Source organism: Hathewaya histolytica (assembly GCF_901482605.1).
In the GTDB taxonomy this organism is placed as follows: Bacteria; Bacillota; Clostridia; order Clostridiales; family Clostridiaceae; genus Hathewaya; species Hathewaya histolytica.
Genome location: NZ_LR590481.1, coordinates 519,043 through 980,415, shown reverse-complemented (window position 1 = coordinate 980,415; position 461,373 = coordinate 519,043). Strand labels below are relative to the sequence as shown.

The window sequence follows — 461,373 nt, the reverse complement described above, 5'->3', positions numbered from 1 at the left end:
ACTTAGTTTTGGTGGTATACTTACAAGCATATGTATGTGATCTTTGCACGCATTTGCTTCAATTATTTCTACTCCTTTATGTTCACATAGCTTTCTTAATATTTGTCCTATATCTGCTTTTATCTTCCCATATATTACTTGTCTCCTATACTTAGGTGCGAAAACTATATGATATTTACAATTCCACTTGCTATGTGCTAAACTACTATTATCCATATTGGATATACCTCCTTTGTTTAATGATTGTGGTCGGCAAACCTACTTTCATTTTACATTGGAGGTTTTATTTTTTCTACTCATAGCTAAAAGCTTTTTAGAACCACAGGTATAACCTGTGGTATTCATAATACAAAAAAAAAAACTCATCTCTATAATAAAATAGAGACGAGTAAATCGCGGTACCACTCTAATTGAACATAATATAAATTTATTATAGTTATGTTCCTCTCAATAATCTAACGCTAAATGCGACGTACTTTACTTAAGTTTTACCTATTTCAAGTAGTTTCTCCAAGGCTCTCTTCCTATTTTATAGACCTACAGACTCTCACCATACTCTGCTCGCTTAAAGTCATCTAAAAAAGTACTTTCCTTTTCATTGAATTTATCCTTTATTCTATTACTAATTATTATAGTATTAGAATTTCTCTTTTGTCAACCTTATTTTATAACTAATTTTATATTATAAATCTATATTTTTTGAAGTATTTTAACTTCATAAGCTTTTAATTTTATTTCTCCCCCAACACCCTCAGAAGTTACCATGTCTTTAAATTTTTTATCTCCAAGGTCCACACTCTTTTCATCTTTCGTAAAATTCGATATAAATACAAATTCATTTTCCTCATCATAACGTGTTTGAGCTGTAACACCACAAGGTAAATCACTCTCTAGTACTCTCTTTAACTTTATGTCTTTTGAGATACTATTATAGAAATCTATAAGGAATTCTTCGTTATTTCTAAATGCTATATAATATGCCTTACCAGATCCAAACTCATTTACAGTAAGTGCTGGTCTTCCTGCATAGAAATCTTCCTTGTATGTTGCAAGTACCTTTGCTGTTTCAGCATGAATTAAATCACAGAAAACCTTAGCTTCATATTCATTTTGAATTAGAAGTGGAGTTCCACCCTCAAATTTCACATAATTTACATCATCATCATATAAAACATCTAATTCTTCTGACCAAATTCCAGTAACTTTTCTAAGCGGACCTGGGAAACCACCAAGGAAACATAAATCATTTTCATTTACTATACCGCTCCAGTAAGTTGTAACAAAAGTTCCACCCCTTTTAACAAATTCCTCTATTCTCCCTCCTACTCCTGGTCTTACCATATATAACATAGGTGCAATAAGGATTTTATACTTAGAAAAATCTACATCCATATTTATTACATCTACAGGTATACTCATTTCCCAAAAAGCCTTATAATGTTTTTGGCAAGTTTCAAAATAATCCTTTTTCTCTACCCTTGGACCTTGTGCATCATCTAATGCCCAGAAATTTTCCCAATCATATATAACAGCTACCTCTGCATCCACTGATGTTCCAATTACAGGAGAAAGTTTAGATAATATATTTCCTACATCTGAAACATCTTTAAATACTCTTGTATTTTCATGTCCACAATGATCTACAACTGCTCCGTGGAACTTTTCAGATGATCCTCTGCTTTTTCTCCACTGAAAATATTGTACAGTGTCAGATCCATGAGCTATAGCTTGAATGGAAGAAAGTACATGCATACCAGGACGTCTTAACTTAGCCACTGATTGCCAATTTGTTGCACTTGGAGAGCTTTCCATTAAAATAAATGGTTTTCCTCCTTTTAATGATCTATTTAAATCATGTATAAATGCCCTTCTACTAGCTTCAAGCGAGTCTGGACGCTCTCCATGCCAATATGGATAGTTATCCCAAGATACTACATCAACATGAGGTGCAAATTTCCAATAGTCTATTCCCTCATTAAGATTTACGTATTCATCAAAATTCGTAGTTACAGGTATATCCGGAGTTATTTCTCTTAAGGGTTTAATTTCATTTTTATAAAAATCTATTACTTGGTGGGATGTAAACCTCTTCCAATCTAAATTAAGCCCGTGTAGATAGCTTTCTCCACGTTGTGATGGAGACTCAATTTGCGACCAATCAGTATATGTATGACTCCAAAACTTTGCCCACCACTGCTTATTTAATTTATTAAGATCATTATTATACTTATCTTTTAACCATGATCTAAAAGCTTCCTGACAGTATTCACAATGACAGTCTCCGCCAAATTCCTTAGATACACCGTACTCGTTAGATACGTGCCACATAATTAATGCTGGATGATCTTTATATCTTTCTGCAAGTTTTCTATTAATTATTCCCGTTTTTTCACGATACACTGGAGATGTATAACAATGATTATGTCTTCCACCTTGAAGATTACGAGCTCTATTATCTTGAACTCTTAAAACTTCTGGATATTTAGCTGACATCCAAGCTGGTCTAGCTCCACTTGGAGTTGCTAGAATTACATGTATATCATTTTTATGCATAGTATCCATGATTTCATCTAGCCAGCCAAACTCAAATCTGCCTTCTTCTGGTTCTAAAGCTGTCCATGAAAATATTCCAACGGCTACAACATTACAACCTGCAAGTTTCATAAGTCTTACATCCTCGTTCCAAATCCCAGGAACATCTATCCACTGCTCTGGATTGTAATCTGCCCCATGCAATACTCTATTAACTTTTTTACTTATTGGTCCATAATTAGTCCTCATGATCAAACCCCCATAACGTATACTCTTAATGATTTATATTTAATACTATATTAAATATAGAAAACCTTTTCTTATGCGATTTACATACTTAGAAGTTAGTTTATCTATTTGTATTATATCAGATACCCTGGATAGTTGTAAGAACTTTTTAATTAATCATAAAACTCGCTTCTATCTTAAATATGAGTGAGTTCTAAATAATCATCTCTTATGAAAAATCCAAAAAGGACTACCGTTTTCCCCTGCATTCTTAGAACTTTCATTAAAAATGATATCAGGTTCCCATGCCTTTTTTGAATTATTAATACTGGAGGGATCATGAATAAGTATTTTATTATCTTCTGTTATACCTATAAGCACAATAAAATGACCTTCAGAAGCGATTTCCCCTTTATCTAAACTAACAATAGCTACTTTCCCTTGTTTTAGAGAATTCAATATTTCATTTTTATTTTTTCTACTTACTTGCCTTACATTAAGCCCAAAGGCTTTTCCTCCCTCTGTCATCAATGACCAATATGAACCATTTCCTTCTGCCCTATGTCCATTTTCTACTGACCAATCTGCAACAGCTTTAGGTGTTATATCTTTCCTTCCTGTAATCCCTGATATAACCATGGCTAAGCTTGTTGGTCCACATCCTGAACTTCTTATAGTGCCTTTTTTACCATATAGTTTATTCCCCCACCTTTTATCTCTTTGACTATAATATGGAATTTTGTCATTACCCATAGAATATTCTTTAAAATAGAAACTTTTTATTAATAAACAAAATAATGCTATAAAAGATATCAACACTACCCCTAAAACTTTTGTACGGTTTATTTTCATATTCAATCCCCCTAAATTCTAAACAAAATATATATTGTAAACCTATTCTACATATAGGTTACTCTCATTTTGAAATATATTCTAGTAACAAAATGACTACACTAATTTAAAGCTTATATTTTTTAACAAAAAACTTACAGAATTTAAATAGCTATAGATTAAATTTGCTACTAATTCTGTAAGTTTTTATAATTTATTTATATAGCTTTATATAAGTTTATTACAATATGATATTTTTAATGTTGCATATGTTTTTCATTATATTTTTCTAAAACTTTTCTAAACTCACTTCCATTTCCAATGGATGAATACTTAGGTTTTCCGTGATCTTCATCTACCCTATAGGCAAAAGCATTATCTGAATCCATTTCTGATACTATAATATATTTGAAACTATCAACTTGAATTGTATCTACTAATTCTAATTCCACAGTTTTACCTTGAGCATTTTCTACAGTCATAAATGGTTTACTCATATTATATTTCTCCTTTGTTTTTTATTTTACAAATATATTTTGTGCAAAGTATATGTTTTTATTAATAGAAAATTTTAAAAGTATAAAAAATACGTATCTATAAATACTAATCATGTAAAATTAAATTTATAGTGAAAATTATACCAAAAAACTATTTACAAAGGAAAATTATTATTATATAATATAGTTAACAAATTGATACTTAGTCTTAACTGATTATTTAATCATTTGTTTACTTAATAAACTACGAGTTTATGGTATAATTAAACAAAAACTCAAGGAGGTTTTAAATATGGAAAAGGTTCAAGTTTATACTTCAGACACATGTCCACATTGTGTAACCGCAAAAGAATATTTAAAACAAAACAATATAGAATTTGAAGAAAAAAATATTAAAGAAGGCCAATTTAGAAAAGAATTAATGGCCATGGGCTTTATGAGTGTGCCTGTAATCCTAATCGGAGAGGAACAAATTCTTGGTTTTGATAAAGCAAGAGTTGACTCTTTATTAGGACTATAATAAATAAATTTCCCTATATAATGTATCCCGATTTAAAATGTATCCCCAATAAAAAGACTATTAAAGATTTTCTTTAATAGTCTTTTCCCTTACCCACCTAAAGTTACATCCTGGCTTTGGTACCAATCTATGGCATTGTATATATGTTGGGGTTTAAAATCTGGCCAGTACTCATCGACTATATAAAAGTCTGAGTAAACAGATTGTACGGGTAAGAAACCGCTAAGCCTTCTACGTCCACCCCATCTTATAATTAAATCTATCCTTGAAATCTCCTTAGATTGAATATTTCCATATATATCTTTCCTGTTAGTAAACTTTCCTTTACTAAGTGAATATAAATCCCAATTCCATCCGTAATTTACAAGGAAATTAATCTTAACTTTATTCTCTGAAACCTCATGTCTTTTCGTGTAAGGAGTTAACTGCTCCGGAAACATTGGAGAGTTTGTATCCCCTATAACTAAAAGAGAAACATCATCATCTTTTATTAAATTCACAGCTTTTATACAGGCATTTGTAAAAGCTTCACATTGTTCCTTGGGTCTTTTGGTATTGTCTGTTGTAAAACCATAATATGTTATCTCTTGAACTCCCATGTCTTTTAAAATTTTTACTGCTGTAAGACCTGGCATCAGTCCATTTTCATATCCCCTATCTTTAGTTAAACCATTGCATTGTGCCCAACGTCTATTTCCATCTGGAATTATTCCTACATGTTTTGGTATTCTCATGCTTCTCACTCCTCTAGATATCATACCTATATTATTCCATGTTTTGTATTTATAATACCTGGAGGAGAATTTTTTTAAATATATTCTTCTTTGTACTCTTCTATTATAGAATAAGTCTTTGATAACTCTTCATAATATAAATTAATCAGCTCATTTAAATCTTCTTCCATATCTTCTTTATATTTTATTTTAAATTCAAATGTCGGATTGTAAGTATCTTCTACTTCCTCTACAGATAAATAACGCTCCTTTAAGTTATCTAAATCTATATGATCATAAATAGCATTAAACTCCCAATCTTCCACATCTCTATCAGTACTCAATAAGAGATAGACATTAATTGAATCATTATCTCTTACTCCATAAAAGCCCTTAACTAAATCAGCATTTTCTATCTTGTAATTATCTATTTCTTCTAAAAGGTTTCCATCTAAATCCTTCTCTATAAGCATTATTGTACATTCTTCCATATTTCATCCTCTTTTCATCATTATTCTAAGTTAAAGACATTTTAACATAATTCTTTTTAAAAGTGAATTATATAGTACAATTCTATTAACTACTTTAACGCTGCATTTTTACTAAATAAAGCATATGTAAAAGCAGTTACAGGAATTGCAAAAATAAATCCTAATATACCAGATACAACTCTTAAAATTTCTACAACTAAGGCTTCTCCATTTACTCCTTGTAATATAGACATGTTATTAGAGACCATAAGTACAATAATAGTCTGTAATGCTGCCCCTAAATATGCCAATATTAAAGTGTTAGAAATACTTCCAATAGAACTTTTCCCTTCTTTAAAACCAACTTTTAAAAGCTCTCCAAATTTAATATTTAAAGTTTCCATTTCTGCATTTCTCATAGCTTTAGTTATGTTTAAACTTATATTCATCATGGCCCCTAGGGATCCTATAATAATACCTCCAAAAATTATACCTATGAAATTTATTTCCTTGCCTCCATACATTATCATTTGCACTTCTCCATTAGGTATTCCTGTTAGTTTACATAAATATTGAAAAATAAATACTAAAGCACCACCAAGAATCATTCCACCTAAAGAACCTATCATTGTAGATACAGACTCTCTATTAAATCCCCAAAGAATCAAAGATATTATGCATATTAAAAATAAACTACTAATAAATATTACTAATATATGATTATATCCTTTAAGTAAGTAGTAGGGAATTATTTTAAGTATGATTGGAAGTATAAGTATTAATGATATAAAAGTTTTTACTCCATTTCTTCCTCCAAATAAAAATAATGCGAAAAAGAATATAAGTACTAAAATTATTAAATATCCACTTCTATCAAAATCATGTATATAAGCTTTTTCTATATTTCCCCCATTTGTTTCATGTATGGATAAAAATACCCTATCTCCACCTTTAATTACATAACTATAGGGGTTACTATAATCGTAGTTATTTTGTATACCCAATACTTTTCCTTTTAAGTTACCGTTAGTTACCATGACCTCAATATTTTGAACACCTTTTTTCTTTTCATAGGTATTTTCAAGATAAGTGTATTCTTCCCTCTTAACCCCCATAACCTTGCCTTTATAAATTCCAGCTGTAGCTGTATTATTCTCTATATTATGTTTAACATTTACTATTATATTTGGATTAATATAAAGTATACCTATAATAAAAGTAAGGCAAGCTAAAATTTTAAATATTCTTTTTCTAACCTTCGCTTTTTCCTTTTCTCGTTTTTGTCTTCTAGTTAAATTAGTAGAATTAAAACCTCTTTTTAAAAGTAACATTTCCTATTCCACCACCTATTTTACATTTAATGGGATATTACTATTCAATTATATACCATTTTGTATTTTTTTCCAATATATTTTTACCTTATATATAAAATAATTGTGGTGTGCGTATTGGCAATAAAAAAATCCTGTATTAGATACAGGATTTTTTGTTAAATGTTTTATGCATTTAAAAACCAAATAAAGAAATTAAGTACTGCTGCAAAAACACACCATAAAACATAAGGAATTAAAAGTAATGCTGCCTTTTTATTCTTTTTATAGAACTCAATTATGGTAAGTATAATAAATATTATAAGTAAAACTAATTGTAAAAAAGCTATAAATATTAAGCGTTTTTTCAAAAATATTATAGGCCATAAAAAATTTAAGAATAGTTGAATAAAAAATAAAGTTAAACCCTTATTTACATGTGCACCTTCTTCTTTAGATTTTAAAATATTATAGAGGGATATTCCCATTAAAAAATATAATATTGTCCAAACTATAGGAAATACAATATCTGGTGGAGCAAAAACTGGTCTTCTTAAAATTTTATAAAACCCTATATAATTTTTATTCATACTTGCACTAATAAAGCCAGTACCTAAAGTTATAATAATTGATAATAGAAAATAAAAAAGATTAAATTTCGAGGGTACTGAAAAAGTACCCTCCTAATCTTAATAGACATAACACTACAGTTTGTGTAGATGTTATGTCTATTTTTTAGTATAATTTTTATATTACTAATTTAAGCAGGTGATTTTATGTTAATGCATCAAAAGATGATATTAAGCGAATATGGTGATATATATGATAGGATTATCCCTAAAGATAATATGTTGAGAAGGATTAAAGAAATGGTAGATTTCTCATTCATCTACGATGAATTAGTTTCTACATATTGCAATAATAACGGTCGCGGAGCGATTGACCCAATAAGAATGTTTAAATATCTTTTACTAAAAACTATTTTCAATATTTCTGATGTAGATGTTGTTGAACGCTCTAAATATGATATGTCTTTTAAATATTTCTTAGATATGGCTCCGGAGGAGGATGTAATTAATCCAAGTTCTTTAACTAAATTTAGAAAGCTACGCTTAAAGGACACTAATCTAATGGACATGCTAATTTCTAAAACCGTAGAAATAGCATTGGAAAAGGAAATTATAAAATCAAAATCAATTATTGTTGATTCAACTCATACCAAAGCTAGATACAATCAAAAAACACCTAGGGAAGTTTTAATTGAACAATCTAAAAAACTTCGAAAGTCAGTTTATAACATTGATGAGTCAATGAAAGCAAGGTTTCCTAATAAAGTTAACAACGGTCTTCTTGAGGATGAAATAGAGTATTGTCAAAAACTTATATCAGTTATTGAAAAAGAAGAGGTCATTTCAAGTTATCCAGCTGTAAAAGAAAAATTAAATTTATTAAAAGAAACAATCGAAGATGATTTAGAGGTTTTGTCATTCTCTAAAGATGCTGACGCAAAAGTTGGACACAAAACTGCTGATACATCTTTCTTTGGGTATAAAACTCATATTGCAATGACTGAGGAACGTATTATTACTGCTGCTGTAGTTACTTCGGGAGAAAAACACGATGGAAAACAACTAAAATCACTTATTGAAAAGAGCGAAGCCTCTGGCTTAAACATAGAAAATATTATTGGAGATGCAGCTTATTCAGAAAAAGAAAATATAGAATATGTAAATGAAAGTGAAAAAAATCTAATTGCAAAGCTTAGTAAATCAGTATCTCATGGTAACAAAAGACAAACTAAAACGAAGTTTGAATATAATAAAGATGCAGATATGTATGCGTGTGAAGCTGGCCATATGAGTACTAAGAAAACTAGTACTAGACCTAAAAAACATGCCAAAGATGGACTAGGTACAGTAATTTCTTATTTTTTTGATGTTAAAAAGTGTCAGTGTTGCCCTTTAAAACAAGGGTGCTATAAAGAAGGTGCTAAAACTAAATCATACTCAGTTTCAATCAAAACGAATACGCATCAAAAACATATTGAATTTCAAGAAACTGATTTTTTTAAAGAAAAATCAAAAGAGAGATATAAAATTGAAGCTAAAAATAGTGAAATGAAACATAGACATGGGTATGATGTTGCGTCAGCCGCAGGTCTTGTTGGCATGCAAATGCAAGGTGCATTGACCATTTTTGCTGTAAACTTGAAGAGAATATTGACTCTAAGCAATCAGTAAATATACCCGATTAGGGTTTAATAATACAAAAAGACTCAAGCTCATACCACAAAATGGTATAAACTTGAGTCTTTTAAATTATGTAAAAAGTAAACCCCCGAAAAACTATAAGTTTTTCAGTGGTCTCTTAAATTTCCCCTTTTTCTTTTCCATAACTTCCTCCTTAATATCTAAGAATTGAATACTATTTTCTTATCATATAATTATACTAATATCTTATAGCATAATTAGAAAGAATATGCTTAAAAGAAAAAGCATATTAAAAATAATTCCATTTTGATCCTTTGTAAATAAAAAAATGGACAGCCAATTATCTAGGCTGTCCAACTAAATTTTAGCAGCAACAAGAGGAAAATCCAAATCTAGGTCTGCAAAAACAACAAATCAATAATATTATAATTAGGAAAAACCAGCAGCAAAACATCAATCTCTCCCCTTTCGATTTTTCAATTTTTCATCCTTTGTAAGTAACTTGTACATTACCATTATATTAGTCTTATCATAAAAGTGTTATTAAGTTTATTATAAATACTTGCTTATTTAAAATTAATCACAAAGATGATTAAGTTTCATAAAATATATTATAAGACTTTAACCACAGGCATTTTATGCTTATAGGAGGTAAAAGTATGAAACATTCTGATAAAATAAATCGATATAAAAGTTTTATAGCGGGAGTAAATTCTTTTGTACCCATACAAAATGGGGAGCTTATAAGAGAAATAAATTTTGATAATGCCGCCACTACACCTCCTTTAAAAACTGTCTTAAAAGAAGTTCAAAAATTTTCTCCCTATTATTCTTCCTATCATAGAGGAACTGGATATAAATCTCAACTTTCTTCAGCTTTATATGAAAATTCGAAGAATATAGTCTTGGACTTTGTAGGTGGTGATAGAAAGCGAGATGTAGTGATATATGTAAAGAATACTACAGAGGCTATCAATAAGCTTTCTAAGAGATTTAGATATAAAAATGAAGGTTCTATTATTTTAAGTACTACTATGGAGCACCATTCAAATGACCTTCCTTGGAGATCTGGATATGAGGTTTTTTATGTTGATATAGATGATAATAATAGATTAGATATAGATGACTTAGAATATAAGTTAAAAAAATTTCAGGGTATAGTTAAACTTGTTGCTGTAACTGGAGCATCTAATGTGACTGGATATGTTAATCCTGTATATACAATTGCTAGATTAAGCCATAGGTATGGAGCTAAAATTCTTGTAGATGGTGCACAATTAATTCCCCATTGTAAATTTGATATGAAACCACACGATGACCCTTCTCATATAGACTTTTTAGCATTTTCATCTCATAAAATGTATTGCCCCTTTGATATTGGTGTATTAATTGGAAGTTATGATGATTTTGTAGATGGGCCACCGGATCATCAAGGTGGTGGAACTGTAGATATTGTAACCCATAAGAAGATAACTTGGGCCGATCCCCCACATAAAGACGAAGCTGGTTCTCCTAATATAATAGGAGCATTTGCACTAGGTACAGCTATTAAAACACTAAACTATTTATCACTAGATTTTATAGATATGCACGAGAGGAAGTTAAAAGCACACCTATTATACGAACTAAAAGAATTAGAATCCGTTTCAATATATTGCGATTTTGATGTGGAAAATTCTGTGGGAATTGTACCCTTTAATATAGAAGGAATTCATCATGAAACACTTTCGAAAATTTTATCCTATGAATTTGGAATAGCGACTAGGAGTGGTTGTTTTTGTGCCCAACCTTATGTTCAGAGAATACTAAAAATATCTGAGGAAGATGCAGAAAGATATAGAAAAGAGAAGAAGAACCGACCAGGAATGGTTAGAGCTAGCTTTGGACTTTATAATACAGATTCAGATGTAGAAAGATTAGTAAACTCATTAATACTAATAATAAAAAATAAGAATTATTATAATGATAAGTACAAAAATAGTAACTTCTCTTACTTTTAATACTAAAACTAACCTCCAAAGTTAGAGGTTAGTTTTTATACCTAAAATAATGCCCTTATTGACTCCATAAATTCCTAATAGTATAATATTTAAGGACTCTGTATTTGGAAGGAGATTTTATATGAACTTCAATGAAAATTATGATAGTATTCTTGTACTTGAAGAACTTTTAAGAAAAGTATGTTTTGATATAAAGAAAAAAGGTAGAGAAATACTTAATGATTTTGATATAACTCCTCCTCAATTCGATGCTCTACAATGGATATTATGTAAAAAAGAAATTACTATAGGAGAACTAAGTTCCATTTTATATTTAGCTCCTAGTACTGTAACGGATTTAATTGACAGAATGGAAAAAAGCGAATTAGTCTATAGAGAAAAAGATGAAAAAGATAAAAGAATTGTAAAAGTTATTCCTTCTAAAAAAGGACATAACATTTTAGATAAAGTTTTAGAAGAAAGACGTACATATTTATCCAAAGCTTTAATTTCTATGAATGAGGAAGAGAAAGCTCAGTTCATAAAATATTTGAGAATTTTAGAAAATGAATAAAAAATAAAAAGGATAAACTTTTAATTTATCCTTTTTATTTAATATATAAGGAAATTTATATTTAATCATGTAACTGAATAAGACTCCATATAACCTTTTAATTTTTTCAAGGCCCGACTCTTTCTCTTTATAGCTGTACTATAATTTATATTATATTTTTCTGCATACTCCTTCAAACTAATTTCCTTTAAAAAAATTTCTTCTATTACGTTTCTATAATTCATAGGAAGCTTTTCTGTAAGTTTTATAACTAAATCACTTTCCTCTTTTTTAATACACTCTTCTTCTATATTTAAGTTACTTGGAAGCACCTCCATCAAAGATACACCATCACTATTCTCCCATTCTAAACTTCCCTCATAATTATCTTTTGCTCTTTTTCTTATTTCATAATTAAAAGCGTTATCAATAGCTCTTATTACATAGGTTGTAAAACTATTAGAATTAATCTTATATTTATCTATACAATTTAAAAGATATATATACGCAATCTGCATTAAATCATCCCTATCATAACCTTTTAAATAAACTTCTCCTGCTCTTTTTATTATGTAAGGTGTAAATCTATTAAGCAATTCTTCTATTGAACCTTTATCCCCTCGTTTTGATTGTATAACTAAATTTTCTATTTCTTGTTTTGAAGTTTTTCCCATAAAAAAGCCCCCTAACGAATATTAAAACATTTGTTCTGGTAATAAAATTATACCATGTTATTCCAATTCATACAAACAAATGTTCTAATATTATATATGTGTTTTATCGTTAGAAGGGACAAATATATATATATTTATTTTTTTATTTAACTTCGTCATATTCAACATCTACATAGTTAAATGATTGATTCTTTGATTTTTCTAAATTACTTTTTAAAATTTCTGCTTCCATATACGTTGTATTACCTATATTTTCTTTTAGATTATTAATTTCCTTTTCTCTATTTAACTTTTCCCTTTTAAATTTAAAATTTTTAAATCTCTTTTTGCTTCCTTCCCAAAGTTTATAAATACCAAATCCTAGTAGAAGGAGAATTCCGATGTTCAAAGCTGCTTTAAATAAAAAATTAAGTACAGCTACACCTAAAATAATGAGAAATATATACTGTAAATTTTTCTTCACATCTCTTACTCCTTTATTAAAACTATTTTCCATAGCATTCTCTCCTTATGCAATTATATGATATTAATTTCTTTTTTATATTGTATCATATATCACATAACAATGTATTAAAAATGTGTTAACTAAATAAAAACTTTTAAATAAATCCACCATCAACCCTTAATATTTGTCCTGTCATATAATTGCATTGTTCACTTGCTAAAAATACTGCAAGATTTGCGATTTCCTCTGGCTTACCCATTCTCATCATAGGTATTTCAGAAACTAATTCTTCTCGTTCTTCATCTGATAGCCAAGAATTCATTGAAGTTTCTATTACTCCTGGAGAGATGGCATTTACTCTTATATTCGACGGTGCAAGTTCTTTTCCTAATGCCTTTGTAAAAGCATTTATACCTCCCTTTGAGGCGGAATATATAACTTCACAAGAAGCTCCTACCTCACCCCACATAGAGGAAATATTTATAATTGTACCACTTCCTTTTGGTATCATATACTTTATTGCATTATGTGTTAGGTTGAAGACCCCTTTTAAATTTGTATTTATAATTTCATCAAAACATTCCTCTGTACAATCATAAAAAATCCCTATCTTTGAAATAGCAGCATTATTTATTAATATATCTATCTTCCCAAATTTATCAATTAAGGTTTTCATCATATTACTACATGTACGATACTCTGAAACATCACCTTGAAGCAAAAAAGCATAGCCACCTAAATTCTCAATATCCTTCTTTACCTCCTCTGCTTCTATATGGCTTTTTTTATAATTTACAATAACGGAAGCCCCCTCCTCTGCAAATTTTAAAGCTATAGCCTTTCCTATACCTTTTGCAGCTCCGGTAATCAATACAACCTTACCACTTAAATTACTCATTTTTCATTCCTTCTTTACTGTGATTTTTTTTCATAAAACCTCTTATTTATTAATTTATTATATTATAAGCTCTGTGTTTTTATAATTTTCTTGAATTAATAGAATAGGTTAAAAAATAATTTCATATATCCTAATATTAAATTTTCTCTTACTTATTAGTTCTAACTACAAGCTCTTCTATACTCTCATTGTGCTTATCATAAAAAATCAAATCTTTTACTTCCTTTATAGAAATAAGCATAAAAATAGTTACAAGTCCCATAAAAAACATCACTCTCATAGTTTGTGTTATACCTATTAACTCTCCCAAAACTCCTCCAATTAAGCTTCCCAAAGGCATAAGTCCCATAGATAAGGTTTCCATAAGTGCAAATACTTTTCCTCTTTTATCCTGTGGAATTATTAAAGTAACCATGGTATCAAATATAGTGTTAAAAACTGCATTACAAGCGAAACCTATAAATATTACTATGAGTAATACAGGAAAACTTTTTATAAAAGTAATACTCAAAGTTAGAATTCCAGAAATTAATATACTTACTTTATAAATTATAAATTTACGTTCTTGCTTTATATTTCTAACAGTAATAAAAGCACTTGCACATAACATACCTAAAGAATAGGTAGCTGCCGCAATACCGTATCTCTTTGGTCCTAAAAAAACTTGCTCCTTGGAATAAGGTAAAAATAATATCATTCCTGCATTAAAAAATAAATTAATAGCTGAAGCACATAAGAATACTTTTTTTAAAGTTTTAAAATACCAAAGAAATCTAAATCCTTCCTTAAAATCCTCTTTAAAAGTTATCTCTTTAGAGCATTTTTCAATCCTCGGAATATTTATAAAAAGTTCGGTGAAGGCAGACAAAATATAAGATATACCATTAAACAAAAACATATAAGGTGCTCCTATGGCAATATATATCATGCCGCCTATAGCACTACCTATCATATTCATTCCAGACTGCGCAAGACTACTTACAGAATTCGCTTGTACAAGCTTTGACTCAGGCACTAAATCTGGTCTTACAGATTGTATTGCAGGATTAAAGAAAGCACTGCATATACCAGATATTATTCCTATAACAAAGACCATCCAAACCTTAATAAATCCAAGTAAGGCAGCTATACCAACAAAAGTTACAAAAATCCCCCTTATAAGATCAGTTATAACTATAAACTTTTTTCTATCCCATCTATCTACTAAAACCCCTGCAAAAGGTCCTAAAATTATTCTAGGAAGTGTACTTAACGCACTTAATGTACCCATTAAAGCTGTAGAACCTGTAACATCTAAAATCCAAAAATTTAAAGCCATTATATATATAACATCTCCAAATACAGAGACTAATTGTCCTTGCCAGAGTAGAAAAAAATCCTCATTCCAAAGTTTTGTATTTTTTCCTACCTTTTTCTTATCCATAAACTCCCTCCAAGAGTAAAATCAATTCACTATATATTATATAGGAAGTCTTTTAAAAATGCATTTTATAAAATTTTAATTATGATATTTTTATGATTATGGAAATATATACATCAGTGCAATACTAGAATATATCTACAATAGCTGCACATAATATAAATAGTCACTATAGTTTATGCCATTCAGATAAGCTTATCTTTAATATAGATTGACATCTTAACCTTTAAGTAGGTAGGGACATGAACTTCTGACTAAGTAATTATGCATAATTAAAAGAAGGATTTATAACTTTAATTAGGTTATAAATCCTTCTATGATTTAAATTTACTTTATAAATAATGATCCTACATTATATATTAAGAATGCTGCAACCCAAGCTACAACAGTTGTATATACTGCTGAGAATAGTGCCCATTTGTGTGAGTTGGTTTCTTTTTTTATTGTTCCTAAAACTGCCATACAAGGTGAATACAATAGTGTAAATACCATAAATGCATAAGCCGCTAAAGGTGTAAATTGAGTTTGGATAGCAGATTGAAGCCCCTCCTCCGTTACAGAATAAACTGTTGCCATGGTCGCTATAACAGATTCTTTTGCAAGAACACCTGTAATTAAAGATACTCCTGCCTGCCATGTTCCGAATCCAAGAGGTTTGAATATTGGAGCTATAATACTTCCTAATCTTCCCAAGATACTTTCTGCTGAACCAGGTTCAACACCCATAGGTAAGTTTGATAATACCCATACGATTACAACTATAGCAAATATAATAGTTCCTGCTTTCTTAATAAATGCAGAAGCTTTGTCCCACATATTAAGTAATACACTTTTTAAACTTGGAACTCTATATGGAGGTAATTCCATTAAAAAGTATGATTTCTCACCTTTAAATAAAGTTTTACTAAATAACTTAGCTGAAAGTATAGCGGCTAAAATTCCAAGTACATAAAGTGAGAATACAACTATACCACTTAAAGAGAATATCCCAAGCTTCCTAGTTCCAAAGAAAGCTGCTGCAAATAGAGTATACACTGGAAGCCTTGCACTACATGATATAAATGGATTAACTAAAATAGCTATCATTCTATCTTTTTTACTTTCTAAAGTTCTAGTTGACATGATTCCAGCAACGTTACATCCTGAACCTATAATCATAGATACTGCTGTCTTACCATGAAGTCCTAAACTTGACATAAATCTATCCATTACATATGCTGCTCTTGACATATATCCTACGTCTTCTAATATTCCTATAATAAAATACATGGTTAAAATTAATGGTACAAACACAATTACCTCTCCAAGACCACCAATTATACCATCTACTATAAAGGACTTAAAAAGTTCTGGAGAGTTTGAAAGGTATCCACCTGCAAATTCTTTTAAGGCTTCAAAGCCTTCACCTACATGTTCTCCTAAAAAGTCATTTCCAAAGGTCATAGTTACTTGATACATTAAAAACATTATAATTGCAAATATCGGTAAACCTAAATATTTATTAGTAACCACTTTATCGATTTTATCAGATAAAGTTTCCTCATATTCCTCTTTTTTATGAACTTTTCCCTTAAGTAAATTTGAAATATACTCATATCTCTTATCTACAATTAAACATTCCGGTTCATAACCATACACATCTGTAAGAGAATTAATAGATTTCTTAACAGATGATAAGACATCATCTAAACCTTTGTTTTGTATATAGTCTACCATATATGAATCATTTTCAATAAGTTTAGTTGCAGTCCATTTAAATGGATACTCTAAATTAGGCTCTTTAATCTCTAATTCTGTGGCAATTTTGTCCACCTGTGTTTGAAAATCATTCTCACATGTTACTTCTATTTCTTTAGGTTTAATTTTTTGTTCTGATGCCTCTATAACTGCATCTAAAAGCTCTAGTACACCTTTTTTTCTAGATGCAACTGTTTCTACTATCTTAATACCCATATCTTTCTCTAAAGCACTTCTATTAATCTTAACACCATTTTTTTCTGCTTCATCTATCATATTTAAATCTAAAATCGTCTTACAACCTAGTTCTAAAATTTGAGTAGTTAAATACATATGCCTTTCTATATTACTAGAATCAACTACATTAATAACAACTTCCGGCTTGTCCTTAATTAAATAATTTCTAGCAACTACTTCATCTTCAGAGTATGCGCTTAAACTATAAGTACCTGGTAAATCCACAACCCTTATAGTTCTCCCCTTATACTTTAAAGTTCCTTCTTTTTTCTCAACTGTAACCCCTGGCCAATTTCCTACGTGTTGCCTCGATCCAGTTAACGCATTAAATAAACTGGTTTTCCCCGAATTGGGATTTCCCATTAAAGCAACAATAATTTCTGACTTCATTGCGTTCTCCTCCTAAAATCTTAAACATAAAAAGTTCTGACTTAAATAAAATTAATTAAATTAAACACTAACCATAATTTTTTGAGCCATACCCCTACCTAATACAATCCTAGAACTACCGATTGCTATAATTAAAGGCCCATCAGCATTTTTAACCATTTTTATATTAGCTCCTGTATTTACACCCATTTCCATAAGTCTTTTAATAAAAATTTCTGTTCCTTTTATCTCTTTTACCTCTGCAATGTCTCCTGTATTTACCAAACTTAAAGGCATAATACTACCTCCTTATCCTACAATAATATCCTTAGCTTCTTCTTTTCTTAAAGTAAGCTTGTACCCTCTTAGGCTTATCTCTATAGGATCTCCAAAAGGAGCCATACCTTCAACTTTAATCTTAGTTCCTTTTACAATTCCAAGATCCATAATTCTTCTTCTAACTTTGCTTCCTTCTCTAATTTTAGAAACTAGATAAGAATTACCTACTTGCCCTTTATCTAAAGTTATCTCCATCTCCTTACCTCCACCACAATTTAATAATTGTACTAAAAAATATAAGAATTTTTCTTATACATATATTTTTATATTTCTTTAAGCTTTTTACCAAGTTCTATACATTTTTTAATTCCATCGTCATCAGGAGTTTCATTAATTATTAATCCTTTATCTATAAGCTCTGCTCCAGAATTTTTAATTCTAGTTTCGAATTCTTCCATCCATTCTCCATTTCCCCATCCGTAAGAACCAAATAGAGCAACTTTTTTTCCATTTAACATATGCTCAATTTCACATATAAAAGGTTCAAATTCAGATTCTTCTAGAACTTCAGCTCCCATAGCTGGACATCCTAATGCAATCTTGTCTGCTTTTTCTATATCTTGTGCACTAGCCTCAGAAACATGAAGAAGTTTAGCCTCTCCTCCTTCTGATATAGCCTTTGCCATAGATTCTGTATTTCCTGTTCCACTCCAATATATTACTAACATTTCTGCACCTCCAAAGATTAAAGAAATTGAATATTGTTTTCATTTGAATATTATTTTAATTTATTAATTATTCTTTTTCAACCATATTTAAGTAACTTATTAATATTAAAAAATATAGTTTATGGAGATAATTTATAGTAAAGTCGCTTAATTTAATGGTTTTGAAGACTTTTTTTATACTTTAAGTAATTAAATTTATATAAAAAAACTTTAAAATTTTTTTAACTTTTTCATTTTTTCTGCCCTTTTTATACAATATTATCCAATAGAGTAAGTTTACACTTTGTAATATGGTCATATTGTACAGGCTATTTAATTATTATAAAAATATTTCAAATTAACAAATAAAAAGTTTTTATAAAATGAATAAAATTCTAAAAATACTTTATTTAATACCTTAAATATGTTATTATATTGATGAAAAGTTTATAAAGGAGGAGTTTGTTATGGCATACATAATTAATGAAGCTTGTGTTAGTTGTGGAGCTTGTGCTACTGAGTGTCCAGTTAACGCTATAAGCCAAGGGGATTCTATCTATGTTATAGATGCAGCTACTTGTATCGATTGTGGTAACTGTGCTAATGTTTGTCCAGTTGGTGCTCCAGTGCAAGAATAGTAGTTTACAGCTATTTTAAAAAGCGTTTTTTTAAATAAAATAAAAGTACAGGCCTTCCTGTACTTTTATTTTATTCTCTATTTCATTTTCTAATCATGTATACTCTTAAATCCATTTCCCAAAGTTTCGTGCACATTATATGTTACTATAAAAGCATTCTCATCTATACCTTTTATATAGTTCTTTAATTTTATAAATTCTTTTTTATTTAATACAGTTGTTATTATTTCCTTATCAGTACTTGTATAAGCACCTTTTCCTTTATACACTGTAGCACCTCTACCTAGATCTTCCATGATAAACTTAATAATCTCATCGTCTTTAGTGCTTACTATTTCAACCTTCTTGCATATATTTAGACCTTGTATAACAGCATCTATAGTAATTCCATTGATTATTACTCCTAAAAGTGCATACATTCCTATCTTTGGTCCAAAAGCAATAGTCGCAAGTAGTGTTACAAAAAAATCCACCACTAGTAAGGCACGTCCAATATCAATATGAAAATACTTATTTAAAATTTTTGCTATAATATCCGTACCACCAGTAGAAGCATTTTGTTCAAACACTACAGCCATTCCCACTGCACCTAATAATATACCAAAAAGAAGCTCAATAAATATATCATTTGTTAAAGGACTCTTAATAGGAAAGATCTTTTCTAAAATCATTATAATAAAAGATAAGCTAAGACTCGCATATATAGTTTTTCCCCCAAAGGCAGAACCAATAAATATGAATCCTACTATAAATAAAATGATGTTCATAATAAGCATAAATAGTCCTATAGATATAGCAGGTATAAATTTATTAAGTACTATAGCAAGTCCTGTAACTCCCCCTACAGCCAAGTTATGTGGCACTAAGAAAAAATGTACCCCTAATGCTAAAAATAAAACTCCTATAGTTATTAGTAAAACTTCTTTAATAGTATTCTTACCCAAATTCTTTCCCATGTTATTCTACCCCTTTCTTCTGTCTATTACTACACGTCTATGCCTTCTCTAGAAAGCACACCTTTGTTGTAATAATGTTTTATTTCCTTCATTTCAGTTACTAAATCAGAAAACTCAATTAACTTATCTGTAGCATATCTTCCAGTTAGAACAACCTCTACTTTTGGATGCTTATCTTTTAGAATCCCTATAACTTCTTCTTCGCTAAACAATTTAAAATATATAGCTATAGTTATCTCATCTAAAATAACTAAATCGTATTCCCCCTTTTTTAAAATATTGCCACATTTCAAAAGAGCATTTCTACCCATTGAAATATCTTCTTTTGTGGGAGAATTACTTATAAAGCATCCATTTCCAAATTGTTCAATTTTAATATTATTAATTAAATTTTCTACTGCAACTTCATGGTATTTCATACCCTTTACAAACTGCCCTATATATACATTTTTCCCTGCAAGAGAAGCTCTTAATGCAAGTCCAAAAGCAGCTGTAGTTTTTCCCTTTCCGTTTCCTGTATAAATATGTACGTACCCCTTTTCCATATAATTCTCCTTACTTTTATAATCTCCATAAAATATAATAACATAGTTTTAAATATTCAAAAATACCTTTGTCAATAAAATTCGTAAAATTGTATAAATATTCTCTTATTAGTTAACAATTTAACTATAATTTATATAAGGTGATGAAAAAATGGATATAAATATACTTTCTAAAAATTTAGATGAAAATATAGAACTTATAGAAGCTTCTACAAGCAATAATACTACCTTTTTTAAAAGAGAAATAATTTTAGAAAACAATATACGTGCAACTATATTATTTATAGCTGGACTTTCTGATCAAGATCGAATAGAAGATGATATAATAGCCCCTTTACTTTTTAAAGTTAAAGAAGATTTAAATACTATCCCTAACCTTCCAGACTTTTTAAGTAAAAAATACATAAAGTCTTTCAATGTTTCTCTAGAAAATTCTTTAGACAACATAAGTGTGGAATTACATAAAGGAAATGCTATAGTTCTTTTAGAAAATTATTCCACAGGAATTATATGCTCAACTTCTGTCCAAATTCACAGAAGCATTCAAAGTTCTGACACGGAAATTTCCATATTAGGCGGAAAAGATGCCTTTATAGAAAATTTAGATATTAATATATCTTTAATTAACCAGAAGCTAAATGATCCCAATTTGAAAATAGAAAAGTTCAATTTAGGTACAAAGTCTAAAACAGATGTGGCATTAATCTACATAGATGGCATAATCGATACTAAAATCCTAAATAAAATTAGAAAAAACTTAAAAAGCATAGATGCACCATATATAGGAGGTACGGGATATATTGCGAAGTACCTATTCCCAAAGCAAAGAAGTATTTTCCCTCTAAGTAAGATGACAGAAATTCCTGATACGGTAGTTACTGATATGCTTCAAGGTAAAGCTACTATTATGGTAAATGGGTTTCCCCATGCACTAATTATACCTGTAGTATTCATAGAATTTTTTCAAGCCTTTGAGGATTATGTAAGTAACAATATTATGGGTTCTTTTGAAAGACTATTAAGAATAATTAGTGCTTTTATTTTAATTACTCTATCACCACTCTATGTAGCCTTATTAGAGTATAACGTTGAACTAATTCCTTTGCCTCTTATAAAAGTATTAATCAAGTCAAGAAGTGGTATACCACTTAGCCCATTTATTGAAGTATTGGTAATGGAATTACTAATAGAGATGCTTCGTGAAGGTGGTATTAGATTACCTAAGCCAATAGGTCAAACTCTTGGTATAGTTGGTGGTATTGTACTTGGTGATGCTGCTACAAGGGCAGGTATCGTTAGTCAAACCACCCTTGTGGTTGTAGCTATAGGAATTATTTGTACATTCTTGGTGCCAAATTATACTATGTCAACGCCACTTAGATTATTGAGATTTCCTATGATATTACTTGCAAAACTTCTAGGATTCTTAGGTATTATAGCAGGTCTTTTAATACTTGTTGTTCACTTAATCTGTACAGATTCTTTTTCAATACCATATCTATCACCGATTTCACCTTTAAATCCTGAGGGAATCAAGGATTCTATTATAATGTCCTCCATAAAAAAGGTTAATAGAATACCTACTATTTTTACAAGATCTGCAAGGGAAAGGAGAAAAAATGCAAAAAAAGATAACGATTAAAGATTACTTTGGATTGTTAGTTAATTCATTTTTAGGCATAGGAATATTATCCTTAGCCTCCGATTTGGCTAAAGTATCAGAACAAAGTGCATGGATATCGGCTATACTTTCAGGTATACCTTCTTTACTTATTATTCTTATTGTCTATTTTTTGTATAAACAAACAGAAAGAAAAGATTTTGCAAGTCTATTAGAATGTTTATATGGAAAAACTCTTTCAAAAATTTTGTTTTGTTTTTTCTTTATCCATTCATTAATTCAAAATACTGTAAATTTACTTTAGTAATTAAAATGTCTTTTGCAAGGTATATGCCAGTATGTATTATAGCTATTATAATTTCTGCTTTATCTATTCTTATATGTTCTAAGGATATTAATATAATCGGAAGATTGTCTACCTTTGTACTATTTTTTGTAATACCCATTCTTTTAGTTCCATGTATTCTCATGTACAAAGGTGATGTTAAAAATGTACTTCCTGTAGTATCTTCCTACAAAAAGATATTTAGCTCATTACCTAAATCAATTTTAGCATATACTGGTGCAGAAAGTACTTTTTTTATTATGTATCTTCTAGATGAAGATAAACACCTACTGAAATCTAGTATGTATGGTATTGGAACCATAATATTACTATATGCTATAAGTGTTTTTTCAATTATTTATTACTTAGGCTATGAGTTAACTGGTAAACTAACATTTCCAGTTATATTTTGCTTTGAAGTAATTAGACTTCCTCTGTTTTCTGATTTTAAGGAACTATTTATGCTTACATGGAGTTTCACAATCTTAGCAACGTCAGCTTTTCAAAACTATCAGATGAGTTATGTTGTAAAAAGTTTGTATAAGAAAATTTCTAATAAAATTTTGTTTATTATACTTTTACCCCTAATCACCGCCTCGGCACTATTAGCTATATTCTATCAAACATATAGGGTGAAATACATTATCCCTCTTTCAACTATTACTAATATAATTTTATATATTATTGTTTTGATCTCCTTTATTATATGTATATTTAAGTTTGGAATAAGAAGAGGTGATAAAAATAATAAATTTGTATCGAAAAAATCACTTTAATAAATTTAAAATTATATCATTAATGCTATGCTCTACTCTCTTATTTTCAGGATGTTATAATTCTGAACCTATAGAAAAAATTGCTGTAATTGTAGGAATAGTATTTCAAAAGGATAAAAAAGATAATAGGAAAAATCATATCTACTCTGAAATACTATCTTTTGATCAAGGTTCTAATTCTATTAAGGGGGAGTATGTGGAAGGTTCTTCTTTTTCTTTATATGAAGCTTTTAATCTATCTAATTCAAAAATATCTAAAACTAGGGTTTTAGGTGATGAGCTCCTGTACTTAATTAATGAAGGGAAAGCAAAAGACGGAATTGATGATATACTTGATACATTTTTAAGAAATGATGATAGAAATGAAAATGCTTTTGTTGCTGTAACAACTAAAGACGTAAAAGAATTAAGTACATCTCAGCCTAGAACAGCTACACTATCTGAAGATCTTTATAATCTATTATACTTTGCAAATAAAGCTAACTTTTATGCTAAAGATTATAGCATTGCAGAAATTCTAAAAATGCATCACCAAAAAGGACGAGAAATAATTTTACCTGTTATAGATGTTCAAGATGGTAAGCAAGCTTTATCTGGCCTTGCAATTTTTAAAAATACTAAATTAGTATCCATAACAGACTTAAAAGAAGCTAGGTTAATAAATATGATCAGAAACAGTGGTGTAAGTGGGTACTTAAACTTATTAGATGATGAATGTAAAGAGTTTGCTGATTTTTCATCAAAAAATAAAGTTAAAGTAAATGTTTCAAAAGAAAATGAGACCTTAGTATATAATATATCTGTAGGACTTGAATGTATGATTGCTGTTAACACATTAGGAGATAAAGATAATAAAAAAACATATAAAAGTAGAAAAAATATAGAAGAAAAATTAAACTCCTTAGTTGAAAAGGATTTAAATAATATGATAAAAAAATCTATAGAAGAATATGAAACTGATATTTTTGACCTTGGTAAATATGCTCTTGCTAAATTCGGAAAAAATAGTGGTTATGATGACTTTAAGTATATAAAAAATGCCAAAATAAATGTTAAAGTAAATTCTAAGATAATATCCCCTGGAAGAAATACCGATATGAATAATGATTAAAATAAAAGTGGTGAATACTTATTCTCCACTTTTATTTTAATTCTTCTTTTTTAATTATATATAACTCTATATTAATTCTTATTTAGAAAAATTTATAATTTTTTCATATAACTCTTCTGCAGTATCCCCCTCTATAAATTTCCCCTCTACTCTAGCTATATATTTATAGCTACATTTTGAACACTCACCTATACACTTATTCCAAGTAATTCTATACTCTGGATGACTACTATATATCTTTTCATATACTTCTTTTATCTGTGTATTTTCTTTACAGAAACTTACTTGCACAATTACCCCTCTCCTTTTGTTTATATATTATTTATGTTAAATTGTTTTCCTTTATATGTTGAACTAAGGATTCCTCTGAATAGAATACATTTTCCTTATTAATCTTCTTACGCCCTATTACAAAAGCCTTAATTCCACTGTCTAAAGCAGCCTTTAGTTTTTCTTCTGTTCCACCTTGTACTCCACTATCTTTCATTAAAATAACATTGGCTTCATGTTCCTTTATAAAAGTCATGTTAAGATCATAGCTTATAGGACCTTTTATTGCAACTATGTCCTCTGGCATTATATGAAGTTCATCTAATTCTTGCATTACCTTAAGTGTTGGAAGTACCCTATGAATTATCCTATTTTCTAAGTTTAAATCTAATACCCTTTTAATATTTCTACTACCTGTAGTATTTAATATAGTTCCCTTTAAATCTTTTAAATTACTATAAAGTTCCTCATAATCTTCTACCACAATTACATCTTTATATTTTTCATAAGGCTCTACAACAGATGGTCTTTCATATCTTAAATAGTTTATTCCAGTATCCATGCATGCTTTTTTTAAATTTTCAGTTACAACTAATGCATAAGGATGGGAACCATCTACAAAAGTAGTGATATTATATTTTTTTATAGTTTCCACCATTTTATCATAATCCATAGGAGTAGTATTTAATATTTTGTGTTTATAATCTTTAAGTAAATCTCCACCATATTGAGTTGCCGTAGATACAAATATATCCTCTGTAAATTCATTTAATAGAGATAGTATTTTCTTTCCTTCTGACGTTCCTAAAATTAAACCTATCATAAATATCACTCCTTTTTTGCTTGTATTTGTGTATTTTATATAAAATATAACTTGCAAACTCATAGCAAATTCTATATTGCTAATAATCTGCAAGTTATATTTCCGTGCTACTTAATAACTTCTATTTAATTTCTTAATTTATTTAACAACTCTACTATACAACAAACTTTATTAGTGTACTTTATTGTCATACAGCTTCAATTAAATAAACTATATTACTTTTCTACTTTATATCCTCTTGGAGTTATAATTCTTTCATTTTCCATATAGCTTTGACTATTTCCGATTACTACCATAGAAAACATATCAACAACTTCTGGATCAAAGTTATCTAGTGTAAATAGATGAACTTCTTGTCCTTCTCTTAATGCATGTCTAACAACACCTATTGGAGTATTACCTTTTCTGTATTTTCTAACTAAATCTAAACATTCTGCTAGATAATGAGGTCTTCCTTTACTTTTAGGATTATATAGGGAAATTATAAAATCAGCTTCTGCTGCATTTTCTACTCTTTTTTTAATTAGTTCATATGGAGTCATAAGGTCACTTAAACTAATATTGCAGTTATCATGCATAAGTGGTGCTCCTAGAACAGAAGCTGCTGCTGAAGAAGCTGTAACTCCTGGAACAATTTCTATAGCTGCATCATTTTTAAGTTGAAGAATTAATCCTGCCATACCATAGATTCCAGCATCTCCTGTACTTACTACAGACACAATCTTATCCTCTGCAAATTCTATAGCTTTCTTACATCTTTCCTCTTCACCTTTCATACCTGTTGAAAAAACTTCTTTTCCATCTAAAAGGGGTTTAATCATTTGTATATACTTAGTATATCCAACTATTACATCACTTTCTTCTATGGCTTTTTTAGCTTTTATAGTTAAGTGGTCTAATCCACCTGGTCCAATTCCTATAACATATAATTTTTTCATATATTTTACTCCCTTTCTTCTAAAACTCCAATACATAAGGTCATGCCCTCTAGGGGAAGTTTATCCGTTATAAGTCTTCCTCCTAAAAGTTCACAGGAAGGTTCACAAACAGCACGAACTCCTATATTCTTCTCTACAAAATCAGAGCCTTTATAGTGGTGATGTACCCTTTGTATTTCTTCTTTTGTATAAGTCTTCATAGCGCAATTTAAGGTCTTACTAAGACTTATAATAGCCTTTTCTTCTGCCTTAACCCAAGCAGTTCCTATGGCTTTTATAGATCTTTTATCTATATTATATTCCCTTAAAGTTTTAAAAACTTTTTCCTCCATAGTATCTTCTGGATAATCCTTCTTACATCCAATTCCTAGAACTATATTTTGTCTTATAAGTTTTAAAACTGGTATTCCATAATCTTTTGTAGAATCTTCATTTGTAACTAAAACTAACGCCTTAACGTGCTTACTAGTTTCATTATTATAAGGTGTATATCCCTTAGGAATATCTATAACTCCATTTTTATCTAAAAAACCAACCTTATCTCTATGAACTAAGAAAGCAGCTACATCCTTGCATATTTTCATATTATCTATAATTAAGTTATTTTTCTTAGCTACCATGTCTGGAGCGGTAATACCCAAATTATCCGTTGCTGTAGTTATTATAGGCTCTGCACCTAAAATTTCTGCTATACTCTCCGTAAGTTCGTTGGCACCACCAATATGACCACTTAAAAGTGAAATTACATATCTTGAACTATTATCGATAACTAGCACTCCAGGATCTTCTGTTTTGCTCTTTACAAGAGAGGATATACTTCTTACTGCAATCCCCGTAGAAGATATAAAAATCACAAAATTATATTTAGAGAAAGCTTCTTTTGAAACTTCTTTAATTCCAATAGATTTAACATCCTCTCTTCTATATACCCTTGCATCAAAAGTATTTTTTATTTTCTCGCTGATTAAATGACCTTCCTCTGTAACGCAGATTATGGCTAGAAAGTTTTTTTGTTTAATTTCAAGCATTAGATCTATTTTCCTTCTCTAAACATATGAGTAAAAGTTTTATCGTATAATTTACTCTTCTCATATTCACAGTCTATAAAGTCACCTACTAAAATTTGAGCGCATTTTGTAATACCAGCAGCCTTAACTTTTTCTGCTATATCATCTAATGTTCCATAGATTACTCTTTGATCTTCCCAAGTAGCTCTTTCAACTATTGCTATTGGAACGTTTCTTCCATATCCACTTCTTAGTTTTGCAACTACCTTATCAATCATGCTAATAGATAAGAATATCGCCATAGAAGCTCCTATTCTAGCTAAATGCTCAAGGTCCTCTGTCTCTGGTACTGGAGTTCTTCCTTCTACCCTTGTTAAAATTAAAGTTTGAGTTATAGAAGGTAGTGTAAATTCTTTTTTAATAGCTGCAGCAGCTGCTGTACAAGAACTTACTCCTGGAATAACTTCATATTTAATATCACCATGATTGTCAAGTTCATCCATTTGCTCTTTTATAGCACCATATATTGCAGGATCTCCTGTGTGAAGTCTTACTATAGTTTTTCCCTCTGCTTCACCTTTTAACATAACCTCTATAACTTCATCTAAGTTCATAGAAGCTGAGTTGTACTTTTCAACTCCCTCTTTACAGAATTCTAAATGTTTCGGGCTAACTAATGAACCTGCATATATAACAATATCAGCTTTAGCTAAAGTATCTCTTCCCTTTACTGTTATTAAATCTACATCTCCAGGGCCTGCTCCAATAAAATATATCATAGTGTTCCTCCTTAAGGCTTTTATAAATTTGTTTTATATTTATGATTAGTCACGTCTTGCAATAATAAGACTCATATAATCTCTAGAATTTATAATATCTTCTCTATTTCTTAAAATTTCCTGTCCTTCTCTTCCAGCTCTCTTAACTAAAACATACTTAAATCCTTTTTCTTCTAAGAAATTCACAACTTTTTCTTCTATTCTATAAACTTTCATTATAACAAGAAATTTTTCATCTTTAACTGATTCAAGTCTAGTTGCTGGAAGTACTAAAAGAGGTTCATCTCCAATTACTAATGGCTCTCCAACTAGGGATGCTGATGCGCAGAAAGAAGTTATTCCTGGAACTGTCTCTACATCAAATCCTCTCTCTCTAACGTGATTTAGAAGATATGTGTATGTACTAAATACAAAAGGATCTCCTATAGTTAAGAAGGCAACATTTTTTCCATCTTCAATAAATCTTGCAACTTCCTTGTATGCCTCAAGTATTTTAGCTTCTTGTTCTTCTCCACCCATTGGAAAATGCTTAAATACAACTTCTACACCCTCTGGTATATACTCTTCTGCAATTTCATAAGCTATACTCTTTCCACCACTCATTGCAGTGGGAACTACAACTACATCTGCCTTTTTTAAAGTATTTATAGCTTTAACTGTGATTAATTCTTTGTCTCCAGGACCTACGCCTATTCCATATAAAGTTGCCATTAATTTTCCTCCTTATTTCTCTGCCCTTACAATAAAAATTGGATTTAAAGCAGTTAACATATAGCTCTGACCACGTGTCTTGCTTACAGCTACTTGAATACATTCAACCTTACATTTTAATTCTTTTAACTTCTCCATAGCCTTATATACATTGTTTAAAGTTATAAAGTTTAAAACCATAACTCCACTATCTTTAAGCATTCTATAAGATTCTTCAATTATATCTTCAAGTTCTCCACTACTTCCACCTACAAATATAGAATCAAACTGATTATTCATAGTTTTCATGTGCTCCATAGCAGTTCCTTCTAAAACTTTTAAATTATGAGCTTCAAACTTTTCTATATTTTTATAAATAGTATCTAATGCAGCAGGATCTTTTTCTATTCCTATAACACTACCCTTAGAGCAAATCTTGGCTGCTTGAACTGTAACAGAACCTGTGCCTGCTCCTACATCAAGTACATCAGAGTCTTCTCTAAGATTCATTTTAGAAATACTTAAAATTCTTATTTCTTCCTTAGTCATAGGACAATCGCCACGAATAAATTCTTCATCTCTTATATATTTCATGTATACATCCACCTCACTTTTTCTGAGTATCTGATTTAAATACTATCTATTCCCTCTCTATGACAAGTACACTAAGTTCAGTGAACTCTTCTAAAGTTACTTCTTCTATAGTTCCCTTAAATATTCTCTCATTATCATAGGATAAATTTTCTCCAACATATGCATTTCCTTTTATATTTTCTTTATTAAGCATTTCACATAATACCTTTGGAGTAAATTTATTATCCACAAGCCAAAAACTTAGTTTATAACTCTTTACCTTTTCTATAAAAGACTCTTCTCTTCCATGCATACTACCTACATAGGCATCTTGCCAAGGAAGGGCAAGCCTTGAACTTAAATATTGAAAAGAACTAAGTCCTGGAACCACCTTAACGTCTTTTGAGATATTATTTTTAACATAATTTGTAATACCATAATAACAAGGATCGCCTGATGCTATTATACCTAAAGATTCATACTCTCCCTTTTCATAGAGTTCTTTTAAATCCTTTAGCCCTTTTATTATAATCTTTTTATTATCTACAAAGTCTATACTTTCCATAGCACGGCTAAAGCCAACTACTGCAGATACTTCATGAAGAGATTTAAGAGCCTTAGGTAAAATATAGTCGGTATGACCTGGGCCAAGACCTATTACATATAACTGTGTTTTTTCTTTAAAACTATTTTTTAAGGCAGTTTTACTTTCCATATCTAAAACTCCTTCTTATAAATACAAATTTTTATAAAGTAATTTACGAATTTTAAAAAGACTTATATAAAATTCCTTTTTTCATGGAGTAGAGAGCAACTTCTGCTTCTATTCCTCCATGACTATAGATCTTTATTCTCTCTTTAATCTTGTCACCTATGTTTTTATAAATTATATTATATTCTTCTGGTATTATTTCTATGGCTCCTTCTGTGGTCTTCTCTGCATAAACCCTTTTAACTAAATCTGTAGGTGCTCCAATTAAGGCAAGTTCAAGTGCTAAGACTTCTAGTCTTACATCAGATACCCTACTATGTGTTTGAAAACATCCGGCAGATATCTTACTCATCTTTCCTATATGCCCTACCATAGTTATCTTCTTAATTCCAAGAGTTCCTGCACATTCTAGGGCAAAACCTACATAGTTAGACATGGTAACCGTATTATTTATATTAAGATTTAGTTCACGGCACATATCCTCTCCCATATTTCCAAATACAAGTATGGGCTCCGTAACACCTGTTGCAAACTTTTGATTCATCTCAAGTTTTACAGAATCTTTTAAAGCTTCCTCTGACATTGGCGTTACAATACCTGTAGTTCCTAAAATAGAAATACCCCCAATTATATTTAGTCTAGGATTAAAAGTCTTCTTTGCAACTTCTGCACCACCAGGTACAAATATAGTAATCTCAACACCTTTACCCTCTGGAAGCACTTCCATAACTTCTTTTTTTATCATGCGTCTTGGAACAGGATTAATAGCCCACTCACCTTTAGGCACATATAACCCTTCTCCCATGACCATGCCTACTCCATCTCCACCTTTTAGGCTATAACCACTATCTCTTATTTCGGCCCTAGCCCAAATTTCAAGACCATGAGTAGCATCTGGATCGTCCCCACCATCCTTTATAACACAACACTCAACAAAATCCTCTCCACGTCTAATCTTCTCTATGGGAATATTGAGCCTTATGCCTTTAGGTGTATCTATAAGAACTTCCTCTACAGTATCTCCTGTATATAGCATATAGGTTGCCGCCTTAGCAGAAGATGCGGCACAAGAACCTGTAGTGTATCCACATCTTAATTTTTTACCCTCACTATAAACATATAAATCTAGCATGTTTTTCTCCTAAAAATTAGTCTCTTTTAACTATCATGTACATCAAAGCATTCATAATTGCAGCTGCTACAGTACTTCCACCTTTTCTTCCTCTTATAGTAATCATAGGCATATCTAATTTTTCAAATTCTTCTTTAGATTCTGCAGCACCCACAAATCCAATAGGAGCTCCTACTACAAAACTCGGCTTTGCTTTTCCTTCTTCTATAAGCTCTTTTAATCTAAATAAAGCTGTTGGTGCATTTCCAAATACAAATATCTCAGTTCCATCTTCTACTGCTTTTTCAACAGCTGCCATAGAACGAGTTACTCCTCTTTCTTTTGCAATAGCCGCAACTTCTGGCTCACTTACATAACATACAACTTTACAATTAAGTTTTTCTAATGCTTTCTTATTTATACCAGATAGAGCCATTTTTGTATCAGTGTAAATTGTAACACCCTCTTTTAGAGTTTCAAGGGCAGAATCTATAGACCCTTCTCTAATATAAGTTATATCTTTATATTCAAAATCTGCTGTAGTATGAATAGTTCTTTTTATAATTGAAAGCTCTCTTTCATCGAAATTGTGGGGACCCATTTCCTCGCCAATTATTTCAAAACTTCTCTTTTCAATATCCATAGGAACTTTTATATAATCCATTCTTTTCTCTCCTTTAGTTTGAACATAAAATTACTATTTTTCTAATAAAGAATTTAAAAAATCAATGCTTCCAAAGAAATGTATATGAGCATACGCACCTAGGGTATTATTTTTTACATAACCACAAGTCCAAATCTTTTCTCTCCCACTAAAGCTCTGTTTTCTAACTTTATATATGGTTTTTTCACTATTATTCACAAAAGATTTATGGAACTCATGACAGTTTATTTGAATTCCCTTAGGTAATATGTTATTTTCTTCCCCAATTTCAATCTCTGCATATCCAAAGTTTTGAAGTCTTTTTGTCATGTAAGCATTTCCATTAAAAAAACTAACTAATGGTGACTTTTCCTCTTCATTTTCATCTTTAAATATGCATTTTGTAAGATACATCATGCCTCCACATTCTGCATAAGCTCTAAGGCCTGAATCTAAGGCATTTTTAATAGAATTTAACATAGAAGTATTTTTAGAAAGTTCATCATAAAACACCTCTGGATACCCTCCACCTAAATATAGAAAATCTATATCCTCTGGAAGATTAGAATCCTTTAGCGGACTGAAATATATAACTGTGCCAGCCTCTTCTAAAAGTTCTAAGTTTTCTCTATAATAAAAGCTAAAAGCTTTATCATAAGCTACTGCAATTTTAATATTTTTATTTTCTATATGAAAATCATCTTCATATTTCTCTGTTTCTTTAAACTCTCCTAAAAGAGAATCTATATCTACATGCTCTTCTAAAAGAGTCGCGCAATGTTGTATCTTTTCTTCTAAATTTTCAATTTCACTACTCTGAACTAATCCTAGGTGCCTACTTTCAAGTTTAAGACTCTCATCTTTGGGTAAGTATCCAAAGACTTTAATATTACAATTTGCTTCTATGGCAGCCTTTAAAAGAGTATAGTAGCTACTGCTAATATTGTTTAGAATAACACCTTTAATAGAAGCATCTCTAAAATTTAGAATACCATTAATTTCTGCACATAAAGTTGCAACCTGTGCCTTAGGTGCTATTACAAGCACTGTAGGAAGCTTTAAAGTCTTTGCAACTTCATAAGTCGAATAACTAGTATCTATGCCTTTTCCATCATAAAATCCCATAACCCCTTCAACTACTCCTAAGTTGCCAGTTCCTCTTGAAAAACTTGCCTTAACTCCATTCTCTCCCATTAGGAAAAGGTCTAGATTTCTTGAAGGTATTCCTGTAATTTTACTATGAAAAGCAGGATCTATATAATCAGGTCCAACCTTATATCCCTGAACCTTGTACTTCCTATTCTTTAAAGCTTTTAAAAGTCCTAAAGTCAAGGTGGTCTTTCCTCCACCGCTACTGTTAGATGAAAGAACTATAGCCTTCATGTAACCCCTCCTTATTTAAAGTGACTTTAAAGTATTAATTAAAATTTCGTTATTTTCTCTATCTTTTACTGCAAATCTAACATAATGATTATCTAATCCTTTATAGTTATCTGCCCTTCTAATTAATATATCATTCTTAAGCATCTTTTCATATAATTCTTCTGCTGTTAAACCTTTTAACTTAACTAAAACAAAATTACCATAAGTTATATAAACTTTCTCTATAAAGTCTATCTCTTTTAAAACTTTATCCATATAAGATTTTTCAGATTGAACCCATATTAAGGATTTTTCTATATACTCATTATCCCAAAGCACATAAGTTCCTGCAACCTCTGCAAAGGAATTTATATTCCATGGGTTTTGCTTTTCTAATATTTTATTTTTAAATTCTACATTAGAAGTTACGGCATAACCAAGTCTAATACCTGGCATACCGAAAAATTTAGTTAAAGCTCTAACTATAAAAATACAATTATACTCATCTACAAAAGAACATAAACTATGAGTCTTACTTCCTGTAAATTCAATAAAAGCTTCATCAATTATAATAATTTTGTCATGTGCTTCTGCATAGTCTAAAATAATTTTAAATTTATCTTTGTCTATAATTGAACCATTAGGATTATTAGGGTTTGCAATTATAATACCCTCTGTGTTTTTTAGGCCTTCTAAAACCTCATCATAGTCTACATAAAATCTATGTGATTTCTCTTCCTTAAGCTTCTCTTCTTTAAAATAAACGTAACTTAAAGAAACATTGTGCTTTTTAGCACTAAGTTCATATTCTGCAAAGGAGGGAACTAATAGGGTTACTGACTTTAAAAGACTTATGGATAAATCTAAAAGCTCTGCTGCCCCATTACCTAAGAGTATTTTATCTTCTTTTACATTCAAATAATTAGAAAGGGAGTTTTTAAGCCTTCTATAATTAATATCTGGATAGCGTACCAAAGATTCTAATCCCTCATTTAAATGTTCTATAAAACTTTTGGGAACACCAAGTGGATTTATGTTAGAACTAAAGTCTATAATTTTTCGCCCTTCCATAAAACCATGAGTATATACATCGCCACCATGTATCACTATAATCCCCTCCAAATTAATATTATAGTTAAATAAATGAAAACTAGTAAAGCTTCTGAACCATACATAAGTCTTACACATTGAATTATGCTATCCTTTGAAAGCTCTTTAATCTTATCGCCTATAGTTGGTTTATAAATAACTTCACCAAAATAAGTATTAGTACCACCTAATTGAATTTTCATAGCTCCAGCTGCTGCCCCTTCCGGATAAGCACAATTAGGACTTTTATGATTTTTTCTATCACGAATCATAATCTTTAAGCTTTCTATGATATTTCCATTAACTAAAGGTGCACACAATCCTATTAGTACTCCTGTAATTCTAGCCGGAATAAAGTTAAACACATCATCTACTGTAGCTGGAAAAAATCCTATGTATTTATATTTTTCAGTAAGATAGCCAAGCATAGAATCCATGGTATTAATACCCTTATACATCATGGCAAAAGCTGCTCCATAAGGACCACCAATCATAGCATAAAATATAGGAGCAATAACTCCATCTGCTGTGTTTTCAGCAACAGTTTCAACATCTGCCCTTATAACCTCATGCTCTGAAAGATCTTTAGTTTCTCTTCCCACTATATATGAAAGCTTAACTCTAGCCTCTTTTAAATCATTTTTACTAAGTTCATCATAAACCTTTACTGCTTCATTTTTTAAACACTTACAAGCAATAGTAGTCCAAAGAATTAAAATATTTAATATATGATGAAGCAATAATATATTCCTTGTAAAATAAAGAATTATAAAAGGAATTAAAAAGCTAGCTGTACTTACTATAATTACAATAAGTCCGCCAAAAGCTTTAAGCCCATTATTACTTTTACATAATGCCCTACCTTTTTTTTGAAGATAGGATATAAGTTTACCTATGTATATTACAGGATGAGGAAATCCATAAGGATCTCCCACAATCCAATCAAGAATAACTGCAAGAACAATATCTAAAGCATATAACATATATTATCGACTTCCTTATTTTTTACTCTGTTCTATAATTTCATATACTTTGTCCATATCTAAAGAGCTTCTAACTAAATCTGCAAGTTTATCTAGCTCTCTTTCTCTTATGTTTTCATATATCTCAGACTTTTTAGGCTCTATACCTTTGTTCACTCTTAGAATGTTTACTAAATTTTCTCTAAAACTAACTCCATCAAAAATACCATGGATATAAGTTCCCATAATATTTCCCTTAGAATTTATAGCTCCATCACCACATTCTGTGCTAAGTCCATTCCTCTCATAGATATTAAATAGTGGAGTTGCTTCTTTTCCATAATTACAAATTCCCATATGGATTTCATAGCCATAAACTTCACCCTTAAATCCATTAAAAATAGAGTTAGAACTATAAGAATCTTTATTAGATGCTTTAACTCTTGTAGTTACCTTTTCCTTTTCAAATACTGTTTCTATATCTAAAAGTCCCATTCCTTCTATTTCTTCTATAGAAGATTCAGTGTGATAAGGGTCCTTTAAAGTTTTACCTAACATCTGATATCCGCCACAGATTCCAATTAACATACCATCATTGTCTCCGTAAGCTTTAATCTTATGTTCAAGTCCACTTTCTCTTATAACATTTAAATCCTCTATGGTGTTTTTACTACCTAATATTACAACTAGGTCTGGTTCTCCAAATTCCTCTGGTCCCTCTACAAATCTAACAGATACATCCTCTTCTATTTTTAAAGCATCTAAATCTGTAAAGTTAGATACATGAGGAAGTCTAATAGCCGCAATATCAATAGGTGCTGTAACCTTTTTATTTAATTTTACTGCTCCATCTTCATCTTCTAGAGCCAAACGGAAATAAGGAACTACACCTAAAGTAGGAACTTTTATAATATCTTCAAGCATAGTTAGTCCTGGTTTTAGAATTTCTACATCTCCTCTAAACTTGTTTATAATAGTTCCCTTAACCCTTTTTTTCTCCTCTTCATTAAATAAAACCATGGTTCCAGCAAGTGATGCAAATACTCCACCCTTATCTATATCACCAATTAAAAGAACTGGTGCGTCTACAAGTTCTGCCATACCCATATTTACAATGTCATTATCTCTTAGATTAATTTCTGCAGGACTACCAGCACCCTCCATTACAACTACGTCATATTCCTTTTCCATTTCCTCGAACTGTTCCTTTAGCATTTTGCTAAATTGAGGTTTCATTTTATGATATTCCATGGCTGTGCAATTACAATGAACTTTACCATTTACAATAACCTGACAATTTTTGTCCCCTGTAGGTTTAAGTAAAATAGGATTCATAAATGCCTCTGGTTCCATACCACAAGCATAAGCTTGAAGTACCTGAGCTCTTCCCATTTCCTTACCGTCTAGTGTTATATAAGAATTAAGGCTCATATTTTGAGATTTAAAAGGAACCACTTTATAACCATCCTGTTTTAATATTCTACAAAGAGCAGTAACTAAAATACTCTTACCAACTGAAGAACCAGTACCTTGAAACATTATTCTTGCCATATGAAATTCATCTCCCGATTTAATTCTATCTCACTTTAATTATTTTCCCTTATTAATTATATTTAACTTTCTATATTAAATACTTTACTTCATTCCCTTTTGGTTTTTTCCAAGTTCTTTATATCTTCCTTCTATAGCATCATCTAAATGTTGAAGGTATAAGTCTTGAATCTTTTTATTCTCACCAAGACCGTGCATATAGATATTAACCTTCATTCCCTCTGCTTCTAAAATTGACTTGTAAGAGTCTTCATCATCACCAGCCATATCATTTTGAGCATGATCTCCTGCAACTAACATAAATGGCATTAAAGTAACTTCCTTTACCCCATCAACCTTCATACGCTCTAAAGCTGTGTTTATATAAGGATAGCCTTCTACGTTTGCAATATAAACATTTCTTATGCCCTCATCATGAAGCACACATTGAAAACAAGAGTATACTGCATTAGAATAATGAGCAGTACCGTGACCCATGAAAAGGATGTTTTTATGATCTTTAATTTGCTCTTTTATGGCATCTACCATAAGAGTGTAATCATCTGGATGGCCTTCTTCCTCACCCTTAAAGTATATTAGAGGTCTTCCAATTTCTATTCTCTTAAAGGCATCTTTATAACCATGAGTTAATATTTTCTTAATATAATCAAATTCTACACCAGGTATTAAATGAAGAGGTTGGACTATAACTTCTTCAAAACCTTCATTGTTAAGCTTTTCTAATGCTTCCTCTGGAGTGTCCACATGCATATCATAAACTCTTTTAAGTTTTCTAATTATAATATGAGAAGTAAAAGCACGTCTCACTTCATAATCACCGTAAGTTTCTTTTACCCTATTTTCAATAGCCTCAATAGTCAACTTTCTTGTGTCCTCATAACTAGTTCCAAAGCTTACAACTAAAATAGCCTTTTTCAAAGAAAAGCCCTCCTTAAATTATATGTTTTATTAAATAAAAAAACTCGGCCCTTTAGAGCCGAGAGTATCTTTCAATATGCTATGCCTTTTATATACAGAATATTTAACATTTCATATCTTAGATTTGCATTTCCCTCCGAATGCTCCTAATCTAAAACTTTTAGGCAGGTCTCCTGACTTATGAATCTTCCTCCCCTTACCCTTCCTCATCTTATGAGTGGCATTGCAAGGTTTGTCCTCATTTACAGTAGCGGGGGCTGCTGTGGACTTTAACCACATTCCCTTTTCACCTATAAAGGCACCTAAAACATGTTATTTAGTTTTAAATTTCTATAAATTTCGTATAAATAAATTTATATAACAAGTTTATACTATTGAAAGGATGGTGTCAATATTTATGAAGGTAAAGAATAATTACTTTCTCTTAATTATGTTTTTATTTTATATTTTTTAAAGTATAGATATTTGATGCATTTAATGGAACTGTATTTAAATAAGTTTCTCCTGTTTTATTAAAGAAAACTGCGTAAGTTATTCCATTATTGCTCCCATCTCTTATTCCTCTTACTTGAATTACTCCTTTATCAGGTACTCCAATCTTTACAGCCTTATGCCTAATTGCAAAAGGTTCAGTATGGGGGGATCCATCTACAAAAACTTGAACATAATCTCCATCTTCTTTAGATGAAAAATTCCATATAGAAAGCTCTATTTTTCCATATCCCGTGGCTGATTCTATTGAAAAGTCTTTTGGTTCTAGCTTAAGTGTTTCTTTGCTTAGCATATCTCCAACCTTAACATTCTCAGTCTTTCCTGATACAAGATTTGTTTTATAATTTGCAGTACCTACTTTATTTGCTAAAGCCCCAAAATAAACCATAAAAAGTAAGAATAGTACACCTATCACCTTTCTAAAATTTTTCATAGAAGGAGTTATAAAAGCATCTTTTTCTTCATTTTCTTCAAATCTTTTGTATGAATTCTCTTCATTAATATTCTTTTCAGCTTCATCTATTATATTAGTTCTTTCATGTTCACTAAAAACTCCAATTTCTTCAGATAATTCTTCTTCTCTAAACTTTTTCATATTATGATCTCCTTTCCAGCTAAACCCCTTCGCTGTAATTTTGCATTTTCTCTTCATCCCTTAGCATAAAGTCTGCAATAGGATTTTTAGAATAATAAACAGATATAAATACTCTCCAAAGTATTAAAGAAATTATAAATATTATTATTCCAAACCTATGTCTACCAGTATTTAAAGTAATATAACTCCAATTTAGCACCTCTACTCCAAGGGCTACAAATAAATTAGTTATTGTTAAAAATTTAATTGTTTCAAATAAAGAAGGAAACATAACATACATCTTTCTTAAATTTCTAAATCTAAGTGAAATATAAGTTAATATTAAAATTGCTATAATTAAAGAAATATAGTCGTTTGTTACTGTATACCCTGTTTGAATTATTTTAACTCCATCTGCTATACCCTTAATTGGTGCAAAAATTAATATCATTAAAATAATAGGTATATAAAGTACCCCGTAAATAATTGCTATTAAATTACTTATAGCTTTTAAAAGTTTATCCATGTTGTCACCCTCCCCTATAAACTAACTTCTAAAACATCTTCTTCTTCGATTGTAACTAGATGTTCCTTAGTTAGGTGTTCTATATTTCCAAGTCTCACAGCTTGATTTCGAACAGTCTTTTCAAATAAGTTTCTTACATATCTTCCATTACCAAAGTCCTGAACTTTTGAAGCTTGCTCAAATATACTCCTCATCTTCACTCTTGCACCTTCAGTAATAACATAGCCTTTTTCTTTAAATATATTGTCAGTAATATTTAAAAGATCTTCTACCGAATAATCTTTAAATTCTATTACATTAGCAAATCGTGATTTTAGTCCTGAATTTACCTCCAAGAATCTATCCATATCTTCACTATATCCTGCAAGTATAACCAAAAGATTTTCACGGTTATCATCCATACCTTTAACTAGTGTATCTATAGCTTCTCTACCGAAACCATTACTACTTTCTGCATCTTGAGCTAGTGCATAGGCTTCATCAATAAATAAAATTCCACCTAGTGCAGAATCAATCTTTTCTTTAGTCTTTATAGCAGTTTGTCCAACATATCCAGCAACTAATCCACTTCTATCTGTTTCAATAAATTTCTTACTATTTAAAACTCCAAGGTTATAAAGTACTTCTCCTATAATTCGAGCGATAGTAGTTTTCCCTGTACCAGGATTACCTTTAAATATCATATGGAGAGTTTGAGATTGATCTGAAGGAAGTCCTAAAGCTTTCCTTTGATTTTTTATCTTAAGCTGAGCCTGAAGACTTCTTATAAAATTCTTAACCTCTTCAAGTCCTATGACTTCCTTTAACTTAGTTTCTAAGTCAAAGTTATTATTTTGCCCTACATATGCTTCAAAGTCTTCTTCAGTTAAAAGAACCACAGCCTTCTGGTCAATTTCTTCCATGTCCGCTATTCTTGAAGATTGTTTTCTTATAGCCTTTTCAACTATATTTCTAACTAGCCTTCCGTTCCCACTTTCTGCTCCACCTTTTTTATTTGATGTATTTATTGCATCTTGAAGCTCATCTTCAGCATTACCTGCAAGTATAAAACCTTTTCTTTTAATCATTGCTTTTCCTATTTCTAAAAGTTCATCTAAATTATAATCTGGAAAATCAACTTTAAGAGGGAATCTAGAACTTAAACCTGAATTTGTATTTAAAAATTCACTCATTTCCTTATTATATCCTGCGAGAATAACTATAACTTCTCCTCTATAGTCCTCCACAAGCTTTACCAATACATCTACAGCCTCTTTTCCTATAGGATCATTTTCTGAAGACATTAAAGCATAAGCTTCATCAATAAATAATACTCCGCCTAATGCTGATTTAAATACTTCTGTAGCCTTTTTAGTTGTTTCTCCAATATATTGACCTATAAGCCCACTTCTGTCTGTTTCTATAAGCTGACCAGATTTTAAAATCCCCATCTTCTTCATTAAATCTGCTACAAGCCTTGCAATGGTAGTTTTTCCAGTTCCAGGGTTTCCAGTAAAAATCATATTCAGTGATTGTGAAGACTCTACATTAATTCCAAGTTTCCTTCTCTTTTCTTTTGCAATTATCTGTTTTTCTAAGCCTCTTATAAAGCTTTTTACTTCATTTAGACCGGTTATTTTAGAAAGTTCCTCTTCAAGGTTAAAGTCTACCTTTTTGTCCAATCCGAAATCACTTATAGTAAGTTTATTTATTTCATCTTTGTTTATATTCATTTCACCCATTGCTGATAATCTTCTAGATTGATTTGCAATAGCTTGTTCAACTATATTTCTAGCAAGTCTTCCATTACCACTATCATTTATGCCCTTAATTTGCTTGCTTTCAAATAGCATTATGATCTCTTCATTTAAATCACTATGAATTTCATATCCATTCTGTTTTGCAATTATCTTTGAAATTTCTAAAAGTTCTTTTGCTGTATAGTCTGGAAATTCAACAGTATAGTTAAATCTAGACTTTAAGCCACTGTTAGTCTTTAAAAAGTCCTCCATTTCCTTTGAATAACCTGCAAGTATGACAACTAGATCATCCCTGTTATCTTCTACAGCCTTTACAAGGCTATCTACAGCTTCTACTCCAAAAATATCATTATTATCTCTAGCTAAAGAATAAGCTTCATCAATAAATAATATACCCCCAATAGCCGAATTCACCTTTGCTGTAGTCTTTTGTGCAGTTTCACCTACGTATTGGCCTACCAAATCGTTTCTCGAAACTTCAACAAGATGACCACTAGACAAATAGCCTAATGCTTTTAAATACTTTGCCATAATTCTCGCCATTGTAGTTTTTCCTGTACCAGGATTACCGGTAAAAATCATATGCAATGAGAGTTTTGCTTCTTTTGACCCTTGCGATTTTCTTAGATTTTGTACTTTTATATTATCCTGCAAAGTCCTTATAAAAGACTTAACGTTATGTAAGCCAATAATGCTTTCAAGTTCTTTATTTAACTGCTCTATACCTTCTATATCTATCTTTTTTATTACAGATGACAATTCAGTTCTACCTGAATTATCCTCTAGAACTAATATGTTATGATCTTCACTTAAAATATAAAGTTTCTCATTGGATAACTTTCCTTTTAACTCTAGTTCCACAAGAGGCCTATATATATTCTCTTCAATATAATCATTTAATGCATGAGCACCATAAGCTTTGTTACAATTATTCACTACACAATTTAATACACTTTCTTGGAATCTAATTACAATACCTAAATTATTCTGTATCTTTTCCTTATACTCTTCCAGAATAAACCTTCCAATCGTAGAAATAATTTCTCTAGTAAGTGGTACAGTTTGAATTATGTCATAAATTCTTTCCACAAACTTGCTTGAAAACATTGTTTTAATGCTTTCCTCACTTTTTTCTGTTATAAAAATAAGATATTTACCATTGGCTAATATCTCATCAGTGGTATCTAATGTAAGTGAACCTTTTCCTGTAACATCTACCATATGATCCATTTCATCTATATATCTTCTATTCAAATTAACCTTTTCATCTATTACAAGCTTTGTAATAGTATCTAAAACATTTGAATGACACTTATCAAAGTTATCGAAAACAACTACTTGGTTCTGTCCATAAAGTGCACTATAAAGATCATCTAAAAATAGATTTTCTGCATCCTTTTCCAGTTTATACTTAGCTAAATCCAAAGAAAATACTCCAGATTTCTTAAATATATTCTCTTCTTTTAAAAATCTAGTAATAGCTTTTACTGAAAGATGTCTCCCTGATCCCTTTGGGCCAGTTATAAATATAGTATTGCTTATTCCATCAGTTTTTCCATAAGCAAAAGGTCTTTTAAATGCAATAGAAAGCTTGCTTAAAAATTCTTTTTGTCCAAGTACGTATTCTGATAGAGTGTTCTCTACCCTTTGAAAAGCTGCATCCAATTCTAATTTAGTTTTGTTAACTTCTAAAGGCTTACAATCTAGATTCACTATAGTATTACCAAGATTTTGCACTACTTTTTCCGTATCTTTTACTGTATTTGAAACTGTCTTTCCTATATGCTTACCAGCGTTACTTGTTGCATTTGCTACTTTTTTATCTACTGTACTTGTTGCCTTTGCTACAGAGTTATTAACAGCCTTTTTGTCCTTTTTAAAGACCTTTCTATCTACAATCCCCATCTCGTTTATATAATCTACAACTTGAATTTCAGGGAATAAAATTCTACTTAAAGTTTTTATATTTAATACATTTTTCTTTGATTTATTTTTTGTCAACTAAATCCCCCCAGTATCTTCTTACTATATATGATTATAGCATAATATTTCCCTTCTCTATCTTTAATCAGTTGAGCATGCTCTTTTCCATTCTTTACAAAAGTTAATTTTCTAAATAAAAATCATATCCTATACTTCCAAAGCATAAATATCCTTTTTACCTACTACAATAACTAATACTTTATTTAAATCCTCTTCTCCAAGTTCCCCTTTAACCATTTTACTTTCAGCATATCCTTGAAGCTGCTTTAATCCTTCTTCTTTTACTTTGTCTAATGCATCTCTTTCACTTTCTTTTATATATTTTAGTTCTATAATCCATTGGAATTTAGTTATATCTTTAAATTGAATTTTTCTTTTTAGCATTATATCTACATAGCCATTATTGTTCTCAGCTTCACTTTGTATGAAATAAGTGCTATCTACGCCTAATAGTGTAAGGAGTATCATTTTTATATTTTTTTCATCCATTTTTATTAAATCTCTATTGGATAAATCCTCTAATATGCCTTTTACAAATTCTATTAAAGGCTGAATATTTCCATTCATTCTCATTTCATTAACAGCTATTCTTACATCTTGCAACTGAACATTATACTCTAGATTCATTCTTTGAAAATACTGTTCCCAATAAATTGTTTTTATCACGTAATTAGGTATTTTAAGTACTGTCCCTAATGGACCTTGCTCCTTTATTGTAAGCATTCCAAGGTAAAAAAGTAGGGATTTGAAGTTTTCCTTCACACTATACATAGTATGAATATTAAATCTATCTACTAGCATAGTAGAGGTTTCCCCTGTAGTCATTATTTCTTCTAGTGCTTCCCTATCATTAAAATTATAAGCTAACTGATTAACTTTTCCATAATCTGTTTTTACATTATTATCTATCATTTCTTTAGGATAACGATTATATAATGAATAATTATTAAGAAAATACATAGACATATCTGGATTAAAAACTGTTTTACTATCTTCATTAAATTTATATCCATTATAATACTCTGTCATATCCGTACATATTTTTTCTCTTAGGGATTCTTCCTTTATTTCAACTTCATCCATAATATAAGAAATTTCATCCCTTGTAAAACCCATCATAGCGTTAAGATTTTGATCTAAAGTATAGTTCATAGTAATGTTAAATCCACTAGTTAAGTCATCTAGCATTATAGGGCTTACCCCTGTCATAAATATTCTATTAAAGTTGTCTGCCGTTGCATCTTTTATAGCTTTATAAAATACCTTAACAAAACCTTCACCATGAAGTATCCCACTATAAGTGCTTTGTCTTCCTCCTGTAATCAGTTCATTGGCAAAGTTATCATATTCATCTATTAGAACAAATACAGGTATTTTTATTTTACTAGCTAATAAAGATATATATTGTACTATTACTTCCGCACTGTCTATTTCTTTTGGAATAGTATCAATACCTAATAAACCTGAGTATTTGTTTACAAATCTTATAGCAGATAAAAGCACTTTTGAATTAAAACTAATTCTTAATTCTTCTTCACCATGACCTGCATCTACTCCTGCAAAACTTATTTTCCACACAAGAAAGCTATTCCTCTCCTCTGTAGGATTTTTACCTATATATAAATCTCCAAATAACTCCTCAAATTTACCCTTTTTATTTATATCATAGTAATTCTCTAGCATTGATATAAAAAGACTTTTTCCAAACCTTCTAGGTCTTATAAAAAAATTATAGGGAGCATATCTATCTAATAGTTCTATATAAGAGGTTTTATCTACGTAAAGATAATTCTTCTCTCTTAAAACTTCAAAATTAGAAATACCATAGGGTATTCTTTTCATTTACTCTCACTCCTAACTTAATTTTATCTATTATTCAATAAACCATTTGTCTAATGTTTTTAAACTAATGTATAAATATCTTTATATTTAGTTGTATATTTGTAGCTTTAACTTTTTCATAGCTACTTTAAGCTGTATATTTTCCTTACATTTTATAGTATACCCTATATTTTATATCCTTTGTATAAAGATATAAAACAAATTACGTTTATAATTTACGCATACCTCTTAGATTGACTTAAACAATGTTATTTAGTTAAAATGTGATTGGAGGTGAAGTACATGAAGAAGTTAATTAGGGTTGTTGGTGCTATTATTCAAAATGAAAATGGTGAAATATTATGTGCTTTAAGATCAACTAAGATGTCCCTTCCTAACCTTTGGGAATTTCCTGGTGGTAAAATCGAAGAGGGTGAATCCTTAGGAGATGCCATTGTTCGTGAAATTAAAGAAGAGCTTGATTGTACTATAGAATTTATAGATGTTTTTAATGATAACTCCCATGAATATGATAAGTTTATAGTTAATTTAATAACTGTTAGATGTAGATTAATAGAGGGTAAACCTACTGCTAATGAACACGCTAAGCTCATTTGGCTTCCTAAAGAAAATTTAACTTCTTTAAACTGGGCTCCTGCTGATGTTCCTGCTGTAGAACAATTAATTAAAGAAAAACAGTAGCACAAGAAATTCATTATTATATTCAAATAACATTTAACAGAAAAAGTCTTGGATTTTCTCCAAGACTTTTTACATGCAAGATATCTTTTCTAAATCTCTACTACTTAAAAATTTATTTGCAAAGGCATACAGTATGGATTCTCCCTTCGGCAAGGCTCTTATTCCCTATTATATAATTTCCAATACTTCTACTGTATATTTTTCACCTGGAGCATCAACTTCAGCTATATCTCCAACTTTTTTACCCATTAATGTTTTTCCTAAATCTGATTCTACACTTATAAGCATATTTTCTGGGTCTGCATCCATAGTAGTTACTAGTGATACAGTTGTTTCAAATTCATCTTCTACAAATTTAATCTTACATTTACTATTAACGCCTAGTACTGACTTATCTTGATTTTTCTCATCTATTACATTTGCAGTTGAAATCATAGTTAATAAATATTGAATCCTATTATCATTTTCTCTATAGTTTGCACAAGCTTCTTTGTATTCTGCATTTTCTGACCTATCACCATGAGCTGCTGCTTCTAATTTTTCCTTTGCTATTTCACCTCTTTTTGTAGTCATTCTATATTCTAATTCTTCTTTTAATTTATTCATATTTTCTTCTGTTAATATGTTTTTCATGTACAAATACCCTCCTCTGAGTAAAAACTCCATCTGAAGCCAAAGATTCTATTTATGTCTACGATATTATATAATCATAAATATCTTCTCTTACTTTCGTAATTAATTTATATCTTATTTCTACAGCTGTTTTTGCAGTATTTTTCATTGTAAATTCATGTGGCTTTCCTACTGCCTTTATTTTTCCTAGGAAATAAAACTCCTTTGAGATTTTATCATCTTTATTTTTTCTCACAAATAAAGTCATTTCTACTCCATGATCTTCTGCATTATAAGCCTTAACAATATCTTCTGATGTTGTAGTTCTACCTGATTTTGAAATTGCTATTAACTGTGACTCTGATTCAAATCTATCCTCGTAATTTATAGTATCATTTATGTTATCTGACTTATCATAATTAATAAACACAGGGTAGGTATTAGTGGTTTTATCATATTTATAACCACCTATATTTAAAGCTACTTCACCCTTTTCCCACTCTAAAAGCCTACATACATCTTCATATGTGTATTTTTGATATAATTGAAAATTGGTATTCATATACCTGTTACTATAATTTTTATTATATCTACTTAAACCAAAATCTATTAATTCCATAACCATATCTTTAAAAAAGTTATTTTCAATACAACTTTTAAATTCAGATGAAATAGTATAATAATTGCCTTGTCTTTCTATAAATATACACTTAGAATATGTCTTTTTAGCTGATCCAGTTGGAAACTCATTTGTTAATATATTAATTACGTTTGTTTCAGTAATATCTTTAAAATCTATATTATATAGCTTCTTAAGTTCATGTTTTAACTCACCTATTAAGTCTAATTTATTATTAATTAGATTTTTAATCATTATAAGTTCGTGTGGCCTCTTACCTGAAGCTAACTTTTTAGAAATAAACTCAATAAATAAAGCTTCTATGTCATTAAGCTCTACAGTATATTCTGTATCATACTTTTTTAAAAAGTTATAATATGAACCTAATTTAGTAGAAAAAATCCTTAATGGATCTATAGAATCAAATTTATCAAAGTCACCCAAACTAGGTATCCTGCCAATTTTTTGTTTGAGATTAAAATAACTTTCTTTAATTAATTTTATATCATTGAAATTTGCTAAATCTATTGATTGAAATATTCTCTTTTTTGATATTTCATCAAAATTAATAGTAGAACAACCAGGTATAACTCTTGTTCCTTCCATAACATACTTTCTAATAGTATCTTTATTAAAGGTTCTATCACCTGATAAGGCTATTGGAATCAAAAAGTTATTATTATAATTTCCTACAAAATCTATTATTACAACATACTCTTTAAATTTATTTTTTCTAAGACCTCTACCTAGCTGTTGCACAAATACTATTGAAGATTTAGTTGGCCTTAACATTACAACTTGGTTTATAGAAGGTATATCTACTCCCTCATTAAATATATCTACAGTAAAAATATAATCTAATGAATTTAAAATTTCATCCTGCTCTAATCTTTCAATAGCTTTTTCTCTTTCCTCTTGTGAGTTTTCTCCTGTTAGTGCAACGGTTTTATATCCTCTTGTATTAAATATATCAGAAAGCTCTTTAGCCTCTTTTTTATCACTACAGAACACTAATCCCTTTACTCTTTCACCACAATATCCATAAAAATTTATTTTATCGATAATATGATTTACTCTTTCTTCAGCCACTAAGCATTTAAAATCCGATTTATCGTCTAACTCAACTCCATTAATTGTAATATCTGAAACTCCAAAGTAGTGGAATGGACAAAGTAAATCCTCTTCTAATGCTTGTTGCAAGCGTATTTCATATGCAATATTGTGATTAAACATTTTAAATATATCAAATTCGTCACTTCTTTCAGGTGTTGCTGTCATACCTAAAAGAAATTTAGGATTAAAATAATTAACTATTTTTTGATAACTATTTGCTCCTGCTTTATGAACTTCATCTATTACAATATAATCAAATTCATTTTTGTCAAAGCTATGTAGTACATCGTCCTTTGATAGTGTCTGGACTGTACAAAATATAAAATCCTTATCTATTTCTTTCCTAGTACCTGATAATATCCCCATACTCATTGTATCACCAAATACATTTCCAAAACTATTTAATGCCTGCTTTGCAATTTGTTCTCTATGTACAATAAATAATGCTCTTTTAGGATTGTAGTTTCTAAGTTCAAATGCAGATAAATAAGTCTTACCTGTTCCTGTTGCCGAAATTAAAAGACCTCTATCTTGTCCATTTTCTCTAAGTCTTTCTAACCCCTGTATTGCTTCTACCTGCATCTTATTAGGCTTTAATTTATATTGGGCAAGTTTAGGAACCTTACTTTTTCTAGTAAACTCAAGCTGTTTTCTATATATTTCCTCATAAGTCTCTATCCATTCAATAGTTAGTTCATCTGCATCATTCCAAAGCTGATTAAACTCTGAAATAACCCCTTCTGTTAATGAACCTTCTTCTAAAGATGAAACCTTTAAATTCCACTCCTTATTTTTAGTTAAAGCTGTTTGAGTTAGATTAGAGCTACCTACTATTAATTTATAATGATCTGTATATCTAAAAATATATCCTTTTGTGTGAAAATTCTCTTTGCTATATAACTTAAGTTCTATATTAGGAAACGTTAAAAGCTTTTTTAATGCCTTTGGCTCACTAAAATTTAAATAATCCGTAGTTAAAATCTTACCTTTTATCCCTTTTTCATTTAAAGCTTTTAAAGTTTCTAATAAAGGAAGTATCCCACTATTAGTAATAAATGCAACTGATATAAAAAATTCTTCGCACTTATTAAGTTCCGATATTATTTCACTTAATACTTTACTTCCCCTAGAATAATCATTTACAACCAACTTAGGCGTTAAAGCTAAATTAGAATCTATTAATTTATTAATGAGTCCTGTCTCACTAGCTTTTAATAGTTCATCCCTTATTGAATTCTCGTTACTAACTTCAATGGACTTATATTCAATGTTATTTATAGTTATATCACTTTTATCATATACTCTTATTGATTCATCCCCTAATCTTTTTAAATCCGTACCTACTTTTGAAGCCATATTAATCCCCCTTAACCTTATAGGAAAAATCATACTTATGAGATGTTTTTATTTTCACTTTAATATTTATATTATAACCTATATGTGTATATTTTAGAATATAACCTATAATAAAGGAATCCCCTTAGAGGATTCCCATTGTTCTATAACATCATATGCATAGCAATCTATCGTTTCAATACAGGAACATAAATTTCCATTACAGTGTCTTTTCTGCCGTGACATCTCTCATCATAAAATTCAAAATCCATCTTACTTTCATCAAATATATATTCACTATCCTTAAACCACTCTTCAAATATATATTTCCACGTTTGCTTTATTACACTTGCAAATTCATTCTGCTCGGGATCCTTAGTTGTGTCTACTGGCGGCGTTGTAAATACAGCATAGGTTGCCTCTGGCACTTCTACTGTTAACATGTCATCTGTAACTTTTGTAAAATCATCGACTATAACCCCAAGAAGATATACTGCATCCCCATTTTGATCATTTGATGATACACACAGACCAACCTCCCCATGCTTTGGTGGTTCTAAAATTTTGTACATTTTACTTTCTAGATTTTCTCCATCATAATTGCTCCAAAATGAAGCAATATCTTTTGTGTAGTTTCTATTAGCAACATTAGTCCTAATGCCATACCCTGCAACTTTAAACTCTGATTTTTTAATAATAATAGGATTCATTATATAACCTCCAATTTCTAATATTGGTTTTTCACCAAAATAACCATCCATACGTTTTAAATATTGCGTAGGAGTAAAACCGTATTCTTTTTTAAAAGCTCTTGAAAATCCAGTATGTGTCTCAAATCCATACTCTAGAGCAATATCTATTATTTTATTTCCCTTAAATAAATCAATCGCTGCTAAGGCTAGCCTTCTTTTTTTAACATACTCCATTAAAGTAATTCCTTGACTAATACTAAATACTCTACAAAAATGAAAAGTAGAATATCCACATTCTCTCGCTATTAATTCTGGTGTTAAATCCATCTTTATATTTTCTTCAATATACTCAATACATTGCAATATAGCCTTACTATAATTCAAATTATCACCAACCTTATCCCTGTATGGTAATTATATTGTATCAACAAAATTAGAGTAATACTGCTCCTATATTGCTAAATCAAAATAACAGTGCAACAAACCGTTGCACTGTTTAAATTATACTATTTCTTTCTAATTGGTATCCAAACTTCAAATTTTGCATTAGCTGGATCTTGATTTAAATATAATTCAATATCTGGTGCATCTGCATATTCATATCCTGAAGTTGGTAACCATTCTGTAATTATTCTTTTTTCTATTTCTTGAATTGCCATTGGCATAGCACCCTCTCCAGGGAAAACTGCCCAAGTACCTGCTGGTATTATACATTCATTCATCCCCTTAGGTACTTCTTTGTCTGTTTTCGTAGCTATATAATATTCCCATCTTTCTAAGCTATCCATACAAGCACTAACACCTAATATTCCCCTAGAATCTGGCTCCATGAGAGATACTATCTGATTAATTACGCCACTTTGTGCTGCCTCTTGCCATAAGTTTGGTACAGTTTTAAAATTCTCCTCAATATTCTTTTCTAATGGTGTTTTTATCCCTACTATTCTAATTTGTTCCTTTTTAACTATACTATATTTCATTTCTCCTACTCCTTTTATTGTTATTTTAAAACTAATAGGAGGATATGCTTTTAGGAAGGTTCCCTCTTTTTGTGCCACTGAAGGCGATACAGAATGTACCTTTTGAAAAGCCCTATTAAAAGCAGTTGGAGACTCATATCCATAACGCAATGATACATCAATGACCTTATCTCCACTTTGTAAATCAAAAGCTGCTCTTGTTAATCTTCTATTTCTTATATATTCTGATAGTGGTACTCCTGCTATATATGAAAACATTCTTTGAAAGTGATATGCAGTACAACAAGCAATTTTTGCTGCCCTTTCATATTCAATTTTTCCATCTAGATTTGATTCAATATATTGAATTGATTCATTTAATCTTTCTAACCATTCCATTAAGCCATCCCCCTTACAAATAACAGTATAGTAGATACTAATTATATAAACCTCTCATTTGATGCACATATATGAGAAGTTTTTTTATTTTAAATTATACAAACGTTTCTAATCATACATAATATCCATGAAAATATCACCTTTACATATCCTCTTGTCTTATCCACCTATCTATAAAACATTTTTCTAAAAATATTTTTTTATCTAAATATTCTCTTAAAACATCTCTTATATATTCTGAGTTGTATTTTTCATTTTTGTTATTTGATAAGCTTTTATAGCCTGTCCCTCTTTGTAGATAATCAGATGTTGCTACTTTGTATATCTTTTGGTCTTCAAGATTACCATCTTTAAGTTTTACACTTAATATGTCCTTTCCATTATGCTCAATAATAGCACCTGATACATGAAGTTTTCCAAGGTATTTCCCTCTAAATCCAGGACCTTTCCCATCTTGCAAGCATACTTCAGCTTGAAGTGATAAACTTAGTGCTTCTTTTATATATTTACCTTTAATCTCCATGTAAGTTGGATTCAATGGTGAAGGTCCTATTTCAAGAAGTTTCTTATTTGAAACATCACCTTTTCTTATACCACCATTTATTACACCGCTGTTAATTATGCTTAAGTCACAAGGTATTATATCCTTTAAGGCATCTGCTAAAAAATTAGTCATGGGATTTTCCTCAACAACGTCATGCCATATGTCACAATCTATTTTATAAAGTGGTTTGCTTAAAGTCTCTATCGCAATTCCTTTCTGATTCAAAATTTCCTTAGTAATATTAATGTCTTCAATTATATTTTCAATTTCTATATTCTCTCCACTAAAGTCTACAATTCTTCCATCTTTTATTTCAATATCAAGAACCCCTAGATGTTCAGCATATTTTCCCGATTGATGAATTATTGTGCCATTTACCATTTTAGGACTTTCCATAAGAGTATGGCTGTGACCACCTATTATTACATCAATTCCATCTAATTTTTCAGCAAATAACAAATCCTCATTAATTCCAGAATGGCTAAGTACTATGCATATATCATATTTACCTTTATTATTTTCAATCTCCATTTTAATTGCCTCAATAGGATTAGAAGCATACATATTTGATAGTGAAAAAAATTCATTATATGGCGGTGTTGTTCCTATAATTAGAAACTTAAATCCTCCTCTTTCTATAATAATGCTACGTTTTAAATTCTTAATATAAGTCATGTCATCCTTATATAAATTACAAGAGAGAAAGGGAATCAATTCTGTTGAAGTCATAGTCTCAAGAATTTCTACTCCAGCAAATCCTTCATTATTTCCAACAGCTATAGCATCATACCCTGCCATATTTAACAAACTGCAACCAGCCTTGCCACTTGTCCCTTGAACTTCTATTCTCATAAAATCATTAAAATCTCCTGCATCAAGAATTAAGGTATTGTGATTTTTAAGTTCTCTTATTTTACTTACTATTTTTGAAAATACTTCAAATCTACTGTGAATGTCGTTAGTGTGTAGTATCCTTATATTCATCGTTTTTCCCTCACTTATAAATATCTTAAAAATATATCTTTATTTCTATATTAATTATACCATTCTATACTAATTTAATTGTAACATTACATAAGAAATTATAACTGTATAATAAGGCTTATCCCTTATATCACCACATTTAACAAATTTATTCTTTCATAGTCTTTAAAGTCTAAAATTCAAAATTTATCTTATATGCAAAAGCCCTTTTTGGTATAATATTCCTATAAGTCAAAATTTAGGCATTAATCTTTTAAGTAATATTATAATAGTATAAATACTTTATTTATACCCTTTAAAACTTTAATCATATGATTGGGGGGAATGATTTGTTTAATATTTCTAACATTATCCTATCTTTAATTGTAATGTTTATTATTACGGTTATTGTTTTAATATCCATAAGCAGAAGTATCTATAAAGTACAAGCAAGTCTTTTTATTATATTAGGTATGGTTCTTCAATTTGTATCCTTCTTTACATATAAAAGTGTTCTACATCCTATAAGCTCAATTTTATTTATATCAGGCATTATAATAGGTAAATATGGAATTCATGCTAAAGGTTCCTCGAAAGTGCCTATTATAATCTTAATCTCTATGTTTTTCCTTATACAAATAATTGGCTATGTATTTAATATAGACCTTTTTAAAATTTCTACTGTATCAAATAACAGCACCTCATATAACTTTATAGGCATAATTATTCCTATAGCCCTTTACCTGCCTATAGCATACTTCCTAGAAAAAAGATATAATAACTAATGTATTAGCTTTTAGTTTCTAACATAATATTAAAGTATGCTCTATTAATATTACAAAGAGAATTCGGGGGGATTACAGTGATAGATTGGAAAGATGATTTTGTTATTGGAGTAGATAAAATTGATAGTCAACATAAACATTTGTTTAAAATAGCAAATGATGCATATGATGTTTTAAAAAATGAATTTTGTATAGATAAGTATGATAAAATCATAAAGATACTTGAAGAATTAAAAGAATATACTATATTTCATTTTAATGCAGAGGAAAACTATATGCAGGAAATTGGCTACAAAAAATTATTTACTCACAAAATTGAACATAACAAATTTATTGAAAAAATTAAAAATGTAAATTTAGATAATATAGATAAGGATCAAGATGCTTACCTTTTAGAGATTTTGGAGTTTGTAGTAAATTGGATTGAGAATCATATTTTATATACAGATAAATTAATTACAAAATTATAAATTATAAGTGAGAGTCTAAATCTTAAAGCTATTCTAAGATACAGACTCTTAAATTTTACTATGTATTTTAATGCCTTCTTGATATAATGGTTATAATAGTTATCTAATCCAAATTTAAATTACATTAGTAAATAAAGTTTAGGGGGATAATATATGAAACGTCTTAGTTTATTTTGTAGTATTTTTATATTAATTATATTTATTTCTATGGAAGGTACAGTGGTTATGGCAAGAGCAGGTGGAGGGGGAAGTTCTTCTGGAGGTTCTTCTAGTAGCTCATCTAGCAGTTCTTCTAGAAGTAGTTCTGGTAGTTCGCGTGATAGTGATGGTTACAGAAGAAACTCACCTATAGGATTTGTACTAACACTTATTCCCATACTGCTATTTACTGTTGGAAAGACAGTGTATTCTGCTGTACGTGATTATAAAATATATTTGAAAACTAAAAAAATGCTTAGATCTTTAAGTAAAATAGATGATATGTGGGATTATAATAAATTGAAAATAAGAGTAAATAAAACCTTTTATACTGTTCAAAGTGCTTGGATGAATCGTAACCATGACTTGGCTAGGGAATATATGAGTAAAAACATATATGATCTTCATACCAGTAAAACTGATTGGATGACTATAAGACATGAGAAAAACATATTAGAAAATATACGTATTTTAAGTATAACTCCTGTAGGAGTTCAAGATTTTATGGATTCTAGCCAAAATGTTATATGGTTTAGTATAAGGGCTTCTATGGAAGACTATACAATAGATGATATAACCATGGAAATAGTCGATGGAAACCGTGCAATTAGTATGTTCAGAGAATATTGGAAATTCGTACGAGAAGATTCTAAATGGGTTCTAGATGAAATTCGTCAAAAAGATGAGTTTTATAATACTAAAGCCTGTACAAACTATTCAGAAAGATTAAAGTAATAAAAAAGCTCCTACTCATATTTATTGATTAGGAGCTTAAAATTATATATTTTTAAGAAAACAATGCCCTATCACTAACTCCGTCTTCTCCAGTTGTATTCTCAAACATTGATAGGAGTTTTTCCATGGTTAGAGTCTTCTTTTCTTCTTCTTTTATATCAAATAGAATTTCACCTCTATGCATCATAATTAACCTATTGCCGAGATTTATTGCATGCTTTAAATTATGAGTTACCATTAGAGTTGTTATATTCTTATCTTTTACTACCTTATTTGTAATTTCTATAATTTTTTCTGAAGTTTTAGGGTCTAAAGCTGCCGTGTGCTCATCTAAAAGCAATATTTTAGGAGAATTCATAACAGCCATAATTAGAGAAATAGCTTGTCTTTGTCCTCCTGACAAAAGTCCTACTTTACAATCTAACTTTTCTTCTAGGCCTAAGTCCAAAGGTTTTAAAAGTTCTCTAAATAACTCTATATTATTTTTATCTACAGCCTTTGTAAGTCCAAATCCCTTGCCTTTATTGTATGCCATAGATAAGTTTTCAAGAATTGTCATAGAAGGTGCCGTCCCTTTTCCTGGGTCCTGGTACACTCTTCCTATTTCTTGTGATATTTTATGCTCCTTAAGCTTGTTAATGTTTTTCTCTTCTAGAAGAATTTCTCCTCCACTCCCTTTTATTGCTCCAGATATTATATTTAATAAGGTTGATTTTCCTGCTCCATTACTTCCAACTATAGTTAAGAAATCGCCCTTTTTAATGTCTAAATTTAGTCCCTTAAATATACAATTTTCATTTACTGTATTTTCATTAAATGTTTTGTGCAGATTCTTTATTCGTAGCAAGGAAACCACCTCCTTTTATAACTTTTTTTCTCTTTAATCCAAACTTAAAACTTGCATTATTCATGGAAAGCACTAATACTACTATAAGTGCTGTAACTAATTTTAAATCTGTAGGCTTTAACCCTAGACTTAAAGCCCCGCTTATGGAAAGCTTATATAACATAGCGCCAATTAATGCAGTAGTGGTTTCTTTAACTCCTTGCACCCTCTTTAAGAAAGTTTCTCCTAAAATAACCGCGGCAAGTCCTGTAACTACAATACCAGTTCCCATACCTACATCACTAAAACCACTGTATTGTGCCATAATGCCTCCTGCAAAAGCCACAAGTGCATTAGATAACATAAGGCCTAAAACTTTTACTCTATCCTTATCCACGCCTAAAGAAGTGACTAAAGTTTCATTATCCCCTGTTATTCTAAGTAAAAACCCTAACTTAGTTTTTAAAAATAAATCTAATATAACTTTAAATAAAAGGGCTAATATTATAAGAAGAATTATAGGACTAATATTAAAAGAAAATATAGTTTTGAAATTAAAAAATTGTGCATTTGGTTTTCCCATAATTCTTAAATTTATAGAATATAAACCTATCATCACTAGTATTCCAGATAAAAGGTTAGTTATTTTAAGTTTAACATGAAGTATTCCTGTTATAAATCCTGCTAAAGCTCCTGATAAAAAAGCAAAAATTAAAGCTAAAAATGGATTTATACCTTTAGATAGTGAAAATGCTACAACTGCCCCTCCTAAAGGGAAAGTTCCATCTACTGAAAGGTCAGGAAAATCCAAAATTTTGTAAGTTATAAATACACCTAAAGCAACTAAAGCAAATATAAAGCCTTGTTCTAAGGTACTTATGAAAAATAAATTCATTATTTAGCACCTCCTGTTATTTTTTCTGCATTCTTAACTATTTCATCAGGAAGCTTTATATTTAATCTTTTCATTGTATCTTCATTTATGGCTACTTTAAATTCCTTTTGCATTGTAACTGGTATTTCACCTATGCTCTTCCCTTTTAATACTTCTGCAGCTTTTTTACCTGCTTCTCTTCCTAATTCTTTATAATCAACGCCTAAGGTGATTAATGCTCCACCTTCTACGTGAGCTTTCTCTGCTCCAAATACAGGTATCTTTTTATCCTCTGACTTTTTGCTTATAAGACTTAATGAAGATGCTACCATATTATCTGCTGGAGTGTACATTACATCAACCTTACCTAATAATGAGTCTAATACCTGTGGAACTTCATTTACATTTGTAACTCCACCTTCTAAAACTTCTATATTCATTTTTTTCGCTTCTTCTTTTAATTCCTTTACTTGAACTTCTGAATTAGCTTCACTAGTATTAAAAACAACACCTATTTTTTTAACCTGTGGATTTATTTTTTTAAATAATTCTAATTGATTTTTTATTGGTGTTTTATCAGATGTACCTGTAACATTAGTCTCTGGCTTTTCCATGGATTTTACAAGGCCAGAACTTACAGGGTCTGTAATAGCTGTGACTAAAATAGGAATCTCTTTTGTAGCATTAAAAGCTGCCTGTGCTGAAGGTGTTGAAATTGCAAAAATTAAATCCTTTTTTTCAGACACGAATTTCTTTGCTATGGTATCTACAGAACTCATATCCCCTTGTGCATTTTGAAAGTCAATTTTAATATTCTTTCCTTCTTCAAATCCTGATTCTTTTAAAGCTTCTATAAACCCTTCTCTTGAAGAATCTAAAGCTTTGTGTTCTACAATTTGAGTTATACCTATTTCCTTTATGGAATTTGATTTAGACTTGTCATTTTTAGAACTTGTCCCATTTGAACAAGCACCTAAAGATGCAATTAGAACTGTGCATAATAATATCTTACCTATTTTTTTAGCTACCATACTACCATCCTCCTAAAATATTAAATTATATTATTAAAATTTACTTATAAGAAGTTTTATAAAATAAAAAAACTCCTATACTAGGAGATAAAAATGTATATTTATACTAACCAATAAGATTTTTTGTTCACTAAAATACATAGATATACACCTATAATTTTAAACACTTATCCTATATTATAATATAAGTCTTCTAAACTTTTATTTATCTCCTACCATGCTTCCATACTACTGTTTTAATCTACCTTGGTACCAAATGGTACCTTCTACAATTTTATTCTACCTTTAATACAATCTACATTAACTATTCTACTATTTTAATTACAATAATATTCTACTTCTTACTAAAAACTTTAATTTAACTCTTAATATTGTTTTAATATATAATATATAAATATATTACTTTTGTCAATAATTTTTATAGATATTAAAAATTAAATTCTTATTTAAATAAACTTTTTCTTAATTTATTTTAATAACCTGATTTTATAACTTATTTTCACAAGCTATTTTTATAGTTCTGGAATAGATCTATGTCCTATCCCTATTACCACTTCATTTAAATGTAAAAGACCTATACTCATAAATATACATACACTTAAATGCTCTTTATGTCTTGCAATACCTATCTTGCCTCCAACATTTAATCCATTTGCTTTTTCTGTAACATAAGATAATGCCTCACGTGTTGCACCTGCTACAGCACCATCATGTAAATGGCAATCTTTTATAATACCACTTCTTTTTGCTGCAACTAATGCTCTTTCTATTACTTTTGGTATAGAAGTGTTTATATTTCCTCCTATATCTACTGCTGTTGTTAATATACCTTTTTCTTTATAATATTTATTTAATTCCTTCTCCTCTTCCCTACTGGATATGGACATTTTCACTGAAATCTTAGCAATATCTGTACTAGTATACTCCATATTATTCTCTCCTCTTATAATTACTTGATTTATAATCTTGTGCTTTATGGTTATACTTATATTATAGAGGTATTCTTAATTTTTTTCTATTTAAATTTACTTATAAGTTTAATAACTTGTATTATATTTAAATATATTCTCTTATAAATTATAGGATATTTTTAAATTAAAATTTATCTATAATTGTATATTGAAATAAATCCATATGTTGTTTATTATAGCTATTTAAAAATCTGATAGAAAACTTCTTAATATTTAAAATAATAATAATTATTTAAAAATAATTATTATTTCAATATTGAATTTTTTTCACTTTCATTGTATACTGATTATACAAAATAAAATTACCAAATATTTTATTGGGAGGTACTGACATGAAAAAATACGTTTGTACAGTTTGTGGTTATATATACGATCCAGAAACAGGAGATCCAGATAACGGAATTAATCCTGGTACTGCTTGGGAAGACGTTTCAGAAGATTGGTTATGCCCACTTTGTAGTGTTGGAAAAGATTTATTCGAAGAAGCTTAATAACTATATGAAAATTGAACCTAACATAGAGTGTTACATTTTAAATGTTTACACTCTATTTTTATTTTATAAATCAAAGGGTGAATATATAATTTAGTTATATATTCACTCTCTAAATCTACTGAAATTTAATAAAATTTTATTTAATGTCCATGCTATATTAATTGAAATTGCTTTTATTCTTTACTGTTTTTAGTTTTATATAAATGCTACATTCTTTTCTATTTTTATATTATAACTATTTTAAATCATTTAGCATTTGTGTAGCTTGAGATTTAACTTGTTGAACATCTGCAGTTTGAGCATCTTTAGTTGGGTACCAACCTTTTTGTTTCATTGCATCAAATACTTTATATTGTATATTTTGTTCTTTTGTAAAGTTATTTACTAATACGTTTCTTAGATTTGGACAAGATGTTTCAGTAATGCCAACACTATATGCCCCAATAACTTGCTTTTCTGTTGTTAATAAGTCTTGCATTAATTCTTTTTCTGATAAATTCGGTGTAGTATGCATTATTCTAAACCCTCCTATACTTTTTATTATTGATGAGAATCTAAATAGTTCTTTAATTCTGTAAAGTTTTGCTTATGAACTGTTGCAGCTTCATTGCATAAATTTTTTAAATTTTGATCAGTGCAATATTCTGAGTACAAGCTATATTTTTTGTTTAATAAGCACTCATGTGATAATTGATCTTTAATTACTGATAAGTTTTTATCTTCAATTTGTGGAGCATTATTATTCATGTTATTATTCATATTCATGTTCATCTCTGTACCCTCCTTATTGATTTTTGATACATTAATAATATTCCCTATAAGTTTTAAATTATATGTGTAAAAAAAATTGTACTAAGTAAGTAAAAGTACACTTTGTAAGCATATTACATATAAAATCTAATATGTATTTAAAAATAAGGACTTATAAATACATAATTTAAATAAAAATATTACTATAAAAATAAAAAGTGCTAAATTTTCTCCTCCTAAGTAAAATAATCCTTTTAACTTAAAAATTTAAGTTTTTTCGTAAAAAGTTATTTCACTTAGAATTGAAAATTTAACACTATAATTTAAAATAGATATATTTTTATGTTAAAACTTAACCAATCTGCATACTTCCTATCTTAAAACTAATGCTATATATAAAATCATAGAAAATACATCTATAATCTCATAGTTAGCACCTAAATTATCTCCATTTAATCCCCCAATTTTATTGTTACAAAATAGATTAAATGCATAGGATACAACTAAACTAGCTACAATTATTATTAAAGTATATTTAATTGAAATTAATTTAAATATAAATAAGAAAGTAATTAATGTTGCAATTATAATTCCTTTTACATCTATATTATTTATATAAATATTAGCTGAGCTATTTTTCTTTGCACTTTTACCTATAAACGCAAGAAAAACCACAGTAAATCTTCCCACTATTGGTGCTGCTATAAGCATATATGGATTACCTGTAGAAATTAATGTAGATATAGCCGTATATCTTAATAGAATATCTACAACTATAGCAATAGATGCAAAGGTTCCCACTCTGCTATCCTTCATTACTTCCATGATTTTTTCTTTGTCACCCTTAAATGAGAAAAATCCATCACAGGTATCTCCAAGACCATCTACATGTAATCCCCCAGTAACTATAATTGGTACAGTTAAAACTATAACGGCTACTATATTTCCTGGAATAAAATTAATTAAAATTCTATATAAACCATATTGCAATGCTCCTATAAATAATCCTATAACTGGGAAGAAAAAAGCTCCATCTCTAAAATTTTTCATATCACAATCTAGTGATTTATTTATAGGTATTCTTGTAAAAAATTGAAAATATAAAAGTAGATTATTTAAAAAATATTTCATATTTGCCCCCTATTTTAGCTTTAGTGGTAATCCGCAAGCAACCAAATAAACGTCATCAGAAATACTTGCTACATATTGATTTACAAAACCTGCTATGTCTCTAAAAATTCTACTAATCTTATATTCTGGAACGATTCCCCATCCAACTTCATTAGTAACCATAACAAGTTCAATATCCATATCTCTTGCTTTTTCAATAAGTTTGGTAAATTGCTTTTTAATATAGCTTAGAACATCGTCCATATCCTCTTTTGAAAAATTTTCAAAGTCTCTTTCAGTTTTAAATAAAAGATTTGTAGTCATTATGGTAATACAATCTAGAAGTATATATTTTTTATTAGAATTTTCTATAGCCTTATCTAAGTTTTCATATCCTTCATATGTAGTCCAAAGACTATTCCTACTCTCTTTGTGACGATTAACTCTATCTTCCATTTCTTTATCTGTAATTATAGATGTAGCTATATATAAAACATTGTCCTTATCTTTTAAAAGATTTTCAGCAAAAGTACTTTTACCACTTCTACTGCCACCAGTAACAAGAGTTATCTTACTCATAATATCAGCTCCTAATGTTTTAGTATTTATTATGCACTATAGAATCTATATACAAATTCCCATATTCGTATTTTATAATAGCTAGGTCACCATTTCTACATCCAAATTTCCAAAAAAGCTCTGCTTTTTTGTCCATAACATATGTATAAATAGCCCTTATAACTCCAGCATGTGCAACTATAATTATGTTTTCATCTTCTTTATGCTTACCTAAAATTTTCTCTAAAAAATTATATACCCTGGTAGAAAACTCTAGGTGACTTTCGCCATTCTTTATTTTATATCCTATCCAGTCTTTTTCCCAAGCCTTATACTCATTTTTATACTTAGAACTTAATTCTTCATAGTTTAAACCTTCAAAAATACCAAAGGAACGCTCGTCTAATTCCTTGTGATTATTTATTTTTATACTATAATCACTTAAAATTATTTTGGCACTATCTATGGCTCTTTTTTTTGTACTAGTATAAACAGCCTGAAAGGTTTTATCTTTTAATCTTTCCTTTAAAAATTCACATTGAAGTATTCCTTTTTCATTAAGTTCTGGATCCATAGTTCCATAATAAGAGCTTTTAAGATTCTCTTCTGTATATCCATGTCTAATTAAATATAAATTCATATACTCACCTAATTTTCTTTTACATTATCTCTCATTTCAACTAAGTAGTCTGTTACAATTCCAGCCTTTTCAAAAGTACCCATATGATTTATCATATGCAATCCGGCCTCTATTATATTAAATGCTAAAGTACATCCTGTCCCTTCTCCTAGTCTCATTCTTAGATTTAACATTGGAGATAGTCCCATTTCCTTCATTATAAAGTCTGCCCCTGGTTCTGCTGAAAGATGTGATGGGAATATAAAATCTTTTACATTAGGATTTAACCTAAATGCACATAGCGCTGCAGCAGAAGCTATAAATCCATCGATTACTATAGGCATTCTATTTTTAGCAGCTCCCAAGAAGCACCCACATAAACCTGCAATATCAAGTCCTCCAACCTTTGATAGAACATCTATAACATCATTCTTATCTGGATTATTTATCTCGATTGCTTTTTTTATAATATCTTTTTTATTATCAAAGGCATTTTCTGTAAGGGCTGATCCCTTTCCTGTACAAAGCTCAACATCAATATCACATAAAACACTCGCAACTGCTGCACTGGTTGTTGTATTACCAATTCCCATTTCCCCAGTTCCAAATAAATCATAACCTTCTAAAACAAGTTTATCTACAGTTTCAATTCCAGCCTCTATTGCCTTTATAACATCTTCCCTAGTCATAGCAGGCCCTTTAACCATATTATCTGTACTATATCTAACTTTTTTGTTTATTATTTTTGGATTATCCACATCTTTAATTATACCTACATCCACTACAGTAATATCGGAACCTGCAAAATCTGATAAAACATTAACCCCTGTAATACCTCTTGTAAAATTATTTGAAACTATATAAGTCAGCTCCTGAGGACAACTACTTACACCCTCTTCTACAACGCCATTATCTGCACACATAATAACTATATTTTTTTTATTTATTTTATTATTTATTTTACCTTTAATACCTGCCATTTTAGCTACAATGCATTCAAGTTCTCCTAAACTTGCAATTGGCTTTGTTAAGCTATCTAATCTTTCCCATGCTTTTTTTACCCATGGTTCATAGGCAGGCTCTATATTTTTTAAGGTTTCTTTTAAAAATTCCATACTTTCGCTTCCTTTCAGATTTTTTATAAAATATTTCAACACAAAAGAATACTCTTATTTATTAAGTTTTATTTTAAATAACAAAATATCTTAAGAGAAAAAATAACTTTATTTATTATAAATTTTTATATCTAATTATATAATTATAGTTTATTAAATTTTGAAATTCAAATATCTATTAGCTTTATACGAACTTATTTAATGAATTTACGGTATAATGTTGGTGTTTTATATAAGGCTTAGTTTATTTTAGATAGAAATTAAATAAATTTAAAAGGGATTGTGAAACCTAAATTTCACAATCCCTTTATAATAATATTTATATTAATTATCCATCTTCTTTAACTTCATCTAAATATATAATTAGTGTATTTCATTATATTCCTTAGATATTAAATTTGTTAAGTTATTTGAAGGATTTCCATCTCCAACAGTTCTTAGATACTCTTCTCCAGTTTTAGAGTGAGCCACAAGAACTCCGTCTATTTTTCCTTGTTTTGCAAGTTCAACACCTTCTTGTTTATCCACAACTTTTCCATTACTTAATTTGTATGAAGAAATTTCCCCTTTACTGTCCTTTTCTACTGATGTTATAGAAAGCATGTTTTCAGTATTCATATTTAACCCTCCTTTAAGTTGTTTATATTACTTTTCCCTATTAGGATTAAAATATACAATCTAAGAAGTTAAAATATATTTCAAGAAAACCTTATTCCAACATATGATTCATATACTAAAAGGAAAATTCTACTTTAAAATACAATATAAAAATACACACTATATAATATATAAAATTAAATTTCCCTTGTAAAAACTAAGGTACTCTCAGAACTTAAATCTTCCCTATATTCATATCCATCTTCATCAAAATTTTTAACTTCTTCTATAGAATCTATTTTATTTTTAATAATATAAGATGCCATTGTGCCCCTAGCCTTCTTTGCATATATTGCAATTATCTTATAAACGCCATTTTTCTTTTCTTTAAACACAACATCATAAACTTTTGAATTCTTTAATATATCCCTATTAATAACTTTAGAATACTCCTCTGATGCCAAATTCAAAATAGCATTTTCTTTAGAACTCATAATATCTTCTTCTATCTTTCTTGTTATCTTGTTTCCCCAAAAACTATATAGATCTTTTCCCTTAGAGTTTTTAAGCTTAATACCCATCTCTAATCTATACTCTTTTATAAGGTCTAAAGGCTTTAGTATACCAAATAATCCTGATAATATTCTAAGATGGTTTTGTGCAAAGTTAATATCTTCTACATTATAGCTATATGCATCTATTCCCTTATACACATCTCCATTAAAAGCAAATAGAGCTTGTTTTGTATCTTTTTTAAAGTCGTTATTGAAATTTTGATATCTATAAAAGTTTAATTCTCCTAGCTTAGGGCTTATTTTCATTAAAGAACTTATATCCTCTGGTGAATATTCTTTTAAAATATCTATCAAAAGAAAAGTATCATCTAAAAATTCTGGCATAGTATATTTGCTTGTTAAAGATTCCCTTTCAAAGTCTAGTGACTTAGCTGGAGAAATTATTGTTATCATGAAATCACTCCTAAATAATACTGTTTGTTAATTACATTTTATCATAGGAATGAAATTTTAAAATAAAAAATACTAAATAATATTAAAAATTTAAAATTTACACCTCCCTAAATAAAAACTTCCTTTAAGGGCATAACCTTTACATTGCAATGTATTATCCTACTATCTAATTTCTCTATATTTTTATGAAGGGTTTCTCCTATATAGTAAGCTTCTTTAAAAGTAAACTTTTCTGATAGTTCTATTTCTATATCTACATAAATTCTACTTCCATGAAGCCTAGTTTTTAAATTGTTTATTTTTTTCACTTCCTCTATAGACTTTGCTTCATTTTCAATATATCTAATAATATCACTATCTGCTGCTCTATCAATTAATGCATTTACTGCTTTTAAATATATTTCAATAGACACTTTTAAAATAATTACACAAATAACTAAGGAGGCTATAGGATCTAATATAGGAAATTTAAACTTAGCTCCTAGAATACCAACTAACCCTCCTATAGAAGATAATGCATCAGAACGGTGATGCCAGGCATCTGCTTCTAAAGCAGTACTGTTTATTTTCTTAGCCCCTTTTATAGTATATCTATACATCCATTCCTTCACCACAATTGAAGTTATGGCAGCATAAATGGCTATAGACTTTGGTGCATCATAAGTTTTCATGTAAATAGCATCTATTGCTCTATACCCTATAAATAAACCTGTTAAAAGTAATATGATAGCTAAGATTTTGCTTGTTATAGCTTCAAACCTTTCATGACCATATGGATGCTTTTTATCTGCTTCTTTAGAAGATATTCTAAGCCCAAATATCACAGCTATAGTTGTTAATATATCACTTAAAGAATGAATTGCATCAGCTATCATTGCATTACTACGACCAATTATTCCAGCTAAAAATTTAAAAATAAATAATATACAATTAACTACTATTGTAGTTATAGAAATTTTTTCGCCTATATTCATACAAATTCCCCTCCCAATCTAATTAACAACTGATAATCAACTTTTCTTTCCCACATGTAGTATATACATTATATATTCAAATGTTTACAGTTTAATTCCCACGACTTACATTATCAATTGATAATAATTGTGAGTATCATGGATAGATTTAATCTATAGATATTTTTTATCTATAGATTTTTCATATTGGATTTTATATTTTCTACATAATATTATAAAATTGTATAATATTTTTCATAATATTTTGTAACTTGGAGGTGTCTTATGACTAAAGAAGAATTAATTAAAAATGTACGTGAGACTGCAGAAGGATATTTTGAAAGAGGAGAATTTTTCTGTTCAGAAGCTGTAGTAAAAACTATTAATGATTTATTGGACAATCCTTACGATGAATCTGTAACAAAACTTGCTTCTGGATTTCCTGTAGGTATAGGAAAATCTGGTTGTCTATGTGGCGCTGTTAGTGGAGGCGTTATGGCTCTTGGAATGGTTTACGGAAGAGAACATGGAGATTCTATGAACCCTTCTATGTTTCCAGTTTCTAAAGATTTGCATGACCACATAAAAAAAATGTATAAAAGCACTTGCTGCAGAGTTATGACAAAAGACTTTAAGGATTTTGGATCTCCAGAACGTAAAGCACATTGTATTAAAATAACTGGAGAAGTAGCCGCTTACATAGCAGAAAAACTTTTAGAAAACAACATAAAATTAAAAATGGAGTAGAGGAAAAATCATGAACCTTACAGCGATTCAAACCTTATGTATACTAATTATCTCTCTATTATTTTCATACTTTTTAAAAAGCAAAATACAATTTTTAAAAAAGTATTACATCCCTGCCCCTTTAGTAGGAGGACTAATTATCTCCTTAATATTTCTACTAATAAATAAGTTTACTACTGTTAAAGCTACTTACAATTTTGTTCCACTATTTGTAGCTGGATTCTTTGCATCCATTGGACTTAGATTTAATTTACAAACCATAAAAAGAGCTTTTAAGTCTCAAATGCTATACCTTTTAATAACTATTGTAATAGCCTTTGGGCAAAATTCCATAGCCCTAATCTTTGGTAAGATTTTTGGTAAAAGCACCTACGAAAGTTTAATATTAGGTTCATCTAGTTTAATGGGAGATCACACTTTACTTAAAACCATTCCTGAATTCGGTAAAAACATAAAACCATACATAAAAGAATTTAATGGAATATCAATTCTTACATTATATATAGGTACTATATTCGGAGTATTGCTATTTTCTAAACTTAAAAAAGAGGTAGATTTAAGTACAACAATTAAGGTTCCACAACCTAATTTTAATCCAATTTCTTTTTTAAAATATTTAGGTATTTTTAGTATTTGTATAACTTTCGCTATGATTCCAAGTTCATTAAAGTTAGGTAAATGGATTAATCCTGCTGGTGGTGGATTTCTATGCGGAATTATATTAAGGCAGTTTTTTGATGTAACTAAGCTATTTGAAGTAAAATTACCAGAGGTGAATTTAATAGGTAACTTTTGCCTTTCCATGCTCTTAATATCAAACTTTGCTATGTTTGATATTAAATTAATAAAGAATATAAGCATGTATAGTTATTTAGTTCTAAGTATTCAACTTATAATACTTATAATTTTTACATATTTAGTAGTATTTAAACTTTACAAAAAAAATGGTCTAGCCTCTTATGTATCAGCTGGACTTATAGGTTTTAGCTATGGAATGCCTGCAAGTACTATGAGTTCTATACAATGTTTTACAGAGGAAGAATGTGCACTACCTTTAGCTCTATTTATCGTTCCTCCAGTTGGTGCATGGCTAATAACTATTGTAAATCCATATATTATAGGTATTTTTATGTAAGTTTTATATAATCTAAACATATAAACACACACCATATATACACGGTGTGTGTTTTTTTATAACCTTCTAATATGGACCCTTAAAGTCCCCTATATCTATTATTTTTCTTAATTTATCTTTATAAGTGTCGATGTATACTTCTCCCTTTGGATTTACAGTTGCTAAGAATACCTCCTTATAATCATTTACATTCTGCTCTTTTAGTTTCTTTTCAAGCCATGCCTTATTCCTGTTTAAATCTTTTAAATTTTGTTCTACAATTTTACCATCATAAATAAGTTCTATATTGATGCCAGTTTTATCTGGTTTTAACTTTAAATCTTTAAGAGTTACAGGGTCGTTCTCTGCTTTTTTTACTACGGATACCCCTCCATCACACTCTAATATTGCATACTGGATTTCAGATAGATCAAATATTCCTTTTATTCTAAGTTGTTCCATAAGATCAGATACTCGATATCTCATTTTTCTTAATACATTTTCCATGATTTTTCCTTCCATTATAACAATTTCAGGTTCACCTTCCATTATCTTTGACACATATCTAGACTTTAAAGTTATTAATTGCATTAGAAACCCTAATCCAAACCATACAAAAAGTCCTACTAAATGTGGCCATAATGGACTATCTAGTTCCGATGTCATGGTGGCTGCTGTAGAGCCTATAGTTATACCCAATACATAATCAAAAAAAGTTAGTTGGCTTATTTGTTGTTTTCCAAGTATCCTCGCAAGAATTAAAAGTGTAAAAAAACCTACACACCCTCTAAATAAAATCTCAATAACTTCCTTCACTTCTATTCCTCCAAACAATTAAGTATATTTTTAGTGTTTACATTTTTATTTAAAATAAACTCCCTTTTACAATATAATTTTTTTAATTAATACATATATTTAGAAATCTTCTTAAAATTCATGATTTATGAATGATTGAATCTTAAATTTCATTTTATAAATATATATGATTTTTTTCATTTATGTATTATAATATAAAGTATTAAATGTAACATAGGAATAAAATTAGGGTTTTTGTTTGTATATAGTCAAGGGGGTAAAAAAATGCAAAAACATAATAAAGATTACTTTCTTAACCTTTTAAAAAGCGAGGTAGTACCAGCCCTAGGGTGTACTGAACCTATCGCTGTAGCCTTAGCAGCAGCGAAAGCTAGAGAAACACTAGACATGGAACCAGAGTCAATAGCGGTTTTGGTAAGTCCAAATATATTAAAAAATGGTATGGGTGTCGGAATTCCTGGTACAGGCATGGTAGGTTTACATGTGGCTGCAGCTCTTGGTTCTGTAGGTGGTGATCCTAAAGCTTACCTTGAAGTACTTAAAAATATTACAAAAGAACATATAGAAAAAGCTAAAAATTTTGTTAAAAGTGAAAAAGTTTTAGTTAATGCTAAAAAAGATCTCTGTAAACTCTATGTAGAAGTTACCTTAAAGGCTAAAAACCGAACTGCTACAGTTAAAATAAAAGACAAACATTCAAGTATTGTAGAAGTAACTTTAGATGATAAAGTTATATTTCAAAACGAAGAAATAGCTGTAGATTCAGCTGATTGTCCTAAAGCTGAAGACTTTATAGACCATACAACTGTAGACGAAATTTATGAATTTGCTACAACTGTTGACTTTGAAGATATAAAGTTCATATTAGAAGGCGCTAAAATGAATATGGAAATCGCAGAATATGGACTTAAAAATGATTGTGGACTTAGAGTAGGAAAAACATTATATAAGAATATACAAAGAGATATATTAAAAGAAGATATTCAAAATTATGCTATGGCATTAACAGCCGCTGCATCTGATGCTCGTATGTCTGGATGTATGTTACCTGTTATGAGTAACTCTGGCAGCGGAAATCAAGGTATAACTGTTATGGTTCCTGTAGTTGCAACTCATACAAGGTTAAATTTAGGAGAAGAAAAACTAGCAAGAGCCTTAATACTTTCAAATCTAATAGCAATCCATATAAAGTCTTACCTTGGAAGACTCTCAGCTCTATGCGGATGTGTTGTTGCCGCTGCTGGCTCGAGTTCTGGCATAGTATATCTTTTAGATGGCACACTTGAAGAAGTTAAATATGCTATTAAAAATATGGCTGGAAACATAGTTGGGATGATTTGTGATGGTGCAAAAACTGGATGTGCTTTAAAGGTATCCACAGGGGTTAGTGCTGCTGTTATGTCTGCTCTACTTGCCCTTGATCATATCGAAATATCAGACCAAGATGGTATAATACACAAAGATACAGAAATAACTATTAAAAACTTAGCTAAAATAGGTACAAAAGGTATGTCAGAAACTGATAAAATCATATTAGATATAATGACTTGCAAATAATACCTATATGATTTATAAACTAAAATTATTTAATAAAATCTAAAACATTTAAGATACTCATAAAATACTATAAATTTGTGGGTATCTTTTTTATATAAAAAAAGATATAAGATAATTTTAAGGTTTTTGTAATTTAAATAAAAGATTTTTCATGTATACTATATATTAGTTAAAATTTTAGAGGAGGTGGAAGCTTGTATCCTTTTAACAATTTACTAAAACATACATTTAAAGACTTTAAAAATGGCTTTTATATAAATATGAAGTTTGAAGCAATCTATAAACTAATTACAGCTTTTATATTGCTTCCCCTAATGTCTATGTGTTTAAACTATTTTATTTCTTTAAGTGGACGAAAAACAATCACAAATAATGAACTTATAAAATTCTCTACTAGTAAGGAAGGATTATGTGCTTTTCTAATATTATGTGTTATAACAAGTATTTCTATAATCCTTGAAATTGGCACTCTTATAATTATAGCCAAGAATACTTATATGGGGGTAAAAATCTCTCTAAAAGAAGCATTTTTTCTTTCCCTAAATAATCTTTCAAAAATTTTTAGTATAAGTTCAATAAGTATAATTTTATATATTACTTTTTTAGTTCCTCTTCTAGGTATAGGAATGACATCAAGTTTAATCACTAGCTTAAAGATTCCTAGCTTCATACTAGACTGGATACTTCAATATCCCCTAGGTATAACTCTTTTAATAATGTCAATAATTATAGCTTATTTCCTCTTAATAAGATGGATATTTACAATGCATATAGCAATATTAGAAAATAAAAGTTTTAAGGAATCCCTTAAAGATAGTAGTAATCTCTGCAAAGGAAATTACTTTTATATATTTAAAAACTTATTTTTATCTCAATTAATTTTGTGGATAATAAGCATGTTATTCTTTTTCCTATCAAATATAGCTATAGGCTTAATTATAAAAAGAATCGGGGTTTCCTCTTTTACTTCTCTAGCAATTTTATCATTATATTCTATAATAATAAGTATTTTACTGTTACTTTTCACATTGTTTTCATCACCATTTAATACAATTATAATTACTAGGCTTTATTTCTCATTAAGACCAAGTTATACAGAGCCCTCTAATTTAAAATACTATAATAAAGATAAAAATTATATGTCCTTTAAAACAGTTAAAAAAAATAAAAAGTTTGTAAGTGCTCTAGTTTTAATATTTCTATCTTTAAGTTTAGCCTTAACTTCAATATTATCCTACACTGAATCTCAGAAAAATGATGTAAACATAACTGCCCATAGAGGAAACTCCTTAGATGCGCCTGAAAACAGTAAATCTGCCATAGAATATGCTATAAAAGATAAAGCACACTATGCAGAAATAGATGTTCAAGAAACTAAAGATGGTGAAGTGGTACTAACTCACGATAGCAATTTTAAAAGGACTGCTGATGTAAATAAATATGTGTGGCAAACAACCTTACCTGAAATTAAAAAATTTGATATAGGAAGTAAATTTGACCCTAAATTTAAGGGAGAAACTGTACCTACCCTAGAAGAAATAATTAAGATTTCTAAAAATAAAATAAAACTCAACATAGAAATAAAAACTCACGGTCGTGAAAAATACTTAATAAAAAAAGTAGCAGATCTTATAAAGAAATATAACTTAGAAGAGCAATGTGTAGTAACTTCATTAAACTATAAAGCTCTTTTAGAAATTAAGAAGTTAAACCCTAAGATAAAAATTGGGTATATAATGTATATAGCACTAGGAGACTTAGCAGAACTAAAAGTAGATTTCTACAGCATTGAAGAAAGCAACGTAACCAAAGATCTTGTAAATAAAGCACATCTTATAGGACGCGAAATACACATTTGGACCATAGATGACTCATCAAAAGCTGAAACTTTAATAGACATGGGCGTAGATAACATAATAACCAATAAACCAGAAGAAATGCTGCAAATTATAGAAAAATCTAAGAATAAAACTATAATGGAAAAATTACTTGGGGGAATTTAGAAATATAATAAATTGAAATAACCCTCTCCAATTTTATGGCTTGGAGAGGGTTATTTATAATCTTCTTTATATTACAACACACTTTTTATAACCTTTTATTATAGTAACGGGTAAATGCTAAATTAGATAATGGCATTAAGATTATTATTATCCCACATACTGCTATAGCACTTAAGTCTAATACTAAAACCAGTATATATAATAGAAGTACAGAGTAAAATGTTAAATTATATGATGCACATCCGGCTTTTTGCCATACATTATGCAGTCTTTCATCCTGTTCTAATATTTTATAATTTTGCTTAAATCTTTTTTTGCCTAGGAAGGTGCCTATAAAGCCACCAACTCCTCCTGCTATGCACCCAACTCCTAACCCCTGGATTAAATTAACATTGCTTATATTACTATTTGAAAAACTACTAAATAAAATTAGAACTACTCCTATTAATGCAAGTAACATACATTCAATTCTTTGTTTGTTTAAAAATGAAAATTTACTCATGATTGATACCTCCTTAAAATTATTCAAAGATAAAAACTTCTTCAATTGTTAAGTTAAAAAGTTTAGATATTTTATATGCTAGTAAAATAGATGGATTATACCTTCCATTTTCTAAAGAAATTATGGTTTGTCTTGAAACATCTAGCTTATCCGCAAGTTCTTGCTGAGTTAAATGATTGTTTTCTCTTAAAGTCTTAATCTTATTATTCATATTTACATACTCCTTAAATACTATACTTACAAACATAATGGTAAAGCTAACTTTACATGCTTAATAAAAAAATAACGCTTAATGTAAAGCCTATTTTACTTATATCATATATATAAATTTTATAAATGTCAAGTGTATTTTACATCTATTATTATCGCTAACTAAGAATTCATTATGTTCATACTTATAATATGAGATTAGAAAATTTGACTTTCTTTTCAAAAAGTAAAGCACCTCATTATTATGTATTTTATCTATAATGAGGTGTTCATATTTAAATCTTTATTTCTTTACTCAAGACTATATTTGCACTCTAACATATAAATCCTAATATACTTATTTGTCTTCAGCCGTTAATTCTGCTATTAAAAACATTATGTTCATGCCCATACCTGAGAATTTTTCTTCATATTCTGTTCTTATATTTGTTTCATTGTAAATACTCCTATGAAGATCAAAGGTTAAATATCTTAGTTTGAAATTTTCTTCTTTAAAGTATGTGGTGGAGTCCATGAAGAATGGTTCATTATCTGTTTTACACCATATTTCTCCACCTTCTTTTAAAAAGTTTTTATACATCTTTAAGAAACTTACGTAAGTTAATCTTCTCTTATTGTGTCTTGGTTTTGGCCAAGGTGTTGAAAAGTTTAGATATATTCTACTTATTTCATCCTTCTCAAAGACATCTTTCATAAGCATTATATTAAGTGGCATTATTCTTACGTTTTCTAAGTTTTCTTCTTCTATTTTTCTTAGTACATAAATTAGCACTTCATCTTTTAGATCTACAGCAATAAAGTTTATCTCTGGATGTCTTTTTGCCATTTCACATATGTACGTTCCTCTTCCACAGCCTAATTCCAGATGTATATCATTTTCATTTTCGAATGATTCATTCCATTTTCCTTTAAGTTCATATGGATTATATATGCAAAATTTACTAGCTTCCATTTGAGGTCTTGCTGACCAATTTTTTCTAAGACGCATACATATCCTCCTTCGTCTTTTAATTTTATTTTCCTATACAAGTTCTTATTAGCTTCCTTTAAACTCACAGTATAAATTAATACTCTAAATAAATTACATATAATATTATGCTATAGGTAATTATTTTTGTAAACAAGTAATATTATATATACTTCTCATGAGACTTACTTTTAAATGTTGCAAATATAAAAAACATCGCAGAAAACCCTAGAATTATTAAAATATTTATATAAAATTTTTCTATGCCCTCACCCTTGCTTGCTCTACTAAATGCATCTATAGCCCAAGTTTGAGGAATAAAATTAGATATATCTAGTATAAATTTAGGCATAATTTCTCTTGGCCAAAAGGAACCTGATAGCATAGATGTTGGAGTAATTATTAGACTTGTAAGTATAGATGCACCATTCATACTCCTTGAAAAAGATATTATAAGCATACTTAAAGCTACAGCACATAAGGAAAAAGTCCATAAAATAAGTATTATATATTTAAGTGGAATAAAAGTACTTATTTTGATTAGCCTCTCTAGTATTAAAACCACTGCAAGACTTTGTACCATTAGAATTAGTAAGTTAGTTATAACATTTCCTAGAATATATTTTTTCTCATCTATTTTTGTAATACAAATTCTTTTACTCATTCCACTTAAGTTATCTTTTAATATAAGTCTTGATATAGAGGATGCAAATAATATCATAAACATTATAAAAAATCCTAAAGCAAAGGTTGTAGCGCCTTTATTTCTTGATAAATCCTTTATTTTAACTTCTTCTACTTTTATACCTTCTGCACTATAACTTTTATATATGGAGTTAAACTCTTCTCTATTTCCCTTTGAGTATTTATATATATCCTTTAAATTATTTATATAAATATTAATAGCACCACTTATAAAATGTGTAACTTCTTCTCCTTTTAAGGTTATTAGTTCTACTTTTTTAGGATTACCAATATACATACTGTCTGTGAAATTTTCTGGAATTATAAGTGCTACATCAATTTTTTCTTTCATTATTTCTTCTTTTACGTTATTAATTTTTGACTCTTTTATTTGAAAATTCCCTTCAGTTTTTAGTCTTTCTATTAAATCACGAGAAAATATTCCCTTATCCTTATTTTCTATATAAATACTTATTTTATTTCCTGATGATCCACTTAAAACATTTATAAGAAGTACACTAATTACTATAGGCACTATAAAATAAGATACTATATTCCCTTTGTTTCTAAAAATCCTTTTAAAATTATATATAATTAAAGTTAATAACTCCTTCATTATAATACCTCCCTTCTTCTAAGTTTAATAATACTTGCAAAAAGAAATATCATAGCTAATGTCATATTTATTCCTATGGCTTTATTCATTAAGCTATACTCATTGCTATAAATTACTGAAAAAATTGCAGAGTTTGTCCATTTTATTGGAGAAATATTAGTCATTGTTTGTAGTACTTTTCCCTGCATTAACTCCATAGGAACATATCCTCCCCCAAGAAATATCAATATAGGAATTAAAGTATGCATCGAACCCATAATAGCTCCTTCATTTTTAAATAAAAGCCCTATGCAAATACCAAAAGATATAGCAAATATCATCTCAGATAAGAGTATTAAAAATACCATATGAGGTTTTGCGCCAAAGTTTACCTTTAAGAATGTACTGCTAACCAAAATTACAATTAGGAATTGAAATGCAGTTACAGAGAATGCTCCTAAAAGTTTTCCAATAAAAAATTCACCTTTACTTAATGGACTTATTATAATTCTATTTCTAGTTTTTCTATTCTCCTCGCTGATTATAGCAGAAATACCAGTGAATATTGAATACATAATTATAAGTGTTATCATGGTTATTCCATAATAGTCCGCTCCAACTGGTCTTATATTTTTATCTACTCCAGTTATTATTAGATTTTCATTTTCTGTATAAGGATTATTCTGAACCTTATTTATTTCAGTAAGTGCACTAGGATTTCTTTTTATTATTTCAAAAGTCAAATTGTATCTCTCTACAAAACTTTTTATAACACTTTTTATAACACTGCTGGACACGCTATTTTGGTCATTTTCATAAATATTAAGTTTTTTATCTTTCAATTCTAAAAAACCTAAGTATTTATTATTACGTATACCCTCTTCGCCTTGTTTTTTATCTTCTACTCTTTCAAAAACTATTCCCTTTTCTTTAATCCCTTCTGTAAAACTTAAAAATGCCTGTGAAAATGGAGGGTACTGAAAAAGTACCCTCCTAATCTTAATAGACATAACACTACAGTTTGTGTAGATGTTATGTCTATTTTTTAGTATAATTTTTATATTACTAATTTAAGCAGGTGATTTTATGTTAATGCATCAAAAGATGATATTAAGCGAATATGGTGATATATATGATAGGATTATCCCTAAAGATAATATGTTGAGAAGGATTAAAGAAATGGTAGATTTCTCATTCATCTACGATGAATTAGTTTCTACATATTGCAATAATAACGGTCGCGGAGCGATTGACCCAATAAGAATGTTTAAATATCTTTTACTAAAAACTATTTTCAATATTTCTGATGTAGATGTTGTTGAACGCTCTAAATATGATATGTCTTTTAAATATTTCTTAGATATGGCTCCGGAGGAGGATGTAATTAATCCAAGTTCTTTAACTAAATTTAGAAAGCTACGCTTAAAGGACACTAATCTAATGGACATGCTAATTTCTAAAACCGTAGAAATAGCATTGGAAAAGGAAATTATAAAATCAAAATCAATTATTGTTGATTCAACTCATACCAAAGCTAGATACAATCAAAAAACACCTAGGGAAGTTTTAATTGAACAATCTAAAAAACTTCGAAAGTCAGTTTATAACATTGATGAGTCAATGAAAGCAAGGTTTCCTAATAAAGTTAACAACGGTCTTCTTGAGGATGAAATAGAGTATTGTCAAAAACTTATATCAGTTATTGAAAAAGAAGAGGTCATTTCAAGTTATCCAGCTGTAAAAGAAAAATTAAATTTATTAAAAGAAACAATCGAAGATGATTTAGAGGTTTTGTCATTCTCTAAAGATGCTGACGCAAAAGTTGGACACAAAACTGCTGATACATCTTTCTTTGGGTATAAAACTCATATTGCAATGACTAAGGAACGTATTATTACTGCTGCTGTAGTTACTTCGGGAGAAAAACACGATGGAAAACAACTAAAATCACTTATTGAAAAGAGCGAAGCCTCTGGCTTAAACATAGAAAATATTATTGGAGATGCAGCTTATTCAGAAAAAGAAAATATAGAATATGTAAATGAAAGTGAAAAAAATCTAATTGCAAAGCTTAGTAAATCAGTATCTCATGGTAACAAAAGACAAACTAAAACGAAGTTTGAATATAATAAAGATGCAGATATGTATGCGTGTGAAGCTGGCCATATGAGTACTAAGAAAACTAGTACTAGACCTAAAAAACATGCCAAAGATGGACTAGGTACAGTAATTTCTTATTTTTTTGATGTTAAAAAGTGTCAGTGTTGCCCTTTAAAACAAGGGTGCTATAAAGAAGGTGCTAAAACTAAATCATACTCAGTTTCAATCAAAACGAATACGCATCAAAAACATATTGAATTTCAAGAAACTGATTTTTTTAAAGAAAAATCAAAAGAGAGATATAAAATTGAAGCTAAAAATAGTGAAATGAAACATAGACATGGGTATGATGTTGCGTCAGCCGCAGGTCTTGTTGGCATGCAAATGCAAGGTGCATTGACCATTTTTGCTGTAAACTTGAAGAGAATATTGACTCTAAGCAATCAGTAAATATACCCGATTAGGGTTTAATAATACAAAAAGACTCAAGCTCATACCACAAAATGGTATAAACTTGAGTCTTTTAAATTATGTAAAAAGTAAACCCCCGAAAAACTATAAGTTTTTCAGTGGTCTCGTGAAAATGTATCTTCTTTTTCTATATAATAAGCTATTTCTTTATCTTTAAAATTTATTTTATTACCTGTTCCACCAAAAGCAGCACCAAGTATTAAAATGCATAGGATAGGAGTTAGTATCATTATTATCATTTCCATTTTATTTCTTATGTTATGTTTAAATTCTTTTACTATAAGACTTATTATTTTCATAATTTTCTCCTTAATCCCTTAATTTTCTTCCAGTTAAGGTTAGGAACACTTTTTCAAGGTCGGGTTTTTCACTTCTAATATATTGTATACTGTGTTTTTCTTTAAAGAGATGTGATATTATGTTATTTAAATTATTACTATCCTTAGTACTATATACAATTAAATTATTTTCTTTAATTTCAACTTCTATTATGTTTCCTATTCCTTTTAGTTTATCTACGTTGAAAGTTTCTAGATTTGATATTTTAAGAGTTAAGCATTCTCTATTGACGATAAGTTTTTTTAGATCTTCTGAAGTGCCTTCTGCTATTAAATTACCCTTATCTATTATTCCGATTCTAGTACATATATGCTCGACTTCCTCCATATAATGGGTAGTATATATAATTGTAGAACCCATTTTATTAAGCTTTTTTACAGAATCTAATATATGACTTCTTGACTGAGGGTCTATACCTACAGTAGGTTCATCCATTATTATAAGTTTAGGTTTGTGTACTATAGCACAAGCTATATTAAGCCTTCTCTTCATTCCTCCTGAAAATGTATGTGGGTATTCTTTCTTCTTATGGTCTAAACCAACAAATCTTAAAGCATATTCTACATTTTCTTTTAATTTATCTCCACTTAGACCATAAAGACTCCCAAAGAATTTTACATTTTCATATGCAGTTAAATCTTCATATATAGCTATATCTTGTGGAACAATTCCTATGTTAGTTTTAATATAACTTAGATTTTTTTCTAAGTTCTTATTAAAAATTTCTATATCTCCATGGCTCTTTCTCACAAGAGACGAAAGTATATTTATTAAAGTACTTTTTCCTGCCCCATTAGGACCAAGAAGCCCATAAATCTCCCCTTCTTTAACTTCTAGACTTATATTATCTAAGGCACTGGTATTTCCAAAACGCTTATTTATGTTTTTCAATTTAACTATATCCAAAATTATCAACCCCTTATAATTTATAAATCTATTATATAAAAAAAGCGACTTTTTATATAGTATAAAAAATCACTTTTGTATAATTATATTATATTTTTCTTAATATTAGGATATTCTAAATATGGTATATATAAAATCACAAATATAGTCGCTTGGTATATGAACTATATAGGTAAATATAGATTCCCTTCCTGGTAGTATTGGAAGAAGACATATTATGAATATTATTGTTCCATAGCTTTCTATACTGCTAGGTAATTTCCTAAATAAGTCTGGAAATAAATCACTTAGTACATGGAATCCATCAAAACCTGGTATTGGTATTAAGTTTAAGATAAATAGTACTACATTTATTTGTAATGCATAAGAAATTATAAATTTAAACATATGATAAAATATATTATCTATAACTATAAAATTATTTGAAATTGATAATATAATAGCACATATCATAGCTCCTAGTAAGTTTGCTAAAGGTCCTGCTATAGAAACTTTTAGGTCATCCATTCTATAATTCTTATATGCACTAGGATTAGTATTTACAGGTCTAGCCCACCCAAATCCAAAGATCATCATGGCAAGAAACCCCATAATGTCTATATGCGTAAATGGATTTAAATTTAGCCTTCCTTCATATTTAGGTGTATCATCCCCTAATTTGTATGCTGTAATGGCATGAGCAAATTCATGAATGGTAAAAGCCATCAATATCCCTGGTATAGATATTATCTTAAGTAGTAGTTCTTGCATTTGCATATTACTTATCCTCCCTATAGTGTCCTTAAGAGTAAACCCCCATTTTATTATTTGTGTCCTAATTGTCCTAAAAATTCATTTTTTAAGGTATTGTTTACTTTATATAAATATCCTTGGTCATAAAAACTTATAAATTCCCCACCTATATGAGTTGTTATTTCTGTACGTCCGTTCATTAAGGTTATAGTATTTTTAAATTTGTCTATAATATAAACTCCACCCTTACGGTTCACATATATATTTTTCTCTTCTACAGATTCATTTAAGTCTATACTTCTATAGTTTGTTATATTTTCATCACCTTTTGAATAATAAACCTTATAAACCTTTCCATTCTTAATGCCTCCTAAGTACACAATCCCTTCAGCATCACATCCTAAAAGTACTAATTGGTCTTCCTCATCTACTTTTACCTCTTTACCTTCATTAGCTGGAAAATCTAAATAGTATATTTTATTAAATATTCTATCCTCATACACAAGTCTGTCTTTACTTGGAACTAAACATAGCTTATCTATAAAGTATTGTTTTGTATCTATTGCATTTATATTTTCTGAAATATCTATTCTATATATGCTACTTCTATCGCCCTTATGTACTATGTTTATATACATTATACCAGTTAATAAAGATACTTGCACATCATTTACATAGGCTGGATTCTCTTCATAAGAAATTTCTTTTACTCTTATTTTTTCTTTATTTAAAGCATCATAGTAATTTATAGTAAAAACTGAGTCTTTCTCTTTTAATGTTTTTTCTATTATTATCATTCTGTCTCTACTAGGAATCCACTCATAGTAGGCAAGTTCAACCCCTTTATTAAAAGGTAGATCTACTTTTTCATTATTGTCCATATTTTGAACGCTTAATATATTGTTTTCAATATAGCTTATATATTTACCATTATTTGATATTTTAATATTATCCCACCTACCATTTATAGGAACATTAATATTTCTAATTTTATCATCTTCAATTACACTCATATCCTTTTTGTATAACCTTATATTTTCTTTTATCATGATATATCTATCTGCAAAATAATATATTGGTAATTGAATCAACAAAGCTATAAAAGTCCAGATTAATATTTTTTTTGCTACTTTCATTTTTATCACCTATTTTTTATTTCTCTTTTCCACATATATTATGGATGGTACTGCCCTTTCCCCAAAAATATTATAGGGTTTATTTATAACTTGCCCACCGTAATACATAGTAGTAGAGTATCCTCCATCAAGGTTTGTAGCATTAACTACACCAAGTTTTAGCATAATATCTTGAACATCTTCTAGTGTGGCACCTACGCTATTTAGCTTTCTTCCCTCTAAAACAAGCATAACTATAGATCCATCCTTTTTCTGTCCAAAGGCACTTCTAGGTGCAATACCCCAACCACCATAGTCTCCTAAAATAGTTTTCTTACCATTTATAAGAAGTGCTGGCCCAAAACATATGGCTTCTTTAACATTCTTTTTTTTAAGTTCATTATAGCTATAATAACCTATTAGGACCTCTCCCTTATCAGTTATAGCTGCTACATCTTGTTTATGATCCAAATTTTTAGTATCACTGAATACAAGCTCTCCATTAGAAATTATCATTCCCTTTGGTGCTCCACCAGCTCCTGTCCAAGCTACCTCAGTGGTATCTTTTGTAAAAAAACCACCTCCATTAATTGCAGCTTGAGCATCATTATCCTTTGCTATTTCACTGGTACTTTGACCTTCTTTTTTTAACTTATTGGTATATCCAACTTTTATTCTGGTAGGATCATCTACTACCATTGCTATACCTTGAAACTTTCTTGCTTTAACATCAAACAATTCTATATTATTTGTCTTATCTTTTTTTATCTTAACTATATTTTTATCATTGTTGATATATGCATTTTTAGCATCACCAGCTGCCATCATCTTTGAAATGCTCTTATCAGACATATACATCTTAGTAAGCCATGTAAAACTTGAAGATGTGTATGCACTTTGTGCAACTATACTCTTTAAATTAACAAAAGGTCCACAATATATCAAAGTTGGTCCTATAAGTAGTATAAAGATTAATTGGAAAAATATAAATATAAAATTCCTCTTTATCCTTCCACTTTTTTTTACTCTTTTATTCTCCAAATATATCACCCTTATCTAGGTCTATTTTAAAATTAAATTTTCTTATTATATTAGTATACAACAGAAAAGATTATATCACACTATTGTACTTTATTTTATATTTATATGTATTTTTTAAAAGTTTCTTAATAATAATGTAAGAATAATATACTTAAATAAAAAGTAATATATAGATTTAAAGTAATTTACTAATTTTTCTTACTAAAATTATATTGAAAATGGATAAGTATTAATTTATAACAAATAATATTGTTTATAACAAGATTTTATATTAAAAAATTTAAGAAAGGAGTAATTAATTTATATGAGTAAGTTTTATAAAAAGTTTTTAGTAAGTTTGCTTATAGTTACAGGGATATGTGGATCTTTTATGTATTATACTAAAAATTATAAATCCATTAATAAATTAATCAATACACAAAGTGGAGTTGGAACACAGACTGTTCCAGAAAATAGTAAGGCTGTTAACTCATCTTCTCTTAGCACTAAAGAGTACAACTGGTATTTTAAACATGTGGAAAATGGTAAGCCACCATTAACTCAACCAGAAACAAAAGATTTTATATCAAAATATGATACACATTTCCTAGGTGATACATCTAAAAAAGTTATCTATATTACATTTGATGAAGGATATGAAAATGGATATACAGCACCAATTTTAGATGTTTTAAAGAAACATAATGTTAAGGCATCTTTCTTTGTGGTTAAGCCTTATATTGATTCTAACCATGAGCTAATAAAAAGGATGGTAGATGAAGGTCATATGGTATGTAATCATAGTAATCATCATCCTTCTATGGCATCTATACATGATAAGGATAAATTTAATAAGGAACTTTCTGATGTAGAAGAAGCCTTTGAAAAGTTAACAGGCAAAAAAATGTCTAAATACTTTAGACCACCTATGGGTAAATATAGTGAGCGTTCCCTAGCATATACAAAGGACTATGGTTATAAAACTATATTCTGGAGTTTTGCTTATGCAGATTGGGATACTAAAAAGCAACCTTCTCATAGTTTTGCTAAAAAGAAAATATTAGATAAAACTCATAATGGCGCTATTATGTTACTTCATGCAGTTTCAAAAACTAATGCTGAAATATTGGATGATGTAATTACTGAGTGGAAAAATCAAGGATATGAAATAAGACCTTTAAGCGATATATAGTAGTTAATTAAGTATATTTCCTTACTAAGTATATAATTAAACTTAAAATTAGATTTTGAAATTTATTTATAAAACCCTTTTAAATTATATAGTCTACATTTATTTATTACTTTAGATGTAATTAAACCTAAATGATAAAAGCTTTAATATACAAATATAGTTATATTAATTGTAGAGCTTAATTTAAAAGGGTTCTGTTTTTATATATTATAAATGTTATTGCAATGCCACAATGTATAAAACATTTTACAGTTAAGCTTTATATGTTCTATATATTAATTCATGTACTTATTGAATATCTCTTTAAAAGCCTCTAATTTCATTGGAGAAATTCTTATTCTTCTTAAAGATAGTTCCCCATCTTCTTTTTTTGCAAATCCATTTTTAGTGGTGACTGCCCCTTTTATACCTAATGACTTTGCAACTTCTATAGTTTCTTTATCGTATTTTCCAACAGGATAGCAAAGATACTTACTATCTACACCTAAATTAGATTTTAAAAATTCTTGGGATTTTCTAATAGAATTTATTTTCTCTTGTTTTGAAAGTCTAACTAGTTCTAAATGATTATGGGTATGACTCTCAATTCCCATTCCTTTCTCTTTCATTTCTTTAAGCATTTCTAAATTCATGTATTCATTACTTGCATTAGTACAATCTGTTATAACAAAGAATGTACCTTTCATATTATTTTCACTTAATATTTTGTATGCATCGTTATAATTATCTACATATCCATCATCAAAGGTAAGAGCAACAGGACGTTTAGGAACCTTTCCTGTATTTATAGACTCTAAAACATCTTCCATAAGCATTGGTGTAAAACCATTTTTATGAAGCCATTCTACCTGTTCTTTAAATTGTTTTCTGGGAACTAATAGACCATTTTTAGGATCCTTATCTGAAATTGAATGATACATTAGAATTGGTATTTGTACCTCTTTTGGATCTTTTTTTATGTAGCTAATATTTTCTTTGGAGTCCTTTTCTAAAACTCTTCCATTTTCTAATTTTCCATCATTTAAACTCTTTTCTCTTGTTTCTTTAGAAACTGTTTCAATTTTTGCACTTTCTTTACTTCCTTCTTTTTTACTATGTTTTACTTCCTTTTTTAAACTCTCTTTACTATTAACATTTTCCTCATTCTTTAAATTTTTCTCATGCTTAGAACTTAGTTTAAAGTTAAAATTCTTTTTTATTTGTAAAAAAGACATACCTCCTAAGATACACAACATAACAAGTATTATTATAATTTTTCCCTTTTTCATATATCCCTCCAAATTTTAATATTTAGATATTTAAAATAAAAACCCCATTTACTATAATTTATATTATACACAAATAATAACCCCATGGTAACATTATCTTCTGAAGTATATATTTATATGATAAACTATAAAAAATAAAAAAGCCCTTTGATTTTATAACCAAAAAGCTTTTTTATATAACCTAATTTATTATTAACTTATAAGTATTTTAATTAATTTACTGCATATAATTTTCAAATATTTTCTTAAAGGATTTAATACTCATAGGAGACATTCTTACTCGTTTTAAAGAAAATTCACCATCTTCAATACTAGAGATCCCATTTTTAGTAGTAACTGCAGCTCGTACACCTAAAGACTTAGCAACTTCTATAGCTTCCTTATTGTATCTTCCTACAGGATAGCAGAGATATTTACTATGAATTCCTAGGTTATCCCTTAAAAAATTTTGTGCATTCTTAATAGATTTTATCTTCTCTTCTTTTGAGCGCCAATTTAAGCGTAAATGATCTGATGTATGATTTTCAATTGCCATACCATTATTTTTCATCTCTTTAAGCATGTTAAGTGTCATATAAGTATTATCTTTATTAATGTAATCTGTAATAACAAAAAATGTTCCCTTCATATTAAATTCTTTTAAAATCTTATACGCCTCTGTATAATTATCAGCATAACCATCATCAAAAGTTATAGCAACAGGACGTTTAGGAACCTTTACTGTTTTAAAGGCTTCTAAAACATCATCAATTAATAGTGGCGTAAAGCCATTTTCATAAAGCCATTTAATCTGTTCTCTAAACTTATCTGGTGGTGTTAAAAGATCATTTAATGGATTGGTATCAGAGATTGCATGATACATTAAAATTGGTATATTAATATCCTTAGTATCCTTTTGTAAATATTCTATAGGCTTTTTTGTTCTATTTTTAATTTCACTGCTTACAACTTCTGTAGTTTGCCATGGTTTGAATTTATCCCTTATGTTAGTTGCAAATGTATTTCTATATACGTACTTCATTTTTGTATAATAAAAGAATATTGAATAGGTTAGTACTATAACAGACAATATTGAAATAATTATAGTTTTCTTTTTTTTCATATGCTCCCCCTACTAAAAAGTTATCCTCTGTAAAGTTAAATAACTACTATATTATATATTAATATTTATATAAACTTCTATAGTTTTATAAAATATATTGCTATAATCTCTTAGCACCTTCAAAAGCTAGTGGCGATCTTTCACATTCCTTATGATTTAATGTTACTTGATAACAGAGGCTACTACCTTTCATTCTCTCTGATGCATAACAGAGTCCGTTAGACCTACTATCTAAGAATGGTTGATCTATTTGATCGGGATCTCCTATTAATACTAGTTTACTCCCCTCTCCCATTCTAGTTATAATAGATTTTACCTGCTTTGGTGACAAATTCTGAGCCTCATCAATTATAACCCAATTTTTAACTATAGACCTACCCCTTAGATATGCTACTGCTTCTGTTGTAATAATCCTTCTATCAAAAAGCTCTTGTATTTTATCTGAAAGTTCTCTTTCATTCTTATATCTTTCCTTATCATCAGAATCTACTAGTATTTCTAGGTTATCCATAATAGGTCTCATAAATGGTTTAATTTTTTCTTCTTCTGTTCCTGGTAAAAATCCTATTTCCTCATCCATAGTTACATTAGGTCTACAAACAAGTATTTTTCTATAGGATTTATCTTCATCCAATAAAACTCTATCTAAACCTACTGCTATGGAAAAAAGTGTCTTAGCTGTTCCTGCTGGACCTTTTATAATAACTAAAGGTGCTATTTCAGCTTCTGTGTATAAACATTCTAACATAAATTTTTGTCCCACATTTCTTGGTTTTATTCCATAAGGATTGTATTCTTTATATAAGAGAGGTACTATTTTCTCCCCATTAAATTTTCCTAAGGCTGTCTTTTTACTATCTTCCATACAATGGATTATTAAAAATTGATTTATATAAATTTCAGGTGAATAATACTTATTTTCTGCTTCGTTATATGATTTAATCTCTGAAAAATTCATAGATTTATTTATATAAAACTTGTCTATACTTTCAGAAGTTGCATAAACATCTAACCTACCAGTATACTGCTCATCATTAATTGGCACTAATTTTTCATAGAAATCTTGGGCTTTTATGCCCATGGTATCTGCTTTTATCCTTTCAAAAATATCTTTCGTAATAAGATATACATCTTCCCCTTTATCTTTTAGTCCTTTACACACTTGTATTATTCTATTATCTGCTTTCTCTTTATCCCATAATATAGGTATTTCAGTTTCATAATGATTCATTTCAACCTTTATTAATCCACCATTTAGAAGGTTTACTCCTTCACTTAAATTTCCATCTTTCCTTAGGTTATCTAATGTTCTTGCTGCATGTCTTGCATTCATACCTAGATCATTGTTTTGTTTTTTAAAATTATCTAACTCTTCTAACACAACTTCTGGTATAATAACCTTATTGTCACCAAAAGAAAAGATAGCTGCTGGTGAATAGAGTACTACATTTGTATCTAATACATAAGTTTTTTTCAAGCCTAATTCCCCCTCTCAGTATTTATTATATGTTGAGTTTTTGAAAACAATATTATAGAATTATTAAATCTTGAGTAATTCTTTTAATATTTTTTCTTTTGTATATATCTTAAATAGATTTTGACAATTAATAATTTATATCATATAATAGAACTAATTATATAATAATTTTTTATAGTGAGGATGATATAAGTGAATAATATAACAGCTATTTTCAAAGAAAGAAACCTTAAGCTAACTCCTCAAAGAATTGCTGTTTATAAATACCTACAATCTACTAAAGGACATCCTTCCGCTGAAATTATCTATAAAGCCTTACAAGAGGATTATCCAACTATGAGTCTTGCGACTGTTTATAAAGCCTTAAAGACTCTTGTTGAAGTAAACTTAGTAAGAGAGCTTAACGTAGGTGAGGGCAATTTTAGATATGATGCTTGTACAGATGAGCATCCTCATATCCAATGCCTACATTGTGGGAGAGTAGATGATATTGAAGGTATATCTTTTCTAAATCTTAATGAGGAAATAGCACCTTATACCGATTATAATGTTGTATCTAACAAACTTTATTTTTACGGGGTTTGCAAAGAATGTTCAGAAAAGGATTCTGAGCAAAAAGATTCTTAATTTTATATTTAAATAAATTTTAATTCTTAATAAAATTCTATTACTATATATAAAAAAGAGCTCCTATACTTAGAAGCTCTTTTTTATATTATATTTTATTTATTTTTGAGTTTCTCTTTTAAGTAATTATCTTTATATTTTCCCTTTAATATATCTCTAATGGAACTTTCTATAGATTTCTGTATATCCTCAGGAAGATTATCTTTATAAATTATACTATTGGAACTACTTTTAAGTAAATTCTCCACTACGCTTCCTTGTAATCCCTTATAAGATTTATTAGCTTCTTTATTTCCTGTTATATAAGAAAGTTCTTTTAATTTATTTTGAAATTCATTACTTACTACAAACTCTTGAAAATCCCTTTTACTTTCTTTATTAATTCCATTTATATTAGATACCACTAAAGTATTCATAAATACTGGTCTTATTATTTCTTCCCCATCTATACGACCCATATTCTTTAAAATGCCTATATTTTCCACCTTAAGTTTATTTGAAAAATAAGAAGTTGTAATTAGAATAGGACTCTCACCTTTTAAAAAATATTCTATATCCTTTTCATCAGATTTTTTTAATATATCTTCCTTTAATCCCTGTTCTTTCACATTCTTTTCTATTAGTTTTAAAACTTTTTCTATTTTATCATCATTTAAATATTCCTCACTCTTATCCGTATATTTCTCAGTAAGTTCCTCACCATTTAACTTATTTTGAGCAAAAAGTGAAAATATAACTTCATATATGCTTAAATCTTCATTTAAAACATAAGGTACTTCTATATCGTTTGAAATACATTGTTTTAAAATCTTTATATAATCGTTGAAATCTTGAGGTTCTTTAAGTCCAAGTTTATTTAGAGAATCTTTATTATATACAAACTCCAAGGTATATGGAATTATTCCTACAGAACTATACTTATTTAAAATTCTCCCATAACTTGTATATACCTCATAAAATCTTTTATCTAAAGATTCATTTTTATAAATGTCTTCTAAGTTATCAACTAGTCCTTTTTTATCTAATAATAATTCTGTACTTCGATTACATATGATTATATCTATGTTATCCCCAGATTTAAAATGTTTTATCAACTTATCCTTATCTTCTACACCGTCTATTACATTAATTTTTTTATCTTTATTCTTATTTTCATATTCTCTAATCAAAACATCAATAGTTTTCTTCGAATATTTATCATCCGTATATACATATATATCTAAATTTTTACTTTCATCTTTTTTCCCTTTCTTTTCTTCACCTTTACAGCAAACTAAAGTAAGACTTAAGATTATCACTAATGTAGCTGCACAAAGTCTATTAAATTTTTTCAAATTCTCACCACCCTAAAGTAATACTTATTTTTATTGTTCCTATATTAATTAAATTTATATATGGTACATATAATTAATTAGAGGTGATTTACATGAAATTAAGGAATAGTTTAGCTATCAAAGTTATATTATGTTGTTTTTCTTTATTTTTAATATTTTTCTTACACGGTATAATTATAAATACTTCTAAAACCACTTTTAATATGCAAAGTAAAAATGAAATAATTCAAAAAGATTTAAATGGAGATGGAAAAAAAGATATACTATACGTTAAAAGAGATAAGGATAAATATTATATTCAAATAAATACGAAAGATAATAGTTACCAACTAGATCCTAAAAAAGATTTAAAAACTTTAGGTACTCATTATGATTTTTGGCCTATGAAAGTTAAATTAAAGGATATTAATAGGGATAACATCCCCGAAATAATACTTCAAAGTAATGAAAAAGAAAAACCTATCTCTCACATATTCTCTTATAATAAGGATAACTTTGAGAATATTTTTAGTACTAGGAATAATTTAATTGGTTTCATCGATACCAAGAATAATCAAACTCCTAAATTTCTATGTGGTAATTTTTATAATGGAGAAATGTATTTCAAAAATTATATGCTAGTGAATAATAAACTGACAGAATTTAACTATAATTATCCTAAGAATTTTTTAGGAACAGATTTAATTAAAGACTTCATTATATTTTTCTCTAGTGAAGAAGATGATAAGTTAAAAGAAAGAATAGTAGCTTGCATTAATGAAAGCTTAATAACTCCTGTATTTAATCAAAAGAATAATGGATATAAATTAACCTTTCAAGATGCTTCTTTTGAAGACATAAATTGTGACTCAAAAGGTAAAATAACCAAAATTAAATGGCTATTAAATTTTAAAGGAGTAATGGATGGAAATGCTGAAAATTTTATTTTTCAACTTAATTTAAAAAAAGATAAAAATAGCAACGAAAATGAAGATATATATAAAGTATATTTCTTTCAAAAAAAGTAATAAAAACTTCAACAATATAAATATATAATATTACATTATTTTAAAGTATAAAAAATTTCATAACATAGAACTAGCCAATACTTACTTTAATCTTTTCTATCTAGAATAATAAAAAGGGCCGCATAAGCGACCCTTTTAGGGGGATATGGGGATTAATTTAAATCTAAAGTATAACTACTTCATTTATACTATTCCCATTCCCTAATTTTTTATTCAAAATTTTTTTAAAAATATTTTTTAATTATAGTTCTTCAATATCTATAACTTTATTTGAATCATTCCAAGATTCATGATTAATATCATCTAAAACTCCTACTTCATTTACCTCTTCCTCATTCTCCATTGCTAAATTAATTGCTTCTTTATCATATTCCCCCTCTTGCACATCTCTTTCCATATGATGTTCTAGCTCTCCTTCTACATAAAAATTATCATATACATCTACCACTTCTCTTAGAAACTCAGGATTTTCGCCATTTAAAATAGTCATTACAATATTTAATATTTTAGATGACCCATATGAGTCTTCACCTATAGTTACTTCCTGATTATCTTCATATATATGTTCAACATACTCCTCATTATCCTCTTTTTCCTCTTTATCCGTATTTAAATTCAAAGTTTTTAATATAGAGCTTACTTCTTGTGGATCTACATTTTTAACAAGATCATTTATATCACTTTCATTTAAGTTTTTAAGTATCTCAGTAAAGTTATCTTTAACATCACTATTTTCACCATGATTATTATTCTTCTTATTGCCCATTAGCAGCTTTGATAATAGGTTTAAATCTATGTTAGTTAAAATCTGTAATAGTGGATTTTGATTTAAATTTTGAAAAAATGAGTTTAAGCGATTGTTATTCATTGGATTACCATTCATTTGATTATTATACATTCGATTACCATACATAGGATTATTATTCATTTGATTATTGTGCATAGGGTTATTATTCATTTGATTAGAATTATGCATTGTATTTCCTGCCATTGATCCCTTGTTCCCCATAAAGTTTGCCATAAAATTATTTCCCATATTAGGAGGCAAATTATTAACCATGTCCTCCATAAAGTTATTACTCATATCATCTTCCATATCATTTGACATATTGTTACCTGCATTACTATTCATACTACTACCCATATTATTGTGACTATTATTAATACCATTATCCATATTGTTGTTAGGTTGATTCTGATTTTGCATCATATTATATCCATTCATATTAGGTCTATACATAGAGTTTTGAAAATTTTCTTCCATGAATTCCCTTTCACGTCTTTTACGTCTTTTACGTTTTGACATTATATCACCTCTATTCATTTATTAAACAAGGAGGGCCGTAGCCCTCCTTAATATATTTCTTCTTATCTACAAGGATTACAGCATGATAGATAGAAAAGTGCTATTATAAATAGTATTCCCTTATCTATTCCTAATCCATCACGGCACTCATCATCACATCTTCTCTCTTTTCTACCAAATTGCAATAATATTAGAATTAATATTATAAAGCATGGGAAGTTACAACAACTTCCTCCATCACCATAGTTATCTGCTCCATATGAAGCTGGAGATACACTAGGATAAGGCATCATTGGCATACAGCAACAATTATGCTTTCTTTTAGATCTACAATGTCTTGACATTTAAAACACTCCTCTCTCATTTTTAAATTTATATTTTTTATATTTTAAGCACAAGGGCTACAACATGATAAATAGAATAATGCAATTATAAAGATTATGCCTTTATCTATAGTTCTTCCCTCTCTTTCACAATCATCATGTCTATGATCTCTACAACTAAATTGAAGTAATATTAATATAAGGATTATAAAACATGAAAAACTACAACATCCTTTTCCACCATATTCCCCAGCAACTGGATAGTTACCATATGGCATCATTTCATAGCTTGGTTGAACATAAGTTGGCTCCACATAAGTTGGCTCCATACAGCACATAGGTCTGCAACACTGCATATGACGTCTTCTAGACTTACAACATCTTGACATAAAATCTCCTCCTTTAATATATAAGATATTAATTTAATTTTTAACTACATACATTCTTTAAAGATTACATATCTAGCTGCCTACTAAACTTCCTAATTCTATTTCAAGGAAAAACATTATAATTATTATGAACTACAGTCGAAGAAATTTTTCTACTACATATTTACGAAACCATTAGATAAATGAATACATTTATATTATTAGTATTAAGCTACATTTATTGTGTTAAGACTAACAACAGGGATTAAAACAAGGTTCATTGCATCTACAGGAGCATTCACAAAGATACTTCTTATACTTTCTCCATGCCTTTCTACATTTTCTACGTTTCTTCCTTGAGCAACAGCAATCACATCCGCTATCATCACAAGGATCGCAATCACAACAGCAACAACATACATTACAACAACATGGACAGCATTCTTGTGGTGGACAACATTCATAACCTGGATACTGTGGAAAGTTTGGTTGGTTTGGATACTGAGGGAAGCCTGGTCCAAATTGATTGCCACAACATCCCCCTCTACCGAAAAAGTTTCCAAATGGAAAACCAAAACCACCAAAACCAGATCCGCAACAACAACATAGGAGTATAATGAATATTATAATTAAGCCTATATTGCCAAATCCATGTCCTACACATCTACCTAGTACATCATTTATTGCATCTTTATTATCCCCATCACACATAAATTGATTTAGCATACCATTGAGATCCATAGGAATTTCCTCCTTTCAGAAGATTTTAAACCCTTAAACTTTTATCTTTTGTTTCAGGCTTCTTCAAAAGCCTTATACTTCATACTATTCGTTTTCATAGCTTTTGACACAAAAAAAATAATATTTTTTTCAAACAAAAAAATCCTAAGAATATTCTCTATATCCTTAGGATTTTCTTACTTTTATATTATTTAAATTAAAATTTAAAAAACTTATATATAATATGTGATACCCTCTATTCCTCTTCTTCAACTCCATTAAAAATCTCTTCTAAAAGTTCTTCTATACCTGACTTTTTTAAAGAAGAAAATTGAAATATCTTTTGATCCTTTGATAAGTTTAAGGTATCTCTTATAACCTTTAAATTTTTATTTATTTCACTTCTTTTTAGTTTATCTATTTTAGTTGCAACTATAACAGGCTCTATATTATAATGGTTTATCCATTCATACATTAAAACATCATCTGCAGTAGGCTTATGTCTTGAATCTAATAGAAGAATTATCTTTTCTAAATTTTCACGATTAACAAGATACTCCTCCATAATTTTTCCCCACTTGGCTTTTTCAGTTTTAGATACCTTAGCATAACCGTAACCAGGCAGGTCAACAAAGTTATATTTATTGTTTATTAAAAAGAAATTAATTAATCTTGTTTTTCCTGGTACTCCACTAACTTTAACTAATTTCCTCCTATTTGTTAAGGTATTTATTAAAGAAGATTTCCCAACGTTTGACCTTCCAACAAAAGCAACTTCAAAAACCTTATCTTCCGGATATTGATTAGGTGTTACAGCTGAACAAATAAAATCTGATTGTTTAATTCTCATTTTCTTTCTCTCCAATTAAAGCATTTTTAATTACATCTCTAGCATCAGTTACAGGAATAAAATTAACCCTACTCTTTAATGATGCTGGTATATCCTTAAGATTTTTTTCATTTTCTTTAGGAATTATAATAGTATCAATTCCTGCCCTATAGGCTGATAGAGCTTTCTCTTTCAATCCACCAATGGGAAGTACTCTACCAATTAAAGTTACCTCTCCTGTCATAGCCACGTTGTGTTTTACTTTTCTACCACTCAACGCTGAAACTAAAGCCGTTACCATAGTTATACCAGCAGACGGTCCATCTTTAGGTACAGCACCTTCTGGTACGTGAATATGGATATCATTATTTTTGTAGAAATCTTCTTTAATACCAAATTCTTTTGCCATTGACCTAACATAACTGTAGGCCGTTTTAGCAGATTCCTGCATTACTTCTCCTAGTTTACCTGTTAATTGTAATTTACCATTACCTTGCATTACACTTACCTCTACTGGAAGGGTGTCTCCACCATAAGCCGTCCATGCAAGTCCTGTAACCACACCAACCTTATCTTCCTTATCAATAGAATCATAAGTAAATATCTCTGTACCTAGATATTTTCTCACATGATTTACTGTAATATTTATGCTCTCTTTATTTTTTTCCTCAAGCTCAGTTATAGCCTTTCTAATTACAGAAGATATTTTTCTTTCAAGATTTCTCACTCCAGATTCTCTTGTGTAATTTTCTATAATAACTTTTATAGAAGCATTAGAAAAACATACTATTCCATTTTCCACATTGTGGACTTTTAAAGCTTTGGGAATTAAGTGGTTATTTGCTATATGGAATTTTTCTTGAAAAGTATACCCCGATACTTCTATAACCTCCATTCTATCCAATAGTGGTCTTGGAATTGTATCTAAAGTATTAGCTGTAGTTACAAACATAACCTTTGAAAGATCAAAATCTAGTTCTAAGTAATGGTCTCTAAATGTAGAGTTTTGCTCTGCATCTAGGACTTCTAATAATGCGTCGCCAGGGTTTCCTCTAAAATCATTGCTCATTTTATCTATTTCATCTAATAAAAATAAAGGATTTTTAGATTTAGCCTGCTTCATGCCAGAAATAACTCTTCCTGGAATCGCACCTACATAAGTTCTTCTATGACCTCGTATCTCTGCTTCATCTCTAACTCCACCTAGAGACATCCTTACAAAATTTCTATTAACTGATGTTGCAATAGACCTTGCTATAGAAGTTTTACCTACCCCTGGAGGACCCACAAAACATAATATAGGTCCATTTAATTTGGGACTTCTTTTTCTTACTGATAAATATTCAATTATTCTCTTTTTCACATTTTCAAGACCGTAATGCTCTTTATCTAGAACTTCTTTAACCTTTTTAATATCTAGATTATCCTTGGTTATTTTATTCCATGGAAGATCTAAGATAGAATCTAAATAAGTTCTTATTACTGATGATTCTGAAGAATATCCTCCACTCAATTTTAACCTATTTAACTCATAAAGTGCTTTTTCTTTTACCTCTGATGGAAGTTTTGCCTTTACGATTTTTTTATTGTAATCATCAATTTCTTTCTTCTCTTCATCATCTTCCCCAAGTTCTTCTTGAATGGCTTTCATCTGTTCCCTTAAGAAAAATTCTTTTTGTGATTTCTCTATTTTTCCTTTTACTTTTAAGCCTATCTTCTTTTCAACAGTTAAAATTTCAATCTCTTTTATTATTATTTGAAGTAACTTTTCAAGTCTTGAATATACATCCTCTGTCTGTAATAGCTCTTGCTTTTCCTCACCCTTTAGAATCAAATATGAAGCTATACTATCTGCAAATTTTGACGCATCTTCTATATCTTCTAAAGTTAATAGGGAATCTCCAGAAGTATTTCCAGCTAATTTAACATACTCCTCGAAATGCTTTTCTACAGAACGTAGTACCGCATCCATATCTGCTTGTTCTTTTGAATATATATCTTCAACATCCTTTATAATTACTTTAAAAAAAGGCTCCGTTTCTTTATATTCAGTTATTTTTGCTCTGTATTTACCCTCTACAAGAACTCTTACTGCATCTCCAGGTAATTTTAATAATTGCTTTATGGTACAAATTGTACCTACATTATATATATCCTCTTCAGTAGGTTCCTCTGTTTTTGCCTTTCTTTGACTTACTAGAAAAATTTCTTGTTCATTAACCATAGCAGACTCTAAAGCCTTTATAGATTTTTCTCTTCCAACATCAAAATGTATAACCATTCCTGGAAATACGTTAATACCTCTTAATGGAATCATTGCTATAATCTTTTCTTCTATTGAATTTATGTCTTTTTCCAATTCTTTTTCCAAAACTCTTCCCCCTAACTAAGACTAATTAAATAAATATTTATGTGAAATGTAGATTAATTCTATTTAAAAATAAAACACTACGACTAATATATTATACCTATAAAAACCTATTTTTTCAATTAACTTTACTCTTCTCTTAAAGATTTAGCTGTTAATATTCCTATTTCCTTATCTTTTCCAATTTTTCCCATATTTTCCTTTGTTATTTCCATATTATTATTAGTTACTAATGATAGTTCTAAGACTTCTGTTAATCTCTTTACGGGTATAACTTTTATATCTGTAAATTTACTATAATTTTCTTCCCAATTCTCATAAGGTATCAATACTCGTTTTGCTCCAGCTTTTGCAGCAGCTCCTATTTTTGCATTTACTCCTCCTACTGGTTTAACTTTACCAAGTATAGATATCTCACCTGTCATAGCTATATCATTACTCACTGGTATTTCTGTCAAAGCACTATATATAGCAGTTGCTATACTTATTCCTGCTGACGGTCCATCGATTGGAACACCTCCTGGAAAATTAACATGTATATCATAGTCCTTTAGAGAATTACCTATTAAGTTTTGCAACACTGTAATTACATTTTCAATTGAACATTTAGCACTACTTTTTTTAATTAATTTTCGGTTAGAGGAGGAAATCTCTTCACTCTCAACAATACCTGTAATGTTAATTTTGCCCTTGTTATTACCTACTTTCCTTGCCATAGCTTCTATTTCCATTACCGCACCTAAATTAGCACCGTATACTCCAAGTCCATTTACATAGCCAACCTTAGGTGTTTCCAAAATATTTTTTTCTGGTCTCTGTGAATATTGACCATTTTCAATAACCCACAGTATATCTTCCTTTATAATTTCTGTTCTAGTATCATTAATCGCTATGCCCGCTGCTAATTGTACGAGATTTATGGCTTCCCTACCATTAGTACAATATCTTCCTACTAATTTCAAGCCATCTTCTTCTATTTTCATACATACTTTTTTAACAGCATTTTCACCTATTTTTTCTACTTCCTCCGAGGATAAATATCTAAAAAATATTTCTACACATCTTGATCTTATAGCTGGATTAATTTCCTCAGGACTTCGTGTTGTTGCACCAACTAACCTAAAATCTGCTGGTAATCCATTTTCAAAAACTTCCTTTATGTACTCTGGCATATTAGGGTCTTCTGAATTATAGTACGAACTTTGAAGATAAACTTTCCTATCTTCCATTACTTTTAAAAGTTTGTTTAACTCTATGGGATGAAGTTCCCCTATTTCATCTAAAAATAGCATTCCACCATGTGCTCTTGTAACTGCTCCCTGCTTAGGTTGTGGAATCCCGGCACTTCCAAAAGCTCCTGCTCCTTGATAAATTGGATCATGAACAGAACCTATTAAAGGATCTGCTATTCCTCTTTCATCAAATCTAATAGTTGTACAATCAACTTCTATAAAATTAGCTTTGTTAGAAAAAGGACATTGAGGAATACCCTTTGCATATTCTAATACTAACCTAGCAGCCGCAGTTTTACCAACGCCTGGAGGCCCATATATTATTACATGTTGAGGGTTTGGGCTACACAATGCTGCCTTTAGTGCTCTTATACCTTTTTCTTGACCAATTATTTCATCAAAACTTATAGGCCTACTCTTTTCTGATAATGGCACTGTTAAAGATACTTCTCTCATACACTTAAGTTTTTCTAACTCTTTCTTACTTTCTCTAATGGTACTATGCTTTGAAGTACCTTGATTTTTTAATGTTAATAAAAAATATAAACCCATTACCACTGTAAAAAATATCTCTAGAATAATTAACACTTCTGTATTCATTTTATCACCCTTTTATATTATAGTCTTTTCTATTATTGCCAATATTTAAAGAGGATATTCTGAGACAACAAAAGGGTGAAGAATATTCTTCACCCTAAAAATCTATTTATTAAGCTGTTTCTGGTCCACTTAGTTCTTTCTTTTTCTTTGGCTTCGCTATAGGAGTTCTTACTCCATCTTTAGCCATAATAAGTTTAGGTTCTTTACTTTTTAATGTGTCTTTAGTAATTATAACTTTTTCTATACCTTCATTAGAAGGTATTTCAAACATTATATCTTTCATGGTTTCTTCTATAATTGCTCTAAGACCTCTGGCCCCTGTATTCCTATCGATAGCTTCTTTAGCAATTCCTAAAAGAGATTCCTCTTCAAAATCTAATAAAACATTATCCATTTCGAAAAGCTTTTTATATTGTTTTACTAGAGAATTCTTAGGTTCTTTCAAAATCCTAACAAGGAATTCCTCTTTTAAAGATTCTAATGTAACTATAATAGGCAGTCTTCCTACAAACTCAGGAATTAATCCAAATTTCAAAAGATCTCCAGGCATTATATCTTGTAACATCGTTCCTACATCTTTTTCAGTTTTAGATTTCACCTCTGAACCAAATCCTATAGATGCTTTTGTAGTTCTTTTTTCTATTATTTTATCCACACCATCAAATGCTCCACCACATATAAATAATATGTTAGAAGTATTTAATTGAATAAATTCTTGGTGAGGATGCTTTCTTCCACCTTGTGGTGGAACTGAAGCTACTGTTCCTTCTAAAATTTTAAGTAAAGCCTGTTGAACTCCTTCTCCAGATACATCTCTCGTAATAGATGGATTTTCAGATTTTCTAGCTACTTTATCAATTTCATCAATATAAATTATACCTTTTTCTGCTCTTTCAATATCATAATCTGCATTTTGAATTAATTTAAGTAGGATATTTTCAACATCCTCTCCAACGTATCCAGCTTCTGTTAGTGTCGTTGCATCTGCAATAGCAAAAGGTACATTTAAAAACTTAGCAAGTGTTTGAGCAAGTAATGTTTTACCTGATCCCGTAGGTCCAAGTAATAATATATTACTCTTTTGAAGCTCTACATCATCTATATTAACATTTGAACTGATTCTCTTATAATGATTATATACTGCTACGGCAAGGGATTTCTTAGCTCCTTCTTGACCAACTACATACTGATCTAAGTATTCTTTTATTTGTGAAGGTTTTGGAAGATTTTCAAGATTCATTTCTACATTTTCATCTAATTCGTCTGAAATTATTTCTGAACATAGGTCTATACATTCATCACAAATATATACCCCAGGCCCTGCTATTAATCTCTTAACTTCTTCTTGACCTTTTCCACAAAATGAACACTTTAATTGTTTTTTGTCATCAAATTTTGGCATCATTACACCTCACTAAGGCTTATTTCTTATTTAAGATAACATCATCAATTAAACCATAATTTTTTGCTTCTTCTCCACTCATAAAGTAATCTCTCTCTACATCTTTCTTTATCTTATCTAAAGGTTGACCTGTTCTTTCACTTAAAATTTGGTTTAAAGTATCTTTTATTTTTAGTATACGTTTTGCATGTATATCTATATCAGTTGCTTGCCCTTGGAATCCTCCTAATGGTTGGTGAATCATTATTTCACTATTAGGCAGTGCAAATCTTTTTCCATTTGCTCCTGCTGCAAGCAAGAATGCTCCCATTGAAGCTGCCATACCAATACATATAGTTGATACGTCTGGCTTGATATATTGCATTGTATCATAAATAGCCATTCCTGCAGTTATAGAACCACCCGGACTATTTATATAAAGATGAATATCTTTATCAGGGTCTTCTGATTCTAAAAATAATAATTGAGCTACAATCAAGTTAGCTGAAACATCATTTACTTGTTCTCCTAGGAATATTATTCTATCCTTTAATAATCTAGAATAAATATCATAAGATCTTTCTCCTCTGTTTGTTTGCTCTACTACAACTGGTACTAAACTCAATTTATTCCCCTCCTTTAATTATATAGCAAAAAATACTAATAATTAAATTATTGACCAAAAATTTAAATTTTATTAGAAAATTTAACATTTTCTAAAGAATTTCTTTATTTTTTAAAAGTTGCCAGAATAAATATCTGGCAACTTTAATTTTCTTTATTAGTAATTGATCTTATGCACTTACTTTGCTATTTTTAACTAGGATATCAATAACTTTTTCATTTACTATATCAGTTGTTAATAAGTGACCTTGAGACTTAGCTATTAATTCAGCTGTTTTTTCTATATCTTGGTCTCCATATTGCTTAGCAACTTCTTTAGCCTTTTCAGTTATTTCTTCTTCTGTTGCTTCAACCTTTTCAACTTCAGCTATCTTACTGATTACAAGATCAGTCTTAACTCTCTTTTCAGCATTTTCTTGCATAAATTCTCTTACTTTTTCTTCAGTGTTGTTTGTATATTTATAATATGATTCTAAGTCTAATCCTTGATACTTTAATCTCATTTCAAGGTCTTTTAACATCATATCTATTTCTTTTTCTACCATAACACTTGGAATTTCAACTTTTGCATTTTCACAAACTTTGCTTATAACAGCTTCTTCAAATTCTCTTTTAGCTTTTATTTCATTTGACTCTTCCATTTGCTTTTTAATATCATTTTTATATTCTTCTAAAGTTTCGAATTCTGAAACTTCCTTTGCAAATTCATCATCAAGAGCCGGTAGCTCTTTGAACTTGATGTTCTTTACTTTTATTTCGAATTTAGCATCTTTATTATTTAAATCTTCTCTGCCATATTCTTCTGGGAATTTAACATTAATTTCTTTTTCCTCTTCAACTTTTAGACCTACTAATTGATCCTCAAAGTTACCTATAAAAGTTCCTGAACCTATTTCAAGTTCATAATCTTGAGCTTCTCCACCTTCAAAAGCTACTCCATCTACATATCCTTTAAAATCTATAACTGCGATGTCACCTTTTTCTATAGCGCCATCTTTTTTATCTTCTACTCTTGCATTTCTTTCTTGAGCAGTTTTTAATCTATTATCTATTTCTTCTTCAGTTACTTCATAAGATACTTTTTCAACTTCAACACCTTTATATTCACCAAGCTCAACTTCAGGATAAGTTACAACTTCAGCTTTGTATACAAAGTCTTTTCCTTCTCCAATTTCAACTATATCAATTTTTGGATAATCCACTGGTTTTATATCATTTTCTGAAATAGCTTTTGGGTATGTATCATCACAACAGAAGTTTATAGCATCTTCATAAAAAACTCCTTCTCCATAAAATTTCTTTATTATATGCATAGGAGCTTTACCTTTTCTAAATCCTGGTATATTAAATTTCTTTGCATTTTTAGCATAAGCTTTCTTTAAAGCCTCGTTAAATTTTTCAGCTGCAACTGTAATTTCAAGCTCTATAACATTCTTTTCTTTTTTTTCAACTTTAACGTTCATCCTATACTCCTCCTACTAATATGCATCCATATTCTAACTAGGTTATTATAACATAGGTATATAATTCATACAACCATATAGCCTAATACATTATTCCTAATTTATACACTCCTATAATTATATACTATATTCTAGTATCTTTACAATTAAAATTATGATTATTTACTCAATATCCCAAAAATTTATCAGTTAGTTTACAACTATACATATAATTTAAATATTTTCCAAGTATTTTTTAGATTCTATAAGTTCATTATAACTATTAAAGTTTTCATTATATACTTCTATAATCGCTTTACCTTTATATCCAGCTTTTTTTAATTCCTCAAAAAGTTTTTCAAAATCAACATCACCTTTTCCTGGAAGTAAACAATCTTCTGTAGAACTCCTATCATTTATATGAATATTCACTAACCTATTTCCCATAATTTTAATATATTCAGAAGGAGATATGCCTGATTTATATGCTTGTTTTATATCTAATGTAAAGTATATTGGATTTTTAACTTCTCCTTTTAAAAACTGCAAGAACTCTAAACTTGAAGATTGACACCAGGAAACATTTTCTTGTGCTAACTTTATTCCATTTTCTCCTGCAATATACGATAATTCCTCATAAATCTCTTTTATACTTCTCAGCTTATTTTTATCTAAACTAGAATATTTCATACCATGAAATGTATAAAATTCTGCTCCTAATTCTTTAGTAAGTTTACAATGTTTCTTAAAATATTTAATCATATCTTTCCTTCGTCTAATATAGGGATCAAAAAGATATAACTCAAAAATAGCACAAAAAGCGTGAACTGATAGTATTTCTAACTCTGTCTTTTCCTTTTCTTTTTTTAGGATTTCTAAAAACTTAGGACTATATTCTGAATGAGTATTTATAAATATCTCTGCAAAATCAAACCCTAAATCTTTAATAATTTTTAAGCTATCCTCTGTATTAATCTTTGGATAAAAAGTAGCCGAAGATAATCCTATTTCCATAAAAGCTACCACCTTTTATTTTATTCAGTTTAACTATTTTAGTATATTACCATTTTCATAGACGAGATACTTATTTTTATTTAAAATTATCTCTAATTTGTTTTCTTTTATCTCTCCAAAACTTCCCTCATATCCTCTTAGCCTAGCATCTTTCAAATATTCATGTTTATTAATATTTATATCATAAACCCAAACAAAATAAGGATATTTATTAGAAAGGTTAGGTAATTTACTTAAATAAAATACTTTCCCATTAAATAGTTTAGGACTAGTAGCCCATATAAAGTTTGGATATGACTTAAGTTTATTTTCTTTATAAATCTTATTTTTATTTTTAGTATAATGAATTCTTCTTGTAATATCTGTAGCCTTCCCATCTATATTGGCCAAATACATATCCTGATTTTTTGCATTAAATATCAAGTAAGTTTTCTTGTCTTTACTAAGCTCATAATTAATATTTTCTATAGGATTCATTGAAATAAATATTTTATCACCCTTAAACTCCTCAATTTTCCCTCTTATAGTTAATTGATCATTTAACTTTATATTTATATCTTTTATTACTTTTTTAGGAGCCTCAATTTTTTCTATATTTTTATTTTCTTTCTCCGCTTTATTTTGTGATGATCTATCTATACTAGATTTGTTACCTGCAATTGTTTTTTTCTCCTTTTTTGAACTTCTTGAAAATATGTTTTTAATAGAAGTTATATCCCCTTTTACCTTTGAAGGCTTAATAATAAACACTGCCAAACCGATTAAACCTAATAATATTAAGAATCCTATTATAATTTTCCTACGCCTTATTTGCTTTATCTTTTTTTCATAATCTTTACTGAATACACTAGGTTTTTTCAACTACAGTTCCCCTCCTATAATTGTATTATTATCATACATTATTATAACTCAAATAATTAAAATTAGCAGTTATATTACACTTAAAATACATTTATTTAAAAAATATTAAAATCTCTTGAATATTGTTAAAAAAATAACATTATTATTGAGAGTTTTGAACCTATTTATAATTATTTGAAAATTTAGTAATCTATAATTAAAATTTTATTTATATATTTCTTTAATTTATTATTAACAAAATGATTCAAATGGTGTATAATTTACTTGAATTTCAGAAAATATTATTTTTTATAGAATATTCATTATTTTATAATTATGTTTTTCTTTATTTTATTAAATTTTTAACAAAATCTTTACTTTATATAACATTTTTATTCAATTAACCTGCTTTTAAATAGAGTTTATAAATTTAAATAAATGTTAGGAGGTAGTTTGATGTTTAAACAATGGGAAGATTTTAAGGGAGATATTTGGAAAAAGGAAGTAAATGTTAGAGACTTTATTCAAAAAAACTATAATCTTTATGAGGGTGATGATAGCTTCCTAATTGGAACTACAGAAAAGACCGATAAAGTTTGGGCAAAATCTCATGAATTAATTATTGAAGAAATAAAAAAGGGCGTAATTGATATTGAAACTAATGAAATATCTGGTATTAACAACTTTGCACCTGGGTATATTGATAAGGATAATGAAGTTATTTTAGGCCTTCAAACTGACGCGCCTTTAAAGAGAATTGTTAATCCATATGGTGGTACAAGAATGGTAGAGCAATCCCTTGAAGCATATGGATATGAGCTTAATAGCGATATAAAAAAATACTTTACTAAATATAGAAAAACTCATAACCAAGGTGTATTTGATGCTTATACAAAAGAAGCTAGAATAGCAAGACACGTAGGACTTTTAACAGGACTTCCTGATGCTTATGGTAGGGGAAGAATTATAGGTGACTATAGAAGAATAGCTCTTTATGGTATGGATTTCTTAATAAAAGAAAAGAAAAAAGACCTTAACAATCTCGCAGGTCCTGCTACTGATGAATTAATAAGAAAAAGAGAAGAAGTATCTGAACAAATAAGGGCAATGGCAGAAATCAAGAAAATGGCTATGTCATATGGTATAGACATATCTGAACCAGCTAAAGATTCAAGAGAAGCTGTTCAATTTGTATATCTTGGATACTTAGCTTCTGTAAAAGAAAATAACGGTGCTGCAACTTCACTAGGTAGAACCACAACATTCTTAGATTGTTTTATAGATAAAGATCTAAGAGATGGAAAAATAACAGAAGCCGAAGCTCAAGAACTTATAGACCAATTCGTAATTAAATTAAGACTTATAAGACATCTTAGAACTCCAGAATATAATGATCTATTTGCAGGAGATCCAACTTGGATTACTGAGTCAATTGGTGGTGTAGGCTTAAATGGTAGACCGTTAGTTACTAAAACTTCATTTAGGTTCCTTCATACCCTAACTAATTTAGGTCCTGCTCCTGAACCAAATATAACAGTCCTATGGTCTGAAAAATTACCTGAAGGATTTAAAAAATATTGTGCAAAAATGTCCATTGAAACAGATGCAATCCAATATGAAAATGATGATATTATGAGACCTGTATACGGCGATGACTATGGTATTGCTTGTTGCGTTTCTGCTATGGAAATAGGTAAGAGAATGCAATTCTTTGGTGCTAGAGCTAACCTTGCTAAATCATTATTATATGCTATTAATGGTGGTTATGAAGAAGTTAAGAGAGCTAAAGATGGAAGCTTAGAATTAGTAATACCTCATATTCCAAAAATGGAGGATAAAGTTCTAGACTTTGATAAGGTTATGTGTAACTTTAATAAAGTTATGGAATATGTTGCCGATCTTTATGTAAATACAATGAATACAATTCATTACATGCATGATAAATACGCTTATGAAGCTGGTCAAATGGCCCTACATGACACTGAGGTTAAAAGGTTTATGGCTTTCGGTATAGCTGGATTATCAGTAGTTGCAGACTCTTTAAGTGCAATTAAATATGCAAAAGTTAAACCAATTAGAAATGAAGAAGGCATAACAACTGGATTTGATATTGAGGGTAACTTCCCTAAATACGGAAATGATGATGATAGAGTTGATGATCTAGCCGTATATGTAGTTAAAAAGTTCTCTGATGAACTTAAAAAGCATGAAACCTATAGAAATGCTGACCACTCATTATCAGCCCTTACCATTACATCAAATGTTGTTTATGGTAAGAAAACAGGTTCTACTCCAGATGGTAGAAAAGTAGGTGAACCTTTGGCACCTGGTGCAAATCCAATGCATGGAAGAGATGAAAATGGGGCTTTAGCATCACTTAACTCTGTTGCTAAAATACCATATAAAGATTTCTGCCAAGACGGTATCTCAAACACATTCTCTATAGTACCTGATACTTTAGGTAAGGATGATGCTACTAGAATAAATAATTTAGTTTCTGTGCTTGATGGATACTTCAGCCAAAGTGCATTCCACTTAAATGTAAACGTATTAAATAGAGATACCCTACTTGATGCTATGGAACACCCAGAAAAGTACCCTACTTTAACTATTAGAGTATCTGGATATGCTGTTCATTTCAGCAGACTAACTCGTGAACAACAATTAGATGTTATAAGTAGAACATTCCATGACTGTATGTAGTTAAATTATAATATAAACCTAGGAATAACTTATAACTTTTATAAGTTATTCCCCTTTTAGGAGGATTTATATAAATGATAAAGGGATTTATTCACTCTATAGAAAGTATGGGACTTTTAGATGGTCCTGGTATAAGAACAGTAGTATTTTTTCAAGGATGCGCTTTAAGATGTTCTTATTGCCATAACCCAGATACTTGGAATTTCTCACAAGGAATAGAATATACCCCTCTAGAATTACTTAATAAAGTAGAAAAATTTAAGCCTTATTTTAAAAATAACGGCGGGGTAACCTTCTCTGGTGGGGATCCTTTAATGCAACCTAAATTTTTAATTCAATGTTTAAAATTATGTAGAGAAAAAGGTATCCATACTACTGTAGACACTTCAGGAATAGGTATAGAAAAGTACTATGATGAAATTCTTAAATATACAGATTTAGTCCTTCTAGATATAAAGCACGTAGATGAAGAAGGCTTTAGAAACTTAGCTGACCATAGTATGGATGGCTTAAACATATTTTTAAAGGTATTAAGAGAACATGAAAATAAAGTCTGGGTAAGACATGTAATTGTTCCTGGAATAACTGATGGAAAAGAACATTTAGATAAATTAGCGAGCATAATAAAGAATATTAAAAATGTAGAAAAGATTGAACTCCTTCCTTATCACACTATAGGTGCTCATAAGTATGATAAATTAAACATACCCTATAAACTAGAAAATGTACCACCTATGGATAAGGATAAAACAAAAGAACTACAAAAATACTTAGAATCTAAGATAATGTAAAAACACAAAACCTTGTAATAACTTTATAAAAATAGAGCACTAAATTTTATGTCCTAAGTAAAACTGATTATATATAAACCCTAAGATTTTCCATAAGTAAAGTCTGGTTTTACCATAATTTATAAAATAAGTGCTCTTTTATTTTATTTAAATATTTTTTAATTTTTATTTATAACATTGTTTTACTTTATATTTCTACTTCCCGGCTTTATGTACTCCATACCCTTTTCACATAATGGACATTTTTCTTTTTCATAGCTTTGTATATCTAATTCTACACAGCTATATACTGGTAATTCTAAGTTTGTTACTCCTCTATTTACTATAGTAGCAATTCCTATAACCTCTGCTCCTAATTCTTTTAGTAATTTTGCTGTCTCCATAGAAGATTTACCTGTAGTTACTACATCTTCTGTAATTAATACTTTCTTCCCTTTTTCTATACAAAAACCTCTTCTAAGTTGCATTTCTCCTTCTACTCTCTCTGTAAATATTGCTGGCTTTCCTAGTTGTCTACCCATTTCATATGCAACTATTACTCCCCCCATAGCAGGTCCAACTACCATATCAAAGTCTAAGTCTTTTACTTTTTCACAAACTACACTTAAAACTTTTTCTGCTTTATCTGGATATTGAAGTAATTTTGCACATTGACAGTATCTATCGCTATGTCTTCCTGAAGAAAGTAAGAAGTGTCCATCTAGTAATGCTTCACTTTCTTTTAATATTCCTATTACATTTATATTATTCATTATATTATCCTCCCTATATTATCCCCTTTATTTCTTCTAAACTCTTTATATTTTCTCTTTCCATGAATTTTTCTATACCTTCTACTATATTAAGTGATGCTCGTGGATTTACAAAATTAGCTGTTCCAACCTGTATAGCTGTAGCACCTGCCATAATAAATTCTATAGCATCTTCTGTAGTCATTATTCCCCCAAGTCCCATAACAGGTACATTTACTATTTTACATACCTCGTATACCATTCTTAATGCTATAGGTTTTATAGCTGGACCTGAAAGACCTGCACAGATGTTATTAAAAATTGGTTTCTTTTTATTAATATCTATGGCCAGTGCTTTAAAAGTGTTTACTAATGATAATGCATCGGCTCCTGCATCCACACAAGCACATGCCATATCAACTATATCTTCTGCATTAGGTGATAATTTTACCATTAGAGGTTTTGTACAATTCCTTTTAACCTCTTTTACTACATCATATGCAACCTTAGACTTTACTCCAAAGGCCATTCCACCACTTTTAACATTAGGACAAGATATATTTAATTCTATCATATGCACTGAGGTATTATTTAACTTTTTAACGCCCTCTACATAATCTTCTATAGTTCCTCCACCTAAGTTTGCTATTATTGTTGTATTATATGTTTCCATCTTAGGTAGATAATCTTTTATAAATCCATCTACGCCTGGATTTTGAAGTCCAACACTATTTATCATTCCGCTACTTGTTTCAAAAACTCTATATCCATAGTTTCCTTCTTTTTTATTTAAAGTTAATCCCTTCGAAGATATTCCTCCTAATTTAGATACATCATATATATTTGAGAATTCTTCACCAAATCCAAAAGTTCCAGAAGCAGCTATTACAGGATTCTTAAATTCTATTCCACACATATTAACTTTAGTCATTAAACATCAAATCCTCTCCATAGAATACTGGCCCTTCTTTACAGGTAGTCTTATTTCCATCCTTAGTATTGCATGTACACCCAAGGCAAGCCCCAAGGCCACAAGCCATTCTATTCTCCATAGAAACTATAACTTTCTTATTCAACTCTTTCCCTATATTAATAACTTTCTTCATCATAACTAAAGGCCCACAAGTAACTATAAAATCATACTTATTAGGTTGTAATATGTCAGTTATATATCCCTTATGTCCTTTTGTACCGTGCTCTGTAGATATATAAATATTTTTTGTATACTGTTCAACACTATCTACTGCGTAGTGTACATCTCTAAAACCAGCATAAAAATCTATTTCACATTCTTTTAAGGTCTTACTTAAGTAAACTAAAGGTGCTATTCCTATGCCTCCTGCTACCATAGCAACCTTCTTTCCTTCTAATTCATTTATATTAAACCCATTCCCCAAAGGACCCATAATTTGAATATCTGAATCCTCTTGTAAATTTCTAATTAGTTCTGTTCCTCGGCCTACTACTGCATATAGAAAACTTATATAATCTTCCTTTAAATCATAAATACTTATAGGCCTTGGAAGTAATATTCCCTGTCCCTCAGGTCTTAACATATAAAATTGGCCAGAACCCCCTTTAAAATTACCCTTTATTCCGATTTCGTAAATTCCCTCTTCGATCTTCCTATTAAAAAGTACCTTTTCTACAGAACATATCAAGTGTATACACTCCTTTAATTACTATGCTTTATTTACTAAGTTCCTTTAAAATTTCGTCTCTCATTTTTATAACCGCTTCTCTCGCACAGTTTGCAAATTCTAATTCTCCACCTGCTTTTTTCTTATAGCTTAGAATTATTCCTCTCGATGAGTTTACAACTCCACCATTTCCATTCTTTAAGTATACTGATACATCCTTAGCTGTCCCTCCTTGAACTCCGTAGCCAGGTATTAAAAAGAATGTTTTATTTAAAGTATTTCTTATTTCTTTTCCCTCTTCTTGATGAGTACAGCCTACAACTCCCCCTATGGAACTGTATCCACAATTGCCTAGATAATCTAATCCCATATTGTGAACCTTTTCTCCTACTACATTATAAACCCTTCTACCAGCCTTAGTTTCTATATACTCCACATCTTCTGCACCTTTATTTGAAGTTCTAATAAGAACAAATACTCCCTTTTCAGAATTTCTTATATAATCTAGATATGGTTCTATACTATCCATTCCCATATATGGATTTAATGTTACGAAATCACTTTCAAAGGCTCCTGTGAAATGTGCCTTTGCATACATAGATGCAGTTTTTGAAATATCCCCTCTTTTTATATCAGCTATGGATAAAGCCCCTTTTTCTTTTATATATTTTAAAGTTTTGCTATATGCCTTAATTCCTTCTATACCGTAAGCTTCATAATAGGCTATTTGAACTTTAAAACAAGCAACTACATCAAATGTTTTATCTATAATAGCCTTATTAAAATTAAATATTGCATCTCCAATTGAATTAAACTTTTTAACGTAATACTCTGGTATATATGTTAAATCCGTATCCAAGCCTAAACATACGTGACCTTTTTTTTCTACACTTTCATACAATCTATCTATTATCATCTTTACTCCTCCTAGAGAATATAAAGTTATTTTATATATTTTATTTCTCCATCTTTAATGGTCATAAGTACATCCCCATAAACTTCAACTCCATCAAATGGTGTGTTTTTACCCTTTGAATAAAACTCCTTTGAATCTATGATATACTTTTTATCTATATCTATTAAAACTAGGTTAGCTTTTAAGCCAGGTTTTATCTCTCCTGATTTTAATTTCATTATGTTAGAAGGATTTTTACTCATAAGTTCTGATAATTTATTTAAACTTATATGCCCTCCTCTAACTAGCTTTGTATAACATAATGAAAATGATGTTTCTATACCAGATATTCCTGGTGCACCTTTTTCTTTATCTTCTTTTCTATGTGGGGCGTGATCGGTTGCTATACAATCTACATATCCATTTTGTATAGCTTCTATTAAAGAATTTACATCAGATTCTTCCCTAATAGGAGGGTTAACTCTGTAGGAACTATTTGCTAAAACTAAATGATGTGGAGTTACCTCACAGGTTAAATTTGCCCCTCTTTTTTTAGCACTTATTATAGCATCTATACATTCCTTAGTGCTTACATGTGCCATATGAACCTTTGCCTTTGTATGTTCACATAGTGCTATATCTCTAAAAGTCATCATATTTTCCGCAAGCCTCATATCTATATTCGAAAATGTAAGAGTTTCTGCATGAGATATTAATGTAAGATTTTTTTCATTAGCTTTCATCATTACATCATACATAATCTTATCTGAATTTACTCCTACTCCATCATCAGATATGAACTTAACCTCTTCTGTTAAATGCTCTAAGTGATCTATACTTTGTCCACTCATATCTTTTGTGGCTGATACTATTTGATTTATATCTGTTATATTTAATTTCCTGCCCTTTTCTATTACATAGTTAAAGGTGTCCATGTCACTGCAAATTGGGTTTGTGTTTGCCATTAAGTTAACCTGAGTGTATCCACCTCTAACAGCTGCTTTAGAACCACTTTCTAAGTCCTCTTTAAATGTATATCCTGGGTCTCTAAAGTGACAATGCATATCTACAAAAGAAGGCATTAATGTATTTCCGTTTCCTTCTACTATCTCACAGTCTCTTTTTAAACCTATGCCTACTTCTTTTATGATTCCATCCTCTATATAAAGGTCACCCTCAAAATTCCCCTCTGCACTTACCATTTTCACATTCTTGATTAATAGTTCCATACATGCTCACCTCGATTTATTCTAAATTCTAGCCATGGGTATTATACTTTTAAAGCTTGTATACCTCATCGCAATATTCACATCTATAGGTTCCATTTTCTCTATCTACTAAATAAAACTTATGAGATATTTCTTGTTCTACAGAAGTTATACATCTTGGATTATTGCACTTAATTACATTCTCAATTTCATTTGGTAACTGAGGCTTTACTTTCTCTACAACTTTTTCATCCTCAATTAAGTCAATAGTAATACCTGGGTCTATAAAGCCTAGAGCAGCTAAATCTACATCTAACCTATTTTCTATTTTTATAATGTCTTTCCTAACATTTTTTCCACTATGCACATTCATAATTAAGGCTACCGGAAACTCTACCTTATCAAGGCCTAGATAATAAAATATTTTCATACCTAGTCCTGCTTTTATATGGTCAATTACTATTCCTCTTTTAATTGGATTTATAGCTAACATTATTTATCCACCCCCAAAAGTTTTGCAATTAAAGCCATTCTAACAAACATACCATACTTAGCTTGTTTAAAATATGCTGCCCTAGAATCCTTATCTACTTCCTGTGAAATTTCATTTACTCTTGGTAATGGATGCATAACTATCATATTCTTCTTTGCATCTTTCATTTTGGCTACATCTAGTACGTAACAATCTTTTAATCTTATGTACTCTTCTTCATTAAAGAATCTCTCTCGTTGTACCCTAGTCATGTATAGTATGTCTACTTCCTCTATAACATCTTCTATTCTTTCAACTTCTTTAAATTCTAGATTATTCTTCTTAAGAACTTCTTCCCTAATATAATCTGGTATTCTTAACTCTTTTGGTGAAATAAGTATGAATTTATTATTTTTATATCTTGACATGGCTTTAATTAGTGAATGTACAGTTCTTCCAAATTTTAAATCTCCACATAAACCTATAGTTAAATTTGAAAGTTCTCCTTTTAAAGAGCGTATAGTAAGTAAATCTGTTAATGTTTGAGTTGGATGTTGATGTCCACCGTCTCCAGCATTGATAACTGGCATTTGTGAATGCATAGATGCGATTTTAGGTGCGCCCTCTTTTGGATGTCTCATAGCTGCTATGTCTGCATAGCATTCAATGGTTCTTATAGTGTCTGCAACACTTTCACCCTTTGCAGCTGAGCTAGATTTAGCCTCTGAGAATCCTAATACTTTACCACCAAGTCTTAGCATAGCAGCTTCAAAGCTTAATCTAGTTCTTGTGCTTGGCTCATAAAAAAGAGTGGCTAATATTTTACCATCACAGATGTGAGCATATTTTTCTGGATCTTCAATAATTCTTTGTGCAAAATCTAAAATTTCATTTAATTCCTCTACTGTGAAATCCATTGGATCAATTAAATGTCTTCCTTTTAACATTTCATACTCCTCCTTTTTAGTCTCTCTGGACTAGGTTTAAAGGTAAATAAAAAAGTCTTCCTCATTTAAGGAAGACTGAATTTGCCTAATTATTGGTTTATAAGTTATAATTTTATATAATTATACCTATAGTATAATTTATAACTTAAAAGTTTAATTTTATCTTCCTTGTAGACCTCTCTGGATCTATTTTAAAGGTATTATTTTTTTCTTCTGTATTAATATATAACAGTTTTTTTATGAAGTCAAGAAAAAATTTCTATTTTCCATTTTAATTATCTCAAGAATTATTAAAGTTTAGCATATAGATACACGATAATTATTTATATAATATCTTTAGGAGTGTTTATTATGAAAGCTAATAATCAATTTAATAATGTGGTTTTAGAAAATTATTTTAAAAATACCTTATATAAAGAAATACTAAATAGCTTACCTAAAAGCAACAACTTTTCTATGTTGCTAGAGACCCTTTTAAACTCTATGGCTAGTTCACAAGATAATGATTTAAAAACTGAATTAAATAATAATATAGCAGGTATAAACCTAGAGAATCTACCAATGATAAAAAACATGGAAGATACTATTACATTTAAAAATATAAATTCTACAAATCTAAATAAGATAAATAATTCTTATGGGATTAATTCCTATAAAGAAATTTCAAAACCCTACTCTAATGGTAAAATCATTGTTAAAAATTCTGCTATACTAAAAGCTGTGGAGAAGGCTTCTCAAAAGTATGGTATGGATAAAAACTTAATTTTATCTGTTATAAAGCAAGAGTCCGATTTTAATCCTAAATGTGTATCTCATGCTGGTGCTATGGGACTTATGCAACTAATGCCTGAAAATTGTGTTGAATATGGAGTTTCTAATCCCTATAGTATAGAGGAAAATATAGATGCAGGAACAAAGCATCTAAAAGATATGATAAAAATTCAAAAAGGAAATTTAATGTTAGGATTAGCATCTTATAATGCAGGTCCAGGAACTTTAAGAAGAAGAGGTGTTACTACAGTAGAAGGCATATCTAAATTACCTAGTGAAACCCGCCATTATGTTAAAAAAGTAATGAACTATTATAAAGGTTAATTTTTTATTTATTACTATTTAATATTGTTACTTATTGTATTTTGTTATAGAATACAATTATACACTTATGCTACAAGGAGTTATATTATGAGTAAGAATAAAAAATTTAATTTAAAAAATATTTGGACAATGCCTTTTTTAAGTAATGTTCTTATTCTTTTTATGGGGATTATATTTGTATTTTCTCTACACACTATAAAAGAAATAAAAAAACTAGATAAAAAACATATTCAAGATATGAAAAACTATGAGCTTTCTAGAGGTAATAAATCTTATGAATTGCCAAACTTAAAGAAAAACACAAATATGGCAAATCTAGTTGGTAAAACCATTGTAATAGATGCTGGTCATGGTGGTTTTGATCCTGGTACTACTTCACAGGATGGAAAGCTTATAGAAAAAGACATAACTTTAAAAGTGGCTACTTATTTAGAATCTTATTTAAAAGAAACTGGCTGTAATATAATAATGACTAGAACATCAGATAAAGCAATGGAAAATGCTAAAAATGAAAGTGAAGACCTAATTAAAAGAACGGAAATTACAAATAAATCCAATGCTGATATTATGATTTCTATACACGTAAATTATTCTAAAAACCCTTCTTCCCAAGGTATAAATAATTATATAAATACCTCTTTAGGACATGCTGAAGATAAAAAAGATTTATCAAATCTTATATTAAACTCAATTTCTGAATCTGAAAATTGGAATATAGGTGAAACATTGACGGATAATATATACATATTGAAACATTCAAATATCCCTTCTGTATTAGTAGAATGTGGATTCATAACAAATTTAGAAGATAAAAAGAAATTAGAAAATGATTTCTTTCTTCAAGACTTAAGTATGCGAATTGGAACAGGAATAATAAAATATTTAAATAAAAAGAAGTAACGAAAAATAGTTACTTCTTTTTATTTAACATTAGTCTTATACGCATCTTTTATTTTATAATTCTTCCACCAATATATTCACTAGTGTTTTGCCACCTTTTAGCATATTCTCCCCTAGCCCACTCTATCATTACAACTTCTTGTCCCTGCTTTATACTTACAACTCTTATAGGCTTCTTAGATATAATCCCCTCATCTATAGAGTATATAAACAAATTTTTATCGTTTAAAACTATTAATATATCTTTATTAGGAGATGTAAAAGCATCTTTTGCATCGGGAACTCTTTCTTTTATATTATTCCAAGGAACCACTAATTCATCATAATTCATAACACCATTTGTAGGTATTAAATTTAACATATATTCCTCATATTTATTTGGATCCTTTTTATCTTCTGCTCTTCCAACTGCAAGCCAATGTCCATTTTTTCTTATTAAAGAAAAACTATCCTCATCAATTTTCATCCCCTTATTCAATATCTCATTTCTAAGAACTTTTAAATAGTCATCCTTTATATCTTTGAAAACATCAGAAACTTTTAATGGTCCTTCCTTTAGATTATCTAATGGAAATACCGCAAATTTATCATATTTAATCAAATTTGCATCCTTACCTATCCCATATTTAATTCCAATATAATCGTTACTTATGAAATTAATTTTACATAGAAGGTTTTCCCCATCGTTTAAATCTAAAATACTTTTACTATTATTTTTTAACCTATTTAAAGATCTTTTATTATCTTCCAGTGGATAGGAAGTAAAATTATCTATCAAAGCACCTTTTCTAAAATATCGATCAGATGTTATTGTAGAAAATCCTGTCATTCTAGGTACTAGTAAATCATCCAAATCCATTATTCTCAGTACTTTTTTATTTTCAGTACTTATAGAAATTGTCCTATACTCACTAACTTTAGTTTTCTTTGATTTTTTATTGTTATCTTCGAATATATTGTCTTTTTCGTTTCTTAAACCTATATAAACCGTAGTCCTTAAATCACCATCAATATGTTCTTTTTCTTTTTTTATATTATCCAGATTCTTAGTATTGCTTATACTCTCTTCATCTTTTAATTCCTTATCTGTTTTTACTATATATATAAATGCATCAAAGGCATGAATTATACAATTGTTATCATCAATAGAAATAACATCATAAAAATGTTTTTCACCAGAAGTTATAGATATAACATCTATTTTTTGATTTTTTATTCCTAACTCCTCTTTGGTTTTTTTATATGCATAGATTAAATACTGATCTGCATCTACAGTTTTTATTTTAAAAGATGGATTATGACAAATCTCCTTACCAATTTTAACAAAACTATCAGAAAACTTTACTACTCCATTGAGTTTATTATTTAACTTATCTAAAGTTTTTTCTCTTGTAATTTCATTGTCCGACTTATATGATTGTATATTCCAAACTCCGTAGATAGGTATAGACTTGTTATAAGGCTTAAATATTTTTTCCTTTGTGTCTATCTTTAGATTCATACATCCACTAAGAAAAAAAATAATAAAACAAATACTTATATAAAATCTAAGTTTTATTTTCATATGAATTTTCTCCTATACTATTATTTTACTTTAGTGGAAGCTTAATAATAACCTTAGTTCCGACATTTTCTTCACTTTCTATGACAAATTTTCCACTGTGTAGATTAACTATTTCATCGCATATGGAAAGACCTATTCCATTTTGTGATTTACTACTTCTTCCTTTATAAAACTTCTCCTTTACCTTAGGAAGTTCTTCTTTACCAATACCACATCCTGTATCTTTCACCTCAATAATATCGTAATTATCCTCTTTATATATTTTAAAATTAACTGTTCCACCCCTATCCGTAAACTTAAAAGCGTTATCAAGAAGATTTATGCAAACCTGCTTTAACCTATTCTTATCTCCCCATATGTTTCTCATGCCTTCTATACAATTTACTTTTAACTCAATATTCTCTCGCTCTGCCCTTGGTTTTAAATACGTTTTAATATAATTACATAAAATATTAGGATTAATCTCTTCTTTATTTAAAACAACCTTTCCTGATACAAACCTAGAAAAGTCTAAAAGTTCTTCTACCATATTACTTAATCTATCGCTTTCTTTTTCAATTATAGAAAGACCTTCATCTAATGTAGTTTTATCTATATGCTCTGAGTTAAGTACCACAGCCCATCCCTTTATAGCCGTTAAAGGCGTCCTTAACTCATGGGAAACGGAAGATATAAAATCATTTTTTAAATTATCCTTTTTTTCTATCTCCTCTGCCATATAGTTTAATGTATCCGATAATTTTCCTATTTCATCTTCACTATTATTTTCACTTCTTGCTTTAAAATCTCCATCAGCCATCTTTTCTGCTATAAAAGTTAGTTCTTTGATAGGTACTATTATAGACTGACCTAAAAATAAGCTAGCAATAGAACCAATTAAAGTTACCACAGCTCCGATTATTAAAAAAACAATTACTATGCTCTGTATATCTCTATTTACCTCTTTTAAAGAAGTTATAAACCTTAAAACTCCCACTATTTTATTGTCTGATTTTAAAGGATAAGATATAGCCATAACCCCACTGCTGTCGTAAGAAACTCTCCCTCTCCAGACTCCATACTTTCCTTTTAACGCTTCCGCATAATCCACAGGATTTGTTGGCTCTAATTTCCTTACTCCGATAGAATCCATTAATATGTTTCCTTTTGTATCTATAATTTGCACCTGTGCTGGAGTTTGTTTCCAAAATATATCTACATTAGACATTATATTTTCTTCAAGACTAGCAGATGAAAAATATCTATTATAAAATTCTGCTGAAGTTTTTATTTGACTTAATAGATTTTGTTCTAAATTACCATAAAAGTATAGGCTTACAAAACGAAAAAGTATTATTTCTAGAATTACTATACTAAAAAATAAAACTTCTATATAACTCATAGTCAATCTTTTTTTTATGCTTTTCATTTTATCCACTCTCACTAATTATTTGCCCATCTATAACCTATACCCCACACTGTTTCTATATATTTAGGATTTGATGGATCTTCCTCAATTTTAGTTCTAAGACGTCTAATATTTACATCCACAATTTTAGATTCGCCATAAAAATCCCATCCCCAAACTCTATTTAGAAGATCCTCTCTACTAAAGGCTTTTCCGGCATTTTCCATAAACGTTTTCATAAGAATAAATTCTTTTGGTGTTGTATCTATTTCTTTTTCGTTTTTAAATAATCTTTGTGAATATATATCTATTCTAAAAGGAGCGCTTAATATCTCAACACTCTCTTTATTAGGACTACTTTCTGTTCTTCTTAGTACAGACTTTATTCTAAGCAAAAGTTCTTTAGGATTAAAAGGCTTTACTATGTAATCATCAGCGCCATTTTCAAGTCCTTCTATTCTATCTATATCCTGTCCTCTAGCCGTAAGCATAATTATTCCTAAACCTTTATATTCCTCTCTTAAAATCTCACATACCTTAAATCCGTTAATAGAAGGTAACATAACATCTAATAATACTAGGTCAAAGTTTAGCCTTTTAATTTTTTCTAAAGCTTCTTCTCCTGTTTCTGCTTCTTCTACTTCAAAGTTATTATTTTTTAAAAATACTTTTATAAAACTTCTAATACTTTCTTCATCTTCAACTAAAAGTATCTTATATGCCATATGTAAAGACTCCTTAAAATTTCATTTTTAAATTAATTATACCTTATAACTTGTCTTTTAGGGTTACAATATATTTAAATTTAATATTTAGAAAATAATTACCAAAAACTATTGACTATGACCTTACGTAATGTATTAAAATAAGAAAAGGGATGAGGTGATATTTTATGGAAGAGTATCTTTCTACTGGTGAATTTGCGGATAAAGCTAGTGTTACCATAAGAACTTTAAGATATTATGATAAAATCGGAATTTTAAAGCCTTCAAAGCATAATGAAAAAGGTCATAGATTATATAGCATGAAAGATTTTATAAAACTCCAAAAGATTTTAACTTTAAAGTTCATAGGTTTATCTTTAGAGGATATAAACAAAATTATGCTATTTGATAATCAAAATGGAGATTTAAAAAATTCTTTAAACTTACAAAGGAAAATTATTCAAGATAAAATATCTCATTTTAATACAGTTATTGATGCCATAGATAAAGTTTTAGGAAACATGCCTACTAACGGTGGCTCTCCTCCATGGGAGGAAATAATAAGTATTATTGGTATTGTAAACACTAATGATAAATGGCTACAGCAATATAAAGATGCTACAAACCTTAGATCTAGAATATCCATTCACGAAAAATATAGTAAAAATAAAGAAGGGTGGATGCCATGGTTTTTTAAAAAAATTTTAGATTTAAATTTAAAAGGAGAAATTAAAATTCTAGAACTTGGTTGTGGAGATGCTAGCCTATGGATTAAAAACCTTAACAAAATCCCTAAAAACTTCAGCATAATCCTCTCAGATTTTTCTAAAGGTATGCTAGAAGATGCCAAGCGAAATTTAAATATTAATAGTCATAAATTTAACTTTAAACTTATTAATGCTGAAGATATTCCCTATACAGAAGATGAATTTGATATTGTCATAGCAAATCATATGTTGTATCATTTATCTGATATACATCAAGGTTTAAAGGAAATTAAAAGAGTTTTAAAACCTAATGGTTACTTTTTCGCATCCACTGTGGGGATAAACCATATGAAAGAATTAAGAGATATTATAGAAAATTTTAATTCAAAGGAACTTACTTCTGAAAGTTGGAATAGTACAAATAATTTTAATCTGGAAAATGGTAAAGATATTTTAGATAAGTATTTCAAAAATATTATATTATCTAAATATGAAGATGCACTTCTTATAGATGAGGCACTTCCACTTATACATTATATTTTCTCTATGCCTGGAAATGTAAAAGATAATTTTAATGAAAAATTATATAAAAAATTAGTCAATTATATTGAAGACATAATAATCAATAAAAATATTATTACTATTACTAAGGACACTGGTTTTTTTATGTGTCAAAAATAGGAGAGGATGAAATAAATGAAAAAATATAATATTCCTTTTTCACCACCAGATATTACTGAAAGGGAAATCGAATCCGTAGTAGAAGTTTTAAAATCAGGCTGGATAACTTCAGGTCCAAAAGTTAAAGCTTTTGAAGATACTGCTGCAAAATATTGTGACGCAAATTATGCCGTAGCACTATCAAGTGCAACAGCAGCCATGGAACTTATTTTAAAAGTATATGACCTAAAAGCAGGAGATGAAATCATAACTACCCCATATACCTACACTGCAACAGCTAGTGTTATGGTTCATAGAGGCATAAAACCTATTTTTGTTGATACTAAAAAAGATAGTTTTTTAATTGATGAAGAAGAAATTAAGAAAGCTATAACTCCTAAAACTAAGGCTATATTCACAGTAGACTTTGCTGGGGTTCCAGTAGATTTCGACCTTATAAAAAACATGTTGAAAGAAATGGGAAGAGAGGATATAATTTTAGTTTCTGACTCTGCTCACTCTTTTGGTGCTAAGTATAAGGGAAAGCATGTTGGAGGGCAATTTCACTTCCATACATTCTCTTATCATGCTGTTAAAAACCTTACTACAGCGGAAGGTGGAAGCGTAACTTTTAATGATAATAATTTCCTAGGAAAAGAAAACCTTTATAAAGAATTTAAAGTTTCTTCATTACATGGTCAAACTAAAGATGCCCTATCTAAAATGAAAGCCGGTGCTTGGAAATACGATGTTATTACTGATGGATTTAAATGTAACATGACAGACATACAAGCAGCTATTGGTCTTGTTCAACTAGATAGATATGATGATATTTTAAAGAAAAGAAGAGAAATATTCGAAGTCTATAACAGAATATTAGAAAAAGAGGATTGGGCTATAATCCCGTTTATGAAGGATGATATTAAAGAAACCTCTTATCACTTATATCCTCTAAGAATTAAAGGTTTCACAGAAGAAAAAAGAGGAATAATTATAGAAAAACTAGCAGAAATGGGTATTGCAACTAACGTCCACTTTATCCCACTTCCACTACTTACTCTATACAAAAATTTAGGATATAATATAGAAGATTATCCTAATGCATATAACCAATACGCAAATGAAATTTCTATGCCTGTTTACTCAATGCTTTCACTAAAAGATGCAGAGAGTATAGCAACTGAACTTGTATCTTGTGTAAAAAAGCTTTTATAAAATTAATTATTATACTATAAGATTAAGAAAGGATAGTGCAGAATGAAAGTTAATTTTTATACATCTTTAAGAGAGTACGAAAATAAAAAAGAAGAATTTACTAAAGCCATATTTAATGTTATTGAAAGAGGAGTTTCAACTCTAGGACCTGAAGTTAAAGAATTTGAAAAAGCAATACAAGAATTCACTGGTGCAAAGCATGCTATAGGCGTGGCTTCTGGTACTGATGCCCTTATATTATCTTCTGATATTCTAGGGTTTAAAGATGGAAAAGAAGTAATAACTTCTCCATTTACCTTCTTAGCTTCAACTTCATGTATTTCTAGACATAAAGGGAAACCTGTATTTGTAGACATAGACCCAGAAACTTTCAATTTAGATGTAAATCAAATTGAAGAAAAAATAACTGAAAATACTGTAGGTATATTACCAATTCATCTATTCTCCCAAATATCAGACATGGATAAAATTATGGAAATAGCTAAAAAACATAATTTAAGAGTCTTAGAAGATGCCGCTGAAGCTTTTGGTATGAGGTGGAAAGGAAATGGTAGTGATTATAAACATTCTGGTACTATAGGTGATATGGGTATATTTTCATTCTTCCCTACAAAAACCTTAGGTGGATATGGTGATGGTGGTATGATCGTAACAAATGATGATAATTTAGCTGAACTTGCAAGGTCATATAGAGTACATGGTGCTACTAAGAAATATCACTACGATCATTTAGGATATAACTCAAGATTAGATACCCTTCAAGCTGCTGTACTTTTAGTTAAATTAAGACATATGGAAGAATCTATAAAGCAAAGAGAAGTAATAGCATCATGGTATATAGATAGATTAAAGGATATCCCCGAAGTTACATTACCAGTAATTAAAGGTGATCAAAAACCTGTTTATTATGTATTTAATATATTAGCAGAAAAACGTGATGAACTAGCTGAATACCTAAAACAAAATGAAGTTCAATTTAGTATATACTATCCAAAACCATTACATCTACAAAAATGTTTTGAGTATCTAGGATATAAGAAAGGTGATTTCCCTGTAGCTGAAAGAACTTGTGAGAACATTCTAGCTCTTCCTATTTATCCAGAAATCACTGAAGATGAAGTAGATTTTGTTTGTAAAAAAATTAGAGAGTTTTATAAAAAATAATATATTTATTAAGATAGCAGAGTAACTTCTACTCTGCTATCTACATTTATAAGTATCTATGTAATTTATATTTAATATGTATAAATATCTATGTAACTTACATTTTTTATTCTTATGATTATTTTTATACTAGTATAACTTAATTTTATTACTCTGCAATGTATATACCATTGTATAAATACTCCTCTGCAACATAATTAGGTATAGGTTTGCTAAATAAGTAACCTTGAACCAAATCGCAGGATTTTTTCTTTAGAATTTCATATTGATCTTTAGTCTCAACCCCCTCTACAACTATATCTAAATTCATATTCTTTGCAACTACTATTACCCCGTCTATGATATACTCTTTTATCTTATCTATGCATATATCATCTATAAAACTCTTATCAATCTTTATAGTGTTAACAGGAAAAGTTTTAAGATAGTTTAAAGAACAATAACCCGTGCCAAAATCATCTAGTGAAATACTTATACCCATATTCTGAATTTCTTTTAATATGCTTATTTTAATCTCTTTTTCCTCTACTAATATATTTTCTGTAATTTCAAAGTCTAGATCTTTAGGAGCTACACCTGAATTATTTATTATATCCCTAACATTACTAAGAAATCTTTTATGCTCTAATTGCTTAGGAGATATATTTACGGAAATCTTTTCATAACTTAGTCCTTTATCTCTCCATAACTTATTTTGTTTACATATTTCACTAATAACCCAATATCCCATAGGTATAATAAGCCCTGTTTCCTCGGCTATAGGTATAAATTCCTTAGGCGAAATCATTCCTTCTTCATTATCCTTAAGCCTTAACAATGCTTCAAATCCATGAATCTCACCAGTTTTGAAATGCACTTTAGGTTGATAATGTATAATAAATCCATTATTTTTCAAAGCCTCTCTCAGCATATGCTCAATAGTAGATTTTCTCTTAAGTTCTATGCTCATTAAAACATCATAAAATTCACATCTATTTTTCCCTAATTCTTTTGCCCTATGCATTGCTGTATCTGCATTCTTTAAAAGAATAGTTCCTTTAAGACCATCTGCTGGGAATAATGCCACACCCACACTTACAGAAAAGTAAATATACCTATTACCCACTAAGAATTTTCCATTTAAAGTATCTAAAATTTCCTGAGAAAATATTTTTACATCCTCTTTATTCATAATGCTATTTAATATTATTAAAAATTCATCTCCACCATATCTACAAACTGTTCCTTTGTTCCTTACTATAGTCTTCAGACTCTTGGAAATCTTTTTTAGCAATATATCTCCTACACTGTGACCAAGATTATCATTAATTTTTTTAAAGTTATCTAGACCTATGAAAAGCATGGCTCCTTGACCTTTAGCCTTTATAGTATCACTAAGTATTTTATCTATATTATCTAAGAAATAAGCTCTATTAGGAATATTAGTTAAGGTATCATAATATGCTAAAAACTTTATTCTCTCTTCGTCCCTTTTTCTATAAGTAATATCTGTAGCTGTACCAGATATTTTAATTGGGTTACCTTTCTCATCTTTCTGAATAGTTCCTCTAATTAAAATCCATCTATCCTTCTTTTCTTTTGACCTAAACTCTTGATTAAAAGAAATACCATCATTATTTATACATTGATTATAATTTTCTATAGCAGCCTTTAAATCTTCTTTGAAAACTATTTGTTCTAGTATAACAGGAAACGTCTCTGCAAATACTATTTCCTTTAATACTATTTCTTTCCACTTACTAGAGAAAAACATATCACCATTATTAATATTATATTCCCATATAGCATCATTAGATCCGTCTACTGCAAATCTGTATTTTTCTTCCATAACCTTTAAATTTCTTTCATTTTCCTTTAGCTGAATATATTTAGCCCTTAGTTCTTCCTCCGTAACACTTAGCTTTCCATATACTCTTGTAAGCTCTTCATAGCTATCCTTTAATTTTTTAATCATGCTATTAAAACTAGAGGAAAGCCTACCTATTTCATTATTTCCTTTATAAGTTGACATTATATTAAAGTTGTCCACTGTCGCAAGTTCCATAGTATTCATAAGATCACTTATAGGATCTGTAATAACTCTTGAACACCCTACCGCTAAGAACATACCCAATAAAGTAAATATTATCATTAAAATAAAAATAATAATCATAATTTTCCTAGCAGGTCTATTTATTTCACTTAAACTTTGACCTAATATTAATACTAAACCATTATCCTTAATTGCCCTATATCCAATTACTTCACTATCATTTTTCTTAATTTCTTTAATTTTATGTTCAATGCCTTTTATATTAGTAATATCTCCATTTTTCATCAGTGTATCTTTTTTATCATTTGTACTACCTAAAATTTGTCCATTTTTATGTACTAAAGTTATATGACTACTCTCTCCTACTTTTGCATCTTTTATAACGTTATACATACTATTATAATTATATATATTAGCTATACAACCATATACATTACCTTTTCTATCCTTTACAGGCTGCGATATAATATATGAATTTTTTCTTACCTTACCCGTAAGATTAGTGTCAGTAATAACCATATCTTTTTTTAACATTTCTTTATTAGATTTAATAAAGGATTGTAGTTCATTATTATTTTCTTTGTTACTATTAATAATTACTACTCCATTTTTATCAAAAAGTACAGTATCTATTATATCTTTCGAAAGTGATTTAGCATTTTTAAAAATATAAGTAACATGTCTCATATTAATTTCATTGTTATTTTCAGTGAAAACAGATTTCACTCTTTCCCTGTCTGCTATGTTTTTAGTCTCTAATTTTTGAGCTACTATTAGATCCTCTAACTGTTTACTTGCAATATCCGTTACCTTGTCTATGGTGTCTATACTACTTTTAGTAAGTGCCTTGGAAAAATTCTTATAGGATATTACTGCAAGAAGCATTAATGGCGTTATAATTAATAAAATAATAGTAAGTGGTAATCTTTTTCTGATTTCCAATATCCATGCCCCCTATATTTGTATATTAAAATTAATAATTAGTATATGTTTTTATATATCTAATTTATTATATCACTAAAAAAAGGAACTTAATATAATAAATTGTATATATGATATAATATTATGTGCTTTTTTATTAAGGGAGGACTACAAAATGAATAATTCTATTAAAGAAATATCCTATAAGAATTTAATAATAAATTTTAAAATTCCAGATTTTAAAATTACTAAAGAAATACCTCCTTTTAGGGGTATCATTGGTCAAGAACAGGCCGAAAGATCTTTGGATATGGGCCTACAGATAAATAAAAAAGAATACAATATATATATATCTGGTCATAGTGGTACAGGTAAGACTAGCTATATAATAAACAAAATAGAGAATTATGCTAAAACCATAAAATCTCCTTTAGATTGGTGTTATGTATTTAATTTCGAGGACGAAAACACACCATCTGCTCTTTCTTTTCCTTCTGGAGAAGGAAAGCAATTTAAATTGGGTATGGAAAATCTTATAGATTACCTTTATAGAGAAGCTCCTATTTGTTTTAGTTCTAATACCTATGAACAGGATAAAAACAATATTATAAGTAAATACGAAAAACAAATACTAGATATTACAGATAAACTAAACTCTATAGCTAGAAATATGGATCTGTTGATAAAAGAAGACTCAGAAGAAGGATTTGTATTCGTTCCTATAAAGGATGGTAAAGAACTAGTAAATGAAGAGTATAATAAACTAAATAATGAAGAAAAAAATAATATTAGTAACAATGCCGCTGAGCTAAGACTTATATCTATAGACACTATAAAACAAACTAAAATCCTAGAAAGAAACATGGAAAATGAAATCTTAAAATTAGATAATAAAATGGCTGAGAAACTGTTAGGTAAAAAATTTAATATACTTAAAGATAAATATAGTAAAAATAAAAAGGTCTTACAATATTTAGATCATGTTAAAGATGATTTAATAGAAAACATACAAGAGTTTTTAGAAGATAATCTAGAAAAGGTTTTTATTGATAAAGAATCTGATAATGCTAGACTATTAGAAAATATTCTAGACCATAGTGTACTAAAAAGATATGAAGTAAATGTTTTAGTAAGTAATAATCCTCTAAATGGAGCCCCTGTAATCTTTGAAGATTCTTGTGATTATCATAGTCTATTTGGAAAAATTGAATATGAAAATAAAATGGGAAACTTAGTTACAGACTTTACCCATATTAAGGCAGGAAATATTCATAGAGCTAATGGAGGATTTCTAATAATAAATGCCCAAGACCTATTAAATAACCTTGATTCTTATGAATATTTAAAAAGGGTTTTAAAAAATGAAAAGATAACTATAGAGAATACTCGAGGAAGCCTTGAAATTTTGCCTATAGTAAGCCTAAAAACTGAGGAAATCCCCCTTAATCTAAAGATCATTATAATCGGTAGTGAACTTTTATACTCTATATTACTGAATCATGATGAAGATTTTGAAAAACTATTTAAGATTAAAGCAGAATTTGATAGTGAACTTGAGAATAATGAGAAAAACATTTATGAAATTCTTGGTTATATAAATAACTATGTAGATGCAAATGACTTTCACCATATAGAGAAGAGTGGAATAATAGAACTCTTAACCTATGGAGCGAGACTTGCTGAAAATAAAAATTATATTACATCTTCTATTGGAAAACTTCTAGATATTATAGATATTGCAAATTTCTTTGCAAAGAAAGATAAAAAAGAAATCATAGAAAAAAAACACATTATAGAAGCTTTAAAAGAAAATATAGAAATGCATAGTATAACAAAATATAAAATATTAAAAATGTATAAAGAGAATAGATATCTATTAAATACTAAAGGAAGTTTGGTTGGGGAAATAAACGGTTTATGTGTAATTAATTTAGGTGATATAGAAATTGGAATGGCACATAAAATAACTGCGACAACCTATGCTGGACGTAAAGGAATAATAAATATTGAAAGAGAAGCTAAAATGAGCGGAAATATCTATAATAAAAGTGTAATGATTCTCTCAGGATTCATAGGTAAAATGCTCGGTGGTGATACTCATTTGTCCTTTAATGCTAGTATAGTTTTTGAACAATTATATTCTGGTATTGAAGGTGACAGTGCCTCTTGCGCAGAACTAATAGCCCTTCTATCTTCTCTTTCAAATATACCTATAAAACAAAACATTGCAATCACTGGTTCTATAAACCAAAAGGGAGAAGTCCAACCTATTGGTGGTGTAAATGAAAAAATAGAAGGATTCTTTGATATTTGTAATCTTAATAAAATGAATGGTTCCAATGGAGTCATAATTCCAAAACTTAATGTAGAAGATTTAATATTAAAAGATGAAGTATTACAAGCTATTAAGGATGGACTTTTTCATATTTATCCAGTGGATACCATAGAAGATTGTCTCTCAGTTTTATGTGATGAGGATCTTATAACCTCTTCAGATGAATCCTTAATTTCTCTAATTAAACAAAGAGCACTTTCAAAACTTAATAAGTTTAACACTTTACTTAATTATAAGTAAAATAAAGAGCACTTATTTTATAAACTTATACTATTATAAGAATATAAAATCTAGTGCTCTTTTTATAGAAAATATTTATATAATAAATCTATTTATTTTTTAATAACTTTAATTATATTGCTCTTGTTTGGTATTTTAACCAAGCTCTATGTTCTTCATCTAAATAAGGACTTAACTTTTCATAAACTTCTGCATGATAGTTATTTAGCCAAGTTCTTTCCTCTGGACTTAATAACTCAACTACTACTCCATCTAAATGCATTGGACAAAAAGTAATAGTTTCAAACTTCATAAATTGTCCTGATTCTGTACTCTCATCTTTTTTAACTACTAGAATGTTTTCTAATCTAATACCATGTTTACCTTCTTTATAAACACCAGGTTCATTAGTTACAACCATACCCTCTTCAAACACTGTAGGTACGTGATTAACTCTTATAGCATGAGGTCCTTCATGGACATTTAAGAAAAATCCTACTCCATGGCCTGTACCACATTTATAGTCAATTCCATACTCCCATAATGGTCTTCTTGCTAAAACATCTAGGTTAGTTCCTGTTACACCATATAAGAATTTTGCCATGCTTAGGTTAATTACACCTTTAAGAACTAGAGTAAAGTCTCTTTTTTCTTCCTGTGTAAGCTCGCCTAAAACCATAGTTCTTGTTATATCTGTTGTTCCTTCTAAATATTGTCCGCCTGAGTCTACAAGGAACATTCCCCTCTTTTCAAGTTCGTAGTCGCTATCTTCTGTTGCACTATAGTGCATCATAGCTGCATGTTCTTTATATCCTGCTATAGTACCAAAGCTTATGCCTTTAAAGTCTTCCCCTTCTTTTCTGAACTCTTCTAACTTATTAGTTGCAGAAATCTCAGTGATTCTTTCTTTTCCTAAATTATTATCTAACCAATATAAGAATTTAACCATAGCAACACCATCTTTAATATGCGCTATTCTCATATTTTCAAGTTCAACTTCACTCTTTATTCCTTTCATTTTAGTTGTTATATTTTGGGCTTCTACTTTTCCTGCTTCTTCCTTAATCGAATTAAATAACCACATATTTGTTTTAGTAGGATCATATATTACAGAATCTCCACTCTTTAATCTATTTAGATAATTCTCAACTTCTTCATATTCTTTGATAAGTATTCCATCACATTCTAATTCTTTTCTAACGTTTTCTGGAACTTTCTTTCCATTTACAAATAAAATAGCCTCATCTAAAGAAATTAAAGCATATGAAATAATAACTGGATTACAAGGAACATCATTACCTCTTATATTAAATAACCATGCTATATCATCTAAAGAAGATAGTAAGAAGTTATTTCCTTCTAGTTTTTTCATTTCTTCTCTAACATTATTTATCTTTTCAGTTCTGCTAAGGCCAGCATACTTAACATCTAAAGTAAAAATCTTATCTTCAGGAATAGAGGGTCTATCATTCCATAGTGTACCTAATAAATCCCATTGAAGATTAAATTTAATATTTTTCTTATATAGAGTACTTTCTAATTCTTCTGCAAAAGTCCTAGAAACCGTTTTTCCATCAAATCCAATAGTATCATTGTCTTTTAAAACTGATTTCAACCATTCTTTAATTGTTGGAACTGAAGGTTGTCCCATTTTGAAAAGTTTAATTCCTGAACCCTCTAATTGTTTTTCAGCTTGTATGAAATATCTTCCATCAGTCCAAAGACCAGCATCATCTAATGTAACTACTACTGTACCAGCTGACCCTGTAAATCCTGAAATCCATTCCCTACCTTTCCAATGAGGCGCTACATACTCACTTTGGTGAGCATCTGAACTAGGAATAACATATGCTTGTATTCCCTTCTCTTGCATTAACTTTCTTAATTCTTGAACTCTTTCTTTAATATTCATATACTCCCTGACACAGATTACATATGTAAATTATAAATAATCCATTCAGGTATACACCTACCTTTCCATAATTTATTACCCTAAGTTGTTGTAAAGTACTTAAAGTCCATTATTATAAACAAATGGGCTTATCCCAAGGTAGTACCTAAATCATATTATATATCATTTTATAAGTTTTTTGAATATTTAAACTAAACTATTTTACTTATTTAATGCATATTTATATGTTTTATTTATTATTAGATTATATTATTGATAATTTTACTAATCATTAATCAAGATTTCATCAACTTTTTTATCAGTATCTTCTAAGATTACTTTATCTAAAATTTGAAATTTATATGCTAAAGCTATTACTGGTATCTCCTTAGAAAGACTTCCTATAAACCTATCATAAAATCCTCCACCGTACCCTACTCTTCCTCCTTCTTTATCAAAAGCAACCCCAGGTGATACTATAAGATCTATATCTTCATTATTAGTTCTTTTACAATATTCTTTTGGTTCTAATACCTTAAAATACCCCTCTTCTAAATCTTCCATAGAATTTATATAATAGGCTTCCATAATCTTCTCTTGTTTATTTATCTTAGGCACGCATATCTTTATGTTTTTTTGTAATGCATTTTTTATTATATTATGAGTATAAACCTCTCCTCTAAAGCTAACATATATGAATATTGTACTAGATGCTTCATATAAGGAATGAGTAATTAATTTTTTTTCTATTGATTCATCCCATAAACTTTTTTCTTCTTCTTTCATATTATCTCTTAAATTATAGATATAATTTCTAATAGCTTTTTTATTATTGAACATTTCACTAGCTCCTTTTTATATTTATATTAGTCAATAAACTTTTAATTAAAACTAATATAGGCAAAAATCAAAATTGATTACATCATAAACAAAAATATTGCTTTTTTAAATAAGTTAACCTTGACTAATTAAGCATAACTTATAGTTTTGGAATATTTAACCTATAAGTTATTTTATCATAAAGAAATTTTATAAACAATTTTAATCTCATACTATATTTAAAATAACTATCAATACATTAAATATATTGATAATGAATATAAACTATTTAATATATTGATCTTATATATTACAAATTTCTCATACTTCACTTGAAAATTTAGATTTTTTTGATATTTTTTTATTTTATACTACATTTAAGTTATTTGTTACGTATTTGTAATTTAACATACGACAAAAAACGTGTATAATGAAATAGGAATCATAAATAAGTTAGGAGAGAATTTTAATGAAAAAAAGATTTGGAATTTTAATGTGTGTACTTATTATAGCCAGCGGCATATTAGTGTTTTTTAATAACTCCTCTATTAAAAGCATAAAAGATGAAAATGCTAAGCTTAAATCTCAGGTGGAAGCCTTAGAAAAAGATAAAAAAGATTTAAATAGTAAAAAAAGTAAACTTATAGAAGATAAACAAAAATTAGAACAAAAACTAAAAAAGTAAAGGAATGATAATATTATGAGAAATTCAAATAGAAGAAACCAGCGTAAGTCTTTAAGTCCATTAAAGATCTTATTATTTGCTATATTTATAGTCTCTTTTTCTTTTGCAATACTTACCCAAACTCAGGCAATACTTGCTAAAAATGAAAATAAAAAAATAAGTAATAAACTTACCGCTTTAAAAGAAGAAAATAAGAAATCTAGTGAAGATATGAAAAAACTAGAAAATGATATTGAAAAATTAAAATCAGAAGTTAAAGAAAATATGAAAAATAAAAAAGTTGCTTATTTAACTTTTGATGATGGTCCTTCTAGAAAAAATACAAGAAGAATACTTAAGACTCTAAAGGATCATGATGTAAAGGCTACCTTCTTTGTAAATGGACATCCTGGACTAGAAGAACTATATAAAGAAATAGTTAATGATGGACATGCACTTGCAAACCATACATATAGTCATGATTATTCTAAAGTTTATTCTTCTGTTAATAACTTTAAAGCCGATGTTAAGAAGTTAGACAAATACCTAGAGGAAGTAACTGGACAAGCTCCTAACTATCTTTTGAGATACCCTGGAGGTTCTAACAATACTATAAGCTATAAATATGGCGGAAAAGGTATCATGAAGGATATAGTAAAAGAAATGAGTAAGGAATATGAATTTTTCGACTGGAATGTAGATTCTACAGATGCCTCTGCTATGACTCAAAAGAAAGATAAAATTGTACAAAGTGTACTTTCTGAAAGTAAAAGTACAAATCAAGCCGTTATTTTAATGCACGATTTAGATCCTAAAACTACTACAGCAGATGCTCTTCCAGAAATTATAAAAGGTTTAAAAGCTATGGGGTTTGAATTTGATAAAATGACAAAGGATTCATACGCTCCTCACTTTACAAAAGTGCCAAAATAACTTAGAAAAATAAAGCTTTATTGCACTTATAATCCATTTTGCAATGAAGTTTTATTTTTTTGTTTTTAAAAATTATAGTTTTTATACTGGAAATATATTGCCATAAAAGAGGATTCTAGTTGATTTCGTTGGTTTTATGAAATATCCTTCCTTTATTTCCATGGTTTTTAACTTTTAATGCCAAAACTCCTATGTTAAGATGTTTTCAAGCAACAAAGAAAAAATAATTTTTAAGAAATTAAAGGGAGGAAATGATACAATGAACAAAATGTCAAAAATTTTATCAGTTACAACCGCAACTTTAATGTCACTTTCACTTACATCTTCAGTTTATGCAAGAGGCTTAAACTGTAACGCAAGAAATAATGTAAAATCTAAAATTGTATATAAAGACTGTAGTGGCTTAAATAAAAATGAAGTTTTATCTAAATATGGCTTTAATAAATCTTGTAACATAGATTGCAATAAAAAAGTTGTAACTACAAACAACCAAGGTAATAAAGAAGTTTCAAAACCTGATACTAAAACTCCTGTAGCCCCTGCTAAACCAGCAGAAAAGCCACAAGAAAATTCTGGTGATAAAGCTACAAGCGGTAACTTTGCAGCTCAACAAAATGAAGTCTTAAATCTTGTAAATGCTGAAAGAAGCAAAGCAGGTTTAAAACCTTTAAAATTAAATGCTGAACTTAATAAAGTTGCCACACTAAAATCAGAAGATATGATTAAAAATAATTACTTCTCTCACAATTCTCCAACATATGGTTCACCTTTCGATATGATGAAGAAATTCGGTGTTTCCTATACAAGTGCTGGAGAAAACATCGCAATGGGACAACCTTCCCCAAGTGAAGTTATGAAAGGTTGGATGAATTCTTCTGGTCACAGAGCTAACATATTAAATGGAAGCTTTACAGAATTAGGTGTTGGTGTTGCAAAAGATTCAAACGGAAGATTATACTGGACTCAAATGTTCATAGGAAAATAATAATTTACCTTAATAATCTTTTTACTAAAAAAGGTTGTCCTGAAATGGACAACCTTTTTTTAAATTTACTAACTTAAAGTAATATTTTATTGTTCTACATCAAAAGTTATAGCTTTTTCTATTGGCATTTTATTTTTTTCACCATTCCATAAGAATGCTTTAACTTTATATTTTTTGTCTTTAGGTAAATCTAATTTTATTTTTACACTTAACTCTTTATCTTCTTGAGGTTTTAAAACAACGTCTCCAGATTTCTCATACTTTACTAACTTATTTTTTTCATTATATACTGCTACATATAAGCTAGCTAATTCTTCATTATCTGAATTATTTTTTACATTTGCTTTAACTTCTTCTTCTGCATTTAATTTAAATTTATTTTTATTATTTTTAAATGAACCTTTAACAGGATTAGAATTTATAGCAAGTTTAGCTCCAAATACCTTATGAACATCTAAATTATATATAGATTTTGTGTTTCCTTCTTTGTCTTCTAAGATTATGAAGTTAATTTTTTCTGTTCCATTTGGTTTAAAATCTAATTTTGCCTTGTATTCTTTGTTTGTTCTAGCTAGTTTTATTTTCTTTGTCTCTGTTTTACCTTTTTGTTCAACTAATAGAGACACATAAGCTTTTTCTCCATATAAATCATCAGTTTGAACTATTAACTCATTATTTTTTACTTTTATTCTTTGTATCATAGAAGCATCTTGTTTTGTTATATTTTTTGTAGTATCTGTAGATATATGAAGTTTTGCTGAACTACTATTTTTGCTTTGATCAGTTACAAATACTCTTAATCCATAATTATTAAGTATAACTCCTGATTGTGCTAAAGTATGATCACTTCCATTGAAATAGCTATTTTTATCATGGAAATAAGGATTCATAAAAGTATTATTATCTCTAGTTATAGCACCATTTTCCCATTTCTTTTCAATAGGTGTAGTTTCTTTTAATCCAAATGCAGCATCATGTAATTGGTAGTCAACACCGTCAATTCCTGATTGGTCTCCCTTAATCCATCTTACTGGTTCTTGATCTGCATCTACTACTGATGCATAAGCAGAACCTGGATGCTCATCTGTTTGTTGGTTTGCTCTATTAGATCCATTTAACATTCCTCTGTTCATATACCACATAACTAGACCTGGGTCGTAAGTTATACCTTTCATACGATTTGATGGGAATGTTCCTAACCCTTCATCTATTTCTCCATTTTTATGATTACGCCATTCAATTAAATAGTTATGGTCTGATTTCTTAACTGCATTAGATTTTTTAAAGCCATCTAATTTAAATTTATCTTCACCTTCTGCATTATCCTCTAAAAGAACTTTATCATTATCTCCTAAAACTTTAATTTCATCGATATAAGCACCTTCTTGAGGAGTATTTCCATCTGTCCAGAAGAAGAATTTCAAGTCAATTTTCTTACCTGCATATTTACTTAAATCAAATTCAGCATCTACCCATGCTTTTCCAGAGTCTCCTGTAATTCCATGTCCTGGATTTCTATCTGTAGGATCGTCTGGTGTTTCATCATTAGGGTTTTTATCTGTAGTTATGTTACCTTTTATAGCTTCCCACTTGTTTTTTCCTTGTTCACTAACTTGTACTGATAAGTAGTCATATTCAGGATCTATATCATACCAAGTTGAGAATTTAAGCTTAGCACTCTTTTGTGAAGTTAAATCTAAAAGTGTACTCATTGATGTTCTAGAATCATCTTTGTTATCTGTAAAGTAAGCAAAGTTACCTTGTTTCATTTTAGTTATTGTAGTTTCTTTTTCTGGAAGATCTATTCTAATAGTATTAATTTTATCATCCTTAACTGATGATTGTCCTATAACAATATCTTTTCCCTTTTCACTTAAATCATTAATTGAAAACTCTTCAGCATTTTGCCAATTTAATTTAAAGCCCTTAGATTCAAAATCTTTTTGAAGATATTCTCTACCATATGCACCATAACTATTAGGCATAGTTCCTCTAATTGGACCTGTGTAGCTTCCACCCATTAATGACCAGTAATCTACTGGAGGAGTGGAATCCCCGAATCCATAAAGGTCAAATAATCCTAATACATGTCCATATTCATGTCCAAATAAATCCATTGGTAAATCCTGAGCAAAAACAGTGTAATCTTCACCCTTCCACTTTTTACCTTTACTATCTGTAACTTCTGGCATTTTATACCCACTAGATGGATACCAGCTTACTCTTGCTCTATAAGGCCATATAGCATCTTTCCCTAAATGTCCTCCACCATGTTCTTCTCCAATACCAGGATGAATAACTACAAGAGAGTCTATTATTCCATCTGGCTCATAATAATTTCCATCATTATCATAATCCCATTTATCTTCTACATCATATTTTGACAAATCAATATTAGGGTCATTAGCTACCTTCTTCAATGCTTCTATTACAAGTTTATTAGCATCATCTTGAGTACTACCGTAATATGCAGCGTCATGCTCTGCAGTATACCAACCTGCTACATCCCCATTAAATATGTAACTTCCACCAGATTCTTCATTTAAAAACTTTCTAATAGACACATAGCTGTTTCCATCAGATCCTGTATAACGTTCTTCCCCGAAAAATCTGTCCCTATAAAATTGTGGTGAATATAAATAATCTGTCTTTTGTTCCTTTTTATACCCATTAATATTCCAATCTTCTTTTTCAAATATTTCGTCATGCTTGTAATCCTTGAAATCCATTAGGATTATTAATGGTTTTGCCTCATACTTTTTCCCTGTCCAAGCTTTCTTCTGAGCTACTGGAACAGTATCTTTAAATACTCCAGATTTAGCACTTGTAGCATTTGCTGCCATAGGGCAAATCATTGTAAGTGTAACTGTAAATGCAGCTACTTTCCCCATAAACTTTTTACTAAACAAAATATTCTCCCCCTTTACATATTTATTAAAATTTTAAATTTAAATTTAAAATTTATAAACCCCTTTAACCTATTTTGAAATAAATATTATGTTTTCTATAAACAAATTAATTTTATTATTGCCTATAGAACCTTTTTTTTTAATTTTCAATAAATTAGTCGTTTAATATTTTTGTTTGTATAATGGTATGTTCTAAATAAATATATGTATTGATTTTGCTTAAGATTTGTTTCTTTGTTTATTTAAATTATATAATAATATATTAAAAAAGAAAATTCGGAAAATTAATGTTAAAGATTAACAAACTCTTAATAGTATAATAATACATTTAAGAAATAAAAGTCAATAACATTTATGAAAAAACTTGCTTTACATATAAATAACCTTTATAATAATGCATATGCAATTCATTTGCAAATAAATATTGTAATATAAAGGAAGATATATAATGCATATTCTAATACATAGTTTTTTACACGGTATTGAAGATACCCTAAAAATGCTCCCCTTACTTTTTATAGTTTTATTTTTAATGGAATTTTTAGAAATTAAGTATGGTAAAACTTTAAACGATAACATAAAAAAAGCAGGTAAACTTGGTCCTTTAATAGGTTCCCTTTTAGGTGTAATTCCTCAATGTGGAATCTCCATATTAGCTGTAGGTTTCTTTTCTGAAAGGCTTATTAGCCTAGGAACTATGATGGCTGTATTTATTTCTACCTCTGACGAAGCTATCCCTCTTTTAATTTCTAATCCCAAACAAGCTAAAACTATCCTCCCCCTCATATTAACAAAGTTAGTTTTAGGAATAATAGTTGGATACTCAGTAGACTTTATATTTAAAAATCATAATATAAACATAAAAAATATAAAAAATTTAAACTTAGATAACCATTGTTTTTGTTCTCATGATGATTCATCACACATTCATAATCATGATAATAAACACAGTAAAGACTTACACATAAGAGAACATGATCATATTAATTTAAAACATATATTTATTCACACTCTGAAAAAGTTATTTAAAATTGCACTATATATATTTGTAGTAACTTTTTTACTAAATATAATATTAGAAATAAAAGAGCTCTCTTCTATATTAAAAGTTAGCTCTGGTAACACAATAATTCAAATATTCTTTTCCTCTCTTATAGGACTAATACCAAATTGTGCAACATCAATTGCTCTTGTAGAGGTATTCTCCATAGGAAGTTTAAGTTACAGTGCTTTAATAAGTGGTCTTAGTTCTAACGCTGGTCTTGCCCTGATTCTACTATTTAAAGAAAGGCAAAACAGAAAATCAGCACTACTAATAACCCTAATACTATATGTATCCGCTGTAATATGTGGCTTATTAACTAATCTAATATTTTAAAAATCAAAGATTTATCACTACTAAATTTCATCTTAGTGATAAATCTTTTTTATGTCTATGTTTAGTATATTTCCTCTAAAATTTTCTCCTTTCTATTTAAATCCCACTTTATACTAAGTTTTACTATTCATTAGGTACAAAATTAATATCCCATACTCTGTAAATATATATTGTATCATTTTGTTTATGTATTTTGAATTTTGTTTCTTTATCATCCCTATCGAAATAGTATGGTATAATACTAATAGGTGTTTAATCACCTATTGAATTTATTAATATCGCTCTAGTTTTCATTGAATATTTTAAAGTTTTGTTATAGAATCTCAATGATTGTTAAAAAACGCAATACACTATCGAATTTTGTTATATTTAAAATAATTAATATAGGTGATTTTATGAAAAATAAGATTTTACTAAAGAGAATACTTAATATTATTCCAATGCTATTTTTTATTTCTTTTATTTCTTTTATACTAATGAACTTAGCTCCTGGTGATCCTGTACAAGCTTTTATAACTCCTGATATGGATTATAATGAAATACTTAGAATAAAGCATAACATGGGCTTAGACAAACCCATAGTTGTAAGATACTTTATTTGGCTTTTCAATATACTAAAAGGAGACCTAGGATACTCTATGATAACTCATCAGAAAGTTTCCGTAGAACTAGGTGCTAGGATTATTCCTACTTTAATTTTAATGGGTTCTGCTTCAATTTTTTCTTTAATAATTTCTATTCCACTTGGAATGTATGTTGCAATCCATAGAAATAAACTTGCGGATAATCTATTTACTTTTATTTCATATATAGGTATATCCATTCCTGGATTTTGGTTTGGAATGATCTTAATTACAATTTTTTCATTAAAACTACGTCTTTTACCTAGTATAGGTATGCATACCATCGGAGTGGAAAATTCCATTATTGATTTAATTAAACATATGATAATGCCTTGCTTGGTACTTAGTTTGCCTAGTATAGCTGAAAATACAAGATATGTTCGCTCTAGTATTTTAAGTCAATTAGAAGAAGATTATGTACAAACGGCCTTAGCAAAAGGTGCCTCTAGAAAAAGAATTTTAACAAAACATGTACTTAAAAATTCTTTATTACCATTAGTTACAATTTTATGTATGAGTTTACCTGATTTATTTACGGGTGCATTTATTACAGAGACCATATTTGGTTGGCCAGGTATGGGAAGGCTTGGTATTAGCTCTATACAAAGTTTGGACTACCCTATAATAATGGCTATTACTATGCTATCCTCTACACTACTTATATTTGGTAATCTAATTGCAGATTTATTGTATACAGTAATAGACCCTAGAATAAGGAGGGTAAATGAAACAAATGAATAAAACTATAAATGCTAATAATGAACTTTCAAAAGAAAAGTTTAAATTTATCAATAATATATCACCTTATAATATTGAAGAAGAAATACAAATTTCTGAAAATAAATATATAGATAATCTAATTTTACAAATAAAGTCAAGTAAACTAGCAATGTTCTCACTTTGTGTATTATTTGTAGTGCTCATATGTTCTATATTTGCCTTTGTATCACCATATAATCCAAATAAAATCAGTATTTCTGAAAGATTAAATACACCTTCACTCAAACATGTTTTTGGAACAGATGAACTTGGAAGAGACTATTTTACTAGGATTTTATACGGTGGTAGAGTATCTCTTACTGTTGGATTTTTGTCCATGATAATGTCAGTTTCCATTGGTACTATTGTTGGTACTTTTAGTGGATTTATAGGTGGAAAAGTTGACAAGATAATTATGAGAATTATTGATATATTGATGTGTATACCTACTTTTTTCTTAATCTTAATCGCAAATGCTTATCTAAAACCTGGTTTAAAAAATGTAATTGTGGTTATCGGAATATTTGGGTGGATGGGAATCGCAAGGATAGTACGTGCTGAAACTCTTTCCTTTAAAGAAAGAGAGTATGTACTTGCCTCACACTCCATGGGTGGTAGAAGTTGGTATATAATCAAAAAACATATACTTCCAAATGTTATGCCTACAGTTATAGTAACATCCTCTATAAATATAGCACGTGCAATACTTACAGAATCTGCCCTAAGCTTTTTAGGACTAGGAGTTCAAGCACCTGCTGCATCTTGGGGAAGCATGTTACAAACTGCTCAAAGATATCTATCTCAAGCATCACATCTAGCGCTATTTCCAGGTATGGCTATACTTCTAACAGTCCTAAGTTTTAACGTAGTGGGAGATGTGCTTAGAATATCATTAGAACCAAAAGTGGTTAAAAAATAATGTCTATGCATTGTTTTAATTTTATAAATTTAAGGGGGAATAATTAAGATGAAAAAACGACTTATAGCTGCCTTACTTTCAGTCGGTCTAGTATTTTCACTAGCCTCATGTGGCACTAAACCTACTAATGAAAAAAAAGATAGTGGTAAAGAAGGAACAAAAACTGAGGCTAAGAAAAAAGATGGTGGAACTGTTATATTATCATCTGCCACAGATCCTACTAGCTTAAATCCATTTTTTAGATACAATAGAATTACGTATACGGTAAGTAATGCATTATTTGACCCACTATTTAGAGAACATGATGGTAAAAAAGATTATTGTCTTGCAAAAGACTTAAAAGTCTCTGAGGATATGTTAACTTATACCCTTACTTTAAAAGATAATCTAAAATGGCATGATGGTCAAAAAATAACTTCTGACGACATAGTTTATACTGTTAAAACTTTACTTGATAAAAATCAAAATATCGAAGCTAGAGGTAATTTTGTTATAAATAATAGGGATGTACAAGTTGCAAAGAAAGATGATTTAACTGTGGAATTCAAATTACCACAAGTTTATGTACCATTTGAAGCAGCTCTAGGTGACTTTAGACCAATTCCAAAGCATATCTTTGAAAAGGAAAAAAGCATAGAAAAAGCAGAGGCTTCAACGGCAAAACCTGTTGGTTCTGGTCCATTTAAATTTAAAGAATGGAAAAAAGGTGAAATGTTAACTTTTGAAAGATTTAACGATTATCATGGTGGAAAACCAAATCTAGATAAGCTTGTATTTAGAATTTCTGCAGATACTAATTCAACTTCAGCAGCTTTTGAGAATGGTGAAATAACAACAACATATCTTACTGATGAGAATTATTTAAAATATTCTAAGGACCAAAAATTTAACACTTATACTTTTGACGAAGGGATGGTTAATTACATAGTATTTAACATGAAAAATCCTTTACTTGCAAAAAAAGAAGTTAGACAAGCAATTTCTTATGCTTTAAATAAAGATGAACTATTAAAAGCAGATTCTGGTACAACTGAATTAACTAAAAAAGCTTCCTCAGTAATGCCACCTTCTACAAAATTCTATACAGAAGACGTAGAAAAGTATGATCATAATATAGAAAAAGCTAAAGAATTAATGAAAAAAGCTGGTGTATCTAAGGGCAAATTAAAATTCATGTATACAACATCAAAAGAAACTTCAAAGAAAATAGTTCTAGTAGTTCAGGAACAATTAAAAGCAATTGGTATTGATGTTGAAGCTGTTGGTATAGATGATCAATCTTTCTTTGCTAAACTTATGGGAGAAAAAGAAAGAGATTATGACCTAATAATGAATGGATACGTTATGGGGGATGAACCAAGTGCTTATGGAGAAGTTTATTCCTCTAAAGCATCATTTAATGCATCTCAATATTTAAACAAAGATTTAGACAAATTATTTGATGATGCTAAAATTGAAAAAAATGAAGCTAAAAGAAAAGAAATGTATGAAAAAATTCAAAAGACTATAGCTGAAGACGCTCCAGTTTACACTCTTGATTACTCTATATCAAAAGTTGCAACTGATAAAAAATTAGGTGGAGTTAAAGAAGCTAAATTAGTTCCAATATATATGTTTGAAGATTTATCTAAACTTTATTTTACTGAATAATATATTTAAAATCAAAAAATTCTAGCTAAAATACTGTAATTACAATCTAAAAAGCACTATGAAGAATAATATTTTATACTCTTCATAGTGCTTTTTTATATACTTAATTAACTTAGTTTATATATTACTATTATTTTACTTATACTACATCTAATTTGATCATGTAATTATTTTCACTAGGATTTTTCCAACTTAAAGTCATACAGGAACTTAAATCAGGATTATACATATTTACCGAAACGTCATTTAAAAACATCTTTAAATTATATGCAGCATATATTAGGGCTGCTTTTTTTCTAACAGGATCCTTAATCTTTCTCATATTTATAAGTCCGCAGGAAACCCCTGCAAGATAGAAAGATGGATTGTATAAAACATTTCTACTATCAGACACCACAAGCTTTAGATTTTCTCTAAGCTTTGGTATAAGTTGTCTTAAAAGAGACATACCCTTTCCTTTTGGTATATCTACATAAAGAACACCCTCACTTACACATTTGCATACCTTAGTCCAAAGATCTCTATGGAATTCAGTATCAAAATCTAAATAGTCTGATAAGGTTATGGATTCTAAATATCTTATATCATGAAAAACATTACAATTTTCTAATATGTCGCAAAAATCTATAATAATAGGTTTATTTTCTGTAATAATTATATTATTACCTTGGAAATCTCCATGTACCCATGATGTTAAACAAGCTACCTTAATATCTCTCAATGAATCTAAATCGTTAAAGAAATAATATGGGTTAGGAAGTATGTTGTCAGTTCCATCTAAGGAAATCCATTTTACATCTTTTCTTATACCTATTTCTTCAAAGGATTTTATATATTTTTTATCCATAAACCTATGTGCTAACTCACCTTGAACTATTTCTTTAGGAGACAAGTATTGCTTTTCATGTTCCTTATTCCAAGTAAAAATAAATTTAGTAAGCTTGGACATTATTTGATCCTTAAGTTCATCCTCATTTATAATTTTTTCTAAAAATGTCTCTGAGTTATATATATCATCTCCAGCAAGATCATATAAATTAGCATAAACTGTAGGTTGATTTTCAATATTCACTTCATAGTCCTGTACTAACTTTGCTATATATTTATGCATATTATTTTGCATAGCTACTTCATAAGCTTTTTGAAATGATTCACATTCAGAACTACTACTAGTTAGTTTTAGTATTCCAACTTTATTATCTGGACCATACTCTACCATGAAAACTCGTGCACCAGATCTTCCATTAGTAAGTATTTTTAAAATTTCAACAGGAGCAATTTTATGACTTTTTTCTTTACTTTGATTATTTATTTCGTTTAATATTTCAATAATATCCATGTTAAATCACCTATTAGTTAATATTTTTTACTTTTTAATATGATTATAATAACTATATTATAATTTATATTCTTTAACACCATATAAATAGATTATAACATATTTATTAACTGCTCCTGTTTTTATTATAATTTAATGCTTATTTTATTCTTAAACTAACATCTATAACGTAATAACTTCTTTTTATTAAACTTAATTTTATCCATATATTTTATCACTGATACCTTCATTTAAAACCTTTTGCGCATACTCTTTTGCCTTTTTCAGTGAGTGATCTTTATAATTACCACATTGAACTTCGTTAGCAGCAGGTACTTCTTCTGTATCTATAATCCTTTTAAATGAGTACTCTAAAGCTTTTATTACTTCCTTTGGTTCTCTATCTCCCCAAGCTATCATATAAAATCCTGTTCGGCATCCCATAGGAGAAATATCTATTATACCTTCCATCTTCTCTCTCATAAATCCTGCCATTAAATGCTCTATTGTATGAATAGCGCCTGTATCCATAACTTCTCTATTGGGCATCATAAATCTTAAGTCAAACTTTGAAATTTCATCTCCTAATTTTCCATTCTGAACACCACACTTCCTAACAAACGGTGCCTTTAATTTTGTGTGATCAATTGTAAAACTTTCAACTTTAACCATAGTAAATACCTCCTAAAATATTTATATATAGTATATTTATTTATATTAACTTATTACCAAAATAATCCTTTTGAAAAATACCTATCGCCTCTATCCGGAAATAGTGTTACTATATTTCCTCTATCTATTTTTTTGATTAACTTTAACACTCCTGCCATAGCCGCTCCAGAGGAAGTTCCTACTATTATACCTTCCTTTTTAGATAATTCCCTACTAGCTCCAAAGGCTTCCTCATCATTTACTTTTATAACTTCTGAAACTAGGCTCATATCCATAACTGCAGGTATGAAATTGTTTCCAATACCCTCAATATTATAAGGCCCTTCTTCACCGCCCCCCATGGTGGAGCCTTCTGGATCTACTAAAACTCCTTTGATTTTTGGATTTTTTTCTTTTAAATATTTCATAACTCCAGTAAAAGTTCCCCCACTACCTGCTCCTGCTACAAAATAATCTATTACCCCATCCAAATCCTCGTATATTTCTCTACCAGTACCATAATAATGAGCCTCTGGGTTGTGAGCATTTTCAAACTGATGTAGTGAGGTTGAATTTTCTATAGATTGAAGCAAAGTATTTGCATACTCTATTGCACCTTTCATCCCCTTCTCTTTTGGAGTTATTATGACTTCCCCACCTAGTGCTTTCATTAATGCTATCTTTTCATCAGAAAACTTATCCGGTACTACAAAAATTGTCTTATATCCTTTATTTAAAGCTCCTATTGCTAGTCCTAGACCTGTATTTCCTGCAGTTGCCTCTATTATGGTCATTCCCTTTCTTAAAACACCAGCTCTCTCACCTTCCTCTATCATATAAAGTCCAATTCTATCTTTAATGCTACCAGCAGGGTTATAATACTCTAACTTTGAAAATACATTAACTTCTTTTGTAATATTAAAATTATTCAGCTTAATAAGTGGTGTATTCCCAATTAACTCCTTAATATCATTATAATATTTCATTCATATCCCTCCTTGCCATATGAAAAGCTTTTTCTATATCTTTTATCAAATCATCTATATCTTCAATACCTATGGAAAGCCTTACTAGATTTTCAGAAATTCCAGCTGTATCTCTTATCTCTTTAGGAATTGCGCCATGAGTCATAGACGCTGGATGGCAAATTAGGGATTCAACACCACCTAAACTTTCTCCAAAAGTTATAATATCTAAACTTTCTAAGAATTTTTTATAATCTATATTACTCTTTAAAGTAAAAGATAAAATACCACCTGAAGCTTTAGCCTGTTTTTTATTTATTTCATATCCTTCATGGGAAGGAAGTCCTGGATAGTATACTTTTTCAACTTCTTCTCTATTTTCTAAAAACTCTGCTATATATATTGCATTATAAATGTGCCTGTCCATTCGTACCCCTAAAGTCTTTATACCTCTAATTAGTAAGAAAGAATCAAATGGTCCTAAAACTCCACCTGTAGAATTTTGAATAAAGTGCATTTTATCACCTAACTCTTTTGAACTTACCACTACAAGTCCTGCAACCAAATCACTATGACCACCTAGATATTTTGTTGCACTGTGTAGAACGATATCTGCACCAAGTTCTATAGGTCTTTGAATGTATGGAGTCATAAAGGTGTTATCTACTATAGACATTATCCCCTTCTCTTTTGCAAGGTCTGTTATATCCTTTATATCTGTAACATCCATTAATGGATTTGTAGGTGTTTCTATAAATATAGCTTTAACACTGTCTTCTATATTCTTTTCTACTGATGCTCTGCTACTCATATCAGTTATCTTATAGACAATTCCAAAATTATTAAAAATTTTATCAAGTACTCTAAAAGTCCCTCCATATAGATTATCTGGGATTAAAATTTTATCTCCACTTTTAAAAAGAGAAAGTACTGCTGTAATTCCTGCAAGCCCTGATCCAAAAGCAAATCCCCTGTAACCATTTTCTAAATCTGCTATAAGCTTTTCAAGTGCTTCCCTTGTTGGGTTACCAGTTCTAGAATATTCATATCCTGTATTTACTCCAAAATGAGCCTGTTTATAGGTTGAAGTTTGATATATTGGAACATTTACAGCTCCTGTTCTTTCGTCTCCGTCAATACCACCATGAATTAATAATGAATTAAATTTCATAATTACATACCTCCAAAATTTTATTTTATAGCTTTGCCTAAGAATATACCTGTTTCTACAAATTCACCTTTTGATGAATACCCTGTACATTTAAGTCCTATATCTTTATATTTTTTATACTTAAATTTTTCATCTTCCATCCATTTTAAAATATCCACCTCCTTAAATCCCAACCATTTATCAAACATTTCCTCCTTAGCCCAATGAGCATCATGCTCCATTACGTCTGTTATTATTAATGTTCCACCGGGCTTTAAAATCCTATACATTTCTCCGATTGATTTACTAGGATTAATTACGTGATGAAGTGCCATATTTATAAATATAATATCTACTGATTCATCAAATAGTGGAATATCTTCTAAATCTCCTTTTATAGGATAAAGGTTATTATAGCCTTTGTTTTTAGCTTCTTCTTTTAAAATTCTTAACATGTTTTTAGAATTATCTATAGAAAAAACTATTTTTGCCTCATCTAACAATCCTAAGGAAATAAAACCACTACCACATCCTAGATCTGCTACAATTTTCCCATTTATATCAACCTCTTTAAAAGCCTTATACTTTAGTTCATCCTTAAAATATCCCTCTCTTATAGTATTCCAATTTGCCGCAATAGAATCAAAATAATTCATAGTATTCATAAATATTCCTCCCTTTTTATAAAAATAAAATCCTACCCCTATTACAGAGGCAGGATAATCCCGCGGTTCCACTCTGATTATTATATTTAAAAATTAAATATAATATCTCTTAAAATTTTGGTACTAATATACCTCAAGGCTTTAACGGGCCTTCCCGCAACAGTCTACTATTTTTTCGACCTAGAGCTCAAAGGTGCATTCACTTAAATCATTACTTAAAGCCTCTTCCAGCCTAGAAGACTTCTCTCTGCAAGTTCTCATTAAGCTACTATTCCTTATCTTAGCTTTTAACATATCCAAGTTATTCGATAGGAATTATATATTTAGTAATATTATATGCATAACCATATGTTTATGTCAACAATAAATTTAAATAATTTTAAATCTTTTATTTTATAAGCTATAATTAACATAGCTTATTTAATGAAATTTATTGGGGGAATACATTATGATATTAAAATCTGAAATTCAAAAATTAAAAGGTGAAGGATTCTTAAAACAGAAAGATGGAGATTTTTTTTCAGTAAGGATACTAAGTTCTGCTGGAAACTTTTCTTCAAAAGAGCTTTCTCAAATATCTCATATTTCTGAAGAATATGGAAATTCATATGTGGGATTTACCACTAGACTTTCCTGCGAAATACCTTGGATAAAATATGAAGATATAGATAATGTAAAAAAAGAACTAGACAATTTTAATCTATCTTATGGTGGAACTGGAAAAAAGGTCCGCCCTCTAATGGCTTGTAAGGGAACAGTTTGTACTCATGGAATTATAGATACTCAATCTCTATGTAGAGATTTACATGAAAAGTATTTTCCTATGGATATGCCTTCAAAATTTAAAATAGGTGTAGTTGGATGTCCTAATAACTGTGCAAAAGCTTCCTTAAATGACCTTGGATTTATGGGTAGAATTGTTCCAGAATTTAATAGTGATACTTGTGTAAATTGTGGTATGTGTATGAAAGTTTGCAAAGAAGGTGCTATAAAGATAGTAGATGGTAAAATTAATTACTTTAAAGATAATTGTGTTAGTTGTGGAGAATGTACTAAAGTCTGCAAGTTTAATTCTTTTACAGAAAAAACATCAGGAGTTTCTATCTTTGTAGGTGGAAGATTTGGACGAAAATATAGTATAGGAAGAGAGTTACCAAAAATCTATTCCATAGATGAAGCTAAAAAAGTATGTGATACTATTATAAATTATTATAGAAAAAATGGACTACCAGGTGAAAGAATATTTAAACTTATAGATAGAATTGGATTTGATAAGTTTATACAAGATATAGAATGTAATTAGATTTATAAAAAGAAAGGATTTACTTTACATAAACTAAATCCTTTCTTTTTTAATTTTATATTACTAAAATTTTTGAATCTAAAATACTAATACATTCTATCCATTTGCTCTTTTCTATTTTCTTGCTTTTCTTTTAAATTACTTAAATCTTCTCTACTCATATTTTCACTATTATGATTTAAATATCCTTGTGTACTTACATAGTTATCTTTTAAATTTTCTAATTGTTGTTCTGGAGTATTATTTTCTACATCATTCCCATGAACAATGCTATTTTCTAATTCTTGCATATCTTCTCTTCTGCTTTCCTGTATACTCTTTGCATTTTCTAATTGTTCTCTTGATGCTATATCTGAATGTTGTTCTAAATGTCTTTCAGTTCTAACATAGTTTTCCATAGTTCTTTCTAATTCATTTAATCTATTTTTTACTTCTCTTTCGTTTGCTTTTTTCATATTACTCTCCTCCTTATTTTTTATTACACTTTTATTTTGCCTACAAACTATATATTAATACTTATTAATTTGTTCCATAGATTTTAAAAATTACGTTGACATTTTTTGCTTATCTGAATATAATTATTTTGTATCCCATCGGATTAGTATGTTTTATATGTAACCTATTAATAAAAGTTTAATATTATATTTTAAAGGAATTTAATTAATACAATTTAAAATAACATTTGCAAAGGAGGACCATTATGAAAAAAATTTTTAACAGTTTGATTTTTAAACTACTCATATCAGTGGCTATCGGTATTATATTAGGTCTTATAGTTAACACAGAAATTATAACTGTAATAGTAACTTTGAAACACATTTTAGGACAAGTTATATTCTTCATGGTTCCTTTAATTATAATAGCTTTTATAGCACCATCTATAGCTTCTCTAAAAATTAATGCTAGTAAATTACTAGGTATAACTGTACTAATCTGCTATTTATCATCTATAGGTGCAGCATTCTTTTCCATGACATTGGGATATTCTATAATCCCCAAATTATCTATAAATAATAATATTCAAGGGTTAAAAGAACTTCCAAAACTCTTATTTAAATTGGATATACCACCTATAATGTCAGTTATGAGTGCATTAGTTCTAGCTTTAATATTAGGACTCGGAACCTCTTGGACAAGATCTGAAAGAATTGAAAAACTACTAAATGATTTTCAAAACATTATGCTTAGTGTAGTAAATAGGATAGTTATTCCTATACTTCCTACTTTTATAGCAACAACTTTTGCATCACTTTCATATGAAGGTTCTATTACAAAGCAGCTGCCAGTATTTATAAATGTATTGCTAATAGTTATAGTAGCACATTATATTTGGCTTGCATTCTTATATGCAATAGGTGCATTAATATCAAAGAAAAATCCATTAGATGTTATAAAACACTATGGCGGTGCCTATTTGGCAGCCTTTGGAACCATGTCATCTTCTGCTGCACTTCCAATGGCTTTAAAAAGTGCTAAAAAATCTCCAGTTTTAAGAAATGATATTGTAGATTTTTCAATTCCACTTTGTTCTACTACTCATCTTTGTGGCTCTGTATTAACCGAGGTATTTCTTGTAATGACAGTATCTCAAGTTGTTTATGGAAAACTTCCTAGTTTAAGTACTATGATTTTATTTGTAATCTTATTAGGAATTTTTGCAATTGGAGCACCTGGTGTTCCTGGCGGAACTGTTATGGCCTCTTTAGGTCTTTTAACAAGTGTGATAGGCTTTAACGACTCTGCTGCTGCTTTAGTTTTAACTATATTTGCTCTTCAAGATAGTTTTGGAACCTCATGTAATATTACTGGTGATGGAGCAATTTCCTTAATACTCACAGGAATTGTTGAAAAAAGGGATTCCTTTAAAAATTCTTCTTCAAAAGAAAAAATTTCATCATAATTAAAAGGTTGTCTACCAGTAGACAACCTTTTTCTATTTATATTTAATTAGTTACTTTGCTTTTTTCTTTTTCTAAAATAATCATAAGTTCTGCCATATCTTTTTCCATAGCTTTAAAATATGCAAGAGCTGTACCTAAAACTTTATCTGGATCAAACTCTTCATCAGAACCTACAAACTCATAAGTTACACTAACATTGTTTCTCTTATCAATATAATATTTAATACCTTTGGATCTCATATTAAATTCATTGATAGTCTCTAAAGCCTTAGATATAGCTTTATGGCCTGTTAAATCTATTACTTTAGTTATAACTTCAACTACAGGAGTAGGATAAATAATTACGCAATACTCGAAATTCCCAAATTGATTTTGAAATACACTTTTGTAGTAATGAACATCATCTTGAACAGCTTTCTCAAAAGCGTCTTCAATTTCCTTCTCTACAATAAAACTTTCAAATATGTCGACTTTTTTCACGCAAATCCCCCCATTTATTAACTTTAATATATATTAACACAAAGTTAATATTTATACAATTTAAATTTTTCATTAAATTTATATATTGAAAATAAAAAACCCTCCAAAAGTATAAACCTTAAGAGGGCTTGTCTTAAATTATATTTAATTTTTAAATCTCTTCTACTATGTTTTTAATCCAATTATCTGATTTCAATCTCTTTAAACAGAATATAGCTTTTACTACTTCTTCAAGTGTTACTAAAGCCACAACATACTCAACAGGTAACTTTAAGAAGAATGCTCCAATAAATGCTGAAGGAACACCTAGTCCCCACATAGTGAAAACTTCTAGCTTTAAAGAATAATTTGTATCTCCTCCACCCCTTAATACTCCAACTACACAAGTTATATTAAATACTCTAATTATCATAATTACAGAAATTATATACAATATAGTTTTTGAAGTATTTCTAACTGTCTCTGAAACATTGAATAAGGAAAGTATAAATCCTGCACTACCACTGAGAAGTATAGCTATAAATATTCCTATTATACAAGATATAACAGCGATTTTTTTAGAATCTTCTATAGCCTCTTCCTCAAGTCCAGCACCAACTTTATTACCAACAAGTACTGTAGATGCACTCGCTATTCCAAATATAATTACCATAAACATATTTTGAACTGTAGTACAAATTTGTGTTGCTGCTAATGCTTCTGTCCCTATTCTTCCATAAACTACAGAATATATTATAGTTCCTACACCCCAACAAGCTTCATTTAGAACTACCATAGTTACAGTTTTTAGTATCTTTAAGGCAAAATCTTTAGTAAAGCTAAATATATATTTGATTTTAGCATTAACTACATCGTTCTTAACATATACATAAGCAACTAAAGTCGCACATTCAAAAATTCTAGCAATTAAAGTAGCTAAAGCCGCGCCTTCTACTCCCATTTTTGGTGCACCAAATTTACCGAATATGAACATATAGTTAAAAAAAGTATTACATAAAATTGCAAGCATACTTACTATCATAGGCGGTACTGCTTTATTTACAGCTCTTAGAGCTGTACCATAATTAAATGTTATAGCCGTAAATAAATAACTTAGACATACTAACTTTAAATATTTCATTCCTTGGTCTATTACAAAAGCTTCTTTATTAAATAATGATATAATAGCATATGTAAATACAAGGGCTGCTAAAGTAAATATAAAGGAAACTACTATTCCTAGTAAGTTACCAAATCCAACTACCTTTTTTATATTTTCTTTATCTTCTTTTCCCCAAAATTGCGAAATGAATACCCCACATCCTGCATAAATTCCTATAAGAAATAAATTAAATAAGAAAAAATATTGATTTGCTATTCCAATTGCAGCTATTTCCTTTTCTCCTACTTTACCAATCATAAGAGTATCTATCATGTTTAAAGAGGAAGCTATAAAATTTTGAATTATTATAGGCAGAGCTACTGTTAAAAGACTTTTATAAAGCCTCTTATCATTTAACATCCAACTAAAAAAGTTTTTCGATTTACTCATACGCATCTCCTTTCAATTAAAAAACAACCAGTTTGAAGTTTTTTCAAAGTGGTTGCTTCTAAGCACTTTTATAAAATGTAATTCCAATAAAATATTTTATAACATTTCAGTATAAAATTCAACATATTACAACATTTTTTATAATATATTTATTTCATTATTTAAAATATACTTAACTACACTATCATCTTCATTAGTCCCTATAATCTCTGTAGAATATTCTTTTAATTCATCTTTAGCATTAAGTACTGCTATTGAGTTTTTAGCTATTTTAAACATAGGAATATCATTATAACTATCACCAAATACAGTAATTTCACTTTTATGAATACCCTTAATTTTAAGTAAAGTCTCAATTGCATTAGCCTTTGTTGCTCTTTCAGAAGTTATAACAAGCCAGTGCCATCCTGGATAGTATTGATCTTCCTCAAAAGTCATACTAAAACAGTTACCATATTTATCTTTTAAAACCTCATATAAACCTATTAAGTTTTCTTTTTTATTTATTATAGTAAATGTAATTATTTTATTATCTAAGGCGTGTTTAATATTATCTAACTTCAGAAGTCGTTTATCTCCTTCTCTTTTTTTATTATTAAGAAGAAGCTCCATTCCTTCATTAATTACATCTGCATAACAAAGCTTGTCCCTACTTCCTGTATAAGTTGAAATTAAAGGAGAAGAACCATATTTATTACATAATTCTATAACTTCCTCAGAAAGACTTTTATTTATACTATTTATAACTATGTGTTCTTCTGTTTTATAATCCGTAATATATGCTCCATTATGCTCAATTACAGGAAGTGAAAAAGGTATGTCTGAAAGTATATACTTAATTGATGTAAGACTACGTGCTGAAGCTACGGTAAAGTCAATTCCATTATCTAAAATCTGTTTTATACCTTCCCTTGAATACCTAGATAATGTAGCATTATTCCTAAGTAGAGTACCGTCTAAATCAGTTATATATATTCTGCTCATAAAATCCTCCCTAATAAATTCTCTCTAAATAAATTTTGCCTTTATTATACCTATAGCAACGCCTATAATATTAGCCTCTTCTGTATTTAACCATATAGGATCATATTTTTTATTCTCTGGCATTAAAAATATATTATCGCCTATAGTAACATATCTTTTTAAAGTAGCCTCTCCATTTATATCCACAGCTACTATATCCTTTACTCTCGCAGTATTTTGTTTTTTCAGAACTATATAGTCACCATGATTAATATTTGCATCAATCATGCTATCTCCCCTTACCTTAACCATAAAGCACTGAAGACTATTTTCTAGCCAGAAATTAGGTAAAAAGAATTTATCTTCTACATTAGAATTTATATATATTGGCTTTCCTGCTGCTATATCCTTATAAACGTTTAAGACTTTTAAATTACTTAAATCACATATTTCCTTGTGGCCATTATCATATATAATAAGTTCACTTAATTTTTCACCATTTCTTGCAAATTCATAATTTTTGCCACGTTTTAAATCAATATATTCATAATTCTCTATAAAAGTCCCTAAAATAGTATTGCTAAAATGAGGAATATCATCTATTTCTCTTTGTTCTTTGTTAAATATTATAATTTTATTACCATCAGTAACTATACCATACTCACACTCTATATGGGTACTCATATAGGTTTTTAACTGTCTTATGCCCTCTTCTAAACCTTTGTCAGGCCTTTTAGTTTCTATAAAAATATATGGTATCTTCTCATTGTCTATATGTTTATATATAACCGCATCTACAAATCCAAGTTGTGAAAATACATTTACCTTATATTCTATATCCATAATCTCTATTGGATAACCATAGGTTTCATTTAGCTCTTTTAAAATCCATTGCCTTACTTTTTCTTCATGGCAATATACATCTTTTATTTTATTCTTAAATATATATTCTTCAACATTTATATCATAAAAGCTTCTAATACTACAATTATATTTTAAAGATAAAAATTTGCTATTAATATCCTCTATGAATTTTGAAGGTTTTCCACTGCTTAGCATATACAACTTTTCACTAGCCCTTGTCATACCTACATAAAGTAACTTTTTTTCCATGATTTCATATAAGTCATTTTCACTCTTACTCCCAGAATACATATTAGGTAATATATTTTCACTTAACTCCACAATAAATACTACTTTAAATTCTAGTCCCTTTGCAGAGTGCATCGTTAGAAGTTTTATAGAATCCATATCAAAATCAATTTCTTTTGTTCCAACTAGATTATTTGGAATATTCTTATTGTCTAAGTACTTACTAAGCTCTTTTAATGGATTATTAATTCTACATATTATAGCTATGTCTTTATATCTATAATTTTTCTTTAAATTTTTATTAATCTCTCTTTCTATAAACTCCCACTGACTTTTACTTTGATTGAAACTTTTGTATATAGGATACTCCCCTTGTCTATCTAAAAGATATGGCTTTACAAAATTTTCATCTCCAATAATGTCAAAATCCTTTTCTATAAGACTATATGCAGATTCTGCTATTTGACTTGTAGTTCTATAGTTTTTAGCTAAAGAGCTACTCTTACCAGTCATATCAAAGCCAATACTGGTAAAACTCCTCCCTTGTACGAACCATGATTTATTGTAAATACTTTGTGCCGTATCCATAATAAATAAAATGCTAGAATAATCCTTCTCCTTATAAATAGCCTTTAAAAACTGGAACTGTACCCTACTTAAATCCTGACCCTCATCTATAATAATATGAGTAAACTTTTTAGTAGGATTCTCCGTAACTTCTTTTAAAGCTATAAGAGCAATATCATTAAAATCTATAAATCCATTTTCTTTAATTTTATTACTATATATAAGCATTAAATTAAAAATAGCTTCCCTTGCCCTTGAATTCTTAAGTAATCTTTGCCCCGTAGAATCTGACTTATTGCTCATTCTTCCTAATCTATCAACCTTTTGATATTCATCAAGTTCTAAGTAATTACATGCTTTTATCCATTGCACTTCATCTTCTAAAAACCTTACATTCTCTCTATCTATTATAGAAACATCACTATATAATTTTTTAGTTTCTTCAAGACTCTCCCTGAAAAACTCATTTGATTTAGCACTATTTTTTAAAATTTCATACTTTAATCCATAATTTTTTATATATTTAGAGTAGTATCTATACATTAAAGAGTCTATATTAATAAGTTCTACTTTATAAGCATTATCTTCAGAATCACTTAAAACATCCAATTTATTTTCCCTTTTTACTTCATTATAAAGATATTTTAAATAATTTTTAAGAGTTTTATTATATGTAACCATTAAAATATTATCATCTTTATCATTACAATAATTGTATAAAAGAAAGGGTATTCTATTTACAGCTACAGTAGTCTTCCCACATCCTGCTACCCCTTTTAATAAACTATGCCCTGCTGGTGTTCCATATGTTATCCTAGTTTGTTCTGCATTAAGATGCATACCAATACCCCCAAATAAATAATACTTAAGTATATTATAATTCAATTCTGAAAAATATGTAATATTATATTTAAATAAGTAGATTAAACTCATTTTTGATAAAAAAAACCTCTCTCATTACTATTATGTAATATAAATTAGTTATAATTCTATATATCTTTTATTACATTTAAATCATACTATAACTTATATTCCATAATATATTTTAAAAATCACAAATTATTATATACTTTTCTTTGAAATTATTGTAAAATTTAAGTAAAACATTTAAAGGAGAGATGAATAGTGTTTAGTGACGAATACCTTTATAGAAATACATTAGGTATAAATTCTAAAACTTTTCCTTACTTTTATGTTCTAGAGAAGGATACTAATTTTAGTACAAGACTTTACAAAGTCTATATTTTTAAAAACAGAATATTATTTGTAAATCTTGGAGAACAACTTAATATTTTAACTTTGAACAATAAAAAATTTATTCAAAATATCTGTGATAAAGAAATATTCTATGACAATCTAAGCTTAGATACAAAAACTTATATAAATACAGATAAGCATAACTTTGAAATCACCTCACAACTCATTAATTCCTTAACTTTTAAAAAGACCTTCTTTCTTAAAAATTCTATTACAACTCATTCAGGGAAATTATATATAAAGTTTAAAAACTCTAAATCTAGGAGCTTTACAATATTAGGAAGACAGTATGTTGAATTTATATTTTCAGAATGTAAATCAATATTTAAAAATTGTAAACTATTAACCTCAGAATATAACTGTAATATTCTTAATACAATAAACTACTATGAAAATTTAGGTCATTATTCTATGGGATTAAAAATATTAGAAAGTTTTATCAGTAAAGAAAAGTTAGATTCTAAAACCAAAAGCTCTTTACTTTTAAAAAAAGTAAAGTTGCTTCAAAATATAAATGAATATGATAAATCTATAAATCTTTTACTAAGTTTGAAAAATAACTTTAAGGATGAAAATAAATTTTTAAATGAAGTTTCTTATATGTATATTTTGCTAGAAAAATTTGACAAATCATTAGAAATCACAAATAATGTATTAAATAATTGTAGGAATAATAATATAGCCTATTTTAATTTAGGTAAAGCTCTAATAGGAAAAAAAGAATATGCTAAAGCCTTAAAAGCTCTTGATAATAGCTATGAAAATGGATATAACCTCCCCAATATCTATTTAGAAAAATCTATAGCTTTATTTAATTTAAAACAATACAAACCCTCTCTAAAATTTATAGATATTTATCTAAAAAAATTTCCTGAAGATATAAAAGCCATGATTATAAAAACAGAAAACTTATACTTTTTGGGTAAGTATAAAAAAGAAATTTTTATATTAGATAAAATACTGGCTTTAGATAAAACTATACTTCACGCTTATTGCTTAAAAGCAGATGCATTACTGCAATTAGGCAACGAAATTGATGCTCTTTTCATTTTAAATGAAACCATAAGAACGTGCCCAGACTATCCATTAGCTTATTATATAAAAGCATGCTACTATGCTAAAAACCGTGAACTAGAAAAAGCTATTCAAAATTTAAAAATGGCTATAGATATTTATCCTAACTATATTGATTATGCTTTAGATGATTCAAGGTTGAATTTTATTAAATTCACATCTGAATTTAGTAAACTAGTAATAAGATAAAGGCTATATATAATATAGTCTTTATCTTATTCATTTATATTGTTTTAATTAATTATTCTAAAGCTTTAAGTCCATTTATAGCATCGGAATCCTTAGTATTTAAGTTAATGGCTTTATTAAAATATTCTCTAGCCTTATTCTTATTGTTGTTTTCTAAATAATTCCACCCCATACAAGCGTACAAATTAGCATTCTCACTGTTAATATTTAAAGCTTTATTACAGATTTCAAGAGATTTATCCTGATTACCTAAATTATTATAAGTCCAAGCAAGTCCCCTATACGCATCAAAATAACTAGGATTTAATTCTAAAGCCTTATTAAAATCCTTTAGTGCCTCTTTGTACTTTCTAGTAGCATTGTAACTCCACGCTCTAATATTATATGAAGAACTGTCATCCTTATCTTTCTCTATAGATTTTGTAAAATAATTTATGGAGTTATTATAATCCTTTAAATTATAGTATCCCCAAGCTTTGTAAAGATATCCAATATTTGAATTAGGCTCCTTTTTTATAACCCTTTCTCCTAAATTAATCATTCCCTTATAATCTTTTTTTAGATCATAACAGCTTATAGTAGTTCCTAATATATCTTCGTTTATCTTAGAACTATTCATGAGTTCGTTTTCTCCTAATTTTATTCCCTCATTATATTCTCCCTTTTCCTTTAAAAGATTTATCTCACCTTTTATAGCTTGAAAATTATTTTTGTCAATAGCTATAGCCTTTCTATAGTCTCCTAAAGCTTCGTTATATTCCTTATTTATGGCATGTAAATCACCTCTACCACAGTAAGCCATAGAATAATTTGGATTTTTATTTATAGCTTTGTTGAAATATTCCTTAGCCTTATTTTTATTATTACTATTTAAATATATATTACCTAATATTACATAATCAATTTCATTTTTAGGAATAAGTTCTTTTCCTTTGTCAATAGAAATCTTAGCATCTTTTAAATTCTTTTCTTTTAGATCTATAAGTCCTTTAACTGAATAAGATAACTCACTGTCTTTATTTAAACTTATAGCATTTTTTATATCATCCTTTGCACCCTTATCATTACTCAAAAGTGTTCTAACATAAGCCCTATACGAATATGCTAGATAACCCTTCTTATTATTTAAAATTTTTGTAAGCACCTCTTCTGATTTATCCAATTTATTATCAATAATTAAAGTATATACATCTTCTAATTCTTTTTCTTTTACACTTTCTATATAAAAATATCCTGCTGTAATTAAAGGTATAAGTAATATGAGAATTATAACAGGCATATTTACCAGTTGTATTTTTTTTGTGTTCATTTTCATGATTTGCCTCCATAAAACGAAATTTATTAAAATCTAACTATATTATAATTATATAACAACTTCTGTTTTTATGAAATATAATAAGTTTCTACTTAAAATACTGGTCAATTAATCCTATTATATTTTTCGCCAATAAGCTAATACTATTTACGAAAATATTTTTAAGGAGTGTACTCAATATGAGGAAGGCTATAATTAAAAATTTTATTCTTTGTCTTATGTGTCTTTCTTTATTAGCTAATAACATTCCATTAGTTTATGCTAATAATGAACATAGTAAATCTTCATATACTAAAGAAGATTACAATGATTATATTCATTCTTTTTTTTATACGAAAAATCAAACATTCTTCTCTGGTGATTTAAAGCCCATAAAAGAATTTTATGATACTACTCAAAATCATGGTAAATACTCTCTTGATCATGAAATACGTAGATTTAGGTACTTAAGAGATTGGGCATCTGAAAGAGGAATTAGGTTTACAGAAATTTCATCTAAACCATCTATTAAAAAAATAACTGATAAAGGTCATATAGCAAACATAAGGGTAGATGAAGAATATATTTTTAAATACGTGTATGAGGGTGAAGAAAATCCTAAGGAAAACCAGTTTGGAGTCGCCCTTTTTCATAATCTAAGACTGAAAAAGATCAATAAATCTTTTAAAATATGTAATGACTATTACTTAGATTGTTTTGAAGATGGCCTAAAAGCCTACAATATAGACTTAAAAGAAAACACCCTCCCTAAACCAAAACCTCAAAAATATGACTTCACTAAACTCCCTAAAAAAGATATACTAGAATATAAAGAAGTGAAAAAAGGTAGCTATAACAGGTTGAAAGCTGTTGAATATGCTGATAGATATTGCGGTGTTACTTGGGCAACAGGCAACAAAACCCCAAAATATAATAAAAAATATAAAAACTTCACCGGAATTGGTGGAAATTGTACTAATTATATATCTCAATGTTTAGGTGACTCCGATGGTGGTGGTCTAAGACATGGTTCTGGATGGCATTCTATAAATGTACCTAATAGTGGTACTGAAGGCAGTGCTGCTTGGGTTAATGCAGATGCTTTTAAAAATCACTTATTATATAGTGGAAAAGGACGTTTAGTTAAAAAAGGATCATTTAATGATTTAATAAAAATATCTGAGAATAATACTAACCCTTATTTTGAAAAATTAGAGTTAGGCGATATAATTGCATATGCTAAAAAAAATGATATAGATCACAATGCCATAATAACAAATTTTGATTCGCATGGATACCCAATGATTAATTCTCATACTGTAGATAGATATCATGTACCTTTTGATTTAGGTTGGGGTGATAAGGATATCTACTTCCATCTAATTCATATGAAATAGTTAGAACAATATGAACTTTAAAATAAAAATACAGTACTTAGTTTTATACTTAAAAATTATAATTAAAAATAACCCTTAAATCATTTTTAATTATTTAAAAAGTATATAAAATAAGTACTGTTTTCTTTTACTTAAAAATTATATATTAGAATTCATCTTCATCAAAATTTTCTAAAAACGAATGTTGTTTCCCATCTTTTTGCCATCCTATTATAGAGTCCATATTAACATTTTCAGCAGCTCTAAATATAGATTTATCTACATCGGCAAAATTCTTCTTAAGATTTTCAATTAAATCCTTAATTTCATAGCGTTTATTCCCTATCTTTTTAGCTGCAACCATACAAGCACAGTTAAGAGGGAATATACCACTCTTTTGAGTAAACTTTTTTATAAATGCCTCTTCTATGTAATACATTGGACGAATAAGTTCTATTCCCTTAAAATTAGAAGACTTTAACCTAGGAAGCATTGTTTTAAAATTACCTGAATATAAAACATTTAAAAGTGTAGTTTCTATAGCGTCATTAAAATGATGCCCTAAAGCTACCTTATTACATCCTAGTTCTTCAGCCTTAGAGTAAAGAGCTCCTCTTCTCATTCTAGCACACATATAGCAAGGGTAATCCTTAGCTATGTTATCAACCACTTGAAATATATCTGAATTAAAAACCTTTAAAGGTATATTTAAATACTCACAGTTTTCTATTAATAACTTTTTAACATCCGGATGATATCCTGGGTCCATACAAACAAACTCTAATTCAAAGCTCATCTGACCATGACGCTTTAACTCTTGAAAAAGCTTTGCAAGAAGTAAGCTATCTTTTCCACCAGATATAGCTACTAGAATTTTATCCCCTTCTTGTACAAGTTTGTAATCCTTTATAGCTCTTATAAATTTAGTCCATATATGCTTTCTGTACTTCGTAATTATGCTTCTTTCTATTTCCTTTAAGGGTTTTCTTTCATTAAAAGGAACTAAAATTTCACATCCTTCTCCTGCTATACCACTCATCTTAACACCTCCCTTTCATCCTAAATGATTATATCATATTTATGTACTATTTGTTTAATTATTATAAAATTGATTTATTCCATTTTATGCTGCTTATGTATTTCTTTACAAGTTTATCATTCATACTTGGATGAATAGTATCTTCATGCAATATAGTTATAGTCGCCATAGCTATGGCATATGTAACCGTATCTTCTATAGATAAATCGTTCATATATCCATATCCGAGCCCTGCAACAAAAGCATCTCCAGCTCCTGTAACATTCTTTACTTCTACGTCCTCTGTTTTAAATTTACCTTTTTTCTTTCCATCGGAGAAAAAGATTCCATCTTCATCTAAACTTATAAAGACCTTTTCAACGCCTAGCTTATGAAAATATTCTGTTGCTTTTTGTAGATCTTCAGTATTATTTATTTTTATTCCTGTTAAAACCTCTGTTTCATATCTATTAGGTTTTACAGTGTGGAAATATTTAACCAAACCTTTTACCTTTTCTGCTTTACAAGCTGATACTGGGTCTAAGACAAATCTTGTTTTCCCTTGAAACTTTTTAAGTATATATTCTAATATTATAGGATTATCCGTATCCAAAAATGTATACTCTGCATTCTCTATAATCTCTGCTTTGGAATCTATAAATTCAGGTGTAATCCTAGTTATACTCTTCATATCTGCAACAGCAGACATCATTTCACCTTTTTCATCTAAAATTGCCATATATGTTGGTGTTGATTCACCTTTTAATATTAAGGAATCGCTCATATTATATCCCATATATCTCGAATGTTGAATAATACTATTTCCCTTTTCATCATCACCTAATATGGATATAAATTTAGTTTTAACACCTACTCTTGCCATATTCTCTGCAATATTTCTAGAAACACCTCCAAAAGACATCTTTACTTCTCCTGGTGTGGAATTACATTTGCTATATTTCTCAATACAAAATCCAAACATATCAACTACAGAAGCTCCTAATACTAATACATATGGTTCACTTTTGTTCATTTTTAATTACCACCCTCCAAAATTGTCGACTAGATTATTTTATCACATTTTAAAAGAAAATATGAAGAGGTAATTTCGAAAGTACTTCCTATTATTTAACTTTTGTTTACTCTCCTTATAACCTTAACAAGTATTGCATCAGGTATTATCTTAGACATTATAACTAGTAGTTTGTTATTTATTCCTGGCACTATAACCTTCCTTTTATTCATAAAACCTCTGTATCCATACTGTGCTACTTTTTCCTTACTCATTAATTTATTTCCTAATTTCTCTCCCCTTTCTACCTTAGCTCTTTTTTGAAAATTGGTATCTGTAGCCCCAGGACATAATATAGATACATATATACCTGTACCTCTTAGTTCTTCACTTAAAGCCTTGCTGAAGGATAAAACATAGCTTTTTGATGCATAATATACATTCATGTATGGTCCTGGAGAAAATGCCGCTGTAGAAGATATATTTAGTATTCCGCCGTATCTTCTTTCTATCATCAAGGGGAGAAGTAATTTTGTTAAATATGTTAACGCCATAATATTCACATCTATTATGGCTAGGTCCCTTTCACTAGATATATTATGAAATTCTCCAAAACTGCCTACACCAGCATTATTTACTAGATACTCTACATTTATTTTTTCTCTAATTATATATTTTGCAAAGTTCTCAACATCCTCCTTTACTGTGAAATCAGCCTTATAGGTTATAACTTTTATATTATGTAACTCTAATTCTTCCTTTAATTTTTTTAGTTGTTTTTCATTTCTTCCATGAAGGATTAAATTATGATTATTTAATGCAAATATTTTTGCAAATTCATAGCCAATTCCTGAAGTCGCACCTGTTATTATAGTAAATTTATTTTCCATTATTTCACCTCAAAATAACATAATTCTATTTAACTACAATATAAAATTTATTACACGAAAACAAATTTAAAATTCATATTAAATAGCACTAAACATTCTATATTTTGTTTCTTATATAACTTAAAAACACCCTGTAAAGTAGATTTTACAGTATTTCTTGTAACTATTCTACTTACACAGGGTTTGTTTTATTTTTATATTATTTCCTCACTATTTTAAATAGTCTATCTAAAACTTCCCAGTTTTCAGGAAACTTTTTACCTAGCGCCCAATAACTAACGCCTCTTAACCCATATCTATAAACTAGTTTTAACTTTTCTGCTATACTCCTTGAATCTTCAAACCAAACCACATGAAGTCTTCCATTTTCATCTACATAATTGTAATATGGTGATTGACTTTTAGTATCATATTTTATTTCCGCTCCATACTTTCTAGCCCTATCTACAGCCTCTCTATTTCCTATAGCTTCTGCAAATTCTCCTCCTGGCATATATGGTAGAGTCCAATCGTATCCATAAAAAGGCATACCCATCATTATTTTTTTAGGACTTATAACAGAAGTCGCATATTTTATAACCTCTTCTACCTGATTAACAGGGGCAACAGCCATAGGTGGTCCACCAGACCATCCCCATTCATAAGTCATAATTATTACAAAATCTGCAATATCACCTATGGTTTTATAATCATGAGCCCCATGCCAGCTTCCCTCTGTTATATCATAGGTCTTCGGCGCTAATGCTACAGCTATTTTATATTGTGGCCATATTTTTTCTTTTAGTTTTCTTAAAAAGTTATTATAAGCTTCTCTCTGGTTTGGGGGAATTCTCTCAAAATCTACAATAACTCCATAGTAATTTTTTTCTCTTAAAGTAAATAAAATATTATTGATTAGATTATTTTGTATAGTTTCACTACTTAATACTTGTTGAATAACTTCTGTACTAAAATTGGCACCAGCTATATTACTCACAGATAGCATAGGTGCCACTCCGTTTTGTCTAGCTATAGAAATTATTGTTTCATCTCTAATAGGTGTTAAACTTCCATCTTTGTTAACGTGATAGCTAAAAGGAGAAATATACGTTAAGTATTCTATAGTACCTTGTAAAACCTGTTCTTCTCTTTCTTTAGTACTTGGTTGAATAAAAGCATTGACTTCTATAGACCCATATGGCCTTTCTTTTACAGGTATTCTGATTACTTGTCCTGGATATATATAATCACTACTACTTAATCCATTTAATTCTAATATACTTTCTACAGGAACTCTAAACCTTCTTGATATACTCCACAGTGTATCCCCAGGATTTACCCTATAAGTTCTTTCTCTCCTTGGAATAACTATACTTTGTCCTATAACTAGGTTATCAGGGTTATCAAGTTTATTAGCAGATATAATCTCATCTTCTGTAAGCCCATATTTTCTAGCAATTAGAAATAAGTTATCTCCAGGTTTGACTACATAAATTTCCAAACTTATCCCTTCCTTAAAGTGTTTCTATAGGTATTATATTCTCCTAATTATTTAGTGTTCTATTTTATTCCCCTATAAAAAATTAAATCTTGCCTAAAATTAAGCAAGATTTAATAATTTTTAATATAATTAAGCTATAACTTTTTATTTTAGTTCAAAAAACGTAATTTTTTCAGTATTATTATTAATCCCTATAAAGAGCTTTTTTCCACCTTCTGTAGAATACTCATATTTAGTTATATTTTTTTCTTTATCTTGAGTTACATTGATAAAGCTTACATCTTTTACTTTAGGTAATTTTTCTTTTATAAATTTATCACTAATTACTTTTCCCTCTTTTGGGTCTATTCTTTTCTCAGTTCTCCTTTGATTATCTTCTAAGTACATCATAGTCATATCATCAATATCAGCATTATACATACATTCAATATATATAATATTACCTAAAGACTCATTATTTACTTCCGCACTTATATCCCACATATTAGTTATTGGTTTGTTAGTTTTCTCATCTACTAATCCCTTAGGATCTTTATATTTAATAGATAGATTTCTTCTTTCAACATTTAAAACAAAATACTTCTTAAGTCCTTCTTTTAACTTTTCATATGCAAATTCTCTACTTTTGTCAGCCTCAAGCTTAGATTGTTTAGCACTTTCTTTTAATTTATCTAAAGATGAACCTCCACATCCTGAAAAAGTTAGTAACATTAATGATAAGAGTAGAAGTATGGTAATTCTTTTCTTCATTTTTTTCACTCCTTAATATGTATATATTTTTATTATATCAAAAATTATTGATAAACTCTAAATTTAACTGAAAATAACTCTGTAGTTTATGATAATATTATATATAAAGTTGAAATTTGTACTAAAATAGTTTAATCTTTTATTAATAATTATTATTAATTGAGGAGTGAATAAATTGAAAATATATTCTTGGAACGTAAATGGACTTAGATCCATAATGAAGAAAAACTTTTTAGATTTCTTCTCTGAATATGAACCTGAAATACTATGTATACAAGAGACAAAATTACAAGAAGCAGATTTAACTGATTCCCTTAAGCATATACCTGGATACTATTCATATTTCTCTTTTGCACAAAAGAAAGGTTATAGTGGTGTTGCAATCTTTACAAAAAAAGAACCTATCTCAGTTAAATATGGTATTGGTATTGAAGAATTTGACTCTGAGGGAAGAATAGTTATTACTGAATTTGAAGACTTCTCCCTTTTAAATATATACTTCCCTAATGGCCAAATGAACGAACAAAGATTAGACTATAAGATGAGATTTTATGATGCTATTTTAGATTATTGTAATGAAGAAGTTAAGAATGGTAAAAAACTTATAATATGTGGAGATTATAATACAGCTCATACTGAAATGGACATAAAAAATGCCAAAGCTAATGAGAAAACTTCTGGATTTTTACCTATAGAAAGAGCTTGGATTGATAAGTTTATATCTAATGGATATACAGATACTTTTAGGTATTTTAATAAAGATGAAATTAAATATTCTTGGTGGAGTTATAGATTTAAGGCAAGAGAAAGAAATGCTGGTTGGAGAATAGATTATCACTTTGTATCAAATAACCTGCTATATAAAATAACAGATGCAGGAATTTTAAACGAAGTTGTGGGTTCTGACCATTGCCCCGTTACTATAGAAATAGAAGATTAATCTACTAAATTGTAAAAGAGTTAATAATAAAATCAACTTATTTTTATTATTAACTCTTTTATTAAAGCATTATGAAACTCCTAATTACAATAACCAACATTTGGTAAACACCCAGTTCCCATTATGTAATCTAAGAGTAAAACTGATATTTGAAATCTTTTTCTTACAAAATAAAGATACTTTTATTTCATTCCTTTGCTGAATAGCTTTAAATTCTGATACACTATCTTCATAAAGTCTTATAATATTTCCAGCATTCCCCACAACTATATATAGTTTTTTATTCTCCTCTATAGCTATAGTATCAGAAATTCTCTTTGCTTCACTATCTATGAAATACTTTTTAAAAGCCTGCCTTATCTCATCTTTTTCTTTAAATTTAGGAGTCTCATAGCACAGTATATTCCTAATATCTTTAATCTTTACACCTTCAAAATTCTCAACGTAGGAATACCAAAAGTCTATAACATCATTATATTTTCTTAAAATATCGCTTTTACTTAAAGTAGAATTATTTTCGTTGCTCTTAGGATCTTGATTAATATTATTCTTATTGTTTTTATCCTTTTTATCTTTTACTTGATCTTCAGTCCCTTTTTTTATATCTTCTTTTGATTTATTATATTTTCTTTCAGAATTTAGGGAATCACTGTTTTCCTTTATATACTTTTTATTTTGTGATTTTTTTGGTAAACTTTCATTATTATTTTTCTTTAAATCATCTTTATTAATATCTTTTTCTTTTGGTGCATCATTTTTATGGTCTCCTTGTGGAGGAATTTTTGTTTTATTTTTATCTTGAAGATTCTTCTTATCTATTTTTTTATTATTATTTAGATCCTCTACATTATTTTTATCTATAATACTAGTATTTTTTACTAATAAAATGTTTTTATTTAATATACCATATACAACTGCACCTATAACCATAAAAATAAATATTGATATTAACACTATCTTTGAAATTTTCTTCATTATAGCAACTCCTAAATATAATACATATCATTATATATAATTATATTTTATATAATAACAAAAATTGCTACAAATTTATTACAGTTACACTATAAACTTATAAAAATCCCTAATACAATATTATGTACTAGGGATATACATTCCATAAACTATTTTAAAATAAGCTCTTTTGCTGGTATTCCTGGTTCAGTCATTTCTTTTGGGTTAAGTATTTTATCTAGTTCAGCTTCCTTAAATATGCCCTCTTCTATAGCTATTTTTCTTACAGGTTCTCCTGTTTTTATGGCTGTTTTAGCTATTTTAGCAGCTTCAGCATAGCCTACGTGAGGACAAATAGCTGTAATTATTCCTACACTATTTTCCACTAAAGACTTACATCTTTCTTTATTTGCAGTTATGCCTACAATACAATTTTTAGTAAATGTATCTACTCCATTAGTTAAAGTTTCAATAGATTCAAATAAATTATAGAATACTACTGGCTCGAAGGCATTAAGTTCTAATTGTCCTGCTTCTGCTGCCATAGTAATAGTCATATCATTTCCTATGATGTTGAAAGCAACTTGGCTAACTACCTCAGGTATTACAGGATTAACTTTTCCCGGCATAATTGAAGAACCATTTTGTTTTGCTGGAAGATTAATTTCACCAAATCCTGTTCTTGGTCCAGAAGACATAAGCCTTAAGTCATTAGCTATTTTTGATAGGTTTACTGCACAAGTTTTAATAGCCCCTGATACTGCTACAAAAGCATCTAAGTTTTGAGTTGAATCTACTAAATCTTCTGCTTGTTTTAAATCTAAACCTGTAACTTTCACAAGATTTGGAACTACCTTTTCAAAATAATCTGCATCGGCATTTATACCTGTTCCTATAGCTGTACCGCCCATGTTTACAATTTTTAAATCTTCCATAGATTTTTCTATTCTTATAATATCTCTTTTTATAACTGAACTATATGCCTTAAATTCTTGACCTAATCTAATAGGCACAGCATCCTGCATCTGAGTTCTTCCCATTTTTATAACATCATCAAATTCCTCTCCCTTTAAATGAAGAGCTTCTCTTAATTCTTTTAACTTTTCTAAAGCTTTACCTATTAAATTTATTGTAGTAATCTTACCTGCTGTTGGAATAACATCGTTAGTAGATTGTCCCATATTAACATGATCATTTGGATGAACCCTATCATAAGCACCTTTTTCTCCGCCTAAAAGTTCTCCCGCTCTATTTGCAATTACTTCATTCACATTCATATTAGCAGAAGTGCCTGCCCCGCCTTGTATAGGGTCTACTATAAAATCTTCATGTAATTTTCCTGATATAATCTCATCACATGCTTTAACCATAGCTTCTTTTACATCTTTATCTAAAAGATTAACTTCTCCATTAGTTATAGCTGATGCTTTTTTAACTTCTGCAAGGCTTATTATAAACTGTTTATTCATATTATGCCCTGTTATTCTGAAGTTCTCACATCCCCTTAAAGTTTGAACTCCATAATATGCATCTTTAGATAATTCTTTTGTACCTATTGAATCACTTTCAATTCTATATTGCATCAAAAACCCCTCCAATTATTTAACATATATAAGATATAAAAATGAATTAAATCCTTCATATATATTATAATACTATGAAAAATAAACACAAGTGGTTTTGAATGTTTTTCTTGCATTTTTATTTAATGCCATATGACTACTGCAAGTTTTTAGTTAACTTTTATTTAATTTGAATAAGTTTAATTTTTCTTTTTAATTATTAAGTGTTTTTCTTAAACTTATTTCTGAATATGTTTTATTTTGCGAATATTACTCCTTGTATTATTGTATACACATTTGATATAATATACTCCAACACTTTCATTTAATAAAAAATTAAAAAGAGGTGATTTCATGAAAAAAATGGGCCTAATCCCCAAATTAATAGCCGCCATATTAATGGGTATATTGATAGGTAATTTTACAAACAAATTTATAGTACAAGTTTTAGCAACCTTTAACTCCATATTTGGCAACTTTTTAAACTTCGTAATTCCTCTTATAATACTAGGATTTATAGTGGCAGGGATAGCCGACCTTGGAATTGGTGCAGGTAAAATGCTAGCTATAACAACATTACTCGCTTATATATCAACGTTAATTTCAGGATTCTTCTCATTCTTTGTATCTTATAATATTTTTCCTAAGTTTATAAAAGCTACTCAATCTATAGGTAATGCTGCTAATCCTGAAGAAAAGCTATTAGCTCCTTTATTCAAGATGGAAATGCCACCACTAATGCCTGTAATGACAGCCTTAGTACTTGCATTCTTATTAGGACTGGGTATCGCATCTATAAAACAAAAAACTCTTCATAATATCTCTTTAGAATTTCAAGAGATAATGAAAAAAACAATATCAAAAGCCATAATACCACTTCTACCTATACACATAATGGGTATATTTGCCAACATGACTTATGCAGGAGAGGTAGGTAAAATATTATCTGTATTTTGGAAAGTATTTTTAATTATTCTCCTTATGCATTTAATTATAATCGTAGGTCAGTTTGCCCTAGCTTCTGTTATAGGGAAGAAAAATCTAATACAATGTTTAAAAAATCAAATTCCTGGATATTTAACAGCATTAGGAACACAATCTTCTGCCGCAACCATTCCTGTAAACTTACAATGTGCAGAAAATAACGGAGTTTCAAAAAGCATTAGAGAATTTGTAATTCCTCTTTGCTCTACCATCCATTTATCTGGAAGTATTATAACTTTGACTGCTTGTGCAACTGCTATAATGCTATTAAACAATCAATCACCAAGTATTCCTCAAATTTCGGCATTTATATGTATGCTTGGTGTTACTATGGTAGCTGCTCCTGGTGTTCCTGGTGGTGCAGTAATGGCAGCACTAGGAGTTCTTCAATCCACTTTAGGTTTTACAGAAGCACAACTATCACTTATGATAGCTCTCTATATAACTCAGGATAGCTTTGGAACTGCTTGTAATATATCTGGAGATAACGCTATAGCAATTGTAGTAGATGCCTTTAAAAATAAACTTCAAGTAAAAAATACTAAAGTATAATATGAAAATCCATGTAAATATTAAGAAGTAACTTGTATAAATCATAAAAGATATGAAAGTACATGCTATAAAGCATGTATAAAGTGATAAAAAAAGACTCATACCTAATAATTAAATTAAGTATGAGTCTAATTTTATATAATAGACAAATTTTATACAATTTCCTTATACTGTTCCTCCTTAAAACCTACTAAAACCTTATTCTCCATAACTAATATAGGTCTTTTAACAAGCATTCCATCAGTTGATAGAATTCCTATTAACTCCTCTTCACTACAATTTTTTATTTTGTCTTTTAAATTCATTTCCCTATATAATTTACCTGAAGTATTAAAGAATTTATTTATAGGAAGTCCACTTATTTCTATCCATTTCTTTAATTCTTCCTTAGTAGGATTATCTTCGACTATATGTCTTTCTTTAAATTCTATGTTATTTTCACATAACCACTTTTTTGCTTTCTTGCAAGTAGTACACTTTGGATATTCTACAAATAAAGTTTCCATAAAATCACCTCGAATACATTATATCATCTTAGAATAAATAATTTATATATAAATTTAAGATTTAATTTATATAATCTTATTTGTATATAGCCTTTATAGGAGGTAATTTTGCCGCCTTATTAGCTGGGATTATTCCAAATATAACTCCTGTTAATACAGAGAATAACGTTGCCACAAAGAAATTTTTAAATGTTAGTATAGGTTTAAATGGTAATAATAATCCTATTATTTGCGATAATAAGAATCCTAATAAAACCCCTATTAACCCACCTATCATAGTTACTAGTACCGCCTCAAATAGAAACTGCAGTAGTATACTTTTAGGCTTAGCTCCTATTGCTCTTCTAATTCCTATTTCTCTTTTTCTTTCAGATACAGATACATACATTATATTCATAACTCCAACTCCCCCTACAAAGAGAGATATTCCGGTTACACAAGCAATGAACATAGTTATACTATCTATAATTTGTTCAAAAACCTTTGTTATTTCATTTGGGTCCTGCATTTTATATTCACCCTTTAACTCAGGATGAAGTTGTTTCAAAATCTTTTTAGCCTCTTCAAATATCTTTTTCTTATCAGCTCTAGCTCTTGGCACTATCATTATCATATTAAAATTAGTATCTTGCTTAATTGCATCTTTAGATTCTTCAAGAATAGTACTATTTAATGGCATAAAACTGCCTTTATCATCTTTTAGGACACCTATAACTTCAAAGTTAGAACCATTAATATTTATAGCCTTTCCTATAGCTTCTTTTGGTTCCTCAAAAAAGTTTTTACATTCCTTATAATTTAAAACTATAAAATTTTTCCCTTTATCACTTTCTTTAAAACTTCTTCCGTAAGATACATTTAATTTTCCACTTTTATAAATACTTATAAAAAGGGTATTACTCCTATCAAAGTAACTTGCAGGTGCCATTACTGTATCTCCACCACCAAAACCACCGCTATCTTTTTCTGCCTTCTCAACACCATCAATTGATTTTAACGCATTTAAATCATTTTTCGAAAAATTTTCTCCATACATAGTATTTCTTGAAGGATTTTCATTTTCAAAATATATAGTGAATTTATTAGTATTTGTATCTGATACAGACTTTGTAACCTGATACTTTAATCCATCCCCTATAGAAAGTATAGTAACTACAGAACTTATACCTATTATTATGCCAATCATAGTTAAAAAAACTCTTATCTTATGAGCCTTTAAGGCTAATAAGGAATTCTTTAATAAATTAATCAAATTCATAGTTACTCACCTTCCTTTACTACTTTTCCATCAGATATAACGATTACTTTATTAGCATAAAACTTTAAATCTAAATCATGGGTAACCATTACAATAGTTTTACCATCTTTATTAAGTTTTTTTAATAAATTCATTATATCTGTTCCAGTTTCACTATCCAAAGCCCCTGTTGGCTCATCAGCGAATATTATAGATGGAGAATTTACCAGTGCCCTAGCTATGGCAACTCTTTGTTGTTGTCCTCCTGATAATTCAAAGGGTTTCTGATTTACCTTATCCTCAAGACCTACTTCTTTTAAATGTGTAATTACCCTTTCCCTACGCTCTGATTTGTTCAATCCTCCTCCATATAAAAGGGGTAACTCTACATTTTGGCCTACAGTTAGTGATTGAATTAAATGAAACTGTTGAAAAATAAAGCCTATATATTTATTTCTAAACTCACATCTTTCATCCTCAATCATATGAGTAACATTTTTTTCTTTAAATAAATATTCTCCTTTGTTGAAAGTATCTAAAAATGCTAGTACATTCATTAAGGTAGTTTTCCCACTTCCAGATTTTCCTGTTATCATAAGAAAATCTCCTTCTTCAATAACTAAGTTTATGGATTTTAGAGCATGTAATTTACCTTTTCCTAATTTATAGAACTTATTTATATCTTTTAGTTCAATAACCTTATTCAACCTGCTCTCCCTCTTTCATCTTACTATTAACTTCTTTTATAATTGTATCTCCATAACTTATTCCAGATGATATTATAACATCATTTCCTTCTTCCTTACCCTTAACCACTTTCGTCTTAACAGTTTTACCATCAACAACTTTATAAGTAAAATCTGAACCATTTTCATTTATAACAGAAGTTTTAGGTATTTTAATTTTAGAATCTCCTAAATTAACTGTACTTTGTACATGAAACCCTTCAAGAATACCTTCAGTTGAATCTAACTTCATATCTACATTATAATAAGACAAATTAGCTTGTCCACCTTGTGTCATATTAGGCATCGGAACGTCATTCCCTATTGGTTTTAAATCTATTTTACTAATACTTCCCTTTAGGGTTTTATTATTGTGAAGTATTAGAACTTCTACTTTATCCTTTAACTTTATCTTTTGTATATCTCTTTCACTTACCTTACCTTTAACATATAATTTATTTGTCTGTACAGATACTAATGGCTGATTTTTTTGAGCACTTTCCTCATTTACATAAACTGTACCTTCAAACTCTGAAATTACTTTTGTATATTCCTTATCCTTTAAATTTTCTATTTGATTATTAAGTTCTTCTATTTGATTATCTATGGTAGTAAAAGAGTACTTACTTTCAATATTAGATAATTTAGAACTTGCATTATTTTGAGCCAAAATTTTCTGTCCCTGATCTCCACTTAAGGAATTTACCATACTATCACTATTTGCAGTAGGTGTATTTCTCTTTATTTCATCTTGTTTTTCTTTCATAAGTCTTCTTTCTTTTTTGCGACCATTTACTTGTCTTTCAATTTCATCAATTTGATTTGATACAGTATCATTTTTATATGTAAATAATACTTCTCCTTTTTTTACATATTGACCATTTTTAACACTAATTTTGTCTACTTTACCCTTGGTTGGATCCCCGAAATATTCTTTGGTTTTCTCTGGCAACACTATTCCATCTATGAAAACTTTCTGTCTTTCTGGAATAGTGTATTTTTCAGCTTTTATCTTCTTATTTCCTATTTTATTGCTTTTAATAATGAAAAAAGAAGCTAGTGATAAAAGTATAACCCCGACAATACTCCCTATAATTATATACTTTTTCTTCATATAATCCCCACCTTATATTTTTAATGTTACTAACCATTACATTTTAACAATATTATACATTTGTATTATAACAATTTTAGTAATCTATGTAAACTTATTAATAAATATATATTAAAAATAATATAATTAGAAAAAATTATACTTAATTCTATCTGGCTTCCTTAATAAAAAAGTTCTTTAATATTACAGCCCTAATTTCATCATAACTTACATCAGATGATACTTCATCTTTTATAGGTTTTAATCGTTCATAACCAACTTTATCTATAGCCCTTAAAATTACTTCCTCTCTATTACTTTCTAAAAGTCCGCTAAAATCTATAGTAAAATCTAAAATACTGTTTTCCTTTATATATTCTTTAATATGTGAAAAAATAGTTCCAAGAAGTATACCTCTTTCCTTTGCAACTTCTTCTAAAGATTTCTCTCTTAGCATTTTTATAGTTACATCACTAGATTTCTCTTTATTCTTATCTCCACTTGTAGACTTTGAAGTTTTTGAAGATTTTTTGTTTTCTTTATGATATTCCCATTTAGCTTTTATATCATTAGTTTCAACATAGTCACATATGACAGATAAAAATCTCTCCCCGTACTTTTCCTTTTTACTTTCACCTACTCCTGTTATATCCAAAAATTGTTCCGAAGTCATAGGGTATCTAGTACTCATATCTTTTAATGAACTATCTCCAAATACTACATATGGTGGTACTCCTTCTGATTTTGCAATTTCTTTTCTAACTTCCCTTAAAAGTTCATAGAGTTCATTATTTTTAGAAACCTTTTTCACTTTTACAATCTCTTTTAGTAGAACCTTCTCCTCCCCTTTTAAAACCTTATAAGATAGTTCATTTAATTTTACAACAGGGTATTCTCCCTCTATATAATCTATAAACCTATGGGATATTAGTGTATTTATAAATTCCTTTAGAGCATCTTTTGTATGATTTTTCACTATACCATAAGTACTTAATTCATTTAACCCTACAGATATAAGCTTTTTATTAGTAGAACCTCTTAAAACATCTACTATCATAGTAGTTCCATAAGGTCTTTTCATTCTATAAATGCAAGAAAGTACCTTTTGTGCATCTATGGTTCTATCCACTAGCTCCCCCTCTAAATTACAATTACTGCAATTCTTACATCCAACTTCACTTTCTTCTCCGAAATAATTTAATATAAAAGACTTATAACAGGAGGTAGTATAAACTAAATCCACCATGGTTTGGAGCTTTTTATATTCATTTACCTTTCTATCTGGATTTCCAATACTCATATCTATTAAATACTTTTGAGTATGAATATCGCCTGGTGAAAATAAAAGAATACAAGTGCTTGGTTCTCCATCTCTTCCTGCTCTACCTATTTCCTGGTAATAACTTTCTATATTTTTAGGAATATTATAATGAATGACAAATCTCACATTAGATTTATCTATCCCCATACCAAAAGCATTCGTAGCCACAATTATGTTTATATTATCATAAACAAAATCTTCTTGAGTTTTAATTCTCTCCTCATTACTTAAACCAGCATGATATACTCCTACTGAAAAGCCCTTATCATTTAAATATTCATGTAGAGAATCGCATTCTTTTCTAGTAGCTGCATAAATTATTCCACTTTCATCTTTATAATTTTCTATATAATCTAATATATAAGATTTTTTATTTATACCTTTTAACACTTTAATCTCTAAATTTTCCCTATTAAATCCTGTTACAAAAACCTTAGGTTCTTTTAATCCTAGTAAAGATATAATATCTTCTCTTACTTCTTCTGTAGCAGTTGCGGTAAAAGCAGCCACCACTGGTCTATTTCTTAATAGAGAAATGAATTTATTTACATTTTTATAACTTAATCTAAAATCATGTCCCCATTGAGACACACAGTGAGCCTCATCTATAGCAATTAAGGATATCTCTACATTGCTTATAGCATTTAGAAACTCCTTAGAATCCAATCTTTCTGGTGCTATATAAAGTATTTTTATTTCATTATTTTTAAGCCTATTCATGATATCCATTATTTCACAATTACCTAATGAACTATTTATATAATCTGCTTCAATACCGAGAACCCTTAAACTATCTACTTGGTCCTTCATAAGTGAAATAAGTGGACTTATAACTAATGTTACAGAAGACATAATCAGTGCAGGTATTTGGTAGCATATGCTCTTTCCTCCACCAGTTGGCATTATACAAGCTACATCTCTTCCACTTACAATTTCATTTATTATCTCTTCTTGCCCCTTACGAAAATGGGAGTAACCGTAACATTTGTTTAAAATTTCTAAGGATTTATTACTCAAAAAATTTCACACCCTTTAAGTTTATTCATACCTGTAATTATATCTTATAGCTATACCTTTATACAAATTATAAGAATACAATTTAAAATTATAGAATCTTACAAATCACACATTTACATAGTTCCATAGCACATATTTAAAACACTTTAGGTAATACTAATTAAACGAAATATTATTTTCTAAGGAGTTGTTTTTATGAGCACGTATACTGGCGTTGTAAAATGGTTTGATAATAATAAAGGTTACGGTTTTATATCTGGTAATGCTGGAAAAGATGTGTATGTTCATTTATCTTCAGTAAAAGAGAAAGGTAATGATAAAGACTTACATGAAGGTGAGCAAGTGCAATTTGATGTGGTAGAAAAAGAAAAAGGTCCTATGGCTATAAATGTTCAAAAAATGTAATATATTAAATATTTTATTAGAATTTTAAAGTCTAAGTTTATAAAATTTTATTTAGGTATATAACTTCATAATAAGTAGAAAGTGAGAGTATGCAAATAACTAAAAATTTATCTGCATACTCTCATTTTAATTTAAAAACATTCTTATATGTTTTTAACAACTTCAAGCTAAATATACATATAACACTTTGTATTTATTTTCATAGAATATAATGATACTCAACAAAAATCAATATTTATAAATTTTGTGAAGTAATTATAACCTATAAAAAAGGAGAAATAATATGTTTAACGTAAATTGGCAGATTATAAATAATAAACCTTTGCAAAGATTCCCGGGAAATGGCCGATGCGGTATTGATATAGTCGGTAATCAAAACTTTCCAGGACTTTTTACTGCAAGAGATAATGAATTTGTTTATTTTAGAATGAGACTTAGGTGCAACCCATTGGATAATCAAGGGGATGAACTTGAAAATAGCGTATGGGGAATTTTAATAAAAAATGCTCAAGGTAATCCTCTGTTTACTGTAAGGGTAAACGGAAAAAAGGGAGCTAATGAACCACCCGTTGCAGTTCAAGTATATGTAGCAAATATTAATAATCCTTTTGTAGGAATGCCAGTATGTACATCCCCTTTGGTTCTTGGTACTAATGTTATAGTAAGTGCAGCAGATTCTAATTTATTCGGATCTCAGAATTATTTCTTAGATTTTAAGATTCCACTTTCTTGTTTTCCCGAAAACTTCTTTAATCAATCATTAATATATTGTGGATTTACTTCAAGAAATTCAAATAATATAAATCAAGAAACTCCACAACCATATGGAAATACTGACCCAAATCTATGTGGAGATGCTATTAGACCACCAGTAGAGAAAGTTCGAATAGAGAAAACTGTTACTCCTAATACAGTTGATTGTAATACCCCAACAGATTTCAATGTTGAAATTAAGGTAACAAATATTTCAGGACAAGCACTAACTGGTGTTACTATAACTGATAATATTCTACCACCATTTGTAACAGGAGATCCCACTATTCATACTTTCCCTAACCAAAATTTTAGTACTGGTGAAACTAAAACTTTCAATTATACTGTAAATGGTTTTTATACAACTTCAGGTACTCATAAATTTAACAGAGTAACAGCTACTATTGGTGATGCCGTGATTGGAAATCTAGAAGGACCTAATGTAACTGTAAGACCTTGTAGAGGTGTTTATATTCTATAACTTAAAAAATTATATAATAAAGGAGGACGAATTATATGTTCTTAGATTTTTTTAATAAAACAAATAAGTTAGAGGAAGATATAGAAACAATTGAAAATAAAATAAAAGCGTTTGAAACTCAACTAGACGAGTCTGATGCTCATGATGAATTAGCAATGGGATGTGATTGTGAACCCTGCGATACACCCGACTGCAGAAGTACAATAACATTCGAGTTTCAAACTTGTATAAAAGACCCTGCTCCCATGGTAGGCGCTAACGTACCTATAGAGGTATCAAATGAGAATTTAAGATGTGTTATTGATAAATGCTCAGTTGATGTAGAGGTACCGGACCCATGCATGCAATCTGGTAAAATTCCTTGCAATGTATGCTTAAATAGATATAGCTATATAGGTTGCATAGAATTTCTTGCAAATATTCCTAGAAGAAATAAAACTGTTACAGCGTGTTTCTCAGGTTGTGAATTAATTGATTCAGTGAGATGTTTCTCCTGCCCTGATGTCTGTTTTCCATGCCCGCCACAAACAGGATTTATATCAGGTACACCTACTGCCAAAGTAAAAGAAGTATGTACTAGTTGCACTGGTATATCAATTGTAAAAGTAGAAGTTTCAGTTACACTTACTAAGCCATGCCCAACACCATCAACAGCAAAATTGTAATCATTTAATTTTAAGCCAGGAATACGTAAACAGCCTATATTCCTGGCTTTTATTAAATAGATATTTATAATATATCAGTAAATATATATTCTTGGGATAGTGATAATATGAAAAATAAAAAATTTAAAAAATGGACTATTTTAATTTATACAGATGGTAACAATGAGATGGAAGATATTATGTTTAAATCTATGAATGATTGCAAAAGTGTAGAAGTGAAAGAAGATATTAATTTAGTAATGCAAATAGGACTCCTTGGAGAAAGCAAACTATACAATAAAAACAAATTTTCTGGTGTAAGAAGGTATTACTTAAATGCAAAAGAACCTATGCTACTTGAAAACTTAGGAAAAGCTAATATGGGTGACCCTAATATTTTGTATAACTTTATAAGGTGGGGAATTAAAGAATTCCCTGCTCATCACTATATGGTTATAATCTCTGGTCATGGTACTAGTTTTGTAGGAGCTTTAACAGATACAAGCTTAGATAAGAATTATATTATGGGAATACCAGAAATGATTAAAGCCATTAGTTTAGGATGTAAAGAATTAAAATCTATTATAGATATTTTGGTGCTTGACATGTGTTTTATGAATTCTATAGAAATCCTTTACGAATTATCACAATATGAAAGTATCGATCGTATGATAACTTATACTGATACAGCTCCCTATGGTGGTCTTGGTTATAAAAAGTTAGTTGAAGCTATAGAAAAAAACTGTAATTTAAAAGATATAGATTTATTTACAAAAAACCTAATAACTAATTTAAATTTTAACTTAACCGCTTATGATTTAGATAAATTTAAGCTAGAGCTTATTAAAAAAAAATTTAGTTATTTAGCTTTTAATTATTTAAACAATAAAGAGCGTAGCAAAAATCCCTTAGACATAATAAATAGTATTCATCCTAGCAATCCTTATTATTCGTTTAATAATACTTATTATGATTATTTTAATGAAATAAATGGCACTATTAAATCAACTATCATACATGATAAATCCAAATTTAATGGAATAAACTCCTCTATAAAAATAGAAAATAAAGATATCAATAATTTAATAGCATTCTATCGTAAATTAGAATTTTCAAGAGAAAATTCTTGGACAGATTTATTGTATAATAATTCTAATACACAGAAAAGAGACATAAATAAAGTTAAAGTAAGAACCCCTACTTCCTCACTCACAACCACTCATTACATTCTCCAATTTAACCCTAATTAAACTAGTATTGTAGTAAAATTAATATTTATATAAGTACTTAAATATCACTTTAAGGAATAAGCGTATAATATTCGCTTATTCCTTAAAACATTTATAAGTTATTATTAGAAATTTTAGATCTAGTAAATTGTACGGAATTCTTAATTTTTATAATATACCTTTCTTAATATCTTTAAACTAATATAAAAGTACAAGCTATTATAATAACATAATTTAATTGTACGGAGGCATCTGTCATGAACAATCTAGTTATATGTAAATCTAATAAAAAAAGAGTAAAACCAAAGTTTAATGGAATGAAATATACTTTGTTAACATTTACCCTAATAATCATTTTACCCTTATTTTATCTTGATAAGAAAATAGAAAGTGAAAATAAGAAATATAATTATAAACTAGGAGAAAAAATATATAATTCTATGGCAATTAAAGCTAATAGAGTTACAGCATATAAAAAAGCTATTCAACTTAACAATAATAATTCTGCTAACACTTGTGTTTATTTTCTATCTGAAGTTCTAAGAATGAATGGGGAAAAAATTAATCCTAGCATTTGTAATACCGTTGAAATTTTAGGTATAATGAAAAAAGAGGGTTGGAAAAAAGAAAAGAACTACACAAAATTAAAACCTGGAGATATATGTTTCACTACAGATGAATCTTTAAATAGTAATGGTACTCCAAGCCACGTATATATCTTTATGTCATGGGCTGAAGAAGGAAAATATGATTATGCCTATGTTTGTGATAACCAAGCAAAGGATTATAGGGGGAAAATATATCATATAAGAAACATAAAAAAAACTGAAAATATAAACAATTATCAAAAGGAACCTTTTAGTTTTTTCATGTATAAAAAGTAATAGGTTCTAACTAAACAGGGGGATTAGAATGAAAACTTATAACGTACTCATAGTTGATGATGAAAAAGAAATTAGAGATGCTATCGAGGTATATTTAAGAAGTGAAGAGAACATCAATATAATAAAGGTATGTGATGGTATAGAGGCTTTAGATATTTTAGAAAATACAGAAATACATGTGATAATACTTGACATAATGATGCCAAAACTAAATGGCATAAGAACTTGCATGAAAATACGTGAGATGAAAAATATACCTATTATAATGTTATCTGCTAAAAGCGAAGATTCGGATAAAATCTTAGGGTTAGGTATAGGAGCCGATGATTATGTAACTAAACCTTTCAATCCTTTAGAGTTAGTTGCTAGAGTTAAATCTCAACTTAGGAGATATGTGGACCTTGGAAACTTTTCAATAACTCCATCTGAAGATGAAAAAATTATAGATAATCTCGTTATAAATAAATCTAGCCATGTGGTTACAGTGGATGGTGATGAGGTAAAGCTAACCCCTATTGAGTTTTCTATATTGCTACTTTTGGCTGAAAATCGCGGAAGGGTATTCTCCTCTGTGGAAATTTACGAAAGAGTTTGGAATGAACCTGCCTTTAAAACTGAAAAAACAGTTGCAGTACATATTAGGAGACTTAGAAAAAAGATAGAAATAAATCCCAAAGAACCTAGATACATAAAAGTCGTATGGGGAGTTGGGTATAAAATTGAAAAATAAAAACTTAACTTATAAAAAATCATTGTTGTTCTTTGAAAAATATGTACCATTAATGCTTATGAGTATAGTAATAATATCCTTTATCTTACTAGTTACTAGTGAAAATATATATAACTTGAAAATAAAAACATCAGAAAGTGAGAAATCACTCTCAGAGAAAATTAAACAGTTAGAAGATATAAAGAACCCTAATAAACCCGACTTTATGCTTAATCGTATGGATTACAACCTATGGCTCACAAAATGTGCAAGTGAAGTAAATATACATATATATAAAAACACCAAAAATTTAGAGATGTTATCCTTAGGCTCTCAATCTGAATTAGATGTCATATCACAAAATTTAAACACTATTAACAATAAAAACTATAGTAAGCTAGTAAAATTCATTATAATTGATAAAAATAAAAAAACAATATTAAGCAATGATGATTATAACATAGACTTTCTTAAAAAGAATATAGATAAGCTCTCAAAAGATAATGGTGAACTATATAATTATATTTCAACTAAAGGAAAGTGGTATAATCTATCTTACAACTCTGAAAGTGCGCCAGTTTATCGTACATCTGGTAATACTACGGTTAGAAACCCAAATAACTTTATAGAAGCTTATTGGTTTCCTAAAGATTATACTTATTCCAAAGCGGATGAACCATTAGTACTTAGCATTATTAGTGACTTCATGGAAAATACTAAGGAAAATATAAAGTATAGTAAGAATAATATTAATACTTTAAAAAGCGATATACAAAATTATAAAATTTTATTTATAATATGTGCTATATTATTTATTTTAATTACCTTAATTCTATATTTACTAGGACTAACTAGGATTAAAAATAGTATAAAAAATAGCTTTATAGCAAAGCCAATAAAATCTATAAAAACTTGGTTTAAAAATAAATCCACCTTATTTAAACTAGCATTTTTCATACTCTATACATTATCATTAGTATTTTTATTTTTAAAATTTTCATCAATAGCTGAAATAAATATTGAATTTTTAACTATATCATTATTGTGGATAATCTTTTATCTAGTTATTATGCTTCCGTGGATAATAAAGTCTTCAAAATATCTTGATGATATAATGAAGGGATCAGAAATAATAACTTCTGGAGACCTAGAACATACTATTAAAGATGATGGTAATACCTCACTTTCAAGACTTGCATATAACATAAATAAATTAAATAAGGGCTTTAAAGTATCTATAGAAGACCAAATAAAAAATGAAAAATTGAAAAGTGAATTAGTAGCTAATGTATCCCATGATTTAAAAACGCCTTTAACTTCTATAATAAATTATACAGACATATTATTAAGAGATGATATTACGGAAGAAGAAATAAAAGAATATTTAGAAATACTTAATAGAAAAAGTTTAAAATTAAAAACACTTATAGAAGACTTATTTGAAATATCTAAAATAAACAGTGGTAAAGTTGAATTAAATATGGAGAATGTAGATGTTGTAGAACTTATAAATCAATCACTTGCCGAGTACTCAGATGTAGATAATTATATAAATAAAAATTTAAATTTTATTTTTAAGCACTTTGCACCTAATATTTATATGAATCTAGATGGGAAAAAATTATCTAGAGTATTTGAAAACTTAATAACTAATGCATTAAAATACTCACTAGACAATACACGAGTATATATTGAAATAGAAAATATTCCAAAAGGAATTAAAATCACCTTTAAAAATGTCTCATTAGCTCCACTAGATTTTGATAAAGCGGAAATATTTGAACGCTTTACTAGAGGTGATAAATCTAGAAATTCTGAAATTGATGGAAGTGGTTTAGGACTTTCTATAGCTAAAAGTATAGTAGAACTTCATAATGGTATTATGTATATTGATTTTGATGGTGACCTATTTAAATCTATTATTGAACTTTATTATTAATAATATATTATTTACATATAAGTAAATATGAAAAAATAGAGTAAGGTATATTATATAATTTACCTTACTCTTATTCTTTATATACTTTTAATTATATACTAATTATTATTTTATATTAATTACCTTCTACTCTATTTAATATAAAATATATTTTTATTGACTATCTATCTTGCACACTCAAACTTATCCTTACATGGGTTACATGCTGTACGAGTCATATATCCTTCTTCCCCTAAAGCTTGCTTACTAGCAGCTACTCTGTAAACTTCTGTTTCGGATCCTGTAGGAATAGCAATATCAAATTGGTATATACCCATACAGTCAGTTACTCCATGAGCTATACCTTTAAATTCTTTTCTGCCATCCTTACATCTAACTTCTTTTATTAGTTTAACTAAGGCATGTTTTATAGGATCCCCATTACAATCTTTAATTTGCCCCCATACCCTAACTGTTCTCATTCTTTTAACATTAAGGTTTGCTCTTATTTCTCTTACATCTATATCTTTACAAATCTTAATTTTATCAGTAATATTACCTATTGCAAATTCTCCTAAATCATCACATTTTTCAAGTGTAACTTCTACACAATCATCAAATACATCTACTTTATTATCCATAATATATCACCTCATATTATATTAACATTAGTAAATAAATGTTTAATCTCTGTTTAAGTTTTAACCATACCATCTTACAAACATAATTAAAAACTACTCAATATTAATATATGACTTTAATTTATAAAAGTTCTCTAATTTATTATTTATAGTACTTTAAAACTTAATTATTTTTAAGAGTTTTGTAATAATATTTAAATCTTTTTATTTGTATATATGTGGTATAATATATTAGATTCTATGAAAGAATCATTTACCGTTTAAACACCTTAGAATAGTAAAGGAGATTGAAAAATGAAATTTAAAAAGATAATAAGTAAATTATTAATTACGGTAATCACAGTTTCAGCTATAACTACAACTCAAATAAAAACTGCATATGCAGATGCTTTTAAAGTTGTTACTCTAGGCTCAGACCTATCTAAAGAGCAAAAAGAAGAGATGATTAAGTATTTTGGTGTTACTAAAAATGATGCAAACATACTAGAAGTTACTTCAAAGGAAGAGTATAAATATTTAGGTGATGTAGCCTCTAAAAGCCAACTTGGTACAAAATCTATATCTTGTTCTTTTATAGAACCTACAGATAAAGGTGGAATCAATGTATCTACAAATAATATCTATTGGGTTACTGAAAGTATGATAAAAAATGCTTTAATTACTGCAGGAATAGAAAATGCCAATGTTAAAGCCTCTGCTCCCTTTAAAGTATCAGGTACTGCTGCCTTAACTGGAATATTAAAAGGTTTCGAGAACAGTAAGGGTGGCGAAAAGATTGATGAGAACAAAAAGAAAGTTGCTAATGAAGAATTAGTAGTTACAGGTAAAGTAGGCGAAAAAATAGGAAAAGAAGATGCAGCTAATTTAATAAATGAAGTAAAAAAGGATGTAATTAAGAAAAAACCTAAAACAGAGAAAGAAATAGAGAAGATAGTAGTAAATGTAACCAATAACTATGGTTCAAAACTAAATGATTCTGATGTACAAAAAATCACTGCTTTAATGAATAAAATAAATGGTCTAGACCTAGACTTTAGTAAACTAAAAGGTCAATTAAACGATGTAACAAAAAACCTTAAAAATAGTATAACTGGAGAAGAAGCTAAAGGCTTTTGGGGCAAAATCAAAGGATTTTTTAGTGATGTATTTGACTCCATAGGTGATTTTTTCAGTGGTCTTTTCTCTAGTGATAGTAAAGACTCCAAATCTAAAGATGTAAATACTAATAAACCTGAAAATAAAAAAGATGAAAAATCTAATAAAGAAAACAAGGGCAAGTCTTCTATAAATGAGGAAGGTTCAAATAAGGCAGAATCTGCAGATAAAGCTAAATAAAATGAAAAAAATAAATACATAAGGGATATCTCAAAGTTAATTTTGACATATCCCTTATCATTTTATCATTAAATTTCACTAAGTAACAATAGTACTACTATTTTATATGCTATTTTGATTAGGTATTACTTATTTACCTTTGCTTATAACTTGTATGAAGTAGTTCATGAGCCATATGACTATTAGGTTTTTCTAAGAATTCTTCATATATCTTTATTACTGTTGGATTTTCATGAGCTTTTCTAATTTCTTTACCAGAATCTATAGAATAAATAGATTCCATCCTATTTTTTATTATTTCAGTACTACATTTACTAAAGGGTTGTCCTGCACCGTTGATGCATCCACTAGGGCAAGCCATAACTTCAACAAAATCATATGTTGATCTTCCATGTTTTATATCTTCCATTATTTTTCTAGCATTTCCAAGAGAGCTAACTACTGCAATTTTAACTTCTTTTCCATCTAAATTCACACTAGTTTCTTTTACGCCTTCAAGTCCTCTAACCTCATTAAAGTCTAATTTCTCTAAAGTCTTTCCTGTTACCCATTCATATGAAGTTCTAAGAGCTGCTTCCATAACACCGCCAGTAGTTCCAAATATAGAACCAGCACCAGTAGATTCTCCTAATGGATTATCAAACTCTTCATCTTTCATATCATTAAGATTTATACCAGCTTCCTTAAGCATAGATGCAAATTCTCTTGTAGTAATTACTAAATCCACATCTTGGACTCCATTCCTTCCCATTTCTTCTCTTTTAGCTTCATACTTTTTAGCAGTACAAGGCATAATAGAAACTACTACTATATCTTCAGGTTTAAATCCTAATTTTTTAGGTAAATATGTTTTTGCTATAGCCCCAAATATTTGTTGTGGGGATTTACAACTAGATAAGAATCTAATATTTTCTGGATATTCTTTTTCTACAAAATTAACCCATGCAGGACAACAGCTAGTTAAAAGAGGCATATTTTCATTATTTGAAAATCTTTCTATAAACTCGCTTGCTTCCTCTGTGATAGTCATATCTGCCCCAAAATTAGTATCAAAAACTGCATTGAAACCTAACTTCTTAAGCGCTGCAACCATCTTTTTAGTTACAGCACTTCCATGTTCAAATCCAAATTCTTCCCCTAATGCTACCCTTACAGCAGGAGCAACTTGAACTACAACATATTTGCTCTTATCATCTAAGAACTTCCATATCTTATCATAATCTTTCTTTTCACTTAATGCACCTGTAGGACATACTGCAACACATTGTCCGCAATAAGTACAATCCGTTTCTTTTAAAGGCTTCTTAAAAAATGTAGATGCAACTGAGCTAAATCCTCTATCTACTGGTGTCAAAACATTAATATTTTGAACTTCACTACACATGGTAATACATCTTCTACATAATATACATTTATCCATATCCCTTATAATAACATCAGAACTATCATCTATAGAATACTCTGATAATTCACCATCAAACCTTTCTTTTCTAATACCTAAATCTGATGCTATTTTTTGAAGCTCACAGTTTCCATTTCTATCACATTTAAGACAGTCTTTTGGATGATCTGATAACAATAATTCCACTATTGTCTTTCTAGCCTTAATAGCCCTTGGTGAATGAGTTTTAATAACCATACCTTCATAAGCTTCTACTGAGCAAGAAGGAATTAATTTTCCTCTTCCCTCTTCTTCAACAACACAAACCCTACAAGTACCCTTGCAATTTCTAACATTACCCTTATCCATATACATATGACAAAGTGTAGGTATATTAATATTTATTTTCTTAGCCGCATCTAATACAGAGGTTCCCTTTTCTACCTCTACATTTTCACCATTTATAATTAAATTAACTGTAGTCATCCTATTCTTCCCCCTCTGCTATTTCATTGTTATAGCCTTGACTGGACAAGCACTATAACAAGCTCCACACTTTATACATTTATCCGTATTAATAATATGCTTTTCTTTTATTTTTCCATCTATACAATTAACAGGACAACCTTTCGCACATTTTGTACAACCTATACATTTATCAGTAATCTCATAAGTTAAAAGACTCTTGCAAACTCCTGCTGGACATGTCTTATCATTAACATGTGCCTCATACTCATCTTTAAAATACTGTAATGTGCTTAGTACTGGATTTGGAGCTGATACCCCTAAACCACAAAGAGATGTATCTCTTATAATTCCACAAAGCTCTTCCATGTTCTCTAAATCCTGTGAAGATGCCTTACCCTCTGTAATCTTATTTAAAAGTTCTAGAAGTCTTTTATTCCCTATTCTACAAGGTGTACATTTACCACAAGACTCATCTACGGTAAATTCTAGATAAAATTTTGCAACATCAACCATACAACTTTCTTCATCTAATACAATCATTCCTCCAGAACCCATCATGGAACCAATTTCGGTTAAAGTATCATATTCAATAGGAATATCTATTAATGACTCTGGAATACATCCTCCAGAAGGTCCCCCAGTTTGAACTGCTTTTAGGCCTTTTTTATTTATTATTCCTCCACCTATTTCATATACTATATCTTTTAGTGGTATACCCATAGGTACTTCTACAAGACCTACATTATTTATTTTTCCAGCTAAGGCAAATACCTTAGTTCCTTTAGACTTTTCTGATCCTATAGAACTATACCAATTGGCCCCTTTATTTATAATAGGAGCAATATTAGCGAATGTTTCAACATTATTTACACAAGTAGGTTTTTTCCATAATCCTTTTTCTGAGGTACGAGGTGGTTTCATTGTAGGTTCTCCTCTTTGCCCCTCTATAGAATGGATAAGTGCTGTAGCTTCTCCGCAAACAAAAGCCCCTGCCCCATATTTTATTTCTATAGTAAAATCAAAATCCGTACCTAGTATATTTTTGCCTAAAAGTCCTGCCTCTTCAGCATGTTTTATAGCTATTTCCAATCTTTTAATAGCTAAAGGATATTCCGCTCTAATGTATATATATCCTTGGTTAGATCCTGTAGCATATCCACAAATAGCCATAGCTTCTAACACACTGTGTGGATCTCCTTCAAGAATTGCCCTATCCATAAAAGCACCTGGATCTCCTTCATCAGCATTACATATAACATATTTAATATCGCCCTTAGCTCTAAGCGCAGTAGCCCACTTTCTTCCTGTTGGGAATCCTCCGCCTCCTCTTCCTCTTAATCCTGACTCCGTAATTTCTTTTACCACTTCTTCAGGGCTCATTTCAGAAAGTACCTTACCAAGTGCTGTATATGCACCTGATGCAATTACTTCTTGGAAATCTTCTGGATCTATTACGCCACAATTTCTTAAAGCAATTTTTACTTGTTTTTTATAAAAAGGTATCTCTTTTTTATTTTTTATTCTTTCCTTAGTTTCTGGTTCCTCGTATAATAGTCTTTCTACCACTTCTCCATTTAATATATGCTTTTCTACTATTTCCTTCGCATCATCTTTAGAAACCTTTACGTAAAAAACATTATCAGGTACTATTTCTATTACAGGACCTTCAGAACAAAATCCAAAGCACCCAGTCATTACTACTTTAGTGGTATCAATAATCCCATTTTTTTTAAGTTCAAGGTTTAATGCTTCCATAATTTCATAAGACTTAGCAGATTTACATCCAGGCCCACCGCAAACTAATATTTGTCTTTCCTTAATTTCTTTAGTATTTTTAGGACTTTTATCGTTATATCTTAAATTAACTAAATTTTTATAGCCATCTTTTATTTCCAATAAATTATTATAATCTTTAATCCTATTCATAGCTTATTTTCGCTCCTTAAATTCATCTAAAACTGTTTTCACTTGTGACTTATTAAAATATCCATAAACCTCATCATTAACAAGTACAACTGGGGCTATAGAACAAGCACCAACACATCTTAATACATCTAATGTAAAAAGACCATCCTCTGTAGTCTCTCCTTCTTTTATACCAAGCTTTTCTTTAAACTCAGAAAGAACATCATTTGCACCTCTAACAAAACATGCAGTTCCTGTACATACGCTAATTACATATTTACCCTTCGGTTCTGTAGTAAAATAAGAATAGAAACTTACAACCCCATAAACTTTAGACTTAGGCACTTCTAGCTTTCTTGCAACAAAATCTTGTACCTCTTCACTTAAATAGCCATAAAGTTCTTGAGCCTTGTGCAAAACAGCAATTAAAGCAGCTTCCTTATTATCTTGTTTTTTAATAAATTCCTCTAAATCCTTAAATTTAACACAGCTTGTACAACTTGTACACAACTTTCATCCCCTCTTTCTTCAGCATGAATATAAAATTAACATAAGAGATTAGTACACATATAAATTCCCTAAAAATAATTTTTCCATAATCGATTTTTTCTATCCATACCTCGTAGTCCATTTATAATCTTTTTTATTATATCACTTTTTAGAATATTTGTTAATTTCAATTTACTTTTTATTAAACATTCATAATAAAAAAATCTTCATTCTACATAAAATTAATAACCTTACTATCGTTATACCTCTAAAGCATTGATAATTCTTTAACAATTAGAGATTTCATATGTATAAAGGCTTTATATCCTAATATTACTCTAAGTCATATATGAAAGTTTTATATTAATATCCTCCAAATTATTCGTAAAGTTTCAGAAGGTTTCCTTTTATTTCATTGTTGAATTTATTGTACTTTTGATATTGTTAAATTGAAAATAACATATAAATGAATTTATGTAATATATTCTAAAAATAAAAAAAGTGTCAAAAGAAATTTTAAATATCTCTTTAAGACACTTTTTACATAAAATAATTTATATTATTAAATTAATAAAATTATACCGTTGCGTTAGCTGTTTCAGCTTCAACCTCTTTCTCTTGAGGACGGTTATATTTTTTATATAATCCTTTAAATAATATTACACATGCAAGTGTGTAAAGTATTGCAGCTATAAAATAACCTATTCTGTATCCATCTAAATTTATTCCAGCAACAGTAAACGCCTTTATAGACATTACCCTTCCTGCAATTACTCCTGATACAGCTATTAATCCTGACCTAAAAGTAGATTGAATACCACCAACAGTGGCTTTCTTTTCTTTTGGAACAAGTTCATAAATTTGAGAATCAGTAAGTGGTCTATTAGAGTTTACAAGTCCACATCTAAAGAAATATGATACAACTAGTATTGGCATCATAGCCCCACCAAAAGAGTCACATGTAGCCATTAATATCATAAATGGTACAGATGCTAAACATGGATATACTATACCACCAATTCTTCCAAACTTTTTTTCAATAATTGGACATAGAGCCATACCAATAAACATAGCAAAGTAGTTAAGTGATGTAATACTTCCTATAGTAACTGGACTAAGTTTTAATGAACTTTTAAAGAAGTTTGAAAAATATGGAGTAAATAATCCTAAACCTAATCCTATAAGTCCAATATGGCATAAGTAACAAATTACGTCTTTATTTGCAACTTCCTTAAAGTCCTTAATGAAAGATCTTTTTTCTTTCTTCTCAGGTAATCTAAGTGTAACGTTTTTCATAAGAAGTATAGGCACTAATGATATACAGGAAGCTATCATAGCTCCAACGAAGAAGTATGCATATCCTGATACTTCACTAACACCAAATAATTTTGTTATGTACACAGTTATACTTCCGGATCCTAGGGCTACAATAGCTGGTACTAAATTATTAAATGCAAACATTAATGAATATACAGAAGTTCTTTGTTTTGCAGTGGTATTATCATTAATAAATATAACTGGCAAGAAATCCCAAGCTGCTGATCCTGGCCCTTGAAGAGCTACACATATGTAAGCTACATATATGTTCTTAGTAATTACTACTAGTGCCATTCCTATAGTATTCATTAAGAATCCATATATTAGCATTCTCTTAAATCCAACTTTATTAGCAATTAATCCTACAGGTATTGCAAATAAGGCAAGCATAATACTGTTGAAAGAGTTAAGGTTTCCTAGTTGGACTGTTCCAAAATTATTTTCAATTACTATCATGTATGCAGTCCAATATGGTTGATATTGTAATGCTACTAGTATAAAAGCAAGCACCATGAGTTTTACATTCCTGGGTGCCGTTTTTACGTCATCAATACATTCTCTTATTGCTGACATTTATTACTCCCCCTTTTAATTTTTTCTTATTTTTAACAACCCAATTGCAATTATACCAAATTTTAATAATTTCACAATACCCTTTTTTCATAATTTTGATAATTTATTTAATTTATACTATTGAATTTTTTTATATAGATTTAACTACCTATAATTAAATAGTAGAATATTATACAATGATTTCATGATATAAAATAAAAACACCTTCAATATCCATTTAATAAATATTGAAGGTGTATATATTCCTATATTCTTAATATTTCATATACTTTTTTAAAGATTTGAAAAACCTTAGTATATCACATGTATTTCTATTAACATAAAGTTTCTAGTTATTATAATAAAGACTTTCTGTTGGATATTCAGGATCACATGTTATATCTATGCCAAGTTTTCTGAAAGTCTGTTCATCACTTCTACCCAAAATTGTAGTTGAGTGCGCTTGACAGCCTTTAAGCATTGGTAGTTTTTCCATAGCAACTTGTGCCATTGGGTTTGTAGCTGCACATATACTTAATGCAATCAATACATCTTCACAATCTAAAGCTGTATTCTTGCCACCTAAAGTTTTAGCTTTTAAGTTTATAATAGGTTCAAGTATCAATGGTGAAATAAGATGAATTTCATCAGATATATTAGCTAAATGTTTTACAGTATTTAAAATTAAAGCTGATGTTGACTCCATTACAGCTGAACTTTTTCCAGTAATTATAGTACCATCTTCTAGTTCTATAGCCACAGTTGGACACGGTTCATTTTTATTAGATATTTGCTTTAATTTTGCTGAACGCTCTCTTGCAGGCGCAACAACTTTTCTATCTTCTTCACTTAAATTTAGTTCTTCCATAATAAGTTTTATTCTATTAAATGTTTCTTTATCAACATAACCTTTTTTATATTCACAACTTGTTTTGAAATATCTTCTTATTACTTCTTGTTTAGAAGCCTCTTTTACAACCTCATCATCAGTTATACCGAAGCCTACTCTATTAACTCCCATATCTGTCGGAGATTTGTATATAGATTCTTCTCCAGTTATCTTTTCTATGATTCTCTTAAGTACAGGGAACATTTCTATATCACGATTATAGTTTACAGATATTTTATTATACGCATCTACGTGAAATGAGTCTATCATGTTAACATCCTTAAGATCTGCTGTTGCAGCCTCATAAGCTATGTTTAAAGGGTGTTTTAGTGGGACATTCCATACAGGAAAAGTTTCAAATTTTGAGTATCCTGCAACTCTTCCTCTTTTATGTTCATGATAAAGTTGGCTAAGACAAGTTGCAAGCTTTCCACTTCCTGGACCTGGTGCTGTTACAACAACAATGGGTTTTGTTGTTTCTATATATGGATTTTTACCATAACCTTCATCGCTTACAATGGTATCTACATCTGTAGGGTATCCTTTAGTAGCACTATGTCTATATACTTTTATACCCCTACGCTCAAGTTTATTTATAAAAACAGTTGTTGCTGGTTGGTTATCATATCTAGTAATTACAACACTGTTTACATCAAGCTCATAAGCTCTTAAGTCATCGATTAATCTTAAAACATCCATATCATAGGTGATACCAAAATCACCTCGTATTTTGTTTCTTTCAATGTCTCCTGCATATACGCAAATAACTATTTCTACTTTTTCTTTTAGTTTGTGTAGAAGCTTTATTTTTGCATTTTCATCAAATCCAGGTAAAACCCTCTTTGCATGCAAATCAAACAAAAGTTTTCCACCAAATTCTAAATACAATTTGTCGTAATTATTAACCCTTTCTAAAATGTATTTTGATTGCTCTTCTAAATACTTTTTATGATCGAATCCTATTTTCATTTTTACGCCTCACTATCTAAAACTATAATTGATGAACCTTAATATTACTACGTTAAAATATTTATAATAAAATATTTTCATTTTTATATTATCACATAATTTTAATAGAAAGTAAAATATTATAGATATATAAAATACGGAAATAGAAACTTTTAAATAATTATTTTCTTTCTAAATCCATCTTTTTATTCTTTATCCATATACTATATAATATCATACATATTAAAACACCTAAAGAAACTACAAGAGAAAATGTATTAGTTAATCCACTCCCAGCAGAAGATTATATTTATTTATACAACACTTAAAATTTGCACATAAAAATAGACTAAATCAGTTGACCCCTTGTGTTTAAAAGGTTTTCTAATTTAGTCTTAGTTTAACAAGTTTATATATTATAATATGTTGGAATTACTATGCATTAAAATTAATTTACTTAATAACATATTAATTTTTTATGTCTATTTTACTTTTTTCTAAATTTTTAGTTGCAGTTGAAAGCATAAGTTTCATTCTATTTAATTGATTTACTTCACTAGCACCAGGATCATAATCTATTGGAGTAATATTTAGATAGGGGTATCTTCTCTTAATCTCTCTTATCATACCTTTTCCTATTACATGATTTGGTAAACAGGCAAATGGTTGTATACATATCATATTACTTATTCCATTTTCTAATAATTTAATTATTTCTGCTGTTAATAACCATCCTTCTCCAGCTTGGTTGCCAAGAGATAAGATATCATCTGTTCTTTTTGCCAATGTTTCAATTGTTTCCGGTGGTATAAATCTTTTACTATTACTAAGTGCTTTCTTCATTTCACTTATATAAAACTCTATATATCTTATAACTATCTTACCACCTAAGAAATTTTTTAACTCTCCACCTAGCCTATGATATTTAAACTTCTGATTATAAGCACAATATAATAGAAAATACATTAAATCAGGTATTATTACCTCTGCACCTTCACTCTCCAGTATTTCTATAATATTATTATTTGCTAAGCTATGATACTTAAAAAAAATCTCCCCAACTACTGCTACTTTTGGCTTGATTATATTTTTAATTTCCAAATTATCAAATTCATTTACCATTTGATTTGTAATATTTTTAAACTCTTTAAAGCTCCCATTAATTATATTGTCTTTACATATTTTTAGCCATTTTAAATGAAGTAAGTCTGTTGAATTTTTCATCTTCTCATAAGGTCTTACTCTATTTGTCATTTTCATAAGTAGATCACCATAAGTTAAAGCCATCAAGGCTTTATTAATCATTGGTAAAGTTACTTTAAATCCTGGATTCTTTTCTATGCCTTGAGCGCTTAAAGATATAACTGGTACCTTTCCATAGCCTGAATCCCGTAAAGCTTTTCTTATAAGAGCTATATAGTTAGATGCTCTACAAGTACCTCCTGTTTGAGAAATTACTAAAGAAGTATTGTTTAAATCATATTCTCCAGACTTAAGTGCACTTATAATTTGACCTATTACTACAATGGCAGGATAACAAGCATCATTATTTACATATTTTAAACCTTCATCTATAGTATGCTTATTAACTATTGGTAATACCTTTAGATTGTATCCAGAACTTTTGAAAACAACTTCCAATAACTCAAAGTGTATTGGAGAAAATTGTGGCACAAGTATTGTATGATTTTCTTTCATTTCCTTAGTAAATATAGTTTTGTCATATGGCTTCATAGTTTTAAACTTAAAAATTTTTAATTTATTTCTATTATCCATAGCAGCCTTGAGAGAGCGTATTCTAATTCTAGCTGCTCCTAAATTATTAACTTCATCTATTTTTAGAAGTGTGTATATTTTGCCAAAGCTTTCTAGTATTTCTTGTACTTGATCTGTAGCAACTGCATCTAATCCACATCCAAAAGAGTTTAATTGAATTAACTCTAAATTTTCCCTAGTCCCTACAAATTGGGCTGCCCTATATGCCCTTGAATGGTAAGTCCATTGATCTAGAACTCTTAAAGGCCTTGGAATTTTGACTAAATCGGATACGGAATCCTCTGTAAACACTGCCAATCCTTCTTGTGATATCATATCTGCTATACCATGATTTATTTCTAAATCTAAATGATAAGGTCTACCACTTAGCACAATACCTTTTTCGTTAGTTTCATCTAAATCCTTTAGAATTTCTAATGCTTTGTTTTTTATGTTCTCTTTAACCTTTGCAATTTCCTCATAGGCTTTATCTATTGCAATATTAATTTCTCTTTGACTTATATGAAACTCTTTTAATTCATTATATAAATTTTTCTTCATAGACTTTTTATCATTAAAATTTAAAAATGGATTTTTATATATAATATCTCCACTTCTCAAAAATCCTACATTATTCTTAATAACCTCTGGATAAGAAATTACTATAGCACAATTATAATGATTATCTGCAGTTTCATCTTCTAATTTTTCATAAGGAATACAAGGATAAAATATAAACTTTAACCCCTTTTTTATAAGACTTTGTATATGACCATGAGCAATTTTTGCAGGATAACAAAGAGACTCTGAAGGTATGGTATCAATGCCTTCATTATAAATTTTCTTTGTAGAATTTGGAGATAATACTACCCTAAAACGTAGTTCAGTAAAGAAGGTGTACCAAAATGGATAGTTTTCATACATATTTAAAACTCTTGGTATTCCTACTTCTCCTCTTGTTGCTTCTTCTATGCTAAGAGGTTTATATCCAAAAATTCTTTTATATTTATAATCAAATAAGTTTGCTGCTTTCTTTCTACTCTTAGCAACTCCTGTACATCTTTCGCATCTATTACCAGAAATAAACTTTCTACCATCTGAAAACTTACTTACAGTAAGTAAACAATTATTACTACATAATCCACAATTCTCAAATTCATTTGTCACTTTGAATTTTTCAAGATTATCTCTCTCTAAAATATTAGAAATTTCATTTTTATTATAGTTATCTTTTGCAATAAGAGCAGCACCAAATGCTCCCATAAGACCTGCTATATCAGGTCTTATAACTTCTTTACCAGTAACTTTTTCAAATGCTCTTAAAACAGCTTCATTATAAAAAGTTCCTCCTTGAACTATAATTTTTTCTCCAAGATCCTCTGGTTTTTTTATTTTAATAACTTTATAAAGTGCATTCTTAATCACAGAATAAGATAATCCAGAAGATATAGCTCCAATATCAGCACCTTCCTTTTGAACCTGCTTAACTTTAGAATTCATAAATACAGTACATCTTGAACCTAAATCCACCGGACTTTTTGATAATAGACCTTGCTTTGAAAACTCTTCAATACTCATATTTAAAGATTGTGCGAACATATCAAGAAAAGAGCCACACCCTGATGAACAAGCCTCATTTAATTGAATAGAATTTATTACTCCATCTCTTATTCTAATGCACTTCATATCTTGACCACCTATATCAAGAATAAAGTCTACATCTTTTAAAAAATGCTTTGCTGCTCTGTAATGTGCAATTGTTTCAACTTCTCCAATATCAATATTTAAAGCTGACTTTATAAGAGCTTCTCCATAGCCAGTAACAGTTGATTTAACAATTTTTATTTTTTCATGGATTTTACTATATATATCTTTTAATATATTTATAGTACTTTCTAAAGGACTCCCCTTATTACCATCATAAAAGGAATGTAATATGGCACCTTCATTATCTATTAATATAGCTTTAGTAGTTGTAGATCCAGCATCAATCCCTAAAAAAGCTTCACCTTCATATGTAGTTATATCTCTTCTTTTAGCCTTACAGCTATAATGTCTTTTTCTAAAGTTTTGTAATTCTTCTTCATTATTAAATAAGGGTTCTAATGTATGTGAAGTGGATACATTATTATTATCTAAGCTTTCAACAGATTTTAATAATTGTTCAAAGGTTATAACTTTCTCTTTTTTGGATTCAATAGCTGTACCAATAGCTACAAATAATTGTGAGTTTTGTGGAAATAATATTTCTTCCTCTTTTAATTTTAAAGTCTCGATAAATCTTTTTCTAAGCTCCGATAAAAAATACAAGGGTCCTCCTAAAAATGCCACATTGCCTTTTATTGGCTTTCCACAAGCAAGGCCACTTATAGTTTGATTTACAACAGCCTGGAATATAGATGCAGCTATATCTTCCTTAGTAGCTCCTTCATTTATAAGAGATTGTATATCAGTTTTTGCAAAAACTCCGCATCTTGCAGCAATTGGATAGATAATCTTATGATCTTTAGCTAACTCATTTAAACCCTGGGCATCAGTTTCAAGCAATGTAGCCATCTGATCTATAAAAGCTCCTGTACCACCAGCACACGCTCCATTCATACGTTGCTCTAAACTACCCTCAAAGTATGTTATTTTTGCATCTTCTCCACCTAATTCTATGGCTACATCAGCATTATCTATGAAAACTTCAATTGCTTTTGTGCAGGCAATAACCTCTTGAATAAAAGATAATCCTAAAAACTTTGAAAGTGATAATCCACTAGACCCTGTCATCATTGCTGTGATATTATAATCTTTATATTTATTAAAAGCTTCTTTTATCAGTGAAGCTGTAGTTTCTTTTATATTAGAGTAGTGTCTTACATATTTACTATAAATAATATTATCCTTCGTATCTAATAATACAAGCTTAATAGTAGTTGATCCTACGTCAATTCCTAAATGTAATAATTCTTTCATAAACTTATCGCTCCAGTACTATCATTATTAATGTCTTTTACATCATGAATATTTTCCATAATATATGAACATCATTTAATGATTTTACCCATTTTCATGCATAATATACTTATAAACTACCCTTGAATTATTGGAAAGCTTTCTCCTTAGTCTTAAGACATTACTCTTTTTTATTCATATATTTTATCCATATCTCCTCAGTTCCTCCTACTTAAATTCTCTTCTCTAGCCTTACCATATCCATACACCTTATTCCATTTTCATAAATCTCTTCTATATAATTGTCTACAAAAAAATCTTTATGTATCTCTACCATCCTAAATCCAACCTTTTGATAAAAAAGTAACTGGTCTATGGAAGAGTTTCCTGTTCCAATAAGTATTTTCTCTCCACCCAACTTTTTTATTTTATCCTCAGCACTATATATAAGTTTTTTTCCTATGCCTCTTCCTCTATAACCCTCATCTACAGCTAAATTCATTATTTCATATGTATTAGAACTTTTTTCTACAAATGCAATAACTCCAATTACCTTACTTTTAAGTTTAGCTACTAATATTTTGCAATCCCTAATATATTTATTTATAGCATCCTCTGATGGATCAGCTAATAAAAGCAAGTCCATAGGTGCACCCTCCACTGATATTTCCTCAGTGTGAATATTATTATCTTTTTTAAATTTGCAAGTACTATTTTGTTTTAATATATCCATTTAATAGTTATCCCCCTAATTTAATAAATCTTCATTCTAGTTAATTTAAATACCATTATTCCAATATCAATATATACGAAATCCTAGGAATATAAATTAATTTATGCAATGCATATAAGATTCTGCTTCATCCCAACTTACTAAAAAACCTTGCCCTTTTGAACAGAAAACTGATGTAGATGTATACTCAATATCTGCATTCTTATCATATCCAATTTTCTCTATAACCTCTTCTTGATTATGACAGCTATCATATCCATAAAAAATAAAATTAATTTTTCCCTTACCCTTTGTAAATGAGATAAACTCCATACTATAGTCCATAAAAGTAGCAACAGGTCCTCGTCCCCTTATAACAACCTTGTTATAAATGGTCTCTGGAGTTTCAAAGGATCCATTTAATTTTTGTATATCAGATAAAATTCTTCCCATATAATCTAGTTCTACTTCCATTTTAAAACGATAATATGGTTCTAATAATACATTTTGAGCTTTCTCTAAACCTTGTCTTAAAGCTCTAAAAGTCGCCTCTCTAAAATCCCCTCCGCTAGTATGCTTATTGTGTGATCTACCTGTAAGTAAGGTGATTTTTAAGTCAGTTATAGGAGAACCTGTTAATATACCATGATGATCCCTTTCATAAATATGAGTCTTAACTAAATTTTGGTTACCTGGTGGCAAGTCATCATTATGACATAAATTCTCGAATACAATTCCACTATTTTTTTCTCCCTGCTCTATTTTTAAGTGAACTTCTGCATAATGTTTTAGTGGTTCAAAATGTCCATATCCTTTTACTTCTCCACAGATAGTTTCCTTATAAAGTATTTCACAAGGTCCAAATTCCACAATTAAGTTAAATCTATCTTCCATTAACTGTTTTAAAACTTCTAATTGAATAACTCCCATAATGTGCACTTGTATCTCCTGCAACTTTTCATTCCAAATAATATTTAGAGCAGGATCTTCTTCCTCTAAAATCTTAAAATAATTTAAGACTTCTTTTGAATTTAAAGTTTTATCAAATATAACCTTTGATTTTAGTGTTGGAATCATTTCATAATTAAATTTTTCCATTAAGGTTCCTATTCCATCTCCTACCTTCACACTTTTTAACCCTGTTACTGCAAAAATTTCTCCAGAAGAAACCTTGTCCACAGTTTTGAACTTATTTCCATTATATATTCTTATTTGATTTATTTTCTCATAACAATTACTTGCATTACTTCCTATATGAACTTCTTCTTTAACTTTTAAAGTACCACTAAGTGCTTTTATATAAGTTAATTTATTTCCCTGGCCATCATGACGTATTTTATATACCCTTGCACTAAAATCTTCCTCATTACAATACTCAGTAAAAGTTAACATATCCATTTTTTCTAAGAATTCTTCTATACCAATATCTTGAAGTGCTGAACCACTAAGGCATGGGAAAACTTTATTTTCCTTAACCATATTTTTCATAAAACCTAGCCATAAGTCTTTTTCATATGCTCCATCTATGTATTTTTCAAAAAGAATATCATTACGTTCAGCTATAAACTCTATAAGTTCATCATTTAGCTCATCTCCATTAAGAGATTCCGTAATAAAACAAATATCCGTAGTTAAATTACATCTAATTTCTTCTACTACTGCTTCAACTTCTGCATTAACTCTATCTATTTTATTAATAAAGAAAAACGTGGGTATTCTATGTTTTCTAAGAATATTCCATACTGTTTCAGTATGACCCTGAATCCCTTCAACTCCATTTATTATAATAATTGCATAATCCATTACTTGAATTGCTCTCTCCATCTCCGTGGAAAAATCTATATGTCCAGGAGTATCTATTAAATAATAAGTAGACTTATTATAGTTAAAAACCCCCTGATCTGAAAATACAGTAATACCCCTTTTCTTTTCTATATCATGACTATCTAAAAAAGAATTCTGATGATCAACTCTTCCTATATTTTTAATACTTTTTGTATGATATAATAGTTGTTCCGAAAATGTAGTCTTGCCAGCATCAACATGTGCCAATATTCCTATAGTCTTGTTCATAATTTATCACTTCCCTATCCCTTATTAAATGATAACTTCCATTTCAACATAAATAATAATTTTTTATTATGTCCAAAAAACGGAAGACACTTTCATGTTTCCGTTTTCGTATTTCCTTATTTTATTATTAAAAATACCTTTGTTGCGAAAAATAAATCATATATTCTAAATATTCTCACTCTTACGTTTTCATAACTTCGTACCTATATTATATCCTAAACAATATTCTTATTAAACATTTCATACCTATTTATTTTATTTAATATTATGAAATTTCCAAGTTAGACTGTAATCCTCACTAATAATCTAATATATATCTTTTATTTTAGAAAAACTAATTATCTATAAAAAATAGTCGCTATCCCATTAGAGATTAACGACTATTTTTATATTTATTACACTTACTAATTTCTTTTTTTAGATAAAAGCAGAATTATTCCTAATGAAGATAATAAGCTTCCTAAAATAATATTTATGTATGGTGATTTTTCACCAGTTTTAGGTAATACGCTGATTTTTTCTTTATTAGTTTCTTTATTTTCTGCTCCATCCTTATAAATCATTTTTGCTTCCGATTTCTTCTCTTGTTTTTCTTCTAACCTCACTTCTAGTTCTGTTCTTTTTTCTACTATTTGAACTTTTGACTTATCTACTCCAGGTTTCACTTCCCCATCCTTAGTTGTAAGTACAAACTTAAGGTCTTCTTTTCCAGTAACATTTTGCCCATTTATTTTTATAACTTTAGATTCATTACCTGTTTCAAATGTAATTTCTTTTATATCCGAAGTATATTTGTCCTTATCATCTAGTTCAATTTTAAATTTCATATAAATCATCCAGTCTGGAATAGTATATTTTATAATACCATTTTCATCTGAATTTAAGGTAACTACATCTTTATTATATGAATTACTGATATTAAACTTTATTCCTGTTATTAGTTGTCCATTATTATCTAAAACTTTAAATGATAATGTTTTAAGATTTGGTATCTGTTGTTCTGTATTTTTTTCTACTAATTTTCCTATTGCTTCTCCAAGATTTTTAGCACTTATATTAACTTCATCTTGTGTTGCATCTACCTTTTTGAATACTTCTCTAGTTACTGCTAATGTATCCACTAATTGTTTATAGCTTTCTTCTGTGTATTTGTTTGCATCTTTGCTTTCTGCATCTTTTATTACACTTTGAAGTTTAGACTTATCTACTGTAGGTTTTATATCTTCACCTTTGGCTGTAAGAACAAACTTAAGTTTTTCACTTCCTGTAATGGGTTGTCCATTTATTTCCACGACCCTTGGTGTACCATCTATTTTAAATGTTATTTTGTCAATATCTGAAGTATATTTATTTTTATCAGCTACGCTAATTGAATATTTCGCATAATTATTCCAGATATTAAGGCTATATTTAATAACACCATTTTCATTTGAATGTAAGGTTTCTGTAATATTATATTGAGTTTCTTTAAGAGTAAAAGGTATACCTTTTATAGCTTGTCCATTTTCATCTACTACTTTAATTTCTATAGTCTTCATATCTCCTAATTCTAGAGGTTGTTTATCAAATTCACTTAATTCATTATATTGTTTTATTAACTCACCTTTTTCAAGTCTAGCTATATTATCTTCTGCAGCAACAATTCTTAACTCTGGAATATAGATTTTTAACTCTGGTGAGAGTAAATCATAAGCTTTTCTTGCATCAGCTACCTTTTGTTTATCATCAATAGTAATAGAATTTGCCTTAAATTTATTAATTAGTTTATTAACATCAATTACCTTGAATAAATCATCTTTTTTATCTGCTATTCCTGTGCCTGTTAACCATAATTCATTTTTATCTAATTGAGTTAAGTTTGTAAGTGGTCCAATGTTATTTATACCACTATTATTATTTAGTCTTAAAATTTTAAGATTTCTAAGATTTTTCAAAACGCTAATATCTGAAATATTATTAGAAGAAAGATCTAACTCTCTTAATTTAGTCATATTAGCAAGAGCACTTATATCTTCAACTTTATTTTTTCCTAAAATCAAAGCTTTATCTATATTTTTTAAATCCTTTAAAGGAGTAATATCCTTTATACTATTAAATCCTAAATTTAAATATTGTAATTTAGGAAAATTCTTCACAGTACTTATATCACTTATTTTGTTGTTTAATTCAACATTTAAACTCTCAAGCTTAGTCATCTTAGCAAGAGGCTCTATAGTTGTAAGCTTATTATCTCCTAAATGAATGTCTCTAACATTTGTTAAGTTAGATAATGGTTTAAGATCCTCTATTTTATTGCAATTCATTGTAATTTTATTTACCTTAGTTAAGTTAGCCATAGGCTTCAGATCTGATATTTCATTATAAGGTAATATAACTCTTTCTGTATCAGTCGCATATTGAAGTCCTTCAATACTTTTAACAAATACATTAAAATCATATAGATCATAGTGATCTCCCTCAGAATAATAAATCTCCGGTAAGTTTAGCAAGTCTTCTTTGGTTAGTTTTGCATAACTATAATCTGGTGTTTTTTTCTTGGCACATCTTATAACCCAATTGAGCATTGAATCCTGTATTACATCATCTGGCTCAGGTGTTACAATCTCATTTTTGTCTATTACATAGGCCATAACGTCCTTTGGTTGCCCCAATGAAAGTAATATAAAAAATGATACTAATAATGCTATGACTGTTGTTTTTCTTCTCATTACTTTTCCTCTTTTCTTATTGTATATTTAAGAAGCATTACTAATTTGTTTCTCATTCACCCCAAATATACCATATACATCATATTTTGTAAATATTTGCGTTAATATGTAATTTCCATGCATTAATATATTTCTATTTGATTTATCTATACAAAAATAACACTTCAATCACTTTGAAGTGTTATTTTTGTTAGATATTCACTTATGAAACCTAATTCTTCAATCTCCCGATTTGTATATATTACAATATAATAAGTTCTATTGGCTAATAAGGTCCTATACCTCTAAGGAATTTTCTCTTTTTTCGTTTAACTAACATAAAAATTATAAAAATAATTAATGCAATAATCGCCATAATAACGCAATAAACTACGGTTGCAATTCCATTGGGATTTCTTAAAACAGATAATATGCTAGTATCATTATCAACAATTATTCTATTATGAGTAGTGTTATAATATTCAGGAACTTGAGAGATGCCTCCTGATTTATCAAAGGATTGAAGATACTTTGCAATTGCCAGCCATTCCTTTACTTCGTGTTTATCTCCGTTAACTGTATCAGTTATTACCTGTGCTTCATAGTCAGTAATTGGCTTACCCTCTTTAGTTTTTGGAACAATTGACAATAAACCAAAAGATTTTTCTCCTACTACTGAAAGCATCTGAGCTGAATATAGCCCTGCCACCACTCGATAAAGCTTATTATCTTGAATTTTTTCTAATGAACCATCTGAACCTTGAAGTTTAGACTCTGTAACTTTATTAAAAATAAGCCTGTTAGGATTAAACTTAAATCTCACTCCTGACATATAAAGCTTCGCAGCAGACATTATAGGAGAAATAGATGCATCCACCTCGCAGATTGTCCTTATTTCTTTACCAGTAAGATATGCTGAAACCAAAGGATATCCCGAAACTTTATCTGGTCCTATACCTAGGGAACTCACATTATATACATCTTTTGTAGTTATATTACCTTTTACAAAAGATCCTCTTATGGTGCCTTCTGGTACAATTGCCATGGTTACAGGTTCATAGCTAGCACCTTCTGATTTTTTTACAGCATATACATAAGCATCCGTAATAAAGTTTCCTAAGGTATCTTCACCATGATTTACACCAATACTGGATCTTTCTGCAAAATTAAAACTTAAATTAGAAAGAACTTCATCAAATCTTAACCCAAAATTACTTAAATATTTTTTTTGTACTATATCTTTAAAATCATTTATTACTTTTGAAATATTTGGATCATCTGGTATACTACTATTTATTGATTTAATATCATAATTATCACTTTCCCAATGCTGATCTGAAGTCTTAGAAACATTAATTTTACCTAGATTTTTACCATATTCTCCGCAAGAGACTATTACTGTTTTTCCTACCTTAAGTGGTTCAGTGATTTTCGTGTGTGTATGTCCACTTATTATAATATCTATATCCTTCACCTTTTTTGCCAGTAGTTCATCTTCTGATTTAGATTTATCCTTATCTGTGCCCGAATGGGACAAGCAAATAATAAGATCAACCTTTTCTTTATCCTTTAATGTATTAACAACTCTTTTTGCACTTTCAACTGTATCATCAAATTTTACTTCAGACATAGGGGCACTATCCCTTGCGTCTTTTCCCATCAATCCAAAGACTCCTATTTTCACCCCATTTTTCTCAATTATGGTATACTCTTTTACACCATAGTCATTCATAGCCTGTTTTAAGTTATTTAATGATTTATTTATGTTGACATTTTTATCCTTAGGATATGTAATATTTGATGCTACAATTTGTGGCAATCTTTCTTTGCTATTTCTTGCAGCATTTAAGCTTTCAGCCAAACCTTTATCTCTAAAATCAAATTCATGATTTCCAAAAGTTGTCACATCATAACCCATTTGTCCTAATATTCTCAGTTCTGGTGCATCACTTGAATAAATTGATTGAAATAATGTACCCATTGAATAATCCCCTGCATCCACCAAAAGTAAGTTAGGATCTTTCTGTTTTTCTTGGTTAATAACACTTTGTAACCTTGAACAACCTCCAACCTGTTTAGTTTGTTCATTTTCTACTATATTAAAAGGTAATAAGTTTCCATGCAAATCATGTGTAAAAAGTATAGTTAAAGATTTTTTATTGTCCTGCGCATAAATCTTTTCTATGTTATTATACTGTACCATAGCTACTAACATAATTACTATTATACCTATGCATAGCATATTAAAAAGAGTTTTCATATGCAATTTCTCCTTTAAACTTTTGTCGTATAAACATCTTATCATTAATCACATTAATATTTCAAACATTTTACTTACAACTTATACGATGTCATAAAATTAAATAACTTAAAATTTTATGACTAAATATAAAAGCTCATAAAAATCTAAGCTTTAGATTCTTGTAAGCTTTTATGGTGGAAATTATCCCTACTATAATGTACAATATCTATTAAATATTTATGGGGATTTACTACTTTGATATCCATTATATTTATATTAATACCATTACATATAATTAAATTATATGATATCTTTAATTCATAATAATTTAATTAAACTTTTAAAGGAGAATTGTATGCCCTTTACATTATCACATACATCAGCAGTTATATTCTTAAAAAGTAAAAGATTAAACTTAGGAGGCTTAGTTCTAGGCTCCATGGCTCCAGATTTTATATATTTTTTATTATTTAATCCTAGCAGTAATCTAGGTCATACACCTATAGGATTTCTTTTTCTTAATTTACCACTTTGCTTTTTATTAAACTTTTTATTTTATAAATACATACAAAACTGTTTCCTATTAACACTAACTAATTTTATATCTAAAAGATATCTATATCTTATTAAAAGTAAAAATAAGTTAATGACTATAAAAGAATGTATAATATTTTCTTATTCTTGCATAATCGGTATGCTTACACATGTACTTTGGGATGCATTTACACATAAGACAGGATTCTTTGTTAATAATATAGATTTTTTAAGAAGTAAGATACTTCTATTAGGCTATAATATTCCTGTATATAAATTACTTCAGCATGGTAGTACATTTATAGGATTTTTAGTATTATTTATTTTCTTGTACAATATTAGAGATAAGAATCCTAGAAGTTTAAATATCTCTATAAACAAATTTAAATTTTTAATTTCTATTTTCTCAGTACAAATTATTACTTTAATTCTTAGTTATATGTTCTCTGTAAGTGTTCAGGGTAACTTCGGTATTGGACAACTTGTAGTAACATTTATAAATGGATTATTTTTAGGTTATCTGATAACTGGATTTATATATAATAAAAGAGTAGCTAATAAATACATTTAGTTTTACTAGCTACTCTTTTACTTATGTCTTTTATCCAAAGTTGGTTTATTTTTATCTATTATTTTATTTTCTTACCTTAAAGAACCTTATTAGCTAATTAAATTACTTTTCATCATAAGTGTAGTAATATGATTTACTATAATCTAATTCTAGGTCTTTGATATTATTTTCATTCAACTTATTTCCAATCCTCAATTTTTCAGATTGTGGTTCTGTTGCATTAACTGTACGAAGAACACCTTCAACAACATCATAAAACTTATTGCATGGTAATCCTATAGCAATGTCATCTTTAGACCATCCACACCAGAATCTTGTCCCTGAGCAAAGTACAGAAATATTAATATCATTACTCTCAAATGGATATGCCGTACATTCAGAGCAAAGTGCTTGATTTCCACCAAGTTTAAAACTCTTTTGTGTACCAAATATGTATGAATACCCCTGAATAATTCTCATAGTATTATATGAATTTGTAACAATAATAACTATATCAGGTGCATCAATAAACTTCTCAAGTGGCTTTAACATAACACCATAAGCTAAATGATTACAAAATGTTATATCATTTCTTGCACTTTTTGTCACAACAATATCTTGATAAAGTCCAAGATTTAGCGATGATCTTCCTGATCTTGAAAGTTCATCTGGAATAACCATTCCAAGAGCATTGCTAGCTCCATTACAGCCAAATTGCTCCAAGGTTGCTTTGATACAAACTCCTGACATAGCAGACTTAACCATTACACAATATGGTGATTTATTGGTAAGATGTTTGGCATCTGCCGAATCATACTCCTCTTTATCAAATAGAAATTTCACCCCTATTATTTTACGTTCTATATCCAATAATGAGTTTAGTTTTGTAACAGCCATATTTAGTGATTCATTAATCATTACTTTTTTCTCCCCTTTAACTAAAATTAATTATTCATAACATACATAGGAATCACCATATACATCTTTAGCTTTCTTTAAATATTTCTCTGATACAAAATGCTCTGCAAGATATTTTGCCCATTCAGCCTCTTTATCTTTTTCCTGAACAATAAGTCCTACTGGTAGCTGATCTTTATCTGTTGGATTCTCATATAGGAACTTTTTAACATCAATACCTCCAGCTTTTTTAACGTAGAAAGTAAAAGAAATTACAGCATCTGCATCATCCAAACTACGAGCAACATTAATTGTTTCAGCCATAATAAGCTTAATATTTTTAGAATTTTCTACAATGTCAACTGGCGTATAGAATTCTCCCGTCTTCTTTCCAAGCTTAATAAGTCCAACATCCTGAAGCATTTTTAATGCTATATCAAGATTACTAGGGTCATTGGATACTGAAATTTTTGCATTCTTAGGAATAGCTTCAATAGTAGTATGTTTTTTTGAATACATTCTGATAGGTGAATAGTAATAGTATGGCTTCATCATAACAAGACTACTTTTATTTTCTTTATTAAATGTCTCCATCCACTTCTTATGATTCACAAGAACCCCATCAACATCGCCATCCTTAAGGGCAGTTGCAGGCATACTATTGCCATCAAATACAACAATTTCAGCATTGATACCTTTTTCAGCTAAAATTTCCTTCGCCCATTCTAATCTAGATTTCTGAGCAGAAATAGTTGCTAGTTTGATAACTTTCTTTTGCTTTGCATCTTCATTTTTAGCATCAGATGATGAAGTCTTAGAACCGCATGCAGAAGCTGAAACACAAAGTGTAGCTAATAAAATTGTACAAATAAATTTTTTAAACATAAGATTTTCTCCTTTGTTATTTTAATGATTTTCTATATAACCAGCTTCCTACACCTTGGATAATAAGCACCATAAAAAATAATACTGTTACTGAGGTGTATAAAACTGTATTATTAAAACTTTGATAACCCTGATTGAGCGCAACTGCTCCAAGTCCTCCTGCACCCACTGCCCCTGCAAGAGTAGTAGCGCCAAGATAGCTAATAGTACTTAGTGTAATGCTAGAAATCAACGAAGGCACCGATTCCTTCATCATAACCTTAAATATAATTTGCATATCAGAAGCTCCGAAAGATCGTGCTGCCTCAATTAACTGAGGATTTACTCCTATAAATATATTTTCAATTATTCGTGCCATATAAGGTACAGCGGCTAGTGTAATAGGAAAAATTGCAGCTGCTTCACCAATCGTAGTTCCTACAATCATCCTAGTAATAGGAGAAATTGCAACTATTAATATAATCATTGGAAAGGAACAAATTGTATTTATAATAAAATTTAAAACCTTATATATCTTTTTTTGTGGTCTTAATCCTAGTGGGCCATACATAACTAAAGCTATAGCTAGCATAAATCCAAATATGATTGCTAGTATCATGCATATACCTAGTATTTCTAGAGTTACCCATATTGAAGGATATATAATTTGGGTAAAATATTTAACCCAGGTTGTCCAAAATGTATTATTAAGCATTATTCATCAACTCCTTTTCACATATAACTATGCATATTCCATCAAGTTCCACTGAACATTACTATATTTTAAGTATTCTTTTACTTTAACAAAGTCCTTATTCTGAACATTAATAATAATTGATCCCAAAATACCACTTCTATAAGTCTCCATATCTCCTCCTAGAATGGTGAAATCTATACCAAGATCTCGAGCCATCTGAGTAATGATAGGCGTACATGAATGTTCACTTGATAGGAGTATTTTCATATTGATTCCAGAGTCTATAGTTGGAAGCTCTTTTTGTCCAATTAAATTTATAAGTGCCTTTGGTTGTTTTAAAAATACATCCTCTACATTACCAGTTACCACAATTTTTCCTGATTCAAATATTGCAATATCTTCACAACAACTCTGCAAAACAGACATTTGATGTGTTACAACTACAATTGTAATACCAAACTTTTTATTAATATTATTTAATAGAGATGTAACTGACTGTGCCGTTTTCGGATCTAATGCCGATGTAGCTTCATCACAAAGCAGAATTTTAGGATCCATAGTCATTGCACGAGCAATAGCAACCCTTTGCTTCTGACCTCCTGAAAGTTCTCTTGGTTTTGCATGCAACTTATCACCCAAATCAACAATCTCAGCTAATTCTTTTACCCTATGGTCTATAAATGATTTCTTATATTTCCAACACTTAAGTGGCAAAGCAATGTTTTCATACACCGTCATTCTTTCAAGTAATGAAAAATTCTGAAATATCATCCCAATATTTTTTTTAAACTCCATTGCCTCTTTCTTATTTAATGATTTCAAATCAACACCATCTACAATTAAGCTTCCTGTATCATAGGTTTCAAGCCCATTTATACATCGAAGTAATGTTGACTTACCCGTTCCACTTCTACCCAATAATCCAAATATTGTTCCTTGCCGAATATTTAGGTTTATCCCATCAAGAACCTTGGTACCCCTAAAGGATTTTGTAATATCCTTAACTTGTATCATATGTATATCCACCCCAATAAATTTTATATAATGAGATTATTAAATTGAAGAAACTTTTATTCTCATCGTTATGTTATTTTTATATAAAATACATATTATTTCTTTTGTTTTATACACTTTTGCACTAATAATCCCTTAAAGTATATTATCCTTTTATTAAGAGAGTCCAATAGGTATTTATTATAAATATGTAATATCTAATTTGTTTTATCTATTGGTTAAAATATATCGTAACTATAAAATATTTCGAGGGAAATAAAATAACCGTACACCAATTGAGTTTAGGTGTACGGTTACTTCATCATCTACAAAAATAATTATTATTCTAAATCTATTATTTATATTTTACCTGTAGGCCTCCATATTACACTGCCCTACCTCTTTCTCTATTTTCTTATAGGATACAATATAATATAAAATTAGTCCTGCTCCCATTATGCCAAAGAACATTTCCATACTCATTATTCTTACAACACTATTTATACTAACTGAGATAACAACCATTAATATAGCTGAAATCAAGCTGTAAATAGAAAGCATAGTTGCTCGCTTTTCATCCTCTAATTTCTCATTTATCATAACAAAGGAAATAGTGTACAAGCATTGTTGGCAATACTAATCATAAATATAGGAATTAAAATATAAGATTTTAAACCAATTAACCAAGCGTAAGACGCCACGGTAACTCCTACTAAGTAATAAATACTTTTATTTCGACCTATTTTATCAACTAATTTATATACTTGTGTAAAAACTAGTGCTGAAATAATAGATTCTACACTAAAAAATACAGAAACTTTTTTACATCAAATCCATTATTCACGAGAATATCTTGAGCAAAAATATAAAGAGATGATACAACCCCTACATTTAATGAAGTAGCTACTATATATCCTCTAGTATTTTTATTATTTTTTAGAAAATCCACACAAGACACAATAATTTCTCTGTATCCTAGTCTATGGTTATCTACGTTATCTTCATGTTGAACTTCAACTTCTTTTAAAGTTACTCCTACACCTAATGAAACCACTTGGAATATAATCGATATAATAAAAACTAAATTCCAGTTAATTGCTTGTATATATCCAGCAAACCCCATAGCCAGTGCAATTGCTATGGTTATTATCCCCTCATATAGTCCCATATATTTAGTTGCTCTCTCTTCAATGCCAGATTGTTTTATCATGTCATAAAGGAATGCTTCTTCTGCTCCAGATGTAAATGTATATGCAATACCCATTAATATAGCTGCAGCATAAAACCCTATTACTGAATTTGAAAACAACATAAGTACTAAGTATATAATCATTAATACCTTAGCAACAAGAATTGATATCTTTTTTCCATACTTATCGGCTATTAATCCTGTAGGAAGTTCCGCAATAATCATAGATATATTAATAAGTGCTTGGAAAAATCCTGCCTCTAATAAGCTTAATCCTTTACTCATCAAATATATCATAAATATTCCTCTATCTAGATATATGTTTCCGAAAAAGGTGAATATGTACATCTTCATAATCTGTGTATTCTTTTTATTTTGAAACATTTAATCACCTCATAGCATACTGTAATTGTCTTAATTTATTTTGTTTAAGCTTCGTATTTATTTGTATATTATCTAAAATATAAATTACTTAATATTAACCACTTATATACATATCCCCATTTATTGTATTATATGGTAAGACATTAAGTCAACCTATTATATTATCTAAGTTTATGATTACATATGATCTCCTTATCTGTGATAATTGTTTATGTAATAAAAAAACAGCTTTTTATGATAAATTATATATATCATAAAAAGCTATCTTATAGAAAAACTTGCCTTATATAAAATAACTAAATGTTCCAGCTATTAATTTGTTTAATATACATCCATTTAGCAAACAAATAATATGCTATTTGCAGAACTAAATATATTCCTGCAATGAATATAAAATATTTTATGTGTAAAAGTCCTACAGATTTTACGGCAAAAGCAGCATGGAGTGTTGCAACTGTAAGTGGTAAGAAAAACATTGTAAAACTTTGAATGCTAACCACCTTTTTTATTTCTTCTTGTGTAACTCCTATCTTTTTTAATCCTATAAAATCTTGCTTATCTTTCTGAACTTCATTAAACATTTTGAAATATAATATACTTCCTGTTGCAATGAAGAATATAATCGCAATAAAAGTTCCTATAAATAAAAGTACAGATAAAAGTTGCATTACGCTTGCCATACTTGTTACCCTTTCAGTAAAGAAAACTTCTTGACCTTTTGTAACTGATTTTTTTATTTCAGTTACTGCATTAACAGCTTTTAAATTATGTTTAATGTTGTATCCATAATAAATACACTTATTACTATTTGAAACCTTTCCCCACAAGTTTTTAAAATCACTGTTATTAACAATTAAAGTATTAGTATTTTTTCCATCTGCATTTATAATTCCACCCTTTAAATTATCTAGTATATTAAAGCTACTTACTCTACCTTTAATGTTGAAATTTAAAGTTTTCTGCTGATTAAAAGGAATTTCTGTTTTTATATTAGCTATGTTACTATTAAAATCATAGGTATATACTACCACTTCTTCTTTTTTTAAAGTTAAAGGTTTCCTATTATATTGCTTTGCAAGCTCATTAAAACTATTTTCAGACATTATGTTAAAATCAGTTTTATTTACTTTTACATAAGGCCCTTTTTTATTTTCTTTTAACATATCATTGTTTTTAGCTTTTATTAATTCTATTTTATTTTTATATTTTATATCAAAGTTATACTTTTTCAATATTTCTTCAACTTTTCCATTAGGTATAACTTTATGGGAATTTATATCCTGCTCTATAACCCCTATATCCTGTGGACAATTATCTTCCATTGAAGATAAACTTACCTTTTGCAGAGAATAAACTGATATGGCTGATGCAAGAGTAATTCCACTAAGTATTGAAGTAATAAATAACACTTTTGCATTATCTTTTAATTTATATATAATTTGAGACAAGGTTATTAAGTTTATTCCTTTATAATAAACTCCCTTGTTATTCTGAAGTTTATTTGTAAAAAACACACTAAATTGAGAAAACAAAAGTTTAGTTCCTATGATTACAACTATAAGTATTGGAATCATTGTAGCTATAATAGCTGTTTTAGAAAATACTCCTACAATATATCCAGAGATTATAAGCACTATTCCAAGTATTGATTTTATTTTAGAAAACTTTGGTGTTGTTTTAGGTATTCTCTCGCCCTTTAATAATTCTGCAATATTGTTATTTTTTATTTTAAAACTTGTAATAAAACTTATAAAATTAAGAAGTATTAAAAAGCTTATTATTGTTATTTTTAAAGCCTTACTTGATATTGAAAATGGAATTTCTGAATTTAAATCTAAAATTACAGATACGGCCATAAAAAATAATTTTGAAAATAAAATTCCAAAGAAAAGCCCTGTTATAATAGAAACAATTGAAATTATTATATTTTCAAACATAACATATCGTCTTATTTGGGTTTTAGTTAAGCCAAACATTGATAAAAGTCCGAATTCTTTTTCCCTAGACTTTAAAAAACTACTTATTGAGTAATTTGAAAATATAAAAGTAAAAATTATTATTACAAACTCACACAAATACATTAATCTACTAGCAACTTGCCCTATAGTCTTATCACTAATATTTCCACTACTAGTACCTGGATTATATATAAAGTTAGCAAATATAAAAAATATAGTTACAACTATTACATTACTTAAATAATACATAGCATATTTATTTAAATTACCTTTAATATTCTTAATAGCTATATTATTAATTGTCATTTAAACCCCTCCTATAATGTACAATTATTTGATCTACTTCCTAAAAGCGAAAGGGAATCCATAATCTCTTTAAAAAATACTTGCCTGTTTCCTCCATTCACAATTTCTAAGAAATATTTTCCGTCTTTAATCATAATTATTCTCTTACAGAAACTTGCAGAAAAAGGATCATGAGTAACCATCATTATAGTAGCTTTTTTTTGAGTATTTAGATTTGTTAAAGTTTCCATAACATCCTGAGAAGCTTTAGAATCAAGATTTCCCGTAGGTTCATCTGCTAAAATTATAGAAGGATTATGAATAAGTGCTCTAGCACAAGCCGCCCTCTGCTGTTGTCCTCCTGAAATTTCATAGGGTTTCTTATTTAAAATATCTTTAATGTTTAAAAGATTTGCAATGTCTTCTACTCTCTTTTCTATTTCATTTACCTTAACCTTCTCTAATACAAGTGGTAATATTATATTTTCTTTAATAGATAAAGAATCTAAAAGGTTAAAATCTTGAAATATAAACCCCAGTTCTTTTCTTCTAAATAGAGCAATATTTTTCTCATTTAGTTTTGTAGGATTTGTACCATTTATAAAAAGTTCTCCAGATGTAGGAGTATCTATAGTTGCCATTATATTTAATAATGTTGTTTTACCACTACCAGATGGTCCCATTACTCCAACAAACTCGCCTTTTTCAACTTCTAAACTAAATTTATCTAAAGCTTTAAAGGTCATACCACCTTTTTTTCCACCATATATCTTTGTTATATTTTCAACTTTTAAAATTGACATAATTAAAACCTCCTGCCTTATATGTTCTTCCAATACTATGACTTTATTATAAAAAAAATAGAGAAATCTTGGTATTGATTTCTCTTTCATTTTAAATATAAACATTACAATTTTGAAAGATTATAATTTAAATATATTTTTCCCCTTATAGAAAACTATGCAAAATCTTGTGCCTTTCTCTTCTTCTGATTCAACGTATAATTCATTTCCAAGTTCATCACAAATACGTTTTGCTAAGTACATCCCCATACCTGTAGATTCAGAGGTTTTTCTACCATTTTTCCCTGTAAAGAAAGCATTAAATACTCTCCCTAAATCTTCTTTTGGTATACCAATCCCATTGTCTTCAATACTTACAACTATTTTTTTAGTATCTTCTTCTATATTAAAATTTATAGTTTTTCTATCTTTTTCTGTTGCATTTGTATATTTTATTGCATTAATAACAATTTGATTTATAACAAAGTATATCCACTTTTTATCCGTTTGAACAAATGCAGCTTCACCCGTTACTTTTGGAAATATCTTATGTCTAATAAGTAATTTTTTATTGTCATTTATTACTTTTCTTAAAAGCAATAATATATCTATATCTTCCACATTAAAATCATGATTAAATTCATTTATTCTTGCATTATATAACATAATATTAAGACCCTGTGATATTTTTTCATTTTCTTCACTAATACTATGAAGAACTTCATTAAATTCAGATCTATCTTCTTCCTGTATAGTTAGATCAATTACAGATACGGGGGTCTTCATTTGATGTACCCATTGGTTTATAAAATTTGAATAATGCTTTTGAATCTCTTCATATTTATAAGTCTTACCTTCATAGGATTTATGTAACTTTTTTAATATTTGTGCAAAAAGTTTTTGTTCTATAGTTCTAACTTCACCTACATTTATAATGTGATCTATAATATTTTCAGAATTTAATGCATCATAAAGTTGCCTATAAAACCCCCTTACCTTTGAATATTCATATAACAAAAATATAATAAGTATCACTATAGAAACGAAGTATGCATATAATATATTTGTTAGAGGAAAAGCTATGACTTTTATACTTAAGGTCAAGCCCATTATTAAAATAGTTAAGGATATACTTATGAAATAAATTATTATATAAAAAATCCTATGTTTTAAAAAATCTATAAATTTCATTTTATTCACCCACTCTTTGCTCTACCAGTTATTAATGAGAATATAGCCTTGACCACGCTTTGTTTCTATAGCATTATTAATACCTACTTCTTCTAATCTCCTTCTAAGTCTTGTAACATTAACAGAAAGAGTATTATCATCAATAAAATCAATATCACTCCAAAGAATACCAAGCAAAGTATCCCTTGAAACAATTTTATTTATGTTTTTTACAAGATGTAGTAAAAGGGAAAATTCATTTTTACTAAGTTCAGTTTTTTTACCCTTATACTCCAATACATTCTTATTTGTATACAGTATCAAATCATCAACTTTTAAAAAATCTGTATCTCCTTTAGCATAGCTACCATATACCCTTCTTAATACGCCTTTTATCTTTGCTAATAGTACATCATAAGAAAATGGCTTTGTTATAAAATCATCTCCACCACTATCTATTGCCATAACCTGATCCATATCTGAATCCCTAGCAGATATAAATATTATGGGTACCTTAGAATAACTTCTTATCTCACTACACCAATAAAATCCATCAAAAAAAGGAAGATTTATATCCATTAAAACAAGATCTGGCTTACACTCTAAAAATTCACCTTTTATATTTGAATAATCTTCAACTAAAAATGTTTTATATCCATATCGTTCTAAGTGATTATTTATAAGTTTAGCCATTTTCTTGTCATCTTCTATAATCATAATGCTATACAAATTTACCACAACCTTTAAATATTTATATATACTTATTTTACAATACTTATTATTTATTACAACACATTATAAATAATAAAATAGGTAAACTCCACCACAAGTTTGTGATGGAGTTCTTAATGATGAGGTTAATAACTGCTCCCTTTCATTTATCATTATGCATGGGATAATACAGGGAATAATTAATTACCCCTACTTAATTTTGTTCCTTATTTCATTCAATCTATTTAATAAATACTTATATTCTCGATCTAATTTCTCTATATCTTCTTTTGGAGATGGCATACTTAATCTACTTATTGTTTCACTTATCTTAAATTCTAACTTTAATATTTCTTCCTTTTCTTCCGCAAAACTTACAATTCCTTTATTAATCTTATCTTTATCTTTTAATTCTTCATTTTCTATAATAATAACTTTATCAGCTACTTTTTTTACAAAATTACGATCATGTGATACAAATAATACTGTTCCCTCATAATCTATAAGTAAATCTTCAAGGGCCTCTATAGATTCAATATCTAAATAATTCGTAGGTTCATCTATAACTAACATATTTATATCACTTAAAAATATCTTTGCAAATGCTACTTTTACTCTTTCTCCTCCACTTAGGATTTCTACCTTTTTATTTATATCATGACCATTAAATAATAGCCTAGCTAGTATAGTCCTAACTATTGTTTCTGAGTATACAGTTGTATCTATAATTATTTTGCTGTGAATTTTATTGCTCTCTAAAATATCAAACTTTACATTTTTATATTCTTTAGGCTTTTCTACTTTAGTTAGTTTTTCTAATCTACTTTCAATACTTTTGCTAGCATTTTGCAGTTTAGTTTGTTTAATTGATTTTTTGTATTTGTGCAATCTAGATTCCGAATTACCCATTCTTGATGGAGCCTTCTTTATCTTACTAGCTCTTTCTTTCCTATCTTTTATAGATTCTTCTAATCTTATTTTCTCATTTATATATTGTTCGTATTTATGCTTTTGACATTCTAATCTTTCTTCTTTCTGATGTATATAAGAAGAATAGTTTCCCCTATACTCTTGTAGCTTTCCCTCTTCCACATCCCATATTTTAGTGCATAAGTTATCTAATAACCCCCTATCATGAGATATTAACACTATAGCCCCTTTGTATTTTTTAAATTCATTTTCCACCCAACTTATTTTATTTGTATCTAAATTACTTGTAGGCTCATCTGCAAATAATAATTGTGCTCTCTTAGAGAAAGCTTCTCTTATTTTTAATATTGTTTTTTCTCCACCACTTTTAGTGTTTTCTATGCCTTCATCCATTTGAGTTATATAAGCTATACTTCCTAAATTTCTTACTATCCCTTCATCAGGTTTTATATTCTTAGTTAATATATTTAGTAAGGTTGTTTTGCCCGCACCATTTTTGCCGACAATTCCTATACGCTCATTGTCATGTATTTGAATTTTATCTATATCAATTATCACTCTATCTCCATACATCTTTTTTATATTTAAAGCTTCTAACAACATATTAATTCCTCCTTACATAAAAACAAAATACCCACAGATGAACAATATCATCCATGGGTATTTTTTATATAAGGTTCTCTTATTATATTCAAAATTAAACTTAATACACCATATATACATATTTTATTGTACTATGAATAAGCATATATATTTTTGTATGTGTATGTGTATTTGTAGTTATTTTATTTTTATATAGAAGAGTTTAGTAGATGATATTGTTCTTAAAATGCATGATTAAATAAAGCTCTATTATAGAACTTTAAAAGCATTTTAAACTATTTAATTTTAATAGTTTAGTTAAGAACAAATAAATTCATCTCTTCAAATCTCCTTTTCCTATAACTATAATTTTCTTCAAGTATATAATGCATTATTGTTGTTGTCAACAAATTTTCCTTTATGAAGAATATATTAGCAATTAGACTAATATATTTCTGATTCTTTTTCACTTTTTTTCTTATTCTATTAGTTTAAATGTTAAACCATCATATTTCTCGTTTCTAACCATCCTAATATAATATTTTCTGTTTATTTCTTTAAACCCTAATTTATGTGCTAAACCTATAATTCTTAAATTTCCTGACCATGTTTGCGTATATATCTCTTTTATTCCATTTCCTTTTAAGTATTGAATAAATAGTCCTAAAGTCTCTGTGGCATATCCTTGTCTTCTTACATCCTTATCGGGTATGTCCACACCGATAGCTACTCCTATAGATTTATTATCTCTTGAACACCACTCAAAATTATGATTTATATAATAGGCACTTACCCAACCAATATGTCTATCTCTATCTTAAACCACGTCATTACAAAAAAATTTAAAGGTATGACTCCAATAGAATATCGAAATCAGACCTTATCAACATAGTTTTTTTATTATTTATTCAGTCTAATTCACAGGGGACTCTTCCCTTCCCTATGTCTCCATTTTTAGTATCATTTCTATTTTAAATATTTTGTCTTCCAAGCTAGGCTCCAAATCATGGTTTAATCTATAGACTAACTCTTTTACTATAGATAAACCTAAACCACTTCTACTGGAAGATCTAGATGAATTCATTGTATATGACCTTTCAAAGATTCTTTCCATACTTGCAATGTCCATGAACATCACTTGATTTTCAAAAGAAATACAAACATTCTTCTCTCTTTTATATAATCTAATTTTATACTCTCCTGTGCCGTGATGCAGCATATTAGAAATTAAATTTGAAAAAATTCTTCTTAACGCATCTGCATCAGAAATTACTTTTATATCTTCATCTGGAATTTCAATATCTAATTGACTAGTACTATGAACAAAATCTTCATAGTACTCAAACAATACTTCTTTTAGTAAATCACCAACATTAATACATTCTAGGTTGATTGGGTAGTCCTTACTTATAATCCTTGAAAAATCATAAAAATCATCAACTAATTGGTGTAAAACTTTTGATTTTTTATTTATAATATGGACATATTCCCTACTTTCTGTCGTTAAATTAGATTTTGATAAAAGATCACAATAACCTAGTATAGCTGTCAAAGGTGTTCGCAAATCATGAGAAATATTAGCTATATTTTCTTTCAACTCTTGATCTATTTTTCTATACTCTAACTCTACCTCTTCTTTTTTTAAAAAGAGATTATTTATAGCATAAATTAATTCTTCAATCTCCTTACTAGAAGAATTAGTAACTAAATTTGCTTTACTTTCTTTTTTAAACCTATAGATTATATCTTTATTTAATATTTTTAAATCCTTCTTTAATAAAAAGTAACGGGAAGTAAATACTAATGCTACTATCCCTAATATTATAGTTATAACTAACATTTACTTCCCTCCAATTTAAAAATCTCTTTTTCTAAATCCAATTATAGCTACACTTGTGCTTATTATGAAAAACCCCAGACCAAAACAAACTGTGAACCAATCTATGGATGAGATATTCTTCATATCTAACAGTTTTATCAGTCTCTTCAATACTGAATATGGCTGTAATTCATGTATAATAGATAATTTAGGTTTAAAATAGGTTATTAATTGAGTTACTTTTGGAGTTATAAAGGCCAATGTAAATATTGTAATACCCGCAATAACTTGATTTTGTATAATTGTACAAAAAACATTATAAAAAGCTATAAAACCCATCCAAAGTGGAATTGCCGATAAATAAGCAATGAAATATTGACTTATAGACCTAATTCCTTCTTCATTTACTCCAAATAAAGCTACAGACATAAGTATATGAACCAATATAACAATAATGGAAAACAGCATAGAAACTGTCGCTGTAGTAATAATTTTGGATAGTATTATTTTACTTCTAGATATTCCAATCGCAACAGAATTATTCAAAGTATTATGCTTAAGCTCGTCTCCTAAAACAATATCTTGAAAAGAGTAAAGTACGAAAGGTGATACTACTATTGTAATAGTAAGCGACTTCATTGATGTTAAAAATAGATTTGTGGTAATTTTTGTTCCCCAAAATTTCAAAGTTAAATTTCCTATAATTGATAATACAATATATATTAATACACTTAAGTGATAATATCTACGATGAATTATCCTATAAAATTCGGATTTAATATAATTACGCATCTAAATCCCCCCTAGTAATTTAATAAAATAATCTTCCAAAGTTTGAGTATCTTCTGTAACTGATTTGATTTCTATATTATTATCAATTAAACTTTTAGTTATGAGATTTAGATTATTTAACTTTTCATATATCTCTATTTCATTATTATTTAAAACGCTATAATGCTGAATACCTAATTCTTTTTCAAGAATAACAGTTGTTTTATTTGTATTGTCTACTTTTAATCTTAGATGCTTTCTACACTTCTTCTCTAATTCTCCTTTACCTATCTCCTCTATTAATCTACCTTTATGAATAAAAGCATATCGATTAGCAATCAGTGACATTTCATTTAATATATGACTTGATACCATTATAGTAGTCCCTAAGTCCCTATTAATTTTTAATAATAGCTCCCTTAGTTCTACTATTCCTGTAGGATCTAATCCATTAATTGGTTCATCTAGTATAAGTAAATCTGGTCGTCCCATAATAGCTTGGGCTATTCCTAATCTTTGCTTCATTCCTAGCGAATATTTGCTAAATTTTTTCTTATTCACATTGTTAAGTCCTACTAGTTCTAATATTTCATCTACAACTTTCTTATCTTTTAATCCTTTTTGAATTCGATAATACTCTAAATTTTTCTTTGCATCAAAATAAGGATATAAATAAGGATTATCTATTAATGAACCTATTCGCCTCCTTGCCTGATTAAAACCCTGTTCTGTAACTTCACCTAGGACTTCCATACTTCCAGAAGTTTTATGTATAAGACCAGCTATAAGTTTTAATATAGTTGTTTTTCCCGCTCCATTTTTCCCAATAAGGCCATATATGTCTCCCTCCCTTACATTAATGCTTATTTTGTCAATAACTTTTTGCTTGCCATATATTTTAGTTATCTGATACAATTTCACTGCACAATCTTCCATTGTTCTCCTCCATGTTTCTTATACTGTAAAACCATTGTAAAATAAATGTTATAAGAAACAATAAATAAAGTCTTAAGAAAACATTAAGAAAGCCTGTGTAAAATTAATAATTTAGCCAATTCTAAATCCCATTCCCCAAATAGTCTTAATGTATTCATTTTCACTATCAATCCTACTTATCTTGTTCCTTAAATTACTAATATGAACATTTGCCGTATTTTCATCCCCATAGAATTCATCCTTCCAAACACTTTTATAGATATTTTCTTTAGTAAATGTTTTTTTAGGATGACTCAATAGCAATTTTAATATTTCAAATTCTATTGGTGTAAGATTAATTTCTTCTCCCTTTACCTTGATTTTTATTTCTTCTATATTCATTTCTAATTCCTTATAATGTAACACATCATGGATAATATTTGAATTAGAAAATTCTTTATACCTTCTTAGATTTGCTTCTACCCTAGCCATTACTTCATCTATATCAAAAGGTTTTATTATAAAATCATCAGCACCATTCTTTAATACTTTAAGTTTTGTAGCTTTATCTATCTTAGCAGATATAACTAAAATAGGCATTTTCCTTTCCTTTTTGCGAATGTACTCTATTATTTCTTCTCCTGACATTCCAGGTAACATTAAATCTAAAAGAATTAAATCAAAATCCTCAACATCAGTAAAAAGTTTACCTTCTATGCCTGTATAAGCAGAAGTAACTTCATAATTTTCTTCTTCTAATATTTTACCAAGAAGTAGATTAATATCATTATCATCTTCTATTATTAAAACCTTCATCTGAATCCTCCTTCTCAAATAATTATGAAATACAAGTTAAGATAAGATTTATTTCTAAATAAAAATATACTAAGTCTCCATAATTATACTTAATAATCTCCATAGAAAAACTATAACTTATATAGTTTCTCTATGCAATCTATCAATTATATAAATTTTATTGCTTGATATGATTTTTCTAAATCCATTAATATATTTTAGGGTATAGTTTTAAATCCTTGATTTGTTTATACTTCATGCCAGACCATTTTTAAACTAACTATTCTTTTGTTGCTACAACTCAAGTTAAATAATATTAAATCGATAAGATAAAAATAACTAATTATTAAACCCATCTTTCAATAAATAAAAAAGAGAGGATTTTTCCTCCCTTAAAGTTCTTCATCTAGATTTTCTTTTTCTATATGTTTTATTCCTATATTCACTTCTTTTTTGAATTTTTCTGTTACATCCTTAGTTTTTTTTATACATTCTTCTTTCATTTTGTAGTTCTCCCTACATATATTTTACTTTAGCATCTTCTTTTTGAGCATTTCTATAGTATCGTACATTAGGATAACCTAAGACTAATGTTGTGACAACTTCTGACTTTTTTATTCCTAGAAGCTTTCTTAAAGCTCTTGACTTATTAGCTGCTACTGAGAAAAATCCGCTATATAATACTCCAAGTCCATAACTTTCTGCCATCAAAGTCATATTAGAGGCTGCAAGAGATCCATTTATCTTATTTTTTGATACAACTACTATTGCAATAGGTGCTTTCTTGAAAAAGAAATCCTCATCTATTTCCATTGTCTTTGCAGGTTTATAAAATATTCCTACAAATGGTTGAATCTTTTTAAAGAATTTCACCGCAATACTCTCTGCCTCTTTTAATTTGTTATCTAATATAATATAGCTTACATCTTGATCATTTTTAGCAGTTGGAGTATATCTTCCTACTTCAAGTATCTTATCAATAACTTCTCTATCAATATCCTCTTTCTTGAAATGCCTTATAGTTCTTCTAAATTTAATGGCATTATAAAGTTTCTCACTATCTACCTTAGGTTGTTCTTTTATCTCAACAGGTGCTTCACTATAGCCACTTATACTAATTGCACCCTTAGGACATACAGCAGTACAATGACCACATTTTATACAATCTTGAGATTTTATATCTGCCTTTTTATTCTCGATTTTAATATTTAACATTGGACAATCTTTATCGCACATCTTACAACCAATGCACTTATCTTTATCTACTTTTATTAAATGCTCCATAATCTAAATTCCTCTCCTTCTTAATTCTTCTATAAGTAATTTTGCTACTTTCCTTGGTGACTGAGGATTTTGCCCTGTAATAATTCTTCCGTCACAAATAGCAAACTCAGTAAAAGGAGATTTTTTCTTATATACATTTTCTCTTTAATAGCTCGCCTTCAGTAGAATACGGAACTTTTTTATTTGTCCTGTTTAAAAATTCCTCTAGGTTATAAAATCCTGTTATAGTCTTTCCCTTGATTAGTGGTTTATCATCTTTATCTACTAAATTAAGTAAGCCTACTACACCATGACATACTGCAGTTACAAATCCATTATTTTGATATATGATTTCTGCTATATTTTTAATCTCTTTATTTTCTGGAAAGTCCCATATAACTCCATGACCTCCAGTATAGTAAATTGCTATATAATCATCTGGATTTATCTCGCTAGGTTTTAGTGTATTAGTAAGTGCTTTTTCTTTAAAATCATCATCTTTATAGTATTTAAAATCTACCTTTTTTGCATATTTAAATCTATGTGGATCTATTGGCACATATCCACCTTTTGGGCTTACAAACTCTACCTCATATCCTGCTTTTATTATCTCATCATAAAAGTGAACAGTTTCACCAAGCCATAAACCTGTTGCACAATTTATATTTTCATAAGTTGATATATTAGTTTCAACGATTAAAATCTTCTTCATTCTTAAATCCCTTTTATTATATTGGTTTATTAGTTTAAACTATTATACCATATGATTTTTGATGAAATAGTAATGGTAAAGAAAGTCTTTACCATTAAATTTCTAAAATATAAAAAGGGTAAATATATGATTTTTCTTTTTATTATTAGATATGTTTATTCCTTCAATCTCCCTACATATTTTAGCTAAAAACTTATAACCATAGCTTCTACTACAATAGAATTGCTTGAGTATATTAAAAATGTAACTAAAACTGGAACAATAACAAAAAAGAAAAATTATAATAAAAATAGGCATAAAAATTCCCATAATTTAACTATTAGATATGATGCTGCTATAACTTTATTAAAAGAAATAGAACCCTACTTAATAATAAAAACTAAAAAAGAAAGAACTGAAATGATTTTAAAAAATTATAAAAAAACTCACTCCTAGAAATGGTAGATATTCTAATGAATTATTAGAAAAAAAGCTGGAATTTATAAATGAATTCTTAAATATAAAATAAAAAAGTTGTTCATAGTAATATGAACAACTTTTTTCATTGGTGGAGGCGAGGGGACATGCTCTTCCATTATTTATAATGGCACTGACTATATCTTAGAGTTATTACTAATTTTGTAATAACTCTCTCGGCGTGTTATAGAAGTTTTATTATAGTTTTATAACTTCTATCCTAGTACTTCATGTCTCTTTTGAGATTTAGAAGCCTATAAGTCGATACACAGCTGTTGAATTTCTTCACATACTACTCGGTATTGCCGTCATCTTAATGTGTTACGGTTTCACCGATAAAGCCAAGTTTTCACTTATGAATCACTTCATAAGGCGACTCTTTTGAATCGAACCCCTGTCCGAAGATAGTCCTACCTAGCTTTCTTCGAGCGAAGTCTATAGTTTAACATTCCCTCTTCTAGTCGCCTATAGACAGGCTGCTAGATTCAGTAGCTTCATGTTTTCCGTTCCTAGCTCAAAGCTTTGCAAGGCTCGGTTCCCCACTAATTGACGCCCTAGCCCAAGTCGTGGGACTCTTAGGTAGGACGAGCAGCCTAGGCTGCTAGTGCAAAATTATCTTCTGCGTTTATCTTTAATTTCTAGTTTTTTAATGCGGGACCAGAATTCCCTCAGCTCGCTTACTAGATACTACTTACCCCCGTCGAAACCAAGTACGCCCCCATGTTGTTTAGAGTTGTCACTTTGTTTGTTTGGGTCTCCACCTATATTCAGTTTTCAGGTAAACCCTGTGCAACTCATTACGCAGAACTTATTTCACCTATTTTTAAAATTAGAAATTGCACTAAGGAAATTCTAATTTTCTTTAAAATATTTACATACTTTAAAAATAGGTTCAGTAATTATAATACAACATATTTAGTATTTATTCAAGTAGCAATCTTATGTTACTATCTCATAGAATGTTTAAATTGTTTTTCTGCTTCTCTTTTTACTATTTTTTCTTTTAATGCATCTCTCTTGTCGTAGTTATGTTTACCTTTAGCTACAGCAATTTTTATTTTTACCCTTCCTCTAATTAAGTAAAGAGCAAGTGGTACTAGTGTGTACCCTTCTTGAGATGTAAGTCCCATAAGTTTTAAAATTTCTCTTTTATGAAGAAGAAGTTTTCTATCTCTTAGAGGATCCCTGTTAAATATATTCCCCTGTTCATATGGGCTTATATGCATATTGCTTACAAATACTTCTCTATCTTTAATATATGCATAACTATCTTTTAAATTTGCTTTCCCTGCCCTTATAGATTTAACCTCTGTACCTACAAGAGATATTCCAGCTTCATAAGTCTCCTCTATAAAATAATCATGAAGAGCTTTTCTATTCTCTGCTAGGGTATTACCTGATGTCTTTTTCTTTTTTACCATGGTTTTCACCTACCTTTGTTATACATTATATAATTATACACTAATCATACTCTGTACATCTATAATTTTTTAATTTATAAATCATATTAATAAAGATTATTATATCAAATTTCCATTATAAAGTGAATCTTATACTTTATATATAGTTATAGTTTTAAATTTAAATATCATATAATATTTAAATTCTTTAAAATATTTTTTAAATTGTTTAAATTTCTCATTAAATAACTTATAATTATAATCAATGTATGTTAAAAAGATTTTATAAACTAAAGGGGAAATTAATCATGGGGAAATTAAAAGAACTATTTAAGTCTAAACAAATTCTTACTAAAGAAAGTATATCCACAGAAGAGGAAACTATTCTAATAAATGAAGAAAAAAATTTTATTAATTTAGAAAAAGAATATGAGAAGACAAATTTAGAAAACAACAAATTAGCTCTAATAAAAGAAAATCAAACTAGGGCCCTAGAAAAAGTTACTAATAATTTAACTTTTACAGACTTTTCTTTAGAAAATCTAGGAGAAATAGTTGAAAATTTATTTCATAGCGTAAATGAACAGATGAATGCCATTGATTCAGTTTTTGAACAAATCAATAACTATTCTGCACTATCAGAAGAGGTACTTGCAAGTACAGAAGATTCAAAGACTATATCACAAAATACTTTAGACACAGCTCTTAAGGGTAATGAAGTTGTAGAAAATTCTATAAGCAATATGAGTGATATTGAAAGTTCCGTAGAAATAGTTAAAGAAATGCTAAATGAAGTAAAGAATAACTCCATAGAAATAAATAGTATATTAGATATAATAAAAAATATTTCAAAACAAACAAAGTTATTATCACTTAATGCTTCTATTGAGGCTGCCCGCGCTGGTGAACTTGGAAAGGGCTTTTCTGTAGTTGCACACGAAATCAATAAACTTGCTCAAGGTAGCGATGACTCCGTTGTAAAAATTCAAGAAACCATCCTAGGCATGAATGATAGTATTGAAAAAAGTAATATTGCTATGGATTCCTGTATAAATAAAGTTGCAGAAGGAACGGAAGTTTCTAATAATACCATGAAGGTTTTCCGTGATATAATATCTGCGGTTAAGTCTAATACAAAAGTTTCTGACCAAATTAACCTTGCTGTTTCAGATCAGGCAAATTCATTGGATGTAATTTTATCTTCAACAGAACTTTTAAAAGAACTATCTCGCAAGGTTAATATATTAATAGAATGGATAGGATTAAACACAAAATATACTGAAACTTCATTGTCTAACTTAAAAACTTCTTGCTCTCACTTAAAGGAAGTGTCTACTCAATTATTAGATACTATTGAATCTACTTATAAAAAAGAAAGTACCCTAAGAGTATACTTAGGCGGTAAACTTGTATCTGAGGATCCTATTTACTGCTCAGATCAGGTAAGTAGTAACGTACTAGCATCTGTACATACAGGACTTTTAAGTATGAGCTCTTCTGGCGACATTCTGCCTGGCATTGCAAAGAGTTGGAACTTAGAAGATGATGGTGTAACTTGGACTTTTAATCTAAGAAAAAATGCTAAATTTCATAACCTAGAAGAAATCACATCAGAAGATGTTAAGTTTTCCTTGGAGAGAATGTTAAACCCAAGTAAGCCTGCTACCAATGCCTACTTCATTGAAGATATAGAGGGTGCCTTAGAATATAAGGGTGGCACAAGCAGAGATGTTTGTGGAATTAAGATTCTAAATAAATATTGTATTTCATTAAAATTAAAACAACCTTATAGTGACTTTTTAAACAACTTATCTAATTGTTGTTGTGCTATTATATCAAAACATTCTTATAATAGGGATAAATCTATAGTTGGTTGTGGTCCTTTTATCATAGAATCCTTAGAAAATACTAATAAAAAAATTAAATTAAAAGCGTTCAAAGATTATTTTAAAGGAGCACCTTATGTAGATAAGATTTTCCTTTATACTCCTGATAATTTTGTAGAAGAATTTAAAAATAAAAGTATTGATATTATACAAACCACAGACTCTAAAATATTTAATCAAGTAAAAGAAAATTGTACAACTAAAATGCATACTAGTGAAATATTAAGCTGTTTATATGCGGGATTTGTTTTTGGCGAAAATAAGATTTTTGCTAGTAATGTTGAAGTAAGAAAAGCCCTAAATCACGCTATTGATAAGAAAAAAATAATTTCTCAATTTAGTAATAATCTTGCTGTAGAATGCAGAGGACCTTTTCCTGAAGGTGTACTAGATTCTAATTTAAGTTCTATATCATATGATCCTAGCTTTGCAAAAAACACTCTTAAAAAATTTAACTGTCTAAATTCTAACAGAGAGTTCAAGATAGTTTGTGTAAACTCTTTTAAAAGTTTAGCAGATCTAATTGCAGAGGATCTTAAGGATATTGGTCTTAATGTTAAGATTTATGAAGAAGAATATTTTAATTTCTATAATAGCGATACTATAAAAAAATATGACTTGTTTATAAGTGGATGGGCACTAGACACACCTAATCTTGATGGTTATATAAAGGCACTTTTATCTCCTGATGCTCAATATAACCTGGGCAATTATTATAATTCTGAATTAGACGATTTAGTAACAAATGCAAAGGCCATAATAAACCCAAGCAAAAAATTAAATGCCTATATGGAAGTAGAAAAGTGTATACTAAAAGATTATCCTTGGATATACTTAATAACTCCTGAAGTTGCATACACTTCCCAAGAAAATGTAAGAGGTCTTAAAATAAGTCCTTTAGGTACTATTTCATATGAGGATATTATGCTAGTATAAAATTATATAAAAGTACTCTGTTTATATATTTTGTTAAACAGAGTACTTTATTTAAATTATATTAATTTCTAGAATCGCTTTGAAACCCTTCTCTTTTTACAGAATGTCTTTTAGAAGTTCTGTTATGATTTTTAGCTTCTTCACTAGTTATAGGAATTTGATAATTACATTTTTCCATTCTTGCTTTTTTATTATCTGGTTGGCTATCTTTAGGCATATATATACTCCCTTCTATCTTTAATCAGTATATATTTTTCCCTATTGATAGAATATTATTTATAAATCTTCACTATCTCTTATTTCTATTTCAGTTCCCTCTGGTGCTTTTATTTTAAATAAATGTCCATTTTCTACTTTATATATTTCCTTACCATTTTTTATTTTAAAATTTGTATATCCTAAATTTTTTATTCTTTTAAACTCTTTATGTACATCCTCTACTAAAAAACACATATGTACTATACCTTCACTTTTAGAACTCCATTCTCTTAATTTATCATCCTTTTTAGAAGTTTGAAGTTCAATCATAAAATTATGTAATTTTAACCAAGTATTAAAATCCCTTGTATGAAAATTAGGTGTTTCTTTTATAATCTCAAATCCTAAAATCTTTGTATAAAACTCCAAAGACTGCTTATATTTTTCCGTTTGAATACAAATGTGATGTACATTCTTTATGCTCATAGAATCCTCCTAATAATTGTATCTTAACATATTTTTGTTATAGTAATCTTACGTAAATAATTGTATATTATTATACTACTAATAAAAAGGCTACACTTATATATTTTATAGTCCTTATATATTTCCATATAAACAATAGATATTTTAGATATTTTCTATAAAAAATGGCATAGACTACGCTACACCATTTTTTATAGTTTTATATTTAAAATTTAACTTTATAATATAATTTTATGAGTATATTTCATCTTCTGATTTTAAACTCTTTATAGCTTTTTGAACTTTTTCAACATCCTCATCACTTGGAACTACATCCATAGCTTTTTCTTCTTCTTCATTTAAAAGTTCAAAATAAATTTCATGAGTATCAAGGCTCACTCTACTTACTACTATTTTTACTGGATCACCTAATTTATACATCTTTTTAGTATGTTCTCCAATTAGACATAAATGTTGATCATCAAACACATAGTAGTCGTCATTTAAGTCAGTTATATGGACTAAGCCTTCTATAGTATTAGGAAGTTCTACAAACATTCCAAAGTTTGTAACAGAAGATACTATACCTTCAAACTCTTTTCCTATTCTATAACTCATATATTCAGCTTTCTTTAGATCATCTACTTCTCTTTCAACTTCCATAGCTGCTCTTTCTCTAGTTGAAGATTGAAGCGCTGCTTCACCAACTTCGGTTCTTAATCTATTCATTCTCTTTTCATCTATTTTTCCATTTATATATTCTTTAATTATTCTATGAATCATTAAATCTGGATATCTTCTTATAGGTGAAGTAAAGTGGCAGTAATATCTTGCTGCTAGACCAAAGTGTCCTATGCATTCAGGAGAATACTTAGCCTTCATCATAGATCTTAACATAAGGGTACTTACTACTACTTCTTCTCTTTTACCTTTAACTTCTTCTAGAATCTCTTGAAGAGCTCTTGGATATATTTTTTGTCCACGTTTTAATGTGTATCCTAAATTATAAACAAATTCACTAAAATGAGCTAACTTTTCTTCATCTGGATCTTCGTGAATTCTATACACAAATGGCATCTTAGTCCAGTACATATACTCTGCTATGGTTTCATTACAAACTAACATAAATTCTTCTATAATTCTATTTGCAATAGCTCTTTCGTAAGGTTTTACATCTACAGGTCTACCAATTTCATCTAATATGATTTTACATTCTTCAAAATCAAAGTCTATACTTCCTCTTTCTGTTCTCTTTCTATTTAAGATTTCAAACAATTTGCCCATAGCTTTAAATGAATCATATAGATAATCATATTTTTTAATTAATTCTTCATCATTGTCTCTTAAAATTTTTGTAACATCTGTATAAGTCATTCTTTCATTGGTTTTTATAATACTTTCAAAAACTTCATGAGATACAACTTTCCCTTTATCATCTATCTCCATCATACAAGTTAAAGCTAATCTATCTACTCTTGGATTTAAACTACAAACTCCATTAGATAATTTTTTAGGTAGCATAGGCACTACTCTATCAATTAAATAAACAGATGTCCCTCTTTTAAGAGCTTCTTTATCAAGTACATTTTTATCTCTTACATAGTGAGATACGTCTGCTATGTGAACTCCTAGAAGATAGTTCCCATTTTCTAATCTTTCTATGGATACAGCATCATCTAAGTCTTTTGCATCCTCTCCATCAATAGTTACCATAAGAATATCTCTTAAGTCTCTTCTTTTCTCATATTCCTCTTCTGGTATTTTATCTTCAATGTTAGCTGCATATTCCTCTACTTTTGGAGAAAACTTTTCTGGTAATTTGTGTTTTCTTATAATAGTTAGAATATCAATACCTTTATCACCTTTGTTACCTAATATCTCTATTACCTTACCTTCAGGGCTTCTTCTATTTTGATCAGGCCATTTTGTAATTTCAGCTACTACTATTTGCCCATCTGTCGCACCCTTTGTCTTTTCTTTAGCTATAAATATATCTTGGTGGATTCTTGCATCTTCTGGAACCACAAACCCAAAATTCTTGCTATCTTGGAAAGATCCTATAACTACTGTGTTTTCACGTTTGAGAATTTTATATATTTCTCCCTCTCTTTTCCTCCCTTTTTGCTCCTCTTTAAAGATAGATACAAGAACCTTATCACCGTTCATAGCACCATTAACAGCATTTATAGGGATAAATACATCCTTTTCTTCACCTTCAATAATTACAAATCCAAAGCCCTTAGAATGTCCTTGGAATGTACCTTGCATAAAGCCCATTCTCTCTGGTATACCATAATACTCTGTATGTGTCTTAATAATCTGTCCATCTTCCTCCATATATCCTAAAAGCTTCTCAAAATCTTTCATATCCCTTTTAGAGATATTAAAAATCTTTGCAAGTTCCTTTATGGTCATAGGCTTATATGCCTTTTCTGTCATAAAACTAATTAAAATCTCTCTTATACTATTATCCAAACCTAACACTTCCTTTCCCCTTTTGAGGCTTATATATAATTCTATATGTTTTATAATCTCTAAATAATTTCCTTTATGTATAAATATAATCTAAATAGATTATATCATACATATTATAAACTATATTTAACTATTATTTATTATTTCATTTTTTGAAAAATTTTATCCAAAACTATTTAAAGAATATATATTTAATTTCTCAAAAAATAAAAAATTAACGCATCATAATGATGCGTTAATTTCAATGTCGATTATTTTAGGGGTTTCGACATATTTTTTACATTAATAACATTAGGGGATGGGTTGTTATTAATAACAAAAGGGGGTTGTTTTCTTTCTTGCATAATCATTATATTAAAAATTTCAATTTAATTCAATAGTTTTATTAAGATTTCTTGTTAAATATTTGTTAAGACTGACTTTATATTATATATTTTTAAAAAATTCAATATTATTTTGCAAGTTTAATATTTCACCCTTTTAATTGTGTATTGCATTAAATTCCATATGTTAAAATACCTTTTTACTCTGAAAATTCGCTTTAATATTTTACTATAAAGTTCCACTTTTTTATAATAATATTATAATATCTTAAATATTCTTTAATAGTTTTACTTCTTCTTCTGTAAGTTCTCTATAAGTACCTTCTTCTAAATTTTCATCCAAACTAAGAGGTCCAAAACTGTTTCTTTTTAAATACACAACTTCCTTGCCCCTACTTTGAAACATTCTCTTTACTTGATGGAATTTCCCCTCTTGTATAGTAACTAAAACATTAGAACCATTAGGAGAAGATTCTAGAATTTCTAATTTTGCAGGCATACAATTATAACCATCATCTAAAGTTATTCCCTTTTCAAATGCAGCAATATCACTAGCTTCTACCTCTTTATCTATTTGAGCAAAATAAACCTTATCTACATGATTTTTAGGTGCTATTAGTTTGTGATTTAATTCTCCATCATTGGTTAGAAATAATAATCCTACTGTATCCTTATCTAATCTACCTACAGGAAATGGTTCAAACACTCTATATTCTTGATCTATTAAGTCTATAACTGTCTCATCATGGTTATCAAAAGTAGCAGATACTACTCCTTGAGGCTTATTCATCATAATATATATAAATTCTCTATACATAATTTCTTCTTCGTTTACTAAAATCTTGTCCTTTTCAGGATCAACTTTTATGCTACTATCCTTAACTACCTCATCATTAACCTTTACTTCTCCTCTTTTAACTAAACTTTTAACTTCTTTTCTAGTTCCATATCCTAGGTTAGCTAGTATTTTATCTAATCTTTCCATAAATTCTCTCCTTTTAATATATACTGTACTACTTATTATACCAAATTATATGAAATGTACTATTTGAAAAGAGAGATTTAGTATTAAAACTATTCTATTATGCAATAATAATTCTTATACAAAGGCATAGCTTTGTACCACCAGTTCCTTGCCAGGTTTTGAATTGAATTTATATAAACCATAGTTTTCATACTCAACATTTTTATGAAAACTTTTAGCTAAAACAAGAATTATATATTCCCCTTTTTTAAAGGGCATCATAGTATAATAACTTTTTTTACTATACCTTTGTGCAAGCTCCCATCTATTTTCCATTAGTATATAAAATTCATATAGTACATTCTTTCCTCCAACAGATGTAGCTGTAAATGTAGCATCCTCATTACAACGAATATAATTTTTATCACATTTTATTTCTACTGATTCTATAGGCCTAGAATACTGTACATCAATTACGTGTTCCCTAACCTCATCAAACTTTTTATTACTATTCATATGTTTTGCATAAAATTCAAACCTATAAGTTCCTATGCATCTTGGAAAAAAAGAGAAATTTTTATCCTGACAATATTCAATTTCTTCCACCAAGTTTTCATCTATATATATCTTATATTTAACTAGTACGTTTTCAATATTCTCTGTTAAAATGTTGAAAACTATTTCTTCATCCATAAAATGTTTATCTTTAGGATAGACTAATACATGTTTAATTAATTCTGTGTTACCTTCTGAGAAATTCGTATCAGCCGCAACTTCCATATTAGCTAAACTTTCTATTTCATTACCACTCTCTTCTATAACTAGACTTTGAACATTTTCATCACCTTCTAGGTTCAATTCTTCCTCTTTTATATCATTAGACTCTATATTGTTTAATTTCACTTCTTTATTTTTTTTATTATCTATAAAATTATTGAAATACTCTAAGGTTTTATTTAGTCCTTTATTATCATCTTCATCAATTTCCTGATGTTTTATTATATATTCCATACGGGCTACATAATCAAAGGGTTTGCTACTTTCCCTCCTTTTAGCCTGAATCATAATGATATAATTGCCTTCTTCTTTCTCATCCCATAAGGTAAATTTCTCTTCAGTGAAATCCTTTATAATTTTCCACATACCATTATGACCAACTAAAAATTTATATAATAAATCTTCTTTTTCTGAAGAATTAACAAAGATGCCAATAGATTTTTCACCATTTTCTAAGTAATAGTTTTCTTTAAAAGTAATAATCAATTCGTTCATTGCATTGGCCCCCTATGTAAAAATTTGTATATTAATATTATACTATATTTACATATTATGGTACAACTCTTTTTATACTTTATTTATTATTTTTATTAATATCATAACTTATTAACTTATAAAGATTCTTTAATAACCTATCATCATCTTCAATTTTACGTTTTTTAGCATTAGAGACCTTTCCCCCTCCTCTCCTTATTTTATGGGAAATATGCTTTTGCATAAGCATAGAATCTATATTTTCTGATGTATATATGTAACCTTTTGGATTTATTGCATAAGCATTTTTTGAAAGAACTATAGCTGCAACTCCATAGTCCTGGCTAACTACTATATCAAAAGACTCTAGTTCATTTGCAATCTTCATATCTACAGCCTGAAAACCGCTATCCACACACACAACTTCACCATAATCACAGGATACTATGCTATTTAAACTACAATAAAATATAAGTTTTAGATTATTCTCCCTTGCTACTTTCTCTATAATATGCCTTGAAGGACAAGCATCTGCATCTATTAATATTTTCATTAATTTTCTCCTTTAAGTCTATTTTAATTTATATTTTTCTCTTAATTGTAAATCTTATTTAATTAGTGCATTTTAGTATAGTATATCTTTTTTATCCTAAAATAAAAACAATCTAGACTAAATGTAATCTAGATTGTTTTTATTTTATATTAAACTTTTATATTAATTATATATACTTCTATTAGTTATATAAGGGTAAATTAAATAATTTAAATAATAATTCCGTTAAATAATTATGCTTCTAATATTAGGGATATCACTTGATCTAAGGTTCTATTATTATAGGTATCCCCGTAATTATAAATTTCACTAACATTTCTATATTTACTTATGCCATCAATAAATATTAAAGCAGTACACATAATTAGAGCTATGTAAATCCAAAATATACAACTTTTATAATATTTCTTCTTCATTATACCCCTCCTATAGAAATATTTGTATATTAATATATTACCTTAAATTTCCGTATAAGTAAAGCTTACATATATACTTATTTAAAACTTTTATTAATACAATTTAAATAAGCAAAAAAGAAGTCCTTTCAAAGGACTTCTCTTAATATTTTAAAACTAGCATCTTTCTCTATTTCTTCCACTTGGACATGTAATTACTTCTACGTTTTTAGCTCTAATCACTACATTCCCATGCCTTCTTGAACGCCTGCGACTACTTCTTTCTCTATCATCACACTCAATATCATCTCTTCTATCATCTTCACAACAGAATAATTCAATTCTTTCACAATCTCTACTCATCCAACTGCACCTCATTTTTTATATTTTATATAGCAAATATTTATGGATATATTCCTTTTTATAGGTGTCCATAGATATGCTATTCGTATAAATTTATTTTAATCATATAAATTTAGAATTCTAAAAAATAGAGTAGTTTATTTTAATTATATTTTTACTTACACTACACTATATTACTGTAGAATAAAATTAGTTCATAAAAATATGAATTAATTTTATTCTAGCTTTAAAGCAAACTAAAAAGAAGTCCTTTTAAAGGACTTCTCTTAAAATTAATAAACTAGCATCTTTCATTATCTCTATGATGTCTGTTATGCTCACACACAAATACATTTACAGTTTCAGCTTTGATTTCTACATTTCCACATCTTCTTGAACGTCTACGTCTACTTCTTTCCCTATCATCATTTCTATCTTCTTCGCATAATGATTCAAATCTTTCAAAATCTCTACTCATCTAAACGCACCTCATTTTTTAATATTTTACATAGTCAATATTTTATAGTATTTATCCTATAGCTTTAGATGTCTGTGACTATGTTCTTGTATAAACTCCCTTTAAATTTATAAGGAAGATAAATTATTTTAATTACATTTTGTAGCTACACTACATTATATTAATGCAGTATAAAAATGTTCCTCTACAATATAAATTAATTCTATTTTTATTTTATATTGAGTTTCTCTGCTTTAGAAAGAAGCCCTTTTAAAGGGCTCCTTTAAACCTAAAAACATTATTTATCATGTTTTTTTTGAGGACAAAGAAACACATTAACACATTTGGCTTTTATTTTTATATCTCCACATCTTTTGTGCTTTTTATGATTCCTATCTTCTCTTCTAACCTCTTGAAAATCTTCACCCTTAATTATTTCAAACTCTTTAAATTCATCAAAATCTCTAGTATATCTCATCTAAATGCACCCCAATTTTTAATATTTTTGTTTACATAGCCACTATCATTTTAAATGTCACATTACTTTAAAAGCATCTATGACTATGTTTAATTTTATCTAATAAAATTGCTTTGCAACTAGATTATTAGATAGTTTTTATATTAAGAATGCAGAGATATTTAAAAATTTAAACTATATTAATTGATGCTTATACTACATCATATTACTATACATACAATTATGTTACTAAATTATACTTTTTTCTTTATTATTTTTTATATCTTCATGAAAAACATATTAATAAAAAATGGGAGGATAACCTCCCATTTCCTTATTAACTAATTGCCTAAATTTTTAATAAAGCTCTCCAAGTGTTATTTCCAACTATACCATCTTGAGAAAGGCCATTATCACGTTGAAACTTTAAAATTCCATTAAAAGTTGCATTACCAAAAATTCCATCTGCACCATAAGGACCTACAGAGTAACCTTTGTTCATTAAAAGTTCTTGAATTATTTTTGTTATATTACCTCTTGCACCTTTTTTAACTAAAATTAATGCATTAAGAGTTAGAGGTCCTACTAAACCATCTTCTACAATCCCTCTTCCAAACTGAATATTAAGCTCATGTTGCAGCCTACGCACTATATCTCCTGCCATATATCCATTATAAGAACTCACTTTTCCTTTAGATTTTCCAATATTTCTAACATACTTCATCTAAATGCACCTCGGTTTTTAATAGTATTGTTTACATAGCCATTGTTATTTAAAATGTCATATTTACTTTAAAAGTATATTGACTATGTTCATTTACACTTTAATGCTATCTCAAAAAGGTGTTATTTAGATGATTTTACTATTAATATCAATATAAAATTAAAATGGCTTATTTAAATATATATTTATATGTGATTTCGAAAATAAATTTAGAAATTTAAACTCTACCAATCATTAGACTATACTTTATACTATTATCCTATGTAGAATTATGTTACTAAATTATAAGTTGGCCCTTATTCATAAAATAATACGTTAGCACAATATATCTCACATATTATAATTTACAACATATTATATATTGTAGTTATTATACGTAAGAAAAGGAGCGATTTCAATGAGCAACAATAGAAGTAATATGTGTGAAGATGAACGTAATGAGAGACAAAGACACGTTCATGAATTTTTAGGTAGCACTAAATTAGCTGAAGAGTGCGATGAACGTCATAATCATAGATTTGCTGGGGTTACTGGTCAAGCTTTTCGCTGTGGACGTTCACATGCCCATAGAATTCGTGTAAGAACAGATTTCTTTGACCACTTCCATGAAATCTGTATTACTACCGGTCCTGCTATTGAGACCTGTGATGGAAAGCATATTCACTGTGTAACAGGGGTTACAACTTGTAATGATGAGCACAGACACGAATTTATAGCTACAACTTTAATTGAAAGTCCATTAGTTTAAATATTATAATGGGAGGGCTATCCTCCCATTTTTTATACACAATTCATTTAAATATACTGTTAATGCCTAAAATTTTCTATAGTATTCTTTGTTCCCGAATAAAATCCACTTGCAGATAACCCAACTATAATTCCATTCATTATTCCCTCTTTAAATCTTCCATTTGAAATATAAAAAATACCGAGTAATATACCTAAAATTAAATTTAATATTGGTACAAATTTAGGATTAAGTCCTAAACTCTTAAAAACTTCTGATAAGCCCATTACTATTGCTACCATTAAACTAATACTCCCAAAATCCATCCATTTTCTCCTCCTTTAGTTTTAAGACTTTCTATTAGATGTTTTCTTACTATTAATATAATAGAACATAGAGTATTAAAACGTTCCTTATGTTAATACTATCTAAAATTAATCTATAGAAGTATTAATTAGAAGTATCTATAAAATAGTATATTTAACTAATAACAAATTCTAACATATAAGCCTTCTTTATATTCATAGACAATAAAAGCATCCAAATATGGATGCTCTTTATCTTTAGTTTATTACTACTTAATCACATTCTCTTAAAAACTCGTTATACTCATTAAGCAAAATGTCTAGTTTCTGACTTAATAGTACAACATCAGGATCGATAAGATCAGCTTTTTCACTTATTAGCTGATTCATCAAACTTCTAAGTTCTTCTATTTTCTTTAATAACAACTCTTCCTTTGACATAATATCCCTCCTTTCTGTTTTTGATTATATAGAATAAAAGGGATAGTATGTAACAATTTGTAATATATTATTATATTTTAACTTTTAATATTTTCTTATTATTTATATCAATGAATAAAAAAACACCTGGATTTCTCCAAGTGCTTAACTCTAATTCTTCACATTATTATCTGATTTTATTTTATCTTATTTTTTAAACTGTTCCAGTGACTTATATAAATCTTCTGTTTTTTTATAATCCTGATAATTTATAACTATAAGCTTGTTATCTTTTGTACCTATTGCTACAATTGGTTTTCGACAATCCATTATATAAAAGTATGATTCCTTATAGTTTAAAACTTTATATCTTCCCATTTTCATCTTATTAATATCAACAGCCTTAATTCTTCTTAATACCATTGGAATATTTTTTTCCATGTAATCCTCAAAAATAAAATGCAATCATTATAAAATAAATTGTTATTGTATCTATATTATGCATATTGCATCTCCTTATGGTATTTTTATTTTAAACAAAGATATACTTATGACATAGATTTAATCTATGTTGGTGGTATTATAGTAGGATTATTTCTGTACTTGTCTACTAAATCATTAAATTTTAAAATACAACGTTGTATTCTTCTCTTCTGCTTATCATCAACGTGATATATAAATGGCTTTCGTTTACCACAAATTAAAGTACTTGCAAACTCATCTCCATTTTTTCTTTCAAAATATATATATGGTCGTAAAGCATATCCTCTTACATTAGGTAATTTAGCTACTAACCATGTAATTTGCTCAGTTGTATAAAAATTAGATGGAAATTGCAATATTTCTAGATTAGGCATTTTAGTATAAACTGTAATATCGTTATCTATTATTTTCTTAGAAATAAAATTAAACTCTTTCAATTTAGCATTTTCTATATATCTCCAATCCATGTGCTATCTCATATTTTAGTTATTTAGTATATATATATATTAACCTATACTAAAATGAAACTAAAGTATTAAAAATCTAGGGTAATAAAATAGCCATCGTTCAATGGCTTTATCATATATACTTAAAATTTATTGCAACTATAATTATTTAATTTTCAAATCCACTTTAACATAATATAAAAATGACTTTTAGGAATTAGTTACGTTAAGTTTGTCCTTATCTTTATTTTTTACAATATTTATTAAACTGATAAAAGGTTGCCATTAATCCAACTATAATTAGAACCAACTGCATCATCATTACATAATTATAATAGACTTCATTAATAAATATACTAATCACAGCAATGAGTATTGTACTTAATCCTGTAAACAGAAAGTTTCTACCAACAACTCTAGATACTTTATCTTTATCATGTTTTTTATCATCAAATAAGTTAATCATATTACCAGCATTAAAGTGTTTTATTACGCCTCCCAAAAAAGTTAATAGTCCTCCTGCTAAAAAAGCACACATGAAAATCCCAATCAGATCAGCTCTCATGGTAATATACCTCCTTTTTAATACTATATATTATAGTAAACCATTTATTAAATATTGCAACATTTTCTACATAACTTTTTAAAATACGACAAAAAATAGGGTAGCTACAGCTTAAGCCGAAACTACCAAAATAAAATCAACAAGGGATTAACTACTCATAAATATAATAACATATTTAATACTTATTATTTGTTGCAATTCTATTGCAAATGTGTAACTATTTTGTTACATATTAGACACACATTATTTAAATTTCTATACAGCACTTTTATCACCTTAGTAAATATCATTTACAGTTAACTCAAATATAATTCCTCTTAAGATCAAAAGGATTAGAATTTTTTATTCTCTTTCATAAAATAAAAAGCACCTAACCAGATATATCTAGTTAAATGCTTTTTGTACATACTTAAATTAATAATTATTATTCTTTCAATGATGTAATTTATGTTTATAATTTTCGTAGAGTATATTTATATTAACATCGATTTAGATTACAGCCTTATTTATTCATATTAATAATAAGAGATGATTTTCTATAATCCTATGTAATAACGTGTGGGATTATAGAAATCCACCAAATGGTGACCTTTTATTTTAGTTTAGACTCATATGATGCAGTTTTATAAGTTATTATTTTGCCATCTGTTTTATCATTATCAAATTGAACTACTTCAACTTTATGCTTACCTTCCTTTAATGCATTCCCTTTAAGATTTATTGCTGTTTGAGTATTACCCAATTGTTCCTTTTCTACTTCTTTGCCATCAATAAATATATAACTTAATTTAGCTCCATCAAATTCTTCACTATTTAAACCTATTTGTGATATTTGAGCATCTTTTCCTATAAACTCTACTGGTATTTTTCCACCTCCTGAAGTTCCTCCTGCTGTTGAAATTTCAATTTTACCTTTTCCCATTTCTTTTTTTGGCATTTTCACATTTGATTCTTTGTTATCTTCCTTAACTACTTCTTGTTTTGATTGCCCTTGTGATTTTTCTTCTTTCGTATTTTCATAACCTGCACACCCAGTAAAACTAAAAGCCATAATGCTAATTAAAAGTAATGATAATAATCTCTCCATCTATAAAGTCCCCCTTATGTGTATAATTCTAATTTAAAACTGTTTAACATTAATTTCAATAGTTTCACCATAACTTCTTAAAATACGACAAAAAATAAAAATACCGCATATCCTTTTGAATAATACGGCATTTAGTAATTACTTATTGATTTGCCTAGTTATACTTTTAATACTTCTACCTTCAAAGGTCATACATATTATCAAAGGCATAACATCTTTAATTTCATTAAATTTATCATAATTAAAGGTATTATCATAAAATTTAATAATTGTACTTAATGCAGTACCATGAGTTCCTATAACAATATTTTGACTATCATTGTTTTCTAATATTTCATTAAGAACTTTTATATTTCTATCTTGAACCTCTTTTAATGATTCTCCACCTTCTAATTTATAGGAAAAATCACTCCATTGCTTTCGTGAATAATTAGAAAAATCCTCAATCCAACAATTACTTATCTTTCTCTCTTTAAAACCATCAACAATTTCAATTTCAAGCTCATATATCTTTGCAACTTCCTTTATAGTATCTATTGCTCTTTTATAAGGGCTTGAATATATTTTAGTTATTTCTTTATCCTTAAAGAAATTAAGAAGTTCTTTACTATCTTTTATACCTTGATCGGTTAATGGTCTAATTAAATCATCATGTATAGAGTAATCTGGTTTAGCATGTCTTACAAAGTATATTTTATTCATATCTACTCCTCATCTAATTTTAGTTTAAATATATTTTTTTCTTTTATATTTAAAATACCTTACTGTTTAATTTTCAAAAACACCTCTTTTATCGCCATTTTATAAAACATACAAAAAAACAAATATATTTCTTTAATAAAAACTCTTTATTCTCTGATTGACTTTTTAAAATTTATTACATATAACAACATTATAGTTAATTTATATGGCGCACAACAATATTACGATCAATTATATAATTTTGGTTAATTTGGAGTTAATTCCATAATGATGGTGAATTCTATATCACCAATGAAGCTAAATTATCAAAATCCATCACTCAAGAAGAGTTGGAAATTGTGCAAACCAACTCTAGGATCAATGAATCGTTAAATGAATTTTATCAAGACTAAGAATCTATCCATTGTTGTTTTGCTTGAACCATTAGGACCGATAATTAATACAATTGTATTCTTCTTAATTTTAAGATTTATGTTGTTTAAAGCTACAAAATCTCCAAATTTTTTATTTAAATTATTAATTTAATAACAAAAATTCCCGTTCCCCTTCTCAATTCTAATCTTGTGATAAATAATTAAATTTTTCATCTTTTATATTATTTAATTTATTGTTATAACCACAATTCAATAGTATGCTACTAATACACTCTATCATATATCCTCTAGATTCAGTCATTTTCAAAAACTTTTTACTTTCCATTTCTTCAAAAGAACAATTCCAATGACAATCATCTTTATTCTCTAAAAATCCTCCTGCTATACTTACTAGTTCATCCTTAAAGTTAACTTCTATATGTGCATCATGTAAAAATAACACCTTAATAAAATTTCTTCTCCCAAAACCTTCTTCATCTTCTATTTCTTCTAATTCTGGGAAATCATCCAATGTACTTGCTCTTCGAAAATCCATAATTAACATATAAGAAATTGTTCTACCATAAAAATCTTCTCGTAATTGAAAAAGCTCTAAATTATTTAATCTTAATTGTCTTATTAGTCTTATCGGCTTCATTATATATCCTCCCAGAAACTTTAAATTTAGTCATCATAACTCAATCTAAATTTATTACCTTTAAAAACTATATCTCCTACCATAAGTTAAATAAATTTATACTCTATATGTTATTATACTTTATTTTGTTAATATATGTATAGTATCTTTAACTTCTAAGCTTCATTTAGTACTATGCTGCCCCTATTACTGTGAAGAAATTAATCCATGCTCTAACATCATCTTTATAAAACCACAAAAAGCAAGAAGGCTTTACAGAGTTAAAAACCCTGTAAAGCCTTGATGCGTCTACCCTACGCTATGTAACATTTGGCGCACCCAGCAGGAATTGAACCCGCGACCTCCAGATTCGAAGTCTGTAGCTCTATCCAACTGAGCTATGGGTGCTCCTATGTAAAGCTCTAAATAAAACTTTACAAAAAAATGGAGCGGGTGAAGAGAATCGAACTCTCACAGCCAGCTTGGAAGGCTGGAACTCTACCATTGAGCTACACCCGCATAATTCTTACTATCTATTCTTTTTTGGAGCGGGAAACGGGGCTCAAACCCGCGACCTCCACCTTGGCAAGGTGGCGCTCTATCAACTGAGCTATTCCCGCATGTGGTGCAGATGAAGGGAGTCGAACCCCCACGCCTAAGGCGCTAGATCCTAAGTCTAGTGCGTCTGCCAATTCCGCCACATCTGCATTTTGGTGATCTACCGGGGAATCGAACCCCGGACACCATGATTAAAAGTCATGTGCTCTACCGACTGAGCTAGTAGATCGTTTGGCTGGGATAGCAGGATTTGAACCTACGAATGCCAGAGTCAAAGTCTGGTGCCTTACCGCTTGGCGATATCCCAATATGGTGCGTCTTAAGGGAGTCGAACCCCTGGCACACGGCTTAGAAGGCCGTTGCTCTATCCAACTGAGCTAAAGACGCATATTTTTTGGAGCGGGTGAAGAGAATCGAACTCTCACAGCCAGCTTGGAAGGCTGGAACTCTACCATTGAGCTACACCCGCATGTGTATTTTTTTAATATTTTGTTTTGTGGTCGGGGTGACAGGGATTGAACCTGCGACCTCATGGTCCCAAACCACGCGCGCTCCCATCTGCGCCACACCCCGGCATTGGTGCGCTATCAGGGGATCGAACCCGGGACACCTTGATTAAGAGTCAAGTGCTCTACCAACTGAGCTAATAGCGCTTATTTGGTGCGTCTTAAGGGAGTCGAACCCCTGGCACACGGCTTAGAAGGCCGTTGCTCTATCCAACTGAGCTAAAGACGCATATTCTGGAGTGGGTGAAGAGAATCGAACTCTCACAGCCAGCTTGGAAGGCTGGAACTCTACCATTGAGCTACACCCGCATAATTCTTACTATCTATTCTTTTTTGGAGCGGGAAACGGGGCTCAAACCCGCGACCTCCACCTTGGCAAGGTGGCGCTCTATCAACTGAGCTATTCCCGCATGTGGTGCAGATGAAGGGAGTCGAACCCCCACGCCTAAGGCGCTAGATCCTAAGTCTAGTGCGTCTGCCAATTCCGCCACATCTGCATTTTGGTGATCTACCGGGGAATCGAACCCCGGACACCATGATTAAAAGTCATGTGCTCTACCGACTGAGCTAGTAGATCGTTTGGCTGGGATAGCAGGATTTGAACCTACGAATGCCAGAGTCAAAGTCTGGTGCCTTACCGCTTGGCGATATCCCAATATGGGGTGAACGATGGGGTTCGAACCCACGACAACCAGAGCCACAATCTGGTGCTCTACCAACTGAACTACGTCCACCATATGGTGCGTCTTAAGGGAGTCGAACCCCTGGCACACGGCTTAGAAGGCCGTTGCTCTATCCAACTGAGCTAAAGACGCATATTTTTGGAGCGGGTGAAGAGAATCGAACTCTCACAGCCAGCTTGGAAGGCTGGAACTCTACCATTGAGCTACACCCGCATGTGTATTTTTTTAATATTTTGTTATTTTATGGTCGGGGTGACAGGGATTGAACCTGCGACCTCATGGTCCCAAACCACGCGCGCTCCCATCTGCGCCACACCCCGGCATTGGTGCGCTATCAGGGGATCGAACCCGGGACACCTTGATTAAGAGTCAAGTGCTCTACCAACTGAGCTAATAGCGCTTGTTTTGGAGCGGGTGAAGAGAATCGAACTCTCACAGCCAGCTTGGAAGGCTGGAACTCTACCATTGAGCTACACCCGCATAATTCTTACTATTTATTCTTTTTTGGAGCGGGAAACGGGGCTCAAACCCGCGACCTCCACCTTGGCAAGGTGGCGCTCTATCAACTGAGCTATTCCCGCATGTGGTGCAGATGAAGGGAGTCGAACCCCCACGCCTAAGGCGCTAGATCCTAAGTCTAGTGCGTCTGCCAATTCCGCCACATCTGCATTTTGGTGATCTACCGGGGAATCGAACCCCGGACACCATGATTAAAAGTCATGTGCTCTACCGACTGAGCTAGTAGATCATTTGGCTGGGATAGCAGGATTTGAACCTACGAATGCCAGAGTCAAAGTCTGGTGCCTTACCGCTTGGCGATATCCCAATATGGGGTGAACGATGGGGTTCGAACCCACGACAACCAGAGCCACAATCTGGTGCTCTACCAACTGAACTACGTCCACCATATGGTGCGTCTTAAGGGAGTCGAACCCCTGGCACACGGCTTAGAAGGCCGTTGCTCTATCCAACTGAGCTAAAGACGCATATTTTTTGGAGCGGGTGAAGAGAATCGAACTCTCACAGCCAGCTTGGAAGGCTGGAACTCTACCATTGAGCTACACCCGCATGTGTATTTTTTTATATTTTGTTTTGTGGTCGGGGTGACAGGGATTGAACCTGCGACCTCATGGTCCCAAACCACGCGCGCTCCCATCTGCGCCACACCCCGTTATATTTACTTTTTTTTCATCATCAGATTATATTTACTATTTCAAATGAGTAGTTGTTTTCCTGACGACATGGTTTATTCTACACTATATAAATAATTTCGTCAATACTTTTTTAAATTTTTTTTGTAGTTTTTTTGAAAAACCGTGCTTTAATCTATAGCTATCATAAACATTATAATTTCTTATAATGTTTATGATAGCTGATATATACTCTTCTACTATATTAAATTTATATTATTCTTTATTATATCTCTATTATATAGGGTATGATTCTTCCTTCTAATAGTTCTATTAACGCTAAAGTATTATGTTTAACTCTTGATAATGCAATACTACCTGGATTTATAAACCATATCCCATCTTCATATTCAATACAAGGCATGTGTGTATGTCCAAATAATACTATATCTGCATCTACTTCCATAGCCTTATATCTCAATCGAAGCAAATTTTCTTTTACACTATATTTATGCCCATGTGTCGCAAATACTCTTACTCCCTCTACTTCTACTAGCTTCTCATTTAATTTCTTAGTTAAATCTCTATCTAAAAAATCACAGTTACCTTTTACGTTTATTATCTTCCCCTTAAATGCTTTAGAAAATTCATCCACATCCTTCACGTTATCTCCAAGATGAAATAAGTAATCCGCCCTTTTAATTTTACCTAAAGCTTTTTTTATAGCGTTATTATCTCCATGGCTGTCACTTACCACCGCAATTAACATGTAATATACCTCCATACAAACTAAAATAACTATTATTTAAGTTTTAATAGTTCTTCCCTTAGTAATTCTAATGCCTTTCCTCTATGGCTTATAGAATTTTTCTCATCTTCAGTCATTTCTGCATATGTCTTTTGAAATCTATCCACATAGAATAGTGGATCATAACCAAACCCTTCAGTTCCTTTTTGCTCTTCTAATATTTCCCCATTTACTTCGCCTTGTACTTTTATAACTTTATTATCATCTAAAACTAATGCCATAGAACATATAAACTTAGCTTTTCTTTTCTCTCTCGGTACTCCTTTTAGTTTATCTAAAAGTTTCTCATTGTTTTTCTTATCATTCCCATGTTCTCCTGCATATCGTGCTGAATAAACTCCTGGTTCACCATTTAAATAATCCACTGAAAGTCCAGAATCATCTGCAAGCACACAAGCTTCTTTATTAAGATCAAATATTGTTTTTGCTTTTAGATAAGAATTTTCCATAAACGTAGTTCCAGTTTCTTCTACATCTATGTCTATTCCTTCCTCTTTTAGGGAAACTACTTCAATTCCAATATTGCTTAATATATTTTTTATCTCTTTTATTTTATGCTCATTATTACTAGCTACTATTACTTTCCTCATATTTATCATCCTCACGTTTAATATAGATTATTGGTATATGTAATTTTACAATTTTAAATTATTTTAAATTATTTTAAAAAGTTCATCTGAAGGACATGGTAATATTTCCTCTTCCTTCCCCTTGCGAACTAATATTGCTTTTTCCCCTGTTACCTCTCCTATTATTGTAGCACTTATTCCATTTTCTTTTAATACCTCTAATAATTCTTTTTCTTTCTTACATGAAATTAACATACTACCAGAAGATATAAATTTCAGTGGGTCTATCTTAAAATATTTACATAGTTTCATTGTTTCATTAGATATAGGCATATTCTCATAATACACTTTGAACCCTAAAGAATTAGCATTAGAAACTTCCCATAGTGCACCTATTACTCCACCTTCTGTAATATCGTGCATGGCATTTACACCAAAGTCTCCACATATTTTTCCTTCTTTTAAAACACTTAGTTTTTTTTCGTAATCTAATACTTTTTTATACTCATTATCATCTAAAACTTTTTTAACTATTGTTTCTCTATCTTTTGCTAATATAAGAGATCCCTCTTGTGCTAATTCCTTTGTTACAATTATCTTGTCTCCAACCATTGCTCCAGAAGTTTTTATAGCTTTTCCTGCTTTTCCTTTACCTATGGCAGTTACTGATACTACTATTTTATTTACAGCTTTAGTAACCTCCGTATGACCACCTAATATTTGAATATTTAACTCTTTACATTCCTCATGAATTTCTTTCATTATATCTAATATTTCTTCTATTTTACTGTATTCAGGAGCTAAAATAGTAACAAGTATTCCCAAGGGTTCAACACCACTAGATGCTATATCGTTACAATTTATATGTACGGCAAGTTTTCCTGCTCCTTTACTGGCTCCAGTTATAGGATCTGTAGATACTACACAATCATAGTTACCAAAGTTAATAATTGAACAGTCTTCACCTATACCCCCAGCAACTTTTACTTCTTCTCTTTTACTACCAGTATAATTATTTATTATATGTTGAAGTTCATCCCAATTTAATTTTCCACATTCCATTTTAATACCTTCTTTCATCATAGATTACCTTACACTCAAAGTTTTTTCATGATTTAAGCAACTTTTCATATCTTATATCATATTATTTGTATAAGGATTAATTTGATGGTGGTGTGATATTTGAAATTTATAGGACCCTTTTTAAGAATCAATTCCTTAAATGAAGAAAACATTAGTAATCAACTATTTCATTTAAGTAAAGAATCTATAAAGCATATTGTTTTACAATCTAAATGTGGTATTCCAATAGCTCCCAAAGAGTTAAACAAGCATATACCTAAAATTGATATTAACACAATTAAAGGTTTTTCTCCACTATTATGCTTATATAAAAAAGCTAGTGCTAAATTATCTTATGAAAAACATAAACCTTATTGGAATACGGAAAAATTTAAAAAAGATATACCCATAATTAGCAATTCCATGATGACCCTATGTTTACTGGAACTTTCTGATTACTATAAACAATTTAAAGATACAGATAAAAAGAAATATGAAATGTTTGAAGTTTATTCCGCTTTGTCAAAATGTCAACTAGAGTTCTATGGAGCACATCTTAGAAATATAGAAGGTGTATTTATAGATAAAGTTCATACTTCTGACTTATTTAGTGAAGATATTAAACTTACAGATAAAAATAATAAATTTAAATATTCCGAACAAGCATTTTTAATGAGTGCATATTATAAATATTCACAACTATTTAAAGATGAACTGGCATATGAAAAAAATAGTTATGCAAAGGAATACAAAAAATTTTCATTAGACATATTAAATATGTTTATGAATTTTAGGGAACATATTTATGATATCTCCTTTAATGAGAAATTAAAACTGTCCTTAGGACTAAATTTATTTTATCACTATAGTAAAATAGAAGACATAAAGCCCCTACTGTTAGACTTTTATGATTTAATACTAGAAGAGTATAATCACAAAATTAGTGACGATAAAAAAAATAAAGTCCTTATAAATAGTTTAATGCTTCTTAACTCTTCATTTATATACAAAAACTTAAAGTTTTTAAAATCTAAAGAATTTAGTGAAAATCTATACAAGGAGTTAATTGAAAGTTATGATGAAAACTTGGGCTTATATACTAAAAGTCCTGAAGAAAAGTCTGTAGATTATGACTCCTCTGAACTTATGACCTATTTAATTTCTCTAATTTTTTATAGCAATATATTTGAAATAGAAGATGATAACTCCGTAGCAGAGAACATATTTAAAAATGGCGTAATAAATTCAGGATTAGTTTTAAGTTGGCCTGATACACCTAGTTTAAATGATGTTGAAAGATACAAAAATTTTTCTAGAAATTCAGATGATCTACTAGAAGATGATTATTTTAGGATGCCAACCTTACCTACCCCAGAAAACAATGAACTTGCACCAATCTTTATAAAAAGAATAACTTATAATAGAAAAAAGAATGAGTTTAAGCAAAGTAAGTCTAATTTTGATAGTGAAAGAAATATGACCATTTTCTTTATGTGTATCTTTCTATATAATAATTTTATTTAATATATAGATTAAATATAAATACATTTAAAAGACCTCTTAGTTTAGGCTTGTAAATATAATATATTTACAAGCCCTATTTTTTATTTTAATATTTATTTTTCTTTATAAGCATAATTTAAGTAAATATTACCGCCCTTGGTTAAAGTATATCCTTTTACATTTTTATTTTTACAAATGACTGTATCAAAATTAATAATAGGTATAAGTGGCATATCATCTAATAAAAGTTTTTCACCACTTTCTAAATACTTTAATTTTTGAAAATGATTTTTTTCATTTCTAGCTTTATTTACATAATAATCAAAGTTACTATTTTTATATCCTGTGTAAAATGAATCTGTATCCATTTTCCATTGTTCTAAAAAACATATAGGATTATCAAATGTACCATTGAATTCTATTAATGCCATATCAAATTTCCCTTTTTCTAAAACTTTCTGTAATTCTTGCTCTTTATATTGCTCTATATTTATTTTAAGTTTTAAATTATCTTTTAATTCTTTTTTTATGTTTTCAGCTAGAACCTTATTAATACTATTTTTTTCACATACCAATGTTATAGAATTTTCTTCTATATTAAACTTAGACTTTTCTAAAAATTCTTTTGCTACAGTAACGTTAGTATTAAAAGAAAAATACTCTCTCTCCCCCATATTGCCACCTCTCCCATCGGTGGTTATGCTTGGAATTACACTTCCTGTTAATATAGCATTTTTATTATCTATAATATCTTCTACTACATTCCTTGAAAGTCCATACCTAATACCTTTTCTAAGATTAATATTTTTACCTTTTTCCGAGCTACTGACGTTAAAAATTAAATTTAAATTTTTAAAAGATGAGTATAATTCTGCATGACCCTTCTCCACTAATCTATTAATTTCATTTTTAGGAGGATTGGCTAAGATATCTAAATCAGGATTTGGTTTTTCAAAGTTTATTAAAGCCTCTTCTTCATTTTCTATAGCTATAAAGTCTATTCTTTTACTAATTACCTTTTCATTTTCCCAATAATATTTGTTTTTCTCTAGGGTTATAGTTTTTCGATCTTGTTTTATGTTCTTAATTTTAAAAGGACCTGTAAAATTTACTCTATCATAGCTTCCTATATAGTTATTAGTAAATGAATTATTTTCTCTTAGGGTAAATAAAGGATTACTTAATATATTTAAGAAATATGGACAAGTGTAATTTAACCTTATCTCTAAAGTTTCTTTATCTTTAGCCTTTATTGCTACATCCTCAAAGGATTTTTCACCTTTGATATACTCACTTACACCATAGATACATTTTAATTCTTTTACATAAGTGTTATTCTTACCTTCTTTTATTATCCATTTAAATAAATCTTCAAAGTCCTCAGCAGTTATTTTCTTTCCATTGCTCCATGTAGCATTTTTTCTTATTTTAAATGTATAATTTAATTCATTATTTATAGTCCAGTCATCACATAATCCTGGAAGTATGTTACCATTGCTATCTTCCTTTACTAATCCTTCAAAAACTGCAAATAGCAAATCTTTTTCTCTAATATCTTTATCTTTTAACATGGATAAATCCCCAGGTAACTTTTCTATATTAAAAACTAGATAATCTCTATTTTCAACTTTTATTCCCTCTTTTTTTTCTATGCATCCACTTAAAAACATTACAAAAAAACATATAGTGAAAGTAATAGCTCTATTAATTACTTTTTTCATGCTATTCTCCTTTCTAATAATCTCTAAATTAAAGTAAAGTTTTCCATATAATAATTATTGCCAGGGTTATAATTTTTTAAACAAAAAATAAAAAAAACTTATTAGGCATTATAGTTTCTGCAAACAAGTTTTCCTATAAACTTTATATAAAATAATTTTTATATCGTGTTTTATTTTGTGTAAATTATTTTTTATATCTTCAATTTAATTCCCTCTCCAGTATTTCTTTTACTAAAACCGGATTTGCTTTTCCCCTTGATTCCTTCATAACTTGCCCAACAAACCAAGAGAACAGATTGCTTTTCCCACTTTTATATAAATTAATATTTTCTTTATTGTTTTCTAAAATATTTTTAACTATATCAAGAATATCATCTCTATTATTATTTTGAATTAATCCTTTTTCTATGATTATATTATTAGGACTCTTATTTTCTTCTAAACACAAATTTAAAACCCTTTTTCCTATATTATTTGAAATTTTACCTTCTGTAATTAGGTTTATTATTTCTCCTAAGTAACTTGAAGAAACTCCATATTCTTTTATAGATATATTTTTTTCTTTTAAGTATGCAAAAATATCACCAGTTATCCAATTGTATATTTCTTTATATTCTCTACATATTTTAGTAGCCTCCTCAAAATATACAGAAATATCAATATCGCTTACTATTTTTTCTGCTTCATCCTTCTCTAAGCTATAATCATTTATGTATCTTTGGATTTTTTCTCTAGGCAATTCTAAAAGAAGCATCTTTTCTTTTTCTACCCATTCTTTAAGTATATTAATGCTCATTAAATCACCTTCTGGAAAGTATCTATAATCCTTTTCATCTTCTTTACTTCTCATGGATTCTGTGATTTTTTTATTATCATTCCATCTTCTAGTTTCTTGTAATACTTTTTCACCTATATCAATCAAGGATAACTGCCTAATAAACTCGTATTCTACTGCCTTTTCAATATGTTTAAAAGAATTTAAATTTTTCACCTCTACCCTTGTACCTAATTTTTTTATTCCCTTTTCTTTTATAGATATATTAAGATCACATCTTAAGGAGCCTTCTTCCATTTTACAATCAGATACTTTAATACATGTTAGTATAGCTTTTAATTCTTTTAAAAATAGTATAACTTCCTTAGAAGATTTCATATCTGGCTTCGAAACTATCTCAAGTAGCGGAACTCCTGCCCTATTAAAATCAATTAGAGTGCCTTCTTCTGTATGAATTAATTTCCCTGCATCTTCTTCCATATGTATTCTCTCTATACCAATATTTTTTCTTATACCATCTATCTCTATTTCTACATATCCTTCCTTACAAATTGGAAACTTATCTTGAGTTATTTGATAACTTTTAGGAGAATCTACATAAAAATAATTTTTTCTATCCATTCTGCATTTATAGTTTATATCACAGTTTAGTGCAAGACCTGTTTTAATAGCAAAGTTTACAACCTCTTTATTTAAACTTGGAAGAGCCCCTGGAAGTCCTAAACATACTGGACAAACTCTTGAGTTAGGTTTCCCTCCAAATTCAGTACTACAACCACAAAATATTTTCGTGTTTGTATCTAATTCTACGTGAACTTCTACTCCAATCACTTTTTCAAACGCCACTTTAACACCTCCATTACAAATTAAGTTTTATTTTACCACCATAATTTGTAGCACGTTCAAAGCTATAAGCTATATTAAATAACATATCTTCTCTGAAATAATCAGTAATTATCTGCATCCCTAAAGGTAATCCATTTTCTATAGCACAAGGAATTGATATAGCTGGCATACCTGTTAAATTCGCAATTACTGTATATAAATCTTCTGAGTATGTGTTAGCATTATTTATATCAAAAGTACCAATAATTTCTGCTACTGAATTTGTTGTAGGAATTATAATCGCATCATATTCTTTTAATATATTTCTAAAACTATTAGTTAACTTTTCTCTAAGTTTTAAAGACTTTATATAGTAATCTTCATAATGATTTTTAGAAAGTGCATAAGTTCCAAAGAGGATTCTCTTTTTTACTTCTTTATTAAAGCCATAAGTTCTAGTATTAGAATACATATCACCTACAGAATTATATTTCCCTGAATTATACCCATATCTTATTCCATCAAATCGTCCTAGGTTTGAAGATGCTTCGGCAGAAGATAAAATATAATAAATCTTAGTTGCATAATCTAATGATTCCATTGATATGTATTTTATATCTGCTCCCATGGATTTTAAAACCTTAGCAGCCTCTTCTATATGTCTTTTCATAAAACCTTTATTGTCTTTTATAATATCTATAGGAATTGCTATTTTATATCCTTTTAAACTCTTTTTTAAGTTATTTTTATACTCCATATTTTTCATATGGACAGTAGTGCTATCTTTTTTATCTTTTCCTCTTAACAGAGAATACATTAAAGCACTATCCTCTACATCTTTTGAAAGTATACCAACTGTATCTAATGTAGATGCAAAAGAAACTACCCCATATCTAGATATACTTCCATAGGTAGGTTTTAATCCTACTAATCCGCAGTAAGATGCAGGTCTTCTAATGGATCCTCCTGTATCCGTACCCAAAGATATTGGAACTTCTTCACTAGATGTAGCAGCTGCTGAACCACTTGATGAACCCCCAGGAACTCTATTTAAATCTATTGGGTTTCTAGTTATTTTGTAGGCACTATTTTCCCCTGTAGATCCCATTCCAAACTCATCCATATTAGTTTTCCCCATAATAATAGCACCATTTTCCGTAAGGTTATCCACAATAGTTGCATTATAAGGAGATATATAGCCTTTTAAAATTTTAGATGCACAGGTAGTTTTCATCCCAATAACATTTATATTGTCTTTTATACCTATGGGAATACCTTTTAAAGGCCCTATATCCTTACCCTGATCTAATAATTTATCCATCTTTTTTGCTTCTTTATTTACATTTTCATAATCTACATAAATAAAAGCACCTATTTTATTGTCTAAGTCTTTTATTCTATTTATATAATAAGAATTAATCTCTTCTATTTTCAGTTCTCTATTATTAATAAGTTCTATTAATTCATGTACTTTTAGTCCTTTTAAATCCAAAAAATCACCTCTTCTATACCTATTTTATAATTTTAGGTACTAAAAAATAATCTCCATTTGTACTACTTGCATTTTTTAAAGCATATTCTATATTCATGGAAGGTTCTACCTTATCATCCCTAAAATTATTTTCAATATAATATGGATTTATGGCTTCTCTATCATTTACAGAAATATATTTTATATCCTCTACAAAGTTAATAATTTCATTTAATTCCTTTATAATTTCAATTTTTTCCGTATTTTCTAATTTAATTGTACACATTTTCCCCAAATAATCCACATCTTCAGTTCCAATTTTCACAATTTTCACTCCTAACTGTTTAAAAGTTTAACAAAATAGAAAACTGCTTGTTTTAATATACTTCAAGCAGTCTTCTATAAGTTTTAAACTGAGAATCTTTATTATTTTTAAATATCATATGTTGAATATGAAATCTATTATAAAATAGAACTTATTTATTCAGTTATACTAGATTTAAATTCTTCTTCACTAATCACCTTAACACCTAATTCTACTGCTTTATTATACTTAGAGCCGGGTTCCTTTCCTACTAATACGAAGTCTGTTTTCTTACTTACGCTACTTGAAACCTTAGCACCTAAAGATTCTAGTTTTTCTTTTATTTCTCCTCGTGAATAAGATTCTAGTGACCCTGTAACTACAATAGTTTTACCACTATATATTCCTTCCTCTATATCCTTTTCCTCATAAGTTGGAACTACTCCTAGCTCTAATAATTCATTTATATTATTTAATATTTTATCATCACTAAAAAAATCAACTACACACTTTGCAACTATATCCCCTACTTCTGGGACTTCTATTAACTCTTCAAAAGTCGCAGCTTTAATTCTATCTATATTTTTAAATTTATCCACTATATCTTTTGCTGTTTTCTTACCTACATTTGGTATACCTAATGCATATAAGAATGATGATAAATCACATTTTTTGCTGTTTTCTATAGCATTTATTAGGTTCTGTGCCTTCTTTTCTCCAAACCTTTCCAGGGTAAGTAATTCTTCTTTTTCTATCTTATATAACTCTGGTATAGCTTTTATATTTAACTGTTCAAATAGTTGTTCTGCAGTTTTTTCACTAAATCCAGCTATATTCATAGCCTCTCTGCTTGCAAAGTGAACTATACTCTTTACCATCTGTGGCTTACAAGATAAGGTGTTTTCACAAAAATAGTGTGCACCTTCTAATCTTATTTCACTGCCACACTTTGGACAAAACTTAGGTGCTTCAATTTCAGCTACACCATCTTCACTTTCCACAGCTCTCCCTAAAATTTCAGGTATTACATCATTAGAACGTCTTATTATAACTGTTGAACCTATTTTAACACCTTTTCTTTGTATGTCCTCCATATTATTTAAAGTAGCTCTTTTTACTGTAGCTCCTCCAATTTCAACTGGTTCTAATATAGCTGTAGGAGTAACCCTGCCACTTCTTCCAACATTCCATTCTACACTTAAAAGCTTAGTAGTCTCTTCTTCTGCTTCAAACTTATATGCAATAGCCCATTTAGGGAATTTAACCGTGTAACCTAAAACTTCTCTTGTTTTTATATCGTCTAAAGCTATAACAATACCATCTATATCATAATTTAGACTACTTCTTATACTGTTTATATATCCTATTTCTTTTTCTATGTCTTCCATTGTACTACACTTTTTAATGTAATCATCCATAGGAAAACCTTTTTCACTAATAAATTCTAGCATATCGCTATAACTATTAAATTTATGACCATCTGCATATCCTATATCGTAAAAAAATGCTGAAAGATTTTTTTTTCCTGTTTCTGCTATATTTAAGTTTCTAAGTGCTCCAGCTGCCCCATTTCTTAAATTCTTAAGAGGTACTGTTGCATTCTTATTGTAATGTTCAAAAGCTTCCTTAGTCATTAAGGCTTCACCATGTATTTCAAAGAGAAAATCATTTTCTATTTTAAGTGGAAGACTCTTTATGGTCTTAGCTTGTGCAGTAACATTTTCTCCTATGGAACCTGTACCTCTCGTTGCAGCATTAATTAATATTCCTTCCTCATTATAAGTACAGTTAATAGTTAAGCCATCAAATTTCTTAGTTAGTATATATGTAGGCTGGGGAAGGCTATCTTCATTTTTATTATTATATTCATTTATAGCCTTTAAATTTTTATTGTGCCACTCCTTTATACCTTCTAGACTTTGAGATTTATCTAAGCTCCATAAGGGGAATATATGAGTATGCTTTTCAAATTGAGGAAGAATCCTATCACCAACCCTTTGTGTTGGTGAATAGGATAATACTTCTCCCAATTCTTTTTCTAATAAAACTAATCTGTCATATAATTTATCATATTCTATATCAGAAACAGAAGGATTATCTAAAACATAGTATTCATGAGCATATTTATTTAATCTATCTATTAATTCTATCATTTCATCTTTTTTATTTTTAATATCCATAGGATTTTTCTCCTCCTAAAATATTATAAAAGTTCTAAGGGTGCCATCTCAAGTATCAACTTCTTAATACCCGCATTATTAAAAGCAATAGTTATTAATGTTTCCTTTTCACTCTTATTTATGCCTACAATAGTGCCTTCTCCAAAAGAAGTATGTTTTACTTTTCGTCCAAGTACAACTCCACTAGGATCTACTTTAGATGCTTTATTCATAGGTTTATTATTGTTTAGCGATGGAGTTCTTGAACCATAAAGGCCTCTAGAATTTGTATTGCTTTTAAGTACATTAACTCCTCTACTTCCAGATACATTTTCTTTTAAACCTAGGGGGATTTCATCTATAAAATCTGAAGCACTATAACAAACAGTTCTGCCAAATACCATTCTACTTTGAGCCGATGTCATGTATAAAAGTTCCTGTGCTCTAGTTATAGCAACATAGCAAAGTCTTCTTGATTCCTCCATTTCAGTATAACTATTTAAGGAAGTTTCACTTGGAAACAAGCCATTTTCCATTCCTACCATAAATACCACTGGGAATTCCAATCCCTTAGAACTATGAATAGTCATTAAAACTATGCTATCTGCATCCTCATCATAATTATCTACGTCAGCTACTAAAGTTACTTTTTCTAAAAAAGCTCCTAATGATTTATCCTCTGAATTTCTTTCAAACTCAACTGCCTCTGATACCAACTCTTTTAAGTTTTCAATTCTGCTCTTATCTTCTATTTCTTTAGACTTTTCAAGATCTCTTAAATAGCCTGTTTTATCTAGTATTTCTTTTATTAACCCAGATACATTTACTTGATTTTTTAAAGTCATAAATTCATTTATTAAGCTTGTAAACTTACTAATACAAGTAACGTTCCTTGCCGTAAGTCCTGGCACAAAACCAGCATCTAATAAAGTACTATATAAACACTCTCCAGTGCTAGTTGAAAATTCAAGAACTTTGGATACAGTGGTATCCCCTATACTTCTTTTTGGTACATTTATTATTCTTTGCAGACTCACATCATCTAGTGGATTATTTATAAGTTTTAAATATGCCATAATATCTTTGATTTCTTTTCTATCATAGAACTTTAATCCGCCAAGTATTCTATAAGGTACACCTTCTCTTCTTAGGGCTTCCTCAAATATACGAGATTGAGAGTTCATTCTGTATAAAATAGCAAAATCCTTATAAGATTTATCTGTAGATGATTTTATCTTTTTTATTTCATTTACTATAAAGCTAGCCTCATCCCTATCAGTAAAAGCCCTATATAGTCTTACCTTTTCTCCACCATCTTTAGTACTTTTTAAGACCTTGTTTTTCCTTTGAGCATTATTTTTTATAACTGAGTTTGCAGCGTCTAATATAGTTCCCTTTGAACGATAATTTTTCTCAAGTTTAACTACTTTTGCACTAGGGAAATCTTTTTCGAATCCTAATATATTTTTAATATTAGCACCCCTCCACTCATATATGCACTGATCATCATCTCCAACTACGCATATATTATCATGAGCCTTTGCTAGGAGTTTTACAAGTTCATATTGCGCTTCATTTGTATCTTGATACTCATCCACTAATATGTATTTAAATTTTCTTTGATAAAACTCTAAAACATCTTCATGCTGTTTAAAAAGTTGTACTGTTTTAAAAATCAAATCATCAAAATCCAGTGCATTATTAGCTTTAAGTTTCTTTTGATATAAAAGATACATATCAGCTATTTTATTTTTTCTGAAGTCTCCTTCATTCTCTTTTTTATAACTTTCTGCACTTTGCATATTATTTTTACAATCTGAAATCTTATTTATAATTTCTCTATCAGTAATATCTTTATCATTTATATTTAACTCCGTCATACACTGCTTTATTAAAGTTTTTTGATCATAAGTGTCATAAATTGTAAAGTTCTTATTATATCCTAATTTATCTATTTCTCTTCTTAAAATTCTCACACAGCTGGAGTGGAAAGTAGAAATCCACATACTGTCAACCTGATCCCCTACAAGTCTTTTTACCCTTTCTCTCATTTCTCCTGCTGCTTTATTGGTAAAAGTAATTGCAAGAATTTCATATGGTTTTATATCTAAATCCTCTATCATATGCGCTATTCTATAAGTTAACACCCTTGTTTTCCCTGAACCTGCACCTGCCAAAATTAGTAAGGGACCTTTTACGGTAGTGGCTGCTTCATACTGTTCTTCATTTAAAAGGTTTTTTAAATCCATGTAATCACTCCTTGTTATTTATAAGGAAATTTAATTTAATACTTATAATTATATCATAAAATTATGTTTTTTAATCAAAACCGAACTTTTATTCGTTATTTTTACATAAAATTAAGAACCCTTAGGTTCCTAAAGTAAGTTATTAAATTTAGACTAAACAATTATTCAAGTTTCTATATTATAACATTTTGAAATATACAATTATATAATAAAAAAGAAAAACTCACACTTTTCATGCGAGTTTTAAACTTAATTCCTAAAAAATCAAATTATTTTATAACATTTAATCCTATGACTACTAGTGCAAATAACGCTGAAGATACAACCGTAATCCTAGCTAAAGTTGTTTCATAAGTTCTAACCTTATTTTTTGAAAAATAATTTTCATTTCCTCCTGAAATTAAGCTTGTAATACCCTCATTTTTACTTGGTTGTAACATAACTGATACAATAATTATAATTGAAAGTATTACTAGGGAAATATTTAAAAAAGTTCTCATGTTTGCACCTCCTAAGAGTCCATAACATTTATTAATTACAGATTATTTTAACATATAAAAACTTAATTTACAATGTAATCTACTAACATATACATAACTTGTTAGAGAACTCTTTAAGAAAGAGTTCTCTTTGTATTAATCATATTATTTTTTTATGTTATAGAAAGATTTCATTCCTCTGTACTCAGCCATTTCTTCAAGTTCTTGCTCAATTCTTAATAATTGATTGTATTTTGCAACCCTTTCACTTCTTGCAGGAGCTCCTGTTTTAATTTGACCAGCATTTACAGCTACAACAAGATCTGATATAGTTGTATCTTCAGTTTCACCTGATCTATGTGATATAACAGCTGTATATCCTGCTCTCTCTGCCATTTCTATAGCATTTAAAGTTTCTGTAAGTGTACCTATTTGATTTAATTTTATTAATATAGCATTAGCTGTTTTTCTTTCTATTCCTTTTGATAATCTTTCTGTATTAGTTACAAATAGATCATCTCCAACTAATTGGATTTTTGAACCTAATTTTTCAGTCATTAGCTTCCATCCATCCCAATCTTCTTCCGCCATACCATCTTCTATTGAGATTATTGGGTATTTTTCTACTAAATCTACATAGAAATCAACCATTTCTGCTGGAGTTAATGATTTTCCTTCACCGGTTAATTCATATTTATTAGTTTCTGCATTAAAGAATTCTGAAGATGCAGGGTCTAGTGCTATGAAGATTTCTTCTCCTGCTTTGTATCCTGCCTTTTCTACAGCTTCTAATATAACTTTAATAGCTTCTTCGTTAGAGTTTAAATCTGGTGCAAATCCACCTTCATCCCCAACACCTGTAGATAATCCTCTAGACTTTAATATACCTTTTAATCCATGATAAACTTCAGCACACATTCTTAAAGCTTCACTAAAAGATTTTGCTCCTACTGGCATTATCATAAATTCTTGTAGGTCTACGTTATTGTCTGCATGTTTTCCACCATTCATAATATTCATCATTGGAACTGGTAGAACCTTAGCATTTACTCCACCTACATATTGATATAAGCTCAGTCCTAAGTATTTAGCTGCCGCATCAGCACATGCTAATGATACCCCTAACATAGCATTTGCACCTAATTTACCCTTATTTGGAGTTCCATCAAGTTTAATCATAACTTTATCTATAGCAACTTGATCTAATACATTCATTCCAATTAATTCTTCTGCAATTAATGTATTCACATTTTCTACAGCCTTTAAAACACCTTTTCCATTATAAATATCTTTATCATCATCTCTAAGTTCAACTGCTTCAAACATTCCTGTTGATGCACCTGAAGGTACAGCTGCTCTTCCAACGGTACCATCTTGAAGCATAACTTCTACTTCAACAGTTGGAAAAGCTCTTGAGTCTAAAATTTGTATAGCTTGGATATCAATAATTTCAATATATTTTTTCATAGATTTCCCTCCAAATTATTAGATTTCTAAATTTATTGTATAAATCTAATTTCATATTTAAAAGTATTTTAGCTTTTACTAAGCTTTTATTAAAGAATTACCTGTCATTTCATCTGGCTTGTGAATCCCCATAGCCTCTAAAATTGTAGGTGCTATATCTGCAAGTATCCCTTCCCTTAACGCCCTTCCTTTTGACTCTTTTGAGACCCATATAAAAGGAACTTTATTTGTAGTATGTGCTGTCATAGGTTTACCTGTTGAATAGTCAATCATTTGTTCACAGTTTCCATGATCTGCTGTAATAAACACAGTGCCATCCTTTTCAATTACCTTATTTACTACTTTTCCTAAACACTGATCTACAGCCTCCACAGCCTTTACAGCAGCATCTAGTACACCTGTATGTCCTACCATATCTGGATTTGCATAGTTTAATATTATAAGATCATACTTATCACTATCTAGAGAATTAAGTACTTTTTCTGTAACTTCGTACGCACTCATTTCTGGCTTTAAATCATAGGTTGCAACTTTTGGAGAATTAATTAAGATTCTATCTTCCCCCTCCCATGGCACCTCTATTCCTCCACTAAAGAAGAATGTTACATGGGCGTACTTTTCAGTTTCTGCAATCCTTAATTGTTTCTTTCCACAATTACTTACATATTCTCCTAAAGTATTTTTATACATCTCAGGAGGATATGCTACATCTACATTTTCTATGGTTTTATCATATTGAGTCATAGATACAAAGTTTAAATCTAGGGTTTCCCTTTTAAATCCATCAAAAACCTTATCATTAATAGCTCTTGTTATTTCTCTCGCCCTATCTGGTCTAAAATTAAAAAATATAACAGTATCCCCGTTTGATATTTCAGCTACAGGCTCTTCCCCATTCATTATAACTGTAGGTAGAACAAATTCATCAGTTTTATTATCATGATAAGAATTCTCTAATCCTTCCATAGCAGAGCTTACTCTTTCTCCTACACCTTGTACAATAGCCTTATGTGAAAGTTCTATTCTTTCCCATCTCTTATCTCTATCCATGGTATAGTATCTTCCGGAAATTGTAGCTATCTTTCCAACTCCTATTTCACGCATATAATCTTCTATTTCTGTTATATAAGTCCCAGCTGATTTAGGTGGAACATCCCTACCATCCAAAATTGCATGCACATATACATTTTTTGCACCCTTGTCTTTTGCAAGTTTTAATAATGCCTTTAGGTGGTCTATATGTGAATGAACTCCTCCATCAGATAATAAACCTATAAAATGTATAGCTTTATTAGCTTCCAGTGCTTTATCTATTGCTTCATTAAAAGCTTCTTTTTTAAAAAGCTCTCCGTTTTCAACATCTTTTGTTATACCTGTTAAAAATTGATAAATAACTCTTCCAGCACCTATATTTAAGTGACCTACTTCAGAATTCCCCATTTGTCCTTCTGGTAATCCTACACTTATGCCACTTGCCTTTAATGTTGTTTTTGGATATTTTTTTAAAAGTTCATCGTAATTAGGTTTTTTAGCTAATGCTTCTGCATTTCCTTCTAGGTCGGATGAAATGCCTAATCCATCTAATATCATTAGCATAACAGGTCTATTTTTCATAGCTTTTCCTCCTGTTTTAAGTATATTCTAGTAGTTTACTATTTCTGAAAAGTCCTTTGCTTTAAGACTAGCCCCACCTACTAAACTGCCATCTATATCTGACTTAGCCATTTGCTCTTTTATAGTTGACGGCTTTACTGATCCTCCGTAAAGTATTCTAACTTTATCCGAAGTCTCTGTTCCATATAATTCTTCTAATATGCTTCTTATAAATTTTATTGTAGCATTTGCTTCTTCAGATGTAGCAGTCTTTCCCGTTCCTATTGCCCATATTGGTTCATAAGCTACAACCATATTCTCTACTTCTTCTCTGCTTATATCATATAAATCTAACTTTATTTGTTTTCCTATAACTTCTTTTGTAATTCCACTCTCTTTCTCTTCTAGAGTCTCACCTACACAAAGTATTGGGATTATATTATGTTTAAATGATGATTTAAGTTTTTTATTTATGGTACAATCTGTTTCATTAAAATATTGTCTTCTTTCACTATGCCCTATTATTACATAATCTACGCCAAGTTCATTTAACATATTTGGAGATATTTCTCCTGTAAAAGCACCATTTTCTTCAAAGTGCATATTTTGTGCACCAACTTTTATATTAGTTCCTTTTACTTCATCGATTACACCTTTTATACTTAAAAAACTTGGACAAACTATAACTTCTGCCTCAGCATCTTTAACAAGAGGTTTTAGTTCTTTTACTAAATTTAAAGACTCTTCTATAGTATTATTCATTTTCCAATTTCCAGCTATAATTGCTTTTCTCATAGTATCACCCCTCTATAATACAAATTAACAAACAGAGTTATCTTAATTAATTTGTTTTTCTATTTTTCCATTAATGCTTCTATTCCTGGTAGTGCTTTTCCTTCTAAAAACTCTAAAGAAGCTCCACCACCTGTTGATATATGAGTCATTTTATCTCCATATCCTAAATTATTTACAGCTGATGCACTATCACCACCACCTATAATGGTTGTAGCTTTTGTTTCAGATAATGCTTTAGCCATAGATTTAGTGCCTTTTGCAAAATTTTCAAATTCAAAAACTCCTAAAGGTCCATTCCAAATAACAGTTTTAGCTTCTTTTACAGCACTTGTAAATAATTCTACTGTTTTAGGCCCTACATCCATTCCCATATAGTCATCTTGTATATTTCTATCTTCTGTAACTATTGGTTCAGCATCTTTAGAAAATTCGTTAGCTACTATGAAATCCACTGGCAGTAATAGTTTGACGCCCTTATCTTCTGCCTTTTTAATCATTTCTAAAGCATAATCCATTTTATCCTCTTCTAAAAGAGATTTTCCTATGGTGTATCCTTGTGCTTTTAAGAATGTATACGCCATTCCTCCACCAATTATTAAGATATCAACCTTTTCTAAAAGATTGTTTATTACATTTATTTTATCTGATACCTTAGCACCACCAAGGATAGCTACAAAAGGTCTTTCTGGATTTTCCACTGCTTCTCCTAAGAACTTTAACTCTTTTTGAATTAAATATCCACAGGCAGATTCTTTTAAATACTTAGTAACCCCTACAGTAGAACAATGAGCTCTATGAGCTGTTCCAAAGGCATCGTTCACAAACACTTCTGCAAGTAATGCCAATTCTTTTGAGAAATTGTCTTCATTTTTAGTCTCTTCTTTTCTGTAACGAGTGTTTTGTAATAGTACTACATCTCCATCTTTCATGTTTTGTACTGCATTTTTAGCATTCTCACCAACTACATTTTCATCATCTGCAAATACCACTTCTTTGCCTAACATTGTAGAAAGTCTTTTTGCAACTGGCTCTAAAGATAATTCTTTTTTAGGTTCCCCCTTTGGTTTTCCAAGATGAGAACATAAAATCACCTTAGCATTATTCTCCATTAAATATTTTATAGTTGGAAGTGCACCTTTTAATCTATTTTCATCAGTTATTTTTCCTTCTTGTATTGGTACATTAAAGTCACATCTGACTAATACTTTTTTACCTTTTACGTTGATATCTTCTATAGATTTTTTATTAAAGTTCATAGAGTTACCTCCCATTTATTAATATAACAATTAGATATATTTTATCTTGAATATGTAATAATTATCCCTTAAATAAATTCCTATATGCTACAAAAGTCTAGTTTTATAGAGAGACTACAAAACTAGACTTTTAAATTTTATATATTATTAGTTTATTGACTTTAATAAGCTACACTAATTCGTTTCTCTCAAGGATTATTATATCACAATTATAATCTATCTGCTACATATTTTGTTAAGTCTGCCAATCTGTTTGAATAGCCCCATTCATTATCATACCAAGCAACTACCTTAACAAGTTTTCCAGAAACCATAGTAGATAATCCATCAACTATAGAGGATCTTTCATCTGCTCTATAATCAATTGATACTAATGGCTCTTCTGAGAATCCAAGAATTCCTTCCATTTTTCCTTCTGATGCTTTTTTGAACGCTGCATTTACTTCATCTGCTGTTGTTTCTTTAGATATCTCACATACTAAGTCTGTCATAGATACAGTAGGTGTTGGCACTCTTACAGCCATACCATTCAATTTACCTTTTAAGTCTGGTAATACAAGTGCTACTGCCTTTGCAGCTCCTGTAGTTGTTGGAATCATTGATTCAGCTGCTGCCCTAGCTCTTCTTAAATCTTTATGAGGAGCATCTAGTATTTTTTGATCATTAGTATACGAATGAATTGTAGTCATCAGTCCATTTACTATACCAAATTCTTCATGTAATACCTTTGCAAATGGTGCTAGGCAATTTGTTGTACATGATGCATTTGAAATTATATTGTGTTTTTTAGAATCATATTGTTCTTCATTAACACCTAGAACAATTGTAATATCTTCATTTTTAGCTGGTGCAGAAATTAAAACCTTTTTAGCCCCTGCTTCAATATGAGCTTTTGCCTTTTCTGCATCAGTAAAGAATCCTGTACATTCAATTATAATTTCAGCTCCTACTTCATTCCAAGGTAAATTTTTAGGATCTCTTTCTGCATAAATTTTTATTTCTTTATCATTTACCACTATTGAATCTTCATTTGCCTCTACACTTCCATTAAACTTACCATATAATGAGTCATATTTAAGTAAATGTGCTAAAGTTTGAGGACTAGTTAAATCATTTATAGCAACCACTTCTATATCATTTTTATAATTATTTAATAAAGCTTTAAATACATTTCTTCCTATTCTTCCAAATCCATTTATTCCTATTTTAATCATAAAAATTCCTCCAATTAACTATATTTTATTATGTTAAATATTATTTTCTTCTATTTTAGAAATTATATTTATTATTTTTTCTGCTGCTCCTTCATCTATCACTAGAACTGCTTGTTTTTTGTTTTTTAAACCACCTATTATTGCTTCAGCCTTATTGGCTCCAGCTGCTACAGCAATAATTTCGTCCATATTGTAGGTATCCTCTTCTTTTACACCTATAGTGGTATGCTTAAAAACAACATTTCCATTAATATCATAATAATTTCCTAAAGCTTCTCCTACAGCGCCTTTATCTAATATTTCATTAATAGTATTTTGTTGCAGTTCTCTCTTTTTAGCCATTTCATCAGCTCTTCCAATTCCATATATTAAAATATTACAGTTTCGTATATTATGAACAATTTCTTCTATACTTCTTTCTTTTAACATAGTGTTTAATGCAACTTCACTTAAATTATCAGGTACATGTAAAAGTTTATAATTTCCATTTAGTTTTTCTGCTAGTCTTGCACATAGAGTATTTGATTGTATTTCTACATCTCTACCCATTCCACCCCTTGCTGGTAAAACTAATAATTTTTTATACTTATTTAATTTTGGCATGTTATCCACCAATTCTTTAACCGTTGTACCTCCAGTTAAAGATACAACAATATTATCTTTTAAAATTCCTTTAAAATAACTTGCTGATTCTCTGCCAACTTCTTTTAATATACTTCTATCCTCTTCATAATTTCCTGGAATAATATTAACCTCTTTTATTTTAAGATAACTTCTAATTCTCTCTTCTAAATCCTTTAACCCTTTTACTTCATGTATAAAACCACCAAGTCTCTCTATTATCTCTTCCCCTTCTTCTGTTATATACATTCCTTCAGTATATATCTCTATCAGTTCCTGTGACTTTAAAAAGTTAACTTCATTTCTAATAGTTCTTTCTCCAAGACTCAAGTTATTTGCTAAAACCCTTCTTCCAATAGGTTGATTATATCTTATGGATCTTAAAATTTTATATCGTTTTTCTAAAAGCCCTAATATCTCCGGTACTATCTTTTTTTCAAGTTTTAGTATATCTATCATATAAACACCTCTTTAGGTACTATATTGTCCCATATGATTAATAATGTTCCCACTAATATTATACTCTAATACCAATGATTTTGAAAGTCTTTTTAATATACATTTTAGCTGAATATTCAAATTTATTTTAAACCTTTTTCTATTTTTATATACAGATTACATAATAAATAATATGTATAATCTATTATATATAACATGTATAAAACAAAAAAACTGCCTCAAAATTAAATTTTGAGACAGTTTTTTTATATTAAATATATTCTGCTTTTTTTAATACTTCAGTTGCTTCGTTACCCTTAGCTTCTGGAACTAGTATTATTGGTCCTGTACATCCCATACCACTTTCAGAATAAATTCCTTCTTTCCATAACACTTTGCAAGCGTCTTCTAATTCAAGAATATCTATTCCTGGAATTGAGAATGTAACAACTTCTTTTGGTGGCATTTTAACTTCTTCATCAGAAGTTTCAACCTTTTTCTTAGTTACTTTATCTATAGATGCTTGTAATCCTGCCTTACCTGCTTTTTGGAACTCATCTTTAGCAATAGCTAAAACTTTGTTCTTAGCACAAGTTGCACAGTATCTTAAAGCCTCTGCAATTAAAGGTGCTCCTGATGCTCTTGAAACTATGTTAACTAATTTATCATAGTCAGCACCAATTCCTGGCCCGTATCCTGCACCTATTGTTTCATATCCTCCACCTGTTGTAAATGAAGAGAACATTTTTATTAATAAGTTTCCAGTTAATGAATCACAAACCATAACGTCTGGAGTTCCTGCAAGAAGGTCGTTTCCTCTCATTACAGAACCGCCATCAGCTCTTAGAGATTGTGAGAAAGTTAAGTCATAACCATTTTCTTTTACTTCATTTAAAATTCTTTCTGTTTGTCTAGCTCCCTCTACATTTAAGATACCAACTTTAGGGTTCTTTATTCCTAGAGCTTTAGCAGCGGCTACACCAGAAATAGCATTTATAACCATTCCTTCAACTCTATTAGTTGAAGTTGTTCCAGTTGTAGTTGCTATAATCATTTCTCTTCCTTTTCCTGGTGTTACAACTTTTCCTACTGTAGATACTCCTATTGGGAAATCAAAGTGTTGTGTTACACAACCATCTAACTGACCATTTTCAAGCATCTCAACCATCTTTTTATGGCCTTCTTCAGCATTCTCAACTTCTACTACTTCAAAGTCTGAGTCTACTTTACTTCCGATTAAAACTATTTCAAAATCATCATATTTACTATTAGCTATTTCAGCAGCTTTAACCATTTCTTCAACTCCATGCTCAGAGCCTAAAATAGTTAAACCTATTCTAACCTTTTTGCCAAATCTTCCGCTCTTTAGACCGTCAGCTATATCATTAAAAACTTCTGATATCATTTTTTTTGCAGCATCTTGGCTCATGAAATTCACCTCTTCTCTTTTTAGGAATATTATTCTTGCATTAAGAATTTAGCGAAATCTTTCATTGCATCTGCAACCATTGATTTAACTTCTTCTTTATTAATTCCACCCTCAGCTTCTACTACTCCTGGGTTCTTTTCTACAACAAATGATATACCATCGAATAAGTTAGTCATTCTTCCTAAGAACAAGCTTCCTTTTCCTATGATCATGAAATTTTCTAAAGTTCCATCTAATATTCTGTCAACACCGTGTCCAACTATTGGCACTCCTGAAGGAATATGTCCTTGAGTTGGAGCAAATCCTTGATATCCATGATCTTTAATAAAGTTTGGTAATTCTTTTCTATCTAATTGTCCAGTTTTAACAGCTAGAGCCCCTATCATTTTATAGTTTTGAGTTGGAACATCTCCTGCACCTGCTGGTTCAGTTATTTCTGAAGTTTGCATTTCTGGAGAGAATTTGTTTATGTCTGTTATTTTTAATCCATGGCTTTGTAATGGTTCTAATACTAATGCTTGAAGAACTGCTTGTGGAGACGCACCATGTCCTATTGTATGTCTTCCTAAAATATCAGTTCTGATGATTGGGTTTACACCATCATTTTCAGATACTAAGATGGCAAATGAACCTAAGCAATCTTCCATTACTGGCATTTCTTTTCCTAAGTGAGATTTACCATTCATACCTAATTTAGCTGTACATCCACCTGCAACAACTACAACATGTTTGAAAGTTCCTGCTTTAACTAATGATGATGCACTTACTAATGAGTGAGCTGGAGCTGCACAGAATCCTCTTACGTCAGAACCTGTTGCACCTGTTAATCCAACAACTTCTCCTATAGATTTAGCTAAGTTTCCGCCTCCTCTTTGGTTCATATCACCGATTGCTTCTTCTGAACATTCAATAATGTATCCAATTTCTTCTACTGGTACATCTAGTCCATCAACTAAGTGAGCTAAAGCTATAACTGATGTAGCTTTACCTGCTAAGTTTTCAAGCATATATTCAGCTGATAAGTTTTCATCAACCTCGTGTGCTCTTTTAACACATCCTACTAATTTACCATCTTGATATAAACCTTCAGCACCTTTTTCATTTACTAAAGTTTCTATTAAAGATACTTCTTCTCCTTCTTTAATAGCTTCAGCTTTTTCTTTAAATAATTTATGATTCATTAATTTTTCTTTTACTAATTCAGTGAAATCTTTTTCAAGAATAACAAGGTCGAACACGTCAACAATTTTCATTAATCCATAGAACTCATCTTGAGGCATAATTTCACCAAATTTACCGTATCTATTTGCATTTTCAACATTTGACTTAAACCATGGTTTTGGAGTTTCTCCTAATTGTTCTGGAGTCATGTTTCCTATATAAGTTTGGTTTGGTGCATACCCTACTACTTCTTCGTAAGTTCTTAAGTTAGATTTGATTGCTTTTAAATAGTCTGAATCTGGATGAGACTTTCTTTCTACCATTTGTGTAGTTCCATTATGTATTATCATATCTGGAGTATGGGCTAATACATAAGCTGATTTTTTAATAACTGGAAAACTCATATTGTTAACCTCCTCATAAATGAAAAAACTAGATTATTTTATATTTTAATAATATAAAATTTTATACAATCCACATTATACAATATACCTAAAATTCTTTATCTTCAGTCTAATTTATATAATACATTGCACACAGTGCATTGTATATTAAAACACATACATTATATTTATGATAGTTACATTTTCAAATATGTATATTTATAAATATAATATAATTTATTTTTACAAATAATTAGGGAACACACTGTTCCCTAATTATTTAATTTATATATTAGTCTTCAAATACTGTTTGTTCTTCTACTTCTGTTTCAAGAGCTTTAAGAGCATTTTCAACTAATTTCTTTCTTAGGTTGTACTCATCTTCTTTATTTAAAGCTGGGTTTCCTAATGGGTGAGGAATAGCAATCGTTGGTATTATTCTGTTAGCTCCAACAGTCATTGAAACTGGTGTAATTGTACACATATGAACTACAGGTAATACTCTTTCAATTTCTTTAACTAGCGTTGCACCGCAACGTGTACAAGTTCCTCACGTAGAAGTTAGTATAACTGCATCTACACCATCTGCAACTAATTCTTTAGCTGTTTCAGCCCCGAATTTTTTAGATGATGCAACAGCTGTACCGTTACCAACTGTTGAATAGAAGTATCTGTGTAATGAACCAATTTTTCCTTCTTTTTCAAACTCTCTTAAAACGTCTACAGGAATAACTCTATCTGGGTCTTCATTAGCATATACAGGGTCATGTCCACCGTGTGCTGTTTCATGAGTTTCTGAAGTTAAGTCCATTAAACCTTCTATATCATACTTACCAATCTTAGAAGCACTTGAAGATTCAATATGGTCTGGGTTTCCTTTTGGAACTATACCACCTGATGTAACAATAGCAATTTTAGCTTTTGTTATATCTTTTACAGCTGGTTGAGGATCTACTCTATCGAAATCTGGCATTGGGAATTCTGTTACGAACTCTTCACCTTTTAATTTCTTAACAAGCATTTCAACAGCTCTCTTTGCTCCTCTATCTGTAGCAAAGTAGTTCTTTCTGATTCCTCTTGGCATATATCCATCTTCAGCAGGTGTTCCAACTTCTTCACCTTTAGCTAATTTTAAAGCTAATTTAGCCATTGCAGGTAAAGCTTGTCTCATACCAACTGCACTATTTCTAGTTTCTACAATATATGCACTCTTCTTGTACATATCTGCACCAGGGTTTTCTTTATACATAGCAGTCATTACTGGAACGCCTAATTTTTCATTAACTGCCTTACATATAGCACCACAAGCAACACCGTATCTACCAGCGTTAAATGCAGGTCCTGCTACAAATAGATCTGGCTCTTGTTTTTTCACCATTTCTAATATTTTAGCTTCTGCTTCTTCCATGTTTTCACCGAAATATGAGTCACCACAAATAACTGTTGCAACTATCTCAGCTCCATCTTTTTTTAATAGACCGTTTAATCCCATACCTGGGCCTACAAAGCCTTCTCTTACTTCAGGTTCGATGTGAGCCATTTCTTCTCCACCGATACCAGCATAGAATTGATTTATATAGTGAACTACTTTAATCAAAGTAATTTCCCCCCTTCAACTGGAGTTACTATTCAAACCCACAAGTTTCTGTTATTTATTATTTTTTAAATTTTAAAATTATAGTGAGTATTGTGAGAATTGATCTCTTACTGATTTAACTTCTTCGATGATAGCATCAACTTCAAGAACCATTTCCATCATTCCGCATTGCTCATCATAAACGCCTGCATCACAAGCATCTTTAATTTCTGGCTCTACTATATGGAATGCAGCTAATCCTAAAGCTACTCCAGCTAGTGGTCCTGCAAAAGTTGGATCTCCTGCTGCTACTGTTTCAGCTGATAATCCTGAAGCTTCTGCTTCTGCTCCACCAACTATAACAACAACATTTTCAGGTCCGTGTTTTTCTGCTAAATCTTTAACTCTTTGTTGGATCTCCAGATCCATAGCACCTGCAGCTGTTCAGACGAAACACTCTGTAGATGCAAAAATTACTTCTGCTCCTGCTGATTTAACACATGCTTCGATAGCTGGTCCTGGTATACCGTCTCTATCGCCGATAGCAATTACTTTTTTATCTTTTAACATAATTGATCTCCCTTTCTCAAATTATTCAATATAATATCCTATATTCTTTAAAAATTAATATCCTTTAGCTGTTAAATAGTTGAATCCAACTTCACTAGTAGCCCCAGTGATAACTTGAATTTCAGCTACGATTGATCCATCTTCCTTTAAACTTTCATTATTTGCACCAGCAATAATTTTTGCTGCTTCTGGATGTCCTATAACTTTGTCCATTTTTGGAAGAGTTATAACTTCGTTAGCATTACCATTTGTTACAACAGCGTCTCCTTTTGGAGTTGAGTCTGCTAATGATTGTGAACTTCCATCTTGTCCAGCATATTCGTCAGTTAATAAAACTGTTTTAATTCCTTTTGCAGTGATTTTGTTACAGTTCATAACTAAGTCAGCATCTGGGTTACCAAATCCTTCTTCTGAAACTATAACTGCATCCACTCCTAGGTATTCTGCCATTTTAGCAACCCAGTTAGATGATCTTTCTTTATCTGCAAGATATACGTTTTCGTTAGTTAATATTACTCCTACGAAGTTGATATCTTTTCCATGTTTTTCATATAATTCTTCGATTATTGGATGATTCATATGAACATAACTTGGATTTTTGTCACATGCAGATACACAGTTACCACTTACTATTGCACCGTCAAATACTTCTGTTGGGTAAATAAATGTAGGAATAATTTTCTTAGCATCTACTCCGTAAACATAAGTGTCATGAAGTAATCCTTGGCTTTGAAGCATATACACATAAGCTACTTTTGGTAACTCTGGATATTGTTTAAGTTGCTCTAAAAGTGGTAATGTTTCGAAAATTTTAACTTCATCTGGCTCTACTTCTTTACCAGCTTTTCCAAGATATACAGCTGCTTTGAATCCTAGCATTCTTACTGCTTCTTCGTGAGCATGCTGAGCTATACCATCTTTTGGTTCTGCAATGATTACTAAGTTGTTAGTCTTTGAGAATGGAGTATATTTAGCACCTTCTCCTGACATATCAACTATACCCTCTTGGAAACCAACGATTTTACCAGTTGTTACAACTGCTGCACCTTTTAATACATGAGTTCTGCCTGAACCAACTGTGTCAACTTTATTGATGAATCCAGGGAATATTCCACCGTTTCCTTCAACTTTAACTCTTGGCTCAACAACATCTTTAACTGGGATAATTCTTACTGATTCTCCTGGTCTTGCAATTTCAAAATCGATGCTCTTTATTCTGTCATCTCCACCGATTTCATTTAGAAGTTCTTCTTTGTTAACATAAAGAACTCCGTTTTCAACCTTTGTTTCACTGCCGAATTGAAGATCTTTTATAAATATTTTACCTACTTCAAGACGCATAGGTTTCACCTCCTGAAATGTTGAGTACATACGCCTTCATCCTAATAATTTTATATTAATGCACAGAGGTATTTTTATACCTCTATGCATAATTAACTTCCTTGGTATATCTTATTCATTCAAAGATATATAGTCCCTCTAGATTATAGAGTTTCGTAGTATTCTTTTATGAATCCTTCTATGTCATCTAATGTAGCAATCTTATCTGGAGTTATTGTAGCTACTGGTTCTCCATCTTTGTATATTTTCATTGTTGGTAAGCCTAAAACTCTTTGAGCTATAGCAAGTCTTCTTGATCCAGAAGTGTTTAAGCTAGCGAATTTTATTTTATCGCCATATTTTTCTTCTAAACCATGAACTCCTGGCATAAGTTGCTTACAGATTTCACATTTATCTCCCCAGAAATCTACGAATACTGGTTTCTCAGTGCAGTTAGTAACCTCTTGTTCCCAATTTTCTTTGTTTAATTCTAACATTTAAGAACCCTCCTCTATATTTTCATACACGCCATTGTGCATATATAATAATTTAAAATTATTAACAAAATTAAGTTAAATACTATTTGTGGTTTTCAACATAATGCTCTGCTTGAGTTGCAGCTATAGCTCCATCTGCTGAAGCTGTTATAACCTGTCTTAAAGAAGTGTCCCTAACATCTCCTGCTGCAAATACTCCTTCAACATTTGTATGCATAGCAGCATCTGTTAAGATATCTCCTCTTTCAGTCATATCTATTACACCTTTAAATAAATCAGAGTTTGGATTGTATCCTACGAATACGAAGCATCCATCAACTTTTAAAGTACTTTCTTCTCCAGTTACTCTGTTCTTAAGCTTTAATCCACCTAATATTCCACCATCATCTATAGCTTCTTCTGGAATTGTATTCCATATAACTTTGATTTTTGGATGGTTAAGAACTTTTTCTTGAACAGCTTTGTTTGCTCTAAATTGATCTCTTCTATGAATAACTGTAACATTTTCAGCAAACTTAGTTAAGTATAAAGCTTCATCTAAAGCTGAGTCTCCTCCACCAATAACAGCAACATCTAATTCTGTAAAGAAGTCGGCATCGCATGTTGCACAGTAAGAAACACCTTTTCCTCTTAATTCAACTTCATTTTTGAAACCTGCAAGTCTTGGATTAGCTCCACTTGCGATTATAACCGTTTTTGCTTGGTATTCAGTATTTCTACCTTTAAGTACTTTTATATCGCCTTCTAATTGAACTTCAACTATCTCATCTTTAACTATTTCAGTTCCAAATCTTTCAGCTTGATCTTTCATTCTTTTTATTAATGAAGCTGTTTTATCTTCAACTGAACCTGGATAGTTTTCTAACTCTTCTGTTGTAGCAGCTTGTCCACCGAATTTAGCTCTTTCAATCATTAAAGTCTTCATTCTAGCTCTTCCACCGTAAAGTGCTGCTGATAGTCCTGCTGGACCTCCACCAATAATTATAGTATCGTAAATTTGTGACATGATATTTCCTCCTTTAATTCAATGCATGATATATTAAATCATAATCTATAAGCTGAAAATCATTTAAAATCTTTTCATTATATTGCGGAAGTGGTGAAATATTCAGAAACTTTTTTAATGTCATTATACTACTTTCTATAATAGATAATGAATCTAAATCTACACCTTTATTTTTTTCTTTAGATACGCATATAGTTCTATACGGCGTTTCATTTGGTTTTATACTGCTCATTAGAGGATGAGTTAATAACTTATGACCCATATGTATTTTATCTCTAACAATGTTGTACACTTCTTTCATTTCTTTATCTACGAATATTACTTCGTATTCATCTTGAAACTTTTTTTCGCTCAAAGGGTTATTTGTAATAATAATTAGTTGTTCCCTCATTTTCCCCTCCATTTTTAAAGACATAAAAAAAGACAAAACATAAAAGAACCTAGCCCTTATGCTCTGTCTTGGTACCTGAGAGAATTACCCCGTCGGTGCTTTTATAAGCTTTCCAGAGTTCTGTCTATTCTCGATACTTTTGCCTGAAAATTTCATATTTATCGGCAAGATAAATACTTGTTCCTTCGGCTACTTTAAAAATTCATTTCACTAAGATTAAAACATTTTCATATACATGAACTTTTAAAGTCATCTCTCGAAAATTTCATCCAGCTATATTAATTTTTTAAATCGTTATTTCATTATCAATTATAACCTATAAATAAATAAATTTCTATAGTTTTTTTAAAATTTGTTATTTGTTTTATCTATAGTGCTATTGATAAAACAAATGAATTGACTTAATTTACTTAAAATTTATAATAATTAAACATAAGTGTTAAATTTAATACTTTTCAATAAAGAATATACCTGCCGCTGTTGTTCCGGAATGAACTCCTACAGTACACCCAACTTCGGCTCTAATATAATTTTTATCTAACTTTTCATAAGCTTCTTGTACACTAAGCAAAAGTTCTTCATCACCTGAAGCTAATAAAATTCTTTCTTCATCAAGATTTATCTCTTTTTCTTCTATATACTTCATAGCATTTTTTATAGCCTTTTTAGTGCCTCTAACTTTTTCTCTTACTTTCATTTCTCCATTATTCACTTCAAGAACTAGTTTTATGCCTAATAAGTTTCCAACCATTCCAGCTGTTTTAGATAATCTACCACCTTTAACAAGATTATCCAAGGACCCAAAAACTAAAGAACTCTTTACATGTGGAATTGTTTGCTTTATTGAGTTTTCTATTTCCTCTAAACCTAATCCTTCATCTCTTAATCTACAAGCCTTAAGAACTAATAAGCCTAAGCCACAGGTTACATTATAGCTGTCTATAACAACCACATTTTCTGTCTCTAACATATCTTTTGCCATGCACGCTGCTTGATATGTACCACTCATCTTAGAACATAAATGTATAGATATTACTTTATATCCCTCATCTAAGTATTTTTTATAACATTCCGTAAATCTCTGAGGATTGATTCCCGCTGTCTTTGGAAAACTATCTGATGACTCCATTTTAACTGCCAGTTCAGAAAATGTAATATCCTCTCCATCTATATAATCTTTTCCTTCAAATTCCACTGTCAAAGGCAAAACTTCTACATCTTTTTCTCTTAATAAATCTTTAGGTAAGTCTGATGTACTATCCGTTATTATTTTAATTTTCTCCACAGCACTTCCTCCTATTTCATATTAGGGAAATTGATTTGCCTTAAGGCTTCATACGCAATTATAGCAACTGTATTAGAAAGGTTTAAAGATCGCGTAGTAGTATTTATCATGGGTACTTTAATACAATTTTCTTTATTCTCTTCCCTTATATAATCTTCTAATCCAGATGATTCCCTTCCAAAAATCAAAAAATCACCTTCTTTAAATTTTGGTTCAGTATAATGTTTGGCTCCTTTTGTAGTACAACAGTAAAAAGTAGAATCTTTATATTTCTCCCTTAACTCCTCATAAGATTCATGTACTTCTATCTCTAATTTATCCCAATAGTCTAGCCCTGCTCTCTTTACACTTTTCTCATCAATACTAAAACCTAGTGGCTTAATTAAATGTAATTTACAATTTGTAAGCACACAAGTCCTTCCTATGTTACCAGTATTCTGAGGAATTTCTGGTTGAAATAGCACTATGTTAAGATTCACAATTATTCCTCCTCTTAGTTACCTTAAACTATTTAGTTCTTACAGTATACACTACTTTAATGCATACTTTTACATTATATCATAAATTAAATTAATACATTATATAATAAGAAAATTATTTAAATTGTGTTTACAACTTGATGTATTTAAACCTAAGGATTGTTAAACCATATACAATATTCTATTTTCACAAAACTATCTTTATAATTTAATATAAACTTTTTTAACATATTAAACTATTTTTAAATTAAAAGATATATATTTTAAAATGTAAAGAATTTTATTCAAATTCAAAGGTATTTAAAGCTAATTGTAAAATATTAAATATAACATATTTGAAAATTTATAATATAATATTGACAATTACTATGTTTTTTTTATATAAATAATATATACAATATATTATTTGTTATATATTATTTAACTTTTGAGCTTTTAAATATTTAAATAAAGCAATACTACATGGGGGGAATAACTAAATGAAAATAGGAATTAATGGTTTTGGAAGAATCGGAAGATCTGTTTTAAGGATTGTCTCTGAAGGCAATTATAAGAATATAGAGATCGTAGCTATTAATGCAAGGGCAAATAGTGAAACCTTATGCCATCTTTTTAAATACGATAGTTGTTTTGGAAGATTTAATGGAACTGCCACTTATTCAGATGATGAATTAGTTATAAATGATAAGAGTGTTAAAATATTAAGAAAACCTTCTCCAAAGGAAATACCTTGGAATGAATTAGGCGTAGATATTGTAATTGATACTACAGGTAAATTTAAAACTCAAGAAGACTTAATGGGACATATAGAAAGTGGAGCTAAGAAAGTAATATTATCAGCACCTGGTAAAGATGTCGATGCTACTATAGTTTTAGGTGTAAATGAAGATACATTGGATCTTGAAAAACATAATGTAATATCTAATGCTTCATGTACAACAAACTGCCTAGCACCAGTTGCTAAGGTTTTAAATGATAAGTTTGGAATAGTAAAAGGTCTAATGACAACTGTTCACTCTTACACTAATGACCAAAACACATTAGATAAAACTCATAAAGATTTAAGAAGGGCTAGAGCCGCTGCTGAATCAATAATCCCAACAAGCACAGGGGCTGCTAAAGCTGTAGGTATGGTTATACCTGAGCTTAAAGGTAAATTAAACGGTTTTTCATTAAGAGTTCCAACCCCAACTGTATCTATTACTGATTTAGTTTGTGAACTTAGCCAAAATGTTACTGTAGAAGAGGTAAATGCAGCATTAAAAGAAGCATCTGAAGGGTCAATGAAAGGAATATTAGGTTATTCAGAAGAACCTCTTGTTTCTGTAGACTACGTAGGAGACTCTAGATCTTCTATAGTAGATGCATTATCAACTATGGTAATTGGAGAAAACATGATTAAAGTCGCTGCTTGGTATGATAATGAATGGGGCTATTCTGCAAGAGTTGTAGATTTAGTTCAACATATAATAGATAGAATATAATACATTTTAAATTTCAACTTACCTTATAAAGAAAAGCCATAGTTTTAAACTATGGCTTTTCTACATACAAATTAAATTTAGAAAATCACTTTACTGTTTTGTTCCTTTTAATACAACTCCATTTACTGGTGCTATACTAACCCTGTGTAACACTTCTTTCTTAATAAGCTTTTCGCCTTCATATGTTTCTCTATATATTGTTGCTTTATGCCCTGGGTAAGATTGTTTTTTTACTTTTTCAGTACCAGCTGGTAAACTTGAATCTGATACAACACTTGTCTTAGCTGGAATTGTTTGTTTATCTGCTGAGTATACCTTATAAGTATACTTCTTTAAATCAGCATTTGAATATACATTAAAAGAAACTGAATTGCCTGTTACATATCCTTTTATATATATTGGATAATCTAAAGTATTTACAAAAGAATAATCTGGTCCTCCCCAACTCACTGTAGCATCTTGTCCAATATCCACATAGGAAGAAGCTATAGTGTGACTGTATCTTTCTGTTGGGTCAATTTTAGATCTTATCATGGTATTATAAAGAGTACTTGAAACTTGGCATATACCGCCACCTAAATCTTCTACAAATTCATTATTTATAATTACATTGGCTTTCTTATATCCTCTGCTCTCAGTCCTTTCACCTACTACACCATTAAAACTAAACTTCTCTCCTGGCATTAATACAGTTCCATTGATTGCTTCAGTAGATAATTTTATATTATTGATTCTACCTTCTTTTCCAGAGCTAAAACCAGTTGTATATGAACTTATAAGACTATTAATAGTACTTAGCTTGTCCTTTGTCTTTTTAGGTTTAATAGTTTCAATTGAAGCCTTTATTTTAATAACCTCATTATCTAACTTACCATTAACTTTATCTAATATTTCTTTTTTTAATTTATCTTCTTGTAACTTAAATCCTACTTTTTCTTCTGAAACACTAAAGTTACTACCTGAAATCATTGTAAGTGTGGCATCCTTAGGCTCCCTATTTACATCCTTTTTAACCTGTGAGATTACACTATTTATATAATCTTGTTTATAAGAAAACTTCATTTCAACATTCTTAGGGCTTTTCTTTTTAATAGCTAAGAATTTATTGAAAGTACTTTCTTCTTTCTTATGTTTCATTACCTCTTCTACAGTTTCGCTAATATTATATTTAGCATCTAATTTCTTATAATCTATAGAATATTCCTTATTATTCGCAGTAATAACTATTTTCTTTTTTAATACTGCATCTTGATATTTTTCTTTTAAAAGTTTTTGTGCATCTTCTTTGGTTTTTCCCCCCAACTGTACATCTCCAACTTTAACACCTGGATACACTAAATTAGACCATTTATTTACAGTAGAATAAACATAGGCTCCAAAAGCCCCTCCTACCATAATAATAAGTAAAACTATCGTCATAATTAGATTTTTTACTTTCAGTTTTTTCATTATTTAACTCCTTTCCGCCCATAAATACATTATACTACAATTCTTTTTTTTATCCTATATGCTTTTATTTATTTTGGTTCATTTTTATTTTATTCTATGTTAAAATATTAATGTATTAATTTTTATTTCCATTTAAAATATAAGGGGTGGTACTATGACATATGATGTAAAAATATTAAAGGAATACTTAGAAGGTATATTAACAATTCCAAGCCCTTCAGGATACACTGAAAAAGTTATGGATTATGTTAAAAATGAACTAAATAGTTTGAAAATTCCTTACATTGTTACTAATAAAGGAGCTTTAGTAGCTACTTTAAAAGGGGAAAATGAAGATTATCAAAAAACCTTTTCTGCTCACGTAGATACTTTAGGTGCTATGGTTAAAACTATAAAATCTAATGGTGCACTAGGCCTTACATGTGTTGGTGGGTACATGATGAACTCTGTAGAGGGAGAAAATTGTACTATACACACTATGGATGGAAAAATATATAGTGGTACAATCCAAACTGTAAAACCATCTGTTCACATCAGTGGTAAAGAAGCTTATGATCTTAATAGAACTACTGATAACATGGAAGTTGTTATAGATGAAAAGGTTTCATCTAAAGACGATGTTGAAAAACTAGGAATTGAAATTGGAGATTTTGTATGCTTTGATTCTAGAACTAGATTTACAGAAAGTGGTTTTATAAAATCAAGACATCTAGACGACAAAGCTAGTGTTGGTATCTTACTTTACACAATGAAATACTTAGTAGAAAATAAAGTAAGCTTACCTTATACAATTAACTTCTTTATAAGCAACTATGAAGAAATTGGTCATGGTGCTTCAGCTGCTATACCAGCTAATACTAAAGAATTTATAGCTGTAGATATGGGTTGCCCAGGTTTAGATCAAAATTCAACTGAGTATGATGTATGTATCTGTGCAAAAGATTCTACTGGTCCTTATGATGTAGAACTTAGAAAAACTTTAGTTAACATATGCAAAAAAGAAAATATTCCTTATAAAATAGATATATATCCAAGTTATGGTTCTGATGCTTCAGCAGCTTTACGTGCTGGATGGGATATAAAAACAGCTTTAATAGGTGCTGGTATATTTGCATCTCATGGATATGAGAGAACTCATATGGATTCAATACTAGCTACTTTAGACCTTGTAGTTAAATACTGCTTAGAAAAATAAATTTTAATTAGGATAGCCAAAATGGCTATCCTAATTTTATTGACAAAACCTATGTTTTCCTATAATTTTAATTAAAGGCCTAGACCAAATCCACTTATTTGTAGTTTTGGCAGGATTAAAATAATATAGAGCTCCACCAGAAGGATCCCAACCATTCAATGCATCTCTTGCTGCATTTATAGAACTTTGTTCTATTTCAGCATCAATTTGACCGTCAACTGTAGCTGTAAAAGCTCCTGGTTGATATATAACTCCAGCAACACTTGATGGGAACTGAGGACTTCTAGTTCTATTAAGTACAACTGCACCTACTGCTACCTGGCCTTCATAAGGTTCTCCCCTAGCCTCGCCATTAATAATTCTAGCAAGAAGCATTAAGTCAGAATTATTATTATTATATGTCCTATAAGATCCTCCACCACTCTTGTCAACTATGCCTAAAGCATTTAACGTGGCAGTTCCAACAACACCATCACTATTTAAACCATTTTTAGTTTGAAACTTTTTAACCGCAGTATAAGTATTATACCCATATATGCCATCCACCCCACCAGTATAATACCCCCAGTTTTTAAGTTTCGTTTGAATTTCCCTTACAGTATCAGAACGTGATCCATAACTATAGGCTGCGCTCTTACTCTCCTCTAAATTAGTATTAAAGTTAAAAGCACCTATAAAACAAATATTGATTATTACTAACATAATAATGAATAGAGGGATATTTATTTTATGTTTTTTTCGCTCCAAATCTTATACCTCCTTTTATATCTACCATTTAAAAATATTTTGTGTTACTTTTTAAAAATAATTCATTTTTTTATATTAAAAATAAAATTTAGTTTATAAAGTCTTATTTTAATATTCAGCATTTTATATCTAAAAATCAGTAAATATGCTAATATAATAGTTACATAATTTTTTTATGTTTACATTTACTAATGTAAATTTACAGAGAGGGATATAATTTATGAAATTAACTAAAAACTTTTTACCTGTTTCTAAAAGAGATATGGATAAAATAGGAGTATCACAATTAGATTTTATTATAGTAACTGGAGATGCTTATGTAGATCACCCTTCCTTTGGAACGGCAATTATAGGAAGACTTTTAGAAAGTGAAGGATTTTCTGTAGGAATTATAGCCCAGCCCAATTGGACTGATATAAACGATTTTAAAAAACTTGGAAAACCTAAATATGCCTTTTTAATAAATTCTGGAAATATAGATTCCATGGTTAATCATTACACAGCATCCAAGAAAAAAAGACATGATGATTTATATTCACCTGGTGGGAAATCTGGCTGTAGGCCAGATAGAGCAGTAATAGTATACTCCAATAAAGTAAGAGAGGCCTACAAAAATATTCCTATTATTTTAGGAGGAATTGAAGCAAGTCTAAGAAGATTTGCTCATTATGATTATTGGAGTAATAAAGTAAGACGAAGTATTTTAATGGATGCAAAAGCAGACTTACTTATCTACGGTATGGGTGAAAAGCCCGTAATAGAAATAGCAAACCTTATGAGGTACGGTATGGATATACAAAATATAAAATCCGTACGCGGTACTTTATACTCAGATTCAAGTATAGAAAATATTAAATCTAATGTAATAACCCCTTCTTACGAAAATGTCTGTACAGATAAAAAAGCTTATGCTGAAAGTTTTAAGCTTCAATCTGGAGAGCAAGATGCTATACGTGGAAAAACTGTAGTACAAAAACATGGAAATACATATATAATTCAAAATCCACCAGCGTTTCCTTTGAGTGTAGAGGAAATGGATAAAGTTTATAACCTTCCTTATGTTAGAACTTATCACTCTATGTATGAGCCTGAAGGTGGTATACCTGCTATTCAGGAAGTCAAATTTTCCATTACAAGTCATAGGGGATGTTTTGGTTCGTGCTCATTTTGTGCACTTACTTTTCATCAAGGTAGAGTTATACAAAAGCGTTCCGAACATTCTATAGTAGATGAGGCTGAATTGCTTACGGAATTACCCGACTTTAAAGGATATATACATGATATAGGAGGTCCTACTGCAAATTTCAGAAATAAGGCTTGTAAAATTCAAGAAAAGGTTGGAGTATGTAAAAATAAACAATGTATGTTTCCTAAACCATGTAAAAACCTTATAGTAGATCACTCTGAATACCTTAATATTCTTAGAAAAGTTAGAAATCTTCCTAAAATAAAAAAGGTTTTTATACGTTCAGGAATTAGATATGATTATTTGTTATATGAAAAAAATCCAAAGTTTTTAGAAGAACTTTGTAAATATCATATTAGCGGTCAATTAAAAGTTGCTCCTGAGCATATTAGTGATAGAGTACTAGATCAAATGGGCAAACCTACTAGAGAAGTTTATGATTCATTTTGCGAAAAATACTCTAATATGAATAAAAGGCTTGGACTTAAACAATACTTAGTTCCTTATTTAATGTCTAGCCACCCTGGAAGTACATTAAAGGAATCTATAAAACTATCTAGATACATAAAGGATATGGGCTATAATCCAGAACAAGTGCAGGACTTTTATCCTACACCAGGTAGTTTATCTACAACTATTTACTATACTGGAATTAACCCATTTACAATGGGAAAGGTATATACTCCTATAAAACAAGAAGAGAAAAATATGCAAAGAGCTCTACTTCAATTTAGCGATTCAAAAAATTATGATTTAGTAAAAAAAGCTTTAATAAAAGAAGGCAGAGAAGATTTAATAGGTTCAAACAAAAAATGTCTAATACCAGAATTTAAACCTAGAAATAAAAATGCTAAAGTTAAAAAGAATAATATAAGTTCTAAAGAGAAAAAATCTAATACCACAAAAAAACAAAAAAGTCATAATAAAAACCATATAAAAAAATAGCACTCTAAGGTGCTATTTTTTTAACTTTATTATGCTATAATTTATTGTTATTATAAAGATAAGTTGTAACAAAGCTTCTCCAGTAATTATATATTCATAATTGTCTATTAAAGCATATAAAATAAAGCCTAATACCCCACATAGTAAAATTAAACTTCCACCTATCCTATCCTTAAATTTATTTCTAATTATGTATATGCCAAGAATAATTAAAATTATAGTAAATAAAAACTTAAAGATCTGTTGATAATAAGAAGTTGAAAAGGACATAAAATACCCATAGCCACCCATAAGTTTTACTTGTATAGCATTACTGTACACTAGTATAGCATATACTATAAACGTACAAAAAAACATAAACTTAATATAATCGAATTTTAACTTATTGCTTCTTAAAAATATAAAAATAGCTATAAATGAACCCATAATTATTCCTAAGTAGTTTAAATAATAAATATGTTTAAAAAGATATAAATTTACTAAACTAGGACTTAAGAACATATATAATCTCATAAAGAAACTTATAACGATAAAAATTAAGCTTATACTATACCACATTTTTATTTTAAGTGAAGAATATTTTATATTCTGATTTAAAGCGAATAAAGACAATAATATAATAAACAGTACTTCAGCAAAATATAAATATAAATTCAATTAATTCTACTCCTTTATTTAGTACTACTTAATTTTACTACGGAGTAATATATTTTATGACTATTAATTTACTATTATCTATATCCTAATATTTTTAGAGCACCTTTTAAACAATTTATCTCTAACGGAAAATCCGGTCCTCTTTCACCATCGATGTCAGTTACTATATCTTCATCACAATATATCTTTAAACTATTAGTTTTAAAATACACTACCCCTTTTGTATCTTCAAGATGTTCTCCTTTTAATATCTTTATAAAAATATTTATTATATTGGGTATATTTACCCCTTCTATGACAACCACGTCTAGTAAACCATCATTTAACTCTGATTTATATGCAAGATTAAAATTACCTGCAGTTCTTCCATTAAAAATTAAAGTTAAGTACATCTGACCATCAAAAATCATCTCTTCAGAATCTATTTTGATTTTTAATTTTCTTAAGTTAGGGATCTGCTCCATACCCTTTATATAGTATGCAAGCTTACCAATAGTGTTTTTTAAGTTCACATCTGTCTTTTGAGATATATCTGTAAAAAGTCCTGTACTAGCTACATTTACAAAATACTTGTCATTTATCTTTCCTATATCCACCACTTTTACATCACTATTAATTATCTTCTCACAAGCTTCACCTACATTAGCTGGCATTCCAATAAGTTTTGCAAAATCATTGGCTGTACCAGTAGGAAGTATACCTATAGGTATATCTATATTTTTCTTCTTCATTATATTTACAACTGTATCTACAGTTCCGTCCCCACCTGCTACTAGTATATATCTATAATCATCATCTATATCTTTAAATGCATCAGATACTTCGTACTCATATGAGATTCTAAATGGAATTACTATATAACCATATTTTTGATGTACACTTATAACAGTATCTAAATCTGAAATTATATGATTTTCACCTGAAAAAGGATTATATATAAACTTAACTTTTTTCATATCAATTCTCCTTTTTTCATTTATTTATATATTATTATATCTATAAATAATAAAACCCACAAGATTTACTCCTTCTTGTGGATTTTATCCTTAAAACAATTAGACTAGAATTCAGGAGAACTTGATTCTGAAATTTCCATTAAAGCATCTCCAGCTTCGCTTTGTAGTTTCGGCTCTACAGCTAAATCACCTAAAGAAACCATTCCTACTAATTTTGAGTTATCTACTATTGGAAGCCTTCTTATTTGTCTCTCACTCATAATTCTAGCTGCATCATCTGTACTCATTACTGATTCTCCACATACAGGGTTTGAGCTCATTACATCCCTTACCTTCTGATTATTAAAATTTTCCCCACTAGCAACAGAACGAATAGCTATATCTCTGTCTGTAATTATACCAATAACTTTTTCTTCATTACAAACTGGAACAGATCCTATGTTGTGATTTCTCATAAGCTCTGCTGCTCTTCCTACTGTATCGTCTGCATTTAAAGATACTACTTCTCTTGACATTATATCTTTAACCTTCATTAAAACCACCTCCATAAATATTTTTACCAATATTGATGTATAATATTTATGGTTTATTTTGCTTAATATTTAGGTAATTCCCTTTTATTAATTCAAAAAAATGTTATAATAAAGTTATTGTAAAATATTAATATTAAAAATGGGAATCATAAATTTTATATGAATTATTTAGGAGTGGTATAATGTCAAGATTTCAAATGCCTAAAAGTTTCTTACCAAATCTATTCACTTTTACAAACCTAGCTCTTGGTGTCCTTTCTTTGCTTATGACATTTAACAAAAACTATCTTTTAGCATCAATATTTATATTATGTGCTGGGTTAGTTGATAGATACGACGGAAGAGTTGCTAGATTCTTCAATGTTTCAAGTGATATTGGAAAAGAACTTGATTCTCTCGCCGATTTAGTATCTTTTGGTGTAGCACCTAGTATGCTTACTTGTTTAGTATATAATCTTATGTCTTTAAAAATACTTGGATATATAATAGTCGTAATATTTCCTATAGCCGGTGCATATAGGCTTGCAAGATACAACACATTAAAATTCGATAATGTATTCTCTGGAATACCTATAACTATAGCTGGTTCTGTACTTTCCCTATATTGTCTTTTGACTTATAAATCTGCAAATAACTTACCAATTACATTGCTATTAATATTAGGTTTATCTTATTTGATGGTTAGCAACATAAAATTTAAAAAATTTTAATTTATATGTATTAAAAGGAAGGATTAAAAAAATAGATTTATATCCTTCCTTTTATTCTTTAAATTTCAATGTTTCTTCTATCTCAGTTAAAATCTCTCTTTCCCCAATCCGTACTTTTAATACTTTACTTTTCACATTGCAATATTTTGTATAACATCCCACGGTACAATCTAATTCATCTAATAGTTCATCTATTAATTCCCCTGCTCTTTCAGCTCTCTTAAGTGCTTTTTTTATATCCCCCTTAGAAGCTAGAGCTATCTTATTTAACTCATCTGCCCCACCTACTAATAATCTATAGGAGTTCACAAGTTTTAATAAAAGTTCTGTCATATTATTGATATCACAATAATAATTGTCAATTACTCTTCTATAACTCACTTAGTCTATCACCTGAAAAATTTTTTCATGATAAATTATATTATAGATTTGTACATAATATGCTTTTAAATTATATGATAATATGCCAAAGTTATCATAATATACATGGCAATAAGAACTGCACCTTCAAACCAATAAGTTTTACCATCTTGGAATACTATATAAGACATCAAAACTGCCACTAATGCCATTATAATTTGAAAGCTACTAAATACCAAATCCATCTGCATGCCTATTATGCAAGAACCTATAACCATAATAGGAACTACAAATAAAGACATTTGTATAGAAGAACTAGCCACAGTTTCTAAACTTAAATTTATTTTATTATTAGTAGCACATATTATAGCCGATACCAATTCCCCCATATTACCAAGCAGAGGGATTAATATTATTCCTATAAACTCCTCTGATATATTATAAACCTTAATAAATTCATTGACATTCCCTATTAAATTTTCACTTAATAAATAAATTAATCCGCAAGAAACTACTAAAATAATCATACTATACATGTACTCTTTATTCTTTACTTTCTTAGTTTCTTTATTTATAACTGTCTGATTATTGCTATAAAAAGAAAATATAAATCCTAAAACGTAAATAATTATTAGAACTATGGAAACTTTAATGCTAAGAGATACCATAATCTCTTTTTGAATACTTCCACTTTTATTTAAAGCAGCAAGTACTACCATAGATGAGAGTGAAAGAAAGAGCATTATAAAGTTTGTTCTAGCTAAATTTTTGTCAAAGTGTTGCTCTTTATATTTTATCCCACCTGCCACAATAGCAATTCCTATACCTAAAAGCATATTACTTAGTATACACCCCATTAAAGCTCCTTTTGCCATAGTAACCATGCCATATTTTATAGCCCATAATCCCATAGAAAGTTCCGGTAAATTTCCTAATGTGGCTATTAAAAAACCACCCTTTTTATCTCCTATAACCTCAGAAATCTTATCTGTGCAATGCCCCATAATTATTGAAAGAGGAACTATTCCCGAGGAAATTATAATCATGTTAATGATATTATTACTTGTGTTTATAAACAAAAATATCATTGAAATTATAAGAATTATTGATTCTATTCTATTAAGTTTTCTCATTTTTTTCCCTCTTATTAATTATCATAAAAACCACCTCTACTTTTCATCCTCACAAGCAATTTTAAAATATCCTTGGGGATATTTACATAATGGACATATAATAGGTGCTTCCTTACCTTCATGAATATAGCCACAGTTCATACACTGCCATTTTGCATCTGTTTCTCTTCTATACAATGTTCCATCTTCTAATCTTTTCAATATTTCTTCAAATCGTTTTTCATGATGTTCTTCAACTTCTGTTAATTCAGTAAAAAAGTCAGCTATATTATTAAAGCCCTCTTCCTTTGCTTCTTGTGCAAATTGAACATATATTTTCTTATTCTCCAAAGATTCACCCATAATAGCATCTTTTAAGTTTTCTTTTGTATCTCCTAATAGTTTTAAGTATCTATTAAGAACTTCTCTTGCATGTGCCAGTTCATTATGTGAAGTTTCATCAAAAATACTACCTATATATTGATATCCCTCCAATCTAGCCTTTTCACCATAAAGTGTATATTTAGTTCTTGCCCTTGATTCTCCTGAAAAAGTTCTATATAAATTTTTTTCTGTTTTACTACCTTTTAAATTTCTTTCCATTTTCTATCCCCTACTTAAATTATTTCACTTAATATTTTATTCTCTATAAACTTAAAAGTTACAAAACTAATATGAATAAAAAAAGAACCTTCTATATAAGAAGGTTCCTAATCTCTAAATCTATATAAATATTTTATTCTCCTAAAACTTTCTTTCTAAGTTCTAAAGCAGTTGGTGTTATAGCTACTCCACCTAAAGCTGTTTCTCTAAGTGAACAAGGTAATGTCTTACCAACCTTATACATAGCTAAAACTACTTCATCAAATGGTACTATACTCTTTACTCCACTCATAACCATGTCCGCAGTTGTTAATGCACTAACTGCTCCAGCCATATTTCTCTTTGCACATGGTGCTTCAACAAGTCCTGCTATAGGATCGCAAACTAAACCTAAAATATTTTTAATTACTATAGCACCTGCATTAAGTGCCATATCAGGAGTTCCTCCCATCATTTCAACTATAGCTGCTGATGCCATAGCAGCTGCTGATCCACATTCTGCTTGACATCCACCTTCTGCGCCGGATAATGTAGCATTTTGCGCTATTATATTCCCCACACCTGATGCTGTAAATAAAGCTTTCACTAAATCTTCATCACCCATATTCAATTTCTCTCCTGCTGTAATAAGTGAACCTGGTAAAATACCACAAGAACCCGCTGTAGGAGTTGCTACTATTCTTCCCATAGATGCATTAACTTCTGAACAAGATACTGCTCTCGCCATTGCCTTAACCATAACATCACCTGTTAAAGTATTTTCATTCATAGCATAATCATAAAGTTTTTTAGAATCGCCACCAATTAATCCACTTATGGATCTTGTTTCTCTAGTTAGTCCGTAACTTGCTGCTTCTTGCATAACTTTTAAATTGTCATACATCTTATTCCATATAACTTCATAAGATTCTCCTGATCTTTCAATTTCACAATTTATTGTATATTCCCATATTTTTAGGTTCTCTTTCTTGCATACTTCTATTAACTCACTACCTTTATTTACAAACATCTTTGTTCTCCTTTCTTCCCTCAACCAAAAGCTACTTTATTATAATTTCTTCCCTTTTATATTATAAACTAAATTTTCATATTTTTATAATATTATTCGTAAAAATTTGAATCTATATATAAAACAAATAGGTATTTACGCTTTAATAATCGTAAAAACAACTTCCCCCTACGAATTCTTTTAAAATTGAATTAGATGGTATCATTCCAATTTCGCCATCTCTAAAAAACTTTAAAAAACTTATTAATCTTAATGCTTCATAATATACAGGTGAATCTTTCTTAATTTTTTTAAGTTCATAAATAGCATATTTCTTAAGCATGCAAAGTTCATATACTAAATTAGAATTAAAAAGAACATCTGCTTCTTCTTGATATACAAATATATTCTTTTTTTCCCCTCTTTTTATAGAAGGCCACATTTTTAGTGTATCTTCTCCACTATACCCCCTAATTAAACTATCTCTTACTATTCTTCTAACCATTCTAACATCTGTAGTTGGTATTCTATTATGATTATCTATATTAAGTTGAGTAAAACAATTAATGTATACCTTAAATTTTTCATCTTTTTCTATAGATGATGTCATAATCTCATTCAAAGCATGAATACCCTCAATCAATATTACTCCATTTTTAGGTAGGGAAACTTTATGACCCTTCCATTCTCTTTTTCCTGTAATAAAATTAAAACTTGGTAATTCTGCTGCTTCCCCATCTAAAATCTTCTTTAAAGTACTATTAAATAATTTTATATCAAGTGCATGTACAGATTCGAAGTCATACTGACCATTCTCATCTTTTGGAGTAAGCTCTCTGTCCACAAAAAAATCATCCATAGATATTTGTATAGGTACTACCCCATTAACTGCAAGTTGAATGGATAACCTCTTAGTAAAGGTTGTCTTACCTGAAGAAGATGGCCCTGCAATTAAAACCAGCTTTACAGATTCCTTATGTTTTATACTGTCTGCAATATATGCAAGTTTTTTTTCATGCAACCCTTCATTTATAAGAACCATGTCATGGAGTCCTTTTTTATCTATTAATTTATTTAATGCACCCAAGGTTGGAACCTTTAATATGTTACCCCAATCATTAGTCTCCTTATATATATTAGCAAGCTTTTTATATTCCACATATTTAGTAAGAGAATTAGGTTCCTTTAAGTTAGGAAATCTTATAATTAATCCTCCATTATAAATTTTAAGTTCAAAAACCTTCAGTACTCCTGTAGAATAGACCATTGGACCATAGAAATAATCATACCTATCTTCTAATTTATATAAGTTAACTCTATCCATGGAAAGTCCTTCTAAAAACTCTACCTTATCTCCCATACCATAACCTTTAAAAATCTCTATAGCTTTTTCTCTCTCTAAATTCACCTTTACAATACGTATATCTTTTTCTATTATTCTTCTCATTTCATTTTCTAAAAGTTTTATTTCTTCTTCTGTTAAACTAGTATTTTTATGAATTTCACAAAATAATCCACCACTAAGTGAATGTTCTATACATACATCACACTGTTCAAATATTTTATAAGCTGCTTTTATAAGTACAAATTGAAGACTTCTCTCGTAAGTTCTCTTCCCTATATCTTCCCTTGTAGTTATAGCTTCAAATTCTCCATCTATATCTGCTATATGAGATAATTCATAAATATCATTATTAAATCTTCCAAGTACTATAGGAGAATCTTTCTTTATATTAAATTCCTTTGTTATAGAGTATAGCTCAATTTCATTTTTCACAGAAACTGATTTATTTAAATCTTTTAAAAATATAGTCAAACTTTCCAAGTTTATATCTCCTTTCGTTACAATATTAAACTTTATACATAATTTATATTTTTATAGGGAAATATTAATATATGACTTTACTCTTATATTATATCTTAAAATAAAAAAATTAATATTATATAAATACTATAATATTAAGTGTGGTGATATTTTGTTTATATTAATTGTTAGAACTATACTACTATATTTTGTGGCTTTAATTATAATGAGACTTATGGGAAAAAGACAAATTGGGGAATTACAACCCTTTGAAATAGTTCTTACTGTAATGGTTTCAGAACTTGCAAGTCTTCCAATGCAAGACAATAGAATACCCTTAATACATACCATTATCCCTTTGGTAATACTTCTAATTTTACAGATTCTCACTTCAATATTGCAATTAAAAAGTGAAAAAGCAAGGGAAATCTTATCTGGTAAGCCAAGTATTCTTATACAACATGGTACTATTGATGTAGATGAACTAAAAAATCAAAGGATAAATATAAATGATTTATTAGAAGAGCTGCGTTTAAAAGATATTTATAATGTAGAAGATGTTCAATATGCTATTTTAGAGACCAGTGGTCAATTATCCATAATCCCTAAAGCCGATAATGATATCGTAACTAAAAAAGACTTGAATATTAAAGCTAAGCAAGAAGAAATGCCAATTTCATTGATATTAGATGGTAATATTAATGATGAAAACTTAAAACTAATAAATAAAGATAGACAATGGTTAATAAATAAGTTAGAAGCTTCAAAAATATATTCATATGAAAAAATATTTCATGCCTATATAAATACAGAAGGTAAGTTTGTATATCAACTAAAAAAAGAAGGGAGAAGAAGTAAGTAATGAGAAATATTATAATATCTTTTCTAATCTTTATTCTTATGATGGTAGGTATATTCTTCTCTCTAAATTATTTAAATGATGTATCTTTAGAAATATTAAGTTTAAGTCAATCTATAGAAGAGCATATTGTTGATGATAATTGGGATTTAGCCTATAAGGGTTCAATAGAGCTTCTTGATAGATGGAGCGAAGGTTCTAAAGTCATATCCTTGTTTACTAATGATTCTGATATACATGGCATAAACGATGAGATAGTTAAACTAACCCAATTTATAAAAATGAAAACTAAGGACGAAGCCTTGGTTACAATTCATCTAGTTAAATATTTTATGAATCATATAACAGATATGCAATATATGAATTCAGAAAATATTTTTTAAATTTATCTATAAAATTTGTTATGTTTATAATTTTGATTTATAATAAATATAGAAAAATTAAAAAGTATAGTATATAATGTATATAGTATAACATAAAAGTCCTAACGGGATTGAAAATGTCCTAGTTGGGTTAGAAAGGTGGAATATTTATGCCATTAGTTACAACAAAGGAAATGTTTAATAAAGCCTTTAAAGGTGGATATGCAATCGGCGCATTTAATATTAATAATATGGAAATAATTCAAGCTATTGTGGATGCAGCTAAAGAGAAGAAATCACCTGTAATGCTACAAGTTTCTTCTTCTGCAATGAAATATATGAGACCTTCTTATCTAATAAAATTAGTAGAAGCTGCTGTAGAAGATTCAGGAGTAGATATAGCTTTACACTTAGATCACGGTGCTGATTTTGAATCTTGCAAAAAAGCTGTTGATTTAGGATTTACATCTGTTATGATAGATGGTTCTCACCTACCATTCGAACAAAATATTGAAGAGACTAAAAAAGTTGTTGAATATGCCCATGCAAGAGGGGTTGTAGTGGAAGCTGAACTTGGTAAACTTGCTGGTGTTGAAGATGAAGTTAACGTAGATGCTAAAGATGCAACTTATACAGATCCAGATCAAGCTGTAGAATTCGTAAAAAAAACTGGAGTAGATTCTTTAGCTATCGCAATAGGAACAAGCCATGGTGCTTACAAATTTAAAGGTGAAGCTAAATTAGACTTTGAAAGACTTGAAACTATAACAGCTAAATTAGAGGAAAATGGATTCCATGAGTTTCCAATAGTCCTACATGGTGCTTCTGCTGTAGATCCTGAGTATGTTGCAATGTGTAATAACTATGGTGGAGCTTTAGATGGTGCAAAAGGAGTTCCTGCTGAAATGTTAAGAAAAGCAGCTTCAATGGCTGTATGTAAAATTAACATGGATACTGATTTAAGACTTGCTATGACTGGTTCTATAAGAAAAACATTTGGTGATGATCCTAAGATATTCGACCCTAGAAAATACTTAGGAAATGCTAGAGAAAATATAAAAACTCTTGTAGAAAATAAAATTACTGATATTTTAGGTTCAGATAATAAGCTTTAATATAAAAAATAAGGTAGCTAGTAATTGCTACCTTACTTTTCTATATAATTTCTAACACCTTTTATAACCATATCAATGGTACCATCACCATTTCTCTTTATCTGAAATCTAGTAAAATCTTTATATGCCTCTTCACTTAAATAAACATCAATATCTCCATCAATTTTCAACCTAACTCTTTTTAATTTTTTCTCTACCCACTCTTTATCCACGGAAATATTCTCATCTAGTCCATTCTCTTTTACATAACTTAAGAAATTAGACTCCTCACCATCTTCAAAAACTTCACTAGTAAACTCTTTAAGGTCTATCTCATCTTCTTCTTTTAACTTTTCCTTAACCTTTCGTCTTAACTTTTCTGCCTTATCCGCATTATCACTTAGGTTCTCCCTTGTCCACTGCTCTGCAGTTTCTAAAAATCCCTTTGTCATATCTCTTTCATTTACTACAATTTCACACCCTAAATAATTATCTATAAAATAATTAGTTCCGTAATCCTCTTCTTTTTTACTTCCCTTCTTTTTATCTATAACCATTAAATCAAAACCTTCTTCGCTAGGTACAGGTTTTATAAAGGCTGCTTTTTGTATCTTTTGAGAACTTGCAGGAAGCCCTGTAATTTGAGGAATTATATTAATACCAATCTTCTCTTCAACGAACTCTATATTATGCATATAATTTTTTACATAATCCATCTTTAATATAGCAAGCATAGGACCATATTCAGTAGATATTGATACAATAATTAAATCACAGGAAGATGCACTCCCCTTTGACTTAATCAGAGAAAACATCTGTCTCCCTAGTTCCTTTGAAACTTCTAAAAGATTATTATGTCCAGATAGATATTCTCTACTTGTTTCTTGTACTATATTTCTTCCTTCTTTAAATACTGCATATCTTAATTCTTCATCTCTTAAAAGTTTTTGAATATGCTTATATAAAAAGCCATATATTTCATCAGTTAGGTCTAAAGAAAATTCATTTAAAATAGGTTCCTCAGAATTATTATCTAATATATGAATTATAGCTTCATTTATATTTATTTCCCTTATGTATTCCAAAAATCAACACTCTCCTTCTACATCCTTCATAAAGATTATAACTTTAAAAAAACTTTTATGCAATTTACAAAAGTTTACTTTTTATGACTTATTCTAAAACAATCCGTCCTCTGGATTATAATAAAAAATTAATACATTTGCATGATTTTATATGTTATAATCACAATATTAAGGAGTGATTACAGTGAAAGAGATGGAAACTAGAATAACTCACATTAACGTAGATGATATTAGATTAAAACTATGTTCTATTGGTGCTATTAAAGTTAAAGAAGAAAATCAAATAAATAACATTTTTGATTTTGAAGATGGAAGACTTTTAGACAATAAAGGTTATGCAAGAATAAGAATAGTCCAGGATATATTACATAATAAAACCATAAATTATATGACTGTAAAAAAATTAATCAGTGAAGAAAAATATAAAATAATGGATGAAAATGAAACAGAAATAAAAGATGCTAAAGAGGGTAAAGCTATATTTGAATCCTTAGGATTAGAACTAATTCAATCTATAAAAAAATATAGAGAAAGTTATAAATACAAAAATACATTAATAGAGATAGATATAAATGAAAAAGATTTTTGTCCTTTTCCATATATAGAAATAGAATCAAATGATGAAAATGAACTAGAAGAAGTTATTCATTTATTAGGCTACACTATGGAAGACACTACATCTAAAAGTATTTACGAAATTTTAAGAGGAAAAGGAAGTATAAAGGGGCTTTAATATGTTTGGATACGTTACTCCATGTAAAATGGAACTTAAAATAAAAGACTATGAAAAATTTAAAGCATATTATTGTGGCCTATGTAGAACCATAAAAAAGGATTATGGCAATCTTCCTCGAATGGTTTTAAACTATGACATGACATTCCTTGCTATATTACTAGATTCTCTTTGTGAAGAACCTAGAAAGCTTGAAAAAATTCATTGTGTTGTACACCCTACGGAAAAAAAGATTATTATAGTAGATAATAAAGCCCTACATTATGCTGCATATTGTAATATAATACTTGTATACTATAAATTACTGGATGACGTTGAAGATGATAAAAGTGTTAAAGCTTCCATGTTATCTAAATTTTTAAATATGTATATAAAAAATAAAGAATCTAATATAGAAATGAAAGATATAAATAATTATATAAAAGAAAGTTTACACACTCTAAGTGCTATGGAGAAGGATACAGAAAAAGACATTACCATAGATAAAATCTCTCATCCTTTTGCAGATTTAACAGGTTTTTTAATTAGTAATTACATTAAAGATAAAGATTTAAGAGAAAGTTTATACTTTTTAGGATATAATATAGGGAAATGGATTTATTTAATTGATGCCTATGATGATTTGCAAAAAGATATGAAAGATAATAAATTTAACCCTATAAATAGAATACTAAACATAGAAAGGTTACCCTATGAGGACTTTTCTAGTAATATAGAAAGCAGAATGGATTTTATTTTAACCACCTCTGCACTTAATGCATTTAATATATTAAACAAACTTCCTACAAAAAAGAATAAAGAATTATTGCACAATATTCTTCAATTAGGATTAATGGAAAAAATGGATAAAGTTTTTAAAAGGAGTGAATATAATGAGGGATCCATATGAAGTTCTTGAAGTTAGAAAAGGTTCATCTAAAGATGAAATAAAGAATGCATATAAAAGACTTGCAAAACAATATCATCCAGATCAGTTTGACAATAATCCCCTTAGAGATCTTGCTGAAGAGAGAATGAGGGAAATCAATGAGGCTTATGACTATTTAATGAAAAATGTAGGAAATAACTCTTATGGTTCAAATGACTTTAATGATTATAACCGCAAAGAATCTAATTCTTCATATAGTAATAAAAGCGTCTATGAAACTGTAAGGATGGATATAAATCAAGGTAACTACGCATCTGCTGAACAAAAACTTAACTCCATGGCTTTTAAAGATGCTGAATGGAATTATTTAATGGGAACTATATATATGAAAAAAGGTTGGTATGATAGTGCTAATAATTATATTACAACAGCATATAACCTAAATCCTGCAAATTCTGAATATAGAACTGCCTTCAATCAAATGAATAATCAGGCTCATAATTACAGACAAACTTACTATGGAAAAAACTCAAAAGATAATGATATGTGTGATTTATGTGTAAAACTGTGGTGTGCTGATACCCTATGTGAATGCATGGGTGGAGACTTAATCTCTTGTTTCTAAATTCTAAAACTTATCTTCTATGAATTAATTTATTTTCTAAAGAAGATAAGTTTTTTTATTAAAGGAGTAATATTATGAATAAAAATAGTATCTTAAGCAATAATATAGCTAAAGGTGGCATACTTACTGCCCTCGGAATATTATCTCTATATTTAAGCATTCTAATTCCTATAAACACTCTTTTTTTCTTAATGATAGCATCCTTTATGATTCCTCTTACACTTTTAACTACAAACCTTAAGACTACTGTATCAGTTTATTGTGCTACTGCGCTGCTATCTTTTATATTAATTCCTTCAAAAAACATTGCATTATCCTATACTATTTTATTTGGCCTTTATGGAATAATTAAGTACTTTGCAGAGGGAATAAAGAATATGTTTCTTGAGATTTTAGTAAAACTATTATTTCTAAACTTTTCTACCTTTATAATATATTACTTTTACAAAACCCTATTACTTAATAATATAAATCTTAAACTTCCTACAATACTTATATTAATTTTATTGCAAGTGGGATTTATTGTTTATGATTATGCTCTAACTGTATTTATAAATTATTCTAAGGATAATATAATAAAGAAATTAAAATAAGATTATTGACATAAAAATTCTTTTAATCTATAATTATTCTTAACGTATTTTTAAACTTAATTAATTTATTTGCTATGATCTAGGAGTAGTAATATTAGATGTGATTATAGAGAGCTGTTGGTTGCTGAAAAACAGTATCACTATAATATGAACTTGCCTTGTGAGCTTATCTACCAAAAGTAGATACGGGTTTTCCGTTAAAATCGTAAGTGAGATTATATTTATATAATCTAATTAGAGTGGTACCGCGAATTATAGCCTTCGTCTCTTCGTAGACGGAGGCTTTTTATTTTTATAAATTTAAAGTCAATATAAAAAACAAGGAGGAAACACATGGGAAATTACAACACTAACATTGATAAGAAATGGCAAGATAAATGGGAAAACACCGAATTATACAGATTTAATAAAGAAAATTTAGATAAAAAATTATATGTACTTGAAATGTTTTCATACCCATCAGGAAGCCAACTACATGCTGGTCACTGGTTCAACTATGGTCCTATGGACTCTTGGGCTAGATTTAAAAGAATGCAAGGATATAACGTATTTCAACCAATGGGTTTTGATGCCTTTGGACTTCCAGCAGAAAACTATGCTATAAAAACAGGTGTCCACCCAAAAGACTCTACAGAAAAAAATATAAAGAAAATGGAAGAACAGTTAAAAGCTATTGGAGCTATGTTTAACTGGGAAAATGAAGTGGTAACATGTAATGAAGATTATTACAAATGGACTCAATGGTTATTTTTAAAACTATATGAAAAGGGTTTAGCTTATAGAAAAAAAGCTCCTGTAAATTGGTGTCCTAGTTGCAATACAGTACTTGCAAATGAACAGGTATTAGAAGGTGCTTGTGAAAGATGTAGTACTGAAGTTACTAAAAAAGATTTAACACAATGGTTCTTAAAAATTACTGATTACGCTGAGGAATTATTGGAAAAAATAGATGAGCTAGATTGGCCTGAAAAAACTAAGGCTATGCAAAAACACTGGATAGGAAAATCTACTGGTGCAGAAGTAACTTTTAAAGTTCATAACTCTGATTTAAGTTTTAATGTATTTACAACAAGAGCTGATACTTTATTTGGAGTTTCTTATGTAGTTTTAGCACCTGAAAATCCACTAGTGGAGAAGATTACTATAAAAGAAAATAAAGAACTTGTTAAAAGTTATAGAGAAGACGCTAAAAAACAGTCCGATATTGAACGCCAATCAATAACAAGAGAGAAAACTGGCGTATTTACTGGTTCATATGCAATAAATCCTATAAATAATAAAAAAGTACCTATCTGGGTTGGTGATTATGTACTTGCAACTTACGGAACTGGTGCTGTAATGGCTGTTCCTGCTCATGATGAAAGAGATTTTTCTTTTGCATCTAAATATAATCTTCCAATAGAAAGAGTTATTGAAGGTGGTGAATCCCTTCCATACACTGAAAATGGTGCTTTAATAAATAGTGATCAATTTACTGGACTTTCTGGAGAAGAGGCTAAAAAAGCTATAATAGAAAAACTTCAAAAAGATTCTCTAGGAAGCTTTAAAGTTAACTATAGATTACGTGACTGGCTAGTATCAAGACAAAGATATTGGGGGGCACCTATACCTATAATACATTGTGATAAATGTGGAATAGTTCCTGTAGCAGAAGAGAACCTTCCTGTTACCCTTCCATATGATGTAGAATTTACGCCAGATGGAAAATCTCCTCTAGCTAAAAATGAGGACTTTATAAATGTAAAATGTCCTAAGTGTGGTGGTGCTGCTCATAGAGACCCTGATACTTTAGATACTTTTGTATGTTCATCTTGGTATTATTTAAGATATGCTGATAACAAAAATAAAGATATGGCATTTGATCCACAAACAATAAATAAAATACTACCTGTAGATAAATACGTAGGTGGTCCAGAACATGCTTGCATGCATTTACTTTATGCAAGATTCATAACAAAAGCATTAAGAGATATGGGATATCTAAACTTTGATGAACCTTTTAAATCTCTAAATCACCAAGGACTTATTTTAGGACCAGATGGACTAAAAATGAGCAAATCAAAAGGAAATACTATATCACCTGACGATTACATTAAGCAATATGGCGCAGACGTATTTAGAATGTACCTAATGTTTGGTTTTGCTTATGAAGAAGGTGGTGCTTGGAGCGATGATGGTATAAAGTCCATTTCAAGATTTGTTGATAGAGTAGAAAGAACTATAGAGTATTTTGTTGAAGATATAAAAAATAATAATTCTTCTAAAGATACTATGGATAAAGAAGAAAAAGAATTAAATTACTGGAGACATTTTGCAATAAAAGGAGTTACTGAAGACACTGAAAAACTGCAATTTAACACTGCTGTTGCAAGAATTATGGAACTTACAAATGCACTTTCAAAATATAAGGATGTAACTTCTAAAAACTTTAACTTATTAAAGGAAGTACTTGCAGATTATATTAAACTTATAGCTCCTTTTGCTCCTCATTTTTCAGAAGAACAATGGGAACTATTAGGTATGGATTACTCTATCTTTAATTCATCTTGGCCTAAATTTGATCCTAGGGCTTTAATTAAAGACGAAATTGAAATTGCAATTCAAATAAACGGTAAGATTAAATCTAGAATAAATGTTCCTTCTGATTCTTCTGAAGAATCTATAAAAGAATTTGCCTTAAACGATGAGAATATATCTAAAAATTTAGAAGGTAAAACTGTAAGAAAAGTAATCGTAATTAAAGGTAGACTAGTTAATATAGTTGCCAATTAATTCAAGATATCATAAATCAATATAAGGTTTTAGTAAGATACATCATTTAATATTGTGAAGCATTAATAAAAATAAGTGGCTATTTCAAATGATTTTTAAATCTTTTGAAATAGCCACATTTTTATACCTTATAAAGCTCAATAATTCTCTCTGTAGTTTTTAAAAGTGAACTTAATTCAACAACATCTCCCTCTTCTATAAGAGTATTTAATTGTTCTCTAAACCTTGCAACCTCTGCATTTTTTCCTAAAGCACCCAAACTTGCTATGTTATCTGATATATTTGAAACTAAAGTTGATTTAATTTCAAATAACTTCTGAGCATCCTTAATTTCTTCTTTTATTTCTTGCATTTCTTGATCCAATAAAAATGCTGCATCAGCTGCTTTTTTAAGTTTCTCTTTAATATAAACAGGAATAGAATGTTTATACTTATAATTTAATGAATGCTCTACTGTAGCCCAAAAGTTCATGGCTAGGGTTCTTATTTGGAATTCTGCTAAAATTTCCTTTTCCCCCTCTGCCATATAAACAGAGTACTTAATTATTATATGATAGCTTCTATAACCACTATTTTTAAAGTTAGTTATATAATCTTTTTCATAAATTATATCCATATCTTTTCTATCTCTAATTATATTAACCACTTTTTGTATATCATCTACAAATTGGCACATAACTCTTATACCAGCTATATCCTCCATCTCATACTCAATTCTATCTAAGGGTATGTCAAATTTATTTGCTTTCTCTAATATACTTGATATTTCCTTTACCCTTCCTGTTACAAACTCTATGGGAGAATATTCATTTTTTCTTCTATATTCTTTTCTTATATTTTTAAATTTTGTTTTTAATTCCTCTACTGCCTGTTCATAAGGTAATAAAAAACTCTTCCATTCTCTAATTGCCATAAGCCGACCTCTTTTAACTTTTATTTTCAAATATCTAATATATCCTTCTAATACCATATTATAATACAACAAAACATAGTAATAAATATATATTTACAAAAACTATATTATATAAACCTATATTTTAATCTAATATTTTTTTAGGATAAAAGTTTAAATAATCACTAGAGGTCATTATATATTCTATTCCATCTCTATGTCCTTCGAAAACTTTCTTTAGTGAGGGACCATGTAAATGACCGTAAATAACTTTTTCAACATTAAACTCTTTTAGAATCTTAATAAATTCTGTATCCTCCATATTAGGATAAATAGGGGGATAATGAGTCATTACTATAAATTTTGAAAATCCTTTTTTACGTCCCTCTTCTAAGGATAACCTGAGTCTTATACATTCTCTTTTAAATATTTTCTCGTCATTTGAGGTAAAATTTGTCCCTCCCGGTAATATCCATCCTCTTGTACCGCAGATTGCATAATCTTCATATGAAAAAGAGTTATTTTGTATAAAGTTTAGGTCATCATACATACTATTTAACCTTTTTATTCCACTCCACCAGTAGTCATGATTACCTTTAACTAATATTTTATCGCCAGGAAGGTTATGTATCCAATTTAAATCTTCAAAACCTTCTTCTATATTCATAGACCAAGATATATCCCCTGCTATTAACACAGTATCCTTATCCTTTATTTCTTTTAACCAATTTTCTTTTATTTTTTCTTCATGCATATACCAGTTATCACCAAAGATATCCATTGGTTTATCTATAGTAAACGCTAAATGTAAATCAGATATTGACCATAATGCCATAATAATATCACACCTTATTCTAATGTACTATCTATACTCATAATATATGCGAGTATTGTAGCAACTGCTTCGTATACCTCCTCTGGTATACTATCTCCTACTTCTACCTTAGTTAAGAGCTCCGTAAGTTCCTTGTTTTCTATAATCGGCACATTACCTTCCATAGCCTTTTCTAAAATCTTCTCAGCAATATATCCCGTACCTGAAGCTGTAACTATAGGAGGTTCATATATATTATCATATTTTAAAGCTGCTGCTTTTTTTCGCTCTTTCATAATATTATCACATCCTATATAAAAAATAAAATTATTATTCTATATTAAAGTATTAATACTGCTAAAACTAGGATCTTCAAAAAACTCACAAGAATTTGTTAAACTTATTTCTTTTTCTATCTCTTGTATTACAATATTAGATTTATATCCCATATCATTTAAACTATTTACTAATCTATATTTAAACTTATTTAATACATTTTTAAAGCTATTATTAACCTTTATCTTAAGGTCTAAATGATTATCTTTAATGGTTATATAATTATCTATAGGTCCCATATTTAAAGTTTTTATACTAGCTACTATTTTTATATCTTTTGGATATATTGTTTTATTTTGATTATTTTTATTCTTAATAATTAATTTAAATGGATATTCATTTTCTATTACCTTTAAGGGAAAATCTAAATAATAGTATTCATTATAAATGGAATTGAGTATCTTTAAATTGTTTATAGGAATTTTAACATGTTCTAAATTTGTTTTGTCTTGGAATATCAAATTTGATTCTGTAAGTTTTATTATAGACTTTATATTAGTTTTTATTATATCTATATTTTTTGATATATCTTCTTTTAAATTCTTACCTAATGAAATAAGAGCCTTTATATCATCACTTAAATTTTCATTGGAGGCATCTACAATATTATTTTCAGTATCTTTAGCTAGGAGGTTTATTTTCTTCTCTACATATTCATATAATGTCTTGTCTCCAACAGCTTTTAGATAACCTTTTAAAATATCTATATTATTTTTAGTATTTAAGTTTTTTTCTTCTAAGCTAGATATAGATTTTTCTTTTAAAAATTCTATATGACGTTCACCTTCTAATAAAACTTTATCATTACTAGTATTGTTCTCCTTAATTTCTGTATTATCCCCTATGTACTTTTTATTTAAGTCTAAAATACTTGCATCTTCTACATTAGCCCTCTGCATATTAGAATGCTTTAACTCTATATTATTTTCTTTGTTTTCTGCATTCGCTCCTGTATTTATCAACTGTATATTATCTAAATCACCTAAGTTTAATTCTTGTTTTAAATTTATTGTTTTTGAATCTATTTCTTTAAAATCTACGCCTCTAGAACTATCTAATATATCCTCAAAATGCAATATAATTTTTTCCAGTTCATTAGAAAGCACATTATCATTTTCAATAATATACTTTATTCCTTCTATATTTTCCTTGTTAAGTTCTAAATTGTTCTCCTTAAAAAACATAATAGAATCTAAATCACAGGTTCTTAAATCTTTAAAACAATCTTTTAAAATTTTATATGAAATTTCACCTTTATCAGACTGTAAATCTATATCTGATTTATCTAAAATTAATTTTAAAAATTCTTCTTCTTCAACTTGTATTTTCTCTTTTAAGTTTAGAATGTTTTTCATTTCCGCAATATTATCTTTAGTTAGTGTAATATTGTGTTTTAACATTTTACTTAATAGTTCTACATTTTCTTCATTATCTTCCAAACCCAACTCTGCAAGAATATTTTCAAAGGGATTAATCTCTTCTTCTTTTTCTACTATCTCTGATAATTTAAGCTTTAATTTACCATCAGAAAGACCTTCTACTGTAAATCTTAGAATATCACCTTCCATACGCTCTAAATTTTCTAAGACTTCTGCTTTAAACTCTGAACCATTAGCTAATTTAAGAGTAATTTCCCCCGTTTCTTTATCTACACCACAAAGCTTTGCATAAAACTTTTGTCCTTGAGTAAAAAAAAGTTTAGTTTTAAATTTTTTTTTATCTATATACTTTACGGAACTTACATCTAAAATTTTATCCATTAATATTTCCTCCAAAATACACTTCTTTTATATTATCGATAGGATTACCCCTATTGTTTAGAAGAAAAATACAAGTATATTTTTATATATTAATATTCAAAATTAAAAAGTGGCTAAAAAGATTTTAACATTAAATTAAATACCTTTTTAGCCACTAGGAATTAGTTTTACTATTTTAATATAATTCTATATATTTTTTTCTTTCCTTTTCTTATTAAAGCTTCTCCATCTTTTATGTGTTCTTCATTAAGTGTGAAGCTTATATCAGAAACTTTCTCTTCATTTATTGATAATCCACCTTGCTCTATTAATCTTCTTCCCTCTTTTTTAGATGGAACAATTTTATAAGTTGATACTAAGTCTAAAATTGAAGTACCTATATCATCTTTACTTATTTCTACAGTTGGAGCATTACTTAAATCTCCACCATTTCCAAATAAAGCTTCTGCAGCTTCTTTTGCTTTATTAGCTTCTTCTTCCCCATGTATTAGTTTAGTAACTTCATATGCTAAAACTTTTTTTGCATTATTCATTTCAGAACCTTTTATAGCACATAGTTTCTTAACCTCATCCATTGGAACAAAAGTTAATAGAGATAAACATTTCTCTACATCATCATCATGTACATTTCTCCAGTATTGATAAAATTCATATGGTGAAGTTTTTTCAGGATCAAGCCAAAGTGCTCCATTAGCTGTCTTACCCATCTTTTTGCCTTCACTATTTGTAAGTAATGTACAAGTCATTGCATAAGCTGGCTTTGATTTTTTTCTTCTAATTAAATCCATACCGGCAATCATGTTAGACCATTGATCGTCGCCTCCAAGTTGCATAGTACAGTTATATTTTTCATTTAACTGTAAAAAATCATAACCTTGCATTAACATATAGTTAAACTCTAAGAAAGATAATCCTTTTTCTAGTCTTTGCTTAAAACATTCTGCTGTAAGCATTTTATTTACTGAGAAATGACACCCAATGTCTCTTATAAACTCTATATAATTTAATTTATTTAACCACTCTGCATTATTAACTAATAGTGCTTTATCATCAGTAAAATCTATTAATCTTGATAATTGTTTTTTTATACAGTTTACATTATGCTCAATTTTTTCTTCTGTAAGCATTTGTCTCATATCGGTTCTTCCTGATGGATCTCCTATCATTCCAGTTCCGCCACCCACAAGAGCAATTGGTCTATGTCCAGCCCTTTGCATATGAGCCATAAACATCATTGCGATAAAATGACCTACATGTAAACTATCAGCAGTTGGATCAAATCCTATGTAAAAAGTTACTTTTTCCTTTCCTAGTATATCTTTTATTTCTTCATGTGTAGTTTGCTTAATGTATCCACGTTCCATTAAGACATCAAATACATTTGTCATCTAGCTTCCTCCTAACTTATATATAAGTATAACTAAATCTTATCTAGCAAAACTTAGCATACTATCTAAACGTAATCTCGTATACCTGGATAAGAAATTTTAAAATAGTTGTTTTTTCTAGAATTTAAAAAATAAACTTTTTTACCTTTTGACAGAAAAGAATTTTTTATTATAGAAAATCCGCTTCCTGTATTCAAAAAACGTTTTTTATTATCTATAAAAATTAACTTTTCATAAATCCACATGTTTCTTTTTATATAGGAATTTTTTTTACCACCTTTATTCTTATCCATACATCCTGGGCTTATTAAAGTTATATTATCATTGCTAATTTTAATTTCTATAATTTTATCATACACAGTATAGTCACGATATAGGATTGCATTCTTTAATCCTTCATAAATAGCTATAATTGGATAATTTCTTGGTAGATTATTATTTAAATATTCCTCCGCCTTATCCAATATATCTAGAAGCTTTCCTGATAATATTAGTATTTCTTCCTTGTCCCCCATATTGTTGATTATTTTAATTTTATTTTGAGGAATATATATACTATTATAACGTGAAAATACCAAAAGTCCACCCAAAGTTATCATTAACCTAGCTGTCTCCTTGTCCTTTACTACTATGCCGGAATTTATCATAAGTTCCTCTATGTTGCTTGAATTATACTGAAGACCTTGAAGAAAAAAATACTGTTTTACTAATTTCATATCTAAATGCTCTATATTGCTTCTAGTTATTGGATAAAGTTCTGCATTAAAAGTTAGATTCTCACTTAACAAAGTTACTAGTTCTTCTTTTCTCATTATATCTGTAGTAGAACCACGTCTTATATAAAATGCTCCATTATATCTTACTTGATATGGTTTTTGATCACCATCATAAATAGTTATTACACCAATGCTCTTACCATTTAAATTAACATAATCTAATTTTATAGGTATAGGTGGATCGCATCTGGAACTAACTATCTGTTGTATTTGCTCCTCTCTTAAAAGAGTAGGATCAAAGCCAACTATTTTCTTCGTCTTATCTTCAACTCCAATAATTATATAACCTCTACCACCTCTCGCATTTGCCATAGCACAAATGTCTTTTGCAAGTTCTTTTTTGGAACTTGTTGATTTTGTATCTATTTTAACTTTGAAATCTAACTTCGCATTCTCATCCTTTTTTAATAAATTTCTAAGCTTTTTTTTATTCATATTTATACCCCAAACTATAAATTTATATATCCCTTCATTATATATTAATATATAAATAATAAATAAATAGCACTAATTAATAAGTGAAAATAATAATTTCTTTTAAATTGGGAAAAATATATTTTATATATAACTTTTTCTTTTATAGGAGGAAAACATGAAATTCTTAAGATATCTAAGTGGAGCCATTTTTCTTTTGTGGCTTCTAGGAATTGTGTTTAGATTTGGTGGGAAAATTATAAATACTTTATTAATTGTATCTATTATAGTTTTTATTTTTGATACTTTTAGAACAAAAAATATACATAGTTAAAGTGTTAAATTTCTTGATATACTAAATCATAGATATAAAAAATTGCTGACATAATTATCAGCAATTTTTATTTTACTCTGCTTTACCTATATTAGAAAGCACAAGACCTTTATTGTGTTCTAAAGCCCAACTTATTCCCCAATCACTTTGGAATAATAGTATACTTCTATCTTTTAAGTCATTTACAAGTTTTGTATCACTAGTTAAACTTAATTTTTCTGGTTTTACTTCAGAACTTTCAATCCATCTTATATTTCTAAATGCAAGTCTTTCTAACTTGATTTCAACATTATACTCATTCTTAAGTCTATATTCTAAAACTTCAAATTGTAGTACCCCTACAACTCCAACTATAATTTCCTCAATACCTATAAAAGGTTCCTTAAATACTTGTATAGCTCCCTCTTGAGCTATTTGGGTTATACCTTTTATAAATTGCTTCCTCTTCATAGTATCCACTGGTTTAACTCTTGCAAAATTCTCTGGAGCAAAACTTGGAATACCTTCAAATTTAAATATGTTATTAACCGGACATATGGTATCACCTATGCTAAATATTCCTGGATCAAATACACCTATAATATCTCCTGCATAAGCTTCTTCTACTATTTCTCTATCTTGTGCTAAGAATTGTTGTGGTTGAGATAATCTAATCTTTTGTTTCCCTTGAGCATGATACACTTCCATACCTTTTTCAAACTTTCCAGAACATATTCTCATAAAGGCAATTCTATCCCTATGTGCCTTATTCATATTAGCCTGAATTTTAAACACAAAGGCAGAAAATTGATCATCGTAAACATCGATATTTCCCTGTTCTGAATTTCTTGTTAATGGAGGAAGACTTAGTTTTAAGAATTCTTTTATAAATGGTTCTACTCCAAAGTTACTTAATGCACTTCCAAAGAATACTGGAGTTAATCTTCCATTTTTAACAGCCTCATAGTCAAATTCATCTCCCGCTATATCTAAAAGCTCTATTTCTTCTAAAAGCTTATTATAATAATGTCCACCTATAACCTCTTCTAGATTAGGATCATCTATATCTATAAATACAGACTCTGCTTGAGACTGACCATGTTTGCCACCATTAAACACTTGTACCTTTTTACTATCTCTGTGATATACACCCTTAAAATCTCTTCCACATCCTATTGGCCAATTTATAGGATAGGATTTTATGCCTAATTCATTTTCTATATCTTCCATTAATGAAAATGGGTCTTTAATTTCTCTATCTAACTTATTTATAAAAGTAAATATAGGTATTTCTCTTATACTACAGACATGGAATAATTTTCTTGTTTGTTCTTCTATACCCTTAGCTCCATCAACCACCATAACAGCACTATCTGCAGCCATTAGCGTTCTATATGTATCTTCACTAAAGTCTTGGTGTCCTGGAGTATCTAATATATTAATACAAAAATTGTTATATCTAAATTGTAAAACAGATGATGTAACAGAAATTCCTCTTTGTTTTTCTATTTCCATCCAGTCAGACACAGCATGTTTTGATGCTTTTCTAGCTTTAACAGAACCTGCTTCTCTAATAGCTCCCCCGTATAAAAGTAATTTTTCTGTTAAGGTAGTCTTACCAGCATCTGGGTGAGATATTATAGCAAAGGTTCTTCGCTTCTCTATTTTACTTTTTAAATCTTCCACAGCGTTCTCCTCCTTCTTATCTTAAATTTACTATAAACTATGTATTATATTCTTATGTTCTTAAGTCTATACTTATATTCTGTTTTTAAACAAAATTTATTATACTTTATGATTTTAACTTTATTATACTTCCCTGTCAATGTTATTAACCCTAAGTGAACTACCATCTAAGCAATCACTAGGGGTCCCAAGTACTTTCTATAAATATGATATTTATAGAATTAAAAATAATAATTATTTGTATAAAACTTTTCATTTATTAGAAAAACAAAAGATTTATCACAAAATTTAAGTAGTGATAAATCCCTTATTTCTAAATATATTTCAATTATTATATAAATAATTCTATTTAATATTCTAAAATTGAATGAAACCTATTTTTTTCTGCATTTTTCTTAAGGTTTTCCTAGATACATAGTTTGCCTTATCAGCACCCTTTTTATAGATTTCTTCTAAATAAGATTTATTCTCTAAAAGTTCTTTAACTTTATTTTGAATTGGTTCTAATTCTTCTATTATAGCCTCTGCCACATCTTTTTTAAACTGAGCATATCCCATTCCTTTATACTTTTCTTCAATTTCTTCAATACCAATACCTGTTATTACATTTAATATAGTTATTAGATTTTTAACACCTGGTTGTTCATCACTATACCTAACCTCGCCTATACTATCAGTAACTGATCTATTTATCTTCTTTCTAATAACTTCTGGAGGATCCATCATAAGTATATATGAGTTAGGGTTATCAGAAGACTTAGACATTTTTTTAGTTGGCTCCTGAAGATTCATTATTTTAGCTCCTGAATCTGAAATATAAGGTTCTGGAATAGTAAATGTAGGACTATATAAATTATTAAATCTTTGAGCTAAATCTCTTGTTATTTCAAGATGCTGTTTCTGATCCTTACCTACTGGTACTAAATCCGTATTATATAATAATATATCTGATGCCATTAGTACTGGATAATTCAATAATCCAGCACTTACAGACTCACCATAGCGTTGTGATTTATCTTTATATTGAGTCATTCTAAATAATTCCCCAATATATGTGTTACAATTTAAAAGCCATGCAGCTTCTGAATGTGCAGGTACATGTGACTGTATAAATATAGTATTCTTATCTGGGTCTATACCAGATGCTACATATATAGCTAAAACTTCTAAAGTCCTTCTCCTTAAATCTTTTGGCTCCTGTTTTACAGTTATGGCATGTAAGTCCACTACACAATAATAACAATCATATTCTTCCTGTAATTTAACCCAGTTTTTTATAGCACCTAAATAGTTTCCTAAAGTTAAATTACCTGAAGGCTGAATTCCACTAAATATTACTTTCTTTTTATCTTCCATGTTCCAACTCTCCTTATGAAAAATCAATTTTTATGTATTAAAAAATCCTATGGTATAAAAACCATAGGACGTAATTTCTACGTGGTACCACCTAATTTTAAGAATCTATATTATAGATTTCTCCTCATATAGGATAATATTTATCCTAGCCTGTAACGTATGCTTAACGTGTAAAACTAATAAAATTTCGCCTTACCTTCTCAGAGTCCCACTTCAACTTAAACATAATACTATATTCTCAGCAACCATAGCTCTCTGTAAATCTGTTTTTAAGTCTACTCTTCTCTTCATAGAATTTATGTGTTTAATCTTAAATTAAAAATATTTATTTAATATATCGTATGACTTTTTTAATTTATTGTCAAGGGGGATAAAAAAATAAGGAAGGTATAAACCCTCCTTTTTAAGTCAGAAATTATTGTTGCTTTTTTATATTATAATTCAGTCATCCATAAACCATGTAAGTTACAGTATTCTCTAACAAATTTAACTTCTTCATCTATTAAGAATATAGTTTCTGGTTTTTCTCCTGGTTTTAGATATTTTCTATATACCTTAGTTTCTGTATGTGCTTCTATCCATTCTATTTGATGTTCCTCACCCATTGGATGTTCTACTTCTCCCACAGTTACCTTTATTCCGCCTTCTATCTTTTCAACAACTGGTACGTGTTTTTCTCCTGCACCATCTTTTTCTAATTCGCTTTTTAAAGTCATTGGTTTTCCACAACAAACTAATTGTCCTTGTCCCTCATGGATAACTTCTACCATATTACCACAAACTTCACATTTATAAACTTGATTTAATTTTGTCATTTATATTCCTCCCTTAATAAAAATATAAATTTCAACCATATTTAAATTTTATACTATATCATATAAAATAGTAACTTCTACCGTAGATTATTCTAAAAAAATTAACATAATTTACTTTATGATTAGATTATATCACGTAATTTTATTTTTTCAAGTAATTATTGTTAATTAATAATAATTATTTTCAATTTATTTTATCAATAATTTATACTTTTAAGTGGAATAATAAATTTATAAACTATTATCTAAATCTATAAGTATGTTTGAATTAATTTTTAAGACTATAGTATCTTTATGTTAAATTTTAAAAAATCAAATATCTAACTATAAGCTTTTATAAAATAAATAGAATATGAAATGAAAGAAGGTAATATATATGGATAAAAACAATAAAAAATTTTCTTATGGACCTCATAAGAGAGAGTACATGGAAGCTCCTAGGAAAGTAATTAAAGCATATTCAGAAAAAGGTGATTTTACTCTTCTACCAGATAATGTTCAAGATGATATAGTTGTAAATAACATTTCAAATCAGGAGTTTGACTACACGTATGGTGATATAGAAAAGGATAATCTAAACAATCTTACAGATGTGTAATTTAGATATAGTACTTAAATTGTATAGACTTAAATAAATTAAATTTAAAATTAATTATATATAATTAATAGTCTTAGGTTATATTATTAATTTAATATTAAGTCATAACAAAAAACACTATCATAATTCATTAAACAAATGAATCTGATAGTGTTTTTCTTATATCTTTTACTTTACATTCATTAAGAAACTATTCCCAGATTTTTTTTAAATAATTACTTCTACTATATGAGTCTTTTTATCATTTAAATATGGTATTATATTGCCTTTTATAACTTTATCATCTACTATAACTTTTTTATCATTACCACGTTTTACTTTTATTTTATATAATGTTTCATCTTTAGAATAATCTATAGAATACTCCTTCCAATCATTAGGTACGCATGGCTCTATATAAAATCCTTCTTTTCCTTTTAGTTTTAAGCCTAAAATCCCTTCTAAAGCAACCTTATACATCCAACCTGCAGTACCTGTATACCAGCTCCAACCGCCTCTACCTACATGTGGTTCTACTCCATATACATCTGCACTCATAACATAGGGCTCTGTTTTATAAATATTACATTTTTCTTCTGTATCTGTATGATTTATAGGATTTATCATATTAAAAAGTTTAAGAGCTTTATCATACTGTTTTAAATGACACATAGCTAAAATAACCCAAGTTGATGCATGTGTATATTGACCTCCATTCTCTCTTACTCCTGGAACATAACCCTTTATATACCCAGGTTCTAATTCTGATTTGTAAAATGGAGGAGTTAATAAAAGAATTAAACCGTCCTCTTCTTTTATTAAATATTTCTCAATATATTTAATGGCACTATGAATTTTCTCTTTTTCTCCTCCACCTGAGATTATTGCCCAGGATTGAGATATGGAATCTATTTTACATTCTTCATTTTCTGATGAACCAAGAGGTGTACCATCGTCAAAGTAAGCTCTTCTATACCAATTTCCATCCCAAGCATTTTTGTTAAGATTCACTTTTATGAAGTTTTGCATATTTTTATACCTTATGCACTTTTCTTTGTCTTTTTTATATTCGCATATTTTATAAAAATCTTTTAGTATGGAGTATAAAAACCATCCTACCCAAACACTTTCACCTCTTCCTTTATTGCCAACAGTACTCATTCCATCATTCCAATCACCACTACCCATTAATGGGATATTATGAACTCCAAATTTTAAAGCTCTCTCTATACTTTTTATGCAATGAGTATATATATCTTCTTTTATTTGTGATTTTCTTGATATAGTATACCTTTCGTCTTCTCCTTCTCTCAGTGGATCATCCTCTAAATAACCAACCTTTTCATCTAATATAGAGTAATCTCCCGTACTTTTTATATAATCCAAAGTTACATAAGGTAACCATAAAAGATCATCTGAAAATCTTGTTCTGATTCCACTATCTACTACAGGATGCCACCAATGTTGAACATCCCCTTCATAAAACTGCCTTGATGCACTGTATAGAATTTGTTCTCTTGTAATATTAGAATCTAAATATAATATAGATAAGACATCCTGTAATTGATCCCTAAATCCAAAAGCTCCACCCGACTGATAGAACGCTGTCCTTGCCCATAGTCTACATGATATATTTTGATACATTAACCATCCATTAACCATTATGTCAAGAGATTTTTCTGGAGTTTTAACTTTTATTCTTCCTAATATATCTTCCCAGTAACTTATGGTTTTTTGTAGTTCAACATCTACATTTTCATTTATTTCATAAGACTTTATTATATCTTCTATACTTTTAAACTCTTCTTCCTCACCAAATAAAATAGTTATTTCTTTTTCTTCACCAGCTTCTATTGTTATATCTCCTTTTATAGCAAAGCAAGGATCCATACCAGCTCCTACTGTGTTAGAAAGTTTTTCTTTTTTAATTGCTTCTGGAGATGTTACATCACCCATTCTTCCAATAAATTCTGTTCTAGAACCTGTATAACTTATATTATCTACTCCTAAAATCTTTATATATGAATATATATCTTTAAAATTCATGCTATAAGGATTCTTAGCATATAGAAATCCTGATGAGTCATAGAATGTAACTATTCTATCTGCTGTATGCTCTGGAACAACGCCTTTTACCAATCTTGCATAGTATGTGGGACTTAAAACTCTTTTTTTCTTCTCAGTATTCTTTAATCTTACTTTTATTAACTTTAATTTTTTATCCATCGCAACAAACATAGTTTCTTCACATTCTATGCCACAAACATTATGCATAAATTTAGAATACCCAAATCCATGAATTATAGAATAATCTCCTCTATCTCTTATAGGTCGTGGAGTAATACTCCAAAAATTTTTGGATTCTTCGTCTTTAATATATAAAACTTCAGAGGGTGTATCACATATCCAATCATTATTCCAATGAGTTATCTTATTTTCTCTGCTGTTTCCACTCCAAGTATATGCACTACCACTTTCAGATACGTGGAATCCGAAGTTTTCATTTGATATTACATTTATCCATGGAGTTGGTGTGTTTTTTCCTTCTGTAATATGAATTATATATTCTCTACCATCTTCAGAGAATCCACCATAGTTATTGTAAAATTTAATAGGCGGAAGTTCTAATTTTCTTCCTGGTTCATTATCTACATTATTAATCTCTAAATTACTTTCTATATTTATAGGATCTTCTGTACTAATCTGGGATTTAATAAAATCTCCCTCAGCATCTATAACTATCCTAGCTAGAGCTTTCAATAACTCAATATCTTCACCTAAAATCAAACTTTTATTTAATACAAATATTCCTCCACTTTTATTTAATTTATCTCTTCCTCCGTTTGAATATATAGTATCCATAATGCTTTTATGAACAACTTGATGATAACTGTTTTCCTCTTCATCAATAACTACAAAGTCTAACTTAAGTCCTTTTAAAGTCAAATATTCATGAGCATTTAAAAGTTGATTTAACTTACCTATATTATTTTCTGAATTAATTTTTAAAACTACTATTGGTAAATCACCTGAAATTCCATAAGACCAAAGGGTATTCTGACTCTTTATTATGTTTTTAATATACTCTTCCCTTGCTCTCATCAATGGAGATAAGTAAAGTATCCTACTTGCCATATTCTGATATAAATTAGCTTGAGGAGATTTTATTCCTAAGTATCTCATTTCCATTTGAGCGCTATTAAATGATAGTGCATACTGCCTTTTAATAATATTCATATCACTATATTTTTCAGCTAAATTTATAGCCTCACTCCTGCTTCTACAATATCCAGTAACAAAAGCGACTTCTATCTTCTCACCTTTTGGTATCCGTATTTTTCTTTTTAAGCTTATTATTGGGTCTAATACAACTCCACTGCTATTACTTAGTTTCTCTCTCTCTAATGCTATAGGTTGCTTTTTGTTCCTTCCTCTCCCAATAAAATCTATTCTTGCTGTTTCATATTCAATATCATCTAAAATTTCACCTTTAACTGCCATAGTATGCATTAAATAAGGTATTTCTTTTTCCTTAGCTCTTGGTCTTCTTTTACAAATTAACACCTCAGGATTATCTACAAATTCTGTAGTTATAAATAGGTTGCTAAAAGCCTGGTGTACAAGATCTCCATCATATCCTGCTAAAACTACCTCTGCATAACTTATAACTTCAATTATTTTATCTTGTTCATCTAAATTTTTTAAGCTTAGCTTTCTAATTTCAACATCATCTTCTTTAGACACACTTATCTTGGTTTTACATAAAATATTCTTATATGTTTTTTTAAATTCTGCCTTATCTATGGAAAATGTTACTTCATAATCTTCTCCTTCTTCCATAGTAGGAGCATATGTTGCACTCCAGTAGTACTTAGTTGCATTATCTTTAATGTATACATATAACCCTGTGTTATCTTCTGTAACATCTTCTCTCCATCTATATAAAAATGTATCTTGCAATTTTGTATATCCACTTCCGCTATTAGATACCATGAGATGTAAGTTATCATTAGATAATAATTGGACTTCTGGCACACTAGTTTTTGCTGTTTTATATGTTCTAGTTATAATTCTTTGTTTTTCAAACTTGCTTTCTTTTAAATCAAATTTATATTCTCTATCATATAATACTTTATTAGGTATCTTCTCTTGTAATAAAAGTTCCGTAGCCTTCACTATCGGAATATTATGGAATCTATTTTGAAGAATATTTTTATTTAATACATTGTCTATAGCCATTAAACTCATGCCCTGATGATGAATCATATAGGATTTTACTATTTCACTATTACTTTCTTTATTTACTCTATTTTTTGTATAATCTATAGCTTCATAAAATCCATAAGTTCCTTCTAATCCTGCCTTAATTAATCTTTTTATATTAATTAAAGAATGTTTTAATTCCTTTTGAAGGGATAGTATAGTTGAATAAGGTGAAATTACAAGTTCGTTTATTAGACCCCTTTTAAGTCCTATGCCTGGTACCCCAAAGGCTTTATATTGATAATTTTTATTTATATCAAAGGTATAAAAACCTGATTCTGATATACCAAAAGGTACACCTCTTCGTTTAGCATATTTTATTTGACCTTCTATTACAGAACGATATGTCCTATCCAATATTGTATGTGGATAAGTTTTCATTATTAGCAAAGGCATGAAGTATTCGAACATAGTTCCACTCCATGAAACTAAACCTTTACTTCTTCCCATAAATGTCATACTTCTTCCTAGTTTAAACCAATGTTCTTTAGGAACCTCTCCTTTTGCTATAGCAACAAAACTTGCCTGTCTAGATTCTGATGCTAATAGGTCATAGTAACTTTTATTTATCTTATTATTTTCCATATCAAAACCTATAGAAAATAAATTTTTATCCTTATCATATAGGAATTTAAAATCTGTTTCCTCTGCTATATTATACAATTCCATGGATAAACTATTTATTCTATCTATAATAGAAACTATATATATCCTACTAGCTTTTACTGCATCTATTAAATCTTCTTTTACACCATTATTTTTATTAATTAAATCATCTTCAAGTGTATAGAGGATTTCAGGAATATTTTTTAAAGAAATTTTACTTGGTATATCTATAAGTTTATTTTTTATTTCCTCACTTACTTCCCCTTCATCTAATATTTTTATCCATGGAAAAGTTTTATCTAATTCCTCTATATGATTTTGAATATCTTTCTTTAGTTTATATGTCCAGTAATATATATGTTTCTCTTCTCTTTCATAAATACTATTCACTGCTTTTAATATATTTAATAAGTCTTTTCTCCATGATATTATATTAGCATCTATTTCTTCACTTATACTTATATTATTAAGTTCATTTGATTCACCTAATAATTGATTTAATTCATTTTTACTTAAGCTCAAAGTATCTTTTAACCCTATTTTAATTCTTTTATTTACATATGGTAGATTTAATTCTTCCTCAAGTGTTTCCGAACATAACCAAAGATACCCTACTAAGTTACCACTATCTACTGTAGACACAAATCTAGGATATAGTGGTTCACTGGTTAGTGTATTATACCAATTATAAAAGTGACCTTTATATTTAGATAAATTATTCATGGATATTACGGTGTTATCTAGTCTTTCTAAACATTGAAGAAGTCCTATATAACCCATATCTAGAGCTACTATGTTTGAAGTTAAAGTCATACCAATATTAGTTGGAGAAGTCCTATGTGCTACACCATTAGGAGGATTTTCTTGAAAGTTATCAGGTCCTAGCCAATTGTTTTCCTCATTTACAAAATCCTCAAAATAAGCCCATGTCTTTCTTGATATTCTTCTTAATATAAAAACATCTTCTTTTAAAAGACTCTCTTTCTGTTCAGTTAAAGGAAGGCTAGAATAGTATGCAAGTAATGGACTTAAAAACCAAATGGTGCAAGGTACTATCATAACCATACCTATAGCCGCAGATTTTATAAAAGATAAAAATAATATAAGTAATGATATAAAACTTCCAAACCACATAAACTTTATAAAATCATTTAATTTTGTACCCACGCTCTTTTCAACTGCTTCAGCCGTCTGCCACTGAAGAAGATTCTTTTTGCTTATAAGTATCCTGTATAAACTTCTAAAAATAGCATCTACCATCATACAAGCTTTATGAGGCAAAAATGCAAATATAAACAAAAATTGATTTAACACCATTTTGTCTGTATTAAGTCTACCTGAAACACTTATTCCCTTCATAGGCGCTACTATATTTTCTGTAATACTAAATGCTACTGGCACTACTATAGTTAAAAATGCTACCATAAACCATTTATCTATACCATTAGGAAGTATGTTTAGAAGTCCAAATAATATAGTTATCATTAAAAAGGGTGAAACTAAACTTCTTCTTAAGTTGTCAAATATTTTCCACTTACTTAAAAGATTTAGTCTAGTATTTCCTAGCCATTTAAGAAGTTGCCAATCCCCTCTTACCCACCTATGTAGCCTTTTAGAACTTGAATTATAGTATGCTGGATATGAATCTATTAATTCTATGTCACTAACTAATGCTGTTCTCATATATGAGCCTTCCAAAAGATCATGACTTAATACTGTATTTTCAGGTATTTGACCTTTTATTGTAGATATGAAAACATCTATATTATAGATACCTTTTCCAGTAAAAATCCCTTCTCCAAATAAATCTTGATATAAATCTGAAACAGCTGTACTATAAGTATCTATTCCTGTTTCTCCTGATAACACTTTAGAGAACATAGTTTTATTTCCACTAACCGTACTAACACTTATTCTAGGTTGCATTAGTCCGTATCCTCTTAAAACTTTTGTATTATCTTCATTTAAATATGGTCTATTTAATACATGTTCCATAGAACCTATTAACTTTTTAGCAGTATCTCGTGGAAGAATTGTATCCGCATCTAATGTTATTATATATTTTGCTTTCTTTAAATTTTCTATATTACTGCTTATTACATTATAAGTTGTATCTTTTGAACCTCTTAATAATAAATTAAATTCTGCTATTTTTCCTCTTTTTCTTTCCCACCCTAAAAAGTAACCTTCAGATTCATTAAATTTTCTATATCTACATAAAAAGAAAAACTTATTATGTTCTTTAAATCCATATTTATCATTTAACTTGTTTGTTTCATTTAATGCTAAATCTATAATTTCCTTATCATTTTCCTCTGTTTCATGTTTACTATCCTTAAAATCACCTAAAATAGCAAAGTAAAGATTATCCTCTCTATTAGATAAATAGTATACTTCCAAATCAGAAATTAATTTTTTCACTGTATTCCTACTAGTTATTAATGTTGGAATTATTACTACAGTTGAATTTTCTTTACTTATACCCTCTTTTAGTTCTAACTTAGGGACAAAGCTTATAGGCATTAAATGAGTAATAATCCAATTGAATATAGAAATACCTATTTCGCTACATGGAATTATTATAACTAAAAAGGCTACTATATACTTACTATATCTTATATCTGCATCTCTAATATAGCTAATATTTAAAAACACGGATGTAACCATAAGTGTTATTAAAATTGTTGCTAATAAATATATAGGTACCTTATACTTAGTGATATAATCCTTAAGTATATCTAATATATTTCTCTTCTCTTTTAAACTTCTTATTAGCTCTATTTTTCCATCATCTATAATGTAATATCCTACATGATTTAAATAATCCTTGTCACCACTGTTTTCCTTTGCAAGTTTTAAAGCTTTTTTCGCTATGAAGACCTCACTTATATCAATTTTCTTAGATATCTTGCTTATTTCATGTCTGTAAAAATCTCTTGATTTAAAATCCATCTTCATGTACTGATTTACTGGATCCTTGCTCAAAATATAATGTACACTACATAACTCCTCAAAAGTATGTTCCCAACTCAAAGCTTCCATTTTTCTTATACTACTTATACTATTTCCTAGGCTTAATTCATAATAGGATTGTCTTTTATGAGCATTAGACACAATATACTCAAAAGTAGTATGATTTCTATCTAGTTTTTCTTCAATCCAACTATAAAGTTCATGATTATCTACACCATTATCTCTAAGTAATTTTAATAACCTCTCAGTAAAAAATGGATTAAAGTCTACTTTTAATTTATACATCCTTTGCAATTCATCTTTTAACTTTTCATCATTAAATGCATTTATTAAGTTATCACCAAAGAACTCAGCCTTTGTTCTCTCTTCTTGTATAAATACTATTTTTTCACATACCCTGCTTATATTTTGTATTAAAGCTATTCTTATCATTACAGGAATAGCCCAAAGTTCCGCCATAGTGAGTATAGTATTTTTTTGATAAGATATAATAAATCTCTTAATAATATCTTCATCTATTTCACCTTCAGTATGAGAAACTATTTGAACTGCTATATGATATGCCTTTGGATATCCTCTCAGCATTCCATTTTGCATTAGTGGAAGTTCCTTGTAATAACTTTTAGGTAGACTCTCTTTTACATTTTTGTATTCTTTTTCTATTAAATATAAATTATCTAGTAACCATTCCGCTGCAGGAACTATAACCTTTTTATCTCTTACTTCTTTTTCCATAAAATTATATGTAGTAACTATATTATTAAAACTATGATCTAGATTCTTCATTAAATTTTTTCTAGTATTTATTTTCTTTTTCTCTAAATATTCTTCCGGTATATTTTGTGCATGTTTTTCTAATTTTTCATGATCTCTTGTAGATATATTTTGTATGGAATTCATTACGTTTTCTTCTTTATAAAATTTATATTTAAATATAAGTATGATTAACAAAATAAAAGCTAAAAATATTGTTAAAATTTCAAAATAGAAAAACGAGTTCATTTTATTCACCTCTTTAGTAATTAGACTTACACTTGAATTATTATTACCAAAGAAGCTATAATTTATTACTTTTTATCGTTTAATAGGCTTAATTGTAGATTCAAAATAAAAAAGAAGAAAAATTATATATAACTTTTCTCCTTTTTAATATACATATGTTATTATTAAAATTTTCCTAATAAAAAATTAGGATTTACTTTTTCATACTCTTTTTTATTCTTTATTAAAGATTATAAAATTCTATAAAAGATTTATAAACATAAGTATGGTCATCTACACCAGCAAGCTCTCTTATAGAATGCATAGCTAAAGTAGGATTTCCTATATCTACTGAGCGAATATTAATATGTGATGATGATATAGGTCCTATGGTAGATCCCCCTCTTTGGTCAGAACGATTAACAAATTTTTGATATGGAACTCCAGCTTTCTGACAGATTAACTCATAAACTGCATCTGAATCCGCATCAGTTGTATAGCTTTGATTTGCATTTATCTTTATAACAGGTCCTTTATTTACTAATGGTCTATTAGTAGGATCATGTTTCTCTTCACTATTTGGGTGAACAGCATGAGCGTTATCTGCTGAAATAATAAATGATCTGCTAAGTGCTCTAAAATGTTCTTCCCTTCCTTTGCCCATAGATACTGTTATTCTCTCTAGAATATTTGCCAACATCTCGGAGTCTGCGCCTTGTTTTGTTAGACTTCCAATTTCCTCATTGTCAAAACAAACCATAACATTAGTTGATTTTGAAACTTCTGATTCCTTAAGAGCATATATACCAGCATGTACCATTTGCAGGTCATCAAGTCTAGAAGAAGATATAAACTCGTCATTTAATCCCATAATAAGTCCCTTTTCATATTCATATAAATATAAATCAAAATCTACTATTTCTTCTTTTTTTATTTCTAACTCTTTAGAAATTAGGCTTAATAAATAATTGCCTTTCTCTAATTCTTCGTTAACTAAAGATAGCAATGGTAATGTATCTTTTTGTGGATTTATTTCTACACCCTTATTAATATTTCTATTCATATGAATGCATACGTTAGGTATTATTAAAATAGGTTTATTTATGTTTATAAGTTTTGTTTCTGGATATAATATATTATCACCTTTTAAAACAACTCTTCCTGCAAGGGCAAGTGGTCTATCAAACCAAGTGTTTAAAATAGGTCCACCATATACTTCTGTATTTAATTTAACATAAGCCCCTTCTGATACCATTTCTGGTGATGGTTTAATTCTAAAAGTAGGTGAATCTGTGTGTGCCCCTACTAATTTAAATCCATGTTCTTCAATTTCTCCTGTACCTACAGTAAATGCTACTAGGGCTGTTCCATTTTTAGTTGTAAAATACTTACCACCCTTTTTTAAATCCCATCTTTCTTCTTCTTTTACTTCCTTAAATCCTGACTCTGTCAATATGTTTTTAACATTTTGAACAGCATGAAAAGCTGATGGACTATCATAAAGAAAATCCACAAGATTTTGTGCAAATTCTAAATTATTCATATTATATGCCTCCTAAAAACGTATTTTAAATAGTTATATCATTAAATATAATCTTAACATATAATATAAGTTTACCATATAATACATGAAAAAAATTTTTATAATCTAAATTCAAAATAATTTTCATAATCCTCTTCTAAAAACTATAACCCATGTTTTATAATGATATATTAATCTATATATGGTAAAGTATATAGTATAATAATTAATGAAGAACTTACTAAAATAGGAAGGGAGTATATAATGTTTTCTAAATTACTAATAAAAAAATTCATTAAAAACTTTCAAAATAAAGAAGATAGAAAAGTAAGAAAATCTTATGGATACCTTGCAGGCATTGTAGGTGTTATTATTAATATAACACTATTTGTAATTAAATTTTCAGTAGGTATTTTTACTAAAAGTATTGCTATAAGTGCAGATGCCTTTAATAATCTATCGGATTCAGCATCATCACTAATTACAATTTTAGGTTTTAAACTTGCAAGTAAACCTGCCGATAAAGAACATCCCTTTGGACATGGAAGAATTGAATATATATCTGCTTTGATTGTATCTTTCTTTGTTTTGTTAGTAGGTGTGGAATTTACTAAGAGTTCCTTTTCTAAAATAATTAATCCTACAACAATTAATTTTAGTATGATTTCTTTTTTACTAATGTTACTATCTATATTTATAAAATTATGGCTGGGATATTTCTATAGAACTCTAAGTTATGATATAAATTCTTCAACTTTAAAAGCTTCCTCTAAAGATTCTTTTGCTGATGTTATAACTTCTTCTGTAGTTGCATTTTCTCTTATAAGCTCTAAATTCTTTACTTTTCCTATAGATGGCTATATTGGTATTGTAGTTTCCTTATTTATTATATATTCTGGTATTTCTCTAATAAAAGAAACTTTAGATCCATTACTTGGAGAATCTCCAGATCCAGATTTAGTAAAAGATATCAAGAATTTAATGCTTAAATATGATGGTATAAAAGGTACTCATGATTTAATAGTTCATAATTATGGTCCTGGTAGATGTATAGCCTCAATTCATGCAGAGGTTCCTTCTAATGCTCCTATTGTTCATATTCACGAAATAATTGATAAGGCAGAAAGAGAAATTTCAGAGGAACTAGGGGTACTACTTGTAATTCATATGGATCCCATAAATACAGACTGCAAAGAAATACAAAGTACTAAAGAGTTTATAGAATCCATATTAAAAAAATATGATAATATTCATTCTATGCATGACTTCAGGGTAGTAGGTGAAGGTGAAGTTAAGAATATTATATTTGATATAGTTGTGAAATATAATAAGGATTTTTCTAAAGAAGACGAAAAGGATCTTATAGATAAAATAGTAAAAGATATAAAGATTAAACATCCAAATTACAATGCCATAATAACTATAGATAAAGATTTTCTAGGGGTATATTAAAGTATCTGTAAACAAATTAAATCCATATAAATATAATGTTAGTGATACAAATTTATGGAGTGTGATTTTTTTGAGTATTAAAGACAAACGTTTCTTTCTAGGAGGAAATACCCCCTTAGGCTTTTACTCTTTTTTTCATGAGATTATACCTTTAGAGAAAGCAAATAAAATAATTTGTTTAAAAGGTGGGCCAGGTACTGGTAAATCCTCCATCATGAAAAAGTTAGGCGAGTATTATAAAAGTATTAATCATGAAGTAGAATTTTATCATTGTTCTTCTGATAGCAGTTCCTTGGATGGTATTCTAATAAAAGACTTAAAGGTTGCTATTTTAGACGGAACAGCGCCACATGTAGTGGATCCTAAAGTTCCTGGAGCAGTAGATGAAATAATAAACTTAGGAGAATTTTGGAATGAATTTGAAATACGAAAAAACAAAGATCAAATTATAAATATAAAGAACTCCATTTCAAAAACTTTTGATAGAGCATACAAATATCTATCTGCTGCAAAAATCATCCATGATGATTGGAGCAATATGAATAGTGATGCCTTAAACTATAATAAATTTAATTTTCTTCGTGAAGATTTAAAAAATAAAATTTTTAAACAGCCAATTTCTTCTCTCGGCACTTGTAAAGACTTATTTATAACGGCTTTTACTCCAACAGGTATAGTAACCTTTATTGAAGACCTCTTAGAACAGTGTGAAACAACTTATGTTTTAAATGGTCCTCCTGGTACTTCTAAAGATAAAATACTTGAATATCTTAAGGATGAAGCTTTGAAGAGAGGTTTTAACGTAGAGGCTTTTCATAATCCTATTGCTCCAGAGGAGTTAGAACATATTTATATTCCTGCTCTAAAATTAGCGGTTATAAGTTCTAATGAAATAAACCAAACTCTATATAAAGGTCATCAAATTTATATGGAAAATTACTTGAATTATGACCTAATTAACTGTGTAAATGAAAAAATTATAAATTCTAAAGACCTATTTTATACACTTTTAAATAAATCATTATCTATATTAACCGAAGCAAAAAAATTACATGATGATATAGAAAAATACTATATTCCTAATATGGATTTTCAAGAATTAGACAAAGTTCATGAAGTAATTATAAATAAGATAACAGCAAGCCAGTAATATTTTAAGGAAAAGTCATGTAATTTAAACTTTATACAATATTAATCTAGCTCTTGCTATTAGAAATAAATGACTAGTTTTAAATTAAACCAGTCATTTATTTTATTTCTATTTAATTTTAATCACAGATAATTTATGTAAAGCCCTGGTTGCCATAATATACTTAAGCTTTCCTTTATTTACATAATTACTTTCTTCTTTTTCATCTTTCATGAGTAAAACTACTCCATCAAATTCTAGTCCTCGTGCAAAATAAGAAGGTATTATAACTACCCCACTTTTATATATTAATTCATCACTATCTAGTAACCTTGAATGAACCTTATCCTTAATAAGATTATGAACTTTACTACATGTATTTATATCTTCGCATATTATAGCAATACTCTCATATCCACTTTCTTTATATCTAAAGATTCTATCTACTACACACTTCTGTATAACATCATCAGACGCTACATCTCGCTGCCAGACTTCCTCTCCATTTCTAACAAGAGGAACTATCTTTTCTTCATCTAAGAATGTATTAGCATACTCCATAATCTCTACAGTAGACCTATAACTCTTATCTAAACTAAAATATTTTATATCCAAGTCTTTATATATGTTATCTAAATTTTTCATAGCTATATTACCCTTTAAAGGTAAAATTCTTTGATTACTATCGCCAAGTATGGTAAATGCAGATGCACCTGTTATTTCTTTAATAACTCGTAACTGAAGCATGCTTAAATCCTGTGCCTCATCTATTACTACATGCTTTATATCTTCTTTGATTTTATATCCTTCTAATTTTATTTTTAGATACATAATAGCTGCTAAATCTTCAGGTGTAAGCTTTTTATAATTATTAAATCTATTATATAAAGAAACTACTTCCTCATTTTCCAGCCATACAAGAGATCTCTTTACTTCTGTAAATTCTTTAATAACATCTCTTATACAATTTTTTCTTTGGAATTCTAAATCATTTTCATTAAGTGCTAATTCTTCTGGTGATAAGGAATCTCTCTTTGTATCATATAATTTATTTATTTCTCTTACTTCCTCATCTCTCTTATCTTTTAATCTCCAAATTATGATTCTTCTAATTTTTTCTGTTCTCTTATATAGAGGCATATATTTATAATGTTTACTAAATAATTCTTCTATCTCATCTACTTTAAAAATATCTTTGCCTCTAAAAGTAACATTTGTAGGTTTAAATTTAAATTGTTCTAAATTTTCTATAGTAGCGTTTAGTCTTTTTATATACTCGTCTGAACTTTTTAAAATAAAATCATCTACTAATTCACTATCACCTTTTATTATTCTTTCAAAATACTCTTTGTAGTTCATAACCTTTCCTTGAAGGTCTAAAAGTTTTTCTGTCATGTCCCAAAAAGTATCCTGTTTTACTCCAGTCTCACCTAGACTCGGAAGCACATTTGATATATAATCCATAAAAATTCCATTTGGTCCCAAAATCAAAATTTTATTTTCTAATTTTTTTCTATTATTGTATAAAAGGTATGCAACTCTATGAAGGGCTATAGTAGTTTTACCACTTCCTGCTACACCATTTACAACAAGAGTTTTTAAATAAGACTCCCTTATTATTTCATCCTGTTCTTTTTGTATTGTCATTACTATATCTTTTAACTTGTCACTAGAATTTTTTGATAATACCATTTGAAGTATATCATCTTTTACATCTAAGTCCGAATTAAACATTCCCAATAATTTAGAATTTTTAATTATATATTGAACTCTTCCTAGTATTTCTACTGGCACTTCACCATCTGGAGAATTATAATGTGATGAACCTACTTTTCCCTCATAAAATAAAGAAGCTATTGGTGCTCTCCAGTCTACTACTAAAGGTTCAAATTCTCCTTCTTTAATAAGACCAAATTTACCAACATATATTTTTTCTATGCCATACTCTTCTTCCCTAAAATCTATTCTACCGAAATAAGGACTTTCTTTTAATGTAGTAAGTTCTTTTAACTTTTTATCTATAAGATTAAATGCTTCCTCTGTCACAAATCGCTCATGATCAAAATACTCAATTACCTTATCTTCGTCATTCCTATACTCTTCTATAAACTTTTTTCTATACTCTAATAATTGACCAAGGAATCCTTTTCTTTTATTTACTGCTAACTCTATTTCATTATTAATTACAGTTAATACATAATTAAGTCTTTCCTTCTCTATCTCTAATTCTATTTCTTTTTCTAACTCTTTATCTCTATCTTTTTTTATATGATCCATTAAAAGCATCACCTCATATTACTTTAAATTAGTAGTTAACCTATTTTATCAAAGTTTTTAATCTTACTCAAGCAAATGTATTAAATCCCTTAAAACTCTTTATAATTTTAAATAAGCATGCAAAGATTCTTGCATGCTTATCAGAAAAGATTTATATAAACATCTTATATTATTTTGCTAATTCATATAATGCATGTGCATAAATTTTTGAATTTAAAACTAAATTATCTAAAGTTATAAATTCATTTGGTTTATGAATGCAATCTGGCTCTCCTGGAAACATTGGTCCAAAAGCTAATATATTAGGCATTTCTTTAGCATATGTTCCTCCGCCAATTGAAATTAAGTTTGCTTCTTTTCCTGTTTGTTCGGTATAAACTTTTTGTAATGACTTAACTAATGGATGTTCTGGTTCAAAATAAAGTGGTTCTTGATGTGAAAAGTTTTCTAACTTTAACCCAGTACCTTCTATAGTTTTATTAAATGGAGTCATCATATCATCTAACTTTTTAGTTACAGGATATCTTAAATTTAAAGTTAATACTGATTTATTCTTATCCATTTTTATTACGCCAGTATTAAATGAAAGTTTTCCTGATACCTCATCTTCTAATCCACAACCGAAAGATTCTCCATTGTATTCCATACCTATATGTTTATTTAGGAAGCTTACATATTCAGAAACCTCTTTATTAGAAATTTCTAATGTTCCTAAGAACGCAAATAACTGCATTATAGCATTTTTACCTAACTGAGGAGTGCTTCCATGAGCTGACTCTCCTTTAGATTTTATAACTACCATACCATCTTTTTCTTCAGCTGATAACTTATATTCTGTTTCATTTGCAAAAGCTTCTAACTTTTGTATTAATTCTTTTGCATCTTTAACTTTTAAAGTAGCATCACAATAGTCTGGAACCATATTAGCTGCCTGACCGCCATTAATACTTTCTATTGTTATATTTCCTTCTTCTGAAGAAGTAAATTCTTTTATAAGATCAAATGATGTTAATCCTTTTTCTCCATTAATTAGAGGATATTCTGCATCTGGAGTAAATCCAGCCACTGGAGCTTTTTCTTTTTCTAAATAATATTCTAATTCCTTACTTCCAGTCTCCTCATTTGTACCAAATATAATTCTTATTCTTTTAGATAGTGGAAGACCTAAATCCATTATAGCTTTTGCTCCAAATAAAGCTGCCATAACAGGCCCTTTGTCATCAGTAGTTCCTCTACCATACATTTTTCCATCATGAATTTCAGCTCCGTATGGTGGATGTATCCACCCTTCTCCCTCTGGAACAACGTCTAAATGGCCTAGAGCTGCGACATAGTCTTCTCCTTCACCCATTTCAGCATATCCAACATAGTTATCTAAATTAACAGTTTTAAATCCTAATCTTTTAGCAGTATCTAATGCACATTTAAGTGCATTTGCTGGTCCTTCACCAAAAGGCATACCATCTTTTTTAGGCCCTTCTAAACTTTTAATTTTTATTATTTCTGCAGTACTTTCTATAAGATCCTCTCTCATTGCATCAATTTTATCATTTATATTCATACTCATAATCATCCCCTAAAATAATAATTATTATTTTAGGTTACCCCCTTTCTTGTAAATAATAACAAAATACTTTCCATACTTTGAGTATAGACTTTAAATATAGAAAAATCAACCTTTTACTTAGTAAAGTATATCCATCCTTTACTGCATAAATATCTTAAAAATAGTATTAACCTTTTGCTACTAATTTCTAAATTATCTTTAGTATTTTCTCTAATTTTTTCGGCTATCTCTAGAATATTTTTCTTATCATCTATTAAAAGCCACACCTGCGAAGATATTTTGTCTAATTTTATATCAGTAACTGTGGGTTTATTAAAAAGCCATGCCATTACCTTTTCTATAACTTTATCATGACGAAAAAATAATACAATATTTCCTTTCCTTAACTCCCATTCCTTGTGCTTTATGTGTGGAACATATAAAAGAAAATTATCATTTCTTTTTATATTATTACCTCTTTTCATATATATCACCACTTCTATAAAATTATTTAATTCATATTATTATAATTGAAAATCAAATTTAGAATTGGTTGCTTAATTAGATTTTTCATTATTTAATTAATATTATTATTTAAATTTTTTCATCTTCAACTTTAGTTGCAAATCTATATATCCAAATTCCTAAGAGTAAGAAGATTATTGCTGCAACATATGGATTTCCTGTAATATAAGTTAGTATGTTAGTGCCAAAAGCTATATTTATATTCAAAGTTGCAAATATGGCAATTATAATTCCCATTAAGGCATCTCCTGCAACTATTCCAGAAGATAATAAGATTCCTTTTTCAACTTGCTCTTTTCTTTTTTGCTCATTATTTTTAAATTTCTTCTCAACTAATACTCTAACAATACCACCACAAAGAATTCCTGTATTTAGATGTATAGGAAGGTATATCCCTAGTGCAACAGGTAATATTGGTAATTTAACTAACTCACAGAATATAGATATAATACCTCCTACTATAACTAATACCCAAGGCAACTTACCTGTCATAACACCTTTAACAACTACTGCCATTAAAGTAGCTTGAGGGGCAGGTACATCTTTACCTCCTATTCCACCTGGAAATGCACCATTAAGCATTAATATAACCATTCCTGCAAATACAGCTGAACATACAAGTCCAATATACATACCTATTTGAACATTTCTAGGAGTTCCTCCAATTATATAGGTAGTTTTTAAACTTTGTGCCGTACCACCTGCTACAGCAATAGCTACACATACTATGCCTCCGATTAGAATTGCTACAATCATTCCACGATTGCCCACATTGCCTGTTACCTTTAAAATTGATGTAACAATTAATAATGTAGCTATGGTCATGCCCGATACAGGATTGTTAGAAGCTCCTATTATCCCAACCATTCTAGCTGAAACAACTGAGAAAAAAAACGAAAATAGAACTACAAGAATTCCACCTAAAGGTCCTACATTTATTCCCGGCAATAGCCATGAAAGTAAAAAAACTAATATAGCAATACCTAAGACCCAGGTAATAGGCACATCCTTATCTATCCTCTTCTCTTCATTGCTATCATTGCTTTTTCCCATACCTTCCATTGCAGATTTAAATGATTTTAGTATAGTTGGTAGTGATTTTCCTAAACTAATAAATCCTCCTGTTGCCACAGCTCCGGCACCTATATATTTTATGTAATTTTTCCATACATCCCAAGCCCCCATATTTTTTATTAATTCCGTAGCCGGAAAAATAGGATTAGTTAACGCTTCTCCAATATATTTTATTAAAGGTATTAATCCTATCCAAGCAAGTATGGAACCTGCAAACATATACAGTGAAGCTTCTAAACCAACTATGTATCCTACTCCCATTAATGAAGATATGGTGTCAACTCCAAAAATAGTATTTTGTACTGGTTTTATATGCCATTCTGGTTCTTCAAGCCATAGTTTAAATCCGCCAGAAAATAATTTATAAAGACCACCACCACCAAGTCCCAATAAAACTGACTTAAAAGCAGAGCCACCTTCACTTCCTGTAACCAGAACTTCCGCTGCCGCCATACTTTCTGGATAAATTAAATTTCCATGCTCCTCTACTATTAAAAATCTTCTAAGAGGAGTGACGAAAAATACTCCTACTAATCCTCCTATAGCCGTAACTATGAAAATAGTTGTTAATTTTAATTGCATACCCCAAAGTATAATAGCAGGTAATACATAAATAATTCCTCCTGCTATGGATTCACCTACAGCAGCTATAGATGATATCATGTTAGCCTCTAAAATATTATTTCTATTAAAAATCCCTTTTAATAGGCCAGTGGCTAAAATAGCACCAGGTATACCTGCCGAAATAGTAAGGCCAACTTTTAAGCCAAGATATGTATTAGCAGCAGCAAATATTATAGCAAATAATATTCCAATAAGTATAGATATTATTGTAGTTTCAGGAATTGCAACATTAGCCGGTATAAATGGAACATAGTCTTCACCTTTTATTCCCCCATATGCAGTATGAGATAACTTCCTCTTTTCTTCCATTATATTAACCTCCTTTATCATTAGAAAATTAAAAATTCAATCTAAAAGTTTATAGTATATTATTTTGTATATTCCTTTACTTTTATTCATATTTAATTTTATATTTTTATCTCTAAAAACAAAAATGTCCTAAAATATGTTAATCACATTATCTTTTAGGACATTAATATATTATTTTATATTATTTATTTAAATTTTTAGCTAGATAGTATAGAGTTCTAACCCCTACACCTGTTCCACCTTTTGCAAAATAGCTTGTAGCACTATCTTTCCATGCAGTACCAGCTATATCTATATGAAGCCAAGGAGTGTTTCCTACAAATTCACCTATAAATAATCCAGCTGTTATAGAGCCTCCCCATCTTCCTCCAATATTTTTAAGATCGGCTATATCTGATTTTATAAGCTTCTTGTATTCAGGGAAATTAGGTAGTTCCCAAATCTTCTCGCCAGACATATTTGATGCCTTCTGAAGACTTCCTAAAAACTCCTCATTATTTGTTACAACACCACTTACATCTCTACCTAATGCAACCATTACAGCTCCTGTTAAAGTTGCAATATCAACAACCTTAGTTACTTTTTCTTTATTTATAGCATAATAAACAGCATCAACTAAAGTTAGTCTTCCTTCTGCATCTGTGTTTAATACTTCTATAGTCTTATTGCCCATTGAGTTTATTATATCACCTGGCTTATATGCTTTTCCAGAAATCATATTTTCACATGCCGCAACTACAGCAATTACATTTATCTTTAACTTACTTTTTGCTATAGCACTCATAGCACCTATAACTGCTGCTGAACCTCCCATATCTGATTTCATAGTAACCATGCCATCAGTCGGTTTTATAGAATATCCGCCACTGTCATAAGTTAATCCTTTACCTACAAAGCCTAAGATTTCTTTACTGCTCTTATCACCGAAATATCTCATAACAATAAGTTTTGGCTCTTTCTTTGAACCCTTAGCCACAGCTAGGAATGCTTCCATTCCTAATTTTTTTATTTCATCTTCCTTTAATACTTCTACATCAAAACCATACTCTTTTCCACACTTTTGAGCTTCTTTTGCAAGTTCACTTGGTCCTAAAATATTTGAAGGCTCATTTACAAGATCTCTAGCTATTATTGTAGATCTAGCTAAAATTGTCCCTTCTTCTATTGCACTCTCTATATCTTTTAGATCTAAATCATTATTAGTGGCTTGTACTAGATTTAATATTTTAACAGAAAAATCTTTTTTGCTCGCCATATACTTTTGGAAAGAATACTCTGTTAAAAGAGTCGCTTCAACTATAGCTTTAACAGTTCTCTTTATACATACCTTTTCTGATTTAAATAATAGTAAAGTTACCTCTTCTTCTTTTAATTCATTAAACTTCTTTATGGCTTTAGATATATTTTGTCTAACTTCTTCACTATTTAACTTATCATCTTTACCTAATCCTATAAATACAAAATTATTTATGTTTCCATCTTTTATTATATTTAAAGAAGCAATTTCACCTGCTTCACCTTTAAATTTGTCTTTCATAGTTAATTCTTTTAATAATTCTTTTAATTCATTTTGAATATGTTGATTTTCAGATTCTAAAAAAACTGGTACTAGAAGATTGTTATTTTTAGATTCTTGAAAGCTTTTCAATATTTCTATATTCATAAAAATCACCTTCTATATAATATTATTTGTTGATTATTATTATTATATAATATTTATTTCCAATATTCAACTAATTTATTAAAAACATAAGATTCTATTACCGTTATATGGTTATACAGAATAATTATACATTATAAGATGTAATTAGTAAATAATGTGACGAATTTATAAAAGATAATGAAATTATAAAAAATTAAGCATTTAGAAAATATGATTAAAAATAATAGATAGTCTTATTTAAATAAAACTATCTATTATTTGTTAATATTTAATTTAAAAATATTTTTCTACATATAAATGCCTTTAATTAATAAAATCCATTTTCCAATTATAATACCCAGTCTTCTCATTCTTTACATAACTTAGATATGCACTAAAGGTATTACCTTTTTTACTTTTTAAATTTCTAAATCCTACTCTACCATTTTTAAGAAGCAGTTCAACCATTTGTTTCGTAACATTCTTTCCCAAGGATGCAATGAATTTATCATTCTTCCAGACTGTGAAATCACATCCATTCTTCCAATTAACACAACCAAATCCTTTTTCACCTTCAATAATGGAATTGCCACAAACAGGACACTTTCCTATCTCTTCCACACCATCTGGTAAATCAACTTTAAATTTATGAAGTAGGGAATTATCATTTTTTATATGATTTACAGACTTTCTAGTAAAATCATATATTAAATTTAAAAAATCACCTTTATTAAACTTCCCTTTCTCTATGTCAGATAAAGTTTTCTCTAATTTACCCGTATATTCTAAATCTAAAAGTTCTTTGGCTGGAAATATCTCTACAAGAGTTTTACCTAATTCTGTACAAGTTAAGCTTTTACCCTTTGTTGAAATATATCCTATATCATTTAATCTTTTGATAGTTTCTGCTCTAGTTGCAGGAGTTCCTATACTAAAGCCACTTAATATGGCATTCATCATCTCTTCAGAACTTGTTTCCTCATCCTCTTTAAAACTTTTACCGCAAGTTTCCATAACCCTTAATAGGGTTTTCTCAGTATGATGTTTAGGTGATTTTTTAGTAACTTTATTAACTTTGCTACTAGTAACTTGTAGAGTTTCCCCTTTTTCTACTAAGGGAAGAATCGTATCTTTGGTCTCAATTTTTTCAACAATTCTCCATCCTTCTACTATCTGAACCTTTCCCTTAGCTATAAATTCTCCAGGTATTTTATCATCAAATACTTTTATAGTTATTTTAGTTTCCTCAAATTCTGCAACCGGCATAAATTGCATGATAAATCTATTTTTAACTGCATTATATACACACTGTTCATCTTTACTTAGAGACTTTGGTACAACATATGTTGGAATAATGGCACTGTGACTCTCTACCTTTGAGTTATCAAAAACTCTTTTGCTTTTTACAAACTTTATCATAGGTTCATATGAAAGTCCCTTTTTAACTGTGTCCAGTACTTTCCTCGCTTTACCTTCTAGGCTTTCCTCCAGTACTACACTTGCTGTTCTAGGATAAGTAATAAACTTTTTTTCATATAGGCTCTGTGCTACTTTCAATACCTTATCAGAATTCCAACCTTTATATTTACTTGTTATGTATCCTTGCAAATTTGATAAGTTAAATAGTGGCGATGGATATTCCCTCTTTTTCTCTATTTCCTTATCTACTACTGTGCCTTTTTTTCCATTTAAATATTTACTTATTTCCTGTAAATACTCTTTTTTTTCAAACTTCTCACTTTTTCCTTCATAATATAATGCTTCAAACTCTATATTTTCTTTTGATTTAAAATTGGTCGCTAATTTATAATAAGAAGTTGCTTTAAAATTTTCAATTTCTTTATCTCTATCATAAATAATTTTTAATGTTGGGAGTAATACTCTTCCTATGTTTATAATTTTATTGTCTTTAAATCCATATCTTAAAGTTGCAACAGATGTTAAATTTATACCTATAATCCAATCTGCTAACTGTCTTCCTATTCCCGCATCTTGTAGTGATTGCATTTCAGTATTAGGTTTTAAATTTTCCATTCCTTTTTTTACTTCATCTTCTGTCCATTCATTTAATAATATTCTATATATAGGCTTTTTCACATCATAATATATAAATAATTCATCTGATATGACTTGACCTTCTCTATCAAAATCTGTTGCAGATATTATTCCCTCTACATCATCCCTATCAATTAATGCTTTTATTATATTTAATTGTTTTTCAGCACCTTTATCAATGATAGAACTATTTTTACTATCTTGCTTTATTTTATATTTAAATTCTTCGGGTATAAAGGGGAACTTTTCTATTCTCCAACTCTTCATGGTTCCATCATAATCTTTTGCATCATATAGTTGCAGCAAATGTCCAAAAGCCCATGTAATTATAAATTTATCTCCCTCTATATACCCATCTTTTTTTTGTTTACATTTAAGCGCTTCTGCTATATTCCTTCCCACAGAAGGCTTTTCTGCTAAAATCAAAGTCTTCATATAATCACCAACTATTTATTAAAGATTTCTAAAGGTTCATTCCAAAATGGTGAACATACTGTTTCCCTATTCTTTGATTTTAAACAACTCATATACATAGCCATTACATCATATCTTGCATCATGAAATCCTATATCTTCACATCCAAATAGCATTTTTGTTCTATCTAAAATCAAATCTTTATCTATATTATAATAATTAACTACCTCTTCTAATTTAGGATTTTTGTATCCTATTCCATTTCTTGATGGTATTTTTACTATGTTTCTAAAATACTCCATTGTACAAAATTCTTTTGAATAGCCTGGAAGTTCAAAAATCCTTTGAAATTCAGCTTCTAAAAACTTCTTATCAAATCCTATATTATGAGCAATAATAATCCCCTCATAAAAGTCTTCTTGTATTTCTTCTGAAAGGTCACCAAAAGTAAATCCTTCAGATAAAATTTCTAGTTTTTCTCTGCTAAATCCATGAACCTTTTCTGCTTCTATATCCATACTATCTACTTGAAAAAAATAATTTTTTATACCCACAAGTTGCTTATCTTCTTCTACGATATAAGTAAGTTGTGCTATTTGACCTGGTCTTAATCCAGTAGTTTCCGTATCTAAGAAAATACTTTTCATTATGACACTCCTCTATATTAAATTTAATTTTCTATATTATAGTAATCATATCACGTGAAACATATGTATGCAATTTCTCATATATCATTACATATTTTAATGTAAGATTTATTTTAATAATTTAGACTAATTAACATTTACTAAATCTCTTACCCATTTTTTTGATACAACTCTTGGTACTCCAATAAAAAATTTCACTACTTCTTCCATGGTAATAAGAATAAATAGGGTATTTAAAGAAACATTAAATACATATGATCCAAGTAGTGCTAGTGGTACCCCTACAAGCCATACTGTTCCCACTTCTAAATACATAGAGAACTTAGTATCTCCCCCTCCTCTTAAAATACCTACTACCAATACTCTATTGAAAACTTTAATTGCCATGGTTACACCCATAATATTAAGTATACTTATGGAAGCTGAATATACAGATTTATCTACATTGAAAAATCCAACTATTGGAGGAGCACATACAATAAGTGCTATTCCTAGGAATAATCCTACTATTGTACCCATAACAGAAAATTTATATGAATAATCTATACCCTTTTCTTTATTATTAGCTCCTATAATATTTCCAATCATTATAGCACAAGAATTGGAAATCCCCGTTATTACAACGTAAAATAGATTTTGAACTGTGTTACATATCTGAACTGCTGCTACTGCTTCTTTACCTATAACTCCATAAGCCATAGAATATATTAATATTCCTAATGCCCATAAAGTCTCATTTATAATAACTGGTGAGATAGTTTTATATACATTTTTTATAAACTTCATATCTAAATCTATTAATTCTTTTATTTTTGCATTTAATACCTCTGATTTACTGTATATAAGAATTATTAAGATAGAGGTTTCTATTACCCTAGAAATTAAAGTAGCAAGTGCTGCACCTTTTACTCCCATAACAGGCATACCAAACTTTCCAAATATAAGTGCATAGTTTAATACAGTATTAACAACAAGTGCTATTACGCTTACAAACATAGGTATCTTCGCCTGTCTAACACTTCTACATGCAAAGCTAAAGGCAAAACTTATTGAAGTAAATATATAACTTATAACAACTATTTCTAAATAATCTACACCTAAAGCTATTACTTTTGCATCCTTATTAAATAGTGATATTATAAAATTAGGAGCTATTAAAGCCATTATAGTAAAGATGATAGCTATTACGGATCCCGATATTAAGCTTAATCCTAAAACTTTTCTAATACTTTTAATATCTTCTTTTCCCCAATATTGGGCTATGAATATACAGCATCCACTATAGATACCAAATATAATAAGATTGAAAAAGAAGAAGTATTGGTTGGCAATACCTACAGCAGCTAAAGATTCTATCTTATAAGATTGAACCTTTCCTATCATAAGAGTATCTACCATATTTAGTGAAGATGCTATAAAGTTTTGAATTGTTATCGGTAGTGCGATTTTTAATAGAGCCCTAAAAAACTCTCTATCTCGAAATAAATCCCCCAATTTTTTGTACATTATAAATCCCCCTCTTTAGTTTTTTATTTATTTATCCAGGATAAACTCCTTAATTACTTTAGCTACTCCATGTTCTTCATTTGTATCTGTTATATACTTTGCACATTCTTTTATCTCATCAAAGGCATTCTCCATAGCCACTCCAAGCCCTGCATTTTTAATCATATGATAGTCGTTTCCCGCATCTCCTACACATATAATCTCTTCTCTTTTTATATTCAATCTTTTAGCTAGTGCACTTACACCGGTCCATTTATTTACCTCTTTATGTAAAAATTCAAAGAAAAATGGCGCGCTTTGTACCATTGTATATTTTTCACCTATATTTTTAGGAATGTTTGCTATTACTTTATTTAAATGTTCTGGCTCATCTATAAACATTATCTTTACTATGTTTGTATCTTCCGGCAAGTCTTTTACAGGAATTTCTTCTATTTCTATTTTATTAAGTTCTGCTTCAAGGGCAGTATACTTACTCATTTTAGGTGTTAAAACAATTTGATCTGTTAGTGCATGTATATTTACTTTTAGTCCTTTACTTAAATCATATAGTTCTCTATAGTCTTTCATACTTAATGGTTTTTCAAACAAAACTTCTTCTGTTAAATTATTTTGAACTAAAGCCCCATTGTATGTAACTGTATAATCTTCTTCTGTAATTAAGTCTAGCTGTTTTATAAATCTTTTGATTCCATCAATAGGTCTTCCAGTAGCTAAAACTATTTTTACGCCCTTATCTCTAGCTTTTTTTATATTATCAATATTTTCTTTTGAAATAGTGCCATCATTTAGAAGTAATGTACCATCTAAATCTAGCGCTAATAATTTGTACATATCTTAATTTCTCCTCTACTTTTGTGATTTCATATAGTTAATTCAAAAATATTATATCACATGAAATAAGTCTTTGTTATCTTATAATAATTCATTATTTTATTAATTTACAGATTTATTATAAATCCCACTTAAAAGATAAATTAAAGCATAAAGCCTCCTTAAAGGTTATTTAAAACCAATAAGGAGGCTTTTACATAAAGTATTATGCTTGTTCTGCCCAGTCTGCTGGATATGTTACATACATAAATCTAGCATATTTAGGAACTGTAAAGTGGATTGATGAATTCTTTGGTATAAATATTATTTCGCCTTTGTTTGCTACAACTTTTCTTCCATCGATATCTATTTCTAAAGTTCCATCGATTATATAATCTACTTCATCATACTTTAAAGTCCATGCAAAGCTTGTTTCTTCCATTTCCATAACTCCACAGCCTAATCTTGGACTTTCTTCTAAAGTAACTACATCTTTAAGAAGTACTTTGTCTCCTTCTTTACCTGTGTCAAATTTTTCAGGTTTTACTGTATCTAATTTAACAGATAATATTCCGCTCTTATCTACATGTTTCTCAAAATCACATGTTGGACAGCTGTTTGCTCCTCCTGAAATTTGCTCTGTTATAATCTTTCTTACTATCTCTTCTATAACCTTTGCATCTATGTTCTCCATTTTATTCTCTCCTTTTTAAGAAAATTTAAAATAATTTTATTAATCATAAAGCACTTAGTTTTAAGTGCTCTATGTTTATTCACTATTAATTATTTTTGAACTGCTTTTTTTGGAGTTAGTATTGAAGCTACTATTACAGCTGTAATACCACCTACTAATTTACCTATGATCATAGCTGTTAACATATTTTTATTAACACCAGCTGCAAATCCTAAGTGATCTCCGAATACGAAAGCTGCACTTACAGCAAAAGCAACGTTAATTACTTTTCCTCTTTCGTCCATATCTTTCATCATTCCGAACATTGGAATATTGTTAGCTAGTGTAGCTATCATACCAGCTGCAGCTACATCTCCTATTCCTAATAAAGAACCAACTTTCATTAATGGTTTTGAGAATACTTTTGTTATAACAAAAACTAATGGGTAAGCACCAGCTAATACTATAGCAATACTTCCTACTATATTTATACCTTCTGAAATTGGAGCCATACCTGGAATAACTACTATACCTGTTAAAGTTTCAATTATGATTGCTGCAAGTCCAATTGTGATTACTGCGGTTACAAATTTACCGAATACAGTAAATCCTTTTATCATCTTTTCTGGTATTTTCCATAATCCAATTGCTAATAACAATGCAACTATTATTATTGGAACTAAATTTTTAAGTACAACTAGTACTGGTAAACCTGCTATTAATCCACCTATAAAACATCCTACTGGAATTGTTATAATACCTGCTAATACACCTTTTGCTAAGAAAGGATGATCTTCTTTCTTTATGATACCTAATGCTACTGGAATTGTGAAAACTATTGTAGGTCCCATCATTGAACCTAATATTAATCCTGCAAACTCACCAACTTGTGGGTTTAAAGCCATTTCTTTTGCTAGAGGATAACCACCCATGTCACATGCAAGTAATGTTGTTGCAAACATTGATGGGTCTGCTCCTAATGCTTTAAATACTGGAACTACTACTGGTTGTAAAACTTTAGCTAATACTGGAGCTAAAGAAACAACTCCAACCATGGCAAGTGTTAAAGCACCCATAGCCATGAAACCTTCTTCAAATTGCTCGCCTAGACCAAATTTGTTACCTATAATTTTGTCTATGGCACCTAATATCATGAAGGCTACCATAATATACATTATAACTTCGTTGATTCCCATTGCTTATTCCCTTCTTTCTTTTATTTTATTTTATTTTATGTAATTTAAAATTATAAACAATTTATAAGTTCTGAATCCGGTGATGGTATTACTAATTTATTAACTACTTTTTTACTATCTATGGAGTTTTCTGCCCACTTAATAGATTCTTCTACATCACTTAATAGGCCTGTAACAATAAAATAGCACTTTCCACCAATTAAATTTCCTAGGGTAAAGCGGACTAGATTAATTTGTCCATATTTTAATGCTTTATCCAAAGCTATGATTCCAGAAGCTATAGAAGTAAACTCCATTACTCCTATAGCTTTTACATCAATTTTAAACTTCTTATTTATTCCATTTATTAACTGTTCATGCGCATTAGGTAAAATAAAGCTACCTATAATATTCTTTTCTCCTTCTTTTAAAGAATTATTTACTGCCTCTTCAATAGCAGATACATCGCCTTTAACTATAATTAAATATTTTCCAGGACATGTATGCTTTGAATATATAATTTCTACTTCTGAAGATTTTAACATTATATCAGTAAGCTCTATTCCTTTAGCTATACTATTTAGTTCTACAATACCTAATGCTCTCATAATAAAACCTCTTTTATTCGTTAATTTCTAGAGAATCTATGATACCTACTATAGTGGCATCTACAGGTACTCTTTCTCCACTATTGGACATTCTAGCTGAACTACCTTTTACTATTAAAACTTTATCTCCAATACCAGCACCTACACTATCTGCTGCTACCATAGTAGAAGCCGACTTTTTAGTCGATCCAAAGTTAATAGGATTAACTACCAAAAGCTTTAAACCATTTAACTTTTCATCTTTTCTAGTAGCCCATACATTACCTATTACTTCACCTATTATCATAATTATTAATCCTCGCTCAATCTATTTTTCACGTATAATTTCTACATGATTGATTCTTGCAAAGTCTTTTGCAAGTGGTGTAATTAACACCTTTTTAGGTATAATAATTGTTCTTATACCTTCTCTATATAAACTTCTAATTTCTTTTTCTGAAACTAAAGTTTTATTGCTTATTTCATAAGCATTTTTCTTTTGTTCATTTGTATTTTTTTCTTCTACAGGCTTTTCTATACCTTTATCTACACTGTTAATTTGAGGATTTTTCTTTTTGTTCTTTTCATCTTTTAGGGAATTTAATATATTTTGTGTATTATCTATATTAATTCCAAAATCTTTTAATTTGTTTTCATACTCTAGATACATTTTAAAGAAGACCTTATTTGCAGTATTTGAATAATTCTTATATTCAACATTTTCCTCTTGTACATATACTGGAATTCCATTCATTAGGGCATTAATTACATTTTCTTCATTAATACCATTTGGAAGACCTAAGGCTAAATTACTTAGCTCTTTTATATTTAAAGAAGGCATTAAAACTACATCATAAGATTTAATATCTTCATTATCTTCTAGAGTCATAACTTTATATCCAAAAGCTTTTAAATCATCTTCATATAATTTATAAGCTTCATTTTCTCTATTTCCTAAAAACAAAAGCTTTTTTTCTTGAACTTTTTCAAGCCTTATGTTAGCTTGATTTAACTTTTTCATTACTTCTGAAGTAATGAGTTCTACTAACTTATCAAAGTTCATATATATCTCTCCTTATTCACAGCAATTTATTGCAATTCCCAAAGGAGTTACTAAGAAAGGATTTGAAGGTTTTAATGTTGTAATTCCTGTTTCCTTCTGAATTATTCTTTCAAAATCTTTAAGACAACAGGTTCCTCCTACAAGATAGATAGTATCTACATCAAAATCTTTTATGTTATCACTAACTATTCTAGCTACCTTCTGAATTACCGGAGTTACTATAGTAAATATTTCGTTATAGTATTTTTTATCTTTTTTTCTATCTTCAGCTTCTTCAAAAGGAATTTTGTAAGCTCCAGCTACTACTAGTGATAATTGTGTACCACCTGTAGCTTCATCAGCTGTATATATAACTTCTCCATCCTTGAAGATAGATAGCCCTGTTGTTCCTCCACCTACGTCAACAACTACTCCATTCTCTACATTTAAGACTGCATTTGCTGCTGTAGGTTCATCTAAAACAGAAGTAACTTCCATACCTGCACCTTCAATTACATATTTATGAGTTGCAATATCTCTTTCTCCTGTGCCTGGTGGTACGGCAATAGCTGCTTTTGTAAGTTCTCTTCCTAACTTTTCTTCAATTTTTTTCTTTAATTGTCTTACTATATTTGTTGCTCCAATAAAATCTACAACGAGTCCGTCTCTTACAACTTGAGCAAATTGCATTTCGCAAGCTACTGGATTTTTATCCTTATCTAAAACAACAATTACAATATAAGCAGTACCTAAGTCTACTCCAACGAAAAGTTCATCACTAGACTTTACTTTTCTAGGCTTTTTAATAGTATCTTCTACTGCCTTTATAAAATTGTCTATTTTTTTAAAGTCTTTCATTTTAAAACCCCTTCTATTTAATTATTCTTCCACGGGTTCCATTTACAAATCCACACGCATTTGCCTCATCGAAATCTATATGTGCTGCTGTACTGTAGTTTTCACTTACTCTTATTACAACTTCATCAAAGATTAATGCTCTTTCGCCTTCAACCTTTAATTTAACTACTTCTTTATCTTCAACATTGAATTTTTTTGCATCTTCAGGTGTAATGTGTATATGTCTTTTTGCTGCAATAGCACCTTCTTCAAGTCTTAAAACAGCTTTATCTGTAGCTATTACAATTGGTGAACTACCTTTTGTATCACCTGACATTCTAACTGGAACCTTTGCACCTAAAATAACTGTATCACTCTTTGAAAGTTCTACTTGTGTTTTACCTCTTGCTGGTCCTAAAACTGCTACGTTTTGAATCATGCCTCTAGGCCCAATTAATGTTACTCTTTCTTCACATGCATATTGACCTGGTTGAGATAAATCCTTCTTTTTTTGTAATTGGTGTCCTTTACCAAATAAATATTCAACATCTTCTTGAGATAAGTGCACGTGACGTCCTGATGCTTCTACTAAGATAGTATCTTCATCTTTTTTTAAAGTTACATCTTGTAATTTCTTTACTACTTCTTCAACTATTAATTCTAATTTTTGGTCTAATGTATTCATGGAATTCACCTCTATTTTCCTTTAGCTGCAATGCACTTTAACATCATTACATAAAAACAACTACTTAATCTGTTTAGATATTGTAATATATCTAATCTTGTAACTTCATTTTCTTCATTCTTAAAAGCCTTTACTGCAGCTACCTCAACTTCTCTTACTTCACTTCTTAAAATATTTAAAGCTACTGCCATTTCTCCTATTTCATAAGATGGATAGAATAAATGATCTACATTTAAATATTTTTTAGGGTTATGAGAAGTTTCCCTCAGTTCTTCCTCACTCATACCTAATATAGAAAACTCGCCTAAATTCTCATTAAGTATTTCCGCCTTAGCTATATTTCTTAGGACTTTTAGTACCTCTTCTAATTCAGATAGTACTTTTTTATTTCCTAAATTTTTAGCTAAAACTTGTGTTTGAAGAATCTTTCCTTCTAGACTATCTATTTTACCTCTAAAAACTATTTTTTTATGATCTTTTAAAACAAGTTTATTACCATAAAGTTGAGTCATATACTCAGGCTTAGATTCATAAAACCCACCTTGAACGCCTTCATACTTAGGTAAAAACTTTTTTTCTTCCTCACGTTGAATATTCTGATTATTATTTTCAGGTGCTTTATAATCTTTTACTACAAGTTTTATGTTTTTATCTTGTAGATATTGCTTAGCTGATGGTGTAATTATTGTACCTTTATCAACTACTAGTTCTGTTATATTTTCGCCTCTTAACTTAGATCTAAGGGCATATTCTGTTAATACACTCACTGTACTCACACCCTTTTTATACATTCCCCGAACCAAAAGGCTCGGGGACATGTATCTTAATTTAATCTATATGATTATTAAAATTCAGACTTTGGAAGAATTACTTCTACTTCACCATGTGGTCTTGGGATTACGTGTACAGATATTAATTCTCCAACTCTTTCTGCAGCAGCTGCACCAGCATCTGTAGCAGCTTTAACAGCTCCAACGTCTCCTCTTACCATAACTGTTACAAGACCGCCACCTACTTGCTCTTTACCAATTAAAGTTACGTTTGCAGCTTTAACCATTGCGTCTGCTGCTTCTACTGCTCCTACTAAACCTTTAGTTTCGATCATTCCTAATGCATTTGTGTTTGCCATTTTAAAATCCTCCTCAAGATTTAACTATTTATTTTAATTAAATAATTTTTTATTTTTTAATTACTATCTATTGTTTAAAGCTAATTTTTCTATGATTTTGTTTACAATTAAATCTATATATTCCTCTGGAATATCATTTGAAACTACTTTGTTTGAAGAACCTTTGATTTCTTCTAATTCTTTAACACCCATTGCAATTCTTCTAATGTTTAATAGGTTCATTGGTCCTACGTTATCAGAAGTTGCACTTCCACCTATAGCACCACATCCTAATGTTAATGCTGGTACTAAGTTAGTTGCACCACCAATTCCACCTAAAGCACCTGGTGTGTTAACTAATAATCTTGATACTGGAATCTTAACTGCGAAGTCTCTGATTACTGCATCGTCTTCTGCATGAAGTACTAGAGTGTGACCTTTTCCTTCATTCATTAAGATTTCAATACATCTTTCTACTACTTTTTCATATGAATCTTCAGCATAGAAAGCAAGGATTGGAGTTAATTTCTCTCTTGAGTATGGATTGTTCTTTCCAACTGTAGTTTGCTCAGAAATTAATACTCTAGTTCCTTTTGGTATATCTAAACCTGATAATTCTGCAAGAACTTCTACGCTCTTACCAACTATTTGTGGATTCATTGTTCCATTTGATCTTAAAATGAATCTTCCTAGTTTATCAGACTCTTCTTTATTTAAGAAGTAAGCACCTTGCTTTATAAGTTCATCTTTAACAATTTCTTTCATTGGAGCTTCTACAACAACTGATTGCTCAGATGCACAAATTACCCCGTTATCGAAAGTTTTAGAATCAAGTATTCTCTTAACAGCAAGTTTTACATTAGCACTCTTATGGATAAATGCTGGGCCGTTTCCAGGTCCAACTCCTATAGCTGGAGTTCCTGAGCTGTATGCAGCTTTAACCATTGCTTCTCCACCTGTAGCTAGAATTAATGACATATCTTTATGTTTCATTAATTCTTCAGTTCCTTGTAATGAAGGTACTGTTATGCATCCGATTAATCCTTCTGGCGCACCAGCTTTAACTGCTGCATCAGTGATAACCTTAGCTGCTTCTATGATACAGTTTTTAGCATTTGGATGTGGTGCTAAAACTACAGCATTTCCTGCTTTAACACTTATCATAGCTTTATATATAACTGTTGAAGTTGGATTTGTTGAAGGAACAAGTGCTGCAACGATTCCTACTGGAACTGCTACTTCAAGAATCTTGTTTTCTTTATCTTCATTTATAATACCAACAGTTTTTACATCTTTAATATTTTCATATACTACTCTACTTGCGAATTGGTTTTTTATAACTTTATCTTCCCATTTACCAAATCCAGTTTCTTCGTTAGCTAATTTTGCAAGTCTTACTGCTTCTTTTTCTGCAGCTTCTGCCATAGCTTTAACCACTCTATCAACTTGTTCTTGAGTAAATGTTTTAAATATTTCTTGTGCTTTCTTTGCTTTAGCTATAAGGTCTCTAGTTTCTTGTATTGAATACAAATCTTTATCTAGTATCTCCATTTAGCTACCTCCTCTTCCAATAATCAAGAATAGCATCAATTAATTGATCTTTCTTGCTGAATTTAATTTGTTTCTTTGTTAAAGAGGTTAGTTCAATTGCTCTTGCAAGGGTTCTTAATTCTTGAACTTTCATACTTTGAAGTTCTTCTTTTGTTTTTGCTTCTAATTTTTCACCTTGTATTTCTGCCTCTTTTTTGTCTGTTTCTTTAATGTCTTTTTCTGCTTCAATTTTTATGTTTTGTCTTGTTTTATCTTTTACTTCATCTTTTGTGTTTTGTTTTGTTTCATCTTTTGTGCTTTTTATTTTTTCTTCTTTTGTGTTTGTTGAACTCGTATTTTTTATTTCTTTCTCATCTGTTACTTTTTCTTCTTTTGTAATTTTATCTTTTGTATTTAATTCTTTTACTTCTTCTTTTGTTTGTTTAAAATCCACTACTTTAGCTTTATCTTTTGTTTGTTTATTTCTACCTTGTAGCATTTCCCAAACCTCATCATAAGCTCTAGGAATTACATGGACTGAAATCAAAGTTCCTAGTTCGTCTACTGCTACAGCTGCTGCCTCAACAGCAGCCTTTACAGCAGATACATCACCGGTTAGTTCTATGGTAACTCTACCACCTTTAACATATTCACAACCTATTAAACTTACATTTGCAGATTTTAACGCAACATCTAAACCTTCAATGGCCCCAACCAAGCCATAAGTTTCGATTAACCCTAAAGCTGATGTTTTCATTTATTAGATACCTAATTAGAAATCAGTAGGATTTTGTGCTACAAACTTAACTGCTGCTGCAAATGCATCACATGCTGCTTTACAAGCTGATTGGCTTCCAGTTAATAATCCTCCACCAAAGTTTGTTTCTGTTGGAGGTCCGAAGAATGACTTCATTTCAACTGCTGCTGCTTTCATAGCTGCATCTAATCCGTACATTGCTTCTAATGGTGGAGCCACTAGGTATGCTAAAGCTTCCCCTTCTTCAATTCCTGCTGTTTCAGAAAGGTAAGAACCTGTTCTTGAAATGCATTGAGCATAGTATGGAACGCTATCATCATCGTTTGCACTAAAGAATGTAGCATTGCCGCTTTCTATAAATTCAACTATAGCATTTAAGCCACTTGTAACTTCTGCTGGGCTTGGTCCTGAGATTATTCCAATAACCTCGCCTGCTAATTTTGTACTAGCATTTCCTGCGCCAGCATACATTGATCTTGCATATACTACTTTTACATCAGACTTTTTAGTTGCTTCATCTAATGCTGTATATGTAACATCGTCACAATCTGATGTAATCATACCTATACTCTTATGTTCTTCTGGTAAGTTAAATTGTGCTGCCATATCAGAATTTACATTTGGTATTAATTTAACACTTAAAACTGATGGGCGAAGTGCGTCATTTATCATATCCTTATCCTCCTAAACTATACTATAGTTTTAAATCAAGTCCGCTTGCTTTCTTCTCTAACATAATTTTAATGATTTCGGCTATGTGTGCACCAGCCTCTACTGGAGGTGTACCACCTTTGTGAATGTTTGATAAAACTGTTCTTCTAGATTCTGGCATACCTATTGTTGCTTTATATGCAATATAAGCACTCATACTTTCAGCAGTTACAAGGCCTGGTCTTTCTCCTATTAATACACAAGTAACGTCTGCACCAGTTTCTTCTGAAATAACATCCATCGCTCCAACTCTTCCGAATTTAACAAAGAAAGGAGTTCCAGCATCTATTCCATAAGCACCTAATCCTTGGATTATAGCTGGTAATATATCTTTCATGTTAGCTTCTATAGCTTTTGAGCTTAATCCGTCTGATACATATATTTGTACCTTTGGATTTTTCTTTATTACTCCGTTTAATTTATTTAATTCTTCTCTAGAAATTTGTCTTCCTAGGTCAGGTCTTGTTAAGTATTGATCTTTAGATTCACATAAAGTCTGAATTGATACTAAGTTATTAGCTTTTAAGAACTCTTCATCAACGTCTGAAAATACAGAATCCTGTGCTGCAGCGTGGTCAGCTCTGAATCTTAACATTGTTTCAGTCTTGTATCTTGTACCTGCTCTACCTGTACCGATTCTTGCAGGTGTATGTCTCTTCATTTTTAAGTATCCTTCTCTATCATGAGGATTCTCAACTAAAAGTTGCTCCTTGATATCTACTTCTGTAATATCTGGAATCATTCCATTTTCATCAACTACAGTTGCTGTACTAGCAGTTGAAGTAGCAATGTTTCCTTCCTTTTTAGTTGACATCTCTACTAAAACTTGTTCTACTAATTTTTTTAAATCATTTTCAGAAAACATATCTTTACCTCCTACTATTTGTTAAGAAATATAGAAGCGTCACCAGCATTAACGCCTAGCTTACCATTTTCTAAGATTCCGTATTTTTCTAACCATTCTTCGAATTCTTTAATTGGTCTTAATCCTAATGTTTGTCTTAATGTCGCTGATTCATGGTATCCAGTAGTTTGGTAGTTAAGCATTACATCGTCTCCGTGAGGAATTCCCATGAAGTAGTTACATCCAGCATTAGAAAGTAATACTGATAAGTTTTCTACATCATTTTGGTCAGCTTTCATGTGGTTCGTGTAACAAACGTCACATCCCATTGAAATACCAGTTAATTTACCCATGAAGTGATCTTCAAGACCTGCTCTTATAACCTGTTTACTGTTGTATAAGTATTCTGGTCCTATGAAACCAACAACTGTGTTAACTACGAATGGGTTATATCTCTTAGCAAATCCATAACATCTAGCTTCCATTGTTACTTGGTCTGCACCATGGTGACCATCTGAAGATAACTCAGATCCTTGACCTGTTTCAAAGTACATTACGTTTGGACCTGCAGCTGTTCCTTCTTTTAAAGCTAAATCTCTAGCTTCAGCAATTAAGTCTCCTGTAAGACCGAATGCTTCGTTAGCCTTTTGAGAACCAGCTATACTTTGGAATATTAAATCTGCTGGTGCTCCTTGTCTTATTGCTTCCATTTGTGTTGTAACGTGTGCTAATACACATGTTTGAGTTGGAATCTCAAATTTATTTTTTATTTCTCCAAATTTCTCTAAAACTCTTTTTACTGATCCTACAGTATCATCAACTGGGTTAAGACCTAATAAAGCGTCCCCCATACCGTATGATAAACCGTCGAATAATGAAGCAACTATACCATCAACATCATCTGTTGGGTGGTTTGGTTGAAGTCTTACAGCTAATACGCCTTGTTCTCCAATTGTTGTGTTACAATGTGCAGTTATTTTTATCTTGCTAGCTCCATAGATTAAGTCTAAGTTAGACATTAATTTAGCAACAGCAGCTACCATTTCAGAAGTTAAACCTCTTGATATTCTCTTGATTTGAGCACCTGTTGTGTCTGTGTCAAGGATCCATTCTCTTAATTCTGAAACTGTCCAATTTTTAATTTCATTGTAAATTTTTTCATTTACATCATCTTGGATTATTCTTGTAACTTCATCCATTTCATAAGGAACAACTGGGTTGTTTCTTAAATCAGCTAATGTTAAGTGACTTAATACAACTTTCGCTGCAACTCTTTCTTCAGAAGATGTTGCTGAAACTCCAGCTAAATTGTCGCCTGATTTTTCTTCGTTAGCCTTAGCTAACACTTCTTTAACATCACCAAACTGATACACTTTTCCAAATAATTTAGTTTTTAGTATCACTGTGTTCACCTCTCTATAATAATTATGAATTGAATACTAAGGTTTTTATTACTACTGGAACAACTTTACCATTAGCCAAAGGCTTTCCTATGTCTATATAGTCACCATTCTCTACTTTGATGCTATCAATACATACAACCTTTTTCTTGAATTTTAGGTCCATATATATTGTTTGTCCTAGCACCTTTGCAATATCTGATTCTACTATTACAAACACTGGAAAATCTTTTTCTAAGATATCATTCATTCCATATATCAAAGCTTGTGAAAGCTTTTTCACTTCATCAAAACTTGGAGTTTTAATTCCTCTGATAGCAACAGCTACTTGTTGTTGTTCATTATCCAAGTTAAACCACTTTAATTTTTCTCTTAATGCATTTCCTATACTTTCAAAACCATTATTTTCGTCTTCTTCCGACAATTTTAGTATAGGCAAATTCTTCACAGGAAATACATCTGCTGTGTAGGTTATAGTACTTCCACTTATATCTGTTGTATGTGAACCTGCACCTACAACTGTAGCTCTAATAGTTTCCACAGCCTCTCTTAATTTTATCTTTGATATTAAGGAAGACTTTGAAAGTTCTTCTCCTAAGATTACACCTATATCTCCATATCTAAATGGATTGCTATAATCATTGTGGTATATATAATCTGCAACACCACCTGAGAAGGTTATATAATCAATTTTGTGATTATCTTTAGTTCCTTTTCCTTTTTCATTGTTGGTAATTGAGTACTCATAATCTTCTGTTCTAGGCTTTACTGAAGCGGATTCTTCTAATATTCTAGTCATTTCTCTAGCTATTTTTCTTATAGTCTCTACTTCTGCTGTCATACCCTCTTCTATCTGGATTCCTATGTTAGCTGCAAGCTTCTTTATTTTGTGGTATACATAGTAGATTTTTTTAGTTTCGGGATCTATTTTTATAAGTCTACCACCTATATCTAAGCAACCTGTATCTATAACTTCTCCATCTTTGAATACTACTAAGTTTGATGTACCACCACCGATATCTATATTTACTACAACTGAATCTTCATCTTTAGATATCTTATCTGCACCAGCACCTTTACCAGCTATTATAGATTCAAGGTCTGGACCTGCTGTAGCTACTACGAAGTCCCCTGCAAATCCACTAAGGCTTTGTAATACTTCATTAGCATTTTCTTTTCTTGCAGTTTCCCCAGTGATAATTACTGCTCCTGTTTTAACATCTTTAGGACTTATACCAGCTTTGTTGTACTCGCTTTCAATTATTTCTCTTACTTTATTACCATCAATTTTCGTATTCGAAATTAAGGGAGTAAAGTATATATCACTTCTATAAACTAACTCTTTATCTACAATTTTTATCCTTGGTATGGAAAAACTTGTTGCCAAGTTCTCTATAGTTATTTTGCTGAAAACTAGTTGGGTAGTTGACGTACCAATGTCAATACCAACACTTAGTATTTCCTCCCTCACCTTAATTACTTCCTTTCCTTTATTATTTAAAAGAATATAAAAAGCCTAGAGAGTACCAATAGACATAATATATCTACTGGATAATCCCTAGGCTCCTTTGCCTTGTTAATAGGTACTCCATCGTACCTATATGTATATATTTAATTTAGTTAACGAAATCAAATACGACCTTTGTTCCCTCTTCATTAGAGAATATGTTAAGTTCTCCACCAAGTTTATCATGAACTAAACTCTTTACTATATTTAGTCCTAAACTGTTTTTCTTTTGCTTATTTATGTCAAATCCTATTCCATCGTCTATTACAAATATTGTGGAATAAGTATTACCTCTATGTATTTTTATTTCAATTTTTCCACTTTCTCTGCCTATAAATGCATGATCTAAGGAGTTTTGTATGATCTCATTTATTATTAAGGCTATAGAAGTTGACTTATCTGAATCTATCTGAAAATCATCACCTGTGATTTTAATTTCAATCTTAGCTTTTTCGATATTATAGCATCTAACCATGTTAACCTTAAGCTTTTGGATAACTTCCTTTATATTAAGCTCATCTATACCCTGTTGAGCTAATATTTCGTGGGTTGTAGCTATACTCAGAATTCTATTCATACTTTCTGTTAGTGCACTTTTAAATTCTTCGTTATCAATTCTTCTTAATTGTAGTCTTAGAAGACTAGCTATAGTTTGAAGATTATTTTTTACTCTATGATGAATTTCCTTTATAACAACAGATTTCAGTATTAATTCTTTTTCTTTTTGCTTTACATCAGTAATGTCTTTTACTACCATTACTAAATTTAGAACCTTACTGGTTTGTACTATATATTTAACTTGTAAAACCATATTATTGATTTCTACTTCAAAAGAATCAGCTTTTTTATCATTAATAATTTCATCAAAGCTATATTTATTTAAAGAAACATTACTAAAATCCATACCTAGAAGATCTTCCTTATAGCCTAAATTCTTATACAAAGCACTGGCTACAGGGTTTTTAAATCTAACCACACCATTTTCGTCAAATATTATTACAGAATCGTCTATATGATAAGTTATATTTTTATCATTATTATTATCTCTTTTAAGTGAAAAACTTCTCTTTTCTGCCAATATATTAGTAAGTTTCTCATTAGTTTCTGATAATATCTCTATTCTTCTGTTATTCTCAACTATTTCAGTTTCATCTTTTTCTATAATTAAGACTCCTATGGTCTTTCCACTTTTGTTTTTTATAGGTTCTACAGTTTGCTTCACTTGGATTTTTTCCTGAGTAACACCTTTTAAATCTTTTGTAGGCATACCTACTTGTAGTGTCCTAATCACAGCAGGCTCATCATCTATTATTGCAAATTCTCCAACCACACTATTTTTATATATTGATTTGCAGTATGATGGCTTTGCTTCTGCTACAACTATAGCCTTATCACCTGAAGGACAATCTATAAAAACATCTGCTTTAACTAAATCTGCTATAAATTGAAGCATTTCTGATATATTTTCTATTATATTAATATCTGAATCATCTAAATGAGTATACATCTTGCATAATGACTTTATATCATTCATATCATCAACCACACTTATTTATATTTTACATTTCTGTATCACTACTCATTATTATTATTTCTGATATTTCTTTCATTGATGTTCTTTTATTCATACTTAATTCTCTTAAATAAGAATAAGCTTTTTCCTCATCTGTGTTTCTTTCTTTCATTATTATGCCTTTAGCTTTTTCGATAACTTTTCTTGCTTCTAGTTTATCGTTAGCTGTCTTTGCTTCTTTTTTTACATTTTTAAATTCCTTACCCTTTGAAAGAGCGATTTCTAATGCTGGAAGCAAGGCCCTGTCATCTATTGGTTTTACTAGATATCCTATTACCCCTACTTCTTTGGCCCTATCAATAAAGGTTTTGTCACTATAAGCTGTAAGTAAAATAATAGAATCACATAATTCATCTTCATTTATTCTCTTACAAGCATTAATACCATCTAAAAGAGGCATCTTTATGTCCATCAAAATTAAATCTGGCTTATGTTTTCTACAAAGCTCAATAGCATCAAATCCGTCGGAAGCTTCTCCTACAACACTGTATCCCGCTGTTTCCAACATCTCTCTAAGATCCATCCTTGTAATAGGTTCATCATCGGCTATTACAATTCTCTTATTCATATATTTCCACCTCTCTTGAACAAAGAAAAATTAAAATAATCAACAATTAATATTATACATGTTTCGACTCTAAATTATTACTTTCAGCGCTTTTTTATATTAATATATTTATTTTATCATAATTTACGCTAAAATAGTATATTTTATTAATTTTTTTATTATTTTTTTAAGAATTCTATCAATTCTTCTATTCCTTCTTTTTCAAGAGAATCTATTTTAAATATTTTTTGTGCTCCTGCAGAAGTTAAATACTTTTCTGCCCTTTGAATTTCTTCTTCGCTTTTAGCTTTTTCTATTTTAGTTATAACTCCTATTACAGGTTTTGCAAAAGTTGCTCCAAAACTTGGTGGAAATATATTTTCACTATCAGTACAATCTTGTAATAAACCTATAACATCACTATCTGCGGATGATATTATTAATGCTTTATAGTAAAATCTATTTTCTATATACTCTCCTGGTGTATCGATACTATTTAGAGTATAATCAACTGCTTGTGTTTTTTTATATCCTACTTCATCATTATTAAGAACTTGTGTTAATGTAGTTTTTCCAACACCTGTTCTTCCTACTAGCATAATCTTTTTCAGTAGAATCCCCTCCTAAGATCTAGTAATATTAGCTGCTGAGAAATTAAGTACAACTGTTAACATGTTTATAACTTCCTTTAATGCAGCCTCCACACTAGATACATCTCCTGTTAATACTAAGGAACCACTAAATCTATCTACGAATCCTATTTCTACGCCTGCTGCTTTGGTAGCTACGTCTGCAGCGATTATAGACGCCTCACTTGGAGTTATTGTTAAGATTCCAATAGCCTCGCTATTTTCTTCTGAAAGACCTAATTTTCTGTATATATTTAAATTAGGGTGAGCTATTAAATGTGCTAATGTAATCTGCTTACCTGGAACGTATTCTTGGATAATTCTTTGTTTTTCTTCCACACTCTCCACTCCATTTTCAAAATAAGTATTTAAATCCACTTGCGTCATCGCTAAAAATAAAAAGGCTTAATAAAAATAATAAATTATTTTTATTAAGCCTCATTGCTCATTGTTTAGAGACACATCCTCGTGCCTACATTAGTATTTATTTTTTTTAGTATATTTATTCAGACTTATCTATGAATTTATTATAATTTAAAGTTAAATGCTTGTCAATACATTTTAAATTTTATTTAACAATGTAAGAATATTATTTACCATTATAAACTTTAATAAATAAATCTTCTAACTCTTGTGCAGTAGGTACTCTAGGATTAGTTGGAGTACATCCGTCTTTTAATGCCACTTCTGACATCTCTTTTACTAAAGAATTAAATTCCTTTTGGTCTATACCAGCTTCTTTAATATTACATGGTATACGAAGATGTTTAGTTAAATTTTTAACACCAGCTATAAGAGCCTTAACTCCATCTTTTACATTTTGTGAAGTTGTTAATCCTAAGAATCTAGCTATTTCAGCATATCTTTCTGCTGCTTTTGTATATTCTTTTGTATATGTTGCTTTTAATTGAGCATTATACTCTATTACATATGGTAATAAAATAGCATTTGCCTTACCATGAGGAATATGGAACTTTCCACCTAAAATGTGAGCCATACTATGGTTTACACCTAGAGAAGCGTTTGTAAATGCTAATCCTGCTATACATGAAGCATTGTGCATTTTTTGTCTTGCTTCCTCATCGCTACCTTCTTTATATGCCTTAGGTAAATATTCAAATACTGTTTTAATAGCCTTTTCTGCTAGTGCATCTGTGTAATCAGTAGCTTTAGTTGAAACATATGCTTCTATAGCATGAGTTAAAACATCTATACCTGTGTCTGCAGTGATACCAGCTGGTACTGATTTAACTAGATCTGCATCTAGTATAGCTGCATCTGGTAGCATAGACTCGTCAACTAATGGATATTTTACATTAGCAACTCTATCAGTTATTACTGAAAAACTTGTTACCTCTGAACCTGTTCCACTAGTAGTAGGTATTGCTATAAATGCAGTATCTATAACTTCTGAATTAGGCTCTAATCCTTTTTTAACCATGGTTCTAAATTTTCTAATAGCTTTAGATGCATCTATAGCTGAACCTCCACCAAGTGTAATCATAACATCTGGATTACACTTATCCATAGCCTTTATTCCTTGAGCTACAAGTTCAATTGGAGGATCTGGAACTATATCTGAGAACACCTCATAAGGTATTCCACCCTTTTCTAACATAGATGTAACCTTATTAATAGTACCCGACTTAACCATAAATGGATCTGTTACAACGAAAGCTTTTTTGAATTTCAAAGTGCTTAAGTATTCTAAAGATCCTGCACCAAAATATATTTGGGGCTTAACAGTAAAATTATCCATTTTATCACTCCTTATTTTATTTTAAGCTATTCATTTTTCTATATATAAAAAAATAAAAGCTTCCTAAGGAAAATTCCCTTAAGAAGCTTCATTGCTCTCATTTAAATTAGCACAACGTCGTGCCTAATATCAATAATTTTATTTTACTTAGATATATTTATATGTACTACTATACATATATTTAATTTTATATTTTATAATTATTATTGTCAATATTAATAAAAACTTATTTTAAGCCTTATTATTGCTATTTACTAGCTTTTTAGGAGAATAACTTTAAAAAAGTTTCTATATTTCCTTCTTTTATATTATTCTTAGGCACATATAATACTATACCCTTTTTAACAGGAATTAATAATTTAAAAAATATATTATTATTGTCCACAAGTTTCATAGCTGTAGGCTTTATTTTAATCCTCATTTTATTATCTACTATTTCCAAATATCCATCTTTACAGAGATACACTAGTACATCAACATTTTCCATAGAGCCTCTTCTAAATAAATAAGCTATGCTTGGATGAAATATATATAATGAGGATAATAACATAAAACTAAGACACATGGATTTATTTATGTTAAAAGTTAATCCTGATAAAATAGCAAAAATAATTCCATGAATATGATGCTTCTTTTTATCATAATATTCCACCTTCATTATATGTTTTAAAGATTCTTTTGTAATGTTATACTTCAATACTAAAGTTCCTTCTTTAAATTTCCCATGTCCTAAACTATCTTTTACTTTAATAGTATTCAATTTACTATTTAGTCTTTCAATAAATTCTTTAATATCACCTTCATTAATAGAACTCCTAGGTATAGAAATTTCTTTAGCATTCCCGTAATCTTCTTTCTTAGGAATGATTCTTATGCTACTATCATCCATTGAAACTTTTTCTATATTTTCATATTTAACCTTCAATCCCTTATTACCGTCTATGAAATTAAGACCATTATGCCCTAATACTAATTCGACTGTATGATTTTTAATTTTTATTATATTAAATAGTAAAACAATATAAGGTAATATACTATAAAAAACTCCAAAACATATAAGTAAATTTGTAATAAAAACTTTCTTTAAGGTCATACTTAAAATTATACCGATTAGTATTGTTAAAGGTCCAAAGAAAAACTGAAGTTTATTCTTATAGAATTCCTTTAGTGAGTATACAAAAATATCTTTTCTTTTAATATTATAAGTTATTTTATAATCTGAAACTATGTGGTTTTCTTTTTCCATAACTCATCCCCCTATTTAAGTTTATTGTACTATATAAATTATTTCATTAACAATAAAAATTGAAAAAATATATTATAATATTATAAATATCTTAATATTCCGATATTTGATTTTATTTTTTAAATATGATACAATTTCTTTACGTTTTTTTTAACAACTAACTATAATTAGTGTATTAATAAAAAAGGAGTTAGATACTTATGAATGCAATTTCTGAATTCATTTCATTTTCTAATAACATTCTTTGGTCATATATCTTAATCTTCCTTTTAATTTCCTTAGGATTATTTTTTACTTTGAAAACAAGATTTGTTCAATTTAGATATTTAAAAGAAATGTTTAAACTTTTAGGTAGTAGTATATCTAGTGAAACTGAGGGTATATCATCATTTCAAGCCTTTTGTATTAGCACAGCTTCAAGAGTAGGTACTGGAAATTTAGCAGGAGTTGCTCTAGCTATTTCCTTAGGTGGCCCCGGTTCTATATTCTGGATGTGGCTTATAGCTTTAATTGGAGGTGCTTCTAGCTTTATTGAAAGTACCTTGGCACAAGTATTTAAAGTAAAAGATAAGGATGGATATAGAGGTGGCCCCGCTTATTATATGAAAATAGGATTAAATAAACCTTGGATGGGAATTATTTTCTCAATCCTTATTACAATTTGTTTTGGATTAGTATTTAATTCAGTTCAATCCAATACAGTTTCTCTTGCCTTTCAAGAAGCTTTCGGAGTAAATACAAAGCTTACTGGAATATTTCTAACTATAATCACTGCCGCAGTTATCTTCGGTGGAGTAAAAAGAATAGCAAAAGTATCTGAATTTATAGTTCCTATTATGGCTTTAGCATATATATTTGTTTCTCTTTTTGTTGTAGTAAAAAATATATCTCTAGTTCCTAATATTTTTTCTTTAATCATTAAAAATGCTTTTGGAATAAAAGAGATAGCTGGTGGTACCGTAGGTGCTGCACTGAGAATGGGAATAAAAAGAGGATTATTTTCTAATGAAGCTGGAATGGGTAGTGCTCCAAATGCAGCAGCTACAGCAGAGGTTGAACATCCAGTACACCAGGGATTAATCCAAACTTTAGGTGTATTTACTGACACTATATTAATTTGCTCTTGTACAGCTTTTATTATATTAATTTCGGGAGCCTATACAGATAAAAGTCTTACTGGAATACAACTAACTCAAATTGCACTCAGCTCTGAAGTTGGCTCTTGGGCAAAGACCTTTATAGCAGTATGTATATTTATGTTTGCTTATAGCTCTATTTTAGGAAATTACTATTATGGAGAAAGTAATATAGAATTTATTAGTGAAAATAAACTTATGTTAACCATATATAGAATTTTTGTTATAGGAATGGTATTGCTTGGTTCCTTAGTACAAATACAAATAGTTTGGGATATGGCAGACCTATTTATGGGACTTATGGCTATATTAAATCTCATAGCTATAATCTTATTATCTAAGATTGCCTTCGATGTACTAAAAGACTATGAAATTCAAAAATCTAATAAAACGCCTTTAAACTTTAATCCAAAAAAAATTAATAGTTTAAAAGGTATTAATCTTCCTTATTGGAGTAATAAAAAACAGGAGTAATGCTCCTGTTTTTTATTTTGTAAATATATCAATTTTCTCATTCAATATAACCTCGAAGAGTATTAAAAATACTGAAAGAATTAAATATATATCTTTAAAATCAAATATAATAAAATTATTAAAGTTTATAAAATCTATACTACCTCTCCATAAAATCTTATCCAATAGAGAACATGCCAAACCTGATATTATAAATATAATAAAAGAATCACTCCAAAGACTTTTATTATATTTATTTATGTGATGCTTATATATGGACACACAAATTATAATTAAAATCAGGTTAATAAATATTAAACTCATAATACTTATTTTCATATCTAAAAAGTAATTCATTGTAGATGCTAAAGTGTTTTTTATTGGCTCTATGCTAATAACTTTTCCTATATCATTAAATTTAGATGCATCGTTAGCATTCAAAAACAGAAACTTCATAATTTGATCTAATAAAATTAAAACTGTACTACATAAAAAAATCCACTTCTTCTTTATACCATTTTTAAATATGTTTCCTAAAATAAAAAATGTCATTCCTATAATAGGTAAAAATATGAATACAAAAAAGCTCTCCTTCAAATCATCACCTCACTTTAATAACAAATATATATTACCATATTTTTACTGTTACATTCTGTAATAATGTATACCTAAAATAAATAATTCTATGCCATTTATATGTATAAAAATATAAAATATACTATTATAAAATAAAAAAAATCACAGAGTGATAAATCTCTGTGATTTTCTTATATCATATTCATAATTTAAATCGTAAAATAATATTCTCTGTATTGCTCCTAGATTTTTTATTTTACATTCATAATACTAATCCCAATTTTCAGGTTTGCAAATAACCTCTCTTATTTTTGTATCTAAAATTGAGCTTGCATGACTTGGACTAATTACCAATGCCGTATCTGCACCATGAGAAGAGCCACCTATTGCTATAATATCTTCTCCATAAGGTATAAGTCCGGCATCTAGAGCCATTACCGCAACTTCAACAGCAACTTTCGTACCTTGTCCAAGCATCCTTAAGGTATGTGCCATAATTTCCACCGGAGAAACGCCACCAAACTGTCTAGATAAAGCTCTTTCCGCACCTGAAAGCACATGAGTTCCAGTAAAAACTTTAATTCTGTCTCCTTCTAGTTCTTTTACTTCCTTACTAGTTACTGCAGGAATCCCTTTTCCATTAACGCCATTTGCATAAGTTACCATAACTACATTATGCTCAAAATCCTTTAATAACTTTGCAGTTTTTCCTGTAGTTGAGGCTACTACAATATTTTTTATTCCTCTTTCTTTTGCATACTTTAAAGAAAGCTCTATCGTCTCTTTAGTATTATTTTCTCCTTGTTTTGAAAAATACATTGATATCCCTCCATATTTATATTAATGTAATTTAATAATTCCTACTGCCACACCTAAAATAGAAATCCCTTCATCTTCGTCTATCTTCATAGGCTCATATATTTCATTTTCAGGTAACAATAAAACCTTATTCTTATCTATATATAATCTTTTCAGGGTAGCATTTCCAGATAAATTCACTGCTACTATATCTCTGTTTTCTGCATTAAACTGTTGTCTAATTACAACATAATCACCATGATGTATATTAGCATTTATCATACTATCCCCTTTAACTTTTAATATAAAACAATCCTTTGCACCCTTCATCCAATACTTTGGCAGATAAAATAAACCCTCTTGTTCTGATGTCATCATTATAGGTTCACCAGCAGCAATATTACTGTACATAGGAATTTCTTTTAACTCATCATTTTCATATTCATCTTCCTTATCCCCATCTACAACCACAATATCTTTTAAGTTTCCATAGTCTCTTTTAAAATCAAATTCCCTGTTACGTTTTAGATCTATAAACTTAAAGTGTTCCATAAGATCCATGTCTTTACTTAATTCCATATTTTTCTTTACATCTTCCAATACACTAAATTTAAAGTTAAATCTTCTACTGATATTTCCTAAAGGTTTTAAACTTAACCTTTTTCCTTGAAGCAGAGCTGAGTATGGGGATCTTTCTTCAGTATGAATGATAAAAATTCTCTCACTATAAGTCTTCTCATTGTAAATAGAATTTAAAAATTCAAGTTCTATAGGTGCTAACTTTTCACAAGAATCTATAATCATATGTACAAAATACTTTTTATTATTAGCTATTATATTATAGAGTAAATCCTCATATTCTAAATATCCTTGCTTTGTTAATTCCTCATTATATCTCTTAAAAAATAAATATATATATTCTCGAATTTTAGAGTTTTTTCTTAAGCATTTAACTTTTGCATTGGGTCCTTTTCTTTTTATAATCAAATACTCCTCTAAAGATTTTACTGCATAACTTTTAATAAACTTTATTTCTTCCATTAAAAAGCCTTCAGTAAAAATCTCTTCAGATCTTTTACCTCTTATTTTATTTTCCTCTTTATACTTGGTAAGTAACTTTTTAATTATGTCTTTTTTAGTTTCACTAAACTCTAATATATTTAATTCATTTTCATTTTTATTAAATATATCACAGTAAATCTTCTTAGCAATATTCTCTTTAGTGTATATCTCAATATCTTTTCCTAAAATAGAAAAAATACTAATTTCACCTTTAGAGTTTTCATTTTTCACCATATTTATTGTTTCATTTATAAAATTAAACTTATTACTATCAGAAGATAAATATAAAATCCTATCCTCATCATAAAGACTGTAATTGTCCTTTAAAAATAAGGATCTATATATAACAGAAGTCCTTTTTCCCGAATTACTTATTCCTTTAACTATCTTATTCCCAAATTTTTTGTCCTTCAAAACCTTTTCTTGCTCTTTTGAAAATATCATATAGATTCCCTCCTATTATATGATATTTTAACATATTTCCTGAGAAACTTTTTATAATATGTAGATAAAATAAAAAATATTAAGGAAAGACTGTACTTTTAAATAAACATCTCTCCTTAATATTTAAATTTTATATAAACTATATATTTTTAATCATCATTGGCAAGTCTTAATAAGTATAAGAAAATATTTATAAAGTCAAGATATAGCTCTAAAGCGGATATTATAATAAATCTATACACATCACTTTCAGCCATATTATAACTTTGTGAATGGAAATATTTTATCTTTTGCATATCATATGCTGTTAGTCCAGCAAATGCAAGCATACCAACTATGGAAATAGTTAAATTTAACCCCCTTAATGGTATGAAAATTTGTATTATAGATATAAGGAACAATCCTATTATAACCATATACAAAAATTGCCCCATGGCACTTAAATTCTTTTTCGTAGTCATTCCTATCATAGCACTACTAAAAAACATTACAGAAGAAACTATAAAAACTATTCCTAAGGTTTGTAATCTATAACTTGCGAAAATCAAACTAAAAGTAAATCCATTGAGTGCAGAATAAACTAAAAACCACATAATAGCTTTAGCTGGTGATAACTTTCTAACTCTACTTCTCAAATATATAACAACACCAAGTTCTGTAGCCATTGCAACATATAAATACACTGGCTTTATATATTGAATAATATTCATTAATGCAAAACCAGTTCCATAAGTAACTAGCAGGCCTAAAGCCATTAATAAAAGTGTTTTAGATATAAATTTTGATTGACTTACACCATATTCTCTTTCCATAAAAATCACCCTCCTTATTAGCTTATTATACCATATTTAATACTATATTATTAATGTTGAAATAATAATAATTTGTAACATAATTTATAATCAATACCTTATATAAATTAATTATTTTATATTATTCATATTTCTTTTTTATTTATACATAAGTCAGGACCACCCGTAAAACGGGTGGCTTGCTTTAGCCCTATAAGGGCATATTACTGGCTGTGCTACTCGCACATTGAACGGCTTGCCAACCGCAAAATTTTTACAGGCTACCCCTAAAAGGGGTATTATTTTTTGCCTTGTTTTACTGGCTTACCCGTAAACGGGTCTATATATTCTTTTAAACTCATCTGTTCATATGCTATATCTTCTTGTATCTGATTCTTTATATATTCCTCTATAACTTTTTTATTTCTACCAACTGTATCAACATAATAACCCTTACACCAAAATTGTCTATTTCCATATTTATATTTTAAATTTGCATGTCTATCAAATATCATCAACGAACTTTTTCCTTTTAGATATCCCATAAATTGAGATACACTTAGTTTTGGTGGTATACTTACAAGCATATGTATGTGATCTTTGCACGCATTTGCTTCAATTATTTCTACTCCTTTATGTTCACATAGCTTTCTTAATATTTGTCCTATATCTGCTTTTATCTTCCCATATATTACTTGTCTCCTATACTTAGGTGCGAAAACTATATGATATTTACAATTCCACTTGCTATGTGCTAAACTACTATTATCCATATTGGATATACCTCCTTTGTTTAATGATTGTGGTCGGCAAACCTACTTTCATTTTACATTGGAGGTTTTATTTTTTCTACTCATAGCTAAAAGCTTTTTAGAACCACAGGTATAACCTGTGGTATTCATAATACAAAAATAAAAAAACATCTTATTATATTAATAAGATGTTTTACTCTTACCCGGCAGTGTCTTACTCTCCCACAGGGTTTCCCCTGCAGTACCATCAGCGCTGTAAAGCTTAACTTACCTGTTCGGTATGGGAAGGAGTGTTACCTTTACGCCATTACCACCGGATGCTGATTTACAGAAATCTTCGATTTCGTTTTAAATCAGTACTCATCAGCTTAGCTGAGGAGTTACCTTTAAAAGAATTGTTCTTTATAAGAACTGTTCTCTCAAAATTGCACAATGAAAACTATATTGGTCAAGTCCTCGACTTATTAGTATGAGTCAGCTACACATGTTACCATGCTTACACCTCTCACCTATCAACCTTGTGTTCTTCAAGGAGTCTTACTGACTTTCGTCATGGGAAATCTAATCTTGAGGTGGGCTTCACACTTAGATGCTTTCAGTGTTTATCCCTTCCCGACATAGCTACCCAGCTGTGCCACTGGCGTGACAACTGGTGCACCAGAGGTCAGTCCATCCCGGTCCTCTCGTACTAAGGACAGCTCCTCTCAAATTTCCTGCGCCCGCAGCGGATAGGGACCGAACTGTCTCACGACGTTCTGAACCCAGCTCGCGTGCCGCTTTAATGGGCGAACAGCCCAACCCTTGGAACCGACTTCAGCTCCAGGATGCGACGAGCCGACATCGAGGTGCCAAACCTCCCCGTCGATGTGGACTCTTGGGGGAGATCAGCCTGTTATCCCCGAGGTAGCTTTTATCCGTTAAGCGATGGCCCTCCCACGAGGTACCACCGGATCACTAAGCCCGACTTTCGTCCCTGCTCCACTTGTATGTGTCGCAGTCAGGCTCCCTTCTGCCTTTGCACTCTACGCGCGATTTCCGACCGCGCTGAGGGAACCTTTGGGCGCCTCCGTTACACTTTCGGAGGCGACCGCCCCAGTCAAACTGCCCACCTAACAATGTCCGACGACCAGATTCATGGCCTTTCGTTAGAATTCCAGTACTGTCAGGGTGGTATCCCAAGGATGACTCCATACCCCCTGACGAAGGTATTTCCAAGTCTCCCACCTATCCTGTACAGACAATACCGAAATTCAATGCTAAGCTACAGTAAAGCTCTACGGGGTCTTTCCGTCCAACTGCGGGTAGCAAGCATCTTCACTTGCACTACAATTTCACCGGATTTGTTGTTGAGACAGTGCCCAGATCATTACGCCATTCGTGCGGGTCGGAACTTACCCGACAAGGAATTTCGCTACCTTAGGACCGTTATAGTTACGGCCGCCGTTTACTGGGGCTTAAGTTCACTGCTTCGCTTACGCTTACAGATCCCCTTAACCTTCCAGCACCGGGCAGGCGTCAGCCCCTATACATCAGCTTACGCTTTAGCAGAGACCTGTGTTTTTGTTAAACAGTTGCCTGGGCCTATTCACTGCGGCCTAGCTTTCGCTAGGCACCCCTTCTCCCGAAGTTACGGGGTCAATTTGCCGAGTTCCTTAACAACAATTCTTCCGCCGGCCTTAGGATTCTCTCCTCATCTACCTGTGTCGGTTTGCGGTACGGGCACCAAACTTCTCCATAGAGGCTTTTCTTGGCAGCGTGGAATCAGATACTTCGCGAAAAAAATCGCTCCTCGTAACACCTCAGCATTGACTAAACGGATTTGCCTGCTTAGCCTGCCTAAGTGCTTGAACACACACTCCAACAGTGTGCATATCCTATCCTTCTGCGTCACCCCATTTGTCAAACGAAGTTTGGCGGTATCGGAATATCAACCGATTGTCCATCGCCTACGCCTTTCGGCCTGGGCTTAGGTCCCGACTAACCCTGAGAGGACGAGCCTTCCTCAGGAAACCTTAGATATTCGGCCAATAGGATTCTCACCTATTTCTCGCTACTCATGCCAACATTCTCACTTCTGCATCGTCCACCGCTCCTTTCGGTACGACTTCAACCAATGCAGAAAGCTCCTCTACCATGTACATAGTACATCCATAGCTTCGGTGGTAAGTTTTAGCCCCGGACATTTTCGGCGCAGGATCTCTTGACTAGTGAGCTATTACGCACTCTTTAAATGAATGGCTGCTTCTAAGCCAACATCCTAGTTGTCTTAGAAATCCCACATCCTTTACCACTTAACTTACACTTTGGGACCTTAGCTGATGGTCTGGGCTCTTTCCCTTTTGACTACGGATCTTATCATTCGCAGTCTGACTGCCAGGATACAAGTATACGGCATTCGGAGTTTGATAGAGTTCGGTAAGCGGTGAAGCCCCCTAGCTCATTCAGTGCTCTACCTCCATTACTTAATTACCTGACGCTAGCCCTAAAGCTATTTCGAGGAGAACCAGCTATCTCCGAGTTCGATTGGAATTTCTCCGCTATCCACAGCTCATCCCATGGTTTTTCAACACCAACGTGGTTCGGACCTCCACGAAATTTTACTTTCGCTTCATCCTGGCCATGGATAGATCACTCGGTTTCGGGTCTACGACATGCAACTAATTCGCCCTATTCAGACTTGGTTTCCCTTCGGCTCCACACCTTCAGTGCTTAACCTCGCTACATATCGTAACTCGTTGGCCCGTTCTACAAAAAGTACGCCGTCACACATATAAAGTGCTCCGACCGATTGTAGGCACACGGTTTCAGGTTCTATTTCACTCCCCTCCCGGGGTTCTTTTCACCTTTCCCTCACGGTACTTCTTCACTATCGGTCACCAGGTAGTATTTAGCCTTGGGAGGTGGTCCTCCCTGCTTCCCACAAGGTTTCACGTGTCTCGTGGTACTCTGGATCAGATCTGTAGTCTTCTTGTTTTGTTTACAGGACTATTACCTTCTATGGTGAAGCTTTCCAGCTTACTTCAACTACAATAGCCTCTACGTTTATGATCTGTCCGCAACCCCAGAAACAAGTTTCTGGTTTGGGCTCTTTCCCTTTCGCTCGCCGCTACTTAGAAAATCGATTTTTCTTTCTCTTCCTCCGGGTACTTAGATGTTTCAGTTCCCCGGGTCTACCCTCCTGAACCTATGTATTCAGTTCAGGATATATACCGTTAGGTATATGAGTTTCCTCATTCGGAAATCTGTGGATCACAGCCTATGTGCGGCTACCCACAGCTTATCGCAGCTTATCACGTCCTTCTTCGGCTCCTGGTGCCAAGGCATTCGCCATGCGCCCTTTCTAACTTGACCTATCATGAGTAACTAAATTAATTTATATTAATCAGTTAATTATAGTTTATTTATTCATTGTGCAATTTTCAAAGAACAAAATTGAAGAACTTTAGTCCTTCAAAATTAAACAGAGTAAGTGCTCGCTACGAAAAGGCGATAGCCTTCTCGATTTCTCCTTAGAAAGGAGGTGATCCAGCCGCAGGTTCTCCTACGGCTACCTTGTTACGACTTCACCCCAATCATCGATCCCACCTTCGGCCGCTGGCTCCTTACGGTTACCTCACGGACTTCGGGTGTTACCAACTCTCATGGTGTGACGGGCGGTGTGTACAAGGCCCGGGAACGCATTCACCGCGACATTCTGATTCGCGATTACTAGTAACTCCAGCTTCATGTAGGCGAGTTGCAGCCTACAATCCGAACTGAGATTGGCTTTGTGAGATTGGCTCCACCTCACGGTCTTGCTTCTCTCTGTACCAACCATTGTAGCACGTGTGTAGCCCTGGACATAAGGGGCATGATGATTTGACGTCATCCCCACCTTCCTCCTGGTTACCCAGGCAGTCTTGCTAGAGTGCTCAACTTAATGGTAGCAACTAACAACAAGGGTTGCGCTCGTTGCGGGACTTAACCCAACATCTCACGACACGAGCTGACGACAACCATGCACCACCTGTCACCGAGTTCCCCGAAGGGCACTCCTATGTTTCCACAGGATTCTCGGGATGTCAAGCCCAGGTAAGGTTCTTCGCGTTGCTTCGAATTAAACCACATGCTCCGCTACTTGTGCGGGCCCCCGTCAATTCCTTTGAGTTTTAATCTTGCGATCGTACTCCCCAGGCGGGGTACTTAATGTGTTAACTGCGGCACCGGAGTATTGAAACCCCGACACCTAGTACCCATCGTTTACGGCGTGGACTACCAGGGTATCTAATCCTGTTTGCTACCCACGCTTTCATGCCTCAGCGTCAGTTACAGTCCAGAAAGCCGCCTTCGCCACTGGTGTTCTTCCTAATATCTACGCATTTCACCGCTACACTAGGAATTCCGCTTTCCTCTCCTGCACTCTAGATATCCAGTTTGAAATGCAGCACCGGGGTTAAGCCCCGGGATTTCACATCCCACTTAAATATCCGCCTACGCATGCTTTACGCCCAATAAATCCGGACAACGCTTGCCACCTACGTATTACCGCGGCTGCTGGCACGTAGTTAGCCGTGGCTTCCTCCTCAGGTACCGTCATTATCGTCCCTGAAGACAGAGCTTTACGATCCGAAGACCTTCATCACTCACGCGGCGTTGCTGCGTCAGGGTTTCCCCCATTGCGCAATATTCCCCACTGCTGCCTCCCGTAGGAGTCTGGGCCGTGTCTCAGTCCCAATGTGGCCGATCACCCTCTCAGGTCGGCTACGCATCGTCGCCTTGGTGAGCCGTTACCTCACCAACTAGCTAATGCGCCGCGGGTCCATCTCAAAGCGGATTGCTCCTTTAATCTTTCTAACATGCATTAAAAAGATATTATGCGGTATTAATCTCCCTTTCGGGAGGCTATCCCCCTCTTTGAGGCAGGTTACCCACGTGTTACTCACCCGTCCGCCGCTAATCCGTTCCCTGAAGAGAACTTCATCGCTCGACTTGCATGTGTTAAGCACGCCGCCAGCGTTCGTCCTGAGCCAGGATCAAACTCTCAATTTAAAATAATGCTAGAAACTGTTTAGTGCAGTATTTTACTCATCAGCCTTAGCTGAGGAGTTTCCTTACACTTATCAATTTTCTATTGAGATTTCAACTTGCTCAAGCATTTTACTGACTTGAATTATTTTTTTCTTTTTCTCAAAAGAATGCGAGTTCTTTTATCTTACTCTGTTTAATTTTCAAAGACCAATTTCTTTCGTTTTTGTCACTCTCTTCAAGCGACTATTACATCTTATCAGATGTTTTTTAGCTTGTCAACACTTTTTTTATTTCTCTGTGCTAACTATGTTTCCTGTTCCTCTGTGGAACGTTTTTTATTATATCATCCTAGAAAACCTATTTATTATTATAATGTTCCATTTAATGATATTAAGTCAAATTTTCTTTCTCATGATCTTATTTTTAATGGTTTTCATGTATTGATACACTAGGCATAGTTATTTTGTAGTTTAATATAAAAATAGTACTACAACTTATATTTTATAGTTGTAGTACTATTTTTTAATATACTTATATACACTTTAATTGTGCAGTATTTTTCTCATCATAAATATCTAAAATCATTCTTTACATGCTAAAATCTTTAATACTTAACATGACTAATTTTTAAAATACTGCTATTCTCCATGATACATTTAAAATTTTTTAATATTATTTATCAAAGGCTACTTTTAAAGAGTTTTTAAAAGCTTCTAATGCCTTATTTATATCTTCCTCTGTATGAGCATTTGATAAGAATAATCCTTCAAATTGAGCTGGTGGGAATAACACACCGTTCTTTAACATTTCCCTAAAGAATATAGCATATTTATCTGTGTCACATTTAGTTACATCGCTATAGTTTTTAAATTCACCCTTAGCAAAGAATGTACATAACATAGCTTTAAACCTGACTACTGTAACGTCTACACCTAGTTCATCTATGATTTTATTCATTCCTTCTTGGAATTTAATAGCTAAATTCTCTAGATTTTTATATATTTCTGGTCTTTCCTTTAATATATTTAGGTTTTTATATCCCATAAACATAGCTAAAGGGTTTCCGGAAAGTGTACCTGCTTGGTATACAGGACCTACTGGAGATACCATTTCCATTATCTCTTTCTTTCCACCATAAGCTCCAACTGGTAATCCGGCACCTATTATTTTACCAAAGCAAGTCATATCAGGCTCTATACCATAGGCTTCTTGTGCGCCACCAAATGCTACTCTAAATCCTGTTATAACCTCATCAAATATTAATACAGTACCATACTTTTTAGTTATATCCCTTAATCCTTGTAAGAATTCTTTAGTGGCTGGTACTACACCCATATTTCCACCTACAGGTTCAACTATAATAGCTGCTATATCTTCCCCGTATTCCCTAAATATCTTCTCTACAGATCCCATATCATTGTATGTACATACTAGTGTATCTTTTACTGTATCTGCTGGAACACCTGGACTTGTAGGAACTCCAAAAGTTATGGTTCCTGAACCTGATTTTACAAGTAATGCATCAGAATGTCCATGATAACAACCTTCAAATTTTACTATCTTATTTCTATTTGTATATCCTCTCGCTACTCTTAATGCACTCATAGTAGCTTCAGTTCCTGAATTAACCATTCTAACCATATCTATAGATGGATATGCTTCTACTATGAATTTTGCCATTTTAACTTCTATTTCTGTAGGAACTCCATAACTTGTTCCTCTGCTAACTACTTCTTCAAAGCCTTGTATTAACTCTTCGTTACTATGTCCTAGTATTAATGGTCCCCAAGAACATATAAAGTCAATATATTCATTTCCATCTACATCGTAAATTCTATCACCTTTAGCTCTATCTACAAAAATTGGATTTAGTCCAACAGATTTAAATGCTCTAACCGGACTATTTACTCCACCTGGAATATATTTTTTTGCTTCTTCAAATATTTCTTCAGATCTTTTAGTTTCTAATCCTTCCATTGTCCTTACCCCCTATTATCTTAATTTTTTAGCTATTTCCTTTGCAAAATACGTTATTATAATGTCTGCACCAGCTCTTTTTATAGATAAAAGTGATTCCATTATAGCCGATTCATTTAATAAGCCCTGCTCTACTGCTAGTTTTAACATAGAATATTCTCCACTTACATTGTAAGCAGCAATAGGCATATTAAATGTATTTTTAACTTCTCTTATTACGTCAAGGTATGATAGTGCTGGTTTTACCATTACTATATCTGCACCCTCTTCTATATCAAGTTCTACTTCCCTTACACCTTCCATAATATTTGCTGGATCCATTTGATATGATTTTCTATCACCAAAAGAAGGGGCTGAATCTGCTGCATCCCTAAATGGCCCGTAGAACGCTGAAGCATATTTCGCACTATATGCCATAATAGGAAGATTAACGAATCCCGCATCGTCTAAAGATTTTCTTATATAAGCTATTCTTCCATCCATCATATCTGAAGGTGCTACCATATCTGCTCCTGCCTCTGCATGACTCACAGCTATTTTGCCTAAATATTTTAAAGTTTCATCGTTATTTACATAACCTTCCTCTGTAATGATTCCACAATGTCCATGAGATGTATATTCACACATGCATATATCTGTTATAACATACATTTCAGGATATTTTGCCTTTATTTCCTTTACTGCCTTTTGGACAATACCACAAGAACAGTATGCATCGCTACCATAGGCGTCTTTTTCCTTTGGAATTCCAAATAAGATAACGTATTTTATTCCTAATTCTAATAACTCTTTTATCTCTTCATTTACTCTGTCTACTGAAAAACGGTAAACCCCTTTCATAGAGGATATTTCTTCCTTTATATTTTCCCCTTCTTCAATAAATAGTGGATATATTAAATCTTCCACATGAAGCTTTGTCTCACGTACCATGCTTCTTATATTTTCATTTACTCTAAGTCTTCTAGTTCTCTTTATAGCCAATTCTATCCCTCCAACAAAAAATATTACAAACCTACTCTTCTATTATAGCCTCTACTACACCATCTATTGTATACTCTTTTGCCTCTTTATGTACTGTTAGGCCAAAATTTTCTATAGTTTTTGAAGTTATTGGTCCTATTGATACTAATTTGGCTTTATCTTTTATTAAATTTAAGTTCTCTTTTCCTAATATATCTATAAAGTTTTTAACTGTAGAAGAACTAGTAAATGTTACATATAAATCATTCTCTTTTTCCAGTACATTTAAAATATCTTCCCTATGAATATCCTCTTTTAAAGTTTCATAAATTTTAATTTCATCCACAGAACATATTTCTTTTAATTCATCAACTAAAAGATTTCTAGCTTCCTTAGCTCTTGGTATTAATACTTTATCCTCACTTGTAAGATTTTCTTTTAATAATTCTAAAAGACTTTCTGCTACAAATTTTTCTGGTACTAAATCTGCAATTATTCCTTTTTCTTTAACAGCCTTTGCAGTAGCATTTCCTATACATGCTATTTTAAAATTTGAAAGACTTCTTATATCTTTATTTCCTTTAAATAATCTTTCAAAGAATATATTTACTGCATTTTCACTAGTAAGAACTAGAGTTGTGTAATCTTTAATATTTTCTATAGCCTTGTCAAGACCACTATTTTCTATTTCTTTTATTTTGATTGCAGGTACTTCTAAAGCGTTTCCGCCTAAATCATTTATTTTATCTAAAAGCTTACTACTTTGAGTTCTTGCTCTGGTTACTATAACATTTTTACCGAAAAGGGGTTTTTCTTCATAGAAGTTTAGCTTATCTCTAAGTCCAACAACTCCACCTACAACAATTAGACTTGGTGGCTGAATATTAGCTTCCATAGCTATTTCATATATATCTTCTAATGTTCCTGAAACCACTCTTTGATAAGGCCTTGCTGCCCAATTTACAATAGCCACAGATGTTTTAGAGTCTTTCCCTTCCTTTATAAGGTTATTACATATCTTTTGAAGGTTTGCAACACCCATTAAGAATACTAAAGTACCATCTAACTGGGCTAATGCACTCCAGTTAAGTTCATTTTCTTCTTCTTTTAAATGTCCAGTTATAACGTGGAATGATGATGCAAAATCTCTATGAGTTATTGGAATACCAGCATAGCATAGTCCACCTATAGCTGAAGTTATACCAGGTACTACTTCAAACTTTACACCTTTTTCAAGTAAAAATTCGCCTTCTTCTCCACCTCTACCAAATACATAAGGGTCTCCCCCTTTAAGTCTTGTTACAACTTTACCTTTTAAAGCTTCTTCTGCTATTATTTCATTTATTTCATCTTGAGTTTTAGTATGATACTTAGATTTTTTACCAACATAAATAAACTCACAATCTTCTTTTGCCCATTTTAAAATTTTTTCATTAGCAAGTCTATCGTATACAATAACATCTGCATTTTTTACACAGTCTAAACCTTTTAGTGTAAGTAACTTATAATCTCCCGGTCCAGCTCCAACTAAAAAAACTTTACCTTTCATCTTATGCCATCTCCTTTAGAACAATTTTAGCAAGTTCATATCCTAACTCTTTTGCACTCTCTATACTTCCAATTAGAGATTTCTTAACTATTTTGTTTCCATCTTCATCACCAAATAAACCTGTAAGTTTTAATTCCTCACCGTGGATTTCTCCTATGGCACCAACTGGAATATGACAGCTTCCATTTATACCGTGCAAGAAAGCTCTCTCTGCTGAAACTGCAATTTCTGTTTCTTTATGTGATAAACATTCTAATATGTTTTCTATATCATCTCTATCTTTTCTAATTTCTATAGCAAGAGCTCCTTGCGCAGGTGCTGGTAGCATTATTTCTATAGAAATAGGAACTACTTTGTACTTTAATTCTTTTTCTATATCTAGCCTATTTATACCCGCTGCAGCTAAGATAACGCCATGAAGATTTTCAGTTTCTATTTTTTTAATTCTAGTATCTACATTTCCTCTAATAGGTACTACATCTAAGTCTTCTCTATATTTTAAAAGTTGATACTTTCTTCTTTTACTTCCAGAACCTATTTTAGCATTCTTAGGTAATTCCTCTAAGGAATTAAATCCTTCTCTTAATACAATCACATCTCTAAAATCTTCTCTTTTAGGAATGTAAGAAAACTTTAAGCCTTCTGGCAATATAGATGGCATGTCCTTCATGCTGTGAATGGCCATATGTATGTCACCATTTAATAATGCTTCCTCTATTTCTTTGACAAATAACCCCTTGTCCCCTATTTTATCTAAAGATACATTTTGTATTCTATCACCCTTAGTTTTTATAATTTTAAGTTGAAAATCTATTTCAGGATGATCCTCTTTTAATTTACTAATAACCCAGTTTGTTTGCGTTAACGCAAGTTTACTCCCTCTTGAACCAACTATAATTTTCATATAAACTCCACCTCTGATATTTAAAGTTTTAAGAATTTTATATATTCCTCTAGCTCTTCTTTTGTCATTTGAACCATAGAATTTAAAATATCTTTCTTCTTCTTCTCATCTACATATTTTTCTAAAACTAATGCTCTTCCTTCTCCTAATAACTTTACATATTCATCAAAAGTATCATCATACTTTTCTTCTAATTCTTTTCTAATTTTAGCACAAAGTGAAGGACTATTGCCTAAAGTAGATATTGCTATTTCTAAATCTCCTCGTTTTATAGTAGATGGTACTATAAAATCTGAAAGTTCCATACTATCTACAATATTACACATTATATTATTCCCCTTACAAAACATAGCAATCTCTTGATTTACCTTATCTATATTTGTAGCTCCTATTACTAAAAAAGCATTTTTGACAAGTTCTTTGTTATAATTTTCACTTATGATACTAAGATTTTTGCCTACAGAAGTTTTAAGTGTGTAAAATTCTTCTATAAATTCTGGACTTATAACTATAACTTTAGCTCCATACTCTAAAAACTTTCTTGCCTTCCTTATAGCTACCTTTCCTCCACCTATAATATATACATTTTTATCTTTCATTTCTATCATTAATGGATAATACAAGAAAAAACCTCCTAGTTTTATCTAAAAATTAAACAAATCATTTATAACTTCTATATATTCACTTGTTTTTTCTTCTTTATTAGGTTCCTTCAAATTATTGATTGGCTCTCGTATTAATCTTTTTAAAGAAGACCTTATCATTTTCTCAATAATCTTTTTCTCCTTGCAATCTAAGTCCAATTTTCTATTAATATAATCTAGAGTATCAGTTTCAATTTCTTTACATCTATCATTCAATGATTTTATAATAGGATCGAATTTTATTCCCTTCATCCACTGATAAAATTCTTCTATACTTTTTTCTATGATTACTTTTCCCTTATTACAAAGCTCTTCTCTCTTTTTTTTATTCTCGTCAGAAAGTTTCTTAAGATCATCTATATCATATATATTAACTAAATCCATACTATCAACATCTTCTTCAACATCTCTTGGAAGAGCTAAATCAATTATATATAGATTCTTATACAATTTTGGCATGGACTCTTTCTTTATTATTGTATGAGTTGCTGAAGTAGCTGTAAATATAATGTCAACTTCATTTATAATTCTATATCTATCCGCAAAATCTAAGGTTTCAATATGTAAGCCTTTACAATTATCGCATATCTCTTTTACCTTTGCCATGGTCCTATTAGTTATATAAATTGTTCCTACTTCTTCCTCTTCAAAATACTTTAGAGCTAAAAGACTGATTTTTCCTGCTCCTATTAAAAGTATTTTTTTATCTTTTAAACTTCCTAGATTCTCTTTTAAATTTTTAATAGCAATATAACTTGTAGATACTGGTATATCTGATATTCCCAAGTTACTTTTTATTTCTTTTGATGCTGTTATCGCTTCTCTAAATAGTTTGTTTAATATCTTTTTACTACTTCCTATTTCTATGGCAGTTTGTAATGCATCTTTAACCTGTCCTAATATCTGATCTTCACCAATAACTATAGAATCAAGTCCTGCAGTCACATTATAAATATGCCTTACTGATTCCTCATCTCTTTTTACAAAAAGATAATTCTTTATAGTATTTTCTTTGAAATAGTCACAATAGAATTTTTCAACATCTTTAATACTATTATTTATATCATGTGATACAATATAAATCTCACTTCTATTACAAGTAGATAATATTATAACCTCTTCAATCCCCATATCAAGGATATAATTAATTGCATCAATTTTTTTTGCATCAGAAAAAGCTACCTTTTCTCTTATCTCAATAGGGGCATTATTATGGTTAACACCTATTACTGCTATCCTCATAATTCTTCCTCCAATACTCATAAAGTTCATTTTCTTCTTGGAATAAGGGAAGATTCATATACTTATGTACTTTTAAAAGCCATGGTTCATCTAAATTGGCTGTTTTTAAAAGTTCATCTCTTTTAAATACATCTAAAACTTTTCCCTCACCTATAACTGTTCCTTTATTTAGTACATACACATAATCGCAAACTTCATAAATTAAATCCATATTATGACTTGTTATAACTATTCTCTTTCCTTTTTGTGAAAGTGAGAAAATAAGTTCTTTAACAGACTTTGTCATCTCAGGATCTAAACCAGCTGTAGGTTCATCAAATAAAATAACCTTACAATCCATAGCAAGAATTCCGGCCATAGCAACTCTCTTTTTTTGTCCATAACTTAGAAAATGAACAGGCTTGTCTTTGAACTCTATAGCTCCAGCCTCTTTTAATGCAGTATCCACCCTTTCTTTTATAATATCTTCTTTCATACCTAAATTTCTAAGCGCAAAAGCTACATCATCATAAACAGAGGAATAAAATATCTGTTTATCAGGATCTTGGAAAACTAATCCTACATCTTTTCTAAAATTATATAAAAAAGATTTGCTATATTTTAATTTTTCTTCATTAAAATAGACGTTTCCTGAAGTAGGTTTTAATATTCCTACCATATTCAAAAACAAAGTTGACTTCCCTGCTCCGTTAGCGCCTATGATACCTATTATACTACCATTTTCAAGATCTATGGATACATTTTTTAGTGCAATTGTATCATCTTCGTAAGTATAGCATAAATTTTCTAGTTTAAGCATAATATCACCTACATATTTAAATTATATATAAAACTCTCCGTTATATAACTTAGTTTCTAAAGATATATTTAATTCCTCATATCTCTTTATTACTCTTATAAATAATATTCTAATTAGTAAAGCAGTGGATTTATACGATACCTTTATATTTCTATATCCAAATTTTAAATTTTGAGCTACATATAATTCCTTTAGCTCCTCTAAAAAAATAAATATAAATCTATACATTAGAACAGTAATCTCTATGAATACCTTCGGTAATCTCAAAATTTTAAATACGGTTATTAATTGATCCATAGGTATGGTTAAAGCTAGCAAATAAGTAACTTCCACACTGCATATCGCCTTGAAAAATAACAGTATACCTTGACTAATTCCTATATAAGTTATACCTATGTAATAATTTTTTAATTTTATATAAGTGAAAAATAAATCTTTATTTGTGCCTATAGAAAAGATAACTGTAATAATACTAATTATTATAAATGTTAATGGAATTGCTAAAAGTTTAAGGTAATTTTTAAAAGGAATTCTTACAGTGTATAGAGTAAAAAAACATAAAAATATTAATTGTAGTAAAAATACATATATTCTTTTATTCATCAAAGTGAATATTAACATAATAGTACAAAATATAAATTTTATCATGGGATTAACATCTTTTAATCTGTTTGTATATGCATACCTATCTATTAAAAGCAACTATATACGTCCCCCTTCTTGAAAAATTAGAATAAAAAATCTCCTAACCTTAAATTGGTTGGAGATACGCTTTCATAATCGTGAGCAAAAGGAATAAAAGTACATTTAAAGAAATATCTATCACTCATAATAAGTACTACACTTCCCTCCGAAGGTTACTTATAACATCTAGGTAGGTCTCCTGACTTAAGAATCAACTTACTCCTCGGTCTTCCCGTAATTTTAAAAAATACAGTGACATTTTGAGTTTCATCCTCTATTACAGTAGCGGGGGCTGTAGTGGTATTACACCACTTTCCCTATTAATCTATATAGAACCTAAACTTATAAATTATTTAATTATATTATTACTATCTATTATACTACCACATAGAATCTATTTCTGCAATAAAAACAAATTTCTAAAAAAATTAGATACTTGAAAAATATTTTAAAACCTATATGTAAAAAACATATTAAAGTTAATATACCTAACATATACACTTTATAAAATAATTAAGAAAGTTAAAGTCTATATGTTAAACTAAACTTTAAAAATAAAAAAAGAACACTTAAAAGTGTTCTTTGGAGCGGGAAACGGGGCTCAAACCCGCGACCTCCACCTTGGCAAGGTGGCGCTCTATCAACTGAGCTATTCCCGCATATATTACCCGGCAGTGTCTTACTCTCCCACAGGGCTTCCCCTGCAGTACCATCAGCGCTGTAAAGCTTAACTTGCCTGTTCGGTATGGGAAGGAGTGTTACCTTTACGCCATTACCACCGGATGCTGATTTACAGAAATCTTCGATTTCGTTTTAGATCAGTACTCATCAGCTTAGCTGAGGAGTTACCTTTAAAAGAATTGTTCTTTATAAGAACTGTTCTCTCAAAATTGCACAATGAAAACTATATTGGTCAAGTCCTCGACTTATTAGTATGAGTCAGCTACACATGTTACCATGCTTACACCTCTCACCTATCAACCTTGTGTTCTTCAAGGAGTCTTACTGACTTTCGTCATGGGAAATCTAATCTTGAGGTGGGCTTCACACTTAGATGCTTTCAGTGTTTATCCCTTCCCGACATAGCTACCCAGCTGTGCCACTGGCGTGACAACTGGTGCACCAGAGGTCAGTCCATCCCGGTCCTCTCGTACTAAGGACAGCTCCTCTCAAATTTCCTGCGCCCGCAGCGGATAGGGACCGAACTGTCTCACGACGTTCTGAACCCAGCTCGCGTGCCGCTTTAATGGGCGAACAGCCCAACCCTTGGAACCGACTTCAGCTCCAGGATGCGACGAGCCGACATCGAGGTGCCAAACCTCCCCGTCGATGTGGACTCTTGGGGGAGATCAGCCTGTTATCCCCGAGGTAGCTTTTATCCGTTAAGCGATGGCCCTCCCACGAGGTACCACCGGATCACTAAGCCCGACTTTCGTCCCTGCTCCACTTGTATGTGTCGCAGTCAGGCTCCCTTCTGCCTTTGCACTCTACGCGCGATTTCCGACCGCGCTGAGGGAACCTTTGGGCGCCTCCGTTACACTTTCGGAGGCGACCGCCCCAGTCAAACTGCCCACCTAACAATGTCCGACGACCAGATTCATGGCCTTTCGTTAGAATTCCAGTACTGTCAGGGTGGTATCCCAAGGATGACTCCATACCCCCTGACGAAGGTATTTCCAAGTCTCCCACCTATCCTGTACAGACAATACCGAAATTCAATGCTAAGCTACAGTAAAGCTCTACGGGGTCTTTCCGTCCAACTGCGGGTAGCAAGCATCTTCACTTGCACTACAATTTCACCGGATTTGTTGTTGAGACAGTGCCCAGATCATTACGCCATTCGTGCGGGTCGGAACTTACCCGACAAGGAATTTCGCTACCTTAGGACCGTTATAGTTACGGCCGCCGTTTACTGGGGCTTAAGTTCACTGCTTCGCTTACGCTTACAGATCCCCTTAACCTTCCAGCACCGGGCAGGCGTCAGCCCCTATACATCAGCTTACGCTTTAGCAGAGACCTGTGTTTTTGTTAAACAGTTGCCTGGGCCTATTCACTGCGGCCTAGCTTTCGCTAGGCACCCCTTCTCCCGAAGTTACGGGGTCAATTTGCCGAGTTCCTTAACAACAATTCTTCCGCCGGCCTTAGGATTCTCTCCTCATCTACCTGTGTCGGTTTGCGGTACGGGCGCCAAACTTCTCCATAGAGGCTTTTCTTGGCAGCGTGGAATCAGATACTTCGCGAAAAAGATCGCTCCTCGTAACACCTCAGCATTGACTAAACGGATTTGCCTGCTTAGCCTGCCTAAGTGCTTGAACACACACTCCAACAGTGTGCATATCCTATCCTTCTGCGTCACCCCATTTGTCAAACGAAGTTTGGCGGTATCGGAATATCAACCGATTGTCCATCGCCTACGCCTTTCGGCCTGGGCTTAGGTCCCGACTAACCCTGAGAGGACGAGCCTTCCTCAGGAAACCTTAGATATTCGGCCAATAGGATTCTCACCTATTTCTCGCTACTCATGCCAACATTCTCACTTCTGCATCGTCCACCGCTCCTTTCGGTACGACTTCAACCAATGCAGAAAGCTCCTCTACCATGTACATAGTACATCCATAGCTTCGGTGGTAAGTTTTAGCCCCGGACATTTTCGGCGCAGGATCTCTTGACTAGTGAGCTATTACGCACTCTTTAAATGAATGGCTGCTTCTAAGCCAACATCCTAGTTGTCTTAGAAATCCCACATCCTTTACCACTTAACTTACACTTTGGGACCTTAGCTGATGGTCTGGGCTCTTTCCCTTTTGACTACGGATCTTATCATTCGCAGTCTGACTGCCAGGATACAAGTATACGGCATTCGGAGTTTGATAGAGTTCGGTAAGCGGTGAAGCCCCCTAGCTCATTCAGTGCTCTACCTCCATTACTTAATTACCTGACGCTAGCCCTAAAGCTATTTCGAGGAGAACCAGCTATCTCCGAGTTCGATTGGAATTTCTCCGCTATCCACAGCTCATCCCATGGTTTTTCAACACCAACGTGGTTCGGACCTCCACGAAATTTTACTTTCGCTTCATCCTGGCCATGGATAGATCACTCGGTTTCGGGTCTACGACATGCAACTAATTCGCCCTATTCAGACTTGGTTTCCCTTCGGCTCCACACCTTCAGTGCTTAACCTCGCTACATATCGTAACTCGTTGGCCCGTTCTACAAAAAGTACGCCGTCACACATATAAAGTGCTCCGACCGATTGTAGGCACACGGTTTCAGGTTCTATTTCACTCCCCTCCCGGGGTTCTTTTCACCTTTCCCTCACGGTACTTCTTCACTATCGGTCACCAGGTAGTATTTAGCCTTGGGAGGTGGTCCTCCCTGCTTCCCACAAGGTTTCACGTGTCTCGTGGTACTCTGGATCAGATCTGTAGTCTTCTTGTTTTGTTTACAGGACTATTACCTTCTATGGTGAAGCTTTCCAGCTTACTTCAACTACAATAGCCTCTACGTTTATGATCTGTCCGCAACCCCAGAAACAAGTTTCTGGTTTGGGCTCTTTCCCTTTCGCTCGCCGCTACTTAGAAAATCGATTTTTCTTTCTCTTCCTCCGGGTACTTAGATGTTTCAGTTCCCCGAGTCTACCCTCCTGAACCTATGTATTCAGTTCAGGATATATACCGTTAGGTATATGAGTTTCCTCATTCGGAAATCTGTGGATCACAGCCTATGTGCGGCTACCCACAGCTTATCGCAGCTTATCACGTCCTTCTTCGGCTCCTGGTGCCAAGGCATTCGCCATGCGCCCTTTCTAACTTGACCTATCATGAGTAACTAAATTAATTTATATTAATCAGTTAATTATAGTTTATTTATTCATTGTGCAATTTTCAAAGAACAAAATTGAAGAACTTTAGTCCTTCAAAATTAAACAGAGTAAGTGCTCGCTACGAAAAGGCGATAGCCTTCTCGATTTCTCCTTAGAAAGGAGGTGATCCAGCCGCAGGTTCTCCTACGGCTACCTTGTTACGACTTCACCCCAATCATCGATCCCACCTTCGGCCGCTGGCTCCTTACGGTTACCTCACGGACTTCGGGTGTTACCAACTCTCATGGTGTGACGGGCGGTGTGTACAAGGCCCGGGAACGCATTCACCGCGACATTCTGATTCGCGATTACTAGTAACTCCAGCTTCATGTAGGCGAGTTGCAGCCTACAATCCGAACTGAGATTGGCTTTGTGAGATTGGCTCCACCTCACGGTCTTGCTTCTCTCTGTACCAACCATTGTAGCACGTGTGTAGCCCTGGACATAAGGGGCATGATGATTTGACGTCATCCCCACCTTCCTCCTGGTTACCCAGGCAGTCTTGCTAGAGTGCTCAACTTAATGGTAGCAACTAACAACAAGGGTTGCGCTCGTTGCGGGACTTAACCCAACATCTCACGACACGAGCTGACGACAACCATGCACCACCTGTCACCGAGTTCCCCGAAGGGCACTCCTATGTTTCCACAGGATTCTCGGGATGTCAAGCCCAGGTAAGGTTCTTCGCGTTGCTTCGAATTAAACCACATGCTCCGCTACTTGTGCGGGCCCCCGTCAATTCCTTTGAGTTTTAATCTTGCGATCGTACTCCCCAGGCGGGGTACTTAATGTGTTAACTGCGGCACCGGAGTATTGAAACCCCGACACCTAGTACCCATCGTTTACGGCGTGGACTACCAGGGTATCTAATCCTGTTTGCTACCCACGCTTTCATGCCTCAGCGTCAGTTACAGTCCAGAAAGCCGCCTTCGCCACTGGTGTTCTTCCTAATATCTACGCATTTCACCGCTACACTAGGAATTCCGCTTTCCTCTCCTGCACTCTAGATATCCAGTTTGAAATGCAGCACCGGGGTTAAGCCCCGGGATTTCACATCCCACTTAAATATCCGCCTACGCATGCTTTACGCCCAATAAATCCGGACAACGCTTGCCACCTACGTATTACCGCGGCTGCTGGCACGTAGTTAGCCGTGGCTTCCTCCTCAGGTACCGTCATTATCGTCCCTGAAGACAGAGCTTTACGATCCGAAAACCTTCATCACTCACGCGGCGTTGCTGCGTCAGGGTTTCCCCCATTGCGCAATATTCCCCACTGCTGCCTCCCGTAGGAGTCTGGGCCGTGTCTCAGTCCCAATGTGGCCGATCACCCTCTCAGGTCGGCTACGCATCGTCGCCTTGGTGAGCCGTTACCTCACCAACTAGCTAATGCGCCGCGGGTCCATCTCAAAGCGGATTGCTCCTTTAATCTTTCTAACATGCATTAAAAAGATATTATGCGGTATTAATCTCCCTTTCGGGAGGCTATCCCCCTCTTTGAGGCAGGTTACCCACGTGTTACTCACCCGTCCGCCGCTAATCCGTTCCCCGAAGGAAACTTCATCGCTCGACTTGCATGTGTTAAGCACGCCGCCAGCGTTCGTCCTGAGCCAGGATCAAACTCTCAATTTAAAATAATGCTAGAAACTTGTTTCGTGCAGTATTTTACTCATCAGCCTTAGCTGAGGAGTTTCCTTACACTCTTCAATTTTCTATTGAGATTTCAACTTGCTCAAGCATTTTACTGACTTGAATTGTTTTTTCTTTTTCTCAAAAGAATGCGAGTTCTTTTATCTTACTCTGTTTAATTTTCAAAGACCAATTTCTTTCGTTTTTGTCACTCTCTTGAAGCAACTTAATCAGTATATCAAAGCACTTATTCTTTGTCAATACCTTTTCGAAACTTTTTAAAACTTTATGAATGTTGTTTTAAAACAGCTTCTTGTTTTGCGCTCCTCAGTGGAACGTTTTTTATTATATCATCATTAATATTGATTTTTACATACTTAGACATTGTATGCTTAAATTAAACGTATTTTTTTTATATTTTCTTTGTTTTTCTACATATTTTATACAAAGATACACTTGGTACAGTTTCATTTATTTTAAAATTACAAACTACCAATTTCTATCATTATATTAAAAGAAGATGTCTCGCAATAGAAATATTTCTATGCTCTATAACACCTTTTATTTTGTGATAATTAAAGTAAGCTGATTCCAAAGAATCAGCTTACTTTAATTCAAATTAATTTAATCTACTCTACAAAATAATTATTTATTCATTTTGCTTTCTTCCTATTTTATTAATACTAGTAGTCTTAATTTATTCTAGAACAAATTCATATTTATTAGATATAATATTTTTCTTATCTAAGGAATCCCATATAAAACACTTCACTTTATACTTTCCTACCTTAGGTGTTGAAAAAATAGAATTCAGCTTTATATCCTTATTAGGTTCTATTTCATATTCTCCGCAATTAAAACTAATCATGGAGTTATTCTCATCATACAAAGCGGTTATTAGGCAAACTTCCTTAGTTTTATTGCTTAGATTTTTGGCCTTTAATTTCACTCGTACATTTGATCCTAATTTAAATTTATGATCTTTTTTAGGACTTATTAATTCAAGTTTTACTTGTCCATCTCCCAAACCTTCTCCACCATTAACTTTTTGTTCTTTTTCAATGGTAATATTCTTCTTTGAAACATTCCCCGCTTTATCTACTGCTTTTAATTCTATGTTTGTACTAGATTCCTTAAGTTTAACTTCATATTTAAACTCTTTTTCTTCTTTATTTACTATAGGAGGTATACTATGAATATTTGCAATGGCATCGCCGTTAGCATATAAGGAGCACCCATATAAATTATCTTTAACTGTTCCTTTTAAAGTATAAGTATCCGTGTTATTCGGTACGCTTATCTTTATATCGTCTTTTTCTTCATCACTTATTGCTAGATTAATAATTGGAGCCGTAAGATCGCAATATACATTTAAAACATAGCTATATTCCTTACCTTTATCATTTTTTATCTCTACAGGAACTTTATTTAATCCTTCTTTAAGTTTAATATTATGTCCAAAAGTAAGATCATCTTTTATATTCACATCACTACCATCAATCTTTAACATTTTAGGTTTGTTAGTAACCTTTCCTTTTGTCACATAATTTGATGTTTTAATAAGTTGCCCACTTTTTAAATTGCTAAATAATACATTTAAATCTTTTAGAGGCATTGATATATCAACAAATCTTGAATCAATTCTATCATAACCTATAGACTCTTTTGGATTATCTTTTGCAGCTACTACAACTACCCTATGAGCACCTTGCCCTAGATTTTTAAGTTCATAATTAAAGTGCTTACTTTCATTCTTTAGATCTTCCTTACTTATTAATTGTTCACCATATAATTTTCCATCTACAAATATTTTGAACTTATCAGCTTTTTCCATTAAACTCTTAGTAGCTCCATATTTTAATGTAAAGTCCCCTGATTGAATAAATTTACCATTCTCCGGATCTTCTATTATTAAGTTTGAAGTTTTTAAATTTAATGTAGCCGAAGTGGTGTTTCCGGCGTAATCTATTACATATACGGAAACTTTATTCATTTCGTTTTCTTTCAAATTATTTAATTCTAAAGAGTACATACCTTCCTTATTGGGTGTTAATTTTAAGAAAGAAGAGTTATATTTATCTCTTTGCAAATAACCATTAACATCTACAGTAAAACCATCTACACCTGAACACTTATCTTCTGCTGTAAAATCTATAGTGTATTTATTTCCCAAAACTTCTTTATCTCCATATACTACAAGTTCAGGATTCAGTGAATCTTTTTTTACTGGCATCTCTATAGTTTGAAATTCTGCTCCTTTATAATCCACTTTAGATTTTACCTGCATGTAATATTGACCATCAGATACATCCTCGTATTTTTTAATTTTTTCATTATAAATTTTACCATCCCACATCCAATTGTCATCTCTGTATGCTTTTCTATTTTCTTTTAATAAAATTTTTCTTACATTATTATCTATAGATAAATTTCTTATTACGTTTTTATCTTTATCTAACACATTCACATTTACTTCCTTAGCATTTCTTAAGAAAGAAACTTGAGGTATAACATTACATCTATAATCTGATACTGTGTTGAAAGCAACGTTATACGGAGATTTTATTAGTGCTCCATCTCTCCCTAAAATAATATAATCATTTTTATATTTGCTAACTAACATGGTACCTTTTATTCTAGAATTTTTAGCATCATATACCGGTGTGTCCATTATAGGCAGTGAACCCCATACTCCGTAAAAGCCCATATAAGGTAAAACTAGTTCTGCATTTTCTTTATTTTCTGGTCTAAACCCTATAAACCCTTCTATAAAAATATCTTTTGGTACAGTATTATCTAAGTTAATCGTAGCTTGTACACTAGCTTTTCCACCTTTAGGTATACTAATAGATTTTTTATTAAAAGTAATAGAAGCTCCTTTTAACTTTACATCATAAGTCATATCCTTAGACCTTTTACCTGGTTCCATCCCTGCATCCTTATCTGAAAGAACTCCACTTAAGTCTTCAATTTTATATGTAAGATTCTTATCACCATAATTTTGAAGAACTATCTCAAATTTTTCATTATTATTAACCTCTTTTAAAGATGCGTTAGGACTATTATTCACCCTAGCTGTAACTAAGTTTTTCATAGCATTTTCACCATCTACAACTCCAGCACCTTGACGCCTTGGTGAAAATGGTGAGCCATCTTTAGAGCTAGGATCTTTGCTTACCCTAGAAGAATTGATTACTAGACTTTTAACTACATCCTTCTTTTCTAAGTCAGATGTAAATTTACACACACCTTTTTTCTCCATATCATTTATATTCTGAAGCATTAAGGCATATAGTGCACTTACATAAGGAGATGACATAGATGTTCCTGATTTTACTCCATATTTATTATTACTCACCGTTGATAATATATTTCCTCCTGGTGCAGTAACTTGTGGCTTAAAATCTAAATTTGGAGTAGGTCCCCAAGAAGAAAAATCTGAAATATCCCCTGCACTAGTATTATCTTCTATGGTCATTTCTCCAGGGAAGTCTACCATGATTTTAGCTGGATTTTTTCTATCCATTAACGCTTTATTTAATTTTACTCCATCCTTTTTTGATATAAATACTGATGGAATAGTTATATTATCACTTAATTTCATATATAAATAAGGAGGCTTATCAGCGTCATTATATAAAATAACCCCCGCTGCCCCTGCATTTTGTGCATTTAAGACTTTTTCTTCAAAGGTTATATCTCTTCCTCTTTGGATTAAAGCAATTTTCCCTTTTAAGTCCTTTTGTTTTTGTGTTGTTGGATCAATAAAATCATTCTCTCTTCCCCACATACATCCTTCAAGTTCATGCTTACCCTTAAGAAGGTTTTCTGGGTGGATATCAGAAGGAATATAGAAGGTCTTACCGCTTTCATTTCCTGTACCACTTTCAGTTTCTAAACTATAATTAAATTTCCATAAAGCCATTTTGTTATTTTCGAAGGAAGATACCTGAATAGCCTCTGGTACTAGGCCTGGTGAACTAACTATACCCGTATCAACTATGTCAGAGAATTTATAATCTCCTGTAGAATACTGCGAGTTACCAGCTGAAGCTACTACTATAACTCCCTTTTTAACAGCTTCCTTTATAGCTACCTGTTCAGCATCATAAGAATCCACAAAGCCTACAGAACTTCCTATGCTTAAATTGATTACATCAGCACCTAACCTAACAGACTCATCAATAGCAGCTACAATATCGTCCATATATGTACCCTTATTATTAGGATCATTAGAAAAAACTTTCATAGCTAAGAGCTGAACTTCTGGTGCAACACCTTTTACAGCATTATTGTTCTTAATATCTTTATCATCTCCGTTAGCACCTATGATACCAGCTACATGCATACCATGATCTTTGTTTACTTTATCAGATATATCAAAATTATTATCTGCAAAGTTATACCCATAAGGAACTTTTCGATTTAAATACTTCCCCTTAAAACCTTTTCCTTCTACAGCATTTTTATCTAATTTCACCTTAACACCATCAGATATTTTCATATCTTTATGTGTATAATCCACCCCTGTATCTACCACAGATACAATCATACCTTCCCCTTTATGTTTATAATCCTTCCATAACTTTTCTATATTACATATATCTTTTGCAAAGTTCATTTGAGGATAAACCTTTTTTGCTATAGTTACATGTTTAACACCATGAATATTTTCTATTTCACGCACATTCTTATATTTTACATCAGCACTAAATCCACTGATTACTTCATCATAAGACTTCTTAATTTCTGCATTATGAACTTTTTTTACTTTTTCCTTGCAAATATCCTTGTTTACTGACTTTACAGTTTTTTTAGGTATATTATCTCTAGCAATTGGATTTGTGCCTATAAAAGAATTAATTCTAGTAGATGGTACAAGATAATCCTTTTCCACTTCTACAATAACACGAACCTTTTCCTCAGGATCTACCTTATAAACCTCAGTATTAGGATTTACATAGGCATCAGATTCTCCTTCCACTTTAACTTTATTGCCATTTAAATTTTCCAAGTATTTTTCATATGAGTCTTTTATAACTTTTTCCGAATCTTTTTTAGGTCTTACACCAACAATCTCTTCTGCATTAACTATGCTGCTAAATACTATGTTTAAAAAAACAAACATAGAGACAAATAAACTGAAAAATTTTTTATTATTTTTTAAAGTAACCCGATTCAAGACAAAATCCCCCTTTAAATTTATTTATTACTAAATGCTATATAAAATTCTACCACCATAACTTTATATATTCCATTAGGTTTAACTTTTGCTATACATAACTAATAATCTATTAATTTAATTAATATCCATATTATGTCGATATATAAATATATACTTTAAAGATATGTAAAAAATAAAGAGACCAGTAACTTTCTGGTCCTCTTCTTGTAAAATAGAATATATAACATTCACTTAGTAAGAATTATTTTATGATTATATTTCTTAGTTAAACTATAATAAAATTATTATAGTTTATGAATATTATGTTGATTTTTTTGAAATTTTTCTTAATTTAAATTATTTTTAAATTAAATAGTAGATTTTTTTCAATTAAAATGATAGAATGTAATTAATATCAAAAAATACAAAAAGTCCAGGAATATCCTGAACTTATTAAGATAAGTATATAATCTTCTAGCCTTTGCTAGATATGTTATAAATTATAAAGGTAAACTATGGAATAGAACCTCCTAGTCTTTACTAGGTATGTATGAAGACATTCATTGTTCTAAACTCTCCTTTTTAAAAAGATTGGCAATTTCCAATCTCATTCGAATAAAATGTTTTGTTCTAGCCTTTGCTAGATATGTTATGATTTATAAAGGTAAACTATGGAATAGAGCCTCCTAGTCTTTACTAGGTATGTACTTCACATACAAACTAATTTTATCACTTAAAAACTAAAAGTGCAACACTTTTTTCAATTCTTTTTTTTTATAAATCTAAGGAATTCTTCAATTTGTTATCTAAAAGATTCATAAAGTTTTGATCCAATGTTGCTATGTGTCTCCCTAATCTGGCCTTAGAAACTACTTTTATCTGCTCACATAATATTGTTCCAGTAACTTTCTGGGCTTCCCCTTCTACTAATTTATAATCACTATCTCTTAGTTGAATATGTACTTTTATTTTTTTAGGTCTATTTGAAATTGGAACTATTATGGTTGTAGGTCCTTTTTCATTACCCGTATTATTTTGAACTATAATAACAGGCCTTACTTTATTTTCTTCCGATCCAATATTCTGTCCTAGTTCACAAGTCCATATCTCCCCCCTTTTAGGTATGGTAGATATTCTTTCTTGTACAGAATCATTCATTTCTATTTTTCTATTTACCCACTCTGCATATTTATAGATCTTTTTTAATTGAAAGGCTTTATCCTTTAACTCCTTAGTATTTTCTGTGAATTCTATTTTTTTATTATTAATATCTGAATATTTATTTATAAGTGAAACTATTTTTTCTTTAGTTTCTCTAATATACGATTTCAGTGATTGATCATCTACATTTTTAATGTTAGAACCACTCATTATATTCCCCCCTACTTTGAAAATATTTATGCCTATTTAAATCTATATTCTATAAAAATCACATACCACGATTTTTCATTAGTCATCCTTTGTATTTTAACCCAATATAATAAATTTATAACGCATTATAATGTTCATGCCATAAATAGCACTTGAATTAAGAATCATGGTTATATTATATACTATATTAGTAAATAAAAACAGAATTTTTTATTATTATGTATATATAATTTAAAAGGTAGCTAAAAGCTACCTTTTAAATTTAATCTGTTATTGGATTAACCGATTTTACAGATATTATATTATCTAGTTTTTCCATTTCTCTTACTGCCTCAACTGGTATTACTCCATCACACTCTATTATAGTAAATGCTTCTTTCCCTTTATTACTTCTACTAACGTTCATGGTAGCTATATTTATATTATTATTTGCAAGTACTCTACTTAAATCACTAATAACACCTTTTTTATCATTTTGTCTTATAATAACAGCTGGATATTCTCCAGTTAAATCTACATCATATCCCTCTATACCATTTATCTTTATACTGCCTCCACCAATTGATGAACCTATTACTTCCACTTTTGTACCATCATTTTTGTGAAATACTATTTTAGCTGTATTAGGGTGTGCATTTTCAAGTTCTATTGGTAAAAATTCTATTTTAATACCTTTTTCTTCTGCTATTTCCATAGCATTTCTTAAACCATCATCATGAGGCTTCATGCCTAAAATACCTGCTACTAATGCTTTATCTGTACCATGCCCTCTATACGTATGTTCAAATGAACCATGTAAATAAAAAGTTACAGCACTAAAGTCTCCTCCTGCTATAGATTTTGCAACCCTACCTAGTCTAGCTGCCCCTGCTGTATGTGAACTAGATGGTCCAATCATTATAGGTCCTATTATGTCAAAAGCTCCATATCTTTTCATTCCCCTCATCCTCCCTTATTATTTAAGTGCTTTATTTTTACTGAAAAAATATCCAAAATAACTTCCCGCAATTCCCCCTATTATGTGAGCAAATTGAGATATATTATTTTTTGTTAAAATTGAATTTAAAACCTCTCTACCTAGGAACACAACAAGTATTATTAAAAAAGTTACAGGTACCTTTCCTTCATGTACATTTGAAAAAGAACCTAATAATATAAACATAAAAGCGATTCCACTAGCCCCTAGAAGTCCTGTAGAAAAAATAAACGTATTTAAAACTCCTGTTACAAATGCAGTAATTACAATCATATTAAATAAAGGTTTTGAACCGTACTTCTCTTCCACCATAGGACCTATAAGAAGTATTATTGTAAAATTTGCTGCGAAATGTCCCCAATTTGCATGACCAAGTACATGAGAAAAAAATCTAAAATACTGCATTGGATCTAGCAAAGAAGTTCTATAATTTGTAAATGCAAAATATGTAGTAAACCCCTTAGTTATCCATCCTAGTATATAAACTAAAAGAGATATAAGTGTAAATGTTAATACTACCGGTGAATTATAATGTATCTTACTTTTAATGTCATTTAAGTTCATATGTAACTCCTTTTTCTTATAATAATTTAATTTACTTTATACACCTCTATTATAATAACATTATAATACTTTAATCAATAATTAAGTTATAATATTGATAAAGATAATTTAAAATTGTCTTTATATTTAGTTTTTATATCTATATGTATAGAGGTGAAGCGCATGAATAGCTCAGAAAACAGACTCTCCCCAGAAGAAGCTTTAGAAATTGTAGAACGAGAGACATTACAAGAGAAAAGAGGTTCCCTAAAAATATACATTGGTTATGCACCCGGAGTAGGAAAAACCTTCTCTATGTTAAATGAAGGTAATAGATATTTAAAAGATAATAAAGATGTTGTAATTGGATATGTTGAAACCCATGGTAGATATGATACTTTAAATCAAATAGGAGATTTAGCAGTTATACCCAGGAAAAAACTCTCTTACAATAATAAGATATTAGAAGATATGGATGTGGAGGCTATAATTAAAAGAAATCCTTCAATAGTTTTAATTGATGAGCTAGCTCATACAAATGTTCCTAACTGCGAAAGAAAAAAGAGATATGAAGATGTTTTATATATATTATCTAAGGGTATAGATGTTATAACAACTTTAAATATACAACATTTAGAAAGCCTTAATGATCTAGTAAAACAAATAACAGGTGTTACTGTAAATGAAACTATTCCTGATTACATTGTAGAAGATGCTGATGAAGTTGTAGTTGTGGACTTAACGCCGGACGCATTACAAGACAGATTAAAAAAGGGAAAGATATATAAAAAAGAAAATATAAAAAGAGCCCTAGGTAACTTCTTTAGAAGAGGTAATCTAAATGCTCTAAGAGAAGTTACCCTAAGACATACCGCAGAAGGTGTAGATGAAGAGTTAGAAGAATATATGAAAGAACATGGCATAAAAGAAAATTGGTACACTGTAGAAAGAGTTCTTGTATGTATAAGTTCTAGTCCATTTGCTAAAAAGCTTATAAGACGTGGCTATAGAATTTCTAAAAAATATAAATGTGAATGGATTGTTGCACATGTGGAATGTACTAGTATCTTTGAGAAAAAGCATTTAAAAGAAAACTCACAAATTATAGAATCTCATTTTAAGCTTGCTAAGGACTTAGGCGCTGAGATTGTAAACTTAAAGGGTAAAAGCGTCTCTCGAGAATTAGTAAGTTATGCTTCAAAACATCATGTAACTCAAATAATAGTAAGTCATAGTACCCGTTCCTTTATACAAACTATGCTAAGGGGTTCTACTATAAATAAAATATTAAAACATTCAAAGGATATTGAAGTACACGTAATACCTAATAACACTATGAAATAAGTTATTAAAAAGGTGACTATAGTCAGTAATTTAATATTACTTTTATAGTCACCCTTTTCTTTTAATTTCTATTTTAGTTTCTATCTAATTTTTTTATTTTACTTCTCACTTAATTTTTTATAGATATCTAAATTAAGATTTAACACATTAACACGTTCTTCTCCCAGTACTCCAAATTGCCTCTTCTCCGTATGCTTTTTAACTAGAGCATTTAATTCAGTTTCGCTTAATCCACTATATTTAGAAACTGAAGGTATTTGTATCTGGGCACCCTTAGGTGTAATGTGAGGATCTAATCCTGATGATGAGTTAGTTAGAAGCTCTGCTGTTATTTCATCCTTATTAATACTAGGATTATTTTTTAAAAACTCTTTTATATCACCATCTACTCTTTTTATAAGCTCTTTATTACTAGGTGCTAAATTAGATGCACCTGATGCCACTTCATTGTTGTCCTCGCTTTTATCCTTAATATTATAATTGATAGAAGAAACTCTTCCATGAAAATATTTTCTCTCTCGAAATTCCTGTCCCAATATTTCTGATCCTACTTCTTTTCCATTTATGTCAATTATACTTCCATTAGCATTTTTCTTAGTTATAACATTTCCAAGTCCTGTTATAACTAAAGGATATAAAAAACCACAAATTATAAGGAATACTATACTCATTCTGAAAGCTTTCATTACTATTTTCATACACTCACTTCCTATTATATTAAATTGATTAAAGCAAGTAGTGGAGATATTATTAGGTCAATAATTTTTATACCTATAAATGGTGCTATTATGCCCCCTACCCCATAAATTAATATATTTCTAGCTAAAAGAACTTCCGATTTTGAAGGTTTATATTTAACCCCTTTCATAGCTATTGGTATTAAAAGAGGAATTATTATAGCATTAAATATAAGAGCTGAAAGTACTGCACTGTATGATGTTGATAATTTCATAATATTTAATATTTGCATAGCTGGAATAGATGCTGAAAACACTGCTGGAATTATGGCGAAATATTTAGCCACATCATTTGCTATACTAAAAGTTGTAAGAGCCCCCCTTGTAATTAATAATCCTTTACCTATTTCCACAACCTCTAGTATCTTTGTTGGATCTGAATCTAAATCAACCATATTAGCTGCTTCTTTCGCTGCTGTAGTTCCACTATTCATAGCTAGTCCAACATCTGCCTGGGCTAATGCCGGGGCATCATTAGTTCCATCTCCCGTCATGGCTACTAATTTACCCTCTTCCTTTTCTCTTTTTATAACCTGAATCTTATCCTCTGGTTTACATTCAGCCACATATTCATCCACTCCAGCTTCTTTCGCTATGGTTTCTGCCGTTAAAGGATTATCTCCAGTACACATTATAGTCTTAATGCCCATTTCCCTAAGTCTTTGGAATCTCTCTTTTAATCCTGGTTTAACCGTATCTTTAAGATATATAACTCCTAATATCCTATTTCCTATAGCCACTACTAGTGGAGTACCTCCCATCTTAGAAATCTTATCAGTTATGTCTTCGAGGTCACAGGGAATGATCCCATTAAGTTCTTCTACTAATTTTTTTATACTATCAACAGCACCTTTTCTTAACTTTGTTCCTTGCTCTAAATCAATACCACTCATTCTAGTTTGAGCTGTAAACTCAAAAAACTCATTTTTTTCATAGATACTTTTATCTACTTCCACTCCTAATTTTGTAGCAAGTTCTACTATAGACCTTCCTTCAGGAGTTTCATCTTTTAAAGAAGATATAAGTGCATACTTTGTAAGTTCCTCTTTACTTATACCTTTAACAGGTATAAATTCTGATGCAAGTCTATTTCCAAAAGTAATAGTTCCTGTTTTATCTAATATCATAGTGTCTATATCACCACAAGCTTCTACTGCCTTTCCAGATTTAGCAATTACATTAAATCTAGTTACCCTATCCATACCAGCAATACCTATAGCAGATAAAAGTCCACCTATAGTAGTTGGAATTAAACATACTAAAAGGGCCACAAGAGTAGATATTGAAATTTGTACACCAACATAGCTAGCCATAGGTAAAAGTGTCACAACTACCATTAAAAATATCATAGTTAAGCTTACAAGTAATGTAGTTAAAGCTAACTCATTAGGAGTCTTTTGTCTTGATGCTCCTTCTACAAGACTTATCATTTTGTCTAAAAAGGAATCACCTTGACTTGCTGTAATCCTTATCTTTAACCAGTCACTAACAACTTTAGTTCCTCCAGTTACGGAGCTAAAATCCCCTCCAGCTTCCTTCATAACAGGAGCTGATTCTCCTGTAATTGCAGATTCATCTATAGATGCAATGCCCTCAATAATTTCTCCATCGTTTGGAATAATATCTCCTGTTTCAACTAGTACTATTTGATTCTTAATAATTTCTGAAGAACTTACTATAGTATAAGTTCCATCTTTATTTAAAAGCTTTGCCTTAGTGTCTTTTTTAGTTTTCTTAAGACTTTCTGCTTGCGCCTTTCCTCTTCCTTCTGCCACAGCCTCTGCAAAGTTAGCAAAAAGAATAGTTACAAATAATATTAATGATACTATTCCATTATATATTCTTAAATTTCCTTCACCTTGTTCTAACGCCCCAGGAAATAAAGTTATAATTAAAGTAATAATAAATCCTACTTCTACAACAAACATAACAGGATTTTTAATTATAAACCTGGGGTTTAATTTTATAAAAGATTCCTTAATGGCCTCCTTCATAATCTTTTTATTAATAAAATTCCCTTCTTTTTCTCTACTCATATAGGTTCCTCCTCAAGCCTTAATTAAATCTTTATCATAGTAAGATACTCTGAAATTGGCCCTAAAGCTATGGCTGGCAGAAATGTTAAGGCTCCTATAATTAAAATTATAAAAATAAGCATTATAGTAAACATTGAATTATCCGTTTTAAATGTAGAACTTGAATTTGGAACAAGTTTCTTAGATGATACAGAAGCTGAAACAGCTAAAAGTATAATCATAGATAAATACCTTCCAAGTAACATAACAGTTCCCGTACTTACATTCCAAAATAAGGTGTTATCCACAAGACCTTCAAAACCTGAACCATTATTTGCTGCAGAAGATGTAAATTCGTATAGAACTTGTGATAATCCATGGAATCCCCCATTGGTTATACTAGATACTCCTACCCTGCTTATTAACGCAATACTTGAAGGTATTAAAATAATAAGAGGATGAATTAATATAACTAATGCTACTAATTTAACTTCCTTAGCTTCTATCTTCTTCCCTAAAAATTCTGGAGTCCTTCCAACCATTAGTCCACATAAAAATACAGTTAATACAGCATACATTATGATGTTCATAAATCCTACACCTTCACCACCGAACACTGTATTAAGCATCATTTGCCACAGTGGAATTAACCCTCCTATTGGTGTTAAAGAATCATGCATATTATTTACAGACCCTGTAGTAAATGCTGTTGTAACTGTTGTAAATATACTAGACCCTGCTACCCCAAATCTAACTTCCTTTCCTTCCATATTACCCATAGATTGATTTATACCCATATTTGCAATAAGTGGATTCCCAGCTTTTTCAGCAGAATAGCAAACGCTAAGAGATGCTAAAAACAATATGCTAACAGCTGTAAATAAAGCCCATGCTTGTTTTTTATTCTTGCACATATATCCAAAGGCAAAAATTAACCCACCTGGAATAATCATCATAGATAACATTTCAACCAAATTGGTAAAAGGTGTTGGATTTTCAAATGGATGTGATGAATTAGCCCCGAAGAAACCTCCACCGTTAGTTCCTAAATGTTTTATAGATTCTAATGCGGCCACTGGACCTAAGGCTATATTTTGCACTCTTCCTTCTATAGTAGTGACCTTCTTATTAGGACTTAAACTTTGCGGAACCCCCTGGCATATTAGAACTATCGATACCACTATTGATAATGGAATCAATATTCTAGTAATAACCCTAGTTAAATCAACGAAAAAATTCCCCACAGTTTTCTTTGACCTTGTAAATCCCCTCATAAAAGCTCCAGCTATAGACAGTCCGGTGGCCCCAGAAGTAAACATCATAAAGATTATAACTAACATTTGACTTAAATAAGATAGTCCACTTTCCCCTGAATAATGCTGCAAATTAGTATTGGTTATAAAACTTGTAATGGTATTATAATTAAGAGAAGCATTCATGGACTTAATCCCATTAGGATTAAAAAAGTTTATGCCTTGAATTCCCAAAATCACAGCTCCGACCACGCACATAATAATATTAGTAACTATAAGAGCTATAGCATAGGTTTTCCAATCCATCTCTTCTCTTTTTATCCCACATATCTTGTATATAAAACCATCGATCTTGTCCATAACTGGATCAACAAAGGATGCATCCCCTGTAATTACACTGTATAAATACCTTCCAAAAGGAAGTATTATTATAATAAATAAGGCCAGCACCATTATAAATTGAACTATTTCCATAGTCATATCCTCCTTTTAAAATTTTTCTGGATTTATTAATGCATAACCTAGATAAAAAAATAAAATTATTGATAAAAATAAAATTATCTTCATATTCACCCCTACCTTTTAAAATATACCTAAATTTCCTACATCAAGGATAAATTATACACTTAACCCTTAAAACCAGAAAGCTTATTAAAATTCAGCCTTTAATTTTTTCCATACCATTAATCACGATTAGTTTAATTTATAATATTACTCCGTAGAGTTTCCTTCTGTTCTTTTAAATTAGCATAGTCATATGTGTTTGACTGCAATAAACTTAACGTTTATATTATGCTTATAATAGCTAATATCAGGGGTGTTTATATGTTTAGAAGTCTAAAAAGTAAATTAAACGCAATATATCTAACATTAGTTTTAACTTTATTAATAGTTAGCATAAATGCTTTTCTAAGATTGTATAATTTGAACCAATCTATAGAAAATCTAATGGTAGACAACTATAAAAGTATAAGTGCTTCAAGTAATATGAAAGAATCTATTGAAGAGGAGAATCTTGCAATATTAAATTTTATATATTATGAAAATGATAAAGCTCTAGAAGATATTAATCTTCATAATAAAACTTTTTATAAATGGTTTAACATAGAATCTAACAATATTACAGAAATTACAGAAAAAGAAAAGATAGATCTTATAGGAAGTCTATATTCTCAATTTGAAAATGAAGTATCTAATATTGAAAATATAAAAGTTAAGAATGGCACCAAATCTTCCATGAAACATTATGAAAAAAACTTAATTCCAATATATAAAAAGTTAAAAAAAGAACTATTAGGACTATCTTCTATAAATGAAAAAGCCATGTTTAATAGCAAAAATAATGTTCTAACTTCTGGAGAAAAATCACTATATTTCACCTTATTTCTCTCTTTAATTACTGTAATGGGTGGGCTCATAATTTCAAAACTTCTATTAAATAAATATTTTAGACCTATAGCTCTTTTAACTGAAAATGTTAAATCAATTAGAGAGGGTAACCTTAATCAAAGAATTAATATAATTTCTCAAGATGAAATAGGAATATTAACAAAAGAATTTAACAATATGACCGAACGACTTGAAATGTATGAAAAAAGTACTACTGGTGAGTTAATGAAAGAAAAAAACCGTTCCATCACCTTAGTTAAAAGTATCCCTGACCCATTAATATTACTAGACTCAAAATTTAGAGTTCTATTAATAAATAAGGCATGTGAGAACTTTTTTAATCTTAATGAAATGGAAAGTTTAAATAAGTCTATTCTGAACATTATAAAAAACAGTGATTTATATAATCATATATCAGATGTTATAGCTAATAAAAATAAAGAAAACCAAAAGATAATTCCTATTAAAAAAGGTGATAAAATTTATTTCTTCAACACTATTGTCACTGCTGCTGAAAACAAAAGAGATATTATAGTTGTGCTACAAAATGTCACTCAGCTAAAAAAACTAGAAGAAATAAAAAATAACTTTATCTCAACTGTATCACATGAATTTAAAACCCCACTTAACTCTATAATTCTTGGTACTAGTCTTCTTATAGAAGAAGATATGGGAGAATTAAATACCACGCAAAAAGAAATATTAGAGACCATAATGGAGGATGGAGAAAAGCTTTCCTCCCTAGTAATAAACTTACTACAATTAACAAAAATAGAATCTGATAAAGCCATATTCAATTATTCCTTATGCTCAATAGAAGGTATTATTGATGATTGTTACAAAAACTTTTATGAATTAGCTGAGAAAAAAAGTGTAAATCTATGCTATGAAATGTCAGAGAATATACCTAAAATTGAAATTGACAGTCAAAAAATTAATTGGGTTATAAACAATCTTCTGTCCAATGCATTAAAATTTACTAATCCTGGAGATGAAATATGTATAAAGGCATTTAAGTGCAGTGATAAAATTTTTATTACCGTATCTGACACTGGCATTGGTATACCAGAAAAATATGTTGATAAAATTTTTGATAAATTTGTCCAGATTCATGATTCTAGCTTTGAGCTAAAAAGTACAGGCTTAGGACTTGCCATTGCAAAAGAAATCGTACAAGCTCATGGTGGAAACATTTGGTGTGAGAGCACATTAGATATGGGAAGTACTTTTACTTTTACTCTACCTTTAGACGAATAGGAGGCCATATTAAATGAAAAAAATTTTAGTTGTAGATGATACTAAAAATATCAGAACACTTTTAAAAACTTGTTTAGAGCTTAACGGCTATGAAGTATACACAACTGCCAGTAGCGAAGATGCCTTAACAATTTTAAGAGGAACCCAAATAGACTTGGCTTTTTTAGATATAAAAATGCCTAAAGTTAGTGGTACTGAACTTTTAAGAAAAATGAGAAATCTAGGTATATCTACTCCTGTAATTATAATGACTGCTTTTGCTACCATAAAAAATGCTGTTGATTGCACCAAATTGGGCGCCGTTGCTTATATACAAAAACCTTTTACTGCAAATAAAGTAAAAACTATTTTAGATGAAGTATGGGAATCTATCCAAAACAAAGAATCAGAAATCGAAAAAAACTTAAAATTAGCAGAAGATCTAATTAAAATTAATAAATTAGAAGAAGCATTAATATTATTAAAAAAGAGTTTAGCTTTAAATCCAAGTTGCAGTACTACCTATAACTTAATGGGAAAAATTTATGAATTAAAGAAGGACTTTCAAAAAGCGGAGACATTTTTCTCAGTGGCTAATGAGTTTAAGGATTTAAAATAAACTACACTTAGAAATTTTAATCTTTGAACTACTTATTTAGTGAAGAATTAAAGAACTTAGAACTTAAACATATTATGTATAACTCTAATTTTGACTTATTAACATATTTACTTATAATTAGTGTACTTATCCACAATTCTTCAAATTTTCTTTCTCCAAAGTGCATAACTTATCTAACTTTTCTAAAACTTTTTTAAATTCTTTCTTAATATAATCGTTATTATAAATTTCTTTATAAGTAACTTTATCTATATCTATTTTTAGAATTTCTACATACTGATTTCCATAGATTTTTTTTAACAAATCTTCATATATAACCATTAGCTTATCTTTTGAATCCTGGGTATAAAAATCAGAATTCAATATATCATAATTTAATTTTTCGATAATACCATAAAGCTGATAAATATAGCTTATTTCCCTTAAGGAATAATCTCCACTTAACATAGAAACTGAGGAAGCATAATTTTTATTTATAGGAATAGGATAAGGTGTATCTAAGTCATCTTCCTTAGCATCTTTTAAAGTTCTTATACTTTGAAAAATAGAAGTACAAATGTCAAGTCTTACGATATTAGCATCTTGAGACAGTTTTTTTTCTCTACATTTTTCTTCGTATGCCCTATTCACTTCTAATATCTTATACTGCTCCTCTATATTTTTTTGTGTAGTCTTCTTAGATGTAAGCCAACTAAACCATCCACCAATTAAAGTTCCAATTATTATTGCTGCTGCAGAAATAAAGGTTGTTACTAAGTGTTCGGGAACATCAAAAAACACTTTTCCACCTCCTAAACTTCTCATAGGTACAAAAATAGATTTTACAATTCATAAAATAATTATACTTTTTTTATGAAAATAATTTTATTATTCTTATGATATTAATAACCTAACATAATATATAATAAATTTATTCTTGAATTTATATATATTATGTGATAAACTTTTTAAGTAAGCTAAATTAAACCATGCCGAAGTGGTGGAACTGGCAGACGCGCTGGACTCAAAATCCAGTGGTAGCAATACCGTGCGGGTTCGATTCCCGCCTTCGGCACCAATTTTAAAAGAAAGCACATAACCTATTGAAAACATTATATTTTAGGTTATGTGCTTTTTAGTTATATTTTATCTATGCTTTTCTTTTAAACAAAGTATTTTTAAATACTCCTAAACTATAATTACACTTAAGATTAATTTTTTATTATTGTTATTAATACATCTATATAATTTTACCCTTATTTACTTTCTTTAAAAAACTCTAAATCTGAAAAACTTATAATAAAAGATGTTAGAATTGAATATTCTATTATATCCTTTAACTTAAAATTGCCCTTCAAATAGCTGATTATAGTAGAAAAAAAAATGATTAATGAAAAAAACTTAATAAATGTTTTTTTTAAGTCAATATTAGCTCTATACTTCACAATTTTAAAAATGATTGCCAAAACTATAAAAGCTCCCATAAATAAGATAAAAAAAACATAAAACCATCCAAACTTTTTAGTAAAATATGAGTTAGTATTAATTTTATTTAATACGATGAGAGCAATAGTTGATGCTATAAAAATTAAAAGCAATTTATCTTTTAAGCTAGACAACCTATCTTTTTTATTTATTTTAATCTCTCCTTCTATTTAATTAATCTTATATATACTATAAAATTTAACATATATTGGGCATTTTTAGTATGTTTCTCATATAACATATTGGTTTATATTATATATATTTTTTAAAATTGTTTTTTATAATATCTTTTAAAAAGTTTATTTTTATAACGCTATTGGTTATAATTAAAGTAAATTAATTTAATTATACAAAAGATAAAATACTATTAAACTAAATTTTTATTAAACAAAGGAGAAATCATATGTTAGGAAAACTAGCTCATGTAGGAATAACTATTAGAAATACAGAGGACTCTGTTAAATTTTACACAGAAGTTTTAGGTCTTAAATTAATTGATAGTATGGTAATGCTTGGCCCTCAAGTAGAGGCCTTAACCAATATAGAAAATGCTAAATTAAAAGTTACTTATCTTAATAACAGTGAAGATTTACAGTCACCACCAATAGAACTTATAGAATTTATAGGATGTAAGGAATTTTCAAAACCCTATGATAAACTTTCTAATATAGGAATCTCAGAAGTGTGTTTTCTTGTAGAAGATATAGACTCTACCTATGAAAACCTAAGGGCAAAAGGTGTTGAATTCTTATCTCCTCCACAATATTTTGATTTAACATCTCAAAATTGTGGAAAAAGTAAAGCTGTATACTTTAAAGATATTGATGGAAACATATTAGAACTTATGGAAGTTTTATAAAGAATATATAAAAGACCAAGGAACTTAATCCTTGGTCTTTTACAAATTAATTCATATAACTATTTACAATTTAGTACCATATATTTGTGCCATTTTTGTAAAAATATAAAACTCTGACTAAGAAATCAGAGCTTTATATTTTTCTTTACCACTTATAACTACCTTCAATTTTAATTGTTGTTTTAGGATATTTACTGTTTGGCCATTGTAATAGTAATCTTTCATTTAATCTATCACTAGTATGGCAAGCTATAAGAAAATCTATTAATCTCCCTCCCCTATATAAATTTTCTACTATTACAGTACCATGTTCATTCTCTATTTGAACAATATCTCCAGGCTTCAAAGTTCTCATATCCACCCCAACCTTTGCCCGTAGTCCTCCTCCTTCAGTATTTTCTCTTGCATATTTTCTAAAATGCAAAACTGATGTCCAAGAGGAAGATCTCCCAATTCTACTAGAAGATTCATTCCACTGACTGGTGAAATATTTCCATATATATGGCTGTTGTAAATCCATAACTATACCTCCAGCATGAATGCATTGGGATGTAAAATTAGTACAGTCTCCACCTAGGTCTTCAAAATCAAGGTATTTAGGATTTCTCTTTAAAGCCCAGCGTTTTGCATAATTAACAGCACTTTCTCTATTATAATTACTCCAAGAAGAATTGCTCCTGTATAACGCATTTTCCTCTAAGTTTCTTTCTAATTCACTGTTATATTTACTGCTTAAATAATCATTTTTATATAAAGTATTTTCTCTTCCTATTTTTTCAGTTTCTATGTTATTAAAACTCAAGTTAGCTAAAGTATAATCTCTATTATATCTCGATTTAAATAATATTCTTCTTTGAACCTGCTCTAAATTTTTTCTATCATTTAAGGCAGTAAAAAATATATAATTAAGCTCTTTTATAAAAACATCCTTATTTTCATGATTAAGAATTTTAAATACTCCATTAACTCTTATTAATTTAAAGAAATGATTATTACTACCTTCTGTACACACATTAAGAGAGTTATACCTATATTTAAATCTCTCTTTTATATTGATTTTATATATACAATCTTTTTTTTCTATGTCTTTAATATAAAGACTAAAATCATACTCACTTAGGAAATTTTCATCTGGATAATCTCTCCTATAATTTATTAATGTGTTTAAAACCATTTCATTTCGCTTTAAGGAACAAAGTGAATCTATAGAATCATAGAAAAACTCCTCGTAACTACGTATATCAAGATTTTTTAGAGAATTATATATTTTTATAAAATATTGTTCTATAAAAAAATAGACACTTTCCATCTCTTCCTTACTTAAATCTTTCATAAACATTTTCTCCTCTAAATCATTACTATGTTATAAATTACTGTTAACTACAAAACCGTAGATTTTATAGGTGGTAACTATAAATCATTGTTATATTAAATATTATTTTTAGTTATTTGATTATATGTATAAGCACCGTAAAATATAATATAACTAAAATAAAAGTGCTTAATTTCTACTTATAAACTGGTAGAAACCAAACACCTTTATTGTTCATTAATCTATTTCATATTTTTTAGCATAGTGTGTTTTTACTATTTGAGTTAGTACAATATATCCGATGAGTATAAGAACCAGTATTGGATAATACATAATTGGAAGCTTTACAAAACCAAAGGCACTTCCTATAGGTAAATTTACTAAAAAAACGCCTGTTAATGCAATTAATATAGATGTTACAGTCAGCTTAAAGCTTGCCCTACTTTGTATAAACGGTATTTTATTTGTTCTTATCACATGAATAATTAAAGTTTGAGTTAATAGTGATTCTAAAAACCATCCTGTCTGGAACATGGCAGGATTATTATATGATTTAAATACAAACCATAATACAAAGTATGTTATATAATCAAATATAGAACTTATAGGCCCTATACACATTATATATTTTTTAATATTATCAACTTCCCATTTTCTAGGTTTTTTAATCCACTGCTCATCCACTCCATCTGTAGGAATAGCACTTTGAGATATATCATAAAGTAAGTTATTAGTTAAAACTTGAAGTGGCAACATAGGTAAAAAAGGTAGAATTACGCTTGCCCCTAATACGCTAAACATGTTTCCAAAATTAGAACTAGCAGTCATCTTTATATATTTTATAATATTTCCAAATACCCTTCTTCCTTCTAAAACCCCCTCTTCTAACACCAATAAATTATTCTCAAGTAGTATGATATCAGAGCATTCTTTTGCAATATCAACGGCTCCATCTACAGATATTCCTACATCTGCTGCCTTCAAAGCTGGTGCATCATTTATTCCATCTCCCATAAATCCAACAACATTTCCCCTAGATTTTAAGGCTTTAATTATTCTTTCTTTATCTAAAGGAGAGAGTTTTGCAAATACTGTTGTGCTTTCTGCTTTTATAGCAAGTTCTTCATCATCCATTTTTTCTATATCACTACCTAGTAAAATCTCATCTACAGAAAGGCTAACTTCCTTGCATATTTTTTTAGTGACTATTTCATTATCTCCTGTTAATACTTTTACATCAACATTGTATCCTTTAAATTTTTCAATAGCTTCTTTAGATGTTTCCTTTGGTGGATCCAAAAAAGCCATAAACCCTAATAAAGTTAGCTCCCTTTCATCATCCATAGTATACTGATTTTTTAATTTGCTATGATTTTTATATGCCACAGCAATTACTCTAAATCCATCTTTATTTAAATCCCTTGACATATTATAAATTCTTTTTGTATTTTCTTTTGTAAATTCCTCCGTACCCTCTTTTATTTCATAATTTAGGCATAAAGATAAAACTTCTTCAACTGCCCCTTTGCAAATTAATATATCTTCTGTCCCTTCCTTTCTAACTACTACAGACATTCTTTTTCTTTGAAAGTCAAAAGGAAGTTCATCAATTTTCTCATATCGTTTTGGAACATTAAATTCCTCTTCCCCATTTTCTCTATACTCTAAAATAGCCTCATCCATAACATTTTTTAACCCTGTTTGATAGAAACTATTCATATAAGCATACTTTAATACTCTCTTACTTTCTTCACCGTATATGTTTAAATGTTTTTCAAGTTCAACTTTTCCACAAGTTATGGTTCCAGTCTTATCTGTACATAATATATTCATTGCTCCAAAATTTTGTATGGCATTTAGTTTTTTTACTATAACTTTTTTCTTGCCCATGGCTATAGCCCCTTTAGACAAGTTTACAGTAACTATCATTGGAAGCATTTCAGGGGTTAGTCCTACAGCAATTGCTATAGCAAATAAAAAAGCTGAACCCCAACTCCCTTTTGATATTCCATTTGCCAAAAATACAATCGGTGCCATTATGAAGATAAATCTTATCATTAACATAGTAAACTTATTTATACCCTTATCAAAACTAGTAAGCTCTCTTTTTTGTACAAGTTTTGCATTAACCTTACCTAAATAAGTATTTTTCCCTGTACTAATAACTCTTGCAATAGCAGTTCCACTTTCAACATTAGTTCCCATAAGGCATAAGTTAGGATTCTCTAATGGGTTATTAAATTCTTTTTTAACTACATTTTTCTCCACTGGAATAGATTCACCAGTTAAGGCAGATTGATTTATAAATAAATCTTTACTTTCTATAAGTTTTAAATCTGCTGGTATCATATCTCCTGAGGATAAATGAATAACATCTCCTTGAACTATCTCCTCAAAAATTACTTCTCTTTTTCTTCCATTACGTATTACAGTACATCTTGTGGTTACTAGAGATTTTAGTGTTTTTGCTGAATTATCAGCCTTAGTCTCTTGAACAAATTTTAAAATAACACCTAATCCAATCATTGCAATCATTACAATAGTAGCTTTTCTGTCCCCAGTTAAATACGATACAAAAGCAAGTATACTCAGTAATATAACTAAGGGGTTTTTTATATTATCTATAAATTTCCTTAATAAAGTTTCACCTTTTTCCCCTTCAATACTATTAGGTCCCATTTTCAATAATCTCTTTTTAGCTTCTTCCTCTGTTAATCCTGATATTAAATTTAATCTATTTATTTCCATAACAATACCTCCACTAGGCACAGTTATTCCAGTATATTGTATGAAAGAACTTTCATACAATATACTGGAATAACTGTGCCTTTTTATTTAATTTCGGTAACTCACACCTCAGTGGAATGGAATCTTCCATGCAATCTCACCCCCTATAAATAAAAAAATCCCCATTTAAGCAAATGAAGATTTAAATTTTATGTGCAAAAATTAGGTTTAAAATTTATTTAATTTATTTATACACTAATATCATATTCTCCACATAAAAAAATGTAAACAAGTTTAACAGTTTTTTAACCTAATATATACTTAGAAAAAACATTTAAATATAAAAAATCCTATAAAATAAACTTTTTTAAAATAGTCTATTCCATAGGATACATTTTACTTTTTAAGTTTTATAGTGTTTTTATGAGCACAAACAGGCTAAAGAGCCTATGTGTTTTCTATAAAATTATTCTGCAAGGCTAAGTGCAACTTCTATCATTTGAGTAAATGTAGTTTGACGCTCTTCAGAAGTTGTTACTTCTCCTGTTAGTATGTTATCACTAACTGTTAGTAATGCAAGAGCATTCACTCCATACTTAGCTGCTAGACTGTAAAGTCCTGCTGTTTCCATTTCTATAGCTAATACTCCGAAGTTAGACCAAATTTTCCATGCTTCTGGATCATCATCATAGAAAGTATCTGATGTTAAGATATTTCCAACATGAGTGTTTATTCCTAGATTAGAAGCTCCATCATAAGCTTTCTTTAAAAGTTCAAAACTAGCTGTTGGTGCAAAATCTCTTCCGCTAAATCTTATTTTATTTATGCTTGAATCTGTAGAAGCACTCATAGCAATTATAACGTCTCTAACATTAACATGCTTTTGGATAGTACCACAAGTTCCAATTCTTACAAGGTTTTTTACACCGTAACTATTAATTAACTCATCTGCATAAATTGAAATTGATGGGATTCCCATGCCTGTTCCTTGTACAGAAACTTTTTTTCCTTTATAAGTTCCAGTAAAACCGTACATTCCTCTAACTTCATTATAACAAACTACGTCCTCTAAAAATGTTTCTGCTATAAACTTAGCTCTTAGTGGATCTCCTGGTAGTAATACGGTTTCTGCTATTTCACCTGATTTTGCTGAAATGTGTAAACTCATATATTCTCCTCCATTCATGGTTTATAAAAAATATTATAGCATAAATTAAAAATTTGTAAAAAACTTTACTGAAAATAGTTATTTATAATATTAACTATATATATCAGAAAACTCTATTTCTATTTTTTCTTTTAGAGATTCTCTTACTATTTTCTCTTCTTTATACTCTTTATCTACTATCCTTGATGGAAGTGATATTATGAATTCACTACCACATCCAGGTTCACTTTTTAGAATGATATCACCATGATGCATGTCCACTAAAGATTTTACAATAGAAAGTCCTATACCCGTCCCTTCATGCTTCCTAATATATAATTCATCAACTTGTCTAAATCTTTCAAATATAACCTTCTGTTTTTGTTCCTCTATACCCTCCCCTGTGTCTTTTACTCTTATACATACGTCACTACCTCTATCTATAATATCTACAGATATATAATCTCCTTTTTCTGTAGATTTTATAGCATTAGAAAATAAATTTAGTAAGATTCTTTCTATTTTATCTTTGTCAATAGCTATTATTTTCTCTTCAACATCTGTATCAAAAATAATATTTCTTCCTATTTTATTCATGTACTCAACAGTAGCCAAAGTTAAATTTTCTACAACTTCCACTATATTTTCATTGCTAAGATTAAGCTCTAATGAAGCTGAATCTATACAAGTTATATCTATTAGATTATTTGTAAGTCTAATTAGTCTCTGTGTATTTTGTCCCATTATGTCTATATATTTAATTATCTTTGTTGAATCTAATACTTCTTCATTTATATTATAATCTTTAAAGTTTATTCTATTTTCCTTAACATATAGATTCAATAACTGTATAGTAGAGAAGATAACATTTAATGGTGTCTTTAACTCATGAGATATATTAGAGAAGAATTCTACCTTTAATCTATCATATTCTATAGTTTCATCTAAAAGTTGCTATTTTCCCTTATTAAAACATTTAGGCTGTGACCCAAATCACCTAACTCATCACTCCTCTTAACATTGCATTGAACAGATAAATCACCATCAGATGCAACTTTCATACATTCCTGCATTTCTTCAATAGGACTTATGACAGATTTAAGTAAATAATAAAGAGCAATTAATATAGTAGATATAACACAAACACTAATAAAAATAGTAAACCTTCTAAGCACCCTTATATCTTGACTTAGTTCATCATAATTAGCTGTCATAGCAATAGACCAAGGTACATACTTTACTGGTCTATACGCAATTATTTTACTTCCTTCTTCATAATCATACTTCCCTACACCAGAAATTCCACTAACCATGTTATTAGCTATCTCTCTCAATTTTTCATTGCTTGAGTTTAACATATTTTCCTTTAAAATATGCTCCTTTTTAGGATAAGCCATAGGTCTACCTTGTGAGTCAAGCATGAAAGCATAACCTTTCTCTCCCATTCTTTCTACATTTATAACATCTGTTAAATGAGAAAGACTTATATTTACCGATAATACACCTTTTATTTCCCCATTTCTCTTTATAGGTGAGGCTATTGCTATTACAGGAGTACCGCGATTTTTTGATATTATAGGATCTGATATTACAATATCTCCATTAACTGCTGATTTAAAATAACTTCTATCTTTAATACTTCCTTTATTTCCACTATCATCAATATAATTGCCATTTAAATCGCTTACTAGTATAAGTGTAAAGTTCTTGCAAACTATATGGTTTTCTTTCACATAATGAAAAAACTCTTTGTATTTAGATTTACTAATAAGTTCATTGTCCGAAAATAGTTGCACTATAAGCTTCCATTGTTCTAATTCATTATTCATACCATCTACAAGCTTTTCAACTTTGTCTTCTGCGTTCCCCTGAATATATTTATTTAAGAGCTGTTTAGACTCATAATAACAAGTGAATGATAGTATAAATAAGCCCAAAGCTGCTACTGCAAAAACTGGGACTATAAATTTTTTCCTTAAGCTATTTTTCATATAATATTCCTTCCCATTCTAAGGCATATTCACTATAACAAAAGTTATTGTTTTATTTATACATTCCTTTATAAAAAGTTCTACTATATTGTACTATATTAAATTAAAAAAAGTTGTCGAAACGTGCAATGCATATACATATTAAAGTATATTTACTATATTAAAACATAAAAAAGATGAGTACGATTACATACCCATCTTTTTTTATGTTTTAAATTCTTACTTTTTATGTTTCATTTGTTATTTTAAATTCAAACCTTTTAGTTTTTCCTTTAATAAATCTCCTAAAGAACTACTTGATTCTTCTTGATCTATATACTTAGAAATATCCTCTACAGGCTTTTCTTTTGCATCTTTTATACTTAATGCAATTCTATGATTCTCTTTATCAATATTTAAAATTTTAACTTTAACCTTGTCAGAAGGTTGAAGTACACTAGAAGGCTTCCCTATATTCTCTTCACTAATTTCTGTTACATGAACAAGCCCTTCTATTCCCTCATATATTTCTACAAAAGCTCCAAAATCTAAAGTTCTAGAAACCTTACCTTCTACAACATCACCTTCACTAAATCTCTCTAAAATAGTATTCCATGGGTCTTCACCTAATTCTTTTAGGCTAAGAGAAATTCTCTTTTTATCCCTATCTACATCAAGTACATATACATCTAAACTTTGCCCTACAGACACCACTTCTTCTGCATTTCTAACTTTTCTAAAAGAAAGTTCAGATATATGAATTAACCCCTCTTCTCCACCTAAATCTACAAAGGCACCAAAATTCATTATTTTACTTACAGTACCCCTTCTCACTTCACCTTTTTTAATTTCATTCCAAAAGACTTCTTTTTTACTATTAATCTCTTCTTGTTCAATTACTCTTCTTGATACTACTATCTTTTCATGTCTTCTATCTATTTCTACTATCTTTACTTCTAAAGTTTTTCCGACATAAACTTTTAAATCCTCAACATAGTGTGCAGATACTAAAGATGCAGGCATAAAGGCTTTTAATCCTTTAACAGTACCTCTAATTCCACCCTTTACAACTTCCCCTGCTTTAAATTCTACTATTTCTTCTTTTTTATTCGCATTATAAAGACTATCCCATAGCTTTATCTCATCAGCTCTTTTTTTAGATAGTAACACATTTCCTTCACCATCATCTATTTTTAATACATAAACATAAATTTCTTCATCTTCCTTAACTATTTCTGATGATACAACATCATCATTAAAAGAAAGCTCGTTAAAAGGAATTATTCCGTCTTTCATGCCTCCTATATTAACCATAACTTCTTTATCTAATACAGATAATACCTTACCTTTTATTACATCTCCAACTTTAACTCTCTTCATAGAATGTTCTATGGATTGCATAGCCTCTTCCATGGTTAAGTCTTCATTATGATTTAAATCCATAACATACAACTCCTTTATTTAGAGCCATAAGCCCTGTTAAAATTCTTGCTATACTTATTATATCAACAAAGTGCTTTAATTAAAACAAAACTACTAAGTTTTTAACCTAGTAGTTTAAATAATTATTTATCTATAATTTATTTTTTAAATCTTCCGTAGCCACTCTTATATTCTCTTCCCCTAGAATGCATGAAACTATTGAAACTCCTTGAACTCCTGTATCCATAACCAATTTTGCATTACTATGATTTATACCACCAATTCCCACTATAGGTATTTTAATATTATGCTTTATTTCTCTTAAAAGTTCCAATCCGAGCCCTTGTTTTGCATCTTTTTTAGTTGAAGTTTTAAAAATTGCTCCTACACCTAAATAATCTGCACCTTCTCTCTCAGCTACTACTGCCTGTTCTAAAGTTTGAGCCGATACTCCTATAAGTTTTTCTTCCCCTAGTATATTTTTTGCAATCTTAAGAGGTATATCACTTTGCCCAATATGAACTCCTTCAGAATTTACAGCTAAAGCTATATCTAATCTATCATTTATTATTAAAGGAATATTATATTTTGTAGTTACTTCTTTAACTTCTAGTGCTATATTATAAAATTCTAAACTTGAACAATTTTTCTCCCTTAGTTGTATTAAAGTAGCACCACCTAGAATCGTATCTTCCACAGCAGATTTTAAATCTCTTCCATTTAAAACATCTCTATCTGTTACTAAATAAATAGTATAATCCACCTTACTTTTATCAAAATTTCTCACAATTACACTCTCTTTCTTTGCATATATTTTTATAATAAGAATACTTTTCCTCTTTCCCTAAAATCCTCTTCTTTTAAATTATATATATTATCAAAAATTCTTACTCTAAAAGTACCTATACCCTCATTCGCTTTTAAACTCTCCAAGGCCTTTTCCCCTGCAATACCCATGGCCATAATCCCTGATATAGCACCTATAAATCCATCCTTATTAATAGCCGTAAAAGAACCTATTAAAGATGAACTCATACAGCCTGTCCCTGTAACCTTAGATAAAGTAGCATGACCATTTTTAATTAAAACAAGTTTTTTCCCGTCAGATATATAATCTATTTCTCCTGTAATAGCTACAACTGAATTTAATTTTAAAGCTAGATTTTTTGCTATTTCCTCTGCACCATCTAAACTTTCTGAAGAATCCACTCCTTTAATCTCACTCTTTAGTCCTGAAAGCATTTTAATCTCAGACATGTTTCCCCTAACTACAGTAAAATGTAATTTATCCAAAAGTTTTCTTGCAACTTCTGTTCTATACTTTGTAGCGCCTACTCCCACTGGGTCTAACACTATAGGAATATTAAGTTCATTTGCTCTCTCTCCTGCCTTTAGCATAGCATCTACTGTTCTGGAATTTAATGTTCCTATATTTATAACTAATGATGAAGCTATAGAAACCATGTCCTGAACTTCATTTATATCGTCAGCCATAACAGGAGATGCTCCTATAGCTAAAGTTATATTTGCACAATCATTTACAGTAACGTAATTTGTTATATGATGAACTAATGGATTCTTTTCTTTTAAATTATATAGTTTATTACTACATTCTTTTAATAACTCTCTATTTATTTCCATTATTACTTCACCTCCAAACCTGCTAACTTATATAATTGGTAGAAATGATGTGTTGGCCCAACACCATGACCTATGCTAAATGAGTGCTTTATGGCCATAGTTATATAATCTTTTGCCCTTTTTACAGCTTCCTCCAAATCGTATCCTAAGGCTAAATTAGATGCTATCGAAGAAGATAAAGTGCAACCTGTCCCATGAGTATTTTTAGTATGTATTTTTTCGCCCTTTAAATAATAAATCTCACCTTTATGGAATAAAACATCTGTAGCATTATGGTCTAAATGTCCCCCTTTAAGCAATACACTTTTAGGTCCTAGTTTATGTATATCTTTTGCTGCTATGACCATCTTATCCAAAGTATCAATTTTTCTATCTAAAATAACCTCAGCCTCTGGTATATTAGGAGTTATAACTGTTGCTATGGGAATTAATTTTTCTATTAAAGTTTTCTTAGATTCTGGTTTTAAAAGGTCAAATCCACTTTTAGATATCATAACAGGATCTAAAACTATGTTACCTGCATTGTATTTTAAAAGTCCTTCAGCTATTGCATCTATAGTTTCAATCTTAGATACCATACCTATTTTTACTGCAGAAACCTGAATATCTTCATATATACAACTAATCTGATTTTCTATAATATCTTTATCTATATCTTGCACATCAAATACCCCCATAGTATTTTGGGCTGTAATTGCAGTAATAACTGACATTCCATAAACTCCATGAGCAGAAAAAGTTTTTAAATCTGCTTGTATTCCAGCTCCACCACAACTGTCTGAACCTGCTATAGTTAGTACATTTTTCATATATATCTCCCCTTTTCCTTTGAATTTTTGCTTTTGATTTATACTTACTAATATGTATTTTAAATTCCAATTGTAAATCATATCTTAAGTTCTATACTTTTATATTTTTGTTATACTTAAATTTAATTTCTAATAAAACTTATTTAAATTTCTACTACTAATAACCTTCATAATTAAATAGGCAATAATACTTCCTCCTATAGTGCTAAGTAAGAAAGGTATTATAAAAAAGAAAGCCCCCACCTTTTTTCCCATTAATAAACTTGCTATTGGAAAAGCCATTAAGCTCCCTATAATACCAGTACCTACAACCTCGCCTATTACAGCATAAATATCCTTATTAAATTTTCTATAGAATATTCCTGCTAAAACTGCTCCAAACATACTTCCTGGAAAAGCAAGTAAACTCCCTGTACCTAGAATATTTCTAAGTAAAGAAATTAAAAATGCATTTCCTAAAGCATATAAAGGCCCTAAGAAAATAGCAGATAGTACATTAATAACATGTTGAATAGGAAAACACTTAGAAACTCCCACTGGTATATAAATAACATGAGATGACATTACACCTATAGCTATTAAAATTCCAGAGCATGTCAGTTTTTTTGTATTACTCATATAACCACCCCCGTGCACACTTATTAATATTAAAAAAATAAAAAAATGCAAACTCAGTTTCGGATTTGCATTATCATAAATAAGCTTCCTAAGTTCCAATAGAATTAAAAATCCCAATTAAAACTTAGCAACTATTACATTACAATTATGTTTCCTACGCTGGCATTACCCAGATCAGGTTAAAGGGTCAAAGACTTTATAGGGTCTTTATCTCAGCCGGCCATATCCAGCCCCCCTGTTTTATAGGTTTAATAGTTTATATAAATTAATTTTAACACAATGTAATATTTGTCTCAAGATTCAAATAATAAATTCCCTTATAACTTAGTCCTTTAACTTAACAATTTTTGAAGATTAAGCTTAGACTATATTATACTATTTCTATTTGTTCCGCCTCTTTCTCCTCTAAATAATCACATAAATCCTTAAAATCTTGTAACCACTTTATCTTAGCAAGTTCCCTTAAATCTATTATGATGCCTGTACTCCTTTGCTTTAAATACTCCATATTATATATTTCTGTCTCAACAAATCCATCCTTGCAATTATATACACATGGCACAAACTTATCCCAATTATTTTCAAAATATTTAGTCTTTGCAAAGCATAATCTGTATATGTGAAAAATCATTCCTAGTGGTGAGGTTTTTATGGCAAACTTATGACTGAAATATTCCTGAGTTGGATACTTCTCCTGTATTCTCTCCCAATATATACGCTCGTTAGAATGAAGATTATATTTATCTAAGATCTTACACTTCTCCTTCCCTAAGTCATCTCTCATAACTTTTTCCCTAATCTCAGGATCTAATTCCATTAACTTATTCTTGTGCAAAAAAACTCCCCCTTAAGTTTATTCTTATGTTAATTTTATTTTCAACTTAAAGTAAGTTATGTTTCTAATATATATTATAGATAGAACTTATAGATTCTATTTACAATTTAAATGGAAGTCATATTTGACTTCCATTTAGTATACTTCTATAATATTATAATTCTATTTTTTCTTTCTTCTTGTATACTCATGACATACTATAATTCCTATGCCAATGGCAGCATATGCTGGAACAAATATTCTCTCTAATCCTCTACTCATATTTTTACCTATTGGAGTATTAATTATCATTGGTGGTAGTATTACAAATATAATTGTAAGGTAATTATACGGTTTCCTAATAGCTATATAATCCTTAAGAATTAATATTGCAAGTAAAGTAAATGAAATAAAAGATATTATATTAGAAATAGTCATATTTTATTCCCCTTAGATTTAATATTTTATTAATCTATATGTTAACCAAAGCCTCCATTGCTAATTTATATCCTAAAAATCCAAGGCCTGATATTTGTCCTATGCAAGCTGCTGCCGTAACGGATTTATGTCTAAATTCTTCTCTTTTATAAATGTTACTTAGGTGAACTTCTATGGTGTCTATATCAACAGATTTTAAAGCATCATAAATTGCTATACTGTAATGAGTGTAAGCTCCTGGATTTATAACTATACCATCATATTTTCCATAGGCTTCTTGTATAAAATTTATGATTTCTCCCTCAATATTACTTTGTTTTAATGTTACTTCTGCTTTAAGTTCTTCTGCCGTACATCTTATATAAGAGCAAAGACCTTCGTAAGTTTTAGCTCCATAAACTTCTTTTTCTCTTATACCTAAAAAATTCAAATTAGGTCCATTTATAACTAAGATTTTCATTTTTTTATCTTCCATTTATATCCCTCCTCTACTGAGATTAAATCTGCTTCCATAACTTAGTTTTTATTTGTATATTTTTTATAAATAAAAATTATATATTTCTAGTTCTTTACTACCTTGTCTAAATGATAAATTTAAATTATCTTCTCTCTTTTTAAAATCTCCATTACTTCATTTAAAGTTTCTTCTAATGTGCCTTTATTTAAAACTCTATAATCCCCATATATTCTATAAAGTTCGTACCTGTCATCGTATAATTTATGTAGATTATCTTTCTTATCTTTTAATAGAGGTCGATTTTCTATGTCTATATCCTTAATAATATTATCTAAAGGTCTATCTATAAAAATTAACACTCCATTTTCTTTTAAACAGTTTATATTCTTTTCTCGCTTTATTACTCCTCCACCTGTAGATATTATGGTGGATTTAAGCACACTAACTTTCTCTACATATTGTTCTTCTATACCTCTAAAATACTCTTCACCACTTTCAAAGATTTCAGGGATTTTCTTATTTTCACCTTTTTCTATAAAGCGGTCTAAATCTATAAAATCTAAATTTAACCTCTTAGATAAAAAATAACCCAAAGCGCTTTTCCCGCACCCTGGCATACCTATTAAAACAATATTTTTACTCATTACTTACTCATCATATGCTTATGAATATCATTAACTATATCATAAGAAACTTCCATGCAATTCCAAATGCTTTGTGCCTTTATAGCTTGGGCAACTAGCATGTACATACCATTTACAGCTTTTAATCCCTCTTCACCAGCTTCTTTTAAAAACTTAGTCTCTAATGGATTATAAATAATATCCACTGCTGCTTTAAACTTTTTAAAATATTTTTTATCTATTGGTGTAAAATCACATTTAGGATACATTCCTACAGGAGTACAGTTTACAACTAGGGCAGCCTCTTTTATAGAACCTAGTTCTTCATAATTTATAACTTTATATTGGGGATATTTTTTCTTTCCCTCTTCCTTATTTCTAGTTACAAATATAATTTCCCTAGCACCATTATCAAAAAGGTATTGAACTACAGCTCTTGATGCTCCCCCTGTACCTAAAATTACTACATCTTCGCCTTTAAAATCTATATTATAATGTTCTAATGTCATACCAAACCCATAGTAGTCTGTGTTGTAACCTATAGCTTTCCCATTATTTATCTTAACCACATTTACAGCGCCTATTTTCTCTGCCTCTTCACTTAAGGAATCTAGATACTTTATAATCTCTAATTTATAAGGTATTGTCACAGTAATACCTTTATAATCTAAAGCCTTTAATCCTGGGATTACATGACAAAGACGTTCTCTCTCAACTTGAAATACTCCGAAATGTCCGTCTATGTTTATACTTTCTAAAATTTTATGATGAATTTCTGGAGAATAAGTATGTCCTAATTTCTCCCCAATTATTCCATATAACTTTTCCATAACTTATCTTTAGTGAGAATAACTCATAAGTTACAAATTCTCACTAAACCCTCCTTTATTTCTTATTATTTATTTAAATTCATAATTAATCATTAAAGTTTCTATAGTATATCTATGTATTAAATCTCAAGCAACTTCACTAACTTAATTATTCCTTATACCCCACATGATACTGTACTTTTTTGCTAATTTCCATAAGTTTTGTAAAAAAATCTTCTAAATATTCTTCATACTTAATATTATTTAAATTTTCTTTAGCCTGTTTTATCACTTGTTCTTCTCTATTTTTATCTAGTATAGGTAAGGACCTTTCTTTTTTATATTCCATAACTTTTAAAGAAAGATTTAATCTCTCCTCAAATATTCTAACTAATTCCTTATCTATATTATCAATTTCTCTTCTTATGTTTTTTATATCTTCCATACTTCACCCTCTCTTTCTAATATTAAATCAAGAATTGTAAGTGCTGTAACACTCTCAATAACAGGAACCGCTCTAGGTACTATACATGGATCATGTCTACCCTTTACCTCTAATTTAACCTCTTCGAATTTTTCTATGTCCACTGTATCTTGTGAAATTCCTATAGAAGAAGTGGGTTTTATAGCCACCCTAAAAATTAAAGGCATTCCAGTAGTAAGTCCCCCAACAACTCCACCATTATTATTTTTTAGTGTTACTATTTTTCCATTATCTATTCCATAAGGGTCATTTGCTTCGGAGCCCTTTAATTTAGTTATATTAAATCCTGATCCAAACTCTATTCCCTTAACTCCTGGAACTGAAAATATCATATGCGATAATCTGCTTTCCACAGAATCAAAAAACGGTGAGCCTAATCCCACTGGAAGATTTATAGTTGCAATTTCTATAATTCCTCCTCTCGAGTCCAGTTCCCCTCTTCCTTTTAGTATCTCATCTTTCATAAGAATCCCCTTATGTTCGTCCATAACAGGGAATTCCTTATGCCTTAAATTTAAAAATAGGTTCTTATCTAAGTTTTTAAAATCAAAGAATTCTTCTTCTATATTATATATGCTTTTTATATGACTTCCTAAATATATACCCTTGCTCTCTAAAAGTTTTATCGCAATGGCTCCTGCAAAAACTAAAGGTGCTGTAATTCTACCAGAGAAATGACCTCCACCTCTATAATCATTAAATCCTAAATACTTTTCTTTGGCAGGATAATCTGAGTGGCTTGGTCTCATTTTAGATTTTAACTGGCTATAATCCTTAGATTTTGTATCCTTATTAAAAATCACTGCACATAGTGGCGTTCCTGTGGTTTTCCCCTCAAAGACTCCACTTAAAATATTAAACATATCAGCCTCATGACGTGGAGTTGTAAGCTTGCTTCTTCCTGGTGCTCGTCTTTTCATTTGAAACTTTATAAATTCTAAATTTAATTCTACACCTGCCGGAAGTCCATCTATAACTATGCCAATTCCCTCTCCATGAGATTCTCCAAAAATACTCAGTTTTAGTTTATTCCCTATTACTCCACTCATGCAAAATTCCTCCTAACTCCTTATAAGTATTCCAAAAATGAGGATATGACTTATTTACAGATTCACTACCTTTCAATATTATAGCTTCTCTACACCTAGTTCCTGCTATAGCAAGGGACATAGCTATTCTATGATCATTCCAGCTATGAACTTCTACTCCCCCTTGCAGTTCCTCTGTTCCTAATATAATAAGTCCTTCATCTAGTTCTTCTATATTAGCACCTAAGGCTTTAAGTTCTGTGCATATAGCCCTTAATCTATCCGATTCCTTTATTCTAAGCCTTCCAGCATTAAAAATGTGAGTTTTTCCAAGTCTTAAAGAAGAAAGTACTGCTATAATAGGAACTAAATCAGGAATCTCTGAAGCATCTATTAGGGTATCTCTACTTTTTTTATTTTCTATAGTCTTTATAACTTCAATAATCTCCTTATCTCCTTGAAGTGAATTTAAGTTAAGTCCTTCAACTTTAATTTCATTACCTAATGCCTTTCCTACTAAAAAGAAAGCTCCTTGAGAAAAGTCTCCTTCAACCTTGTAATCAAAAGATTTATAACGTTGATTTCCTTTTATATAAAATACCTTATAACTTCTATTTTCTATAACTATGCCAAAGTTCCTCATCATGTCTATGGTAAGATCTACATAAGCTTTGGATTCCAAATTATTTTTAATTTTTATAATAGAATCTTCTTCTAAAAGTGGTAGAGCAAACAATAGTCCAGATATAAACTGAGAACTTATATTTCCCTCCACTTCAAAATTTCCACCCACTAACTTTCCTTCTATAGTAAGTGGTAATTTTCCATTATGATTTTCATACCTAATACCCTTTTCCTTAAATATATTATAATAAGTAGTAAGTGGCCTTTCTACTAATTTTCCACTTCCATAAAATTCACTCTTATTTGATTTTAATAAAGCTATAGGAATTAAAAATCTTAGAGTAGACCCTGATTCCCTACAGTTTATAATAACTTCATCAAAGTTTTTAGAACAACATCCGTTTATAACTAAAGTTTTCATTTTATCATCTTCATCTACTATTTTAATAGTAGCACCTATTGTCCTCATACCTTCTATGGTTGCCTTTATATCTTCAGATAAAAGTACATTTGAAATCACACTTTCCCCTTGTCCTAAGGCCGCACATATTATAGCTCTATGGCTTAAACTTTTAGAAGGAGGTATACTAACATCTCCTTTTAAAAAGTTAGGTTCTATCCTTAAAGTAGCCATAAATTCACCACCAATCTTAAATTAAAATTTAATTAAAAAATCTTTCTATATTAGCTATATATACTTTTTCTATAAAAGCTTCTCCTAGTTCCCTTAAAAGTATTAAGTTTATATACTTACTCATAACCTTTTTATCTAATGTTACGCACTCTAAAACCTTAGTTATATCCATACTAGGTGTATTAAAATCTATCTCATACTTCTTAAGAATTTGCTTTATAAGTTCTGAAGTCCCCTTCTTTGTATAACCTAAAGTCTCGCTATTTTTAGTTATACAATACATTCCAAGTGCAACAGCCTCTCCATGAGTATACTTTTCATAGTTAAAATATTTTTCTATAGCATGACCTAGTGTGTGACCAAAATTTAAAATCATTCTAATGCCAGTATCCTTTTCATCCTTCTCCACAACTTCCTTTTTTATAGTGCAGCAAGTGTGGATTATATAATTCATATTTTCTTTTAATTCTTCCAGTGAATTATATTTTAAAAGATTATAAAATAACTTATCACTTTTTATACACCCGTACTTAATAACCTCTCCCATTCCATCTTTTATAAATCTTTTATCTAAGGTATTTAAAACTAAAGGGTCTATAATTACTTTTCTAGGATGATAAAAACTTCCTATAAGATTTTTCCCTTGCTCTAAATTTACTGCAACTTTCCCACCTATGCTACTATCTATTTGAGCTAAAAGAGATGTGGGAATTTGAATATAAGGTACACTTCTTAAATAAGTAGATGCCACAAATCCCGTTAAATCACCTACCACTCCTCCACCTAAGGATATTATTAAATTAGAACGAGAAAGTTTAAAATCTAAAAGTTCTCCATATAAATATGAAGCCATATCTAAAGACTTACTTTCTTCTCCCGGTTTTATCTTTACTAGTTTAACACTAAATCCTCCTTGTTCTAATAAATCTATTATCTTTTCTCCATAAAACTTATAGACATTATAGTCCGTAACTATTAGTATTTTATCTCCCTTGTAAACTTCACTTACTAACTCAGGAATTCTATTAAAAAGACCATTTTCTATATGAATTTTGTAGTTATTATCCTTTAAATTTATTTCTATTTCCTTCATATTAATAAGAATGCCTTCTTTCCCTATTTATATTGTATAAATATAATATATCTAAGTTTTTATATTACTATAATACCTTATAATTCTCTTTTTTAAAATTCATACAAAGCATTATATGCAAATTTCTAAAATTCTTTAAAATAAACTTTCCACGTTAAACATTGTTATTTTTCATATCTTAAACTCTTTTTAATCCTCTAAATATTTTTATTTTGAATCCTTGCAAATTCCCTTAAATCATTTACTAACGCATTAAACTTCTTCGGTTTTAAAGATTGATTTCCATCACATAAAGCTTTCTCTGGATTGTTGTGGACCTCTATAATTAATCCATCAGCTCCAACCACAACAGCTGCCTTTGCTAAAGGTTCTACCATCCACCATAACCCCGATCCATGGCTTGGATCCACCACAACTGGAAGATGTGTAAGACTTTTTAGTGCAACCACTGCACTTAAATCTAAAGTGTTCCTTGTAAAGTTTTCAAAGGTTCTAATTCCTCTCTCACAAAGAACCACATTCTCATTTCCACCAGCTAAAATATACTCAGATGCCATTAAAAATTCTTCTATAGTGGCAGATGCACCTCGTTTTAAAAGTATAGGCTTTCTTGTCTTTCCTAATGCCTTTAACAGTTCGAAGTTTTGCATATTCCTAGCTCCAACTTGAATCACATCAACTTTCTCTTCAAATAGATCTAAATACTCTGTAGACATAATCTCCGTAACTATTGGTAAACCTGTTTCTTTTTTAGCCTCCAATAAAAGAGAAAGACCATCACATCCTAACCCTTGAAAACTGTAAGGTGAAGTTCTAGGCTTAAAAGCTCCTCCTCTTAAAAATTTTGCCCCACTTTTCTTAACATCTCTTGCAATAGAGACTATTTGCTCCCTACTTTCAACAGAACAAGGCCCTGCAATAAGAGCTATATTCCCTCCGCCAATTTTGCTATTACCTATGGAAATCTCTGTATCTTTATGGCCTTCATATTTTTCATACCTCATAATAATCCTCCTTAAAATAATATATAAAAAAATAAGATACAATTCTAAATTACTCTTAATTTTTTACCCATAAAATAATGTAAAAAAATAAGAGACCCCGAATATCGAGATCTCTTACTTGAAAAGTCTATTAAAAGATATATACTAAAAAGTTATACTCCTAGTGCCCTAGGGTTAAACCTATAATATACTTCTCATAAAATTTATAGAAAGTACCATAGAAAATCTCATTAAAAAAGCTAATTATTTTTTTGTAAGACAAAAAACCATTACCACCAAAGTAACGGCACCAATAAAAATGATTAACTTGTCCTACAAATGCCTTTTTAATACTTTCCACAGTAATCCTCCTTCCATAAAATTTATGTATATAATAAAATTATACAATGATTCTAATTAATTCTTTCTAAATTAATACAATTATATTACACTAACTATTTAAACGTCAATACAATATAAAAGCATATTAATTTTTATAATAGATATCTTTATCTGTATATGAAATATATACATGCCTAACTGATAATATACTATAAATCTAACCTTTTATTAATTTATATATAATATATAAAGACTTAATCATTTATTAATTAAACTTTATAGTATCTAACTTTATCCATTATTATATGCACTAAGTTTTAAATTATTGACTGTTTTTTGATGGTTTATTTATTCTTCTTCCCATAACATTATGTACTCCATAAAACTAGAATCCTCATTAGGATGCTCCACGTTTATATTAAAACTGCACTTCTTATAAAAATTCACAGAAGATGTATTATCTTTATAAACAGCAAGCTCTAATCTAGGATATAGGGACTTGCAATGATTTATTAAACTCTTCCCAATACCTTGTCCCTGATAATCATCTAGAACAAACAATGCACCAATAAATGAATTATCTATAATACTTATAAATCCTTTAATTATATTATCTTCTTTATACACAAAAGTTGTAGATATAGGAATGTATTCATCTTTAACAAGATTATAATTTTTAACCCAATAATCCTCTTCTATGAAATTATGAGCAGTAATATTAGTCTTTAACCAAATATCCATAACTTCTTCTATTTCAAAATTCTCTAGCTTTTTAATCATATTTTATCCCCCTAAAATATTATGCTTTTAGTATATAATCAATCCTATCCCATTATCTCTATGCACTGAAAATATACTCCATTACCTCTTTAAATCTCTTGTCACCTAATTTCCGCTTAGTTCTTTTTAACTTTTTATTTAAGTTCTTGTTCAAATTAGTCATATATTTTAAAGTGTAAGGCAAGTAATTTTCAAACTCATTCATAAATTTACTGCTATATAACTTTTTATTCTTAGTTATAGCAAAATAAACAAAATGCATAGCTCTTTTAACTACAAAGTTTTCAAATATTATATTTTTATCCTTATTTACTTTTGCTAAATCTTTTAATATATCTACCGTAAAACCTAATAAATTCTTTGTTAGATTATCTAAGTTCCATCTATGACCTACTTTAGTTACTACTGTGTTATGATTTTCTCTAATATCTTCTTCTATGTCCTGAATATCATCGACTATTTGAAGAGCTATTCCAAAGGAAAATAAGAAATAAATTTCATCCACATTTAATTTTCCTTTCACAAGATATCCATCAACTAATACAGAAGTACCACCTTTTTCTATGGATATATCCAAAAGTTCTTTTTCATTTAAAGAATTTTTCTCACCTTGCTGATGCAAACTTTTCTCTTGTGCATTTTGAATAGCTAATAAGCTTTTGAACACCTCATCATATTTAATTCTTTCAAACTGTTCCTCTATCTTTGAAAGTAATATAACTACCTTTTTAGAAATATCATCCTTAGGATAAACTTTCTTTCCTTCTAGCTTTTCTTTAACTAATAAATTGAATTCTTTCTTTTCTTTAGATGAAAGTTCGCTACTATCTAAATAATTATCTGTATATGGATATAGAAGGCTATAAGCAAAAATTCCCTTAGTAAGCCCTACTTCCTGATCAAATATAATTTGAAGTAAGACTAAAGCCCACACATTTCTCATGGCTTGCCATATTTCTTCATAAGATAATTTAGAGTCAAAACTTTTAGAGCTCTTAGTAAACTCTCCCATAACCTTTAAAAACTTATCTATATAAGGTTCTAGCTCCTTTTTATGTTCTTTAGAGTATCCCCTTAGAGAAAAATCATAAGCAAGCTTTTTAAATTTTATTCTCCAAAGTATTTTTTCATTTTCTCCCTTTGGAAAATCTCCTAAAAACTCAAAAATATTATCAAGACCTTTTTCCGTCTCTTCCTCTGCTTTTATTTTATCTTCATATGTAATAACATTTAGCATAGGAAAATCCACGGTAGTATCCATCCACTTTTGGTAAAAATGTTTAGTTAGTTTATGTATGTTTAATATATCTAAAGCTTCTCGCCCCATGCTATTCTCCTTATGATAATTTTATTTAACGTATTTAAAACTTAATTAATTCTCTAAATAACTATTATACAATAATTATATTAAAAACCCCTAAAAAAGTATAAATAAAGTATTTGGATATGTTAACTATAAAATTCCAATATAAAAACTCATGCTATGTTTAAAATTTAAAAATATTATTTCCAAAGCAAAAAGGTATATTAAATTAAAAAATTTAATATACCTTAAAATTATATTCTAACTTATTTTGCTAACATTCGTATGTTCAACCTTATAAACCTCATCTGCTATGCCAACTGTAGACAATCTATGTGATACTAGAATAACTGTCTTATCCTTTGCATAATCCTCTATACTCTTTAAGATTACTTTTTCATTTAAGCTATCTAAATTACTTGTAGGCTCATCTAAAAGTAGCATATCTCCATTGTGCAAGAATGCCCTTGCAATTCCAAGTCTTTGTCTCTCTCCACCTGATAGATTATCCCCAAGTTCTCCTACTTTTGTTTTATATCCCTTAGGTAGTGACATTATGAAATCATCTATGGAAGCTTTTTTAGCAGCCTCTATTACTTCTTCTATAGTTGCATCTTTTTTACCAAGCTTAATATTCTCTTCAATAGTATCATTAAAAAGGAATGTCTCCTGGGTTACAAAGCTTTGAGTATTTCTTAAAGCTTCTGTGTTTATATTTCTTATATCCTTATTTCCTAAGACTATTTTTCCCTTTGTAACATCCCAAAATCTCATAAATAGTTTTAATAAAGTACTCTTTCCTGAACCACTTTCCCCTACTATTCCGTAGACCTTTTTCTCTTCTAATTCAAGATTAACATTCTCTAAAATATAATTATCATCATATTTAAAGCTTAAATCCTCTGCACTTAAAGCACCTTTTGCCTCCCTTTCCCCATTAGTTACATCTATAACTGCTGGTTCTTCTTCTAATAAGTTTAAAACTCTATCTCCACAGGCTAAGGTATGAACTAAGTTGTTAGATAAATTGCTTAATGCTAAAACTGGCCCAAAGGAGCTTGCCATAGCTATGGTTGAAACTATAACTTTATCAAAGGTAATCTCTCCTTTCCCAAATAAGTACATTGAAGTAAATAACATTATACTAATAAATCCTAAAACGGAAGCATCATTAAGTCCCCTTATAATTCCCTCGTGGTTTTTAATTTTCTTAAGTTCAAGATTTAAATCTTCTCCCTTAGAATTTATCTCTTTTAATCTTTTATCTCCTAGATTAAACATTATAATTTCTTTCATTCCCTTTAAGGAATCTAAAACAAAACTATTCATCTTTCCAAAAGAATTTCTATATTTCATTCCTGCTTCTCTTCCTATTTTAGAAGTAAAATATGGAATAATAAATCCTATAGTAAAATACCCTATGACAGAAACTAGTGCAAGATATGCGTGAATCCTACCAATATATATAACCATAATTATAGAAGTTAAAAATCCTATACTAATCGGTGCTATAGTGTGAGCATAAAATACCTCTAGTAATTCTATATCACTAGTAATTAAAGAGATAAGGTTTCCCCTCTCTTCCCCCTCTAGTTTTGCAGGTGATAAGTCTCTCAACTTTTTAAATATTTTATCTCTTAAAATAGCTAATAATTTAAAGGCAATATAGTGTCCTGTATATTGTTCTAAATATCTTAATAATCCCCTTGAAACTGCAAAGATTATAAGTAAAGTAAAAATCTTTTTCATTGAAATGCCCATAGAAAAACCTAAATAAGAGGCAAGTCCTACTCCTCCATAAATAGTTATAAATATAGATGCTAGGAATCCTAAAACTCCCATGGTTATAGTAATTAACATTATATGAAGTAGGGGTTTAACTAAGCCTATAAGTTTTCCCATTATGTTAATGCCAGACCTACGCATGCTCTACACCCCCTATATTTTCTAAAACCTCTTGCTCACGAACTAAATTAAAGTAAAGAGATTCCCTTTCCATAAGACTATGATGATTTCCTTCTTCCTTTATTTCACCCTTTGATAAAACATAAATTTTATCTGCAATTTTAACATTATAAAGCCTATGTGAAATTAAAATTATAGTTTTATCCTTTGAAAGCTCTGAAATTACATTCATAATTTGATCTTCACTTTCTACATCAATATTAGAAGTTGCCTCATCAAAAACATAAATTTCACTATTATAAAGTAAAGCCCTAGCTAGTGCCAACCTTTGCTTTTGACCTCCTGATAAATTTGATCCTCTTTCTTTTATTTCAGCTTTTAACTCTTTATCTTGAGACAGTACAAAGTCATATAAGTTAACCCTTTTTAAAGCCTCATACATTTCTTTTTCCGTTGCATCAGCTTTTCCCATTCTAAGATTTTCCTCAAAGGTGCCAGCAAAAATATAACTATTATGAGTGATTAAACTAATATTTCTCATTAACTGTTTTCTAGGTATATCTCTAAGCTCGTGACCATTTAAAAGCACATTTCCGTCATAATCCTTATAAAAACCTAAAATTATATTGGATATAGTGCTTTTTCCACAACCAGAAACCCCTACTAATGCAGTAATTTTTTTGTTTTCTATATTTAAATTTATATTTTTTAATATGTTTCTCTCTTTTTCATAAGAAAAATCTAAATCCTTAATTTCTATATTTATGTTTTCTAAATTCTTTACTTCTTCCATATTGTTTTTCTCTTCTTCCATATCTAAAAGTCTAAAAATCTTTTCAGAAGCTGCTATACCATTCATAGCAATGTGGAAAAATGAACCCAAAAGTCTTAAAGGAATAAAGAATTCTGCTGATAATAATATAATGGAGAAAGCACCACCAATAGAAACCCTACCTAGTGCAGCCTCTCTAAGGGTTATAATTATACCTAAAGCACTTCCACCAAAAGCTATCAAGTCCATTATATTAATAGAATTTAACTGCATAGATAAAACCTTCATAGTTATTTTTCTGAAGTTTTCTGCCTCTTCATTCATCTTAATATTTCTATCTTCATATCTATTATAAATTTTTAAAGTAGTAAGTCCTTGAAGATTTTCAAGGAATGTATCTCCTAGGTTTACATATATGCCCCAGTATTTAGATAGAAGTTTTTTTGCAAGCTTCATTATAGCTATAATAGATACAGGAATTAATGGCACGCATAATAGTAACACTAGGGCAGTCTTAAAATTAATAAAGCTAAGTACTATAAATAAAGTTATAGGAGCTAAAAGACTATAGAAAAATTGGGGAAGATATTTTCCAAAATAAATCTCAAGTTGTTCAACCCCATCTACAGTAACTTGTACCACCTCAGAGGTAGAAACCTGTTTATTATAATTTATTCCCAAAGCCAATAACTTTTTATATATAGTATTTCTTAAATTTAATCTAGCCTCCACAGAGGATTTATATGAAAATCTAACAGACATATAATCACATACAAATCTTACAATTATAGCTGATAATATAATTAGCATGGTGCTTATAGTTCTACTTTTATCTAATCCAGACTTATAAGTAAATTCAACATAATAGCCAATAGAAATTATAGTTATTATATTTAGTATTAAGCTAATCCAGTTCATTAAAACATTTAAAACAATCCATTTCTTAGACCCTTCTGAAAGGGTTAGTAAGCGTTTATCTATCATAATATGGCAACCTTTCTTTAGTTTTTATTTTAAATATAAAATAGTAATACTTAGTTATCATAAGAACTACTATAAAAATTCTTAAATGAATACTTTTACTGAAAATAAATGTAAGCATAAGCATAGAAGATGCGAAAGCTAATATACAAATTTTACTCTTTAAAGGCATACATCTATTTTTAGAAAAATCTTCAACATGTTTTTTGTATAACTTAGTTCCTTTAAACCAAAAATAAAGTCTATCGGAAGATTTACAGAAGCAATAGGAAGAAAGTAATAAAAATGGTGTAGTTGGTAGTACTGGTAAAGCTATTCCAACTAGACCTAATACAAGAGAAATAATTCCAACAAATAAAAACATAACTTTTTTAAACTTAAACATAAAATCCCCCTATACTTAAATTATTCTTCTTTAAATATACTTTGTTTTGTATTGGCTATTTAGTTTTAAATTTAAACACCTACCTTCCATCTATAGAACCTTTATTTAAAGCCATTTATCTTAGGTCATTTTTAGATTTATAAAACTAAACTCTAATATTTATAATAAAATCACCCTAAAATTAAACTTTTCCATGATAATAATTATCATTTTTAATTCGCACATATATTAAGAGATTTATATCTAAATGTCAAGGGTATTTTTATGCTTTATACATGAATTTACCTAAAACTTGTTCCCAAAAATCAATAGAAACAATATAAATATATTAGTGCATTTTATATCTTCAAAAATCCTATAAAAAATGAGACAATTAAATCTATGGAGGTGTTTTAAATGAAAAAATTATTAATGACCTTTGGATTTATAAAAGGAAGAGAAGAAGAGCTTAGAAGTTTAGGCTATAAAGTATTTATTGAAAGAGAAAATTCCCTAGAGTTTAAAGATTATATGAAAGAGATAGATGTAGTAATTGGATATGACACCTTTAGCATGGTAGATTTAAATAAATTTGAAAACCTAAAGTGGATGCAACTAAGCAGCGTAGGTTTTGAGCATCTTCCAAAGGATAAAATTAAAAATAGAGATATACTAATTACTAATAATAAGGATAGCTACAGCATTCCCATAGGAGAGTGGATAGTATGTAGCATTCTCGAACTTACCAAAAGAAGACCTATTGCTTATGAAAATAAACTAAAAAAGAAATGGAAAATTGACTTTAAGGTAGAAGAGCTCTATGGAAAAACCATAGGTTTTATAGGCACAGGAAACATTGCAAGGGAAGCTGCTAAAAGATTAAAATCCTTTGGAGTAAACATAATAGGAGTAAACACAAAAGGCAAATGCGTAGAGTACTTTGATAAATGTTATTCCCTAGAAGAAATGGACAAAGTACTAGAACATAGTCATGCTGTGATAGTTACCATACCTCACACAAATAAAACTCATGGCCTAATAGATAAATCAAAACTTGAAAAACTTCGCAGTGATGCAATTTTCATAAACGTATCAAGAGGAAGCATTATAGATGAAGATGCCTTAATTAATCTCCTTAAAAATAATAAAATTAAAGGTGCTGCCCTAGATGTATTTAAAATAGAACCTCTACCAGAAGATAGCCCACTATGGAATCTAGATAACGTAATCCTAACTTGCCATAATTCCTGGATAAGTGAAAACATAGCAGAAAGACGCTGGCAACTATTCATAGAAAACTTAAAAAGATATACAAATGGAGAAGAACTATTAAACATAGTAAATTTAGATAAGGGTTATTAATTATAATACTAAAAAAGTAGTTACGAACTGTGTATAAATCAGTTTATAACTACTTTTATTTTCTTATATAACTTCCTTAGGATCTCCAAAAGCTATAATATTCCCATCCTTTAGTATGATAACTTTATCTGCAATAGCTAGTGCATCTTCTTTATCATGGGTTACAAATATTGAGGTTATTCCTATTTTGTTTATTATATCCTTAAGTTCACCTCTTATTTTTCCTTGAAGATTAGCGTCCAAATTACTAAAAGGCTCATCTAAAAGAAGAATTGATGGCTTAGGTGCTACTGCTCTTCCTATGGCTACTCTCTGCTGCTGTCCCCCACTTAATTCATAAGGATATCTCTTCTCAAAGCCTTGCAAATCTATTAGTTTTAGCATTTCTTGAACTCTATTGTTCTTTTCTTCTCTTTTCATTTTTTTAAGTCCAAATTTTATATTTTCTTCTACGGTCATGTGGGGAAATAATGCATAATCCTGAAACACCATTCCTAATCCTCTTTTCTCTGGAGGAAGAAATGTATCTCTGTCCAATATAGCTTTTCCATCTATTATAATTGTTCCCTTAACATTTTCCTCAAGCCCTGCTATTAACCTTAATATTGTACTTTTTCCACTACCACTTTCACCTAGTATTCCAACTGTTTCACCCTTTTGTATTTCTATATTAAAATTTTTAATAGTCTCTCTTTTAGAATTTTTATATTTAAAGCTTAAGTCCTTAACTTCTACAAACATTATTTCGCCTCCTTATCCTTTCTATACATTAAGTAAATTGAATATATACTTACAAGAATTATTACTAGAGAGGCTACGGCTGCCTCCTGTATCATTTCATCATTGGCATATTCAAAAGTCTTTGTAGCTAAAGTGTTAAAATTAAAAGGTCTTAAGATAAGGGTTAATGTAAGTTCCTTTATAACCTCTAAGAAAACCAAAGCAAATGCACTTACAACTGCAGGTTTTATCATGGGCAAGTCCACCTTTAAAAAGCTTTGTATATCATTATGCCCCAAGGTCTTTGATGCCTCAAAAAATCTCTTTCCTACCTTCTCAAAACCTGCCTCTATAGATTGGTAACCTATAGCTAAAAAACGAATAACATAGGCAAATAAAAGCATAAAAATACTTGTACTTAAAATTAATTTATCTGAATTAAGATTTATTAATTTATATAGGGGATAAAATACATTATCAAGCTTTACAAATAAAAGTATAACTCCTACAGCAATTACTGATGCTGGTATGGAGTATCCTAAAAGAGTTATCCTTGACACCACTTTGGATAAAGTCCCCTCTTTTATTCTTGAAAAGTTCCCTATTATAAGAGCCATAATCACTATGATTAAAGAAGAAACTACAGCAGTCCATAGAGAATTAAATATTAGAATGAAAAATTGAAAACTTAGTATTTTTTCATAAGTCATAGTAGTCCAAGATAAAAGCTGTAAAACTGGTATTATAAAGCTTATTAGAAACACGGTGATACATAGTATAAAAGCCATAGCTCCATAGATTCCATTTAATCTTTTCCTTTGAATTGGCCTTATCTTGCTATTAACAAAACTATATTTTTTTCTTCCTCTAAGTTTCCTTTCCAAAAAAATCATGACAAATACTATAAACATAAGTATTGAAGATAGCTTGATAGCAGAGTCTAAATCTCCCATAGAAAACCATGACGTGAATATTGCCTTGCTTATTGTAGATACTCCAAAGTAAGATACAACTCCATAGTCATTTAAAACTTCCATTAATACTAAAGACACTCCCCCTATAATTGCAGTTCTTGATATAGGTATTATTATTGTTACAAATATCTCTAAAGAGCCTTTCCCTAAAACTCTTCCACTTTCTATAAGTTCTGCAGACTGCTTTTCTAGAAATGCCCTAGTAATCATATAAACATAGGGAAACAAGAAAATAGTAAATATGAAAACTGCACCTTTTATAGACATTATATCTAAGGTCTTAGGAGATAAATTTATATTAAAATTTTCTCTTAAAACCCTCTGAACTATGCCTGTGTAACTAAGTATGCCGTTATATGTATAAGCTCCAATATACGGTGGTATAGTTAAAGGTAAAAGCAATGCCCACTTAAAAAACTTTCTAAAGGGAAAATCATAAACAGAAATTATAAATGCTAGCAATGTACCAATAACCATGGTTAAAATCCCTGTAAATATCATTATCTTAAACGTATTTATAAAATAATCTTTTAATAAATAGTTTTTAATATGTATCCAATTCTCATTGCCCTTATTAAAAAGATTAATAATAATATCTACATTAGGTATAATTATCATTAGTGCAAAAATAGAACTTAAGACACTCCATATATTAATATAAGATTTCATTTTACCTAATCTCATTATTTCAATTTCACTTCCTTTACTTAATGTAAAAAACAGCCCTTAGGCTGCTTTCTACATATGGAATTTAGATATTATTTAATATATTCTACTTCCAATTTACTTTATTAAATATTTCTACAGCTTTTTTATTGTTCTCACCTAATTTTGATAAGTTAATATCTTGAGTTTTAAAGCCTCCCCAAGATTTAAGTAATTCAGATGGTTCTACTTTTGGGTTTACTGGATACTCATAGTTTCCGTCAGCAAATTGCTTTTGTGCATCTTCACTAGATAAGTATTCAACTAGCTTTAAAGCATTATCTTTATTACTTGCATTTTTAGTAATCCCTGCACCACTTACATTAATGTGAGTTCCTGTAGTTTCAGTGTTTGGGAAAAATACTCCTACTTTTTTAGCTACTTTAACCTCTTCTTGGTCTGAAGAATTTAACATTTTCCCTACATAATAAGTGTTCATTATAGCAACATCACCAGCTCCAGCTACAATAGCCTTTGCTTGATCTCTATCATTTCCTTTTGGCTCTCTTGCTAAATTGTCAACTATGCCCTTAGCCCACTTCTCAGCTTTTTCCTCACCATTTATCTCAATGAATGATGCTAATAAAGATTGATTATATACAGCTGATGAAGATCTTACTAGCACTTTGCCTTTCCACTTAGGCTCTGTTAAAGCTTCGTATGTTGATAAATCTGAAGGTTTTACTCTATCCTTAGAATAAACTATAACTCTTCCCCTCTTTGTTAAAGCATACCACTGATCGTCCTTGTCCTTTAAATTACTTGGAACATTTTTAGCTAAAACATCAGATTTAACTGGCTGTAAAAGACCTTTGTCCTTCGCTCTATGTAATCTTCCTGCATCTGCTGTTATTAATAAATCAGCCTTAGTATCCTTACCTTCTCTTGCCATTCTCTCAATAAGTTCATCGGATTTTCCTTCTACTATATTAACTTTTACACCGGTTTTCTTAGTAAAAGATTCGAATATGGCTTTATCTGTATCGTAATGTCTATCTGAATATACATTAACTACCTTGCTGTTTTCTGTAGCTGCAGATTCCTTATTAGTTCCCTTTCCACAACCTGTTAATACTAATGAAGCTGTAAGTCCCACTGCAAATAATGCTGCAATTAATCTTTTGTTCATATGGTACCTCCCTGTATAACGAAAGCTGATAATCTTTCGTATTTAAGAATAATTTTCATTTTAGGATTATATAATATTTCTTTTACTATTAAATGTCAATATTAAATTGAAATAAGGTAAAATTTATCATATATAAGATTTATTTTAGATACCTAATTCTCCTGTAAATATAGCTATTTCCTTGTTTTTAATTATGTATATAATTTTATTATTCAATCTTGTTTTCTTCCATAGATTCGCAGTTCATGGCTTAAATACTCTATTATGTACTGGCTATTTATATTGATAAAAAAGAGTTAATATCTTGTTATAAAAGACATTAACTCTTTTCTAATTATATATTTACTTTTTACTCTTGGATATAGCTTAATAATTTATCTAGAACACCCATCTAAAAATCGAAAGAATCTGTACACTGAAAATCTTCATTATTAACAACTTGCTTTTCATTAATCATATTTAAAAAATATTCAATTGTATCTTTCAATGCTTCTTCTACAGTTTCACCATATCCTACTCCTGGAAATGCACACCCATCTTCATCTTTAAGCTGCAGATTTGTATATCCTATATATCTTCCATTTTGCCTTTCATAAACTTTAACTTTAAATTTACCATATGGTGTTTTTAATGTTTCAGCAACATTAAATTCTCCAACACATTTTTCAATACTTCCTATCCCCTGGATTTTTATATTTCTCCACTCCATTATTCTTCTACCTCTTTCCAAATGATACTATAGTTCTATCAGGTACTAAATAATATAATTCTATTTTTATATAGTCAATTCATTCTTTGTTTTGTATTAAGTTATATATTATTAGTTAGATTGACTCCACTTCCATGCTATTCTCGCATATTCTACACATACATATGATAATCCACCTTCTAGGTCAGAGGTATCCACTCTTATTGAACCTCCTTCCCCTAAATTCTTACCTGATGCTAAAAATGTATATATATTATCTTCTCTTTCTCCGTCTAATTTAAAAATTATTACGCCTGAATCTTTTCTTATTTCATTCATGATTGGGAAAAATTCGTCAATCCCTTTCAAACTATCTAATTTACCCCCATATCCGAAGTCATTTGACATTTTAATAAATTGCTCTTTGTATTTTTCTAAATCCATACTAGAACCCCCTTAAGGCTTTTGCAATATCTTCAACAGAATTTAAATTAATTCTTGCATAATTTTAAAACGTACAATTGCTTATTAATGTTTAAAATGTTATTAACAAACTTACTAGTGTTTTCTAATATAGAATTGATAATCTCCATATTTAATATAATCTATAATTTATTACCATATTTAACATAATAAACTCAAATTGACCTTCAATATTTGTAAAATCATCAAATTCTTCTATTGAGTTATTTTTAATTCTTTCAATTGTTCCTCTAGTATATTAAATCTAATTTTCACAAATCCTTCAAAGATTAATATCCAAAATCTTTGAATTAACTATCTTCTAATTATAAATTTAAATTTATTTTTATCTTATTTTTGTAGTCAGTTTTTATAAAATTTGTAGTCAGTTCAATTTAAATACTATGTATCTTTCTATATAATTTAGCCATTATTTTTGTATTAAGTAGTTCCGGATTAATTTTACCAACTTCTCTTATATATTGATTTGCTTTTATTTTTACTTTACACTTAAACTCGCTAAATGAAATGATTACTTCTTTCCAAGTTGGATATTTAAAACCCTCTTTTTTAACTACAATAAGAAAATCACCATTATTTTCTCCTGAATACTTAGCAAAACTCACTGTTAAAACATCGTCATTTCGAATAAATTCAGGCCAACTGTCAACACACTCTATTTCTTTTAAAGCAACATATTTTGATTTTTCTTCTAATATCAATATTACATCTATTAATAAATCAAACCAAAGTGTTATTAATTCATAGCCTACTTCAAATTCATTTAACTTATTTTCATGATAATATCCCTCAATATTTCCATCAAAATTAAGACAAAAAAAACCTTCAACATCAACTCCATCAGTATCAAACTGATGTGTATTAATATTACTTAAATATTCTGAATCATCTACAATTCTAAAATTAATATCAAACATTGTATCACCTAATTTCTAAATATAAAGGAGTAATCTTCTTCTGGTAAATTCCCTTCAATAATAACTGCTAATTTAACTGCCCCTTGTATAATTCATGGCATAAATTATCATCTACTCCTATGTTAACATGTTCTTATTAAAAACGTTAACTCTCTTCTAATTATAGATTTAAATTTACTTTTATCTTATTTAAATATTCATATATAATACCTTTTTCTTCTGAATGTTTTTCAACATACTTTTCACAAACATCAAGTAAGTATTTATAAAATTCTTTGTAAGTTAATATAACTATGCAATCTTTTTCTACTGCTGGATAATCAAAATAATATGCTACTCCACTTTCTCCAAAGTAATCTTCTTCCCATTCTTCGTATTCATTTGCAAAGCAACACCAAATACCCTTTATTCCGAATCCTTCCAACTTCGAATAATTATCTAATGCATCTATTAAATACCCATCTCCTATATGAATATAATAATATTCTATATGATTTCTAATATCATTTTTGTCATTTAATATCATAATACCCTCCTATTACTTTAGTGTTGGAAAAAAGTTTGTTATTTCTCCTGTTATCCCATCAATATAACCTTTTAATTTTAAACCATTATCAAAAAATCCAATTATTGATCTACCATCAGTACTACTTCTCCTTAAAGATATCCTTTCTTCATTGCTTTTTTACCCATTGTAGTAGCTAATTGCCACTAATTTTATTTAGGTTTATAAACTGTTTTAGGTTACGGAATATTCTTATATTGTATATACATCTCCGAACAGTTGATGTGGAAAATATTATTACACACAACATTTAACTAATTTTTATGAATTTTATATTGATTTCAAGTAATCTTATACGATTAAGTGAAACTTATTTATTCGTAGACTCTATTAAATTTATGTATTCATGTACATATTCATTTAATAAACTTAAATCCCTGCAGCTTTTTTGTAAAATTGAATTATTCCATTGATAATCTTTTATAACAGAAACTCTAAAATTTCCGTCTTCATCAAGTTCAGGATACCACCCCATATGTATAGGATAACCATTATCATAACTAACTTGTAGAAAATCTTCTTTTAATAAATCAATCTGCTCTTCTAATGGAATATCCTTATTTACATAAAAATCAATATACTTTTTATTTACCTCTTTACCAAAATCAACATTTTCAAACAAGTTTACTCACTTTCCTAATATATTTAGATTTTATATTCAACTTTCGTTATTGAATGAGCATATATTGTTCCTCCTCTCATTTCAACGCTGATATATTTAGTTTCAGTTCCAGCACTAGCACCAATAACATCATCAAACTTCATAATATCTCATATCTCCCCTTTAGTTACGAGCATACCTTTTCTCGAATGTTATAATATCTGTTCCTAGGTTATATTTAGCTGGTCCACTTTTAATTTATTTTATGGAGTTAACTACTACATTTTATTACAGTAAATACTCTAGCATATTAAAATTCTTTAACCATTATAGCTTCATTCTTATATTCGTCTAAATCAGCTTTTAACCATGAATTTTCATTTTCTCTAATTACATGAAATCTCATAGTAACGTACCCTTCTCTAAAACTAAGAATTATACAGAACTTGTATTGAGGATATTCTATTTTTAATTTGTATTTCCATGTATCCACAATAATTTCAGCTAATTGCAAAATTCCAATTTCATCAGAATAATCAATATAATCATTTATTCTTATTTCATTGCAACTAGCCTCATAGCCTGTTCTATCCCTAAACATAGAAAGTATTCTTTTGAAATTTACATTTTCCACATTAATTTCATTATTCATATCAATTATAATGCAGTCATGTACCTCTTTAAAGTTTGGGATCATTATTTTAGATAAATTATCTGTATTTATTTTAATTACTTATTCTTTTTTAAGTTTTGCTTTTCCTAATAACTCTACCATATTTTTATTAGTTCTAATCAATATAATTCACCATCCTGTTTTGTGATTATAAAATTGCTTTTTTTCAACATCAAGGTACCATTTTGTATTATTGTGCTCATGTAATGAATTTTACTAGGTGTTTATCCTGGCAGAATTTTAAACATATATCTAAAATTAATTTTAATTGTTTTTTAGTTAAAAAGTATGTATTCATTGAACAAAGAACAATACGCTATTCAACACTATATTGACTAATTTTATATTGTTTAAATAACTGATTCTATTACTATGTAGAAGACTATAGTCTCATTTAGAATGACTTGAAAATATATAGATACAACCTTTGTCTTTTGAAGAAAACATACTTTTAGCAATTTCAGATAAAATTTTAGTTCCAAATAATTATATAAACTTAAAACATCAATAAATTCTTCTTTGTTTTCGATATGCTACACAGTGTACTTCCCTTAACTCCTGTATAAAATAGCAACATCACAATTGCTTTATTTCTTTTACTGACTTTTTCCTTTATGTCACCAGTAGCTACTAAGTACATATTTAGTCTATGTATACTACTTATATTTTTATTGATTATTAATAGTTTGTAGTTGCTTTCTACTAAAAAGTTCTTGTAACCAACTACATAGAATCTTTGTAAAGCACCATTTTATATCATAAAATATATAGCTAAAGTTTAATCCCTAAAACTTTCGATCCATAAATTAAAATATTGTTTTTGTTCAGCTACAGAAACACATTCATTGATATTACTAGGCTCAAAAATATCAACTACATCTCGTTGAGTAGCTTGTTTATGAATTGTTAATATATATGCACTCCTTCCAGTGCCCATGTTTAACTGCATTGCAGATGGATACACATTTCTGTTTGCTCCCTTACATAATATCTGTATTCCATCTTGTTCTAATCCTGTCCTTAATTTTGTCAGTGCATCAAAATAATTTTCTTCACTACACTCAATTATGCTACTACAATAATGTAATTCTAATTTCACATTCTCTTTATTATCTAAATGTTCGTCATATAAATATAATTCTGCGTCTTCCACTTTATTGACATTGGTTTTTAGTCCAATTTCAATTATTTGTTCAAGCATATTACTTTCCTCCATTAAAATTATATTTTCTTTTGCTTTAGGTGAAAAAGGGGCTAAGGTGAAAGTATTTTTAACCTTATTAAGTTTAAATGTATTTTAAAAATTATCTGCTACTCTACTCCCTTTGACCTACTCACTACTTTATTTAGATAATATCGTAAACTAGCAATATTATATTCTAATGAAAATATAATATTAACCGCATATCTTAAATTCTGTATCAACAATTCTATCCTAATCTCCTTCTCCATCAATTATTTTCAGAATAATTATATATACATTTTTATTAATATTGTATACAATATATCATGATTTTTTAAAAACCCCACTATTCATGCAACTCTATATTGCTTGATTAGTGGGATTTTAATATCCTATAGACTCTTATAAGTTTATTTTATTCCATTCAATTTTGATAAAATCATCTATTTTATCAATCATATGTTGTTCATTTTCTTCTACACCATACTTACATGGATTGTAATCATCATCTGGTGGCATATATTTAATAAAACCTCTCATTTCTACAGGGTAATTGAAATCCGGATAAACAATTTCCATCTTATCAAGAAGATTTGAATTATTAGATTCATGTTCTCTCAATGTTTTTATTATGCAATATCGCCACCTTCTAATGGTAGTTTCATTATCTTGAGTGTTTTGCTCTGGAAGTTTCTTTAAAACACTATTGAGCAAACTTAATGTTAATTCCCTATCCTTAGTCCTCCATGCTAATTCATATATTTCATCAATACAAGTTTGTGAATCATTCGTTAAATATTCTTCAGCAAATTTTGATACTGATTCTATATCTAATAGAAATTCTTTTATACCCCAATGTACATCAGACCAGGTCATTTTTAAGTTGCAATTTTTAAACAAATCAATAGTATAAATTTTAATCACCTCATTTCTTAGGAATTGCATTTGGCTTTCCTGTTATTCCAACCCCTTGAATAAATCGTCTATGGGTAACGCCCTTCGCTACATCCGTATCAACAATCCATTCAAAAATACCTTTTTCCCATTTAAACTTCCTTCTATTTGGTACAATTGTCTAGTAACCTTATCAACACCAACTAACTTGAGTTTTTGTGCATAACTTGCATAATTATCTATGATATCATTAAATGCATTTAAGCCATCTGTTTTTAATGCACTTCCAGTACGTATATTATAATACTAGATTTTTAATATCTATACTCTTACCCGTCCCCTTATTCCTCTTAGCATTCCTAAGGTTTTCCATATCTTCGCCTAAAAGATGTTGAGAATGTATAGCTCCTGCTTCTGCAACTACTGCCATTACCATGCTAATAGCTACCTCTGCTATGCCCACTCCTACAATTGAAGATGTTCCTCCTGTTGGAAGAGCTGCAATACACCTGCACCTGCTGATTCTATTGCTACACCTAAGCAAATACCTGATTGTAAAAATTTATCAATATCTCTAGAAGTAAAATATACTGTAAATACACTATCAACCATAGTTTTACTAACATGAACTTATGACCATATTGTGGTAAATGACTATTTGCAAGATCGGTCAATTTCGCATCACCTTTTACTGGTCCTAAAAATAAATTATTATCAACACTTATTATAACACCATGTATAAGGTTTTTTATGTCCTCTTTTGAACTAGTTATATATTCTAATTTTATTTTAAATACTTATTCTCCCTACACCCATTATAGCTTCCAAATATCTAATTATTCCACTCAGCTATCTTGTTTATATATCTTATTTTAATAATTCCTTTTATTTTTAGTGCTTCGCTATCTTTTTCTACTACATATATTATGTTCACAATTCCATTAACTTTTAAGTGGAATTATTGAAACTAGAATTTGCTTATCTTTCAGCTTATGATAGTTTTTAATCCTAGTTATCCTATCTTTTAAATATATTTCATTAGAAGAAAGAAGATTAATTCTCCATTTACTGAAACATTAACCTTTTTAACTTCTTTCACTGCATTATTCAAGTTATGAATTAAAATTTTTAATATTGATTATTGGTTTTTTACAATATCAATAAATAAATCTTTTATGTATTCACATTAACTTATCTTTTACAGTCACTTTATAACTAATATGAATTATTCTTCATTTAACAATTTTAACCCTTTCCCCATGGCATTATTTTGTATTTATTTAATTAATTATTCTTTATATACAGATATAGCAAATTTAATAAAAACTGTATCTGCCAAAATTTTTCCTAACATAAAGGAATAATCTTCTTCTGGTAAATTTCCTTCAATAATACCTGCTAATTTACCTGCCCCTTGTATAGTTACTAGGCATAAATTATCATCTACCCCTATGTTAACATGTTCTTATTAAAAACGTTAACTCTTTTCTAATTATAGATTTAAATTTACTTTTATCTTATTTAAATATTCATATATAATATCTTTTTCTTCTGAATGTTTTTCAACATACTTTTTACAAGCATCAAGTAAGTATTCATAAAATTCTTTGTAAGTTAATATAACTATGCAATCTTTTTCTACTGCTGGATAATCAAAATAATATGCTACTCCACTTTCTCCAAAGTAATCTTCTTCCCATTCTTGAAATTCATTTGCAAAACAACACCTTAATTCTTGAGATATTGCATCACCTTCAAATTTTGAATGTCTTTCAAGTGCTTTTATTAAATGTTTTTCATTAAAAAATATCATATTTTTATAATACAACTTTAGATACTTATCTCTATCTTCTATGTCATCTATGTACATACTTTTATCATACATAAGATTATCTCCTTTATATTTAATAAAAAAAATATAGACGTTATCAAGATATCGACACTTCAGTTACAACTATATTTTCTTTTGCTACACCTCTGAATGTACATAAGTAATACTTCGCCTATTAGGTTAAAGGCTACATGAGGTAGTAACTTTTAGAAAGTATTATTAAGAAAAATAAATACTTTCAATTTTTTATTTTTAAGTGGTCTCACTTTATCCTACTACATATTACTTGTTCATTCTGGTTCTCGATTTCAAGTAGAATTATTAGAGCTAGGATTTTCTTAGGTTTTAGCTTATGACGCTTTCATAAGCTCTGTTATCTTAGTCCATTAATTTTATTCAATTAAACTTGATTTTTAAAATAAACACTAATTTCATTAAAAATATCGTGCTTATTATTTTCTGAAACCTCTCCATCAATTAACTTTTCTATTTTATTACATACTGATCTCTTATTATAATCATTCATAATGAAATATCCTTTTCCTATCTCAACTTCATCTCTCACTAACATTTTTTTAAGTTTTTTAGGGCTTACAATATCAAAAGAATAGATTTCTGCTCCTATTTCATATTTAAAACCAATATCTACTTGACATGATAGGAAAAAAACATCTATATCTTCCCATATTTCATTAATTACATTATAAGCTTTTATCTCTAACTACATCCATTCTCCTCCTATTTATCTAAAATATCAATATGAACATTCTTTAATTGTTTATTTGTTATATCACTGAATTCATTTATACCCTTATAACTTTCTATTAAGTTAGCTCCCCACATACCTTCTCTAAATTTATATTGAATCCTAAAAGCTTTCATCCCATCCTACTTGAATATTTAATTGTATTTTTAAAATTTTCTGTGATAAATTATTAATATTTTAATACTACAACTTTCTTAAATTAATTCAACTTCACCACCTATAAAAGTAATAACTGATATATATCCGTCATCCTGCAATACAATTTCTATTTTATATAAGTCATTTTCCGTACTATAATCAAATTTTAATATATTATCATAATCAAGCTCATCCTCATTTTTCTCTGCATCCCATTGATAATTTTTAATATATTTAAATTTTATTTTCTTATTAACTAACTCTTTATCACCTTCTCTATAATATTTTTGCTTCCATTGGCATAACTCTATTTCAATTACTAATTCTGATTCTTTATGTATTATTGATATTACATTGCTATCATGAAAGTTATACTTTTTTAATAATTCCATTATTGACACTTACTTTCCTCCTTCGAAACCGTCAGCACCTTCTACCCCTTTATCATACCTAACCTTTAACCCTGTTTCTGGATTATAAATATCCCTTGAAGTAGTTCAGTACGCCATCTCAGGATGAGTTAAATCTTGCCATCCTTCACTTAATAATTGATTTAGTGTTTTAGTTCTTATATTTTCAATTTGTGTTTTTATATCAATGGATTTACCTTTACCATTATTCATCTTACTCCTACGTTAACATGTTCTTATTAAAAACGTTAACTCTCTTCTAATTATAGATTTAGATTTAAATTTACTTTTATATTATTTAAATATTCATATATAATATCTTTTTCTTCTGAATGTTTTTCAACATACTTTTTACAAAAATCAAGTAAGTATTCATAAAATTCTTTGTAAGTTAATATAACCATGCAATCTTTTTCTAGTGCTGGATAATCAAAATAATATTCTACTCCACTTTCTCCAAAGTAATCTTCTTCCCATTCTTGAAATTCATTTGCAAAACAACACCAAATATTTTCAACACCAAATCCTTCACAATTACTATACTTATCTAAAACAAACAATAACTTTTCATCTCCTATAACCCAATAATATAAATTTAATAGTTCTTCTATCTTACTTTTATTTTTATTATTTATTATCATTTTATCTCACTATACTTTGTAGATTTAATCTTAAAGTTGCTTATTGACGTATTTCTCACTACCTTGTTAAAATAATAAATTTAGTTTATTTTTATTTTTTTATTCATTTAAGAAGCTTATGAAATACTACTTATTATGAGATTAAAACCTTATTAATTTCTCAGTAACTTGTAAACTATATCAATGCTTTCTTAAGTATGGTTTTATTTTCTTCACTAATATTATTAACTCTTAATCCTACAAGTAATTTATTATCATCTAAATAGAAATAAACATTATCATTCTTTAAACACTCACTAATTCTATTTTCTAAAAATATTATACTTACACTTTTGCTTTCTATATATACTTTTAATGTCCCATTTTCATTTGTATAGATCTCATTAGTAATATTTTTCAAATCCAATATTGGACTTCCTTTAGATATATTAAATTTACTCCCACAATAATAATCTACTTCATATACATTTTTACATATAGTTAATGTTATAGAACGTATATCTTTCTTATGTTGTCCTATTCCTATTTCCATTAATGACCCAACAAAATCTCCTGTTCTCCAGTATATAGTTGGTTCTTTTGAAATATTCCACACTCCAAATTCTATGTTTAGTGGTGTATATATATCAAATTCAATATTTTCTTTTTTAGCTTGTTCATATTCAATCACTTTTAACATCTTATACGACTACCTTTCATTTAGTTATGGTCTGTAAACTATATGTTTTATTACTAGGAATAATCCATCTCCTCTTGGTTTACTAAAATTTAACAAATAAATCATCATCTACTCCTATAATAATACCATGTATAAAACTTTTAAAATCATTCTGTAAACTTTGTATATGCTCTATACCTGTTTGTGATATTAAGTTATTTATAAATACACTTACATCAGTAGCTTTTTAAATTTAATACACTCTTGTTCACAGTCTTTTAAAACTCCATTTTCTGATGTGTTATCTTTAAACAATTAAATCTTTATAAAATGTGATTTATCATCTAAATCTTTGTTGCGTAAATTAATTATCAACTATTTTGTAGTCAAATTAATCCTAATTATACATTGTTTTAGATTAACTATATAATCTATTTTTTTAATTCCATATACTCATTGTAGGACAATATGTGCACCCCATATATTCTGACTTGTTATGAATGCAAATATATCCAACCCCTTCACAGTATATTGGTTTTTCATTTTCTTTTTTAAGCTACAATACATTTCTAATAAAACATGCTTCATTATTATATTACCTTACTCCTTTTAATAGTCATGTTTAGTTGAAACCCTCTTGTATCATCATTTTTTAATGCGATTTTCTCAATTTTCATATCTAACATTATATAGTCGCTTATTCTTGCTTAATATTAAATAAAAATATCCATACTATTGTAGTATCTATATTTCAGTTAAAACCATGTTTTCTTTTGCTTGAGATGAAAAGGGAGATAAAGTGATAGAGTTTTAAAAAATATTTCTTAATCTCATCAACTTAAAATCACTTTTTAAATTTATCTACAACTCTTCCCCCTTTCCCCCTACTACCTACATTATTTAGATTATGCAGTATTAAATTTTCCTACTCTTATTGATTTAACTATATTCTGTTATTACTATTTTTTATACAGTTAAGTGAGTTATAGTTTTGCATTTAGTTATGCTTTAATCATTAAGTAATTCCACTCCAACTTGTGGATAAAATTTTAATCTTATTCTTTTTCCATCACTAATATGTATAATTAAAACTCCATCAACTTTTTCTATAGTTTTTACTTCTTTTAGCTTACTATTAAATATAATATTTTCTTTATAAGATAATGTTAGCTCTGCTAATTGAGCATAAACATTCATAAATAGTGTGACTGAAAAATCTTGATTATCTTTATATGAATATATTAGCTCTCCTTCCTCAACACTTCCAATACTAACCGGTTCACTATTAAATAATTCAAACATTTCATATTCATCATATTTTATATACATATCATTCCTCCATTGTTTGGGTATTACGGTAATTATATCACTATTTCCACTAATAATTACTTTTACACTATCTGTTGTATGTGCGAATGTATCTGGTCTATTTCCTAGAATTGGTTTAGTATTTTTAATAGCATCCTCTATTACACTAGGTGGAATATTTCTAGGGTCAACATATTTATATATAAATTTTGAATATTCTTTTGTCTGAGGCACCAATCCTTTCTCCTTAGCAATCTTTTTTGCTCTCTTATAAAGTTCTGCTTTTACTTCTGGTGTATTAGGTGCCATTCTCTCCATAGCATGCTGTGAATATCTCCTTCCATTGATAGTTCCTCCTCCAACAGGCATATCCCATCCTGCTTCACCTTTACTTATACCCTTATTCCTCTTAGAACTCCTAAACTTTTCTGTATCTTGGATAAATTTGTCGTGAGTTTATAGCACCTGCCTATGCAACTAATAGCATTATCATACTAATAAATATCTTGGTTATAACTGTACATGCTTATGCTTATACTATTCCTGTCCCTATACAAATACCTGATTACATACATTTCTCAATATCTTTAGAATTACGGTATGATGTAAATACACTATAAAGCATAGTTTTACTAGCATGAATTTCCAAGTCTCTAGTTATTCTATTCAGCTATCCTATTTATATGTTTTATTCTATTAATTCTTTTATTTTTTAGTGCTTCTCTTACTGCATTATTACAATTATGAAATGAAATCTAATCTTAAGATTATTAATTTATCTACACTATTTTTTAATTCTGTTTTATGAAGTCAAATATTTCATATTTTGAATCTAGTAAGCTTTAAAGATATATTAAATCAGCTAACATACCAATTGTCACATCTGATTCATGATAAAATTCTATTACCATACTTTCATCTTCTGCTAATAACCAAGTATCAAAACTTACAGCTATTACATCATCTAAGTTATTTAAAATATTTACCAACTCACTTTTTACTACAGGCATCTCAATATCTCCCCATATGATGTAATACTTTTTATTTCCCTCTATTAGATTTAAATCTTCTAACCCTTTAACTTCTACTATATTCTTAAACTTATCCCAATTAATTCTTCCCCACGTAGTTAGTGGTACCATATTGTAGAACTTATCTTCTATAGCTAGCTTCTCATCACCATTAAATATACATATATCATTACCTAATGCCTCAATACATTCTTCCAATAATGTCATTCTAATCACTCCTCTATTTATTTAAATGTCTTAATAAAGATTCAAAAGTTTTTTCATCACCATCAAAAGGTATTGCTATTTTAGTTGAACTACTTCCTTTACCCCCTCTGAAATCTTCAATATTTATATGTGTGCCTTTATTAAGGCCATAATCCAACCTCCATCTTACTTTTCCATCTGTTGATTGCCTTCCAATAATATTTCCATTTCCTTTACTAGACTTTAATCTCCTATACAATGGTTTTGAGTCATATTCTAAGTCTCCTATAATATCAAAAACTTTATTTCGTGCTTGTTCATATATATGTTTTCTTCCTAAAACTTTTATACTCTGATTTTGTTATAGTGTCTGCCGTAGTCTCAACCCCATCACCTATAACACTTTTAATTTTAGTAATAAGTTTATTGGCTGGTTTTGTGTTATTAGGTATCTTAGTTATATTATAAATGGTATTATTAACTCTTTGTCCTATAATCCTTTCATTTTCATTCTGTTCTTAAAATTTTTTACAACCATATATTTGCGTCTTCAATCTCTACAAGGTATCTATTTAATACATGAATACTCTTATTATTTATTATTTATTATTCAAATAGGTTTTTATTTATATATTTCAATTCTTTTAAGTCCTTGTGCCCCCTCCCCTTGTTCCTATTTCCTAATCCAAGTTCCATTACTTGTATGTTTTATATTTTCAATTCTTTTTATTTTTAAGTGAGACTCTAAATTTTATATCTAGCTAGTCGAAGTTACACCTACGAATGCATATGAGTAGTGTGTTTCCTTTTCTGTCTTTTATCTATTACATATTAATTGTTGTTTTACTCCTTGATTTCAAGTTGAATTAATAGAGCTAATTTTTCCTTAACTTTCAGCTTACGGCGTTTGTATAAGCCTTGTTTTACTTGCTCCTATTTGTATTATATCTACTATTTAGATTTTTATCTATGCCTTATTATCAACCTGATTTTTTGTAAAAAATAATGAGCCAATCTATTTCAATTGACTCATCATCCTATTTCAGTGCATTATTTAGATTATGCAGTTACTTTTTCTATAACTTCTATTTATTTTCCTATAGCTTAGCAGTTATTAGTTTATTTGCAGTTTTTTATAGCATGATTTTGTAGCTAATTTATTTTAATAGCTCTAAACTCTTGTTTAAATTATTTACATATTCGTTATAGTCTTCTTCAGTATCCCAATCGTCTTCTTTAACTATTTTTTTTATTTTATTCATGGTTGTTCTTAAATTATCTACTTGACTATTATATTTACCTAACTCTACATTAGAAAGTAATTTTAATAAATGTCCATCATAAAATTCTCCAGCCATATAATCATCTTCTAATATTTTTATAGCCATTTCAATAGCTGTTTCTAGAAAAGTATTATGAATTAACATCTTAGTTATTTCACACATATTTATATCTTCTGGTTTCTTCTTCAATAAATTTATATACCATTCTTCTGTGGGACATATATTCTTTGCAACCTCTATAGAGATTCCATAAATATCTGATATTATTTTTTCATCATTACTCAATGTTTATCCCTCCATATACCTTAAATAGTTCTTCTATTCTATTTAAATAGTAATTACCTTTATCTACATTCTCTTGTATAATTTTTCTTGTTGCACCTGATAAATTAGGATTTTTCAGAGAATTCCCAAGTCCTTTTGTTATCTTTTTCAGACCTACGTATGCATCCTCTACTTCTTTCTTATGATTAAATGCACTTCCGTCTGGTCTTAAAACTGGATTTCCTTCTAAATCTCTTAAAGCCCCAGAAAAATCTGATTCCTTAAGATGGTCATTTATTACATTATTCATTCTCTCAATATATTTACTTTGTGTTCTTGTTAATTCTGGTGTTTGTGTAACACCCTTATTCCTCTTACTCTTACTAAGTTTTTCTCTATCTTTATTTAAGAGTTTATTAGAATGTATAGCTACTGTTACTGCTACTAGCATTGCTAACAACTAAAGTTGTACTGGTTCCTAATGACACCACCGCTGCCACTAAATATAGATTTGTATTTGAAAATCCTTTTTCATCTATAGCGTTAAAAAATTTAATAAACACTGTATCTGTTAAAATCTTATTATAAACTCGCTTTCCTAAAAAATAAATCTAGCATATCAAATTAATGATACACTGGATTTTATGTACCTATCTTTATTTAAATCTAATTAAATATTTATCGTATTTTATTACATCTCAATATATTTTAAATATCTAGCTCCATTTTAATTCTACTTAATAAAAATTCACCAAAATCTTTGGAAATCTCTTCATATATCTGATATTCTCTATCTATTCCTGGAACAAAGGACACAACCGTTGGTTCACCTTCTTTATTTATGTTATTAAAGTTTAAACAAATTAGTTCTTCACTTCCTGTATCATAAATAGATAGTAACCAATATGGAATTTGAGCGTCTCTTCTCTCTACAAGCGTATACCATATTGCATCTGGAACCCTAGAATTATCAAAATCTTCTCTAACAATGCCATATATCTCTTCTGAACCAAAACTTAAAGCTCCAAACTTAAGTAAGAAATCTGTATAGCTCTTAGGAAATTTCATATTTAACCTTTTCTCTGCCATTTCGATTAACTTATATGAACATCCTCCTATATCATCTTTTAATTCTTCATTATCTTCAATTAAATTTACTGCCTTCTCGTAATCTTTATAACCCACCATTTCATCTCCTATCATTTTTAAAATTATTATCCCTGACTCCTTAAATTTTCCATATTGTTAAAACTTTTAAATAGCATAAATTTTAATCACCTCATTTCTTAAAAATTGCATTTTACTTTCCTGCTATTCCAACGCCCTAAATAAATCTTCTATGGGTAATTCACTTCTAATGCGTATATTTTCTAATACTGAATTTTTAATATATATACTCTTACCCACACCTTCATTCCTCTTAGCATTTATAAGCTTTTCCGTATCTTCACTTAAAAGTTGTTGAGAATGTTATAGATCCTGCTTCTGCGACCACTACCATTAGCGTACTAATAGTGGCCTCTGCTATTGCTATGCCTAAGCAAATACCTGAATGTACAAATTTATCCGTAACTTTAGACTTAAAATATGCTATAAATAAAGTATCAACCATAGTCTTAGATAATATGAGTGAATAATTATATTCTGGTAAAAGATCATTTGCAAGCCCATCAATTTCGCAGTACCTCTTACTGTCCCTAAAAATAAATTATTCTCAACACCTATGATAACACTACGTATAAAGTTTTTTAAGTCCTCTATTGTTATTTCTACTCATAGATTTCAAGTTGAATTAATAGAGCCAATATTTACTTAGCCTTCAGCTTACGTCATTTTCATAAGCCTTGTTTTACTTACTGCTATTTGTATTATATCTACTGTTTAGATTTTTATTTATGCCTTACTATCAACCTGATTTTGTATAAAAAATAATGAGCCAATCTATTTCAATTGACTCATCATATTTGACTGCATTATTAATATTATGTAGTAAAGTTAATTGCTATTCATATACTAAATTACAAAAAGTTAAATTTAATACTAATATATAATTATTTTTGTAGTTAGTTTTACATTTAAATGTATCTAATTTGAAATATATCCAGACACTTCACTTATTTCTTCCTTAAAAACTTTTAACTCCTCCTCGTTTAAATTATACTTTGATAAGTCTAACATATTAAAACTTTCAATTTTCTTTTTCAAAACTTGTTTAAAATCATCACCTAATGCTTTTCCACATCTAGCAAATCTAGTACCAATTGTTATAGACATCACTATTTCATCAAGCTCATTCTGTGGTTGATCATAATACATACATTGTGATGCTGCAACATCATAAGTACTTCCTTGTTCTACCCACATATAAAAAGATTCCAAAGTTCTAAACTTGCTTTCATAAAAATTGTATTTGTTCATCAAATATAACCTTCTTTCTATTTTTTTTATCTTATATATTATTTCAATATCTATGTTAGGATATAATTTAAAAAATTGTTTTATTACATCTAAACAACTTGGGCAACATTCTAATTCAGTAAAGAATTTAATTTTATCTACTGTATTATACTTGGTTCCCAATTGATTTTGTATTTCTGAAAGTATTTTAAATTCAGTATCAACATCTCTTAACCACGCTCCAGCTCCACCTACTACATTGTTTCCATCAACTTTGATTGCCTTTAATAAAGTTGAATCTAGTTTTATTGAAATCCAAGTTCCTTTAACACTCTCTATCTCTGCCTGTATTGCACTATGTGCAAAATATTCATTTTTAGTTATATCCTCTATAGTTACTTGAGCACATCCAAAATTACCTTTTCCTATAGCCCATTGTGGCAGTTTATTTTTATATTTATTGCTTATATTTAAGAAATTAACATCTGCCACTTCATCAAGCAATCTTATGGTAGTTTTAGCTTTACCTATCCCCTTGAGGCAGAGTCTGTCTTTATATTTTTAGTGGTAAGGATTGAGTTCTTTCAATCCTTACCACAGTTTTAAGACCACTTCTAACTACTTATCATTTTTTCTGTTATGTAGTTACTTTTTTAGCCTTAGTTTTCCTTAATATGTTAATATTATTTTATCATGCTACTTCTTTTATTTCTGCAGTAGGCATTACATATTCAGTTTTATTCTTCATCATTCCATAGATAATGTTATTAAGCCTTCTCATTACACACACTAATGCTTGTATTTTAGTTTTACCTTCTAAAACTTTTCTCTTGTAGTATTCTAGGAAAACTGGATTTCTAGGAGTTCCTTTCTTAGAGACTTGTATCTGTTGCACTGCTAGGAAGTAGAACACTCCGTAAAGTTCTCTATTACCCTGTTTACTCTTCTTATCTTTTCCTTTACCTGCTGAACTGAAGTTTACTGGTGCTATTCCAGAAAATTTAGCTAGCTTATCAGTGTTTCGGAATCTTTTTATATCTCCTATGTGAGCAACTAGTGCTATTGCAGTTACAGTATCTATTCCTGGAATTGTTTCTAGCTTCAAGTCTAGTAGTTTTAGTAGCTTTTTCATTTCTACCTCAACTTTCTTGATTTCTTCACTCTTGAATGCAATGTCTCTTACAATGCTTTGAATGATGAAATCTCTAAACTCCTGGTATTCTCTTGTTGTATCTCCATCACTTTCTACAATATCTAGTATCTCTTTAGCCTTTCTTGTGGAGCAACTATTATGACTAGGTTTCCTTAGAAACTCTGCTAGTTCTTCATCAGTTACACCTTTCAGGTGTTCGGTGATGGGTACTTCTCGTAGAATGCTAATGCAGTTTTACTATTCACATCAGAAAAAAATTTCTTATAGCTTGGGTAATTATAGTTTAGGTTTTCATGAAGTTGATTAGTTAGAGTTGTTACTGCTTTTACTATTGAATCTCTTCTATTCACCATCATTTTTATAGTCCAGTACAAGTCTTGTGGATTAGACTCTGGCAGTGTATCTAGTTTTCTTAGAAGAACTGACGCAATGCAATTAGCGTCCCAATCATCACTCTTTTTAGTAGTTGGGTAACTCATCCTTTCCATGAAGGAAAGTGCGGAGTTTACTTCCTTTACTATCATTCCTCTTTCAATTAGAACCACTGCTAGACTTCTACCGTAGCCATGAACATCTTCAAGTCCATATACTGGTGTTAGCTTACCTGATATCTTCTTTACTTTATTCATTAGTCGTGCGAAATCAGAAGGCTTATTCTCAATTGTTATTGAATCTATCTTCTCATCCCAGCAATCAATTATTACAGAGGTATGGGTATCTTTATGTAGGTCTAATCCAACATATATATGGTTTTGCTTTTTATGCATATCTACTCACTCCTATTCATTATTCTATGCAGGAACGCAGGCAACCTCAGTTTGAAAAGCATTCAATCAATTCTTCTTAGAGAATTATTGTGCATAGGGGCGAAATCCAATCCGTTCTTGTTCTGCTAGATGTAATGACATTGTAGTTTTCAATGAAATCATTCTTGAATCTTCTACTTTGAGATATCCCACTACCGCATTAGTTACTATTTATTTTAGGTTCATTATATCTGATATTTCAGAACCTTGATTATACTTGAGCTCTGATTTTATCTATGTTTACAATGTTCCTAGACTTCCTTGCCTTGTCCTAGTTTTACAATTTCCAGTTAAGGACTTCCTAGGCTAAAAAGTTTTCACTTTAACACTTTTTATTAATTTCATTTTTGACATCTTCTATTTTCTCTTTCTTACCCTTTCTACCTCCTATTTATATTTTATTTTTCTTTTTACTCTCCATAGTCTCTTTTTTTAATTTCCAGTTACTCCATTTCAACTGAAAATATCGTCATTATTGACATGACGACATTACGGTGACAACGATATTTTCTTTTTATGTTGGGTACATTGTGGACTGAATCGGCGCGTAGCTATTTCTGTTGAAACCATTGATTTCGCTAGACTTGGGCTAGTGGGTGCTTTACTTATAGAATTTTCTTTTATATTTCACTTATTATTTAGTTATTTTTCAGTCTATTTTTATTGAATGAATGTGTCCACATACCCAACCTATTGATTTATCTAGGTTTTATCTTCCCACAATCCGCCCAACATCAGTCCACTTCCGCCCTACTTGAACCTATTAGGTAGATTCCTCCACAATGTTGCTGACGCTACACCGCTAACTTTTGCTATTTCTTCAACTGCTCCAAGTGATGACATTCCACTTAGTACAAGTAGTATTATTCTTGCAATTAGTATGGCTATTTCCATCTTTTCATCTCCTTTCATATTTCATATACTTTCAGAAAATTCTCGTTTTCTGTGCCTAGTTTACCGATTTTATGGTATAGGGTTATCCCGAAGGAATCTCCTAGAATGAATGTTGATTTCATTATCTATTTCAATTATTTCTGTAAACTCTGGTATTGATGTTATCTTCTCTGATTCCTTATCAAGTAGGTTGTACTTATTTAGAACTTCTATTGAATCATCATCTTCAAGTACTACTATGTCTCCAACTTCCTTTAGGTTGTACATTCTCCAATATTTATCTACAACACTTTCAGCTATTTCTTGAAAATGTTGTAGTATTTCCTTCTTCAACTCCTTTGGAGTTATCTCGGCTTTCTCTATGTCCTCTAATGTATTTATTATTATCATTTTTCAATCCCTCCTATAGTAGATTTACTGCTTTTAGTTTTTCTTCTCTGCTACTATTGATGTAGAATGTTGCAGTAGTATCTACACTGCTATGACCTGCTAGTTTACTTACTGTTGAAATTGGTACGCCTCTATTTATTAGCCTTGTACAGAAGGTATGTCTAAAGGTATGAGGTTTTAACTTATTTACCATTCCTATCTCATTAGTTAATCTTTCAAGAATTGTATTTATAGCATCTCTTCTCAATGCTCCTCTTTGACCTATTATTAGATATTCTGAATCTTTTAAGCTGTAATATCTATCTTTAATGTATTCCTTTATTACATCAGCTAAATCGAATTTTAGTGGTACTTCTCTAAACTTTCCACCCTTACCATATATCTTTATGGAGTAGTTTAAGAAATCAATATCTTTTATCTTGATACTACATAGTTCACTTACTCTAACACCTGTGTAAAGTAGTAACATTGCAATTACTTTATTTCTTTTACTTACCTTGTTCTCGTTCTGAATGTAGAAGAGTATTCTGTAAACCTCCTTATCTGAATAGACCTCTACTTGTTTCTCCGATCCGTAGGCTATTTTTTATTTTTACTCTATCTTTAGAATTTTCTACAACTATTTCTTTCATCTCACCAGTTTCTACTAGATATCTATTTAATGCATGAATGCTATTTATCTTTTTATTTATTGTTGCTACCTCATAGTTACTATCTACTAGAAAATTCTTGTAGCTTACTACGTAGAATCGTTGTAGAGTACTATTGAAATCAGCTCCTTTACTTCCTAGAAATTCTATGAATGCTTTTATGTCTCCAATGTAGCTTTCAATTGTTTTAGGACTTTTACCATCTTCAATTAGACTTACCTTGAAACTTTCTACTATTTCATTCATTGTTATTGCTCCTCTCAATTTTCTTTAATAGTTTTCTTGTCCTGTTATCTGTGTATCCTAATTTCTTAGCTAGTTTTTTGCTATCGCTTACGGACCTACCTTGAAGTTCTTTAATCACATAGGATTTAGAATGTAATCTCATTGGAAAGTTTACTTGTTGACCTTTGAAATATTCATGTATTTTTATAGTTACTTCTAAGCCTAGTAATTCAATTAGCTCTTCATATATTCCATTGAAATCTGATTTATTTATACTCAATCCCTCCTTCTTGAAATAGAAAAAGAGTTAATGCTTCCTTGATTAGAAACATTAACTCTGTTATCAGATTTATGATATATATTTATCATCTATTTTAAATTCAGTTGATTTAGCCTTTATTTACAGCTTTTCAATCTGAATGGTATTCTTATTCACACTTTCTGTAATCTCTGTTTTTAGTTACCTTATCGTTGTTTTTTGATGTATTGTACTTTTTAGATATCTATTCCATCTGAATGATTTTATTATCTATTGATTATTTATTACTTAATCACTTATTACTTGATACTCAATTATTACTTTATTTACTTATCTATTACCTATTCTTACTTTATCTATCTCTTATCAATTCTTATTTATTCTGATTATTTCTTATTTATCAATTTATCTTTTCTTTCAATTTCTTTATCTTTATTTACTTTTATTGAAATAGATTTTTAGTAATCTATTTCAATTCTTACCTTTCTTCTTAGTTCCTTATTCCCCGCTCCCCCCATTACTTCTTCCAAGTCCCGAGTTCCAACTCTCTAGTTCCAAGTTCCATTATTTATATGTTTCATCTTTCCAATTCTTTTTATTTTTGAGTGAAATTCAATTTAGCCACCACATATACTATGTTATCAATTCCCCTCGATTTCAAGTGGAATTATTGAGTATAGGATTTCCTACGCTTTCAGTATTCAGTGTACTTTCATGCCTTGTTATCCTAGATTGTAAGGTTATCCAATCTACTATCTATTCAATTTAGATTAGTTATCAGCCATTTTATTGAAAATCCGTTGATTTAGCCTTTCTGTACAGCTTTTTAGTTTTATTGACACTCTTATTCACATTCTCTAAAATCTCTGTTTTCTAATGTGCTATCATTGCTTTTTGATGTATCTGTCTCGATTGATGTACTGTATTTTTCAGCTATCTACTCTAGTGAATAATTTTACTATTTCTTATTACTCTATTATCTCTTATCATTTCTTCATTCATATTAGATATTGCTTATCTCTTCTTCAACTCCTTAGCTTTCAGCTTACGGTGTTAGTGTAATCATTATTTTCTTAGCTATTGAAACCATTGATAGTATTTCAGTAGCATTATCTACATCATTTATTACCAAGGTAATTGGATGTAAAAAAATAATGAGCCAATCTATTTCAATTGACTCACTATCTCATTTTACTGCATTATTTAAGTTATGCAGTACTAAAATCCCTTGCTATTATTAACTTAACTATATTCTGATATTACTATTTTTTATGCAGTTAATTAAATTATAATTTCGCATCCTAGGTTATTGAATCTCCAATTCTAGTGAACCATTTACTTCTATTGTAGTATCAACTTCTATCTCTACATCATCTTCAAATTCAACTACAATATCATCACCTAACTCTTCAATTCTACACACAATAATATCACTATCATCTACTTCTTTTACTGTTGCTATTGCAGTAATATTTGAAGAATTGTTAATAGATTGATTATATCCTTTTCTATCTTCATCTACGATTTTAAATTCGGTTACTAAATCTATTTTTAGAATACCATTTATGGTGTCACCTTTTTTTCTCTTGATTGGAATATTAGTATTCTCAAGATATTCATCATATTCTATAAAATGAGCATATACTCCTTCTAGAGAACTATCCATTTTAATCTTAGCCCATCTTTCATAGCCATCTCCATATATTTCTTCAATCTCATAACTTTTCATTATCAAAACTCCTTATTGTAATTTGTTGAATGATTTTATGTCACTAGGCATCATTGATTGGATTTTTCCATCTTTAAAGATTACTACAATACCTTTTTTAGGCTTTGCTGCTCCCTCTAAATAGTATATCTGTTTTCCATTAACTTCTCTCAATATACCATTATTTTTAACTTTTAATACCTGATCAGTAAAATTGTTGAATCCATCTACAGTATTCTCAAATTTTGATGCATCAACTCCTAATCTTTCTGCTAATGAAGGTATACGTTCTGGGTACTTTTCCCAATAGTCAGCAAAATGTTTTACTCCTTGATTTGTTCCATCTTCTAATGTTCCCCATAACTTAGCCGATGACGATTCTAACATTTGCTCTCTTATAGGTTTACTTACCCCCTTATTCCTCTTAGCATTCCTAAGCTTTTCCGTATCTTCGCCTAAAAGATGTTGAGAATGTATAGCTCCTGCTTCTGCAACTACTGCCATTACCATGCTAATAGCTGCCTCTGCTATTGCTACCTCAGCTATGCCCATTCCTACAACTGCAGATGTTCCTCCTGTTGGAAGAGCTGCAATGGCACCTGCACCTGCCGATGCCATTGCTACACCTAAACAAATACCTGATTGTAAAAACTTATCAATAGCTTTGGAAGTAAAATATACTGTAAATACAGTATCAACCATAGTTTTAGCTAACATGAATGAATAATCATCTTCTGGTAAAGGACCGTTTGCAAGCCCCATCAATTTCGCAGTACCTCTTACTGCCCCTAAAAATAAATTATTATCAACACTTATAATCACACCATGTATAAAGTTTTTTAAGTCCTCTTTTGAACAAGTTATATATTCTATACCAGTCTCTCTTATTAAATTATTAACAAGTTTATTTAAATTACCTTCAGCATGTATTCCAAATTGCTTTAATTCCTTAATAAAATAATTAATTCCTGTAGATTCAGGGATTTCTTTTATTATATCAAGTATATTAATATTTATCGTTTGTCCAATTCTATTTATTAAATACACAGGTGTTTCTATTATAGCACCTTTAGACCCACTATAATCAAGTATATTGAATCGGCAACCGTTATGATTCTTAAGGTTTATTAATTGATGAAATTGTCCTGTTAATAATACTTTGTGGTTTCCGCTAGCATAGAAATTATCTGATTGATATCCAGCCTCTTTGAAATCACCTTTTAATTCAAACACTCCATTAGTGAGTTTTTCTTCATGGCTTTGCGTTGATTCTGTGAAAAAATTCCCATATACCAATACATAATCAGATGGATTTAACATATATAGTGATGAATTTCCTACTATATCATAGTCATCCTCTACTATTAGTTTTCCTTTGTTAATTTTTATATCTGAATTATTTTGATTTAGATTCCATAGAACTGCTATTTTTCCAGAATTCAAATCTAATCTAGAATTGTAAAGGTTAAAGTACCCATCTATAGTTAAAGAATGACCATTTAAATACATGCTTGAATTTTTCAGTTCAAGATCTCCATTGAATCTATCATCTTCTAATAAAGTTATCTTAGTTCCAACTAGAGTTAAATCATCGTTAACTATCTTACTAAGTCCCAATAAATTAGAAGAAATACTTACTGGGCCTTGGAACTCTACTCCCTTAGATTTACTTAAGTCTAGTATATTAAATTGTGATCTATCACTATTCTTGAATACTATCTTTTGAGTTTCAGCCCCGCTTAATACTACTTTATGTGTTCCATTAGCATGGAAGCTCCATGTATTTCCTTCCTCTTTTATGAAATCTCCTTTTACTTCTAGAGTTCCTGCTTTAAATTTATTCTCTTGATCCCCTGTAGACTCTGTCCTAAAGTGACCTTTTACTAGAACATAATCTTCTTCTTCCAACATATATAGCAATGAGGAACCTTTTAATTCATAATTTCCTTCTACTATTAATTTCCCCTTATTTAAATATATAGAGTCGCCAGCTTGTTTTAGGTTTCCATTTATTTTCAACTCTTTTCCATTTAAATTTATTGTTGTATTTATTAATTCACAACTACTATCTATAACTTCATTTTTTTGTAAAGTTATATTTGAATGTATTATTCTTAGATTTTCACCTTTTATATTCTTAATAGTTCTTAGCTTTATCGGTGTCATAAACTCTACTTTTACAGATCTAATTGTATCTAATATGTTAAATTGTGACTTATCACAATTATTAAATATTACTTTTTGAATTTTATCTCCACTTAGCACTACTTTGTGCATTCCATTAGCATAAAAACTCCATTTGTTTCCGCCCTCTTTTACAAAATCTCCTTTTACTTCTAGAGTTCCTGCTTTAAATTTATTCTCTTGATCCCCTGTAGACTCTGTCCTAAAGTGACCTTTTACTAGAACATAATCTTCTTCTTCCAACATATATAGCAATGAGGAACCTTTTAATTCATAATTTCCTTCTACTATTAATTTCCCCTTATTTAAATATATAGAGTCGCCAGCTTGTTTTAGGTTTCCATTTATTTTCAACTCTTTTCCATTTAAATTTATTGTTGTATTTATTAATTCACAACTACTATCTATAACTTCATTTTTTTGTAAAGTTATATTTGAATGTATTATTCTTAGATTTTCACCTTTTATATTCTTAATAGTTCTTAGCTTTATCGGTGTCATAAACTCTACTTTTACAGATCTAATTGTATCTAATATGTTAAATTGTGACTTATCACAATTATTAAATATTACTTTTTGAATTTTATCTCCACTTAGCACTACTTTGTGCATTCCATTAGCATAAAAACTCCATTTGTTTCCGCCCTCTTTTACAAAATCTCCTTTTACTTCTAGAGTTCCTGCTTTAAATTTATTCTCTTGATCTCCTGTAGACTCCGTCCTAAAATTACCTTTTACTAGAACATAATCTTCTTCTTCCAACATATATAGCAATGAGGAACCTTTTAATTCATAATTTCCTTCTACTATTAATTTCCCTCTATCTAGATATATGGAGCCTCCGTCCTGTTTTAGATTTCCACTTATTTTTAATTCCTTATTATTAATTCTTATTATTGTATTTATTAATTGTAACTCTTTACTATTAATATTTAAGATATACCCATTCATATTTATAGTACAATTATTAAATATAAATTCTCCTATTATATTTTCATTTTGATCTAAATTTATATTTGAATCCTTTATTGTAACCTTACTTCCTCTTATATTTTTAAGAAACCTAACTTTTATAGATGTCTCAAAATCTACTTCTTTAGCATTACTTACATCTAGTATATTAAATTGTGATTTATCACAATTATTAAATATTACTTTTTGAATTTTATCTCCACTTAGCACTACTTTGTGCATTCCATTAGCATAAAAACTCCATTTGTTTCCGCCCTCTTTTACAAAATCTCCTTTTACTTCTAGAGTTCCTGCTTTAAATTTATTCTCTTGATCTCCTATAGACTCCGTCCTAAAATTACCTTTTACTAGTATATAACATTCTTCCTGTAACATATACAAGAGTGAATAACCCTTTAATTCGTAATTTTTATCTATTATTAGTCTTCCTCTGTCTATATATATATTACTTTCGCCTTGTTTTAAGCTTCCATTTACTTTTAACTCTTTTCCATTTAAATTTATTGTTGTATTTATTAATTCACAACTACTATCTATAACTTCATCTTCTTGTAAAGTTATATTTGAATGTATTATTTTTAAATTTTCACCTTTTATATTCTTAAGATTTTTTAGCTTTATAGGTGTTATAAACTCTACTTTTGCAGAGCCAATTGTATCTAATATATTAAATTGTGAATTATCACAGTTATTAAATATTACTTTTTGAGTTTTACCCCCGCTTAATACTACTTTGTGTGTTCCATTAGCATAAAAACTCCATTTGTTTCCGCCCTCTTTTACAAAATCTCCTTTTACTTCTAAAGTTCCTGCTTTAAATTTATTCTCTTGATCTCCTGTAGACTCAGTCCTAAAGTTACCTTTTACTAGAACATAATCTTCTTCTTCCAACATATATAGCAATGAGGAATCCTTTAACTCATAACTTCCTTCTATTATCAATTTCCCTCTATCTAGATATATGGAGCCTCCGTCCTGTTTTAGATTTCCACTTATTTTTAATTCCTTATTATTAATTCTTATTATTGTATTTATTAATTGTAACTCTTTACTATTAATATTTAAGATATACCCATTCATATTTATAGTACAATTATTAAATATAAATTCTCCTATTATATTTTCATTTTGATCTAAATTTATATTTGAATCCTTTATTGTAACCTTACTTCCTCTTATATTTTTAAGAAACCTAACTTTTATAGATGTCTCAAAATCTACTTCTTTAGCATTACTTACATCTAGTATATTAAATTGTGATTTATCACAATTATTAAATATTACTTTTTGAATTTTATCTCCACTTAGCACTACTTTGTGCATTCCATTAGCATAAAAACTCCATTTGTTTCCGCCCTCTTTTACAAAATCTCCTTTTACTTCTAGAGTTCCTGCTTTAAATTTATTCTCTTGATCTCCTATAGACTCCGTCCTAAAATTACCTTTTACTAGTATATAACATTCTTCCTGTAACATATACAAGAGTGAAGAACCCTTTAATTCGTAATTTTTATCTATTATTAGTCTTCCTCTGTCTATATATATATTACTTTCGCCTTGTTTTAAGCTTCCATTTACTTTTAACTCTTTTCCATTTAAATTTATTGTTGTATTTATTAATTCACAACTACTATCTATAACTTCATCTTCTTGTAAAGTTATATTTGAATGTATTATTTTTAAATTTTCACCTTTTATATTCTTAAGGTTTTTTAGCTTTATAGGTGTTATAAACTCTACTTTTGCAGAACCAATTGTATCTAATATATTAAATTGTGAATTATCACGATTATTAAATATTACTTTTTGAGTTTTACCCCCGCTTAATACTACTTTGTGTGTTCCATTAGCATAAAAACTCCATGTGCTTCCGCCCTCTTTTACAAAATCTCCTTTTACTTCTAGAGTTCCTGCTTTAAATTTATTCTCTTGATCTCCTGTAGACTCTGTCCTAAAATTACCTTTTACTAGAACATAATCTTCTTCTTCCAACATATATAGCAATGAGGAACCTTTTAATTCATAATTTCCTTCTACTATTAATTTCCCTCTATCTAGATATATAGAGGCTCCGTCCTGTTTTAAATCTCCATTTACATTTAACGTTTTATTATCAAGCCTTATTGTACTATTACATACATAAGTATCTCCCGTTAATGTAAGATTTTCATTTAATGATAGACTAGCAGTTATTAGATTAATATAGCTTGTCCAATCACTATAGTAAGATGAGTATTTTTTAGCTCTTACTCTAACCCTATGCAAACTTTTACTTCCATTTAATTGTATAGTATAACAATTTTCTCCTTGAACATTTATTATTTTATCATTGACTTCTAAATCATATGATTCTGAACCTTCTACCTTGTCCCAAATAATCTTTACACCATTTGATGAAGATTCCACCTTAAAATTCTTAGGCAATTTGGGATTTTCTATCTTTATTGATATGTTTAACTCTTGACTCCATGGACCTAAAATATCATCATTTTTCCCTCTTATTTTAACTAAATATATCTTATCTTCCTTTAATGTTTCGCTTATATATTCTGTGACATTACTAATGTGTACTATTTTGTCATTTATCAATAAATCATAGGAGTTAACATTCTCTATTCCATCCCAAGTTATTTTTAACTTATCTTGGATAACCTCACCTTTTATATTTAATGGTGCAGTTTTTATGTATTTATCTTTTAATTCATCGATATTATTGTTATCTATTAAGTCATCATGATTTTTTTCTAACTTTTCTGTATTATCTTTACTATTTTCTTTCTTATCTTCTTCTTTTTTGTTTTCTTCTTGAACCTCTTCTTCTACTTTATTTTCAGTGTCCTTAGTCTTTATTGGCTTACTATCCTCTGTTTTTTTAGCTTCAACTTTAGTATTGTCTACTTCTTTATTTGAATCTAAGTTAGGTTCCTTTTTAAGATTTTCTTTATTTAAATCTTCACTATTATTATTTTCTTCTTTAGTATCAACTGTTCTTTTACTTTGAGAATCATTCTTTTCTTTTGCATCTACACGTTTTTCTTTAACTTCATTAGGTTTATCCTGATTTTTTTCTTCCTTTATCTCTTGTTTTTTATCATCCTTGTTTCCTTTATCTACACTTCTATCATTTTCTTCCTTTTTACTTTTTTCTTCATTCCCTTGTTTAAATTTTATTTTTCTATCTCGTTCCTTTAAATAATCTTTTTCCTTTTTACGATTTTCTAAAGTATTCTTTTTTAATTGTTCTATGTATTTAGAATACGCTACTTTTATTTTAGTTCCATCATTTAATTCTTTTGGATCTAATTTGATTTGACTAATATCACTCTTGTTTAATTGGATATTAGTCTTTTTTATTTGCAACTGGTTAGAACTATTTTTAATCTTCGTACTATTTTTTGCGTTATTCTTATGTGTACTTTTTTTCTTATCCTCTTCTGTATTATTGTTAATTTTAACTGTTGTGTTCTTCCCCTTATTTAAATCTGTTTTAGAACTATCTGTAGTTTTTTCATTTTTATCTAATAGTTCTAAAAGCTTTTTGGGATAAACATATACTTGTGCCTTATCTTCTATTCTTTCATTTGTATTTTTCTTAGAAGGTAAAACTTCTTTTGCAAATACTTCATGAACAGAAAATGAAAATGTATTAAATACATAAACAAAGATAAGTATTAGGCTTAAATTCCTTATACTCTTATTTTTATACACTTTATTCCCCCCCTTGATTTTTCGTTAATATTTTATTAACATTATTAGAATACCATTTTAAACAACAATCCGCAATATTTTGGTATATTTTCTTTTATATATTTTATTACCTAATAATAAACATGTTTATTATTTATTAATAGTTAATGTTTTATTTAGGAAAAAGCTTTTTAAAAACATTAAACCAAAAAACCTCCTCAAGTTTTACACTTAAGGAGGTTTTAATAATAGTCATCGTCCATATATTTTTACCTATTTTAAAATTATTTTCACTAAAGTTTTTTTACCTATTTTTATTATCATTTCTTCTTTAGGAGTTAATTCTGTAAGT

At 29.5% G+C, this 461,373-nt stretch carries 403 protein-coding genes, 32 tRNA genes, 6 rRNA genes, 1 other RNA gene, 2 pseudogenes, 4 riboswitches and 4 other annotated features (2 of these 452 cut by a window edge); of the genes and pseudogenes, 77 read left to right on the top strand and 367 right to left on the bottom strand.

What is annotated here, in order from left to right; all coding sequences use genetic code 11:
- The 4 genes from tnpA (FGL08_RS04580) to FGL08_RS04565 all read right to left on the bottom strand — a co-directional run.
- On the bottom strand, positions 1 to 216 hold the beginning of the coding sequence (tnpA, locus tag FGL08_RS04580; RefSeq protein ID WP_138209354.1) for an IS200/IS605 family transposase. Its footprint begins 258 nt before the window's first position; 216 of the gene's 474 nt are visible here — the first part of the coding sequence; it begins with the start codon at positions 214 to 216; its stop codon lies beyond the left edge, outside the window.
- Between the two features lie 161 nt (positions 217 to 377).
- Positions 378 to 608 (bottom strand) — a binding site (T-box leader).
- Between the two features lie 82 nt (positions 609 to 690).
- Positions 691 to 2,781, bottom strand: coding sequence for a beta-galactosidase (locus FGL08_RS04575; protein WP_138209653.1), 2,091 nt, complete (start codon positions 2,779 to 2,781; stop codon positions 691 to 693).
- A 201-nt stretch (positions 2,782 to 2,982) separates the two neighbouring features.
- Complete coding sequence (locus tag FGL08_RS04570; protein WP_138209652.1) at positions 2,983 to 3,612, bottom strand: C39 family peptidase; 630 nt, start codon at positions 3,610 to 3,612, stop codon at positions 2,983 to 2,985.
- Positions 3,613 to 3,848: 236 nt separating this feature from the next.
- On the bottom strand, positions 3,849 to 4,088 hold the full coding sequence (locus FGL08_RS04565) for a DUF1292 domain-containing protein (protein ID WP_138209651.1): 240 nt from the start codon (positions 4,086 to 4,088) through the stop codon (positions 3,849 to 3,851).
- A 292-nt stretch (positions 4,089 to 4,380) separates the two neighbouring features.
- On the opposite strand from FGL08_RS04565, the gene FGL08_RS04560 reads away from it, so the two are divergent.
- Positions 4,381 to 4,608 carry a glutaredoxin family protein gene (locus FGL08_RS04560; RefSeq protein ID WP_138209650.1) on the top strand — a complete coding sequence of 76 codons (228 nt, stop codon included), beginning with the start codon at positions 4,381 to 4,383 and terminating at the stop codon, positions 4,606 to 4,608.
- A gap of 89 nt (positions 4,609 to 4,697) precedes the next feature.
- Here FGL08_RS04560 and uppS read toward each other — a convergent pair whose 3' ends face one another.
- The 4 genes from uppS to FGL08_RS04540 all read right to left on the bottom strand — a co-directional run bounded on the left by uppS (position 4,698) and on the right by FGL08_RS04540 (position 7,727).
- The gene (gene uppS, locus FGL08_RS04555) at positions 4,698 to 5,342 is read right to left on the bottom strand and encodes a polyprenyl diphosphate synthase (protein ID WP_138209649.1); all 645 of its coding nucleotides are present in this window, start codon (positions 5,340 to 5,342) and stop codon (positions 4,698 to 4,700) included.
- Between the two features lie 74 nt (positions 5,343 to 5,416).
- Entirely contained in the window at positions 5,417 to 5,812 is a 396-nt protein-coding gene (locus FGL08_RS04550) for a DUF6762 family protein (protein WP_138209648.1), read from the bottom strand.
- Between the two features lie 89 nt (positions 5,813 to 5,901).
- Positions 5,902 to 7,122, bottom strand: coding sequence for a YibE/F family protein (locus FGL08_RS04545; RefSeq protein WP_138209647.1), 1,221 nt, complete (start codon positions 7,120 to 7,122; stop codon positions 5,902 to 5,904).
- A 167-nt stretch (positions 7,123 to 7,289) separates the two neighbouring features.
- Positions 7,290 to 7,727, bottom strand: a complete 438-nt coding sequence (locus FGL08_RS04540) for a TspO/MBR family protein (RefSeq protein ID WP_279232965.1) — start codon at positions 7,725 to 7,727, stop codon at positions 7,290 to 7,292.
- Between the two features lie 150 nt (positions 7,728 to 7,877).
- On the opposite strand from FGL08_RS04540, the gene FGL08_RS04535 reads away from it, so the two are divergent.
- The 3 genes from FGL08_RS04535 (at position 7,878) to FGL08_RS04525 (ending at position 11,864) form a co-directional block, all read left to right on the top strand.
- Positions 7,878 to 9,341 (top strand): IS1182 family transposase, encoded by a 1,464-nt coding sequence (locus FGL08_RS04535; protein WP_138208895.1) that lies wholly within the window; start codon positions 7,878 to 7,880, stop codon positions 9,339 to 9,341.
- A 629-nt stretch (positions 9,342 to 9,970) separates the two neighbouring features.
- Positions 9,971 to 11,311 (top strand): aminotransferase class V-fold PLP-dependent enzyme, encoded by a 1,341-nt coding sequence (locus FGL08_RS04530; protein ID WP_138209645.1) that lies wholly within the window; start codon positions 9,971 to 9,973, stop codon positions 11,309 to 11,311.
- A gap of 121 nt (positions 11,312 to 11,432) precedes the next feature.
- Entirely contained in the window at positions 11,433 to 11,864 is a 432-nt protein-coding gene (locus FGL08_RS04525) for a MarR family winged helix-turn-helix transcriptional regulator (protein ID WP_138209644.1), read from the top strand.
- A 65-nt stretch (positions 11,865 to 11,929) separates the two neighbouring features.
- On the opposite strand, the gene FGL08_RS04520 is transcribed toward FGL08_RS04525, so the two are convergent.
- From FGL08_RS04520 to FGL08_RS04485, 8 genes are all read right to left on the bottom strand, one after another.
- Positions 11,930 to 12,517: a sigma-70 family RNA polymerase sigma factor gene (locus tag FGL08_RS04520; protein WP_138209643.1), complete on the bottom strand. Its 588-nt coding sequence runs from the start codon at positions 12,515 to 12,517 to the stop codon at positions 11,930 to 11,932.
- 142 nt (positions 12,518 to 12,659) lie between these two features.
- On the bottom strand, positions 12,660 to 13,013 hold the full coding sequence (locus FGL08_RS04515) for a hypothetical protein (RefSeq protein WP_138209642.1): 354 nt from the start codon (positions 13,011 to 13,013) through the stop codon (positions 12,660 to 12,662).
- A 103-nt stretch (positions 13,014 to 13,116) separates the two neighbouring features.
- A complete protein-coding gene (ymfI, locus tag FGL08_RS04510) occupies positions 13,117 to 13,860 on the bottom strand; it encodes an elongation factor P 5-aminopentanone reductase (RefSeq protein WP_138209641.1) in 744 nt (247 codons plus the stop codon).
- Positions 13,861 to 14,008: 148 nt separating this feature from the next.
- A complete protein-coding gene (locus FGL08_RS04505) occupies positions 14,009 to 15,283 on the bottom strand; it encodes an MFS transporter (protein ID WP_138209640.1) in 1,275 nt (424 codons plus the stop codon).
- Between the two features lie 324 nt (positions 15,284 to 15,607).
- Entirely contained in the window at positions 15,608 to 17,644 is a 2,037-nt protein-coding gene (feoB, locus tag FGL08_RS04500) for a ferrous iron transport protein B (RefSeq protein WP_138209639.1), read from the bottom strand.
- A gap of 60 nt (positions 17,645 to 17,704) precedes the next feature.
- On the bottom strand, positions 17,705 to 17,920 hold the full coding sequence (locus tag FGL08_RS04495; protein ID WP_138209638.1) for a FeoA family protein: 216 nt from the start codon (positions 17,918 to 17,920) through the stop codon (positions 17,705 to 17,707).
- 12 nt (positions 17,921 to 17,932) lie between these two features.
- Complete coding sequence (locus FGL08_RS04490) at positions 17,933 to 18,157, bottom strand: FeoA family protein (protein ID WP_138209637.1); 225 nt, start codon at positions 18,155 to 18,157, stop codon at positions 17,933 to 17,935.
- Between the two features lie 68 nt (positions 18,158 to 18,225).
- Entirely contained in the window at positions 18,226 to 18,630 is a 405-nt protein-coding gene (locus FGL08_RS04485; protein WP_138209636.1) for a flavodoxin, read from the bottom strand.
- Positions 18,631 to 19,076: 446 nt separating this feature from the next.
- Between FGL08_RS04485 and fdxA the strand changes: the two genes are divergently transcribed.
- A complete protein-coding gene (fdxA, locus tag FGL08_RS04480; protein ID WP_138209635.1) occupies positions 19,077 to 19,247 on the top strand; it encodes a 4Fe-4S ferredoxin in 171 nt (56 codons plus the stop codon).
- An 89-nt stretch (positions 19,248 to 19,336) separates the two neighbouring features.
- Here fdxA and FGL08_RS04475 read toward each other — a convergent pair whose 3' ends face one another.
- Complete coding sequence (locus FGL08_RS04475) at positions 19,337 to 20,203, bottom strand: YitT family protein (RefSeq protein WP_138209634.1); 867 nt, start codon at positions 20,201 to 20,203, stop codon at positions 19,337 to 19,339.
- Between the two features lie 29 nt (positions 20,204 to 20,232).
- Positions 20,233 to 20,784: a cob(I)yrinic acid a,c-diamide adenosyltransferase gene (locus FGL08_RS04470; protein ID WP_279232963.1), complete on the bottom strand. Its 552-nt coding sequence runs from the start codon at positions 20,782 to 20,784 to the stop codon at positions 20,233 to 20,235.
- A gap of 115 nt (positions 20,785 to 20,899) precedes the next feature.
- Between FGL08_RS04470 and FGL08_RS04465 the strand changes: the two genes are divergently transcribed.
- From FGL08_RS04465 to FGL08_RS04450, 3 genes and pseudogenes are all read left to right on the top strand, one after another.
- Positions 20,900 to 22,390, top strand: coding sequence for a spore germination protein (locus tag FGL08_RS04465; RefSeq protein WP_138209632.1), 1,491 nt, complete (start codon positions 20,900 to 20,902; stop codon positions 22,388 to 22,390).
- A pseudogene (locus FGL08_RS04455) lies at positions 22,368 to 23,470 on the top strand (GerAB/ArcD/ProY family transporter). Before FGL08_RS04465 ends, FGL08_RS04455 begins: the two are co-directional and overlap by 23 nt.
- A complete protein-coding gene (locus FGL08_RS04450; protein WP_171011973.1) occupies positions 23,430 to 24,581 on the top strand; it encodes a Ger(x)C family spore germination protein in 1,152 nt (383 codons plus the stop codon). The pseudogene FGL08_RS04455 and the gene FGL08_RS04450 overlap by 41 nt, the downstream one beginning before the upstream one ends.
- Positions 24,582 to 24,659: 78 nt before the next feature.
- Here the strand turns inward: FGL08_RS04450 and FGL08_RS04445 are convergent, their stop codons facing one another.
- From FGL08_RS04445 to FGL08_RS04355, 19 genes are all read right to left on the bottom strand, one after another.
- A complete protein-coding gene (locus FGL08_RS04445) occupies positions 24,660 to 24,872 on the bottom strand; it encodes a DUF1450 domain-containing protein (RefSeq protein ID WP_171011972.1) in 213 nt (70 codons plus the stop codon).
- Between the two features lie 31 nt (positions 24,873 to 24,903).
- Entirely contained in the window at positions 24,904 to 25,674 is a 771-nt protein-coding gene (locus FGL08_RS04440; RefSeq protein WP_138209627.1) for a cobalt-precorrin-6A reductase, read from the bottom strand.
- Between the two features lie 215 nt (positions 25,675 to 25,889).
- Positions 25,890 to 26,612, bottom strand: a complete 723-nt coding sequence (cobJ, locus tag FGL08_RS04435; RefSeq protein WP_138209626.1) for a precorrin-3B C(17)-methyltransferase — start codon at positions 26,610 to 26,612, stop codon at positions 25,890 to 25,892.
- Between the two features lie 5 nt (positions 26,613 to 26,617).
- Positions 26,618 to 27,640: a cobalt-precorrin 5A hydrolase gene (cbiG, locus tag FGL08_RS04430; protein WP_138209625.1), complete on the bottom strand. Its 1,023-nt coding sequence runs from the start codon at positions 27,638 to 27,640 to the stop codon at positions 26,618 to 26,620.
- 5 nt (positions 27,641 to 27,645) lie between these two features.
- The gene (cobM, locus tag FGL08_RS04425; protein ID WP_138209624.1) at positions 27,646 to 28,398 is read right to left on the bottom strand and encodes a precorrin-4 C(11)-methyltransferase; all 753 of its coding nucleotides are present in this window, start codon (positions 28,396 to 28,398) and stop codon (positions 27,646 to 27,648) included.
- Between the two features lie 45 nt (positions 28,399 to 28,443).
- Positions 28,444 to 29,109, bottom strand: a complete 666-nt coding sequence (locus FGL08_RS04420; RefSeq protein WP_138209623.1) for a cobalt-factor II C(20)-methyltransferase — start codon at positions 29,107 to 29,109, stop codon at positions 28,444 to 28,446.
- A gap of 12 nt (positions 29,110 to 29,121) precedes the next feature.
- Complete coding sequence (gene cbiT / locus FGL08_RS04415) at positions 29,122 to 29,682, bottom strand: precorrin-6Y C5,15-methyltransferase (decarboxylating) subunit CbiT (protein WP_138209622.1); 561 nt, start codon at positions 29,680 to 29,682, stop codon at positions 29,122 to 29,124.
- Positions 29,683 to 29,728: 46 nt separating this feature from the next.
- On the bottom strand, positions 29,729 to 30,376 hold the full coding sequence (cbiE, locus tag FGL08_RS04410) for a precorrin-6y C5,15-methyltransferase (decarboxylating) subunit CbiE (RefSeq protein ID WP_138209621.1): 648 nt from the start codon (positions 30,374 to 30,376) through the stop codon (positions 29,729 to 29,731).
- A 52-nt stretch (positions 30,377 to 30,428) separates the two neighbouring features.
- Entirely contained in the window at positions 30,429 to 31,505 is a 1,077-nt protein-coding gene (cbiD, locus tag FGL08_RS04405; protein WP_138209620.1) for a cobalt-precorrin-5B (C(1))-methyltransferase CbiD, read from the bottom strand.
- A 16-nt stretch (positions 31,506 to 31,521) separates the two neighbouring features.
- Positions 31,522 to 32,148 carry a precorrin-8X methylmutase gene (locus tag FGL08_RS04400; protein WP_138209619.1) on the bottom strand — a complete coding sequence of 209 codons (627 nt, stop codon included), beginning with the start codon at positions 32,146 to 32,148 and terminating at the stop codon, positions 31,522 to 31,524.
- A 33-nt stretch (positions 32,149 to 32,181) separates the two neighbouring features.
- Positions 32,182 to 33,510, bottom strand: a complete 1,329-nt coding sequence (locus tag FGL08_RS04395; RefSeq protein ID WP_138209618.1) for a cobyrinic acid a,c-diamide synthase CobB — start codon at positions 33,508 to 33,510, stop codon at positions 32,182 to 32,184.
- A gap of 15 nt (positions 33,511 to 33,525) precedes the next feature.
- Positions 33,526 to 34,593 (bottom strand): pyridoxal phosphate-dependent aminotransferase, encoded by a 1,068-nt coding sequence (locus FGL08_RS04390; protein ID WP_138211270.1) that lies wholly within the window; start codon positions 34,591 to 34,593, stop codon positions 33,526 to 33,528.
- Positions 34,594 to 34,595: 2 nt separating this feature from the next.
- Entirely contained in the window at positions 34,596 to 35,561 is a 966-nt protein-coding gene (gene cbiB, locus FGL08_RS04385) for an adenosylcobinamide-phosphate synthase CbiB (protein ID WP_138209617.1), read from the bottom strand.
- Positions 35,562 to 35,576: 15 nt separating this feature from the next.
- Positions 35,577 to 37,091 carry a cobyric acid synthase gene (locus FGL08_RS04380; protein ID WP_138209616.1) on the bottom strand — a complete coding sequence of 505 codons (1,515 nt, stop codon included), beginning with the start codon at positions 37,089 to 37,091 and terminating at the stop codon, positions 35,577 to 35,579.
- 84 nt (positions 37,092 to 37,175) lie between these two features.
- Complete coding sequence (locus FGL08_RS04375; protein ID WP_138209615.1) at positions 37,176 to 38,009, bottom strand: sirohydrochlorin cobaltochelatase; 834 nt, start codon at positions 38,007 to 38,009, stop codon at positions 37,176 to 37,178.
- A gap of 146 nt (positions 38,010 to 38,155) precedes the next feature.
- Positions 38,156 to 38,330: riboswitch (cobalamin riboswitch) on the bottom strand.
- Between the two features lie 115 nt (positions 38,331 to 38,445).
- Complete coding sequence (locus FGL08_RS04370) at positions 38,446 to 39,096, bottom strand: hypothetical protein (RefSeq protein WP_138209614.1); 651 nt, start codon at positions 39,094 to 39,096, stop codon at positions 38,446 to 38,448.
- Between the two features lie 19 nt (positions 39,097 to 39,115).
- On the bottom strand, positions 39,116 to 39,601 hold the full coding sequence (locus FGL08_RS04365; RefSeq protein WP_138209613.1) for a hypothetical protein: 486 nt from the start codon (positions 39,599 to 39,601) through the stop codon (positions 39,116 to 39,118).
- A 14-nt stretch (positions 39,602 to 39,615) separates the two neighbouring features.
- Positions 39,616 to 43,341, bottom strand: a complete 3,726-nt coding sequence (locus FGL08_RS04360; RefSeq protein WP_243117939.1) for an AAA family ATPase — start codon at positions 43,339 to 43,341, stop codon at positions 39,616 to 39,618.
- A 129-nt stretch (positions 43,342 to 43,470) separates the two neighbouring features.
- Entirely contained in the window at positions 43,471 to 45,165 is a 1,695-nt protein-coding gene (locus FGL08_RS04355) for a PD-(D/E)XK nuclease domain-containing ATP-binding protein (RefSeq protein WP_138209612.1), read from the bottom strand.
- Positions 45,166 to 45,447: 282 nt separating this feature from the next.
- Here FGL08_RS04355 and FGL08_RS04350 point away from each other — a divergent pair, with 282 nt between their 5' ends.
- Positions 45,448 to 45,846 (top strand): (deoxy)nucleoside triphosphate pyrophosphohydrolase, encoded by a 399-nt coding sequence (locus tag FGL08_RS04350; RefSeq protein WP_138209611.1) that lies wholly within the window; start codon positions 45,448 to 45,450, stop codon positions 45,844 to 45,846.
- Positions 45,847 to 46,014: 168 nt separating this feature from the next.
- Here the strand turns inward: FGL08_RS04350 and FGL08_RS04345 are convergent, their stop codons facing one another.
- The 5 genes from FGL08_RS04345 to FGL08_RS04325 form a co-directional block, all read right to left on the bottom strand.
- The gene (locus FGL08_RS04345; protein ID WP_138209610.1) at positions 46,015 to 46,479 is read right to left on the bottom strand and encodes a GreA/GreB family elongation factor; all 465 of its coding nucleotides are present in this window, start codon (positions 46,477 to 46,479) and stop codon (positions 46,015 to 46,017) included.
- Positions 46,480 to 46,537: 58 nt separating this feature from the next.
- Positions 46,538 to 49,546, bottom strand: coding sequence for a DEAD/DEAH box helicase (locus tag FGL08_RS04340; RefSeq protein WP_243117938.1), 3,009 nt, complete (start codon positions 49,544 to 49,546; stop codon positions 46,538 to 46,540).
- 167 nt (positions 49,547 to 49,713) lie between these two features.
- Positions 49,714 to 50,601 (bottom strand): AraC family transcriptional regulator, encoded by an 888-nt coding sequence (locus FGL08_RS04335; protein ID WP_138209609.1) that lies wholly within the window; start codon positions 50,599 to 50,601, stop codon positions 49,714 to 49,716.
- A 122-nt stretch (positions 50,602 to 50,723) separates the two neighbouring features.
- Positions 50,724 to 51,575, bottom strand: a complete 852-nt coding sequence (locus FGL08_RS04330) for an AraC family transcriptional regulator (RefSeq protein ID WP_138209608.1) — start codon at positions 51,573 to 51,575, stop codon at positions 50,724 to 50,726.
- Positions 51,576 to 51,717: 142 nt separating this feature from the next.
- Positions 51,718 to 53,103, bottom strand: coding sequence for a bifunctional metallophosphatase/5'-nucleotidase (locus tag FGL08_RS04325; RefSeq protein WP_138209607.1), 1,386 nt, complete (start codon positions 53,101 to 53,103; stop codon positions 51,718 to 51,720).
- Positions 53,104 to 53,432: 329 nt separating this feature from the next.
- Between FGL08_RS04325 and FGL08_RS04320 the strand changes: the two genes are divergently transcribed.
- From FGL08_RS04320 to FGL08_RS04310, 3 genes are all read left to right on the top strand, one after another.
- The gene (locus tag FGL08_RS04320) at positions 53,433 to 53,867 is read left to right on the top strand and encodes a hypothetical protein (protein WP_138209606.1); all 435 of its coding nucleotides are present in this window, start codon (positions 53,433 to 53,435) and stop codon (positions 53,865 to 53,867) included.
- Between the two features lie 77 nt (positions 53,868 to 53,944).
- Complete coding sequence (locus FGL08_RS04315; RefSeq protein WP_138209605.1) at positions 53,945 to 54,337, top strand: bacteriohemerythrin; 393 nt, start codon at positions 53,945 to 53,947, stop codon at positions 54,335 to 54,337.
- Between the two features lie 153 nt (positions 54,338 to 54,490).
- Positions 54,491 to 55,270, top strand: a complete 780-nt coding sequence (locus tag FGL08_RS04310; RefSeq protein WP_138209604.1) for a Tim44 domain-containing protein — start codon at positions 54,491 to 54,493, stop codon at positions 55,268 to 55,270.
- Between the two features lie 52 nt (positions 55,271 to 55,322).
- Here FGL08_RS04310 and FGL08_RS04305 read toward each other — a convergent pair whose 3' ends face one another.
- The 4 genes from FGL08_RS04305 to FGL08_RS04290 all read right to left on the bottom strand — a co-directional run bounded on the left by FGL08_RS04305 (position 55,323) and on the right by FGL08_RS04290 (position 58,930).
- The gene (locus FGL08_RS04305) at positions 55,323 to 56,117 is read right to left on the bottom strand and encodes an ABC transporter ATP-binding protein (RefSeq protein WP_138209603.1); all 795 of its coding nucleotides are present in this window, start codon (positions 56,115 to 56,117) and stop codon (positions 55,323 to 55,325) included.
- On the bottom strand, positions 56,083 to 56,991 hold the full coding sequence (locus FGL08_RS04300; RefSeq protein ID WP_138209602.1) for an ABC transporter permease: 909 nt from the start codon (positions 56,989 to 56,991) through the stop codon (positions 56,083 to 56,085). Before FGL08_RS04300 ends, FGL08_RS04305 begins: the two co-directional genes overlap by 35 nt.
- The gene (locus tag FGL08_RS04295; RefSeq protein ID WP_138209601.1) at positions 56,991 to 58,001 is read right to left on the bottom strand and encodes an ABC transporter substrate-binding protein; all 1,011 of its coding nucleotides are present in this window, start codon (positions 57,999 to 58,001) and stop codon (positions 56,991 to 56,993) included. Before FGL08_RS04295 ends, FGL08_RS04300 begins: the two co-directional genes overlap by 1 nt.
- A 512-nt stretch (positions 58,002 to 58,513) precedes the next feature.
- Positions 58,514 to 58,930: a HutP family protein gene (locus tag FGL08_RS04290; RefSeq protein WP_138209600.1), complete on the bottom strand. Its 417-nt coding sequence runs from the start codon at positions 58,928 to 58,930 to the stop codon at positions 58,514 to 58,516.
- 374 nt (positions 58,931 to 59,304) lie between these two features.
- Here FGL08_RS04290 and rd point away from each other — a divergent pair, with 374 nt between their 5' ends.
- Entirely contained in the window at positions 59,305 to 59,463 is a 159-nt protein-coding gene (gene rd, locus FGL08_RS04285) for a rubredoxin (protein WP_138209599.1), read from the top strand.
- 238 nt (positions 59,464 to 59,701) lie between these two features.
- Here the strand turns inward: rd and FGL08_RS04280 are convergent, their stop codons facing one another.
- From FGL08_RS04280 to FGL08_RS04240, 9 genes are all read right to left on the bottom strand, one after another.
- Positions 59,702 to 59,980 (bottom strand): spore coat protein, encoded by a 279-nt coding sequence (locus tag FGL08_RS04280; protein WP_138209598.1) that lies wholly within the window; start codon positions 59,978 to 59,980, stop codon positions 59,702 to 59,704.
- Positions 59,981 to 60,006: 26 nt separating this feature from the next.
- On the bottom strand, positions 60,007 to 60,237 hold the full coding sequence (locus FGL08_RS04275; protein WP_243117937.1) for a hypothetical protein: 231 nt from the start codon (positions 60,235 to 60,237) through the stop codon (positions 60,007 to 60,009).
- A gap of 351 nt (positions 60,238 to 60,588) precedes the next feature.
- Positions 60,589 to 61,347, bottom strand: coding sequence for an adenosylcobinamide-GDP ribazoletransferase (gene cobS / locus FGL08_RS04270; RefSeq protein ID WP_138209597.1), 759 nt, complete (start codon positions 61,345 to 61,347; stop codon positions 60,589 to 60,591).
- Positions 61,348 to 61,356: 9 nt separating this feature from the next.
- A complete protein-coding gene (gene cobU / locus FGL08_RS04265; RefSeq protein WP_138209596.1) occupies positions 61,357 to 61,905 on the bottom strand; it encodes a bifunctional adenosylcobinamide kinase/adenosylcobinamide-phosphate guanylyltransferase in 549 nt (182 codons plus the stop codon).
- A gap of 19 nt (positions 61,906 to 61,924) precedes the next feature.
- Positions 61,925 to 62,524, bottom strand: coding sequence for an alpha-ribazole phosphatase (cobC, locus tag FGL08_RS04260; RefSeq protein ID WP_138209595.1), 600 nt, complete (start codon positions 62,522 to 62,524; stop codon positions 61,925 to 61,927).
- Positions 62,525 to 62,532: 8 nt separating this feature from the next.
- Positions 62,533 to 63,618 (bottom strand): nicotinate-nucleotide--dimethylbenzimidazole phosphoribosyltransferase, encoded by a 1,086-nt coding sequence (gene cobT, locus FGL08_RS04255; protein ID WP_138209594.1) that lies wholly within the window; start codon positions 63,616 to 63,618, stop codon positions 62,533 to 62,535.
- A 363-nt stretch (positions 63,619 to 63,981) separates the two neighbouring features.
- A complete protein-coding gene (locus FGL08_RS04250) occupies positions 63,982 to 64,236 on the bottom strand; it encodes a DUF3892 domain-containing protein (RefSeq protein WP_243117936.1) in 255 nt (84 codons plus the stop codon).
- Positions 64,237 to 64,412: 176 nt separating this feature from the next.
- Positions 64,413 to 65,183, bottom strand: coding sequence for a peroxide stress protein YaaA (gene yaaA, locus FGL08_RS04245; RefSeq protein ID WP_138209593.1), 771 nt, complete (start codon positions 65,181 to 65,183; stop codon positions 64,413 to 64,415).
- Between the two features lie 107 nt (positions 65,184 to 65,290).
- Positions 65,291 to 66,157 (bottom strand): cation diffusion facilitator family transporter, encoded by an 867-nt coding sequence (locus tag FGL08_RS04240; RefSeq protein WP_138209592.1) that lies wholly within the window; start codon positions 66,155 to 66,157, stop codon positions 65,291 to 65,293.
- Positions 66,158 to 66,421: 264 nt separating this feature from the next.
- Here FGL08_RS04240 and FGL08_RS04235 point away from each other — a divergent pair, with 264 nt between their 5' ends.
- Together FGL08_RS04235 and FGL08_RS04230 are read left to right on the top strand one after the other, a co-directional pair.
- Positions 66,422 to 66,883 (top strand): C-GCAxxG-C-C family protein, encoded by a 462-nt coding sequence (locus tag FGL08_RS04235; RefSeq protein ID WP_138209591.1) that lies wholly within the window; start codon positions 66,422 to 66,424, stop codon positions 66,881 to 66,883.
- 10 nt (positions 66,884 to 66,893) lie between these two features.
- The gene (locus tag FGL08_RS04230) at positions 66,894 to 68,018 is read left to right on the top strand and encodes a sodium/glutamate symporter (protein WP_138209590.1); all 1,125 of its coding nucleotides are present in this window, start codon (positions 66,894 to 66,896) and stop codon (positions 68,016 to 68,018) included.
- Positions 68,019 to 68,084: 66 nt separating this feature from the next.
- Here FGL08_RS04230 and FGL08_RS04225 read toward each other — a convergent pair whose 3' ends face one another.
- Positions 68,085 to 68,813, bottom strand: a complete 729-nt coding sequence (locus FGL08_RS04225) for a DUF421 domain-containing protein (RefSeq protein ID WP_138209589.1) — start codon at positions 68,811 to 68,813, stop codon at positions 68,085 to 68,087.
- Between the two features lie 264 nt (positions 68,814 to 69,077).
- Here FGL08_RS04225 and FGL08_RS04220 point away from each other — a divergent pair, with 264 nt between their 5' ends.
- Together FGL08_RS04220 and FGL08_RS04215 are read left to right on the top strand one after the other, a co-directional pair.
- Positions 69,078 to 70,370, top strand: coding sequence for an L-cysteine desulfidase family protein (locus FGL08_RS04220; protein ID WP_138209588.1), 1,293 nt, complete (start codon positions 69,078 to 69,080; stop codon positions 70,368 to 70,370).
- Between the two features lie 194 nt (positions 70,371 to 70,564).
- The gene (locus tag FGL08_RS04215) at positions 70,565 to 72,373 is read left to right on the top strand and encodes a glycerophosphodiester phosphodiesterase (protein WP_138209587.1); all 1,809 of its coding nucleotides are present in this window, start codon (positions 70,565 to 70,567) and stop codon (positions 72,371 to 72,373) included.
- Positions 72,374 to 72,458: 85 nt separating this feature from the next.
- On the opposite strand, the gene FGL08_RS04210 is transcribed toward FGL08_RS04215, so the two are convergent.
- From FGL08_RS04210 to FGL08_RS04190, 5 genes are all read right to left on the bottom strand, one after another.
- On the bottom strand, positions 72,459 to 72,875 hold the full coding sequence (locus FGL08_RS04210) for a hypothetical protein (RefSeq protein ID WP_138209586.1): 417 nt from the start codon (positions 72,873 to 72,875) through the stop codon (positions 72,459 to 72,461).
- 19 nt (positions 72,876 to 72,894) lie between these two features.
- Positions 72,895 to 73,086 carry a helix-turn-helix transcriptional regulator gene (locus tag FGL08_RS04205; RefSeq protein WP_138209585.1) on the bottom strand — a complete coding sequence of 64 codons (192 nt, stop codon included), beginning with the start codon at positions 73,084 to 73,086 and terminating at the stop codon, positions 72,895 to 72,897.
- A 336-nt stretch (positions 73,087 to 73,422) separates the two neighbouring features.
- Positions 73,423 to 74,073: a tRNA (guanosine(46)-N7)-methyltransferase TrmB gene (gene trmB, locus FGL08_RS04200; RefSeq protein ID WP_138209584.1), complete on the bottom strand. Its 651-nt coding sequence runs from the start codon at positions 74,071 to 74,073 to the stop codon at positions 73,423 to 73,425.
- Positions 74,074 to 74,215: 142 nt separating this feature from the next.
- Positions 74,216 to 75,352, bottom strand: a complete 1,137-nt coding sequence (locus tag FGL08_RS04195) for an ABC transporter permease (RefSeq protein WP_138209583.1) — start codon at positions 75,350 to 75,352, stop codon at positions 74,216 to 74,218.
- Entirely contained in the window at positions 75,352 to 76,341 is a 990-nt protein-coding gene (locus FGL08_RS04190) for an ABC transporter permease (protein ID WP_138209582.1), read from the bottom strand. Before FGL08_RS04190 ends, FGL08_RS04195 begins: the two co-directional genes overlap by 1 nt.
- Before the next feature lie 76 nt (positions 76,342 to 76,417).
- On the opposite strand from FGL08_RS04190, the gene FGL08_RS04185 reads away from it, so the two are divergent.
- Positions 76,418 to 77,881, top strand: coding sequence for an IS1182 family transposase (locus FGL08_RS04185; RefSeq protein ID WP_138209581.1), 1,464 nt, complete (start codon positions 76,418 to 76,420; stop codon positions 77,879 to 77,881).
- 116 nt (positions 77,882 to 77,997) lie between these two features.
- On the opposite strand, the gene FGL08_RS04180 is transcribed toward FGL08_RS04185, so the two are convergent.
- From FGL08_RS04180 to FGL08_RS04160, 5 genes are all read right to left on the bottom strand, one after another.
- Entirely contained in the window at positions 77,998 to 78,201 is a 204-nt protein-coding gene (locus FGL08_RS04180) for a hypothetical protein (RefSeq protein ID WP_138209580.1), read from the bottom strand.
- Between the two features lie 10 nt (positions 78,202 to 78,211).
- Complete coding sequence (locus tag FGL08_RS04175; RefSeq protein ID WP_138209579.1) at positions 78,212 to 79,147, bottom strand: ABC transporter ATP-binding protein; 936 nt, start codon at positions 79,145 to 79,147, stop codon at positions 78,212 to 78,214.
- A gap of 105 nt (positions 79,148 to 79,252) precedes the next feature.
- Complete coding sequence (locus tag FGL08_RS04170; protein ID WP_138209578.1) at positions 79,253 to 79,903, bottom strand: site-2 protease family protein; 651 nt, start codon at positions 79,901 to 79,903, stop codon at positions 79,253 to 79,255.
- A 47-nt stretch (positions 79,904 to 79,950) separates the two neighbouring features.
- On the bottom strand, positions 79,951 to 81,015 hold the full coding sequence (locus tag FGL08_RS04165) for a hypothetical protein (protein WP_138209577.1): 1,065 nt from the start codon (positions 81,013 to 81,015) through the stop codon (positions 79,951 to 79,953).
- A gap of 9 nt (positions 81,016 to 81,024) precedes the next feature.
- A complete protein-coding gene (locus FGL08_RS04160) occupies positions 81,025 to 82,035 on the bottom strand; it encodes a phosphodiester glycosidase family protein (RefSeq protein WP_138209576.1) in 1,011 nt (336 codons plus the stop codon).
- Between the two features lie 304 nt (positions 82,036 to 82,339).
- On the opposite strand from FGL08_RS04160, the gene pdaA reads away from it, so the two are divergent.
- Positions 82,340 to 83,206, top strand: coding sequence for a delta-lactam-biosynthetic de-N-acetylase (pdaA, locus tag FGL08_RS04155; RefSeq protein WP_138209575.1), 867 nt, complete (start codon positions 82,340 to 82,342; stop codon positions 83,204 to 83,206).
- A gap of 275 nt (positions 83,207 to 83,481) precedes the next feature.
- Here the strand turns inward: pdaA and FGL08_RS04150 are convergent, their stop codons facing one another.
- The 3 genes from FGL08_RS04150 to FGL08_RS04140 form a co-directional block, all read right to left on the bottom strand.
- Positions 83,482 to 84,474 (bottom strand): polysaccharide deacetylase family protein, encoded by a 993-nt coding sequence (locus FGL08_RS04150; protein ID WP_138209574.1) that lies wholly within the window; start codon positions 84,472 to 84,474, stop codon positions 83,482 to 83,484.
- A 217-nt stretch (positions 84,475 to 84,691) separates the two neighbouring features.
- Entirely contained in the window at positions 84,692 to 85,576 is an 885-nt protein-coding gene (locus FGL08_RS04145; protein ID WP_138209573.1) for a polysaccharide deacetylase family protein, read from the bottom strand.
- Positions 85,577 to 85,676: 100 nt separating this feature from the next.
- Positions 85,677 to 87,053 carry a PhoH family protein gene (locus tag FGL08_RS04140; RefSeq protein WP_138209572.1) on the bottom strand — a complete coding sequence of 459 codons (1,377 nt, stop codon included), beginning with the start codon at positions 87,051 to 87,053 and terminating at the stop codon, positions 85,677 to 85,679.
- Between the two features lie 192 nt (positions 87,054 to 87,245).
- On the opposite strand from FGL08_RS04140, the gene perR reads away from it, so the two are divergent.
- On the top strand, positions 87,246 to 87,680 hold the full coding sequence (perR, locus tag FGL08_RS04135) for a transcriptional regulator PerR (RefSeq protein ID WP_138209571.1): 435 nt from the start codon (positions 87,246 to 87,248) through the stop codon (positions 87,678 to 87,680).
- 95 nt (positions 87,681 to 87,775) lie between these two features.
- Here the strand turns inward: perR and FGL08_RS04130 are convergent, their stop codons facing one another.
- The gene (locus tag FGL08_RS04130) at positions 87,776 to 89,014 is read right to left on the bottom strand and encodes an ABC transporter substrate-binding protein (protein ID WP_138209570.1); all 1,239 of its coding nucleotides are present in this window, start codon (positions 89,012 to 89,014) and stop codon (positions 87,776 to 87,778) included.
- 92 nt (positions 89,015 to 89,106) lie between these two features.
- Between FGL08_RS04130 and FGL08_RS04125 the strand changes: the two genes are divergently transcribed.
- Positions 89,107 to 90,021 (top strand): FG-GAP repeat domain-containing protein, encoded by a 915-nt coding sequence (locus FGL08_RS04125; protein WP_138209569.1) that lies wholly within the window; start codon positions 89,107 to 89,109, stop codon positions 90,019 to 90,021.
- Between the two features lie 241 nt (positions 90,022 to 90,262).
- Here FGL08_RS04125 and FGL08_RS04120 read toward each other — a convergent pair whose 3' ends face one another.
- The 12 genes from FGL08_RS04120 to FGL08_RS04065 all read right to left on the bottom strand — a co-directional run bounded on the left by FGL08_RS04120 (position 90,263) and on the right by FGL08_RS04065 (position 103,089).
- On the bottom strand, positions 90,263 to 91,327 hold the full coding sequence (locus FGL08_RS04120; RefSeq protein WP_138209568.1) for a hypothetical protein: 1,065 nt from the start codon (positions 91,325 to 91,327) through the stop codon (positions 90,263 to 90,265).
- A gap of 62 nt (positions 91,328 to 91,389) precedes the next feature.
- Positions 91,390 to 91,671, bottom strand: a complete 282-nt coding sequence (locus FGL08_RS04115; RefSeq protein ID WP_171011928.1) for a hypothetical protein — start codon at positions 91,669 to 91,671, stop codon at positions 91,390 to 91,392.
- 44 nt (positions 91,672 to 91,715) lie between these two features.
- The gene (locus tag FGL08_RS04110; protein ID WP_243117935.1) at positions 91,716 to 92,039 is read right to left on the bottom strand and encodes a hypothetical protein; all 324 of its coding nucleotides are present in this window, start codon (positions 92,037 to 92,039) and stop codon (positions 91,716 to 91,718) included.
- A gap of 231 nt (positions 92,040 to 92,270) precedes the next feature.
- Positions 92,271 to 92,759, bottom strand: coding sequence for a hypothetical protein (locus FGL08_RS04105; RefSeq protein ID WP_138209567.1), 489 nt, complete (start codon positions 92,757 to 92,759; stop codon positions 92,271 to 92,273).
- A gap of 235 nt (positions 92,760 to 92,994) precedes the next feature.
- Positions 92,995 to 93,588 carry a ribosome biogenesis GTP-binding protein YihA/YsxC gene (yihA, locus tag FGL08_RS04100; protein WP_138209566.1) on the bottom strand — a complete coding sequence of 198 codons (594 nt, stop codon included), beginning with the start codon at positions 93,586 to 93,588 and terminating at the stop codon, positions 92,995 to 92,997.
- On the bottom strand, positions 93,578 to 95,884 hold the full coding sequence (gene lon, locus FGL08_RS04095) for an endopeptidase La (RefSeq protein ID WP_415578600.1): 2,307 nt from the start codon (positions 95,882 to 95,884) through the stop codon (positions 93,578 to 93,580). Before lon ends, yihA begins: the two co-directional genes overlap by 11 nt.
- A 179-nt stretch (positions 95,885 to 96,063) precedes the next feature.
- Positions 96,064 to 97,767 carry an ATP-dependent protease LonB gene (gene lonB / locus FGL08_RS04090; protein WP_138209565.1) on the bottom strand — a complete coding sequence of 568 codons (1,704 nt, stop codon included), beginning with the start codon at positions 97,765 to 97,767 and terminating at the stop codon, positions 96,064 to 96,066.
- A 109-nt stretch (positions 97,768 to 97,876) separates the two neighbouring features.
- The gene (gene clpX / locus FGL08_RS04085) at positions 97,877 to 99,169 is read right to left on the bottom strand and encodes an ATP-dependent Clp protease ATP-binding subunit ClpX (protein WP_138209564.1); all 1,293 of its coding nucleotides are present in this window, start codon (positions 99,167 to 99,169) and stop codon (positions 97,877 to 97,879) included.
- Between the two features lie 19 nt (positions 99,170 to 99,188).
- Entirely contained in the window at positions 99,189 to 99,773 is a 585-nt protein-coding gene (gene clpP, locus FGL08_RS04080; protein ID WP_138209563.1) for an ATP-dependent Clp endopeptidase proteolytic subunit ClpP, read from the bottom strand.
- A 169-nt stretch (positions 99,774 to 99,942) separates the two neighbouring features.
- Complete coding sequence (gene tig / locus FGL08_RS04075) at positions 99,943 to 101,235, bottom strand: trigger factor (protein WP_138209562.1); 1,293 nt, start codon at positions 101,233 to 101,235, stop codon at positions 99,943 to 99,945.
- Positions 101,236 to 101,448: 213 nt separating this feature from the next.
- Positions 101,449 to 102,228 (bottom strand): sugar phosphate isomerase/epimerase family protein, encoded by a 780-nt coding sequence (locus FGL08_RS04070; protein WP_138209561.1) that lies wholly within the window; start codon positions 102,226 to 102,228, stop codon positions 101,449 to 101,451.
- Positions 102,229 to 102,261: 33 nt separating this feature from the next.
- Entirely contained in the window at positions 102,262 to 103,089 is an 828-nt protein-coding gene (locus tag FGL08_RS04065; RefSeq protein WP_138209560.1) for a hypothetical protein, read from the bottom strand.
- Positions 103,090 to 103,524: 435 nt separating this feature from the next.
- Here FGL08_RS04065 and pflB point away from each other — a divergent pair, with 435 nt between their 5' ends.
- Both pflB and pflA read left to right on the top strand, forming a co-directional pair.
- Positions 103,525 to 105,771: a formate C-acetyltransferase gene (pflB, locus tag FGL08_RS04060; protein WP_138209559.1), complete on the top strand. Its 2,247-nt coding sequence runs from the start codon at positions 103,525 to 103,527 to the stop codon at positions 105,769 to 105,771.
- A 74-nt stretch (positions 105,772 to 105,845) separates the two neighbouring features.
- A complete protein-coding gene (pflA, locus tag FGL08_RS04055; RefSeq protein WP_138209558.1) occupies positions 105,846 to 106,562 on the top strand; it encodes a pyruvate formate-lyase-activating protein in 717 nt (238 codons plus the stop codon).
- Between the two features lie 182 nt (positions 106,563 to 106,744).
- Here pflA and pyrE read toward each other — a convergent pair whose 3' ends face one another.
- The 7 genes from pyrE to pyrB are packed head-to-tail and all read right to left on the bottom strand — an operon-like array spanning position 106,745 to position 112,455.
- Positions 106,745 to 107,314 (bottom strand): orotate phosphoribosyltransferase, encoded by a 570-nt coding sequence (gene pyrE, locus FGL08_RS04050; protein ID WP_138209557.1) that lies wholly within the window; start codon positions 107,312 to 107,314, stop codon positions 106,745 to 106,747.
- Between the two features lie 13 nt (positions 107,315 to 107,327).
- Positions 107,328 to 108,224: a dihydroorotate dehydrogenase gene (locus FGL08_RS04045; RefSeq protein ID WP_138209556.1), complete on the bottom strand. Its 897-nt coding sequence runs from the start codon at positions 108,222 to 108,224 to the stop codon at positions 107,328 to 107,330.
- A complete protein-coding gene (locus FGL08_RS04040; RefSeq protein ID WP_138209555.1) occupies positions 108,217 to 108,954 on the bottom strand; it encodes a dihydroorotate dehydrogenase electron transfer subunit in 738 nt (245 codons plus the stop codon). The genes FGL08_RS04045 and FGL08_RS04040 overlap by 8 nt, the downstream gene beginning before the upstream one ends.
- Positions 108,955 to 108,982: 28 nt before the next feature.
- Entirely contained in the window at positions 108,983 to 109,849 is an 867-nt protein-coding gene (pyrF, locus tag FGL08_RS04035) for an orotidine-5'-phosphate decarboxylase (RefSeq protein WP_138209554.1), read from the bottom strand.
- Positions 109,850 to 109,875: 26 nt separating this feature from the next.
- Positions 109,876 to 111,057, bottom strand: a complete 1,182-nt coding sequence (locus FGL08_RS04030; protein WP_138209553.1) for a dihydroorotase — start codon at positions 111,055 to 111,057, stop codon at positions 109,876 to 109,878.
- A gap of 49 nt (positions 111,058 to 111,106) precedes the next feature.
- Positions 111,107 to 111,529, bottom strand: a complete 423-nt coding sequence (locus FGL08_RS04025; protein WP_138209552.1) for an aspartate carbamoyltransferase regulatory subunit — start codon at positions 111,527 to 111,529, stop codon at positions 111,107 to 111,109.
- Positions 111,529 to 112,455, bottom strand: coding sequence for an aspartate carbamoyltransferase (gene pyrB, locus FGL08_RS04020; RefSeq protein ID WP_138209551.1), 927 nt, complete (start codon positions 112,453 to 112,455; stop codon positions 111,529 to 111,531). Before pyrB ends, FGL08_RS04025 begins: the two co-directional genes overlap by 1 nt.
- Positions 112,456 to 112,806: 351 nt before the next feature.
- Between pyrB and FGL08_RS04015 the strand changes: the two genes are divergently transcribed.
- Together FGL08_RS04015 and FGL08_RS04010 are read left to right on the top strand one after the other, a co-directional pair.
- Entirely contained in the window at positions 112,807 to 113,550 is a 744-nt protein-coding gene (locus FGL08_RS04015) for a lytic transglycosylase domain-containing protein (protein ID WP_243117934.1), read from the top strand.
- An 87-nt stretch (positions 113,551 to 113,637) separates the two neighbouring features.
- Positions 113,638 to 114,450: an N-acetylmuramoyl-L-alanine amidase family protein gene (locus FGL08_RS04010; RefSeq protein WP_138209550.1), complete on the top strand. Its 813-nt coding sequence runs from the start codon at positions 113,638 to 113,640 to the stop codon at positions 114,448 to 114,450.
- Between the two features lie 49 nt (positions 114,451 to 114,499).
- Here FGL08_RS04010 and FGL08_RS04005 read toward each other — a convergent pair whose 3' ends face one another.
- Genes FGL08_RS04005 through FGL08_RS03995 form a run of 3 tightly spaced genes read right to left on the bottom strand, consistent with a single transcriptional unit; the run spans position 114,500 to position 118,126 of the window.
- Complete coding sequence (locus tag FGL08_RS04005; protein ID WP_138209549.1) at positions 114,500 to 116,014, bottom strand: hypothetical protein; 1,515 nt, start codon at positions 116,012 to 116,014, stop codon at positions 114,500 to 114,502.
- Positions 116,015 to 116,039: 25 nt separating this feature from the next.
- Positions 116,040 to 117,422: a sensor histidine kinase gene (locus FGL08_RS04000; protein WP_197733544.1), complete on the bottom strand. Its 1,383-nt coding sequence runs from the start codon at positions 117,420 to 117,422 to the stop codon at positions 116,040 to 116,042.
- A 14-nt stretch (positions 117,423 to 117,436) separates the two neighbouring features.
- Positions 117,437 to 118,126 carry a response regulator gene (locus tag FGL08_RS03995; RefSeq protein ID WP_138209547.1) on the bottom strand — a complete coding sequence of 230 codons (690 nt, stop codon included), beginning with the start codon at positions 118,124 to 118,126 and terminating at the stop codon, positions 117,437 to 117,439.
- Between the two features lie 167 nt (positions 118,127 to 118,293).
- On the opposite strand from FGL08_RS03995, the gene FGL08_RS03990 reads away from it, so the two are divergent.
- Genes FGL08_RS03990 through FGL08_RS03980 form a run of 3 tightly spaced genes read left to right on the top strand, consistent with a single transcriptional unit; the run spans position 118,294 to position 121,851 of the window.
- Positions 118,294 to 119,493, top strand: coding sequence for a MerR family transcriptional regulator (locus tag FGL08_RS03990; protein WP_138209546.1), 1,200 nt, complete (start codon positions 118,294 to 118,296; stop codon positions 119,491 to 119,493).
- A 15-nt stretch (positions 119,494 to 119,508) separates the two neighbouring features.
- Positions 119,509 to 120,687, top strand: a complete 1,179-nt coding sequence (locus FGL08_RS03985) for a DegT/DnrJ/EryC1/StrS family aminotransferase (protein ID WP_138209545.1) — start codon at positions 119,509 to 119,511, stop codon at positions 120,685 to 120,687.
- A 42-nt stretch (positions 120,688 to 120,729) separates the two neighbouring features.
- Positions 120,730 to 121,851, top strand: coding sequence for a DegT/DnrJ/EryC1/StrS family aminotransferase (locus FGL08_RS03980; RefSeq protein ID WP_138209544.1), 1,122 nt, complete (start codon positions 120,730 to 120,732; stop codon positions 121,849 to 121,851).
- A 148-nt stretch (positions 121,852 to 121,999) separates the two neighbouring features.
- Here FGL08_RS03980 and FGL08_RS03975 read toward each other — a convergent pair whose 3' ends face one another.
- The gene (locus FGL08_RS03975) at positions 122,000 to 124,825 is read right to left on the bottom strand and encodes an EAL domain-containing protein (protein WP_138209543.1); all 2,826 of its coding nucleotides are present in this window, start codon (positions 124,823 to 124,825) and stop codon (positions 122,000 to 122,002) included.
- 154 nt (positions 124,826 to 124,979) lie between these two features.
- Between FGL08_RS03975 and FGL08_RS03970 the strand changes: the two genes are divergently transcribed.
- Positions 124,980 to 127,379 carry a Lon protease family protein gene (locus tag FGL08_RS03970; RefSeq protein WP_138209542.1) on the top strand — a complete coding sequence of 800 codons (2,400 nt, stop codon included), beginning with the start codon at positions 124,980 to 124,982 and terminating at the stop codon, positions 127,377 to 127,379.
- A gap of 112 nt (positions 127,380 to 127,491) precedes the next feature.
- Here FGL08_RS03970 and FGL08_RS03965 read toward each other — a convergent pair whose 3' ends face one another.
- Both FGL08_RS03965 and FGL08_RS03960 read right to left on the bottom strand, forming a co-directional pair.
- The gene (locus FGL08_RS03965) at positions 127,492 to 129,270 is read right to left on the bottom strand and encodes an aminopeptidase P family protein (RefSeq protein WP_138209541.1); all 1,779 of its coding nucleotides are present in this window, start codon (positions 129,268 to 129,270) and stop codon (positions 127,492 to 127,494) included.
- A 264-nt stretch (positions 129,271 to 129,534) separates the two neighbouring features.
- On the bottom strand, positions 129,535 to 130,089 hold the full coding sequence (locus FGL08_RS03960) for a 5-formyltetrahydrofolate cyclo-ligase (RefSeq protein WP_138209540.1): 555 nt from the start codon (positions 130,087 to 130,089) through the stop codon (positions 129,535 to 129,537).
- 448 nt (positions 130,090 to 130,537) lie between these two features.
- Between FGL08_RS03960 and FGL08_RS03955 the strand changes: the two genes are divergently transcribed.
- The 3 genes from FGL08_RS03955 (at position 130,538) to FGL08_RS03945 (ending at position 132,650) form a co-directional block, all read left to right on the top strand.
- The gene (locus FGL08_RS03955) at positions 130,538 to 130,753 is read left to right on the top strand and encodes a hypothetical protein (protein WP_138209539.1); all 216 of its coding nucleotides are present in this window, start codon (positions 130,538 to 130,540) and stop codon (positions 130,751 to 130,753) included.
- Between the two features lie 15 nt (positions 130,754 to 130,768).
- On the top strand, positions 130,769 to 131,665 hold the full coding sequence (locus FGL08_RS03950) for a polysaccharide deacetylase family protein (protein WP_138209538.1): 897 nt from the start codon (positions 130,769 to 130,771) through the stop codon (positions 131,663 to 131,665).
- 259 nt (positions 131,666 to 131,924) lie between these two features.
- Positions 131,925 to 132,650, top strand: coding sequence for a CAP domain-containing protein (locus FGL08_RS03945; RefSeq protein ID WP_138209537.1), 726 nt, complete (start codon positions 131,925 to 131,927; stop codon positions 132,648 to 132,650).
- A gap of 86 nt (positions 132,651 to 132,736) precedes the next feature.
- On the opposite strand, the gene FGL08_RS03940 is transcribed toward FGL08_RS03945, so the two are convergent.
- The gene (locus tag FGL08_RS03940) at positions 132,737 to 135,559 is read right to left on the bottom strand and encodes an immune inhibitor A domain-containing protein (protein ID WP_138209536.1); all 2,823 of its coding nucleotides are present in this window, start codon (positions 135,557 to 135,559) and stop codon (positions 132,737 to 132,739) included.
- A gap of 448 nt (positions 135,560 to 136,007) precedes the next feature.
- On the opposite strand from FGL08_RS03940, the gene FGL08_RS03935 reads away from it, so the two are divergent.
- From FGL08_RS03935 to FGL08_RS03920, 4 genes are all read left to right on the top strand, one after another.
- Positions 136,008 to 136,937, top strand: coding sequence for a putative manganese transporter (locus FGL08_RS03935; RefSeq protein WP_138209535.1), 930 nt, complete (start codon positions 136,008 to 136,010; stop codon positions 136,935 to 136,937).
- A 395-nt stretch (positions 136,938 to 137,332) separates the two neighbouring features.
- Positions 137,333 to 138,301 carry an ABC transporter permease gene (locus tag FGL08_RS03930; RefSeq protein WP_138209534.1) on the top strand — a complete coding sequence of 323 codons (969 nt, stop codon included), beginning with the start codon at positions 137,333 to 137,335 and terminating at the stop codon, positions 138,299 to 138,301.
- Positions 138,285 to 139,238 carry an ABC transporter permease gene (locus tag FGL08_RS03925; RefSeq protein ID WP_415578590.1) on the top strand — a complete coding sequence of 318 codons (954 nt, stop codon included), beginning with the start codon at positions 138,285 to 138,287 and terminating at the stop codon, positions 139,236 to 139,238. Before FGL08_RS03930 ends, FGL08_RS03925 begins: the two co-directional genes overlap by 17 nt.
- A 48-nt stretch (positions 139,239 to 139,286) precedes the next feature.
- Positions 139,287 to 140,888 carry an ABC transporter substrate-binding protein gene (locus tag FGL08_RS03920; protein WP_138209533.1) on the top strand — a complete coding sequence of 534 codons (1,602 nt, stop codon included), beginning with the start codon at positions 139,287 to 139,289 and terminating at the stop codon, positions 140,886 to 140,888.
- A gap of 139 nt (positions 140,889 to 141,027) precedes the next feature.
- Here FGL08_RS03920 and FGL08_RS03915 read toward each other — a convergent pair whose 3' ends face one another.
- The 5 genes from FGL08_RS03915 to FGL08_RS03895 all read right to left on the bottom strand — a co-directional run bounded on the left by FGL08_RS03915 (position 141,028) and on the right by FGL08_RS03895 (position 145,637).
- On the bottom strand, positions 141,028 to 142,227 hold the full coding sequence (locus FGL08_RS03915) for a hypothetical protein (protein ID WP_138209532.1): 1,200 nt from the start codon (positions 142,225 to 142,227) through the stop codon (positions 141,028 to 141,030).
- Between the two features lie 198 nt (positions 142,228 to 142,425).
- Entirely contained in the window at positions 142,426 to 142,878 is a 453-nt protein-coding gene (locus FGL08_RS03910) for an S-ribosylhomocysteine lyase (RefSeq protein WP_138209531.1), read from the bottom strand.
- A gap of 53 nt (positions 142,879 to 142,931) precedes the next feature.
- On the bottom strand, positions 142,932 to 143,843 hold the full coding sequence (locus FGL08_RS03905) for a PLP-dependent cysteine synthase family protein (protein WP_138209530.1): 912 nt from the start codon (positions 143,841 to 143,843) through the stop codon (positions 142,932 to 142,934).
- A complete protein-coding gene (locus tag FGL08_RS03900; protein ID WP_138209529.1) occupies positions 143,830 to 144,993 on the bottom strand; it encodes a trans-sulfuration enzyme family protein in 1,164 nt (387 codons plus the stop codon). Before FGL08_RS03900 ends, FGL08_RS03905 begins: the two co-directional genes overlap by 14 nt.
- 20 nt (positions 144,994 to 145,013) lie before the next feature.
- Positions 145,014 to 145,637, bottom strand: coding sequence for a class I SAM-dependent methyltransferase (locus FGL08_RS03895; protein WP_138209528.1), 624 nt, complete (start codon positions 145,635 to 145,637; stop codon positions 145,014 to 145,016).
- 42 nt (positions 145,638 to 145,679) lie between these two features.
- Positions 145,680 to 145,928, bottom strand: a binding site (T-box leader).
- Positions 145,929 to 146,085: 157 nt separating this feature from the next.
- Here FGL08_RS03895 and FGL08_RS03890 point away from each other — a divergent pair.
- Entirely contained in the window at positions 146,086 to 146,940 is an 855-nt protein-coding gene (locus FGL08_RS03890; protein ID WP_138209527.1) for a ferredoxin-like domain-containing protein, read from the top strand.
- 86 nt (positions 146,941 to 147,026) lie between these two features.
- On the opposite strand, the gene FGL08_RS03885 is transcribed toward FGL08_RS03890, so the two are convergent.
- On the bottom strand, positions 147,027 to 147,395 hold the full coding sequence (locus FGL08_RS03885; protein ID WP_171011971.1) for a hypothetical protein: 369 nt from the start codon (positions 147,393 to 147,395) through the stop codon (positions 147,027 to 147,029).
- A gap of 245 nt (positions 147,396 to 147,640) precedes the next feature.
- Between FGL08_RS03885 and FGL08_RS03880 the strand changes: the two genes are divergently transcribed.
- Entirely contained in the window at positions 147,641 to 148,840 is a 1,200-nt protein-coding gene (locus tag FGL08_RS03880; protein WP_138209525.1) for a dicarboxylate/amino acid:cation symporter, read from the top strand.
- A 43-nt stretch (positions 148,841 to 148,883) separates the two neighbouring features.
- On the opposite strand, the gene FGL08_RS03875 is transcribed toward FGL08_RS03880, so the two are convergent.
- The 4 genes from FGL08_RS03875 to FGL08_RS03860 all read right to left on the bottom strand — a co-directional run bounded on the left by FGL08_RS03875 (position 148,884) and on the right by FGL08_RS03860 (position 154,314).
- Entirely contained in the window at positions 148,884 to 149,321 is a 438-nt protein-coding gene (locus FGL08_RS03875) for a hypothetical protein (protein ID WP_138209524.1), read from the bottom strand.
- Positions 149,322 to 149,472: 151 nt separating this feature from the next.
- The gene (locus FGL08_RS03870; RefSeq protein ID WP_243117933.1) at positions 149,473 to 150,852 is read right to left on the bottom strand and encodes an MATE family efflux transporter; all 1,380 of its coding nucleotides are present in this window, start codon (positions 150,850 to 150,852) and stop codon (positions 149,473 to 149,475) included.
- A gap of 138 nt (positions 150,853 to 150,990) precedes the next feature.
- Positions 150,991 to 151,836, bottom strand: coding sequence for an HAD family hydrolase (locus tag FGL08_RS03865; RefSeq protein WP_138209523.1), 846 nt, complete (start codon positions 151,834 to 151,836; stop codon positions 150,991 to 150,993).
- Between the two features lie 24 nt (positions 151,837 to 151,860).
- Positions 151,861 to 154,314, bottom strand: coding sequence for a 3'-5' exonuclease (locus FGL08_RS03860; RefSeq protein WP_171011970.1), 2,454 nt, complete (start codon positions 154,312 to 154,314; stop codon positions 151,861 to 151,863).
- A gap of 285 nt (positions 154,315 to 154,599) precedes the next feature.
- On the opposite strand from FGL08_RS03860, the gene FGL08_RS03855 reads away from it, so the two are divergent.
- Positions 154,600 to 155,994, top strand: coding sequence for a tetratricopeptide repeat protein (locus FGL08_RS03855; RefSeq protein WP_138209521.1), 1,395 nt, complete (start codon positions 154,600 to 154,602; stop codon positions 155,992 to 155,994).
- Between the two features lie 52 nt (positions 155,995 to 156,046).
- Here the strand turns inward: FGL08_RS03855 and FGL08_RS03850 are convergent, their stop codons facing one another.
- The gene (locus FGL08_RS03850; protein WP_138209520.1) at positions 156,047 to 157,309 is read right to left on the bottom strand and encodes a tetratricopeptide repeat protein; all 1,263 of its coding nucleotides are present in this window, start codon (positions 157,307 to 157,309) and stop codon (positions 156,047 to 156,049) included.
- Between the two features lie 179 nt (positions 157,310 to 157,488).
- Here FGL08_RS03850 and FGL08_RS03845 point away from each other — a divergent pair, with 179 nt between their 5' ends.
- Positions 157,489 to 158,685 carry an amidase domain-containing protein gene (locus FGL08_RS03845; protein ID WP_138209519.1) on the top strand — a complete coding sequence of 399 codons (1,197 nt, stop codon included), beginning with the start codon at positions 157,489 to 157,491 and terminating at the stop codon, positions 158,683 to 158,685.
- A 145-nt stretch (positions 158,686 to 158,830) separates the two neighbouring features.
- Here FGL08_RS03845 and FGL08_RS03840 read toward each other — a convergent pair whose 3' ends face one another.
- From FGL08_RS03840 to FGL08_RS03820, 5 genes are all read right to left on the bottom strand, one after another.
- Positions 158,831 to 159,703, bottom strand: a complete 873-nt coding sequence (locus FGL08_RS03840) for a tRNA 2-thiocytidine biosynthesis TtcA family protein (protein ID WP_138209518.1) — start codon at positions 159,701 to 159,703, stop codon at positions 158,831 to 158,833.
- Between the two features lie 61 nt (positions 159,704 to 159,764).
- Positions 159,765 to 160,715, bottom strand: coding sequence for a carbohydrate kinase family protein (locus FGL08_RS03835; protein WP_138209517.1), 951 nt, complete (start codon positions 160,713 to 160,715; stop codon positions 159,765 to 159,767).
- A 95-nt stretch (positions 160,716 to 160,810) separates the two neighbouring features.
- Positions 160,811 to 161,584, bottom strand: coding sequence for an SDR family NAD(P)-dependent oxidoreductase (locus FGL08_RS03830; RefSeq protein WP_138209516.1), 774 nt, complete (start codon positions 161,582 to 161,584; stop codon positions 160,811 to 160,813).
- Between the two features lie 199 nt (positions 161,585 to 161,783).
- Positions 161,784 to 163,064 (bottom strand): glycoside hydrolase family 18 protein, encoded by a 1,281-nt coding sequence (locus tag FGL08_RS03825; protein ID WP_138209515.1) that lies wholly within the window; start codon positions 163,062 to 163,064, stop codon positions 161,784 to 161,786.
- A 144-nt stretch (positions 163,065 to 163,208) separates the two neighbouring features.
- A complete protein-coding gene (locus FGL08_RS03820; protein WP_138209514.1) occupies positions 163,209 to 163,814 on the bottom strand; it encodes a hypothetical protein in 606 nt (201 codons plus the stop codon).
- Positions 163,815 to 163,989: 175 nt separating this feature from the next.
- Here FGL08_RS03820 and FGL08_RS03815 point away from each other — a divergent pair, with 175 nt between their 5' ends.
- Complete coding sequence (locus FGL08_RS03815; protein WP_138209513.1) at positions 163,990 to 164,754, top strand: exodeoxyribonuclease III; 765 nt, start codon at positions 163,990 to 163,992, stop codon at positions 164,752 to 164,754.
- An 84-nt stretch (positions 164,755 to 164,838) separates the two neighbouring features.
- Here the strand turns inward: FGL08_RS03815 and FGL08_RS03810 are convergent, their stop codons facing one another.
- Together FGL08_RS03810 and FGL08_RS03805 are read right to left on the bottom strand one after the other, a co-directional pair.
- Complete coding sequence (locus tag FGL08_RS03810) at positions 164,839 to 165,729, bottom strand: hypothetical protein (RefSeq protein ID WP_138209512.1); 891 nt, start codon at positions 165,727 to 165,729, stop codon at positions 164,839 to 164,841.
- Between the two features lie 149 nt (positions 165,730 to 165,878).
- The gene (locus FGL08_RS03805) at positions 165,879 to 167,291 is read right to left on the bottom strand and encodes an aspartate ammonia-lyase (RefSeq protein ID WP_138209511.1); all 1,413 of its coding nucleotides are present in this window, start codon (positions 167,289 to 167,291) and stop codon (positions 165,879 to 165,881) included.
- Positions 167,292 to 167,624: 333 nt separating this feature from the next.
- On the opposite strand from FGL08_RS03805, the gene FGL08_RS03800 reads away from it, so the two are divergent.
- Positions 167,625 to 168,806, top strand: coding sequence for a dicarboxylate/amino acid:cation symporter (locus FGL08_RS03800; RefSeq protein ID WP_138209510.1), 1,182 nt, complete (start codon positions 167,625 to 167,627; stop codon positions 168,804 to 168,806).
- A gap of 152 nt (positions 168,807 to 168,958) precedes the next feature.
- Here FGL08_RS03800 and FGL08_RS03795 read toward each other — a convergent pair whose 3' ends face one another.
- From FGL08_RS03795 to recQ, 5 genes are all read right to left on the bottom strand, one after another.
- Complete coding sequence (locus tag FGL08_RS03795; RefSeq protein ID WP_138209509.1) at positions 168,959 to 169,312, bottom strand: Spx/MgsR family RNA polymerase-binding regulatory protein; 354 nt, start codon at positions 169,310 to 169,312, stop codon at positions 168,959 to 168,961.
- 76 nt (positions 169,313 to 169,388) lie between these two features.
- On the bottom strand, positions 169,389 to 170,570 hold the full coding sequence (locus FGL08_RS03790; RefSeq protein ID WP_138209508.1) for an ABC transporter permease: 1,182 nt from the start codon (positions 170,568 to 170,570) through the stop codon (positions 169,389 to 169,391).
- Positions 170,571 to 170,572: 2 nt separating this feature from the next.
- Entirely contained in the window at positions 170,573 to 171,256 is a 684-nt protein-coding gene (locus FGL08_RS03785) for an ABC transporter ATP-binding protein (protein WP_138209507.1), read from the bottom strand.
- Entirely contained in the window at positions 171,249 to 172,388 is a 1,140-nt protein-coding gene (locus tag FGL08_RS03780) for an efflux RND transporter periplasmic adaptor subunit (RefSeq protein WP_138209506.1), read from the bottom strand. The genes FGL08_RS03785 and FGL08_RS03780 overlap by 8 nt, the downstream gene beginning before the upstream one ends.
- Positions 172,389 to 172,536: 148 nt before the next feature.
- The gene (recQ, locus tag FGL08_RS03775) at positions 172,537 to 174,705 is read right to left on the bottom strand and encodes a DNA helicase RecQ (RefSeq protein ID WP_138209505.1); all 2,169 of its coding nucleotides are present in this window, start codon (positions 174,703 to 174,705) and stop codon (positions 172,537 to 172,539) included.
- A gap of 195 nt (positions 174,706 to 174,900) precedes the next feature.
- Here recQ and FGL08_RS03770 point away from each other — a divergent pair, with 195 nt between their 5' ends.
- From FGL08_RS03770 to FGL08_RS03740, 7 genes are all read left to right on the top strand, one after another.
- Complete coding sequence (locus FGL08_RS03770; protein ID WP_138209504.1) at positions 174,901 to 175,110, top strand: cold-shock protein; 210 nt, start codon at positions 174,901 to 174,903, stop codon at positions 175,108 to 175,110.
- Between the two features lie 283 nt (positions 175,111 to 175,393).
- Positions 175,394 to 176,344: a hypothetical protein gene (locus FGL08_RS03765; RefSeq protein WP_138209503.1), complete on the top strand. Its 951-nt coding sequence runs from the start codon at positions 175,394 to 175,396 to the stop codon at positions 176,342 to 176,344.
- A gap of 35 nt (positions 176,345 to 176,379) precedes the next feature.
- Positions 176,380 to 177,009 (top strand): hypothetical protein, encoded by a 630-nt coding sequence (locus FGL08_RS03760; RefSeq protein WP_138209502.1) that lies wholly within the window; start codon positions 176,380 to 176,382, stop codon positions 177,007 to 177,009.
- 107 nt (positions 177,010 to 177,116) lie between these two features.
- On the top strand, positions 177,117 to 178,238 hold the full coding sequence (locus tag FGL08_RS03755) for a clostripain-related cysteine peptidase (protein WP_138209501.1): 1,122 nt from the start codon (positions 177,117 to 177,119) through the stop codon (positions 178,236 to 178,238).
- Between the two features lie 236 nt (positions 178,239 to 178,474).
- Positions 178,475 to 179,101 (top strand): hypothetical protein, encoded by a 627-nt coding sequence (locus FGL08_RS03750; RefSeq protein WP_138209500.1) that lies wholly within the window; start codon positions 178,475 to 178,477, stop codon positions 179,099 to 179,101.
- A 28-nt stretch (positions 179,102 to 179,129) separates the two neighbouring features.
- Positions 179,130 to 179,831, top strand: a complete 702-nt coding sequence (locus FGL08_RS03745) for a response regulator transcription factor (protein WP_138209499.1) — start codon at positions 179,130 to 179,132, stop codon at positions 179,829 to 179,831.
- Entirely contained in the window at positions 179,821 to 181,749 is a 1,929-nt protein-coding gene (locus tag FGL08_RS03740; RefSeq protein WP_243117932.1) for a sensor histidine kinase, read from the top strand. The genes FGL08_RS03745 and FGL08_RS03740 overlap by 11 nt, the downstream gene beginning before the upstream one ends.
- 164 nt (positions 181,750 to 181,913) lie before the next feature.
- On the opposite strand, the gene FGL08_RS03735 is transcribed toward FGL08_RS03740, so the two are convergent.
- Positions 181,914 to 182,369, bottom strand: coding sequence for a hypothetical protein (locus FGL08_RS03735; protein WP_138209498.1), 456 nt, complete (start codon positions 182,367 to 182,369; stop codon positions 181,914 to 181,916).
- Positions 182,370 to 182,663: 294 nt separating this feature from the next.
- On the opposite strand from FGL08_RS03735, the gene FGL08_RS03730 reads away from it, so the two are divergent.
- Positions 182,664 to 183,704: a DUF1002 domain-containing protein gene (locus FGL08_RS03730; protein WP_138209497.1), complete on the top strand. Its 1,041-nt coding sequence runs from the start codon at positions 182,664 to 182,666 to the stop codon at positions 183,702 to 183,704.
- Between the two features lie 133 nt (positions 183,705 to 183,837).
- Here FGL08_RS03730 and FGL08_RS03725 read toward each other — a convergent pair whose 3' ends face one another.
- The 10 genes from FGL08_RS03725 to FGL08_RS03680 form a co-directional block, all read right to left on the bottom strand.
- Positions 183,838 to 185,571, bottom strand: a complete 1,734-nt coding sequence (locus FGL08_RS03725) for an NADH-dependent [FeFe] hydrogenase, group A6 (RefSeq protein WP_138209496.1) — start codon at positions 185,569 to 185,571, stop codon at positions 183,838 to 183,840.
- Positions 185,572 to 185,589: 18 nt separating this feature from the next.
- The gene (locus FGL08_RS03720; protein WP_138209495.1) at positions 185,590 to 187,479 is read right to left on the bottom strand and encodes an NADH-ubiquinone oxidoreductase-F iron-sulfur binding region domain-containing protein; all 1,890 of its coding nucleotides are present in this window, start codon (positions 187,477 to 187,479) and stop codon (positions 185,590 to 185,592) included.
- Between the two features lie 3 nt (positions 187,480 to 187,482).
- The gene (nuoE, locus tag FGL08_RS03715; RefSeq protein WP_138209494.1) at positions 187,483 to 187,968 is read right to left on the bottom strand and encodes an NADH-quinone oxidoreductase subunit NuoE; all 486 of its coding nucleotides are present in this window, start codon (positions 187,966 to 187,968) and stop codon (positions 187,483 to 187,485) included.
- A gap of 555 nt (positions 187,969 to 188,523) precedes the next feature.
- Complete coding sequence (locus FGL08_RS03710) at positions 188,524 to 189,837, bottom strand: MFS transporter (RefSeq protein ID WP_138209493.1); 1,314 nt, start codon at positions 189,835 to 189,837, stop codon at positions 188,524 to 188,526.
- 328 nt (positions 189,838 to 190,165) lie between these two features.
- The gene (locus FGL08_RS03705) at positions 190,166 to 191,674 is read right to left on the bottom strand and encodes a DUF1846 domain-containing protein (RefSeq protein WP_138209492.1); all 1,509 of its coding nucleotides are present in this window, start codon (positions 191,672 to 191,674) and stop codon (positions 190,166 to 190,168) included.
- A gap of 447 nt (positions 191,675 to 192,121) precedes the next feature.
- Positions 192,122 to 196,369, bottom strand: coding sequence for a 2-hydroxyacyl-CoA dehydratase (locus tag FGL08_RS03700; RefSeq protein ID WP_138209491.1), 4,248 nt, complete (start codon positions 196,367 to 196,369; stop codon positions 192,122 to 192,124).
- A gap of 211 nt (positions 196,370 to 196,580) precedes the next feature.
- The gene (locus FGL08_RS03695; protein WP_138209490.1) at positions 196,581 to 197,081 is read right to left on the bottom strand and encodes a GNAT family N-acetyltransferase; all 501 of its coding nucleotides are present in this window, start codon (positions 197,079 to 197,081) and stop codon (positions 196,581 to 196,583) included.
- Between the two features lie 96 nt (positions 197,082 to 197,177).
- Entirely contained in the window at positions 197,178 to 199,133 is a 1,956-nt protein-coding gene (locus FGL08_RS03690; protein ID WP_138209489.1) for a GTP-binding protein, read from the bottom strand.
- Between the two features lie 404 nt (positions 199,134 to 199,537).
- Entirely contained in the window at positions 199,538 to 201,841 is a 2,304-nt protein-coding gene (locus tag FGL08_RS03685; RefSeq protein ID WP_138209488.1) for a leucine-rich repeat domain-containing protein, read from the bottom strand.
- Positions 201,842 to 202,106: 265 nt separating this feature from the next.
- On the bottom strand, positions 202,107 to 204,080 hold the full coding sequence (locus FGL08_RS03680) for a bifunctional metallophosphatase/5'-nucleotidase (RefSeq protein WP_138209487.1): 1,974 nt from the start codon (positions 204,078 to 204,080) through the stop codon (positions 202,107 to 202,109).
- A 337-nt stretch (positions 204,081 to 204,417) separates the two neighbouring features.
- Between FGL08_RS03680 and FGL08_RS03675 the strand changes: the two genes are divergently transcribed.
- On the top strand, positions 204,418 to 205,167 hold the full coding sequence (locus FGL08_RS03675) for a DUF4184 family protein (protein ID WP_138211258.1): 750 nt from the start codon (positions 204,418 to 204,420) through the stop codon (positions 205,165 to 205,167).
- Between the two features lie 102 nt (positions 205,168 to 205,269).
- Here the strand turns inward: FGL08_RS03675 and FGL08_RS03670 are convergent, their stop codons facing one another.
- The 20 genes from FGL08_RS03670 to smpB form a co-directional block, all read right to left on the bottom strand.
- The gene (locus tag FGL08_RS03670) at positions 205,270 to 206,064 is read right to left on the bottom strand and encodes a DUF169 domain-containing protein (protein ID WP_138209486.1); all 795 of its coding nucleotides are present in this window, start codon (positions 206,062 to 206,064) and stop codon (positions 205,270 to 205,272) included.
- A 30-nt stretch (positions 206,065 to 206,094) separates the two neighbouring features.
- Positions 206,095 to 206,928: a MetQ/NlpA family ABC transporter substrate-binding protein gene (locus FGL08_RS03665; protein WP_138209485.1), complete on the bottom strand. Its 834-nt coding sequence runs from the start codon at positions 206,926 to 206,928 to the stop codon at positions 206,095 to 206,097.
- Between the two features lie 16 nt (positions 206,929 to 206,944).
- Entirely contained in the window at positions 206,945 to 207,622 is a 678-nt protein-coding gene (locus FGL08_RS03660; protein WP_138209484.1) for a methionine ABC transporter permease, read from the bottom strand.
- Between the two features lie 27 nt (positions 207,623 to 207,649).
- On the bottom strand, positions 207,650 to 208,618 hold the full coding sequence (locus FGL08_RS03655; protein WP_138209483.1) for a methionine ABC transporter ATP-binding protein: 969 nt from the start codon (positions 208,616 to 208,618) through the stop codon (positions 207,650 to 207,652).
- Positions 208,619 to 208,963: 345 nt separating this feature from the next.
- Complete coding sequence (locus FGL08_RS03650) at positions 208,964 to 209,158, bottom strand: hypothetical protein (protein ID WP_171011969.1); 195 nt, start codon at positions 209,156 to 209,158, stop codon at positions 208,964 to 208,966.
- A 235-nt stretch (positions 209,159 to 209,393) separates the two neighbouring features.
- Positions 209,394 to 210,170, bottom strand: a complete 777-nt coding sequence (locus tag FGL08_RS03645; RefSeq protein ID WP_138209481.1) for an MFS transporter — start codon at positions 210,168 to 210,170, stop codon at positions 209,394 to 209,396.
- A gap of 296 nt (positions 210,171 to 210,466) precedes the next feature.
- Positions 210,467 to 212,434: an FtsX-like permease family protein gene (locus FGL08_RS03640; protein WP_138209480.1), complete on the bottom strand. Its 1,968-nt coding sequence runs from the start codon at positions 212,432 to 212,434 to the stop codon at positions 210,467 to 210,469.
- Positions 212,435 to 212,445: 11 nt separating this feature from the next.
- Entirely contained in the window at positions 212,446 to 213,216 is a 771-nt protein-coding gene (locus FGL08_RS03635; RefSeq protein WP_138209479.1) for an ABC transporter ATP-binding protein, read from the bottom strand.
- A gap of 120 nt (positions 213,217 to 213,336) precedes the next feature.
- Positions 213,337 to 214,386: a sensor histidine kinase gene (locus FGL08_RS03630; protein ID WP_138209478.1), complete on the bottom strand. Its 1,050-nt coding sequence runs from the start codon at positions 214,384 to 214,386 to the stop codon at positions 213,337 to 213,339.
- Between the two features lie 21 nt (positions 214,387 to 214,407).
- Complete coding sequence (locus FGL08_RS03625) at positions 214,408 to 215,094, bottom strand: response regulator transcription factor (RefSeq protein WP_171011968.1); 687 nt, start codon at positions 215,092 to 215,094, stop codon at positions 214,408 to 214,410.
- Positions 215,095 to 215,286: 192 nt separating this feature from the next.
- The gene (locus tag FGL08_RS03620) at positions 215,287 to 216,609 is read right to left on the bottom strand and encodes an ATP-binding cassette domain-containing protein (RefSeq protein WP_138209476.1); all 1,323 of its coding nucleotides are present in this window, start codon (positions 216,607 to 216,609) and stop codon (positions 215,287 to 215,289) included.
- 457 nt (positions 216,610 to 217,066) lie between these two features.
- The gene (locus FGL08_RS03615; protein ID WP_138209475.1) at positions 217,067 to 217,390 is read right to left on the bottom strand and encodes a GNAT family N-acetyltransferase; all 324 of its coding nucleotides are present in this window, start codon (positions 217,388 to 217,390) and stop codon (positions 217,067 to 217,069) included.
- Between the two features lie 138 nt (positions 217,391 to 217,528).
- Complete coding sequence (locus FGL08_RS03610) at positions 217,529 to 218,428, bottom strand: sensor histidine kinase (RefSeq protein WP_138209474.1); 900 nt, start codon at positions 218,426 to 218,428, stop codon at positions 217,529 to 217,531.
- A gap of 15 nt (positions 218,429 to 218,443) precedes the next feature.
- The gene (locus tag FGL08_RS03605; protein WP_138209473.1) at positions 218,444 to 219,199 is read right to left on the bottom strand and encodes an ABC transporter permease; all 756 of its coding nucleotides are present in this window, start codon (positions 219,197 to 219,199) and stop codon (positions 218,444 to 218,446) included.
- Positions 219,200 to 220,114 carry an ATP-binding cassette domain-containing protein gene (locus tag FGL08_RS03600; RefSeq protein WP_138209472.1) on the bottom strand — a complete coding sequence of 305 codons (915 nt, stop codon included), beginning with the start codon at positions 220,112 to 220,114 and terminating at the stop codon, positions 219,200 to 219,202.
- A gap of 111 nt (positions 220,115 to 220,225) precedes the next feature.
- Positions 220,226 to 220,909 carry a response regulator transcription factor gene (locus FGL08_RS03595; protein ID WP_138209471.1) on the bottom strand — a complete coding sequence of 228 codons (684 nt, stop codon included), beginning with the start codon at positions 220,907 to 220,909 and terminating at the stop codon, positions 220,226 to 220,228.
- 495 nt (positions 220,910 to 221,404) lie between these two features.
- Positions 221,405 to 222,172, bottom strand: coding sequence for a nitroreductase family protein (locus FGL08_RS03590; protein ID WP_138209470.1), 768 nt, complete (start codon positions 222,170 to 222,172; stop codon positions 221,405 to 221,407).
- A 127-nt stretch (positions 222,173 to 222,299) separates the two neighbouring features.
- Positions 222,300 to 222,863 (bottom strand): type 1 glutamine amidotransferase domain-containing protein, encoded by a 564-nt coding sequence (locus FGL08_RS03585; RefSeq protein WP_243117931.1) that lies wholly within the window; start codon positions 222,861 to 222,863, stop codon positions 222,300 to 222,302.
- Between the two features lie 838 nt (positions 222,864 to 223,701).
- Positions 223,702 to 224,030, bottom strand: a transfer-messenger RNA (tmRNA) gene (gene ssrA, locus FGL08_RS03575).
- A gap of 236 nt (positions 224,031 to 224,266) precedes the next feature.
- Positions 224,267 to 224,740, bottom strand: a complete 474-nt coding sequence (smpB, locus tag FGL08_RS03570) for an SsrA-binding protein SmpB (RefSeq protein WP_138209468.1) — start codon at positions 224,738 to 224,740, stop codon at positions 224,267 to 224,269.
- Between the two features lie 287 nt (positions 224,741 to 225,027).
- Here smpB and FGL08_RS03565 point away from each other — a divergent pair, with 287 nt between their 5' ends.
- Positions 225,028 to 227,541, top strand: a complete 2,514-nt coding sequence (locus FGL08_RS03565; RefSeq protein WP_171011967.1) for an ABC transporter substrate-binding protein — start codon at positions 225,028 to 225,030, stop codon at positions 227,539 to 227,541.
- A 61-nt stretch (positions 227,542 to 227,602) separates the two neighbouring features.
- Here the strand turns inward: FGL08_RS03565 and FGL08_RS13320 are convergent, their stop codons facing one another.
- From FGL08_RS13320 to FGL08_RS03520, 11 genes are all read right to left on the bottom strand, one after another.
- On the bottom strand, positions 227,603 to 227,758 hold the full coding sequence (locus FGL08_RS13320; RefSeq protein ID WP_171011966.1) for a hypothetical protein: 156 nt from the start codon (positions 227,756 to 227,758) through the stop codon (positions 227,603 to 227,605).
- A gap of 59 nt (positions 227,759 to 227,817) precedes the next feature.
- Complete coding sequence (locus FGL08_RS03560) at positions 227,818 to 228,225, bottom strand: VOC family protein (protein ID WP_138209466.1); 408 nt, start codon at positions 228,223 to 228,225, stop codon at positions 227,818 to 227,820.
- A 231-nt stretch (positions 228,226 to 228,456) separates the two neighbouring features.
- Positions 228,457 to 230,679: a ribonuclease R gene (gene rnr / locus FGL08_RS03555; RefSeq protein ID WP_279232935.1), complete on the bottom strand. Its 2,223-nt coding sequence runs from the start codon at positions 230,677 to 230,679 to the stop codon at positions 228,457 to 228,459.
- Between the two features lie 591 nt (positions 230,680 to 231,270).
- Positions 231,271 to 231,987 carry a pseudouridine synthase gene (locus FGL08_RS03550; RefSeq protein WP_138209465.1) on the bottom strand — a complete coding sequence of 239 codons (717 nt, stop codon included), beginning with the start codon at positions 231,985 to 231,987 and terminating at the stop codon, positions 231,271 to 231,273.
- 114 nt (positions 231,988 to 232,101) lie between these two features.
- Positions 232,102 to 233,238 carry a triple tyrosine motif-containing protein gene (locus FGL08_RS03545; RefSeq protein ID WP_138209464.1) on the bottom strand — a complete coding sequence of 379 codons (1,137 nt, stop codon included), beginning with the start codon at positions 233,236 to 233,238 and terminating at the stop codon, positions 232,102 to 232,104.
- A 79-nt stretch (positions 233,239 to 233,317) separates the two neighbouring features.
- Complete coding sequence (locus FGL08_RS03540; protein ID WP_138209463.1) at positions 233,318 to 233,770, bottom strand: YaiI/YqxD family protein; 453 nt, start codon at positions 233,768 to 233,770, stop codon at positions 233,318 to 233,320.
- Between the two features lie 233 nt (positions 233,771 to 234,003).
- A complete protein-coding gene (locus tag FGL08_RS03535) occupies positions 234,004 to 234,186 on the bottom strand; it encodes a hypothetical protein (RefSeq protein ID WP_138209462.1) in 183 nt (60 codons plus the stop codon).
- A gap of 156 nt (positions 234,187 to 234,342) precedes the next feature.
- Positions 234,343 to 234,528 (bottom strand): hypothetical protein, encoded by a 186-nt coding sequence (locus FGL08_RS03530; protein WP_138209461.1) that lies wholly within the window; start codon positions 234,526 to 234,528, stop codon positions 234,343 to 234,345.
- 280 nt (positions 234,529 to 234,808) lie between these two features.
- Positions 234,809 to 234,985: a hypothetical protein gene (locus FGL08_RS13315; RefSeq protein WP_171011965.1), complete on the bottom strand. Its 177-nt coding sequence runs from the start codon at positions 234,983 to 234,985 to the stop codon at positions 234,809 to 234,811.
- 277 nt (positions 234,986 to 235,262) lie between these two features.
- On the bottom strand, positions 235,263 to 235,442 hold the full coding sequence (locus FGL08_RS03525) for a hypothetical protein (protein ID WP_138209460.1): 180 nt from the start codon (positions 235,440 to 235,442) through the stop codon (positions 235,263 to 235,265).
- A 328-nt stretch (positions 235,443 to 235,770) separates the two neighbouring features.
- Positions 235,771 to 236,145, bottom strand: coding sequence for a peptidoglycan-binding domain-containing protein (locus tag FGL08_RS03520; RefSeq protein WP_138209459.1), 375 nt, complete (start codon positions 236,143 to 236,145; stop codon positions 235,771 to 235,773).
- A 418-nt stretch (positions 236,146 to 236,563) separates the two neighbouring features.
- Here FGL08_RS03520 and FGL08_RS03515 point away from each other — a divergent pair, with 418 nt between their 5' ends.
- Complete coding sequence (locus FGL08_RS03515) at positions 236,564 to 236,893, top strand: YmaF family protein (protein ID WP_138211256.1); 330 nt, start codon at positions 236,564 to 236,566, stop codon at positions 236,891 to 236,893.
- Between the two features lie 59 nt (positions 236,894 to 236,952).
- Here FGL08_RS03515 and FGL08_RS03510 read toward each other — a convergent pair whose 3' ends face one another.
- The 41 genes from FGL08_RS03510 to FGL08_RS03305 form a co-directional block, all read right to left on the bottom strand.
- Entirely contained in the window at positions 236,953 to 237,198 is a 246-nt protein-coding gene (locus tag FGL08_RS03510; RefSeq protein ID WP_138209458.1) for a hypothetical protein, read from the bottom strand.
- Between the two features lie 252 nt (positions 237,199 to 237,450).
- Complete coding sequence (locus FGL08_RS03505) at positions 237,451 to 237,618, bottom strand: aspartyl-phosphate phosphatase Spo0E family protein (protein WP_138209457.1); 168 nt, start codon at positions 237,616 to 237,618, stop codon at positions 237,451 to 237,453.
- 186 nt (positions 237,619 to 237,804) lie between these two features.
- Positions 237,805 to 238,038 carry a hypothetical protein gene (locus tag FGL08_RS03500; RefSeq protein WP_138209456.1) on the bottom strand — a complete coding sequence of 78 codons (234 nt, stop codon included), beginning with the start codon at positions 238,036 to 238,038 and terminating at the stop codon, positions 237,805 to 237,807.
- Positions 238,039 to 238,163: 125 nt separating this feature from the next.
- Positions 238,164 to 238,547, bottom strand: coding sequence for a hypothetical protein (locus FGL08_RS03495; RefSeq protein WP_138209455.1), 384 nt, complete (start codon positions 238,545 to 238,547; stop codon positions 238,164 to 238,166).
- A 223-nt stretch (positions 238,548 to 238,770) separates the two neighbouring features.
- Positions 238,771 to 239,091 carry a DUF3784 domain-containing protein gene (locus tag FGL08_RS03490; protein ID WP_138209454.1) on the bottom strand — a complete coding sequence of 107 codons (321 nt, stop codon included), beginning with the start codon at positions 239,089 to 239,091 and terminating at the stop codon, positions 238,771 to 238,773.
- Between the two features lie 592 nt (positions 239,092 to 239,683).
- On the bottom strand, positions 239,684 to 240,178 hold the full coding sequence (locus tag FGL08_RS03485) for a hypothetical protein (RefSeq protein ID WP_138209453.1): 495 nt from the start codon (positions 240,176 to 240,178) through the stop codon (positions 239,684 to 239,686).
- A 138-nt stretch (positions 240,179 to 240,316) separates the two neighbouring features.
- Positions 240,317 to 240,880 carry a histidine phosphatase family protein gene (locus tag FGL08_RS03480; protein ID WP_138209452.1) on the bottom strand — a complete coding sequence of 188 codons (564 nt, stop codon included), beginning with the start codon at positions 240,878 to 240,880 and terminating at the stop codon, positions 240,317 to 240,319.
- A 555-nt stretch (positions 240,881 to 241,435) separates the two neighbouring features.
- Positions 241,436 to 241,891, bottom strand: a complete 456-nt coding sequence (locus tag FGL08_RS03470; RefSeq protein WP_138209451.1) for a hypothetical protein — start codon at positions 241,889 to 241,891, stop codon at positions 241,436 to 241,438.
- A 310-nt stretch (positions 241,892 to 242,201) separates the two neighbouring features.
- Positions 242,202 to 242,278 (bottom strand) — tRNA-Arg (locus tag FGL08_RS03465).
- 37 nt (positions 242,279 to 242,315) lie between these two features.
- Positions 242,316 to 242,389, bottom strand: a tRNA-Gly gene (locus FGL08_RS03460).
- Between the two features lie 25 nt (positions 242,390 to 242,414).
- Positions 242,415 to 242,490 (bottom strand) — tRNA-Gly (locus FGL08_RS03455).
- 3 nt (positions 242,491 to 242,493) lie between these two features.
- Positions 242,494 to 242,577, bottom strand: a tRNA-Leu gene (locus tag FGL08_RS03450).
- 4 nt (positions 242,578 to 242,581) lie between these two features.
- Positions 242,582 to 242,657: transfer RNA gene (locus FGL08_RS03445), tRNA-Lys, on the bottom strand.
- Between the two features lie 3 nt (positions 242,658 to 242,660).
- Positions 242,661 to 242,735, bottom strand: a tRNA-Gln gene (locus FGL08_RS03440).
- A gap of 3 nt (positions 242,736 to 242,738) precedes the next feature.
- A tRNA-Arg gene (locus FGL08_RS03435) sits at positions 242,739 to 242,815 on the bottom strand.
- Between the two features lie 8 nt (positions 242,816 to 242,823).
- Positions 242,824 to 242,897 (bottom strand) — tRNA-Gly (locus FGL08_RS03430).
- A 28-nt stretch (positions 242,898 to 242,925) separates the two neighbouring features.
- Positions 242,926 to 243,001, bottom strand: a tRNA-Pro gene (locus tag FGL08_RS03425).
- A 4-nt stretch (positions 243,002 to 243,005) separates the two neighbouring features.
- Positions 243,006 to 243,081: transfer RNA gene (locus FGL08_RS03420), tRNA-Lys, on the bottom strand.
- 5 nt (positions 243,082 to 243,086) lie between these two features.
- A tRNA-Arg gene (locus FGL08_RS03415) sits at positions 243,087 to 243,163 on the bottom strand.
- Between the two features lie 6 nt (positions 243,164 to 243,169).
- Positions 243,170 to 243,243, bottom strand: a tRNA-Gly gene (locus tag FGL08_RS03410).
- 25 nt (positions 243,244 to 243,268) lie between these two features.
- Positions 243,269 to 243,344 (bottom strand) — tRNA-Gly (locus tag FGL08_RS03405).
- 3 nt (positions 243,345 to 243,347) lie between these two features.
- A tRNA-Leu gene (locus FGL08_RS03400) sits at positions 243,348 to 243,431 on the bottom strand.
- 4 nt (positions 243,432 to 243,435) lie between these two features.
- Positions 243,436 to 243,511, bottom strand: a tRNA-Lys gene (locus FGL08_RS03395).
- Between the two features lie 3 nt (positions 243,512 to 243,514).
- Positions 243,515 to 243,589: transfer RNA gene (locus FGL08_RS03390), tRNA-Gln, on the bottom strand.
- Between the two features lie 3 nt (positions 243,590 to 243,592).
- Positions 243,593 to 243,668, bottom strand: a tRNA-His gene (locus FGL08_RS03385).
- Between the two features lie 4 nt (positions 243,669 to 243,672).
- A tRNA-Arg gene (locus FGL08_RS03380) sits at positions 243,673 to 243,749 on the bottom strand.
- A gap of 7 nt (positions 243,750 to 243,756) precedes the next feature.
- Positions 243,757 to 243,830: transfer RNA gene (locus tag FGL08_RS03375), tRNA-Gly, on the bottom strand.
- 31 nt (positions 243,831 to 243,861) lie between these two features.
- Positions 243,862 to 243,937 (bottom strand) — tRNA-Pro (locus tag FGL08_RS03370).
- Positions 243,938 to 243,941: 4 nt separating this feature from the next.
- Positions 243,942 to 244,017, bottom strand: a tRNA-Lys gene (locus FGL08_RS03365).
- Positions 244,018 to 244,023: 6 nt separating this feature from the next.
- Positions 244,024 to 244,097 (bottom strand) — tRNA-Gly (locus FGL08_RS03360).
- A 25-nt stretch (positions 244,098 to 244,122) separates the two neighbouring features.
- Positions 244,123 to 244,198: transfer RNA gene (locus FGL08_RS03355), tRNA-Gly, on the bottom strand.
- A 3-nt stretch (positions 244,199 to 244,201) separates the two neighbouring features.
- Positions 244,202 to 244,285: transfer RNA gene (locus FGL08_RS03350), tRNA-Leu, on the bottom strand.
- Positions 244,286 to 244,289: 4 nt separating this feature from the next.
- Positions 244,290 to 244,365, bottom strand: a tRNA-Lys gene (locus FGL08_RS03345).
- Positions 244,366 to 244,368: 3 nt separating this feature from the next.
- A tRNA-Gln gene (locus FGL08_RS03340) sits at positions 244,369 to 244,443 on the bottom strand.
- 3 nt (positions 244,444 to 244,446) lie between these two features.
- Positions 244,447 to 244,522 (bottom strand) — tRNA-His (locus FGL08_RS03335).
- 4 nt (positions 244,523 to 244,526) lie between these two features.
- Positions 244,527 to 244,603 (bottom strand) — tRNA-Arg (locus FGL08_RS03330).
- Positions 244,604 to 244,611: 8 nt separating this feature from the next.
- Positions 244,612 to 244,685, bottom strand: a tRNA-Gly gene (locus FGL08_RS03325).
- A gap of 27 nt (positions 244,686 to 244,712) precedes the next feature.
- Positions 244,713 to 244,788 (bottom strand) — tRNA-Pro (locus FGL08_RS03320).
- A 245-nt stretch (positions 244,789 to 245,033) separates the two neighbouring features.
- On the bottom strand, positions 245,034 to 245,516 hold the full coding sequence (locus FGL08_RS03315) for a metallophosphoesterase (protein WP_138209450.1): 483 nt from the start codon (positions 245,514 to 245,516) through the stop codon (positions 245,034 to 245,036).
- A 32-nt stretch (positions 245,517 to 245,548) separates the two neighbouring features.
- Positions 245,549 to 246,145: an XTP/dITP diphosphatase gene (locus tag FGL08_RS03310; RefSeq protein ID WP_138209449.1), complete on the bottom strand. Its 597-nt coding sequence runs from the start codon at positions 246,143 to 246,145 to the stop codon at positions 245,549 to 245,551.
- 63 nt (positions 246,146 to 246,208) lie between these two features.
- Positions 246,209 to 247,186 (bottom strand): AIR synthase family protein, encoded by a 978-nt coding sequence (locus FGL08_RS03305; RefSeq protein WP_138209448.1) that lies wholly within the window; start codon positions 247,184 to 247,186, stop codon positions 246,209 to 246,211.
- Between the two features lie 120 nt (positions 247,187 to 247,306).
- Between FGL08_RS03305 and FGL08_RS03300 the strand changes: the two genes are divergently transcribed.
- Entirely contained in the window at positions 247,307 to 248,710 is a 1,404-nt protein-coding gene (locus tag FGL08_RS03300) for a hypothetical protein (protein ID WP_138209447.1), read from the top strand.
- Positions 248,711 to 248,802: 92 nt separating this feature from the next.
- Here FGL08_RS03300 and FGL08_RS03295 read toward each other — a convergent pair whose 3' ends face one another.
- The 23 genes from FGL08_RS03295 to FGL08_RS03185 form a co-directional block, all read right to left on the bottom strand.
- Positions 248,803 to 250,410, bottom strand: coding sequence for a peptide ABC transporter substrate-binding protein (locus FGL08_RS03295; RefSeq protein WP_138209446.1), 1,608 nt, complete (start codon positions 250,408 to 250,410; stop codon positions 248,803 to 248,805).
- A 199-nt stretch (positions 250,411 to 250,609) separates the two neighbouring features.
- Entirely contained in the window at positions 250,610 to 252,031 is a 1,422-nt protein-coding gene (gene gatB / locus FGL08_RS03290; protein ID WP_138209445.1) for an Asp-tRNA(Asn)/Glu-tRNA(Gln) amidotransferase subunit GatB, read from the bottom strand.
- Positions 252,032 to 252,044: 13 nt separating this feature from the next.
- Positions 252,045 to 253,502, bottom strand: coding sequence for an Asp-tRNA(Asn)/Glu-tRNA(Gln) amidotransferase subunit GatA (gene gatA / locus FGL08_RS03285; protein WP_138209444.1), 1,458 nt, complete (start codon positions 253,500 to 253,502; stop codon positions 252,045 to 252,047).
- A gap of 19 nt (positions 253,503 to 253,521) precedes the next feature.
- Positions 253,522 to 253,806, bottom strand: a complete 285-nt coding sequence (gene gatC, locus FGL08_RS03280; RefSeq protein ID WP_138209443.1) for an Asp-tRNA(Asn)/Glu-tRNA(Gln) amidotransferase subunit GatC — start codon at positions 253,804 to 253,806, stop codon at positions 253,522 to 253,524.
- 155 nt (positions 253,807 to 253,961) lie between these two features.
- Positions 253,962 to 255,965: an NAD-dependent DNA ligase LigA gene (gene ligA, locus FGL08_RS03275; protein ID WP_415578592.1), complete on the bottom strand. Its 2,004-nt coding sequence runs from the start codon at positions 255,963 to 255,965 to the stop codon at positions 253,962 to 253,964.
- Positions 255,966 to 255,988: 23 nt separating this feature from the next.
- Complete coding sequence (gene pcrA / locus FGL08_RS03270; protein WP_138209442.1) at positions 255,989 to 258,193, bottom strand: DNA helicase PcrA; 2,205 nt, start codon at positions 258,191 to 258,193, stop codon at positions 255,989 to 255,991.
- Positions 258,194 to 258,462: 269 nt separating this feature from the next.
- Positions 258,463 to 258,693, bottom strand: coding sequence for a preprotein translocase subunit SecG (gene secG / locus FGL08_RS03265; RefSeq protein ID WP_138209441.1), 231 nt, complete (start codon positions 258,691 to 258,693; stop codon positions 258,463 to 258,465).
- A gap of 144 nt (positions 258,694 to 258,837) precedes the next feature.
- Positions 258,838 to 260,139 (bottom strand): phosphopyruvate hydratase, encoded by a 1,302-nt coding sequence (eno, locus tag FGL08_RS03260; protein WP_138209440.1) that lies wholly within the window; start codon positions 260,137 to 260,139, stop codon positions 258,838 to 258,840.
- A gap of 78 nt (positions 260,140 to 260,217) precedes the next feature.
- Positions 260,218 to 261,753: a 2,3-bisphosphoglycerate-independent phosphoglycerate mutase gene (gene gpmI / locus FGL08_RS03255; protein WP_138209439.1), complete on the bottom strand. Its 1,536-nt coding sequence runs from the start codon at positions 261,751 to 261,753 to the stop codon at positions 260,218 to 260,220.
- 27 nt (positions 261,754 to 261,780) lie between these two features.
- Positions 261,781 to 262,527 (bottom strand): triose-phosphate isomerase, encoded by a 747-nt coding sequence (tpiA, locus tag FGL08_RS03250; protein ID WP_138209438.1) that lies wholly within the window; start codon positions 262,525 to 262,527, stop codon positions 261,781 to 261,783.
- Between the two features lie 59 nt (positions 262,528 to 262,586).
- Positions 262,587 to 263,783 (bottom strand): phosphoglycerate kinase, encoded by a 1,197-nt coding sequence (locus FGL08_RS03245; protein ID WP_138209437.1) that lies wholly within the window; start codon positions 263,781 to 263,783, stop codon positions 262,587 to 262,589.
- Between the two features lie 209 nt (positions 263,784 to 263,992).
- The gene (gap, locus tag FGL08_RS03240) at positions 263,993 to 264,997 is read right to left on the bottom strand and encodes a type I glyceraldehyde-3-phosphate dehydrogenase (RefSeq protein WP_138209436.1); all 1,005 of its coding nucleotides are present in this window, start codon (positions 264,995 to 264,997) and stop codon (positions 263,993 to 263,995) included.
- A 33-nt stretch (positions 264,998 to 265,030) separates the two neighbouring features.
- Entirely contained in the window at positions 265,031 to 266,077 is a 1,047-nt protein-coding gene (locus FGL08_RS03235) for a sugar-binding transcriptional regulator (RefSeq protein ID WP_138209435.1), read from the bottom strand.
- Positions 266,078 to 266,327: 250 nt separating this feature from the next.
- Positions 266,328 to 267,485, bottom strand: coding sequence for a glycine/sarcosine/betaine reductase complex component C subunit alpha (gene grdD / locus FGL08_RS03230; protein ID WP_138209434.1), 1,158 nt, complete (start codon positions 267,483 to 267,485; stop codon positions 266,328 to 266,330).
- Between the two features lie 29 nt (positions 267,486 to 267,514).
- Positions 267,515 to 269,050 carry a glycine/sarcosine/betaine reductase complex component C subunit beta gene (gene grdC, locus FGL08_RS03225; protein ID WP_138209433.1) on the bottom strand — a complete coding sequence of 512 codons (1,536 nt, stop codon included), beginning with the start codon at positions 269,048 to 269,050 and terminating at the stop codon, positions 267,515 to 267,517.
- A gap of 271 nt (positions 269,051 to 269,321) precedes the next feature.
- Positions 269,322 to 270,626 (bottom strand): glycine reductase complex selenoprotein B, encoded by a 1,305-nt coding sequence (grdB, locus tag FGL08_RS03220; protein WP_138209432.1) that lies wholly within the window; start codon positions 270,624 to 270,626, stop codon positions 269,322 to 269,324.
- 78 nt (positions 270,627 to 270,704) lie between these two features.
- Positions 270,705 to 271,175 (bottom strand): glycine/sarcosine/betaine reductase complex selenoprotein A, encoded by a 471-nt coding sequence (grdA, locus tag FGL08_RS03215; protein WP_138209431.1) that lies wholly within the window; start codon positions 271,173 to 271,175, stop codon positions 270,705 to 270,707.
- Positions 271,176 to 271,229: 54 nt separating this feature from the next.
- Positions 271,230 to 272,516 carry a glycine/sarcosine/betaine reductase component B subunit gene (locus FGL08_RS03210; protein ID WP_138209430.1) on the bottom strand — a complete coding sequence of 429 codons (1,287 nt, stop codon included), beginning with the start codon at positions 272,514 to 272,516 and terminating at the stop codon, positions 271,230 to 271,232.
- 143 nt (positions 272,517 to 272,659) lie between these two features.
- Positions 272,660 to 272,992: a thioredoxin family protein gene (locus FGL08_RS03205; RefSeq protein ID WP_138209429.1), complete on the bottom strand. Its 333-nt coding sequence runs from the start codon at positions 272,990 to 272,992 to the stop codon at positions 272,660 to 272,662.
- A gap of 82 nt (positions 272,993 to 273,074) precedes the next feature.
- Positions 273,075 to 273,998, bottom strand: a complete 924-nt coding sequence (trxB, locus tag FGL08_RS03200) for a thioredoxin-disulfide reductase (RefSeq protein WP_138209428.1) — start codon at positions 273,996 to 273,998, stop codon at positions 273,075 to 273,077.
- A 13-nt stretch (positions 273,999 to 274,011) separates the two neighbouring features.
- Positions 274,012 to 274,389, bottom strand: a complete 378-nt coding sequence (locus FGL08_RS03195; protein WP_138209427.1) for a GrdX family protein — start codon at positions 274,387 to 274,389, stop codon at positions 274,012 to 274,014.
- A gap of 53 nt (positions 274,390 to 274,442) precedes the next feature.
- Positions 274,443 to 274,515, bottom strand: a riboswitch (glycine riboswitch).
- Between the two features lie 319 nt (positions 274,516 to 274,834).
- Positions 274,835 to 275,674: a fatty acid kinase binding subunit FakB gene (locus tag FGL08_RS03190; protein WP_138209426.1), complete on the bottom strand. Its 840-nt coding sequence runs from the start codon at positions 275,672 to 275,674 to the stop codon at positions 274,835 to 274,837.
- Between the two features lie 11 nt (positions 275,675 to 275,685).
- Positions 275,686 to 276,153 carry a tRNA (cytidine(34)-2'-O)-methyltransferase gene (locus FGL08_RS03185; protein WP_138209425.1) on the bottom strand — a complete coding sequence of 156 codons (468 nt, stop codon included), beginning with the start codon at positions 276,151 to 276,153 and terminating at the stop codon, positions 275,686 to 275,688.
- Positions 276,154 to 276,632: 479 nt separating this feature from the next.
- Between FGL08_RS03185 and gap (FGL08_RS03180) the strand changes: the two genes are divergently transcribed.
- Positions 276,633 to 277,637, top strand: a complete 1,005-nt coding sequence (gene gap / locus FGL08_RS03180; protein ID WP_138209424.1) for a type I glyceraldehyde-3-phosphate dehydrogenase — start codon at positions 276,633 to 276,635, stop codon at positions 277,635 to 277,637.
- Positions 277,638 to 277,727: 90 nt separating this feature from the next.
- Here gap (FGL08_RS03180) and FGL08_RS03175 read toward each other — a convergent pair whose 3' ends face one another.
- Positions 277,728 to 279,086 (bottom strand): VanW family protein, encoded by a 1,359-nt coding sequence (locus FGL08_RS03175; protein ID WP_138209423.1) that lies wholly within the window; start codon positions 279,084 to 279,086, stop codon positions 277,728 to 277,730.
- Positions 279,087 to 279,240: 154 nt separating this feature from the next.
- Here FGL08_RS03175 and FGL08_RS03170 point away from each other — a divergent pair, with 154 nt between their 5' ends.
- Positions 279,241 to 280,281, top strand: a complete 1,041-nt coding sequence (locus FGL08_RS03170; RefSeq protein ID WP_138209422.1) for a M42 family metallopeptidase — start codon at positions 279,241 to 279,243, stop codon at positions 280,279 to 280,281.
- Between the two features lie 36 nt (positions 280,282 to 280,317).
- Here FGL08_RS03170 and sleB read toward each other — a convergent pair whose 3' ends face one another.
- On the bottom strand, positions 280,318 to 280,983 hold the full coding sequence (sleB, locus tag FGL08_RS03165) for a spore cortex-lytic enzyme (protein WP_138211253.1): 666 nt from the start codon (positions 280,981 to 280,983) through the stop codon (positions 280,318 to 280,320).
- Positions 280,984 to 281,248: 265 nt separating this feature from the next.
- On the opposite strand from sleB, the gene FGL08_RS03160 reads away from it, so the two are divergent.
- Positions 281,249 to 283,159 carry a YgiQ family radical SAM protein gene (locus tag FGL08_RS03160; RefSeq protein WP_138209421.1) on the top strand — a complete coding sequence of 637 codons (1,911 nt, stop codon included), beginning with the start codon at positions 281,249 to 281,251 and terminating at the stop codon, positions 283,157 to 283,159.
- 12 nt (positions 283,160 to 283,171) lie between these two features.
- On the opposite strand, the gene FGL08_RS13310 is transcribed toward FGL08_RS03160, so the two are convergent.
- The 3 genes from FGL08_RS13310 to FGL08_RS03145 form a co-directional block, all read right to left on the bottom strand.
- Positions 283,172 to 283,816, bottom strand: a complete 645-nt coding sequence (locus FGL08_RS13310; protein ID WP_171011964.1) for a hypothetical protein — start codon at positions 283,814 to 283,816, stop codon at positions 283,172 to 283,174.
- A gap of 74 nt (positions 283,817 to 283,890) precedes the next feature.
- Complete coding sequence (locus FGL08_RS03150; RefSeq protein ID WP_138209419.1) at positions 283,891 to 284,772, bottom strand: YegS/Rv2252/BmrU family lipid kinase; 882 nt, start codon at positions 284,770 to 284,772, stop codon at positions 283,891 to 283,893.
- Positions 284,773 to 284,876: 104 nt separating this feature from the next.
- The gene (locus FGL08_RS03145) at positions 284,877 to 285,305 is read right to left on the bottom strand and encodes a CBS domain-containing protein (protein ID WP_138209418.1); all 429 of its coding nucleotides are present in this window, start codon (positions 285,303 to 285,305) and stop codon (positions 284,877 to 284,879) included.
- A 197-nt stretch (positions 285,306 to 285,502) separates the two neighbouring features.
- Here FGL08_RS03145 and pssA point away from each other — a divergent pair, with 197 nt between their 5' ends.
- Positions 285,503 to 286,015 carry a CDP-diacylglycerol--serine O-phosphatidyltransferase gene (gene pssA, locus FGL08_RS03140; protein ID WP_138211252.1) on the top strand — a complete coding sequence of 171 codons (513 nt, stop codon included), beginning with the start codon at positions 285,503 to 285,505 and terminating at the stop codon, positions 286,013 to 286,015.
- Positions 286,016 to 286,066: 51 nt separating this feature from the next.
- On the opposite strand, the gene FGL08_RS03135 is transcribed toward pssA, so the two are convergent.
- From FGL08_RS03135 to FGL08_RS03115, 5 genes are all read right to left on the bottom strand, one after another.
- The gene (locus tag FGL08_RS03135; protein ID WP_138209417.1) at positions 286,067 to 286,396 is read right to left on the bottom strand and encodes a hypothetical protein; all 330 of its coding nucleotides are present in this window, start codon (positions 286,394 to 286,396) and stop codon (positions 286,067 to 286,069) included.
- A gap of 65 nt (positions 286,397 to 286,461) precedes the next feature.
- Positions 286,462 to 287,508 (bottom strand): calcium/proton exchanger, encoded by a 1,047-nt coding sequence (cax, locus tag FGL08_RS03130; protein WP_138209416.1) that lies wholly within the window; start codon positions 287,506 to 287,508, stop codon positions 286,462 to 286,464.
- 36 nt (positions 287,509 to 287,544) lie between these two features.
- Positions 287,545 to 288,090: a rubrerythrin family protein gene (locus tag FGL08_RS03125; protein ID WP_138209415.1), complete on the bottom strand. Its 546-nt coding sequence runs from the start codon at positions 288,088 to 288,090 to the stop codon at positions 287,545 to 287,547.
- 133 nt (positions 288,091 to 288,223) lie between these two features.
- The gene (gene sdaAA, locus FGL08_RS03120) at positions 288,224 to 289,099 is read right to left on the bottom strand and encodes an L-serine ammonia-lyase, iron-sulfur-dependent, subunit alpha (RefSeq protein WP_138209414.1); all 876 of its coding nucleotides are present in this window, start codon (positions 289,097 to 289,099) and stop codon (positions 288,224 to 288,226) included.
- Between the two features lie 142 nt (positions 289,100 to 289,241).
- Positions 289,242 to 290,903 (bottom strand): nucleoside kinase, encoded by a 1,662-nt coding sequence (locus tag FGL08_RS03115; RefSeq protein ID WP_138209413.1) that lies wholly within the window; start codon positions 290,901 to 290,903, stop codon positions 289,242 to 289,244.
- Positions 290,904 to 291,054: 151 nt separating this feature from the next.
- Between FGL08_RS03115 and FGL08_RS03110 the strand changes: the two genes are divergently transcribed.
- The 3 genes from FGL08_RS03110 to fba all read left to right on the top strand — a co-directional run bounded on the left by FGL08_RS03110 (position 291,055) and on the right by fba (position 293,218).
- Positions 291,055 to 291,744, top strand: coding sequence for a DUF421 domain-containing protein (locus tag FGL08_RS03110; RefSeq protein WP_138209412.1), 690 nt, complete (start codon positions 291,055 to 291,057; stop codon positions 291,742 to 291,744).
- Positions 291,744 to 292,124 (top strand): DUF4363 family protein, encoded by a 381-nt coding sequence (locus FGL08_RS03105; RefSeq protein ID WP_138209411.1) that lies wholly within the window; start codon positions 291,744 to 291,746, stop codon positions 292,122 to 292,124. Before FGL08_RS03110 ends, FGL08_RS03105 begins: the two co-directional genes overlap by 1 nt.
- Positions 292,125 to 292,273: 149 nt before the next feature.
- Entirely contained in the window at positions 292,274 to 293,218 is a 945-nt protein-coding gene (gene fba, locus FGL08_RS03100) for a class II fructose-1,6-bisphosphate aldolase (protein WP_138209410.1), read from the top strand.
- 32 nt (positions 293,219 to 293,250) lie between these two features.
- Here the strand turns inward: fba and FGL08_RS03095 are convergent, their stop codons facing one another.
- Positions 293,251 to 294,282, bottom strand: a complete 1,032-nt coding sequence (locus FGL08_RS03095; protein ID WP_138209409.1) for a nucleoid-associated protein — start codon at positions 294,280 to 294,282, stop codon at positions 293,251 to 293,253.
- Between the two features lie 184 nt (positions 294,283 to 294,466).
- Here FGL08_RS03095 and FGL08_RS03090 point away from each other — a divergent pair, with 184 nt between their 5' ends.
- From FGL08_RS03090 to leuS, 5 genes are all read left to right on the top strand, one after another.
- Positions 294,467 to 295,015, top strand: coding sequence for a class IV adenylate cyclase (locus FGL08_RS03090; protein ID WP_138209408.1), 549 nt, complete (start codon positions 294,467 to 294,469; stop codon positions 295,013 to 295,015).
- A 1-nt stretch (position 295,016) separates the two neighbouring features.
- On the top strand, positions 295,017 to 295,904 hold the full coding sequence (locus FGL08_RS03085; protein WP_138209407.1) for a DUF5685 family protein: 888 nt from the start codon (positions 295,017 to 295,019) through the stop codon (positions 295,902 to 295,904).
- Positions 295,888 to 296,508 (top strand): J domain-containing protein, encoded by a 621-nt coding sequence (locus tag FGL08_RS03080; protein ID WP_138209406.1) that lies wholly within the window; start codon positions 295,888 to 295,890, stop codon positions 296,506 to 296,508. Before FGL08_RS03085 ends, FGL08_RS03080 begins: the two co-directional genes overlap by 17 nt.
- A 74-nt stretch (positions 296,509 to 296,582) precedes the next feature.
- Positions 296,583 to 297,101: a hypothetical protein gene (locus tag FGL08_RS03075; RefSeq protein WP_138209405.1), complete on the top strand. Its 519-nt coding sequence runs from the start codon at positions 296,583 to 296,585 to the stop codon at positions 297,099 to 297,101.
- Between the two features lie 65 nt (positions 297,102 to 297,166).
- Positions 297,167 to 297,373: a binding site (T-box leader), on the top strand.
- Between the two features lie 61 nt (positions 297,374 to 297,434).
- On the top strand, positions 297,435 to 299,873 hold the full coding sequence (gene leuS, locus FGL08_RS03070) for a leucine--tRNA ligase (protein WP_138209404.1): 2,439 nt from the start codon (positions 297,435 to 297,437) through the stop codon (positions 299,871 to 299,873).
- Between the two features lie 121 nt (positions 299,874 to 299,994).
- Here leuS and yjbM read toward each other — a convergent pair whose 3' ends face one another.
- The 6 genes from yjbM to FGL08_RS03040 all read right to left on the bottom strand — a co-directional run bounded on the left by yjbM (position 299,995) and on the right by FGL08_RS03040 (position 306,274).
- Positions 299,995 to 300,786 carry a GTP diphosphokinase gene (gene yjbM, locus FGL08_RS03065; RefSeq protein WP_138209403.1) on the bottom strand — a complete coding sequence of 264 codons (792 nt, stop codon included), beginning with the start codon at positions 300,784 to 300,786 and terminating at the stop codon, positions 299,995 to 299,997.
- 124 nt (positions 300,787 to 300,910) lie between these two features.
- On the bottom strand, positions 300,911 to 301,600 hold the full coding sequence (locus FGL08_RS03060) for a metallophosphoesterase (protein ID WP_138209402.1): 690 nt from the start codon (positions 301,598 to 301,600) through the stop codon (positions 300,911 to 300,913).
- A 14-nt stretch (positions 301,601 to 301,614) separates the two neighbouring features.
- On the bottom strand, positions 301,615 to 301,875 hold the full coding sequence (locus tag FGL08_RS03055; protein ID WP_138209401.1) for an EscU/YscU/HrcU family type III secretion system export apparatus switch protein: 261 nt from the start codon (positions 301,873 to 301,875) through the stop codon (positions 301,615 to 301,617).
- A 39-nt stretch (positions 301,876 to 301,914) separates the two neighbouring features.
- Positions 301,915 to 303,675 (bottom strand): ring-infected erythrocyte surface antigen domain-containing protein, encoded by a 1,761-nt coding sequence (locus FGL08_RS03050; protein WP_138209400.1) that lies wholly within the window; start codon positions 303,673 to 303,675, stop codon positions 301,915 to 301,917.
- Between the two features lie 170 nt (positions 303,676 to 303,845).
- Positions 303,846 to 305,063, bottom strand: a complete 1,218-nt coding sequence (gene tyrS, locus FGL08_RS03045) for a tyrosine--tRNA ligase (protein ID WP_138209399.1) — start codon at positions 305,061 to 305,063, stop codon at positions 303,846 to 303,848.
- Between the two features lie 65 nt (positions 305,064 to 305,128).
- The gene (locus FGL08_RS03040) at positions 305,129 to 306,274 is read right to left on the bottom strand and encodes an AlbA family DNA-binding domain-containing protein (protein ID WP_138209398.1); all 1,146 of its coding nucleotides are present in this window, start codon (positions 306,272 to 306,274) and stop codon (positions 305,129 to 305,131) included.
- 157 nt (positions 306,275 to 306,431) lie between these two features.
- Between FGL08_RS03040 and FGL08_RS03035 the strand changes: the two genes are divergently transcribed.
- Entirely contained in the window at positions 306,432 to 306,587 is a 156-nt protein-coding gene (locus tag FGL08_RS03035; RefSeq protein WP_138209397.1) for a lmo0937 family membrane protein, read from the top strand.
- A 72-nt stretch (positions 306,588 to 306,659) separates the two neighbouring features.
- Here the strand turns inward: FGL08_RS03035 and FGL08_RS03030 are convergent, their stop codons facing one another.
- The 3 genes from FGL08_RS03030 to FGL08_RS03020 form a co-directional block, all read right to left on the bottom strand.
- Positions 306,660 to 308,252 (bottom strand): peptide chain release factor 3, encoded by a 1,593-nt coding sequence (locus tag FGL08_RS03030; RefSeq protein WP_138209396.1) that lies wholly within the window; start codon positions 308,250 to 308,252, stop codon positions 306,660 to 306,662.
- Positions 308,253 to 308,609: 357 nt separating this feature from the next.
- Entirely contained in the window at positions 308,610 to 309,608 is a 999-nt protein-coding gene (gene trpS, locus FGL08_RS03025) for a tryptophan--tRNA ligase (RefSeq protein ID WP_138209395.1), read from the bottom strand.
- A gap of 61 nt (positions 309,609 to 309,669) precedes the next feature.
- Positions 309,670 to 309,908, bottom strand: a binding site (T-box leader).
- A 134-nt stretch (positions 309,909 to 310,042) separates the two neighbouring features.
- Complete coding sequence (locus FGL08_RS03020; protein WP_138209394.1) at positions 310,043 to 310,423, bottom strand: desulfoferrodoxin; 381 nt, start codon at positions 310,421 to 310,423, stop codon at positions 310,043 to 310,045.
- 376 nt (positions 310,424 to 310,799) lie between these two features.
- Here FGL08_RS03020 and FGL08_RS03015 point away from each other — a divergent pair, with 376 nt between their 5' ends.
- The gene (locus tag FGL08_RS03015; RefSeq protein ID WP_138209393.1) at positions 310,800 to 311,021 is read left to right on the top strand and encodes a hypothetical protein; all 222 of its coding nucleotides are present in this window, start codon (positions 310,800 to 310,802) and stop codon (positions 311,019 to 311,021) included.
- Between the two features lie 207 nt (positions 311,022 to 311,228).
- Here FGL08_RS03015 and FGL08_RS03010 read toward each other — a convergent pair whose 3' ends face one another.
- Both FGL08_RS03010 and FGL08_RS03005 read right to left on the bottom strand, forming a co-directional pair.
- Positions 311,229 to 319,844: a GH36-type glycosyl hydrolase domain-containing protein gene (locus FGL08_RS03010; protein WP_138209392.1), complete on the bottom strand. Its 8,616-nt coding sequence runs from the start codon at positions 319,842 to 319,844 to the stop codon at positions 311,229 to 311,231.
- A 223-nt stretch (positions 319,845 to 320,067) separates the two neighbouring features.
- A complete protein-coding gene (locus FGL08_RS03005; protein WP_138209391.1) occupies positions 320,068 to 321,366 on the bottom strand; it encodes a M18 family aminopeptidase in 1,299 nt (432 codons plus the stop codon).
- A 243-nt stretch (positions 321,367 to 321,609) separates the two neighbouring features.
- On the opposite strand from FGL08_RS03005, the gene FGL08_RS03000 reads away from it, so the two are divergent.
- A complete protein-coding gene (locus tag FGL08_RS03000) occupies positions 321,610 to 322,797 on the top strand; it encodes a cation diffusion facilitator family transporter (protein ID WP_138209390.1) in 1,188 nt (395 codons plus the stop codon).
- 70 nt (positions 322,798 to 322,867) lie between these two features.
- Positions 322,868 to 323,947, top strand: coding sequence for a PRK06851 family protein (locus tag FGL08_RS02995; RefSeq protein ID WP_138209389.1), 1,080 nt, complete (start codon positions 322,868 to 322,870; stop codon positions 323,945 to 323,947).
- 108 nt (positions 323,948 to 324,055) lie between these two features.
- Here FGL08_RS02995 and FGL08_RS02990 read toward each other — a convergent pair whose 3' ends face one another.
- The 30 genes from FGL08_RS02990 to FGL08_RS02845 all read right to left on the bottom strand — a co-directional run bounded on the left by FGL08_RS02990 (position 324,056) and on the right by FGL08_RS02845 (position 355,968).
- Positions 324,056 to 326,203 carry a HelD family protein gene (locus FGL08_RS02990; RefSeq protein WP_138209388.1) on the bottom strand — a complete coding sequence of 716 codons (2,148 nt, stop codon included), beginning with the start codon at positions 326,201 to 326,203 and terminating at the stop codon, positions 324,056 to 324,058.
- A gap of 169 nt (positions 326,204 to 326,372) precedes the next feature.
- Positions 326,373 to 327,764: a dipeptidase PepV gene (pepV, locus tag FGL08_RS02985; protein WP_138211251.1), complete on the bottom strand. Its 1,392-nt coding sequence runs from the start codon at positions 327,762 to 327,764 to the stop codon at positions 326,373 to 326,375.
- Between the two features lie 119 nt (positions 327,765 to 327,883).
- A complete protein-coding gene (locus FGL08_RS02980; protein WP_138209387.1) occupies positions 327,884 to 328,234 on the bottom strand; it encodes a PqqD family protein in 351 nt (116 codons plus the stop codon).
- A gap of 109 nt (positions 328,235 to 328,343) precedes the next feature.
- Entirely contained in the window at positions 328,344 to 330,284 is a 1,941-nt protein-coding gene (locus FGL08_RS02975) for an OPT family oligopeptide transporter (protein WP_171012076.1), read from the bottom strand.
- Positions 330,285 to 330,462: 178 nt separating this feature from the next.
- Positions 330,463 to 331,944, bottom strand: coding sequence for a leucyl aminopeptidase (locus FGL08_RS02970; protein WP_138209385.1), 1,482 nt, complete (start codon positions 331,942 to 331,944; stop codon positions 330,463 to 330,465).
- 303 nt (positions 331,945 to 332,247) lie between these two features.
- Positions 332,248 to 334,413, bottom strand: a complete 2,166-nt coding sequence (locus tag FGL08_RS02965) for a type IA DNA topoisomerase (RefSeq protein ID WP_138209384.1) — start codon at positions 334,411 to 334,413, stop codon at positions 332,248 to 332,250.
- Between the two features lie 11 nt (positions 334,414 to 334,424).
- Positions 334,425 to 335,039: a 3'-5' exonuclease gene (locus FGL08_RS02960; protein WP_138209383.1), complete on the bottom strand. Its 615-nt coding sequence runs from the start codon at positions 335,037 to 335,039 to the stop codon at positions 334,425 to 334,427.
- Between the two features lie 126 nt (positions 335,040 to 335,165).
- Positions 335,166 to 336,545 carry an MATE family efflux transporter gene (locus FGL08_RS02955; protein WP_138209382.1) on the bottom strand — a complete coding sequence of 460 codons (1,380 nt, stop codon included), beginning with the start codon at positions 336,543 to 336,545 and terminating at the stop codon, positions 335,166 to 335,168.
- Between the two features lie 27 nt (positions 336,546 to 336,572).
- Positions 336,573 to 337,379, bottom strand: coding sequence for a sugar-phosphatase (yidA, locus tag FGL08_RS02950; RefSeq protein ID WP_138209381.1), 807 nt, complete (start codon positions 337,377 to 337,379; stop codon positions 336,573 to 336,575).
- Between the two features lie 205 nt (positions 337,380 to 337,584).
- Positions 337,585 to 338,052 carry a EutQ-related cupin domain-containing protein gene (locus FGL08_RS02945; protein ID WP_138209380.1) on the bottom strand — a complete coding sequence of 156 codons (468 nt, stop codon included), beginning with the start codon at positions 338,050 to 338,052 and terminating at the stop codon, positions 337,585 to 337,587.
- Between the two features lie 89 nt (positions 338,053 to 338,141).
- Positions 338,142 to 339,227, bottom strand: coding sequence for an ethanolamine utilization protein EutH (gene eutH, locus FGL08_RS02940; protein WP_138209379.1), 1,086 nt, complete (start codon positions 339,225 to 339,227; stop codon positions 338,142 to 338,144).
- A gap of 50 nt (positions 339,228 to 339,277) precedes the next feature.
- Entirely contained in the window at positions 339,278 to 339,814 is a 537-nt protein-coding gene (locus tag FGL08_RS02935; protein WP_138209378.1) for a BMC domain-containing protein, read from the bottom strand.
- A 13-nt stretch (positions 339,815 to 339,827) separates the two neighbouring features.
- The gene (locus FGL08_RS02930; protein WP_138209377.1) at positions 339,828 to 340,100 is read right to left on the bottom strand and encodes a EutN/CcmL family microcompartment protein; all 273 of its coding nucleotides are present in this window, start codon (positions 340,098 to 340,100) and stop codon (positions 339,828 to 339,830) included.
- Positions 340,101 to 340,121: 21 nt separating this feature from the next.
- Complete coding sequence (locus FGL08_RS02925; protein WP_138209376.1) at positions 340,122 to 340,856, bottom strand: hypothetical protein; 735 nt, start codon at positions 340,854 to 340,856, stop codon at positions 340,122 to 340,124.
- 12 nt (positions 340,857 to 340,868) lie between these two features.
- On the bottom strand, positions 340,869 to 341,693 hold the full coding sequence (gene eutJ, locus FGL08_RS02920) for an ethanolamine utilization protein EutJ (protein WP_138209375.1): 825 nt from the start codon (positions 341,691 to 341,693) through the stop codon (positions 340,869 to 340,871).
- Positions 341,694 to 341,706: 13 nt separating this feature from the next.
- A complete protein-coding gene (gene pduL / locus FGL08_RS02915) occupies positions 341,707 to 342,357 on the bottom strand; it encodes a phosphate propanoyltransferase (protein WP_138209374.1) in 651 nt (216 codons plus the stop codon).
- 11 nt (positions 342,358 to 342,368) lie between these two features.
- On the bottom strand, positions 342,369 to 343,124 hold the full coding sequence (locus tag FGL08_RS02910; RefSeq protein ID WP_138209373.1) for a cobalamin adenosyltransferase family protein: 756 nt from the start codon (positions 343,122 to 343,124) through the stop codon (positions 342,369 to 342,371).
- A 77-nt stretch (positions 343,125 to 343,201) separates the two neighbouring features.
- Positions 343,202 to 343,486, bottom strand: a complete 285-nt coding sequence (gene eutM / locus FGL08_RS02905) for an ethanolamine utilization microcompartment protein EutM (RefSeq protein WP_138209372.1) — start codon at positions 343,484 to 343,486, stop codon at positions 343,202 to 343,204.
- Positions 343,487 to 343,549: 63 nt separating this feature from the next.
- Positions 343,550 to 345,016 carry an acetaldehyde dehydrogenase (acetylating) gene (locus tag FGL08_RS02900; RefSeq protein WP_138209371.1) on the bottom strand — a complete coding sequence of 489 codons (1,467 nt, stop codon included), beginning with the start codon at positions 345,014 to 345,016 and terminating at the stop codon, positions 343,550 to 343,552.
- Positions 345,017 to 345,020: 4 nt separating this feature from the next.
- Positions 345,021 to 345,752 (bottom strand): BMC domain-containing protein, encoded by a 732-nt coding sequence (locus FGL08_RS13655; RefSeq protein WP_138209370.1) that lies wholly within the window; start codon positions 345,750 to 345,752, stop codon positions 345,021 to 345,023.
- A gap of 15 nt (positions 345,753 to 345,767) precedes the next feature.
- Positions 345,768 to 346,424: an ethanolamine utilization microcompartment protein EutL gene (gene eutL / locus FGL08_RS02890; RefSeq protein ID WP_138209369.1), complete on the bottom strand. Its 657-nt coding sequence runs from the start codon at positions 346,422 to 346,424 to the stop codon at positions 345,768 to 345,770.
- A gap of 22 nt (positions 346,425 to 346,446) precedes the next feature.
- On the bottom strand, positions 346,447 to 347,328 hold the full coding sequence (eutC, locus tag FGL08_RS02885; RefSeq protein WP_138209368.1) for an ethanolamine ammonia-lyase subunit EutC: 882 nt from the start codon (positions 347,326 to 347,328) through the stop codon (positions 346,447 to 346,449).
- Between the two features lie 14 nt (positions 347,329 to 347,342).
- Positions 347,343 to 348,710, bottom strand: a complete 1,368-nt coding sequence (locus FGL08_RS02880; protein WP_138209367.1) for an ethanolamine ammonia-lyase subunit EutB — start codon at positions 348,708 to 348,710, stop codon at positions 347,343 to 347,345.
- 22 nt (positions 348,711 to 348,732) lie between these two features.
- Positions 348,733 to 350,178: an ethanolamine ammonia-lyase reactivating factor EutA gene (eutA, locus tag FGL08_RS02875; protein WP_138209366.1), complete on the bottom strand. Its 1,446-nt coding sequence runs from the start codon at positions 350,176 to 350,178 to the stop codon at positions 348,733 to 348,735.
- 145 nt (positions 350,179 to 350,323) lie between these two features.
- Positions 350,324 to 351,748, bottom strand: a complete 1,425-nt coding sequence (locus tag FGL08_RS02870; protein WP_138209365.1) for a GAF domain-containing sensor histidine kinase — start codon at positions 351,746 to 351,748, stop codon at positions 350,324 to 350,326.
- A 25-nt stretch (positions 351,749 to 351,773) separates the two neighbouring features.
- Positions 351,774 to 352,355, bottom strand: coding sequence for an ANTAR domain-containing response regulator (locus tag FGL08_RS02865; RefSeq protein WP_138209364.1), 582 nt, complete (start codon positions 352,353 to 352,355; stop codon positions 351,774 to 351,776).
- Between the two features lie 158 nt (positions 352,356 to 352,513).
- Positions 352,514 to 352,933: a EutP/PduV family microcompartment system protein gene (locus tag FGL08_RS02860; protein WP_341472365.1), complete on the bottom strand. Its 420-nt coding sequence runs from the start codon at positions 352,931 to 352,933 to the stop codon at positions 352,514 to 352,516.
- Positions 352,934 to 352,957: 24 nt separating this feature from the next.
- Complete coding sequence (gene eutS, locus FGL08_RS02855; RefSeq protein WP_138209362.1) at positions 352,958 to 353,350, bottom strand: ethanolamine utilization microcompartment protein EutS; 393 nt, start codon at positions 353,348 to 353,350, stop codon at positions 352,958 to 352,960.
- 202 nt (positions 353,351 to 353,552) lie between these two features.
- The gene (locus FGL08_RS02850) at positions 353,553 to 354,722 is read right to left on the bottom strand and encodes a 1-propanol dehydrogenase PduQ (RefSeq protein ID WP_138209361.1); all 1,170 of its coding nucleotides are present in this window, start codon (positions 354,720 to 354,722) and stop codon (positions 353,553 to 353,555) included.
- Positions 354,723 to 354,984: 262 nt separating this feature from the next.
- Positions 354,985 to 355,968 carry a hypothetical protein gene (locus tag FGL08_RS02845; RefSeq protein ID WP_138209360.1) on the bottom strand — a complete coding sequence of 328 codons (984 nt, stop codon included), beginning with the start codon at positions 355,966 to 355,968 and terminating at the stop codon, positions 354,985 to 354,987.
- A gap of 200 nt (positions 355,969 to 356,168) precedes the next feature.
- Here FGL08_RS02845 and FGL08_RS02840 point away from each other — a divergent pair, with 200 nt between their 5' ends.
- The gene (locus FGL08_RS02840) at positions 356,169 to 357,578 is read left to right on the top strand and encodes an alanine/glycine:cation symporter family protein (protein ID WP_138209359.1); all 1,410 of its coding nucleotides are present in this window, start codon (positions 356,169 to 356,171) and stop codon (positions 357,576 to 357,578) included.
- 12 nt (positions 357,579 to 357,590) lie between these two features.
- Here the strand turns inward: FGL08_RS02840 and FGL08_RS02835 are convergent, their stop codons facing one another.
- The 24 genes from FGL08_RS02835 to FGL08_RS02720 form a co-directional block, all read right to left on the bottom strand.
- The gene (locus FGL08_RS02835; RefSeq protein ID WP_138209358.1) at positions 357,591 to 358,154 is read right to left on the bottom strand and encodes a signal peptidase II; all 564 of its coding nucleotides are present in this window, start codon (positions 358,152 to 358,154) and stop codon (positions 357,591 to 357,593) included.
- Positions 358,155 to 358,403: 249 nt separating this feature from the next.
- Positions 358,404 to 358,952, bottom strand: a complete 549-nt coding sequence (locus tag FGL08_RS02830) for a pyruvate kinase alpha/beta domain-containing protein (protein ID WP_138209357.1) — start codon at positions 358,950 to 358,952, stop codon at positions 358,404 to 358,406.
- Between the two features lie 21 nt (positions 358,953 to 358,973).
- Complete coding sequence (locus FGL08_RS02825; RefSeq protein WP_138209356.1) at positions 358,974 to 360,437, bottom strand: LexA family protein; 1,464 nt, start codon at positions 360,435 to 360,437, stop codon at positions 358,974 to 358,976.
- Positions 360,438 to 360,586: 149 nt separating this feature from the next.
- Positions 360,587 to 361,249 carry a Bax inhibitor-1/YccA family protein gene (locus tag FGL08_RS02820; protein ID WP_138209355.1) on the bottom strand — a complete coding sequence of 221 codons (663 nt, stop codon included), beginning with the start codon at positions 361,247 to 361,249 and terminating at the stop codon, positions 360,587 to 360,589.
- A gap of 278 nt (positions 361,250 to 361,527) precedes the next feature.
- Positions 361,528 to 362,001: an IS200/IS605 family transposase gene (gene tnpA / locus FGL08_RS02815; RefSeq protein ID WP_138209354.1), complete on the bottom strand. Its 474-nt coding sequence runs from the start codon at positions 361,999 to 362,001 to the stop codon at positions 361,528 to 361,530.
- A gap of 180 nt (positions 362,002 to 362,181) precedes the next feature.
- Positions 362,182 to 362,298: ribosomal RNA gene (rrf, locus tag FGL08_RS02810) — 5S ribosomal RNA — on the bottom strand.
- 126 nt (positions 362,299 to 362,424) lie between these two features.
- Positions 362,425 to 365,331: ribosomal RNA gene (locus tag FGL08_RS02805) — 23S ribosomal RNA — on the bottom strand.
- Between the two features lie 162 nt (positions 365,332 to 365,493).
- A 16S ribosomal RNA gene (locus tag FGL08_RS02800) occupies positions 365,494 to 367,008 on the bottom strand.
- Together the 16S, 23S and 5S rRNA genes form the textbook arrangement of a ribosomal RNA operon.
- 651 nt (positions 367,009 to 367,659) lie before the next feature.
- Positions 367,660 to 368,964: a glutamate-1-semialdehyde 2,1-aminomutase gene (hemL, locus tag FGL08_RS02795; protein WP_138209353.1), complete on the bottom strand. Its 1,305-nt coding sequence runs from the start codon at positions 368,962 to 368,964 to the stop codon at positions 367,660 to 367,662.
- A 15-nt stretch (positions 368,965 to 368,979) separates the two neighbouring features.
- Positions 368,980 to 369,951, bottom strand: a complete 972-nt coding sequence (hemB, locus tag FGL08_RS02790) for a porphobilinogen synthase (RefSeq protein WP_138209352.1) — start codon at positions 369,949 to 369,951, stop codon at positions 368,980 to 368,982.
- A gap of 25 nt (positions 369,952 to 369,976) precedes the next feature.
- On the bottom strand, positions 369,977 to 371,473 hold the full coding sequence (gene cobA, locus FGL08_RS02785; RefSeq protein WP_138209351.1) for a uroporphyrinogen-III C-methyltransferase: 1,497 nt from the start codon (positions 371,471 to 371,473) through the stop codon (positions 369,977 to 369,979).
- Position 371,474: 1 nt separating this feature from the next.
- Entirely contained in the window at positions 371,475 to 372,377 is a 903-nt protein-coding gene (gene hemC, locus FGL08_RS02780) for a hydroxymethylbilane synthase (protein ID WP_138209350.1), read from the bottom strand.
- Positions 372,378 to 372,397: 20 nt separating this feature from the next.
- Positions 372,398 to 373,000 carry a precorrin-2 dehydrogenase/sirohydrochlorin ferrochelatase family protein gene (locus FGL08_RS02775; RefSeq protein ID WP_138209349.1) on the bottom strand — a complete coding sequence of 201 codons (603 nt, stop codon included), beginning with the start codon at positions 372,998 to 373,000 and terminating at the stop codon, positions 372,398 to 372,400.
- Between the two features lie 21 nt (positions 373,001 to 373,021).
- On the bottom strand, positions 373,022 to 374,263 hold the full coding sequence (gene hemA / locus FGL08_RS02770; RefSeq protein WP_138209348.1) for a glutamyl-tRNA reductase: 1,242 nt from the start codon (positions 374,261 to 374,263) through the stop codon (positions 373,022 to 373,024).
- Positions 374,238 to 375,062, bottom strand: a complete 825-nt coding sequence (locus FGL08_RS02765) for an energy-coupling factor ABC transporter ATP-binding protein (protein WP_138209347.1) — start codon at positions 375,060 to 375,062, stop codon at positions 374,238 to 374,240. The genes hemA and FGL08_RS02765 overlap by 26 nt, the downstream gene beginning before the upstream one ends.
- Positions 375,063 to 375,083: 21 nt before the next feature.
- On the bottom strand, positions 375,084 to 375,764 hold the full coding sequence (gene cbiQ, locus FGL08_RS02760) for a cobalt ECF transporter T component CbiQ (protein ID WP_138209346.1): 681 nt from the start codon (positions 375,762 to 375,764) through the stop codon (positions 375,084 to 375,086).
- Positions 375,765 to 375,918: 154 nt separating this feature from the next.
- Positions 375,919 to 376,100, bottom strand: a riboswitch (cobalamin riboswitch).
- A gap of 229 nt (positions 376,101 to 376,329) precedes the next feature.
- Positions 376,330 to 376,405: transfer RNA gene (locus FGL08_RS02755), tRNA-Gly, on the bottom strand.
- Positions 376,406 to 376,412: 7 nt separating this feature from the next.
- Positions 376,413 to 376,529: ribosomal RNA gene (rrf, locus tag FGL08_RS02750) — 5S ribosomal RNA — on the bottom strand.
- A gap of 126 nt (positions 376,530 to 376,655) precedes the next feature.
- Positions 376,656 to 379,562 (bottom strand): 23S ribosomal RNA (locus FGL08_RS02745).
- A gap of 162 nt (positions 379,563 to 379,724) precedes the next feature.
- Positions 379,725 to 381,239 (bottom strand): 16S ribosomal RNA (locus FGL08_RS02740).
- 694 nt (positions 381,240 to 381,933) lie between these two features.
- A complete protein-coding gene (locus tag FGL08_RS13650; protein ID WP_171011963.1) occupies positions 381,934 to 386,418 on the bottom strand; it encodes a S8 family serine peptidase in 4,485 nt (1,494 codons plus the stop codon).
- 756 nt (positions 386,419 to 387,174) lie between these two features.
- Positions 387,175 to 387,771, bottom strand: coding sequence for a type II toxin-antitoxin system PemK/MazF family toxin (locus tag FGL08_RS02730; protein WP_138209344.1), 597 nt, complete (start codon positions 387,769 to 387,771; stop codon positions 387,175 to 387,177).
- 262 nt (positions 387,772 to 388,033) lie between these two features.
- Positions 388,034 to 388,708, bottom strand: a complete 675-nt coding sequence (gene sdaAB / locus FGL08_RS02725; protein ID WP_138209343.1) for an L-serine ammonia-lyase, iron-sulfur-dependent subunit beta — start codon at positions 388,706 to 388,708, stop codon at positions 388,034 to 388,036.
- 18 nt (positions 388,709 to 388,726) lie between these two features.
- On the bottom strand, positions 388,727 to 389,311 hold the full coding sequence (locus FGL08_RS02720) for a rhomboid family intramembrane serine protease (protein ID WP_138209342.1): 585 nt from the start codon (positions 389,309 to 389,311) through the stop codon (positions 388,727 to 388,729).
- Positions 389,312 to 389,473: 162 nt separating this feature from the next.
- Here FGL08_RS02720 and FGL08_RS02715 point away from each other — a divergent pair, with 162 nt between their 5' ends.
- Entirely contained in the window at positions 389,474 to 390,634 is a 1,161-nt protein-coding gene (locus FGL08_RS02715) for a universal stress protein (protein WP_138209341.1), read from the top strand.
- Between the two features lie 98 nt (positions 390,635 to 390,732).
- On the opposite strand, the gene kdpC is transcribed toward FGL08_RS02715, so the two are convergent.
- The 4 genes from kdpC to kdpF are packed head-to-tail and all read right to left on the bottom strand — an operon-like array spanning position 390,733 to position 395,206.
- Positions 390,733 to 391,332: a potassium-transporting ATPase subunit KdpC gene (kdpC, locus tag FGL08_RS02710; protein WP_138209340.1), complete on the bottom strand. Its 600-nt coding sequence runs from the start codon at positions 391,330 to 391,332 to the stop codon at positions 390,733 to 390,735.
- Between the two features lie 14 nt (positions 391,333 to 391,346).
- A complete protein-coding gene (gene kdpB / locus FGL08_RS02705; RefSeq protein ID WP_138209339.1) occupies positions 391,347 to 393,407 on the bottom strand; it encodes a potassium-transporting ATPase subunit KdpB in 2,061 nt (686 codons plus the stop codon).
- A 23-nt stretch (positions 393,408 to 393,430) separates the two neighbouring features.
- Complete coding sequence (gene kdpA / locus FGL08_RS02700) at positions 393,431 to 395,113, bottom strand: potassium-transporting ATPase subunit KdpA (RefSeq protein WP_138209338.1); 1,683 nt, start codon at positions 395,111 to 395,113, stop codon at positions 393,431 to 393,433.
- 15 nt (positions 395,114 to 395,128) lie between these two features.
- Positions 395,129 to 395,206: a K(+)-transporting ATPase subunit F gene (gene kdpF / locus FGL08_RS13745; RefSeq protein ID WP_138211250.1), complete on the bottom strand. Its 78-nt coding sequence runs from the start codon at positions 395,204 to 395,206 to the stop codon at positions 395,129 to 395,131.
- Positions 395,207 to 395,464: 258 nt separating this feature from the next.
- On the opposite strand from kdpF, the gene FGL08_RS02690 reads away from it, so the two are divergent.
- Complete coding sequence (locus FGL08_RS02690; RefSeq protein WP_171011962.1) at positions 395,465 to 397,285, top strand: ATP-binding protein; 1,821 nt, start codon at positions 395,465 to 395,467, stop codon at positions 397,283 to 397,285.
- Positions 397,286 to 397,298: 13 nt separating this feature from the next.
- Positions 397,299 to 397,883, top strand: coding sequence for a response regulator (locus FGL08_RS02685; protein WP_138209336.1), 585 nt, complete (start codon positions 397,299 to 397,301; stop codon positions 397,881 to 397,883).
- Positions 397,884 to 398,009: 126 nt separating this feature from the next.
- Here FGL08_RS02685 and FGL08_RS02680 read toward each other — a convergent pair whose 3' ends face one another.
- A complete protein-coding gene (locus FGL08_RS02680; RefSeq protein WP_171011961.1) occupies positions 398,010 to 398,663 on the bottom strand; it encodes a hypothetical protein in 654 nt (217 codons plus the stop codon).
- 190 nt (positions 398,664 to 398,853) lie between these two features.
- Here FGL08_RS02680 and FGL08_RS02675 point away from each other — a divergent pair.
- Together FGL08_RS02675 and FGL08_RS02670 are read left to right on the top strand one after the other, a co-directional pair.
- Positions 398,854 to 398,940: transfer RNA gene (locus FGL08_RS02675), tRNA-Leu, on the top strand.
- A gap of 810 nt (positions 398,941 to 399,750) precedes the next feature.
- Complete coding sequence (locus tag FGL08_RS02670; protein ID WP_138209334.1) at positions 399,751 to 400,206, top strand: VOC family protein; 456 nt, start codon at positions 399,751 to 399,753, stop codon at positions 400,204 to 400,206.
- A gap of 145 nt (positions 400,207 to 400,351) precedes the next feature.
- On the opposite strand, the gene FGL08_RS02665 is transcribed toward FGL08_RS02670, so the two are convergent.
- From FGL08_RS02665 to FGL08_RS02540, 26 genes are all read right to left on the bottom strand, one after another.
- Complete coding sequence (locus FGL08_RS02665; RefSeq protein WP_171011960.1) at positions 400,352 to 401,539, bottom strand: amidase domain-containing protein; 1,188 nt, start codon at positions 401,537 to 401,539, stop codon at positions 400,352 to 400,354.
- Positions 401,540 to 401,755: 216 nt separating this feature from the next.
- Positions 401,756 to 404,266: a magnesium-translocating P-type ATPase gene (mgtA, locus tag FGL08_RS02660; protein WP_138209332.1), complete on the bottom strand. Its 2,511-nt coding sequence runs from the start codon at positions 404,264 to 404,266 to the stop codon at positions 401,756 to 401,758.
- A gap of 445 nt (positions 404,267 to 404,711) precedes the next feature.
- On the bottom strand, positions 404,712 to 405,413 hold the full coding sequence (deoD, locus tag FGL08_RS02655) for a purine-nucleoside phosphorylase (RefSeq protein WP_138209331.1): 702 nt from the start codon (positions 405,411 to 405,413) through the stop codon (positions 404,712 to 404,714).
- 90 nt (positions 405,414 to 405,503) lie between these two features.
- Positions 405,504 to 406,328 carry a sensor histidine kinase gene (locus FGL08_RS02650; protein ID WP_279232962.1) on the bottom strand — a complete coding sequence of 275 codons (825 nt, stop codon included), beginning with the start codon at positions 406,326 to 406,328 and terminating at the stop codon, positions 405,504 to 405,506.
- Positions 406,329 to 406,336: 8 nt separating this feature from the next.
- Positions 406,337 to 407,383, bottom strand: coding sequence for a HAMP domain-containing protein (locus FGL08_RS02645; protein WP_138209329.1), 1,047 nt, complete (start codon positions 407,381 to 407,383; stop codon positions 406,337 to 406,339).
- 240 nt (positions 407,384 to 407,623) lie between these two features.
- Positions 407,624 to 408,805 (bottom strand): 30S ribosomal protein S1, encoded by a 1,182-nt coding sequence (rpsA, locus tag FGL08_RS02640; protein WP_138209328.1) that lies wholly within the window; start codon positions 408,803 to 408,805, stop codon positions 407,624 to 407,626.
- A gap of 130 nt (positions 408,806 to 408,935) precedes the next feature.
- Entirely contained in the window at positions 408,936 to 409,571 is a 636-nt protein-coding gene (gene thiE / locus FGL08_RS02635; protein ID WP_138209327.1) for a thiamine phosphate synthase, read from the bottom strand.
- 29 nt (positions 409,572 to 409,600) lie between these two features.
- A complete protein-coding gene (thiM, locus tag FGL08_RS02630; protein ID WP_138209326.1) occupies positions 409,601 to 410,425 on the bottom strand; it encodes a hydroxyethylthiazole kinase in 825 nt (274 codons plus the stop codon).
- A 2-nt stretch (positions 410,426 to 410,427) separates the two neighbouring features.
- A complete protein-coding gene (gene thiD, locus FGL08_RS02625) occupies positions 410,428 to 411,234 on the bottom strand; it encodes a bifunctional hydroxymethylpyrimidine kinase/phosphomethylpyrimidine kinase (RefSeq protein WP_138209325.1) in 807 nt (268 codons plus the stop codon).
- A gap of 129 nt (positions 411,235 to 411,363) precedes the next feature.
- Positions 411,364 to 411,852 carry an energy coupling factor transporter S component ThiW gene (gene thiW / locus FGL08_RS02620; RefSeq protein ID WP_138209324.1) on the bottom strand — a complete coding sequence of 163 codons (489 nt, stop codon included), beginning with the start codon at positions 411,850 to 411,852 and terminating at the stop codon, positions 411,364 to 411,366.
- Between the two features lie 134 nt (positions 411,853 to 411,986).
- A riboswitch (TPP riboswitch) is annotated at positions 411,987 to 412,099 on the bottom strand.
- A 123-nt stretch (positions 412,100 to 412,222) separates the two neighbouring features.
- Positions 412,223 to 412,687 (bottom strand): hypothetical protein, encoded by a 465-nt coding sequence (locus tag FGL08_RS02615; protein ID WP_243117929.1) that lies wholly within the window; start codon positions 412,685 to 412,687, stop codon positions 412,223 to 412,225.
- A 162-nt stretch (positions 412,688 to 412,849) separates the two neighbouring features.
- The gene (locus FGL08_RS02610) at positions 412,850 to 413,104 is read right to left on the bottom strand and encodes a hypothetical protein (RefSeq protein ID WP_138209323.1); all 255 of its coding nucleotides are present in this window, start codon (positions 413,102 to 413,104) and stop codon (positions 412,850 to 412,852) included.
- A 34-nt stretch (positions 413,105 to 413,138) separates the two neighbouring features.
- Positions 413,139 to 413,564, bottom strand: coding sequence for a type II 3-dehydroquinate dehydratase (gene aroQ / locus FGL08_RS02605; RefSeq protein ID WP_138211248.1), 426 nt, complete (start codon positions 413,562 to 413,564; stop codon positions 413,139 to 413,141).
- A gap of 134 nt (positions 413,565 to 413,698) precedes the next feature.
- The gene (locus tag FGL08_RS02600) at positions 413,699 to 414,205 is read right to left on the bottom strand and encodes a shikimate kinase (RefSeq protein ID WP_138209322.1); all 507 of its coding nucleotides are present in this window, start codon (positions 414,203 to 414,205) and stop codon (positions 413,699 to 413,701) included.
- Positions 414,205 to 415,014: a shikimate dehydrogenase gene (aroE, locus tag FGL08_RS02595; protein WP_138209321.1), complete on the bottom strand. Its 810-nt coding sequence runs from the start codon at positions 415,012 to 415,014 to the stop codon at positions 414,205 to 414,207. Before aroE ends, FGL08_RS02600 begins: the two co-directional genes overlap by 1 nt.
- Before the next feature lie 148 nt (positions 415,015 to 415,162).
- On the bottom strand, positions 415,163 to 415,438 hold the full coding sequence (locus FGL08_RS02590) for a chorismate mutase (protein WP_138209320.1): 276 nt from the start codon (positions 415,436 to 415,438) through the stop codon (positions 415,163 to 415,165).
- Positions 415,426 to 416,526: a chorismate synthase gene (gene aroC / locus FGL08_RS02585; RefSeq protein ID WP_138209319.1), complete on the bottom strand. Its 1,101-nt coding sequence runs from the start codon at positions 416,524 to 416,526 to the stop codon at positions 415,426 to 415,428. Before aroC ends, FGL08_RS02590 begins: the two co-directional genes overlap by 13 nt.
- The gene (gene aroA / locus FGL08_RS02580) at positions 416,504 to 417,763 is read right to left on the bottom strand and encodes a 3-phosphoshikimate 1-carboxyvinyltransferase (RefSeq protein WP_138209318.1); all 1,260 of its coding nucleotides are present in this window, start codon (positions 417,761 to 417,763) and stop codon (positions 416,504 to 416,506) included. Before aroA ends, aroC begins: the two co-directional genes overlap by 23 nt.
- A gap of 28 nt (positions 417,764 to 417,791) precedes the next feature.
- On the bottom strand, positions 417,792 to 418,856 hold the full coding sequence (gene aroB / locus FGL08_RS02575) for a 3-dehydroquinate synthase (RefSeq protein ID WP_138209317.1): 1,065 nt from the start codon (positions 418,854 to 418,856) through the stop codon (positions 417,792 to 417,794).
- A gap of 197 nt (positions 418,857 to 419,053) precedes the next feature.
- Positions 419,054 to 419,860: a 3-deoxy-7-phosphoheptulonate synthase gene (aroF, locus tag FGL08_RS02570; protein ID WP_138209316.1), complete on the bottom strand. Its 807-nt coding sequence runs from the start codon at positions 419,858 to 419,860 to the stop codon at positions 419,054 to 419,056.
- A gap of 160 nt (positions 419,861 to 420,020) precedes the next feature.
- Positions 420,021 to 420,200 carry a hypothetical protein gene (locus FGL08_RS02565; protein ID WP_138209315.1) on the bottom strand — a complete coding sequence of 60 codons (180 nt, stop codon included), beginning with the start codon at positions 420,198 to 420,200 and terminating at the stop codon, positions 420,021 to 420,023.
- 329 nt (positions 420,201 to 420,529) lie between these two features.
- Positions 420,530 to 420,961: an N-acetyltransferase gene (locus FGL08_RS02560; protein ID WP_138209314.1), complete on the bottom strand. Its 432-nt coding sequence runs from the start codon at positions 420,959 to 420,961 to the stop codon at positions 420,530 to 420,532.
- Positions 420,962 to 421,019: 58 nt separating this feature from the next.
- The gene (locus FGL08_RS02555) at positions 421,020 to 422,288 is read right to left on the bottom strand and encodes a class 1 isoprenoid biosynthesis enzyme (RefSeq protein ID WP_138209313.1); all 1,269 of its coding nucleotides are present in this window, start codon (positions 422,286 to 422,288) and stop codon (positions 421,020 to 421,022) included.
- Positions 422,289 to 422,525: 237 nt separating this feature from the next.
- On the bottom strand, positions 422,526 to 424,190 hold the full coding sequence (locus tag FGL08_RS02550; RefSeq protein WP_138209312.1) for an amino acid ABC transporter ATP-binding/permease protein: 1,665 nt from the start codon (positions 424,188 to 424,190) through the stop codon (positions 422,526 to 422,528).
- Positions 424,183 to 425,925: an ABC transporter ATP-binding protein/permease gene (locus FGL08_RS02545; RefSeq protein ID WP_138209311.1), complete on the bottom strand. Its 1,743-nt coding sequence runs from the start codon at positions 425,923 to 425,925 to the stop codon at positions 424,183 to 424,185. Before FGL08_RS02545 ends, FGL08_RS02550 begins: the two co-directional genes overlap by 8 nt.
- Complete coding sequence (locus FGL08_RS02540) at positions 425,915 to 426,307, bottom strand: YbaN family protein (RefSeq protein WP_138209310.1); 393 nt, start codon at positions 426,305 to 426,307, stop codon at positions 425,915 to 425,917. The genes FGL08_RS02545 and FGL08_RS02540 overlap by 11 nt, the downstream gene beginning before the upstream one ends.
- A 396-nt stretch (positions 426,308 to 426,703) precedes the next feature.
- Between FGL08_RS02540 and FGL08_RS02535 the strand changes: the two genes are divergently transcribed.
- A complete protein-coding gene (locus FGL08_RS02535; RefSeq protein ID WP_138209309.1) occupies positions 426,704 to 427,648 on the top strand; it encodes a phosphoglycerate dehydrogenase in 945 nt (314 codons plus the stop codon).
- Positions 427,649 to 427,711: 63 nt separating this feature from the next.
- Here FGL08_RS02535 and FGL08_RS02530 read toward each other — a convergent pair whose 3' ends face one another.
- The 35 genes and pseudogenes from FGL08_RS02530 to tyrS (FGL08_RS02370) all read right to left on the bottom strand — a co-directional run.
- The gene (locus tag FGL08_RS02530) at positions 427,712 to 428,389 is read right to left on the bottom strand and encodes an ABC transporter ATP-binding protein (RefSeq protein WP_138209308.1); all 678 of its coding nucleotides are present in this window, start codon (positions 428,387 to 428,389) and stop codon (positions 427,712 to 427,714) included.
- Positions 428,389 to 430,026 carry an ABC transporter permease gene (locus FGL08_RS02525; RefSeq protein WP_138209307.1) on the bottom strand — a complete coding sequence of 546 codons (1,638 nt, stop codon included), beginning with the start codon at positions 430,024 to 430,026 and terminating at the stop codon, positions 428,389 to 428,391. The genes FGL08_RS02530 and FGL08_RS02525 overlap by 1 nt, the downstream gene beginning before the upstream one ends.
- Positions 430,027 to 430,114: 88 nt before the next feature.
- Entirely contained in the window at positions 430,115 to 431,176 is a 1,062-nt protein-coding gene (locus FGL08_RS02520; RefSeq protein WP_138209306.1) for a Fe(3+) ABC transporter substrate-binding protein, read from the bottom strand.
- Between the two features lie 391 nt (positions 431,177 to 431,567).
- Positions 431,568 to 431,885 (bottom strand): hypothetical protein, encoded by a 318-nt coding sequence (locus FGL08_RS13535; RefSeq protein WP_243117928.1) that lies wholly within the window; start codon positions 431,883 to 431,885, stop codon positions 431,568 to 431,570.
- A gap of 111 nt (positions 431,886 to 431,996) precedes the next feature.
- Complete coding sequence (locus FGL08_RS02510; protein ID WP_138209305.1) at positions 431,997 to 432,308, bottom strand: hypothetical protein; 312 nt, start codon at positions 432,306 to 432,308, stop codon at positions 431,997 to 431,999.
- 413 nt (positions 432,309 to 432,721) lie between these two features.
- Entirely contained in the window at positions 432,722 to 433,264 is a 543-nt protein-coding gene (locus FGL08_RS02505; RefSeq protein ID WP_138209304.1) for a hypothetical protein, read from the bottom strand.
- A gap of 160 nt (positions 433,265 to 433,424) precedes the next feature.
- Complete coding sequence (cdiI, locus tag FGL08_RS02500) at positions 433,425 to 433,790, bottom strand: ribonuclease toxin immunity protein CdiI (RefSeq protein ID WP_138209303.1); 366 nt, start codon at positions 433,788 to 433,790, stop codon at positions 433,425 to 433,427.
- A 349-nt stretch (positions 433,791 to 434,139) separates the two neighbouring features.
- Positions 434,140 to 434,451, bottom strand: coding sequence for a hypothetical protein (locus tag FGL08_RS02495; protein ID WP_138209302.1), 312 nt, complete (start codon positions 434,449 to 434,451; stop codon positions 434,140 to 434,142).
- 289 nt (positions 434,452 to 434,740) lie between these two features.
- Complete coding sequence (locus FGL08_RS02490; RefSeq protein ID WP_512698493.1) at positions 434,741 to 435,154, bottom strand: PM0498 family protein; 414 nt, start codon at positions 435,152 to 435,154, stop codon at positions 434,741 to 434,743.
- A gap of 727 nt (positions 435,155 to 435,881) precedes the next feature.
- Positions 435,882 to 436,304 carry a hypothetical protein gene (locus FGL08_RS02480; RefSeq protein ID WP_171011927.1) on the bottom strand — a complete coding sequence of 141 codons (423 nt, stop codon included), beginning with the start codon at positions 436,302 to 436,304 and terminating at the stop codon, positions 435,882 to 435,884.
- Between the two features lie 384 nt (positions 436,305 to 436,688).
- Positions 436,689 to 437,231 carry a DUF2247 family protein gene (locus FGL08_RS02475; protein ID WP_138209300.1) on the bottom strand — a complete coding sequence of 181 codons (543 nt, stop codon included), beginning with the start codon at positions 437,229 to 437,231 and terminating at the stop codon, positions 436,689 to 436,691.
- A 247-nt stretch (positions 437,232 to 437,478) separates the two neighbouring features.
- A complete protein-coding gene (locus FGL08_RS02470) occupies positions 437,479 to 437,724 on the bottom strand; it encodes a hypothetical protein (protein ID WP_138209299.1) in 246 nt (81 codons plus the stop codon).
- Positions 437,725 to 438,672: 948 nt separating this feature from the next.
- Positions 438,673 to 439,065, bottom strand: a complete 393-nt coding sequence (gene cdiI, locus FGL08_RS02465; RefSeq protein WP_197733542.1) for a ribonuclease toxin immunity protein CdiI — start codon at positions 439,063 to 439,065, stop codon at positions 438,673 to 438,675.
- A 346-nt stretch (positions 439,066 to 439,411) separates the two neighbouring features.
- Positions 439,412 to 439,687, bottom strand: a complete 276-nt coding sequence (locus FGL08_RS02460) for an Imm8 family immunity protein (RefSeq protein WP_279232961.1) — start codon at positions 439,685 to 439,687, stop codon at positions 439,412 to 439,414.
- Between the two features lie 62 nt (positions 439,688 to 439,749).
- Positions 439,750 to 439,893 (bottom strand): hypothetical protein, encoded by a 144-nt coding sequence (locus FGL08_RS13305; RefSeq protein ID WP_171011958.1) that lies wholly within the window; start codon positions 439,891 to 439,893, stop codon positions 439,750 to 439,752.
- 78 nt (positions 439,894 to 439,971) lie between these two features.
- Positions 439,972 to 440,316, bottom strand: coding sequence for a hypothetical protein (locus FGL08_RS02455; RefSeq protein ID WP_138209297.1), 345 nt, complete (start codon positions 440,314 to 440,316; stop codon positions 439,972 to 439,974).
- A 96-nt stretch (positions 440,317 to 440,412) separates the two neighbouring features.
- On the bottom strand, positions 440,413 to 440,538 hold the full coding sequence (locus tag FGL08_RS13645) for a hypothetical protein (RefSeq protein ID WP_279232933.1): 126 nt from the start codon (positions 440,536 to 440,538) through the stop codon (positions 440,413 to 440,415).
- 50 nt (positions 440,539 to 440,588) lie between these two features.
- Positions 440,589 to 440,966, bottom strand: coding sequence for a ribonuclease toxin immunity protein CdiI (gene cdiI, locus FGL08_RS02450; protein WP_138209296.1), 378 nt, complete (start codon positions 440,964 to 440,966; stop codon positions 440,589 to 440,591).
- Positions 440,967 to 441,141: 175 nt separating this feature from the next.
- Positions 441,142 to 441,645 (bottom strand): hypothetical protein, encoded by a 504-nt coding sequence (locus FGL08_RS02445; protein ID WP_138209295.1) that lies wholly within the window; start codon positions 441,643 to 441,645, stop codon positions 441,142 to 441,144.
- Between the two features lie 987 nt (positions 441,646 to 442,632).
- Positions 442,633 to 443,301: a hypothetical protein gene (locus FGL08_RS13530; RefSeq protein ID WP_243117927.1), complete on the bottom strand. Its 669-nt coding sequence runs from the start codon at positions 443,299 to 443,301 to the stop codon at positions 442,633 to 442,635.
- 473 nt (positions 443,302 to 443,774) lie between these two features.
- Entirely contained in the window at positions 443,775 to 444,170 is a 396-nt protein-coding gene (locus FGL08_RS02430; protein ID WP_138209294.1) for a CDI toxin immunity protein, read from the bottom strand.
- Between the two features lie 13 nt (positions 444,171 to 444,183).
- A complete protein-coding gene (locus tag FGL08_RS02425; RefSeq protein WP_138209293.1) occupies positions 444,184 to 444,408 on the bottom strand; it encodes a hypothetical protein in 225 nt (74 codons plus the stop codon).
- Positions 444,409 to 445,306: 898 nt separating this feature from the next.
- Positions 445,307 to 445,717, bottom strand: coding sequence for a contact-dependent growth inhibition system immunity protein (locus FGL08_RS02420; protein ID WP_138209292.1), 411 nt, complete (start codon positions 445,715 to 445,717; stop codon positions 445,307 to 445,309).
- Complete coding sequence (locus FGL08_RS02415) at positions 445,710 to 446,147, bottom strand: polymorphic toxin type 28 domain-containing protein (RefSeq protein WP_138211244.1); 438 nt, start codon at positions 446,145 to 446,147, stop codon at positions 445,710 to 445,712. The genes FGL08_RS02420 and FGL08_RS02415 overlap by 8 nt, the downstream gene beginning before the upstream one ends.
- A 257-nt stretch (positions 446,148 to 446,404) precedes the next feature.
- Positions 446,405 to 446,899, bottom strand: coding sequence for an SMI1/KNR4 family protein (locus FGL08_RS02410; protein WP_197733541.1), 495 nt, complete (start codon positions 446,897 to 446,899; stop codon positions 446,405 to 446,407).
- A gap of 882 nt (positions 446,900 to 447,781) precedes the next feature.
- Positions 447,782 to 448,585 carry a deaminase domain-containing protein gene (locus tag FGL08_RS02405; protein ID WP_171011957.1) on the bottom strand — a complete coding sequence of 268 codons (804 nt, stop codon included), beginning with the start codon at positions 448,583 to 448,585 and terminating at the stop codon, positions 447,782 to 447,784.
- Between the two features lie 199 nt (positions 448,586 to 448,784).
- Positions 448,785 to 450,013, bottom strand: a pseudogene (locus FGL08_RS02400) (IS110 family RNA-guided transposase).
- A 789-nt stretch (positions 450,014 to 450,802) separates the two neighbouring features.
- On the bottom strand, positions 450,803 to 450,964 hold the full coding sequence (locus tag FGL08_RS13300; protein ID WP_171011926.1) for a hypothetical protein: 162 nt from the start codon (positions 450,962 to 450,964) through the stop codon (positions 450,803 to 450,805).
- A gap of 51 nt (positions 450,965 to 451,015) precedes the next feature.
- Positions 451,016 to 451,336, bottom strand: coding sequence for a hypothetical protein (locus FGL08_RS02395; RefSeq protein ID WP_243117926.1), 321 nt, complete (start codon positions 451,334 to 451,336; stop codon positions 451,016 to 451,018).
- 13 nt (positions 451,337 to 451,349) lie between these two features.
- Positions 451,350 to 451,850 (bottom strand): tyrosine-type recombinase/integrase, encoded by a 501-nt coding sequence (locus FGL08_RS13525; RefSeq protein ID WP_243117996.1) that lies wholly within the window; start codon positions 451,848 to 451,850, stop codon positions 451,350 to 451,352.
- 25 nt (positions 451,851 to 451,875) lie between these two features.
- The gene (locus FGL08_RS13520) at positions 451,876 to 452,232 is read right to left on the bottom strand and encodes a site-specific integrase (protein WP_243117925.1); all 357 of its coding nucleotides are present in this window, start codon (positions 452,230 to 452,232) and stop codon (positions 451,876 to 451,878) included.
- Positions 452,225 to 452,491: a Mor transcription activator family protein gene (locus FGL08_RS02385; protein ID WP_138209290.1), complete on the bottom strand. Its 267-nt coding sequence runs from the start codon at positions 452,489 to 452,491 to the stop codon at positions 452,225 to 452,227. Before FGL08_RS02385 ends, FGL08_RS13520 begins: the two co-directional genes overlap by 8 nt.
- 1,285 nt (positions 452,492 to 453,776) lie before the next feature.
- Positions 453,777 to 454,199, bottom strand: a complete 423-nt coding sequence (locus tag FGL08_RS02380; RefSeq protein ID WP_138209289.1) for a hypothetical protein — start codon at positions 454,197 to 454,199, stop codon at positions 453,777 to 453,779.
- A 12-nt stretch (positions 454,200 to 454,211) separates the two neighbouring features.
- Positions 454,212 to 461,042, bottom strand: a complete 6,831-nt coding sequence (locus tag FGL08_RS02375; RefSeq protein WP_138209288.1) for a fibronectin type III domain-containing protein — start codon at positions 461,040 to 461,042, stop codon at positions 454,212 to 454,214.
- 252 nt (positions 461,043 to 461,294) lie between these two features.
- On the bottom strand, positions 461,295 to 461,373 hold the 3' end of the coding sequence (tyrS, locus tag FGL08_RS02370; RefSeq protein WP_138209287.1) for a tyrosine--tRNA ligase. The gene runs 1,124 nt beyond the window's last position; only the last 79 of its 1,203 coding nucleotides appear in the window; the start codon falls outside the window, past its right edge — the gene reads right to left on this strand; the stop codon is at positions 461,295 to 461,297.

Coding starts and splice junctions, on each gene's coding strand:
- FGL08_RS04575 (WP_138209653.1), bottom strand. CDS start 2,781: ATGAGGACTAATTATGGACCAATAAGTAAAAAAGTTAATAGAGTATTG.
- FGL08_RS04570 (WP_138209652.1), bottom strand. CDS start 3,612: ATGAAAATAAACCGTACAAAAGTTTTAGGGGTAGTGTTGATATCTTTT.
- FGL08_RS04565 (WP_138209651.1), bottom strand. CDS start 4,088: ATGAGTAAACCATTTATGACTGTAGAAAATGCTCAAGGTAAAACTGTG.
- FGL08_RS04560 (WP_138209650.1), top strand. CDS start 4,381: ATGGAAAAGGTTCAAGTTTATACTTCAGACACATGTCCACATTGTGTA.
- uppS (WP_138209649.1), bottom strand. CDS start 5,342: ATGAGAATACCAAAACATGTAGGAATAATTCCAGATGGAAATAGACGT.
- FGL08_RS04550 (WP_138209648.1), bottom strand. CDS start 5,812: ATGGAAGAATGTACAATAATGCTTATAGAGAAGGATTTAGATGGAAAC.
- FGL08_RS04545 (WP_138209647.1), bottom strand. CDS start 7,122: ATGTTACTTTTAAAAAGAGGTTTTAATTCTACTAATTTAACTAGAAGA.
- FGL08_RS04535 (WP_138208895.1), top strand. CDS start 7,878: ATGTTAATGCATCAAAAGATGATATTAAGCGAATATGGTGATATATAT.
- FGL08_RS04530 (WP_138209645.1), top strand. CDS start 9,971: ATGAAACATTCTGATAAAATAAATCGATATAAAAGTTTTATAGCGGGA.
- FGL08_RS04525 (WP_138209644.1), top strand. CDS start 11,433: ATGAACTTCAATGAAAATTATGATAGTATTCTTGTACTTGAAGAACTT.
- FGL08_RS04520 (WP_138209643.1), bottom strand. CDS start 12,517: ATGGGAAAAACTTCAAAACAAGAAATAGAAAATTTAGTTATACAATCA.
- FGL08_RS04515 (WP_138209642.1), bottom strand. CDS start 13,013: ATGGAAAATAGTTTTAATAAAGGAGTAAGAGATGTGAAGAAAAATTTA.
- ymfI (WP_138209641.1), bottom strand. CDS start 13,860: ATGAGTAATTTAAGTGGTAAGGTTGTATTGATTACCGGAGCTGCAAAA.
- FGL08_RS04505 (WP_138209640.1), bottom strand. CDS start 15,283: ATGGATAAGAAAAAGGTAGGAAAAAATACAAAACTTTGGAATGAGGAT.
- feoB (WP_138209639.1), bottom strand. CDS start 17,644: ATGAAGTCAGAAATTATTGTTGCTTTAATGGGAAATCCCAATTCGGGG.
- FGL08_RS04495 (WP_138209638.1), bottom strand. CDS start 17,920: ATGCCTTTAAGTTTGGTAAATACAGGAGACATTGCAGAGGTAAAAGAG.
- FGL08_RS04490 (WP_138209637.1), bottom strand. CDS start 18,157: ATGGAGATAACTTTAGATAAAGGGCAAGTAGGTAATTCTTATCTAGTT.
- FGL08_RS04485 (WP_138209636.1), bottom strand. CDS start 18,630: ATGTTAGTAATATATTGGAGTGGAACAGGAAATACAGAATCTATGGCA.
- fdxA (WP_138209635.1), top strand. CDS start 19,077: ATGGCATACATAATTAATGAAGCTTGTGTTAGTTGTGGAGCTTGTGCT.
- FGL08_RS04475 (WP_138209634.1), bottom strand. CDS start 20,203: ATGGGAAAGAATTTGGGTAAGAATACTATTAAAGAAGTTTTACTAATA.
- FGL08_RS04465 (WP_138209632.1), top strand. CDS start 20,900: ATGGATATAAATATACTTTCTAAAAATTTAGATGAAAATATAGAACTT.
- FGL08_RS04440 (WP_138209627.1), bottom strand. CDS start 25,674: ATGATAGGTTTAATTTTAGGAACGTCAGAAGGAAAGAAAATACTATCT.
- cobJ (WP_138209626.1), bottom strand. CDS start 26,612: ATGAAAAAATTATATGTTATAGGAATTGGACCAGGTGGATTAGACCAC.
- cbiG (WP_138209625.1), bottom strand. CDS start 27,640: ATGCTTGAAATTAAACAAAAAAACTTTCTAGCCATAATCTGCGTTACA.
- cobM (WP_138209624.1), bottom strand. CDS start 28,398: ATGATATATTTTATTGGAGCAGGCCCTGGAGATGTAGATTTAATAACA.
- FGL08_RS04420 (WP_138209623.1), bottom strand. CDS start 29,109: ATGGCAACTTTATATGGAATAGGCGTAGGTCCTGGAGACAAAGAATTA.
- cbiT (WP_138209622.1), bottom strand. CDS start 29,682: ATGAAATATATAAGAGATGAAGAATTTATTCGTGGCGATTGTCCTATG.
- cbiE (WP_138209621.1), bottom strand. CDS start 30,376: ATGGAAAGTAAAACTGCCTTAAAAAATAGTTTTAAAGAAAAAACACAG.
- cbiD (WP_138209620.1), bottom strand. CDS start 31,505: ATGCTAGATTTATATGTTTATAGTGAGGGTAAAAAATTAAGATGTGGA.
- FGL08_RS04400 (WP_138209619.1), bottom strand. CDS start 32,148: ATGGATTATATAAAAGTTCCTATGGATATTGAAAAGAGAAGTTTTGAA.
- FGL08_RS04395 (WP_138209618.1), bottom strand. CDS start 33,510: ATGAAGGCTATAGTTCTTTCATCTAACAGTAGCGGTGGAGGAAAGACC.
- cbiB (WP_138209617.1), bottom strand. CDS start 35,561: ATGTTATATGCTTTAGATATTGTTCTTGCAGTTATTCTTGATTGGATT.
- FGL08_RS04380 (WP_138209616.1), bottom strand. CDS start 37,091: ATGGCAAGAATAATGTTTCAAGGTACTGGTTCTTCAGTTGGTAAGAGT.
- FGL08_RS04370 (WP_138209614.1), bottom strand. CDS start 39,096: ATGAAAAAGTTTAGAGAAGAAGAATTATCTGAAGAAATTGGAGTTTTT.
- FGL08_RS04365 (WP_138209613.1), bottom strand. CDS start 39,601: ATGGATAAACTTTTAAAAGCTATAAGTAATTTAATAGCAATTATTTAC.
- FGL08_RS04355 (WP_138209612.1), bottom strand. CDS start 45,165: ATGAAAAGAATACCCTATGGTATTTCTAATTTTGAAGTTTTAAGAGAG.
- FGL08_RS04350 (WP_138209611.1), top strand. CDS start 45,448: ATGAAGAAGTTAATTAGGGTTGTTGGTGCTATTATTCAAAATGAAAAT.
- FGL08_RS04345 (WP_138209610.1), bottom strand. CDS start 46,479: ATGAAAAACATATTAACAGAAGAAAATATGAATAAATTAAAAGAAGAA.
- FGL08_RS04340 (WP_243117938.1), bottom strand. CDS start 49,546: ATGGCTTCAAAAGTAGGTACGGATTTAAAAAGATTAGGGGATGAATCA.
- FGL08_RS04330 (WP_138209608.1), bottom strand. CDS start 51,575: ATGGAATGGTTAGAAAGATTAAATGAATCAATTCAATATATTGAATCA.
- FGL08_RS04325 (WP_138209607.1), bottom strand. CDS start 53,103: ATGAATATAAGGATACTACACACTAACGACATTCACAGTAGATTTGAA.
- FGL08_RS04310 (WP_138209604.1), top strand. CDS start 54,491: ATGAAACGTCTTAGTTTATTTTGTAGTATTTTTATATTAATTATATTT.
- FGL08_RS04300 (WP_138209602.1), bottom strand. CDS start 56,991: ATGAATTTATTTTTCATAAGTACCTTAGAACAAGGCTTTATATTTGCT.
- FGL08_RS04295 (WP_138209601.1), bottom strand. CDS start 58,001: ATGGTAGCTAAAAAAATAGGTAAGATATTATTATGCACAGTTCTAATT.
- FGL08_RS04290 (WP_138209600.1), bottom strand. CDS start 58,930: ATGGAGTATACTAGTACAGATATTGCTAAGATTTCAGTGAAAATGTCC.
- rd (WP_138209599.1), top strand. CDS start 59,305: ATGAAAAAATACGTTTGTACAGTTTGTGGTTATATATACGATCCAGAA.
- FGL08_RS04280 (WP_138209598.1), bottom strand. CDS start 59,980: ATGCATACTACACCGAATTTATCAGAAAAAGAATTAATGCAAGACTTA.
- FGL08_RS04275 (WP_243117937.1), bottom strand. CDS start 60,237: ATGAACATGAATATGAATAATAACATGAATAATAATGCTCCACAAATT.
- cobS (WP_138209597.1), bottom strand. CDS start 61,347: ATGAAATATTTTTTAAATAATCTACTTTTATATTTTCAATTTTTTACA.
- cobU (WP_138209596.1), bottom strand. CDS start 61,905: ATGAGTAAGATAACTCTTGTTACTGGTGGCAGTAGAAGTGGTAAAAGT.
- cobC (WP_138209595.1), bottom strand. CDS start 62,524: ATGAATTTATATTTAATTAGACATGGATATACAGAAGAGAATCTTAAA.
- cobT (WP_138209594.1), bottom strand. CDS start 63,618: ATGGAATTTTTAAAAGAAACCTTAAAAAATATAGAGCCTGCCTATGAA.
- FGL08_RS04250 (WP_243117936.1), bottom strand. CDS start 64,236: ATGAATACTGAAAACATGCTTTCTATAACATCAGTAGAAAAGGACAGT.
- yaaA (WP_138209593.1), bottom strand. CDS start 65,183: ATGATAACAATAATTTCTCCAGCTAAGTCACTAGACTTTGAAAGGGAA.
- FGL08_RS04240 (WP_138209592.1), bottom strand. CDS start 66,157: ATGAATATAGGCGAAAAAATTTCTATAACTACAATAGTAGTTAATTGT.
- FGL08_RS04235 (WP_138209591.1), top strand. CDS start 66,422: ATGACTAAAGAAGAATTAATTAAAAATGTACGTGAGACTGCAGAAGGA.
- FGL08_RS04230 (WP_138209590.1), top strand. CDS start 66,894: ATGAACCTTACAGCGATTCAAACCTTATGTATACTAATTATCTCTCTA.
- FGL08_RS04220 (WP_138209588.1), top strand. CDS start 69,078: ATGCAAAAACATAATAAAGATTACTTTCTTAACCTTTTAAAAAGCGAG.
- FGL08_RS04210 (WP_138209586.1), bottom strand. CDS start 72,875: ATGAGTAAATTTTCATTTTTAAACAAACAAAGAATTGAATGTATGTTA.
- FGL08_RS04205 (WP_138209585.1), bottom strand. CDS start 73,086: ATGAATAATAAGATTAAGACTTTAAGAGAAAACAATCATTTAACTCAG.
- trmB (WP_138209584.1), bottom strand. CDS start 74,073: ATGCGTCTTAGAAAAAATTGGTCAGCAAGACCTCAAATGGAAGCTAGT.
- FGL08_RS04195 (WP_138209583.1), bottom strand. CDS start 75,352: ATGAAGGAGTTATTAACTTTAATTATATATAATTTTAAAAGGATTTTT.
- FGL08_RS04190 (WP_138209582.1), bottom strand. CDS start 76,341: ATGTCTATTAAGATTAGGAGGGTACTTTTTCAGTACCCTCCATTTTCA.
- FGL08_RS04185 (WP_138209581.1), top strand. CDS start 76,418: ATGTTAATGCATCAAAAGATGATATTAAGCGAATATGGTGATATATAT.
- FGL08_RS04180 (WP_138209580.1), bottom strand. CDS start 78,201: ATGAAAATAATAAGTCTTATAGTAAAAGAATTTAAACATAACATAAGA.
- FGL08_RS04170 (WP_138209578.1), bottom strand. CDS start 79,903: ATGCAAATGCAAGAACTACTACTTAAGATAATATCTATACCAGGGATA.
- FGL08_RS04165 (WP_138209577.1), bottom strand. CDS start 81,015: ATGAAAGTAGCAAAAAAAATATTAATCTGGACTTTTATAGCTTTGTTG.
- pdaA (WP_138209575.1), top strand. CDS start 82,340: ATGAGTAAGTTTTATAAAAAGTTTTTAGTAAGTTTGCTTATAGTTACA.
- FGL08_RS04150 (WP_138209574.1), bottom strand. CDS start 84,474: ATGAAAAAGGGAAAAATTATAATAATACTTGTTATGTTGTGTATCTTA.
- FGL08_RS04145 (WP_138209573.1), bottom strand. CDS start 85,576: ATGAAAAAAAAGAAAACTATAATTATTTCAATATTGTCTGTTATAGTA.
- FGL08_RS04125 (WP_138209569.1), top strand. CDS start 89,107: ATGAAATTAAGGAATAGTTTAGCTATCAAAGTTATATTATGTTGTTTT.
- FGL08_RS04120 (WP_138209568.1), bottom strand. CDS start 91,327: ATGTCAAAACGTAAAAGACGTAAAAGACGTGAAAGGGAATTCATGGAA.
- FGL08_RS04115 (WP_171011928.1), bottom strand. CDS start 91,671: ATGTCAAGACATTGTAGATCTAAAAGAAAGCATAATTGTTGCTGTATG.
- FGL08_RS04110 (WP_243117935.1), bottom strand. CDS start 92,039: ATGTCAAGATGTTGTAAGTCTAGAAGACGTCATATGCAGTGTTGCAGA.
- FGL08_RS04105 (WP_138209567.1), bottom strand. CDS start 92,759: ATGGATCTCAATGGTATGCTAAATCAATTTATGTGTGATGGGGATAAT.
- yihA (WP_138209566.1), bottom strand. CDS start 93,588: ATGAGAATTAAACAATCAGATTTTATTTGTTCAGCTGTAACACCTAAT.
- lon (WP_415578600.1), bottom strand. CDS start 95,884: ATGATTCCATTAAGAGGTATTAACGTATTTCCAGGAATGGTTATACAT.
- lonB (WP_138209565.1), bottom strand. CDS start 97,767: ATGAATACAGAAGTGTTAATTATTCTAGAGATATTTTTTACAGTGGTA.
- clpX (WP_138209564.1), bottom strand. CDS start 99,169: ATGCCAAAATTTGATGACAAAAAACAATTAAAGTGTTCATTTTGTGGA.
- tig (WP_138209562.1), bottom strand. CDS start 101,235: ATGAACGTTAAAGTTGAAAAAAAAGAAAAGAATGTTATAGAGCTTGAA.
- FGL08_RS04070 (WP_138209561.1), bottom strand. CDS start 102,228: ATGGAAATAGGATTATCTTCGGCTACTTTTTATCCAAAGATTAATACA.
- pflB (WP_138209559.1), top strand. CDS start 103,525: ATGTTTAAACAATGGGAAGATTTTAAGGGAGATATTTGGAAAAAGGAA.
- pflA (WP_138209558.1), top strand. CDS start 105,846: ATGATAAAGGGATTTATTCACTCTATAGAAAGTATGGGACTTTTAGAT.
- pyrE (WP_138209557.1), bottom strand. CDS start 107,314: ATGAATAATATAAATGTAATAGGAATATTAAAAGAAAGTGAAGCATTA.
- FGL08_RS04045 (WP_138209556.1), bottom strand. CDS start 108,224: ATGACTAAAGTTAATATGTGTGGAATAGAATTTAAGAATCCTGTAATA.
- pyrF (WP_138209554.1), bottom strand. CDS start 109,849: ATGATAATAGATAGATTGTATGAAAGTGTAGAAAAAAAAGGTCACGTA.
- FGL08_RS04030 (WP_138209553.1), bottom strand. CDS start 111,057: ATGGAACTATTAATCAAGAATGTGAAAATGGTAAGTGCAGAGGGGAAT.
- FGL08_RS04025 (WP_138209552.1), bottom strand. CDS start 111,529: ATGTTAGCTATAAATCCAATTAAAAGAGGAATAGTAATTGACCATATA.
- pyrB (WP_138209551.1), bottom strand. CDS start 112,455: ATGTTAAAAGGAAGACATTTAATTGATCCAATGGATTTCACAGTAGAG.
- FGL08_RS04015 (WP_243117934.1), top strand. CDS start 112,807: ATGAAAGCTAATAATCAATTTAATAATGTGGTTTTAGAAAATTATTTT.
- FGL08_RS04010 (WP_138209550.1), top strand. CDS start 113,638: ATGAGTAAGAATAAAAAATTTAATTTAAAAAATATTTGGACAATGCCT.
- FGL08_RS04005 (WP_138209549.1), bottom strand. CDS start 116,014: ATGAAAATAAAACTTAGATTTTATATAAGTATTTGTTTTATTATTTTT.
- FGL08_RS04000 (WP_197733544.1), bottom strand. CDS start 117,422: ATGAAAAGCATAAAAAAAAGATTGACTATGAGTTATATAGAAGTTTTA.
- FGL08_RS03995 (WP_138209547.1), bottom strand. CDS start 118,126: ATGGCATATAAGATACTTTTAGTTGAAGATGAAGAAAGTATTAGAAGT.
- FGL08_RS03990 (WP_138209546.1), top strand. CDS start 118,294: ATGGAAGAGTATCTTTCTACTGGTGAATTTGCGGATAAAGCTAGTGTT.
- FGL08_RS03985 (WP_138209545.1), top strand. CDS start 119,509: ATGAAAAAATATAATATTCCTTTTTCACCACCAGATATTACTGAAAGG.
- FGL08_RS03980 (WP_138209544.1), top strand. CDS start 120,730: ATGAAAGTTAATTTTTATACATCTTTAAGAGAGTACGAAAATAAAAAA.
- FGL08_RS03970 (WP_138209542.1), top strand. CDS start 124,980: ATGAATAATTCTATTAAAGAAATATCCTATAAGAATTTAATAATAAAT.
- FGL08_RS03965 (WP_138209541.1), bottom strand. CDS start 129,270: ATGAATATTAAAGAAAGAGTTCAAGAATTAAGAAAGTTAATGCAAGAG.
- FGL08_RS03960 (WP_138209540.1), bottom strand. CDS start 130,089: ATGTTCAATAATAAAAAAGCTATTAGAAATTATATCTATAATTTAAGA.
- FGL08_RS03955 (WP_138209539.1), top strand. CDS start 130,538: ATGAAAAAAAGATTTGGAATTTTAATGTGTGTACTTATTATAGCCAGC.
- FGL08_RS03950 (WP_138209538.1), top strand. CDS start 130,769: ATGAGAAATTCAAATAGAAGAAACCAGCGTAAGTCTTTAAGTCCATTA.
- FGL08_RS03945 (WP_138209537.1), top strand. CDS start 131,925: ATGAACAAAATGTCAAAAATTTTATCAGTTACAACCGCAACTTTAATG.
- FGL08_RS03935 (WP_138209535.1), top strand. CDS start 136,008: ATGCATATTCTAATACATAGTTTTTTACACGGTATTGAAGATACCCTA.
- FGL08_RS03930 (WP_138209534.1), top strand. CDS start 137,333: ATGAAAAATAAGATTTTACTAAAGAGAATACTTAATATTATTCCAATG.
- FGL08_RS03925 (WP_415578590.1), top strand. CDS start 138,285: ATGAAACAAATGAATAAAACTATAAATGCTAATAATGAACTTTCAAAA.
- FGL08_RS03920 (WP_138209533.1), top strand. CDS start 139,287: ATGAAAAAACGACTTATAGCTGCCTTACTTTCAGTCGGTCTAGTATTT.
- FGL08_RS03915 (WP_138209532.1), bottom strand. CDS start 142,227: ATGGATATTATTGAAATATTAAACGAAATAAATAATCAAAGTAAAGAA.
- FGL08_RS03910 (WP_138209531.1), bottom strand. CDS start 142,878: ATGGTTAAAGTTGAAAGTTTTACAATTGATCACACAAAATTAAAGGCA.
- FGL08_RS03905 (WP_138209530.1), bottom strand. CDS start 143,843: ATGAAATATTATAATGATATTAAGGAGTTAATTGGGAATACACCACTT.
- FGL08_RS03900 (WP_138209529.1), bottom strand. CDS start 144,993: ATGAAATTTAATTCATTATTAATTCATGGTGGTATTGACGGAGACGAA.
- FGL08_RS03895 (WP_138209528.1), bottom strand. CDS start 145,637: ATGAATACTATGAATTATTTTGATTCTATTGCGGCAAATTGGAATACT.
- FGL08_RS03890 (WP_138209527.1), top strand. CDS start 146,086: ATGATATTAAAATCTGAAATTCAAAAATTAAAAGGTGAAGGATTCTTA.
- FGL08_RS03885 (WP_171011971.1), bottom strand. CDS start 147,395: ATGAAAAAAGCAAACGAAAGAGAAGTAAAAAATAGATTAAATGAATTA.
- FGL08_RS03880 (WP_138209525.1), top strand. CDS start 147,641: ATGAAAAAAATTTTTAACAGTTTGATTTTTAAACTACTCATATCAGTG.
- FGL08_RS03870 (WP_243117933.1), bottom strand. CDS start 150,852: ATGAGTAAATCGAAAAACTTTTTTAGTTGGATGTTAAATGATAAGAGG.
- FGL08_RS03865 (WP_138209523.1), bottom strand. CDS start 151,836: ATGAGCAGAATATATATAACTGATTTAGACGGTACTCTACTTAGGAAT.
- FGL08_RS03860 (WP_171011970.1), bottom strand. CDS start 154,314: ATGCATCTTAATGCAGAACAAACTAGGATAACATATGGAACACCAGCA.
- FGL08_RS03850 (WP_138209520.1), bottom strand. CDS start 157,309: ATGAAAATGAACACAAAAAAAATACAACTGGTAAATATGCCTGTTATA.
- FGL08_RS03845 (WP_138209519.1), top strand. CDS start 157,489: ATGAGGAAGGCTATAATTAAAAATTTTATTCTTTGTCTTATGTGTCTT.
- FGL08_RS03840 (WP_138209518.1), bottom strand. CDS start 159,703: ATGAGTGGTATAGCAGGAGAAGGATGTGAAATTTTAGTTCCTTTTAAT.
- FGL08_RS03835 (WP_138209517.1), bottom strand. CDS start 160,715: ATGAACAAAAGTGAACCATATGTATTAGTATTAGGAGCTTCTGTAGTT.
- FGL08_RS03830 (WP_138209516.1), bottom strand. CDS start 161,584: ATGGAAAATAAATTTACTATAATAACAGGTGCGACTTCAGGAATTGGC.
- FGL08_RS03820 (WP_138209514.1), bottom strand. CDS start 163,814: ATGAAGAAAAGAATTACCATACTTCTACTCTTATCATTAATGTTACTA.
- FGL08_RS03810 (WP_138209512.1), bottom strand. CDS start 165,729: ATGAAGAAAATTTCAAAGATAGTGTTAATATCAATATTTATTTTTATG.
- FGL08_RS03805 (WP_138209511.1), bottom strand. CDS start 167,291: ATGCAATATAGAATTGAAAGTGATTCAATAGGTACAAAAGAATTATCT.
- FGL08_RS03800 (WP_138209510.1), top strand. CDS start 167,625: ATGAAAAAAATGGGCCTAATCCCCAAATTAATAGCCGCCATATTAATG.
- FGL08_RS03795 (WP_138209509.1), bottom strand. CDS start 169,312: ATGGAAACTTTATTTGTAGAATATCCAAAGTGTACTACTTGCAAGAAA.
- FGL08_RS03790 (WP_138209508.1), bottom strand. CDS start 170,570: ATGAATTTGATTAATTTATTAAAGAATTCCTTATTAGCCTTAAAGGCT.
- FGL08_RS03780 (WP_138209506.1), bottom strand. CDS start 172,388: ATGAAGAAAAAGTATATAATTATAGGGAGTATTGTCGGGGTTATACTT.
- FGL08_RS03770 (WP_138209504.1), top strand. CDS start 174,901: ATGAGCACGTATACTGGCGTTGTAAAATGGTTTGATAATAATAAAGGT.
- FGL08_RS03765 (WP_138209503.1), top strand. CDS start 175,394: ATGTTTAACGTAAATTGGCAGATTATAAATAATAAACCTTTGCAAAGA.
- FGL08_RS03760 (WP_138209502.1), top strand. CDS start 176,380: ATGTTCTTAGATTTTTTTAATAAAACAAATAAGTTAGAGGAAGATATA.
- FGL08_RS03755 (WP_138209501.1), top strand. CDS start 177,117: ATGAAAAATAAAAAATTTAAAAAATGGACTATTTTAATTTATACAGAT.
- FGL08_RS03750 (WP_138209500.1), top strand. CDS start 178,475: ATGAACAATCTAGTTATATGTAAATCTAATAAAAAAAGAGTAAAACCA.
- FGL08_RS03745 (WP_138209499.1), top strand. CDS start 179,130: ATGAAAACTTATAACGTACTCATAGTTGATGATGAAAAAGAAATTAGA.
- FGL08_RS03735 (WP_138209498.1), bottom strand. CDS start 182,369: ATGGATAATAAAGTAGATGTATTTGATGATTGTGTAGAAGTTACACTT.
- FGL08_RS03730 (WP_138209497.1), top strand. CDS start 182,664: ATGAAATTTAAAAAGATAATAAGTAAATTATTAATTACGGTAATCACA.
- FGL08_RS03725 (WP_138209496.1), bottom strand. CDS start 185,571: ATGACTACAGTTAATTTAATTATAAATGGTGAAAATGTAGAGGTAGAA.
- FGL08_RS03720 (WP_138209495.1), bottom strand. CDS start 187,479: ATGAATAGGATTAAAGATTATAATAATTTATTGGAAATAAAAGATGGC.
- FGL08_RS03710 (WP_138209493.1), bottom strand. CDS start 189,837: ATGTCAGCAATAAGAGAATGTATTGATGACGTAAAAACGGCACCCAGG.
- FGL08_RS03705 (WP_138209492.1), bottom strand. CDS start 191,674: ATGAAAATAGGATTCGATCATAAAAAGTATTTAGAAGAGCAATCAAAA.
- FGL08_RS03700 (WP_138209491.1), bottom strand. CDS start 196,369: ATGAAAGAATTATTACATTTAGGAATTGACGTAGGATCAACTACTATT.
- FGL08_RS03695 (WP_138209490.1), bottom strand. CDS start 197,081: ATGGATATATTAAAACAAAATAGTACTTGCAAATTTAAAAAAGATAAT.
- FGL08_RS03690 (WP_138209489.1), bottom strand. CDS start 199,133: ATGAACAAGACTATAGGAATATTGGCACATGTTGATGCTGGCAAGACT.
- FGL08_RS03685 (WP_138209488.1), bottom strand. CDS start 201,841: ATGAGAAGAAAAACAACAGTCATAGCATTATTAGTATCATTTTTTATA.
- FGL08_RS03680 (WP_138209487.1), bottom strand. CDS start 204,080: ATGAAAACTCTTTTTAATATGCTATGCATAGGTATAATAGTAATTATG.
- FGL08_RS03675 (WP_138211258.1), top strand. CDS start 204,418: ATGCCCTTTACATTATCACATACATCAGCAGTTATATTCTTAAAAAGT.
- FGL08_RS03670 (WP_138209486.1), bottom strand. CDS start 206,064: ATGATTAATGAATCACTAAATATGGCTGTTACAAAACTAAACTCATTA.
- FGL08_RS03665 (WP_138209485.1), bottom strand. CDS start 206,928: ATGTTTAAAAAATTTATTTGTACAATTTTATTAGCTACACTTTGTGTT.
- FGL08_RS03660 (WP_138209484.1), bottom strand. CDS start 207,622: ATGCTTAATAATACATTTTGGACAACCTGGGTTAAATATTTTACCCAA.
- FGL08_RS03655 (WP_138209483.1), bottom strand. CDS start 208,618: ATGATACAAGTTAAGGATATTACAAAATCCTTTAGGGGTACCAAGGTT.
- FGL08_RS03650 (WP_171011969.1), bottom strand. CDS start 209,158: ATGCTTTCTATTTACAGCTTGATTTCAGCTATATTAATGGTTGTTATC.
- FGL08_RS03645 (WP_138209481.1), bottom strand. CDS start 210,170: ATGTTTCAAAATAAAAAGAATACACAGATTATGAAGATGTACATATTC.
- FGL08_RS03640 (WP_138209480.1), bottom strand. CDS start 212,434: ATGACAATTAATAATATAGCTATTAAGAATATTAAAGGTAATTTAAAT.
- FGL08_RS03635 (WP_138209479.1), bottom strand. CDS start 213,216: ATGTCAATTTTAAAAGTTGAAAATATAACAAAGATATATGGTGGAAAA.
- FGL08_RS03630 (WP_138209478.1), bottom strand. CDS start 214,386: ATGAAATTTATAGATTTTTTAAAACATAGGATTTTTTATATAATAATT.
- FGL08_RS03620 (WP_138209476.1), bottom strand. CDS start 216,609: ATGTTGTTAGAAGCTTTAAATATAAAAAAGATGTATGGAGATAGAGTG.
- FGL08_RS03610 (WP_138209474.1), bottom strand. CDS start 218,428: ATGTTAGTTATAACTATAATATTAGGGATAGTAGCATTAGTATTTACT.
- FGL08_RS03605 (WP_138209473.1), bottom strand. CDS start 219,199: ATGCGTAATTATATTAAATCCGAATTTTATAGGATAATTCATCGTAGA.
- FGL08_RS03600 (WP_138209472.1), bottom strand. CDS start 220,114: ATGGAAGATTGTGCAGTGAAATTGTATCAGATAACTAAAATATATGGC.
- FGL08_RS03595 (WP_138209471.1), bottom strand. CDS start 220,909: ATGAAGGTTTTAATAATAGAAGATGATAATGATATTAATCTACTTCTT.
- FGL08_RS03590 (WP_138209470.1), bottom strand. CDS start 222,172: ATGGAGCATTTAATAAAAGTAGATAAAGATAAGTGCATTGGTTGTAAG.
- FGL08_RS03585 (WP_243117931.1), bottom strand. CDS start 222,863: ATGAAGAAGATTTTAATCGTTGAAACTAATATATCAACTTATGAAAAT.
- smpB (WP_138209468.1), bottom strand. CDS start 224,740: ATGGTAAAAAAGAAAAAGACATCAGGTAATACCCTAGCAGAGAATAGA.
- FGL08_RS03565 (WP_171011967.1), top strand. CDS start 225,028: ATGGGGAAATTAAAAGAACTATTTAAGTCTAAACAAATTCTTACTAAA.
- FGL08_RS13320 (WP_171011966.1), bottom strand. CDS start 227,758: ATGCCTAAAGATAGCCAACCAGATAATAAAAAAGCAAGAATGGAAAAA.
- FGL08_RS03560 (WP_138209466.1), bottom strand. CDS start 228,225: ATGAGCATAAAGAATGTACATCACATTTGTATTCAAACGGAAAAATAT.
- FGL08_RS03550 (WP_138209465.1), bottom strand. CDS start 231,987: ATGGAAAGATTAGATAAAATACTAGCTAACCTAGGATATGGAACTAGA.
- FGL08_RS03545 (WP_138209464.1), bottom strand. CDS start 233,238: ATGAACGAATTGATTATTACTTTTAAAGAAAACTATTACTTAGAAAAT.
- FGL08_RS03540 (WP_138209463.1), bottom strand. CDS start 233,770: ATGAAAATATTAATAGATGCAGATGCTTGTCCTTCAAGGCATATTATA.
- FGL08_RS03535 (WP_138209462.1), bottom strand. CDS start 234,186: ATGAAGAAGAAATATTATAAAAGTTGTATATTTTGGATTTACATAGCT.
- FGL08_RS03530 (WP_138209461.1), bottom strand. CDS start 234,528: ATGAGTAGAGATTGTGAAAGAATTGAATTATTCTGTTGTGAAGATGAT.
- FGL08_RS13315 (WP_171011965.1), bottom strand. CDS start 234,985: ATGAGTAGAGATTTTGAAAGATTTGAATCATTATGCGAAGAAGATAGA.
- FGL08_RS03525 (WP_138209460.1), bottom strand. CDS start 235,442: ATGAGATATACTAGAGATTTTGATGAATTTAAAGAGTTTGAAATAATT.
- FGL08_RS03520 (WP_138209459.1), bottom strand. CDS start 236,145: ATGAAGTATGTTAGAAATATTGGAAAATCTAAAGGAAAAGTGAGTTCT.
- FGL08_RS03515 (WP_138211256.1), top strand. CDS start 236,564: ATGTGTGAAGATGAACGTAATGAGAGACAAAGACACGTTCATGAATTT.
- FGL08_RS03510 (WP_138209458.1), bottom strand. CDS start 237,198: ATGGATTTTGGGAGTATTAGTTTAATGGTAGCAATAGTAATGGGCTTA.
- FGL08_RS03505 (WP_138209457.1), bottom strand. CDS start 237,618: ATGTCAAAGGAAGAGTTGTTATTAAAGAAAATAGAAGAACTTAGAAGT.
- FGL08_RS03500 (WP_138209456.1), bottom strand. CDS start 238,038: ATGGAAAAAAATATTCCAATGGTATTAAGAAGAATTAAGGCTGTTGAT.
- FGL08_RS03495 (WP_138209455.1), bottom strand. CDS start 238,547: ATGGATTGGAGATATATAGAAAATGCTAAATTGAAAGAGTTTAATTTT.
- FGL08_RS03490 (WP_138209454.1), bottom strand. CDS start 239,091: ATGAGAGCTGATCTGATTGGGATTTTCATGTGTGCTTTTTTAGCAGGA.
- FGL08_RS03485 (WP_138209453.1), bottom strand. CDS start 240,178: ATGGAGAGATTATTATCATTACTTTTAATTAGCATTATGGCTTTTAGT.
- FGL08_RS03480 (WP_138209452.1), bottom strand. CDS start 240,880: ATGAATAAAATATACTTTGTAAGACATGCTAAACCAGATTACTCTATA.
- FGL08_RS03470 (WP_138209451.1), bottom strand. CDS start 241,891: ATGAAGCCGATAAGACTAATAAGACAATTAAGATTAAATAATTTAGAG.
- FGL08_RS03315 (WP_138209450.1), bottom strand. CDS start 245,516: ATGTTAATTGCGGTGGTAAGTGACAGCCATGGAGATAATAACGCTATA.
- FGL08_RS03310 (WP_138209449.1), bottom strand. CDS start 246,145: ATGAGGAAAGTAATAGTAGCTAGTAATAATGAGCATAAAATAAAAGAG.
- FGL08_RS03305 (WP_138209448.1), bottom strand. CDS start 247,186: ATGGAATGTGGAAAATTAAATTGGGATGAACTTCAACATATAATAAAT.
- FGL08_RS03295 (WP_138209446.1), bottom strand. CDS start 250,410: ATGAAAAAAGTAATTAATAGAGCTATTACTTTCACTATATGTTTTTTT.
- ligA (WP_415578592.1), bottom strand. CDS start 255,965: ATGGATATTAAAAATAAAAAAGATGAAATGATAGAATTAATAGATAGA.
- pcrA (WP_138209442.1), bottom strand. CDS start 258,193: ATGGATTTAAAAAACCTTTTAAATGAAGAACAGTATGAAGCAGCCACT.
- secG (WP_138209441.1), bottom strand. CDS start 258,693: ATGAGAACTTTTTTAAATATTTCCCTAGTAATACTTTCAATTATAATT.
- eno (WP_138209440.1), bottom strand. CDS start 260,139: ATGAAAAAATATATTGAAATTATTGATATCCAAGCTATACAAATTTTA.
- gpmI (WP_138209439.1), bottom strand. CDS start 261,753: ATGAAAAATAGACCTGTTATGCTAATGATATTAGATGGATTAGGCATT.
- tpiA (WP_138209438.1), bottom strand. CDS start 262,527: ATGAGAAAAGCAATTATAGCTGGAAATTGGAAAATGAATAATACTATA.
- FGL08_RS03245 (WP_138209437.1), bottom strand. CDS start 263,783: ATGAACTTTAATAAAAAATCTATAGAAGATATCAACGTAAAAGGTAAA.
- gap (WP_138209436.1), bottom strand. CDS start 264,997: ATGATTAAAATAGGAATAAATGGATTTGGAAGAATAGGAAGAAATGTA.
- FGL08_RS03235 (WP_138209435.1), bottom strand. CDS start 266,077: ATGATAGATATACTAAAACTTGAAAAAAAGATAGTACCGGAGATATTA.
- grdD (WP_138209434.1), bottom strand. CDS start 267,485: ATGAGCCAAGATGCTGCAAAAAAAATGATATCAGAAGTTTTTAATGAT.
- grdC (WP_138209433.1), bottom strand. CDS start 269,050: ATGAGTTTTCCAGTTATTAAAAAATCAGCTTATGTATTAGCCCATACT.
- FGL08_RS03210 (WP_138209430.1), bottom strand. CDS start 272,516: ATGCGTCTTGAAGTAGGTAAAATATTTATAAAAGATCTTCAATTCGGC.
- FGL08_RS03205 (WP_138209429.1), bottom strand. CDS start 272,992: ATGTTAGAATTAAACAAAGAAAATTGGGAACAAGAGGTTACTAACTGC.
- trxB (WP_138209428.1), bottom strand. CDS start 273,998: ATGTCACAAATTTACGATACTATAATTATTGGTGGAGGTCCAGCAGGA.
- FGL08_RS03195 (WP_138209427.1), bottom strand. CDS start 274,389: ATGAGGGAACAACTAATTATTATTACAAATAACCCTTTGAGCGAAAAA.
- gap (WP_138209424.1), top strand. CDS start 276,633: ATGAAAATAGGAATTAATGGTTTTGGAAGAATCGGAAGATCTGTTTTA.
- FGL08_RS03175 (WP_138209423.1), bottom strand. CDS start 279,086: ATGAAAAAACTGAAAGTAAAAAATCTAATTATGACGATAGTTTTACTT.
- FGL08_RS03170 (WP_138209422.1), top strand. CDS start 279,241: ATGACATATGATGTAAAAATATTAAAGGAATACTTAGAAGGTATATTA.
- sleB (WP_138211253.1), bottom strand. CDS start 280,983: ATGTTAGTAATAATCAATATTTGTTTTATAGGTGCTTTTAACTTTAAT.
- FGL08_RS03160 (WP_138209421.1), top strand. CDS start 281,249: ATGAAATTAACTAAAAACTTTTTACCTGTTTCTAAAAGAGATATGGAT.
- FGL08_RS03150 (WP_138209419.1), bottom strand. CDS start 284,772: ATGAAAAAAGTTAAGTTTATATATAATCCTTTTTCAGGTGAAAATCAT.
- FGL08_RS03145 (WP_138209418.1), bottom strand. CDS start 285,305: ATGAAGGTTAAAGATATAATGTCAAGAGAAGTAGTATCTTTAAATGCA.
- pssA (WP_138211252.1), top strand. CDS start 285,503: ATGCCTAAAAGTTTCTTACCAAATCTATTCACTTTTACAAACCTAGCT.
- cax (WP_138209416.1), bottom strand. CDS start 287,508: ATGAGAAAACTTAATAGAATAGAATCAATAATTCTTATAATTTCAATG.
- FGL08_RS03125 (WP_138209415.1), bottom strand. CDS start 288,090: ATGGAAAGAAATTTAAAAGGTAGTAAAACAGAAAAAAATTTATATAGA.
- sdaAA (WP_138209414.1), bottom strand. CDS start 289,099: ATGTTTGTAAATAAAGGTAGTGAGTTAATAGAAGTATGCAAGAAAGAG.
- FGL08_RS03105 (WP_138209411.1), top strand. CDS start 291,744: ATGAGAAATATTATAATATCTTTTCTAATCTTTATTCTTATGATGGTA.
- fba (WP_138209410.1), top strand. CDS start 292,274: ATGCCATTAGTTACAACAAAGGAAATGTTTAATAAAGCCTTTAAAGGT.
- FGL08_RS03085 (WP_138209407.1), top strand. CDS start 295,017: ATGTTTGGATACGTTACTCCATGTAAAATGGAACTTAAAATAAAAGAC.
- FGL08_RS03080 (WP_138209406.1), top strand. CDS start 295,888: ATGAGGGATCCATATGAAGTTCTTGAAGTTAGAAAAGGTTCATCTAAA.
- FGL08_RS03075 (WP_138209405.1), top strand. CDS start 296,583: ATGAATAAAAATAGTATCTTAAGCAATAATATAGCTAAAGGTGGCATA.
- leuS (WP_138209404.1), top strand. CDS start 297,435: ATGGGAAATTACAACACTAACATTGATAAGAAATGGCAAGATAAATGG.
- yjbM (WP_138209403.1), bottom strand. CDS start 300,786: ATGGCAATTAGAGAATGGAAGAGTTTTTTATTACCTTATGAACAGGCA.
- FGL08_RS03060 (WP_138209402.1), bottom strand. CDS start 301,600: ATGGCATTATGGTCAATATCTGATTTACATTTAGCGTTTACTATAGAT.
- FGL08_RS03055 (WP_138209401.1), bottom strand. CDS start 301,875: ATGAAAGAGCGAAAAAAAGCAGCAGCTTTAAAATATGATAATATATAT.
- FGL08_RS03050 (WP_138209400.1), bottom strand. CDS start 303,675: ATGGATAAAATTTTAGATGTAAGTTCCGTAAAGTATATAGATAAAAAA.
- tyrS (WP_138209399.1), bottom strand. CDS start 305,063: ATGACAAATGTATTTGATGTCTTAATGGAACGTGGATACATTAAGCAA.
- FGL08_RS03040 (WP_138209398.1), bottom strand. CDS start 306,274: ATGAATAAAAAAAAGCTTAGAAATTTATTAAAAAAGGATGAGAATGCG.
- FGL08_RS03035 (WP_138209397.1), top strand. CDS start 306,432: ATGAAATTCTTAAGATATCTAAGTGGAGCCATTTTTCTTTTGTGGCTT.
- trpS (WP_138209395.1), bottom strand. CDS start 309,608: ATGGAAGATAAAAAGAAAGTAATATTTAGTGGAATTCAGCCTTCAGGT.
- FGL08_RS03020 (WP_138209394.1), bottom strand. CDS start 310,423: ATGACAAAATTAAATCAAGTTTATAAATGTGAAGTTTGTGGTAATATG.
- FGL08_RS03015 (WP_138209393.1), top strand. CDS start 310,800: ATGGATAAAAACAATAAAAAATTTTCTTATGGACCTCATAAGAGAGAG.
- FGL08_RS03010 (WP_138209392.1), bottom strand. CDS start 319,844: ATGAACTCGTTTTTCTATTTTGAAATTTTAACAATATTTTTAGCTTTT.
- FGL08_RS03005 (WP_138209391.1), bottom strand. CDS start 321,366: ATGAATAATTTAGAATTTGCACAAAATCTTGTGGATTTTCTTTATGAT.
- FGL08_RS03000 (WP_138209390.1), top strand. CDS start 321,610: ATGTTTTCTAAATTACTAATAAAAAAATTCATTAAAAACTTTCAAAAT.
- FGL08_RS02990 (WP_138209388.1), bottom strand. CDS start 326,203: ATGGATCATATAAAAAAAGATAGAGATAAAGAGTTAGAAAAAGAAATA.
- pepV (WP_138211251.1), bottom strand. CDS start 327,764: ATGAATATAAATGATAAAATTGATGCAATGAGAGAGGATCTTATAGAA.
- FGL08_RS02980 (WP_138209387.1), bottom strand. CDS start 328,234: ATGAAAAGAGGTAATAATATAAAAAGAAATGATAATTTTCTTTTATAT.
- FGL08_RS02970 (WP_138209385.1), bottom strand. CDS start 331,944: ATGAATATAGAAATATTGAAAAGCTTTCAAGAATCTAAAAATAACAAT.
- FGL08_RS02965 (WP_138209384.1), bottom strand. CDS start 334,413: ATGAAGACTTTGATTTTAGCAGAAAAGCCTTCTGTGGGAAGGAATATA.
- FGL08_RS02960 (WP_138209383.1), bottom strand. CDS start 335,039: ATGAAAAGTATTTTCTTAGATACGGAAACTACTGGATTAAGACCAGGT.
- FGL08_RS02955 (WP_138209382.1), bottom strand. CDS start 336,545: ATGTACAAAAAATTGGGGGATTTATTTCGAGATAGAGAGTTTTTTAGG.
- yidA (WP_138209381.1), bottom strand. CDS start 337,379: ATGTACAAATTATTAGCGCTAGATTTAGATGGTACATTACTTCTAAAT.
- FGL08_RS02945 (WP_138209380.1), bottom strand. CDS start 338,052: ATGGAGAACATAGATGCAAAGGTTATAGAAGAGATAGTAAGAAAGATT.
- eutH (WP_138209379.1), bottom strand. CDS start 339,227: ATGGGAATCAACGAAGTTATAATGTATATTATGGTAGCCTTCATGATA.
- FGL08_RS02935 (WP_138209378.1), bottom strand. CDS start 339,814: ATGAGAGCATTAGGTATTGTAGAACTAAATAGTATAGCTAAAGGAATA.
- FGL08_RS02930 (WP_138209377.1), bottom strand. CDS start 340,100: ATGATAATAGGTGAAGTAATAGGTAATGTATGGGCTACTAGAAAAGAT.
- FGL08_RS02925 (WP_138209376.1), bottom strand. CDS start 340,856: ATGAACTTTGATAAGTTAGTAGAACTCATTACTTCAGAAGTAATGAAA.
- eutJ (WP_138209375.1), bottom strand. CDS start 341,693: ATGAAAGACTTTAAAAAAATAGACAATTTTATAAAGGCAGTAGAAGAT.
- pduL (WP_138209374.1), bottom strand. CDS start 342,357: ATGAATACATTAGACCAAAAATTAGAATTAATAGTTGAAGAAGTAGTA.
- eutM (WP_138209372.1), bottom strand. CDS start 343,486: ATGGCAAACACAAATGCATTAGGAATGATCGAAACTAAAGGTTTAGTA.
- FGL08_RS02900 (WP_138209371.1), bottom strand. CDS start 345,016: ATGGAGATACTAGATAAAGATTTGTATTCAATACAAGAAACTAGAGAC.
- FGL08_RS13655 (WP_138209370.1), bottom strand. CDS start 345,752: ATGAAAACATCAGCTTTAGGGTTAATCGAAACTTATGGCTTGGTTGGG.
- eutL (WP_138209369.1), bottom strand. CDS start 346,424: ATGATAAATGACGCACTTCGCCCATCAGTTTTAAGTGTTAAATTAATA.
- eutC (WP_138209368.1), bottom strand. CDS start 347,328: ATGTTTTCTGAAAATGATTTAAAAAAATTAGTAGAACAAGTTTTAGTA.
- FGL08_RS02870 (WP_138209365.1), bottom strand. CDS start 351,748: ATGAATGATATAAAGTCATTATGCAAGATGTATACTCATTTAGATGAT.
- FGL08_RS02865 (WP_138209364.1), bottom strand. CDS start 352,355: ATGAATAAGAGAATTGTAATAGCCGATGATGAACCTATTACAAGGATG.
- FGL08_RS02860 (WP_341472365.1), bottom strand. CDS start 352,933: ATGCTAGTAGGAAGAACAGGTGTTGGAAAAACTACATTAACACAAGTT.
- eutS (WP_138209362.1), bottom strand. CDS start 353,350: ATGACGCAAGTGGATTTAAATACTTATTTTGAAAATGGAGTGGAGAGT.
- FGL08_RS02850 (WP_138209361.1), bottom strand. CDS start 354,722: ATGGATAATTTTACTGTTAAGCCCCAAATATATTTTGGTGCAGGATCT.
- FGL08_RS02845 (WP_138209360.1), bottom strand. CDS start 355,968: ATGGAAAAAGAAAACCACATAGTTTCAGATTATAAAATAACTTATAAT.
- FGL08_RS02840 (WP_138209359.1), top strand. CDS start 356,169: ATGAATGCAATTTCTGAATTCATTTCATTTTCTAATAACATTCTTTGG.
- FGL08_RS02830 (WP_138209357.1), bottom strand. CDS start 358,952: ATGTATTTTTCAAAACAAGGAGAAAATAATACTAAAGAGACGATAGAG.
- FGL08_RS02825 (WP_138209356.1), bottom strand. CDS start 360,437: ATGATATTTTCAAAAGAGCAAGAAAAGGTTTTGAAGGACAAAAAATTT.
- FGL08_RS02820 (WP_138209355.1), bottom strand. CDS start 361,249: ATGGAAAGAGAATATGGTGTAAGTCAATCAAAATTTATATCTAAAACA.
- tnpA (WP_138209354.1), bottom strand. CDS start 362,001: ATGGATAATAGTAGTTTAGCACATAGCAAGTGGAATTGTAAATATCAT.
- hemL (WP_138209353.1), bottom strand. CDS start 368,964: ATGGAAGGATTAGAAACTAAAAGATCTGAAGAAATATTTGAAGAAGCA.
- cobA (WP_138209351.1), bottom strand. CDS start 371,473: ATGAAAGGTAAAGTTTTTTTAGTTGGAGCTGGACCGGGAGATTATAAG.
- hemC (WP_138209350.1), bottom strand. CDS start 372,377: ATGAAAATTATAGTTGGTTCAAGAGGGAGTAAACTTGCGTTAACGCAA.
- hemA (WP_138209348.1), bottom strand. CDS start 374,263: ATGAGGATAGCAGTAATAGGTGTTAACCATAATAATGCCCCTATTGAG.
- FGL08_RS02765 (WP_138209347.1), bottom strand. CDS start 375,062: ATGCTTAAACTAGAAAATTTATGCTATACTTACGAAGATGATACAATT.
- FGL08_RS02730 (WP_138209344.1), bottom strand. CDS start 387,771: ATGAGTGGTTCTAACATTAAAAATGTAGATGATCAATCACTGAAATCG.
- sdaAB (WP_138209343.1), bottom strand. CDS start 388,708: ATGAAAAGATATGGAGCTTTTGACATAATAGGACCTATAATGATTGGA.
- FGL08_RS02720 (WP_138209342.1), bottom strand. CDS start 389,311: ATGAACTTAAATGACATTAAAAGTAAGATACATTATAATTCACCGGTA.
- FGL08_RS02715 (WP_138209341.1), top strand. CDS start 389,474: ATGAATAGCTCAGAAAACAGACTCTCCCCAGAAGAAGCTTTAGAAATT.
- kdpC (WP_138209340.1), bottom strand. CDS start 391,332: ATGAAAATAGTAATGAAAGCTTTCAGAATGAGTATAGTATTCCTTATA.
- kdpB (WP_138209339.1), bottom strand. CDS start 393,407: ATGAGTAGAGAAAAAGAAGGGAATTTTATTAATAAAAAGATTATGAAG.
- kdpA (WP_138209338.1), bottom strand. CDS start 395,113: ATGGAAATAGTTCAATTTATAATGGTGCTGGCCTTATTTATTATAATA.
- kdpF (WP_138211250.1), bottom strand. CDS start 395,206: ATGAAGATAATTTTATTTTTATCAATAATTTTATTTTTTTATCTAGGT.
- FGL08_RS02690 (WP_171011962.1), top strand. CDS start 395,465: ATGTTTAGAAGTCTAAAAAGTAAATTAAACGCAATATATCTAACATTA.
- FGL08_RS02685 (WP_138209336.1), top strand. CDS start 397,299: ATGAAAAAAATTTTAGTTGTAGATGATACTAAAAATATCAGAACACTT.
- FGL08_RS02670 (WP_138209334.1), top strand. CDS start 399,751: ATGTTAGGAAAACTAGCTCATGTAGGAATAACTATTAGAAATACAGAG.
- FGL08_RS02665 (WP_171011960.1), bottom strand. CDS start 401,539: ATGAAAGATTTAAGTAAGGAAGAGATGGAAAGTGTCTATTTTTTTATA.
- mgtA (WP_138209332.1), bottom strand. CDS start 404,266: ATGGAAATAAATAGATTAAATTTAATATCAGGATTAACAGAGGAAGAA.
- deoD (WP_138209331.1), bottom strand. CDS start 405,413: ATGAGTTTACACATTTCAGCAAAATCAGGTGAAATAGCAGAAACCGTA.
- FGL08_RS02645 (WP_138209329.1), bottom strand. CDS start 407,383: ATGAAAAATAGCTTAAGGAAAAAATTTATAGTCCCAGTTTTTGCAGTA.
- rpsA (WP_138209328.1), bottom strand. CDS start 408,805: ATGGATTTAAATCATAATGAAGACTTAACCATGGAAGAGGCTATGCAA.
- thiM (WP_138209326.1), bottom strand. CDS start 410,425: ATGGAAATAAATAGAGAGTTATTAAAAGAATGTAGTAATAAACTATAT.
- thiD (WP_138209325.1), bottom strand. CDS start 411,234: ATGAAAAATGTACTAACTATAGCAGGTTCAGACAGTTGTGGTGGAGCT.
- thiW (WP_138209324.1), bottom strand. CDS start 411,852: ATGAGTAATACAAAAAAACTGACATGCTCTGGAATTTTAATAGCTATA.
- FGL08_RS02610 (WP_138209323.1), bottom strand. CDS start 413,104: ATGACTATTTCTAATATAATATCTTTTATTTCATTTACTTTACTTGCA.
- aroQ (WP_138211248.1), bottom strand. CDS start 413,564: ATGAAAATCTTAGTTATAAATGGACCTAATTTGAATTTTTTAGGTATA.
- FGL08_RS02600 (WP_138209322.1), bottom strand. CDS start 414,205: ATGAGTAAAAATATTGTTTTAATAGGTATGCCAGGGTGCGGGAAAAGC.
- aroE (WP_138209321.1), bottom strand. CDS start 415,014: ATGGAAAAGTTATATGGAATAATTGGGGAGAAATTAGGACATACTTAT.
- FGL08_RS02590 (WP_138209320.1), bottom strand. CDS start 415,438: ATGGAAGATATAAAAAACATAAGAAGAGAAATTGATAATATAGATAAG.
- aroC (WP_138209319.1), bottom strand. CDS start 416,526: ATGAGTGGAGTAATAGGGAATAAACTAAAACTGAGTATTTTTGGAGAA.
- aroA (WP_138209318.1), bottom strand. CDS start 417,763: ATGGCTACTTTAAGGATAGAACCTAACTTTTTAAAAGGAGATGTTAGT.
- aroB (WP_138209317.1), bottom strand. CDS start 418,856: ATGAAGGAAATAGAAATAAATTTAAAGGATAATAACTACAAAATTCAT.
- aroF (WP_138209316.1), bottom strand. CDS start 419,860: ATGAGGTATGAAAAATATGAAGGCCATAAAGATACAGAGATTTCCATA.
- FGL08_RS02560 (WP_138209314.1), bottom strand. CDS start 420,961: ATGATTAAAAAGCTAGAGAATTTTGAAATAGAAGAAGTTATGGATATT.
- FGL08_RS02555 (WP_138209313.1), bottom strand. CDS start 422,288: ATGGGGCGAGAAGCTTTAGATATATTAAACATACATAAACTAACTAAA.
- FGL08_RS02550 (WP_138209312.1), bottom strand. CDS start 424,190: ATGCGTAGGTCTGGCATTAACATAATGGGAAAACTTATAGGCTTAGTT.
- FGL08_RS02545 (WP_138209311.1), bottom strand. CDS start 425,925: ATGATAGATAAACGCTTACTAACCCTTTCAGAAGGGTCTAAGAAATGG.
- FGL08_RS02540 (WP_138209310.1), bottom strand. CDS start 426,307: ATGTTTAAGTTTAAAAAAGTTATGTTTTTATTTGTTGGAATTATTTCT.
- FGL08_RS02535 (WP_138209309.1), top strand. CDS start 426,704: ATGAAAAAATTATTAATGACCTTTGGATTTATAAAAGGAAGAGAAGAA.
- FGL08_RS02530 (WP_138209308.1), bottom strand. CDS start 428,389: ATGTTTGTAGAAGTTAAGGACTTAAGCTTTAAATATAAAAATTCTAAA.
- FGL08_RS02525 (WP_138209307.1), bottom strand. CDS start 430,026: ATGAGATTAGGTAAAATGAAATCTTATATTAATATATGGAGTGTCTTA.
- FGL08_RS02520 (WP_138209306.1), bottom strand. CDS start 431,176: ATGAACAAAAGATTAATTGCAGCATTATTTGCAGTGGGACTTACAGCT.
- FGL08_RS13535 (WP_243117928.1), bottom strand. CDS start 431,885: ATGGAGTGGAGAAATATAAAAATCCAGGGGATAGGAAGTATTGAAAAA.
- FGL08_RS02510 (WP_138209305.1), bottom strand. CDS start 432,308: ATGGATTTAGAAAAATACAAAGAGCAATTTATTAAAATGTCAAATGAC.
- FGL08_RS02505 (WP_138209304.1), bottom strand. CDS start 433,264: ATGTTTGATATTAATTTTAGAATTGTAGATGATTCAGAATATTTAAGT.
- cdiI (WP_138209303.1), bottom strand. CDS start 433,790: ATGATATTAAATGACAAAAATGATATTAGAAATCATATAGAATATTAT.
- FGL08_RS02480 (WP_171011927.1), bottom strand. CDS start 436,304: ATGCTTGAACAAATAATTGAAATTGGACTAAAAACCAATGTCAATAAA.
- FGL08_RS02475 (WP_138209300.1), bottom strand. CDS start 437,231: ATGCAATTCCTAAGAAATGAGGTGATTAAAATTTATACTATTGATTTG.
- cdiI (WP_197733542.1), bottom strand. CDS start 439,065: ATGTATGATAAAAGTATGTACATAGATGACATAGAAGATAGAGATAAG.
- FGL08_RS13305 (WP_171011958.1), bottom strand. CDS start 439,893: ATGAAAGCTTTTAGGATTCAATATAAATTTAGAGAAGGTATGTGGGGA.
- FGL08_RS13645 (WP_279232933.1), bottom strand. CDS start 440,538: ATGAATAATGGTAAAGGTAAATCCATTGATATAAAAACACAAATTGAA.
- cdiI (WP_138209296.1), bottom strand. CDS start 440,966: ATGATAATAAATAATAAAAATAAAAGTAAGATAGAAGAACTATTAAAT.
- FGL08_RS02445 (WP_138209295.1), bottom strand. CDS start 441,645: ATGTTAAAAGTGATTGAATATGAACAAGCTAAAAAAGAAAATATTGAA.
- FGL08_RS13530 (WP_243117927.1), bottom strand. CDS start 443,301: ATGCCTGTTGGAGGAGGAACTATCAATGGAAGGAGATATTCACAGCAT.
- FGL08_RS02430 (WP_138209294.1), bottom strand. CDS start 444,170: ATGACATTATTGGAAGAATGTATTGAGGCATTAGGTAATGATATATGT.
- FGL08_RS02415 (WP_138211244.1), bottom strand. CDS start 446,147: ATGCTAGTAGCAGTAACAGTAGCTATACATTCTAATAAACTCTTAAAT.
- FGL08_RS02410 (WP_197733541.1), bottom strand. CDS start 446,899: ATGATAGGAGATGAAATGGTGGGTTATAAAGATTACGAGAAGGCAGTA.
- FGL08_RS13300 (WP_171011926.1), bottom strand. CDS start 450,964: ATGAAAGGAGATGAAAAGATGGAAATAGCCATACTAATTGCAAGAATA.
- FGL08_RS02395 (WP_243117926.1), bottom strand. CDS start 451,336: ATGATAATAATAAATACATTAGAGGACATAGAGAAAGCCGAGATAACT.
- FGL08_RS13520 (WP_243117925.1), bottom strand. CDS start 452,232: ATGAATGAAATAGTAGAAAGTTTCAAGGTAAGTCTAATTGAAGATGGT.
- FGL08_RS02380 (WP_138209289.1), bottom strand. CDS start 454,199: ATGAAAAGTTATGAGATTGAAGAAATATATGGAGATGGCTATGAAAGA.